The following is a 456,365-nucleotide window of genomic DNA, read 5'->3' as shown; positions in this document are numbered from 1 at the left end:
CTCAAGGTCAATATCATTCTGGTGCAGGGCGGTAAAGCTGATGTTGAGGCTTCTGTTCCCGCGCTCACCAGTGATATCTGGCAGGAAGGCGAAGGCTTTGTGCTGGTCTACGGCGGCGATGCGCAGTCAGAACCTGATACGGCACTGCTCGCCGAGCTGAAACAGCTGCGCTCTCGTCGTCCGCTCGATGGCATCCTGGCAATAGTCAACGGCGATGCGCTACCGGGGCAAAACGAGTGTGATGTGATGGCCCGCAATCGGCACAAAGCCGACAGTTTGCTCGGCTGGCAGGCACCTGTTTGGTTGTGGCTGCATCAGCCAACGCATTGGCCGCAGTATGTCGATGCTGAAAACCCGGTTGCCGCAATGTTCGGGCCGGATGCGGATGCTAACAGTGCCGCTTCGCTGTTTGATGAACTGATCCCGCGCCTGCGTAATAAAGGAACCCTGTTATCGCTGGAAAACACTCGCAATGACTGGCATCTCGATCTCGCTGAGCGCTTGCAGCACAAGCAGGGTAAAGATCTCAACAACGCCATCAGCACACTGAAAAAAAGCCCGGCAAATTATCGCCTGAGCGGTGTGGTGTTCACGCCACAGCGCGTTATGAAGGATCATCATCCGCATATTCTCAGTGCTGCCGCTCTCTGGGATATATTAGCCGAAAGCTGCGCTGCCGTGCGGCCACGCAAACTTTCCACCGACTGGATGCGCATTGCCCGCTTTGCCCTGTTTACCGTACTGGGCTTGTGGTTCGCCGGAACGCTATTGTCGCTGGCAGTGAACCGCACACAGATTTATCAGGCGCAGGAAACCGCACGCGCGTCGGCCGATACGCGAGCATCGCTAACCGATCGCTTGCAGCACCAGATGGCATTGCAGCAGGCGATTGCGCGGCTACAACATCGCCAGAAAACCGGCGCGCCGTGGTATACCCGCTTTGGTCTCAACCAGGATGCTGACACGCTGAAATCGTTGTGGCCGCTGTATGCCCACGTTAACAATGTGTTGATGCGTGATGTGGCGGCACAAACATTGAAAACGCAGCTCGACGATTTTGTCCGTCTTCCTCCTGCCAGCAGCGAACGACTCAATGGTACTCAGCACACCTACGATCTGTTGAAAGGTTATCTGATGCTGGCGCGGCCAGATAAAGCTGATGCCTACTGGCTGGCGAAAAATACCGCACAACTGTGGCCGCAGCGCGAAGGCGTGCAGAAAGCCACATGGCAGACGCTGGCACCCAAACTGCTGGGATTCTGGGCGCAGAACGTTCCGCTGCATCCTGAATGGAAAATCAAACCCGACAGTCAACTGACCAGCACCGTGCGCCAGATCCTGCTGAAGCAAATTGGTCAGCGCAATGCAGAATCCGGGCTGTATCAGGCGATGCTCAAGCGCGTATCGCGCAACTGGCCGGATTTATCGCTGGCGGACATGACCGGCGACACCGACGCCTCTACGCTGTTCTTTACCGATGAAATCGTACCGGGCATGTTTACGCGCCAGGCATGGGAAGAGCAGGTTAAGCAGGCAATTGAGGATGTGGTTAGCGCTCGTCGCGATGAAATTGACTGGGTGCTGACCGATAAAGTGCATCAGCCAGGCAGCGAAACCTCGCCGGAAGCGCTGAAAGAGCGCCTTACCGAACGTTACTTCACCGACTTCGGCAATGTCTGGCTGAACATGGTGAACAGCATTCAGTGGCAGGATGCCACTTCACTCTCCGAAGCAATTGGTCAGCTAAATCAGCTGGCAGATGTGCGTCAGTCGCCGCTGGTGGCGCTGATGAACACGCTGGCCTGGCAGGGGAAAACCGGTCAGAAGTCGGAAGCCTTGGCCGATACGCTGGTGGATTCAGCCAAACAGCTTATCAGCCGCGAGAAGAAGCCTAAACAGTTGATCTCTCAAGCGCAAGGTCCAAAAGGCCCGCTGGATGGCGTGTTCGGCCCGCTTGCCAGCCTGATGGAAGGCAAAGAAGGCACTGGCAGCAACGGCAATCTCAGCTTTCAGTCGTGGCTGGCGCGTGTGACGCAGGTTCGACTTAAGCTGCAACAGGTCACCAGCGCGCCAGATCCACAAGCGATGGCGCAGGTGCTCGCGCAAACCGTGTTTCAGGGCAAATCCATCGATCTTACCGATACGCGCGACTATGGCAGTTTAGTCGCTGCCAGTCTGGGTCAGGAGTGGAGCGGCTTTGGTCAGGCCCTGTTTGTGCAGCCGCTGGATCTGGCGTGGCGGCAGGTGCTGGCTCCGGCAGCGGGCAGTCTGAATGCGCGCTGGCAGTCGACCATTGTGCAGCAGTGGAACACCGCCTTTGCCGGACGCTATCCGTTTAAAGCCACTGGCAGCGATGCGGCGATCCCGTTGCTGGCGAACTTTGTACGTGCCGATTCCGGGCGTATCGCGACTTTCCTGAAAACCAATCTCGGCGGCATTCTGCATCAGGAAGGCAATCGCTGGGTGGTTGATCCCTCTGCCAGCCAAGGCATGCAAGTTGATCCGGCCTTTATTGCGGCGATCAATCAGCTCTCATCGATTGCCGATATTGCCTTTTCACAGGGCGATGCCGGTTTACGTTTCGAGTTAATGGCGCGGCCTTCGCAGGACGTCGCCCGCATGCAGATGACAATTGATGAGCAGAAGCTGGATTACTTCAATCAGATGGAAGGCTGGCAGAGCTTCCGCTGGCCGGGAGAAACCTACTACCCCGGCGCGAATTTAACGTGGCAGACGGTGACCAGCAGCGGCATGCAGCTGTATCAAAACAATCAGGGCAATTGGGGCTGGATCCGTTTGCTGGAGAAAGCACAGAAAACGCCGCTGGATAGCAGCCGCAGCCAGCTAACGTGGAACACGTCAGACGGCAAAGCGCTGAAGTTCATTCTGCGCAGTGAGCTGGGCGAAGGGCCGCTGGCGTTACTGAAGCTGCGGGGTTTTAGCCTGCCAGAAAATATTTTCGACGTGGACGCTAACGCCATTAATGACGCGGTAGTGCCGGACGCCGCCGCACCGCTCGATGAATAACAGTCGACATGACAGGGAAAAACAATGACACCAGAACAACGATTGCAGGCCAGCGCCGGAGCCACTTCTGCCAGCAATATCAGCGCGGGAATGGCACTGTGGCAGAACTGGTTAGCACCGCTCAGTGAAAGCAATCCAACCGGTGACGATCCGGCTTATGAAGATGATTTCCAGGCGATGCGCGACGAAATCAATAAGCTCTCCGGGATGGATGCCGATCTTTTGTGCCAGCTAGCGGAAACGCTGCTGTGCGAAAACGTCAAAGATATCCGCGTCATCACCTGGTACATCCTCGCCCGCTTAGTCAACGACGGTGAAAAAGGGCTGGCTGAAGGCTTGCTGCTGCTGTGCGCGATGGTGGAACGATTTGGCGATAAGTTGCATCCCCAGCGCGCCAACGCGCGCAAGGCAGCATTTGAATGGCTGAACAGCGAGAAGGTATTGAATGTGCTGGCGCGCTGGCCGGAAGTGGTGCCGGAAGATGCCAGCCTGATTGCCGGATCGCTGGTGAAACTGTCTGAACTGACGCAACGATTGCCGGAAAATGAGCGTCCTGTGCTGGCTGGCCTGTGCACGGCACTGCAACAGCGACTGGACGGTTCCGGCGGCAGCGTCGCAATGCTGCCGCAAAACAGCAGTAGCGTCAGTACAACTGCGCAACCATCAAGTTTGACGCTGTCAGCGGTGAAATCCGGACGCGATTTGCTGGATCAGGGCAAATTGCTTTCCGCGTGGCTCAGCGAACAACCGGCGGGCTGGCTCGCCTCGCACCGTCTGATGAAAACCCTGCGCTGGGACACCGTCGATGTCATCCCGCCAATGAATGCCAACAGCTGCACGCGTTTGCCACCGCCGAAAGCGGAATACCGTGCGCAGCTTAAACGGCTTTATCTGCAACAAAACTGGATTGAGCTGGTGGAATACGCATCACAGATGTTCTGCGAGGGCGTGAACCACTTCAGCCTCGATGTGCAGTGGTATCTGTGGCAGGGATTATCCCGTGCCGGTGCGCCGTGGGAACAGTATGCGGATTATGTGGTGTCGGATCTGGCGCTGCTGCTGGAAAGGCTCAAAGGACTGGAAACGCTGGCCTGGGATGATGGCACACCGTATGCCGACGAAGTCACGCTGAATTGGATCAATGAGAAGGTGAAGGGCAGTAACAGCGGCTTTGGAGAAGAGGCGGCTGTGATGGTTAACAGCGATGCGGATGACGTGCTGGCACTGGAAGCCGAAGCGATGGCCAAAGGTGACAGCGAAGGCCCGGAAGTCGCGCTGGCATGGCTGCAAACCCGACCAGGAACAACTTCCGCGCGCAGTCGCTGGTTGATGCGGCTGGTAATGGCGCGTATCGCCGAGCAGTTTGGCCGCAATGAAATGGCGCTGCATCTGCTGGGTGAACTCAGCGACAGCGCACCGCAAATGACGGTGATTGAGTGGGAGCCTGCGTTGATGTTTGAAGTTTATTCCCGTCGCCTGCGCTTGCTGCGCATGAAGTCATCGCGCAGCGAAACCGACAAAACGCGCCTCACGCCAGAAATGGACAAGCTGATTGCCGCGATGATTCAAATCGATCCCTCCAGAGCCTTTGTGCTTTGTAACTAATCACCGCACGTTCCCGTAGCGGCGCAATTTATTGCGTTGTGTTGGCCTTTTAAAATCAACTGAACGCGATAAATCGCGCCGCTACGATTGTGCGTGCTGCAATTCACTGCAAATGAATATGACTTTCCAGGAATCCCTACATGGATGATTTAACCCTGCGCTATTACGAAGCGGAGATGCGCTATTTGCGCGAAGCCGGCAAAGAGTTTGCCCGCGCCCATCCCGACCGCGCAGCAATGCTCAACCTCGACAAACACGGCGCGCGCGATCCTTACGTTGAACGCCTGTTTGAAGGCTTTGCGTTACTGATGGGGCGCATGCGTGAAAAGCTCGATGACGATCTGCCGGAACTGACCGAAGGCTTAGTCAGCCTGCTCTGGCCGCACTATATGCGCACCATTCCGTCGCTCTCGGTGGTGGCGTTTAATCCGCAGTGGCAAACGCTGCGCCAGGCGGAAGTTTTGCCTGCGGAATTCGCCGTGTTATCCCGACCGGTTGGGCAGCATAAAACCGCCTGTCAGTATCGCACCACGCGAGATTTGACCTTGCAGCCGCTAAACCTGGCCGATGCGCGACTGCACACCGAAACTAACGGACGCTCAACCATTCGCCTGCGTTTTGACTGCCCGGCAAAAGTCGATTGGAGCAAAGTAGGCATGGATAAAGTCTCTGTTTATCTGAATGCCGACAGCCCGGTTGCCTCGGAGCTGCATCTGGCGCTTACGCGCAAGGTGCACGCGATGTATGCCCGCCACGCGGGTACGCATACGGAGCGCAATGCGTTTGATGGCTGGTGCAAGCCGATGGGTTTCGACGATGCTGATCGTCTATGGCCGAAAGGCGAAAGTGCCTTCAGTGGTTATCAGTTGCTGCTGGAATACTTCAGCTTTCGTCAGAAGTTTATGTTCCTGGAACTGCGCGGGCTCGAAGGCATTGGTTTGGACGCCGACAGCACCTGGTTTGAAATCGACATTGTGCTGAGTGAAATCTGGTCGGCGGATTTGCCGTTCGAGACCGAGAGTTTCCAGCTGCACTGCGCGCCGGTGATTAACCTGTTCAGCCTGGAAGCCGATCCGCTGACGCTAAATCCGCTAGAAACCGAATATCTGCTGCGCCCGCTGCGTTTGCAGGATGGTCATACCGAAATTTACAGCGTGGATGATATTCACGGCGCGATGAAAAATGGCAAAAGCCAATACGTGCCGTTCACCAGTTTCCGCCATCGCGGCGGCATGATGCGCCACGATGCGCCAGAACGTTATTTCCACACGCGCGTGAAGCGCGGCGCATCCGGCATGCACGATACCTGGATTATCCTCGGCGGTCGCTCATTTGAAATCGACAAGCTGGCCGAAAAGCCTGAATCACTGTCGATTCGCATCACCGGCACCAACGGCCAACTGCCGCGCAAGGCGCTGGAAAGTACGCTGCTGGACAGGGTGGTGAAAGCGGGCAAAGTGCCGGTTTCAGTGATGAATCTGACTGCGCCAACGCTGCCACTTTATCCACCTGCGGCAGATCGCTTCCACTGGCGGGTGATGAGCCATCTCGGCTCCAACTTCCTCAGCATGATGGATAACCCGGAAGTGTTGCGCGGTACGCTGGCGCTTTACGACTGGACCGACAACGAAATGAACCGTCGTCGCCTCGAAGCGATTGTGGCGGTGAAACACATGCTGATTCGCCGCTTCGAACGCGGCTTTATGCTGCGCGGCGTGGACATCGAAATCACGCTGAATGCGGATAACTTCAGCGGCGAAGGCGATGTGAACCTGTTTGGTGAAATGCTGCACCGTTTCTTCTCGCTCTACGCGGATATCCATCTTTTCAATCAGCTGACGCTTGTGCTGCAACCAACAGGGAAACGACTGCAATGGCGAGAGAATCACAGCCAGCACATACCGGGCTGACGGCACAACTGAAAGACGACATCTGGCGGGTGAATTTCTATCGCTACTGCCAGTTGCTGGAGCAGGATAATCCCGATCTGCCGCTGCTGGGTACCACCTGCCATCCGGCCAACGATCCGGTACGTTTCCGACCGTGGCCGGGCATGGGATTCCCGGTCAGCGAGCTGCGCGCGGTTGAGTTTGATGATAATCCGGCGCTGCCGCCTTCGGTCCGAACCACCTTTCTTGGCATGTACGGCGTCGATTCGCCGCTGCCGGGATCGTACCTTGATGACATCGCGCAGCGCCGCGAAGGGCATGAATCGCTGACCGCGTTTCTCGATATCTTCAGCCACCGTATCACCACGCAGTATTACCGCATCTGGCGTAAACATGCCTATCCGGCAACGTTTGAAGCCGGTGGTGCGGATAAGACTTCGCAGTGTCTGCTGGGGCTGGTGGGGTTGGGAATTCCGGGCACTGCGCAGCATGTGGCAACGCCAGTTTCACGCTTTCTGGCGCTGCTTGGCACCATGCGCTTGCCAACACGCAATGCCGAGGGCATCCGCGCATTGGTGAATCTGCTGGCACCGGGAACGCAGGCCACCATCAGCGAACATGATCCAGTCAAAGTACAGATCGCGGAACGTAGCGGCCTGGGCCGGAACAACCGCGTTAGCCTGGCGCAGCGTGCCACGCTGGGAAAATCCGGTCAGGAGGCAAGCAGCCGCGTGCTGGTTTCCCTCGTTACGCACAGTGAGCAGGAAGCGCGCGGCTGGCTGCCCGGCGGTTATCTGCATACCGATTTGCTGGTGCTGATGCGTGTTTATCTCGGTTACCGCAGTGACGCGCGATTGCGCCTCACTATCCCGTTAACCCTTTTGCCGGAGCCACGCCTGGCGAAGTCACAACGCATCAGTCTGGGACGCACCGGCGTATTGGGGCTGAAAGAGGGCACGCTGAGCAATCAGCAACAAACGCTCACTGTCAGTCTGGGATGTTATGAAGGGTTGCAATCATCAGGCCGGGAAGCGGCCACTAGCGGACATTACCGTTTCGAATAATCTGCATACAAAGGAATTATCATGCCAGTTTTACGTGGATGGCGAGTACTACTGATCCCGGCCTTTTTCCTATTGGCTGGATGTGGCTTGACCCAAACGGTGACCGACGGTGCCGTCGATGTCACCAAGTCGATCTTCTACAAAAAAATTAAGGTGCTGCACCTCGATTTCACGCCGCGCAAAGCGTCCAACGCTGATGGTGACCAAATCCCGCTGGCGACCATGGTGCGCGTCTATCAGTTGAAAGACAGCAAGACGCTGGAAAGCGCGGACTATCCTTCGCTACTTCGCGATGGCGATAAGGTGCTGAAAGAAGATTTGCTTGAGTCCAAATCGCTGCTGGTGATGCCGCAGGGCAGCGTCAGCCTCAATATGCCGATGCATGCCGAGGCGAAATTTGTTGCGGTGGTAGCGCTGTTTAATCGTCCAGACCTCACCGATAACCGCTGGCGTTTGCTGCTGACACGCAACGATCTGGATCCGGATTATCCGCGTGTAGTCGAGTTAGGCGAAGGCACGCTGAGTCTGCTGCCTGTTAAGGAGTAAGCACATGGAAAAGTGGCTATCCCGCTTCAGCGGACAGAATCAGTATCAGCTTGATATTCACAACGCTGCTGTGCGTCCCGACGTGCTGCGCTTTCGCGGTCGCGAGGCACTGAGTGAGCCGTTCCGCTGGGATATCGAGTTCACCACCGATTCGCCGGTCAAAGACGAACTGCTGAATAAATTCGCCAGCCTGACGATGCGCAGCGGCAAGGTGGTGCACGGCGTGATCACCCGCATGGAGTGGCTGAGCCAGAGCGCTGACCAGACGCACTACCGCGTCATTCTAGAATCCCGCCTTGCGCTGATGAAGCTAACCTGCGAGAGCCGGATATTCCAGAACCTCAGCGCGCCGGAGCTGGCGGAACAGCTGCTGCGCCAGCACGGTTTTGAAGGGCCGGATTTTGATTTCCGCCTGACGCGTGAATACCCGGCGCGCGAGCTGATTACCCAGTGGCAGGAGAGCGATTTGCAGTTCCTGCAGCGTATTCTGGCGGAAGTGGGCATCTGGTTCCGCTCGGAGATGAACGCGGTAACGGAACAGGAAACGCTGATTTTTGCCGATTCGCAGCAGGGCTATCAGTTTGACGTGGCGCTGCCGTACGCCGAGCTTTCGGGCCTGCACGACGGCGCACGTGAGTCGGTGTGGGGCGTGCGCACCTGGCACAACGTGGTCACCGGCAGCGTGCGCGTGCGCGACTACAACTATCGTCAGGCGGGCGAGCCCGGCGACGCTGATGCGGCTGTCAGCAGCGGTGCCACTACCACCGGCGGGCACTATCGCTATATCGGCCCATATCTGAATGCCGGTGAAGAGGACGAAACTGAGTCCGGGCGGTTTTACGCGCGCATCGCCCACGAGCGCGAGCTGAAGCGTGCCGACTACGTGCACCTGTTCAGCAACGCCTCGCACCTGACGCCGGGCGCGGTGCTGGAGCCGCAGGGCAACGTCATCCGCGCGCTGCAAAACGGCGTGGTGATGACGCTGGTGACCTTCATCGCCGCGCGCGATTCGCGCCTGCACGTATCCGTCTGGGGCATGCCGTACAGCGAACACTTCTGCTTCCGCCCCGCTACGGTGCCGCGCCCGGAGATTGTCGGCACGCATCCGGCGCGCATTGAAAGCCGCAACGCCGATGATATCTACGCCCATCTCGACGAGCATGGCCGCTATCGGGTGAAGCTGGACGTGGACCGCCTGTTCAGCGAATCCGGCTACAGCTATCTGTGGGTGCGGCAGGCGAAACCCTACGCCGGCAGGGATCACGGCTTCCACGCGCCGCTGATTCAGGGCACCGAAGTGGGTATTGCCTTTGACGGCGGCGACCCGGACCGCCCGTACATCGCCCACGCCTTCCACGACTCTGAACATCCCGACGTAGTCAGCCGCGACAACCGCAGCCAGAACATCCTGCGCACGCCAGCCGGTAATGAACTGCGCATGGAAGACAAGCGCGGCAAAGAACATATCGCGCTCTCCACCGAATACGGCAAAACCCAGCTCAATCAGGGCCACATCACCGACAAGCAGGACAAACCGCGCGGCAGCGGCTTTGAGCTGCACACCGACGAGCACGGCGTGATACGCGTGGCGAAAGGTTTATTTATCACCGCTGACGGACAGACCAAAGGCGTGGGCGAGGTGCTGGATATGGCAACCACGCTGCGTGAAATCGACATTGCCATCAAACAAATCGAGCAGCTCAAGCTGGTGCAGGCGCAGGTGGATGCGCTGATTATCGATATCAACGTGCAGCGCGAGATGTTCAGCAAGCGCCTGCAGCCGCTGAACGAGCTGATTCAGTTCTCCGCGCCCGAAGGCGTGGCGTTCACCAGCGGCGAGCATCTGCAGATGACGGCGGCGGAGAATATCCACATTAATGCGGGCGGCGACGTCAGCGCCAGTGCGATGGGCAACGTTAACCTGATGGCCGGAGAAAAGGTCGGACTGTTTGCGCACAAAGAGAAGCTGAGCCTGATTGCGGGGCAAGGCCCGATAAAGGTCGAGGCGCAGAACGCGGCGATGAAAATCACGGCGGCGAAGAAGCTGAGCATGAGCGCGGAGCAGGACATTCTGTTCGCGGGTAAAAAACGCATCGTGCTGATTGGCGGCGGCAGTTACCTGAAGCTGGAGGCCGGGCGGATTGAGTACGGCACCGAGGCGAAGTATTTAAGGAAAATCAAACGTACGCACAAGGCCAAAGCATCATCAGCAGACATTTCAATAGAGGAATTACCACCTAAACAACCTGAGCTATCATGCGGCGATTATTCCGCTTGTTTTAAAGTTAATGATAAGGCCTGTGAAATTAATGCCATAAAGACTGCTTGGAAAATCAGTTCAAATACAGGAAGCATAACTGGAGTTACCTCTGATTCGACTACATGTTCAATCAGAACAAATAAGGAAGAAGAACTCGTCTTGGATTATCTATTTCAACTAGAGGCAGGAATACGCTAATGAATAGGGTGTTAACAACCACATCATTACAGAAAAGTGAAACGCATAAAGAAGTAGAGTTCGACTACTTTCATATTGATATGATCCCCGATGCCATGAGAAACATGGGCTGGGTCATGGCACCTAAATTGATGTGCCACTGGTTTAGCATAGATCCTGCTTTCGAATTTGATAAAAACACTAAAGATAAGATGTTGAAAGGTAATCCTATTGAATTGAATGCAAGTGAAATAAATTCCTCAATTGTAACAATGGATTGGGCGAAGAATTATTCTCAAGTAAAAGAGGGCATTAAGAAATTGAAACTTGGTTGGAACACACCTAATGGGAGGAATGTACTTAAACGTAGACTAATGGCTAAAGGTGATTTCTCTCAGGAATGCATTTTTTTAGGTATGGAGAATGATGTCAAAGAATTAGATGCCTACGCTCAAGTAAATTTTACACTAATTGGCGAAAAAACTGACACAATCAACGATTGGTTTGGGGCAATGGGTAACAGTAACCTGAAAGTGTGTGTTAAGGGAAGTTCAGGTGTATTGCATTCCAAATCAGCTTTCTTTGTTGATAAAATTGGTTTTTATTTAAAAGATACCTATGATTTTTTGGATGAGAATAAATTTGGCTACAGAATTCCAGAGTTTTTAGGTGTTTGGAGTAAAAAAGGTATACTTTCAAAAAGTGATACGCTGTTATTTATGTCATCTTACTCAGCTGGTTTAATTGGCGATCTTGTCCGTAATTTCTCAGGTTATTGCCCAGTGTTTAATCATGATTTTAGACGTTGGCAGAAAAAACATAGGACAGGCGGTGACTACATTATACTTTCAGATGTATTCTGGACTGAACCTGAAGATAAGGATAGGGTCATACTTTTATGAAAATTAGAGCTGTAGTGTCATACATTTCTTGCGTCATGGTTTTTTTATGGTGGTTGCTTCTTTCTCCAGTGTTTTTTTTTGGTGGTTTTAACCAAGTTAAGGAAGTAGTAAGTCTGGATGGTAAATTCAAAGTGGTAGCATACAATGTTATTCCATCAACGCCTATTTCAATTTATCAATCACTAATTGAAAATGATGTTTTTATTGTCATGTATGGGGTCAAAGGTGAATATCTGGGGCAGAGTTCTCCTTTTGAATTTTCTGACGTGGATGGTGTTTTAGGTGATGTCGTTTTCTTTCCTGGTGAATCTGGAAATGCCGATTTCTTTTCGATTAATGGCGTAGGTGATTATACATCTGGATACGAAATTCCCGTTGGCAATATGAGGTGGTGGAGTCGTATTTCTTCATTTTTTAGGTGATGTAATATCCATTAATTAATCGGAAGTAACTCTTTTTAAACGATTGAAATCCGATTTGTTCAAGTTGGCAGCAAAAGCAAGTTTTCTAGTGAGTTGAATTGTGTTAATAGCAAGCCAAAAATAGGTTTATTTAGTTGTGAGAAAAAGTAAAGTAAGGCTGTTAGTGATTTTTGCTTTAGTCGTTGGATTGTGTCTCGTTATATTTTTTCCATCCTCAATTTTTTATGGCAAACATAATGAGCAGTATGAAATTCATAGTGAAAACAAAAATTATAAGTTAGTTATCTACAAGTACATTCCCGTTTCTCTCCTTTCTATCTACAAGGTTTTTGATGAACTGGGGTACTTTTTTGTGGTATACGACCAGTGTGGAAGAGAAATTTATAAGCCTGCATTGAATTATGGGGTGAGTGCAAATTTGATCTATGACGAAACGGAGTTTTCAACATTAAATGGAAACGAGCTTTTCTTTCCTACTAATGAAGATATCGATTCAATAAAGTTACCATCTGTTCCTTCTACTTGTGTTTATAAATAATCTACATTATTTATAATGTAAGTAAAATATAACTTTAAAAACCATTGTGACAAAAATGAATGAATCCCAAACATCATTGTATGAAGTTCTATTAGGCAATTTCTCAGGAGAATTAGAAGCGGAGTGTCTGGCTGAAGATGATCAGGTAATCTTGTCGGTACTTGATAACATGCAGCGCATTCTTAATACCCGAGCTGGATCGTTATCACACATTCCCGATTACGGTCTGCCAGATATGTCACGTATTTTGCATGGCATGCCAGGTACCGCGCATCAGTTGCTTTATACACTCTCAGAAGTGCTGCTGAAATATGAGCCAAGATTGAAACGTATTGATGTCATTTTACTGGAGCAAAATATACCCGGTGAACTGCGATACGCGATTGATGCTGAGCTAAAAGAGATCGGATTAGTGCGCTTCGGCACCGAATTTATGCCGGAGGGACGTGTGATGATCCGTCATATGAAACAGCAGCAGTATGTAGAAGCCCGAGCTTTTGTTTGAGAAAAGCTAATGGAGTCGTAAGTGAAGAAATTACTGTTATCCGTAATGCTGGTTTTACTCAGTACCGGTGCCGTTAATGATGCCAACGCGCATCCAGGCAGAACTAATTCCGAAGGCTGTCATAACGATCGTAAAAATGGCGGCTATCACTGTCATGGCGCAAAAAGAAAATCTGCTGACTACTTCTCAAGCGAACCAGCTGCACCAGCGAGAGGCCCTGAAAAGAAATCCGTTAACAAAAAAACTCGCACACAACTCCTTGCCCTTCGATTACTACACAAAAACCTGAAAATGAAGTGCAGCAGCGCGCTGTGGATAATCCACAGGAGCGGATGCAACGTTGCGTCAACAGACAAAATATTTACGCCTACTGGGAGCCGACAACCAAACGTTGTCTTGATAGCAAAACTGGGCGCGAACTTACCATCTGAATAACTTTCTTTTTCGCCTGATTAGGGCTTTTCGGAACACAGCAATGACTTCATCTCAACCTCGCTTCGTCAAAACCGGCGGCGATCCACGCGCGTTCGCTGAATATGCCGCGCTGCGCCAGGAAATGCAGAAACTCACGCATCCGGCGCGTCCGGATGTCGATTGGCCGCACGTCTCCACGCTCTGTTTAACGCTGTTCGAAAAAAACGGTGTCGAGCTGCAAAGCGCGGTCTGGTACACGCTATCGCGCGCGAACACGGCAGGAACGGCAGGTATGACGGAAGGCCTGGCGGTGCTAGTAGCATTGATTACCCGCGATTGGCCGACGTTATGGCCGCAGCCAGCGCACGCGCGCATCGAACTGCTGGCGGGATTAAGCCGTCGGTTGCAGCAATTTCTGCGTACTCAAACGATAACCGAAGCTGACTTAACGGCGCTGAGCCAGGCGGCGCGCTTGCTCAGCGAGGTTGGCGATCATCTGCAACGTCTTGAACTGCGTCAGCTTAGTCAGATTGATCCGCTGCTGGACCGCATTCGCAGTGCGGTGGTGATGCTGGAACACTGCGATGTTTCAACATCTGATGCTGTGGCCAAGCTGCCTGAAGTCGTTCCGATTGAGAAGCCCGCGCTGGCGTTAGCAAGTGCAGAAGTCAGCGGCTGGGTGTATGTTCCGTCTCCGGATGCGCCGGCACCCGATTTGCGGCGGCTGCGGCGTCGGGCATTTATCAGTGGCGTGGGCGCGACGCTGCTGAGCGTGTCACTTATCGCCGCTATAGGCTATTTGGTTGTGCAAAAAACTGAGCAGGAATCTCCGTTACAGCAAGCATTACTGGCTTCAATATCACCACTTCCTGCGCCTCTCTCACCGGAAATGATGGCTGAACTGCAGGCGAATCCCGCCGAATGGCTAAACGAAGCGGCATGGCTGGAGCAAACGCAGCAGCAATTGAACCGGCTACAAAACTTATCGCCGGACTGGAATCTGCAGCTCGGTAATGCGCTGGTAATGCAGGCCAGCCTGGTGTGGCCTGATTCGGATGCGGTTAAAACGATGAGCGCACGCTGGAACAAGCAGCTTAACGCGGCAGCAATGCCAGCAGATAAAATGCAGGGATGGCAACAGGGCATGGAGCAGCTCAACGCGTTGTCGCAGCGCCTGAATGGACTTGACGAGAAGCGCGGCAAATATCTGACGGTGAGCGAACTGAAAACAGCGGTCTACAATATGACGCAGGCGTTCAACGGAACGGTGCCACTGGAAGAGGAACTGCGCGTGTTGCAGCAATCGGACGATGACGCTACACAGAATCAGCTATCACAAGCGGAAATGCACCTGAAGCAGCTTATCGCCAGTTACCAAACGATAGCTACATCGTCAAAAGAGCAGGACTAGCAAAATCCGCAGCCAACCGGTATTCGCAGCTATCAAACTCCGCGGGGGTTTGAATCCCCCTTGCAGAAAACAGGCAAAAAAAAGCCTGAACTTTCGTTCAGGCTCTTCTTTAGAATGTGGCGGTGAGAGGGGGATTCGAACCCCCGATACGTTGCCGTATACACACTTTCCAGGCGTGCTCCTTCAGCCACTCGGACACCTCACCACATTTTTTTGTCAACCGCGCTGGGTCAACGGGGCGCTACTATAGGGAGATCGCTGAAAAGGGTCAAGCGCTATTTTCTCCTTTTGTTCTATTCGCTTAAGCTCTGAGCGTATTGCCGTTAGCCTGCTCATCATGGCGATTCTGTCATCAAATCATTCCCTCTCTGTCACAAAAATGTCACCGCACTGTCGCAGACTTGTCCGCGGAAACATTTGGTTATATCTATGGAAAAGGATGCTTATAAATGAAACAGATACCTCTCTTTACGGTTACGCTGCTGGCTTCTCTGATCGCGACATCAGCAGTGGCAGACGATGCACACTATTCCCGCGCTGCTACCGGCGATGTCACCGAGCACGGCGGCGCGCGTCGTCTCACCGGCGACCAGACCGAAGCGCTAAGAGCGTCATTAAGTAATAGCACCGCAAAAAACGTGATTCTACTGATTGGTGACGGCATGGGAGATTCGGAAATCACCGCCGCGCGTAATCAGGCGCGGGGTGCAGGCGGTTTCTTCCCCGGTCTTGATGCGCTGCCGCTCACCGGTCAATACACGCACTATTCATTGGATAAGAAAACCCACAAGCCGAATTACGTGACGGATTCCGCCGCATCGGCCACCGCGTGGGCCACTGGCACCAAATCCTATAACGGTGCGATTGGCGTCGACGTGAACGGCAAAGATCAGGTAACGATTCTTGAGCTGGCGAAAGCCGCCGGTAAAGCCACCGGCAACGTTTCCACTGCTGAACTGCAGGATGCCACGCCAGCAGCGTTGATCGCGCACGTCACCTCGCGCAAATGCTACGGCCCGGAGAAAACCAGCGAATTGTGCCCGACTAACGCGCTGGAGCAGGGCGGTAAAGGATCGATTACCGAGCAGATGCTAAAAACCCGTGCGGACGTCACGCTGGGCGGCGGCGCGAAATCCTTCGGCGAAACCGCCAAAGCTGGCGAGTATCAGGGTAAAACCCTGCGCGAACAGGCACAGGCGCTGGGTTATCAGTGGGTTGATAATCTCGATGGCATGAACGCCATTCAGCAGGCCGACCAGAGTAAACCGGTGCTTGGCCTGTTTGCCGACGGCAATATGCCGGTGCGCTGGCAGGGACCGAAAGCCAGCTATCACGGCAACATTGATAAGCCGGTGGTGACCTGTGAAGTGAATAAAGAGCGTCCGGCTTCGGTACCGACGCTGGCGCAGATGACCAAAAAAGCCATCGATCTGCTAAGCACTAATGAGAAAGGCTTCTTCCTGCAGGTGGAAGGCGCGTCAATTGATAAGCAGGATCATGCGGCCAATCCATGCGGTCAGATTGGTGAAACCGTCGATCTGGATGAAGCGGTGCAGCAGGCGCTGGCCTTTGCGCGCGAACATGGCGACACGCTGGTGGTGGTGACCGCCGACCACGCGCACAGCAGCCAGATCGTGGAGAATGGCACCAAAGCGCCGGGTCTGACGCAAGCGGTGAATACCAAAGATGGCGCGGTGATGACCATCAGCTACGGCAATTCAGAAGAGGATTCGCAGGAGCACACTGGTACGCAGGTGCGCATTGCGGCGTACGGCCCGCATGCGGCTAACGTGGTGGGCTTGACCGATCAGACCGATCTGTTCTTTACCCTGAAGGATGCGATGGGGTTGAAGTAGCAAGGATAACGGTTGCCATTAATGAACTGCACCCCAAATGTTGGACCATAATCTAACATGGTTGGAGTGACCCCGGGACCATAGACAAATCTGCCCTATATTTTGAGCATAGGAGGAGTCTATGGGCACACCACGATTTACCCCTGAGTTTAAAGAAGAAGCTGTCCGCCAGCCGGGTGATGTAGGCTGGGGCCAGCATCTCGCGCTTCATCGACCAGGGTTTCTGAATCCCTTGTCCGGCAAAACATAACGCGCCGCGCTGGCGGGCGTTCATCTTGTCGATCAGGGCCATCAGCTGGCCACTATTGTGACGCGGCTGATATTCCGCAAACAGATCAAACTGCGCCACGCCATCGCTAAAGAAATCGCCCAGCATTACGCCGCCTTTCATATAACGCTTCCCGGGAACCCAGATACGATCTAAACAATTAAGCGTGACCTGAATAGTATCGCGACTGTCAGCGATCGGCGTAATAAGGATGATGCGACATAAGGTGTATTTTTCCGCTTAGCTTTAATTTTTACAGGAAAAATGGATTTTTTAGATGTTTTTTAATACATGATTTGCTGCATCTAAATTATCAAATGTGTTTTTGAGTAGTTGATGATACAATTTAAATTGCATCTGTGAATACTCTAATCTATGTATCTCATTGATATAAAAATATTGATCAAAGTTATGCTTGTAAAGTATAAGTCTATCTATGGCATTATCTCTTTCAGATGTTGCTAGTTGAATTAATTCAACCTTTGACAAAGGAATTTCCAAAAGTTTCTTTCCATCATATCTCCAAGGATTTTCTTCAATATCATACTTCCACATTGTCAGATAACCGGATCTTTTGTATACATCAGATATCTCTCTATCATCTTTTGGGTTGTTAATTAAATGATGAGTTACTTGTTCCAATGTCTGAATGTCTTCTTTAGTTATAGTTCTAACTTTTCTAAGTATTCCATTTATTATAGATGATTGCTTGTTGAGAGGGTTTTTACTTTGGGAAATAGCGACTTCTTCAATTGTTGCTTTCCTGATTTTAACAGATGTTTTTTGGACAAGCTTGGATTCAAGTATTTCTTGTGGGGTGCAGAAAGAAGTGTTTTCAACTAATTTAATACCAGCACTTTCATATGATTGCACGACAAGCCTTGAGCAAAACTGCCTGTTTTTTCTTTCTTTTGTAGTTGTTTTTAATTTTGAATTGATTGCATCCCTTATCGAATACTTTGTTCCTATCTTTAATCTTGCGAACATACAAGCTTTCCTAAGCTGATCAGGACTACCGGCGACTCTTAAAATAGTTACATTCTCAGGTGTGTCAAAAAGCAGTCGTTGCATATTTCCTGAATGAACTCCATTTGCATCAGAATGAATGTAAGTTCCGGAGCCAATATAAAGAATAGCATGTGAAAAGGAGCTTCCAGTCGATTTCCTCACAACTTTACTTGTTGCAGAGTTCTCTGCAGTGAGAAGAATGTCACCTTTTTCCAACTCGTTAATAGAAATTACATACATAAATTTATTCCATATTAAATTGGCGCCAAACCGAAAAGTTAAATCATTTAACAATTGGCAGGTCTGAGTAGCGCGTCGTGTAACCAGGTGATAGCATTTCTCGCTTCATTGACCAACTTTTCTGAATCCCTTGTCCGGCAAACCATACCGTACCTCGGCCTGAACGGTTAAGGTCATCGATAACTTGCATCAGCTCACGACTATTATGCCAAGGTTTATGTTCATCGAATAAATTGAGTTGCGCTACTCCCTGACTGAAAAAGTCGCTCAACATAACGCCTGCCTTCATATAACGGAAACCTTCTTTCCAGATACGATCAAGGGAATTGGTGGCTACGCGTATAATGTCACGGGTATCGTTGGAAGGAATCGCCAGACGACCACTTGCCTGTGGACTATAAAATATCTCATTATTAGCGTGTGGACTGGTTTGCATAAATACGCTTATAACACAGCAAAACTGCTTTTCAGTTCGCAGTTTTTCAGCTGCTCGTTCGGCATAAGTACAAATCGCCTGATGCATGTCTTCATATTCGGTAATGCGATGACCAAACGAACGGCTACACATAATTTGTTGTTTAGTTGGTGAGAACTCATCAAATGCAAGACAGGATTCACCGCGTAGCTCTCGGACCGTGCGTTCAAGAACAACATTAAAGTTTTTACGGATAATCCAGCTAGAACTATCAGCCAACTGCAAAGCTGTTTCAATGCCCATAGACTGCAGTTTTTTACTGATGCGGCGACCAACACCCCATACTTCTTCTACTGGCACTTTGGACATTAATTTGCGCTGACGCTGATGGTCTGATAATTCGGCAACACCACCAATCTTAGGCCAGTTTTTGGCTGCGAAATTAGCAAGTTTAGCGAGCGTCTTTGTGGGGGCTATCCCTACACCTACAGTTAAACCTGTATTTTTTAAAACCTGTTTACGTAACTGATGCCCAAATGTTGTCAGTGGTATGCAGTTGGATAGGCCTGATATGTCTATGAAAGCTTCATCGATAGAATAGACCTCTACCGCTGGAGCTATTTCTGTGAGTGTTAGCATTGCTCGGTGACTAAGATCCGCGTAGAGAGCATAATTGGAACTAAAAACCGTCACATTTTGCCGACGCAATTCCTCTTTTATTTTAAAGTAAGGTGCACCCATCTTAATTCCCAGCAATTTCGCTTCTGCTGAGCGTGAAATAATACAACCATCATTGTTGGATACCACAACAACCGGTTTTCCATAAAGGTCGGGACGGAAAACGGTCTCACAGGAAGTGTAAAAATTATTTACATCAACAAGCGCGTACATTTCTATTTGACTTCAAAGTGAATGTGACTACACCAAATATTTGCAATTCCTCTTCATCCCGAAAATTAATCGGGGAGTAGTGAATGTTATGCGGAATGAGTTGCACAAAGGGCCTGGTACGAAGTTCCTTTACGGTGAATTCGCCGGCGAAGGAAGCCACTACAATATCGCCGTGCGTGGCCGTTAGCGAGCGGTCCACCACCAGCAGATCGCCATCGCTGATGCCTGCACCAACCATCGAGTCACCACTCACTCTGACAAAGTAGGTTGCACTTGGGTGCTTCACGACCAGCTTGTTCAGGTCTAGAGTATCTTCGACATAGTCTTGAGCCGGGCTAGGAAAGCCGCATGGAACCCTCTCCAGATAAAGTGGTAGTTTCAAGGTTTCATGAATAAAAGGACGACTTATAGTTTTCATAGTTAACAACTTAATTACTGTTTTTATATACAGTAGTGATCGCGATGTAATTGATCAAGTAACTTCTCTCTACATAGCCTGAACGCATTGAACAGAGTAGAAATTTAGTTATGCAACTACAGATTGATGGTGGGAGATGTTGTTGGGGGCTTCATCTGAACATGGAATTTTGCGGGAGCAACATTGGGATGAGAGCATTTGTCCGCTGCTGAATTAAGGTACGTCTCGCTGAGGAAGTCGGTACTAAAAATAAAGGGGTTTTATTGGGTGGTTTTCAATCACCCAAGTGATAATTGTTTATTTTTAATAATTTTATAAAGCTAGACTATGCCAACAATTCGGCTTACAAAACACTTGTGCCGCTGCGCTTAAATCATCATCCCCATGATCTGCAGGGTGCTCTGCTGTGAAGCGGTGATAAACGGAATGTCTTTGATGTGCTGCATACCAAAGGCTTCGTAGAACTTACGTGCACGCACGTTATCGCCTAACACTTCCAGCCACAGGTAGCCTTCACGTTTGTCGCGCGCCTCATTGATGATGCTCTCGAACATCCAGCGACCGTAGTTTTTGCCGGTTTCTTCTGGATTGAGGTAGAGCTTGTTGAGCAACGCGCCGCTCATGCCGGAATCCGGCACTGGCGTGTTCCAGGTGACTTTGGCGAAGCCAATCGGCTTGTCGGTCTCGGCGATCAGCCAGCTCTCATTGGGCGCGGCGAGGCTGCTATTCAGCTCTGCCAGACCGTATTCCTTGTCGATAAAGGCATCCAGTTCGTCTGCGGAAACCCACATATGTTTGAAATGCGCACTGTAGGTCATGCGGCCCAGCAGGTGCAGCAGCTCTGCATCCTCTGCCGTGGCTTTGCGTATGGTGAACTCCATGCCAGATTTCCTTGCTTAATGCTTGTTATTAATCACGTCGTCGGTGCGAGCAGAGGCCACCGAAGGGCAGTTACCATAACGTGTTAGTAACAAAAACCCAAGATAACCAGAGCTGTCTGTTAACAAGGTGCCAGGCCGATGATCTATAATGAAGAGTGAGAAGCAAGCGTAAGCCCATATTCTCAGGAGGTAGAAGATGTCAGATTCGCAACCTAAAATTATCGGCGAAGCGGCCTATGCATTACTGGTGCGCCGTGAGGAAGTCAGCGTTTCCTCACTGCTGGCAGAGCTCGCGCGCATGGCGAGAAAAGAGCAAAACAGTCAACAGCAGCAGCGTATTGCCCAGGCGCAGCAATGGCTGCTCACGCACCGTCAACCGGCGGGCAGCGATAATCGCGTCCATTCAGCATTGCGCGGATTGAGTCGCCAGGAAGGCAGTGTCAGAATGCCTTCGGCCGATGCCGACGACAATTGACCATCCCAACCGGCTCACGCGTCGATGACTTTCGGCGCGGAGCGCACAGATTTGGAAATAAAAGCTTTCTAATTGTCCTAATTCACACTTCTTAGCACTTTTTGCAACAAAACCTGCCTGATATCTTGAGTAAGCTCCTTGTACAGCTTTTTGCTATCTGTACAACTTTACTTAGGTCAAATGATCTAACTTTTTCATTTATTGGGGTCAATTATGCGTCAGAACGGATACACGCCGAGTTCAGTCGAGGCCATTGCCAACTATTTCAGCAAAGCGTCGCTGCCATCGCAGCAGGAAACCTTGGGTCAGATCGTGGTTGAAATCTTACGCGAAGGCCGTAACCTCAACCGCAAATCGCTATGCACCAAGCTGCTGCGCAGACTGGAACTGGCCGCCAATGCTGAAGAAGAGCATCACTATCATCAGCTGATTGGCTTGTTATTTGAACGTGAAAGCTGAGAGCCAGTCAGACGTCAAACTTGTACAAGTATTAAAATTTTACTCTGAATACGCTCCCACACTGGTTTCGCCCCGCACCGGGGCGAAGCGGCGGTCAGAGATTCGTTATGAAAATTCGTTATGAATAGAAGTGAACACCAGAAAATAATCGATGAAATTATTGGCGAAGCGGCGCTGGCGCTGTTGCAACGTACGGGCCCGGTCAATACGCAAGCGCTGTTGAATCAGCTGATGCTGATGAAGCAGCAGAGCAATGACGAAGAGCAGCGTGCAGCGATTACTGCCGCCATCACCGATGTACGCAACAGTATTTCGGCGGGAAAAAAGCTGCGCGAAGAGCAGCCGCAAAGCGACAACGTTCTTCAGCTGTTTGGTAACAACCAACAGTCTGGTAACAATCGTAAACATTGACCGATTGGCTCGCATTTAGGCACTGTAAATTCGAGCGTAGATACAATCACGGGACTGGAATCATGTCGGAAAATCACAACCTCTACGCTGCACTGCCTGACACCGAACTGGCAGAGCATTTTCGCAATGCAGACAGTACGTTAAGAAACGAAGCTGCCGTATTGGATAGGGTTATCCGCCACGTGCTGGCCACGGAAGGGCGCGTCAGTAATAAATCGATTATTCTCTGTTTGATTATGGCGCTGGAAACCGCAGAAGGTGATGCTGAAGCTGATGTGCTGCGCAAAACACTGGAAATTGTGGTGGGTTACACGCCTGACGACGCCTGATATTCCTCTCTGTCCCCCGCGCGGGGACAATGAATTAATCCTTTCTGGCGAGAGCTAATCGGCGCTTCGCTTTGCCAATATTAATTCTGTGCAACCAGGTGCGAAACTGTTTTAACTGGACGTGTGAAGCGACATCAGTTGAAAGCGTGCAAATATACAGCTGGCTTTGGGTATGATTATTAGTGCCTGTCGCGTAAATTTCGCTTTTATTATCACGCTGTTGCAGTTCAATTCCCGTGAAGTGTAAATTCCCCCACAGCTGTAAAGTGTCCTCGAACTTTTTAAAGTCCATCATGATGCCCTTATTATTTTGACTTATTATGGAATGTTGCTGGCTCCGTGCAACATAAAGCAATTGCGCAATTAAGCCAGCATCTTTGAAAATTAAATTTAGGGATAGTCGCGCTTGGGCGTGGATTTTCGCATCCATTTGCGTTTATTACCGCTTTGCTTATCCATCGCTAATGCGCTGGCGCTGGCCGGATCAAACAGCGACAAACTTTCTATTTGATGCACCATAATCACTTTACGAAACTCCAGGGCACTTTTAGGTGCGGACGAGAAGTCAATATTGTGATTGTGGTACCACAAACTGTAATTATGCTCGATCGCCAGATTAAGCGTGCGTGAATCACGGTAGCCGCTCAGCATCGGGATCAACACAATGTTGGCGGTGTTTGGATACTCAAAGGTCGCCGCGTGAATCATGCCGATATAGATACGGCGCGATTTCAGCGTAACCCACGCCAGTTCGCCTTCTTCCATACACTGCAAAAGCAACTGTTCAATGCCATTAGAGCGGGAAAGACGTTGATACAGCTCTTTGCGTCCACCGGCGTTGAGCCGGGCGCTGACCGCCCAGTTGGAGCGATACATGCAAAACAGGATGGCAAAGGCCAGCATCAGCACCACCGGCGCCTGAATGCCTAAAAAGCTCCACGTCATAAAATCGACGTTCCAGTGCACATTCTCCGCCGAGGTCAGCGCAAACGCATTATTCACGCCCGATGCGGCCAGCAGAATCAGCCAGATAATCGCGGTGGCCAGCACGCCTTGCAGCACAAATATGCAGCCATACAGCGCAATGAGAAAATAGACATCCCAGCCAAAGGAACGCTTAATTTTTAAACGGCTCGACATGTCGCGGCTGGTATACCAATAGCCGCAAACCATCATCACCATAAATATCGCCGTGCCCATTTAAATATCCTTTAATGTGCTGACATGATGGGCAAAATCGCGCTGCACTTCAGGACTCAACGCATTAACCGAAGCGTTACCATCTTCATCAATAATAATTCTGTCGCCTTCCTCAATCGATTCCTGAATGTCCTGGCGCGTCATGACTTGCACTAATGACTCCGGGCTACCGAACAGGGAAGTTAAAAAACCAAACATCATCAAGCCATCCTTATTATTTATGCCAGCGTCAACTATGGCACATCCCTCAACAACCTAGCCGGGTAACTGAAATGAAAGGGCGTTTTCCGGATTAATCTGCCAGGTCGCCGTTTAGGGCGACCTGTGATAATTACTGATTGGTAAGCGGCGGTTTACTGCCGGGTTCCGCGCCGGTAATCGGATTGGTATCGGGCTGTGAAGCGGTGCGTGTTGCCAGCGTATCCAGATCGCTCAGCTGTTTTGACGGCAGCGTCACGCTGGCGGAGCCATCACCGCCATCCACTGCGGGCTGCGGGTCGGCGACATAGTCGAAGTTCTCATCCGAATTCCAGCTACCGCGAATATCGTCACCCTGAGACATGTTGTAGTAGGTGTGCGCATACTTCTCGATCGGCGGCAGTTTGCCCGGTGGGAAGTTGTTGTGGATGGAGTAGAGCGCTTTTTCAAACGACAGCTGATGCGCCACTTCGCGCGTCATCAGGAAGCCTAACGCATCTTTTACGCCCACGTCATCGGTGAGGTTGATCAGGCGTTCGTAGAGGATTTTGGCGCGCGCTTCGGCCGCGATGTTGGAGCGCAGATCCGCTGTCACTTCGCCAATGGTATCAATGTAAGCCGCTGTCCAGGGCACGCCCGCGGAGTTGGTTAATGCCGGGCCGCCGCCGTACAGAATCGATGTCAGATGGCTGTCATTGCCCGCGCCGGTAATGGAGCGATAGAGCGCGCCTTGCTCTTCACTGCCTTCCGCCAGTTCGCCTTTGGCGCCTTTATTCAGCATGCCAACCAGCGAACCGATAATTTCCAGATGGCTCAACTCTTCAGTCGCGATATCCATCAGCATCTCGCGACGGCCCGCATCTTCATCACTTAAGCCCTGCATAAAATAGCGCATCGCAGCGGCTAATTCGCCCTGCGGACCACCAAACTGCTCGAGTAATAAATTGGCCAGACCGGGATTGGGCGCATTAACGCGCACGGTATATTGCAACTGCTTTACATGTCGAAACATAGCTCACCTCAAAAAATAAAATAAACGGAGAAAGAGAATTAATTCTGATGTTTAAAAATAAATAACGATAAGAAATGGAGGAGGGAAGGAGTGAATTTAGCCTTGTACTCATCAACTGCATGCCGCCTCATTAATACTAAGCGGGCATCCCATTGCTGCAAGCGCACCGGGTTAAATTAATTTTATTTTAAGCCGCGAGATAAATATTATTTTAAAGGGTGAATGTTGGCATGAATTAAATAAGCGCGTCGTTCTGGTGCGCATAAATGCGCACCTACAAAACACGTCGGTCGCCATTAATGGCGACCTGGTTAACGCCTAATCAGAACAACTCACGATACAGCGTAGCGATCATCGCGACGCTGCACTCCCGCGGATTGCCCGGCGTACATACATCGGCGAAAGCTGCGGCGGCAAGCGCATCCACATCCTGCTCCTGCATGCCGATATCACGCAGTCTGAGCGGAATACCGATATCGTGGTTCAGGGTGATCACCGCATCAATCGCCAGCGCACGGGCATCGGCTAATGAACAGCTATAGGCACCTTCCATGCCCAGCGCATGGGCGATATCGCGGTACTTCTCGCCGGTATGCTCGGCATTGAACGCCATGATATGCGGCAGCAGAACCGCATTGGCGATGCCGTGCGGCGTGCCATAAAACGCGCCCAGCGGATGCGCCATACCGTGCACCAGACCCAAGCCAACATTCGAGAAGCCCATTCCGGCGATGTACTGACCGAGCGCCATATCCGCTACGCCCGCAGGCACGCCTTTAACCGAATCACGCAGCGAGCGGCCAATAATTTCAATCGCTTTGAGATGGAACATGTCGGTAAGTTCCCACGCGCCGCGCGTGATGTAGCCTTCAATGGCGTGCGTCAGCGCATCGACGCCGGTCGCCGCTTTCAGGCTGGCGGGCATGCTGGCCATCATGTCGGGATCGATAATGGCAATCGCCGGGATATCGTGCGGGTCGTAGCAGACGAACTTGCGCTTCTTCTCTTCATCGGTGATGACGTAATTGATGGTCACTTCCGCTGCGGTGCCGGAAGTGGTCGGCACCGCAATGATCGGTACGGAAGGATTGCGCGTGGCGGCGCCGCCTTCCAGCATGCGCACGTCACTGAACTCGGGATTGGCAATCATCATGCCGATGGCTTTACAGGTATCCTGCGGCGAGCCGCCGCCCACCGCGATCAGATAATCGGCACCCGAACGACGAAAAGCCTCGACGCCCGCATGCACCACCTCAACGGTAGGATTGGGGATCACCTCATCATAGATGGCGAAACTGAGGTCGTGCTGCGCCAGCAGATCGGTGATGCGGGTGGCGACAGAAAACTTGATCAAATCCTTGTCGGTCACCACCAACGCTTTGTTAAAACCGCGTTTGTGAATCTCATCGACAATAGAATTAATCGCGCCCGCACCGAAATAGGCGGTCTCATTGAGGATCATTCTGTTAATCATATTAATTACCTTCACGTAGATGCCAGATATAAGATTTTTCGATTAAATTCATCAAGATAAGAAGATTTAACCGTATCCAGATTTACGTGGTAATGACGATACAGATATTGCGTTGCCTCAATAAAATCGCGGTTTCCATTGAGTCGAATAAATGGAAGGAATCATGATCCTAAACGCATCGTCTCGGCACGCTTCGCCGTGTCGTAAACATATTGCAGCATCGGTTCCAGGTCGGTGTCGGGCCCGGAGCTGATGATCTTGGCGCGCAGCCACTCAATCTCGCTGGTGATATCCGGCGGGAAAATGGTGTTGTTCTGTGCATTACGCAGCCATTTCAGCAGGAAGTTATTCTTGCCGCGCACGCCGCCAGACTTCTTCGTTTTGGCGTTGATTTTCAGGGCGACCAGAATGCAGTAATAGAAGTGAACGCGTTGGCTGTAGCTTTGCGGGATCATCTTCGCTCACCTGCCGCGACAAGTGAAAAATGTGATGTCGATCGGTTTTCCATTATCCGGATTCCTGCCTGAATGGGTCTAACAGCCGTGATCAATGCCGATCAGGGCGCTATTTCCGCGCTGTAGCCGCACGGTAAACGCACCATATGATAATCCTCGCGGCGGATGCAAGTCGGCATAATCCGGGAATTGAGGCGAGAGAAGGGCGTCATCAACGCTAAAAAAATAAGCGAAGCGGCTGAAAAAGCGCTGAGGCAATTCTTTTGCGGCATAAGGCCTAAAACGGCCACTTATCCTATAGCCAGGCCGCGCGAATCTGGCAATATCGTGATCTGCGTCTACACTTAATTCTGACGATGTTCGCAGTCAGCCTGGCGAGTGAGTTTAAATGATGTTTGTTTGTGGAGAGTTATCTATCGAAATTCCGTGTTATCTGCAAAACCTCCTCGCACACACTTCTGCGGTAGCAACCGCCTCGATCACCCAGCCAGCCTCCGAACATCCTGTAATGACAAATTCCACAAGACAGGAGAAGAGTCGTGACCTCCGCGGTTAATCACAACAGCACCTTGCCGTCATTAAGTGGCGGACTCTACGCCTTCTTTTTTGATGTCGACGGCACGCTGGCAGCGATTCAGTCGCAGCCCGAGTCGGTCTCCATTCCCGCTCCGGTACGCCAGCTGCTGCAACACATTTCCAATCTTAGCCACGGCGCCTTAGCGCTGGTTTCCGGCCGTCCGATTGCGCAACTCGACGCCTTAGTCGCGCCACTTGAAGCTCCCGCTGCGGGCGTGCACGGTGCAGAACGCCGCGATGCGGCAGGCCGCGTGCATCGCCACAGCTTGCCGGGGGATATTGCGCAAACACTGCAAACTGAACTGCAGCAGACGCTGGATCAGTGGCCCGATACGCTATTAGAAGTGAAAGGCATGGCATTTGCGCTGCACTATCGCAATGCGCCACAGTACGAAAACGCCATTATGCAGCTGGCCGAAGACGCCGTTGCACGCTTTCCCGAGCTGGCGCTTCAGCCAGGTAAATGCGTGGTGGAACTGAAGCCGCAAGGCATCGATAAGGGCGCTGCCGTACGTGAGTTTATGCAGGAAGCACCCTTTGCCGGACGCATTCCGGTATTTGTGGGAGACGACCTGACAGATGAAAAAGGATTCCTCGTGGTAAATGCCATGCAGGGGATCTCTGTCAAAGTCGGTGAAGGGGCCAGCCATGCACGCTATCGCCTCAACAGCGTTGAGGCCGTATGGCACTGGCTTGAACAACTATTATTACAACTAGAACATGACAATGTTGGTAAGGAGTTTAGGTTATGAGTCGTTTAGTCGTCGTATCTAACCGTATCGCGATCCCCGATGGTAGCAAGGCCAGCGCAGGCGGGCTTGCTGTCGGTATTTTAGATGCACTGCGAGATACCGGTGGATTATGGTTTGGCTGGAACGGAGAGATCAGCGAATTCTCGGGTGAAGAAGAGGATGAAGAACTTACGCAGATCGAAAAAGACGGCATCACCTATGCGTCACTGCCGCTTAATCAAAACGATTATGATCAATATTATCTCCAGTTCTCCAATACCGTGATTTGGCCGGCGTTCCACTATCGCCTCGATCTGGTGCAGTATCAGCGCGAAGCCTGGGATGGCTACTGCCGCGTCAATACTTTGCTGGCGCAGCGCCTTAAACCGCTGCTGAAGCCCGACGATATTCTGTGGATCCACGATTATCATCTGTTGCCGTTTGCCGCCGAGCTGCGCAAACAGGGCATTAATAACCGCATCGGATTCTTCCTGCATATCCCGTTCCCGACGCCAGAGATCTTCAATGCTCTGCCGCCGCATCAGGAGCTGCTGGAGATGCTGTGCGACTACGATCTGCTGGGCTTCCAGACAGAATCTGACCGCGTAGCTTTCCTTGATAGCCTGAGCCAGCTGACGCAGCTGCAGAATAAAGGAGAGAAGAAGCATCGTGCCTTCGGTAACACCTTTATGACCGAGGTCTATCCGATTGGTATTGAGCCAGACACCATTAAAGAGATGGCGGAAGGACCGCTGCCACCGAAAATGGCGGCGATGAAACGCGATTTGGGCGATCTGCAGAATATCATTGCCTGTGAGCGACTGGATTACTCTAAAGGATTGCCGGAGCGTTTCCTGGCCTTCGAAGCCCTGCTGGAGAATTTCCCGCAGCACCGCGGCAAAATTCGCTACTCGCAAATTGCGCCCACCTCGCGCGGCGATGTGCAGGCTTATCAGGACATCCGTCACCAGCTGGAAACGGAAGCGGGGCGCATCAACGGTAAATACGGCACGCTGGGCTGGACGCCGCTCTATTACCTCAATCAGCACTTTGATCGTCGTCTGTTAATGAAGATCTTCCGTCTCACCAACGTCGGCTTGATTACGCCGCTGCGTGACGGCATGAATCTGGTGGCGAAAGAGTATGTAGCAGCGCAGGACCCGGATAACCCTGGCGTGTTGGTGTTGTCCCGCTTTGCTGGTGCGGCCAATGAGCTGACTTCCGCGCTGATCGTCAATCCGTACGATCGTGATGACGTGGCGGCGGCGCTCGATCGCGCGTTGACCATGCCGCGTACCGAACGTATCTCGCGTTATAACGACATGATGGCGGTGTTGCGCAAACAGGATATTTCACACTGGCGTGAAAGCTTCCTGAAAGATTTAAATACTTTGCCGGTACGCAGTGATGATCACGGTACGGTAAATAAAGTCGCTACCTTTCCGAAATTAGCGTAACGCTTAATTGCACAATACATTGCGCCGCTACGGTAAATGCTAACATTGGGTGCTTTGCTCACTTATTGCACACTTCCGTAGCGGCGCGATTTATCGCGCCTCTTTGAATTTACGCTCCGCTACACAGTGTTTTCACGCGCCACTGTAACTTCACGAAATCGATTTCATTTCTTTAAGCGCTAATGCGCTGACTCATCAGCAAAAAGCGCACGATTTGGTTAAAAAGCACACAAACGAAAGGCAAAAAGAGCTTTTTTTCCTCGCAACCCTAAAGATCTCAGGTGGTGCGCCGATAGTCATCGTGGAGCAAACCGAAAAATGCCTATTCATTCATTTCTCTAATGTAACGCCCTGTTACATCCCCTGCCGTGCGCTAAACACTCCCTACAATCCACTAACAGTTCCCTGGCGCTCTGCGCCCAGACTTCACGCTTCGCTAGCGTCTCGCTTTACGGCACATGGGCAATATTCCCTGTAAGTGATTAATTTAGAAGCGAATAGTTTCATGCTAATTTAGAGTATTATGCTGCATATAATCCTTTATATGGCGTGTTATAGCACCCTAATTGCCATAGAACAGATAACTGATCGCGTTGTAATGACAATCTTCCGCACAGCCTAAAATCCGCCTTACTTCAGCAAAATATTAAGGAAATAATCAGAAATCGCGCAAAAAATGGACAACAGAAAAGCGCTGCTGAAGGTTTAGAGAAAAAATTTGCCTTAAAAGTGTGACGTAGATCACACTTTATCTAAAATTTCGCGCCACTCACGTTGTATGTGGAAATCAGACGATATAGATTTGCCTTGTTTTCAGATTAGTCTTAAAAAACTGTAAGCAGACGTCACGGAAGATGGTTACAACTCAAGCAAAGAATGGCCTGGAGTTTTGATTACTACAGATCAGTGTCCTGACGAAAAGAGCAACAGTCAGGAGCACGTTGGCTCAAGCCTGATTATTTTTTGCCATCTTTAGATTTACCAACCAGCAGCCCGAACCATAGAACAATTTAATTCTGTGGCCGTATATGTGTCGCGTCTATCAGGATGGAAAAAATGGGTACATCAGAATTACTAAAACATATATATGACATCAATCTGTCATATTTGCTTCTTGCTCAGCGTTTAATTAACCAGGAAAAAGCTTCAGCAATGTTTCGTTTAGGCATCGATGAATCGATGGCCGATGCATTGTCGCAATTAACCTTACCTGAGATGGTAAAATTAGCGGAAACCAACCAACTGGTTTGCCAGTTCCGATTTACCGATCACAACCATATTAATCGTCTGACTCAAGAGTCACGCGTGGATGACTTGCAGCAAATCCACACCGGTATTTTATTATCCAGCCGTCTCCTGCGGAATGCGTCTAAAGATGACGTCTCTGCGAAGAAGAGGGCCGTTTAATGAGCGAAAAAAGTATTGTTCAGGAAGCGCGTGATATTCAGCTGGCAATGGAGCTGATTACATTGGGCGCACGATTGCAAATGCTGGAGAGTGAAACGCAGCTGAGCCGTGGTCGCCTGATTAAACTCTATAAAGAGTTGCGTGGTGCGCCACCACCGAAAGGCATGCTGCCATTCTCCACCGATTGGTTCATGACCTGGGAACAAAATATCCACTCTTCTATGTTCTGTAACGCCTGGCAGTTCCTGCTGAAAACCGGCTTGAACAGTGGCGTTGAAGCGGTAATTAAAGCTTATCGCTTGTATCTTGAGCAGTGTCCGCAATCGGACGAGGGCCCGCTGTTGGCGCTAACGCGTGCATGGACCCTGGTGCGATTCGTTGAAAGTGGCATGCTGGAACTGTCTGACTGTAAGTGCTGTGGTGGAAGCTTTATTAACCACGCTCACCAGCCCGTCGGCAGCTTTGTCTGCAGCCTGTGCCAGCCGCCATCACGTGCCGTAAAAAGACGTAAACTTTCTGCAGATTCTGCCGATACCTTTCCACAACTGCTGGATGAACAGGTTAAACGCGCCGTTTAAGTTTGTTCGCATCGTGGAAAACATCCAGCAGCGGTTAATACCGCTGCTTTTTTTTTGCCTGCGATAAACGAATAACACCTGCGGCTCTCTGGCTTAACTTCCATCAACACGTTACGGACGTAAGGATTTTTTGTGCTGATAATTCTGGGTTATATCGTGGTCGTCGGCTCCGTGTTGGGCGGCTACGCGATGGTCGGCGGACATTTAGGCGCACTATATCAACCGGCGGAGCTGATCATTATCGGCGGTGCCGGTATTGGTGCCTTTTTAGTCGGCAATAATGGCAAATCGATTAAGAAGACATTAAAAGCGCTGCCATTGTTAATGCGCGGCTCGAAATATAACAAAGCCGTATACATGGATTTAATGGCGCTGCTTTATCGCCTGATGGCGAAATCCCGTCAGCAGGGCATGTTGTCATTAGAACGTGACATTGAAGATCCCAGCCAGAGTGAAATTTTTGCTAACTATCCGCGTATTTTGTCCGATAAACAGTTAGTCGATTTTATTACCGATTATTTGCGTTTAATGGTCAGCGGAAATATGAACGCCTTCGAAATTGAAGCGTTGATGGATGAAGAGATTGAAACCTACGAGCACGAGTGCGAAGTACCCGCGCAAAGTATCTCGGCGGTGGGTGATGGCTTACCGGCTTTCGGCATTGTCGCGGCGGTAATGGGCGTGGTGCACGCACTGGCGTCAGCCGACCGTCCGGCGGCCGAACTGGGTGCGTTAGTGGCGCACGCGATGGTTGGTACCTTCCTCGGAATTTTGCTGGCCTATGGCTTTATCTCTCCGCTGGCGTCGGTGCTGCGTCAGAAATGTGCTGAGACCACCAAGATGATGCAGTGCGTGAAGGTGACGTTGCTCTCCAGCCTCAACGGTTACGCGCCGCAAATCGCGGTGGAATTTGGTCGTAAAACGCTTTACTCCGCAGAACGTCCGTCGTTCTCGGAGCTGGAAGAGCACGTGCGTAACGCCAAGAACCCGGCGAAACAAACTTCGGATGAGAATTCATGAAAGCAGGCAATCGCCCCATTGTGCTGGTTAAAAAGCGCAAACATAAAGGTCACCATGGGAGCCACGGTTCGTGGAAGATTGCCTATGCCGACTTTATGACGGCGATGATGGCGTTCTTTATGGTGATGTGGTTGCTCTCCATCTCCAGCCCCAAAGAGTTGGTGCAGATTGCGGAATACTTTAAAACGCCGCTGAAAGTGGCGTTGACCGGCGGTCAGCGCAGCAGCGACAGCGAAAGTCCGATCCCTGGCGGCGGCGACGATCCGACGCAGCAGAAGGGTGAAGTGAAGAAGATTGTCGATATGGATGCGCAGAAGAAGAAGCTGGAGGAGATCCGCCTGAATCGCCTGCGTGAAAAGCTCGACCAGCTGATTGAAGCCGATCCGCGGCTGAAAGCGCTGCGTCCGCACCTGATCATCAACATGGTCGAAGAGGGACTGCGCATTCAGATTATCGATAGCCAGAACCGCCCGATGTTTAAAACCGGCAGCGCGGACGTGGAGCCTTACATGCGCGACATCCTGCGCACTATCGCGCCGGTGCTGAATGATATTCCGAACAAAATCAGCCTCGCGGGTCACACCGATGATTTCCAGTATGCCAACGGCGATCGTGGCTACAGCAACTGGGAACTGTCGGCGGATCGTGCCAATGCCTCACGGCGCGAGCTGGTGATTGGTGGCCTCGACGGCGCCAAAATGCTGCGTGTGGTCGGTATGGCCGACACCATGAAGCTGAAAAACCGTGGTGCTAATGATGCAGTCAACCGCCGCATTAGCCTGCTGGTGTTGAATCACGACACCGAAGCGGCGATTGAAAAAGAGAATGCCGAGAGCGATGCCGTTCAGGTGAGCGACCCGGCGCAAATGATTCCCAACATTACCGCACCCGCTGTGCCGGCTGCGTCGACTGCCCCAACAGGTTCCACTGCAACACCGGCTGCGCCGACTGCTGCAACGGCCCCTGCGGTAGCGGCGACGCCCACGGCGAGCGCGGTGACACCAGACTAACCCTCACAGCCGAGGTGATCCCGTGAGCATGGACATCAGCGATTTTTACCAGACGTTTTTCGATGAAGCCGATGAGCTGTTAGCGGATATGGAGCAACACCTGTTGGGACTTGATCCCCAGGAGCCCGATTCCGAGCAGTTGAATGCCATCTTCCGCGCCGCCCACTCCATCAAGGGCGGAGCCGGTACGTTTGGCTTTACGGTTTTACAGGAAACCACCCACATCCTGGAAAACATTCTGGATGGTGCGCGCCGCGGCGAGATGCAGCTCAGCACCGATATCATCAATCTGTTTTTGGAAACCAAAGATATTATGCAAGAACAGCTCGATGCCTATAAAACGGCGCAGGAGCCGAATGCAGAAAGCTTTAAATACATCTGCGAAGCGCTGCGTCAGCTGGCACTGGAAGCGAAAGGCATTGCGCCTGAAGCGCCCAAAGTCGCCGAAGTGGTTGAGATCGCAGCACCAGTTGCGGCCGCAGGTCTGCGCCTGCAACTGGTTGACCTGAAAGAGAAAGAGCCGGAGCTGATGCTGGAAGAGCTCGGCAATCTCGGTACCGTCAGCAACGTGGTGAAAGGCGCTAATTCGCTGGACGTTACCATTGATGGCGTCGGCAAAGATGACATCGTCGCGGTGCTCTGTTTTGTGCTGGATGAAGCACAGATTCACTTCCCGACAGGCGCGGCGGCCGTTGCCGACGCCCCGGTTGCTGAAGTGGCTGCTGAACCGGTGCAAACCGCCACCGTCACCGATATTACGCCAGCGGTGAAGCGCGAACCTAAACGTGCCGCCGCACCGGCTAAAGGCAGCGAATCCAGCAGCATCCGTGTTGCCGTCGAGAAAGTGGACCAGCTGATTAACCTGGTTGGCGAACTGGTGATCACCCAATCGATGCTGGCACAGCGCTCCGGTGCGCTGGATCCGGTGGCGCACGGCGACCTGCTCAACAGCATGGGTCAGCTGGAGCGTAACGCCCGCGATCTGCAGGAATCGGTGATGTCGATTCGTATGATGCCGATGGAGTACGTCTTCAGCCGCTTCCCGCGTCTGGTCCGCGATTTGGCCAGCAAGCTGGGCAAAGAAGTGGAGCTGACGCTGCTCGGCAGCTCGACCGAACTGGATAAGAGCCTGATTGAACGCATCATCGATCCGTTAACGCACCTGGTGCGTAACAGCCTCGATCACGGTATCGAAACCCCGGAAAAACGTCTGTCCGCGAATAAAACCGCCGTCGGCAACCTGACGCTGTCGGCGGAACATCAGGGCGGCAACATCTGCATCGAAGTGATCGATGACGGTGCCGGTCTGAACCGCGAACGTATTCTGGCTAAAGCGCTGTCGTCAGGCCTGCCGGTCAGCGACAGCATGAGCGATGAAGAAGTCGGCATGCTGATCTTCGCGCCGGGCTTCTCCACCGCTGAGCAGGTCACCGATGTGTCGGGCCGTGGCGTGGGCATGGACGTGGTGAAACGGAATATTCAGGAGATGGGCGGTCACGTCGAAATCTCCTCGAAGCAGGGCAAGGGCACCACCATTCGCATCCTGCTGCCGCTGACGCTGGCGATCCTCGACGGCATGTCAGTACGCGTCGCTAACGAAGTGTTCATTCTGCCGCTCAACGCGGTAATGGAATCGCTGCAGCCAACCGCAGAAGAGCTGAAACCGCTGGCCGGTGGCGAGCGCGTGCTGGAAGTGCGTGGCGAATATCTGCCGCTGGTGGAACTGTGGAATGTGTTTGAGGTGCAGAATGCCAAAACCGACGCCACGCAAGGCATCGTGGTGATTCTGCAAAGCGCAGGCCGTCGCTATGCGCTGCTGGTCGATCAGCTGATTGGTCAGCATCAGGTGGTAGTGAAAAACCTTGAAAGCAACTATCGCAAAGTGCCGGGCATCTCTGCCGCCACCATTTTAGGCGATGGTAGCGTGGCGCTGATTGTGGATGTCTCAGCACTGCAATCGTTGAACCGTGAAAAGCGTGTGGCCGGTGCCGCAGCGTAATAGATAACGAAAGGGTAAAAAAATGACTGACATGGCAACCGTGACCAAAATCGCTGGCGAAACCGTGGGCCAGGAATTCTTAGTTTTCACACTGGGTGACGAAGAGTACGGCATCGACATTCTGAAAGTGCAGGAGATTCGCGGTTACGATCAGGTAACCCGCATCGCCAACACGCCGGAATTCATCAAAGGCGTCACCAACCTGCGCGGCGTGATCGTGCCGATCATCGACCTGCGCGTGAAGTTCTCGCAGCCGGATGTGGTGTACAACGAGAACACCGTGGTGATCGTGCTGAATCTTGAGCATCGCGTGGTGGGCATTGTGGTGGATGGCGTTTCTGATGTGCTGTCGCTGACGCAAGAGCAGATTCGTCCTTCACCGGAGTTCGCGGTCACCATGTCCACCGAGTACCTGACCGGTCTGGGCGCGCTGGGTGAACGTATGCTGATTCTGGTCGACATCGAAAAGCTGCTGAGCAGCGAAGAGATGGCGCTGGTGGATAACCTGCGTACTGCATAGTCCCCGCAACGGGCCGCGCTGCTGCGGCCCGTTATCATTACATACATTAATTAATTCCTTACAAATCAACAATAAATCCGCAAAAAATCGCTGTAATATCCCTCAATCTTCTCCGCCCCTGGTCGATAACCGATCGGTACGATTTTTTCCTTCATTTTCCAGGGCAAACTATGTTTACGAGAATCCGCGTTGTCACCAGCTTATTGCTGGTGTTGCTAGTGTTTGGCTTTTTACAGCTGGCATCCGGCTCACTGTTTTTTAAAGCGCTAAGCGATGACAAAAACAGTTTTAACGTTTCACAACTGGCGAGCAAAAACACCGCCGCCATCAACGACGCCTACATGAGCCTCAATCAGAGCCGTGTGGTGTTAACCCGCATTCAGCTGCGCATGGCAACCAGCAAACTGACCGGTACCGAAGCGGATATCGCCGGTTTGTACGGCGACAGCAAAGCCTTCCAGAAAGAGGCCGCCGATAACTACCAGCTGTTTAAAGCGACGCCGGACACGCCGGGACAGGATGCCGCGCTCAACAAACGTCTCGATCAAACCTATACCGCCTATGCCAGCGCGCTAGGCCAGTTGCAGGACGCGTTGGTCGCAAAAGATCTCGATCAGGCAGCCAAAGCGCCGGTTGCGCCAAGCCAAAACGCCTTCCTGAAAGAGTACCGCCAATGGCGTGCCGATCAGGATCGCCTGACTGCGGCGGGCGTCGAAGCCAACAGCTCAGCCTACGATCACATGATCTGGCTGTTAGGCGCGGTGTTGGCGATTGTGGTGGCGGTGATTGTGCTGTGCTGGTTTGGCATGCGCAAAATCCTCATCAAGCCGCTTAATGACAACATCCAGCATATTCAGCACATTGCGCAGGGCGATTTGACGCAGCGCATCGCGGTCGAAGGACGCAACGAAATGAGCCAGCTGGCGGAAAGCCTGCATGAGATGCAGCAGTCGCTGGTGCGCACGGTGAGTGATGTGCGTGACGGTTCGGATGCCATCTTTACCGGAGCGAGCGAAATCTCTGCGGGCAACAACGATCTCTCGGCACGTACCGAAGAGCAGGCGGCTTCACTGGAGCAGACCGCCGCCAGCATGGAACAGCTGACCGCCACCGTGAAGCAGAACGCCGAAAACGCGCGTCAGGCGTCGCAGCTGGCGTTGAGTGCTTCCGAAACCGCGCAGAAGGGCGGTGATGTGGTGCAAGGCGTGGTGCGCACCATGAGCGACATCGCCGGCAGTTCGAAGAAGATCGCCGACATCACCAGCGTTATCGATGGCATTGCCTTCCAGACCAATATTCTGGCGTTGAACGCGGCGGTAGAAGCGGCGCGCGCCGGTGAGCAAGGCCGTGGCTTTGCGGTGGTCGCGGGTGAAGTCCGTAATCTGGCCCAGCGCAGCGCGCAGGCGGCGAAAGAGATTAAAGGGTTGATTGAAGACTCCGTCAGCCGCGTGAACAGCGGATCTGAACTGGTGGGCACCGCCGGTGAGACCATGAGCGATATCGTTAATGCGGTAACGCGCGTCACCGACATCATGGGCGAAATTGCCTCGGCATCGGATGAGCAGAGCCGTGGTATCGATCAGGTCGGCCAGGCGGTGACGGAGATGGATCGCGTGACGCAGCAGAACGCCTCGCTGGTGGAAGAGTCTGCCGCGGCGGCGGCCTCGCTGGAAGAGCAGGCGAGTCGCCTGAGCCAGTCGGTGGCGGTGTTCCGCGTACCGCGAGCGGCACACGCGCAGCCGCAGGCCAGAAGCGGCGTGCGTCATCCGCAGATCGCACCACCCACGCTCGGCACACCGCGTAAAGCGCTGACCGCGGCAGCGGGGGACAGCAACTGGGAAACGTTTTAAGTTTCGGAGTGGTCGGTCCCTCACCCTAACCCTCTCCCACACGTGGGAGAGTGAACTGTCCGAGCCAGCATGTGGCAGCGTCTCCCTCTCCCGCCTGCGGGAGAGGGCCGGGGTGAGGGACAACCCGCACCACCCAATGCGCCTTTATCGCTCAGCCGATAAAGGCGCATTTTTTTTACTGTTAATTTCTTTAGTTATAAAACACTGCAATCATGCGTAAACGCAGAGTTTTAATTCGTAAAGTAGCTTAAGCACCCTGAAAAATTCAGATTGCCGGTCGATAACTGGGGGAGCCGAAACGCATCCCTGGAGATCCCATGTTAAAACGAATCAATGTAGTGACCAGTTTAATCGCCGTATTACTGGTGTTTGGCGCTTTACAATTACTGTCGGGTGGCCTGTTCTGGTCCGCCTTACAAAAAGATAAAGAGGCGTTTGCGGTAGCGCAGATCTCCTCCAACAACGTTGGCGCGATGTCAGACGCCTGGATTGAACTGAACCAAACCCGCACCGTGCTCAACCGCGCCATGTTGCGTATGCAGGGCACCATGGCCGCGCAGTCGAATGGCGGCCAACTGAGTGCCTTAATCGCCCAGACCGAAAAACAGCTCAACGTGGCTGCCGGCCACTATCAACGCTACTACGACTTGCCAGCCACGCCGGGCTTGCCAGACGCGCTGCGCGATAAGCTGGAAGCGAACTACGCCGCTTTCAACGATGGGTTGAAAGCGATGCTGGATCGCCTGAAAGCCAACGATCTGCAAGGCATGTTTGCGCAGAACATCGAAGCTAAACAGGTGGCGATGAAAGCCACTTACGAAGAGTGGCGGACGGAGCAAAGCACATTGGCGGCAGAAGGCGTGGCGCAGAATCAGCGCGCCTTCCACACCATGATGTGGCTGCTGGCGTCGGTGGCGCTGGTGGTGATTGCGGTGATCGTTGGCTGCTGGTTCGGCCTGCGTAGCGTGCTGATTCAGCCGCTGCATCAGCTGCTGGCGCATATTCGCCATATTGCTGCGGGCGATCTCACGCAAAATATCGTGGTGGAAGGGCGCAATGAAATGAGCCAGCTGGCGGGAAGCCTGCATGAGATGCAGCAGTCGCTGGTCAGCACCGTGGGCAATGTACGTGACGGTTCCGATGCGATTTTCACCGGCGCCAGCGAAATCGCCGCCGGGAATAACGATCTGTCGGCGCGCACTGAAGAGCAGGCCGCCTCGCTGGAGCAGACGGCGGCCAGCATGGAGCAGCTCACCGCGACGGTGAAACAGAATGCCGAGAATGCGCGTCAGGCGTCGCAGCTGGCGCTGAGCGCGTCGGATACCGCGCGCAAAGGCGGCGAGGTGGTCGATGGCGTGGTGCGTACCATGCAGGATATCGCCGGCAGCTCGAAGAAGATCGCCGACATTATTAGCGTGATCGATGGCATCGCCTTCCAGACCAATATCCTGGCGCTGAACGCGGCGGTAGAAGCAGCACGCGCCGGTGAACAGGGCCGTGGTTTTGCTGTAGTGGCTGGTGAAGTGCGCAACCTGGCGCAGCGCAGTGCGCAGGCGGCGAAAGAGATCAAAGGCTTGATCGAAGATTCGGTGAACCGCGTCAACAACGGCTCGCAGCTGGTCGGCACCGCCGGAGAAACCATGAACGATATCGTCGGCGCCGTCACGCGCGTCACCGATATTATGGGCGAAATCGCCTCGGCATCGGATGAGCAGAGCCGTGGTATCGATCAGGTGGGACAAGCGGTGACCGAGATGGACCGCGTCACCCAGCAGAACGCCTCGCTGGTGGAAGAGTCCGCCGCCGCCGCCGCATCACTGGAAGAGCAGGCGAGCCGCCTGAGCCAGTCGGTATCGGTGTTCCGCATTCCGCGCGCCGCACAGGCGCAACCGAAGGCGAGCACGGTGCGCCAGATCGCCAGCGCACCGCGTAAAGCGGCTGCCGCGCCGGTGAGTGAGGGTAACTGGGAGACGTTTTAAGTTTTGAGTCGTTTGTCCCTCACCCCGGCCCTCTCCCGTAAACGGGAGAGGGAGACGCAGCCATATGTTAGCTTGATCAATTCCCTCTCCCGCCTGCGGGAGAGGGTTAGGGTGAGGGACAGCGAGCACCCATCAACCCCCCGCTGGTCCAACCCCTGCGAACACACATAAAGATCCCCTCAGAAAAGCCGATAACAGAGGCGATCCGCCAACCAATGAGGTGTTTATGTTTAGTCGTATTCGTGTTGTATCCGGTCTGCTGTGCGTGCTGGCGCTGTTTGCCTTACTGCAGCTGTTCTCCGGTGGAGTGTTCTACTCCACGGTCAAAGCCGATAAAGAAAATTTTGCCTATAACCAGCGTCTTAGCACGCTGCAGCGGGCAATGGGCACCTCATGGGTATCGCTGGTTAAGGCGCGTAACACGCTGAACCGTGCGGGGATCCGTTACCTGCTGGACAGTCAGCAGGCTGGCTCAGGCGCAACCGTGAAAGATCTGGTGGCGCTGGCGAGTGAGGAGTTGAAGCACGCTGATGAGGGTTTTGCCGAATTTAACGCCAACCTGTCTGAAAAGGGCAAAAAGGCCGAGAACGTGCTGACGCTACAGGCCAACTACAACGCCTATCGCGGAGCATTGGGTGAGTTGATCGATTTCCTCAGTAGTGGAAATTTCAAAGGATTTGTCGATCAGCCGACGCAGGGATTCCAGGACAAGTTTGCTAAGGATTACAACGAATGGTTGAGCTACAACATTGTGCTCGCCAATCAGGGCATTGCAGCCAATGAGGCGGCGTATAACCAATCCATCATGCTGGTGGTCGGCACGCTGCTGGTGACCTTGCTGGTGATTGCGCTGGTGTGGAGCGGCATGCGTACGGTGCTGATCCGTCCGCTAAAGCACAGCATCGAGCACATTCGTCACATCGCGCGTGGCGATTTGACGCAGCAGGTAGAGATCACGGTACGCAACGAGATGGGCGAGCTGCTCACCTCGGTGCAAGAGATGCAGCAAGAGCTGGCGCGGACGGTGCGTACCGTGCGTGACGGTTCCGATGCGATCTACACCGGTGCGAGTGAAATCGCCATGGGCAACAACGATCTCTCCTCGCGTACCGAGCAGCAAGCGGCTTCGCTGGAAGAGACCGCTGCCAGCATGGAGCAGTTAACCGCCACGGTGAAGCAGAACGCCGAAAATGCCCGTCAGGCGTCACAGCTGGCGCTCACCGCCTCGGAGACCGCGCAGCAGGGCGGCAAAGTGGTGGATGGCGTGGTGACTACCATGAAAGAGATCACCGGCAGTTCGAAGAAAATCGCTGACATTATCAGCGTGATCGATGGCATTGCCTTCCAGACCAATATCCTCGCACTGAACGCTGCGGTAGAAGCGGCACGCGCCGGTGAGCAGGGACGTGGATTTGCCGTGGTAGCGGGCGAGGTGCGCAGTCTGGCACAGCGCAGCGCGCAGGCGGCGAAAGAGATTAAAGGATTGATCGAGGATTCGGTCAGCCGCGTCAACACCGGTTCCGTGCTGGTGGAGAGTGCCGGGGAAACCATGACCAACATCGTGAATGCGGTCACGCGCGTCACCGACATCATGGGCGAAATTGCCTCGGCGTCGGACGAGCAGAGCCGTGGTATCGATCAGGTCGGTCTGGCGGTGAACGAGATGGATCGCGTGACGCAGCAGAACGCCGCGCTGGTCGAAGAGTCGGCGACGGCGGCGGCCGCGCTGGAAGATCAGGCCAGCCGACTGAAACAGTCGGTTGCGGTGTTCAATATCGGTAAAGAATTTGTCGTTCAGGCCGTTAACGTATCTACAGCGGCAAAAAATTTGCGTTCCGGCACGCCAAAAGCACTGGCACCGGCAGGCGCACGTAGCACTGACGATAACTGGGAAACCTTTTAATCCTTGTGGCCGCCGCAAGGCGGCCCATGAGAATGGCGCGACTGGCAGCACAGTAGCAACCGCAGTATCACAATTTAAACAGTTTGTTGCCGGGTGACCTGAAATGAAGAAATCGACGTTATTGGATCAAAGTGAAGCGACCACGCTGCTCTCGCAAATGGTACAGCGGTTACCGCTCTCAGATACGCATTTTCGTCGCATTAGCCAGCTGATCTATCAGCGCGCGGGCATTGTGCTGGCCGATCACAAACGCGAGATGGTTTACAACCGTTTAGTGCGTCGTCTGCGCATGCTGAATATTGATGACTTTGGCCGCTATCTGGCGCTGCTGGAGCAAGACCAAAACAGTGCGGAGTGGCAGGCGTTTATCAACGCACTCACGACCAACCTGACCTCTTTCTTCCGCGAGGCGCATCACTTCCCGATCCTCGCGGATCATGCGCGTAAGCGCACGGGTAACTACAGCGTGTGGAGCACCGCCGCCTCAACCGGCGAAGAGCCGTACTCCATCGCCATGACGCTGGCGGAAACGCTGGGCACCGGCCCGGGTAAATTCCAGGTCCACGCCAGCGATATCGATACCCAGGTGCTAGAGAAAGCCGTGGCCGGCGTGTATCGCCAGGAAGAGCTACGCACGCTATCGCAGTCGCAGCTGCAGCGCTTTTTCCTGCGCGGCACCGGTCCGCATGAAGGCATGGTGCGCGTGCGTTCCGACCTCGCCAACATGGTGAACTATACGCAACTGAATTTACTGGCACACGACTGGGCGTTGCCGGGTCCGTTCGACGCAATTTTCTGTCGCAACGTGATGATCTATTTCGATAAAGAGACGCAGGAACAGATTCTGCGCCGTTTCGTGCCTCTGCTGAAACCCGGCGGTCTGCTGTTTGCCGGGCATTCAGAGAACTTTAGTCAGATCAGCAAAGAGTTCTGGCTGCGTGGACAGACAGTCTATGGACTGAGCAAGGAAAGACGATGAGCAAAATCACCGTGATGTGCGTGGATGACTCTGCGCTGATGCGACAGTTGATGACAGAAATCATCAACAGCCATCCCGATATGGAGATGGTCGCGAGTGCGCCCGATCCGCTGGTGGCGCGGGATTTAATCAAACAGTACAACCCGCAGGTATTGACGCTGGATGTGGAGATGCCGCGCATGGATGGCCTCGATTTCCTCGAGAAGCTGATGCGCCTGCGTCCGATGCCGGTGGTGATGGTCTCCTCGCTGACCGGTAAAGGTTCAGAAGTGACGCTGCGCGCGCTGGAGTTGGGTGCGGTGGATTTTGTCACCAAGCCACAGCTCGGCATCCGCGAAGGCATGCTGGCGTATAGCCAGATGATTGCTGACAAGATCCGCGCCGCCGCGCGCGCCAAGCTGCATGTGCGTGCCTCCACGCCGATGCCGGTCACGTTGAAAGCCGGCCCGTTGCTGAGCAGTGAAAAGCTGATTGCCATCGGCTCTTCCACCGGCGGCACCGAGGCGATTCGCCATGTGCTGCAGCCGCTGCCGGCGACCAGCCCGGCGCTGCTGATTACCCAGCATATGCCGCCAGGCTTTACGCGTTCCTTTGCCGAGCGTCTGAACAAGCTGTGCCAGATCACCGTGAAAGAAGCGGAAGACGGCGAGCGTATTCTGCCCGGCCACGCCTATATCGCGCCGGGCGCCATGCACATGGAGCTGGGCCGAAGCGGGGCCAACTATGTGGTGAAACTGAATGACGGTCCGCCAGTGAACCGACACAAGCCATCGGTGGATGTGTTGTTCCGTTCGGTGGCGGTGCACGCAGGACGAAATGCGGTGGGTGTGATTCTGACCGGGATGGGTAACGACGGCGCGGCCGGGATGCTGGAAATGCATCGCGCGGGCGCCTGGACCATCGCGCAGGATGAAGCCAGCTGCGTGGTATTTGGTATGCCGCGCGAAGCGATTGCGATGGGCGGCACCAGTGAAGTGGTCGATTTAGGCCACATCAGTCAGCACATGCTGGCGAAAATTAGCGCCGGACAGGCATTGCGAATTTAACGAGCCCGTCCTGCTGGACGAGACAACACGGGAGTAGATATGGCTGATAAAAATATGCGCTTTTTGGTGGTGGATGACTTCAATACGATGCGTCGTATTGTCCGTAACCTGCTGAAAGAGCTTGGATTCAATAACGTTGAAGAAGCAGAAGATGGCGTCGATGCGCTGACCAAACTGCGTGCCGGTGGCTTTGATTTCGTGGTTTCCGACTGGAACATGCCGAACATGGACGGTCTGGAGCTGCTGCAAACCATCCGTGCTGACGCCACGCTGAACAAACTGCCGGTGCTGATGGTGACCGCGGAAGCGAAGAAAGAGAATATCATCGCGGCCGCGCAGGCGGGCGCCAGCGGCTACGTGGTGAAGCCGTTCACGGCGGCCACGCTGGAAGAGAAGTTAGGCAAAATATTCGAAAAACTGGGTATGTAAGGAGATGTGATGAGCGACCTTCCGAAATCAACCGAAGAAGCCTCGGCACACGACATTATTACCCGCATCGGCTCACTGACGCGCATGTTGCGTGACAGTTTGCGTGAGCTGGGGTTAGACCAGGCAATTGCTGAAGCGGCGGAAGCGATTCCTGATGCGCGCGATCGTCTGGATTATGTTGTGCAAATGACGGCGCAAGCGGCAGAACGTGCGTTGAACTGCGTTGAAGCAGCGCAGCCACACCAGGACCAAATGGAAGCCGGCGCCAACCAGCTGAAAGGCCGTTGGGATGCGTGGTTTGAAAATCCGATTGAACTGACAGATGCGCGCGAGTTGGTTTCGGATACGCGCCAGTTCCTGACTGACGTTCCGGGACACACGTCGTATACCAATAAGCAGTTGCTCGAAATCATGATGGCGCAGGATTTCCAGGACCTGACCGGTCAGGTGATCAAGCGCATGATGGATGTGATCCAGGAGATCGAGCGTCAGCTGTTGATGGTGCTGCTGGAGAATATGCCAGAAGCCAACGCTGCGGCGCGTAAAGAGGGCAACAGCCTGCTGAACGGTCCGCAGATCCACGCCAATGCACCCGGCGTGGTGGCGAACCAGGATCAGGTTGATGACCTGCTGGATAGCTTAGGGTTTTAAACACGTTTGCCCTCACCCTAACCCTCTCCCACAGGTGGGAGAGGGAACCGTTCGGGCCTGCATATGGCAGCGTCTCCCTCGCCCGCTTGCGGGAGAGGTCCGGGGTGAGGGACAGCGCGCACCGCACCTTACACCGCGCGCTTCTGCGTCAACGCCGACTGCGCCACCAGCACCTGCACACCTAACGCCTCAAACGCCGCGACCTGCGCCGGCGAAATGCCGCTATCGGTAATCAGATAGTGAATATGGCTCCAGTCGCACGGCAGCGCGAACATCGACACCTTATCGATCTTGCTGGAATCCGCCACCACATACACGCTGTTGGCTGAATTGATCATCGCCATTTTCACCTTGATATCGGTCTCGCTGGGAAAGCTCAAACCGAGACGCGGTGAGATACAGGCCGTGGCAAGAAACAGCTTCTCCGCCAGCACGTTTTCGAAAAACGAGGCGGCTTTCTCACCCGAAGTCGAAAGCGTCGGGAACTTAAAAGTGCCGCCGGTCAGCAAAATATTGATACCCGGCTCGCCGCCCAGCTTCAGCGCGATATTCACCGCCGTGGTAATTACCGATAAACGACGGATATGGCTGATCGCCTCGGCAATGGCCGTGGTGGTGGTACCGGAATCGAAAATCACCGTGTCGCCATTTTCCACATGCTGCGCGGCAAGGCGGCCAATCGCCTGTTTTTCTTCCAGATGTGTTTGACGCTCCAGCAACATCGCGCCGGTATTCTGCTTGCCGGTCATCAGCGTGGCGCCGCCGTGATAACGCTGTACGTGCCCCTCTTGCTGCAACATGCGCAAGTCGGTGCGAATGGTGGCTTCGGTCAGGCCGAAGGTATCGGTTAGCGCTTTAACCGTGACGGTACCGTCTTCGCGGATCATCTCCAGAATCTTCTCACGGCGCTGCTGCATATCTGCCAGCTGCTCAGTTTTGCTTTTCAATCGAAATGCTCCCTCTTTCCAATCACGGTCGGGTTTCGCCAATAAGGAAACCCGAGCTGATTTTACTCTGCGATTTGGCCATTTGCGAGGTAGCTTCCAGAAACATTCATTTTCGAATGAAAATCATCATTTGCTATGCGATTGATTTCGCAGAAAGCCGTCAGCAGCTCGCTCCATGTCCTGAACGCGGCGAATTTTGCAAATTCAACAAAATCATGAAGATAATTTTTATTGCTGCAATTTGTATGAAATTTGATCTCCTCCACAAACCATTATTAATCGATAGCTTATATTTTTGTTCGAAAATGATATTTGTAAAAACGATAACCCGGCCAGCAATAACCAGCGCCGCCGTACACCATTATGGAGAGAGACGATGAGTGGGGAATATGATGTTAACCTGCGCTACGGCGTGAACATTGAGCAGGATTTAACCGGCAAAGTGGCGGTAGTCACCGGCGGGCTGGGCGGGATTGCGATGGCCAGTAACGCCATGCTGCTGGAGAAGGGCGCACGGCTGGCGCTGCTCTATCCGCCCTTCGAAAGCAACAAAGTGGCGGGCGTGCAGGATCAATTTGCTGCCGATCGCGTGCTGCTGGTGTGCTGCGACGTGACCGAACCGGCCTCGGTTGAAGCGGCATTTGATCGCGTCGAACAGCATTACGGTCAGATTGATATCCTGGTGAACTGCGCGGGCTACGTGATGTTGCAACCGGTGTTAGAAACCGATTTTGCCGAGTGGCAGAAGCAGATCGACGTCAATCTCACCGGTCCTTTCCTCTGCTCGCAGGCGGCCGGTAAACGCATGGTGCGCGCCGGTAACGGCGGCAAAATCATCAACATTGCGTCGCAGGCCGCCTCCATCGCTATCGATAACCACGTTGCTTACACCTCCGCCAAAGCCGGTCTGCTCGGCATGACCAAAGTGATGGCCAAAGAGTTCGCTCCCTATCGCATTAACGTCAATACCTTATCGCCCACCGTGGTGCTGACGCCGATGGGTGAAAAAGCCTGGCGCGGTGAGAAGGGCGAGCAAATGAAAAAGCTGATCCCGCTGGGACGCTTTGCCTATACCGACGAAATCGCCGCCGCGGTGCTGTTCTTCGCCAGCAACGGCAGCGACATGATCACCGGCGCAGATTTAATGATCGACGGTGGCTTTACCATCTGGTAAGCCGCGCCAACACCAGAACGGCTGACCCTGCGTGACCCACTATAACAATGAGAGAACCTCACCATGAAAAAACGTACCCTGCTGTTAACTGCTATTGCCAGTTGCCTGATCTCCCAAGCCAGTTTCGCTGCCGATAAAGGCACCATCATGATCCTGGTGAACTCGCTGGATAACCCGTATTACGCCTCCGAAGCCAAAGGTGCCAACCTCAAAGCGCAGGAGCTGGGCTATAAAACCAGCGTGCTGTCGCATGGCGAAGATGTGAAAAAGCAAAGTGAACTGATTGATGCCGCCATCGGCAAAAAGGTGCAGGGCATCGTGCTGGATAACGCCGACTCCACCGCCAGCGTCGCCGCGATTAAAAAAGCCAAAGATGCCGGCATTCCGGTGGTGCTGATCAACCGCGAAATCCCGGTGGATGACGTGGCGCTGGCGCAGATCACCCACAACAACTTCCAGGCCGGCTCCGACGTGGCAAACGTGTTTGTGGAGAAGATGGGGGAAAAGGGCAGCTACGCGGAACTCACCTGTAACCTTGCTGACAACAACTGCGTCACACGCTCCAAATCCTTCCATCAGGTGCTCGACCAATATCCCGATATGAAAAGCGTGGCGCGTCAGGATGCCAAAGGCACGCTGATTGACGGCAAACGCATCATGGACAGCATTCTGCAGGCGCATCCGGATGTGAAAGGCGTGATCTGCGGTAACGGCCCCGTGGCGCTGGGCGCGATTGCAGCTCTGAAAGCGGCAGGCCGTAACGACGTCATCGTGGTCGGCATTGACGGCAGCAATGATGAACGTGACGCGGTGGAAAAAGGGGATCTGAAAGCCACGGTGATGCTGCAGGCACAAGCCATCGCCGCACAGGGCGTGACCGACCTCGACAACTTTATTCAGAAAGGCACCAAGCCTGAGAAGCAGCGCGTGATGTTCCGCGGCATTCTCATTACGCCAGAAAACGCCAAAGGCGTGCAGGACTTTAACTTCAAGTCGTAATCAATGCGGTGCGCCCGTAGATCGGGCGCCCAGGAGAATGTGATGCACAGACGACTCTGGTTACTGCTTCCTGTCGTGATCCTTAGCGGTTGCCGCATTGTGTCGCAGCAGGAGCTGGCCGACCTGAAAAATCCTCCCAATCCCAAAATGGGCAATATTGCCCAAACGTGGCAACAGAAACTGGTACCGCAAGTTCAACATGATGCGAAGCCGGTGGCCGAGTTATTGAATGCGCTGAAATCCGCCAAAGATTTTGATAGCGCTTGTAAAACCTACGGCTATCGCAGTCAGGATGAGAACCCGTGCGTGTTCAGTGTCAAAGTGAGCGGTGAAATCACGGCGGTTAACACCACGTCGCGTAACGGTCGGATGACAGTGAAAGATGTGTCCGGTGACACTGTCACGGTGCAGGTTGGCCCGATTTTTCCCGGCACGGTGTTGCGCGATGCCTACAAAGGTGCCAGCTATCAGGACTTTAACGATCAGGTGCTGTTCGGCGATTACAGTCGCGCGATCAATCAGCAAGCGGCGAACATGATGAGTGCTTTCAAGCCCAAAGTGGGTGACAAGGTGCAGTTGGCTGGCGTGTTTAGCAGCTTTGATACGCCGGAGCAGGTGCCGAATGTGACACCAGCGGCGATTACACGTCAGTAAGGAGCGGATATGCAACAGCCTCAACATGACGTGATTATTGAAACCCGCAACGTGTCGCGCATCTATCCCGGCGTCACCGCGCTGGATCAGGTCAATTATCGCGTTTATCGCAACAAAGTTAACGTGCTGATTGGCGAAAACGGCGCGGGCAAATCCACCATGATGAAAATGCTGGCGGGCGTGGAGATCCCGTCATCCGGCGAGATTCTGCTGGACGGCGCAGCAGTGTCGCTGAGCTCCACGCATCAGGCGGAAAAACAGGGCATCAGCATTATTTTTCAGGAGCTGAACCTGTTTCCCAATATGAACGTGATGGACAACATCTTCATGGCCAATGAGTTTTTCCAGCGCGGCGTGATCAACGAGAAGTATCAGTATTCGCTCGCCAAAGCATTGCTGGAACGGCTGGAGCTGGATGTCGATCCCTACGCGCCGCTGGCTGAACTCGGTATCGGCCATCAGCAGCTGGTGGAGATCGCCCGCGCGCTGTCCAAGGACACGCGCGTGCTGATCATGGATGAACCGACCAGCGCGCTCAGCCAGTCAGAAGTGAAAGTGCTGTTCAACGTCATCGACCAGCTTAAACGGCGCGGCGTCACCATTATCTATATCTCACATCGGCTGGAAGAGCTGATGGAGATTGGCGATCACATCACCATCTTCCGCGACGGACGCTTCATCAGCGAACGCGAAGTCCGCGACGCCTCGATTCCGTGGATCATCGAGCAGATGGTGGGCGACAAGAAGAAACACTTCGATTATCAACCGGCGACGCAGGGTGAAACGGTACTCAGCGTCAACGGGCTGACCGCGCTGCATCAAAACGGCGGTTACAAGCTCAATGATGTCTCTTTCTCGCTGCGAAAAGGCGAAGTGATTGGCATCTACGGTTTGCTGGGCGCCGGGCGCACCGAGTTGTTCAAAGGGTTGATTGGCATGATGCACTGTCAGTCGGGCAGCGTCAGTCTGAACGGCGAAGCGCTGGAGAAGCGCAGTTTCCAGCAGCGACTGAAAAAAGGCATCGCGCTGGTGCCGGAAGATCGTCAAACCGAAGGCGTGGTACAGCTGATGTCGATCACCGCCAACATGACGCTCAGCGATCTCAGCCTGCGGGGTTTCCGCCGTTGCTGGCGCAAGCTCAATCCGCACAACGAGCAGCGCCGTGTCGATGAAATGATTGGCCATCTCGCCATCAAGGTCAGCGATCCCGAGCTGCCGATCACCTCCTTAAGCGGCGGCAATCAGCAAAAAGTGGTGCTGGGTAAAGCCCTGATGACCGGGCCGCAGGTGGTGCTGCTGGATGAGCCCACGCGCGGCATTGATGTGGGGGCAAAAACCGATGTTTATCACCTGATTGGCAACCTGGCGCAGCAGGGATTGGCGGTGATGTTCTCCTCCTCCGAACTGGATGAAGTGATGGCGCTGGCTGACCGCATTCTGGTGATGGCGGATGGCCGCATCACCGCCGATTTACCGCGCGCGGCGGCCACGCGCGAAGCCCTGATTAGCGCCTCAACGCCACATGATTGAGCCCGCTGGAGAGTAAAACGATGAATCAAAAATACCTGATCTATATGTACCTGCTTAAGGCGCGTACCTTTATTGCCTTGCTGATCGTGGTGAGTTTCTTCAGCTTTATGGTGCCTAACTTTCTCACCACCTCCAACCTGCTGATCATGACGCAGCATGTGGCGATTACCGGCTTGCTGGCGATTGGCATGACGCTGGTGATTTTGACTGGCGGCATCGATCTTTCGGTCGGGGCGGTGGCAGGCATATGCGGCATGGTGGCGGGTGCGTTGCTCACCAACGGCGTACCGCTGTGGGGCGGCAACGTACTGTTTTTCAATGTACCCGAAGTGATTCTGGTGGTGGCGCTGTTCGGCGTGGCGCTGGGATTGATTAATGGCGCGGTGGTGACGCGACTCGGCGTAGCGCCGTTTATCTGTACGCTCGGCATGATGTACGTGGCACGCGGCGCCGCGCTGCTGTTCAACGATGGCAGCACCTACGCCAACCTTGTCGGCACGCCAGCACTGGGTAATACCGGCTTCGCCTTGCTCGGTTCGGGTTCGATATTGGGCGTGTATATCCCGATATGGATGATGCTCGGCTTCCTGCTGCTGGGGTTGTATCTGACGCGTAAAACGCCGCTGGGTCGTTACATCTATGCCACCGGTGGCAACGAATCGGCGGCGCGCCTGGCGGGTGTGCCGATCATCAAGGTCAAAGTGTTTGTCTACGCCTTTTCCGGCTTGTGCGCCGCGCTGGTCGGTTTGATTGTGGCGTCGCAGCTGCAAACCGCGCACCCGATGACCGGCAACATGTTCGAGATGGACGCCATCGGTGCCACGGTGCTGGGCGGCACGGCGCTGGCGGGCGGACGCGGTCGCGTATCAGGCTCGATTATCGGTGCTTTTGTCATCGTGTTTCTCGCCGATGGCATGGTGATGATGGGCGTCAGCGATTTCTGGCAAATGGTGATTAAAGGCTTAGTGATTGTCACTGCGGTGGTGATCGACCAGTTCCAGCAAAAATTACAAAGTAAGGTGGTGCTGCTGCGCAGACATGAAAAAAAGCAGCAATCGGCCGCCCTGCCTGAAGCGACACATGGATAACAGGAGGCAATATGACACGCGATTTTAGTGGAAAGACGGTGGTGATTACCGGCGCCTGCCGCGGCATTGGCGCGGGCATTGCAGCGCGCTTTGCCCGCGACGGGGCGCGTTTGGTGATGGTGTCGAATTCGGAACGCGTTTTCAGTACCGCGCAGGCCATCGAACAGCAGTTTGGCAGTGAGGTTCTGGCGCTGCAGGTCGATGTTACCGATGAAACGGAGGTGCAGCAGCTTTATCAGCAGGCGGCTGAGCGCTTTGGCAGCATTGATGTGTCGATTCAGAATGCGGGGATGATCACCATCGATCGTTTCGATGCGATGCCCAAAAGTGACTTCGAGAAGATCCTCGCGGTGAACACCACGGGCGTGTGGCTGTGCTGCCGGGAAGCGGCGAAATATATGGTGAAGCAGGGCAGCGGCAGCCTGATCAACACCTCGTCCGGTCAGGGACGGCAGGGTTTCATTTATACGCCGCACTATGCCGCCAGCAAGATGGGCGTGATCGGTATTACCCAGAGCCTGGCGCTGGAGCTGGCGCCGTGGCATATCACAGTGAATGCTTTCTGTCCGGGCATCATTGAGAGTGAAATGTGGGACTACAATGATCGCGTGTGGGGCGAGATCCTCAGCAGCGATAAAAAGCAGTATGGCAAAGGCGAACTGATGGCCGAATGGGTGGAAAACATCCCGCTTAAACGCGCAGGGCAGCCGGAAGATGTCGCTGGCTTAGTGGCTTTCCTCGCCTCTGACGATGCGCGCTATATCACCGGGCAGACCATCAATGTGGATGGCGGTTTAATCTTTTCCTGATAGTTCGCTGTTGGGTCGCCATTGATGGCGTAATGCTAAACACTAAGCCTCATGACCGCACCTTCCGTAGCGGCGTGATTTATCGCGCAATGCATTGCGTAATGCCGATCACTAAAGCGCTGTATCAAATCTCCGCACCTTCCGTAGCGGCGCGATTTATAGCGCAATGCATTGCGCCGCTACAATGTGCGCGCTCAATGATTTGAGAGGTCATCTCTTGATGGGCAACCAGGGCACAACACATTGCGTCGCCTGCTTACCTACATTCTGATTTTTTCGTTTTCTGCCTTAATCGAAACCAGACATGTCCGGCACTTGCATCAGAATATGCTAGGGTAGACTTATGCAGTTTTGTGAGCCACCTCTAATTCTGAACCGGGTCGAACCCTATTTTTAGCTATGTTATTTACTTTGTTATCACCCAAAAGCGTGCGTTATCTCTCTGGTTTTTCACTACTTGCCGCATCCGCGCCTGCGCTGGCGTTGATCTCTGACACTAAACTTGCCGATGCGCCGTTTAGCGATCCCACACGTTTTCAGAAAATGGCCGATCAGTTGCCTGCATTGGGTTACCAGGATGAAACGGAAGCGTTCAACAAAAAACTGGCGACCATTGCCAAAAGCATTGGTGAAGCCAGCCAGAACAGTACGGACGACAATGCCCTTGGCCAGCAGGCTGGGCTGTGGGCCTTTAACCATTTCCGCGATGAAGTGGGCAATCGACTGGTTGATGAAGGCCAGTCGCTGTTGTCACCGTATGGCAATGCTCAAATCGATTTCAATGTGGATATGGAGGGCAATTTTGCCGGAAGCGGTGCTTCGCTGCTGACACCCTGGGCGGATAACTATCGCTATCTGACCTTCAGTCAGGTCGGCTTTCATCAAACTGATGATGGGCTGGTCGGCAATGCTGGCCTCGGGCAACGTTGGGTGGCAGGAAAATGGCTGCTGGGCTATAACGGTTTTGTCGATCGCATGTTCAGCAGTGGCCTACAGCGCGCTTCGCTGGGGACCGAAGCATGGGGCGATTATCTGCGCTTCTCCGCCAACTACTATACGCCGCTCTCAGGTTGGCAGGATCGCAATCCCTTCCAGCAGCAGCGCATGGCGCGCGGCTATGATTTCACCACCCAAGGCTATTTGCCGCACTATCGCCAACTCGGTGCGTCAGTAAGCTGGCAGCAATATCTGGGCGATAACGTCGATTTGTTTAGTTCCGGCAACCGCTACCATAACCCATCGGCGTTGACCTTTGGCGTCACCTACACGCCGGTGCCGCTGGTGACCTTATCCGCCAGCCATAAAACCAGCGACAGCGGTGAGAGCCAGGATCAGCTCGGCTTGCGTCTCAACTATCGCTTTGGCGTGGCGCTCAGCCAGCAGCTGAGTCCAGATAACGTAGCGGCGGCGCACTCACTGCGCGGCAGTCGCTACGATAACGTGACGCGCAGCTATACGCCGGTGCTGGAATATCGCCAGCGTAAAACGCTGTCGGTGTTTCTCGCTACGCCGCCGTGGCAGCTGAATGGCGGAGAAAGTTTGCCGCTGAAACTGCAAATCCGCAGCACCAATCCGATCGCTAAAGTGATGTGGCAGGGCGATACCCAGGCGCTGAGCCTGACGCCGGGTGCCAATCCCAACGATCCACAGGGCTGGAGTGTGATCCTGCCCGCGTGGGATAACTCGCCGGGTGCGCATAACAGCTATCGACTGTCGGTGGTGTTAGAAGACAGCAAACAGAACCGGGTCACCTCGAACGAAATCGTCCTGCAATTGCAACCGCCGTTCTCACTGGAACAGGGCGATGATGAGCGCTTTGATTTGATGGCGCCGTAATCGCCTCGCACCAATAAAAAAGGGCAGCTTTCGCTGCCCTTTGCGCATATTCAGCCGACACTAGCCGAACAGCCATGAGGGTATTGCCACTTAGAACTGGTAAATCAGACCCACAGCGGTGACATCATCAGAAGCGATGCCCAACGCATTATCATCTTTCAACAGGTTGATCTTGTATTCAGCATACACAGACATGTTTTTGTTGAAGTAGTAGGTTCCACCTACAGCGACGTATTTGGTGAGATCGACATCACCAATATTTTCAATCTCTTTGCCTTTCGATGAAACATAGCCGATTGAAGGACGCAGTCCGTTAATGAACTGATACTGCGCAACGGCTTCAAAGTTAACGGCTTTGTTAGCGAAGCCACCAGTGATTGGGGTTGCGTTGAGCGTTTCGCCGTACATGGTTGCCAGGTAAATCTGGTTAGCATCGTATTTCAGGCCCGTGGTCCAGTGCTGTGCTTTCTCGCCTTCGCCACGTAAGGCCTGGTTCTGCGTATTGGTACGATCCAGGCTCGCGTAAGCGCCAACCAGGCTCAGACCGAAATCGAAATCATAAGAAGTGGAGAGCGCGAAGCCATCACCATTCGAACGGCGTACGGCAACGTTTGCATCGTTACGATCGTTTTTACCTTCGTACTGTGCAGCAACGTTCCAGCCTTTCACCAGACCGAAGAAATCTTTGTTGCGCCAGGTCAACACGCCACCTGAGCGGCTAGACAGGAACCCATCAGAGTAACCTTGATCGCCACCAAAGAAGGGCAGCATATCGGTGTAACCCAGCACGTCATAAATCAAACCGTAGTTACGACCGTAATCGATCGAGCCGAACTGACCAAACTTCAGGCCAGCAAAGCCCAGGCGGGTTCTGTTACCGCTGTTGGCATCGCTGCCTTCAGAGTTGCTCAGGCTGTACTGGTACTGCCATTGACCGTAGCCGGTCAGTTGATCGTTGATCTTGGTTTCGCCTTTAAAACCAATACGGGTATAAGACGAGGTATCACCATTTGACCCTTCGTTATCGGAGAACAGATGCGAGACGTTAATTTTGCCGGTCAGGTCCAGCTTGTTGCCATCTTTGTTATAGATTTCGGCGGCCTGAGCCGAAGAAAGTCCCAGCAGTAAAGGCATCACTGCTGCCAGTAAGGAGCGCTTCATCATTTAATTTTTACCCTGTGATATTTTTTAATTTTGTCCCCATCTGCGGGGTGAAAAGAAAATGACACAAAAGGTTCAAGATCGACAGTGCAATATATGTAACTAAATATTTCTCGTTAACTTTTTGTGTGATTTTTAATCTTAAATTCCATTATGTGGAATTTTGTATTGGTTAAACTTATCCATAAGACAACGTGTGTAATGATGATCTTAATATTTATAACTATGATTTTATTGAATAATTTTAAATTTAAAGATGCGTAAATAAAATCAGTAGCTTGTTCGTGAAATAGCACAAGCCTATGCATTATTGTTCAATAGCAAATATCTGAACCCAACTAATCATTAGCAGAGTAATTATCGGCTTCATGCCTTTGTGTCCTTTTATTTCTGTTCTGATAATAACCCTGGTCACAAAATGTTATTTAGGTTTTCGCTTAACAATGAACTGGCGAAATAATATTCAATCCCGCGAGGCAAATGTTAAAACCTGATTAATTCCCCGGTCGCTAAATTTGCACCGCGCTATCACTTTCCTGCACCAATCAGGCACATTGCGCCCCAAAAAAGTGCGTTTATCGCATTAATTTGGCGAAATATTTCCTGCCCGATCACAAAAGCAATATTTCATTTTGCCGATGCATAAATCCGCTAAATAAATTGCTGCTATTCAGCCTGCATCAGACTGGTATTCACTTTTTATGCAATTAAAGTGAATATCAGTACATGTTAAGTTATTGATATTACGTAGTGATAAGACGATTATGCATTTTTGCGGCTGGCTGGCACGCTATCTGCAATATACAGTAGAGCTGCCACTTAACATTTTTAACAATTTCAAAACAAAAGGCTTCACCGGGTGTGGAGCAGGAGAAAGGGCTATGTCACTGCAGGTTTCACGTCAGAATTTCGATCAATGGATGATGCCAGTTTATGCACCCGCGGCTTTTGTTCCGGTCCGCGCGGAAGGTTCAACGCTGTGGGATCAGCAAGGCAAAGAGTATATCGATTTTGCCGGTGGCATTGCGGTTAACGCATTGGGACATGCGCATCCGGCGTTGCAGCAGGCGCTGATCGAACAGGCCGGCAAACTGTGGCATACCGGTAACGGCTACACCAATGAACCGATCCTGCGTCTCGCCAAGCAGTTGATTGATGCCACTTTTGCCGATCGCGTGTTCTTCTGTAACTCCGGCGCTGAAGCGAATGAAGCGGCGCTGAAACTGGCACGTAAAACCGCACACGACCGTTTCGGTGCTGAGAAAAATGGCATCGTTGCCTTTAATAATGCTTTCCACGGTCGCACGCTGTTTACCGTGACAGCGGGCGGACAACCGGCCTATTCCCGGGATTTTGCGCCGCTGCCACCGGCGGTCGAACACGCTAATTTCAACGATCTGGCCTCGGCGGCCGCGCTGATCAATGACCAAACCTGCGCGGTGATCGTCGAGCCGATTCAGGGTGAAGGCGGCGTCCTGCCAGCCGATCCCGCTTTCCTGCGCGGACTGCGTGAACTCTGCGACAAACATCATGCGCTGCTGATTTTTGATGAAGTGCAGAGCGGCGTGGGTCGTACCGGTTCGCTGTATGCCTATATGCATTACGGCGTGACCCCGGATGTATTAACCACCGCCAAAGCGCTGGGTGGCGGCTTCCCGATTGGCGCAATGCTGACGCGTGAAGATCTGGCGCAGGTGATGGGCGTGGGCACGCACGGCACCACCTACGGCGGCAACCCGCTGGCGGGCGCAGTCGCGGGCAAAGTGATGGAGCTAATTAATCAGCCGGAATTTATGGCCGGCGTGACCCAGCGTCATCAATGGTTTGTTACGGCGTTGCAGGAACTGAACAGGCGTCTGCCGGTATTTAAAGAAGTGCGTGGATTGGGGCTGCTGATTGGCGCCGTGCTGAACGACGATTTCGCCGGTAAAGCCAAACAGTTCAACCTCACGGCGGCCGAAGAGGGCGTGATGGTGCTGATAGCAGGCGCCAACGTGGTACGTTTCGCGCCAGCGCTGAACATCAGCGAGCGCGAAGTAAAAGAAGGTTTGGCGCGCTTCGAACGTGCCTGTGAACGCGTGCTCAAAGGAGCCACATCATGATGGTGATTCGCCCCGTTGAACGTGACGATCTCTCGCAGTTGTTGTCGCTGGCGGGCAAAACCGGGGGCGGCTTAACCTCGCTGCCCGCGGATAGCGAAACGCTTAAAGCCCGTATTGAGCGTTCGCTGCTCACCTGGCAAGGTGCCTTGCCGCCTGCTGAGCAAGGCTATGTGTTTGTGCTGGCCGACAGCGAGGATAATCGCGCCGTCGGCATTTGCGCCATCGAAGCGGCGGTGGGTTTGCAGGATCCCTGGTACAACTTCCGCGTTGGCACACAGGTGCACGCCTCGAAAGAGCTGAACGTTTACGCCAGTTTGCCGACGCTGTCGCTCAGCAACGATCATACCGGCAGCAGCGAACTCTGCACATTGTTCCTCGATCCCGATTACCGCGATGGAAAAAATGGCCATCTGCTGTCGAAATCGCGCTTTCTGTTTATGGCCAACTTCCGCGACCGCTTTATGCAACATGTGGTGGCGGAGATGCGTGGCGTCAGTGATGACAATGGCCACTCGCCATTCTGGGACAGCGTCGGCAGCCGCTTCTTCTCGATGGAGTTCAGCAAAGCCGACTTTCTGAGCGGCACCGGGCAAAAAGCCTTTATCGCCGAGCTGATGCCCAAACATCCGCTCTACATTCATTACCTGTCTGAAGCGGCGCAAAAAGTGATTGGCGAAGTCCATCCGAAAACCGCGCCCGCGCGTGCGGTGCTGGAGGCGGAAGGTTTCCGCTATCTCAACTATGTCGACATCTTCGATGGCGGCCCGACGCTGGAGTGCGAAATTGATCGCATTCGTGCCATTCGCAAGAGTCGCCAGTTAACTGCGGAGAGCGGTGCAGCCGATGAAAGCTGGCCGCTGTGTCTGGTGGCCAACGCGGATTATCAGCATTTCCGCGTGGCGCTGCTGCCGGTGGATATGGCATCCGGCACGGTAAAACTGACTGAAAGCCAGCGCGCGGCGCTGCATTGCAACATTGGCGATCAACTGCGTGTGGTCACGCTGTGTCGCGAGGAGAAAAAAGCATGACGCATTTTATTCAAGGTCAATGGGTGACCGGCGGCGCTGACGCCCTGAGCAAACACAATCCGGTAACCGGCGAAACGCTGTGGCAGGGCAAAGCGGCATCGGCAGCGCAAGTGGCTGCGGCCTGCGAAGCGGCGCGCGCGGCGTTCCCGCAGTGGGCGAGAAAACCGTTTGCGGAGCGTCAAGCGCTGGTGGAAGGGTTTGCCCGTTTGCTTGAAAGCCACAAAAACGCGCTGGCGGAAACCATCGCCCAGGAAACCGGCAAGCCGCGCTGGGAAACGCTGACCGAAGTGCAGGCGATGATCAACAAAATCGCCATCTCGATTAAGGCCTATCACAGCCGCACCGGCGAACAGGCCGATGGCGAGAGCTCGCTGCGCCATCGTCCGCACGGCGTGCTGGCGGTGTTTGGTCCGTATAATTTTCCTGGCCATCTGCCGAACGGCCATATTGTGCCAGCTTTGCTGGCGGGTAACTGCGTGGTGTTTAAGCCGAGCGAGCTGACGCCGTTGACGGCGGAGAAAACCGTGCAGCTGTGGCAGCAAGCCGGTTTACCCGCGGGCGTAATGGCGCTGCTGCAAGGCGGTCGTGAAACCGGCCAGGCGCTGGCCAATGCGGCACAAATTGATGGTCTGCTGTTTACCGGCAGCGCCGCCACCGGCTATCACCTGCATCGTCAGTTCGCCGGACAGCCAGAAAAAATGCTGGCGCTGGAGATGGGCGGCAACAATGCGTTGATTGTTGAAGATCCTGCGGATCTTGATGGTGCGGTACACATCGCCATTCAGTCGGCCTTTATTACCGCCGGACAGCGCTGCACCTGTGCGCGTCGTCTGCTGGTGAAGCGCGGTGCGGCGGGCGATGCCTTCCTGCAGCGTTTGGTTGAGGTCAGTGCGCGCTTGCAGCCTGGCGCGTGGAATGCCGAGCCGCAGCCGTTTATGGGCAGCGTGATTTCACCCACCGCCGCCGGACATATTTTTGCCGCCTGGCAGCAGCAGGTGGAAAAGGGCGGGAAAGTGATGCTCGGCATGCACTGGCCGGACCGCGACAGTGCCATCATCACGCCGGGCATCATTGATGTGACCGAAGTGAAAGATTTAGCGGATGAAGAAGTCTTTGGTCCGTTGCTGCAGGTGATTCGTTACGACAGCTTCGAGCAGGCGATTGCTATCGCCAATAATACCCGCTATGGCTTGTCGTGCGGTCTGATTTCGCCGCAGCGCGCGCAGTTTGATCAGCTATTGCTGGAGGCGCGCGCCGGTATCGTTAACTGGAACAAACCGCTGACCGGCGCGGCCAGCACCGCCCCCTTTGGTGGCATTGGCGCATCCGGGAATCATCGTGCCAGCGCGTGGTACGCCGCCGATTACTGTGCATGGCCAATGGCGTCGCTGGAGAGCCCAAGCCTGGCGCTGCCGGGCAGCTTAGCGCCGGGCCTCGATTTCTCCGCGCAGGGAGCGAAATAATGCAAGCATTTGAAGCGAACTTTGATGGGCTGGTCGGCCTGACACATCACTACGCGGGATTGTCGTTTGGTAACGAAGCCTCGACGCGCAATCAGCTGCAGCCCTCGAATCCGCGTCTGGCGGCGAAGCAGGGTTTGCTGAAGATGAAAGCGCTGGCGGATATGGGCTACGTGCAGGGTGTAATCCCGCCGCACGAACGTCCTAATCTGCCGCTGCTGCGCCAGCTCGGCTTTGGCGGCAGCGATGAGCAGGTGCTGGCGCAGGCGGCTAAGCACGCGCCGCAGCTGCTGTCGGCGGCCAGCTCAGCCTCAGCGATGTGGGTGGCGAATGCCGCCACGGTGTCGCCGTCGGCGGATAGCGCCGATGGTCGCGTGCATTTCACCGTCGCCAATCTGAATAACAAATTCCATCGCGCCATTGAGGCACCGGAAACTGCCGATCTGCTGCGCGCGATTTTCCGTCATCCGCAGCACTTCTGCGTGCACGATGCGCTGCCGCAGGTGGCGCAGTTCGGTGATGAGGGCGCGGCCAATCACAATCGTTTCGGCAGTGATTACGGTGATGCGGGCGTGCAGCTGTTTATTTATGGCCGTGATGGGCAACAGCAGGGCACAACGCCAGCACGTTATCCGGCGCGTCAAACGCGGGAAGCCAGCGAAGCGGTGGCACGTTTGCATCAGCTTGATGCGCAGCGCACGCTGTTTGCCCAGCAAAATCCAGCTGTGATTGATCAGGGCGTGTTCCATAACGATGTGATTGCGGTGAGCAATCAGCAGGTGCTGTTCTGCCATCAGGATGCCTTTGTGAACCAGCCGCAGTTGCTGAGTGACATCGCCGCCCGCGTTAGCGGTTTCCAGCCGATTGAAGTGCCGCGCGATAAAGTATCGGTAACCGATGCGGTCAACACCTATCTGTTTAATAGCCAGCTGTTGCAGCGCGCCGACGGCGGTATGCTGCTGGTGCTGCCAGAAGAGTCACGCCAGCATACAGGCGTGTGGCGTTATCTCACTGAGCTGGTGGAGAGCGGCGGGCCAATCCGTGAACTGAAAGTTTTCGATCTGCGTGAAAGCATGTTTAACGGTGGCGGTCCGGCCTGTTTGCGTCTGCGCGTGGTGTTAACCGAAACCGAGCGTCAGGCGCTGAATCCGGCGGTACTGATGAACGATCGCCTGTTTGCCACGCTCAACGATTGGGTGGAACGCCACTACCGCGATCGCTTAACTCAGGCCGATTTAGCCGACCCGCAACTGCTGCGTGAAGGGCGCACCGCGCTGGATGAGCTGACGAAGCTGCTAGACTTAGGCAGTGTCTACGCGTTTCAGCGTTAACGCCGGGGTGAGAGGTTCGCCCCACGTCGTTAAAAAGGAGTGAACATGCAGGATTTTTTACAGCAGACCTTGTCTGGTGAGCCGCCACAGCAAAGAGAGGGCAGCAACGATCATCTCAGTTGGCAATGGCACAACGAGGGACTGATGTCCCTCACGCCGCATACGCCCACACAGCAGGCGCTGGTGCTCTCTGCGGGCATCCACGGCAATGAAACCGCGCCGGTTGAGATTCTCAATCTGTTGCTGACGCCACTCTTAAAAGGCGAGAAGCCGCTGGCAGTGCGCTTACTGGTGATTTTGGGTAATCCCGCCGCGTTGCGCAGCGGCAAGCGCTACCAGCAACATGATATCAACCGCCTGTTTGGTGGGCGCTGGCAGCAGGTGGCCGATGTACCCGAAGCGCAGCGCGTGCTGCAGCTGGAGCAGGAGCTGGAGAGTTTCTGGCGCGCCTGTCTCGATCATGAAGTGCGCTGGCACCTCGATCTGCATACCGCGATTCGCGGCTCGTATCATGCGCGTTTTGGCGTGATGCCGCTGAATTCCAATCCGTGGCCCGAGGCGTTTATGCACTGGCTGGCCGCGGCAGAAATGGAGGCGCTGGTGTTCCATCGTTCACCGGGCGGCACCTTCACCCATTACAGCTGCGAGCACCATAATGCGGCGAGCTGCACGCTGGAGCTGGGCAAGGCTTTGCCGTTTGGTGAGAACGATTTAAGCCAGTTTGCTGGCGTACAGCGGGCGCTGGCGGCGTTGCTGTATGGCGATGCCTTGCCGGAGGTGCGTGAGCAGCCGCGCCATTATCGCGTGGCGCAACAGCTGACCCGGCACGGCGATAAGTTTGTGTTGCACATGGGGCCGGAGACGCTGAACTTTACCGCTTTCCCGCAGGGCACGCTGCTGGCGGAGGAGGGTGACCGGCGTTACTACGTGCAGCAGGCGCGCGAGTATGTGCTGTTTCCCAATCCGAATGTCGCGCCAGGATTGCGCGCGGGGCTGATGCTGGTGGAGGAGAATGAACAGACGCAGGCGCTGGCGTTGTGATTTTCCCTCACCCTAACCCTCTCCCGCAGGCGGGAGAGGGAACCGAACGAGCGAATATTTGTATTGAGTAACATGTGGCAGCGTTTCCCTCTTCCGGTGGGAGAGGGCCAGGGTGAGGGCATCAACGCGCCGACATTTCCCTTCCTGAAAACCGACAATACCGTTACACTCCTCCTTAATTCCTGCGTTTTTCCCTTGATTGTCATAAACTTTTTCAATTCCTCACGCATTTCTTCTCTTTCTCTCCATGATTGCCTGATCTCTGTCTTTTATGCTTTCAGGGCTTTACTCAGCCTCTGAGTAGTTGACGTTCAGCGTCGTATGCTTGTTTCCGAAGACGCGACACAGGCTGTCGTCATTAAACTGATAAGTAAGGACAATATTATGCGTAAATTAACTTCTGTGTTCCTGGCTACCGCAATGGCTTTTGGTGCTGCAAATATCGTCCATGCAGCGGCAGACAACCTGACTCCGCCGCCAGCAGGCAGCGAAAAACCGATGCACAAGCCGCCGATGCGCCATCACGGTATGGAGATGATGTTTAAAGGTCTGAACCTGACCGATGCGCAGAAAGCGCAGATCAAAACGATTCTGCGTGATGGACATAAAGAGATGAAACGCCCGTCGCTGGAAGAGCGTCGTGCTGACCATGCCATCATCGCTTCCGATACCTTTGACCGTGCGAAAGCCGAAGCGCAGGCTGAGAAGATGACGGCGAATGCCAAAGATCGCGCGCTGCAGATGATGGAAACTCAGAACAAGATCTACAACGTGCTGACACCAGAGCAGAAAAAACAGTACAACGCGAACTTTGAGAAGCGCTTAACTGAGAAAGGCCCGCACGATGGCAAAACGCCACCACCGCCGGCTGATGCTGAATAAGTTCTTTCGCTAACTGAATAGAGACCGCCGGGGTTGTCCATCGCATCTGATGCTTTGGGCAACCTCGGCGGTTTTGTTTTACAGCTCGATCAGCGGGAACACACCAGAAAGCAGCGGACGGCAGAGAATTTTGTAGCCGTCATGATCAAAGCCGTGCGAGGCGCGCTGCAGCTGGCGCGCTTCGGCCTCGCTGCTGACCGATCCCAGCCAGAACCAGTGATCGATCACATGGATTTGCGTAATGTTTGTCCCCGTTTCCACCATGCCAACCGGGCCTTGCCACGGCCAGCATTGAATGCGCATCTGCTCTAATGCCGCATGCAGGCGCTGCTGATGCTCAGCAACCGACTCGTTACCACAGCAGGCACCGGCGCAGCGTTTTAGTGCAGCACGAAAACAGCCGCGTCCTAGACGCAACGACTCCAGCCCCAGCAAGCCGTGGCACAAGCGCTGCTCATCGGCGATGGCTTTTAGCTTCTCCAGCGCGGCAAAGCGACTGCGAAACAGGCCATAAAGATTGGGCGAGCGGGAGAAGTCGAGATCCTTTGCATACACCACCTGCGGCGCACCGTCGCCCAGCTGCAGCGAACAGAGCTGGCGGTTCTTACGCAGGCGCTTATTAAACAGCGGCTGTTGCGTTTTGATCATCTGCGCTTCCAGCAGCTGAGCGCCGACGTCGCCAGCGGTCGGGATCCAGGTGACGCGCCGCGCCTGACGCAGCATTTTGGCTTCATCCGGCGCCCGGAAATGCGCCATCACCCGACTGCGCAGGTTGACGCTTTTGCCGATATACAGCGGCAGATTTTCGCTTTCACCGTGAAAGGTATAGACGCCCGGCTGGTTGGGTAAACCTTCCAGCCACTGACGTAGATGTTCGGGATATTGATAGATGGCTGCCGCATCGAAATCGAGGCGGTGGCTGGCTGCACGTCTGACCAAAGCACACTCCAATTACTGGTTGTCCATCCAGTGTATCAAACTGTGCTTTTTCTCGCCAGTCAGCGGCGATGAGAAAGTTTCCCGCCCGGACGGCGGGAAACGCCATGCACTTACTTCTTCCAGAAGTCGTCGAACACGGTGATCGGCGGACGACGTTTGTGCTCGGTTTTCAGATACCAGCCTTCGATGGTTTTTGCTGCGGCGGCATCGATGGTCTTGCCTTCCAGGTAGGCATCGATTTGCTGATAAGTCACGCCGAGCGCCACTTCATCCTGCAAGCCAGGACGATCATCTTCCAAATCGGCAGTAGGATGCTTGAGATAGAGGTGTTCCGGGCAGCCCAGCGTTTTCAGCAGTTGTTTGCCCTGGCCTTTATGCAGGCGGAAGATCGGGTTGATGTCGCTGCCGCCGTCACCGTACTTGGTGAAGAATCCGGTGATCGCCTCTGCCGCATGGTCAGTACCGACCACCACGCCTTTGGTCATGCCGGCGATGCTGTACTGCGCTTTCATGCGCTCACGCGCTTTTTCATTGCCGCGCACGAAATCCGATACCGTAATACCCGCATCTTTCAACGCACGTTCGCTGGCCAGGATCGCTTCTTTGATGTTCACCACCAGCGTGCGATCGGGTTGGATAAATGCCAGCGCATCCTGACAATCCTGCTCATCGGCCTGCACGCCATACGGCAAACGCACGGCAATAAAGGTGTAATCGTTATCGCCGCTCTCTTCACGCAGTTCGCGAATCGCGGTTTGCGACAAAATGCCGGTCAGTGTCGAATCCTGGCCGCCGCTGATGCCGAGTACCAGCGTTTTCAAAAAGGGATGGGCTTTCAGGTAAGACTTCAGAAAATCAACGCTGACGCGGATCTCCTGCTGCGGGTCGATAACCGGTTTTACACCAAGGGCTTCAATGATTTCCTGTTGCAGTGACATGAACCTCTCCTCAAGTCAGTAGCCTGACGGCACAATGCGAATCATCTGCTAAAGCTAACGCCTCTCCCCACAAACAACAAGCCGCATGGCTGGTTGTTCAGGTTATTTGCTGGCAAATCAGACGTTTTTTGCCTTCTGCACCAGCAGATTGAACGACACGATCGCCAGCATAAAGCAGCCAAAGATGGTGCCGGTCATGCTCGCAACCGAGGTGCCGCCCAGCCCGGTAATGGGTACGCTGATGGCACCAAAGGTGAACATGCCGACGCCAATCACCGCCGAGGCGCTGCCCGCGCGCTGGCCCTGGCTTTGCATCGCCAGCGAAGAGGCGGTGGTGGCGATCACGCCGTTACTGGCAATGGTAAAGAACAGCGCAACCAGCAGAACTGGCAGCGCTGCGTCGGTAAGTCCCGCCAGCAGCAAGCAACTCGACGCAACAAACGCCAGCGTCAGGCCACCTTTCAGTACGCGATATTCTCCCCACAGCGGACAGAGGCGCGCACTGGTTTGTGATGCAATAATCAGGCCGAAGCCGTTGGCAGCGAAGCAGAAGCTAAAGGCTTGCGGCGTCAGGCCATACAGCTGTTGCAGTACAAACGGCGAGGCGCCGATATAGGCAAACATGCCGGACATCATAAAACCTTGCGTCAGGCAGAAGCCCATAAACTGCCGATGCGTGACGACCTGGCCGAGCGCCGCCCAGGCGGAAAAGATCGAGCCCTGACTGCGGCGCGCTGGTGGTAAAGTTTCGTGCAATTTCCAGCGGGCAAGGAAGATCAGCAGGACGGCAATGCAGCCGAGCACCACGAAAATGCCGCGCCAGTTAAGCACCGTCATCAAGGCGCCGCCCAGCACCGGCGCACCAATCGGCGCTAAACCGTTGACCAGCATCAGCAGTGCAAAGAAACGCGTCAGCTCATGGCCGCTGTACATATCTCGGGCAATGGCACGCGACAGCACCGCGCCGCCGGCGCCTGCCAAACCTTCAAACAGACGCGCCACCAGCAGCGAGTGGATGTCTTTTGCCAGCGCACAGCCAATCGAGGCAATAAACAGCAGCACCAGCGATAACAGCAGCGGACGGAGGCGACCAAACTTGTCGCTCATTGGCCCAAACAGCAATTGACCCGCACCCAAACCCAGTAAGCCAGCGGTGAGGCTCAGCTGCGCCGTGGCGGTTTCGGTGTGCAGATCGCGCGCCAGCTCCGGCAGCGCCGGCAGGTAAAGGTCGATACAAAGTGGCCCGAGGGCAGCGAGCAGGCCCAGCGTGATGGCATAAACCAGCCGATGAGAAGGTGCAGGTGTCATTAATCCTCTGTCTTTATTCATTGCTATAGGTATTTTTTCGCGGGTGATTATACGAACCGTAGCGCATCAACACAGCATTTTTACCAAATCCTAACGCTTCGGAATTTAGCTAAATTTATCCCATAAAGTTGATAAATCTGGATTTATGTTCCAGGCTAATTTCACACGGACAAAAAAACGAGGAACAACAACATGAATAAAGTGATGGGATGTATCGCTGCCGCTATGACGCTGGCAGCCCTGTCTGGTTGTACGACTTATGACAAAGCCGAAAGCTACGTAACCAAGCCGGTAGTGAAGGATGTTAAGAAAGGCATGACGCGCGATCAGGTTCGCCAGATTGCCGGCCCAGCGTCTACTGAAATTACCATGGTTCACGCTCGCGGCACTTGCCAGACTTACGTAATTGGCGAGCGCGACGGCAAACCGCAGACCTACTTCGTGAGCTATAACGATACCGGTCGCGTCATGAACTACGGTTTCCAGAGCTGTAAAGACTACGATACCGATCCGCAAGCGGCTCAGTAATCGCAGCAGAATAAGAAACGGCCCGTCATTGACGGGCCGTTTTTCGTTGTGGCGCTTATAAACCGTAAGGACGCGGCACTTCGATATACTCGCCGCCGATCTCGCGCTGGTAGTAATGACCTTCCTGCACGTAATAACGCTTGCCGTTGAAATCCAGCACGCGCATACCGCCGCCCGGCGGGGCTTCAGGCGGCTGCACCACCACATAGGTGTCGCCCTGACGCTGATAGTAGTTACCGTTCAGCATGTAATAGGTCAGACCGCCCAGCAACACGGCGGTTGCCGCTTCGGGTAGGAAACGCAGCGGGCCGGGACCGCCCCAACGTGGACCTCCGCCCCAATGCGGGCCTGGGCCGGGGCCCCAACCGCCGGGATGGGCAAAACTGATGGCTGGTGTTAATAAGGTTAACGCCAGCACCGAGGCGATAACTGTTTTCATCGGTGATTCTCCTGCTGTGATTAACAGCAGAATTGGCCTTCCTGAGCGAAAACTCAAGCGAAAAGCGGCTGATTTTTCCTCTGTTTACCATGCTTAACGCTTTCCTGACGCTAGCGCCATGATTGGGTCGAATTGGGGAGGAAAGCGGGGAAGGACGTCATAAACGGCGACCTTATGGAGCATATCGCAGGCATAAAAAAACGGCAGACCTTGCGATCTGCCGTTGTTGCAACTCATCAATTTAGCGGTGTGCCAGTTCGGCGTGCTCGTCGCTCTCCAGCACTTTCTTGTCGGTCAATCCGAGCCAGCGGCTGGTGAGTGAACCGGCGGTCATTGAACCATTAACGTTGAGCGCGGTACGCCCCATATCGATCAGCGGTTCGATGGAGATCAGCAGCGCGACCAGCGTGACCGGCAGGCCCATCGCCGGCAGCACGATCAGCGCGGCGAAGGTGGCGCCGCCGCCGACGCCAGCCACACCGGCAGAACTCAGCGTCACGATACCTACCAGCGTTGCAATCCACATCGGATCAAAAGGGTTGATGCCCACGGTTGGCGCAACCATCACCGCCAGCATGGTGGGATAGAGACCGGCACAGCCGTTCTGACCGATTGTGGCACCAAATGACGCCGAGAAGCTGGCGATCGATTCTGGCACGCCCAGGCGACGCGTTTGAGTCTCCACGTTCAGTGGAATACTGGCGGCGCTGGAACGGCTGGTGAAGGCGAAGGTGATCACCGGCCATACTTTACGGAAGAAGCGCATTGGATTGATGCCGTTAACCGACAGCAGCAGCGCGTGTACGGCAAACATGATCGCCAGACCGAGATAAGAGGCCACCACAAAGCCACCCAGCTTAATGATGTCCTGCAGGTTGGAACCGGCTACTACTTTGGTCATCAGCGCCAGCACACCGTACGGCGTCAGCTTCATGATCAAACGCACCAGCTTCATGACCCATGATTGCAGGGTATCGATCGCTACCAGCACGCGCTCGCCTTTTACCTTGTCATCTTTCAGCAGTTGCAGCGCCGCCACACCGAGGAAGGCGGCGAAAATCACTACGCTGATGATCGAGGTGGGATTGGCGCCCGCCAGATCGGCAAACGGGTTTTTCGGAATGAAGGAGAGCAGCAGCTGTGGCGTGCTGAGATCAGCCACTTTGCCCACGTAGTTGCTCTGAATCGCGCTCAGACGCGCGGTTTCCTGCGCACCTTGCACCAGACCTTCAGCGCTAAGGCCAAACAGGCCGGTCACCAGCACGCCGACCAGCGCGGAGATTGCGGTGGTAAACAGCAGCACGCCAATGGTCAGCACGCTGATTTTACCCAGCGATGAGGCATTGTGCAGACGTGCGACCGCGCTCAGAATCGAGGCGAACACCAGCGGCATCACGATCATCTGCAACAATTGCACGTAGCCGTTACCGACGATATTGAACCAGCCAATCGACGCTTTCACGGTTGGGCTGTTTTCGCCATAGATGGTTTGCAGAGCCAGACCAAAGGCCACACCGAAAACCAAACCGGTCAGCACGCGTTTGGACAGGCTCCAGCTTTGGTTGCCAATCCGATTCAGCAGAATCAGTAGTGCGATAAACGCCACGATATTAATAATGAGGGGAAAATCCATGCTCAACTCCAGAGTGTGACGCGCCATCCTGGGATGGCACGAAAAACAGTAAGTCCCCGTTAGGGAATATTTGGAATGTTATCAGTTCAGCGTGGGGCGGGCTTATACCCAAAAAGAATGCTTTATAACTTTATCGCTTGATTCGACTGCTTATTGACCTTTTTGACCATTAACCAACCGACCGACGCCATTTTGTAGCGTATTGAACAGTTGCTCCGGCCAGCCGTTGGCACCAAAAGAGGGCATGCCGGGCGGGAACCACAACGCATAACCGACCAGCGCCAGGCAAAGTGCTCGCTCCAGCTGGTTACCTTTTTGACTGTTCAGGATGGGCAAACGGAAGCGCCAGCGGCAGGGCCACAGCAGCGGCACGCCGGCGGGCGTGAGCATATCGGCGACAATATGGCTGAGATAGCCGAGCGTCATGCCTTGCAGCACGTCGGCGGGAAGAAACCAGTCGGCGGGCACATTGATCTGGAATAGCCACAAACTCACCGCCACCGCCAGCAAACTGTGGGTAAAACCGCGATGACCAAAGATGCGGGCGATGGGATGCGATAGCCACTTTAAGCGCTGGCCTAACACGGATTTAGGGTGATCGATATCGGGCAGCAGGCAGGTTAACAGCGCAGCAGGCACTAAATGCCACCAGTCGGCGCTGGCCAATACTGGCGTCAGCTCCGCGCGCTTGGCAAAAATGGCGCTGGCAATGGCAAAAATGATATGGCCTTCGGCCGTCATGATGAAACCTGGCTGCATAAAACTGTCGATGCATCCAGTATAGGGATTTATCCAGTGAATGAGAATGGTGACGCTGTAACGAAGCGTTAATATTTTTCACTTTCCCGCGTCACAATGACGCGGGAAAAGAACAGGTTAGCCTAGCGCGCTAACCATCCGCCATCGACGGCCAACGTATAACCTTGCACATAGTCGGAGGCGCTGGAGGCGAGGAACACAATCGGGCCCATCATGTCGTCCGGGATGCCCCAGCGACCTGATGGAATGCGGCCTAAAATCTCCTCGTTGCGTGACTCATCGCTGCGCAGCTGCTCCGTGTTATTGGTGGCCATGTAGCCCGGCGCAATGGCGTTAACGTTGATGCCGTGCTTCGCCCATTCGTTGGCCATCAAACGGGTTAACCCCATCACTGCGCTTTTTGATGCGGTATAAGAAGGCACACGAATGCCGCCCTGGAACGACAGCATCGAGGCGATATTGATGATCTTGCCGCCATTGCCTTGCGCGATAAATTGCCGCGCAACCTGCTGTGACAGGAAGAACAGGCTTTTGCTGTTGATGTTCATCACATCATCCCAATCCTGCTCGCTAAAGTTGAGTGCATCTTCGCGACGAATGATGCCGGCGTTATTCACCAGGATATCGATGCGACCGGCAAGCGCCACCGCCTGTTCAACAATTTGCGGCACGATGGACGGCTTGGTCAGATCGGCTTGAATTGACCAAAAACGGCGGCCTAATGCCTCAACTTTGGCCTGCGTATCATCCGGTCCGGCGCGGTTAACGCCAATAATGTCACATCCCGCCTGCGCCAGACCCAGCGCCATACCTTGTCCTAAACCGGTATTGCAGCCGGTGACCAGCGCGATTTTGCCTGCAAGATTAAATGCGTTGAGTATCATGATTCGCTCCTTGTTAGCGCAGTGCGCTGATGTTGACGTGGTCCATGTCATCAAATACCTGGTTTTCGCCCACCATGCCCCAGATAAAGGTATAGCGCTGCGTTCCCACGCCCGCATGAATCGACCAGCTTGGTGAAATCACCGCTTGCTCGTTATGGACCAATAGATGACGCGTCTCCTGCGGCTGGCCCATCATGTGGAACACGGCGCTGTCGTCGGCCATATCGAAATAGAAATAGACTTCCATGCGACGTTCGTGGGTGTGACACGGCATGGTGTTCCACAAGTTGCCGTCATCAAGGCGGGTTAATCCCATGGTTAACTGGCAGGTTGGCAACACGTCGGGCACGATGAATTTGTTAATGGTGCGGCGGTTCGAGGTGGCCGCGTCGCCGAGCGTGGCTTTCACTGCCTCGTCGAGGGTGATTTTTTTGTCTGGATAATGGGTGTGTGCCGGCGCGCTGTTGTAGTAAAACTTCGCCGGGCGGCTGGCATCGCTGCTGCGGAAAATCACGTTCTGCGCGCCTTGTCCGACATACAACGCTTCCTGCTGATCAATCTCCCAGGTTTTGCCATCCACTTCAATTAGCCCCGGTCCACCGATGTTGATTACGCCGAGTTCTCGGCGTTCGAGGAAGTAACTTACGCCCAGCTGCTTACCCACTTCATGGCCGATAGTCACCGGTTTCTGCACCGGCATTACACCGCCGATAATGATGCGATCGATATGGCTGTAAGTGAGGGTGTAATTGTCGGCGTCGAAAATCTTGTCGATCAGAAACTCACGGCGTAAGCCGTCCGTGTCCAGGGTTTTGGCATGCTCGCTATGAATGCTTTGACGAATGTCCATCTCAGGCCTCTCAAGAGTCAAAGGAAGTGGTCCCGATGCGGGTCTTTGGGCATCTTAGGCAGGATGAGATGTGAATTCAATAAAAATGAAACGATGTTTTATTTATTTGCGTGCGCGATCAAGTTGCATAAAAAAGCCCGCGTTAAGCGGGCTGCGATTAACCGTGCAGATGTTCGGGTTTGAGCTGGGTTAAATCATCAAGAATCACATTGGCCAGCGCCCAACGCGCATCTTCACGATGCTCGGCCGCCGGCACCACAATTGAACGCATGCGTGCGGCTTTGGTAGCGATCATGCCGTTGAAAGAATCTTCCAGCGTGACGCAGTTAAGCGGATCGATACCCAGTTTGGCTGCGGCGTCGAGATAGACCTGCGGATGCGGCTTGCTGTACGGCAGCGCTTCCGCGGACGCCAGCACATCAAAGTATTTGCGCAGGTCAAACATCTCCAGCACTCGCTCCAGCATGTGCAGCGGCGAGGCGGAGGCGAGGCCGATTTTCAAACCTTGCTGCTGGCACAGTTGCAGCGCCTGCTCCACGCCAGGCAGCAGCGGACGCGTCTCTTCCACCAGCGCCAGCGCGCGGGCGATGATGCGTTGCGTCACTTCCTGTTGATCCGGGCCGCTCCAGGGCAGCGCTTCAAACCACATGCGCACGGTTTGATCGATGCGCAGACCCAGCGTATCGGGCAACTCGTGGCGGCGGGTGATATCCACACCAAGGCTGGCGAAAATATCCAGTTCCGCGCGATCCCACAGCGGTTCTGAGTCGATCAACAATCCATCCATATCAAAGATGGCGGCCAATACAGGACGACGATATGACATATAACTGCTCCCTTAGAAATTTGGCTTACCATAGCACGAGAGCCGGATAAAGCCGACTTGCGGCAGGCCACGCATTTTTCAGGAAAAATTGCAGTAGTGCAGGTAGACTTAGGCAAAACTATTTTTGGTTCAGGGAGACACCATGACTTACCAACAGGCTGGCCGCATCGCCATCCTTAAGCGAGTGGCTGGCTGGGTGATTTTTATACCCGCATTGTTATCCACGATGATTTCGCTGCTGGGCTTTATGTTTAAGCACAGTGAAAAGCAGCCGGGCATTGATGCCGTGATGCTCGATTTTGTGCATGTCATGGTCGACATGGTGAAGTTCAATACGCCGTTTCTTAATGTGTTTTGGCAGAACTCTCCGGTGCCGGAATTTAACGGTGGCGCGAATATCGGGTTTTGGCTGATCTACATCCTGATCTTTGTCGGCATAGCGCTGCAGGCTTCAGGTGCGCGCATGTGGCGTCAGTCGCGCCATATTAAAGAGGGAATTGAAGATCAGCTGATCATGGAACAGGCCAAAGGCAGTGAAGGGCGCACGCGAGCGCAACTGGAAGAGAAAATCCACATCCCGCGTCACACCATTTTCTTGCAGATTTTCCCGCTCTATATCCTGCCGATCATTATCGCTATCGCGGGCTACTTTGTGCTGAAACTGCTCGGCATGCTGTAATACGTCAGGCCGGTCTGGCCTGACGTTCGCCCAACACATCTTCATCTAACAACTGGCCGATGGCGAACTGCGCTTCGCCCGTCCAGTTGCCGCCGAAAACATTGGCGCGATTCAGCAGGTAATAGAGCTGATACACCGGCTGACGCTGCGAGAATCCGTCTTCCAGTGGCCAAACCGCCTGGTAGCCATCATAGATCTGGCGCGGCAAATCGGCATAGTAACTCAGCATCGCTAAATCGCATTCGCGATCACCCCAATAGCAAGCGGGATCAAACAACCACGGACCCTCTGCGCTGCCGGCGCAGTTGGCGGGCCACAAATCGCCGTGTAATAAAGAAGGTTGCGGATGGTGGTTGGCTAACGTGCGCTGCACACAATCAACAATCAGTTCGGTATCGCCATAGTGCACGCCTTTTTCCGCGGCCAGTTGCAGCTGCCAGCCTATGCGCTGCTCAGCGAAGAACACTGACCAGCGGCGTAACCAGCTATTCGGCTGAGGTGAGGTGGTGATGTTGTTGTCGAAATCGAGACCAAATTGCGGTTGCTCGCTCCATTGGTGTAGATGCGCCAACTGCTGGCCGAGCTGGAAAGCGCTCTGTGCGGTAAAGGGATGAGGCGGAATATATTCCAGCAGCAGGAAGCTGGTATCACGATCATTGCCAACGCCATACACTTTCGGGACGCGAACGGTTTGCGTGCGCGCCAGCAGGTCGAGTTGATCGGCTTCCCAACTGAACAAGGTGAGCATATCGCGGGTGTTACATTTGACGAACACATCCAACTCGCCATAGCGGATGCGCCAGGCGGGATGGACATCGCCACCGGGAAGTTCCTGACGGTCGGTGATTTCGGCATCACCGGCGTACTCGCTTAACAGACGACTAATGGCTGACCACATCGGGTAATCCTCTTTGTTCGCTGCGTGAGTTCGATTGTAACGCGCAAAACCTGAGCAAACCTGGCGTCGATGCCGTTTTTTGCACTGCGTCAGGATTGTTGTTTAAGAAACGCCTCTAACGTGATGACGGTGACCTCAGGTTTATGATCGAGCGCGATTTGGGCATATCCCGCGGCTTGCTCTGCTATTTCATGCTCCTCTAACGCGCTGACAATGCCGAAGCTATTGGTGCCCAACTCATGTGGATGACCTTCATCATCGCTTAAGGTGGTGCTGTATCCGCCATAGATCATGGCGCTGTTCACTGACTGCACGTCGCCGAGTCCACTTTCCTGATATTTCAACGTGACAATGTAACGTTTGACATCATGGTCACTCATTATTCACCTCATTGTTATCGAACAGATTTCAGCGTAGACCAGCGCGCTGTATAGAGCGAATTTTAGCCAATTCATTAGTTAAAATAGCAGGTAAAGCTTTGTCAAAAGAGTTCAGAAAAATCTTGTAGCCTTCAGGCTGCTATTTGAGTAATTGCCCCCTATAATGCGCAGCGAAAATGGGAAAAGTCCCATTAAAAGAGCGGTCCAGCGGCTTTCCTGGTTTTTTATGCGGATACATACTTTTTTACAAAACTTACGGTAAATTGCATTGATTGGCCGGAGAAACGCTTCAGACTCTTCGTTTTTTAAACTGTCGTACGGATTACTTTTAATGAAAGCCTTTAACAAGCTGTCCGCTGTTTTATTGCTCTCTACTGGAGCATTTTGTCACCAGGCCTTTGCAGATAACGCCGTTTTCACCTCCATGGATGACCCTGCAACGGCGAAAAAGCCGTTTGAAGGCAGCGCGTCAGCGGGTTACCTGGCTCAAACTGGAAACACCACCAGTTCTTCGCTGAGTGCGTCTACCAATATGACGTGGTATCAAACCAATACCGCATTGAGTCTATGGGGCAACGCCGCAAACAACTCCTCAAACGATGAGCGTTCATCTGAGACTTACAATATCGGTGGCCGTAGCCGCTATAACCTCAATAGCGCTGATTACCTGTTTGGCCAGGCAAGCTGGCTAAGCGACCGTTTCAACGGTTATGACTCACGCGATGTGCTGACCGCCGGTTACGGTCGTCAGATCCTCAGCGGCCCGGTTCACTCACTGCGTGCTGAATTCGGTCCGGGTGTGCGTTACGACGATTTCCATGATGGCGGCCATGAAACCAAAGCATTGGGTTATGGTGCAGTGAGCTATCAATGGCAGCTGACAGATACCACCAAATTTATCCAGGGTGTTTCTGTGCTGAGCAGCTTCGGTGAAGACACCACGCTGAACTCAGAAACCGCGCTGCAGGTGGCCATCAATGCCCATTTCGCGCTGAAGCTGGGCTACAACGTGACCTGGAACAATAATCCGCCAGAATCTGCGCCGGATCGTACCGATACCAAAACCACGATCCAGCTCTCATACTCAATGTAAGCGAGACGGATGTGAATCACCGCTGCCAGGCCTGTGCCTCGCAGCGGTTTTTTTTATTTCTCTTTAGCTTAGCGAATCTCTGCACGGGTTTTGATCGGCGGCGAAAGCTGCTATTATCATCGCCGCTTTACATTCCTGGCGTCATTCCGACAACGTGGGTCTGACATCACGCCGGGTTACACACTACGAAACTCATTTTTGCATGTAGGCTTTCGTGTGGCTTACCACTGCAATTAAGGATATGAAATGCCAGTAATTACTCTTCCTGATGGCAGCCAGCGCAGCTTTGACCGTCCGGTCAGCGTGATGGATATTGCGTTGGATATTGGACCGGGTTTGGCGAAAGCCTGCATCGCGGGTCGCGTGAATGGCGAATTAGTTGATGCGGTTGATCCGATCACCGAGGACGCTCAGGTCGCGATTATTACCGCTAAAGACGACGCCGGTTTAGAAATCATTCGTCACTCTTGCGCGCACCTGTTAGGGCATGCGATTAAGCAGCTGTGGCCAAACACCAAAATGGCGATCGGCCCGGTGATTGATAACGGTTTCTATTATGACGTTGACCTGGAACATACCTTAACCCAGGAAGATCTTGAGCTGCTGGAAAAGCGTATGCACCAGCTGGCTGAAACCAACTACGATGTGGTGAAGAAAAAGGTGAGCTGGCAGGAAGCACGTGACGTGTTTGCTGAGCGTGGCGAAAGCTACAAAACCACCATTCTTGACGAGAACATCAGCCACGACGATCGTCCTGGCCTGTATCAACATGAAGAATACATCGACATGTGCCGCGGTCCGCACGTGCCGAATATGCGTTTCTGCCATCACTTCAAACTGCAGAAAATCTCCGGGGCTTACTGGCGCGGCAACAGCGACAACAAAATGCTGCAGCGTATTTACGGTACGGCCTGGGCGGATAAAAAGCAGTTGGCTGCCTATCTGCAGCGTCTGGAAGAAGCGGCGAAGCGCGATCACCGTAAAATCGGTAAGCAGCTCGATCTCTACCACATGCAGGAAGAAGCACCGGGCATGGTGTTCTGGCACAATGACGGCTGGACCATCTTCCGCGAGCTGGAAGTGTTTGTGCGTACCAAGCTGAAAGAGTACGACTATCAGGAAGTGAAAGGTCCGTTCATGATGGACCGCGTGCTGTGGGAGAAAACCGGGCACTGGGAGAACTATAAAGAAGCCATGTTCACCACCTCTTCAGAGAACCGTGAATATTGCATCAAGCCGATGAACTGCCCAGGCCACGTTCAGATCTTTAATCAGGGTCTGAAATCCTACCGCGACCTGCCGCTGCGTATGGCGGAGTTTGGTAGCTGCCATCGTAACGAGCCATCAGGTGCCTTGCATGGTCTGATGCGCGTGCGCGGCTTTACCCAGGATGATGCTCACGTCTTCTGTACCGAAGATCAGGTACGTGATGAGGTGAACAGCTGTATCCGCATGGTATACGACATGTATAGCACCTTCGGTTTTGAAAAAATCGTGGTGAAGCTGTCGACCCGTCCGGAAAAACGTATCGGTACCGACGAAATGTGGGATCGTGCGGAAGTGGATTTGGCAGAAGCGCTGAAAGAGAATGATATTCCATTCGAATATCAGCCGGGAGAAGGTGCCTTCTACGGCCCTAAAATTGAGTTTACCCTGTACGATTGTCTCGACCGCGCCTGGCAGTGTGGTACCGTTCAGCTAGACTTCTCCCTGCCGAAGCGTCTGGACGCGACTTTTGTCGGCGAAAACAACGACCGCCAGACACCGGTAATGATCCATCGCGCAATTCTCGGTTCAATGGAGCGCTTTATCGGCATCCTGACCGAAGAATTCGCTGGATTCTTCCCGAGTTGGCTGGCGCCGGTGCAGGCTGTGGTGATGAATATCACCGACAGTCAGTCAGAATACGTCAGTGAATTGACGAAGAAATTGCAGAATGCTGGCATTCGTGTCAAAGCAGACTTGAGAAACGAGAAGATAGGCTTTAAAATCCGCGAGCACACATTACGTCGCGTCCCTTATATGCTGGTTTGCGGTGACAAAGAGGTGGAAGCAGGCAAAGTTGCCGTGCGCACCCGCCGTGGTAAAGACCTTGGGAGCATGGACGTAGATGTGTTTGTTGAGAAGCTGCAACAAGAGATTCGCAGCCGACATCTTCACCAATTAGAGGAAACAGGTTATTAAAGGCGGAAAACGAGTACAACCAACACGTCCGAACCGTATCAACGGCGAAATCCGTGCCACCGAAGTGCGCTTAACTGGCGTAGACGGCGAGCAACTTGGCATTGTCACCCTGCGTGAAGCCATTGAGAAAGCTGAAGAAGCCGGCGTAGATTTAGTTGAAATCAGCCCGAACGCCGAACCGCCGGTTTGCCGTATCATGGATTACGGCAAGTTCCTTTATGAAAAAAGCAAGTCTTCTAAGGAACAGAAGAAGAAGCAGAAAGTTATCCAGGTTAAGGAAATCAAATTCCGTCCTGGTACCGATGATGGCGACTATCAGGTCAAACTACGCAACCTGATTCGCTTTCTGGAAGAGGGTGATAAAGCCAAAATCACGCTGCGTTTCCGCGGTCGTGAGATGGCGCACCAGCAGATCGGTATGGAAGTGCTTAACCGCGTCCGTAAAGATCTGTGTGAAGACATGGATCTGGCGATTGTCGAATCCTTCCCTTCGAAGATCGAAGGTCGTCAGATGATCATGGTGCTCGCTCCTAAGAAGAAACAGTAGGCCTTCAAGTAATAATGCCGCGCAGCGCTTGCGTTGTGCGGATTTTTATTCGCCTGTCTGATTCATTTTATTAACAATGCGAAGTGGATATTTGTAAAAATGCCAAAGATTAAAACTGTACGTGGCGCCGCTAAGCGCTTCAAGAAGACCGCTTCTGGCGGCTTCAAGCGTAAGCACGCGAACCTGCGTCATATTCTGACTAAAAAGTCTACTAAGCGTAAACGTCACCTGCGTCCGAAAGGCATGGTGTCTAAAGGCGATCTGGGTCTGGTTATTGCCTGCCTGCCGTACGCATAAGTAAATTTTTTTTAGTTTAATTCCCCGAAAGATTTCGGGTTGCAGCAAGGCGGCAACTGAATGAATCCCTGAACTTACATCAGTAAGTGACTGGGATGAATGAAGACAGCCAACGCCGTTGCGGCACGAAAGATGAAGGGAAATCACAGAATATGATATAGGAGAGCTCACATGGCTCGCGTTAAACGTGGTGTAATTGCTCGCGCACGTCACAAGAAAATCTTAAAACAAGCTAAAGGCTACTATGGTGCACGTTCACGTGTATACCGCGTTGCCTTCCAGGCTGTTATCAAAGCTGGTCAGTATGCTTACCGTGACCGTCGTCAACGTAAGCGTCAGTTCCGTCAACTGTGGATCGCGCGTATCAACGCTGCGGCTCGTCAGAACGGTATCTCTTACAGCCGTTTCATCAATGGCCTGAAAAAAGCCTCTATTGAAATCGACCGTAAGATTCTGGCTGACATCGCTGTATTCGACAAAGTGACATTTACTGCACTTGTTGAAAAAGCAAAATCAGCTCTGGCGTAAGTCAGTTGAAAAAGGGAGCTTGCTCCCTTTTTTATTACCCGCAACTCACGCAAAAGATTGACATTTTGGCCGCTGCGCATTTCAATAGTGCGGTTTCTAAATATGACAAGGTAACGCAAGCATGAATGCTGCTATTTTCCGTTTCTTTTTTTACTTTAGCGCCTGAACATCAGGGGCTTTTGCGCATAAGAAAAGAAACGAAAAATCGCGCTGAAAGCCTCCCTCGTGGAGGCTTTTTTGTTTCTGGCGACACTTAATCGGATCATCTGATCCCAACGAGAACTGACCAGCCCGGCTGGAAGAAGAGGAAATCATGTCCCAACTCGCAGACCTGGTGGCTCGTGCCACGGCCGCCATCGACGAGGCGGCGGATATCGCTGCTCTGGACGCCGTGCGCGTCGAATTTCTGGGTAAGAAAGGGCATCTGACGCTGCAAATGACCACCCTGCGTGAACTGCCGGCAGAAGATCGCCCGGCTGCGGGTGCGGTCATCAACGAGGCCAAACAGCAAGTGCAGGACCGCCTTACCGCGCGCAAAGAGACGCTGGAGAGTGCGGAGCTGAATGCGCGTCTGGCTGCGGAAACCATCGACGTGTCGCTGCCTGGCCGCCGCGTTGAGAATGGTGGCTTGCATCCGGTGACCCGCACTATCGATCGTATCGAAACCTTCTTCGGCGAACTGGGTTTCGCGGTGGTAACAGGTCCGGAAATCGAAGACGACTACCACAATTTTGATGCGCTCAACATTCCCGGCCATCACCCGGCGCGTGCCGATCACGACACGTTCTGGTTTGATGCCACGCGTCTGCTGCGCACCCAAACTTCAGGCGTGCAGATCCGTACCATGAAAAACCAGCAGCCGCCAATCCGCATCATCGCGCCAGGCCGTGTTTATCGTAACGATTACGATCAGACGCACACGCCAATGTTCCACCAGATGGAAGGTTTGATTGTCGATAAAGACATCAGCTTTACCAACCTGAAAGGCACACTGCACGATTTCCTCAACAACTTCTTCGAAGAGAATCTGCAAATTCGCTTCCGTCCTTCTTACTTCCCGTTCACCGAACCGTCCGCAGAAGTGGACGTGATGGGTAAAAACGGCAAGTGGTTGGAAGTACTGGGTTGCGGCATGGTGCACCCGAACGTATTGCGCAATGTTGGCATCGATCCGGAAATTTATTCGGGCTTTGCGTTTGGCATGGGCATGGAGCGTCTCACCATGCTGCGCTACGGTGTGACCGATCTGCGCGCCTTCTTCGAAAATGATTTACGTTTCCTCAAACAATTTAAATAAGGGCAGGTTATCCAATGAAATTCAGTGAACTCTGGTTACGCGAATGGGTAAATCCAGCCCTGGACAGCGGTGCGCTGTCTGAGCAAATCACCATGGCCGGCCTTGAAGTGGACGGCGTGGATCCGGTTGCCGGTGCGTTCCACGGTGTCGTGGTGGGTGAAGTGGTTGAGTGCGGCCAGCATCCGAACGCCGACAAACTGCGCGTCACCAAAATCAACGTCGGTGGCGATCGCCTGTTGGATATCGTCTGCGGCGCGCCAAACTGCCGTCAGGGCCTGAAAGTGGCGGTAGCGACCGTTGGCGCTGTGCTGCCGGGCGATTTCAAAATCAAAGCGGCAAAACTGCGTGGCGAGCCGTCTGAAGGCATGCTGTGCTCCTTCTCTGAGCTGGGTATTTCCGACGATCACAACGGCATCATCGAGCTGCCAGCCGATGCGCCAATTGGCACCGATATCCGCAGTTATCTGCAGCTGGACGACAACACCATTGAAATCAGCGTCACGCCAAACCGCGCCGATTGTCTGGGCATCATCGGGATTGCGCGTGATGTAGCAGTATTGAACGGTTTGCCGCTGACGGCACCCGCAATTGAGCCGGTAAAAGCCACCATCAACGATACCTTCCCGATTCGTGTTGATGCCACCGCCGCTTGCCCGCGCTACCTTGGCCGCGTGGTGAAAGGTGTCAACGTTAAAGCCGCTACGCCATTGTGGATGCGTGAGAAGCTACGTCGTTGCGGTATTCGCTCAATCGATCCGGTGGTCGATATCACCAACTTTGTATTGCTGGAGCTTGGTCAGCCGATGCATGCCTTCGATCTCGACCGCATCGACGGCGGCATCGTGGTGCGTATGGCAGAAGAGGGCGAAGTGCTGACGCTGCTGGATGGTACCGAAGCTAAACTCAGCAGCGACACGCTGGTGATTGCCGATCACCACAAAGCGCTGGCGATGGGCGGCATCTTTGGTGGCGAGCATTCCGGTGTCAATGAAGAGACGCAAAATGTGCTGTTCGAATGCGCCTACTTTGATCCGCTGGCGATCACCGGCCGCGCTCGCCGTCAGGGCCTGCATACCGACGCGTCACATCGTTACGAGCGTGGCGTCGATCCAGCGTTGCAGCACAAAGCGATTGAACGCGCGACGCAACTGTTGCTCGACATCTGTGGCGGCGAAGCGGGCCCGGTCATTGACCAAACTGACGCGAGCGCGCTGCCGCCACGCGCCACCATCACGCTGCGCCGTGAAAAGCTCGATCGTCTGATTGGCCATGTCATTGCTGACGAACAGGTTACTGACATCCTGACGCGTTTGGGTTGCGAAGTGAAAGTGAGTGCAGGAGAGTGGCAAGCCGTTGCGCCAAGCTGGCGTTTCGATATGGCTATCGAAGAAGATCTGGTCGAAGAAGTGGCGCGCGTTTACGGCTACAACAACATCCCTGATGTGCCGGTGAAAGCCAGCCTGATCATGACGCAGCATCGTGAAGCCGACCTGTCGCTGAAGCGTGCGAAAAATCTGTTGGTAGATAAAGGTTATCAGGAAGCGATTACTTACAGCTTCGTTGATCCAAAACTGCAACAGTTGCTGCATCCGGGCGAAGAGGCGCTGATCCTGCCCAGCCCAATCTCTAGCGATATGTCTGCAATGCGCCTGTCGCTGTGGACCGGTTTGCTGGGCGCGGTGGTGTATAACCAAAACCGTCAGCAGGGCCGCGTACGCCTGTTTGAAAGCGGTTTACGCTTTGTTCCTGATACACAGGCCGATCTGGGTATCCGCCAGGATCTTATGCTGGCCGGCGTTTTAAGCGGCAATCGCTATGAAGAGCATTGGGATCTGGCGCGTCAGACGGTTGACTTCTATGATTTGAAAGGCGATTTAGAATCGCTGCTGGATTTGACCGGTAAACTTGATGAGATTTCCTTCCGTGCGGAAGCCAATCCGGCGCTGCATCCAGGACAAAGCGCCGCAATTTATTTACGCGGCGAACGAATCGGATTTATCGGGGTGGTTCATCCAGAGCTGGAACGTAAGCTGGATCTGAATGGTCGCACCTTAGTGTTTGAACTGCTTTGGAATAAGGTCGCAGACCGCGTCCTGCCTGATGCGCGCGAGATTTCTCGCTTCCCGGCAAACCGTCGTGATATCGCCGTTGTGGTGGCTGAAAATGTGCCTGCAGCAGATATCATTGCGGAGTGTAAGAAAGTTGGCGTAAATCAGGTAGTTGGCGTAAACTTGTTTGACGTGTACCGTGGTAAGGGCGTAAACGAAGGTGAAAAGAGCCTAGCGATTAGCCTGATTTTGCAGGATACCAGCCGGACACTCGAAGAAGAGGAGATTGCCGCGACCGTTGCCAAATGCGTTGCGGCATTAAAAGAGCGATTCCAGGCAACCTTGAGGGATTGAACCTATGGCGCTTACAAAAGCTGAAATGTCAGAGTACCTGTTTGAAAAACTCGGGTTGAGCAAACGCGATGCCAAAGAGTTGGTAGAACTTTTTTTTGAAGAGGTTCGCCGCGCGTTGGAAAACGGAGAACAGGTAAAACTGTCCGGATTTGGTAATTTTGATCTGCGTGACAAAAACCAGCGTCCGGGCCGTAACCCGAAGACGGGGGAAGATATTCCTATCACCGCGCGCCGAGTGGTGACATTCCGTCCGGGACAGAAGTTGAAAAGTCGCGTCGAGAACGCGACACCCAAGGATGCTGACTAATTTCAGTACGACAAAAAGGCCGCTTAGCGGCCTTTTTTTTGCCTTAAATTTGGCCGCTCTGCACGATTTATTCATGATGTAAGGATTTAGTAAGTATCCGGAAAATAGGACGAAAATCGGTCCTCACCGATAGTGACGGCGTCAACACTTTTGTTATAACAGCGCCATCACAGAGCAAAGGGTTTGAATAATGAAAAAGACAGCAATTTTATTAAGCGTCCTGTTAGGCATGCCGCTGCTGGCTAGCGCCAATGTTTCCGTCAACATCAACACCCCGGGCGTTTCGGTGCATATCGGCGATCAGGATAAACGCGGCTACTATTGGGATGGCTACGACTGGCGTGCGCCAACGTGGTGGAAACAACACCATAACCAGCGCATTGGCACCAAAGGTCCGCACGGTTACTGGAACGGTAACGGCTGGCAGGCGCAGCATCCGGGCAATGGACCGCACCGCGACGACAAACGTCAGCCACAGCGTCAGCCGCAACCGCAGCATCACGACCAGCGTGACAATCAGCAGAAGCGTGATAATCACGGTCAGCCGCTCCCTCCGCATCAGTAAGGCTTCTCCAGCGGCGCCTCCACAGCGCCGCTTTCTTTTTGCTGTAATCCCACTACAATCAAATCTCTGTTTTCTCAGCCAATCTTATCTATGACTCTGCTGGATCAGCTTGCTTCCCAGGCAAATCGCCGCAGCCAGCGCTGGCTCATCGCACTCATTGCGCTGCTATTGCTGCTCATCGGGCTTAGCCTGTGTGCCGGCGACAGCTGGATCTCTCCCACACAATGGTTTTCGGCGGAAGGCGATCTGTTCGTCTGGCAGCTGCGCATGCCGCGCACGCTGGCGGTGCTGCTGGTGGGGGCGGCACTGGCGGTGTGCGGTGTGGTGATGCAGGCGCTGTTCAACAATCCGCTGGCGGAACCCGGCTTACTTGGCGTGTCTAATGGGGCGGGGATTGGTCTGGTATTAGGCGTGATGCTCGGTAACGGTTCGCTATGGAGCTTAGCGCTGGCGGCCATGGCCGGTGCGCTGCTGATCACGCTGATGCTGCTGCACTTCGCTCACAAACAACTCTCAGTGAGCCGCTTACTGCTGACCGGCGTAGCGCTTGGCATTATCTGTAGCGCCATCATGACGTGGGCAGTGTACTTTAGCACCAGCCTCGATCTGCGTCAGCTGATGTACTGGATGATGGGCGGCTTTAGCGGCATCGACTGGCGCTATGGCTGGATGATGTTGGCGCTGCTGCCGGTAACGCTGCTGCTGATCGCCACCGCACGCACGTTGAATTTGCTGGCGCTGGGCGAAACCTCGGCACGTCAGCTCGGATTACCGCTGCTGCTGTGGCGCAACCTGCTGGTGCTGGCGATGGGCTGGCTGGTGGGCGTGAGCGTAGCGATGGCGGGTGCGATCGGTTTTATTGGTCTGGTTATCCCGCATCTATTGCGTCTCAGCGGTTTTAGCGATCATCGTTATTTGTTGCCTGCGGCGGCGTTAGCCGGTGCCGCAGTGCTGCTTGGCGCGGATATTATTGCGCGGCTGGTGTTAACCTCTGCCGAACTGCCGATTGGCGTGGTAACGGCCACGCTCGGCGCGCCGCTGTTTATCATGTTATTAGTGAAGTCTTCGCGCTAGCTTTGGCTGGCAACGTGTTATCAACAACAGGAATCGACGATGAGCATTTATCAGACAGAACTGGTTACGCTGGACGGTGAAAAAACCACGCTGGCGGCCTATGAGGGCAAGGTGCTACTGGTAGTCAATGTGGCCTCCAAATGTGGCCTGACGGCGCAGTATGAGCAGTTAGAATCGCTGCAGAAAGCCTGGCGGGATAAGCCGTTCAGCGTGCTTGGCTTCCCATGCAATCAGTTCCTCGAGCAAGAGCCGGGCAGTAACGAAGAGATCAAAACCTTTTGCAGCACCACTTACGGCGTCACTTTCCCGATGTTCGATAAAACCGATGTCAACGGCGAGCATCGTCACCCTCTCTATGCGCAGCTGACGGCGGCGCAGCCGGTGGCGCAACGCCCGGAAGGCAGCGGTTTCCTCGAGCGCATGGAGAGCAAAGGGCGCGCGCCGAAAGCGCCAGGCGATATCCTGTGGAACTTCGAAAAATTCCTTATTAATAAGCAGGGCAAAGTCATTGCGCGCTTCTCACCGGATATGACGCCAGACGATCCCATCATCCTGAAAAGTGTAGAGCAGGCGCTGGCCGAATAAATGCTATTGCAGTGTCAGGGAGTCAGCGTCACAGGGCGGCTGGCTCCCGTTGAACTGAGCGTTAACACCGGTGAGTTAGTGCATCTGGTAGGACCGAACGGCGCCGGCAAAAGTACCTTGCTCAACGCGCTGTCCGGTTTGTTGCCGAGTCAGGGCAGCATTCTGCTGGATGGCGCGCCGCTGGCTACGTTGAGTGGAGCGGCATTGGCCCCGCTGCGCGGCTGGCTGCCGCAACAGCAGATGGCGCCGGGACAAATGCCGGTGTGGCATTACTTACGCATGCATATCACCGCACAAACGGCGAAAACAGACTGCGTGTTACAAGACGTGCTCGCGCAGTTAGCGCTGCAGGACAAACTGACGCGCAGTCTTACGCAGCTTTCTGGTGGCGAATGGCAACGCGTGCGGTTGGCTGCCGTGGTGTTGCAGGTTCATCCGGCGATCACTCCACGCGGCAAACTCCTGCTACTGGATGAGCCGATGAGTGCACTCGACGTGGCGCAACAGCGTTCGGTCGATAAGCTGCTGGCTGAACTGTGTTGCAGCGGTCTGGCGATTGTTGCCAGCGGGCACGACCTCAACCACAGCCTGCGCTATGCCGATCGCGTGTGGTTAATGCATCAAGGCGCGGTTGTCCGTCAGGGCAGGGCCAGCGAGGTGCTGACCGCTGCGCATTTAACCCCGCTTTACCAAACCCCGTTTGAACAAATTGATACCGCACAAGGTCCGCTGCTGTTTATTCCCTGACAGAGGATTGCGTGCCGTGGCGCTTTGCCGCTACAGTGTCTGCCGGACAAGGGAGAAAGGGAAAGGCGGATGCGGCTGACAATTTTGATTTTGGCACTGTTGCTGGCGGGCTGTAGCCATCATGCACCTCCGCCGAATGGCCGTTTGTCTGACTCTATCACCGTGATTGCCCAACTCAACGATCAGCTGAGCCGCTGGCGGGGAACGCCGTATCGCTATGGCGGATTAAGCCGCGGTGGCGTAGATTGTTCCGGCTTCGTCTATCTCACCTTCCGCGATAAATTCGATATGCAGCTGCCACGTTCGACCATTGATCAAACCGACATTGGTACGCGCATCGACAAAGGCGATCTGCTGCCTGGCGATCTGGTGTTCTTCAAAACCGGCAGCGGAGAAAACGGTTTGCACGTCGGTATTTACGATACCGACAACACCTTTATTCACGCCTCGACCAGCCAGGGTGTGATCCGCTCGTCGCTGGATAATGTTTACTGGCGTAAAGTATTTTGGCAGGCGCGTCGCATCTAAATAGCGTTGTTATCGCTTAATAAAGACGCGAAAAAAGAAAGGGTATCTCCCCCTGAATTAAATCTGAATTCTGCCGATATTTAACTATCATTTAGAATGGCACTTTACCCGCCATCGATTTAATACTAATAATAAAGCTAAATTTATTTAATTGGTATGGACATTAACCCCGGCTTATTTGGCTTAAGTATTATTTGCGGTTTAAATCAGCGTAATAAGACCTAAAACGGCACCTCTTCAAACGTTTGGTCCTATTGCCTGGTGGTATTCGTTGATATACGATGCGCCAATTGCCATTGCTTCTGGCTTGAAAAATGAAAGTCCATTTGTCTGCCGACTATCAGTCGGAAACCTGGTTTTATCCAGTTTACTCTCTGGCGGGCCAGCTGACTGCGGTCGAGCTGGTGACGCAATTTGTCCACGACAGCGCACCTATTACGCTGCCGCAGGATTTGCTGTTGCCGCAATTGGACGATGCGCAGCAATTACGTTTGCTGCAGAGCCAGCTTTCATTGCTGGAAAAGTACCGCGACTTTTTTGAGATTAATCAAATTACCGCGTTGGTACGTATTGATGATTCTATGGCCAATACACTTTTAGCCAGCGAATTTCTGTTAAGGAAATTCCGACAAATCCCTTTTATTGTTTTAGATATCAGCGAAACGTTTCCGCAATTATCTTTGGGTAAATCCCATCCATTGCTCGCAGCATTACAAAGTGAATTTCGTTTATCGCTTTCACAATTTGGCGCAGGAAAAGCACCGGCAACCGCGGTGTACGCTAATCTGTTTAGCGTGTTAAAACTGGATAAAGCCTTTATTCACAACCTGGCCAAGCGCGCCTCGTTTACGCCTTTTATTCAGACAGTTATCAATAATTTTTCCGATTTTGCGGACCAGATCATTATTTGTGGTATTGACGATAACCACATGATGGAAAAGATGACTACGTTGAGTGGTGCGCAGCTACAGGGCAGCCTGTTCCCGGTGGTGAAAGCTGAACGACTTAACGATCTCATCTATTCCGACCTGAATTTACACACGCCTTCGCAGCAGTAACCCTTTCGCCTGTCTTCCGCGCCGCGTCGGCGTTACACTCTCTGTTATCTTATAACTCATTGCGGGTGCCTGATTTAAGCGCACCTTCCGGAGTGTCGATGCAATTTACCAATAGCTGGCAGCAAGAATTACCCGGATTCTACACCGCGCTGGACCCAACGCCATTAGCGGGTGGACGGCTGTTTTACCACAATGCCCCGCTGGCACAAGAGATGGGTTTAGACGATGCGCTGTTCGCCGGCAACGGGCATGGCGTGTGGTCAGGACGCGAACTGCTGCCCGGCATGTCGCCGCTGGCGCAGGTTTATAGCGGCCATCAGTTTGGCGTCTGGGCCGGACAGTTGGGCGATGGGCGCGGCATTCTGTTGGGTGAACAGCAGCTGGCCAACGGTCGCAAGCTCGACTGGCACTTGAAAGGGGCCGGATTAACGCCCTATTCGCGCATGGGTGACGGTCGCGCGGTGATCCGCTCCAGCGTACGCGAATTCCTCGCGTCTGAAGCGCTGCACCATCTTGGCATTCCCACCACACGCGCGCTGGCGTTAGCCATTGGCGATGAGCCGGTGCTACGCGAAACCCAGGAACGCGGTGCGATGCTGATGCGCATTGCCGACAGCCATCTGCGTTTCGGTCATTTTGAGCATTTCTATTACGGCGGTGAACAAGACAAAGTGCGCCATCTGGCGGATTACGCCATTCGCCATCACTGGCCGCAGCTCAAGGATGAAGCGGATCGTTACCTGCTGTGGTTCACCGATATCGTTAAACGCACGGCGAGCCTGATCGCCCATTGGCAGAGCGTTGGCTTTGCGCACGGCGTGATGAACACCGATAACATGTCGATTCTGGGCTTAACGCTAGATTACGGTCCTTACGGTTTCCTCGACGACTATCAGCCGGATTACATCTGCAATCACAGTGACTATCAGGGCCGCTACGCTTTCGAAAATCAGCCGATGATTGGCTTGTGGAACCTTAATCGCCTGGCGCATGCCTTGTCGGGCTTGATGACCACCGAGCAGCTTAAGCAGGCGCTGGGTCATTATGAAGGTGAGCTGATGCGCGTTTGGGGGGAGAAAATGCGTGCCAAACTCGGATTGCTGACGGCGGATGCCAATGACAACACGCTTCTGACCGGCTTGCTGTCGATGATGACGGCGGAACACAGTGATTACACGCTGACCTTCCGCATGCTGAGCGACACGCAGCAAGATGAAAGCCGTTCGCCGTTGCGTGATGAGTTTATTGATCGTGAGGCCTTTGATCGCTGGTACAGCGATTATCGCCAGCGTTTGTTGCAAGACCACGCCAGCGATGCGCAGCGTCAGGCGGTGATGAAAGCGGCTAATCCGGCGCTGGTGTTACGCAACTATCTGGCACAGCAGGTGATTGAAGAGGTCGAGAACGGCGAGACCACGGCGTTAGCGAAGCTGCATAGCGCGTTACAGCAACCGTTTAGCGATGTAGCCGTCAGCGCAGAGTTGCGCCAACGGCCACCAGAGTGGGGCAAAACGCTGGAAGTGAGCTGTTCCAGCTAGATCAACATTAAAAACGGCTGTCGACCGCGGCAGCCAGTTTTGCCAGCACCTCGGCGCTGTCTTCCCAGCCGAGGCACGGATCGGTGATTGACTGACCATAGGTCAGCGCCGCACCGCTCACCACTTTCTGATTCCCTTCCTGCAGGAAACTCTCGATCATCACGCCCGCAACCGCGCGCGATCCGGCACGGATTTGCGCCGCCACATCATCGGCAACGTCACGCTGACGACCGTGCTGCTTCAGGCAGTTGCCGTGGCTGAAGTCGATCACCAATTGCTCCGGCAGATTGAAGTCGCGCAGATTGGTCGCTGCCGCCGCCACATCTTCGGCGTGATAGTTCGGCTGTCGACCGCCGCGCAGGATCACGTGACCATGCGGATTACCGCTGGTTTGATAGATGGTCATCTGACCGTTTTTATCCGGTGACAGGAACATGTGGCTGGCACGCGCGGCGCGAATCGCATCGACCGCGATCTGCACGTTGCCGTCGGTGCCGTTTTTGAAACCGACCGGACAGGAGAGCGCTGACGCCATTTCACGATGAATCTGGCTTTCGGTGGTACGCGCGCCAATCGCGCCCCAGCTGATCAGGTCGGCAATAAACTGGCCGATCACCATATCGAGGAATTCAGTGGCGGTTGGCATGCCCAGCGCGTTGATATCCAGCAGCAGTTTGCGCGCAATGGCGATGCCGCGGTTTACATCGTAGCTGCCATCCAGATCGGGATCGGAGATCAGGCCTTTCCAGCCAATCACGGTGCGCGGTTTTTCGAAATAGGCACGCATCACGATTTCCAGACGATCTTTATGGCGCTCACGCAGCACGTTCAGACGTTCAGCATACTCAATCGCCGCTTTAGGATCGTGCAGCGAGCAAGGGCCAATAATCACCAGCAGACGCGGATCTTCACCGGTCAGAATGCGCGCGATGCGCTGGCGGGAAGCGGTGACGTTGGCGGCAATCTCTGCCGAAATAGGGTGTTCATGCGCGAGCGCAGCCGGAGTCAGCAGGCTACCGATGCGCGCGGTACGCAGTTCATCAGTCTTATTCATTGAGATTCTCAAAAATTTGTTCTTCGCAGCGGTGAAATACCGGGAAGTGATGGTGATCACAATAAACTAATAGCCTGCGAATTCAACCTGCTAAAAACAAAGGTCTTAAAACCAGACGGAAGCCAGACTTTACGATTGCAATACAGGCCAGGTATGTGGCGGGAGGTCGCCATTTATGGCGACCGGCAGAGAAACCTAATACATGCTGCGGCTCAGACCCATGATATCGAGAATTTTGGTGGCGATCTCTTCCACCGAATAGTTGGTGCTGTTGAGATAACGAATCTGGTTGGTACGGAACAGCGCTTCCACTTCGCCTACTTCGAGACGGCACTGGCGCAACGAAGCGTAGCGGGTATTTTCCGCGCGCTCCTGGCGAATCGCCGCCAGGCGTTCCGGGTCGATGGTTAAACCAAACAACTTATGCTGATGTGCACGCAGCGCCGGCGGCAGTTTCAGGTTATCCATATCATCGGCGATAAACGGATAGTTAGCGGCACGCACGCCAAACTGCATTGCCAGATACAAGCTGGTGGGCGTCTTCCCGCAGCGCGACACGCCGAGCAGAATCACCTGCGCATCTTCGAGGCCGCGCAGGGAAATGCCGTCATCATGTGCAAGGGTGTAATCGATGGCGGCAATGCGCGCGTCATATTTGCCGAGGTTGCTGGCGGTCAAACCGTGCGTGCGGTGCGCCACCGGCATTGACGCCACGCCGAGCTCGCTCTGCAACGGCGCGACCAGCGCCTGCACGATGTCCTGACAAAAGCCTTCGCTTTCGAGAATAATTTCACGGACGTCGGGTGTGACGATGGAGAAGAACACCAGCGGGCGCACGCCGCTCTGCTGGTAGAGCGCGTTGATCTGCGCTTTAACCGCCTGAGCGCGTTGCACATTCTCGACAAATGGCAGCGTCACGCTGTGTGTCATCACCGGGAACTGGGATAACACCGCATGGCCCAGCACTTCGGCGGTAATGGCGGTGCCATCAGAAATGTAGAATACGCTGCGTTCAGTGTTCATAGTGCAAATATCCTCTTGCGTAGCAATGCCCAAATTATCGATGACAATATTTCATTTTAATTAATAGTAAAATGAAATATCCATATTGTCCGCTATTGCGCTCACAAAGATGAATCAGCGAATAATCAATATTAGATGAAATGCTGTTTCGAAAAGCATTATTTTCGCGCATTTTCCTTTTCGCGCATGAAATAAAGTGTGAAGGCGTTGCGCAACAAAAATCAATCGCTAACCCTCTGAAAAGGGGAAAAATATCGCTACAGCAATCCATTAGCGTGAAATACCCTGGTTGCGCAACTCAATTAATTCTAAGTACTAATCCGATTTTGTCTTTCTTTTCCTGCTTTAACGATTCAACACTTAGTCTTTATTAATCGGTTGTGCCAGGCTGTTTTGGCGAATAGCAAAATGTTCCATGTGTATTCACATCATTTAAAAGGATAATCTCAATGTCCAATCAAGACCAACAGTCGCTAGTGCTCTGGTACAACCAGCTTGGCATGCATGATGTTGATCGGGTGGGAGGCAAAAATGCGTCCCTCGGAGAAATGATTACGAATTTGTCGTCGCTGGGTGTTTCCGTACCAAACGGTTATGCGACCACATCTTACGCGTTTAATCTGTTCCTCGATCAAAGCGGACTGAACCAGCGGATCTATGATTTGCTGGATAAAACGGATGTTGATGATGTTGCTGAGCTCGCGCAAGCGGGTAAACAGATTCGTCAATGGGTGATCGATACGCCATTCCAGCCTGAACTGGAAGCGGCAATTCGTAGCGCCTACGAACAACTCTCTGCTGACGATGCCGACGCCTCCTTTGCGGTGCGCTCGTCAGCCACCGCCGAGGATATGCCCGACGCCTCGTTTGCCGGCCAGCAGGAGACTTTCCTTAACGTGCAGGGTTATGACGCGGTCATCATCGCGGTTAAACACGTTTATGCCTCCTTATTTAACGATCGTGCCATCTCCTACCGTGTGCATCAGGGCTACGACCATCGCGGCGTGGCGCTCTCGGCCGGTATTCAGCGCATGGTGCGATCGGACCTCGCCTCGTCGGGCGTGATGTTTACCATTGATACCGAATCGGGCTTTGATCAGGTGGTGTTTATCACGTCCGCCTTTGGTTTGGGCGAAATGGTGGTGCAGGGCGCGGTGAACCCCGACGAGTTCTACGTGCACAAACCAACGCTGGCCGCCAATCGTCCGGCGATTGTGCGCCGCACCATGGGCTCAAAAAAGCTGCGCATGGTGTATGCGGATTCGCAGGAGCATGGCGAGCAGGTGCGGATTGAAGATGTCGAGCAGGAACAGCGCGATCGCTTCAGCTTAAACGATGACGAAGTGCAGGCGCTGGCGCGTCAGGCGGTGCTGATTGAGCAGCACTACAAACGCCCAATGGACATTGAATGGGCGAAAGATGGCCACACCGGCAAACTGTTCATCGTGCAGGCGCGTCCGGAAACGGTGCGCTCCAACGGTCAGGTGATGGAACGTTATACGCTGCAGGGCAAAGGCAACGTGGTGGTCGAAGGCCGCGCCATTGGTCATCGCATCGGTGCTGGTGAAGTCAAAGTCATCCACGACATCAGCGAGATGCATCGCATTGAAAAAGGCGACGTGCTGGTAACCGACATGACCGATCCCGATTGGGAACCGATCATGAAGAAAGCCTCAGCCATCGTCACCAATCGCGGCGGTCGTACTTGCCATGCAGCAATCATCGCGCGTGAGCTGGGCATTCCGGCGGTGGTGGGCTGTGGCGATGCCACCGATCACCTGAAAGATGGCCACAAAGTCACGGTTTCTTGCGCCGAAGGTGATACCGGTTATGTCTATGACGAACTGCTGGACTTCGAAGTGACCAGCTCGCAGGTCGATACCATGCCGGAACTGCCGCTGAAGATCATGATGAACATCGGTAATCCGGATCGTGCTTTCGATTTCGCCTGCTTGCCGAACGAAGGTGTTGGCCTGGCGCGTCTGGAGTTCATTATCAACCGTATGATTGGCGTGCATCCCAAAGCGTTGCTGGAGTTTGATCAGCAAACGCCGGAATTGCAGCAGCAGATTCGTCAGATGATGAAAGGCTTTGATGACCCGATTGAGTTCTACATCGGCCGTCTAACCGAAGGGATTGCGACGCTGGGTGCCGCATTTGCGCCGAAACGGGTGATTGTTCGTCTTTCCGATTTCAAAACCAACGAATACGCCAACCTGGTGGGTGGCGAGCGTTATGAGCCGGAAGAAGAGAACCCGATGCTCGGTTTCCGTGGCGCCGGTCGCTACGTTGCTGACAACTTCCGCGACTGCTTCAGGCTGGAGTGCGAAGCGGTGAAGCGCGTGCGTAACGAAATGGGGCTGACTAACGTTGAAATCATGATTCCGTTCGTGCGTACCGTCGATCAAGCCGAAGCGGTGGTCGCCGAGCTGGCGAAAAACGGTCTGAAGCGCGGCGAGAATGGCCTGAAAGTGATCATGATGTGTGAGATCCCGTCCAACGCCTTGCTGGCTGAGCAGTTCCTCGAGCACTTCGATGGCTTCTCCATCGGTTCCAACGACATGACGCAGTTGGCGCTGGGCCTCGATCGTGACTCTGGCGTGGTGTCCGCGCTGTTTGATGAACGTAATGATGCCGTGAAAGCGCTGTTATCGATGTCGATCAAAGCGGCAAAAAAACAGGGCAAATACGTCGGTATTTGTGGTCAGGGACCGTCGGATCATCAGGACTTTGCGGCATGGTTAATGGAGCAGGGCATTGATAGCCTGTCGCTTAATCCGGATACCGTGGTTGAAACCTGGTTGAGTTTGGCAGAGCTGAACGCATCCAAACATTAACCAGGCGGTAATTTGATGAATCAGATGAGAATTTGACGTGTCATTAATGTAATTATCAAGGTCAGCGCTGCTGGCCTTATTTTTTTGTCTGAAAAAAAGCCAAAAAAAAGCCCATCACAGGGGATGGGCAAAGACTACACACAGCAATTCTTCACTTTACTCAGGGGAATAAGGTTGTTTAGAAATCAGTAGCTTGATTCAAAACATAGGAAACATGTTATTGATCAGGCTCGCTGGCGTCTTTAAGAATCCTCTTATTAGTTTAAAGCTGATAACCTTTCGTGGCCTTTTTCTTCCCTGCTAAGCGGCAATTCAGCTGTAAAAATAATCATTCCGTAAGAGAATCCCGCCTAAAGCGCCTAAAACTGCGTTTTTTCTTAAAAACCGCTTATGAAAAAAAATTATTATCAGTAAGAAATGCGCGGGGGCGATGTTGGGGCATTAGGCGGGTTAAAGTAAGGCCAGTGTAAAACTGAGAGAACGTGTATCTTCGCTGAGTGGGCGTTAATGTGAATGAGGTCGCCATGAACGGCGACCCGGCGGGGAACGCTTAATGTTGTTCTTCTTCGTGTTCGGCCAACGCTTCGATGGCGGTCTGCACATCGTCATCCGGTTCGGGCGCTTCATGCATCCACACTGAAACCAGGCGATAAGAAACCGCCAGGACCACCGGACCGATAAACAGCCCAATCATACCGAAAGCAATCAATCCGCCAATAACGCCGGAAAGAATCAGGATCATCGGTAGATCGGCACCCATGCGAATCAACACCGGACGCAACACGCTGTCCAGCGTACCCACCACGCAACTCCATACCAGCAGCACCGTGCCCCACGTGGTATCGCCGCTCCAGTACAGCCAGATAATCGCTGGCACTAACACTACCAGCGGCCCGAGCTGTACCAGGCAGGTCAGAATCATCAACACGGTTAACAGCGTGGCGTAAGGAATGCCGGAAATGGCTAAACCAATGCCGCCGAGCACGCCCTGAACCAGCGCGGTGACCACCACGCCCAGCGCCACAGCGCGAATCGCCTGACCGGCCAGCAGCACTGCGGCATCGCCACGGCGTCCACTCATGCGATAGGCAAAATGACGAATGCCGTGGCCCACCTGCTCGCCGCGCCAGTAAAGCAGCACGCTGAACAACAGCATCACGATGAGGTGCATCATAAAGCGGCCGAAGTGGCCAGCCTGCGCCACAAAGAAGCCGGTGGTGCGACCAATATAGGGCTGCACCTGATTCAGCATCGCCGCGCCGCCGCCATCCACTAATTTGTGGTAGCTCGAGTAGAGTTTCCTGCCGACATAGGGAATCTGTCGCAACCAATCGAAGTCAGGCATCACCAGATGGCGCTGCGTTGCCCAGGCGATCACCGGCGCACTGTTATCAATCAGGCTGCTGACCAGCAGGGCGATAGGAATAATAAACAGCAGTAATAGCAAAATGGTCATGGCAATCACCGCCAGCGAGCGGCGTCCCCACAACATGTGCTGTAGACGAATCATCAACGGCCAGGTGGCGATCACCACCATGCTGGCCCAGGCAAAGCCAAGAATAAAGGGCTGCACCACCCACAGACTGGCGATGATCATGATTAGAATGAACATCAGTGAAAACAGCATTTGCGGTAAATCCATACCGCGTTGCAGGTCTTTCATCACAACGTTTAACCTCGATTGAATCCTTCAGAGTGGGGCTGAACAGCCCTGATTAATGATGATCTATTTCCTGAAAATTAAACAGGAAAAGCAGCGACGGCGGCGCGCTTTCCTGAAAAAACAGCAGCCAGCAGAAAAGTATGATAAAACCAAGGGCTGAAAAAAATCACGACGCAAACGTTTACAACATCTCGGTCACTCAATAATGATCCCACAGATTTCTCAGGCACCGGGCCTCGTTCAACTGGTGCTGACATTCCTGCAGTCCTTGAAAGAGCAAGGCTTTACCGGCGATACCGCTACCAGCTATGCCGATCGCCTCTCGCTTGCCACCGACAACAGTATTTATCAGCTGCTGCCTGATGCGGCGCTGTTTCCGCGCTCGACGGCGGATGTGGCGTTGATTGCGCGCCTTGCCGGTGAAACCCGTTTTACCAGCCTGGTGTTTACGCCACGCGGTGGCGGCACCGGCACCAACGGACAGTCGCTGAATCAGGGCATCGTGGTGGATATGTCGCGCTACATGAACCGCATCCTGGAAATCAACACCGAGCAAGGTTGGGTGCGGGTTGAAGCGGGCGTGGTGAAAGATCAACTCAATGCGTGGCTCAAGCCGTATGGCTTCTTCTTCTCGCCAGAGCTCTCCACCAGCAACCGCGCCACGCTCGGCGGCATGATCAACACCGATGCTTCGGGCCAGGGTTCGCTGGTGTATGGCAAAACCTCCGATCACGTTGAAGGCCTGCGCGCGGTGCTGCTGGGTGGCGACATCCTTGATACGCGCGCCATGCCGACTGAATTGGCGGAACAGCTGGCGAGCACGCCGACCGCGGAAGGGCGCATTTACCAGCAGGTGTTGAGTCGCTGCCGCGAACAGCGCGATCTGATTCTGGAGAAATTCCCCAAGCTCAATCGCTTCCTGACCGGCTACGATCTGCGTCATGTGTTCAGCGACGATTTGCAGACGTTTGATTTGACGCGTTTGCTGTGCGGCGCGGAAGGCACATTGGCCTTTATTACCGAAGCGCGCCTCGACATCACGCCCATCCCTAAAGTGCGTCGTCTGGTCAACATCAAATATGATTCGTTCGACTCGGCCCTGCGTAACGCCCCTTTAATGGTGGAAGCCAAAGCGCTTTCGGTGGAAACCGTTGACTCAAAAGTCCTGAATCTGGCGCGAGAAGATATCGTCTGGCATTCGGTAAATGAATTAATTACCGATGTGCCAGATAAACAGTTGCTGGGGCTCAACATCGTGGAGTTTGCCGGTGATGATGGCGAACTGATTGAGCAGCAGATCAGCACGCTATGTCAGCGCTTAGATGAGCTGATGCGGCAGCAGTTGGGCGGCGTGATTGGCTATCAACTGTGTGACGATTTAGGCGGCATTGAGCGCATCTATAATATGCGCAAAAAAGCGGTTGGCCTGTTGGGGAACGCCAAAGGGCGCGCCAAGCCAATTCCGTTTGTGGAAGATACCGCGGTGCCGCCAGAACAGCTAGCGGATTATATCGTCGATTTTCGCGCGCTGCTCGACAGCCACGGCCTGAGCTACGGCATGTTTGGGCACGTGGATGCTGGCGTGCTGCATGTGCGTCCGGCGCTGGATATGTGCGATCCGCAGCAGGAGTTGCTGATGAAGCAGATCTCCGATGAAGTGGTGGCGCTGACCGCGCGCTACGGCGGTTTATTGTGGGGCGAGCACGGCAAAGGTTTTCGCGCGCAGTACAGCCCGGAATTCTTTGGCGAGACGTTATTCGATGAGCTGCGCCGCATCAAAGCCGCGTTCGATCCTGACAACCGCATGAATCCCGGCAAAATCTGTACGCCGCTCGGCAGTGATGAACCGATGATGCAGGTTGATGCGGTGAAACGCGGCACCTACGATCGGCAGATTCCGGTTACGGTGCGCAACGAGTGGCGCGGTGCGATGGAGTGTAATGGCAACGGTTTGTGCTTCAACTTCGATGCACGTAGCCCAATGTGCCCGTCGATGAAAATTACCCGCAGCCGCATTCACTCGCCGAAAGGGCGCGCCACACTCACGCGTGAATGGCTGCGTTTGCTCTCCGAGCAGGGCGTGGATCCTACCCAACTTGAGCAGGCGCTCCCGAAACAGGGCGCCAGCTTGCGTACGCTGATTCAGCGCACGCGTAATACCTGGCACGCGAATCAGGGCGAATATGACTTCTCGCACGAAGTGAAAGAGGCGATGTCGGGCTGCCTGGCGTGTAAAGCCTGCTCGACGCAGTGCCCAATCAAGATCGATGTGCCGAACTTCCGTTCACGCTTCCTGCAGCTGTATCACACCCGCTATCTGCGCCCGATGAGCGATCATCTGGTGGCCACCGTGGAGAGTTACGCGCCGCTGATGGCCAAAGCGCCTAAGGTGTTCAACTTTTTCCTCAAGCAGCCGTGGATGCGCGAGCTGAGCAAAAAGCATATCGGCATGGTGGATTTGCCGCTGCTGTCATCGCCGAGCCTCAAGCAGCAGTTAGGCGGCCATCCGGCGATGAACCTGACGCTGGAGCAGTTAGAAGCGCTGGATGCGGCGCAACGCGAAAACTGCGTGCTGGTGGTACAAGATCCCTTTACCAGCTATTACGAGGCACAGCTGGTCACCGATTTCGTCAAGCTGATTGAGAAACTCGGTTATCGTCCGGTGCTGCTGCCGTTCTCACCGAATGGCAAGGCGCAGCATGTGAAAGGCTTCCTGCAGCGCTTTGCGCGCACCGCCAGCAAAACCGCTGATTTTCTCAATCGCGTGGCAAAACTGGGCATGCCGATGGTCGGTGTCGATCCGGCGACCGTGCTCTGTTACCGCGATGAGTACCATCAGGTGCTGGGCGAGCAGCGCGGCGAGTTTAACGTGCAGCTGGTGCATGAGTGGCTGCAAACCGCCTTGTCGGCACGTGCGGAGCAAACCGCCAGCGGCGAAGCCTGGTATCTGTTTGCGCACTGCACCGAAGTGACCGCGCTACCGTCCACGCCGAATCAGTGGCAGAGCATTTTTGCGCGCTTTGGTGCGAAGCTGGAAAACGTCAATGTGGGCTGCTGCGGAATGGCGGGAACCTATGGCCACGAAAGCGTAAACCTGGAGAATTCACTGGGGATTTACGAGCTGTCCTGGCATCCGCAATTGCAAAAGCTGCCGCGTCAGCGCTGTCTGGCAACCGGTTTTTCGTGTCGTAGTCAGGTAAAACGCGCAGAAGGCAATGGCATGCGTCATCCACTGCAAGCATTACTGGAAATGATGTAAACAAATTGTAGGAGACGTCACAAAGCTGGATTAGAATATCAAGCCTGCGTGGCGAACAAAATCACTCTGCAGGCGGGTGGCTTGATCCCACTCGCCGCTGAGCGCCAGTTGATGACACAAGCGTGTTAATGACAGGCGCGCCAGTTGATAGGCCTGAATCCGGAACAAACGGTCACGATCGGCATTGCCCATCTCCTGCACTAAGCGGTGATGGAGCTTGCCCATGGCATGCAGAAAGCTGTGATCGTCGCCGTTGATTTCGCAGATTTCTGCCATATCAAGACAGGTGTCGTTAAAGCGACGCAGTTGGTCGAGCGTGCAATCAGTGCGGTTGAGCTTTGCCTGAGCCATGTAGAAGTCAACGGTGATATCACGCACCGAAAACTTATATTCGTCGATTTTATGTTGTAACCAGGCTGAGACGGTAAGCGTCATATCGCCACCTTTTTAGGTTAATGATAATCATTATCATATTAAACCGCGTCAGGAATGCAATTCCCGCTGTGAAATTTTATTGATTTCCTCTGCCTGTTACTAAAATCGGTAATAACAATTTCTTTACATAGTGGAAAGGCGTAACCTATCAATCAGGATGGAAACGTAAAATTGATTTTGGAAATTTTACGACAATTTAACGGGTTACGTTGGTCAGGCGCGCACGGGAATGCTGCCGTCAATCTGCTTTGAAGCGACTATGCTTAATAAAGCAGCAGTAAAAAACAGCACGAGATGATTATCCCTGCAAAACAAGAGGTTGAAGTGATATCTGATATCACTACCATAGGGGGATAGCCTGAAAAGGCCCAGACATACGAGGTAGCACAATGTCATTAGTAAATGCCGACTCTTTTTCACCCGAAGATTTCGTCTGGAAAGGGCTCACGCTGACCGAATCGGCAGCGAAACAGATTCTTAACCTGGTAGAACAAGACCCTGAAGTCAAGGGCTTGAAACTGGGTGTGAAAACGTCCGGCTGTGCCGGTTTTGGGTACGTTATGGACTTGGTGAAAGATCCTGCCGATGACGACCTACAGTTTGAGCAATTCGGCGCAAAACTGTTTGTGCCACTTCAGGCGATGCCGTTTGTTGACGGTACCGAACTGGATTATGTCCGCGAAGGTCTTAACCAGATTTTTAAATTCAACAACCCTAAAGCTCAACACGCCTGCGGGTGCGGTGAAAGCTTTGGCGTCGAGTAAGTGAAATATGTCACGACACAGCGAAGCATCTGACGATGTACAAATGTGGGAAGGTAAGCTCAACTATAAAGAGGGCTTCTTTACCCAGTTACAAACTGAAGAATTTGCCCACGGCATCAATGAAGATGTGGTGCGCGCCATTTCGGCTAAACGTAACGAACCTGAATGGATGCTTGAATTCCGTCTCAAGGCGTTCCGCGCCTGGGAGCAAATGGAAGAGCCGCACTGGCTGAAAGCGCACTACGAGAAACTGGATTATCAGGATTACAGCTACTATTCCGCGCCGTCCTGCGGCAACTGCGATGACAGCTGTGCTTCTGAACCCGGTGCCACGCAAACCTCCGGCAGCGTCGCGTCCAGCGACTACCTGACGAAGGAAGTGGAAGACGCGTTCAACCAGTTAGGCGTTCCGGTGCGTGAAGGTCGTGAAGTGGCGGTGGATGCGATTTTCGACTCCGTCTCCGTTTCAACCACCTATCGCGGCAAGCTGGCGGAGCAGGGCATCATCTTCTGCTCGTTCGGCGAAGCGATTCACGATCACCCTGAGCTAGTGCAGAAGTATCTCGGCACCGTCGTGCCGCCAAACGATAACTTCTTCGCTGCGCTGAACTCCGCTGTGGCCTCTGACGGTACCTTCGTTTATATCCCGAAAGGCGTACGTTGCCCGATGGAGCTGTCGACCTATTTCCGCATCAACGCGGCAAAAACCGGTCAGTTCGAGCGCACCATTTTGATCGCCGATGAAGACAGCTACGTCAGCTACATCGAAGGTTGCTCTGCGCCTGTGCGTGACACCTATCAGCTGCACGCCGCAGTGGTAGAAGTGATCATCCATAAAAACGCTGAAGTGAAATACTCCACCGTACAGAACTGGTTCCCAGGCGGCGAAGGCGAGGGCGGTATCCTCAACTTCGTGACCAAACGTGCTCTGTGCGAAGGCGATCACAGCAAGATGTCCTGGACACAGTCTGAGACCGGTTCGGCGATCACCTGGAAATATCCAAGCTGCATTCTGCGCGGTGATTACTCGATCGGTGAGTTCTACTCGGTCGCACTGACCGCAGGCCGCCAGCAGGCGGATACCGGTACCAAGATGATTCACATTGGTAAAAACACCAAGTCGACCATCATCTCCAAAGGTATCTCTGCCGGTAAGAGTCAGAACACCTATCGTGGCCTGGTGAAAATTATGCCAACCGCGACCAACGCGCGTAACTTCACCCAGTGTGACTCGATGCTGATTGGTGCCGAGTGCGGTGCGCACACCTTCCCGTATGTGGAAACGCGCAACAACACCGCCCATCTGGAGCACGAAGCCACCACCTCGCGCATCGGTGAAGATCAGATGTTCTACTGCCTGCAGCGTGGCATCAGCGAAGAAGATGCGATCTCAATGATCGTCAACGGCTTCTGCAAAGACGTTTTCTCCGAGCTGCCACTGGAATTCGCCGTGGAAGCGCAAAAATTGTTAGCTATCAGCCTTGAGCACAGTGTGGGCTGATGCCCGTTGCCGGAAGCAATGTGAAGGAAAGAGTATGTTAAGCATTAAAGATTTGCAGGTTAGCGTTGAAGACAAAGAGATTTTGCGCGGTCTGAACCTCGAAGTGAAACCGGGCGAAGTCCACGCCATTATGGGACCGAACGGTTCAGGTAAAAGTACCCTGTCTGCAACGCTGGCTGGCCGTGAAGATTACGAAGTCACTGGCGGTTCTGTCACCTTCAAGGGCAAAGACCTGCTGGAACTTGAGCCAGAAGAGCGTGCCGGTGAAGGCATCTTCATGGCGTTCCAGTATCCGGTAGAAATTCCGGGCGTCAGCAACCAGTTTTTCCTGCAGACCTCGGTCAACGCGGTACGTAAATACCGTGAGCAGGAGCCGCTGGACCGTTTCGACTTCCAGGATTTCATCGAAGATAAAATCCAGCTGCTGAAGATGCCAGAAGATTTGCTGACCCGTTCAGTGAACGTGGGCTTCTCTGGTGGTGAGAAGAAGCGCAACGACATCCTGCAGATGGCGGCACTGGAACCTGAGCTGTGCATCCTTGATGAAACCGACTCCGGTCTGGATATCGATGCGCTGAAAATCGTGGCAGAAGGCGTAAACAGCCTGCGCGACGGTAAGCGTTCATTCATCATCGTGACGCACTACCAGCGTATTCTGGATTACATCAAGCCGGACCACGTACATGTGCTGTATCAGGGCAAGATCGTTAAATCTGGCGACTTCTCGCTGGTGAAACAGTTGGAGGAGCAAGGCTATGGCTGGCTTACCGACCAAGAGTGATAACGCCCTGCAGCAGTGGCATCATCTGTTTGAATCGCGCGGTGACGAACGTTCTTTGCAGGCGCAGCAGCACTGGCAGCAACTGATGCGTGTCGGCCTGCCGACGCGTAAGCATGAAAACTGGAAATACACGCCGCTTGATGGCCTGTTGGCGCAGCAGTTTGTGCTGCCGCAGCCGCAGGAAGTGAGCGCGGAACAAGTTGAAGCGCTGGCGCTGCCGGTTGATGCGGTGCGTTTGGTGTTTGTTGACGGTCGTTTTCAGGCTGAATTGAGCAGCCGTGATACCGGCCTGTTTGAAATTCAGCATGCGCAGGCTTCTGAGCGTCGTCCGCTGCCGGCACCGATTCAGCCAGAAGTGTTCCTGCATCTTACTGAAAGTCTGGCAGAAGAAGCCACGACAATTCGTCTGGCGCGTGGCAAATCAGCGGCTAAACCGCTTTATCTGTTGCACATCACCAGCGGTCAGGACGCGGGCACCAACACCGTGCACCATCGCCACCATCTGCAGCTGGAAGCCAGCGCAGAAGCGGAAGTGATTGAGCACTATGTCACGCTGAATGACGTGGCGCACTTTACCGGCGCGCGTTTCACTTTCGACGTGGCCGACAATGCCAAACTGCAGCACATCAAACTGTCATTTGAGAGCGAGAAGGCTTACCACTTCGCGCACAATGATGTGGTGATGGGCCGCGATGCGAATGTGGCCACTACCAGCTTCCTGCTGGGTGCGGGCCTATCGCGTCATAACACCAGCGCGCAGCTTAATGGCGAAAATACCAATCTGGCGATCAACAGCTTGTCGTTGCCGGTGAACCAGGAAGTGTGCGATACCCGCAGCTATCTGGAACACAACAAAGGCTACTGCACCAGCCGTCAGATGCATAAAATCATCGCGCGCGATAAAGGTCGTGCGGTGTTCAACGGCATGATCAAAGTGGCGCAGCACGCGCTGAAAACCGATGGACAGATGACTAACAACAACCTGTTGCTGGGCCGTCTGGCTGAAGTGGACACCAAGCCGCAGCTGGAAATCTATGCGGATGACGTGAAGTGCAGCCACGGTGCGACCATTGGTCGTATTGATGAAGAGCAGATGTTCTACCTGCGCTCGCGCGGCATCGATGAGACTGCCGCACAGCGTATGATCATCCATGCCTTTGCCGCTGAACTCACCGAAACGCTGGAGAATCCGGTATTGCGTCAGGTGGTGCTGCAGCGCATTGCCGCGCGTATCCCGGGAGTTGAGTCATGAGTTTCGATCTCGAACGCATCAGAGCGGAATTTCCGATTCTGAAACGTGAGGTCAACGGACATCCGCTGGCCTACCTTGATAGCGCGGCCAGCGCACAGCGCCCGCTCGCGGTCATCAATGCGGAAAGTTATTTCTACCAGCACGGCTATGCGGCCGTGCACCGTGGTATCCATTCGTTGAGCGCGCAGGCGACCACCGACATGGAGAACGTACGTCATCAGGCCGCGCGTTTTCTTAACGCCGCTTCGCCAGAAGAGATTATTTTCGTCAAAGGCACCACGGAAGCCATCAATCTGGTGGCGAACAGTTGGGGCGGCAGTCAGTTGCAGCCGGGCGACAACATCATCGTCACCGAGATGGAGCATCACGCTAACATCGTGCCGTGGCAGATGGTGGCGCAGCGCACTGGCGCAGAAATTCGCGTTTTGCCGCTGAATGCGCAGGGCGAGCTGGCGCTGGAACAGCTGAGCGGTTTGATTGATAGCCGCACCCGTTTGCTGGCAGTCACCCACGTTTCTAACGTGCTCGGAACCGTCAATCCCGTAAAAGCTATCGTGGCTCAAGCGAAAGCCGCTGGTGTGATTACGTTGGTGGATGGCGCGCAGGCGGTGATGCATCACAAGGTGGATGTGCAGGATATCGACTGCGACTTCTACGCTTTCTCCGGCCATAAGATTTATGGTCCGACCGGCATTGGTGTGCTGTATGCGCGTAAAGCGTTGCAGGAGATCATGCCACCCTGGGAAGGCGGCGGTTCGATGATTTCGGAGGTTGTGCTGCCAACCGGCACCACCTTTAACAATACGCCATGGCGTTTCGAAGCGGGCACGCCGAATACCGGCGGCATCATTGGTTTGGGTGCGGCGTTAACGTGGATCAGCGAACTGGGCCTGGACGTGATTCATCAGCGCGAATCGATGCTGATGCGTTATGCGCTGGATAAACTGGCTTCGGTGCCGGATCTGGTGATTTACGGTCCGGAAAGTCGCAGCGGCGTGGTGGCCTTTAACCTCGGCAACCATCACGCCTTTGATGTCGGCAGTTTCCTTGATCAATACGGTATTGCGATCCGCACCGGCCATCACTGTGCGATGCCGCTGATGCGTCATTATGCGGTGCCGGCCATGTGTCGTGCCTCCTTCGCGCTGTACAACACCGAAGAAGAAGCCGATCGTCTGGCCGCAGGTTTGACCCGTATTCATCGTCTGCTGGGCGGTTGAGCAGACTTCAGGAGTGATTCATGGCGAATTTGCCAGATAAAGAGAGACTGGTTCGTAACTTCAATCGTTGCGCAAACTGGGAAGAGAAGTACCTCTACATCATTGAACTCGGTGGGAAATTACCAGAATCCTCCGAAAGCTTACAGCAGCCGGAACACGTGATTTCAGGTTGTCAGAGCCAGGTGTGGATACGCATGACCCCGCAGGCCGATGGCACCATCGCCCTCGAAGGCGACAGCGATGCCGCCATCGTTAAAGGGTTGATTGCAGTGGTATTTAGTCTGTATCAAGGGCTTAAGGCGTCAGAGATTCTCGATCTCGATGTGCGCCACTGGTTCGGCGAATTGGCGCTGACCTCACATCTCACTCCCTCGCGTTCGCAGGGGCTGGAAGCGATGATTCGCGCGATCCGGCATAACGCTCAGACCCTCAGCTAAGTTACACTCTCCAGACCCCGGCTTGACCGGGGTCTGTTCTATCCGACAAAGAGAAAATTGCATGAAACCAGCCTTACGTTTAGCCGGTGCATTGCTGTTGTCCTGTTGCGGACTCTCTGCACCTGCATTTGCTACGGAATATCCCCTACCAGCCGATAATAGCCGTTTGATTGGCGAAAACACCCTGACCACCGTGCCGGATGACAAGCGGCCGCTGGAGAGCATTGCCGCACGTTATAAGATAGGCATGCTCGGCATGCTTGAAGCTAATCCAGGCGTTGATCCCTGGCTCCCCAAGGCTGGCACACAATTAACCGTGCCACTGCAGATGCTGCTACCCGATGCACCACGGGAAGGTATCGTGATTAACCTCGCGGAACTGCGACTTTACTATTATCCGAAAGGTGAAGATCGTGTGGTCGTCTATCCGATCGGGATCGGTCAGTTAGGCGCTATGACGCCAACCATGGTCACCAGCATCAGCCAGAAAATCCCGAATCCTACCTGGACGCCAACCACCAATATCCGCAAGCGCTACGCCAAAGAGGGCATTACTTTGCCGGGCGTGGTGCCAGCCGGGCCTGATAACCCAATGGGGCTGTTTGCGATGCGTCTGGCGCGTGGGACCGGTCAGTATTTGATTCACGGCACCAATGCTGACTTTGGTATTGGCATGCGCGTAAGTTCCGGCTGCATTCGCTTGCGACCGGATGATATTGAAGCGCTGTTCAATAGCGTGCCGAAAGGGACGCGGGTGCAGGTGATCAATCAGCCCATCAAATATGCGATTGAGCCCGACGGTAAGCGCTACGTTGAAGTGCATCAGCCGTTATCACGTAATGATAAGGACGATCCGCAAACCATGCCGATTGCGCAGTCAGCGCAGCTGAAAGCCTTCTCGAAGAGCGAGAAGAGTGATACGGCGTTGATCAAGGAAGCGATAGCCCGACGTTCCGGAATGCCGGTATTAGTGAGCAGCGGTGAGCCGGTTACAGATGAAAGCGCAGTACCAACGGAGCAGCGTGGTGAAGCTGTAGCGCAGCCCTGAATTCGGACCAGAGAATCGCAGAATCAGGACAAAAAAAATGGTGCCACATGGGCACCATTTTTCAAACCAGAACTCTTACTTACGGTAAGAGTGAGCCTGGTTGTCCAGACGCTGGTTAGCACGAGCTGCGTCATCTTTAGCAGCCTGAACGTCAGAACGGATTGCGTTCACGTCGTTGCTCAGCTGATCAACTTTAGCGTTCAGAGTCTGAACGTCTGAAGACAGTTGGTCGATTTTAGCGTTGCTTGAGCAACCAGCCAGCATAGTTGAAGCCAGGATTACAGCGCCCAGTACCAGTTTAGTGCGATTCATTCTTTATACCCTCTAGATTGAGTTAATCTCCATGTAGCGTTACAAGTATTACACAAAGCTTTTTGAGTTGAGAATAAATTTTTGATGAGAACATGCTTAAATTTGATCGTTCGCTCAAAGAAACAGCATTTAACAGAAGATGATGAAAATAATTAGCTAAAACAGAGAGATTTAATCGGACTAACCTTAATCATACGAGATTTTGAATAGTTAATTTCGATTGGAAATTTCTGGCTTTTGTATTACCTCTGCAATAAAAAAAGCGCCTTTAAAAGGCGCTTTTAAATAAAAATTCAGTTGCTAATCAGATTACATGTACAGACGCGGTGTTTGTCGTTCCGCTTGGTACTAATGCACCTGAAACCATTACCACCACATCGCCTTTCTGCGCATATCCGCTTTCCAGCGCCATTTCCTTACCAATGCGGTAGAAATCATCAGTTGAGGCAATTTCTCTCACCAGATGAGTTTCGATACCTTTGCTCAGAATCAGCTGACGAGCGGTGGTTTCGTTGGTGGTGAGCGCCAGAATGGTGGCATCCGGGAAATACTTACGGATAGCTTTAGCAGATTTACCACCTTCGGTGGCTACAACAATCAGTGGTGCTTCCAGCTTCTCTGCAGTCTCAACGGCACCGCGGCATACCGCTTCGGTGATGCGCAGCTTGCGTGAATCCTGCAGCGAGTCAATGCGGGATTTCATCACGCGATCGGTACGCTCACAGATGGTCGCCATGATGGTGACCGACTCCAGTGGATAACGACCTTTAGCACTCTCACCAGACAGCATGACCGCATCGGTACCATCGAGGATGGCGTTCGCCACGTCGCCGGCTTCCGCGCGGGTAGGGCGTGGGTTCTTGATCATGGAATCCAGCATCTGCGTCGCGGTGATAACCACTTTGCGTGCTTTATTACATTTCTTAATCATCATCTTCTGCGCGAAGATTACTTCCTCAACCGGGATCTCAACGCCGAGGTCGCCACGAGCAACCATGATGCCGTCTGAGGCTTCGAGGATCTCATCGAAGTTGTTCAGGCCTTCCTGGTTCTCGATTTTTGAGATGATCTGAATATGCTCGCCGCCATGCGCTTTCAGGTGCTCACGGATTTCCAGCACGTCAGAACGCTTACGAATAAACGAAGCGGCGACGAAATCAACGTTCTGCTCGCAACCAAAGATCAGGTCGCGCTTATCTTTTTCCGCCAGTGCAGGCAGCTGAATGGAGACACCTGGCAGGTTAACGCCCTTGTTCTCACCCAGATCGCCATTGTTCAGGACATTACAGATTACTGAATTCTCAGTCACTTCTGTGACCTGCATACCGATCAAACCATCGTCGACCAGAACGGTGTTACCAATTTTCAAGTCTTCAGTGAAGCCGGCGTAGGTCACGGCAACACGTTCGCTGTTACCAATGACTGACTGATCGGTGGTGAAGGTGAAGGTCTGGCCGGCTTTCAACGACACATCGTTGCCGCCTTCCAGTTTCATGGTACGAATTTCCGGACCTTTGGTGTCCAGCAGAATAGCGGCCTGACGACCGGTTTTTTCCATAACGGCACGCATGTTGGTGATGCGTTGGCCATGTTCAGCGTAATCCCCGTGCGAGAAGTTAAGGCGCATCACGTTCATGCCCGCTTCCAGCAGTTGGGTCAGCATTTCTTCGGATTCGGTTTTTGGACCGATAGTACAAACGATTTTGGTCTTTTTCATGTCAGGTTTTCTATAAGTTGTGATGGATGATAAAGGTCGGGATTCGATGCGCACGGCACCGAAGTGAGAATATTTATGGTGTTGGATCGGATTTCACAGAAATAAGAATAGGAGACGAAAGCAAAGCGTGCAGAGAAGTTATGCAGTACGCGAGGGAACTGAGTGATCAGTGTTGCGCAAATCATTGGAGTTGTTTGCATAGGCACGTTAGCGCTGAAACCTTTCAGGTGGAACAACGCGGCATAGTATAGTCGCTAAGTATGCGAAAACCAATATAAAAGCGGCGCGATATAGACGATGCAGATCAAGAAAAAGGTGTTGCGCAAGGAGATAAAACCAGAGTGGTGCGCTCTAATGGACTCGAACCATCGACCCCCACCATGTCAAGGTGGTGCTCTAACCAACTGAGCTAAGAGCGCATTCAGGAAATTCACAAATTGGTGCGTCCGAGTGGACTCGAACCACCGACCCCCACCATGTCAAGGTGGTGCTCTAACCAACTGAGCTACGGACGCACTTGGTGCGCTCTAATGGACTCGAACCATCGACCCCCACCATGTCAAGGTGGTGCTCTAACCAACTGAGCTAAGAGCGCAACACACTGTCAGGGCGACAGCGGGGACGAATATTAACGGCAGGCCGTGATGCTGGCAAGGGGAAAAAGTGTTTTTCCCCTACGACTGACCAGCAACTGTGCTATGCGTCGTTTTTTTCGCCGTTACCAGCCACTTAGCGCGCGGCGCGCGCCAGGATGACCTGCGCAGGCAGGCGCTGCAAACGACGGATGCGCCAAATCATCATCACTGCTGCGGAGGTCAGGCCGATAATAAAGCCACACCAGAAGCCGGCGGGACCCAACTTCGGCAATACCCAATCCGTCATCGCCAGTACATAACCCACCGGCAAACCCAGCACCCAGTAGGCGATAAAGGTGATGAAGAAGATCGAGCGCGTGTCTTTATAACCGCGCAAGATACCGCTGCCAATCACCTGAATTGAATCTGAGAACTGATAAATCGCCGCCAGCAACATCAGCTGTGCCGCAAGGGTAATGACTTCTGGATTTGCCGTGTACAGGCCGGCGATATCGTGACGGAAAATCACGGTAAACAGTGCGGTGATGGCCGCCATGCTGATGCCGACGCCTTGCCCGGTCCACGCAGCAACGCGCGCCTGTTCGGCCGAACCTTGTCCCAGCCGATAGCCAACGCGAATGGTAGTGGCGACGCCGAGCGACAGCGGCAACACGAACATCAGCGAACTGAAGTTGAGTGCAATCTGGTGTCCGGCCACTTTCACGATACCGAGCGGTGACACCAACAGCGCTACCACGGCAAACAGCGTCACCTCAAAGAACAGCGCCAATGCCACCGGCAAACCCAGCGTGAACAGGCGTGACAAAATCGCACGTGACGGTGCAGACCAGCGCGTTTTCATACGGATGTCGCGCATGCTTGCCATGCGTTTCACCCAGAAGCGCATCACCAGGAACATCACCCAATAGACCGATGCCGTCGCCACGCCGCAGCCGACGCCGCCTAAGGCCGGCATACCAAAATGGCCGTAAATGAACACATAGTTGAGCGGAATATTCACCATCAGGCCGAGGAAGCCGAGCAGCATCGCCGGTTTGGTTTTCGACAAACCTTCGCATTGGTTGCGCATCACCTGGAACAGCAGGTAACCCGGTGCGCCCCACAGCAACGCATGCAAGTATCCTTCAGCTTTGGCGGCCAATTCAGGATCGATATCATGCATGGTGTTAATCAGATAACCAGCGTTCCACAGCACCACCATAATCAGGAGTGCAACACCGATTGCCATCCAGTATCCCTGGCGCACTTGTTCCGCGATACGTTCGCGTCGTCCTGAACCGTTGAGTTGCGCAACGGTAGGCGTCAAAGCCAGTAGAAGACCATGACCAAACAGAATGGCGGGAAGCCAGATAGAGGTGCCGACAGCGACGGCGGCCATATCCGTGGCGCTTACCGCACCGGCCATAACAGTATCTACAAATCCCATCGCAGTCTGGGCCACCTGAGCAAGGATGACCGGGATCGCGAGGGCCAGCAATTGACGCGCTTCGGTAAAATACTTCTGCACGTTACACCTGCTTAATTAATGAAGAGAGCGGGGCGAAATCCCCAAAGAATGCGCGCACAGTGTAGCGGCAGCGCTGGCTTCCGCCAAACGTTGATCGCATTTTGTTTAGCAATTTGTGTAAAGTTTGAACTCCGCCAAATTAAGCTGCCGCCGACAAGCTGTGATAAACTGACGCAAACTTTGCAGAGGCTAAGATTATGTTTACTGGAATTGTGCAAGGCACGGCAGAAATTGTCGGCATTGAAGAGAAAGATCTGTTTCGTACCCATATTGTGCGCTTACCGGATGAGCTGTTACCGGGACTGGCGCTGGGCGCATCGGTAGCCCACAACGGCTGCTGCCTGACTGTGACTGAGATTAATGGCGATCGGGTTAGCTTCGATCTGATTAAAGAAACATTGCGCATTACCAACCTGGGTGAATTACAGGTCGGGGATGTAGTGAATATTGAGCGTGCAGCGAAGTTCAGTGATGAAATTGGCGGCCATTTAATGTCTGGCCATATTATGACCACGGCGGAAATTTGCAAAATCATCCAGTCAGAAAACAACCGCGAAATCTGGTTTAAATTACAGGACGCCACGCAGATCAAATATATTCTGCATAAAGGTTTTGTGGGTATCGACGGAATTAGTTTGACCGTTGGCGACGTTACCAAAAGCAAGTTCTGTGTGCATCTGATTCCGGAAACCCTCGAGCGCACCACGTTAGGCGCGAAGAAGTTTGGTCAGAAGGTCAATATTGAGATTGACCCTCATACGCAGGCCATTGTGGAAACCGTTGAACGCGTATTAGCGCAGCGTGAAGCCGCTGCACTGGCGCAGATTGCCAGCGCAGAATAATGGCGCTAAAAAAGGCGCCCTGCGGCGCCTTGATTTATTTCTGCAAGCTCATTAACGCGCTACGCGTAATCCGCCATCCTTGCCACGACTGAATACTACCTGCCACAGCTGAATATCACGGGCACGAAACGCACCGGCGCAGGCGTTGAGATAATAGTCGAACATCCGTTTAAAACGTTCGCCATATTTCTCAGCCAGCTGCGGCCACGCCGCCTGAAAACGTTCATACCATGCCATTAACGTCGTATCGTAATCTGCGCCAAAGTTATGCCAATCTTCCATGACGAAATGTGGCTCACTGGCATCAGCGATTTGACGGACCGACGGCAGACAACCGTTCGGGAAGATATATTTATCAATCCACGGATCGACATTCATATCCGTTGTGAGGGCACCAATGGTGTGCAGTAAAAATATGCCGTCTGGTTTGAGATTGCGGTCAGCAACATCAAAATAAGTGGCATAGTTTTTCGGCCCGACATGTTCAAACATTCCGACAGAAACAATGCGATCATATTGATTATTCAGGTCGCGATAGTCCTGCAGTAAAATAGTGACATCCAGTCCTTCACAGCGTTGTTGTGCCAGTTTTTGTTGCTCTGCAGAAATAGTGACGCCATGCACCGTGACGCCATAATGGCGTGCGGCATATTCCGCCAGTCCGCCCCAGCCACAACCGATATCCAACAGCGTCATGCCCGGTTCAAGTTGTAACTTGCGGCAAATCATATCCAGTTTGGCCTGCTGCGCGTTTTCCAACGTATCAGCATCTTTCCAGTAGCCGCAGGAATATTGCATATAGGGGTCAAGCATCAGTGAGAATAGATCATTACCCAGGTCGTAATGCTCTTTACCCACAATCCAGGCGCGTTTTTTCGATTGCAAATTAGTAAGACGCGCGGCGGCGATGCGCAACGTATCTTTAAAATGTCGCGGTAATTGTTTATCCAGATGGTGTTTTAAAACGCGATGGAAGAACATATCAAGCTGTTCGCACTCCCACCAACCATCCATGTAACTTTCACCTAATCCGAGCGATCCTTCCTCGAGCACGCGTTTAAAAAAATCTGGATGCTTTACCTGAATATCCCAGGGACGAGTGCCATTAACTGCAATATCAGCACGCTCTAGCAGTTCATTGACGATCCGAAACCAGTGGTTTTCTTCAAGGCTCACTTCTTCTATAACAGATGAACTCATAGCTTCTCCATCACCTTCCGATCTGAACCTGAGAAAAAGAATAGCCAATTTCCCAAGACCTGTGAGAGAACTCACGGAAAATCCGTGCGCCAGAAATCCGACGTTTTACAGAGGCATGAATTTGAATAGAAAAGTTGGACGCCGCACTGGAGTATCGTGCAGACGCCATCCCGCGACAGAGTCGCTAAAGGTATTACATTTATATTATTGATTTAATACAGAATTACTGACCCACTGAGTATATGCTCACGTGGGTCAATATTCAACGGGTTATCGTTAGTTTGCTAACGAAAAGCGTTGGCTTAGAGATTATCTTCGCAGGGACGGGAAGTGTGGGCAATATCACTTTGTGCGTTTGCCGATCGCTGGCAGACAAAGCCCACCCACGCCAGTACCACGGTGGCCACCATCACTAATGTGGTGTTGAACAGCGCCTGCTCAAGGCCGGCGGAGACCAGCAGGCTGGCGACAAAGCACAATCCTAGCTGGAATAAATTCTGTAATCCTGCCGCTTTACCGGTGGCGTGCGGGAAGGGCGCTAATGCGCTGGCCACCACAATCGGATAGATCGCGCCATTGGCCAGCGCCATGCCGCAGAAGGGCATCAGCAGCACAAACAGCGGCGCTGAAGGCATCAGGGCGATGACAAACAGACTTAGGATGCTCAGACTGTACAGCACCAGCAACCACGGCAGCAGTTGCGCGCCCTGATAACGATTTAACAGCGTGCGGCAGCCAAAGCCGCCAATCAGAAACGCAATGGTCTGCGGAATATAGCTCAGGCCAATATCGCCCGGCGTCAGGCCAGCTGCGGCGAGAATGAAAGGTGAGCCCGTCAGCCACGCGAAAAAGCTCGCCGAACATGCCGAATAGATTAAGACGTTACCGCTGTAGACGCGGGTACCCAGCAAAGTCAACCAGCCGGGTTGTTTACCTGAGGTGACTTTCTCGCGCTTAGTTGAGGTTAACTGCATCGTACCGATCAGCAACACCACGGCAACCAGCGTCAGCGTGATAAAGATGCTGCGCCAGTGGAAGTGGCCGATCAACCAGGCGCCGAGCAGCGGTGCCAGCGCCGGAGACAGCGCAACCAGCGGCATAATCGTTGCAAACACTTTATTGGCTTTCGCTTTTGGATAGTGATCCACCACCAGCGCCTGCCAGCTTACGGCAGCCGCACACACGCCAATCGCCTGCATAAAACGCAGCGCCAGCATCAGGCGGACATCGGTCACCCACAGCATTCCCAGACAACCGAGGGCGAAGATGGCCAGGCCCGCCAGCAAAATCGGCTTACGTCCATAACGATCTGATAGCGGTCCCCAAAATACCTGGGCACAGGCAAAACCGCCGAGAAACAGACTCAGGCTGGCGCTGATGGTGCCGGGTGCGCTAGCAAAATCACGCTGCATATCGCCAAAGGCGGGTAAATACATATCCGTGGCAAGAAAGCCGAGCATGCTGAGCACGGCGAGATAAGGCATAAATGCTTTAGACGACAACATGTTGATTCTCTTTTGGGCAGGGTAAACGCCGGGGAGTGTAAAAGGATGCAGCGCGCTTTGTGAAACGCTAATATTTGCATGGTGCTGTTAAAATTTTTGAAGGCAAAATTATGTGGTCAGAATATGCGCTTGAAGTGGTGGATGCAGTAGCGCGCACCGGCAGTTTTAGCGCGGCAGCGCAGGAGCTGCATCGCGTGCCCTCTGCCGTCAGTTACACTGTGCGCCAGCTGGAAAACTGGCTGGCGGTGCCGCTGTTTGAGCGCCAGCATCGGGAAGTGGTGATGACAGCGGCGGGCGAGCATTTTGTGCGGGAAGGCCGTTCTGTTATCAAAAAAATGCTGGCAACTCGCCGACAGTGTCAGCAACTGGCAAATGGCTGGCGCGGCGAGTTGAGCATCGCGGTTGACTGCATAGTAAAACCGCAGCGTACGCGACAGTTAGTGAAAGACTTCTACCGCCATTTTCCCGACATGGAGCTGATTATCAGCTACGAAGTGTTCAACGGCGTGTGGGATGCGTTGGCTGATGGTCGGGTGGATGTGGCGATTGGCGCAACTCAGGCCATCCCGGTGGGCGGACGTTTTGCCTTTCAGGATATGGGCGCGCTGAACTGGCGTTGTGTGGTGAGTCCCGATCATCCGCTGGTTAACAGCAAGGAGCTGGATGATGAAACCTTGCGGGCGTGGCCATCGCTGGTGCTGGAAGATACCTCGCGTGCGTTGCCGCGCCGTATGACATGGACGCTGGATAATCAGCGGCGGTTGGTGGTGCCAGAGTGGGAAACCGGGATGGATTGTTTGCTGGCAGGATTGTGCGTCGGCATGGTGCCTGGCCATTTGGCGCGTCCACTGCTGGACAGCCAAAAACTGGTCGAGCTGGCGCTACCGCAGGCGTTTCCGGACAGTCCGTGCTGCGTTAGCTGGTCAGAACAGCGCGCGTCACCGGCGCTGGCGTGGTTACTGGCTTATCTCGGGGATGCGGAAACGCTGAACCACGAATGGCTCAGCGAAGTGTCGGCTTAGCGGCGGTAGTCGCGGAACGGACCGTACGCCACCGAACGGCGTTCAATCAGCGTTGGCTGGACTTCGATAGTTTGCGGATCTTCGCGCTTGCTGGTGATGCGATCCAGCAGCATTTCCAGCGCTTTTTCACCCAGTTCAGCTTTTGGCTGGTGCACGGTGGTGAGCGCTGGTGTGAAATAGCGCGCGTTGCGCACGTTATCGTAGCCAATCACCGAGATATCCTGCGGTACGCGCAAACCCATCTCATCAGCAGCGCAAATCGCGCCCATCGCCATGATATCGCCACCGCAGAACACCGCGGTTGGACGCTGTTTCTGATTTAAGATCTGTTGCATCGCCTGATAGCCCGATTCAGGCTCAAAGTCGCCCTGAACCACCCACTCCGGACGCACTGTAATGCCCGCTTCGTTCATTGCCTGCAGGAAGCCAGCATGACGTCCACCGCCGGTGTTGCGCTCCATTTGGCCAGGAATGGCACCGATATCGCGATGGCCACGTTCAATCAGATAACGCCCGGCGAGATAGCCACCCTGAAATGCATTGTCCTGCACGGTATCGGTGAAATCACCGCGTGACGCGCCCCAATCCATTACCACCATGGGGATATTGCGGTTCTCTTCCAGCATCTGCAACAAATCGTCTGGATATTCCGAACACATCACCAGCAGACCATCGACGCGCTTTTGCGCCATCATCGACAGATAAGCGCGCTGCTTTTGTAGATCGTTGTGTGCATTGCCGAGAATCAGCGTATAGCCGCGTTCGAAGCAGCGGTTCTCCACCGCTTCGATAATTTCAGCGAAGTAGGGCGCTTCGCTGGAGGTCGCCAGCAGACCCAAGGTTTTGGTGTGATTGACTTTAAGACTACGCGCCACGGCACTTGGCGAGTAATGTAATTCTTTGATCGCTTCCCATACGGCGTTACGCGTCTCTTCCGCAACGAAACGCGTCTTGTTGATGACATGCGAAACCGTGGTGGTTGAGACACCCGCGCGTTTTGCGACATCTTTAATTGTTGCCATGAAAATGGTGCTCCTGGGCTTATCGCAACTTACTGATAAGTATATTGTTAAACGTTTGCGTCTGCTAATGCTTTTACAGCCCAAAAAAGCGGGCAAAACGGTATGTTCTAGCAGGCGAAATCACTTCATCACGCTGTAAATACAGCCTGCGCAAAATCTGTTGCGCAACGAAAGGCGGCGATTCTAGCAAGCTGGCGCGGATAACACGAGATTTTTGCCTATTGCTATGCGAAAATCGTCTTAACCCTAATAATTGTGTGACTAAGGAGTTGTGATGAATACCGACCTGAAGCTGGCGCTAATGACCACTGTTGGCGCACTGTTGATGATTATCGCCTTCAGCTTTACCGCGATCATGCATTAACAAAAAAGCCGGAGCTGAGAACAGCATCCGGCTTTTTTATGTCTGTTGCGCAACAACTAGCGAATGGTTTTTGGCGTCATCATACGACGCGCGCCCACATAGTGTTTCTGCCAGTAATCCTCACCCAATGCGCTAATCTGAATATCTTTGCCGGTACGCGGCGACTGAATGAATTTGCCATTGCCAAGATAAACGCCCACATGGTCGGCGGTACCGCGATTGTTGATGCGGAAGAACACCAGATCGCCTTTCTCCAGCATTTCACGCTTAATCGGTGCCGCATCACGCAGGTGATACATCTCATTGGCGGTGCGTGGCAGTTTGAATTTCACCAGATCTTTATAGGCATACCACACCAGGCCGCTGCAGTCGAAACCGGTGTGTGGCGAAGCGCCGCCCCATTGATAAGGTTTGCCGAGTTGACCCATTAATTTGGTCATCGCCGTTTCACGCGCTTTTTGATAACGCTGTCGGTGCGCTTTACTCATTTTGATGCCGGTCAGCGCTAACGCTTCATCATCGACGGCGATCTCGGGCGTTTTCTTCGCTAAACGTTGATGACCGTATTTCTTAGCAGAGAGTTTCAGTGGGGATTTTTTGCTGGTGGTTTTGTGCAGCGCGATGTCTGTTTTGCTCTGTTTTTTGAGTTTGAATTTTTGAACAGCGGTCAGACGCGATTTTTTGGTGGTGGTGGTTTTTACCGGACGTCGTTTGCGGCGCTCGTCTTCACGTGCGCTCTTTTTCTCTGCTTTAAGCGAACTGGCGTTAACGGGCGCATGCGGAGATGCAGCGGCCACATTAAAGAACAGTTGGGCAAAAGCCAGTATGAAAAGCGTAATTATTAGACGCATAATCCGGTTACAGGTTAAGCAGGCTGAATCAAAGCAGACTGCGGAAAAGTGAGAGAAATCTGATCAAGTGACCAGCGCCGAGGCAATTCTAATCCACTTTTTTTGCAAAAGGTAAGGCCTTTTTCCATTAATATGTTACCAGATTGATTCTGTAGCAAAAATGAGCGATTTCAGCTGGTTAACACAGCGAAACTATTGCTAATTATTAATTTATTAATGCCAATTAATGATATGAAAATGTTATTTGTCATGCGTTAACTTAACAAACATGGCGATTAGCCAGTGCAAAGGCAAAATCCCGTTTTCAGTCCGGGAGCGAAATCGCTACAATAAACAAACACGAAGTAGAAGATTAAGGAAGGCAATAATGAGTACTGTTGAAAAAATTCAGCGTCAGATCGCAGAAAACCCGATTCTGCTGTACATGAAAGGTTCGCCAAAGCTGCCAAGCTGTGGTTTTTCGGCGCAAGCCGTGCAGGCGCTTTCTGCGTGTGGCGAGCGTTTCGCTTACGTGGACATTCTGCAGAACCCGGACATTCGCGCTGAAATGCCAAAATACGCTAACTGGCCAACCTTCCCGCAGCTGTGGGTCGATGGTGAACTGGTCGGCGGCTGCGACATCATCGTTGAGATGTTCCAGCGCGGTGAACTTCAGCCACTGCTGAAAGAGACCGCTGAGAAGTATAAAGAAGCGGAATAATGCAGAAGGCCGACAAATGTCGGCCTTTTCTTTGGTTACCCGGCAGACGCCTCATCCGCCTCATCTGCGGATTCTTCACTGAAAGCCAGCGGCCAGCCGCCCAGGCGTTTCCAGCGGTTCACCAACTCACAGAACAGCGTCGCGGTTTGCTCGGTGTCATACAGTGCCGAATGCGCTTGCGTGCTATCAAACTCCATTCCCGCCGCTTTACAGGCTTTTGCCAACACGGTTTGCCCCAGCACTAAACCGCTCAGTGCCGCGGTATCAAAAGTGGCAAACGGGTGAAACGGATTGCGCTTCAGGCTGGCGCGCTCGGCGGCCGCCATCACGAAGTTGAGATCGAAGGTGGCGTTATGCGCCACGATAATGGCGCGATTGCAGCCGCTGTCTTTGGTGCCTTTGCGCACCATTTTAAAAATCGCGTGCAGGGCTTCATATTCGCTTACCGCACCGCGCAGCGGATTGGTGGGATCGATGCCGGTAAACGCCAGCGCCGCGGGATTCAGAATGGCGCCTTCAAACGGTTCCACATGGAAGTGCAGCGTTTCATCGCGGTGCAACCAGCCGTCTTCATCCATTTTCAGCGTGGTGGCTGCAATTTCCAGCAGTGCATCGGTTTGTGCATTGAAACCCGCGGTTTCAACGTCGATCACAACAGGATAAAAACCGCGGAAGCGTTGGTGGAGAGCGTTTAAAGCGTTCGATTCAGACATCAGGATCTCATGGCAATAAATAGGGCAGCGCGCATTATGGCAAAAATCGCAGGAGGGTGCAGCAGGAGAGGGAAGTCAGCCTGCAAATAGCAGGCTGACGAGCAACCTTAGTTGCCTAAGCCGTGACCGGCATGTTTGTTTTCAATCAGCTCGATTTTGTAGCCGTCTGGATCTTCAACAAACGCAATAATAGTCGAACCGCCTTTTACCGGGCCCGCTTCACGCGTTACGTTGCCGCCCGCGCTGCGAATGCGTTCGCAGGTGTCAGCCACATTGTCCACGCCCAGCGCGATATGGCCGTAAGCGTTGCCGAGATCGTATTTATCCACGCCCCAGTTGTAAGTCAGCTCAATCACCGCGCCCTCGCTCTCTTCGGTGTAGCCAACGAATGCCAGGGTGTACTTATACTCGGTGTTTTCGCTTTGACGCAGTACGCGCATGCCGAGCACGCGGGTGTAGAAATCGATTGAACGTTGTAAATCGCCAACGCGTAACATGGTGTGAAGTAAACGCATAACATCCTCTTTTTTTAAAACGTCATCAGTGCATGACAAGCAACTTAGTATACACACTGATGAAATAACGCTGCCGCCTATCCGCCGCGGCAGCCATTTTCTTACAGGGTTGGATAATCGGTATAACCTTCCGCGCCGCCACCGTAAAAACTCTCAGGACGCTGCGGATTGAGTGGCGCATCCTGCTGCAGACGGGCAACCAGATCCGGGTTGGCGATAAAGTCGCGACCAAAGGCCACGGCGTCAATCAGGCCACGCGCAATCAGATCGTCGGCTTTCTCAACGGTGTAAGCACCGGCACCGATGATCACGCCTGGGAACAGGGCACGCACTTTTTCACGGAATGCATCGCTGTAAGGCTGTCCGCCCGCCCAGTCTGGCTCAGAAAGGTGCAGATAGGCGATGCCGCGTTTGCCCAGCTCGGCGATATACCACAGCGCCGCTTTTTCTTCTTCCGGGCCATTGTCCAGATTCTGGAAAGCACCGATTGGTGAAACGCGGATACCAATACGATCGGCAGACCAATTGGCAATCGTCGCATCCACCACTTCCAGCGCGAAACGGCCACGCTTTTCAATCGAACCGCCGTACTCATCGGTACGCTGGTTTGAACCTGGTGCGAGGAACTGGTGCATCAGATAGCCGTGCGCGGAGTGCAGCTCCAGCAGGTCGAAATCGGCTTCGCGCGCATTAGCAGCGGCCTGACCAAAATCTTGTACGATTTGCTGAATTTCAGCCACTGACAACTCGCGTGGCACGGAGGTGTCTTCACGATAAACAGAACCATCCGCGGCGCGCAGGGACGTGCGCGTACCTGCCGCTAGTGGGGATGGGGCGACCGGCGCTTTGCCTTCGGGCTGCACGCTGTGATGAGAAATGCGGCCGGTGTGCCACAGTTGTACAGCGCTGTGACCGTTGGCGGCATGAATGCCCTCGTTAATCATTTTCCACGCGGCAATTTGCTGCTGTGTGTGCAGACCTGGCGCACCGGCATAGCCTTTCGCCTGGAAAGAGATCTGGGTGGCTTCGGTGATGATCAAACCGGCACTGGCGCGCTGTTGATAATATTCTGCCATCAGCGGCGTAGGGATATCGCCCGGCTCAATGCTGCGCAGACGCGTCAACGGGGCCATGAAAATGCGGTTCGGTACGGTAATCGCGCCCACTTTAAGTGGGGAGAACAGCTGCTTACTCGCCATATTGATTGCTCCAGGAAGACCGGTCGTCTAGTAAATGGGGTTTTAAAATCAGTGACTTATCAGCCACTGTTCGATGGTGTCGAGTGCCAGGCTAATCGGGCCCGGCTCTCGGGAAATCTTGCTCTGCAAACTGGCTCCGAGCCACAGCAAGTAGCAGCGCTGCGCCAGCTGCTGCGGCGTTTGCCCAAACGGCAGCGGCTGCTCAGCCGCCACCTCAGTCAAACAGCGCGTGTAGGCAGCGATAATGGCGTTGGCACCCTGTTGCAGTGCATCGCGCATCGGCTCAGAGAGATCGCACACTTCGGCTGACAATTTTACGCCAAGACAGCCAACAATATGACCTTGCTCGATAAACAGCCGTTCGCCATAGCGGAAATGCGCTAACAACCGCTCGGTCGGCGTTAAATCGGGCAGACTCAACTGCTGATCAATCTGCTGCTGGAAATGGCTGAAGTAGCGCTCAATCAGCGCCACGCCAAAGGCCTCTTTCGAACCGAAATAGTGGTAGAACGAGCCTTTCGTGACTTCCGCCAGCGCCAGCATCTCGATCAAACCCATGCCGGTAAAGCCGCGCTGTAAACAAACCTGCTCGCCAATAGCGAGCAGGTGTTCACGGGTATCGTTGCGTTGCAGAGTCTTATTCATGGGGGGCAGGTTATTAGACCAGTCAGTCTAACGCAACCCTCAGGCGGCAGTTTGGCACGATCTGATCATGTCTAGCTGCGGCTGATACTGCTGCGTCTGGATATTGAACATGCCTAAAACCGTATGGAAAAGATTATCTTGCGAAACCTTGGCGTCAGCCGCTTGCTGGCGTAAACAGGTATCATTGATGTGGTACGCCGCCGCGTATCCCGGTGACATCCACATCAGCAGAGGAATGTGTGTTTGCTGCGCAGGCGCAAACAGGTAAGGCGCGCCGTGCAGATACATCCCGCGCTCGCCAAGCGATTCGCCGTGATCGGAGAGATAAACCAGCGCCACATTGAAGCGATCGCTTAGGCCTTTAAGCTTATCGATGGTGCGGCTCAGCATGTCGTCGCTATACAGCAGCGAGTTATCGTAAGTATTCACCAGCGCCTGATGATCGCAATCCTGAATCTGCTTGCTGTCGCAGGTGGGCGTGAAACGGCGGAACTCAGCCGGATAACGCTGATAATAGGCTGGGCCGTGGCTGCCCATCTGATGCAGCACGATAATGCCGTCGTTGTGCAGGCTGGCAACATAGTTATCAAGACGATGCAGCAACACCTCATCCTGGCAAAAACCATCGTGACAATATTGCGGCAGTTTCCACTGCGTCATATCGGTGTGCGGCACGCGGTCACAGGCGCCTTTACAGCCACCATCATTTTCGCGCCACAGTACGCTTACGCCCGCATGGGCGAGGATGTCGAGTACGCCTTCCTGGTGGTGCGCCAGATTGGCGTCGTAATGCACGCGAGGCATATTCGAGAACATACAGGGCACCGAAATGGCGGTTTCTGTGCCACAGGAACTGGCGTTGGGATAGTAAATTACCTGCTGTTTTTTCAATTCTGGATTGGTCTCTCGCGCGTAACCACCCAACGAAAAGTTCTCGGCGCGCGCCGTTTCACCCACTATTAACACCACCAGCGTTTTTTTAGTCGCTGTGGAGATTAACGGACCTTTATGAGCATCTTCACCGATTTTCACCAGCGCCTGGCTACCTTGCAGATAGCGTTGATCGACATAGTGGCCGGTGCCGCTGACGATATTGGCCGGGGTAATCATCTTGATCAGATTTTTATTATTGCGGATTAGCGAGGCGTAATCTTTGTAAAACAGCGCCGCCATCAGCAGTATCACCAATATTGCGCCCAGTGCGCCCGTCAGGCGTTGCAGCAGATTCCACCACCAGCGCGGTCCACGACGAATACGCACGCCGCAAATCAGCGCCACCGGCACCATCCCCATCAATAACATCCAGAGTAGATAGCGGCTGCTGAACAACGCTGAGGCTTCCTGCGGGTCAGATTCAAAGACGTTTTGCATCATATTGGTGTCGATCACCGTGCCAAAACTGTGCATGAAGTAATTGGCGGCGGCGCTGACGAACACCAGCACAATCAGCAACGGCTTGCGCAGATAAGGCCATGCAGCAAGTGAGAAAATAAAATAGAAAGCCGAGGCCAGTACCAGCGGAATACTGGCGGCGAACAGATAATCGTGGGGATGATCGTAAGGAATCATTTCCCAGGCACGCAGCAAGAACAGGGCATTCAAAACTAATGCGAAGAACAGCGCTGCGATAAGGTTAAATCCGCTGGTGCCGCACTGCAGGGTGGTCGGGAATCTCATGAAAACTCAACGGTAAGAAGTCGTGTGACAATCGTATGAAGACAAGCTGAGGAAAACCTTAACCAACAGTAAACATAAACCATCCAAATCCGATAAATGCTGGCTATTTGGTAAACAGGCGTAACCAGACAGCGTAATGGCTTGATTATGCACAATGGGCGTCTACGCTTTGCACAATGTCATTAAGCTGTTATCAATATGATATGAGATGTTAATTGCGGAGTGGATGTGGCCGAGCAACTTGAGTTCTTCCCCGTTCCCAGCCCGTGTCGTGGGATTTGCCAGAGTGACGCGCGTGGCTATTGTCGTGGCTGTTTACGCAGCCGGGAAGAGCGCTTTAACTGGATGAAATTCAGCGATGCGCAAAAGCGCGATGTGCTGCGCTTGTGCCGGCAACGCTTTTTGCGCCTGCAGCGGCAGCAAAAAGTGGATGAAGATCATGATCCACAACAACCGGAACTGTTTTAAGAAAACGATGATTTGCCTTTCCGTTATACTCCCGCTTTCGTCATCTGGAACCGTGTTTAGGGAGTTTAACCATGTTACAAGCGCAGGCTATTGCACCGCAGGGACCCTCATTTTCACCGCTGATCGCCGGTTACTGGCGTTTAATGGAGTGGGGCATGACGCCGCAGCAAGTGGTGCAGTTTATTGAGCACCATTTAGCGCTGGGCATCACCACCGTCGATCACGCCGACATCTACGGCGATTACCAATGTGAAGCCGCCTTTGGTGCCGCGCTGCGCCTCGCGCCAGGGTTACGAGAGAAGCTGCAAATCGTCACCAAATGCGGCATTGCGACGCGCGCAAAGCCTGAACACCGCATTGGACACTACATCACCGAAGCCAGCCACATTCTGCACAGCGCCGAAAATTCGCTGCGCCATTTCCATACCGATTACCTCGATTTGCTGTTGATTCATCGCCCGGATCCGTTGATGGACGCGGATGAGATTGCCGAAGCCTTTATGGCGCTGCATCAGAGCGGCAAAGTACGCCATTTTGGCGTCTCCAACTTCACCGCCTCGCAGTTCACGCTGCTGCAATCGCGTTTGCCGTTCAGTCTGGTCACCAATCAACTGGAGATCTCTCCGCTGGAGCAAACGTCGCTGCTGGATGGCTCACTCGATCAGTGCCAGCAAAATCGCATTCGCCCAATGGCGTGGTCGTGCCTCGGCGGCGGTCGCCTGTTTAACGATCCGCACTATCAGCCGCTACGCGATGAGCTGGAGCAGGTGAAGCAGGAGATCGGCGCCAGCAATATCGAGCAGGTGGTGTATGCATGGGTGATGAAACTGCCAAGCCGTCCGCTGCCGATTATTGGATCAGGTAAAATCGAACGTGTAAAAGAGGCGGTTGGCGCGTGCCAATTGACGCTGGATCGCCAGCAATGGTTCCGCATCCGTAAAGCCGCCATCGGCTACGATGTGCCCTAAAGCGTAAAGCTGCGTCAAATTACGGCAGCCTGGATGAAAGCAGTCCAGGCTTAGAGGGAATCTAACCGTAAGGAGACGTTATGAAGAAAACCCTCATTGTTATGCTGGCTCTGGCCTGCGCCGCGGGTGCGCAGGCGGCGTCAGAAGAAGTCACGCTGCATGAAACCACGGCGCAAGGCATCGGGGCAGCGATTGGCACCGTCACGCTTAGCGAAACGCCATACGGTGTGCAATTTACCCCAGCGTTAAGCGGCCTGAAACCCGGCATTCATGGTTTCCACGTTCATGCTAAAGGCAGCTGTGAACCGGGCGAATCGGACGGTAAAACGGTGGCGGCCGGTGCGGCGGGCGGACATCTCGATCCGCGAAAATCCGGCAAGCATCTTGGTCCGTATGCCGATGGTCACCTTGGCGACTTACCCGCGCTGTTTGTCACAGATGATGGCAAGGCGACGTACCCGGTCGTTGCGCCACGCATCAAATCCCTGAGTGAAATCAAAGGTAAAGCCTTGATGGTGCATGTGGGCGGCGATAATCATGCCGACCATCCGCAACCGCTTGGCGGCGGCGGGGCGCGTTTTGCCTGCGGCGTAATTTAATGCTTTGGGCGGCAGCAGCTTGTCGCCCCCCTTTCCTCACGCTGAAAAAAGTTGACCCATTTTCTTGCTACTCTCCGCGGTTTTTCCATCCTATGATATTGATTCAGGAATAAAACCTTCAGGGGCAGGAATGAAAGCGCGTGGGATGATGTTGTTATGTTTATTGCTGGTGGGATGCGATCAACCCAACGACACACAGCTGCGTTTAGATGCCAGTCGACAACTGCAACGCACCATTGATACCAATCCGCTGCGCGTCGGCTGTGAGAAGATTGCGCGTGGCCGTGAATGGCTGACTCAGCACACCCTTCATCGGCTCGAAGCCAATGGCTGCGAAAATGTTTTGCGCAGCGCCACCGAAACCAACTTCACCCACAGCGAAACTTATCGTCATGCGATGACAGTGGTGTGCGGCGGTATTCAGGGCAAAAGTTTCACCGGCACCACTTTGTATCGCCGCTTTATCTACTCTTCAGAAGAGAAGGCGCTGGTAATTGAACCGATGTCCGATCAGGATAAAACCCGCTTTGAAGGACAGAAATCGCTGCAGCAGTTGCAGGATGATTTTAATCGTCAGACCACGCAATATTGTCAGTAATCAATCCGGTACCGCCTGCGCTAACTGGGCCAGTGAGCAGCGCAGGCGCCACAAAATGCCCGCCAGCGTATTGGCTTCGCTCTCCTGTTGCTGCAGTTGCTCAATCAGGGTTTCCAGCTCATCCAGCGTGGCCTGCAGCGCGGTGTGATGTACGCCGCGCAGACTTATAATTCGTTGCAGATCCTGCAGGCTGCTATCACGCATTTGCCTGAGCGTAGCCGACGTCGGCTGCCATTCGCGCAGCTGCCAGACAATGTGGGAACAGTTCAGTAACACCACGCCCCAGCGCAGCAGCCAGACGCGCGCTTGCTCGTCACGACTGTTACTGAGCTGGCTAATATGATGATAAATCTGTGATTCGAAGTGGCTTTCGCTCAGGCGCGGATGGCGGCGAAGCTGATCGAGAAACGCATGGCGCAGGGCACGAATATGCCGACGACTGCGACGCGCATCGGAACTGGGACGCAGCACCTGAAACGCCAGCCACGCCAGCATTACGCCGCACACCTTGGCGATATTGTCATTGAGGAAGCTTTGATAATCCCAGTCCGGCGGATTGGTGACGGCGATAAAGGATCCCATAAAAACAATGAATTGCCCCCACATCCCGGCGCGTTTCTTCTGCTGCAGTTTGAACAACTGCAAGGTGAGCAGCAGCGGGAATAGCACCAGTAAAAACTGCCACAGCGCGCTGATTTGCACCATCAAACCGAACTGCAGCACAAAGCTAAACAGCGACAGCCACAGCAAGGTTTTCAGCAACAGCGAGACGCTGCCACTGGGCGAGGGCGCGGAGGAGTAAAGCACGCAGGCGATGGCGGTAAGCGTCAGGGCGGCGGCACCGGAATCCCATTGCGTGGTGATCCAAAAGGCGCAGCCCAGCATGATGACGCTGAAGGTGCGCAGCGCGCTCCAGCCGGCTTCAGCACTGTCGCTTTCGCGCGCCAGCGAGGGCGTATACGGCGGCTGAAAACGGGTATCGGCATCGGCGCTTTCAATCAGGCGAATCCAGCGATTCACATTGAGATACACCCAGCAGAAATAACGCAGTCGCTGGACGAAGGCGCGTTGACGGTAATCACCGGTTGCTGATGGCGTGATGCCACGCAGAATCAGCGCCAAACGGTATTTGTCGCACTGCGGCTGCGCCAGGTCCTGCAACAGTTTGGCCATGGCGTCGTAAAGTTCGGGTGGCGCATCGGGCCAGTTCAGCAACATGCGGCGCAGGCTGGAGAGTACGCTGGTGAGACGCAGCTGCTGGTGCAGCACATAGTTCAGCACGTTGTTCTGGCGGCGGAAGCGATAGTGGCTCCAGAACGCCTGAATGCGCAGCAGGTTCATGGTGAGAATCTGGCTAATGACATTCTCATGGGCGGTGCGCACGTTATCAGTGCTGCTTTGCTGCAGTAATAACACCGCATGATCCAGCAAACGCGCGTGCATCTTACGCAGTGAACTCATCAGCGCGTTGCCATCTGAAGTGCTGGGCAGAATCATCATCATCAATCCGGCACACAGGATGCCGGAGATCACTTCGCACACGCGCGCCTGGGCGATATCCCACAGCTGAGTGACATCGGTGATGTTGACGCTGCTAAAGGCGATGATGGCGGCGGTATAACCCGCCAGCGAAAACGCGTAGGCCACGTTATTTTGGTAGTGATTGGCGATCCAGGTACAGAACGCCAGCCACCCGGCCATGAAAAAGGCAAACAGCCAGGGTTCGTTCAGCGTGTGTCCGGCGATCAGCAGCGCGGCGCTGGCACCGAGCAAACTGCCAACGATGCGCCCCAGACTTTTACTGATGGCGCCGCCGACGGTGGGAAAACTCACCACCGCCGCCGAGGTCATGGCCCAGTAAGGTTGATCGAGTTGCAGCGCATAGGCGATGGTCAAGGCGAGACACATCGCGATGCCATTACGCAGCGCGTAGCGCCACTCGCCCCCACTTGCTTTTATCCACGGCAGATTTTGCCACGCCAGCCACTGAAAATTCATCACAACCTCAGTGGGCGATGGAGATGGTGCAGGTGGTGCCTGCCACCAGCGGCACGCCTTCCGGCAACGCGTCTAAGCGAATACGCACCGGCACGCGCTGCGCCAGGCGCACCCACGGCACGTTTGGCTTGATATCCGGCACCAGCCCGCCATCGCTGGCGACGCTTTGGTCATAAATGGCGCGTCCGATACTCTCCACCGTGCCCTGCAAATGCGCGCCGTTGCTGTACAACACAATTTGCGCGGCAGCGCCGGGCTGAATATGGCGCAGCTTGGTCTCTTCGAAATAGCCCATCACGTAATAAGAGTGGCTGTCGACCAGCGCAAACAGCGGCGTACCGGCGCTGGCGTAGTTGCCGGTGCGCAGCGTCAGGTTGCTGATCCAGCCATCGGTGGGCGCGGTAATGGTGGTTTGATCAAGATTCCAGCGTGCCTGATCGAGGCTAGCCTGCGCCGCTTTTGCCGTCGCTGCGGCAGCATTGGCGGTTAAGCGGGCGGCATCCATATCTTCCGCTGAAATGACGTTGCGCGGCAGGCTGGCGCGGCGATTGGCTTCATGCTGCGCTTTGGCCAGATCGGCCTGCGCTTTAGCCAGTTGGGCTTCGGCGTTGGCCTGTGCAATTTGCAACGGCACCGGATCGAGCTTCAGCAGCACGTCGCCTTTATGCACAAACTGATTGTCGCGCACTTCCAGAGCGATGATGCGACCGGACACTTCCGGCGTGATATCCACCAGCTCGGCGCGCACTTTGCCGTCACGCGTCCATGGCGATTGCATGTAGTAATTCCACATCCACCATCCGGCAAGCAGGGCCAGCGCAAAAATCACCAGGGTTGAAAAATACTTAAAAGGGTTGAATTTCATAGTGATTTATCCGAGGCTCAGTAACCACAATGCGCCAGCGACGCACAGTACAAACAGGGAAAGGTCCATCAAGGTGGGATGCCAGACATCGCCGGAGTAGATCCAGCCGCGTATCAGCGGGTGAATCAACAACCAGAAAAAGAAACCGAGTAACACCGCTTTAAACAGCGGCGGGAAAAACAGCGACGCACCGAACACCAGGTCGGTAAGCGGGGCGCTGGGGGAAAAGGCGGTTAGGGACACGTGTCATCATCCTTTTTGACCGGGAATCATCTAAATAGCGAGTAGACGGCAAGCGTATATGCAGGCCTGGTATTTGTAATTTGCCAGGTAAACTCGCAGAATAGTGTAAAATCTGGCTTAATAGCTAGCAAGCTAATTATAAGGAGATGCAATGGATACGCCCTTGGGAACCGATCTGTCTCGTCTGGTGCGCATTTGGCGCGCGTTAATCGATCAGCGTTTAAAACCGCTTGAGTTGACACAAACACACTGGGTGACGCTACACAATATTCATCAACTCCCGCCAGAGCAGTCTCAAATTCAGCTGGCCAAAGCGATCGGCATTGAGCAGCCTTCACTGGTGCGCACGCTGGATCAGCTGGAAGAGAAAGGATTGATCACCCGCGCGACCTGCGCCAACGATCGTCGCGCCAAGCGCATCAAGTTGACCAAGCAGGCTGAGCCGATTATCGAGCAGGTTGAGAATGTGATTGATGCCACGCGCGATGACATCCTTTCCGGCATCAGCCTGGAGGAGATCAATCAGATGGTGACGCTGATTGCGCGGCTGGAAAAAAACATTCTTGAGTTTCATAACCGCGAGAAATAAAAAAACCGACGCCAGGCGTCGGTTTTTTTTATCTGTCCGCTTAACGTGGCGAAACGGTAACCTGGCTGCCGTTTGACGCCATCACGACGCGCTGGCCAACCGAGTAACGGGTGGCAGCTTGCTTCTGCACCACCATGATGGTGTTGCCATCATCCTTGCGGATTTCCAGCTCGACACCGTCAGATTTATTGACCGCACCCTGAACGCCCTGACCGGCTACGCCACCGAGTACCGCACCGCCAGCGGTTGCCAGACTGCGACCGCTGCCGCCGCCAATGGTGTTACCGAGGAAACCGCCCAGTACTGCACCACCAATTGCGCCAATCACGTTGTTTTCATCGCCGCCCTGGATTTTCACCGGACGAACAGAAACCAGCGTGCCATAGGAAACACTTTGTACTTGTTTAGCTTCGCTGGCGCTGTAAACGTCACCGGAAAGGGTGCTGTCGTTGGCACAACCTGCCAGAGTTAAGCCGGTCAACGCCACGGCTACAAAACGCTTAATCATCAGAACGCTCCTTAATGCAAAAAAACGCCATGTTTCTCATCCTGTACTGCACAGAGTATAAGACAGAAAACTGGCAAATGACGCTAAGTCCGTATAAAACGCGGCTGGGGCGAAGCATAGACCATCGTCCCTCAACAAAAATTCAATTACCCAACGAAAATATTTCTGAGCTGGAATGCACTGTGCAGTGACGCTGAAAAGCGGAATTTTATCATAGAATTAGACCCGGTAATTTGCCAGGCTTAAGCCAGACGATGTTAAGGGAGTGAACCGCTATGAAATCAGGACGCTATATTGGCGTGATGTCCGGCACCAGCCTTGATGGCGTGGACGTGGTACTGGCGGCCATTGATGGTCAAATGGTGGCGCAGCAGGCCAGCTATTGTCATCCCATCCCGCAGGAATTGCGCCAGCAGGTGCTGGCCATTTGTCAGGGGCAAACCTTGACGCTGTCGCAGCTCGGGCAGTTGGATACGCGGCTGGGCAAGCTGTTCGCCGAGGCGGTTTTAACCTTGATGCACCAGCAGTCGCTGGAGGCCAGCGACATTATGGCGATTGGCTGCCACGGACAAACGGTGTGGCATGAGCCGCAAAGTGATGCGCCGAATACACTGCAAATTGGCGATAACAACCAGATCGCGGCGGCAACCGGCGTCACGGTGATTGGGGATTTTCGTCGCCGCGACATGGCGCTCGGCGGGCAGGGCGCGCCGCTGGTGCCGGCTTTCCATCAGGCGTTATTGATGGACAGCGCTGAGCGCCGCATAGTGCTGAACATCGGCGGCATCGCTAATCTGTCACTGCTGATCCCCGGCCAGCCGGTACGCGGTTTTGATACCGGGCCGGGCAATATGCTGATCGATGCGTGGATTTGGCGCAACAAAGGTTTGCCGTACGACAAAGATGCCGCCTGGGCGCGCAGCGGACAGGTGGTTCCAGCGCTGCTGGAGTTGATGCTCAGCGATCCGTGGTTTGCACTGCCGCCGCCAAAAAGCACCGGGCGCGAATATTTCAATCTCAGCTGGATCGAGCAGCAGCTGCAGCGTTTCCCGGCGCTGGCACCACAGGATGTACAGGCCACGCTGACCGAGCTGACGGCGTTAACCATTGCGCAGCAGGTGCAGCTCAACGACGGTTGCGATCGTCTGTTGGTCTGCGGTGGTGGCAGCCGAAATCCACTGCTGATGGCGCGGCTGGCCACGCATCTGTCGGGAACGGAAGTCGGTACCACCGACGAAGCGGGCATCAGCGGTGATGATATGGAAGCGCTGGCCTTTGCGTGGCTGGCGTTTCGCACATTAAATGGGTTACCGGGCAACCTGCCGGCGGTAACGGGCGCGCGGGACATGAGCGTATTGGGCGCAATTTACCCCGCCAATCCCCGACTTGGTCGTTAAGAGGTAAAAATGAAAAACATAATGATGATACTGAGCAGCGTGGCGCTATTAAGTGGCTGCGGCATGATGCATAAGCAGGAAGAGGCACCGCAACAGCTGCGCTATCAATGCGGGACTTTGCCGCTGACGGTCACTCAGGATAACGCGAAGCAGCAGGTGAGCTTTATTCTGGATGGTAAGCCCCTGACGCTGGCACAAACGGTGTCGGCCTCTGGCGCGCGCTACAGCGACGGCACTTACGTCTTCTGGTCAAAAGGTAATGGCGCTTTTGTTGAACGTAATAACAAAATCGTGATTAATGATTGTGAATTGCAGAACGCGGATACCTCCGTTCAGTAAACGTGAGAAAGAGAAACAGCATGAGCGACAGTGACAGCTTGCAACATATTGCCCATCTGCGTCGTGAATACACCCGCGGCGGGCTGCGACGTAAAGATCTGCCCGATAACCCTTTGGCGCTGTTTGAGCAGTGGCTGCAGCAGGCCTGCACCGCGCAGTTGCCGGATCCGACGGCAATGACGGTCGCCACCGTTGACAGCAGCGGCCAACCTTATCAGCGCATTGTGCTGCTGAAGCATTACGATGAGCAAGGCATGGTGTTCTATACCAATCTCGGCAGCCGCAAGGCGCTGCAGCTGGCAGAGAATCCGCGTATTTCGCTGCACTTTCCATGGCACTTCCTTGAGCGTCAGGTGATGGTGCTGGGCGAAGTGGAAAAACTGTCGCCGCTGGAGGTACTGAAGTACTTCAGCAGCCGCCCGCGTGATAGCCAGATTGGCGCATGGGTGTCGAAGCAATCAAGCCGCATCTCGGCGCGCGGCGTGCTGGAAGGCAAGTTCCTCGAACTCAAACAGAAATTCCAGCAGGGCGACGTGCCGCTGCCGAGTTTCTGGGGCGGCTACCGTGTCAGATTCCACACCGTGGAGTTCTGGCAGGGCGGCGAACATCGTCTGCACGATCGCTTCCTCTACCAGCGTAATGACAATGGCTGGTCGATTGACCGTTTAGCCCCGTAAAACTGCGTTTTATCCCCTTTCAACGCTGGCGCAGTTGGCGTCAGCGCTTTATGCTATAGCCCTCTTTTTTTTCGTCTCCGCACGTCAGCGGAAAGCTGTGTACCAGCCTAGGTGCAGTCTGATCAATTTGGAGTCAGTGATGACCAGCAGTAACCTGATACAACAATTGCAAGAAAGGGGCTTAGTCGCCCAGGTAACGGATGAAGAAGCGTTAGCAGAGCGACTGGCGCAAGGGCCAATTGCACTCTATTGCGGCTTCGATCCTACCGCTGATAGCTTGCATTTGGGCCATCTGGTGCCGCTGCTCTGCCTGAAACGTTTTCAGGATGCCGGACACAAGCCGGTCGCGCTGGTGGGTGGTGCCACCGGTCTGATTGGCGATCCCAGCTTTAAAGCAGCAGAACGTAAACTTAACACCGCTGAAACCGTTGGCGAGTGGGTGGATAAGATCCGCAACCAGGTCGCGCCTTTCCTCAGCTTCGATTGCGGCGACAACAGCGCGATTGCCGCGAACAACTACGACTGGTTTGGCGGCATGAACGTGCTGACCTTCCTGCGCGACATCGGTAAGCACTTCTCAGTGAATCAGATGATCAACCGCGAAGCGGTGAAACAGCGTCTGAACCGCGAAGATCAGGGCATCTCTTACACTGAGTTCTCCTACAACCTGCTGCAGGGTTATGACTTTGCGGAGCTGAACAAGCGTCACGATGTGGTGTTACAGATTGGCGGTTCCGATCAGTGGGGCAACATCACCTCCGGTATCGATCTGACGCGTCGTCTGCATCAGCAGCAGGCGTGGGGCTTGACCGTACCGCTGATCACCAAGTCTGACGGCACCAAGTTCGGTAAAACCGAAGGTGGCGCAGTGTGGCTGGATGCGAAGAAAACCAGTCCATACAAGTTCTACCAGTTTTGGATCAACACTGCGGATGCCGACGTATATCGCTTCCTGAAGTTCTTCACCTTCATGAGCATTGAAGAGATCAATGCGCTGGAAGAAGAAGACAAAAACAGCGGCACAGCGCCACGCGCGCAATACGTGCTGGCTGAGCAGGTGACGCGTCTGGTGCACGGCGAAAGCGGCTTAACTGCGGCAAAACGCATCACCGAGAGCCTGTTCTCCGGCAGCCTGAGCGCGATGACCGAAGCGGACTTCGAGCAGCTGGCGCAGGACGGCATGCCAACCATCACGCTGACGGCAGAAGACGATTTGCAGCAGGCGCTGGTGGCGGCTGAGCTGGTGCCATCACGCGGCCAGGCGCGCACCATGATCGGTTCTAACGCGGTATCGCTGAATGGCGAAAAACAGTCAGATGCGGAGTACCGTTTCAGCGACAGCGATAAACTGTTTGGACGTTTCACGTTGTTGCGTCGCGGTAAAAAACATTACTGCCTGATTAACTGGCAGTAAGCGTTCAGGGCCGGCTTCCGGCCCTTTTTTATGGCAAGACAGCAGTACAGGGCAAAATGAAAAATATTCTCGCAATTCAATCTCACGTTGTTTACGGACACGCCGGTAACAGCGCTGCCGAATTCCCGATGCGCCGCATGGGCGCAAACGTTTGGCCGCTGAATACCGTGCAATTTTCTAATCACACCCAATATGGACACTGGACCGGCACCGTAATGCCCGCCACGCATTTGACCGACATCGTTAAAGGCATTGCGGCAGTTGACCGCCTGAAAACCTGTGATGCGGTGCTGAGCGGCTATTTGGGATCGGCGGAGCAGGGCGAACAGATTCTGGAGATCGTGCGTCTGGTGAAAGAAGCCAATCCGCATGCGTGGTTCTTCTGCGATCCGGTGATGGGCCATCCGGAGAAAGGCTGCATCGTGGCGCCGGGCGTGGCGGAGTTTCACTGTAAAATGGCGTTGCCCGCCAGTGACATCATCGCCCCGAACCTGCTGGAGCTGGAGATGCTCAGCGGCCATGAAGTGGCCAACGTCGAGCAAGCGGTGGTTGCGGCACGAGAACTGATTAGCAAAGGCCCGAAAGTGGTGCTGGTGAAACATCTGGCGCGTGCCGGACGTCGTAGCGATCGTTTTGAGATGCTGCTGGTGACCGCCGATGAGTGCTGGCACATTAGCCGTCCGCTGGTGGACTTTGGCGTGCGTCAGCCGGTTGGCGTGGGCGATCTCACCAGCGGTCTGCTGCTGGTCGATCTGCTGCACGGCAAGTCGCTGCAGGATGCGCTCGAGCACATCACCGCGGCGGTTTATGAAGTGATGCTGAAAACCCACGAAATGGGCGAGTACGAATTGCAGTTGGTGGCCGCGCAGGATGCGATTGCCAAGCCCACACAGCATTTCGCCGCTGAAAAGCTGTAAATTCCCCGTGAGGTGCGCAGTCCTGCGCACCTGCCATTCAGCTCACCATGAATGACGATCCAACGATCTGGGGCGTACGCACTGATAGCGACCCGACGAAGAATAGCGCCGGATCAAACCAAACCTTCCGCCTTCAATGCCGCTTGCACCGCTGGGCGCTCTGCAACCCGATTAAACCAGGCTTCCAGCGCATCCAGCCCCGCTAAATCCAGCTTGATGGCTTTAGCCCAGCGCGTCACCACGAACAGATACACATCGGCAACGGTAAAGCGTAATCCCAGCAGCCACTGTTTATCCTGCAACACCTCATTCACCTGCTGATACTTTTTCTCCAGCTGCGCACGAGCAATGGTTTTGTACTCTTCCGGCGTATCCGGACGGAACAGCGGGCTAAAACTTTTGTGCAGTTCGCTGCTGACAAAACTCAACCACTCCAGCGTGTGATAGCGCGTCAGGCTGCCGGTCGGTGCCAGCAGATGGCGATCCGGCTTGAGATCCGCCAGATATTGCACAATCGCCACGCCTTCGGTCAGGATGCTGCCATCGTCAAACTGCAGCGCCGGCACTTGTCCTTTCGGGTTAATCTGCCAGTAATCTTCTCCCTGCTCGGTCACTTTCTTCTGCAGGTCCACGTTCACCTGGGTGAAGTCGAGCCCGCATTCCAGCGCGACAATATGCGGTGATAGCGAACAGGCACCGGGCTTACAATAGAGTTTCATCATGGCTTCTCCTTGAATGTTGTGGTGATCAAAGCAGCATAAGTCTGCCAGGGATATTTACCCGTGACTGCGATCAGGAATTGCGGTCACCGTTCAGGTTTATTCAGCAAAGCATGGCAGTAACGGCAGCTTTTCGAGCGCAAAATCCCAAAATTGCCGCACTTTAGGCGTCATATTCTTCACACGCTGGGTCACTAACTGCACCGGAAGCGGCGCGGGTTCCCATTCTGGCAGCAAGCGCAGCAGTTTCCCGCTGTGGATATCGTCGAGAACCTGATACGACAGCAGCCGTCCGATGCCGTGTGCGCTGCGCAGCGCTTCCAGCTGGCTCTCCACGTCATTCACCCGCAGACGCGGCGTGATGCGCACGCGCAGGTCGTGAGCGAAGCGCCACTCGCGCGTATGGCGCAGGCTCGTCACTAACGCATGTTGAGTCAGTTCAGTGGGATGAACAGGCGTGCCAGCCTGTTGCAGATAGTCGGGGCTGGCAACCAGCGTTGAACGCACAGTGCCAACCTGACGCGCCACCATCGAAGAGTCCTGCAGTGCACCAATGCGCAGCGCGATATCGAGGCCGTTCTCGATCAGGTCCTGATAGCTGTCGCTGAGCACCACTTCAATCTGCATCTCCGCATGCTGTTGCAGGAAGGCATTCACCAGGGGCATGACGTGGCGACGACCAAACTGCACCGGCGCGGTTACACGCAGCAAGCCATGCAGGCCGCTGTGGTGAGCGCTGTCGATGGCGCGCTGATAATCGCTCAGCACGCGCTGTGCCTGCTCAAACAGCTGCCAGCCAGCTTCGGTGGGTGCCAGCTGGCGCGTGGTGCGTTCAATCAAAGTGGTGGCGAGGCGGGCTTCAAGGGTGTTGAGGGTGCGCGTGATCACCGGTGGCGATCGCTGTAACAAACGTGCGGCGCCAGCCAAACTGCCTTGCTGGATAACCGCGACAAACACCTCAAGCTCATCAAACCTGTCCATGCTTATTCCACTCAGATTAACAGTGAGCCGACATCATGAAGTTAAGCGAGCAAAAAGCGAAGTGTGGGTAGCAGAAATCGTTAAAGGAAATGTGAATGGCGGAGAAATAGTGGGTAGAAAAAAGCCGGGACATGCCCGGCTTTCTGCTTACTGATTGGCGCTGGCGCGTTTCAGTTCAGTTTGACTATCATCCTGCGTCATGCGGTTCAGCAGTGGCGCGGTGATTAACATCAGCAGGGCGATCACGCCGGTGGCGATACCAATCTGCTGGAACACATGGCTGTAGACCGCCAGTGACGTGTGTGGATCGGTCACATCATTCGGCACCGCCATCAGGTTCGCGACTTTACCGGCAATCATTGCCGCACCCGCGGTGGTCAGGAACCACGAACCCATGATGAAGCCCATTAAACGTTGTGGTACCAGCTGTGCCACCATTGCCAGGCCCAGACCGGAAATCATCAGCTCACCGATGCTCTGCAGCGCATAGCTAAGGATCAGCCAGTTCACTGAGACGATACCGGCTTCGTTGGCAAATTTGGCACCAAACGGCAGCACCAGGAAGGCCGCTGAACACAGCACCATACCGAAGGCGAATTTGTGTGGCATCGGCATTTTATCGCCAAGCTTGTTGTACACCGCGGCCAGAATCGGGCTTGCCAGCATAATCCAGAACGGGTTCAGCGCCTGGAACTGCTCCGGCTCAAAGGTGATGCCGAGAATCGCGTGCTCAACGTTGCGGATAGCGAAGAAGTTGAGTGAGGTCGGCATCTGCATGTAGAGCACGAAGAACACAATCGCTTCAACCATCAGCAGGAAGGCCACGATCATCTTACGACGTGCTGCCCCCTTCAGCGCGAAGGCTTCTTTGGCGAAGATCACCACGATACCTGCGGCGATGACGCCCAGCGTCATACGTGCGATGCTCTGGTGATGCAGCAGCCAGGCCGCCAGCGCAATCAGTGCTACCACGCCAATCAGCGTCATCAGCAGTTTACCCATCTGCAGCGGGGCAAAATCCGGCTTGGATCCGTAGTTTTTCACTACACGCTGGAAGAACAGGAAGTTCAGCAGCGTGATCACCAGACCGACAACCGACAGCGAGAACGCGGCGCCCCAGCCATATTTCGCGGCCAGCCACGGCGTCAGCATCATCGAGAACAGCGAACCGATGTTGATCGACATGTAGAACATAGTGAAGGCACCGTCGAGGCGCGCGTCATCTTTCTCGTAGCAGGTCGACAGCAGGGAAGACGGGTTAGCTTTAAACAAACCGCTACCTACCGCGATAGTCGCCATGCCGATATACACCATTGAGGTGTCATGGCCGGAGAAGGCAATCAGCGCATAACCCAGCGCCAGCACCATTACGCCGAGCACGATGACGCGTTTGGTACCCAGCACTTTATCGCCGAGCCAGCCGCCGATGGCGACTAAACCATACACCAGCGCGCTAAACGAGGTGAACAGCGTAATGGAGTCCGCTTCGGACATGCCCAGCTGTTTAACCAGGTAAACCGCCATGATGGCTTGCAGGCCGTAGTAACCAAAACGTTCCCACAGTTCGATGGAGAAGATCAGATAAAACGCTTTCGGTTGCTTAAAAGCGTTGAGGCTTGGCGCCCCGTCAGTGTGTTTGTTTGCAGTTGACACGTATACCTCAGTTTTAACATAGCCTGTTTTGCGACAGGAATTAAGTCTGCGTCGGGCTGGGTAATCCCGCGCAACATTGTTATTAGAAAGGAAAAACGGCGACTAATTTGGCTGAATCAGTCCAACAGGGCAAGCATTTTCTGCACGCTGAAATACTTGCAATAGGTAGGGTTAATGCCGTTATACAAAGTTGTAAATCAGTGTTAAATCTCGCTTGATGGCATTATATCAGGATAAACAGGTGAAATGCAGATCGTGAAGATCATTTTCCTGATATAAACTGCTCAGAGCGGATTTATCAGAACATAACGCTAAAGACCATAATTTATACAGAGATTATTATTGCCGTTGTGCACAATATAAGCACAACAGCTTGATTGGTGAGCGTAATAAGCAGTCAAAAGATTCCAGAACGCTAATTAGTTGATCCTGCGCACAAAACCACGAATTAATTATCAGGGTAAAAGAAGAAAACGTTTGCGTAGCTGATATCTGGCGAAGATTAGCGCGGTCTGACACCTTATTTGGCAGATAAACAGGCGTCCATAAGCACAATGCGTGGAAACGAAAGCCGCATAAATCGACGTTTAAAGGCGTTTAGACAGCGGGTTAACTTTGCTGTAACCTCCTTTTTTCCCTGAAAGGACGTAGTCATGATGAAGTCGATTCGTGTCGCCCTGATTGGCGATTACCGTGCTAATGCCGTTGCGCATCAGGCCATTCCTCCCGCTGTACAACTCGCTGCAAAAACCCTTTCACTCAACGTCAGCGCCGACTGGATCGCCACGCCGGAACTCAATCAGCACAACCTCAATGATTACCAGGCGATTTGGCTGGTTCCGGGCAGTCCTTATCTCAATGATGCGGGCGTGTTTGCCACCCTTCGCTGGGCGCGGGAAAGCGGTAAGCCATTTTTGGGCTCGTGCGGCGGATTTCAGTACGCCATCGTTGAGTACGCGCGCAATGTGCTGGGCTGGGAAGATGCGGCGCATGCGGAAACCGATCCCAGCGGTCGCTGGGTGATTGCGCCACTGGCCTGTTCGCTGGTGGAACAGCGTGGCAGCGTGACCTTCCAGCCGGGTTCACGTATTGCTCGGGCTTACGGTGCGTTACAGAGCGATGAGGGTTATCACTGCAACTTTGGCGTCAACGCCGAGTTCAGCGCAGCGCTGGCGACGCAGAATCTGCAGATCACGTCGTGGGATATGGAAGGCGACGTGCGCGGCATTGAATTGACCGATCACCCGTTCTTTGTCGCCACCTTGTTCCAGTCCGAGCGGGCAGCGTTACAAAACCGGCTGTCGCCGCTGGTGGTCGCCTGGTTGCAGGCCGCCGCAGGTTAAATACGCAGCTTGTCTATGGCGTAATGCGTGTCAGTTAAGCCAGCAGCGAGTGCGCTGGCCGGGGCCCGCTATGAAGCTTTAGTGCGCACAGTTGAAAAGGGCACATTTGCCGTGACGCAGCAGATGTGTCAGAGCCCGCGATTCAGAGTTCGGTTTTAGCGTCGAATTCACACAGATCTTCGATCAGACAGGATCCGCAACGCGGTTTGCGCGCCACGCAGGTATAGCGACCGTGCAGAATCAGCCAGTGATGGCAATCGACTTTAAACGCCGCCGGCACCACTTTCAGCAGCTTATCTTCCACTTCTTCCACATTCTTGCCCGGCGCAAAGCGGGTGCGATTGCTGACGCGGAAAATATGGGTGTCAACGGCGATGGTCGGCCAGCCGAAAGCAGTATTCAGTACCACATTGGCGGTTTTACGCCCGACGCCCGGCAGCGCTTCCAGCGCCGCACGATCTTCCGGCACTTCGCCATCATGCTGTTCCAGCAGAATGCGGCAGGTCTTGATTACGTTCTCCGCCTTGCTGTTAAACAGGCCGATGGTTTTGATGTACTCCTTCACGCCATCCACGCCCAGCGCCAGCATCGTTGCCGGGGTATTCGCCACCGGATAGAGCTTCGCGGTAGCTTTGTTGACGCTGACGTCGGTGGCTTGCGCGGAGAGTAACACCGCAATCAACAACTCAAACGGCGTGCTGAAGTTCAGTTCTGTGGTCGGATGCGGATTCTCATCACGCAGGCGCGTCAGGATCTGCGCGCGTTTCTCTTTATTCACACCGCTTTCCCGGTTGCGCCTTGCGGCTCCGCTTCAGGCGCTGCTGCACGGGTGGCCGCACGCTGTTTCATCTTCTGATCGATCAGGTATTTTGCCGCCAGCAGCATGCCAAGGCCGATAAAGGCGCCCGGTGGCAGCATCGCCAGCAGCATCGGGGAATCAAAGTGCACCACTTCAATACGCAGCGCTTTGGCCCACGGCCCCAGCAGCTGATCCGCGCCGTTGAACAGCGTGCCGCTGCCAATCAGTTCACGAATCGATCCCAGTGTTACCATCGCGCAGGTTGCGCCCATGCCGATGGCAAAACCGTCCAGCGCGGAGAGCGGAATGCTGCTTTTTGAGGCGACCGCTTCGGCGCGACCGACGACAATGCAGTTGGTGACGATCAGCGGGATAAAGATGCCGAGCGACTGATACAAGCCGTACGCATAGGCGTTGATCAGCATCTGCACGCAGCTCACCACTGAAGCGATGATCATCACGTAAATCGGAATTCGGATTTCGGCCGGCACCCAACGACGCGAGGCGGAAATTGCGCTGTTGGTGATGGTCAGCACCAGCGTGGTCGCCAGGCCTAAACCGAGGGCGTTGGTCGCGGTTGAGGTCACCGCCAGCAGCGGACAGAGACCGAGCAGCTGCACCAGCGCGGAGTTATTTTTCCACAGGCCGCCGACCAGTAAATTCTTGGCTTCACTCATTTGCATCTCCACATTCAGGCAGCGAAGCAAGCTTCGCTGGCAGTGTTTCAATCAGCAGCGCGGTGCGCTTGGTGGCGTTGACCACCGCGCGTGGCGTAATGGTTGCGCCGGTAAATTGGTCGAATTCACCGCCGTCTTTTTTCACCGCAAAATTTTTGTCATCCGCGCCGTGGATCACTTTGCCATTGAAGCTGTTAATCCAGTCTGAAATACGCAGTTCGATTTTATCGCCGAGGCCCGGCGTTTCATGGTGCTCAACCACGCGCACGCCCAGCACTTTGCCGTGGAAATCGGCGCCGACCAACATCTGAATCGCCCCAGAATAGCCGTCTGGCGCGGTGGTCTCAAGCGCGGCGGCCACCGGCTGATCGCCTTTACGCGCTAAATAGAGATGGTGCGGGCGATCATTGCCCAACGCCAGCGCATCGGTCACCAGATAACACTCTTGCTGGATGTGATTGTCATACAGATCGTTCGGCACCACCTGATCTAACAGGTTTTTCTGTTGCAGCGCGGTCTGATGCTCCACCGTCGGCTTGGTGACATAGTTAACCACCGCCGTCACGCCGGTGGTGATCACCGCAAAGGCCGCCAGCGTCACCGCATTTTTACGAATAGCTTCGATCATCTTCAATCCTTGCGATGGCCGTAAACGCGCGGCTGAGTGTAGTAATCAATCAGCGGCACACAAATATTGGCCAGCAATACCGCGAAGGCGACGCCGTCCGGATAGCCACCAAAGCTGCGAATCAGCCACACCAGCAAACCAATCAGCGCGCCATAAACCAGGCGGCCGCGATTGGTGGTGGAGGCGGTCACCGGGTCGGTAGCAATAAAGAACGCGCCGAGCATGGTGGCACCGGAGAACAGGTGAATCAGCGGTGAGTTAAGCGACTCCGGCGAGAACACCCAGCCCAGCGTGGCGCAGAACGCCAGCGAGACGAGGAAACTGACCGGAATGTGCCAGCGGATAGCATTCTTTGCCAGCAGCAGCGCGCCGCCCAGCAGATAACCGAGGTTAACCCACTGCCAGCCAACACCGGCTAACACGCCGCTGTAGATCGGCTCCGCCAGCAGCTGTTCAGCGTTGTGCCCAGCACGCAGGCCGGTTTTAAAGGTATCGAGCGGTGTCGCCTGGCTGACGCCATCAACGCCGAGCTGCAGCTGCTGCATGGTTTCACCGGCCAGCGTGTGGTGGGTGAAGATCATACTGAGCGAATCCAGCAGGCCGGGTTTGATCGCCTGCAGGCTATCGGGCGGCAGCCAGCTGGTCATCTGCACCGGGAAGGAGATCAGCAGCACTACGTAACCGACCATTGCCGGGTTAAACGGGTTTTGCCCCAAACCGCCATACAGCTGTTTGGCGATGACGATGGCGAAAATGGTACCTAACACCACCAACCACCACGGCGCGAGCGGCGGCAGGCTGATGCCCAGCAGCAACGCGGTGAGCAGGGCAGAGTTATCGGATAAAGTCGGCACCACCGGCGTTTTACGCAGGCGCAGAATCGCCCCCTCGGTGGCCCACGCGGTGGCGGTGGCCAGCAAAACCTGAATTAAGAAACCGACGCCAAAGAAATACCATTGTGCGGCCATGCCCGGCAGCGCGGCAAACACCACCAGCAGCATGATATTGCCGGTGCTGCGGCGGTTGTGGGTATAGGGAGAACTTGCAATACGAAAAGCCATTTAATCCTCAGTCGTCGAAGGCTGCTGCTGCGCTTTACGCGCTTTGGCACGGGCGACCGCAGCGGCAATCGCCGCTTTGCGTGGGTCGGCGGAGTCAGGAGAGGCAGCAGCCTCCACTTCAGGAGATGTGGCTTCAGCCTGCTGCGCGGCAGCGGCGGCGGCTTTCTTCGCTTTGGCGCGCGCAATCGCCGCTTCAACGGCGGCCTTGCGCGGGTCAACTTCAGCAGCAGGTGCATCAGCTGACGGCTCGGCGGGTGCCGGTGCAGCGGGTTGTGCGGAAGCGGCGGCTTTTTTGGCTTTGGCGCGCGCAATCGCCGCTTCAACGGCGGCCTTGCGCGGATCGACTTCAGCAGCAGGCGCGACGGCTGGCGGCTCAGCGGGTGCGGGTTCTGCCGCAGCGGCAGCTTTTTTCGCCTTCGCACGCGCAATCGCGGCTTCCACCGCCGCTTTACGCGGATCGACTTCTGCCGCAGGCGCATCAGCTGGCGGCTCGGCAAGCGCGACGTCAGCCGCCGGTGCGCCCGCTTTCTTCGCTTTCGCACGGGCAATTGCGGCTTCCACCGCCGCTTTACGCGGATCGCCGGACTGACGACTCAGCGCCTGCGTTTCAGCTTGCTTCTCGGCCTGCTGCGCTAAGGCTTGTGCATGACGCGCTTCGCGTTCCGCAGCATCCTGCTCCGGCGTTTTTTCCTGACGCGCTTTCACGCGTGCCACGGCGGCGTCGAGTTCACCCTGATCGCTACGCGCCACGCGCTGTTTAGCCTGTTCATGACGCGCTTCACGCGCCTGTTTTTCGCGTTCGAGACGTGCCAGACGCGCTTCAAAACGCGCTTTCGCTTCGGCGGTACGTTTCGCTTCAAGATCGATGGCGCGCAGTTCGGCTTTTTCCTGGCGGTAATATTGCACCAGCGGAATGTTACTCGGGCAGACGTAAGCGCAGGCGCCGCACTCAATGCAGTCATCAATATTGTGCGCGCGTGCTTTTTCGTGATCGCCGCCCTGGCTGTACCAGAACAGCTGCTGCGGCAGCAGTTTCGCTGGGCAGGCATCCGCGCAGGCGCTGCAGCGGATACAGGATTGCTCTTGCTGATCGTTGCCCATTTCGCTGGCCGACGGCGCCAGAATACAGTTGGAGATTTTCACCAGCGGCACGTTCAGCGACGGCAGGGTAAAGCCCATTAGCGGACCGCCCATGATCACCATCTGGCGCGATCCCGGCGTAAAACCGGCATGCTGCAGCAGGTGGCTGATCGGCGTACCGAGCCGTCCCCAGACGTTGCGCGGGCGCGCCAGCGCTGCGCCGGTCAGCGTCACCACGCGTTCGGTGATCGGTTCGCCGTCTACGATGGCGCGTTTTACCGCCCACGCGGTGCCGACGTTTTGCATCAGCACACCGATATCGGTGGAACGTCCGCCGTGTGGCACTTCGAGGCCGGTGAGAATCTGCGTCAGCTGTTTCGCGCCGCCAGACGGATACTTGGTCGGAATCACGCGAATCTGCAATTCACGATCGCCGCCTAATGCCTGTTTCAGCGCGGCAATGGCTTCCGGTTTGTTATCTTCTATGCCGATCAGCACGCGTTCCGCCTGCAACACCCACGCCAGAATGCGGCAGCCTTCCAGCACTTCGGCGGCACAATCCTGCATTAAACGGTCATCGGCAGTGATGTACGGCTCGCACTCGGCGGCGTTGATGATCAGGGTTTTCACGCCGCGCAGGCCGCCGCGCAGTTTGGTGGCGGTCGGGAAGCCCGCGCCGCCTAATCCAGCGATGCCCGCATTGTGAATGCGTTTTACCGCTTCTTCACGCGACAGGGCGCGGTAATCGGGCTGCGGATCGAGCGTGGTCCAGCGATCTTCGCCGTCGGCACGCAGGAAAATGCACAGCTCGGAGAGGCCAGAAGGGTGCGCCGTCATGTGTGGCGCAATCTCTTCGATGGTGCCGGACGTTGGCGCGTGCACCGGCAGCATGCGTCCGCCGCCAAAGGTCAGCGGCTGGCCGCGCAGCACTTTGTCGCCGGGCGCCACGCAAATCTCGCCTTCATGGCCGATATGCTGTTTTAACGGAATGATAAAGCGCTCAGGCAGGGGTAACTGGCTCAGCGGCGTACCGTTGGACTGTGTTTTCATCTCAGGCGGATGAATGCCGCCCTGAAAATCCCACAACTTCTCTTTGCGGAACAGGTTTAACAAATTAAGCATGGGTTTCTACCGGGATCACCCGTACAGGAATGGTGTCGAGATTCCACTTCCAGTTGGTCGTGGTGGTGGCAACCGGGCGCATCTCAATGCAGTCGGTCGGGCAAGGCGCAACGCAGAGATCGCAGCCGGTGCAGACATCGCTCAGCACGGTGTGCATGGCGCGCGTGGCACCCACGATGGCGTCCACCGGGCAAGCCTGAATACATTTGGTGCAGCCGATGCAATTCTCTTCATCGATCCAGGCCACAGTACGTATCGGCTCCAGCACGTCTGCGCCGCCGTCGAGCGGTTGCGGTTCAACGTTGAGCAGCGCAGCCAGCTTGAGCATGGTCTGCTCGCCGCCAGGCGCGCACTTATTGATCGCTTCACCGTTGTTACCCACCGCATCGGCATACGGGCGGCAGCCGGGATAGCCGCACTGACCACACTGGCTCTGCGGCAAAATCTCATCGATCTGCTCAACAATCGGATCTTCTTCCACCTCGAAGCGACGTGAGGCGTAACCCAGCAGGGCACCAAACACCAGGCCCAATGCAGCCAGCGCGATAATCGCAATCCAAATCGCGGTCATCAGAATTTCACCAGCCCGGTAAAGCCCATGAAGGCCAGCGCCATCAGACCAGCGGTGATCAGCGCAATCGAGTTACCTTTAAACGGCGCGGGAACATTCGCCAGTACCAGACGCTCGCGCATGCCGGCGAACAGCACCATCACCAGCGAGAAGCCGAGTGACGCACTGAAGCCATACAGCGCCGCCTGCAAGAAGGTGTGATTGAGGTTAACGCTCAATAATGGCACGCCCAGCACCGCACAGTTGGTGGTGATCAGCGGCAGGAAGATACCCAGCAGGCGATAGAGCGACGGACTGGTTTTACGCACCACCATTTCGGTGAACTGCACTACAACAGCAATCACCAGGATATAGGCGAGGGTGCGCAGATAGACCAGATCAAGCGGCACCAGAATCAGGTGATTCACCAGCCAGGCGCAGATCGCCGCCAGCGTAATCACGAAAGTGGTGGCAAGTCCCATGCCAATGGCCGTTTCCAGTTTTTTTGACACGCCCATAAATGGGCAAAGGCCGAGGAATTTGACCAACACAAAGTTGTTCACCAGCACTGTGCCAACAAAGAGAAGTAAGTAATCGGTCATTTTTTAACCTGGGAAGCCGAAAGGCGTCTATTATCCGGAATTGAGAGGTGCATCTCAACCTTCAACGGGTTTGTGTGAGCATTGAGAGCACTCAGAATTAAATTGCTGACGAAACTCACGTCATTATGGCTGGATAAACGTCTGTTTTACGCGCTGAGAGCGTTTGAAATAGGGCACAAACACCGCAGCCGCCAGCAGCGACAGCAGTAAAGTCTGAATCGCTTTGCCATCGGCCACCGGCGTGAAGGCAAAGGTTTTTAACGCCAGCAAGATGGTCATCAGCAGCCACAGAATGTAATGGCGCGGTAAGCGACGCGAACGTTTACAGAAAATCCAGCACACCCAAATGCTATACGCCCATACCACCGCAGCAGTCAGCAGCGAGATCGACCATTGCGTCAGCAAAGTGCCGCCGTGTGAGAACAGCGTCGTGCGTAATTCGGGTTTAAACAGCGGACTCAGATACATCGCCACCACCAGCGCACTGGTCAGCATGGTCATGATCAGCCACGCCAGCGGCAGCAGTAGCCAGCCAGCAATACGTGGCGGGTTCACCAGTTGGGTCATCGACAAGATCCTGTTTGCAGAGAAGAGGGCGATGCAGAGCGTATCATGTCCAAACGGGGCACGCCCGACCTGGACAACGCAAGAGCGCAGATAGAGAGGGGATAAATCAATTAGATCACGTAACGCCAGACGGTTTTCGGCACGCGGCCCATATCGAACAGACGTCCGCCAGAGACCAGTTCAGCACGTCGATGGTCGGCGGCACGATACATATTGATGATCTCTTTATCATCAGTCAGCGAATAATTCAGATGGTCGTAGAGTTTTTCCAGACTATCGAGATTATTCACTTTGCGGAATTTCAGCAGGTAATCTAATGCAGTCATGATTGCCATTTAAATATAAAGTACTTGGAAGTGCCCAAGTATAGGGAGCACGCGGCGAGAGTCCATACGCGACTCATAAAAAAATACAAAATTCAGACAACATGCGCTAATTCGCTCATGAAACGACACTTTTTTGCCTTTTACGCGTTTTAAACGCGCATATAAAGTACGATTTAAGGCAAATTCAGGCCGGTATTTAGCGGGCTTGTGAGAAAATCTCACGCTATTAACGCATTATTGGAAAGCCGTTATTTCTCCGTCTCTATAATAGGTATTTGCGATCGTGCTGCGAATGAATCCGCTGTTTATTCCGCTCTGGTCAGCAAATTTATGCACACGCCGTGAAACCGGCACTCACATTCTGTGCGAGCAGTCACAAAACCAATAATTGATTGTCGCTGCAGACCATAACCATTCTTTACGCGCCCGCTGTAATCGTTTCCAGAAGTGAGAAGCATAACCGATTCTGTTTATTACATTTATTTAACGCCCTCCGCAATAATTAGCAGGCATTTTGTCCATAATGCCACGATCTATAAAGCATTGCCTGTTCACGTAACTCCTTTAATTCACTCTGATTTGTGAAGTATGTCGCGCTTGTTTACGCGCTTTTCAGCCAGGCTTAATTCGCGTTTTGTACCCCTACAACACACTCCCTTCAGAGGAATGAAATTATGTGGAAACGTTTACTCTTGACCGCCATGGTGAGCTCGGCACTGAGTACGTCGGTGTTGGCTGCTGATATGACGGTGGGCTTCTCACAGGTTGGGTCGGAATCTGGCTGGCGTTCAGCAGAAACCAATGTGGCAAAAAGTGAAGCGCAAAAGCGCGGTATCACGCTGAAAATCGCCGATGGCCAGCAGAAACAAGAGAACCAAATCAAAGCGGTGCGCTCGTTCATCGCGCAGGGCGTTGATGCCATCTTCATTGCGCCGGTGGTGCAAACGGGATGGGAACCGGTGCTGGAAGAAGCCAAAGACGCCAAAATCCCGGTGTTCTTACTCGATCGCGCCATCGTGGTGAAAGACAAATCGCTGTACATGGCGGTGGTCACTGCGGACAACGTGCTGGAAGGCAAGTTGATTGGCGACTGGCTGGTGAAAACGGTCGCGGACAAAAAATGTAACGTCGTCGAGCTGCAAGGCACCGTCGGCGCCAGCGTGGCGATTGACCGTAAGAAAGGCTTCGCCGAAGCCATCGCCGGCCACGACAATATCAAAGTGATTCGCTCGCAGTCCGGTGACTTTACCCGCAGTAAAGGTAAAGAGGTGATGGAGAGCTTTATCAAGGCGGAAAACAACGGCAAGAACATCTGCATGGTTTACGCGCATAACGATGATATGGCGATCGGTGCGATTCAGGCGATTAAAGAAGCTGGCCTCAAGCCAGGCAAAGATATCCTGACCGGTTCGATTGATGGCGTGCCCGATATCTATAAAGCGATGCTGGCCGGTGAAGCCAATGCCAACGTGGATCTGACGCCTAATATGGCCGGTCCGGCATTCGACGCGCTGGAGAAATTCAAGAAAGACGGCACGATGCCGCCGAAAATCATCAAAACAGAATCGAAACTGTATCTGCCGGACTCCGCACAGGCGCAGCTCGATACCAAAAAAGGCATGGGTTACTGATCCCCGCAACCGCCCTTCGGGGCGGTTTATGATGACGTAAGGCGAGGGAGAACCTGATGAGCACCTCCGATGAAACCGCACTGCTGACCATCAGCGGCGTCAGCAAAGGCTTTCCCGGCGTGAAGGCGCTGGATAATGTCTCGTTCAGCATCCGCAAGGGCGAGATCATGGCGTTGCTGGGCGAAAACGGCGCGGGCAAATCCACGCTGATTAAAGTCCTGACCGGCGTGTATACCCGCGATGCCGGCACGGTAACCCTGAACGGCAAGGCGATTACGCCGCACAACACCGCTGATGCACAGGAGATGGGCATTGGCACGGTTTATCAGGAAGTGAATCTGCTGCCGAATATGTCGGTGGCGGATAATTTGTACATTGGTCGCGAGCCGCGTCGCTTCGGCATGATTGATCGCAAGCGCATGGTGCGCGACGCCGATGCGCTGATGCGCAACTACGGCTTTGTACTCGACGTAACGCGTCCGCTGGGGCATTACTCGGTGGCGATGCAGCAGATCATTGCGATTTGCCGCGCGGTCGATCTCTCCGCGCAGGTGCTGATCCTTGATGAACCGACCGCCAGCCTCGATGCCAATGAAGTCGAAATGCTGTTTACCCTGATGGCGCAGCTAAAAGCCAAAGGGATGAGCCTGATTTTTGTTACCCATTTTCTCGACCAGGTTTACCGCATTACCGATCGCATCACCGTGCTGCGTAACGGCCAGTTTATTGCCACGCGCGATACCGCCACGCTGCCGCAGATTGATCTGATCAAGCTGATGCTGGGACGCGAGCTGCTGGAAACCGCTTTGCAGCGTCAGGGCAGCACGCTGCGCAGCAATCAGCCGGTGGTGTCGTTTGAAAATTACGGCAAGAAGGGCACCATTGAACCGTTCAACCTGCAGGTACGTCCGGGTGAAGTGGTGGGACTGGCCGGACTGCTCGGTTCAGGCCGTACCGAAACCGCCGAAGTGCTGTTTGGCATTCGCCGGGCCGATCGCGGCACCGCGACCATCAAGGGCAAAGTGCAGAACATCCGCACGCCCGCCAAGGCTTCGCGCCTCGGTATGGGTTTCTGTCCGGAAGATCGTAAAACCGACGGCATCATTGGTGGCGCGTCGGTGCGCGAAAATATCATTCTGGCGCTGCAGGCGCAGCGCGGCTGGCTGCGACCGATCAAGCGTCGTGAGCAGCAGGAGATCGCCGAGCGCTTTATCAAGAGTCTCGGCATTCGCACGCCGCATGCCGAACAGCCGGTTGAGCTGTTGTCCGGCGGCAATCAGCAGAAGGTGCTGCTGTCGCGCTGGCTGGTGACCAAACCGCAATTTCTGATCCTCGACGAGCCAACGCGCGGCATCGATGTCGGTGCGCACGCCGAAATCATTCGCTTAATTGAAACCCTGTGCGCCGACGGATTGGCGCTACTGGTTATCTCCTCTGAACTCGAAGAACTGGTGGGCTATGCCGATCGCGTGTTGATCATGCGCGATTTGAAGCAGGTGGCCGAAATCCCGCTGGAGCAGCTGTCGGTGGCCGCGATCGTCAACGCCATCGCCGATGGAGGAGCACAACATGCTTGAATCCCCTATGACACATGACAAACCCGAACGGCGTAAGCCGAAGCTGCCGCCTGGCATGCCGCAGATTGTGGCGCTGATTCTGGTGCTGCTGGTGGATAGCCTGGTGGCGAATAACTTTTTTGCCATTCACATTCAGGATGGCCGTTTGTTCGGCAGCCCGATTGATATCCTCAATCGCGCCGCGCCGGTGGCGCTGCTGGCGATTGGCATGACGCTGGTGATTGCCACCGGCGGCATCGATCTGTCGGTGGGCGCGGTAATGGCGATTGCCGGGGCAACGGCGGCGACCTTGACGGTGGCGGGGCACAGTTTACCGTTCATCATTCTGGCGACGCTCGGTACCGGCCTGGCCTGCGGTTTATGGAATGGCATTTTGGTGGCGCTACTAAAAATTCAGCCGTTTGTCGCCACTTTGATTTTGATGGTGGCGGGACGCGGCGTGGCGCAGCTGATTACACAGGGCCAAATCGTTACCTTCAACAGCGATAGCCTGGCGTGGTTTGGTAGCGGTTCGCTGTGGCTGCTGCCGGTGCCGGTATGGATTACGCTGCTGGTGGCGCTCGTGGTGTGGCTGCTGACGCGCAAAACCGCGCTCGGACTGTTTATCGAAGCGGTCGGTATTAACCTGCGTGCGGCGCGCAATGCCGGTGTGAATGGCTGGCTGGTGGTGATGTCGACCTATGTGATTAGCGGCATGTGCGCGGCGGTGGCGGGCATGATCGTCGCTGCGGATATTCGCGGTGCCGATGCTAATAATGCCGGTTTGTGGCTGGAGCTGGATGCCATTCTGGCGGTGGTGATTGGCGGTGCTTCGCTGATGGGCGGGCGCTTCAATCTGGTGCTCTCACTGATTGGCGCGTTGATTATTCAGTCGATGAATACCGGTATTTTGCTGTCCGGCTTCCAGCCTGAACTCAATCAGGTGGTGAAAGCGGTGGTGGTGATGTGCGTATTGCTGCTGCAGTCGCCACGCTTTATTGCCATGTTGAAACGGAGACGCCCGAAATGATGAAACGTCATCTGCCCTTGATGATCACGCTGCTGGTGTTTGTGGCGGGTTATCTGTTTTGCCTGAGCCAATTTCCCGGCTTCGCTTCAACGCGCGTGATCTGCAATATCCTCACCGATAACGCTTTCCTCGGCATTATCGCCGTGGGGATGACGTTCGTGATTTTGTCCGGCGGGATTGATCTGTCGGTGGGCGCGGTGATTGCCTTTAGCGGCGTGTTCCTGGCACGGGTGATTGGTGATTATCATCTCGATCCGCTTCTGGCGTTTGCGCTGGTGCTGGCGATGGGCGCGCTGTTTGGCGCGATGATGGGCTGGCTAATCGATGCGCTGAAAATCCCGGCGTTTATCATTACGCTGGCGGGGATGTTTTTCCTGCGCGGCTGCAGCTATCTGGTGTCGGAGAATTCGATTCCTATCGATCATCCGCTCTATACCACGCTGTCGAGTCTGGCGTGGAAGATCCCTGGCGGCGGACGCCTGAGTTTGCTGGCGCTGATTATGCTGGTGGTGGTACTCGGCGGGATTATTCTGGCGCACCGTACGCGCTTTGGTAATCAGGTGTATGCGATTGGCGGTAGCCTGACTTCGGCGCAGTTGATGGGCGTGTCTACGCGCGCGACCACCATCAGGATTTATATGTTGTCGACCACGCTGGCGACATTAGCGGGCATTGTGTTCTCCATTTATACCTCGGCAGGCTATGCGCTAGCGGGATTGGGTGTGGAACTGGACGCGATTGCCTCGGTGGTGATTGGCGGCACCTTGTTGTCTGGCGGCGTGGGCACGGTTTTGGGCACGCTGTTCGGCGTGTTGATTCAGGGATTGATTCAGACCTGGATTAACTTCGACGGCACCTTGAGTTCATGGTGGACCAAGATCGCCATCGGCATTCTGCTGTTTGCGTTTATCGCGCTGCAACGCCTGCTCACCGTGATGTGGGATCGCCAGCAGAACGCACCTGTTAAGCGTTTGACCTCTTAACTTCTTCACCCGCCTTTCCCTCACCCCAACCCTCTCCCGCGTGTACAGTCCGGGGACATGGTGAACACTTGTTCGGGGACATGGTAGACACTTACAACTAAGGCATAAGAACCCGTTTATGGAGTCGCTTATGTCCTGGGATGCGAGAGATACCATGTCATTACGTAAAGAGTTTGTTCTGTTCGCCTCGCAAGACGGGGCGAACATCCGCGCACTCTGCCGTCACTACGGCATTTCTTCCGCCACTGCCTACAAGTGGCTTCGCCGCTGGGCTGAAGAGGGAGAATCCGGTCTTGAGGACCGCCCCTGCATACCCCATCACTCTCCCAACCGCTCGTCTGACGACATCACTGACCTGCTTCGTATGGCGCATGAACTTCATCAGCACTGGGGCGCGCGCAAGATAAAGCGCTGGCTCGAAGACCGCGGACACCGCATGCCCGCCTTCAGCACCGTCCACAGCCTGATGGCCCGCCACGACCTGCTGCCGGGCTCAGCTCCGGGTGTCCCGGCCACGGGCCGGTTTGAACATGCGGCCCCGAACCAGCTCTGGCAGATGGATTTCAAGGGGCATTTTCCCTTTGGCGGCGGCCGCTGCCACCCGCTTACCCTCCTTGACGATCACTCCCGCTTCTCGCTTTGCCTCGTACACTGCGCTGATGAGCGGCGTGAGACGGTGCAGAAGCAGCTGGTCAGAGTCTTTGAACGTTACGGCCTGCCGGACCGGATGACGATGGATAACGGTTCACCGTGGGGCGACACTACCGGGACCTGGACGGCCGTCGAGCTGTGGCTTATGCGACAGGGTATCCGGGTGGGGCACTCCCGGCCTTATCATCCGCAGACGCAGGGCAAGCTGGAGCGCTTTCACCGCAGCCTGAAGGCTGAAGTGCTGCAGGGGAAGTGGTTCGCGGACGACGGTGAGCTGCAGCGCGCCTTCGATCACTGGCGGACGGTTTATAACCTTGAACGCCCGCATGAGGCGCTGGATATGGCGGTGCCGGCGTCGCGCTATCAGCCATCGGCTCGGCAGTACAGCGCCAGCGTAACGTCAGCGGAATACGACGAGGGCGTGATGGTCAGGAAGGTAGATATCAGTGGGAAGCTGACTATAAAAGGCCTGAGTCTGAAGGCAGGCAAGGCGTTCAGGGGAGAGCACGTTGGCCTGAAGGAGATGCAGGAAGACGGGTGCTACGAGGTATGGTGGTACAGCACAAAAGTGGGGGTGATCGACCTGAAGAAAAAGTCGATCACCATGGGTAAAGGATGTTAAAAAGTGTTCACCATGTCCCCGAACACCTGTCTACCATGTCCCCGGACTGTACACCCGCGCGCGGGAGAGGGAGCCGCCGGTGCAGCGATAAGCAGCACTCTTTCCTGAAGCAAAAGCAGACGTTGAGTTCGGAGTGACAGCGTTTATAAAAAGGCTCCTTCTCCCGCGCGCGGGAGAAGGAGCCGCCGGTGCAGCGATAAGCAGCACTCTTACCTGAAAGCAAAAGCAGGCGTTGAGTTCGGAGTGACAGCGTTTATAAAACGGTTCCTTCTCCCGCTTGCGGGAGAAGGTTAGGATGAGGGGAATATCGCAGAGGACGAAATCAACGTGCCAGGCGGTAATACGCCTCATTCCAGCGCAGCGCATCTTTAAATGCCGGTAAGCGCGTCTCCTCATCAATCACCAGCACTTCAATGCCATTCAGCTCGCCGTACAGATACATATCATCCAGATCCAGCGCCTGGCTGAACACCGTGTGGTGCGCGCCGCCGGCCAGAATCCAGGCTTCTGATGCGGTGGCCAGCGACGGCTGGGCACGCCACAGCGCACGGGCCACCGGCAATTTTGGCAGCGGTTTGGGCTGTTCGATCGCATCCACCACATTCACCAGCAAACGGAAACGATCGCCCAGATCGATGACGCTGGCATTCACCGCGCGTCCGGCCGGCGTGGAGAAGATCATGCGCGCCGGATCGGCTTTGTCGCCAATGCCGAGGAACTGCACATCAATCAGCGGCTTCTCCTCTTTGGCGATGGACGGGCACACTTCCAGCATGTGCGAGCCCAGCACCAAATCATTGCCCGGTGAGAAGTGATAGGTGTAATCCTCCATAAAGGAAGTACCGCCCGCGCGTGTGCCTGCCTGGATCTTGAGAATGTGCAGCAGCGCGGCGGTTTTCCAGTCGCCTTCACCGGCAAATCCATAGCCCTGGCCCATCAAGCGCTGCACCGCTAAACCGGGCAGTTGCGTCATGCCGTGCAAAGTCTGGAAGTTGGTGGTAAAGGCTTTGCAGCCCTCGGCTTCGAGGAAACGTTTCAGACCCAGCTCAATGCGTGCCGCATCCAGTACGTTTTGACGTTTATCGCCGTTAACGGCGGCGGCTTCGGTGAAGCGATATCGGCTTTCGTATTCATCGATTAGCGCGTTGACGTCGCCATCGCTGACGCTATTCACCACCTCGACCAAATCGCCCACGCCCCAGCCATTCACGGAGTAACCAAACTGAATCTGCGCCGCGACTTTATCACCTTCAGTCACCGCCACTTCGCGCATGTTGTCGCCGAAGCGCGCCACTTTCAGCTGCTGGCTGGCCTGTTTTGCCAGCGCGGCATTGATCCAGCGTCCGATGCGCTGCTGGCTGGCTTTATCCTGCCAGTGACCGGTCACCACGCTGTGTTGCAAACCCATGCGCGCGCCGATAAAGCCGAACTCGCGGCCGCCGTGCGCGGTCTGGTTAAGGTTCATAAAGTCCATATCCATGCTGTCCCACGGAATCTCCGCGTTGAACTGAGTATGGAATTGCAGCAGCGGCTTATTCAGGAGGCTCAGGCCACCAATCCACATCTTGGCCGGCGAGAAGGTGTGCAGCCAGGTAATGATGCCGACACACTGATTATCGTGGTTAGCGTCGCGGCACAATGCCAGCGCTTCGTCTGGTGATTTCACCAGCGGCTTCAGCACCAGCGACACCGGCAGCGTGCCGGCCTGATTCAATCCGTCCATCACCTGGCGAGCGTGCTGTTCTACCTGACGCAAGGTTTCCGCGCCGTAAAGGTGCTGCGTACCAATAACAAACCACACCTGTTGTGCGTTGTGCTGTTCCATTAAATCTCTCCTTTACTGAGCGGATGCGGTGCGCGCGGCGTACTGCGGTTCAGCGGCCTGGCACCAGTTTTGATAACGTTGATAAAGTTGCTGATAAACCACCACGCGCTCGGCGTTGGGTTGCAGCGTCACATCAATCGGACTGGCCATCACCCGCTGGGCGGCAGGCACATTGGCATAGACGCCCGCGGCCACGGCGGCAAAAATGGCCGCGCCGAGCGCACAGCATTCGTCAGAGGCGACGATATCCAGCGGACGGTTCATGACGTCGCAGCACGCCTGCATGATGGCGGGGGATTTACGGGCGATGCCGCCGAGCGTCAGGATGCTCTGCACCGGAATCTGCTGCTGTTCGAAACACTCCATGATGGCGCGTGCGCCAAACGCGGTGGCGGCGATCAAGCCACCAAACAGCGCGGGCGCATCGGTGCCGAGATTGAGATCGGTGATCACACCTTTTAAGCGCTGATTGGCGTCTGGCGTGCGGCGGCCGTTGAACCAGTCGAGCACCACCGGCAGATGATCGAGTTGCGGATTGGCCGCCCAGGCTTCGGTGAGGTTGCGGATCAGATCTTTTTGCAGCGCGGCTAACTGCGGTTGCAGCTCCGGATGGTGCTGCGCCGCCTGCTGCAGTGGCCAGCCGAGCAGGCGGCTGAACCAGGCATAAATATCGCCAAACGCTGACTGACCGGCTTCGCAGCCAATCGCGCCCGGCACCACGCTGCCATCCACCTGGCCGCAGATGCCTTTGATGGCGCGGTCGCCAACGGTGTCGCTGTCGGCAATCAGAATGTCGCAGGTTGAGGTGCCAATCACTTTCACCAGCGTATAAGGCTGCGCACCGGCACCAACCGCGCCCATGTGGCAGTCAAACGCGCCGCCCGAAAGAATCACCTGTTGCGATAAGCCGAGGCGCTGCGCCCATTCGCTGCTGAGCGTGCCCACCGGCACATCGGCGGTCCAGGTGTCTGCGAACAAGGGGGAATCGAGCTGCTCGACCAGCAGAGGATCGAGCGCGCGGAAGAAGTCAGCCGGCGGCAAGCCTTGCCACTCCGGATGCCACAGTGATTTGTGCCCGGCGGCACAGCGTCCACGACGCAGTTGCGCGGGTGCGGTTGTGCCGCTGAGGAGCGCGGGCACCCAATCGCACAGTTCCACCCAAGACACTGCCGCTTCACGTACCGCAGCATCGGCGCGTGACACGTGCAGTATCTTGGCCCAGAACCACTCCGACGAATAGACGCCGCCAATATAGCGGGTGTAATCGTTGAAACGACCGCTACGACACAGCTGATTGATCTCTTCGGCTTCTTCAATCGCAGTGTGATCTTTCCACAGCACGAACATCGCATTGGGATTGGTGGCGAATTCCGGGCGCAGCGCCAGCACGTTGCCATCACGATCGATGGGCGCAGGCGTCGAACCTGTGGAATCCACGCCAATCCCCACTACGGCGGCGCGCTGTTCAGGCGTTAAGGCGTTAACCACGGTGACAATCGCCTGTTCTAACGCATCAATATAGTCCTGCGGATGGTGACGAAAGCGGTTGGCGTGCGCATCGCAAAATTCGCCGTTGGCCCAGCGTGCATAATTGACCACCGCTTTTTCCAGCTCTTTACCACTATGACAGTCCACGGCCAGCGCACGCACCGAGTCACTGCCAAAATCCAGCCCAATTGTTATGGCGCCAGCACCCATTGGGATTCTCCTGTGTGAGTTATCTGGCTCTATCCTGGAATGGGGCGGCAGAAGCGGTTAGTCATCAGTCGCTGAGAATATGCACTTTTCTGCCATCGGCGGGGATGTGTGATCCACTGCAAAAGTTAACGACCGGTTAAATTTGCTGAATATATGGAGGATTTTGTCATCGTTTTGGGATGTGATACCGCTCTACATTTTTCCCGTCCATTCCCGCTACAACTAGCCCAGCGTTTGCGCAGCCTTTGTACAACCTTTGCGCTAACGCGCTGATTTTTAGCTGTACCCCACAGAATGATTTGATTGGTAGCGTTTACACCGATTGGTTAATAACAGCCTAAAACAACATTATGCCGGAGAGCATCATGCATAAATTCACTAAAACGCTGGCGGCGCTAGGTCTCGCTGCGGTTATGTCACAATCCGCTATCGCCGAGACCATGAAACTCGGTTTCCTCGTTAAACAACCGGAGGAACCCTGGTTCCAGACCGAATGGAAATTCGCGGATAAAGCCGGCAAGGATCTCGGCTTTGAAGTGATCAAAATTGCCGTGCCCGACGGTGAGAAAACCCTCAACGCCATCGACAGCCTGGCCGCCAGCGGCGCGAAAGGCTTCGTCATCTGTACGCCAGATCCGAAACTCGGCTCCGCGATTGTCGCCAAAGCGCGCGGTTACGGTCTGAAAGTGATTGCCGTCGATGACCAGTTCGTGACCGCCAAAGGCAAGCCAATGGATACCGTGCCATTGGTGATGATGGCGGCGACCAAAATCGGCGAGCGTCAGGGGCAGGAACTGTATAAAGAGATGCAGAAACGCGGTTGGGATGTGAAAGAGACCGGCGTGATGGCCATCACCGCGAACGAACTCGACACCGCACGCCGTCGCACCAGCGGTTCGATGGACGCGCTGAAAGCTGCCGGTTTCCCGGAGAAGCAGATCTATCAGGTGCCAACCAAATCCAATGATATCCCAGGCGCCTTTGACGCCGGTAACTCGCTGCTGGTGCAGCATCCGGAAGTGAAACACTGGCTGATTCTCGGCATGAACGATAACACCGTGCTGGGCGGCGTTCGCGCCACCGAAGGCCAGGGCTTTAAAGCGCCCGATGTGATCGGTATCGGCATTAACGGTGTTGATGCGGTGAGTGAGCTGTCGAAAGGTTCCGCCACCGGCTTCTACGGTTCGCTGCTGCCAAGCCCGGACGTGCACGGTTATAAGAGCAGCGAGATGCTCTACAACTGGGTGACCAAAGATCAGGAGCCGCCGAAGTTCACCGAGGTCACCGATGTGGTGCTGATTACCCGCGATAACTTCAAAGCCGAGCTGGATAAGAAAGGGCTGAAGTAATCACGTTGTTCGTTGTTTGAGCAGCACCATCTAAATGTTTAGCCAAAATGATTCGTGCTGTAACAAGACGGCAAGTGCACTTATCCCTGGGAGCTTACTTTTGTAAGTGACCGGGGTAAGTTCACGCAGCCAACGCAGTTACAGTGCGAAGCATGAAGGCTTAGAGGAGTCACCATGAACACTGATCAAGCCTTTCTGTCGTTTCATGGCATCAGCAAAACCTTTCCCGGCGTGAAAGCGCTGCAGGACATCTCATTCAGCTGCCGTGCCGGCGAAGTGCACGCGCTGATGGGGGAGAACGGTGCCGGTAAATCGACGCTGTTGAAGATCCTCAGCGGTAGCTACCAGCCCAGCGGCGGCGAGATCCGCATTAAAGGCCAGCCGAAGAGTTTCAACACCACCGTGGATGCGCTGGATGCCGGCGTGGCGATCATTTACCAGGAACTGCATCTGGTGCCGGAAATGAGCGTGGCGGAAAATATCTATCTCGGCCAGCTGCCGCACAAGCGCGGTCTGGTGAATCGCAAACTGCTGCGCTATGAAGCCGGTTTGCAGCTGCAAAATCTTGGCATGCATATCGATCCGGACATGCCGCTGAAATATCTGTCGCTCGGCCAATGGCAGATGGTGGAGATCGCCAAAGCGCTGGCGCGTAACGCACGCATCATCGCTTTTGACGAACCGACCAGCTCGCTGTCGGCGCGCGAAATTGATCACTTGTTCCGCGTCATCCGTCAGCTACGCGAGCAGGGCCGCACCGTGTTGTACGTGTCGCATCGCATGGAGGAGATTTTTGCCCTGAGCGATGCCATCACCGTGTTTAAAGATGGCCGCTACGTGCGCACCTTCACCGACATGAAAAACACCCATCACGATGATTTGGTGCAGGCGATGGTGGGGCGCAATCTGGGGGATATTTATGGTTACGCGCCGCGTGAGCTGGGCCCGGTGCGTCTGCAGCTGGACGCGGTGGAGGCAAAGGGCGTGCGCACGCCGATTTCGTTGACGGTGCGTGCCGGTGAAATCGTTGGCCTGTTTGGTTTAGTGGGCGCGGGACGCAGTGAACTGATGAAAGGGCTGTTCGGTGCCACTAAATTGCGCGGCGGCAGCGTGACGCTGGATGGCAAAAAGCTCAACATTCGCCAGCCGATCGACGCCATCCGCGCCGGCATCATGCTGTGCCCGGAAGATCGCAAATCTGAAGGCATCATTCCGGTGCATTCGGTGCGCGATAACATCAACATCAGCGCGCGTCGCCACAATCTCACCGCTGGTTGCCTGATCAAACCGAGCTGGGAAGCGAAAAACGCCGATATCCACATTCGTTCACTCAACATTAAAACGCCAGGCCCGCAGCAGCTGATCATGAATCTTTCCGGAGGCAACCAGCAGAAGGCGATTCTGGGCCGCTGGCTGTCGGAAGAGATGAACGTGATCCTGCTCGATGAGCCGACGCGCGGCATTGACGTCGGTGCCAAACACGAAATCTACAACCTGATTTATCAACTGGCGAAAAAGGGGATTGCGGTGCTGTTTGCCTCCAGCGATCTGCCGGAAGTGATGGGATTAGCCGACCGCATTCTGGTGATGCGTGAAGGTTCCATTGCCGGTGAACTGTCCCACGATACGGCCACAGAGCAGCTGACGCTGAGCCTGGCGATGCCGAAAACCACTCAAGCGGCCGCCGTGGCCTGATGTAAAGGAGAGCAATAATGGCTTCATCTACCACTTCCAACACGCCACCGGTGCAGCGCAACGGGCTACAACTGGGGCGGATTTGGGACAACTTCGGCATGCTGGTGGTGTTTGCACTGCTGTTTATCGTTTGTGCCATTTTCGTGCCGAACTTTGGTTCTATCATCAACATGAAAGGGCTCGGGCTGGCGATGTCGATGTCCGGCATGGTGGCGTGCGGCATGCTGTTCTGCCTGGCTTCCGGCGACTTTGACCTGTCTGTGGCGTCGGTGATTGCCTGCGCCGGTGTGGTCACCGCGGTGGTGATCAACATGACCGAAAGCCTGTGGATTGGCGTGGCAGCCGGATTGCTGCTCGGCATGGCCACCGGTTTTATCAACGGCTTCGTCATTGCGCGGCTGAAAATCAACGCCCTGATCACTACGCTGGCCACCATGCAGATTGTGCGCGGCCTGGCTTACATCTTCTCCGACGGCAAAGCGGTGGGGATTGAAGACGAGCGCTTCTTTACCCTCGGCTACGCCAACTGGCTCGGCGTGCCGGCACCGATTTGGCTCACCATCGCTACCATGGTGCTGTTCGGTTTCCTGCTAAACAAAACCACCTTTGGTCGCAACACGCTGGCGATTGGCGGCAATGAAGAAGCAGCGCGTCTGGCCGGCGTGCCGGTGGTACGCACGCGCATCATTATCTTCATTCTGTCCGGTTTAGTGTCGGCGGCGGCGGGCATCATTCTGGCGTCGCGCATGACCAGCGGCCAGCCCATGACCTCGCTCGGATACGAGCTGATTGTGATTTCAGCTTGCGTGCTGGGCGGCGTCTCGCTGAAAGGCGGCATCGGCAAAATTTCATACGTAGTGGCGGGCGTGCTAATTCTGGGCACGGTTGAGAATGCGATGAATTTATTGAATATCTCGCCATTCTCACAGTATGTAGTGCGCGGTTTGATACTGTTAGCGGCGGTGATTTTTGACCGCTACAAACAGAAAAGTAAAGCCGCCTGATAACCCAGGCTGAGCGTGCCGGAAAGTGGGCACGCTTAGCGCCGCGAAACGGAAAAGTGAGGGCATTATGTACCATCGCGAACCCCCAAGTGAGCAGCAGAATCCCTTATTGCCGGGCTATGCGTTCAATGCCTGGCTGGTGGCAGGCTTAACGCCGATTAATGCCAATGACGCACTCGATTTCTTTATCGATCGTCCGCACGGCATGAAAGGCTACATCCTTAATCTGACCATTAAAGGCCAGGGGCGCGTGTTTGATGGCGAATCTGCCTTCGACTGCGAGCCGGGCGATCTGCTGCTGTTTCAACCGAAAACCCCGCACTATTACGGCCGCGCGCCAGACAGCCCGTGCTGGTTCCATCGCTGGGTCTATTTCCGCCCGCGCGCTTACTGGACCGATTGGTTGCAGTGGCAGGATGAGAGCCAGGGCGTGGGGCGCTTGCATTTGTCAGAAGCGCAGCGTGCCGAGTTTGATCGCCTGTTCGCCAGCATCGAGCAAACCCACAACTCCGGTCGTCGCTTCGCCGAAGAGCTGGCGATGAATCTGCTGGAGCGCTTGCTGCTGCGCGCGGTGGAAGAGGATCCGCGTAGCCATCAACAGATCCGCGATCCGCGCGTGATTGAAGCTTGCCAGTACGTCACCAATCATCTGGCGGGTGAAGTGAAGATTGAAGAAGTGGCGCGCCATGTTTGCCTGTCGCCGTCACGGCTGGCGCATCTGTTCCGCGAGCAAATGGGCATTAATCTGCTGCGCTGGCGCGAAGATCAGCGGGTGATCCGCGCCAAACTGCTGCTGCAAACCACTCAGGAACCGATCGCTTCCGTCGGGCGTGAAGTGGGCTACGATGACCAACTTTACTTCTCGCGCGTATTCCGCAAACGCGTTGGCGTCAGCCCCAGCGACTTCCGCCGCCGCAGCCAGGATGCGCAGGATGCGTTGGTGGCGCACGAGAGCTGGCAATCCGCACGGAGTGCTATTTCCTGAGTTTTCAGGTGATTCCGCCTTGTTCTTATAGATTGATTCGTCTTAAATCAGTCTGATAACGAACAAGAGGAATGAGAATGAGCGATAAATTACGTGTCGGCCTAATCGGCTACGGTTTTGCCAGCAAAACCTTTCATGCACCCTTGATCGCCGGTACGCCGGATGTTGAGCTGGCGGCGATCTCAAGCAGCGATGCCAGCAAAGTGCATGCTGACTGGCCGTCAGTGCAGGTGGTTTCCGATCCACAAGCGCTGCTGGACGACCCGACACTGCAACTGATTGTTATTCCGACCCCGAATGACACCCACTTCCCATTAGCCAAAGCGGCACTCAACGCCGGTAAACACGTGGTGGTCGATAAGCCGTTTACCGTGACGTTGTCACAAGCACGTGAGCTGGATGCGCTGGCCAAAGCCAAAGGTCTGCTGCTGTCGGTGTTCCATAACCGCCGTTGGGACAGCGATTTCCTGACGCTGAAATCCCTGCTGAACGACGGTACGCTTGGCGAAGTGCGTTACTTCGAATCCCACTTTGACCGTTTCCGTCCGGAAGTGCGTCAGCGCTGGCGTGAAATGAAAGGCGCGGGCAGCGGCATTTGGTTCGATCTCGGACCGCACGTGCTGGATCAGGCTTTGCAGCTGTTTGGCACGCCGGTCGCGATCAATGTCGATATGGCAGAGCTGCGTCCGGGCGCGCAAACTACCGATTACTTCCATGCGGTGTTGACCTATCCTACGCGTCGCGTGGTGCTGCATGCCAGCATGCTGGTGGCGGCGGAATCCGCGCGCTTTGTGGTGCACGGTACGCGCGGCAGCTACGTGAAATACGGGCTGGATCCGCAGGAAGATCGTCTGAAAGCGGGTGAACGTCCGCCGCAGGAAGATTGGGGCTACGACATGCGCAACGGCACGCTGACGCTGGCGGAAGGCGATGTGATGGTGGAGAAAGAGCTGTTGACCTTGCCAGGTAACTATCCGGCGTACTACGCAGGTATCCGTGATGCGATTGCGGGCACAGGTGCGAATCCGGTGCAGGCAGAAGAGGCGATTCAGGTGATGGAGTTGATCGAGCTGGGCTTGCAGTCCGCCGAGAAGCGTCAGACCCTATCGTTGCGTTAATTCTGTTAAAAGATCGCCAGGAATGGCGACCCTACGATCTAAGGTGCGCGTTATGCGCACCTTTTTTTATCCCGCTACGCGCGCGCGCAGCGCGGCTTTCTCTGCATCACTCAGGAACGCGATGGTTACACCATTATCCTGTGCCTGACGCATCTCTTCTGCCGTCAATCCCGCTTGCGGTGCCGCCACTTCATACTCATGGGCCAGCTCAACGCCCTGAACCGCCGGGTCGTCGGTGTTAATGGTGGCGAGAATGCCGTGCTGCAGGAAGGTTTTCAGCGGATGGCTGCTCAGCGACGAAACGGTGCTGGTCTGAATATTCGAAGTGAGGCATGACTCAATCCCAATGCGCTGCTCAGCAAGGAAATCCATCAATGCACGGTCTTCAATCGCCTTCACGCCGTGACCAATACGCTCCGCGCCCAGCTCGCGAATCGCTTGCCAGATGCTTTCCGGGCCTGCGGCTTCACCGGCGTGAACGGTAATGCGGAAACCGGCGTCACGCGCACGATTAAAGTGGCTTAGGAATTCACTGCCTGGGAAGCCGAGTTCGTCACCGGCCAAATCGACGGCGGTGATGCCCTCGCGATGTGCCAGCAAAGCTTCCAGCTCACGCAGGCAAGCTTCTTCACCAAAGGTGCGGCTCATAATGCCGGTCAGGCGTACATCAACGCCGTATTGCTGAATGCCGGCGCGCACACCATCAATCACCGCCTCAACCACGCCGGCAATCGGCAGTTGATGCGTCATCGCCATGTAGCCCGGTGAGAAGCGCAGTTCCGCATAGTGAATGCCAGCGCGCGCCGCATCTTCGACGTTTTCCAGCGCGATACGACGACAGGCATCAAGATCGCCCAGCACTTTCACGCCCCAGTCGAGTTTCTGCAGGAAACTCACCAGATCCGGTTCATTAGCCGTGACCTGCACATGCGGACGCAATGCATCAAGCGTTTCAGCGGGCAGCGCAAGATTATGCTGACGACCTAAGTCGAGAATGGTTTGTGCGCGGATATTGCCATCAAGGTGGCGGTGAATGTCGGTAAGGGGGAGTTTTGGATCAATCATGGCGCACTCGCTTAAGTTTCATAAAGTGCAGAGGATTATAAAAACATCTTGCGCAACAGCGCCAGCGATTTGCGCAAACAGCAAAACGGATGCTGAATTAATCAGCATCCATGGCATTTTAGAACGATTTTAGCCCGGCAATCAGGCGATCCAGCCCATCATCCAGTTTGCTGCGCGGGCAACCGGCGTTGAGACGCAGATAACCGCGACTCGCCGCGCCGTAGGTCGAACCCGGCATGATCGCCACTTTGTGTTGATGAATCAGACGCTGTTGCAGCGCCTGTTCGTCAATGCCAAGCGGATTGAGATCGATCCACGCCAGGTAAGTCGCGGCGGGCGGTTGCCAGTTAAGCTGCGGAAACGCCGTGTTCAGGCGCTGCGCGATGTGCTGCATGTTGCCACGCAAATGGGCGCGCAGCGCATCCAGCCACGGCGCGCCCGCGCGATAAGCGGCGATGGTAGCGGCAAGCGCCATTACCGCTGGCGAGGATAAGCCATCCTGCTGCTTCAGCGCATGGAACCACGCCTGACGATCGCGCTCATCAGGGATGATGCCCCACGCGCCGGTCAGCGCCGGAATGTTGAAGCTCTTGGAGGCCGAGGTGAATAGCGCCCAGGCGGACTGCGCTACCTGGCTCCAGGGCGTATGCTGCGCATCACTCAGCACCATGTCCATATGAATTTCATCGCTAATCACCTTAACGCCATGCTTTTCGCACAGCGCCGCCATCTGGCGCAGCTCATCTTCGCGCCACACTTTGCCGCTAGGATTGTGCGGACTGCACAGCAGCATCACTTTACAGCACGGACGCGCCAGCAAACTTTCCAGCTGCGTCATGTCACACAGCCATTCGTTAGCGTGGCGCTGCAGCGGCAGCTCCAGCACGCGACGCTGATTGCCATTGATGGTGTTATAAAACGCATCGTAAGCGGGGGTGTGAATCAGCACTTCATCATCCGGCTGCGTCCAGTGGCGCAACAGCTGTGCCACCATATAAATCACCGACGGGCCATAAACCAGCGATTCTGCCGCCACTTCGGTAGCGAAACGGCTGCGCATCCAATGTTGAATGGCAGAGAGAAAATCATCACGCTGCCAGCGGCTGTAGCCAAACACACCGTGTGCGAGGCGCTGTTGCAGCGCCTCGAGGATGCATGGCGCGGTGGCGAAATCCATATCGGAGATAGTGAAGGGCAGCAAGTCCGCCACGCCGAAACGATCGGCCACGAAATCCCACTGCGTACACCAGCTACCGCGGCGATCCACCACCTGATTGAAAGCGAAATCCTGCATCATTACACCGTCGCGCTCATCAAATGTGCCATCTCATCTTTGACCGACTGCACCTGCGGGCCCATCACCACTTGCAGATTGGTCGCATTAACATGCACCACGCCAATCGCACCGTTGGCTTTCAGTGTTGCATCATCCACCTTGCTCATATCGACCACGGTAATGCGCAGACGCGTCAGGCAGTTATCCAGTGAGGCGATGTTTTCCACGCCGCCCAGCGCCGACAGAATCGCTGGCGTGTTAAAGCCGGATTTACCCACAGCCGCGCGATTAACCTGCTGCGCCACGCTGTTGGTTTCCACTTCGCGGCCTGGCGTTTTGATGTTGAAGTGACTGATAGCAAAGCGGAAGATAGCGTAATAACCCACGAACCACACCGCAGCAATCACCGGCACCCAATACCATTTGGTGGAGAGGCCGTGCAGCACGCCGAAGACGAAGAAGTCGATCACGTTGCCGTCGGTATTACCGATAGTCACGCCCAGCATCGCCATTGCGGTGAAGCCCAAGCCGGTCAACAGCGCGTGGATCAAATACAGCACCGGCGCGACGAACAGGAACAGGAACTCCAGCGGTTCAGTGGTACCGCCCACCACGCAAGCCACCACGCCGGAAATCAGCAGACCTTTAATTTTATGACGGTTTTCCGGACGGGCGCAGTGATACATCGCCAAGGCCGCACCCGGCAACCCCCCGAGGAAGGCTGGCATTTTACCCTGCGACAGGAAGCGCGTGGCGCTCTCGGCGAAGCCGTGGGTATCCGCACAGGCCAATTGCGCCTGGAAGATAGTTAACGCACCGCTAACACTTTTACCGCACACATCCATGGTGCCGCCCGCATCGGTAAAGCGGATGATTGCCACCAGAATGTGCTGCAAGCCAAAAGGTAAAAGCAGACGTTCGCCAGTACCGAAGATCATCGGACCAAATTCACCGGCGCTGTTAATCACCCAGCCGAGGCCGGTAATCGCGCGTGCAAAGAATGGCCAAATCAGCGGAACCACCAGGCCCAGCACGCCCATCGCCATCGCCGTAACGATCGGCACAAAACGCGTCCCACCGAAAAACGCCAGCGCATCTGGCAGGCGAATGTTGTGGAAGCGCTCATGTAACCAGAACACCACGATACCGACGATCACCGCGCCGAGAATACCGGTGTCGATGGACTGAATGCCGAGGATGTTTTGTACGTTATTGGCTTTCAGCACCGCCGCATCGGTGGTTGGCAGAATGCCGTTGATGTTGAGCCAGAAGTTGATACTCAGGTTCAGTACCGCGTAGCCAACAAAACCGGCAAAGGCGGCGACGCCTTTATTCTCGCGCGCCATACCGAGCGGAATGGCAATGGCAAACATCACCGGCAGATAGCTAAAGGCAAAAGAGCCGATCTTCGCCAGCCAGATAAACAGGTATTGCAGGAAAGGCTGATCGAGAAGAGGAATTAGCGTCAGGACGTCATGACTGCTGAGGGAACTGCCAATTCCTAACAGAATGCCGCAGAACGAGAGCAGGGCGACGGGCAACATAAAGGTTTTACCCAGACTTTGGAAAAACTCCCAAAGTGACATTTTGGGGCGGCTGGCGGACATAGATTCTCCTGGCAATAAAAGTAAAAGGCTTCAATGTGGTCAAGGATGATAAAACGTTTTACCACTTATTTTTGTGGCTATAATCACAAAGAGTGACTAATTGCAGGCTTTATTTTTGGTGCAATCAGTGTAACGTTTTATCTCTTTGAATTTGGACGTCGGTAACGGAACACTATGTCCCAGCAGAAAACCACTATTCATGATGTGGCGTTGGTCGCCGGGGTGTCGGTCTCTACCGTGTCGTTGGTGCTCTCCGGCAAAGGGCGCATCTCGCCCGCTACGGCCACACGCGTCAATCAGGCGATTGAGCAGCTTGGCTACGTGCGTAATCGCTCAGCCTCAATTTTGCGCGGCGGCGAAAGCGGCGTAATCGGCCTGATCGTGCGCGATCTCAGCCAGCCCTTTTATGCCGCGATGACGGCCGGACTCAGTGAAGTGCTGGAGCAGCAGGGCAAAGTGCTGGTGCTGACACAAAGCGGTCAGCACGGACAACACCTTAAACGCTGTTTTGACACGCTGGTGGCGCAGGGCGCGGAAGGCATTGTGCTCGGCGGCGCGGCGGCGCAAGCAGAAACGCTGGTGCCGCAGGCGCAGGAGCAAAACATCGCGTTGGTTTGCGCTTCGCGCGCCAGCAGCCTCGACAATGTCGACTCACTGCGGCCCGATAACAGCCAGGCGGCGCGCATGGCAACGGAGTATCTGATTCGACAGGGACATCAGCGCATCGCCTGGATGGGCGGTTTGGGATCGTCACTGACGCGCGCCGAGCGGATTGGCGGCTATTGCGCCACCTTGCTGCAATACGGCTTATCGTTCCGGTCCGACTGGATTATCGAGTGCGACGATCGCCAGCAAAGCGTGTCAGCGTTAACGCTGCAGTTGTTGCGTCAACATCCCGGCATCACCGCGATTCTGGCGCATAACGGCAGCACCGCTCTCGGCTGCTATTTTGGCGCGTTACGCTGTGGGCGAACCTTTGGTGAAGGCGCGGTGGATAGCTACTACACGCAGCAGCTGGCGCTGGTGGGCTTTAATGACGATCCGCAGCGGGAGTTGCACGATCCCACCATGACCTTTGTCAGTAGTGAAGCGCGTGATGTGGGGAGAAGGGCGGCGGAGCGGATGTTGCAGCGGCTGGCGCAGCCGGAAGCGGAAATTCAAAGCTTGATTGTGCCACCGCAGCTGATGCGCGGCGAAGTGTAAGGGCGGCCAGTTGGCCGCCCCATGAATTACTCTGGCATACCTTCGCTGGTTGGTGCGCCCAGCATATAGCGTGACAGAAACTGCTCCAGCGTCATCTTGTCGCCATTCATGGTGACCTGGCCGTTACCGTATTGCAGGCTGGTGACGATGTTGTCATCCTGCTGCTGGGTCAGGCGGAACATCTGGCCCATTGCCGCTAAACCTTTCACCTGCTGATCCGCCAGTTTCTGCGCATCGTCGCCCTGATAACCTTCCGCTAAACCGACATGACGCATGGTTTCGGTCGCCATTGGCATATTGATCGCCAGCTTGCCGTCGAGGGTTTTCAGTACGCGATCCACTGCAGCGCCCAAATTCTGCGCCTCGCCGCTCACTGTGGCCGGATCGTTAAAGCCCACGTTCAGGTTAAAGGTGCTTTCACCTTTATCATTTTTCCAGCTCAGCGGCGCGATGCTCAGCGTTGGCGAGCCTTTCAACAGCGTTGGCAGGTTATTACGCAGAATGGTTTGCACGCTGGCCTGATAGCGAATCGGATCTTCCGCTACGCCCGGCTGGTTCAGCAGATCCTGCATCTGCGCGTTGTAAGTATCGGAGAAGGCTTTCACCGCCTGCGCATCAAACTGCGCAAACTTCATCGCCAGCTTAGCTTCACCAAACGGCTGCTTCTGTAGGGTAATCTTGTCAACATCGACATCCAGCTGGCCGCCAATCTTGCCTTCTTTATTGTCAAAGGACGAGGTGGTTTTCAGCTTCTCCAGCGACAAACCTTCCTGACCGTTGATGCTGGCATCCAGTTTATCCAGAGAGATCGACTGATCGCCGACGCGCACGCCTTCCGGGCTGAGGTGAGTATCGCCGCTCAGCTTCAGGCCATTCAGCGTAAACAGCACCGGCAGCTCAACCTGATTTTTGCTGGTGACCGCGATGCTGGAGAAGTCGCCGTCGAGGCTGACTTTGTCACCTTTGCTGTCGGCGCTGATGTTCAGCGTGCCGCCATTGGTGGCCAGACGATCGCCGGTCTGCGGATTGTTGTAATCCACCGCCAGCAGGTTGAGATCGGTATTGGTCGCACCGCTGTAGCCGACGCGGGTATCGGCGTTGACCAGCGATTTGCCGTTGGTCAGTTCAAACAGTTTCTTCACCGCATCGGTGTTTTCCAGTTCGGTATGCACAGACGCCATACTTGGGATCAGGCTGCCGCGCTTCAACTGGGCGAACGGGAAAGGACCGTGATCGATCGTCTCGTTCAGCACGATACTTTGACCAGGCTTCAACAGCGGATTGTCATTGGTTTGCGAGCTGGCCTGTACCACCAATTTGGTTTTGCTGCTGAACACGCCGCGCTGATAATCCTGATAGCTCAGCGTCAAACGGCTGTTCGGCGCGTAAGCATTCAGCTGCGCATTGGCGTTCTGCAACATCTCATCCATATGGCTTTCCAGTTGTTTACCGGTAAACCATGCAGCACCAGTCCAAATCACGCCGAGCGCCACAATCACACCTACGGCAACCTGGGTCTTTTTCATCGCTGTGTCGTCCTTATCCTTGCGTCCGCACGCCGCTGGTCGGTGCGCGACGGGTGAAGAAAAACGCCCGCAGGCGTTTTAAATTAATAGTTTAAAAGAATAGCAGTTAATGCTGGCAGCGTCAGCCGGATCTCAGTTGAGCGTATTAAATACGCGCGCCAGACGTCCGGTGCCTGCCGCGTTGACCGGCGACTCATTGGCGGCGACAAAGCAGGATTCACCCGGCTTCAGCACCAGCTGTTGCCCGGACTTCTCAATTATCGCCTGACCTTCAATGCAGAACAGCAGGGCCGCGCTGTTTTGTGCCAGCGCTTGCGGCGCAGTGGAAAGCCCATGAATGGCAAAGGCAAAGTCCTCTACCGGAATCGGGAAGTTCAGGGTTTCGCCGTCGCGCTGCGGCTGCGTCAGCAGCGTCGCGGCCGGTTTTGCCTGGAACTTCAGGTTAGCCAGCAGTTCCGGGATATCGATGAACTTCGGCGTCAGACCGGCGCGCAGCACGTTATCGGAGTTCGCCATCACTTCCAGCGCCACGCCTTTCAGATAGGCGTGCGGCGTTTCGGCAAACAGGAACATCGCTTCACCCGGCTGCAGAGTGATGACATTGAGCAGCAGCGGCGAAAACAGACCGCTGTCATCCGGATAATCGATGGCGATAGATTTGATCGTCTGCCAGGCTTCGCCTTCACGTGCGTTGAGCGCCGATTTCAGTACGCCGATGGCGCGCGATTTGGCCTCGTCTTGCAGCGAAAGCAGCGTAGCGAACAGTTTGGCCAGATTGGCTTCGTTAGCGTTTTCGAGGAAGTGGGCGATTTGCGGATGCGCACCGGCCACCGGTTCGAGCAGCGAGACAATCTCATGCAGCTCACGGAAACCGTTCATCGCCTGGAACGGCGTCAGCGCATACACCAGCTCGGGCTTGTGATTGGCATCTTTATAGTTACGTTCGGCAGCGCTGAGTGGAATGCCCGCGGCATTTTCACGCGCAAAACCCTGTTCGGCAGCGGCTTTGCTGGGATGCACCTGAATCGACAACGGCTGATCGGCGCACAGCACTTTAAACAGGAACGGCAGCTCGCCGAAACGTTCAGCCACCGCTTTACCGAGCGTGGCGACTTTGTCGGCGTCAATCACCTCACGCAGCGAACGCGCTTCGCCGTTGACCTCAACGGTAGAAGGGCTTTTCGGGTGCGCGCCCATCCACAGTTCCGCCATCGGCAAGCCTTGTGGATTTTCGATGCCGTAGAGTTCGGTCAGCGCAGTTTTGCTGCCCCAGGCGTAATTTTGCAGCGAATTGTTCAATTTTTGCATCGTTTACCCTTAATAACCGTAAGTAAATAGGCTTATTAAAGCAGAAAGTGCCATAGAAAATACACGAACAAGTGCAATAAAGGCGATAGGCTCGCATAATGTTAAATTCTTGTATGTGACAATCTTGCTCGCTCAACGGCGTCGCGGGAAGGCGTTTAGAGCGGAAACCTCAAAATCTGAGCTAAGGAGACGTAGTCATGGCAGCCAATCGCATTGAAAAAGACTCAATGGGACCGATCGAAGTACCGGCAGATAAGTTGTGGGGCGCACAAACCCAGCGTTCGCTGGAACATTTCAAAATCTCAACCGAGAAAATGCCGGTGGCATTGGTGCATGCGCTGGCGCTGACCAAGCGCGCGGCGGCGCAGGTGAACCAGGATCTCGGCTTGCTTCCGGCCGATCGTGCCCAGGCGATTCTCAAAGCCGCCGACGAAGTGCTGGCCGATAAGCACAGCGAGGAGTTCCCGCTGGCGATCTGGCAGACCGGCTCCGGCACCCAGACCAACATGAACATGAATGAAGTGCTGGCTAACCGCGCCAGTGAAATTCTTGGCGGCGAGCGTGGCATGTCGCGTCTGGTGCACCCGAATGACGACGTGAATAAAAGCCAAAGCTCCAACGATGTGTTCCCCACCGCCATGCACGTGGCCGCGGTCATCGCCGTGCGGGAGCAGCTGATTCCGCAGATTCACGTGTTGAAAAAGACGCTAAGTGAAAAATCCGACGCCTTCAAAGATATCGTCAAGATTGGTCGTACCCACTTGCAGGATGCGACACCGCTGACGCTCGGTCAGGAGATCTCCGGCTGGGTGGCGATGCTAGAGCACAATCTCAAACACATCGAGAACAGTATTCCGCACGTCGCGGAGCTGGCGCTGGGCGGCACCGCGGTCGGGACCGGCCTCAATACCCATCCGGAATACGCGGTTCGCGTGGCAAAAGCGCTGGCCGATTTGACCAAACAGCCGTTTGTCACCGCGCCGAACAAGTTCGAAGCGCTGGCGACCTGCGATGCGCTGGTCCACGCGCATGGTGCGCTGAAAGGCCTGGCGGCTTCGCTGATGAAAATTGCCAACGACGTGCGCTGGCTGGCGTCTGGCCCGCGTTGCGGCATTGGCGAACTGGCGATCCCGGAAAATGAGCCGGGCAGCTCGATCATGCCAGGCAAAGTGAACCCCACGCAGTGCGAAGCGCTGACCATGCTGTGTTGTCAGGTGATGGGCAACGACGTGGCGGTGAACATTGGCGGCGCGTCCGGCAACTTTGAGCTCAACGTATTCCGTCCGATGGTGATCCACAACTTCCTGCAATCGGTGCGTCTGCTGGCCGACGGCATGGACAGCTTCAATCACCACTGCGCGATCGGCATTGAACCGGTACGCGAGCGCATCGATCAGCTGCTGAACGAATCGCTGATGCTGGTGACCGCGCTGAATACCCATATCGGCTACGACAAAGCGGCGGAAATCGCCAAGAAAGCCCATAAAGAAGGCCTGACGCTGAAAGGCTCGGCGCTGAAGCTGGGCTATCTGACCGAAGAGCAGTTCGATGAGTGGGTGCGTCCGGAGGAGATGGTGGGCAGCATGAAGCAGTAAACCGCTATTAAAAGTTGGCAGACGTAGCACCCTCGTAGCGGCGCAATTGATTGCGCGATAAATCGCGCCGCTACGGATTGTGCGGTGATTTATAGCTGCCCGCTATACAACACCGGACCGGTTGGCTGCCCGGTTGGCGAGCCGCCGCGCGGTTCAAGGCTGATGGCAATGATGCCTGAGCGGGAAATCGTGCTATTCAACGCCACATCCGTTGCCTTCTGGTTATCCAACAAACCCAATGAAATCGGCGCTTTGCCTGGCGGAATCAGCCACAGCTGCAAACTGTTGTTATCGGCGATGGTCACAGGATGTAACGGCGTCAGGCTCAGCTGTGCCAGTTTGCTGTCCGCGCTGACCACCCATTGCTGTTGATGCTGGGCGTCGTTCAGTACCGTCAACGGCGTCAACGTCGGCTGCTGCAGGAACAGTGAGGCGAGCAGGGCGAACGCCGCGACACTGGCAGCCGCCAGCCAGCCCGCATAATGGCGTTTGGGTTGAATGACGCGTTGCTCGGGCAAACTCAATGTAATCTTCTTCCACACCTTTTCCGGTGGCGTGACGGGTGCAAGCTGATTATCCAGGCCCGCCAGCAGGGCTTGCCAGCGCGCAACGTTGGCCGCAAGGGCAGGCTCGTTACGCAACCTGCGTGCAAAGCGCAAACGCGCCAGCCCGCTTAAGGTGCCCAGCGCATACTCAGCTGATAAGGCCTCATCGCGTTGTAATTTATCGTTCATAGGCCCACACACTCCCGCAGATGCTCCAGCGCGCGGCGAATCCAGCTTTTTACCGAGCCAACCGGCTGTTGCAGCCAGGCGGCAATATCACTGTGGGACATCCCCTGATAATAGGCGAGCGTGATGCTTTGCTGCTGTTCGCTGCTTAGATGACCAATGCAGTGTCGCAGACGATCGGCTTGTGCCGCATCGTGCCAGTTATTCTGTTCGTCTTCGCTACTGATTTGTAGCAGGTCGCTAAACTCTTCTGCTTCCAGCGTCAGGCGCGCTTGTCCGCTGCGTAACCCGTCAATGCAACGATTGCGCACAATGTGCGTCATCCACGTCATCGGCGCGCTCAGGGCGGCATCGTACGAGGCGGCGCGGTTCCAGATGGTGAGGTAGCAATCGTGCAGCACCTCTTCCGCCCATCCTTGCTGACGCAGCATGCGCAGGGCAAGGGCGAAAAGATGCGGCGAAGTGAGTCGATACAGTTGCTCAAACGCGCGGCGATCGCCTTTCGCGATCGCCGGCAATAAGTTATCTAACGGTTCTGCAAGCCTATTATCCATCATCTTCCCGGTTGGCTAAAATGCCCAATCCGAGTATAGGAAATTACTTAGGCATCAAGACGGTATCGATCACATCAATCACACCATTTTTCTGATTGACGTCATAGGTGCTGATATTGGCCACGTTGCCCTGACCATCTTTCAGCTGGATGTTGTGCGGGCCGTTGCTCATGATCCACAGCGGCTGGCCGTTGACGGTTTTCAGCTCGGCATGTCCGCCACCTTGCTTGATTTTCTTCTCCAGCGCTTTCATGTCGTATTTACCGGCCACCACATGGTAAGTGAGGATGCTGGTCAGCGTGGCTTTATTTTCGGGTTTCACCAGATTATCCACGGTGCCCGCCGGCAGTTTGGCGAAGGCGGCATTGGTCGGTGCAAACACCGTGAACGGACCTTTGCCTTCGAGGGTTTCCACCAGACCTGCGGCTTTCACTGCCGCCACCAGCGTGGTGTGATCTTTGGAGTTCAGCGCATTTTCGACGATGTTTTTTTGTGGATACATCGCTGCGCCGCCAACCATCACCGAGTCATTATTCATGGCGGCGAATGCGCCTGCGGTGAACAGTAAAGTGCCGGATACGACTGCAATGCTCATTAGCTTTTTCATCATAAATCCTCGTAGTAGGGAGCGAAGAAGTTGCTCACACCTTGATATACGAGGGCAGCAAGCGAATTGGATGCAGCGATTTAAAAATAAATTTTACCCCAGCCGATCGCTCCACAAATGCAGGCGCGGAATGATCAGATGCAGCGGCTCGGCCAGCGGTTTGTGGCGCCAGGCAACGTTATCGGCATCGTAGTTCAGCAGCTCTCCGAGAATCGGCACCTGCGTGCGATCGCGGCACAGCACCAGCAGCGGAGAAGGGCAGGCAAGCTGCACCTGTTTCTTCTCGCTGGCGCGCCACACGCGGGCAATCGGCTGCACCTTAACCGGACGCTTGATTTTCAGCTTCGCACCGGCTGGCAACGCAAGGATCGCTTCCAGCTCTTGCTGTACTTTCTCCGCCCACTGTTCACGCGTCCACGGAGCCTGCGCGCGATTGGCTTTGAGGCTGCGCTCCAGCTGTTCCACCACCGCATCACGCGTGACGTTTTTGATGATGTTTTTATTCGCCCAGCCAAAGCGCAAACTGTCCGGCGCGTTGAGCAGCGTTACGCTGCGGTAGGCGTTAAGCGTAATTAACCCACGCAGATGCTGGTGGACGAACTCAAAGCGCGCCTCGCTCGGCAAGCCCGATTCCACGGTAATCAGCTGTTCCAGCCGCTGCTTCAGCGTATTAATCTCGGCAACCTGCTGCGTAATCTGCGCATGCACATCGCCATCGGCTTCAATGCAAATCGCGCCCGGCAAGCGCACGGCGGCTTTGGTGCTGAGCTTTTCCGATTGATGCTGCATAAACAGGCGGCAGTAATGCGTCAGCGCCATGTCGCGTGCCGTTTTGCCAAGATGCTGCGTCACCGCGATGCGTTCAATTTCATCATGTTCGCGGCCTTTCTCGATTTCCGGCAGGCTAAACACGCGCGCAATCAACAGCGGTTGCTGCTCAATGTGTTGACGTAACGCGCCCAAACCCGCTTCCAGCGCGTTAACGCAGTCGTGCAGATCGGCAACCAAATCATAACGAGCCATAAAACGCCTCCATAGTTACAACATACTTTTCAGTGTACTGACTTGGGTGCCGGTCTGCCAGCGTAGCGCAAGGATTTTGTTGAGCAGGGAAGCGTGGGATTTTTCAAGTTGGATGAACGTGTTATAACAATGCTTTGCCTGCTAACGGATAAAAGTTGTGAAGCCTCAGCCAAAGCCACCTGCCGCCGCCATTGTTACGCTTGGCGTAGTACAAATCCTGTCGTGGGGCGGATCCTTCTATTTAATGGCGGTGATGGCCAATCCGATCGTGGCGGAAACCGGCTGGTCGCAACAATGGGTGTATGGCGCGCTATCGCTCGGCATGCTGATTTCCGGTTTGCTGGCGCCGCTGAGTGGGCGACTGATTTCCCGCTCCTATGGCCGCGCATTGCTGGCGGCGAGCGGGGCGGTGATGGCGATCGGTCTGGTGATCATGGGCTTGAGCCACAATCTGCCGCTGTTTCTGTTTGCCTGGCTGATTATTGGCGTGGGTATGGCGATGGGCCTGTATGATGCGCTGTTTGCCACGCTCGGCACGCTCTATGGCGGCCAGGCGCGGGGCGCGATTACCGGCATCACGCTGATATCCGGTTTCTGTACCACCATCGTTTGGCCGGGCACCGCGCTGCTGATTCACTGGCTGGATTGGCGCGGCGCCTGTTTTGCCATCGCCGGATTGTTATGTGTTTCCGTGTTGCCCGCCTATCTTTACGCGCTTCCCGCGCCAGAAGCGAAAATCGCCGCCGCTAAGGCAAAACCCACCGCGCAGGGCGACGAACTGGCACCCACGCTGTTTTGGCTGCTGTGCAGCATTTTCACGCTCGCATCGGTGATCATGACGGCGATTTCGGTGCAGCTGATCACCTTGCTGCAAGCCAGCGGCCACACGCTGGCGTCGGCGCTGGCCATCAGCGCGATTCTCGGTCCATGTCAGGTGGGATCGCGCATCGTGGATATGGCCTTTAAGCGCGGCCACCCGATCTGGACCACCTTTTTCTCGGTGGGATTGGTGGCGCTCGGCTTGCTGCTGCTGGCGTGTTACCCGCAGTTTGCGGTGCTCAGCATGGTGCTGTACGGTGCCGGAAATGGTTTGCGTGCCATTGTGCGGGGAACTTTACCGCTGGTGATGGTCAAATCTGAGGCCTACGCGATTGTGGTGGGGCGCATGGCGCGTCCCGCCTTAATCGGTCAGGCATTGACGCCGCTGGTTGGCGGCTATGTATTTCAGCACCTCGGTGCCAGCGCCACGCTGTGGTTGTTATGCGTTCTGGCGTTGATTAACGTGCTGTTGGTAGCGCTGTTGCAGCAGAAATTGCCGCAGGCTAGCCCACAGTCGGAAAGGGGAGCGATAAACTAAGCAGCCTGTGCGCTTCTGTCCGATTAAATGGGGAATACGTGCCTGGATCACGGACGTTGACTTCTAAAAAGCAACAGTGTTTGTTATATTTATTGCTCATTGATTACTCACTGTCGCGGCATAAAAACAACAAGATAACCGCAACTCAGGATATTGAAATGCTTGATTACCGCTTCCCGACAGCTTTGCAGATGGTTTTGAGCGTAGCGATGGCGGAGCAACTGGGCAAACGCTCGACCAGTGCCATATTGGCGTATGGTCTTGAAGCGAACCCCAGTTTCATTCGGAAACTTATGGTTCCGCTCACGCGTGACGGCATCATCGTCTCAACGCTTGGCCGCACCGGTTCCATTCATCTGGGTCGCCCGGCCGCCGAAATCACACTGCGCGACATTTATACTTCTGTGATTGAAGATAAAAAACTCTGGGCGTCACGTCCGGACGTGGCACCGCGTTGTCTGGTCAGTGCCAACCTGTGTTGGTATTTCAAATCGATTGCTGAAGAGGCTGAAGAAGCGTCGCTGAAAGTGCTGGAAACCCGCACCGTAGCGGACGCGCTGGCCGAACTGAAGCATAACGACACCAGCAACTGCGAAGAGTTGCCCGATCTCGAACTCGCCGACCTGTGTAAAAAAGGCCGCTAAAACCACTCTCATCCGTAAGGGCGTCATTCATGACGCCCTTTTTTATTGCCTCAATCTGCACGCAAAAAAATCCGGGCACTTGGCCCGGATTGTTCATTTCACCTAAAACCCTTACACCGTTTGCACTTCAGCCTGTGGTTGCTTGCGCGTCACCAGCTTACGCAGCGTCACATAGAACACCGGCGTCAGGAACAGCCCAAACAGCGTCACGCCCAACATGCCGGAGAACACGGTAATCCCGGTTACGCCGCGCACTTCTGCGCCTGCACCTTCACCAAGAATCAGCGGAATAGTACCGGCGATAAAGGCAATCGAGGTCATAACGATCGGACGCAGACGCAGACGACAGGCTTCCAGCGCTGCATCGACAATGCTTTTGCCTTGCATCTCCAGCTCGCGCGCAAACTCGACGATAAGAATCGCGTTCTTACACGCCAGCCCCATCAGCACCACCAGCCCAACCTGCACAAACACGTTGTTATCGCCACCGGTCAGCCACACGCCGACCAGCGCCGAGAGCATGGTTACCGGCACAATCAGGATCACCGCTAGCGGCAGCGTCCAGCTTTCATACAGCGCCGCCAGCACCAGGAATGCGAGTAAAACCGCGACCGGGAAGACGATCAGCGCGGTATTGCCCTGCGTTGATTGCTGATAGCTCAGGTCGGTCCATTCAATGTTCATGCCGTTCGGCAGCACCTGCGTCGACATCTCCTCCAGCTTCTGCATCGCCTGCGCCGAAGAGAGCACGCGCGGATCGGCATCACCAATCAGGTCCGCCGCCGGATAGCCGTTATAGCGAATCACCGGATCCGGGCCGTATGTAGTGGTGATATTCACCATGCTGCCAATCGGCACCATTTCGCCGCGATCGTTGCGGGTACGCAGGTTACCGATATCCTGCACGCTATCGCGGAAATCGCCATCCGCCTGCGCCATCACGCGCCAGGTGCGACCAAACTTATTGAAATCGTTGACGTACGACGATCCGAGATAGGTTTGCAGCGTGCTGAACAGTTCGGTCAGCGACACGCCTTGCGCTTTGGCTTTATCCCGATCCACCTGCACATCCAGCTGCGGCACGTTAGCCTGGTAGGATGAAATCGGGAACATCATGCCCGGCGTCTGCAACACCGCACCGGTCATGGTGTTGATGGCGGTTTGCAGCGCACCGTAACCGAGCCCCGCGCGATCCTGCACATACAGCGAATAACCCGACCCTTGTCCCAGACCTAAAATCGGCGGTGGCATAATCGAGAAGCCAAAACCTTGCTGGATTTTCGAGATCTTAGCGTTGATCTCAGCATTAATTTCCGCAGCGGTGCGCGTACGTTCACTGAACGGCTTCAAACCAAAGAACACCGTGCCGGTATTCGGCGTGTTGGTGAACTGCAACGCGTTCAAACCGGGGAAGGCGACCGAATAAGCCACGCCTTCGGTGTTCATGCCGATTTCGCTCATCTTGCGAATCACTTCATCGGTACGCGCCAGCGACGAACCTTCCGGCATCTTCACGCCGCCAATCAGGTAGAGCTTGTCCTGCGTCGGAATAAAGCCGCCCGGCACGGTATGGAACATAAAGCCCGCACCGGCCAGCAGCAGCACGTAGACGCCGAACACCGCGCCACGACGACGCAAGGTTTTACCCACCAGCGATTCATAGCCATCCGAACTGCGCTGGAAGAAGCGGTTGAACGGACGGAACAGCCAGCCGAGCAGGCGATCGATAATGCGCGTCGGCATATCCTTTGCGGCATCATGTGGCTTCAGCAGCAGCGCCGCCAGCGCCGGTGACAGTGTCAGCGAGTTGATGGCGGAGATCACCGTTGAAATGGCAATCGTCACCGCAAACTGCTTATAGAATTGACCGGTCACGCCGGACAGGAACGCCATCGGCACGAACACCGCACACAGCACCAGCGCGATGGCGATAATCGGCCCGGACACTTCCCGCATCGCCTGATGCGCAGCCGCCGTCGGCGACAAGCCTTGCTCGATATTACGTTCGACGTTTTCCACCACGACAATGGCGTCATCCACCACGATACCGATTGCCAACACCAGCCCAAACAAACTTAAGGTATTGAGCGAGAAGCCGAGCAGATAAAGGATGCTGAAGGTACCGACCACCGAAACCGGCACCGCCAGCAGCGGGATAATCGAGGCGCGCCAGGTTTGCAGGAACAGAATCACCACCAGCACCACCAGCACAATCGCTTCGAACAGCGTTTGCACCACGGCACGGATCGAGTCACGCACGAACACCGTTGGGTCGTACGGCGCGGCCCACTGCACATCGTCCGGAAAACGGGTGGCCAGTTCGGCCATTTTGTCGCGCACCGCATTTGACAGATCGATGGCGTTGGCGCCCGGTGCCTGAAAGATACCGATGCCGACCGCATCTTTGTTGTTCAGCTGTGAACGCAGCGCGTAGCTGCCAGAACCCATCTCGATGCGCGCCACGTCACGCAGGCGCACCAGCGTGCCGTCATCAGCGGTTTTCAGGATGATATTGCCGAACTGCTCTTCGCTCTCAAGACGACCCTGGGTGTTGATCGATAGCAGAAAATCGCTCTGTTTCTTCAGCGGCTCCGCGCCAAGCTGGCCGGCAGACACCTGCACGTTCTGCTCCTGCATCGCGCTGACCACATCGGAGGCGGTCAAGCCACGTGCCGCCACCTTATTGGGATCGAGCCAGACGCGCATCGCGTATTCACCGGCGCCGAAGATCTGAATCTGACCGACGCCTGGCAGGCGCGCCAGTTCATCCTTCACCTTCAGGGTGGCGTAGTTACGCAGATAGAGGGAATCGTACTTGCCGTGCGGCGAGAACATGTGCACCACCAGCGTCAGCGTCGGCGACATCTTCTGTGTGGTGAGGCCGAGTTGGCGCACCTCTTCCGGCAGACGCGCTTCAGCCTGCGCCACGCGGTTCTGCACCTGAACCTGCGCCTGATCCGGATCGGTGCCCGGACGGAAGGTCACGGTGGTGACCAGCACGCCATCGGAACCCGCCACGGATTTCATGTACATCATGTTTTCTACCCCGTTGATGGCTTCTTCCAGCGGCGTCGCCACAGAATCTGCAATCACTTTGGGGTTGGCACCGGGATATTCCGCGCGCACCTGCACGCTCGGCGGCACCACGTTGGGATATTCACTGATCGGCAGCAGCGGAATGGCGATCAGTCCGGTGGTAAAGATCAAAATCGACAGCACCGCGGCGAAAATCGGTCGGTCGATAAAAAAGCGGGAGAAATCCATAAAAGGCAGTCTCGAAGGTTATTGAGCGGAGCGCATCGCCACCGGTTGGGCGTTCACCGGCATGCCAGGCATAAAGACTTTCTGCAAGCCGTTAACGATCACCTTGTCGCCGGGCTTCAGGCCTTGCTGCACAATACGCAGACCATCGGCTAACTCGCCGGCCTGAATATCGCGGCGCTGGGCTTTACCTTGCGCATCGACCACGTAAACGTACTTACGATCCTGATCGGTGAGCACGGCTTTATCATCAATCAACAGGGCGGTGAAGTCGGCGCGGCCCGGCAAGCGCACGCGCGCAAACAGGCCCGGTGTGAACTGACGCTGCTGATTATCCAGCGAGGCGCGCATGCGGATGGTGCCGGTGCTGGCGGTCAGCTGGTTATCGAGGAAATCCACGGTGCCGCGATGCGGAAAACCCTCTTCGCCGGTCAGCGCTACTTCTACCGGCAGCGACCCGCGATTTTCGCCTTTACGCGCCATCGCCTGATAATGCAGATAGGTGGCTTCATCGACGTCGAAGTAGACGTACATACGATCCTGCGATACCAACGTGGTCAGCACGCTGGCGCTGTCACCGGCGGTCACTAAGTTGCCGGTGGTGATCATCGCACGGCTGGCGCGACCTTCAATCGGCGCGGTAACGCGGGTGAAATCAAGATTCAGCTGCGCCATATCCACCGCCGCCTGTGCTGACAGCACGCTGGCCTGCGCCTGATTAGCCGCCGAGCGACGCTGTTCCCACTCTTCGCGTGACACGACATTGGTGCCGATCAGTTTATCGGTACGCGCCGATTCACTGCGGGCCAGCGTAGCCTGGCTGCGCGCGTTGGCGAGTTCGGCCTGCGCCTGCTCGAGCGTGGCGCGGTAGGTGCGATCGTCAATGGTGAACAGCACCTGACCTTTTTTCACCTCATCGCCTTCGCGATAATTAACCTGATCGATATAGCCCGAAACGCGCGGACGCAGCTGCACGCTCTGCACCGCTTCGAAACGGCCATTGAAGCTATCCCATTGGCTGACTTTCTGCTCTACCACCTGCGCGACACTTACTTCGGGCGGTGGCGGCGGGGCGTTTTGCGCCACACCGCGATCGCAACCGGCCAGCAGGCTTCCCAGCAACATCACTCCTGACAGGCTTACCGCCCATTGAACCCTGTACGTTTGCAGATGCATTGTTGTTATTCCGCTTTGGTGAAAATGAAAGGAGACGTACGAAAATTCTGCAACTTTTATGATTGCATTAAAACGCCACGAGTGTAGGCTTGCTCAAACTGCATCTGCAAGAATATCTGATACACTTTATGTGCGGTTTTGATCATTACGTTGCAGAAGGATCAAAGCCCCTACGCGCAGTGCGGCATTTAATGCAATAATAAAACTTGCATTAACTGGCATAGTCGTTCAACCTTAAAGTGTAATTGCAACTGATACTGATACTGTTCGCAACGGCGACCGGAGAAAACGAGATGATGACCACCGCATTTATTCACGATTTGATCGACTGGATTGACAACAATATTGAAACGCGTCTGGATCTGGATACCGTAGCGGGGCGCGCCGGTTATTCGAAATGGCACCTGCAGCGTATGTTCAAAGAGCACACGGGTTTGCCTCTGGGCGAATACATCCGTGAGAAGAAGCTGAAGAAGTCAGCGGATCGCTTGACCACCAGCAATGAACCGATTCTTAACGTAGCGATTTCACTCGGTTTCGACTCGCAGCAGTCGTTTAACCGCAGCTTTAAACGCCAGTATGGCGTAGCGCCGGGGGCATGGCGTCGTCACGCCGCGCCATCCGCCAGCGCGATGCAGTAAACCCCGCCAGGGCCAGCTCTGCTGGCCCGCGTTTTTCCCTGCCCTAAATCTGTTATTATCGTCGTCCTGTTTTTCAGGATGCCACCATGTCAAAAAAACTCTGGATTGCCTTAATTCTGATCCTGGCCGCGTTGTGGCTCGGGCTAAAACCGCGTTTGTCCGATAAATGGGCCACCAGCCACCCCGATATTTCGCAGCTCACCGATGCCAACACCGTGGCGCGTTGGCTGCAGCAGCATCACACATTACCCGATCTCTATCTCACCAAAAATGAAGCGCGTCGTCAGGGCTGGAATCCCAGCAAGGGCAACTTGTGTGAAGTGTTGCCGGGCCGCGCGATTGGTGGCGATCGCTTTAGCAACCGCGAAAGAAGGCTGCCGATGCAGGCGGGCAGGCAATGGTATGAAGCTGACGTGAATTACGATTGCGGTCACCGCGACGCCGATCGTCTGCTTTACTCAAATGATGGGCTGATTTTCCTCACCACCGATCACTATCGCAGCTTCAAACAGGTGCCTTAACCATGTTGACGCTCCATTTTGACTTTGAAAACTTATCGGATCGTCAGGCGTTTTACCGCGCGCTGATGCAGCAGAGTGCCTGCCCAGTGGATTTCGGTAACAATCTTGATGCGCTATGGGATTGGCTGACCGGCGGCATGGCGCTGCCGGCCACCTTCTATTTAGCGCATGCCGATGACGCCAGCGTGAGTGCAGAATTCGCGCCGGTGCTGGCGTTACTGGAAGAGGCGCACCAGCAGTTAGAAGGCGAGCTGCGCCTGGTGCGTGGAGAATAAATTACGCGTGCAGCGGTAACAGCAAAATCGCCAGCATCTGGCGGGCATTAGCGGGCAAATCACCACCGCCGGTGTAGCCGTTGTTCTCAACGATCACCGAATTCAACCCCACCAGCCAGTCATAGATGTAGTAAGCGGTATGATTGGCGGGCGCGGCAGACAAGCGCGTCAAACGCTGTCCCGGCGAGAAGCTGACGCTCGGTGCAGGCGGACGGGCGAAAATGGTCTGACCGCGATTGACGCGACTTTCAGGGCGCTCGCTCTCCGGACGCTGTAAAAAGCCCAGCCACGCCACAAAATCCCCCAGCACCGTCATGGCGCGTGAAACCTGACGATCGGTACGCGCTTCATGGGCGCTGGCCTGCGCATCCGGCTCGTTAAGCGCGCTCTGCAGTTTGCTCAGCACCTTGAGACGGAAGCTAGCGGTTATTAACTCTTCCACCAGCATCTCCAGCGTCGGCTTATCGACGTTGAGCAGCGCCAGCAGGCTGCGGCTCTCCGGCAACTGACGCAAGTGCTCCAGCCACAGCGCAAACACCTGCTGCGGGAACTGCTGATCGCGCTGACCGCCCGAACTGCGCGGCTCAGCGGCAGCGACCGGCTCATCTTTAAACAGATCGAACTCGAAGCCGATGCCGAAATAGCTCTGCTCAGCGGCCGCCGTTTTGGCGCTGTGTTGAATGTGATGGCTGCTGCTCTGGCTCAGCCACAGCTGACGCACCGCTTCACGCGACGGCTGCAAACGCTCCAATAGTTCGCCGTGCAAACCGGTGCGATGTTGCAAGCATTTCAGCAGCGTATCGGAAATCGCCTGCTTGCGAGCTGCCTGTTCTGGCGTGGCGCTGGATTCGGTCCACGGCTGCAAACGTTCCACCAGCTTGTGCTGTAGCGCGCTGAGCTGCAACGCTAAACGCTCACGGCGCGCTTCCGGCTGCATCTCATCCTGCAACCAGCTGCCCATGCGATCGACGCCCGCGCGATCCAGCGCCAGCATCGACCCCCAACTCTGTCCCGGCTGACCAATCTGGCGTTGCACCGCTTCATCAACGTTAATCTGCTGCTGCTGATAGCGCGCATCATGTGGCGTGATCGCCCAAATCAGACGCGGCTTCTCACCGCTGGCGGCGATGGTTTGATGTATGTGCCACTCGCGCAGCGCGCTGGCGGCGACATCGGTGTCGTGACGCTGGCTGGCAGCGGTACAGATCAGCATCAGATCAATGCCCTGACGCGCGGCGTACAGGCCCGGCAGCAGTGCGCGTTTCTGTTCCAGCAGCGTGGCGCGCAGCGGATCGCGTTTGCGCAGCTGGGCCAGTTCATCCTGTTGCGCGCGATCGGCTGGCGTGCCCGGTGCAGGTAGCTCCAGCATATCTGCATCATCGTACAGCGCCTGACGCGGCGTGGAGCTGAGCGGCAAGGTGATCTCCATCGTCAGCAGCGACAGCAATCCCAGCGGTACATGCTGCGCTTTCCCCACGCGATTGGCGACGATCGGACACACTTCGATCATCTCCTGCCAGTCGGCATCATTGCCAATCAGTTTTTCTGCTGGCAGCGCGGCATCATCCACCAGCATGCTGAGCGGCGCTAACACGCGCGGCGCATGGCGCAGCTGGTGGCGCAAATGCATCAGGCTGCGCAGGCTTTCGTTTAGTGCGTTTTGTCCCGGCCACAGCAGGGCAAACAGCTGCACACGGTCGTCCACGTTGAGCCACGGCGCCAGCGCTACCGCCTGCGGCCAGAAGTGACGATCGAGAATCTCGGCATGACGATGGTGACGACGGCTCCACGCCCATAGCGTGATCAGCGCATCGCTGTCGAGGCCAGGCTGCGCTTCATCCTGACGGTGGCGCTGCAAACGCTGCAATGCGGCATCGATCTGCGCCGTGTCCGGCTGAAGCTCGGTGTTGGCACAGGCCAGCATTAAACGAATCAGTTCCACTTCGCTCAGCAGCGTCATCTCCAGCGGCCAGGCGTTGGATTGCGTTTCACGCTGGTGGCTGAAGCGGGTGGCGATGGCGAAATCGAGATTGCCGGGATTGATGTTCTGAAAATAATTCAGGGTTTTATCGCCAAGACGCGCGATCAACTGGCCCTGGGCATCACCGACCATCTCACTCAGCAGCCAGGCTTTGCCCGCCTGCGACTGGCCAAACAGCGCCAGCGTCACCGGACGCGCCAGCTGGCGCGCCAATGCATGGCTCTCCACGCGCGCACGGCGCAGCTGCAGCGTCAGCGTTTCAGCTTCCATCGCCAGACGCGGCGCGTGCGCCTGATGGGTTTCCACCCAGTTCAGCGCGCCATCCAGCGTTTCCTGCATCAGGCTAAGACGTTTCGCGGGCGTAACCGGCGAGGCTTTTTTGGCAGTTCTCATCGTTTGCAGACGCTCCCGCTGTCGATCCAATATTGCGCATTCGCGTTGCCGGTGGCAGAAAGCGTGTTCAGTTTCAGACTCAGCTGCTCCAGCGGCACGCGCGTGCCGTCATCCATGCGTGCATCGCTTAACACTAAGCGTTCAGGGCCGAGATTATCCGGCCCGGGCTGCACCGCCAGCTTAATGCGCAGTACGCTTTCGCCGGCAACCTGACGCGCCAGCGCCGGGTCAACAATGCTCAGGCTATACAGCGGCGAGGCCGGCCAGCGATCGTTCTCCAGCTGGCGGAAGCCGAGGCAGACGTTGCCGCGAATGCGGAAGCTGCTTTTGCGATCCAGCGCGAAACTGTTGCTGTCGAGATCGATCTCGCTGTAACACAGATTATCGTCGCTGAGCGCCGAGGTCTCATCCAGCACGCCAAGATAGCGAATGGTGGAGTAAGGTTCGAAATCACCGGCGCGGAACCAGAAGCTGCTGAGGCGCAGATCGAGCGCCAGCAGGCACAGCATCGCGCCGACTGCGGCGGTGGATTTCGGGTTATCAATACGGCCTTGCTTGTTGAACGGATACCAGTCGCTGGTGTGATAGCCTTCCAGCGACAAAATACGGCTGCCCGGCAGCGGTTGCAGATGGCGCACCAGCGCCTGAATGCCAGGAAAGCGTGACGGACGACCGGTGAGCAGCAGCACATCGCACTGATACAGCGACACCACTTCACACATCGCGCGCAGCGCCGGAATGATCGCCATACGGTGTTGCAGGAACTCGCCGTGCAACTGCGCCATGCTGACCACCAGCGGCACTTCGAGCAGATCGAATCGGCTGTCGCCGCCGAGCGTGCGCTGAATTTCGCCATTCACAAACGCCAGCACGCTGCTGGCCGGTTTTTGCGGCACCAGCTCGCCGAACAGCGCGTTGATTTCACTGTGGCTGTCGAGCGGATCCCAATTTTCATACTGCTCCAGCACCGCCTGCGCCAGCGGAATAAACAGCTGTAGCGTCACTTGCTGACGCAGCGTGGCTTGTCCGTCCATACGGCTGTCGTGACCAAATAGCTTGTTCATCAACGGTTCGGCCAGCTGCAAACCGGCTTTCTGCAAGCTCTGTTGTAACGCTGGCAGAATCCACAGCTGAATCACGTCCAGCAGAATATCGTCACCGGCGACTTTGAAGCCTTCGCGGAACAGCAAGCGCGGGGTGATTTTGACGTTGTTGCCCTGGCCGTCATCAAGACGATATTGGGTAATGGCTAAATCGGTGGTGCCGCCGCCGATATCAATCGAGGCGATGCGCAGGCTTTTACCCGGCAGCTCGTCAACTTCACGCGGACGATCCGGGCGCGCCATGCTGCTGAAGAAATCTTCTGCGCGGCCGGCAAAGTTGACCTGGGTTTCGTTGAATAGCCACACCATTTGACCACAGGTGGCTTCGTCCCACTCCATCTGCACATCCGGTACCGGACGCAGGCTGTTTGCCTGGCTGGCGGCGGTAAATTCCTCTTCGGCCGGATGCCAGCCCTCGGCTTTCCATACCAGCGCGATGGCTTCCTGCATGCGGCGACGGAAAATCTCACGCTCCGGCTTCGGCATCGCTGACGGTAGCGTCAGGATCACATGACGCAGCTGGCGCGGCGCCTGGCTTTGCGGCATGCGCTGGCGCTGCGCCACGCTGTTCATCTGCATCATCGCCTGCGCCAGCAGTTCGCACAGCATAAAGGTCATCAGCGAACTGCGGCTGTAGCTGGCGGAGAACACCGGCAGACGGTCGTCTTCCGCCAGTGCGTGCAGCGGCTGGCCTTCGTCGTTAATCAGTAAGGTGAACGGCAGCGCGGTGGCTTGCGGCTCATCGCTGCTGCCGTTGGCGTTGAAGCGCCAGCCTGGCTGATAGCGCGCTTCATCCCACAAATAGCGGCGCGGACTGGACAAACCGGTGCTGCCTTCGGTGCCGGCACGCAGCAACGCCAGACGGCTGGCTTCCCGGCCTACGCGCGTCAGCGACGGCCACATAAAAGCGTTTTCCCGGCCGCTCTCCAGCGAGAAGTTGGCCTTGCCGAAACGGGTTTCAGCAAACTCCAGACGGCTGTCGAACAGCTCGTTGTAAACCTGATGCGGCTCGGAGAGATCGCGCAACTGCAGCTCGTAGGTTTGACGCAGGCCGCTGCTCTCTTCGGCGTGATCTTCCACCAGAATGCCGCAGGTATGCGAGTTGCCGACGTCGAGAATGATATCGACGTTGACCGCCGGGGTTTGCAGCGAGGTTGCCTGAATGTAGATTTCCGCCAGATCGAGCTGCTCGCCCAGCAGTTCCAGCAGGTTGAGATAGTGCGCCTGATATTCGAATTCACGCAGCGCCTGGTTCAGCTCCTGCTCACGGCGTGATTCCAGCGCATGCACCTGCTGACTAAAGGTTTCACGCAGCCAGCCATCAACCCATGTATGGTCGAGGAATTCACCCAGCTCGTAGTTGTGCCAGGCGAGGGCGAAACTGACGCCGTTCTGCGCATCGGCTTTGCTTAAACCGTGCTGCTCGCCGCCATCCTGCTCAGACACAATGCGCGTATCAAAGGCGAGGGTGATGCGATGGGTGTTGCCTGCCGCGTCGGGTTGCGCCAGCGGCGCCAGATGCAGACGTGCCCAGTTGTCCGGGCCGCCGATAAAACGACGTCCGCTGGTGCAGCGCAGCACCGGCAGCGGCAGCCATTGATGAGCCAGCAGCTTCAGAGAGTCGGCTAGCGCGATGTCCGTTTCCGGACGCACCACTTCCGCCGCGCCGCCATCTTCCGGATAGAGCAGGAACTTGCCGCTGTTGCCGTCGACGTTGAGACGCAGCAGCGGGCCGTTGGCGGTTTGCCGCACGAACTGACGACGTGCCTGCAACGCAGGTAAACGCAAACCGAAATCAAGAAACTGCACACCGCTATCTTCAATCAGCGTGATTTTCTGTTTGTCATCGATGAGGGGAGCCAACATGTTTACTTACTCTCACGCTTAATCGTCAACGGGAAGACCTGATCTGCGCCGTATTGCGCAGTACAGCTGGCGATGCCATCACCGGCTTTACACACTAGTTCCGGCATGCGGTAACGCGATTTATCGCTGCAGGTCGCAGTATAGCGGCTGCGCACTTCCATGCTGCCGGCGCTGGTCATCGCGGCGGTGACATCGGCTTTACAGCGGATGTTGTCGCCCTGGGTAATGGTGGCGGTGCCTTTGCCGTTGCGGATTTGATAGCGCAGGCTTGGCGGTTTGCCGGTCGGCAGATTGGTTTGACGCAACGTGACGCGCCAGGTGCCGTTAATAAATTTCACCGATCCAACGCGCGCATCTTCGGTGGTCATCACCAAATCATCGGCTTTGGCCGGTTCGGTGTGTTCAGCCACCACCTCAGGCGGCGCGACAGGTGTGGCAACCGGCGCGGCGGCAACGACGGTGGCGGCGGTTTGTGGCAGCGTGGTGGCGAGTTTTTCCGCTTTAACCATCACGGCAGGCGGCTTACTCACCGGCACCGGCACATCCGCAACGCTAATCGCAGCCGGTTGCGGCGCGCTGTGCAGCCAGTAGGCGACGCCCGCAGCCACCAGCGCCGCAACCGGCAACAGCAGCATCAGCGGACGCACGGCAAAGGCGCGACGTGGCGGCGCGACAGGTTCGGGTAGCGGTTCAGGCGCGGCCTCAGCAATGACTTCAACCGCCGGTTCTTCGGCTTCAGGTTCCGGCTCAATCACCGGTTGAGCAGCAGCAGGCGGCACCTCGATCAGCGGCGCAATTACCGGCGCAACCACCAGCGGAGCAGGTGCTGGCGGTTCTGGCAGCAGCGGCGGCAGCGCATCTTCCAGCGAATCGCGCAGGCAGGCCAGCGCGTCATCACGCGAACGCGCCTGCGGATCAACAAAGCCCCAGAAGGTGATCACCGGTTTGCCATCCACCAGATAAACGTACTGCTGATCCGGGAACTGCAACGTTTTGCTCAGCAACGCACCAAACAAGCGCATCGCCGGATTCTCCGCATCGCGTGCACGCAGGCTCAGCGCCTGCAGATCCTGCTGGTTTAGCGTCAGCCGTTCCAGCGCCTGACGGCGCTCGTGATCGCTGGCACCCAGCCAGGATTTTACTTTGCCAGTAAATGGGGCGTACCAATCGAGGCGGTCACCGCGCTCGTTGACCTGCGGGATCGCGAGGCAATTGGCCAGCGTGGTTTGGCGGCGCAGGCGCAGGGTTTCACGGATTTGCAGCGCGGACGTCCAGACCGGCTGGCCGTTTTCACCCAGTGCCAGTACCGTGTCCAGATTGCCGCTGCGCAGAAAAGTTTTTGCCACTCGTTGGGCCCTTATCGGTGGTTGTCTGAGGCAGAACAGTGTGTGTTTTTGGCGATGATAGTGATCTTAAGCCAAATGCAGCGAAATCAAACGGCTGATAAAGGGGGAAAAACAGGGCGTTTTTCCCGCGTGCGGAGAAGATTGCTGAAATTTTAAGCGCGGCTGCGCGGGGAAAGGATCACATAGGTCAGCATGCCGCCGAGCAAACCCCAAAAGGCGGAGCCGATGCCGAGCAGCGAAACACCGCTGGCGGTGATCAGAAACGCCACGATGGCGCTGTCGCGCTGATCCGGTTCGGCTAAGGCGCGCTGCAAACTGCCGGACAGCGTAGCCAGCAGCGCGAGGCCCGCCAGCGTGGCAATTAACACCGGCGGCAAGGCGCTCAGCATGATGGCGATCAATCCGCCGGTAAATCCGGTCAGTAGATAGAACACGCCCGCCAATGCCGATGCCATCCAGCGGCGCGCCGGATTCGGATCGACATCGTCGCCCATACAGATAGCAGCGGTAATCGCAGCGATACACACCGAAAACCCGCCAAATGGCGACAGCACTAAAGCGATAAAGCCGGTCCAGCCGGTGAGCGCAGATACCGGCGGCTGATAGCCGTGCGCCTGCAAGGTGGCGATGCCGGGCGCATTTTGCGACGCCATGGTGACGAGAAAATAGGGCAAACCCACGCCAATCAGCGCCGCCAGAGTAAACTGCGGCATGATGAATTCCGGCCGACTGATCGCCAGCGCATGCGGCGGAAAGTGGATCGATTGCTGGCCGAGCGCCACCAGCACGCCCGCGATCAACGCCAGAATGATGGCGTAGCGCGGCAGCCAGCGGCGGCTCAACAACCACACCAGACACATGCTGCCGCACAGCGCGAAATTGCTCTGCAAACCGCTAAAGGTGCCGATGCCAAATTTCAGCAGAATCCCGGCCAACATCGCGGCCGCCAGCGACTGCGGAATGTGATTCATCAGGCGGGCGAACAGGCCGGTAACGCCGCATAACACAATTAACAGGTTGGTGGCGACAAACACGCCCACCACTTCATTCAGCGTCAAACCCTGCACGCTGGTGGCGAGCAGCGCCGCGCCAGGCGTCGACCAGGCTGCGAGGATCGGCATGCGTGTCCATAGCGATAAGCCGAGCGAGGCCAACCCCATACCTACGCCGAGCATCGACAGCCAGCCGCCAATCTGCGCCGGCGAAGCGCCCGCCGCCTGCGCCGCCTGGAAGATCAGCGCTGCCGTGCTGCTGTAGCCCACCAGCACGGCGATAAAACCCGAAATCAGCATCGGGAAAGAGAAGGCACTGCGTGTGGTGGCGGTGGTCATCAGGTCACATCCGATTGTGCGTTATAACGCACATTGTGGCATGGAGCGTTATAGCGCACAAGTGCTACACTGCGCGCGAGCTTTTCGGGAGAACACATGGAAAATTTGCATCAACATTTGAGTCTGGCGCTGAAACAGTTGCGTCAGGCCAACGGCTGGAGCCTGACGCTGGCAGCGGATCGCACCGGCGTGAGCAAAGCGATGCTCGGCCAAATCGAGCGCGGTGAATCGAGCCCCACGGTGGCGACGCTGTGGAAAATTGCCACTGGCTTTAACGTGCCGTTTTCCTTCTTTGTGCAGGGCAGCGATCAACCGCCGGGCAGCGTGGCGACCTTCAGCCAGCCCAACGCGCAGATGCAGGTCAAGTCGCTGCTGCCGTACGATGCCAGACTGCATTTTGATCTGCTGGAAGTGACACTGGCGGGTGGCGCGCAGAGTGATTCATCAGCGCATGAAAGCGGGGTGATTGAGCAGGTTGTGGTGCTGGAAGGCGAATTGTTGCTGGGCGTGGAAGGCACATGGCGCCGCTTGCTTTCGGGCCAGGCCAGCCAGTTCGCCGCCGATACGCCGCACAGCTACCGCAATCCCCTCAGCACGCCGCTGCGTTTCCACAGTTTGATTCATTATCTGCAGCGCGCCTAGGATCGCCATGCATGGCGACCACCTAACAATCTGGCACAATTACAAATTGATACGAAGGTAAACTACCCAGTTTGCCTTCGTATTTATATACTCGCGGCTCATCAGTAAGGAGAAGGTGCCATGAGCGACCTCAACAGCGCGGCGGCGTTACTGCGCAGCATCAATGGCAAACTGGCGCGTCGCCTGCGTGAATCGGCGCCGCCGGGCGATCTCACCTGGCCGCAGGTGTCGGTACTTGGCTATCTGGTGCGCGATGGCGCGATGACGGTAACAGAATTGGCTACGCTGGAAGGGGTGCGCACGCAGTCGATGGGCGCCACCGTGGCGAGCCTGCAGACGCTGGGTATGGTGCAGGGTGCAGCCGATCCGCTGGATGGCCGCAAAACCCGCTATCAACCCACCGATGCCTGCCTGAAACTGATTGCTGCCAACCGCGCACAACGCGATGACTGGCTGCTCAACAGCATCGCAACGCAACTGAACCCGCAGGAACAGCACACGCTGCTGGCCGCGCTTCCCTTACTGCAACGACTTGCCGACCAATAATCCTGAGAGGACTCAACATGGCTTTAACTACCCTTGACGACAACATCGCGCTGATTGTGATTGACCTGCAAAACGGTATTGTTGCGCTGCCGGTCGCACCGTTAGAGGCGCATGAAGTGATTGAGCGCTCAGCGCGTCTGGCCGATGCATTCCGTGGGCAAAAGCGCCCGGTGGTGCTGGTCAACGTTGCGGGCGGCGCGCCTGGCCGTAATGAGCAGCCGAAACACGCTGGCGATTTGCCCGCCGATTGGGCGACGTTAGTGCCGGACCTGGCGCAGCAGCGCGGCGACATCATCGTTACCAAAAAAACCTGGGGCGCTTTCCATAATACGGATCTGCACGAGCAGCTGCAGCAGCGCGGCATCACACAAGTGGTGATTTGCGGCATCGCCACCAGCATCGGTGTGGAATCCACGGCGCGTCAGGCGTATGAACTGGGTTACAACGTCACGTTGGCAACCGACGCCATGACCTGCCTGAATGCCGAAACGCATAAAAACAGCGTCGAGCGTATCTTCCCGCGCCTGGGCGAAACCGGCACAACCGATGATGTGCTGGCGTTGTTGAAGTAAGGATCATCGTAGGGTGCGCATTCATGCGCACCTGGCTTTCAGGTCGCCATGAATGGCGAGCCTACAGTTCCTGCCACGGATTCAGCAACATCACGCCAGTGGTATCAAAATCCCGTACGTTACGCGTGACCAGAATCAGCTCGTGATGAATCGCTGTCGCCGCGATCAGCGCATCGGTATGTGGGCGTTCATCAGGAATATGCAGCTGAGCGCAAAGGCGGGCCACGCTGCTATCAATAGAGAGTGTACGCCAGGCAAATTCTGTCAGAACCTGCTCTTGATACCAGCGCTGTAAATGATGGGCTTGCTGAGGGTCTTTACGGGCGAACTTAAGGATACCTTTTTCAATTTCCATCAGCGTCAATGCTGAAATAAACATCTCTTCAGCATCAATGCTTTTAGCCCAGGCAATCACCTGAGGATTGGCTTTAGGCGTCCCTGCCTTACGTAATTCTGAAATAACATTGGTATCCAGCAAATAGCGCATTAGAACTCCACATCCCTGTTGATTATGGTCGCACGTTCTGGCTCAAAATCGATATCTACGCCGTCCGGCATGGCGAGTGAATCTACGATGCTTCGGTTTGAACCCGTGAGTTTTTTATACGCTTCAAATGTCAGTAAAACATGTGCAGGATTGCCACGGTCAGTAATATAAACCGGGCCTTCCTCGGCGGCTTTTTTGGCCCGGGATACCTCCTGATTAAAAGCTCGACTGCTGATTCTCGTCACTGTCATCACGACCTCCATGATATGTAGAGATGTTGCTACATAACTATAAAGTAAGATGCAGTGCTGGACAATATTCAACCAATAAAAAAGCCCCGCAAGCGGCTTGCAGGGCTTTGATATCATCTATCCAACGCGTTTATTTACTGAAACTCATAACTCACCGTCAGGCCCACGCTGTAATTGCGGCCCGGCGCCGGTTCGTAATAGCGACCGTTGCTTTCATTCACGATCACCGAACCGATGTAGTTGCGATCAAACAGGTTATCGACGCGACCAAACAGATCCAACGTCCAGTTCTGCACCAGCCATTTATAACCGCTGTTCACGCCGACCACGGTATAAGACGGCGCTTTCACGTCATTCTCATCATCCGCCGCGATATCGCTCAGGTAGCGCATATCGGTTCCGGCATACCAGCCTTGGTCGGGCGCGTAAGCCAGTCCGGCGTAAGCCATGTTACGCGCAATGCCGGGAATGCGGTTGCCGTCGCAGCTTTCGGTGCCGCAGGCGTTAGAGCGGTAGCGGGCATCCAGCAAGGTCCATGCGGCTTTGAAGCGCCAGCTCTCGCCGAATTGCTGGTCGAGGCCCAGCTCCAATCCACGACGGCGGGTTTCACCGGCGTTTTTGTAGCTGGTGCGGCCTTCAAAGCTGCTGTCAGAAACGATCTCGTTTTTGGTGTCAGTCTGGAAAATCGCCGCAGTTAACAGGCCGTTGCCGATGCGTTTTTTACTGCCCAGTTCAACCGTTTCGCTGGTGGCAGGTTGCAGGTTGAGATTCAGCCCGGCCTGATCGGCGGCGCGATAGGACAACTCATTCAGCGTCGGCGTTTCGAAGCCGCGACCAGCAGAAACGTAGGCGTTCCAGCTGTTATCAATGGCGTAATTCAGCGCAGCGGCAGGCAACCAGCGGTGATAGCGACGATTGCCGCTGTCATCGGGATCGCTGTCGGTGACGTAATAGTCGTTAGAGTCGAAATTCACCGTACTGAAACGCACGCCGGCATCCAGCGACAGTTTATCGGTCAGCTGCCACGCGGTTTGCAGATAGGGATCGAGGTTCCACATCAGATTGCGTTCATTACGACGCATCTCGCCCTGTACGCCCAACTCGTCGCCGTTAAAGTTTTGATAACCTTTACGCTTCTCAGTCATGGTTTCATAGTCGAGCCCGGCGGTGAAGGTTACCGGAATGGTGAACAGCGCGTCGCGGTGCGTCCAGCGGGTGTCAATGCCCTGATAATGACGCGACAAAGCGATCACGCCGCCGGGATAACCTGCGCGCAGCTGGGTGGCTTTAGGAATGGATTGATACTGCGTGGTTTCACGTTCACCCGCATACATCATCACGCTCAGGTCATCGTTCTCACTCATCTGGCGCTGATAGTGCAGGCCTGCTTGGGTCTGATCGACGGTTTTACGCGCGTCGTACAAGCTCACGTTGCTGGCGACCTGGCGTGGATTATTTTTCCACTGCTCAGCGGTCAAACCGCCCGGGTCCTGCGCTTCAACGTGCACGCTGTTGAACAACAGCGTCAGGGTGCTGACATCATCGATGCGCACGCCGAGTTTGGCGTTGCCGAGGTTTTTCTGCGCCGAGCTGTGAGCGCGGAAGCCGTGCGTGGTAAAACGCGAGGCGGAAACCGTGTAGTTGACGTCGCCGGCTTGCGTACCGTCGCCGGTTGCGCCGCTGGCTTTAACGCTGTTGCGCCAGCTGCCGTAACTGCCGTACCAGCTGCTGGCTTCCAGCGTGGTGGGTTGCTGTCCGGTTTCGGTTTCAACGTTAATCACGCCGCCCGACGAGTTGCCGTACAGCGCCGAGAAGGGGCCGCGCAGCACGTCGATGTGATCGATGGAGCCGATATCGATGTTGGAAGTTTGTCCCTGGCCATCGGGCATGGTGGCGGGGATCCCGTCGACGTACATACGAATGCCGCGCAGGCCAAAGGTGGAACGCGAACCAAAACCGCGCACCGAAATCTGCAGGTCCTGGGCATAATTTTGACGGTTTTGAATTTGCAAACCGGGCACGCTGCTGAGGTTTTCTGACAAATTGACGCGCGGTGCCGCGTGGCGCATATCGTCGCCGGACACCACACTAACTGCCGCTGGCGTATCCAGTTCAGACAGTCCGGATGCGGACGGCGCCGCGCTCACCACCATGGTGTTGCTGGCCGCGTTTGCCGCCAGCGCCGAGACCGGTAACATCGCAGGCAGCATCATCAGCGAAGCCTGTCGCAGTAAAGCTATTTTCATTATGAAAGACCGTAAAAAGGGCGTGGAATGTACCGAATGGAACATTAATGGCGCGTATGTTAATCGTTTTATCATTTGTTTGAAAAGCGTAAATAGTATGACGGATTATTCATCATTGCGGCGTTGAAAATGTTTTTTCATCGCATCTCTGGCCTGGCTGCGACAGGGAAATTCTGTCAGTCTGGCGGTTTTGTCTTAAGGCACAAAAGAGAGGGAATGATGAGTCAACAACCTGTGGTCGCGGTACTGGGATTGGGCGCGATGGGGCATGCGTTTGCCGCTAACCTGTTGAAAAAAGGCTTCACGGTGCGCGGCTGGAACCGCACGCGTGCCAAAGGCGAAGATCTGCTGGATGCAGGCATCACGCTGGCCGACAGCGCTGCACAAGCGGTGAGTGGCGCGGATGTGGTGATCGCCATGCTGGCCGACGGCGATACCACGCGTCAGGCGCTGAACGACGCCAGCTCCGCGCTCAAGCAGGGCGCGACAATTTGCCAGATGGGCACCATCGGCGTGGCCGCCACCGATCAACTGATCGCGGAATTCAAAAGCACGCGTCCGGACGTGGTGTTTATCGATGCACCGGTTTCCGGCACTAAAGCGCCAGCAGAGAATGCGCAAATCCTGGTGATGGCCAGCGGCGATCAGAGCAACGCGCAGGCCGCCGAGCAGGTGTTCGCCGCGATCGGTAAAGGCACGCAGTGGCTGGGCGAGGCGGGCGCCAGTTCGCGCATGAAGCTGGTGGTGAATAGCTGGCTGATTGGTCTGATGCAGAGCCTGGCGGAAAGTACGCGTCTGGCGGAAGAGTTTGGTTTCAGCACCGACGATCTGTGGAAAGTGCTGGATGGCGGTCCGCTGGCGGCACCGTACGCCAAAATGAAACTTGGCATGATTGCCAGCGGCGATTTCACGCCGCAGATGCATCTGGTGTGGGCGCTGAAAGACGCCAAACTGGCGCTGGATGCGGCGGGCGATAGCAAACTGCCGGCGCTGGAAAACATCGTCGATGTCTGGCAGCAAGCGGTAGATGCCGGTTACGGCGAGCAGGATCTGGCGGCGGTTTATCAATATCTGAAACGCTAACATGAGTGCGCGGCTCAACTTCGACTTCGCCTATCGTCCGCTGGTGCCCTATGCGCACGATTATGCGCATGGCGACGCGGAGCCGTGGCATCACCACGCTTGCGCCCAGCTGATCCACACGCTGAGCGGCGTGGTGAAAGTGGAAACGCAGCACGGCAGCTGGATTGTGCCGCCGAGTCGCGGCGTCTGGCTGCCGGCGGGAACGCGTCACGCGCTGCACATTGTTGGCGCGGTGGCCGCGCGCACGCTATTTGTGGATCCGCTGGCGCGCGCCGATCTGCCCGCCAGTTGTCAGGTGGTGCAGATTTCGCCGCTGCTGCGCGAGTTGATTGTCAGCGCGCTGGCGCTGCCGGAGCAGTACGTTTCCGGCAGCCGCGCCGAGCGGATTTACGAGCTGATCCTCGATGAGATCCGCGTGATGGATGTGCTGCCGTTTGGTCTGCCGCTGCCGGAAAGCGAGCGGCTGCTGAGTTTGTGCCAGCAGATCCAGCAAGCGCCCGGGGAAAACTGGACGCTGGCCCGCGCGGCTACGCAACTGTGCGTGGCCGAACGCACGCTGGCGCGCCATTTTAGTCGCGAAACCGGGTTACAATTCAGCGACTGGGTGCGCCGCGCGCGACTGAGCGTGGCGTTGACCCGCCTAGCGCAGGGCGATAGCGTGCTGACGGTGGCGCTCGATCTCGGTTATGACAGCCCGAGCGCCTTCAGCGCGATGTTTCGCCGCGTGCTCGGCGTCACGCCAGCGAACTACTTTCCTGCGGCAGAAAAGCGTGCGCTGCGTTGAGCAGCGCCTGCAGTGAAGCGCGCGCCACATCATTATCAATGCCTACGCCCCACGCGCGTTCACCGCGTGCATTAATGCAGCTGATGTAGGTCACCGAACGACTGTCGCTGCGTTTGCCCAGCGTGTGTTCGTGATAATCCTCAATGGTGATGATTACGTCATAGCGCTGACGCAGCGCGGCAACGGCGGCTGAGAGCAAGCCGTTGCCTTTACCTTCCAGCATCAACCGCTTCGCGCCCTGTTGCAGCCGCGCCTTGAGGCGCGTTTCGCCTTTATCGTCGCTGTGACTTTCCGCTTCCAGCAAACAACGCACGGGCTGCGTTAAGCCGTAATGCTGACAAAACAACTGCCACAGCGCGTGATGGGTCATCTCCTGACCGTGCTGGTCGGTTTGCTGTTGCACCAGACGGCTGAAATCCTGCTGCAAGCCGCGCGGCAGTTGCAGACCGTGATTCTGCTCCAGCAGCCAGGCGGCGCCGCCTTTACCCGATTGACTATTGACGCGGATCACCGCTTCGTAGCTGCAGCCGATATCCAGCGGATCGAGCGGCAGATACGGCATCTGCCAGATTGCTTCTTCACGCTCAGCACGGGCGGCAAAGCCTTTACGAATCGCATCCTGATGCGAACCGGAGAAGGCGGTAAACACCAGTTCACCGGCATACGGATGACGCGGATGCACTGGCAGCTGGTTGCAGCGCGTCACCACTTCCAGCACCTGCTGGATATCGCTGAAATCGAGCTGCGGCGCGATGCCCTGAGTGTAGAGATTGAGCGCCAGCGTAACGATATCGACGTTGCCGGTGCGCTCGCCGTTGCCAAACAAACAGCCTTCCACGCGATCGGCACCCGCCAGCAGCGCCAGCTCGGCGCAGGCGATGCCGGTACCGCGATCGTTATGCGGATGCACGCTGATCGCGACCTGCGATCGCTGGCTGAAGTGGCGACAGAAAACCTCAATCTGATCGGCATAGACGTTCGGCGTGTTCACTTCGACGGTCGCGGGCAGGTTGATGATCATTGGACGCGCCGGGCCCGGTTGCCAAATCGCCGCCACCGCTTCGCAAATCTCCAGCGCAAACTCCGGTTCGGTAAAGCAGAAGGTTTCTGGCGAATACTCGAAGGTCCACGCGGTATCCTTTTGCGCTTCGCAACGGGCACGAATTTGCCGCGCACCGGCGCAGGCCAGTTCGATAATCTCGGCTTTGCTCTGGCGGAACACGCGCTCGCGGAACAGCGGCGCGGTGGCGTTGTAGAGATGAATAATGGCGTTCGGCGCGCCACGCAGCGCGTCGAAAGTGCGATCAATCAGATCGCTGCGCGCCTGGGTCAACACCTGAATCGCCACATCGTCTGGAATGTGCTTCTGCTCAATCAGCAAACGGACAAAATCAAAATCGGTCTGCGATGCCGCCGGAAAGGCCACCTCAATCTCCTTAAAGCCACAGCGCAGCAGCAGTTGCCAGAACTCCAGCTTGCGCGCGCTGTCCATTGGTGTCGCCAGCGCCTGATTGCCGTCGCGTAAGTCGGTAGAGAGCCAGCGCGGTGCCTGCGTCAGCTGGCGCGAGGGCCACTGACGATCGGGTAAGTCGATAACCGGAAACGGGCGGTATTTTGTAGCGGGTTGCGTGAGCATAACGATCTCCTTGTAATGTGGCGTTCAGTCTCGCCTGGCATCGCGCGGCGCGGCTCGCGCATTGCTGACAACCACTCGCGCAAAAGTGACAACCGGGTTCAGACTCTTACGCGCACACTCTGTAGCGGCGCGATTAATCGCGCATTTTTCTTGCGACACCGCGCTCCTCACGACATTGCGCAATAAATTGCGCCGCTACGATAATTGCGGTGATTGCATGCACAGTCTTTATGCGCCACGCGGCATATCTCATGCGAAATCGGCATCGGTCATTTGGCGCGCGCGGGTTAGGCTGGGGTTTTGCGCGATGGGATAAAACACAATGAAAAGAGCAGCTTTGGCACTATTAATCGTGACAGCCAGCGGCGCGGCGGCGGCAGAAACCGTGACGCTGCGCATTGCCGATCAAAAGGGAAATATGCACGCCGAAATGGAAGCGGCGCAGCAGTTGAACAACCTCAATTATAAAATCGAATGGGCCGAGTTCCCGGCGGCGGCACCGCTGGCGGAAGCGCTGAATGCCGGTGCGGTGGATGCCGGTATTATCGGCGATGCGCCGCTGCTGTTCTCACTGGCGGCCGGTTCGCAGGTGAAAGCGGTGGCGGTGAGCAAATCGGTACCCGAAGGATTGGCGGTGCTGGTCAGCCCGGATTCACCCATCAAAACCGTTGCGGAGCTAAAGGGTAAAAACATCGCCACCGGACGCGGATCGATTGGTCACTATGAGGCGCTCAAAGCGCTGGAGCAGGCGGGCGTCAGCGATAAAGAAGTCAACTGGCGCTTCTTAACGCCGGCGGATGCGCGCATCGCGCTGGCAAACGGTTCGGTGGATGCCTGGTCAACGTGGGATCCTTATACCGCGCTGGCGGAAGTGACCCACACCGGACGCGTGCTGGTGAACGGCGTCGGCCTGTCCAGCGGCAACAGCTTCCTCGCGGCCACCGACGCCGCGCTAAACGATGAAGCCAAACGCGCGGCGCTGCAGGATTACGTCAATCGCTTAGCCGCCGCCGATCGCTGGGCCAACAGCCATGTCGATGAGTACTCGACCACGCTGGCAAAAATCATCGGTTTCCCGAAAGAGGCGGCGGCGAAATCCTTCTCACGTCGCAAATCGCACTGGCAAAGCATTGATGATGCCACCATCGGCCAGCAGCAGGAGACCGCCGATTTCTACCAGAAATACGGGTTGATCCAGCAGCCTCTTGATGTGAAACCGACTTTTTATCACGGCTTAAAGGTTGCGCAGAACTAACCCTTTGTGCGCCCGCATTTGGCGAAACAGCAGCGCGCGCGTAGCATGGCGCCATGTTGTTTCGTCAAAGAACCCCTCATGTTGCTAAAAACCTTCGACGGTCATAACGACCTGCTTCTCAATCTGTGGCTGCATCATCGCGATGATCCGGCGCAGGCCTTTTTTCACGGCATCGAAAAGGGCCACCTCGATTTTCCGCGCATGCAGCAGGGCGGTTTTGCCGGTGGGCTGTTCGCGATGTTTGTGCCGCCAGCGCGCTATGTCAAAGAGGTCGCGCCGCAGCGAGCGGAGGAAAATCTCGAACCGCTGGCGATTCTCTGGCAGCAACTCGACATCCTGAAAACGCTTGCGGCGCAATCTGATGGGCGGGCGCGGTTATGCCTTAACACCGCTGATATTGCCGCCTGTCGCGCGGACGGCGTGCTGGCGCTGGTGGCGCATATTGAGGGCGCAGACGGGTTTGATGGCGAGGGTGAAGCGCTTGATGCGTTTTACCAGGCGGGCGTGCGCAGCATCGGGCCGTTCTGGAATCTGCCCAATCGCTTTGGCGCAGGCGTCAGCGGATCATTCCCCAACTCACCGGACAGCGGGCCGGGTTTGACCGAACAAGGTGAGCAGCTGATCGCCGCTGCCAATCGGCATCGCATGCTGATCGATATGTCGCATATGAACGAGAAAGCCTTCTGGGACACCGCGCGCCTGTCAACCGCGCCGCTGGTGGCGACGCATTCCAATGCGCACGCGCTTTGCGCGCAGCCGCGCAACCTGACCGACGATCAGCTGCGCGCCATTCGCGACAGCGGCGGCGTGGTGGGCGTGAATTTTGGCAACGCTTTTCTGCGCAGCGACGGAAAACGCGATAGCGACACCGCATTGATCGAAATTGTTAAACATGTTGAGCACCTGATCGCGATAATGGGCCGCGATCATGTGGCGCTGGGCTCCGATTTTGATGGCATCAGCGTGCCTGAGGCGCTGAAAGATGTGAGCGGATTACCGCATCTTTATGCGTTGTTGCGTTCGTTCGACTACGATCAAACAGCACTTGAGCAGCTTGCATGGGGCAACTGGCAGCGCGTGTTGCAACAAATTTGGCAGGATTAGCACCATTCCCTTACCGAATCAGGGTTGATCTGCTCGCTACATTGGCGCAACATCTGCGCGCGTACGGATTGCGATGTGATCTAAGTCACAGCCGCAATCCTCTTCAGCAGAGATCTCTCTGCGTTTTTGTTTTATGAGGAAGACCATTATGTGGAAAAAACCTGCGTTTATTGACCTGCGTCTGGGCCTGGAAGTGACTCTGTACATCTCCAACCGCTAAGACTTCTGCCCGCCGTTCGTGCGGGCATTTTGTTTTCTCTCTTTGGTCAACGTTCATGTTTATTAAAGTCCTCGGTTCAGCGGCGGGCGGCGGCTTCCCGCAGTGGAACTGTAACTGCGCCAATTGCAGCGGCCTGCGTAACGGCAGCATTCAGGCGCAGGCGCGCACCCAATCTTCAATCATTGTCAGCGACAACGGTGAAGATTGGGTGCTGTGCAACGCCTCGCCGGACATCAGCCAGCAAATTGCCCACACGCCAGAACTGATCAAAAAGGGTGTGCTGCGCGGCACGGCGATTGGCAGCATCATTCTCACCGACAGCCAAATCGATCACACCACTGGCTTGCTGAGCCTGCGCGAAGGCTGTCCGCATCAGGTGTGGTGCACGCCGGAAGTGCATGGCGATCTCACCAGCGGTTTCCCAATTTTCACCATGTTGCAGCACTGGAATGGCGGCTTGCAGCATCATGCGTTAACGCCGCTGGAGCCGTTCCGCGTCGATGTCTGCCACAGTTTGCAGTTCACCGCGATTCCGATTCTCAGCAACGCGCCGCCGTATTCGCCGTATCGCGATCGCCCGCTGCCGGGCCACAACGTGGCGCTGTTCATTGAAAACACCGCCAACGGCCAAACGCTGCTCTACGCGCCGGGACTCGGCGAGCCGGATGCGGTGATCATGCCGTGGCTGCAAAAAGCCGATTGCCTGTTGATTGATGGCACGGTGTGGCAGGACGACGAGCTGCTTGCCACCGGCGTTGGCAAAAATACCGGCAAAGCGATGGGCCACTTAGCGTTGGCCGAAGAACAAGGTTTAATGGCGTTGCTGGCTGCGCTGCCGGCCAAACGCAAGATTTTGATTCACATTAACAACACCAATCCGATCCTTAATGAGCAATCGCCGCAGCGCGCCTATTTGACGCAGCAGGGCATTGAAGTGAGTTGGGATGGCATGGCGATTCATCTGCAGGAGTTTGCATCGTGATCATCACCGAAGCATTATCGCCCGCCGCGTTTGAGCAGGCGCTGCGCGACAAAGGCGCGTTCTATCACATTCATCACCCTTATCACATTGCCATGCACAATGGCGAGGCGACGCGCGAGCAGATTCAGGGCTGGGTGGCGAACCGCTTCTATTATCAGACCAACATTCCGCTGAAAGATGCGGCGATCATGGCGAATTGCCCGGATGCGGCGACGCGGCGTAAATGGGTACAGCGCATCCTCGATCACGACGGCAGCAACGGTCACGAGGGCGGGATTGAAGCCTGGCTGCAGTTGGGTGAGGCGGTGGGGCTGGAACGTGACGTGTTGCTGTCAGAGAAGCTGGTGCTGCCGGGCGTGCGTTTTGCGGTGGACGCCTACGTGAACTTCGCGCGCCGTGCTAACTGGCAGGAAGCGGCCTGTAGCTCGCTCACCGAGCTGTTTGCGCCGCAGATTCATCAGTCGCGTCTCGACAGCTGGCCGCAGCACTATCCGTGGATCAAAGAGGAAGGCTATTTCTACTTCCGCAGCCGTTTGAGCCAGGCGAACCGCGATGTGGAGCATGGGCTGGCGCTGGCGCTTGAGGTGTTTACCCGCGCCGAACAGCAGAACCGCATGCTGGAGATCCTGCAGTTTAAACTCGATATTCTCTGGACCATGCTCGATGCCATGACCATGGCGTATGCGCTGCAACGTCCGCCTTATCATACGGTCACCGATCAGGTGTCCTGGCACAGCACAAGACTGGTATAACAACATGAAAGATAATGTGATTCCGGCTTTCCGTCGCGGCTACCGTATGCAGTGGGAAGCGGCGCAGGATAGCCATGTGGTGCTCTATCCGGAAGGCATGGCCAAACTGAACGAGACCGCCGTGGCGATCCTCGAACTGGTGGATGGCAAACAGGATGTGGCGGCGATCGTTGCCACGCTGGATGCGCGTTTCCCGGACGCGGGCGGCGTCGGCGACGACGTCAAAGAGTTCCTGCAATCCGCCATCGAACAAAAATGGATACAGTGTCGTGAACCCGAGTAAAAGCGTGACGCCACCGCTGTGGCTGCTGGCAGAACTGACCTATCGCTGCCCGCTGCAGTGTCCGTATTGCTCCAATCCGCTGGATTTTTCCCAGCAGGAGAAAGAGCTGACCACCGAACAGTGGATTGAGGTGTTTCGTCAGGCGCGCGCCATGGGCAGCGTGCAGCTCGGTTTTTCCGGCGGCGAACCGCTAACCCGTAAAGACCTGCCGGAGCTGATTCGCGCCGCGCGCGATCTCGGTTTCTACACCAACCTGATCACCTCCGGCATCGGCCTGACGGCGAAAAAACTCGATGCCTTTGCCGACGCCGGACTCGATCATATCCAGATCAGCTTCCAGGCCAGCGATGAAACGCTAAACGCGGCGCTGGCCGGGTCAAAAAAGGCCTTCCAGCAGAAGCTGGAGATGGCGAAAGCGGTGAAAGCGCACGGCTATCCGATGGTGCTGAATTTCGTGCTGCATCGCCACAATATCGACCAGATCGACAAAATCATCGATCTCTGTATCGAACTGGAAGCCGACGATGTCGAGCTGGCGACTTGCCAATTCTATGGCTGGGCGCAGCTCAATCGTGAAGGATTGCTGCCGACGCGCGAGCAAATCGCCAACGCCGAAGCGGTGGTGGCCGATTATCGTCAGCGCATGGGCGCCAGCGGCAATCTCACCAATCTGCTGTTCGTGACGCCGGATTACTACGAAGAGCGGCCGAAACCCTGCATGGGCGGATGGGGATCGATCTTCCTCAGCGTCACGCCTGACGGCACCGCGTTGCCGTGCCACAGCGCGCGTCAGCTGCCGGTTGAGTTCCCGTCGGTGCTGGAGCGCACGCTGGACGATATCTGGTACAACTCGTTTGGTTTTAACCGCTATCGCGGCTTTGACTGGATGCCGGAACCCTGTCGCTCCTGCGATGAAAAAGAGAAAGACTTTGGCGGCTGTCGCTGTCAGGCCTTTATGCTGACCGGCGATGCCGATAACACCGATCCGGTGTGCAGCAAATCGCCGCATCACGGCAAGATCCTCGAAGCACGACGTGAAGCCAACTGCAGCGACATCAAAATCCAGCAGCTGCAGTTCCGCAATCGCAGCAACTCCGAACTGATCTTTAAGCAGCGCGTTACCTGATGCACGCGCGCCAGCTCACGCTCACCAACGGCCTGCGCTGCCATCTTTATCATCAGCCCGACGCGCATGAGGCGGCGGCGCTGATGCGCGTGCAGGCCGGCAGTCTGGATGAAGCGGATCGCTGGCCGGGTTTGGCACATCTGCTGGAACATCTGCTGTTTTGCGGCAGCGAAGCTTTTCACGGCGACGATCGCCTGATGCCGTGGCTGCAGCAGCAGGGCGGCCAGGTGAACGCCACCACGCAGTTAAGCCGCAGCGCCTATTTCTTTCAGCTCCCAGCCGCAGCGTTGTCAGCGGGCGTGCAGCGGCTGTGCGATATGTTGGCGTCACCGTTGCTGACGGCGCAGGCCATTCAGCAGGAAGCGGCGGTGATTGAGGCTGAGTATCAACTGCTGCAAAACCATGCCGACACGCTGAGTGAAGCTGCCGTGCTGGATAAGTTGCCGGGACGTTTCCAGCGCTTCCGCGTCGGCAGTAGGCAGGCTTTTGGTGACAACGTCACGGTGTTACAATCCGCACTACGCGATTTTCATCGCCGTTTCTATCGCGCTGAAAATATGGAACTTTGGCTACAAGGGCCGCAATCGCTTGATGAACTAACACAGCTAGCGATGCGCTATGGTGACAGTTTGCTGGCGGGCGGAGAACGCGCTGTGGCTGTTAAACCTGCGCTGCTGCCCGGGGATCGTTTACTGCAATTAGGCGGTGAAGAAAATTTCTGGCTGACGATGTTGGTGGCGGGCGATGAGCATACTGTGTGTGACAATGTCACATTATTAAAGGCATTCTGGCAGGACGAAGCGCCCGGCAGCTTGCTGGCGCAGTTGCGCGCTGAGGCGTTATGCGAAACCTTTGACGCGCATTGGTTATGGCAAGATGAGCAACAAGCGTTACTGGCGCTGCGCTTTAGCGCCAGGCGCATTTCCCCGGCGCAGGCGCAACAGATTGAGCAACGCGTTTGGCAGCATCTGGCTGCGTTAGCTGAATGTACGGCGCTTCAGCTGCGGCACTACGCACAGCTCGCGCAGCAGGATTTCGCGACCTTGTCGCCGCTGGAACAGTTGCGCGGCCGGGCGTTGGGCTTCGCGCCGGGTTGCGCGCTGCCAGACAACTTTACGGATTTTGCCGCAGCGTTGCCAGATTGTCCGCGCACGCGTCTGCTCACGCAGCAACAGATTGACGGCGCACCGCATCACACGCAGGGCTTCACCTTGCAGCTGGCCGAGTGGCTGCCGCCGTCGTTGGCTGCGACCAAACCCGCAGCGTTTCACTTCTATCCTGCTTCAGCCGCTGTTCCGCTCCCTCGTCTCCCACCCGTGGCGCAGCCGTTGCCGCTGATTGCACCGTTAAAACAGGTTGAAACGCTGCTGCTGCGTCCAGCGTTTTATCAGACCTTGAGTGAGGAAGACGCGCAGTCGCGGCAGCGCCAGTTACGCCCGTTGCTGGCGGAATTGCGCCACGCGGGTGGCAACGGCAGCTGGCAACAGACGCATGCCAGCTGGCAGCTACTGCTCAATTTGCCTGCATCCGCCGATCGCGCGTTGTTTAGCGTGCATCAGGCAATACAGGCGCTGAACACGCCGGTGCTGGCGCAACCCGCAGCGAATACCCCTTCGATTGTGATTCGTCAATTGCTCGCCGCGTTGCCCACTCGCTTGATCAAGCCATTACCCGCGCCACAATGGCTGGCGGCATGGTGCGGCATCAATACCGCATTAAGCCAGCGCGTGGCGCATCTGCTCAGCGATTTTACGCCGGATCTGGCGCGCGACACGCCGCCGGTACGACTGCAACACGGCATCGTGCCCATCGCCTGCGACGGGCGCGATCAGGCGCTGCTGCTGTTTATGCCGTTACCGCAGGCCGACGATGCCAGCCTGGCCGCTTTACGCGTGCTGGCGCTGATGCTGGAAACGCGCTTTTTCCAGCGGTTGCGCGTGGATCAGCAAATTGGCTATGTGGTGTCGGCGCGCTATCAGCGGGTGGCGGATGTGGATGGCTTGATGCTGGCGCTGCAATCACCGGATATCTCCTGGCGCGCGCTGTTGGGTCATTGCAAACGCTTTATGCGTGAGATGGTAGCCGAGATCGCGGCAATCTCGCCGCAAAAGCTGGTGGCATGGCAGGCAAGCTTAATGACGCAATGCGCAAGCAAAGATAATGGCGAGGCCGCACTCGAAACCCTGCGCCAGCAGCACGGCCTGGCCACTCTCAATCGCGCGGCTATTCAGGCACTGACACTGCAGCAGCTCGAGCAACTGCATCAGCGTCTGCTGCGCGAACGGCATCGCTGGTTGATTTTGGTCAATCAAAGCTGAAAGGCGATGGTTTTGCCGTTGGGCAGTGTCACGTCGATACGCAGTTCGCCACCCAATGCCGCGACGTAACGCTTCAATGTGGACAGGCGCGGATCGTTGCCTGGATTTTCCATCTTTGCCAGCGTGGGCTGCGAGACGCCGATAGTGCGTGCCAGTTCGGTTTGCGAGAGGTTGAGCTCTTCGCGTAACTGGCTTAAAGCAATCTCCTGGCGCAATATTTCGACTTTCTTAGCGATGCGCTGCTGGCTTTCAGGTGATTGTTTTTGCATTAATTCTTTTAGAGTAGCCATCTTATCCCTCCATCCGCGCCAAATGCTTGCAGTATTCCACTTCAGCGAGGCGAATCATTGTTCGGTAAAATTGTTTTTGGTTAAAACCGGTCTTATTTCCAGCGCATAACACGATAGCGCGTCGCACCGGATCAAAAGCGAAAAAGGCTCTGATGGGCTTACCGGCGTGCTGAACGCGCAGCTCTTTCAGATTAGGGAATTCGCCACCCTTTAATGTATCGACATAGGGGCGGCCAAGTTGTGGTCCCATCTCTCCTAAAATCGTCATCGCCGCTAACACGTCTTCACGTAGTGCTTCACTTTGCGCCACAAACCACTGATCAAAAACATCCGTTGTTAATATTTCCCACATAATGCCATCCCATAGCTTATTTGCTATGGGATAAGTTATAGCTTTTGGGCTATGAAATCAATCCGGACATTGATTGTGTGAAGTCAAATTCGCTCACAAATACGATTTCAACCGAAGCGTACGCGAATTAATTCGCCATAAATCTCGTAGGACCGCCATTTAGGGCGACCTGGTTGCCGCTGCTACATCTCCCGCCAAAACTTCTTCTTACTGGTTTTACCAATCCCTGGATTACAGCTGTTGGTGGGATCAAGCTGTTTCCAATGCGCGACATGCTCACACGACGCCTGATAAAGGTGCCCGACATTGTGCTCGGCGGGATATTTCGCGCCGCGCTGTTCCAGATACCGTTTCACCTCTTCCTTAAACACTTTCGCGTCGTAGCCGGGTTTCAGCACGTAATCCTGATGATTGACGAAGCAGAAGAAGTGCCCGCAGCACGAATCAACCTGCACCTGCGCCGCCAGATGATCCGGCAGCGTCAAACGCCATGCATCGTCATTACGGCGCAGCGCCACATCGAAGGCTACCAGCCGCTCGTTGGGGTTATAGCCCAGCGCGTCGCAGTAGGAAATGGTGCAGCCGCCCACGCCGAAACGCACCAAAAACGCATCCGCCGCTTCACGCGTATTGCAGCGGAAAAAGCCGCCTTGCTGCTCAGCAAAGAATTGCTGCAGTAAACTCTGCAACTCGGCGGTTTGCGGCGACTCTACTTTGATCATCAGATGATGTTGATACTCGCTGCGGTAATCCATGATGCGCGGCGCGATAAAGCTCGGCGTCAATTGGTTAAAGAATTGCAGCACCCGATCAACAAAATTGCGCGGCAGGAATTTAAGATGGCTGACGCGCACATCCCATTTGGCTTTATTGGCCATCATCTGCGGAATGGCCTGCGGGCCCAGTTTGCGAATCGCCAGATACATATGCTTGGCGTAGCGCACGGTTAAATCGAAGGCATTGCGATGGATATATTCCGCCTGCAGCGGCAGTTCGCTCATTTCGGTTAGCAGGAAACGGCGCAGCGCCACCAGCACGTTCTCATCGTTAGTGCCGATGTAGAAGGTGTCGCTGCCGGCGCTGGCTTCGAAGGTGGGCAAGCGTACAGCGAACACCACCACTTTACCGGCGCTGCCCGAGCTGTCGTGCAGGTAGCGCAGATCGCCATTGAAGCGTGCTGGGGAATCCGCGGTCACATCTCGTAAGCGGTCGGCGTAGTCATCGGCCCAGATTTTACCCTGCCAGTCGGCTTGCTCGCCGGTTTGATACTGCTGCTGCGTGAGATTTGCCAGCATCACTTCTGGCGTGTCGCCCAACTCGATGCCGAGGTGATTAACCATCTCTAAGCGACCATCCTCATGAATACGGGCGAACAAGGATTTTTCGGTAAACGCGGGGCCGCGCCGAATCAGCGAGCCACCGGAATTATTACAGATCCCGCCGACCACCGACGCGCCGATGCAGGATGATCCAATCACCGAGTGCGGCTCTCGACCGAGCGGCTGTAAGGTGTGTTCCAGTTCAGTCAAGGTGGTGCCGGGGAAGGCGATCACCTGGCGCGCCTGATCGATTACCTGCACGCCTTTGAGCTGGCGGGTGCTGATGATCACGATATCGCGGTCGTAATCATTGCCGTCGGGCGTTGAGCCGCCGGTGACGCCGGTATTTGACGCCTGCATCAACACAATCACATCGTGCGCCACGCACACCTGCAGTGTTTGCCACAGCTGCAACAAGGTTTGCGGTAACGCCACCGCCAGCGCGTCACCGCGCCCGACGCGGAACCCCTTTATGTACCAGGCTTTATCATCCGCATGGGTTAATAACTGTTTGTCACCTACCACCGCGGCCAACTTCCGCAACATATCCTTCTGCATGCTCATTTTCTCTTCTTTATTCTTTATCTGCCACGGTATTGGACAAGCGCAGCTGCACTGAGTCAATCATTCACTGGCCCTGACGCGTAAATAACGCACGGAATCATTATCCCTTTTTACTTTACGGAATAACCGGCAGGAACCGATAAAAATGCGCGGGAAATCACAAAATAGATCGAAATAAAAATCGCGAAGAGGGCGTTTATTTGGCCTGCTGATTTTACTACGCAAAATAAATATAACCTTATGATTTTACTTGTCATTGTGGATTTAATCTTAAAATTGACATGTGACATATATCACAAAAGTAAGCCTTCATTAGTCGCTGTCAATGATTGCTCTCGGTGAATTGATGGCAAAAGTGTGACATTCGTTGCAAATAACAATGCGGTTAATCGGAAGAATGAATTCCAGACGCACAGCATAAAGGATGATGACAATGAGAATTGGCATGGTGATCAGCGGTGGCGATGTCACCGGGATTAATAACTTTGTGTATCAAATATCGCGCTTAACACAAGCGGAAATGGTGTTATTTAATGGTGGTATTCCAGGTTTGCTGGAAAACAATCACCAGGAAATATCCCAACGTGATTTAGTGGATTACGCCATCGCCGCTATTCCGGTGATGCAATCGGGACGAACCAGCAAGAAATTAATTCGCCCGGAATATGAGATGATCGCCAAACACCTTAAATCACTGCGCATCGATGTATTAATTATGGCGGGCGGAGATGGCTCATTACAATTCCTGCATACGCTGAGCGAATTTGGTGTCAACTGTTTTGGCGTCGGCATGACCATCGATAACGATGTCTTTGGCAGTGATTACAGTATCGGTTTCTCCACCGCCTGTGAGCAGGTATTAAAAGAGGTGGCGAAGTTACGTAATACCGGCCGCGCCTTAACCGGTCGTGTATTTATGGTGGAGCTGCTGGGCGGTTATTGCGGTGAATTAACCTTGCAGTCAGCGATCAAATCCAATGCCGATTTCGCGCTGATCCCGGAATGCCAGATTGCACCGCAGGAGCTGGCGGAGCGCATCACGCAGCGGCTGGCGGCGCAGAACAGCGTAATAATTTTGTGCTCAGAAGGCTATACCCGTGAATATTCACCGGGCTTTCAGGGTGCTATCGATACCTTAATTAAACAAATTGAACCGTTAATTGGTGTGCGTATCCGTAAAACGATTATCGGTTATGGCCTGCGTAATGGCGATCCTACCTGTGAAGAGATTTATCAGGGCACCATTATGGCCAGTGAAGTCGCGCGTTGTATTCAGTCGGGAATGCGCAATAAAGCGGTGATTATTAATGGCAGTAATCGACCGATTCCGATTGATTTAATAAGCATGAAAAAACGCCTGGTCGATACGGAAGGGCATCATTATAAACTCGCTAAACAACTGCAAATTCTGTGAGGAAATAGCCATGCTGAAAATATTATGTGTCTGTGGATGTGGTTTGGGTTCAAGCTTTGCGATTGAAATGAGCGCCAAGTCAGTATTAAAGAAACTCGAAATTGATGCTGATATTGATCACACCACCATTTCTGAAGCCAACGCCTTTAAATCCGACATGATTTTAACTCAGAAAGCCTTTGCTGATGTGTTAAATGCCGATGCCAGCCCGGAACAGATCAAGCGGGTGATTATTCTCAATAAGCTGACCGACAAAGCAGAAATTGAAGAGAAAATCGTGGCGTTTATGAAAGAACGTAACTTAAAGGTTGCTAATCATGAATAGTGTCATCGACTTCCTGGTAAAAGACTTATTGGGGCAGGCATCGATACTGATCGCCTTTATTGCCCTGATTGGTCTGCTACTGCAAAAAAAATCGGCGGGCAAGGTGGTGGAAGGCACCTTTAAAACCCTGCTCGGTTTCTTAATTATGATGGCCGGTATCAACATTATTGTCGGTACGCTGACCTTCCTGAACACCATTTTCACCCACGGCTTTGGCATGCAGGGTTATATCACCGACGTTGCCGCCATTGCCGGGTTAGCAAACCGCGAGCTGGGTTCAGAAGTGGCGCTGACGCTGTTGGTGATCTTTATCGTCAACATCATCATTGCGCGTCTGACACCGTTCAAATACATCTTCCTTACCGGACAGGCGCTGCTGTGGATGGCGACCATCGGTGCGGTGATTGGCTATAAAGCGGGGCTGACAGGTTTACCTCTGATCCTTACCGGCGGCATTTTTGGCGGCATTATGGCGGTGGTGATGCCTGCACTGGCCCAACCGGTGGTGCGCCGCATCACCGATTCTGACGACGTGGCGCTCGGGCACTTCTGCACCATTGGCTATCTGCTGACGGCGGCGGTGGCAAAGGTGGTGGGCAAAGGGTCGCGCTCCACCGAAGATCTTAAACTGCCCGATAACTTTAAATTCCTGCAGGACACCTATCTGTCGATGGCGGTGGTGATGGTGCCGATGTACCTGATCCCTGCGGTCGCCGCCGGTCCGGAATTTATCGGCCAGTACAGCAACGGCATGAACTACCTGATGTACGCGTTTATGCAGTCGATTCAGTTCGTGTGCGGTGTGTTCGTGCTGTATAGCGGCGTGCGTCTGTTGCTGAACGAACTGGTGCCGGCTTTCCGTGGTATCGCCATGCGTCTGGTGCCGGATGCAAAACCGGCGCTCGACTGCCCGGTGATGTTCCCGTACGCCCCGAACGCGGTGATCGTCGGCTTCCTCGCCACCACGCTGGGTTCGGTGGTTGGCATGCTGGTGTTCCCGATGTTTGGTCTGGCGATGATTCTGCCAGGATTGCTGACTAACTTCTTTGCCGGTGGCACCGCAGGCGTGTTCGGTAATGCGCTCGGTGGGCGTCGCGGCGCAATGATCGGCGGTTTCGTGCACGGTCTGTTCATTACCTTCCTGCCGGCGATTCTGGTGCCGATGCTGGAAAGCTACGGTTTTACCGGCGTCACCTTCAGTGATTCGGATGTCATCAGTACCGGCCTGGTGCTCGGCCATGCATTCCAGAATAACTGGCTGTTCGTCGCGCTGTTTATCGCCTTTATTACTCTCATCGCCTGGTTTGTTAACGGAAAATCCACCAAGTCTAAATCCCATGAGGAAAAGCTCCATGAAACTTTATAACTTTACCGATCTATTACAGGTGGCTAAAGAACGTGAATTTAAAGCGCTCGGTTCCTTTAATTTGCACTGCCTGGAAATGTTGCCCGCCTTTTTTAAAGCAGCGGAGAAAACCAATAGCCCATTAATGATTCAGATCTCAACCGGAACCGCCAAATATCTCGGACATAAATTATTGGTAGATGCGATTCGCTCATTGTCGGAAAGCCGTAACGTGCCGACCTGTTTGCACCTCGATCACTGTTCGGATTTAGACGCAATCCAAACCGCGCTGGATGCGGGCTTCAGTTCAATTATGTATGACGGTTCACATTTACCGATTGAAGAGAACATCGCCAATACGCGCCGTGTTATTGATATGGCGCGCCCGCTGGCGGTTTCGGTTGAGGCGGAATTGGGCGCGATTGGCGGTTCGGAAGATGGCAAAGAGGTGGAAATGAACGATGCGGCGTTTACCACCGTCGATGAAGCCAAACGCTTTGTCGATGAAACCGGCGTCGATATGCTGGCGATCTCCATCGGCACGGTGCACGGCTTGTACACCGGTAAAGCCCATATTCAGCATCAGCGCCTGGCGGAAATTACCGATGCCACTAAAACGCCGCTGGTGCTGCACGGTGGTACCGGCGTCAGCGATGAAGATATGCGTCTTGCGGTGCGCAGCGGGATTGAGAAAGTCAACGTTGGCACCGAGATGAATGTGCAGTGGGTTGCGAACTGCAAGCAGACGTTTGAAAAGGGCAAGGTCAACGACAGCGTGCGTAATTTCCTTGTTCCGGCCAACGATGCCGTGACCAATGTGCTGGTAGAAAAGATTCAACTGTTCCGCTAATTCCGACTTACTCATGACGTAATAACCTGAGGTGCCCGGCGCCATTCGGGGCAGGAGATGCTATGTTTGGATTCTTGAAAAAGGGCTCTGATAATAAGAGCCAGGATTCACAGGAAATAGATCTTCAGGCTGAAACCATCAGCGGGAAAATAAGCGAACTGGAAAAACAGTTGGCCAATAATCCGCAGGCGACAGACACGCAAAAACAATTAATGCTGGAATATAATCGTGCATTAAATATCTTTGCCAAAAGTCGACACTATCGTCAGGAAATTGATCCGTTGTTTGTCAAAATTGATGAACTGCGTAACACCATTCGCAAATCGTTTTAAGGAGGCAGTATGAGTATTAAACAGCTGCTGCAGGAGGCAAGTGCGATTCAGGTGGGGATCAGCGCCAGGGATTGGCGCGAGGTGATCGCGCTGGCGGCGCTGCCGCTGGTGAACGGCGGTTACATCAAAGCCAGCTACCCGGAAGCGGTGATCGCTAACACGCTGGAGCATGGCGCCTATTACGTGTTTGAGGAGGGCATTGCCATTCCCCATGCGCGGCCAGAGACCGGCGTGCTGAAAGATTGTTTCAGCATGATTGTGCTGGATGAGCCGATCTCATTCGACGGCAGCGACAAAGCCGACATCGTGATTATGTTCGGTGCGCGTGACAGCAACGCCCACATTGAAGAGGGCATCCGCGCGATTGTTACGCTGCTGGAGGATGAAGAGACGCTGGTGCGCTTGCGCAACGCCAGCAGTGCGGCGGAGGTGATAGAAATCCTATGACAACCGACACTGAAGAGAAGATGGTGGTGCTGGTGAACGGCATTCCGGCTTCCGGCAAAAGCACTCTGACGCGCGCGCTGGCCGAGCAGTTCGGTTTTCCGGTGCTGACGCTGGATAGCCTGAAAGAGCCGTTTATGGCCAGCTTTGCGCCGGTGGATCGCTTGCGCAATCGCCAGTTAGGTTGTGCGGCGTATCAGGCAATCTGGCAAGTGGTGGCGCAAGCGCCGACGCGCTGTATCTATGTCATCGATGCCTGGTTTGGCTTCCAGCCGAAAGAGGTGCTGCAGCAGGGATTGCAGCAGGCGGGCGTGACGCGAGTGCTGGAGCTGTGGCTGGCGATCACGCCGGATGAGGCGGTGGCGCGTTATCAGGCACGTTTAACCGATCGCATGCCGGGACATCCGGGCGCAGAGTATCTGCCTGAACTGCGCAAGTTAGCGGAAACCGCCCAGCCAATGGCGCTGGGTCCGGTGTTGCAGCTCAACGCGCGCAACCCGGATCAGGCGGCAGCCTGCGCCTGGTTGCAGCGTCAATTGCGGCTGCCGATCAGCGCTCAACCGGCTTTATCGGCATCGGGCTGAAAATGTCGGCAGCAGGCTGAATGCACATCAGCCCTGCGGCCGACAACGCCATCGCATGATTCGTCAAGGCATCTTCTCCTGTCTGAACCAGGCTTTTGTGATAACGATCGCACAGGAGAATGCCATGAACATCGATTTACACGGAAAAACAGCCTTAGTCACCGCATCAACCGGCGGCATCGGTTTTGCCATTGCACAAGGTCTGGCCGCCTGCGGGGCGGAAGTGGTGCTGAACGGGCGCAGTGAAGCCTCAGTGAGTCGTGCACGGGAGAAGCTTAACGGCGTAGTGGCGGGGGCCAAAATTCACACCTTTATCGCCGATCTCGGCAGTGCGCAGGGCGTTAAGCAACTGCTCAACGGCTTGCCGCCGATCGATATTCTGGTGAATAACGCCGGGATTTACGGTCCGCAGGATTTCTATCAGGTGGATGACGAAACCTGGGATGCCTACTGGCAAACTAACGTGATGTCCGGCGTGCGTCTGTCGCGGGCCTTATTACCGGAGTTGGTGAAGCGTGGTTGGGGCCGCGTGGTGTTTATCTCCTCTGAATCAGCCTTGAACATTCCCGCCGATATGCTGCATTACGGCGTGAGCAAAACGGCGCAGCTTTCGCTGGCGCGCGGTCTGGCGAAAGTGGTGGCGGGCAGCGGCGTGACGGTGAACAGCGTGTTGCCGGGCCCAACGCTCTCTGATGGCTTTGCTGCGATGATGGAAGATGAGGTGAAGCGTACCGGTAAGCCGCTGGAAGAACTGGCGAAAGAGTTTGTGATGGCGCAGCGGCCAAGTTCGGTGATCCAGCGCGCCGCCACGGTGGAAGAGGTGGCGAATATGGTGGTGTATGTTTGCTCGAAACAGGCGTCGGCGACGTCCGGTGCCGCGCTGCGCGTCGATGGTGGCGTGGTGGATGATATTGTTTAACGCCGTGTAACGATAAAATTTGATGGCCGCAATCATCGTAGCGGCGCCATTTATTGCGTCGTGTTTAGGTGGGTAATATGCCTTCGTTGAGATGCGCGATAAATCGCGCTGCTACGATGCTGGATCTGGATTGAGCACCACAAAGACAAAAGTTTACACAGCAAAGCTTGGTGTTTCTGCTGCAGATGCTTAAAATGCCCGCACTTTTCTCTGAGGCTGCGGCATGACGATATCGCTATCACGCGCAAAATGGATTCTGGCACTGGTTTGTCTGGTGCTGGCGTTTTGTCTCGTCCAGCGCAGCTTCAATTTGCCTTCCGCACCTTTAGCGCAGGTCAGCGCGTCCGCGCACACCAACAGCAGTGATGATGCCAGCGGCAGCGAAAAACCCTGTGCGCTGAGCGCCAAATCGCTGAGTGCCGCCGCGCCAATCCTTGATACCGCATTGCCTTTCCTGCTGTTGCTGCTGGCACTGATCGCCACCTTCACACAAACCACCACTTGCGTCGGCTATCGCCGCGCACCGCTGTTTCCGCCTCTGCGACGGCGGCATCTGACCTTTTGCGTCTTCCGGGAATAACACCTGCGCGTTACATCGCGTAAACCCTGTTATTCACTGGAGAATTCACATGACTGTATTGATCAGGAGCCTGCTGCTCCTGCTGGCGAGCTGCGCGATCACTGCGCAGGCGGCAGACACCGGCTGGCTGCGCAATGCGCAAAACAGCCACGCCGAAGTGCGCTTGCGCAGCGCCAGCCACAACGATAATCAGCAACTGCTGCTGGATATTCGCCTGCAACCCGGCTGGAAAACCTACTGGCGCACGCCTGGCGAAGGCGGCGTTGCGCCGGAAATCCGCTGGCAAACCCCGGCGGTCAAGGCGCAATGGTTCTGGCCCGCGCCCGAGCGTTTTGACGTCAGCGGCTTGACCACGCAAGGCTATAAAGGCGATATCACGCTGCCGATCGCGCTGGCGAAACTGTCGAGCCAGCAACTTGTGGGAACGCTGACGCTCTCAACCTGTAGCGATGTTTGCATCCTCACCGACTTCCCGTTCAGCCTCGATCTGACCCAGCCCGCAGACGCCGATTTTGCCCGCGATTTCGCCGAGGCGATGGGGCGCATCCCGGCGGCTAGCGGCTTAACCGATCAACTCGACGCCAGCTTTGTAAATGGCGAATTGCAGATCCGCGCACAGCGTCAGGGCGGCTGGCAACAACCTGAACTGTTCTTCGATTATCCGCCGGGCAGCATGCTGGCGGCACCGACGATCCGTGTGAATGGCGACACGCTCAGCGCGCGCGTAGCGGTCACCGATGAATGGGGCGAAGCGGCACCGGATCTGCGCGGCAAAACGCTGTCGCTGGTGGTTGCGGATGCTGGCATTGCGCAGCAAAGCGCGATAAATATCGGCGCGGAAACGCTGGTGTCCGGCGATGCGGCGCAAACCTTATGGTCGGTGTTGCTGCTGGCGCTGCTCGGCGGCTTGATCCTCAACCTGATGCCGTGTGTGTTGCCGGTGCTGGCGATCAAGCTCAGCAGCCTGGTGCAACAGCAAGGGCAAACGCAGCGTCAGACGCGCCAGCAGTTTCTCGCCTCCAGCGCTGGAATCATTTTCTCCTTCCTGCTATTGGCGCTGCTGATGACGGGACTGCGACTCAGCGGTCAGGCGCTGGGCTGGGGCATTCAGTTCCAGAGCAGCGGCTTCCTGCTGGTGATGGTGCTGGTGATGTTCCTGTTTAGCGCCAGCCTGTTTGATCTGCTGCATTTCCGCTTGCCGTCGGGTTTGAATACCAAACTGGCGACGCAGGGCGGCGACGGCTTGCTCGGCCACTTCGGCCAGGGCGCGTTTGCCACCTTGCTGGCCACGCCGTGCAGCGCGCCGTTTCTCGGTACGGCGGTGGCTTATGCGCTGACGGCACCGCTGCCGCAGCTGTGGCTGCTGTTTGTCGCGCTCGGCGTCGGCATGAGTTTGCCGTGGCTGCTGGTGGCGGCGTTACCGTGCATGGCGCGCTGCCTGCCGCGTCCGGGGCGCTGGATGCTGCATCTGCGCAGCGTGCTCGGCCTGTTGATGCTGCTCGCCACCTTCTGGCTGGTGACGTTGCTGGTGCCGCATTGGGGCAGCACCTTCGCGCTGGTGCTGGCGGGCGTGTTACTCGTGGTGTTGTGTGGCTGGCTGGTGAAACGTCGCGCGCTGCAGCAGGCGGGCGTGGTGTTTATCACCCTGACGCTGGCCGGAGCGCTGTTCCTGATGACGCGTATCTCGCCGGAAGAGGAGACGCTACACTGGCAGCCGTTGACTGAAGCGGCGATCCATCAGGCACTCGAGCAGGATAAACGGGTGTTTGTCGATGTCACCGCCGACTGGTGCATCACCTGTAAAGTGAATAAATCCCGTGTGTTAAATCAGCCCGATGTGCGTGCTGCGCTCAAAGCCGATGACGTGGTGCTGCTGCGCGGCGACTGGACGCAGCCCGATCCCGCCATCGGTGAATTCCTGCGCCGCCGCGACCGCGTGGCGATCCCTTTCAACCAAATTTATGGCCCGGCACTGCCGCAAGGCCAGATTTTGTCACCGCTGCTGAGTCGTGAAGCGGTGATCTCTACTCTCTCTGAGGCGAAAAAATAATGAATAAATCCCTGTTACTGCCACTGATGTTCCTTGCCATGCCTGCGCTGGCGGCCGCGCCTTTTACGCCTGAGCAGGAGGCGCGCATCAAAGAACTGATCCGTGAGACCCTGGTGCAGAATCCGTCGATTCTGGCGGAAGCCGCTGATGCCTTTGATAAAGAAGCAGCGCAACAGCAGCAAAATGTGGTGGCGCAGATGGTGAAGAAAAACCACGACGCGCTGTTCAACGACACCGGTTCACCGCGCATTGGCGCTGAAAAACCGGCGCTGACGCTGGTCTATTTCACCGATTACAACTGCGTGTTCTGCAAGAAGTTTGAAGCCGATATCGAAAAACTGATTAAGGCTTATCCGCAGGTAGCGGTGGTGATCAAACCGCTGCCGTACCGTGCTGAAACCTCTCTCACCTCGGCGCGTCTGGCGCTCACCGTGTGGGAGCAGCAGCCGAAAAACTTCCTGAAGCTGCATGAGCGTTTGATGGCGAAAAAGGGCAATCACGATACCGCCAGCATCGACGCGGCGCTGGAGAAGACCGGCATCAAGCTGAAAGAGCCAAGCAAAGTGAGCCTCGATACCATCAACAGCAACCTGACGCTGGCGCAGCAGCTCGGCGTTCAGGGCACGCCAGCCACGCTGGTGGGCGACCAGATGATCAGCGGCGCGGTGCCATATGAGCAGCTGGAAGCGGCAGTGAAAGGCGCGCTGCAGGCGAAGCAATGAGTCGATTAAAGCGCTGGCTGCGTGAGGCACTGCTGCTGGTGCTGATTGTCGCGGCTGCGCTGTGGGGCATGGATTGGCTGCGGGCACCGCAGCTGCCTGCCGACCTGGCGCAACAACCGCTGACCTCGCTGCAAGGTGAGGTGAATCTGGCGGAACTCAGTCAGGAACGGCCACTGCTGGTGTACGTCTGGGCAACCTGGTGTGGGGTGTGCAAACTCACCACGCCAACCGTAGCGGCGATGAGTCAGGAAGGTGACAAGGTGGTGAGCGTGGCGATGCGTTCCGGCAGTGACGCGCGCGTGGCAACCTGGCTGGAGAAGAAAGGGCTGCAAGGCGTGGCGATCAATGATGAGAGCGGGGCGATCGGCCAGCGCTGGGATATCAACGCCACGCCGACCTTTATCGTGCTGCATCAGGGCAAAGTCATCAGCACCAGCAGCGGCTGGACCAGCGGTTGGGGGCTAAAGCTGCGGCTCTGGTGGGCTTCCCGCTAATCGTTCTGGCGGTACGTTACGGTGCCGCCAGAAAATCCTTGCGTTGTGGCGTAAAAGTATCCAATAGTACGCCCGCTTCCAGACACACGCAGCCGTGCACCATGTTCGGCGCTTTATACAGCGTATCGCCAGCGCCGACTTCTTTCGTCACGCCATCAATGGTGAATGCGAAACGTCCAGACAGCACATAGGTGAGCTGCTCATGCGGATGGTGATGCAGCGGACCGACGGCATCCTGCTCAAAGGTGACTTCCACCGCCATCATGGTGCCGCCGTGCGCCAGTATTCGGCGCGTCACACCGTTGCCTAAATCGTCCAGTTGGGTCGCGCTTTTATAGATAAACATGGTTTCTCCTTGCAGGTTGCATCGTGAATGTGTGACTTAACTCACAGTCAAAAAGGGAATTAAAGGCTGCATTTTAGCGTTCTTTGATTAAAATGAAACGGTGTTTCAATTTAATCTGAGGATGGATCATGAAAATCGCTTTGATGATGGAAAACAGCCAGGCTGCGAAGAACGCAACGGTGTTGAAAGAGCTTCAGTCTGTGGCGCAACCGCTCGGGCATCAGGTGTTTAACGTCGGTATGAGCGACGAACAGGATCACCATCTTACCTATATTCACCTCGGCATCATGGCCAACGTACTGCTTAACAGCAAAGCGGTGGACTTCGTGGTAGCCGGTTGCGGTACCGGCCAGGGCGCGCTGATGTCGCTCAACCTGCATCCCGGCGTGGTGTGTGGCTACTGCATCGATCCGGCGGATGCCTACCTGTTTGCGCAAATCAACAACGGGAATGCGCTGTCGCTGCCGTTCGCCAAAGGCTTCGGCTGGGGTGCGGAACTGAACCTGCGCTTTATCTTCGAAAAGGCCTTCACCGGTGAAAAAGGGCACGGCTATCCGCCAGAGCGCAAAGAGCCGCAGGTGCGCAATGCAGGCATTCTGAACGAAGTGAAAGCGGCGCTGCTGAAAGAGAATTACCTCGATTCACTGCGTGCTATCGATTCTGAGCTGGTTAAGACCGCAGTGAGCGGCCCGCGCCTGCAACATTGCCTGTTTGAGCATGGGCAGAATCAGGAGATCGTGCGCTTTGTCCGTGAACTGACGCAGTAATCAATATCGGTTTGAGCGAAGCCAGGGAAACCTGGCTTTGTTGTTTATGTCCTTCGTCATTTGCACTCCGGCATCAAAATGTCGGAGGAAATGTCGGAAAAAATGTCGGAGAAAACGCTAAGAGTTAGGCAGCTTCAGAGTCAGTGAAGCACTCGATTTTGTTATCCCTTCGATTCAACAGTCACGCGTATTTATCCTACTGGACCAACCGTTGCAGACGTCTCAATTGTTCATTCAAGTCACCACAGACGACGTAATGCATGTCAGTTAAGCCAGTGACGAGTACGCAGGCCGGCGCGTGTTGTTGAAAAGGGCACCTTTGCCAGAGGCGCTGGCGCGTCTGCTGAGGCAAAAGGGTTATTCGCAGCGCTGAGGCTTTTACGTTGGGCCAGGAGCCTCGCGCATGGATGCGTGAGGCAGTTCGGGGCCGGCTAGGACGGCCGATCCGCGAACGGTCCGTCGGCACAACGTGGAAGCCGAAGGCACCGCGCTAGCGGCGCGAGGACGGCCCGTGACGCAGCAGATGTGTCAGAGCCCGCTACCTATTCAAAGCAAAATGTCCTTATCAGTAAGGATTACGCCATCAATGGCGACCCTACGCCAAAACCCCGTTATCCTGCCGACTCGCATCCACCAGCATCTGCGTATACGCCACCTGCGCGCGGTTGTGCACCAGCGCATCGACATCCAGCGTCTCCAGCACTTTGCCGTGTTGCATCACCGCCACGCGATGGCACAGATGCGCCACCACGCCGAGATCGTGTGTCACCATCAAATAGGTCAGCTTCTCCTGCTGCTGCAAATCGCTGAGTAGATTGAGGATCTCCGCTTGCACCGAGACATCCAGCGCCGAGGTCGGTTCATCCAGCAGCAGCACGCGCGGTTCGAGGATCAGCGCGCGGGCGATGGCTACACGCTGGCGCTGACCACCGGACAGCTGATGCGGATAGCGGGTTTGCCACGCACGATTGAGTCCAACCTTCTCCAGCATGGCGATGACGCGCTGCTGGCGCTGGCCGATGCCGTGAATCTGCAGCGGCTCTTCAAGAATATCGCCGATGGTGTGGCGCGGATGCAGCGAACCGTACGGATCCTGAAACACCATCTGCACGCTGCGGCAGCGCTCGCGCGCGATACGATGCTCCAGCGGCACGCCATCAATCGCCAGCTCACCGTGCCAATGGGTGAACAGCCCGGCGAGGCACTTCAGCACCGTGGTTTTGCCCGATCCGGATTCGCCAACCAGGCCAAAAATTTCACCCTGGCGAATCGACAAATTGACGTCGAACAGCACCTGATTACGCCGTTCCTCCTCACCAAAACTGAGGTTGAGATTACTTACGCGGATCATCTCGTTCATCATTGCTCCTTAGGGTTGCAGCCAGCTGGCCTGACGTTGCAGCACCGGCAGACGGGCGCGACGCTGGTCCATATCCGGCAGCGCGGCAAGTAAGCCTTGCGTATAGGGATGCGGCGCCTGATCGAGCTGGCTGGCAGCCAGCGATTCCACCACGCGCCCGGCATACATCACCAGCACGCGATCACAGAAACGCCGCACCAGATTGATGTCGTGACTGATAAAAATCAGCCCCAGACCGCGCTGTTTCACCAAATCATCCAGCAGCGCCAGCACCTGCAAACGCACCGAAACGTCCAGCGCCGAAGTGGGTTCGTCGGCAATCAGCAACTCGGGATCGGTAATCAGCATCATGGCGATCATCACGCGCTGGCCCTGACCGCCGGAAATTTCGTGCGGATAACATTGATAGATGCGGCCCGGATCGCGCACCTGCACTACTTCGAGCATCTCCATTGCCCGCTGCCGCGCAACCTCGCGCTGGCCGGGATGATGACTGCGCCAGGCTTCAGCAATCTGCTCACCCACGCGCACCACTGGATTCAGCGAGTATTTCGGATCCTGCATAATCATGGAGATGCGCTTGCCGCGAATGGCGCGCATCTGCGCCGGCGTGGCACGCAGCAGGTCCACGTCATCAAACTGCATGCGCTGTGCCGTGACCTGCGCGCTGCGTGGATGCAGCTGTAACAGCGCGCGGCCAACGGTGGATTTGCCGGAACCGGATTCGCCAACAATCGCCAGTTTCTCCTTGCCCAACTGGAAGGAGATGCCGCGCACGGCGGGCGTCACCAGGCGGCCATTGACGAAATTGACCTGTAAATCCTGCACGTCGAGCAACGGTGCAGCGCTATTCGCTACGGGGATCGAGGATGTCACGTAAGCCATCTCCTAAGAAGTTGAACGCTAAGCTGTTGATCAGAATCGCCAGACCTGGCACCGTCACCACCCACCAACACTCCAGCATATATGTGCGGCCGCTGGCGATCATCGCGCCCCATTCCGGATCCGGCGGCTGCGCGCCCAAACCGAGGAAGCCGAGTCCGGCAGCGGTGAGAATGATGCCCGCCATATTCATGGTGATACGGATGATTACCGACGGCAGGCACAGCGGCACAATGTGTTTCCACAAAATGCGCAGTGAAGAGGCGCCCTGTAAGCGCACCGCCGAGACAAAATCGGCCTGACGCAGCGACAGCGCTTCGGCGCGCGCCAGTCGGGCAATCGGCGGCCAGGCGGTGAGGGTAATGGCGATCACCACATGTTCCAGCCCCGGACCGAGCGCGGCGACAAACGCCAGCGCCAGCACCAGGCTAGGAAAGGAGATAAAGATGTCGGTGACGCGCATCAACACGCTATCGACTTTACCGCCGAAGTAACCGGCGGTGACGCCGAGCAGCAAGCCCAGCGGGCCAACGGTGATCGACACCAGCAGCACGATATACAGCGTGATGCGCGCGCCCCACACCAGACGGCTGAAGATGTCGCGGCCAAACTCATCGGTGCCAAACCAGTGCTGCGCGTTGGGCGGCGTCAGCGCATTGTTGAGGTCCTGAATCAGCGGATGGTAGGGCGCGATCCACGGTGCGAACAGTGCCACCACCAGCAGCAGCAAAATGAGGCCGCCGCCAATCGCGGTTAGCGGGTTGCGCGCCATTTGCCAGAGAAAATGGCCGATGCGCGCGCCGGTGCGGCGACAGCGCGCCAGCCGTTCGCGCGTCTGGCTGGCTAACGGCGTATCGAGAGAAATCGTCATACTTTGGTCCTCGGATCGAACACCTGATAGAGCAGGTCAGAGAGAAGATTGAGCAGCACGAAAATCAGGCCGACCACCAGCACGCAGCCCATCACCGCATTCATATCGCCGAGCATCAAACTGCCGGTGAGATAGGACCCAAAACCGGGCCATGAGAACACGGTTTCAATCAGCACCGCGCCTTCCAGCAGCGAGCCGTACGCCAGCGCCACCACCGTGAGCAGCTGCACCAGAATATTGCGGAACGCGTGCTGCCAAATCACCTGCCATTCGCTGAGTCCTTTCACCCGCGCCGTCAAAATGAACTCCTGCGACAGTTGCGCCAGCATAAAGCTGCGCGTCATGCGGCTGATGTAAGCCAGCGAGTGAAAACCGAGCAGGGACGCAGGCAGAATCAGATGATTGAGCGCATTGCTAAACACCGTGAAGTCGCCCACCAGCAAGGCATCGATCAGCAGAAAACCGGTGCGACGCGGCACAATGCCATCGAGACTGAAATCAACACGGCCCGCGCCGCCGACCCAGCCGAGATGGGCATAAAACAGCAGCAGACCCACCATGCCCACCCAGAAGATCGGCGTGGAGTAACCCGCCAGGCTGATGATGCGCACCAGATAGTCAATCACGCTGTTGCGGCGTGCGGCGGCCCACACGCCCAGCGGGACGCCGAGGCCGGTACCAATCACAATCGCCAGCGTCGCCAGTTCCACCGTGGCCGGGAAGACGCGCAGGATATCGTTGATCACCGGCTGCCCGGTCAGTAGCGCCAGCCCAAGGTTGCCGTGCAGCAGGCCTTGCAGATAGATACCAAACTGCACCCACAGCGGTTTATCGAAGCCGAGTTGGTGATAAACCTGCTGATAGGTGTTGTGATCGGCATCCGGCCCGACAATCGCTAGCACCGGATCGAGCGGCATCACACGACCAATAAAGAAGGTCAGCAACAGCAGGCCAAAAAGCGTGATCGCCACCTGAACGGTGCGGCTACGCAGGCGCCGCCAGTGGCTTTTTATCAGCTTCATTGCGCACCTCCCGCCAGGCTGTCTGGCGTTTTCCATACGTCACGCAGGAAAGTGGTGGCCGATGGATGCGGCATGTAATCCTGCACCCGATTGTTCACCACCACCGAATCGGTCATTTGCGAGATCGGCATTAGCGCCGGAATCAGCTGGTCGTAGCGCTGCTGGATAGCGAAGTAATCCTGCTGCTGCTGTTTTACATCGCGCTCCAGCAGCGCTTTATCGATCATGCTGTTCAGCTGCGCGTCATAAAAACCGGTGCGCCAGCCCTGAAAATTGGTGAGGCGCGCGCTGTCGGCGTTGTTGGGGTTGTACACCAGCGCGCGCAGGCTGGAGTGCGGATGCGGCTCCACGCCGCTGCCGCCGCGCCCGACCAGCAGATTGAACTGGCGATCGCGCATCGCACCGTAGATCTGGTTACCGGTGCCGGTGATGATTTTGGCGCGAATGCCGCCCTGCATCAGCGTGGACTGAATCGCGATGGCGACATTGAGGAACGGCTGATCGGCCAGCACGCGCAGCGTGGTATCAAACCCGTTGGGATAACCGGCGGCGGCCAGCAAGGCTTTGGCGCGCGGCACATCCAGCTTGTAGCCAGGATCGGGCAGCGTTGCCGGCATGCCGGCTTGAATTGGCCGCTGATGCAGCGTGCCGTAACCGGCCATCAGCGTTTTGTTAATCCCCTGATAATCCACCAGATAACGCAGCGCTTCGCGTACCTGCGGATGGGCGAAGTGATCGTCCTTCATGCTCATCGCCAGGTAATAAATCGTGCCTTTTTGTACCGCGTCGATGGTGAGATCGGGATCGTGGCGCAGCGCTTTTACATCGGGGATCGCCATGTTGCTGGCAACATCGAGATCGCCTTTCTCCATCATCAGACGCAAGGTTTGCGACTCCTGCAGATGACGGAACACCACACGCGTCAGCTTCGGCGCACCGCGCCAGTAGTGGGCATCGCGGCTGATGCGCAGCACATCTTTGGCCTGCCACACATCCAGGCGGAACGGTCCGGAACCCGCTTCGTGGGTGGTGAGCCAGCGATTGCCCCAGTCGTTATTCACCGCCTGCGCCTGCACGGTTTTGCTGTCGAGTACCACCATGCTGCCGAGCGCCGCCAGCGAATAGAGCACCAGCTTGGGATCGTTAGGCTTGGGCAGGCGAATCACTAACGTGTGCGCATCCGGCGCGCTGATCATCTGATCCACGTTCTCTTTGCTGAAACCGTAAGATTTCCATACCGAGGCCTGTGCCAGATTCAGGTGCAGCACGCGACGCATCGACCAGATTACATCGGCGCTGCTCAACGGATTGCCGGAATGGAAGGTGACATTGTCACGCAGATGAAAGGTGAGTTGACGATTGTCGGGGCTGATCTCCCAGCGCTCCGCCAGCGCCGGGCGCACGTTGGTGAGCTGTTGCGGATCTAACTCGACTAAACCGTCATAGAGATTGACGACAATGCCGACCACTTCGTTGCCGGTCATGGCGGCGGGATCGAGCGTGAGCAGGTTATTCATGTTCATGCCCACAATCAGCTGGTCGTCTGGCGTGGCCGCCAGCAACGATGGGCTACAGGTGAGCAGCAGCAGCGCGGCGCACCACGCTCTGCAGGGGTTCATCAGGTTCATAAGCAAAGTCCAGCAGGTCAGAGGTTTATCGTTTTTATGCCGTACTGCTTGTGTTGGGCGCTTACCAGCGATTTAGCGTGTGTGTCTCAATCCACGCGAAATTGATGTCCTCCCCAAGTCCGGGACGCGTTGGCAGATGGACAAAACCCTCTGCGTCCATGGGATCGACCAGCGCGTTGAGATAGGCCGGCGGCTGTTCGTAATCGAGGAACGGATGCAGCAGACCGCGTTCGTACCAGCGGCAGTTGCGGATAGCGCCGACCACCGCGATGCTGGCGGCACCGTTACCGTGTACTTCGCAATCCATACCAAAGGCTTCGGCCAGGCTGGCGACCTTCATGGTGGCGGAGATGCCGCCGACGCCGTTAGCGCCAGCGCGTAGAATGTCGCAGGCACCAGCGCGCACCCAATCGGCGCGGCTGTGGTGTTTGCCGCCGAGACTTTCCGGGCCGAGCACGTCAATGCTGAGGTTTTCCGCCAGCCACGCGTATGACGCCATGCTTTCCTCTTCCATCGGCTCTTCGAACCAGGCGAAATTGAGTTTTTCCAGCGCTTTGCCGATGGTGAGCGCCTCGCTGCGGCTGTACCAGTGATAGCCGTCGAGCATCAGGGCGATGTCCGGGCCGACCGCCTCGCGCACCGCGGCGCAGGCTTTGATGTCCATTTGGGTGCTGGGCGCGAACGAAACCGGCGGCATCCAGGTGTGCAGTTTGATGGCCTGATAACCGCGCGCGACCAGTTTTTCGGCAAACTGCGCGTATTCATCGGGCGTGGATAAACCGCCTTCCAGCTCATCGCCGCACATGGTGCTGCCGTAAGCGGGAATTTTCTCGCGATAACCGCCAAGCAGTTTGTGGACCGGTTGTTTGAGCTTGCGACCAATCAAATCCCACAGCGCCTGTTCCACCGCCGATAACGCACGTTCGGTGAGCTGATGGGCGCTACCGCGCTGCCAGTGCACCAGATCCTGCCACAGACGCTCGCGATCAAAGGCATTTTGCCCAATCAGCACTTTGCGGAAGAAGGCGTTCACCACATGCGGCCGAATCACTTCGGCGGGGGCAAACGCGTAGCCGCAATCGCCATCTTCGCTGGCGATCGTTAGCAGCGCCATTTGGGCATCGGTCTCTGCGCCGGGATGCGAATGTCCGGCGCTGTCAGAGACGCGTCGCGTGGGGTAGCTAAACAGGGTGACATCAATGGCACTGATCTTCACGGTAACTCCTCCTTCAACTCAGTGGCTTGCCCAAATCAGGCATTAACATAAAAAATAAAACATCGTTTCATTTTGTAATTTAGCGTTCACATTTTGTTTACGCATTAGCCAAAGCGCGGGATAGCGCGGCGATTAATTGGGCATTTGCCCGGTAAGCTGTGAGGTTTTTCACGAATGAAGGGCATTTTGTGAGCGATTGCACAGTGGGAAAAAGCGCGGGGAATGTAAAAAAATGTGTATCCAGGGCTTTTCATTTCCTGTCTGCCAGGTAATAGTGACGCCGCGAAATTTAAATAATAATCATTATCATTCTAGGTGTATTAAATGAAATCATGGCTGATAGCACTGGGATTACTGGCGGTGACGGGTCACGTTGCGGCGAAAACCATTACCGATGTGGCTGGACGACAGGTCGAGGTCAAGGAGGAGTCTAAACGCATCATTCTCGGCGAAGGGCGTCAGATGTATTTGCTGGCGGCGTTTGACACCGCTGCGCCGTTCCAGCGCGTGGTGGGCTGGCGTGACGATTTCCATAAAGCCGACTACGACGGCTATATGGCGTATGAAAAGAAATATCCGCAGATCAAAAAGCTGCCGACCTTTGGTGGCGCGAAAGATGGCACCTTTAACGTCGAACAGGCGCTGACGCTGAAGCCCGATTTGGTGCTGATGAACCTCGAATCCAAAGCCGCGACCGACGAAGGCAAGCTGATCGAGAAGTTACAAGCGGTGGGCGTGCCGGTGGTGTTTATCGACTTCCGCGAGAAGCCGATGGAGCATGCTGAGCAAAGCATCCGCATCATGGGCGAGTTGGTGAACAATCCGCAGCGCGCCGAAGAGATTGTGGCGTTCCGCCGTGCGCAAATCGAAAAGGTGACCGATCGCCTGAAAAACTTTAACGGCACGCGCCCGAAAGTGATGATTGATCGTGCTGGCGGCTACAGCGACGAGTGCTGCATGTCGTTTGGTAACGAGAACTTTGGTCAGATGGTAGAACTGGCGGGCGGCAGCAACATCGCCAAAGGGTTGATTCCAGGCACGTTCGGCACACTCAATCCCGAGCAGATCATCGCCAGCCGTCCCGATGTGGTGGTGGTGACAGGCGCGAACTGGAAAAACTACAACACCGTGGGTAAATGGGTTGGCGTGGGACCTGGCGCGGATGTGAAAGAAGCGACGGCGCGTTTACGCCTGCTAATGATGCGTGATGCCTTCAAAACACTGCCGGTGGCGCACAACGGTAACGCGCATGCCATCTGGCATCAGTTCTACGACAGCCCGTATCAGTTTGTCGCGATTCAGGCGCTGGCGGAGTGGCTACATCCTGAACTGTTTGCCGATCTCGATCCGGACGCCACGTTCCGTGAGTTCCACGAAAAGTTTCTGCCTTTGCCGTATCAACCGGGTTATTGGGTAAGCCTGCCGGCAGATAAGTCTTAAGTTAGAGTGTGTTAGATAAGTGTTAAACGTTACTGTTTATCTTTACTAATATTTCACAGGTGGCTGCACGTTGTTTTATAAAAGCGAAACGCGTGCACCATCTGACAATAATACGGTAAGGGAGAGAGTAATGTTTCATACCTCAGGAAGATCGGTGTTCGGTGTGACGTTGTATACGCTGCTGGAACCGTTGCCGCTGGGCTTTTTTGTCGCCGCCTGGTTTTTCGATATCCTCTATTTGCAAACCTTCGTCATCATGTGGACCAAATCCGCCAGTTGGCTGATCGCTATCGGTCTGGTGCTGGCCATCCTGCCACGTTTAATCAGTTTGGTTTATTTATTCCGCGGCGCGCGGCCGAACGAGAAAACCCATTTCTGGCTGTCGCTGCTGGCGATCGTGCTGGCGGTGGTGAATGCCTTTATTCACAGTCGCGATGCTTACGCGGTGGTGCCACTGGGCATCACGCTGTCGACGCTGGTGGTGGCGCTGCTGCTGATCGCTAACGTGCAGCTGGTGTTGCGCGAACGTCGCACGCAAGGAGGTCGCGTATGAAACACTTACTCAGTGCGGTAGCCATCGCGATGCTGCTCAGCGCCTGTGACGACGGGGCGCTGATCGATCCTCAAAAGCAAATCGGTGCGAATCCTGAACTGCCGCAGGCGCAGAACTTCTTTATGCCGCCGATGCAGGTGCCGGAAGGCACGCCGTGGAAAGCAGGTGAAATGCCGAAAGTGGCGGATGGGTTAAAGATCGAAAAGATCGCCGACAATCTGCAGCATCCGCGTCAGGTGCTGGTGCTGCCGAACAATGATGTGCTGGTGGCGGAATCCAATGGCACACCGAAACCGACCACCGCACCGAAGCAGCTGATTATGGGCATTGTGCAGAAAGCGTCTGGCAAGGGCGGCGAGGGCGGTAATCGCATTACCTTGCTGCGTAATGTTAACGGCAAATGGGAGCAACATCGCTTTATCGACAACCTGACGGCGCCGTTTGGTATGCAGCTGGTGGGCAACACGCTGTATGTGGCGAACGCCGATAGCCTGGTGAAATTCCCGTATGAAACCGGGCAAACCGAGATCCGCACCCCGCCGGTGGAAGTGACCGAGCTGCCGGGCGGGCCGATTAATCATCACTGGACCAAATCGCTGCTCGCCAGCCCCGACGGCAGCAAGCTGTACGTTGGCGTAGGTTCGAACAGTAACGTGACGGAAAACGGCATTGGCGAGGAGTATCGCCGTGCGGCGGTGCTGGAAGTGGATGCGGCCAGCGGTGCCAGCCGGATTTATGCCAGCGGCCTGCGCAATCCCACCGGATTGCAGTGGGAGCCGCAGAGCGGCAAGCTGTGGGCGATTGTGAATGAACGCGACGAGATCGGTTCTGATTTAGTGCCGGATTACATGACGTCGGTGCAGGACAAAGGCTTTTACGGCTGGCCGTACAGCTATTATGGCCAGCACGTAGATGAGCGCGCGCAGCCGCAGAGGCCGGATCTGGTAGAGAAGGCGATTAAACCGGATTACGCCCTGAGTTCGCACGTCGCACCGCTCGGTCTGTTGTTCTACGGCGCGGATAATATGCCGCAGTATCGCGGCGGGGCGTTTATCAGCGAACACGGCAGCTGGAACCGCACGCCGCTCAACGGCTATCAGGTGGTGTGGGTGAAATTCGAGAATGGGAAACCGGTGGGACAACCACAGCCGGTGGTGACTGGTTTCCTCACCGACGATCAGAAGCAGGTGCGCGGCTTGCCGGTTGGTTTAGCCACCGATCGGCAGGGCGGCGTATTAATTGCCGATGATGCGGGAAATACCATTTGGCGTATCAGTTCCGCCAGATAATTAATCGCAGGTAATAAAAAAGGATTTGGCATTAAGCCAAATCCTTTTTTTTATGTTCGCTAAACGGCTGGTAACCGCGCCGCGAACGGGGTGCTCAGCACTCCTCACAACAGCGATAATAAAATGTGCGGCGAGATATTTCAAGTTTTGCCATAATACTGTATGGTTATACAGGTGTTGAGTGACGAGCTAAGCCTCATTGTTTTTCTGATGACTCCAGGGGCGCGGATAGTTAAATCCCGGCAGGTTTCAGGTGGTGCTGGCCTGTGGCTTTTACAATGAGAGCCGCTCAGCACTCCTCACAATTGTGCTTAGGCGGTCGGCGGGTGGAGTCAAAGCCCCGACAGCTGAAAGGCGCGCTCCTCTCAGAGGAGAAGGAAAGTGATGGAACTTGTTCGATTGCTGCTGGACATCGTCCGCATCATTCTTCAAATCATCGTTGCCCTATTGCAACTGACCGGTCAGGCACACTGACTGGAACTTGAGACAAGGCGGAGCTCACCCCTCCGCCTTTTTTCGCGTGGATCAAAATCCGCTGCGCTAAAAACGCGACTATCCTCATCTCATTCTGTAATGCGAGGAAGTGCATCATGGCAATCACGTTCGGGCCGATTACCGCGCCGATGACGTTCAGCGACGTTGAACCGGTTTTTCTCACCGATGATACGCTTGTGCAGCGCAAGAACGCGCTGCTGGCGGGCATGCAGCGCGAGGGTTTTGACTGGCTGGTGATCTATGCCGACAAGGAACACGGCGGCAATTTCGAATATCTGAGCGGATTTATCCCGCGTTTCGAAGAGGGATTGCTGCTGCTGAATCACTCCGGAGCTTGCACGCTGGTGCTGGGCAACGAAAACCTGAAAATGGCGCGCTTTTCACGCACAGCGGCCGCGCTGCTGCACACGCCGTACTTCTCGCTTCCCAATCAGCCCATGGACAATGAAGTGCCGCTGGAAAGCCTCTTCAAAGATGCTGGCTTAGCGAACGGCCATAAAGTCGGGCTGGTGGGCTGGAAGATGTTTACGCCCGCCGCCGGCAATGGGCGTGCGATGTTTGATCTGCCGTACTTTATTGTCGATGCCATTCAGCGCACGCTAAACGATGACGCCATGTTAGAAAATGCCATCCACTTGTTTATTGGCGATAATGGCGCGCGCACCACCTGCAATGCCAATGAAATCGCCCATTACGAATATGGCGCAAACCTCGCGTCAAAGTGCATGCTGGACGCGCTGAATGCCATCGAGGTGGGCGTGCGTGAAACAGAATTGGGCGCGTTACTGCACGCCGAAGGGCAATGCAACACGGTGGTGACTATCGCCGCCACCGGCAACCGTTTCGACAAAGCGAACCTCTATCCCACCGACAAAAAAGTGCAGCGCGGCGATCCGCTCTCGCTAACCACCGCCTTCAAAGGCGGACTCTCCAGCCGCAGCGGCTTCGTCATTGCCGATCAAAGCGAGCTGCCGCCAGGCCAGCAAGATTATTTGGAGCGCATCGCCAAACCTTATTTCTCAGCCGTGGTGGCCTGGCTGGAAAACATTCGCTGCGGCATGAGCGGTGGTGCGCTGTACCAGCTTATCGAGCAGGTTTTGCCGAAAGCCCGTTTTGGCTGGCATCTTAATCCGGGACATCTGGTGGCGGACGAAGAGTGGATGTCGTCGCCGGTTTATCATCAGTCCACCGAATTGCTCAAGAGCGGCATGATGCTGCAAATTGACATCATCCCGTCAGTGCCGGGCTACAGCGGTGCCAGCGCCGAAGAGTGCGTGGTGCTGGCCGATGCGGCGCTGCAAAGCGACATCCGTACTGATTATCCGGCGCTGTGGCAGCGCATCGAAACCCGCCGCCGTTATCTGCGGGAAACCATCGGCATTCAGCTCAGCGATGAAATTTTGCCGCTGTCGAATAGCGTGGCGTATCTAAGGCCGTTCTTTTTGGCAAAGGATCAGGCGTTAAGCGTGGTGAGTTGATGTCGTGAGGTCGCCCTGAATGGCGTAATGCCGCTCAGTCAAGCGCCGTACCGAATCAGCGCACCTTCCGTAGCGGCGCGATTTAGCACGCAATGAATTGCGCCGCTTCAATGTGTGCTCTCGGTAATTAGCCTTACAAGGTAAGTCGTTAACGCACATTAGTTTGGCGGATTATGGGTGGCGTACAGCGGCCATGACTCAAACAGATAACCATCGAAATCGATATCATCAACGTCTGAGAACTCCAGCAGCCGTTGTTTCACGTTTTCCAGATGTTGCCACATCGCCAGCTTGGCGGCGCGCGCGTCTTTTTTGATCAGCGTCGCGAGGATTTTTTTGTGATCGTCGAGCCACTGTTTGCGGTAATCGTTGTTGACCAGATGGCGATGCAGTTGGCTCCACATCACGTTATCTTCGCGCCACTGCCAGGATTGCTTAAACAGCTCAACCAGCATGCTGTTATGGGTGGCTTCGGCAATCGCCAGATGGAAATTGCGATCGCCGTTTTCACTTTGGTTGACCGCACCCGACGCCAGCTCTTTCTCTTCCAGCTCCAGCGCCTGGCGCATCTTCATGATGTCTTCACGCGTCGCCTGCAGCGCGGCGAACTCGGCAATATTGCTCTCCAGCAGCTGACGCGCCTGCAACATCTCGAACGGTCCGGCATCGTTGCTGGCTTTGTGTAGCGAAACAGGTTGCTGCGGCGAATCGTGAATCACATAGATGCCCGCACCACGCCGCACCTCAATTAATCCTTCCAGCTCCAGCATAATCAGCGCTTCACGCACCAGCGTACGCGTCACATTCAATAGCGCGGCGAGTTCGCGCTCCGGCGGCAGCCGTTCGCCCACCGCATACTGCTTCTGCGTGATCATCTGGCGGAGCATTTCCCCGACTTCCTGATAAGGGCGCTGTGCTGAAGTTTGAGTTTTCATCGTGCTCTTTTCTGTGTGTTAAAGGATTCACAATCTCTGATACAGCCTCACTCAGAGACGCGCACTATAGCATAGCGAATAAGAATCGGCCTGGTCACGGCGTGCAGTGACCAGGCCACCATCACTGGGCTTTCAGCGCGAAATAGCGTTCGGCATTGTTAAAGCAGATGTCGCGCAGCATGTTGCCGAGCCTCGGCTCATCGTGCGGCACAATGCCGTCTTTTACCCACTGCGCCAGCAGATTGCACAGAATACGGCGGAAGTATTCGTGGCGCGTGTAGGAGAGGAAGCTGCGTGAATCGGTCAGCATACCGACAAACTGGCTGAGCAAGCCGATTTGCGACAGTTGCTCCAGTTGACGCAGCATGCCGTCGCGCTGATCGTTGAACCACCAGCCAGAACCGAACTGCACCTTGCCGGCAACGCCCGCGCCCTGGAAGTTGCCCGCCATAGTAGCCAGCACTTCGTTATCGCGCGGATTGAGGCAATAGAGAATGGTTTTCGGCAGCTGATCGTTGAGGTCCATCGCATCCAGCAGGCGCGCCAGCGGCCAGGCAATATTGTTATCGCCAATCGAATCAAACCCGCTGTCTGGCCCGAGCTGGCGGAACATGCGCGTGCTGTTGTTACGGATCGCGCCGATGTGCAGCTGCATTACCCAGCCGCGTCGCGCATATTCGCTGCCAAGCCACACCAACACTGCGCTGCTGAACTGGGCGATTTCCAATTCATCCAGCGCATCGCCACGGCGACGTTTCGCCAAAATCGTATCGAGCACGCGGTCGTCCGGCACCGGCGCAAAGCGCAGGGTTTCAATACCGTGGTCTGAGGCGCGACAACCGTGGGCGGAGAAGTGGTCAAGGCGTCGTAACAGCGCGCGGCGTAGCGCCTCGAAGCTGTCGATGGCGACATCGGCGGCGGCTTCCAGACGAGCAAGATAGTCGACAAAACCCTCCAGCTCGATTTTGAAGACCTTGTCCGGACGCCAGCTCGGCGCAACGTCAATATCAAAGCTGCGGTCATCGGCGATTTGACGGTGATAGTGCAGTGAATCAACCGGATCGTCGGTGGTGCCGACCATGCGCACCTTCATCTGGTGCATGATGCCGCGCGCGGAAAATTCCGGCGTCGCCAGCTGTTCCGCGCAGCGCTGCCAGATCGCAGGCGCGGTGTCCGGGCCAAACAGCGTATCGGTTATGCCAAACGGGCGCCGCAGTTCAAGGTGCGTCCAGTGATAGAGCGGGTTACCGAGGGTTTTTGGCACCGTTTGCGCCCAGGCGAGATACTTGTCGTAGTCGCTGGTGTTCTTGCCGGTAATCAACGACTCATCGACGCCCGCGGCGCGCAGTGCGCGCCATTTGTAGTGATCGCCTTCCAGCCAGATTTGGCCGAGGTTGGCGAAGCGACGATCTTCAGCAATCTCCTGCGGATTGAGGTGACAGTGATAATCGTAGATTGGCATATCCGCAGCGAAGTCGTGGTACAAGCGCCGCGCGATATCGCTCTGCAGCAGAAAATCTTCATCCATAAAGCGCATTATTGGGCTTCCTGAGCAAAATAGGCGCGGTGGATCGCCAGTTCGACGCCGCGAATTTCCGCCAATCCTTTGAGGCGACCGATCGCCGAGTAGCCGGGATTGGTTTTCTTCTTCAGGTCATCCAGCATCTGGTGGCCGTGGTCGGGACGCATTGGAATCAAATCTTCCTCCCCCGCGGCTTTACGGCGCTGTTCCTCTTCGGCAATTGCCTTGATCACCGCAAACATATCGACATCGCCACCCAAATGCGCGGCTTCGTGGAAGCTGTTGGGGTTCTCTTCCCGTTTGGTAGAGCGCAGATGCGCGAAGTAGATGCGTGGGCCGAAGCGCTTAACCATGCCGGCTAAATCATTCTCTGCCAGCACGCCGTACGAGCCGGTACACATAGTGAAACCGTTGGCTGGGCTGCTGACGGTATCGATCATCCATTGCAGATCGTCAGCGTTGGAAACGATGCGCGGTAAGCCGAGAATCGGGCGCGGCGGATCGTCCGGATGCACCGCCATGCGCACGCCCACTTCTTCAGCAACCGCGACAATGGCGCGCAGGAAGGTGGCAAAATTCTCGCGCAGTTCAGCCTTACCGATGCCCTCATAACGCGCCAGCTGGGCGCGGAATTGATCCAGCGTGTAACCTTCCTCCGCGCCTGGCAAACCGGCGATGATGTTACGCATCAGGCGGTTACGGTGCTCTTCACTCATCGTTGCAAAGCGTTCAGCGGCCTGGGCGATCTCTTGCGCGCTGTAATCCTGCTCTGCGCCTGGACGCTGCAGAATGTGCAGTTCAAACACCGCGAACTCAATCTGATCAAAGCGCAGGGCTTTTGCGCCATCCGGCAGCAGATATTCGAGATCGGTGCGCGTCCAGTCGAGGATCGGCATGAAGTTGTAGCACACGGTTTTGATGCCGCACTGCGCCAGGTTGCGCAGCGACTGCTGATAGTTGCTAATCCAGTGCTGACAGCGGCCGCTGCCGGTTTTGATCTCTTCATGAATCGGCACGCTCTCCACCACCGACCACACCAAACCGGCGGCTTCCACCAGCGCCTTGCGCTGCATGATTTCGTCGACTGACCACACTTCGCCGTTAGGTATGTGATGCAGTGCGGTGACGATGCCGGTTGCGCCCGCCTGGCGTGCATCGGCCAGAGAGACAGGATCGTTGGGGCCATACCAGCGCCAGGTCTGCTTCATGTTGTTACCTCACTCACGATTGGTTGACCAATATTCTTTATTAGCGCGTTACATCAAACAATAAACACGCGATTCCGGGTTAAAACTCTGCTCTTTACGGGGTTAAGTCAACCTGGTGAGTGATTTTGGTTAACCAGATCACATTTGCGACATCAATTTGGCGACCACTTTTCGCAACTGTGGTTCACTCCTGGCGGATGGTTAGAAATGACTCACTAAGGGAGAACCCGATGAACCGCAGTTTAAATCCAGGGATAACCGCCGCAGGCACCAAACGCACCTTGCGCAATCTGCGCTGGTGGGTGCTGGTGCTGTTCTTAGCCGGCGTGACGGTCAATTACATCACCCGTAACTCATTGGGCTTGCTGGCCCCGGAGCTTAAAACCAGCCTCAACATCACCACCGAACAATATTCCTGGATCGTCGGCGCATTTCAGCTGGCGTACACTTTCTTTCAGCCGATTTGCGGCTGGCTAATCGACGTTATTGGCCTGAAAGTCGGTTTCCTGGTCTGCGCCACCATTTGGGCGGTCGCCTGTTTGTTCCACGCTGGCGCGGCCAGTTGGGTGCATCTGGCCATCCTGCGTTTTGTCATGGGCGGCGCAGAAGCGGCGGCGACGCCGGCTAACGCCAAAGTGATCGGCGAATGGTTCCCGAAAAAAGAGCGTCCTATCGCCGCCGGTTGGGCGGGCGTGGGCTTTTCGCTCGGCGCGATGCTGGCACCACCGATTATCTACTTTGCGCACGCTTCCTTTGGCTGGCAGGGCGCGTTCCTGTTCACCGGCTGTCTGGCGCTGGGTTGGGTGGTGCTGTGGTGGCTGTTCTATCGCGATCCGGAGCAGCACCCGAATTTGCAGGCCTCGGAACTGGAATTTATTCGTCAGGACAACGAACCGTCAGCGGTGAAACTACCGTTCTTTACCGCGCTGAAAACCGTGTCGAAAAACAAACGTTTTTACGGCATCGCCATTCCCGCTTTTATGGCTGAACCCGCCTGGGGCGTGCTGAGCTTCTGGGTGCCGCTCTATCTGGCGAAAGAGCTGGGCATGGATCTGAAGCAGATTGCTATGTTCGCTTGGCTGCCGTTCCTCGCCGCCGATTTAGGCAGCGCGGCCAGCGGCTATCTGACGCGGCTCTACACCAAAATCTTTGGTTTTACCCAGGTTAACTCCGTGGTGGCGAGTTCGGTGACCGGCGCTTTCCTGATGCTGTCGCTGGCGCTGGTGGCGGTCACTAAAGATCCTTACGTAGCCATTGCGCTGATCTCGATTGGTGGTTTCGGCCATCAGATCATCTCCTGCATGCTGAGCGCGCTGGTGGTGGAGAAGTTTGATAAAGGCCAGATGGCCACCGTCAACGGCATGCGCGGCTCGTTCGCGTGGATCTCCAGCTTCCTGTTCTCACTGCTGATCGGCGTTACCGCCGACACCATTGGCTTTAATCCGCTGTTTGTCGCCATGGGCTTCTTCGACCTGATTGGCGCTGTATTCCTGATTGCTTTTATTGCTGAACGTCGCGCCCAGCGCGCATGAAAAAGTAGGTAACGATGAAAACGTTAAAAAATTGGTCATTAGCCGGTTCCGATGCGCACCACGTGGCGTTAACCGTCGACGGCAAACACACGCTGTGTCTGTATGTGCTGGAAACGGGCATGTTCCGCGTGGCGATTAAACGTCAGGGCGCGTATAGCCTTGATCGCACCTGGAGCATCGCGCCAGAAAGTGATGTGCCGTGGGAAGGGCGTCAGCGCGACAGCCTGGCCGGATTCACCTTGCCGTCGTTCACGCTGGAAGAAGAGGGCGACACGCTGGTGGTGGCCACCGATAAACTGCGGGTAATCGTCCATCAACCGCTGGCGCTGGAGTGGCAATATTGCGACAGCCACGGCGCATAGCAGCTGCTGACCTGCGACCGTCCAACCAGCGCTTATCAAATTAACGCGCACGGCGATGGCGTGGCGCACTATCAGTGCCGCATGAACGACGATCGCTATTATGGCCTGGGTGAGAAAAGCGGCGATTTGCAGCGTAACGGCCAGCGTTATGAGATGCGTAACCTTGATGCGATGGGCTACAACGCGGCCTCCACCGATCCGCTGTACAAGCATGTGCCGTTTACCATCACCCGTCGCACCGACGTTAGCTTTGGTCTCTATTACGATAACCTCAGCAGCAGCTGGTTTGACCTGGGTAATGAACTCGATAACTATCACAAACCGTATCGCCGCTGGCAGGCCGAAAGCGGTGATATCGACTATTACCTGTTTGTTGGTGACAAGGTGCTGGATGTCACCAAAGCCTTTGTGCGTCTCACCGGTAAAACGCTGTTCGGCCCAAAATGGAGCCTCGGCTACAGCGGTTCAACCATGCATTACACCGATGCGCCAGATGCACAAAATCAGCTGATGAACTTCATCCGCCTGTGCGAAGAACACGATATTCCGTGCGATTCATTCCAGCTTTCATCGGGCTACACCTCAATTAACAACAAGCGCTACGTGTTCAACTGGAACTACGACAAAGTGCCGCAGCCGGAAGTGATGAGCCAGGCATTTCACGACGCGGGCTTGCGCCTCGCCGCTAATATCAAACCGTGCCTGTTGCAGGATCATCCGCGTTATAACGAAGTGGCGGAACAAGGGCTGTTTATCCGCGACTCGGAAGAGGATGCGCCTGAGCGTTCGGTGTTCTGGGATGACGAAGGTTCACATCTCGATTTCACCCATCCGCAAGCCGTCGCCTGGTGGCAGGAAAACGTCACCAAACAGCTGCTGGAAAAGGGCATCGATTCCACCTGGAATGACAACAACGAATATGAAGTGTGGGATGGCGAAGCGCGCTGCCACGGTTTCGGTACGCCAATTGCCATCAAACACATTCGCCCGGTGATGCCGCTGCTGATGATGCGCGCCTCAATGGAAGCGCAGCAGCGTTTCGCGCCGGAAAAACGCCCGTTCCTGATTTCCCGTTCAGGCTGCGCCGGGATGCAGCGTTATGTGCAAACCTGGAGCGGCGATAACCGCACCAACTGGACCACGCTGCGTTACAACATCCGCATGGGATTGGGCATGAGCCTGTCCGGTTTGTATAACGTGGGACATGATGTCGGTGGCTTCTCCGGCGATAAGCCAGATGCAGAACTGTTTGTGCGCTGGGTACAAAACGGCGTGATGCATCCGCGTTTCACCATTCACTCGTGGAATGACGATCACACCGTCAATGAACCCTGGATGTATCCGGCGGCTACGCCTGCGATCCGCGCCGCGATTGAACTGCGTTATCGACTGCTGCCTTATCTCTATACGCTGCTGTGGCAGGCGCATGCTGACGATGAACCGATGCTGCGTCCGACTTTCCTCGATCATGAACAGGATGTGCAGACGTTCGCCGAGTGCGATGAGTTTATGCTGGGCCGCGATCTGCTGGTGGCCAGCGTGGTCGAACCCGGTCAGCGCGAGCGTCGCCTGTGGCTGCCCGATAACCAAACCGGCTGGTATGACTTTGCTACCCAGCAATGGTTCAGCGGCGGCCAATGGATCACGCTGGCGGCTCCGCTGGAAACCCAGCCGATGCTGGTACGCGCCGGAGCGGCCTTACCGCTCAGCGAGCGCCTGCGTCATGTTGATGCACAAGCTGACGATCGGCGCACCTTGCAGCTGTTCCCGCTTAAAGGCAAAGGTGTCAGCCACGGTGTGCTGTTTGAGGATGATGGCGAAAGCTGGGGTTATCAGCAGGGCAACGCGCTGTGGCTGAACTGGGAAATGCGCAGCGATGCTGAGGCGATTCACCTTAACTTCCAGCGTAAAGGCAGCTTCCAGCCAGCCTGGCAGAGGTTAAAAGTGATGCTGCCGCTGGGTGAACAGCGTCAGTTATTTATTGATGGCGTGGCGGTCGATAACGCGCAGGCAGAAGCGGTGTTAGCGGATATTGCTGCGGAGTAATCGGTCGCCCTGAATGGCGGCACTACATCGATGTTGTATTCGTAGGGTGCGCATTCATGCGCACCTGGAATAAAGCAGAGAGATCAGTCGATTAACCCTTTCGCCCGCGCCAACAGAAACGCGGTAACCGTTGTCGCGTCGCTGATCTTTCCTGCCAGAATCAGTTCAAGAAACGCATCGATTTTAATTTTCTTCGCGGTTAATCCCACCTCTTCCGCATCCAGATTTTGCCCCTGATTCGCCATTCACATTTTCTGAATTAACGTGCCATCGCCTGTTTTAGGGCGTTTAGAAAAACCGTGACGCGCGTTGGCAGATGCCGTGCGGTGGGAAACAGCGCCCAGACGCCGAGCAGCTGCGGTTGGGCATCTCGCAAGGTAATCTCAGTCAGTTCACCTGCCGCCAACTCTTGCTGCACATCCCACGCAGAGAGCTGGGCGATGCCGCTGCCCGCTACGCATAAGGTACGCACGCCTTCCACATTGCTGCCGCTAAAACGGCCCTCAACGCTGACACTGGAAATATGGTCGTCGACTATAAAACTCCATTGCGGCACGCCGGATAAGCGCAGGCAGTTATGCTGATGCAAATCGGCCAGCAGTTTTGGCGTGCCGAAGCGCGCCAGATAGTCTGGAGAAGCACAGAGCACGCGCGGATTATCCGCCAGCCGCTGCGCGACTAAGCGCGAATCCCGCAGCGGGGCGATGCGAATGGCGACATCGTAGCCCAGCCCAACAATATCGGTGACGTTATCGCTGAGCTGGAAATCGATCTTCAGTTCGGGATTCTCCGCCATCAGCGCGGGCAGCAATGGAATAATGGTGCGGCGGCCAAAACCAGAAGGTGCGGTGATGCGCAGCTGGCCGGTGGCGCCCTGTTTATTCGGCGAGAACAGATTGCGCGCGCTCTGTTCGGTTTCCATCAGGGTTTTGGCGTAGGGCAGAAACTCTTCACCTTCATCTGTTAACGCAATGGCGCGGGTGGTGCGATGCAGCAGGCGCACGCCGAGATCTTCTTCCAGCGAGGCGAGTCGGCGTGAGACCGTCATCGGCGTGGTGTTCAGTCGACGCGCAGCCTGCGTCAGGCTGCGCGTCTGGGTGACCATCAGGAACACCTCAACATCTTTTGAGTTCATTGTAACGATTTCCGTTATACAGACGTATCATCATCGGCCATTTTTGTCCCTGTGGCGACCGAATATACTGCGCTCTGTAGATAATCCGCATCCAGAGAGCAATATGAGTGATAAACATCTTTTTCAGAGCGGCACACTGAATCGGCTGGCGCTGAAGAATCGCATTATGGTGGCGCCCATGACGCGCATCTCCGCCAGCGTTGACGGCATACCAGGCGAACGTATGCAGCACTACTATCAGCGCTTCGTGCGCGGCGGCTTTAGCTCCATCATCACCGAAGGCATCTATATCGATGAAGCCTGGTCGCAAACCTATGCGTTTCAGGCGGGGCTGATTAACGCTAAACAGAGCGCCGGCTGGCACGCGATCACCGATCGGGTGCATCAGCATGGCGGCAAAATCATTGCGCAGTTGATGCATGCCGGGGCGATATCGCAGGGCAATATCTATCGACCGGACACGCTCGCGCCCTCAGCGGTGCAGCCGCGCGGGGAACAACTCGGTTTCTATCACGGTCATGGCGCCTATCCGCTGCCACGCGAAATGAATGAAGAGCAGATCCAGCAGGTGATCGACAGCTTTACGCACACTGCGGCGCGGGCAGTCGGCGAAGCGGGTTTTGATGGCATCGAAATTCATGGCGCTAACGGCTATCTGCTTGACCAGTTCTTTACCGATTACACCAATCAGCGCAGCGATCGCTGGGGCGGCGATATCGTGGCACGTTTGTCTCTGACGCTGGCGGTGATCGCCGCGGTGCGCCAGCGCGTAGGCAAGGATGTTACGCTGGGAATTCGCCTCTCACAGGGCAAAGTGAATGATTTTCATCACAAATGGCGGGAAGGCGAAGCGGGCGCGCGCCTGGTATTCGCCGCGATTGCTGAGGCCGGCGTGGATTATCTGCATCTGACTGAATATGACGCGCTGCAACCGGCGTTTGCCGATTCGCCGCTGTCACTGGTGCAAATTGCGCGTCAGGCGGCACCGAAATTGCCGATTATCGCCAATGGCGCGTTAAGTGATGCCAGCACGGCGGCGCAGGCGCTGGAGCAGGGCGCGGATTATGTGTCGATAGGCAAAAGCGCGCTGGCGAATCCCGACTGGCCGATGCGTATTCGTGATGGCGTGGCACTGCGCGAATTTGATAAAAATCTGCTGGCGCCATCGGCGGATGTGAAAAACTGCGAGTTGGTTTAACGCTGAAAGGGCGCTGATGGGTAAATGGGTCGCCATGAATGGCGACCACACGATTATTGCGCAAAAGCCCACGTCAGTTTGCCCTTGTCGGAGACCAGCTTCTCCAGCTTCTTCTCATTCACTTTCTTGCGTGCGCCTAACCGATCCGCCGTCAGCGGGCCGCTATCGCTGTGCGCAATCACCGTGTCTTTCGGCACGCTGGTCATCTTCTCAGCGATGGTTTCCAGCGCTTTGGCGTAACCGTTGCGGTTATTGAGGTCAAAGTTCTTCAGCGGCAGCTGCGTTTCCAGCCATTTGCCCCAGTAGAACTCGAGGAACGGCGGCGGATTCTGCTCCTTCTCAAAGCCAATATCGCGCACGAAATAGACCAGCGAGCGATATTCATCATTCTGCATATGCTGGCGGCCCAACTCTTTCGGCAGCGCGTCCGGTTTAATTTTGCCAGCTGGCGTATCCAGCCACACCAGATGTGCCGTTTCCATTTTTTGCCAGAAGGCGGACATGGTTTTCAGGCTGCGGAAGTCATCGGTGATGCGCACCTGCACCGGCGTGTTAAGACCGGCGATATCGGCGAAATTGCTGAAAGTATGATGACCATCGGTGAGGTACAGCACGTTATCCGGCGCAATCACCGCCGTTTTCATCGGGCCCGGTTCGCTGCCGACCGGTGCTTTACAGCTGAAGCTGCTGGGCTGCGAGAGACGTGATTTACTGTCAAATTTATCAACGCCTTTCTGCCCCATGCTTTCGCAATAATCATCGAACAGCTTTTTCGGTTCGGCTTCATAACGATGCTGCTTGTAATCCAGCTGACGATAGCCAATCGCGGCCTGCGTTGGATGGAGTTGCGCTAACTGCACTTGCACAATATCACCGGCTTTGATGTCGGCGGGCAGAGCGGCGGATGCCTGTCCGGCTGACCATAACAGCGCCAGTATTGACCACGGTGTTCTCATTCCTTTTCCTCGAATCGCCTGAAACAGATACGCACAATAGCATTAGTGTCATTTTGCCGCTGTAGTGTTGTCGCTCGCGGTTGCCCAGTCGCAACCGGTCATCCAGACATCTGACCACACGGAGCTTTGATTATGGCACTTGCTGCTGTGCAACCGACAAAACTGCAACACACCGTTATCGATCCCAGCGTGCGCATGCGCGAAACCCAGATTGGCGCGCAATGTGAAGTGCTGGCCGAAACCTATATCGAATACAGCGAACTGGGCGACTTCTCCTATATGGGAGAGCATTGCTGCGTCGCCGATGCGCAAATCGGACGCTTTACCGCCATTGCCAATCATGTACGGATTGGCGCACCCAATCATCCAATGGATCGCGCCTCGCAGCACCGTTTCACCTACTGTCCGGAATACTACGATGCGCAGGCGGAGCGCGATAATGGCTTCTTTGCCGAGCGTCGCGCCGATCGCGTGATTATTGGCAATGATGTGTGGATTGGGCATGGCGTGATCGTACTGCCGGGCGTGGCGGTGGGTGACGGCGCGGTGCTGGCGGCCGGTGCGGTGGTGACGAAAGATGTGCCGCCATACACCATTGTCGGTGGCGTGCCAGCCAAAGTGATCCGTGCACGTTTCGCGGCGGATATTGCCGCGCAGCTGCAGGCGATTGCCTGGTGGAACTGGCCGCTGGAGAAGCTGATGGCGAATCTGGCCGATTTCCAATCCTCCGATCTCCGCGCATTTTGCCAGCGGCACGGCAGCTAACCGCGCTGCAAGCGCCATTTGTCGTCGCAGCGAATCTCAAGTAAACTCAAAATACCCTGTTTTTGAGATTGCTTGAGATGAAGCTGCGCCGCCCACCCGCTCAACTTATTGATTCGCTGAGTATCAGTGAGATTAATTCGCTCCTCGCCAGTCATGCCGAGTGGGATGAGCGCTATCTGCATTTCGATGAGTTATATCGTCGTGTCAGTGATAGTCAGACGCGTGAGAAAGTGTGGAGCGCACTGAAATTCAAGCGCCGCAGCAGCGCGCAGCACTTTGTGATCGCCGATCAAACCGTGACCTGTAATCTTACGGCCAAAATCACGGCGGCGATGTCGATGGTTGATCGTATGACCTTTGCACGCAACGGCGAACCAACGGATGAGGACGCGGCTTCTTACCTGATGTCACAGCTGATCATGGAAGAGGCGATTTCATCCAGCCAGCTGGAAGGCGCGGCGACCACCTCGCGCGTGGCGATGGAGTTGCTGGCGGTGGGGCGTGCGCCGCGCAACGAAGATGAAAGCATGATCATGGGCAACTGGCGCTTGATGCAGCACATTGCCACGCTGGGTGACGCGCCGCTGACGCGCGCCGATATTCTGGAAATTCATCACATCGCCTGCGCCGGCATTAATGATGACAAATATCGGCCCGGCGCCGTGCGCGACAATAACGATGTGTTTGTTGCCGGGCGCGACGGCGAAATCATTCATCAGCCGCAGGATTATCAGCGGCTCAATAGCCTGCTGGACGCGTTATGCGCCGAAGTTGCCTGGCTGGAGCAGCAGGGCACGCATCCTTTGCTGGTGGCCTGCGTGATGCACTTTGCCATCGGCTACATTCATCCCTTCAATGATGGCAACGGGCGCACCGCGCGCGGCCTGTTCTACCATCATCTGATTCGTCACGGTTACAGCGCGTTCCGCTACATCTCAATCAGCAAGCTGTTGAAAGCCGCGGCGGTAAAGTACGGCATTTCCTATCTTTACAGCGAAACTGATGAGATGGACCTGACCTATTTCGTGCAGTTTCAGTGCGAAGTGGTGATGCGCGCGGTGACTGCCTTCACCGAGCAAATCGCCACGCTGCACAAAGAGCGGGAGCGTTTAGTGACGTGGGTGGAAGAGCATATGACCTTAGCCAAAGGTGAGCTGGATATCATGGCCATCGCGCTGAATGCGCCGGGTTCGTTACTCAGCTCTGCCGGGATTAAATCGCGGCTCGGCATCGCGGATAACACCGCGCGTGCGCGCCTGAAAAACCTCACCGAACAGGGATTGTTGCGTCCACTAAAGGAGGGGAAAGGAACGGTGTATCAGGCGCCTGTTTCACTGCGCAAGCTGCAGGAGTGGCTGAAAAAGCGCGAAGGGTAACAGCGTTATCGCAAGCAATCTCAAAATACCCTGTTTTTGCGATTACTTGCGATGTGGATTAGATCGGCGGATGCATTACCATCGCCGATAGCACCGCTTCCTGCGGCAACCCGACATGCAGCAAAATCTGCTGGCGATAATGATCGTCGGCGTCGCGCGCATCGTCGCTGAGTAACACGCCCACTTCATTGACGTTCTTGCCAGCCACCTGCACCTTGTCACGCGCGGCACTGCGCATCCATTCGTACTCGATATCAATGTGGCCGGTATCAATGCAGCGAATGCCATGCTGGCTGAGATCGTAAGCCAGCACCGTGGCGGTGGGGCCGAGCGACATTAGCACCATATCGTAATCGCGTGCGTGCGCCAGCACCGAGCTGTAGAGATCGTTGTAAACCGAGAAGGCGTTGCGATTGAGCGTGGTGATGCGTTTAATCTCCCGCGCGTCATCAAGCAGATCGTTACCGATGCCGAGACGCGTGCCGCTGCCTTCCACAATTAATATCTTTTTATCGCTGAACAGCTGCTTGAACTTATTAAACACGCGAACCGCCTGCTGCTTGTCCTTATAATCGTGATAGGGACGCGTAACGGAGGTGTTGCCGTAGCGGTAATCTTTCTTTAATAAGGTTTCATAATGGCGAAAATAAAATGCTTTATGAAAAAACCAGAATAGGGCCGAACCAAAACGCATATTCGCGGTGCCGCGAAAGGCATCGGGCATACACAATAAACACGGATTCTTCGGCTGACTTCCGCGCCGTAATATCTCTTTAAGGCGAATAGAGAGTCGTTCATCAAAAGATTGAAAACCGATATTCTTGAACAAGGTCATTTCCAGTTCGCCGTCGCCATAGCGGCTTACGGAGAGCTTGTGGTTGCTGAGCAGCAAGTCAATGGTCTGTTCAGGCGACATCACCTGATATTGCCGGGCTCGCGCATTGGCAACCGGAAACTTAAAAGCAGCGTGTGTGAGTTTAAAAGGAAAACGTAATTTACGATAAAAGAAATCTGCGCTGATCATCATAACCTTCTTTTTATTAGCGGCCTTGCCGCAGAGCAGTTACGTGATTTATATCACGCTTAATCCGGGATAACAGGCTGAGGAAACTCTCAAAAAGTCATTGCGGCGCAATGGCTAATCAATTTAAAAAAGATTAAATGAAGAGGGAATAAATAAAACTGTAATAAAACCGCACTTATTCGCGCTGCTATGATAATTGTTGCCAGGAATAATCGCAGCAGCGCATTAATGATTAATTAAGTTATTTCAATTGATGACGAACGGTTAAAGCGATTTTCCGGCTTTACTAAGCCTAAACGATCGCGCAGCGTACCCGGTTGATAGTCGCTGCGGAAGACGCCCGCAGCCTGCAGGCGCGGGACAACCTGTTCGAGGAAGCGATCTTCGTTCTCGTCAATGTAGGTGGGCAGAATGACAAAACCGTCGCAGGCCTGATGCTGATACCAGTCAATCATCTGCTGCGCAATGCTATCCGCTGTGCCGGTCGGTGCCGGGAACGACAAGCTCTCGGCGTAGCGTTTCGCCATCTCGCCCAGCGTCAGGTTCTGCTCAATGGCGCTGGCGATCACATATTGAAAACGGCCTTTGCTGCCGGTGATCTTTTCACGCAGGTCAGGCACCGGCCCGTCAATGGGGTACTGCGAAAGATCGATATTCATGCTGGCCGAAACAAAGCTGAGGCCCGATTCCACGGTAATCAATGATTTCAGGTACGTCGCACGCTCCTCGGCATCGCGCTGCGTATTGCCGACAATCGGCACCATGCCGGGCAGAATGCGCAGTTGATCGGGCTGACGCTGATACTGCAGCGCACGCTGTTTCAGGGTTTGATAAAACTGCTGCGCGCGTTCCCGATTGGGTTGCACCACAAACAGCACTTCCGCCTGTTGCGCGGCCAGATCGATAAAGGCTTCCGATACGCCAGCCTGGATCACCACCGGATGACCTTGCGGCGGACGCGGCAGATTAAGCGGTCCCTGCACGTTGAAAGATTCACCCTGATGATCAAGCCTATGGAAGCGTGCCGGGTCGGCAAAGTGCGCCTGCGCTTTATCCAGAATCAGCGCGTCCTCTTCAAAGCTGTCCCACAGCGCTTTCATGACATCAATAAATTCGGCCGCGCGGCGATAGCGAGCTTCATGGCTGAAGTGCTCGCTGCGACCAAAGTTGCGCGCTTCGGCGTGGCTCAGCGAGGTAACCACGTTCCACGCTGCGCGCCCGCCGCTAATATGGTCGATGTTTGCCAGCTGACGCGCGGTGGTGTAAGGCACCGAATAGGATGAGGAAACCGTGCCGCCGAGGCCGATGTGGTCAGTCACCGCCGCCAGCGCGGCTAATAATGTTAAGGGTTCAGACCAGCCAACCTGACGATGCTGCACGGTGTGCGCCAGATGCCCGCCGTAAACATCATCAATCGCCAGCTTGTCCGCGACAAAAATCATGTCCAGCTTCGCGTCTTCGGCGCGCTGGGCGATTTTGCGGTACAGCGGCCAGTTACTGCCGCCGGTCGCAGCTGAATCGGGATGGCGCCAGCCGCCCTGATGAATGCCGGAGTCGAGGTAGAGCGCCAGATTCATCATGGTTTGGCGGCTCCGTTGGCGTTAAAGAAGGAGGCATCCACCAGTTTGTCAGCTTTTAAGCCGGGTTTGATCAGGCCGCCGCGGGTGAAGGTATCAATCGCCAGCTGCTGGCGTTTCTCTACCAACGCGTAATCTTCTACCGGCGCGTTGTTTTCACGCTGCACTTTACTCAGCGCCACCACATCTGGCAGACGCAGCAGTTTGGCGATCTCGCTGGCGTAGGCTTGTGGATGCGCCACGCCCCACGCACGTGCGCGAATCAGGCGCTCGCGGAAGTCCGTGAGCTGCTCACGCTTGCTGGCGATGGCGCTATCGGTCGCCACCAGATAGTTTGAAACCGGCGAATTTTTGCCGTCGATGGCGATGCGATCGCCGGACTGCGCCACGGCAAAGGACACATAAGGTTCCCAGGTTGCCACCGCATCCACCGCGCCATTATCCAGCGCCAGCGTCGCTTCCGACGGCGTGGTGAAGACAAAATTGACGCTGTCGTCGGGCAAACCCGCTTCGTGCAGCGCATTCAGCACCATGTTTTGCCCGGCCGATCCTTTTACCGTCGCCACTTTCTTGCCTTTTAGGTCGGCGATGCTGTGCAGGGCGCTGTCCTTTTTCACCAGGATGGCATTGCCGAGATATTGCGATGCCTGAATGGCGCGGATCTGCGCGCCTGCGGCCACGGCAAACGACAGAGGACCATCGCCGACTAAGCCGGCATCCAGATGCTGGGAGTTGAGCGACTCCAGCAGCGGCGCAGCGTTGGGGAACTCATACCATTTGATTTCATACGGCACATTGTTGAGCTCGCCAGCGGCGGACATCACCGCGCGAGCATTGCCTTTTTGATCGCCGACGATCAGTGGGTCAGTTGCAGCGTGAGAAGTCACCGCGAGGAGCAACAATGAGCTGGCTAATAAAGTGATTTTCATAACGTTTCCCGGGTAAAAAGAAAACAGCGTAAGTTTTCTACTACAGCGGGCGTAGTAACAAATCCGCGCAAGGTTATGTCTCAGGCGCAAATGCCCCCAAATCGCGCATCCTCGCCATTTTTAGTTATCAAAAAATGCGAATTTTCCTCACTAATGATTAATTCTCTCAACGAAAATGAAACGTGATTTCAGTCACAGATTGAACGAGGCGGTAGCTGGCAGCCATTAGCCAAACTACATTCATTAGCGGAGCTAACGACACACCTCGCAACGGGTTTTTACTAAACGGTAACGTACGTTAAAATTCTGTTGATTTTATGTGGGGTTATTTTTGAGGTTTTTCGATGAAAATGGTTGAGGGATTAGCATGGTTAACAAATTAACCAGTATTGTGCTCGCGATTCTGGCGATTGCCTTGCTGTACATGGGCGGCAAGCTGTTAATGCTGGGCGGCAGCGCCTTCTATGCGCTGATGGCGGTGGGATTACTCATCACCGCAATATTACTGTTCCGCAACCAGCGCAGCGCGCTGGCGCTGTATGCGGTGCTGATGTGGATTACGCTCGCCTGGATTATCTGGGAAGTGGGCTTTGATAAATGGCAGTGGATCCCACGCGGTGACCTGTTCGGCGTGATCGGCCTGTGGCTGGCGATGCCGTGGGTGGTGAAACCGCTGTATCGCGGCGAACGCCGTTTCCACGGCTTCCTCGGCGGCACTGTGATTATCATGATCGTGGTGGTGATTGGTCTGTGCTTCTACGATCCGGTTCCGCAGCAAGGCACCATCAGCAATGCCCGCGAGCAGAACAGCGAGCAGGGCGCCGCTAACGACTGGACCGCGTACGGTGGTTCGTCTGACGGCCTGCGTTTCTCGGCGCTGAATCAGATCAGCAAAGACAACGTCAAAAACCTCGAAGTTGCATGGACCTATCACACCGGTGATTTGCGCCAGGATGCGGATGCCACCGAATACACCTTCGAAGCTACGCCGCTGAAAGCCAACGGTATGCTGTATTTCTGTACGCCGCATAACGAAGTGCATGCGCTTGATCCGGAAACCGGCGCGGTGAAGTGGAAATTTACGCCAAATAAAGACCGCTCTTACCTGCAGCAGCATCAGACCTGTCGCGGCGTAAGCTACTACGAAGAAACCCCGGTTGCCGCACAGGATAGCGCCGCAAATCCGGCCATCTGCCGTAAGCGTATCTTTAACGCCACCACCGATGCGCAGCTGATTGCGCTGGATGCCGATACCGGTAAACCGTGCGCTGATTTCGGTCAGAACGGTGTGGTTGATCTGCATGCCAACATGGGTGAAGTACGTCCACATGCGCTGATGCAAACCGCAGCACCACTGGTGGCGGGCAAGCTGGTGATCGTTGGCGGTTCCGTGATGGATAACGGCTTCAACAGCGGCAACCCGTCAGGCGTGATCCGTGCCTATGACGTGCAAAGCGGTCGTCTGGTATGGAACTTTGATCCGGCTAACCCGGAAAACACCGCGCCAATTGCTGCCGGTCAAAACTACCCGCAGGACACGCCAGTGGCGTGGGGCACGCTGAGTGCTGACCTGAAAAACGGCATAGTCTATGTGCCGTTTGGTAACGCTTCACCGGATGAAGTGGGCATTGAACGCGATCCGAACAGCAACACCGAGAAGTTCCGTGATGCGCTGGTGGCGCTGGATTTGCAAACCGGTGCGTTCAAATGGCGCTATCAGAGCTCCAACCACGACCTGTGGGACCGCGATAATCCATCACAGCCTTCGCTGGTGGACATCGATTATCAAGGCCAGAAGCAGCCTGTGGTGATCCTGCCGACCAAAACCGGCAACCTGTTTGTGCTGAACCGTCTTACCGGCCAGCCGGTGTATCCGGTGAACCAGGTGAAGGTTTCTACTGAAGGTGGCGTAGCGGGTGAGAAATTTGCGTCGACTCAGCCGGTTTCCAGCCTGAACTTCATCCCGCAGCCGTTAACCGAGAAGTCAATGTGGGGCATTACGCCGTTTGACCAGATGTCATGCCGCATGGATTTCCGTAGCCTGCGCTATGATGGCAATCCGTGGACGCCCGCAACGGAAGGCGGTTCACTGATCTTCCCTGGCAACATTGGTGTGTTCAACTGGGGTTCTGTTGCTGTCGATCCGCAGCGTCAAATGCTGATTGCCGCGCCAGTGCGTCTGGCCTACAAATACAACCTGATCAAACGCACCGAGCAGACCGCCACCGAGCGCCTGTTCACCAAAGATGGCACGCCATACTGGAACGAAAACTTCCACGGTGACTACGCGATCCATATCCAGCAGATGGCGTCAGGCCTCGGCATTCCCTGTGTTGCGCCGCCTTGGGGCCGCATGGTGGGCGTGGATCTGAAGACCGGTAAAACCGAATGGCTGCGCCGCGTGGGCGTGACCAAAAACCTGAAGACCAGCTTCCTGCCTGGCCGCTTCCCCATCGGCTTCCCGATGGGCATGGTGGCGCACGGTGGTCCATTGCTGACCGCAGGGGATTTGGTGTTCCACGGTGCAACTGCGGATAACTTCTTCCGCGCCTACGACAGCACCACCGGCGAACTGCTGTGGCAGACCGAGCTGAGTGCCGGTGCGCAAGCCACGCCGTCTACCTTTATGGGTAAAGACGGTAAGCAGTACGTGGTGATTGCCGCAGGCGGTCACGGTTCGCTTGGCACCCAGGCGGGTGACAGCGTTGTGGCATTCCGTTTGAAGTAATTGCAGTGAAATAGAATAAGGCGCCCGCTGTGGCGCCTTTTTTTGTTTTTGTCAGGTTATATTGAGCATCCCTAAGAGACGCCACTAATCAGGAATTCTATGACTATCGCCTGCCTGCATACCGCTGCCAGTAATATCGCTATTTTCGATGATGCCGCGCACTCATTGGGCATGAGCAACGGCGCACTGAGTCATATCGTGATGCCGCATTTGCTGGCGGAAGCGGAGCTGACCGGTGGCATGACCGCTTCGCAGCAGCAAAAGCTGGAACAGCTGTTACGCAGCCTGACGCCGTGGTTCGACGCGATTCTGATTACCTGCTCGACGCTGGGTCCGGTTGCCGATGGTTTTTGTGTTGAAGGGCATGATTGTCCGGTGTATCGCACCGATCGCATGCTGGCCGATGAGGTGCACCGTTTGCCGGGAAAATCTCTGGTGCTGTGTGCGGCGGAATCCACGCTGGCGGCGACGCGAGCGCTGTTTTGCCCAGCGACGCTGCCGGTTGAACAGCATCCTGTTGTGCAGCTGATTCCTGGCGCATGGGCGGCGTTTAAAGCGGGTCATCAGGATGCGTATCTGCAGATGATTGCGCAAGCGGTGGCAGACGGGAAGCAGCAGGGCGCAGATCATGTGGCGCTGGCCCAGGTTTCCATGGCGGCGGCGTCCAGCCTGTGTAGCGCCGATAGTCAGCCGTTAACCAGCCCACAGCTGGCGTTAAAGGTGGTACGTGATTTTTCGTAGGGTGCGCATGCAAAACCGCGCATCAGGTTAACGTTTACCTCCGTGTAAATAATAATCATTTGCATTAACGGGTATAACTCATTATCGTTAGCAACACTTTGTAACCTATCGCGATTTAACCCCTAAAAATCCTCAATCAAAGGGGACGCTATTCTACTGTCGCTTTTCAGGAGCGCTCTTTTCATTTTCCTGACATACGCCCACATCAGCGATTTGGTAGAATCAAGATTGAGAATGAACGTTCACTACAGGATTATTCATGAAGAATTTTCAGCGCACGGCCATCGCCGGGCTGGTGTTATTGCTCGCCGCCTGTGACCAAAATAGCGCCCCGCCAGCGGGCGACATGACCACCGAAGTTGGCGTGAAAACGCTGCAAACCGAGTCGGTGACGCTCGATAGTCAACTCACCGGACGCGTGGTGGGCAGCATGGTGTCGGAAGTGCGTCCGCAGGTGGACGGTATCATCCAGAAGCGCCTGTTTACCGAAGGCGACGAAGTCAAAGCCGGTCAGGTGCTGTATCAAATCGATGCAGCCAGCTATCAGGCCAGCTACGATCAGGCCGTTGCGCAGTTGAAAAATGCGCAGGCGTTAGTGAAAAGCAGCCAGTTAAAATCCGCGCGCTATAGCGCGCTGGTGAAAGAGAACGGCGTATCGCGTCAGGATGCCGACGATGCGCTGGCAACCTATCAACAGAACGTGGCGTCGGTTGATCAATATCGTGCCGCCGTCGAAAGCGCCCGCATCAACCTCAACTACACGCAAATCAAAGCACCGATTTCTGGCCGCATCGGCATCTCGTCAGTGACGCCGGGCGCGCTGGTGACCTCGGCGCAAACCACGGCGCTGGCGACCATTCGCGCGCTCGATCCGATCTATGTCGATCTCACGCAATCCAGCGTGCAACTGCTGAAACTGAAGCGTCAGCAGGCTTCCCTCCAGCAGAGCAGCGATGTGGTGCCAGTAACGGTAAAACTGGAAGACGGCAGCAATTACGATCATCCCGGCAAGCTGGAACTGACTGAAGTGGCGGTTGATGAAGCCACCGGAACCGTTACGCTGCGCGCCATTTTCCCTAATCCGCAGCATGAATTGTTGCCGGGCATGTATGTGCGCGCCAGCGTCACTAACGGCGTTAAAAAGGATGCGATTCTGGCCCCGCAGCAGGGCATCACGCGTGATGCTAAGGGCAACGCCACGGCGCTGGTGGTGGATAACGAGAACAAAGTGCAAAGCCGGGAAGTGGTGACCGATCGGGTTATCGGCAACACCTGGCTGGTGACCAGCGGTTTAAACAGCGGCGACAAGCTGATTGTCGAAGGCACCGCCAAAGTGCAGGCCGGGATGACGGTGAAAGCTGTTGAAGTGACGCCGAACAGCGCCCGCAGCGGAGGCCAGTAATTATGTTGGCTCAGTTCTTTATTCGTCGGCCGGTATTCGCCTGGGTGATCGCCATCTGCATCATGATGTTTGGTGTGCTCAGCATTAAAAGCCTGCCGATTGCGCAATATCCCGACGTCGCACCGCCGCAGATCAGTATTCAGGCCACTTACACCGGCGCGTCGGCGGAAACGCTGGAAAGCAGCGTCACGCAGGTGATCGAGCAGCAGCTCACCGGCCTCGACGGCTTGCTCTATTTCGATTCCACCAGCACCGCCTCAACCGGCCAGGTAAAAATCAGCGTCACTTTCCAGCAGGGCACCGATCCGGATATTGCGCAGGTGCAGGTGCAGAACAAAGTGCAGCAGGCCGAAAGCCGCTTGCCGACGTCCGTTACCACGCAAGGCGTGACGGTGGAGAAGGCGCAAAGCGACTTCCTGCTGATTCTGGCGCTGTACGATAAAACCAACCAAAGCACCTCGGCCGATGTGGCGGACTACATGGTCAGCAACATGGAAGATACACTGGCGCGCGTGCCGGGCGTCGGTAGCGTGCAGGTGTTTGGTGCCGAATACGCCATGCGCATCTGGCTCGATCCCGCCAAACTCGCCTCCTTTTCGCTGATGCCGTCCGATGTGACCAGCGCGCTGGAGAGCCAGAATACCCAGGTTTCCTCCGGTCAGCTGGGCGCGCAACCGGCCAGCAAAGAGCAGCAGCTGGTGGCGACCGTGCGTTCGCGTTCACGTCTGCAAACGCCGGAACAGTTCCGCAATATCGTGCTGAAAAGCCAAAGCGACGGATCGGTGGTGCATCTGAGTGATGTGGCACGCGTGGAAATGGGTGATGAGGATTACAGCGCCAACGTGCTGGCGAACGGTCATCCGGCTTCAGGGATCGCGGTGCAGCTGGCGTCCGGCGCCAATGCGCTGTCAACCGCCGAACAGGTGAAAGCCACCATCGACGAGTTCCGCAGCAGCATGCCGCCGGGCTATGAAGTGGCGTATCCGCTCGACAGTACCGACTTTGTGAAAATCTCGATTGAAGAGGTGGTGAAAACCCTGATCGAGGCGGTGATTCTGGTGGTGATCGTGATGTTCGTGTTTCTGCAGAACATCCGCACCACGCTGATTCCGGCGATTGCCGTGCCGGTGGTGCTGCTGGGAACCTTTGGCGTGCTGTCACTGTTCGGGTACTCGATCAACACCTTAACTATGTTCGGCATGGTGCTCGCCATCGGGCTATTAGTGGATGACGCGATCGTGGTGGTGGAGAACGTCGAGCGTGTGATGCGCGAAGAGGGCTTGCCGCCGCGTCAGGCCACTGAAAAATCGATGAAGGAGATCACCGGCGCGCTGATTGGTATCGCGCTGGTGCTGTCGGCGGTGTTTCTGCCGATGACCTTCTTTAGCGGCTCAACCGGTGTTATCTATCGTCAGTTCTCCATCACCATTGTGTCATCGATGGTGCTGTCGGTGATTGTGGCGTTAACGTTGACGCCGGCGTTGTGCGCCACGCTGCTCAAACCGCACAACGAAGAAGGCGGTCAAAAGGGCTTTTTCGGCTGGTTTAATCGCAGCTACGAGCGCGTGCAGACGCGTTATCACAACGGCGTGGGTCATGTGCTGCACAGTTCGGTGCGCTATCTGCTGCTCTACGCGGTGCTGCTGATCGGTTGCGCGGTGCTGTATATGCGTTTGCCGACCGGCTTCCTGCCGACTGAGGATCAGGGCTATATCATGGTGCAATACCAGCTGGCACCGGGCGCGACGGAAAACCGCACCAGCGCGGTTCGTCGTCAGGTGCAGGAATACTTCGCCACCAAAGAAAAAGACAACGTCAACGTCAGCATGCTGGTGAATGGCTTCAGTTTTGCCGGCAGCGGCCAGAACGCCGGGATTGGCTTTATCTCGCTGAAGAACTGGAGCGAGCGTAAAGGTGCTGAAAACAGTGCCGATGCCATTGCCGCGCGTGCCATGGCCAATCTTGCCAGCATTCGTGATGCGCAGATCTTCGTGCTGTCACCGCCGTCAGTGTCCGGTTTGGGGCAGTCAGACGGATTCACCTTTGAGCTGCAGGCGCGTGGTGCCACCGGGCGCGATCAGCTACTGCAGATGCGCAATCAGCTGATTGCTGAAGCCAATCAGGATCCGCTACTCAGCGCGGTGCGTGCTAACACCTTGCCGGATTTGCCGCAGCTGCAAGTCAATATCGACGATGAAAAAGCGCAGTCGCTGGGTCTCACCATCAGCGACATCAACGACACGCTCAGTGCGGCGATTGGCGGCAGCTACATCAACGACTTCACCGATCGTGGCCGCGTGAAGAAGGTTTACATGCAGGGCGATCAGCAGTTCCGCAGCAAGCCGGAAGATATCGATCGCTGGTACGTGCGCGGCAGCGATAGCAACAGCAATACCACCATGGTGCCGTTTGCGTCGTTTGCCTCCTCAGAGTGGGCGTACGGCCCGGATGTGCTGTCTCGTTATAACGGCCTCGCGTCCTACGAAATCGAAGGTTCGGCGGCGGCCGGCAAGAGTTCCGGGGATGCGATCAGCGCGATGGAAAAACTGGCGGCGAAGTTGCCGGCGGGCACCACCTTTGCGTGGAGCGGCTTGTCCTATCAGGAAAAACTCTCCGGCAACCAGGCGATGTCGCTGTATGGCATCTCGCTGATTGTGGTGTTTCTGTGCCTGGCGGCGTTGTATGAAAGCTGGTCGGTGCCGTTCTCGGTGATGATGGTGGTGCCGCTGGGGGTGATCGGCTCGCTGCTGGCGATCAGCCTGCGCGGGCTGGAAAACGACGTCTACTTCCAGGTGGCGCTGTTAACCATCATTGGCTTGTCAGCGAAGAACGCGATTCTGATCGTTGAGTTCGCCGAAGACAATTACCGTAAAGGGGAAAGCCTGGTGAAGGCGGCGACGCACGCGGCATCGATGCGCCTGCGGCCCATCATTATGACTTCGCTGGCATTTACCGCTGGCGTATTGCCACTGGCGATTTCCACCGGCGCGGGCGCCAACAGCCGTATTGCGATTGGTACCGGTATTATTGGCGGCACGCTGACCGCTACCTTGCTGGCGATCTTCTTTGTACCGCTGTTCTTTGTTCTGGTGCGTCGCGTGTTCCCGGCGATACCGCATGACGATAATCATGCATCTGTGCCCAAGGCGGGGGAATAACATGTCGGCAAAACTCTTAATGGTATTGGTTCCCGCGCTGCTGTCGGGTTGTGTGTCGCTCGATCCGCACTATGAGCGCCCGCAAGGCGCGGTCAGCAGCCAGATGCCGAGCGGTGAAGCCTATCGTTCATTGCAAGGCACACCAGCCAGCAACTACCGCGACCTAAGCTGGCAGGATTATGTGCTCGACGCCCAACTGCGCCAGGTGGTGGCGATGGCGCTGGATAGCAGCCGCGACTTGCGTGAAGCGGTGGCCAGCGTTAAATCCGCGCATGCGCAATACGGTGAAGAGCGCGCCAATCTGTTCCCGGCTATTAGCGCCGGCGTGAGCGGCACGCGTTCGCGCGCGTTAACCGGCGAAGGCAATCAAACCGCCATCAGCAACAGCTATTCGGCAGAAGGCAGCGTCAGTTCGTTTGAACTCGATCTGTTTGGCAAAAACCAGAGCCTGACGCGCGAGCAGTATGAAACCTATCTCGGCACGCTGCAGGGCGCACGCAGCACGCGCCTGACGGTGTTGTACAACACCGTGGATTACTGGCTGCAGCTCGCCGCCGACCGCAGCAATCTGGCGATTGCTAAAGAGACCGCCGAGAGCGCGCGACAATCGTGGCAGGTGACGCGCAAGCAGATGGAAAATGGTATCGCCTCAATGGTGGATGTCTCTTCTGCGGAAACCACCTATCAATCCGCACAGGCCGATGTCGCCAGCTATAGCACGCTGGTGGCGCAGGATAAAAACGCGCTGGATTTGGTGGTAGGCCGCAGCGTGCCGGATAACCTGCTGCCTGACAGCATTGAATCGATAGGTAACGCACTGCGCGAGGTGCCTGCGGGCGTCTCATCAGATGCGTTGCTGAATCGTCCTGATGTGTTGCAAGCCGAGCATAATCTCAAGTCTGCCAACGCCAGTATCGGCGCGGCGCGTGCCAACTTCTTCCCGAGCATTACGCTGACGGGCAGCGGCGGCGTCGGCAGTAGCGATCTGTCGACGCTGTTTAAAAACGGGGCGGGCATTTGGTCGTTTGCGCCGAGCATTTCGCTGCCGATTTTTCAGGGCGGCTACAACGTCTCTTACCTGAAATACACCAAAGCACAGAAAGAGTATTACGTAGCGGCGTATGAGAAAGCGGTGCAAACCGCCTTCCAGGAAGTGGCGGATGCGCTGGCGCGTCGTGGCACCATCAACGATCAGCTCAGCAGTCAGCAGCGTAATGTAGCGGCATCGCAAACCTATTATCATCTGGCGGATCTGCGCTACCGCAACGGCGTTGATAGCTACCTCAATGCGTTAACCGCGCAGCGCACGCTGTACAGTGCCCGAACCAATCTGGTGAGTACGCAGCAAGCCTATTACCTGAATTTGATCACCTTCTATAAAGTGATGGGTGGCGGCACGGCGTTGAAAGAATCTGAAATAATGAGCACGCAATAATTGTACTTTTCGTAGCGGCGCGATTTATCGCGCAACAAATTGCGTCGCTACATGGCCTGCGTGCGGGGAAGCAAGAATTGGAAACATTGTCTGGGTTTCTCACCGGAAACGCATCACGTATGATGACGGGAATAAACGCTAAATTCTTTTTCGGAGCCAATGTGAGTCACTCTGAACATGACGATTTTCTCTTACAGCGTCAGCAGCAGGTGATTTCTGCGGCGAAAGTCTGTTTTAGTCGCTCCGGATTTCATGGCGCCAGCATGGCGGACATTAGCCGCGAATCTGCGTTAGGGGCAGGGCAAATATATCGATACTTTAGCAGTAAAGAGCTTATTGTAACGGAAACAATAAAAAGCATCGCGCAGAACTGGCGCCTGTTTTTAATACAACACTTGCCCGCACAACAATCGACTCAGGATATTATCAACGCTGATTCGCCATTCTGGCAGCATTGGCCGAGTCAGGACCGGAAATTATTACTGGAAATGTATTCTGAGGCGTCGCGTAATGAATCGGTGCGTACCATTCTGGCCCAGCAGGAGCAATTATTACTTGCTGAGTTAGCGGCTATTTTTCGCGCGCAACAACCTGATATCGATCCAACACAGCGCGCCAATCGCATTCAATTTTTATTGCTGCTGGTCGATGGCGTCGCCTGTCGCGCCTTCGGCGATAGCGACCTGAACCAACGTGAAATGCAGCGGGTGAACGGCGTTCTCAGCCAGCATCTGTTCGGCTGAATTTACATCGCACCGTGCGGATAGACATCATTCACCACCGCATTGAAAAACGGCATAAAGCCCGGCGCCATATCGCACTGCTTCATGCAGCGGCGAATAATAATGCCGTCAATAATCAGCGACATCACATATAAGCGGGTGTGAATGGCATTGGCATCCTGCTCGGGGTGCAGCGCCTGCTCCTGAGCAATAAAATTATTTTTAAGCTCATGCCAGGCATCGAGCATAATTTGTTGGATGCGATTATTACGCGTGGCTTCAGATGACACTTCCATCAGCAGAATAATACTGTTTTCCACTGCCGCCGGCACAATATCTTCCGCTTCGTGATAATGTCCTTTCATATGCGCGATACGTTCAAAGTCGGCATTGAGTAGCGTGATCATCCGCTGCACTACATTGGTGACTAATGCCTCAATGATCGCCTCTTTGTTTTTATAGTATTTATAAATTAAACCAATGCTGACGTCGGCCTGGCTGGCAATATTCTGAATCGATGTCTGGTGAAAGCCTTTCAGCCGCATGCATTGCTCGGCGGCGGCCAGGATCTGTTCGCTTCGGTTCATGATTATTACACTCACAGAATAAAGCGGCTATTTTACGCAATTAAAACTGTACTGGCGATGAATAAAAACATTAACCCAACCTTATTATTTCGGCGCTTTATCATTGTTCAGTTTTTTTGATTTAAGCGAGCAGTTTTGCCTGCTGTTCATGATTTTTCAGACCTCTATGATGGTGGACAGAAAAAATCATCAAGGAATAACATCATGAACATCCTGCGCGCCCAACGCGATCAGCTGTTTGAATATGGTCCTTTTACCATTCGCCGTCAGCGTCCCGGTGAAGCGTTTGGACCGCTGGCGATTGTCGACCAAATGACGCTGCAACTGGATGCCACTATCCCGCTGCATTCTCATCAGGATAGCGAGATTTTCAGCTACGTTTGGCGCGGTTCGCTGCTGCACAGCACCGATCAGGGTGAAACGCACTCCCTTAACGCCAAACGCGCGCTGCTGCTGAGTGCCGGTAGCGGCATGCGCTTTGCCGAGTCTGCGCCTTTTATCGAAACCGAGATGTTGCAGGCCACCATTAATCCAGCGCAAACCGGCGGTGAGCCGCAGGTCAATACCTTTACCCGTGCGGACGGTGCGGCAGTGAACGCATGGACGTTACTGGCAGGGCCGCACGGCAGCGAGGCGCCGCTGGCGCTGAATCAGGCGGTGTACATTTATGACCTGAAACTGGAGCGCGGCAAACAGGTGGATGTGCCACAGCGTGAAGGTTTTTCAAGCTGGATTACCGTGCTGGACGGCATTGTGCGTATGGAGAATGAACGGTTGCACAAAGGCGATTCCGTGAGCGATAACAAGGCTTTGCCAGCGTTGATGGGCGAGCGGGATGCAACGCTGATTGCGTTTCTGGTGCAGAAAAGCCTGTAGAGCCGGCATTCATGGGCACCTAACCCTTCCTCCTTATAACATCGTGTTATCATCTGCGGATAAAACACCGGAGGAGGGTAATCCAATGAAAAAGAAAGAGTTCGTTACCCAGGATTTGCTGAGCAAGATCTATCAGGAAGATACCTCCGCGCCACGCAAATTACCGCCTGAACGCCAGCTGGCCGAAGAATATGGCGTATCGCGTTTCACTATCCGCCAGGCGCTGGAGAAACTGGTGAGTATCGGCGCGGTACGTATCGTGCAGGGATCAGGTATCTGGATTAATGAAACGGTACGTAATAACCCGCTGGTTTATAATTCGATCACCGAAAAGCGCTTTGATCAGATGCATTACCGCTCACTTAGCCTGCGTAAAAGACGCCCCGATAGTGATGAGCAACAGATATTCGCCATTAACGACAACGCCTTTATCTGGGAGTTTTCCCGCCTGCGCTATGTCGATAATGTGGCAGTACAAATTGAAATATCGCGTATGCCCGCAACCTTATTTACCGATCTCAACGGTGAGATTATTGAGCGCTCGATACAGCAATATGTGTTGTCCAAAGGCTACCAAATCTCACATTTACTCACCAGCTATCGTGCGATTAGCGTTAACCGCGAACAGGCGACGCTACTGGGTTGTAAAAAAGGCAGTCCGGCGATGCACATTATTAATCGTGGTATTTTGCAGGGCGGGCAGGTGTATGAAATCAGCGACATCGTAGATATTAATTACACCTGCACCTATCTGATTCCGCATAACCCGGATAATCTGCGTTTCCGCCAGCAACAGCGTTAACTTATGGCGTGTGCATGGTGCCGTCTGGCAGGCGACTCTGTGTCCATTCATGTGGACGATAAACTACCGGATATTTTTCCGCTAACGCCTGATCAAAGCCGACGCCAATACCTGATGCTTGCGGCGGATAGAGATAGCCATTTTTAATTTCCGGCGCGCCAGGGAAAATGGCATCCGTCAGCGTTGAGCGTGGAATAAATTCCTGAATCGCAGCATTGTGCAGGTGAATATTCAGATGTGTATTAACCGCCACGCCAATTGGCGTCATATCGCCCGGTCCGTGCCATGCCAGTCGCACACCGAATGCCTGACACAGTGCCGCCAGTTTCAATGCCGGCGTAATACCACCAATCTGCGAGACGTGACAACGAATAAAGTCGATGCGACGATTGACAATTAACTCGTGCCATTCTGCGGGATTATTAAATAATTCGCCTAACGCTAACGGCACCGCGCTTTGCTGACGCAACTGCGCTAGCCAGCCAGTTTGCGCGGGTGGGAGCACATCCTCAAGGAAGTAGGGCATATATGGCTCAAGCTGTTTTACCAGCTGAATGGCCTGCTGCGGGAATAAGCGCTCATGCACGTCATGCAATATTTCAAAACAGTGACCGTATTTCTCCCGCAACGCGCGGAACATCTCGACCGTATTCGTCATGTACTCTTGCTGCGAGTAATAAGCGCCGGAGGTGCTATTTTCCGGTGCGTGGAGTTCTTTCGGCGTTCCGCCGTAAAAGCCCAGCTGACAGCGGATATGGCGATAGCCTTTCTCTAAGGCGTTATCAACGGAGGTATAAAGTTCCTCCAGCGTTTCACCGCTGGCATGGGTGTAAGCTGCAATCGCATCGCGCGCTTTGCCGCCCCACAGCTGATATAAAGGCATATCGGCTAACTGCGATTTAATATCCCACAGCGCCATATCCACGCCCGAAATGGCATTGTTGGTCACCGGCCCGTTACGCCAATAGGCATTAACGTTCATCATCTGCCACAGGTCTTCAATATTGTTGGCATCGCGTCCAACTAATAGCGGCACTAGATACTCATCCACCATGGTTTTTACCGCCAAAGGACGCTGTTGAAAGGTGGCGCAGCCGTGACCGATAATCCCTTTATTGGTGGTGACGCGTACGGTAATAAGGTTATGGCGATCGGGGCGGGTAATAAAACACTCAATACTTTCAATAAGGGTTGGGGTCACGTGAAATACTCCTGTGGCGTAGTGACTGCGCTCAATTTCAAGGCCTGTAGACAAGCTATTTTGGCGTATCATTACCGGGTTTTTATTGAGACGCAAACCCTTTTTCAGCCAATAAATATTGGTCAGTAAAAAAGAGTATTTATCGCGATAAAAACAGACCAATTTGCTATTTTAAAACTTAATAGCCCTGTTGCAGCGGGTTTTGTGATAGCAGTCATGATTTATTGGTTTGTTTTGTCGAGCGTTATTTATTACCATCCAGTGCAGATTTCATCAGGCTGTTTTTCTTCCCTCAGGAGCACGTATGGGAACGCAGGAAGTAATAAAAAACATAATCCACTTAGTGGGTGGGAAGAATAATATCAATAAAGTCTGGCATTGCATGACGCGTCTGCGCTTTGACCTTATTGATGACAATAAAGTTAACCAGAGCGAAATTAAAACCTTGCCCGGCGTATTGGGCGCGCAAATGCAGAGTGAACAATTCCAGATTATTATCGGGCCCAAGGTCAATAGCTGGTATGAGCAAATCGTTCCGGTATTAAATAACGACGGCGTTCAGCCCGCGCAAAACGAGAAAGCGCGCAAAAGCCTGGTATCGCTGTTTATGGATACCGTTTCGGGCGTATTTGGCCCGATTGTTCCCGCCATTGCTGGTGCCGGGATGATCAAAGGTTTACTGGCCGGATTAGTGGCATTACAGCTGGTTTCGGCCAAAAGCGATACGGTAATGGTGATTGATTTAATTGCCAGCGGCGTGTTCTATTTCCTGCCGTTCTTTTTAGCGGTCTCTGCCGCCAAAATCTTTAAAACCAACGAGTATTTAGCCGCAGCCGTGGCGGCGTGTTTAATGTATCCCTCTTTAATTGATGCGGCAAAATCGCTGGCGGCGCATCAGGAGGGCGCAGTAAGCGCATTTTGGCTGATGGGCGTGCTGCCGGTTTCGGTATTTAATTATGCTTCCAGCGTTATCCCGGTCATCTTCTCTATTCTGGCTCTCAGCTATATCCATCGCTGGGTGGATCGTATTATGCCGGAAGTATTGAAAACCGTATTTACCCCAACCTTAACGCTGTTCCTGGCGGCATTAACCGCGCTGGTGGTAATTGGCCCGATGGGTATTTGGCTTGGCAAAGGTTTGGCGCTGTTTATTGAAGGCTTATTCAGTATCTCAGCGAGCTTTGCTGGCTTAATTGTCGGTGCCATTCGCCCCGTTGCGGTGCTAACCGGCATGCATCACGCGATGACACCGATTGCGTTACAGAATTTCAGCGATCGCGGTTATGACATGTTGATGCCGATGATGTTTATGGCAAATATGTCGATTGCCGGAGCCACATTTGCTATCTGGAAATTGACTAAAAATCGTCAGGACAAAGTGGTCACACTTTCAGCCGCCATTTCAGCATTATTAGGCATTACAGAACCGGCGTTGTTTGGCGTGCTAACGCGCTACAAAAAAGCCTTTATTGCGGCAACGGTTTCCAGCGCGCTGGCTTCGGCCTTTATCGGTTTCTTCGGCGTGCGTTTATACGGCTATATTCTTTCCAGTATATTCAGTTTGCCGGCCTATATTGGCCCGTACTTTATCTGGGCCATTTCCGGCGTCGCCATTGCGCTTATTATGTCGTTTAGTCTGACATTGATGTTGGTAGGCAAAGAACCGGATTTAATCGCACAGCCCGAGAATAAGTAATGTTTGGTCGCCATTCATGGCGACCAATTTACGCTTACCTCACACTGGCCACCAGCCAGCTTTCCAGCTCGCTCAGCTCATTCATCTGCTGAGGATATTCTGCTTTCAACTGCGCTAATTGCGCCAATAGGGTTTCAGGTCGATACACCGCGCCCTGCAGACGCAACGCCAGCGTTTCTAATGGCGAAGGGTTCAGGCTGTCGGTGAAAATCTGGCAGCGAGAAATCACGCCGCGTTCGACATCAAAGTGGATCTCAACGCCGCCCCAAACAAAACGCTCATTCAGTAGATGCGAGAAATCCGGTGCGTTACCAAAATTCCATTCCCAACTGCTTAGTCGCGCAAACTGCTCTTCAAAACCGGGCAAATCAGGCAGTGTGGCGGGGGAGATATGCTCCGGCTCGCACTCTTCCTGATAGTAATCGTAATAGGCGGCAATCACCTCACGGCAGATCGCCTCAAAGCTAATGCCCGGCACCAAATCGGCAATGTTGGCCACGCGCGATCGCACCGAGGTAATGCCTTTCGCCTGTAACTTTTTAATGTCTGGATTGAGGTAATCGGCGAGACGCGACAGATCGGCATTCATCAAAAAGGTGCCGTGATGAAAACCGCGATCCGGCGTTTCACGGTAAGCAGATCCGGAAATCTTGCGCACTTCGCCATCCACATTCACCACGATATCGTTGCGACCGGAGGCTGTTGCCGGAATGCCGAGCTGTTCCAGCGCGCGCAGGATAATCGCCGTGGAGACTGACTTATCGTATTCCGGTTTACCGGCCATAAAGGTGAAGCAGCAGTTGCCCAAATCGTGAAACACCGCGCCGCCGCCGCTGCTGCGTCGTGCCAGCTTGATGCCGTCTTCTGCCATGCGTCGCGTGTTGCACTCTTTCCACGGATTCTGGGCGCGACTAATAACCACGGTGATACAAAACATTTCAAACATGATAATGAAAATCATTACCATGTTTGATTCTCATAGCTTTTGTGAGAAAGGCATAGTTAGGTAAATACCATTTACCCCATATCAGTACTCGCATAGTAAATACCCATATAGGAAATATGCCAGGGATATTCACTATGGAGTATATTCTACTCGAATTGCTGATCCGTAACGGCGATATTGAAACACAAGTTCTGTGCTTGTACCGCTCATATCTTGACTGGTTTTAATTAAGAAGCGAATTCTCCATTAAATAATAAATAGAGTAAAGAGACAATCATATGTTCACAATAGTCTTAATCTCATCACTAATACCAATAACGTTAAAAGTAGTCAGTACTGTCATTCTTCACTACTGGCACTAACACACACAAAAGTAACTGAAATATTTATTGCGAGTTTTTGGAACAAAAAAATATTTTGCGGTATAATATATGTATCAAGCCCGTCACCGGCTCAGCGTGACAAATATATAACCTCCAAGAAAATCACTCCATTTCATATGGGGTATTTTTTCGTTTGGAAAAAATACGGAAATGTATATCTAATGAAGAACAAACAAATCAATGTGCGACTAACTGAGGATCAGATAGATATCCTTCAACGTCTCATACAAAATGGTACTTCACTTCATTCGTCAGTCTCTATAAAACTAATTATTAGATCAGAACTTGCGTTTTGTCGCACTGAAGTTCTCCAAAGAACGCGGGTTCATTTCTCGCTTTGCTCAATTAGAAACAGTACTAAGGGGAGTTATTGACTGATTCATAGTACTTTAGCCTGCTGTCTTTTGGAGTAACTACGCGGCTTCGCCTCGTCGTGTTCGTGTTGAACTCACAGAAACATTACTGACAAAAATAATGGGTAAGTATCCATGAGTTGACGCACGGCATCGTTTAAGCCGCCCTGCCAAGATGGGAGCATTTGAGTGAAAAATAAACAATCACTTACTGCAACAATAGACAATCAATCAGATTAGTCGCAAATCTTTAATCCCATTTATAAATATGGAGATCCTATGAAGTTGAAAATACTGAACGTGAAAGACAAAGGCAATCCTGCTTTGGAACGGGTTCGCCTTGTAGCGACTGAAGATGATGTAGACCTAAGAGATTTTATAATCATGGATAACACCTTTGATTTAGATGATCGCAAGTCAAACAAATATCGTCACTGCTATGACTTTGAACCGCATAAAATAAAATTAAAGAGGAAGGACCGTGTTGTTCTTCATACATGTTCAGGAAAAAATAAAACGATTTCTAATAAAAATGATGAAGATATTTCGGTTTATCACATCTACTGGGGATTAGGTCACTCTGTATGGAACAAAGAAGGAGATACAGCACATCTAATCGAAGTATGGGAGCGTTCAATTAAAAATGTGTAGTTGTAATGGCTGCATTTTTGCAGCCATTCTGATCCTACCCACGTAATGTAGACATAGCCCTCAGCGATTTTCTGGTTTCAAATAGTTCCTAGCTGAGACCACCACAGGCACTGTGACGACGCCCATGTTTATGTGGGAGTAACATAATGTGCCCGGTAAGGGCACTCTTTTTATTGTTCTTTTTTCACAGTTATATTATCCAAAACTATGCATATATCATCTGGATTAAGATCTCTTTTTCTTGGCAATGAATGGTTTGATAACATATCATAAATTCGATATATGATTTCAAAAACAGGGTAAAGCAAGCCCAAAGAATAAATTACAATTTGAATTTGAATCAAATCATAAGGTGTATCAAAATTGAGAAGCTCTAGATTAAGATTAGCAAAGATGAGAAAAGAGGCTATGACTAACACACCCCATACAATAAAAACTCTGTTCATCAGCGATAGCATTATTTTATGAATTGAATATCGAATGTAGGGTTTTTTTATTCGATGGAAGTGAATCTTGTGTAAGTTTCCAGTTATATATTTTTCAAGAACAGCGATACTTAACTCCCAGTTTTCTTGCCAGAACTTACTGCTTTGGAGCATAAGACGCCAAGAACCACTGAACATCAATCCAAGAAGCGATGTGGTAAGCAGAAAGATTGAATATACGCTTCTACTAAAATCAGTAGCTTCTTTAGAAAAGAAAGAGATAAAACAGAATCCAAATCCTGTAATCAATACTGGCATAAAACCCCATAAAAAAGTTGTTCGTTGCCAATAAAGGCTGATTTCAAACTTTCTAATGTCATGAGCACTATCATAAGCAGCTTTAATTTTCTTCAAGTCTTCATCATCTATATACAAATTCCCGGACGCATCCTTGTTCTTATCAAGTAGCATTTCAAAATAATCAACATTCTCAGTGACTCTTAATCTAGTTGTGGATTGTCTTCTCATATTTTTACCTTAATGGAATTATCATTTCGAGAAATAATGGAATTTATAGATAGGTCGTTCTTTTACCGTTTCCCACCGAAATATAATGGTATGTGCTTGGAATGATGGAAAAATAATTGAAAGCACTCATCAAATTTGTTGAATAATTCGTAATTCATATCGCATAATTTGTATATCTTCGACTTAACATTACTAGCTTTTAGATGGTTGTCTTCTTCCATGAACTTATCGTAAATTCTAATGAGACTATAAATGCTACTATAATTTGATTGTAGCTTGCTTGTTGATTTATTTAAATTTTTATACTTATCATAAGCATTATCTTCCAACGCCCATCCCATTTTATGAAGTGCGACAAAGTCACCTTCGATTTTGCTTTTTTGTTCACTTATTTGGTGAATAATATCGTCAAATCTTCTGAATTTTTGCATGAATTCATATAAGTAGGGGGCTACATCCTCATTTTCATCAGCGAGATCTTTTAACATCACGAAATTATTAATTTCATTATAAGGTGCTTCAATGATTTTTCTATATTGATAAAGATCTCTTGAAATAATTTGTGTTGCTTGTGTCAAAGCACTTTCATCTAACTTTTGATTGAGCCAATTCGGAGCTGCCTTATATGCTTTATATGCCACTATTAACGTTAGAAATGTGCTTAGACTGCTAATCCAATCGGATACAGTACCAATGGCATCTTTTGAATAGGCACCAACTAATAGCCACCAAAAGAATAGAACAATTAGTACTGCTATAGCTACCTTAACAAAGATGTCATAAACCTTGCCAAACATGGTCAAATCCCTTAACCCAAAGCATGATTAATACCATAAACTTCAGAGGATTAACACTGTGAAAATTGACAAATTCATGATAGGCCGCTTCGGTCTAACCAATACTGACGGAGTGCTCAAATACTTCATCGATGGCGAAGAAGTATCATATGCTGAACTTGAACATGGTTCACCAGAGAAGATTACTTTGGAAGTACTTAAAGAGAAGTACGATCACGAAAGTCGTGATAATGGATTGAAATGGGAATAACTTAGTTGAGGTTTTTTGGGGATATGAGTATTCTATATTGACCACTTTTAGAAGGAAATCCGTATGGATGGATTCATCAATAAAATACCATTCCTCACAGTCTTAACATTTTTATCTTACATAACATACTTTTCATATAAGGCGGGAGAGTCATATTTTTACGGATATCCAATATCATTAATTCAAGTTGATTTTAGTACTTTAATTTTTACTCTTATGAGAGTATCGATTTTCCTGTTGTTTTTCGTCGGTATTATGTGGTTTTTTATAGCATCAAAAAGTACTTTTTGGGATTCTTTAGTTTTTTCAACGTTTAGCTATGTTTTTGTGCAAGTGATGGACTATTTTGCAAGGGGAGAGTTTAACGTTAAATCCATGATTGTTTCTTTGTCACTTTTTGTTGTGGTATTTGCATTGTGTCATTTCAACAAAACGTTACTAAATAAAGAAATAGCCACAAGTCAGAAGAAAGGTGCGGCTATAGGTTCTATTTTAGGGTTGATGGCAATATCCTTCTTTACGGGTAATTATTTTGGTCCGCTTATGAGTGTCATGGAAGATAATGAGGGTAATATCATTGTTTCAGAATTTAAGGACGGTTTTCTAACGCTGAGATGTCATAATAATCTCTCAAAGAGTTTTACAGTAATGGACATCAAAGATAAGAAGCTAAAAAATATTAGTCAAGATTATCTGGTTAGACGTTTTATGGCTGGAGAATGCAACCCAATTATGAAATATGATTAGTTATGCTAAAATTGATTTTCTCGCCATGAACCGTAACTATTCGGTTGTTCTGCACTCCGGGGTTCATGGCGAGTCCTCTAAAGCTTAACTGCATCCCCGATACACTTCACCGAAGCCCAGCAGTTATTAGTCCAGTCAGTATCAGAATTCTTCTGACAGATGTTATTAACAACTGCGTCAGCACCAATCATCGTTGCCTTTATTTTGATACCCTCTAGGGCTTCATCCCGGCTTACATCCTGACGCTGATTAGCATTACGATTACAGCTTAAGCCCGTAACCGTTTGAAGTACTCTAGCTTGCGGGTAGGGGTTATCTGCATGTACTTGTATGCTTGCGGCTTTTGCTCGTTGTGCAGAGGAAAGATCATCAATTCTTGGGTTAGACATACAGGCAGTAAGTACCAGTAAAGGTTTTAGCACACTCATTTTTTTTCATTTTTAGTACCAGTGTAACCAGAGGTATTAAAAATCTAGTTTGATTCCTTCAGAACGGCAACTCACCTTGCCTATCCATATCGACAAAATCCAAGTCACCACCATGTGCTTTTAACATCATCTCGTGATGCGTAAACCAACTACCTACATCAAAAATTGATACTGGTTCATCCAGTACAAACCAATAGGCAGTTTGTGTAACCCTCCCAAACCAGAACATCCGTTGACCATCAACGGGTTTTGTCTCCACTAGCAGTACTTCGCCTGGCTCAATATACGGTAAATAAGCCTCAGTTTCATGAAGTACCGTTATTCGTTCATTAGTCCAAAAGTACTGAACACCTGAAGTTTGTGCAGGATTAAACGTGTTCTTGTTACCCATGCCTTAGTCCTCGCATTCTATATATGCTGTAATTATATACAGTGCATTTGATGGTTAACAAGGCTAAGGCAAAAAAACAAATAAAAATAATTATTTTCAATTATTTAAGTTGATTGTTGAGTGCTATGTGTACTTCCATTGATTTTGAAATTGATCAATTATCGATAATCTATTCAAATCGGACATCAAAAAATGGAAGCGTTTTGTACGGTGCTACACACAGAAGACGGGAAGATTTGCGGCCTACAACTGGAAGGGAAGATAGAGAGTACTAATCAGATCATCACTCTATCGCATTTCATTAAGGGCAAAGCGGCATACATCGAACAGCACGATCTCTTACTGGTACTGCCTATAGGGTTTAAAATCGCTTCAGTACTTAGCTTCGAGACAAACCTGAGTAAGTTACTCGATTCATATCCGTTCATACGTCTGATGATCAACGAGGATTTCCCAAACCTTATAGATGGTCGTGAGAACCGGCTTCTTGATGAACTAGGCCTAAGTTAAAACTTATGGCTGGGCAATCTTGGTAGTGGGGCAAAAACTAACTTAGTTGCAGTGATGGAAGGGTGTTTTGACGGCTTGATATTGGATATCGCTTTTACTGCTGGGAACAAGGGTAAAGCAGTTTTACAGGCAGTACTTAACGAAATGAATAAATACACAAACAACCTGATCGTGCCTGGTATCAATTCTGGCAGGTACAGACCTCTACGCCTGTCGCACGTAGAGCAATTAATGTAGGAATTATAATAATGAAAAAACTAATCATAGCAGCAATCATTGCTTTAACCACGGCATGTACCCCGCATCACTCGCGGATGGACAAAGCCTATGTTGGCTATGTTGATAACCAAGCTGTAGTGCTCTTTGATGCTGGTACACGTAATGGCACCAAGTATTACAGACCGCAGTTCCAACCTGATTGCCATTACAACAAGGTATACTTTGATGAACAGTCGAGTACTGGCTGTGTAATCAATGAGGCTCGTATAGCCGATATACACCCTTACAGTGAGCATGTAGAGCGTGAACCACAACGTGTCAGTACTCAGACCAATCATGAGTTCTTGGAAGGGGTGAATAGTAGTAATCATGTGTTTAAAGAGGGATGACATTCTCTCATTATTTTAGGGGAATGTAATTATTGCATTTCTATTTTTTGCACTCTCCATAATGGAGCTTTGTTTTTAAGATGTTGGTTGAAAGAGCCTTGTTCATAGACCTCATCATCATTAATCTTCTTAAGACGATTTAGTGGGATGAAAGTAAGTTGATCATTACCATGGTTGTATTTGAATTTTATGTTGCATACGGGGAATTCACGCCATCCAATAGTGGCGTTAAGAGTACAGGTGATGACTCCACTTGCATTAATCTTTCCATAAATTATGAAGTCTCTTTCAATGTCTGCAATCTGAAGCGAGCCACAAATCTTATCAAATCCAGGATAATCATGTATTTTTAAGTACAAGTAAGGTTCGATTGGCATACCTATCACACCTTCATTCCCCCACTCATTTTGTAGTAGAGATCTTTTGAGTGTCTCGACTTTCTGAATGTTATTAGTCTTACGTAATGAAAGAATAGGTATGAGTGAAATTAGCATTGCTATTACCGCTACTATCAGGCTCGCTTGCTCAATAGACATGTTTTTAATCCTTTCAACGTTGCCTTGTTCCTATTATACAATTGTGGGTGAGAGCGAGCAATAGATACTAAATATTGCAGGTTCTCCGACGTTAGGCAAAGATCGGGAGTTTTCGCATCGTGTATGCGTCTAGATTTTTGAGTAAATTTTATGATCCCGCACCGCAGTAGATTATTGCTACACCCAATTTATTCTTCTGGCACTCACAAGTTTCATTTTTTCCACACAGGCAGAGTTTCAGCACATGATGTTCAGCGTACTTATATCCTTTAATGAATTCTTTGATTGAGTCTAAGTCGTTTTCAGTACAGCTACGATGAAAGCCGATGCACCATGATGACCTCTTAGGGTGACTGGCTATTTTTCTTGTGTTACGAAGTTTAGATACGTCTCTGCTTAGGCCCCTTTTTAATGCCGCAGTGCTTCTAGTACATTTTATTTCCAGAAATACAAATCTTTTTTCATCTGACAGTTTATAAACTACGTCAATGAAGAATCTTGAATCTTGTTCTAATGGCGAATCTGTATAGGCTGGAAGCTCACGCTCTACATTAACTTCAAATGTTCTTTGAAGGAAAAATGCGAATTCTATTTGAAACCATTTTTCCCAATCATCCCTTTTATAGCGAAAAAGGAAGAAAAGTTTCTCTTTGATATCAACCTGATTTAGAAATTCAAAGGCCATTAACTTGATATCTTCAAAGTCTTCAGAAATTGTATTCATTGGATCACCTCAAATAAATAATATATCGGCATTCTATTAAATAACTTTAGGGTGATAATGAATATTTCAATTAGAACACTAGCAAAACAATACGGATATAATGAATCCACCATACGACAATCATGGGTGGCACAACGAGGCCTCAATATGTCATGGCATGAAGAGCTGATCCGTGCATGGGTGGTGCAGGAAGTACTACAACCATTGAGAGAAACAGACTTACGCGAACAAATGGATCGCGAGAAGTTACGCAAGTTACAGGCAGAAGCAACCCAAGCAGAACTGGAACTAGCCAAGCAGCTAGAACAGGTAGTGGATGTTACTTATCTAGAATTTTCTCTATCAGAGTACTTCAGCCAGCTAAAGAACTACCTTCGTACAATCCCCCAAAAACATTACCTCGTGCTGTTTGAATCAGAGGATGCACTACAACTTAAAAAAAAACTAGCAGGCTTCATTGATGAAGTACTGAATGAAATTGGCTCTCAGGAATACGAGATGCCAGAGGAAGAAAATGAACAAGGACAAGTTAACGAAGATACTGAACAGGACAGTTCAGAAGATCCGACCACCTAAAAAGCTTAAACCTTCGGATTGGTGTGAACAGAACCTAACATTCCCAGATGGCCCGATGGGTGGACAACGGCTTACATTATTTAAATTTCAAAAAGAACCACTGAACATTTTAACTGATCACAAAATAGTCAATGTGGTCATGCAGTCAAGTGCTCAACTTCTCAAGACGACAGTAATGCTTAATGCCGCAATGTACTTTATGGCTAATGATAATTCCAATATGGCATTTGCATCCAGTACTGGAAAAGAAGTAAAGCTAATGAAGACGGGGAAGTTTGATAATGTGATTTCCCGTTCGGATATTCTCTCCGAAATAGTTACTGACAAGAACAATAAGAACTTTGCGAACAACGCAGACCAGACGCAAATGATTGATGGATCATTCCTGTACTGGCTGAACTTAAACGCCGCAAGTACCTTACGCGGGAAGACCATCAAGAGGCTATTCCTCGATGAAGTATCAAACGTAGAAGCAGATGGTGAAGAGGGCAACCCCTTGAGACTTGCAGAACAACGTGCAAGTACTTTCACTGATGGTCTTGTCATGGTGGCAAGTACCCCAAAGCTTAAAGATGACTTGATCTGCAATGAGTACTTACTCAGTGACCAACGCCGCTAATTTGTACCATGCCCACATTGTGACCATGAACATACGCTTGAATGGGAAAACGTGCGGTTCAAATGGCGTCAGATTAATGGCAGTCGTCGTGTAAAGCCAGATGAAGATACAGCAACCTTACATTGTCCAAAATGCGATGGTGAAATCAGTGAAGCACAACGAATACGCATGGTTAAACAGGGAAGGTGGATTGCAACTAATACTGATGTAAAAGACATTGCCGGATTCCAGATCTCTAGGCTCTATTCCCCGATTACAACAATCCGAAAGTTAGTAGCAGAGTTTGCACAGGCACACTTTGAGTTTGATCTTATGAGTTTTTACAACAATGCCCTTGGACTACACTGGAACGATGAAATGAACTCTGATATCGACTTGGTAGTACTTGAGAACCTACGAGATAGTACTTTCGACATAAAGAACATACCCGATAAAGTACTTGCCGTGACACATGGCATTGACCAACAGTTAGACCGTCTTGAAGTAACAACAATCGGTTCTTCTGAGAAGAAGGTATACGTACTGGATCACCGTAGTTTCTATGCACCCGATTGTACGAAGCCGGGAGCAAAAGCCTACACAGAACTTGATCAATTCATCAATGCACCATTACGTACTGTCTCAGGCCGTCCGGTTAAAGTACTTGGTTCATTCATCGACAGTAGTAACGGCAATGCCACAGCTACTATTTATCGCTATGCATCAACCCGCAGGAACGTTCTAGCCATAAAGGGTAGTTCTTCAGCAAGTGGTGACTTGTTCAAAGCAAGCCGTGTTGGTGGTCATGACTTGCTAATGCTCAATGTTAATGAAGGAAAGAACACGATAAGACGCCTACTCATAAGACCAAGGTTTCGGCATTCTGCCAGAGAAACAGCACGCGCTGCGTTGTCGGCATCTGGCGGAAAATACACTCTTCTACTGCGAGGTTGAACCAGGGATCGTGTGAGTCAGAAATGAGTAATCGTAGGGTGGACATGATTTTTTCGGTTCCGTGAGAAAGGGCAAACCGGGACAGAGTACGCTGAAGCGGATCGAAAGGTAAGAAACAGCAGCGCATTCCATTTCAATAATAAAATGAATTAATCTCTAGACGACTGGTCTATTAGCTGTTACTTTGAATTCAAGCGCTAGACGACTGGTCTAGTTTAGAAGTTTAAACCCAGCAAGCAGGAGATGGATGATGAAGATTCTTATGGTTCTAACCTCACACGACCAATTGGGTAACACCGGCCGCAAAACCGGTTTCTGGCTGGAAGAGCTGGCCGCGCCTTACTACGCCTTCAAAGATGCTGGCGCAGAAATCACGCTGGCGTCACCGAAAGGCGGCAATCCGCCGTTAGATCCTAAAAGCAATGAACCCGATTTCCAGACGGAGCAAACGCATCGCTTTGAAGCTGACGCAGCAGCAACCGCGCAACTTGCCGCCACCGTGCGTCTGGACAGCGTATCGCCAGCCGATTTCGACGCGGTGTTTTACCCAGGCGGTCACGGTCCGCTCTGGGATCTAGCAGAAGATCAGCACTCAATCGCGCTGATCGAAGGCTTCCTGGCCGCCAACAAGCACGTTGCACTGGTGTGTCATGCGCCAGGCGTGCTGCGCCACGTCAAAACCCCGCAAGGAAAACCGCTGGTAGCAGGCCGTAAAGTCACCGGCTTTACCAACAGTGAAGAGGAAGCGGTTGGTCTGACTCAGGTGGTGCCTTTCCTGGTGGAAGACGAACTGATTGCGAAGGGCGGTCTGTATTCGAAAGGCGCGGACTGGAGTTCCTATGTCGTCAGCGATGGTTTGCTGATTACCGGACAAAACCCAACGTCTTCAGCAGAGACGGCGCAACAGTTGATCAAGCAACTGGCGCAATAAACGCATCGGGAGGCGAACCGCTGTCCGCCTCTCTTATCGCAGCAGTAAACGCATGTTTAGCGCCTAGACGACTGGTCTAGTATTTGGTAATCTACCGCTATGACGACTACATCCCAATTGCATAGCAATGAAATCCGCGATCACATCCTTGCCACTGGCCAACGCATTATGGCCGGCAAGGGTTTTTCGGCTGTCGGATTAAATGAAATCCTCACCGATGCCGGTGTGCCCAAAGGCTCGTTCTATCACTACTTCAGCTCGAAAGAGGCTTTTGGGGTGGATATGCTGGCGCGCTATTTCGATGATTATCTGGCTGAGCTAGACGCGACATTGAGCCAGCCGGGCTTGACGATGGCGCAGCGGCTGATGAATTACTGGCAGTTGTGGCGTGAATCGCAATCGTTCTCTGATTGTCAGGGCAAGTGTCTGGCGGTGAAGCTAGGCGCGGAAGTTGCCGATCTCTCGGATAGCATGCGCGGCACGCTACAGACCGGCACGGCCGGCATTATCGCGCGACTGGCGGATGCGTTAGAAGCGGGTATTGAGGAAGGTTCGCTGTCTATCGATGACAAACCGAGCCGCGTGGCGGAAAGCCTGTATCAGCTGTGGGTGGGCGCCAGCGTGATGGTGAAAATCGTGCGCAATACCGGCCCATTTGATTCCGCCATGAGCATGACGCAAAAAATCATTCGTATCACCGATGAGTAAAAAGGGCGACTCAACAGAGCCGCCCTTTATCTTCTCGGGTCGCTATTTAGCGACCTCAAATCACAAAACCGATTTCGCCGTGTTAACCACGTTCTCAACGGTAAAACCAAACTCTTTGAACAGCTGATCCGCAGGCGCTGACTCACCGAAGGTGGTCATGCCGACGATCGCGCCGTTCAGGCCGGTGTATTTGAACCAGTAATCCGCGATACCCGCTTCAATCGCCACGCGTGCGGCAACCGCTTTTGGCAGCACGGATTCACGGTACGCCGCGTCCTGCTTGTCGAAGGCGTCGGTGGATGGCATAGACACCACGCGCACCTTGCGGCCTTCCGCCGTCAGCTGATCAAACGCCGCCACCGCCAGTTCCACTTCTGAACCGGTGGCGATCAGGATCAGCTCCGGCGTACCTTCGCTGTCCTTCAGCACGTAACCGCCGCGCGCCACGTTAGCCAGCTGCTCAGCGCTACGATCCTGCTGCGCCAGGTTCTGACGCGAGAAGATCAGCGCCGACGGGCCGTCCACGCGTTCAATCGCGTACTTCCACGCCACCGCTGACTCAACCTGGTCGCACGGGCGCCACAGGCTCATGTTTGGCGTCACGCGCAGGCTGGCCATCTGCTCAACCGGCTGGTGCGTCGGGCCATCTTCGCCCAGACCAATCGAGTCGTGGGTGTAAACCATGATCTGACGGATTTTCATCAGCGCGGCCATGCGTGCGGCGTTACGCGCGTACTCGACGAACATCAGGAAGGTGGCGGTGTACGGCAGGAAGCCGCCGTGCAGCGCGATACCGTTGGCGATGGCGGTCATACCGAACTCGCGCACGCCGTAATGGATGTAGTTGCCCGCCGCGTCTTCGTTGATTGGCTTAGAACCAGACCACATAGTCAGGTTGCTTGGCGCGAGGTCAGCGGAGCCGCCCAGATATTCCGGCAGGATTTTACCGAAGGCTTCGATGGCGTTCTGCGAAGCTTTACGGCTGGCAATTTTCGCCGGATTGGCCTGCAGCTGCTCAATGAACTTCTGCGACTCGCTGGCCCAGTTCGCCGGCAGCTCATTGTTGACGCGGCGCTTAAACTCGGCAGCCAGCTCCGGATGCGCGGCGGCGTAGGCGGCAAACTTCTGGTCCCACGCGGACTCTTTCGCCTGGCCGGCTTCTTTGGCGTCCCACTGTGCGTAGATGTCTGAAGGGATTTCAAACGGACCGTGGTTCCAGCCGAGCTGCTTGCGGGTCAGCGCGATTTCATCGGCACCCAGCGGCGCGCCGTGCGAGTCGTGCGTGCCGGCTTTGTTCGGCGAACCGAAGCCAATCACGGTTTTGCACATCAGCAGCGAAGGCTTGTCGGAAACCGCTTTGGCTTCTTCCACCGCTTTTTTAATCGCGTCCGCATCGTGACCGTCCACGCCGCGCACCACGTGCCAGCCGTACGCTTCAAAGCGTTTAGCGGTGTCGTCGGTGAACCAGCCGTCAACGTGACCGTCGATGGAGATGCCGTTGTCGTCATAGAAGGCAACCAGTTTGCCCAGCTTCAGGGTGCCGGCGATGGAGCAGACTTCGTGTGAGATGCCTTCCATCATGCAGCCGTCGCCCATAAACACGTAGGTGTTATGGTCTACGATGTCATGACCCGGACGGTTGAACTGCGCCGCCAGCGTGCGCTCGGCAATGGCAAAACCGACTGCGTTAGCGATGCCCTGACCCAGCGGGCCGGTGGTGGTTTCAACGCCCGGCGTGTAGCCGTATTCCGGGTGGCCCGGCGTTTTGGAGTGCAGCTGACGGAAATTTTTTAATTCGCTGAGCGGCAAATCGTAACCGCTAAGATGCAACAGGCTGTAAATCAGCATTGAGCCGTGACCGTTCGATAAAACGAAGCGGTCGCGATTAGCCCAGTGAGGATTGCGTGGATTATGCTGCAAAAAGTCGAGCCACAACACTTCAGCGATATCCGCCATGCCCAGCGGGGCACCCGGATGTCCCGAATTGGCTTGTTGTACGCCATCCATACTTAAAGCGCGGATGGCGTTGGCTCTTTCCCGGCGTGTAGACATAAGGTTCTCCAGAGGTGCGACGTCGGCGCTTATTTAGCGTGGGAAACTTGTTCGTAGTAACCGATCTTGTCAACTTTGGCGGTTGAGCCGCCACCTTCAAACTCCGATGCCAGCCAGGCATTAACGATGTTCTTCGCCAGCTCAGGTCCGATGACGCGCGCGCCCATGGTCATGATCTGCGCGTTATTGCTCTTGCGAGCACGTTCGGCGGAGAAGGTGTCGTGACACTGCGCCGCGCGCACGCCTTCAACCTTGTTGGCGACAATCGCCACACCGATGCCGGTGCCGCACAGCAGAATGCCGCGCTCAAATTCGTTCTTCTGGATGGCGGTGGCGAGCGCAAATGCCACATCCGGGTACATCGGACGGTCGTTTTGCGCGTCATTGGTGTAATCCGTCACCACATACTCTTTCTCTTCCAGCAGCTTTTTAATCACATTTTTCAATTCGATAGCCGCATCATCGGCGCCAATTGCGATAGTTTTCATCGTCGTTCTCCAGCAGGGTGTGCAATGACGCCTGCACGTTTGTTCAGCAGGCGAGAAGATGTTCATGGTTAGCCTGCCACAAATTCAATCATATGTTCAATGGTTGTTCATATGAATTGCCGTCAGCATCGCGCCTGAATACCTCAGCGAACCCTTTGAAACCGCCTGTGCGGCGGCGAATGGGCGTAGTAATCCGATAAATTGACCAAAATCAAATCTCATGAGGCTGCTCACACTTTCGCGTGTTGCAGTTGAGAGATGCACAATTATCCGTGTAGTGTTCATATGTTCGCATGACTATACCAATGTACAAGAAGACCCATCGAGGACTCGAACATGTGTCATTTACACCGTACCTCTCAGTACTCCTGCAGCCAGCGCCTCTTTGACGTTTGGTCAACACCACATAAAGAAATGATCACTCACGCACGTCGTGGAGGTGCGTTATGAACCAACCAACAATGACGGCGGTGGAACAATCCACCATCAGAAAAATCTCCTGGCGCTTAGTGCCGTTCGTGGCGCTGATGTTCTTTATCAACTTCCTCGATCGCACCGCGATTTCGTTTGCCGGCCCCAACGGCATGACGCAAGACCTCGGCCTCACCGCGCTGCAGTTTGGCCTGGCGTCGGGCATCTTCTTTATTGGCTACATCCTGCTGGAAGTGCCAAGCAACCTGGCGCTGCATAAGTTCGGCGCGCGTCGCTGGCTGGCGCGCATCATGATCAGCTGGGGCATTGTCTCGCTGCTGTTTACCTGGGTGAGCAGTGTGGAAGGCTTGTATACGCTGCGTCTGCTGCTGGGTATCGCCGAAGCCGGCTTCTTCCCAGGCGCGATTCTCTATCTCAGCATGTGGGTGCCGGGACGTCATCGCAGCAAAATCCTGTCGCTGTTCTATCTTGCCCAACCGCTGACGGTGGTGTTCGGTGCGCCATTAGCCGCATCCCTGATTCAGCAGCACGGCCTGTTTGGCATGGAAGGCTGGCGCGTGATGTTTATGGGCGTGTCGATTCCCGCGATTCTGATTGGTATCGCCGCGCTGTTCTGGTTGGTGGATTCGCCGCGTCAGGCCAAATGGCTGACCGCCGAAGAGAAAACCTGGCTGACCACCGAACTGGAAGCCGAGCATCAGCAGAAGCAGGGCCATCAAAAACACAGCCTGCGCTCGGTGATGGGTAACGGCCGCGTGTGGATGCTGTGCCTGATTTACTTCGGCTTTATTTATGGCCTGTATGCGCTGGCGTTCTTCCTGCCAACCATCATCGCTGGCTTCCAGCAGCAGTTCGGTACCACTTTTAACGTGATGCAGAAAGGGCTGATTACCGGCGTGCCGTACCTGATTGCAGCGGTGGTGATGTTCTTCTGGTCAAAAGATGCCACGCGTCGCGGCTGCAAAACCTGGCATATCGCCATTCCAGCGCTGGCAGGTGGCATCAGCGTGCCGCTGGCGCTGTATATGGATTCGCCGTTCACCACCATTATGGTGATTGCGATTACCGCCAGCTCAATCTTCGCCGCACTGCCGAACTTCTGGACCTTACCAACGCAGTTCCTGACCGGCGCGTCTGCCGCCGCAGCCATTGCTTTGATCAATACCTTAGGAAACGTAGCGGGCTTCTCCGCGGGCTACATCACCGGCGCGCTGCATGACGCCACCAACAGCTACGCCTTGCCGATGTTTGTGGTGGGTGGATTCATGCTGCTGTCAGCGTTCCTCATGCTGTTACTTAATCGCCGTCGCTCGCCGTCTCAGCCGACCTCTTTAGCTCAGGAGCATTAATATGACGTACCTGTTTAACCAACCTTCAGCCTTTGCCGCTGAGCTTATCGAAGGCTTTGTTGCCGCCAACGCCGATAAAGTCCGTCAGGTCGCCGGAGGCGTGGTGCGCAGCACCCGCAGCCAGCCGAATACGGTGGCGGTGATTGTGGGCGGCGGTTCCGGTCACTATCCGGCGTTCGCCGGGTTGGTTGGACAAGGTCTGGCACACGGCGCGGCGATGGGTAACTTATTCGCTTCGCCGTCGGCGCAGCAGATCTACAACGTGGCGCGTGCGGCCCATAACGGTGCTGGCGTGTTGCTGATGTTCGGTAACTACGCCGGTGATGTGCTGCACTTCGGCCAGGCGTGTGAGCGTCTGCGGGCGGAAGGCATCGCCTGTGAAGTGCTGGCGGTGACGGACGATATCTCCAGCGCGGGTAAAGATGAGCTGGAGAAGCGTCGCGGTGTGGCTGGCGATCTCTGTGTGTTCAAAGCCGCCTGCGCCGCGGCTGAAGCGGGTCACGATTTATCACAGGTTCTGCAGCTGGCCCAGCACGCCAATCAACGCACGCGTACCTTTGGCGTGGCGTTTTCCGGTTGCAGCCTGCCGGGTGCCTCGCATCCATTGTTCGAAGTGGAAAAAGGGCGCATGGCGCTGGGACTTGGCATTCACGGCGAGCCGGGGATTAAAGAGACCGACATGCCGAGCGCGGATGAGCTGGCCGAGATCTTCGTGGAGCGCTTGCTTAATGAACTGCCAGCCGATATTCAGCAGGCTGAAGGTCAGCGCGTGGCGGTGATCCTCAACGGTTTGGGCTCGGTGAAATATGAAGAGCTGTTTGTCGTCTATCGTCGCGTCGCGCAACTGCTGGAGGCCGCCAAACTGCAGGTGGTAGAGCCGGACGTCGGTGAGTTTGTCACCAGCTTCAATATGGCCGGCGCGTCACTGACGCTGATGTGGCTGGACGATCAGCTGGAAACCTTGTGGCGCGCGCCGACCAATACGCCAGCGTACCGCAAAGGCAGCGTATTGGTGGCCGAACCGCTGAGCGCCGCTGAGCGGGTTGAAAGCACGGAAGAAGCCTTGCCAGCAGCCACCGCGGAATCGCAAGAGAGCGCGAAGCGCGTGCTGCAGCTGCTCGAATCCGTGGCGGAAATGTTACAGCGTAACGCTGAGCGTCTTGGCGACATTGATGCGGTAGCCGGTGACGGCGATCACGGTATCGGCATGGAGCGCGGCGTGCTGGGCGCGGTTGAGAAAGCACGTGAAGTCGCCGCGCGTGGTGCCGGTGCGGGCAGCTTGCTGTGCCGCGCGGCGGATGCCTGGGCGGATAAAGCGGGTGGCACGTCCGGCGCGTTGTGGGGCGTGGCGCTCACTGCATTGGGTACCGCGCTTGGCGATCGTCAGACACCAGATGCACAGCGTGTGGCCACCGGCGTACGTGAAGCAAAAGAAGGCATTATGCACTTTGGTAAAGCGCGCGTTGGCGATAAAACCATGGTGGATGTGCTGGTGCCGTTCAGCGACAGCCTGAATGAGGCGGTTGCCGCCGGTGCGTCGTTAACGGACGCCTGGCTGAAGGCGGCGCAGGTGGCTGATAAAGCTGCGCAGGACACCGCGCAGCTGGTGCCAAAAATGGGGCGTGCGCGTCCGCTGGCAGAAAAAAGCGTAGGCACGCCGGATGCCGGAGCCATTTCGCTGGCATTGATCGTCAATACCGTCGGCGATCTGCTAAAAGAACACAGTGCCTCTGAACAAGGAGCTTGAAGCATGTCTCAGCCAAAAATCTGGCTCGGCGTCAGTTTAAAAATGTATTTCGGCTATCAGCAAACCTTGCAATGGTGTCGTGATGTAGCGGCATTAGCCGACCATGCTGCGGTGAAAAACGGCGACGTGGGCTTGTTTGTGTTACCGGCTTATCCGGCGATTCCGGCGGTTGCAGCCATCTTCGCTGACACGCCGGTGCGCTTCGGCGCTCAGGATGTTTGCCAGGCTGAGAACGGAGCCTGGACCGGCGAAGTCAGCGCCAGTATGTTGCAGGAGTTAGGCTGCTCGCTGGCCGAAATTGGTCACGCCGAGCGCCGTCGTCATTTCCACGAAGACAAAGTGCAAATTGCCGCCAAAGTGGCGATGTCGCTGCGTCACGGCATCACGCCGGTGCTGTGCATCGGTGAAGAAGTGCAGGCAGAACCGCAGCAGGCAATCGCGCTGTGTCAGCAGCAGCTGGCCGAAGCGCTGGCCGAGTCGGCGCAGCAGGGCTTAAAGGGCGAAGTGTTCTTTGCCTATGAACCGCAGTGGGCAATTGGTGCGCCGCAACCGGCACCGGACAGCTACATCCGCGCCGTGTGCGCCGGATTGCAGCAGCTCGCCACGCCGCCCGGCATCACCCTGAAAATCATTTACGGCGGCAGTGCCGGTCCGGGGCTGATTCAGCGCCTTGGCGCGGACGTAAATGGCCTGTTTCTGGGTCGCTTTGCCCACGATCCCAAAGCGTTGGCACAAATTATTGATGAAGCCAGTGAGCTGGCTCAGGAGCGCCGTTAATGAGCCGTATCGGACTCAGTACCTACGCCTTTTTCTGGCGCATGTCGTCGAAAGTCCCTCATCCGCTGACGCTGGAGCAGATGCTGCAACAGACCGCCGAACTGGATGTGTCGGTGTTTCAAATCTGCGATTACCCGGCGATTGAAAGCTGGACTGACGCACAGCTGCTGACGCTGCGTCAGCAGGCTGATGCGCTCGGCATCACGCTGGAACTCGGCACGCGCGGCCTCGGCACTGCGCATCTGCGTCGTTATCTGCACATGGCGGAAATCCTTGATGCGCGCGTCATTCGTTCGATGTTCTACACCGCCGATCACCGTCCCACGCTCGACGAAGCCGCCGAGCTGATTGGCGCGGTGTTGCCGGATTTTGCCCGCCAGCAGGTGCGTCTCTGTCTGGAGACATACGAGCAGGTGAACAGCGGCGCGATGATGTCAGTGATCAACAAGTTCCTGTCGCCGTGGCTCGGCGTGTGTCTCGACCCCGCCAACTGTGTCGCCGGACTCGAACTGCCAGAGCAGGTGATTGCCAACACCGCCGCGCGCGTCGGCAATCTGCATATCAAAGACTTTGCCTTCACGCGCCGTGATGGCTGGGTCGGCTTTACCTTTGCTGGCTGCCCGATGGGCGAAGGCTTGCTGGATTACGACCGGATGATCGCCAGCGTGCGCCCGGCGGATAAAGGCATTAACCAAATCGTCGAACATTGGTTGCCGTGGCAAGACGATGCCGCTGTAACCTGCGAGCGAGAAGCCGAATGGACTCGCCGCACCGTTGAATTCTTACGTAGTAAACAAGATCAGGAGTAACAACATGAGCGTGCAACTGAAAACCATCACCGTGATTGGCGCGGGCGGCAAAATGGGTATGCGTATTTCTGCCAACTTCCAGAAAAGCGATTACCAGGTGTTTTACTGTGAGAACTCACCCAAGGCGCAAGAGCAGGTGAGCGCGCAGGGGCGCGAACTCTCTGATGCGGCCTCCGTGGTGCCATTGAGCGACGTGGTGATTCTGGCGGTGCCGGATATCGTGCTGGGCAAAGTGTCTGAAGGCGTGGTGCCACAGATGAAACCGGGCGCGATTCTGCTGACGCTGGATCCGGCGGCGGCCTACGCCAATCTGATCGCCCATCGTGATGGCATTGAATACGCGGTGGCGCATCCTTGCCATCCGTCGGTATTCCTTGAGCGTTACACCAAAGAAGAACATGCCGATGCCTTCGGCGGTATCGCGGCGATTCAGCACGTGGCGGCTTCCTATGAAACCGGTTCTGATGAGCAGAAAGCCGAGCTGAGCAAGGTGATCAGCGTGATGTACGGCCCGGTGGAGCAGGTGCATTGGGTCACCGTGACGCAGCTGGCGTATCTGGAACCGACGCTGGTGGAAACCGTAGCCTGCATGGTGGGTGCGTTTATGAAAGAGGCGCTGGATGAAACCGTGAAGCACAGCGGCGTGCCGGAAGAAGCGGCTAAAGCGATGTTGTACGGCCATATTCAGATCGCGCTCGCCGTGGCGTTCCGCGCGACCAACCCGTTCTCGGATGCCTGCATGATCGCCATGGAGTACGGTCGTGAGAAGATTGTGAAACCTGACTGGAAACAGATCTTCGATCAGAAAGAGCTGGATATCGTGATTGCCCGTATGCTGAAAATCGACGCCATCAAGCGCTAAGCGTGATGCTCGATCGACTCGCGGCGCTGTGGTCTGGCGAAGCGAGTCGTATCAATGATATAACTCCCTGCCAACGTCAGATCTCGCCCCATTTTGTAGGGTCGCCATTCATGGTGACCTGGTGCGCATCAATGCGCACCCTACATGGCGCGGTCTTTACATCTTCAAATAACACCCAAAAGACAGGTTACGGATGGAAAAAAACACGCTCTCTCAGGACTCCGAGCTGCTGACGGAAATAGCGGTCGCCTATTATCAGGACGAAATCACCCAGGAGGAGATTGCGCGTAAGTTTGGTATTTCCCGCATTAAAGTCGGCCGACTGCTCAAACGCGCGCGCGAAGAGGGCATCGTCGAAATCAACGTGCGTTACCATCCCGTCTTCAGTACCCGCCTCGAACAACAGCTGCAAAATCGCTTCCCACAGCTGCAACGTGCGCTGATAGCGCTCGATCAGCCCGATCAGGAAGAGCAGCGACGTCAGGTCGCTGCCCTGGTGTCGTCACATTTAGCGCAGTCGCTGAAAGACGACGCCATTGTCGCCGTTGGGCAAGGGCGCAACGTGGCCGCTGTCGCCGATTATCCCGGCCAGGTGCCGACGCGTAATTGTCTGTTTATCAGCGGCATTGGCGGCACGCATCGTCCCGGTGATGCCATCAACGCTGACCATATCAGCCGTCGTCTGGCGAAGAAGTTCGGCGGCATCAGCGAAACATTGTACGCGCCCGCCTATGTTGAGAACCGCGCGTTGCGCGATGCGTTTATGCAAAATGGCACCATCAAAGAGACGCTGGACCGCGCGCGTAAAGCCGATGTGGCGCTGGTGGGCATCGGCGACATGAATGAAAACAGCTATATGGTGAAACTCGGCTGGTTCACGCCGCACGAAATCATCGACGCCAGCGTTAATCAGGGCGTGACCGGCGATGTCGCCGGCTATGACTTCTTTAATTCGCAGGGCCAGCACGTGGATACTGTGATGAACGATCGCGTGATTGGGCTGAGCATTGATGAATTACGCAAGATTCCCTGCGTGATCGCCATTGCTGCGGAAAATACCAAAGCGATGGCGATCCTCGGCGCACTGCGCACTGGCGCGATCGATATTATCGCCACCACCGCGCAGAACATCCGCACCATTTTGAGTTTGTCGCAGGAGAAGGTGTAGTTAAACGGCCAACCTTTTGTAGGGTCGCCATTTATGGTGACCGAAAGACGCTTAACTAACGAGCATTCCGCGAAAAAGTTTACCGTTTTACGATTCAACGGCAATCATCGCCGTAAATACGGAATATTTTAAACTCAATGAATACCCTTATTCCGCAACGCGCAGTGCCATAACCGAACGGTCTTGTTCGTGCTATGTTCAGGATATATCCTGTATTTTTCCTTGTTGAGAATCCCTGCCTGATGACTAACGCGCGCTTGCTCTCGGTTGAAAATCTCTCGCTGCACACTCACGATCAGCGCTTGCTGGTGGATAACATCTCTTTTCATCTCGATCGCAAGGAAATCCTGGCGTTAGTTGGCGAATCGGGATCTGGCAAAACCTTGACCTCGCTGGCGCTGATGAGTTTGTTGCCGGCGGGCGTGCAGCAGAGTGGCGGCCGCGTGGTGTTCAATGGCGAGCCGCTGGATGCGCGCACAACCCAGCAATTGCGTGGTTGCCGCATCGCCACGGTGTTTCAGGAGCCGATGACCAGCATGAATCCCACGCTGCGTATTGGTGAACAGATTGCCGAAGTGCTGGTGCGGCATCGTCAGTTTGGCTGGAAACAGGCGCAGCAGGAAGCGATAGCGCTGCTGGATCGCGTCGGCATCGTCAATCCAGCGCAGCGCGCGCGGCAGTATATTCATCAGCTGTCGGGTGGCATGCGGCAACGGGTGATGATCGCCAGCGCCATCAGCGGTCAGCCGGAGTTATTGATTGCCGACGAGCCGACCACCGCGCTGGACGTGACCATTCAGGCGCAGATTCTGGCACTGTTGCAGGAACTGCAGCAGGAGATGGGCATGGGGATCTTGTTGATCACCCACGATCTCTCGGTGGTAGCGCGCTACGCCGACCGCGTCTGCGTGATGCAGCAAGGGCAGCTGGTTGAGCAGGGCGCGGTGCTGAGTACGCTCGGCGCGCCAACGCATCCTTACACGCGCAAATTGATTACTGCTTCGGCAACGCAAATCCCCGAGGCGATTGCGCCGGTTGCACAGCCGCCGCTGCTGGTGCTGCGCGACATCAGTAAAAGCTATCCGCTGCCGCGCCGCATGCCGCTGTGGCCGGCCAAATGGCAAACCGTGTTGCATGCGGCGAATCTGTCGATTGCGCAGGGCGAAATTGTCGGACTGATTGGCGAATCCGGCTCCGGTAAAACCACATTGGGCAGTGCGGCGATTGGCCTGATTACGGCGGATGGCGGCGAAGTGCATTTTCAGGGGCAGCATTTGCAAGGACGTCAGCTGCATAGCTTACGTCGCCACACGCAGATTATTTTCCAGGATCCTTATGCCAGCCTGAATCCGAAAATCCCGGTTGGTGAGCAGATCGCCGAACCGCTGCGCGTCTGGCAACTGCGCAAAGGCGCGGCGGTGGATGCGCGAGTCAAAGAGCTGCTGGCGTTGGTGGGATTGAAAGCCGAACATGCCACCCGTCTGCCGGGCGCGTTCTCGGGCGGCCAGCGTCAGCGTATTGCCATTGCGCGCGCGCTGGCGATGGAGCCGAAGCTGCTGGTGGCGGATGAAGCGGTAGCGGCGCTGGATTTATCGGTGCGCGGGCAGATTCTGGCGCTGTTTAATACGCTGCGCCACAAGCTGGGATTATCGGTGCTGTTTATCAGCCACGATCTCGGCGCGGTGCGTCAGTTGTGCGATCGCGTGGTGGTGATGTATCACGGCAGGATTGTGGAATCGGGCGCGACCGCCAGCGTGATTAACCATCCACAGGACAATTACACCCGCCAACTGCTCGCCGCTGCGCCGGACGTGCAGCAGGCGCTGGCGCTGCGATCAGCTGCCGTGTAACAGCGGCAGTTCGTGATGTTCAGCCCATTCGTGCCAGGAACCGACATACACCGAAACATGGGGATAGCCCGCCAGTTTTAACGCCGCCAACACCGTGGCGGCGCGGGCACCACGATGGCAATAAACCTGCAACTTCGCGTTTTTACTCAGTCCTGCCGCCTCGGCGCGTGCGGCAATCTGCGGCGCTGATAAGAAATGGCCGTTGGCGATGACATCTTCCCAGAACAGTAGCTGAGAATGTGGAATCCGTCCCGCGCGCTGACAGCAGGCATGCGCAAAGCTGCCGTCAAACTCGCTGGGGCGACGGGCATCCACGTTGATCACCGCCACGCCATCCGCTGCTAGTACCTGTTCACGGCTGCACACCAGCTCGCGATTCCACGCGGGTGCGTTGGCTGCCGGTGGATGCGCCACGGTGCGGCTTAATCCCAATCCCGGCGCGAGTTCATAGCCTGCCGCAATCCACGCATCCACGCCGCCATCCAGAATCAGCGCATCATCACGCTTGAGCAGCCAGGCGAACCAGGCGCCGCGCGGTGAACGCATGCCAACCTGCTGTTCGAAAAACACCGGCGTGGCGTTGGGATACGCGGTAAACATCGGCTGCAGCGCGGTGGCGGCTTCGGCTGCCATCACCGCTAAACCTGTCTCGCTACAATCCTCAATAAAATAGTCGTAGACGTTACAGTGCTGCGCGCCAGGCAAGGTGGCGCGTTGCCAGTCGGCAAATTCGCGGACATCGATCAGCAGAAACGCTTCGCCGCGCGCCTGGCGCTGATGCAGTGAAAGCACATCAATGATCATGCAGAACTCCTGAAAACAGCGACTGCAACGAACCGAGCTCGTCATGCTCGGCGGCCTGAAGCACGCGGGCGGCGAGGGCGATATCAAACACATTGAGGCCAAACGAGGAGAAATAGACGCTGTTATCGGGCTGTGGACGCCAGTGATCCAGCAGCAGCGCGGCGAGATCGGCCGCCACATCCTGCTCAGCAAACTCCCCGGCGCGGAACATCTGGAACAGGCTTTTGGCGCTGCGCTGGGCAAAATCGCCCCACGCATCCACCACCACCTTGCTGCTGGCTTTGATGGCGGCAAAACTCACTTCGTGATAACCGACCTGCACAATGATCCTACCGGGACGTACCGCTGCGGCGTCGACAATCGGCTGGTCGGCGCTGGTACAGGTCAGCACGGCGTCATAAGGCTGCGCCAGAGCGAGCGGCAGATCGGTTTCGATCTGCACTTCGCGCAACGCACTGAGTTTAAAAGGGGAGCGATTCCACACGCCAATCTGTTCCAGCTGCGGAAACAACTGCTGCAGCATGCGCAGATGCGCCTGAGCATGCAAACCGGCGCCGAGCAGCAGCACGCGTTTTACCGGACGCGGTGCGGCCAGCTGTAACGCCAGTGCGCTCACCGCCGCGGTGCGCGCCGCGGTGAGTGCGCCGCTGGCCAGCAAGCCGCGCGGAATGCCGCTCTGCGCATCGTTAATCAGGGTCAAGGCTAGGGCGGCGGGCAACGCATCCGGTCGCTGTGGACGATGTGCCGTCCACTTCACGCCTGCGGCATTGTAGCTGCCGCCGACGCGCGCCGGTAAGGCATAAGCTTTACCGAGCGGCGTACCGAGATCGATGTGATTTTCGGCGGGCATCTGCGCCTCGCCGAGACGCATCAGCTGAATCACCGCTTTGACGTCTTCCAGCGCCAAAGCGACATCCCCGCCGCCTAATTGCGCGACGGTGGCTTCATCCAGTACACGCAATAAGGCTTCCATTACGCCTCCAGCAGGCGATCGGCGAAGGGATAAAGCGCCGGAGAACCGCCACAATGCACGAAGGTGACGCGCGATCCCTGCGGAATGCGCCCCTGTTCGACCAGCGAGAACAGGCCGTGCATCGCTTTACCGGTGTAAACCGGATCCAGCAGCACGCCTTCCAGTTGGGCGAGTTGATAGATGGCAGCGATGCCGCCGTCCGATGGTACGCCGTACGCCTGACCGACATAACCATCCTCAATCCAGATATCCTCCGGTTGCCACTGCTGCGGCCATTGCAGCAGATCGGCACAATCCTGCGCCATGCCGGCAATGCGTGGCTGGAACCAGTCGGCTTTGGCGCTGACGCTCACGCCAATCACCCGGGTATTGGGCCAATAGCGACGCGTACCCACATGCAATCCCGCCAGTGTGCCGCCGGAACCGGTGGGCGCGACGATGAAATCGGGTGCGGGCGTCTGGCTGGGTGCCAGCTGCGCCGCTATCTCTTCCACTGCGCGTACATAACCCAATGCGCCGAGTGGCGTTGCGCCACCCAGCGGAATAATCATGGGGGTTTCACCTTGCGCGAGAGCCGCATCAGCGTGCGCCTGCATCGCACCTTCAATCTGGCTGAAATAGCCGTCGGGATCGAGGAACTGCACCTCGGCCCCGAACAGCTTATCCAGCAGCAGATTCCCCTGCCAGCTTGCGGGCGGATTGCCCCGCAGCACCAGCACCGGACGCATACCAAACTTGCGTGCGGCGGCAGCCACCATGCGGGCGTGGTTCGACTGATGCCCGCCGGTGGTGATCACCACATTCACGCCTGTTTTGCAGGCCTCCGCCATCAGATACTCCAGCTTGCGGACTTTGTTGCCGCCGCCGCCGAAGCCACTGTAGTCATCACGTTTGATCGTCAGCGTAATCCCAAGTGCCTCACTGAGCCGCGGCAGCGGCTCGTGAGGAGTGGGGAAGAAGCCGAGCGGAACGCGTTCAAACTCTTCTACTGATTTCATTATTTACTACCTTTATTTTTGTGTACTGCGGTGTTTCCCTGGTGTGGCGCGACCCGGCCAATGGCCGAATCATTGAATGCGTTGAGCCACAGGCTCATGGATTGCTGGAAGCGTTCGAGTCCCGCCAGCGTGACAAACTCATTAACGGCATGCGCGTTGCCGCCGTGGCCTAATCCGCCAATCAGAAAAGCGGGCGCGACGGCCGCGAAAGCGTAGGCGGGCGCACAGCCCGGCGCCCACGGCCAGATTTGCGGTGCCGCGCCCAGCGTTTGATAGCTGGCGATTAGGGCATCGACGCCGCTGGCGCTGCGACTAAAGCGCACGCCGGGATAGCGATCAAACAGGTGCAGCTCGCTGCCGGCTAAATCGGCTTGTGCCAGCCGCTGCTGCACGTCGGCAATCATCGCGTCCTGATCGAAACCCGGCGGGATGCGAAACGCCAGTTCCGCGCTGGCACGGAACGGGATGACGCCGCGTCCGCCCGGCGGATCGCTGTGCAATTCCGCCAGCGTTAAAACCGCGCTGCCGAGCAGCGTTTGCAGGCAGCTCAGCGTGTCGCCTGCGATCATCAGGCGCTGACTGCGACGGAACTGCAGTTCGTCATCGATGCTGAATTCAGCGGCTAAGGTCGCCAATAACTGATTCGCCTCATCGTCCGTGGCGTGACACGCTAATACGCCGCTGTGTTCAGCTGGCGCGATGGCATCTAATGCCTGCACTAAGCGCCACGCCGGATTGGCGATCCAACCGGCATTGCTGGCATGAATCGCGGAAGACGGTCCGCCCCATGCGCCGCCGGTGACGCTGAGGCGTCCGCTGGCCAATCCGGTAAAGCCGAGATAGACGCGCGGTGCGCCGCCACCGTATTCACACAGTGACGGAAACAGCACCGCTTCAGCGGGAGCAATCGGGCAAGGCTGTTGCGCCAGATAACGCCGCAGCGCGCCGCTGCCCACTTCCTCTTCGCCTTCAAGCAGGATTTCGATATTAAAATCGAGCTGATGGCTCTGCTGCAGTTCACGTAGCAGAATAAGCAGGGCGGCGACCGGGCCTTTATTGTTCTCTGCACCGCGTCCGACAAATACCGCGCCGAGATCGTCCCAGTGACACACGCCACCGACAAACGGCGGCACATCCCAGCCAGCATCATCCGCAGGCATTACGTCATACATGTTGTACAGCACCACGGTTTTGCTGCTGCCGTTATCGATGCGGACATGGACCAGCGGTGGGACATCATCGGTTTGAGACGCCACCGGATAGACGATCGCGGCATTCAGCTGCGTTACCATCCACTGTTCCAGCCAGGCGGCCAACCCGCACTGCGAGGATAACTGACCGGCCACGCTTGGCCAGCGCGTCAGTTCACTCAGCAGTTCAAGCGTGGCGTCAAGGCGACTCATAAACGAATCCTCGGGTTCAGCACCAGATAGAGCAGGTCGATCAGCAAATTGATCGCCACGAACACCACGGCAGCGAGTAACACAATCGCCTGCACCAGCGGGAAATCGCGGTTTTGAATCGCCTGAATCGCCAGACGACCAATGCCCGGCCAGGCAAAAATAATCTCAGTCACCAGTGCGCCGCCGAGCAGCGAGGCGAAATACATGCCCTGTACGGTGATCACCGGAATCAGTGCGTTACGCAAACCGTGGCGTACCACGATGCGCCAGGCGCTGAGCCCTTTGGCGCGCGCGGTGCGGATATAATCCTGTTGCAGCACATCCAGCAGGCTGGCGCGCGTCAGGCGGGCCACGGCGCTCATGTAAAACGCACCCAGACTGAGCGCCGGCATCACCAGCGCGGCGAAAGTGCCGTAACCGCTGGAGGGCAGCCACTGTAACTTCAGGCTAAATAGCAGAATCAGCAGCAGCCCGAGCCAGAACACCGGAATCGCTTGGCCGGAGAAGGCCAGCAGGCGGCATAACAAATCCCACAGGCTGTGCGGCCGCAGGGCGCTGATAATGCCGAGCAGCAGACCGAGCAGTGAACTCCATGCCAGCGCACTCACCGCCAGCAGCGCCGTCGCCGGCAGACGTTCGGCAATCAACGCCAATACCGGCTGGCTGTAGCGCAGTGATTCACCAAAATCCCCGTGCAGCACGACGCCAAGATAGTGGCTGTATTGCCACAGCAGCGGACGATCAAAGCCCATACTATGACGAAAAGTATCGATCTCCTGTTGGCTGGAGCCGGGCGGCATCATCAGCGCCGCCGGATCGCCCGTCATGTGCAGGCTAAAGAAAATCAGCAGCGACACGCCAAGCAACACTAAAACCGATTGGCCAAGGCGATTGAGCAGAATGTTCAGCATCTTAATCCAGCCTTGTGTGCGTGCGACGCAGCAGCGCATCGCCGAGCAGGTTGCAGCCAATCACCAGCGCTGCAATCACCAAACCGGGATAGAGCACCAGCCATTGCGACAGCAGCATGTAAGAGCGACCTTCGCCAATCAGATTGCCCAGCGTTGGCGTGGGTGGCTGAATGCCCATACCGAGAAAACCCACTGAGGCTTCGAGCACGATCAGGCGTGGGATATCCAGCGTTAGCAACACCACCAGCGGCGTCAACAGATTGGGCAGGATATGCCGTAGCAGTATGCGCAGCGGCGAAAAGCCCATGGCGCGCACCGCCTGAATATATTCCAATTCCCGAATCTCTAAGGTTTTGGCGCGCGCCACGCGGGCATAAATCGCCCAGCTGGTGCAGCCCATAATCACAATGATGTTGGTCAGTGATGCGCCCATCAGCGCAATCACTAGCAGAATCAACAGAATAAACGGCACCGCCAGCTGGATGTCGATCAGTCGCATGATCAGCGCATCAACCCAACCGCCGGCGTAACCGGCGATCATACCTAGCGCGACGCCAATCACCGCGCCAATCGCCGCCGCGACCAACACCACCAGCAGCGACAAGCGCGTGCCGGAGAGAATGCGCGCCAGCAGATCGCGGCCCAGTTGATCGGTGCCGAGCCAATGCGTGGCTTGCGCACCGGGTGAACCCGGCGGCAGGAACATCTCATTGAGATTGTTACTTAAGGCATCGGGCAACGGCAGCCACGGAGAGAGCAGCGCCGCGGCAATCACCACGATCAGCAAAAGGCTGCCGATTACCGCATCGCCGTAAATCAGGCGGCGTGGACGGCGCTGCAGCACGGTGCCCGGTGAAATCATTTCAGCCTCAGATCAAACAGCGGGATGCGGGCATCGACGCGGCCTTTGAAGTTGAGCGACGTGCTGTGCGCATACAAGGTATCTTCACGGTACAGCGGCAGCAGCGGCTGTTGTTCCGCGACGCGTTGCTGAATCTGCTCTAGCACTTTTTTGCGCGCAACGGGATCGACAATCTGGCGGCTTTGATCGAGCAGCTTATCCAGCTCTGCATCATGCACGGTGGAATAGGGCTCGCCGCTGCGCAGGATGGGGAACAGCGCGGCATCGGCATCCAGCGTCTGCGTGGATCCCCACGCCAGCATATACATCGGAGCCTGTTTCTGAGACGCGACCTGCTGGGTGTAAACCGACCATTCCGGCACTTCCAGCTCGGCTTTCACGCCAATGGCGGCTAAATCCTGCACGATGGCTTGGGCCACATCGGCGCTGGCAATATAGCGGCGCGGCGCCTGGAAGCGCAGAGTAAAGCCGTTTGCGTAACCGGCTGCAGCCAGCAGCGATTTGGCTTTCGCCACATCCTGCGCGGTGGCCGGAACCGCCAGATAACCAAAGTCATTAGCACCGGCCATGGTGCCGGTTGGCGTACCGAAACCGTGCAGCAACTGTTGGGTATAAGCCTGACGGTTTAACGCCAACGAAAGCGCCTGACGGACGCGCACATCACTCAGCGGTTTCTCATCATCTTTAAGACCGAGGTAAATCGTCAGTCCGCCGCCTTTCACCTGTTCCAGTTCGACGTTGGGGCGATTTTTCAGTGCGGGCACTAAATCAGCAGGCACGCTTTCAATCAGCTGCACTTCGCCGGTCAGCAGCGCGGTGAGGCGTGCGGTGGCTTCGGGAATCGGACGCCAGGTAACGCGATCAATCGCCGGTTTGCCGCGCCAGTACGTTTCATTGGCGACCATCACCACTTTTTCATCCGGAATAAAGCTATCCAGCTTGTAAGCGCCGCTGCCCACCGGTTTGCGTGCGAACTCGCTGGCGCCAACTTTCTTCACGTAGGCTGGCGGCACAATGTAAGCCGGGTAGCGGCTCATGCGCGTGGGCAGCAGAGGATCCGGTCCGTTGGTGTGGATCTGCACCTGATAGTCGTTGATCACGTCCACCGATTTGATGGTGCGGATGTAGGAAATCGTCGGTGCGTGATTGGCGGGGTCTAAAATACGATCGATGGAGAACTTCACCGCTTCGGCGTTCACCGGCTCGCCATCGGTAAATTTCACGCCCTGGCGCAGGGTAAATTGCCAGGTGGTGTCGTTAATCGCTTTCCACTCAGTGGCTAAGCCCGGCTGTAATGACATGTCATCGGCGCGGCGCACTAAGGTATCGAAGAGGTTGTCGACTAAGGTGGCAGATTCTTTGAGAAAGCCGGGATCCATCGCCGTGGCAGACGTGGGTTGGCCAATGGTCAGTTCCGCTGCCTGTACGGCTGGCATCAGAGCAAATAGCAACGCGGTGGTGGCAAACTTCACTGCAGGTAATCTCATAACGTTTCCCAAAATTGCCAACGGCAAGGTAGTGAAAAGAGTGGATACTGCCAGAATCAAGACTGTGCTTATTTGTAATACATGATATATCCTATAATCTGGCAAGTTGGCAATAAAACATTAAAAATAACTTACCATTTGCGAAATTCAGTAGAAGGCCCTCAACGTATGATCGAAATGGATAAAGCGCAGCGCATGAGTTTGACCGCGCAGGTGGAATCGTCACTGCGCAGCGCGCTGATTGTTGGCAAGTTAAAACCCGGCGCACGGCTGGTGACGCGCGATTTGGCGACTCAATTGGGTACCAGCATCACGCCGGTGCGTGAAGCCTTGTTGCGACTGGTTTCTGCCGGAGCATTAGACGCCACGCCAGCTGCGGCGTTTCTGGTTCCGGAAATGACGCGCCAGCGCTTTGATGAGATTACGCTGATTCGTAAGCAGCTTGAAGGTTTAGCGGTGAGGGCGGCGACGCCATTTTTGGGAAAAAAACAGATTTCTGAGCTGAAAAAACTCTGCGCGCGCTTTATGCAAGCCAAACAAAGCGGTGATGCCGAGGCGGCGTTAGAAGCCAATCGCGCGTTCCGTTTTACGCTCTATGGCTATGCGCAAATGCCAACGCTGGAGGCGCTGATCGAACAGCTTTGGGTGCAGATCGGTCCGTGCTTTAACTATCTCTATCCGCAGCCGGCCGAGGTGGTGAATGGGCATCATAACTATGATCACCTGCTGGAAGCGTTACAGGCCGGCGATGCGGTCACCAGTGAAAAGATATTGATGAAAGCGATTGATGATGGGGCTGCGATTTTGCATCAGCACTATTTCAATCAGTAAAAAGCAAAAGAGCGCGTGAACCTTGCCGCTACTAAGCGTGCAATTATTTGTAGCGGCGTAATGCATTGCGCATCTGATTAACCGCGCGGTCACCGCAATGACATAAAACCTTCATTTCCTTCCGCTAGCTTACCGCCATTCTGATTTCTGGATTGCGGATGCATGAGCCACCTTTCGCTTCACCACATCACTAAAGCCTGGGGCGAGAAAATCGCCCTGGACGACATCAGCTTCGACGCGGCAGAAGGCGCGTTTGTCGCGCTGCTCGGTCCGTCGGGCTGCGGTAAATCGACGCTGCTGCGTACCATCGCCGGGCTGGAAACAGCCGATCGCGGGGCGATCCACTTTAATCATGTCGATATCACCCATCTGCCGCCGTCGCAGCGCAAGCTATCGATGGTGTTTCAATCTTACGCGCTGTTTCCCCACCTCAACGTGCGCGAAAACCTGCTGTTTGGTTTGAAAGCGCGCGGCGAGGAGAAACAGTCGTTTGCTGCACGCCTGGATAATGTCAGCAAGCTAATGGAGCTGGATAAGCTGCTGGATCGTTTTCCATCGCAGCTCTCCGGCGGACAACAGCAGCGCGTGGCGCTGGGCCGTGCGGTGATCGCCAATAACACGCTGTGTTTAATGGATGAGCCGCTGTCGAACCTCGACGCCAGGCTGCGGCAAAGCATGCGCCGTGAAATCCGCGCGCTGCAGAAAAAACTCGGTTTGACCATGCTGTACGTCACGCACGATCAGACTGAAGCGATGAGCATGGCCGACAGCATTATCCTGCTCAACGATGGCCACATTGAACAGCACGGCACGCCAGACGATCTCTACAACAATCCCGCCAGCGTGTTTGCCGCACAGTTCATTGGCGCACCGCCGATGAACATCCTGCCGCTGCAGCGCAATGGCGCGCATCACTGTCTGCTGCATCTCACCGCGCCGGTAGTGGAATACCGCGACGCGCCGCTGAGCCTTGGATTGCGTGCCGAAGATATCCAGCCGATCGCTGCAGAACAGGCGGCGCTGACCGCGCGGGTGATCAGTTCTGAATATATGGGCGCTGATACCTTGCTGGTGTGCCTGCTTGCTGGCATCAGCGAACCGCTGACCATTAAAGTGCCGGGCATGCAGCGCTTCACCGATGGCAGTGAAGTGGGATTGCAGTGGTCCGCCGCGCGGCAATATCTGTTTCATCGCGAGAGCGGTAAGCGCTGCGTGCCAGCCGAACAACAGATGTTTGCTTCACAGAAAAAATACGCCGTTTAACCGTTGTCATTTGCTCAAGGGAAAATCATGTCTGCGATTCGTTATTCACGTCTTTCTGCATTAGTCCTCGCCGTCACCACCTCAGCTTTTGCGGCTGAACCGGTCAAGCTGCAAATGTATTACCCGATCGCGGTGGGCGGCAAAGTGAGCCACACCGTGGATTCGCTGGTGGCGGATTTCCAGAAAGTGCATCCGGACGTGAGCATTCAGCCGGTGTATACCGGTGACTACGCCACCACCGTGACCAAAGCGTTGACCGCCTTTCGTGGTGGCAACGCGCCGCAGCTGGCGGTGATCGGTGATATCGAAGCGTATTCACTGATTGATGCCGGTGCGATTGTGGCGGCCAGCGATTTAGCGCAGGGTGAGGAAGGCAAAAAATGGATCGACGGTTTCTATCCGGCGTTTCTGCGTCATATTGACGGCAAAGTGTGGGGCGTACCGTTCCAGCGTTCAACTGTGGTGATGTACTGGAACAAACAGGCGTTCGAGAAAGCCGGTTTAAACGCCGATACGCCACCGGCCAACTGGCAGCAGGTGGTCGAATTCAGTAAGAAACTCACGATCAAAGATGCTAACGGCGTCAGCCAATGGGGCATCGAGATTCCGTCCACGCCAAACGGCTACTGGAACTTCCAGGGCTTGTCCGCCACCAACGGCGGTCGTCTGGATAACGGCAAAGGCACCGCGGTGCACTTCAATACGCCGGGCAACGTGGAAACGCTGCAGTGGCTGACCGATCTCGGCCAGAAAGAGGAGGTGTCGCCGAAGGGTGCCATTGCGTGGGGCACCACGCCGCAGGACTTCATTAGCGGCAAAACGGCCATGATGGTGACCACCACCGGCAACCTGACCAACGTGCGTGATAATGCGAAATTCCCGTTCGGTGTGGCGATGCTGCCGGAGAAAACCCAGCGCGGCAGCCCAACCGGCGGCGGTAACCTGTATGTCTTCAAAAATGCCTCGCCAGAACAGCAGAAAGCGGCGATGGAGTTTATCCGTTGGGTAACCTCACCCGAGCAGGCGGCGCGCTGGAGTATCGCCACCGGTTATGTAGCGACCTCTCCGGCGGCATGGGATACCACGGTGATGAAGGATTACGTTAAAGAGGTTCCTCAGGCATTGGTGGCGCGTGAACAGCTGAAGTATGCGCAGCCAGAACTCTCGACTTACAACAGCGTGCAGATTCAGGATGCGCTCAATCACGCGGTAGAAGCGGCGGTGACGCAGGCGAAAACGCCAGCCGAAGCGCTGGAAGGCGCGCAGAAGCAAGCCGATCGTCTGCTGAAGTCTTATCAATAATGACGAGCACGATGCTCACCGTTGCGCCGGTTCGGCGGCCCCGGTTATGGTCGATGCAGCTGTATGGCTACCTGCTGATTTTACCGGCACTGAGTTTTTTACTGCTGTTTACGCACTATCCGGCGGTTGCGACCGTATGGGAAAGCCTGTTCAGCGCAGCACGTAACGGTCGTCCAGCCCATTTTGTTGGGCTGGATAACTATCTTGCGCTGCTGGATGACGACATCTTCATTCAGTCGCTGTGGAATAACCTGCTGTATGCGTTGATCACCATTCCGCTGGCGGTCATGCTGGCGCTGCTGATGGCGCTGGCGGTCAATAGTCATATGCGTGCCAATGCGTTGGTGCGCACCGCGTTCTTTATTCCTTCGCTGCTGCCGATGATCGCCATCGCCAATCTGTGGCTGTTCTTCTACACGCCGCAGCTGGGTTTGCTGAATAAGCTGCTGGCGCTGTTTTCGCTGCCAGCGATGAACTGGCTCGGCGAACCGGGTAGCGCCTTGTACTGTTTGATGGCGGTATCGGTATGGCGCGAAGCGGGCTTCTTTATGATCTTTTATCTCGCCGCTTTGCAGCAGATCGATCCGCGCCTGAGCGAAGCCGCGCAGATAGAAGGGGCGTCACGCCGCTATTTCTTCCGCCGCGTGCAGTGGCCGCTGCTGATGCCCACCACGCTGTTTGTGCTGATCAATGCCTCGATGAATGCCTTTCGCATCGTCGATCAGGTGATCGCGATGACCAACGGCGGGCCGAATAACAGCAGTAGCCTGCTGCTGTTCTACATCTATCGCACCGCCTTCAGCTTCTGGGATATGCCCGCCGCAGCGGCAATGACGGTGGTACTGCTGGTGATCCTCGCCGCGATTGCACTGCTTAAATTCAACCTGCTGGACAAGCGAGCCCATTACCAATGAAGCCAACAATCACGTTTGGTCGCCTGTGTCTGAATATGGGCATTGGGCTTGCCGCGTTGCTGTGGTTTTTACCGATTCTGGTGGCGATCTGGGTGGCGATTCATCCGGCATCCGATCAGGCGAGCTTTTCGCTTTTTTCGCCGCTGACCTTACAGAACTTCGTTAATGCCTGGCACGCCGCGCCCTTTGGTCGCTACTTCCTCAATACCAGCTTGCTGGTGCTGATGATTGTGGTGGTGCAGCTGATTCTGGCGACCATGGCCGCTTACGCGTTAGTGCGCTTCCGCCTGAAATTTTCCGGCGCGATCTTCGCGCTGATCCTGCTGCAGCTGATGATCAGCCCCGACGTGCTGATTCTGAATAACTACAAAACCATCGGCGCGCTGGGTTTCCGCGATACGCTGACCGGCATCGCGCTGCCGTATTTCTCCTCGGCCTTCGCCATCTTTCTGCTACGCCAGACCTTTAAAAGTATTCCGCTGGTATTGGAAGAGGCGGCGATTGTGGAAGGTGCCAGCCGCTTTTACATTCTGCGCAAGATTTACATCCCGCTGGCGAAGCCGATCTATGTGGCGTTTGCGCTGGTGTCGATCAGTTTCCACTGGAATGATTTCCTCTGGCCGCTGGTGATCACCGATTCGGTCAACGTGCGGCCGCTCACCGTGGGCCTGCAACTGTTCTCGGCGCCGGAGCAGGGCGTGCAATGGGCGTTGATTGGCGCTGCTACGTTAATGACGACGTTGCCGCTGTTAGTGCTGTTCCTGATCTTCCAGCGTCAGTTTATTCAATCGTTTATGCGTGCTGGTATTCGCTAAGGAGTGCTTTTCGTGTCTTATCCGCATCCGCTGACTGAACTGCAGCATGAACTGCTGGGCGATGTCGCCGAGCTCTATGCCTTGCCCGATGTACGTTCCGCGCCGCTGAGCAGCACGCTGCGTTTTGGTTTGATTGCCGATCCGCAATATGCCGACATCGACGCCGATATGGCGAAAAATCTCTACTATCGTCACGCGCTGCATAAGCTGCCGCAGGCGATTGCGGTGTTGAATCAGCAGCCGCTGGATTTTGTCGTTACGCTGGGGGATTTAGTCGATCGCGACTGGAACAGCTACGCGGCGATATTGCCGATTTACGATCGCCTCGAACATCCACATGCGGTGGTGCTGGGTAATCACGATGCGCAGACCATCGCGCAGCATCTCAACGAAGCCGCTGCGCTACCCAAAAGCTATTACGCCTTTGGGCTGCAGGGCTGGCGTTTTATTGTTTATGACGGCAACGACATCAGCCTCTATTGCAACACGCAGAACGGTGACGATCGCAAGCAGGCGGAGGCAATGCTGGTGGACCTGACCGCGCGCCAGCAGCCGCAGGCGAAACCCTGGAACGGTGCGGTAGGAACTCAGCAACTGGCGTGGATTGAGCAGCAGTTGCAGCAAGCCCAGCAGCAAGGGGAGAAAGTGGTGGTGTTTGGGCATTATCCGCTGGCGCCGCATAACAGCCACAACTTACTCAACGGCAGCGTGCTAGCAGAGCTGCTTTCTAGTTACAACATACTATGCTGTTTCTCAGGACACGATCATCGCGGCGGCTTTGCGCGCATCGGTCAAACAGGCTTCTATACGCTCAAAGGGATGCTGGATGGGGCAGAAGAGGTGCCGTATGCGGTGGTTGAAATTGAGGGCGATGAAGTCATCGTGAAAGAATACGGTGTAGCGTCGCCATTTATGGCGACCACTCATGATGATGCCGGCATCTGCCCGCGCTGACGAAGAGTCGCAATCTCTTCGGCGCGTTGCAGCAACTGCTGCAAATCATCCTCATCGATATCCAGCACTTCACCGCTTTCCAGCGCCTGATGCAGGTCTTCACGCGTAATCGCTACGTCGATCACTACAGGCGACGCTTTGGTTTCCGTTGCCGCCAGCGGATGCGGGTAACGGCGCCCAGCGAGATTGTTAAACAGCAACGCCAGCAGCGCGAGGCAAACCGAGTTCAACAGCACCGGCGTCAGAATAAAGTGGTAACCCAGTTGCTGGACGCCGTTACCGCCCAAAATTGCGGTCAGCGCCACCGCGCCGCTCGGTGGATGCAAACAGCGCAGTTGAAACATCAACGCAATCGTCACACAGGCCGCAATACCACACGCCAGCGCGGGATGGGGAACCCACAGCGCGGTGGTGACGCCAACAACGCCCGCCACCAGATTGCCGCCGACAATTGACCACGGCTGCGCCAGCGGGCTGTTCGGCAGACCAAACAGCAATACCGCTGAAGCGCCCATCGGCGCGACAAACCACAGATTCACTTCACCGAGCAGCCAGTGGCTGGTCAGGCTGGTCATCATTAAACCCAATCCCGCGCCAATGCTGGCGATGACCATCTGCTTTCTGCCTCCCGGTAACGGATGAGGCCAAAGGCGGGCCAGAAAGGTGCGCACGGAGGTTATCCACGTCACCGATGGCTGATTTGTCATTACGGAATCACTCTGTCATAAGAAAAAACGATGGGTGCGAATTGTCGCTGATCGATCCGCTGACAACAACCACATTGTTAGTGTGCTGTTATATCGTGGTAAGAGAAATGCTGATGATTGTCGCGAGGCTTAACCAACGCCTAAGGTTGCTGTATAGTCCGTTTTTTTCGGAGGAACCATGCTGCCTAACTCATCCACACGCCTGAACAAATACATCAGCGAGAGCGGAATCTGCTCACGCCGCGATGCCGATCGTTACATCGAGCAAGGCAACGTGTTCATTAACGGTAAACGCGCTGCCGTCGGTGCGCAGGTGTTTGCAGGGGATGAAGTCAAAGTGAACGGGCAGCTGATTGAGCCGCGTGACGAAGAAGACTTAGTGCTGATTGCGCTGAACAAACCGGTTGGCATCATCACCACCATGGAAGAGGGTGAGCGTGACAACATTGGTGATTTCGTTAATCACAGCAAGCGCGTGTTCCCGATTGGTCGCCTGGATAAAGATTCGCAGGGACTGATTTTCCTCACCAACCACGGCGATCTGGTGAATAAAATCCTGCGTGCCGGTAATAACCACGAAAAGGAGTATGTGGTCACCGTTGATAAACCGATCACCGATGAATTTATTGCCGGAATGGGCGCGGGCGTACCGATGCTCGGCACCGTCACCAAAAAGTGCAAAGTTAAAAAAGAGTCGACCTTTGTCTTCCGCATCATTCTGGTTCAGGGGCTGAATCGTCAGATTCGTCGAATGACCAAGCACTTCGGCTTTGAAGTGACCAAGCTTGAACGTACGCGCATCATGAACGTCAGCCTGAAAGGCATTCCGCTCGGTGAGTGGCGCGATTTGACCGATGACGAGCTGATCGATCTGTTCAAACTGATTGAAGACTCATCATCCGAAGGTCAAAAAACGCAGAAGACGCAGGCGAAAAAGAAACCCGCCAGCGCGGCGAAAAAGCCCGCGACGGTTGGCGCTAAACCGGGTGAGAAAGCGGGGGCAAAACCGGCTAATCGCCAGCGTTTCGCCCAGCCAGGTCGTAAGAAGAAAGGGCGTTAATTTTCTTTCCCCGCGCACAGCGCGCGGGGAAAAGCCGTCACTTGTCGTTGCCAAACCCTTGCTTCTTCAGCGCGTCCAGCACGTGCGGGAAGTAAATCTTGTGATAATAACCGCTAACGCTTTCACTCCAGCTCTCGCCATCCTCACGTCCGGTATTTTTCCAGTGCTGCACCATCTCCTGATTGTAGGCAGCGATGTGTTGCTCCAGTCCATCACGTTGATAGCGCTCTTCATGACGGAAGGTAGCCAGCGGCAGACGCGGCTTCTGATGCGCAGGCTGATCGACATGGCCAATCACCACGCCCGCCACCGGGAAAGTATATTCCGGCAAATCCAGTAAGCGGATTAACGCCTGCGCATCGCGACGAATACCGCCAATCGGCACAATGCCCAAACCTTCAGCACGCGCTGCCGCCATGATAGAACCCAACGCAATACCCACATCGGTTGAGCCCGACACAATGCTTTCGATGCTCTGCTGCGCGATCTGCTCGCGGTCGATAGCGTTCATCGCCAGACGCGATTTATGCATATCCAGCACCAGGGTAATAAACACCGGGGCTTTGGCAATCCACGGCTGACCGCCAGCAATCTGGGAGATTTGTGCGCGTCTTTCAGCATCGCGCGTCACCACCAAAGAGACCTGCTGCGAGTTCACCGAGGTTGGCGCGCGATAGGCGGCCGAAATGATGCGATCCAGCACCGCATCCGCAACGGGAAGGTCGGTAAAACTGCGATCGCTTTTATGACTGGTGAAAATATCGATTAATGAACTCATGGATCCTCCTGATTGGGAGGCGAGAGCGTAGCAGAAGAGAGAGTGATGTGACTTAACCGTTGTTGCCGTGGCTAACTACTTCTTTTGAATAAGCAAAGTGCGGAATGGGATAAGCGATGAGACCGGTGCATAAAGCACCGGCTAAGCGACTCTGGCTTCAGCGACAGCCGGATGAACGCTGCGATCGGGTCCGCTCAGCATCACCGGTTTACCGGAACGTAATCCGCGCTGGAACTGAGTCATGCGTTCATGGCTGATCCCGGCACCGCACCACAGCAGGTGATGATCGTGGCGGCTTTCTGAACTGTACAGCATCGGTTGTGAGGTTTGATCTACCTCGACGCAAAATCCTTGTCCGGTAAGGCGAATGGCTTCCAGCCACACTTCCGTTTCATCGCCGGTGCTGACCACTTCCAGTAACAGTGGCATCTGCTGCTGACGGGCTGAAGCGCGTTTTACACAGTCGCTGTGATGAACGATCGCTTCATGAAAGCGCGTTAACCTGCGTGATGCCCCGCGACGCGTATCATCACGCAGCCAGCGGTTGAGCGGTTTCATCAGCACATTGACGAAATCGTCGCTGCTGTAATCGCCCGCCAGATTGCGCACAGTACGCGCCAGTTCTCGATCAGAGCCTAACTCCAGCTGCCGTAACAGATCGCCGCGGCGTGCCACCCAACCAGACGAAGAGTAATCGAGCCCGCAGTGACGGCCTTGATAGATTTGCCACAGCGTGGCACCACCCGAGGTCAATGCCATCATGGCGAGCACTTCATCAACCTGATGTCGGCTCCAGTCCTTATTGACGTGATTTTCAGAAATTAATCCACCGCGCAACCAGCGACGTAAATTGGCGCGGTTGGCACCGGTAATGGCGCAAACGGTTTCAGTTGAATAAAAGTTCATTACGAGCCCTCAGATAGAGGGTGAATGGCCGTGGGTGCTAATCCAGGATGAGTGACCATCCTGAACCTTATCTGTATGGATTACCAGTATCTTTACGTAACTGTGCATAAAAAACCGACAAAGCGCAGCGGGAAAAAACGCACCGAACTAGTGCGTATTGGCTATTACCAATCGCCAGCTAGCCTAAGGAGAAAATAGCATTATGGATAAAAAATGGCTGTGATAATTTTTATTTCACACGCCAGATAACAGGCGTCACACAACATTATTTTATTGTTTCCAGGGATATTAAGAATGAAAAAGCACCGCCTGGCAGGTCTGTTATTGGCTTCTCTATCACTATTATCAGGAATGGCGCACGCCGAGGATCAACCGATTCCGTCGCTGGCGGGTAAACGCATTGGCATTACCGTCGCGGGTACCGATCACTACTGGGATTTGAAAGCTTATCAGGGACAAATCGATGAGGTGAAGCGCCTTGGCGGAACGCCGATTGCGCTGGATGGCGGGCGTAAAGAGTCGCAGCAAATTGCGCAGATTCAGACGCTTATTGCGCAAAAACCGGATGCCATTATTGAAACCCTCGGCACAGCGTCGGTGCTGGAACCCTGGCTGAAAAAAATACGCGAAGCGGGCATTCCTTTATTTACCGTTGATACCGCCAGCCCATCCAGTATTAACGTCACCACATCGGATAATTTTTATATTGGCGAACAGTTAGCATTAAAACTGGTAAACGACCTGCGCGGCGAAGGCAATATTTTGGTATTTAACGGTTTCTATGGCGTGCCGGTAGTCGCAATGCGCTACGACCAGTTAAAAGCCGTGCTGAAGTGGTATCCGAAAATTAAAATTATCCAACCTGAATTGCGCGATGTCATCCCGAATACCGTGCAGGATGCGTATGCGCAAATCAGTCAATTACTGAATAAATATCCGAAAGGTTCGGTGCAGGCGATTTGGGCGGCGTGGGATGTGCCGCAAATCGGCGCCACGCAGGCGGTAGACGCTGCCGGACGCAACGAAATCAAAACGTACGCGGTGGATGGCAGCCCGGATGTGGTGTCGCTGGTTAAAGATCCCTAATCCAGCGCGGCAGCGGTGGTGGCGCAGCAGCCGTATGTGATTGGCCAAACGGCGGTGCAGAACGTGGCGAAATACCTCGCTGGCGATCGTTCGTTGCCGCCCGCAACCTATGTGCCGTCGATTCTGGTGACTAAAGAGAACGCTGCCGAAGCGCAGAAAACCCTGGGTCAAACGGATGGTAAATAACGCGCCGCTGTTGCAACTGCACGCCATCAGCAAAGCTTTTGATGGCGTGCCTGCGCTGCAATCGGTGTCGCTCAGCGTGCATGCCGGTGAAGTACACGGCTTGATTGGCCATAACGGTGCGGGTAAATCGACGCTGATCAAAGTGTTAGGCGGCATTCACGCCGCCGATCGCGGCAGCATCGAGCTGGATGGCCAGCCGCTTACGCTCGCTACGCCCGCGCAGGCGCAACGCCAGGGCATCGCCATCGTGCATCAGGAGCGATTGTTGCCCGACTCGCTGACGGTGGCGGAAGCGCTGTGGCTTGGCAACGAACCGCGCTTAGCCGGTACGCCGTTTATCCTGCGACGTCGTATGCGCCAGCAGGCAGAGCAGCAGCTGCAGCAGCACTTTGGTTTGCAACTCGATCCTGATGCGTTGATCGCCACGCTGAGCGTGGCGGAGCAGCAACTGGTGCAAATCTGTCGCGTGCTGCAAAACGCGCCGCGCGTGGTGGTGCTGGATGAACCGACCGCCGCGCTGGCGCGCCATGAAGTGCATGCGCTGTTCCGGGTAATTGAACGCATGCGCCAGCAGGGCATCGCGCTGCTTTATGTTTCGCACTATCTCGATGAAATTCAGGAGCTGTGCCAACGCGTCACGGTGCTACGTGACGGCAAAGACGTGGCGCAGTTCAACGCAGATCAACTATCACCGGCGGCACTGATCGCGGCGATGGTAGGCGACGCGCGTCATGAACTGGCACCGCGTCAGTCGCGCCGCGCCGGTGCGCAAGTGCTGCAGGTTACTGCGCTCAGCGCGCCCGGCAGTTTTCACAGTGTGTCGTTCACCGGCCGACAAGGTGAAATCATCGGCATCACCGGTTTGTTAGGTTCCGGCGGTAAAGCGCTGATTCGCGCGCTGTTCGGGCTAGAAAACGGCGTCAGCGGCAAGGTTACGCTGGGCGAAGTGAGCGGCGTGCCGGCTTCTCCACATGCCGCAGTGAAGCGCGGTATCGCCTTTGTACCGGAGGATCGCCGCGCCAACGGCGTCGCGTTAGATTTGTCATTGCGTGACAATGTCACCTTAACCACGGTGCAGCGCTTGCTGCGCTGGGGCGGCGTTTCGCGTCAGGCGGAGAGCGAACTGGTGGCGAAGAACATTCAGCAACTGGATATCCGCACGCCGGGGCAGCTGGCGGCGCTGCGTCAGCTTTCGGGCGGCAACCAACAGAAAGCGGTGCTGGCCAAATGGTTAAACACCGGTGCGCGTCTGTATTTGCTGGATGAGCCCACGGTGGGCGTTGATATTGCGGCTAAGGCGGCGATTTATCACACATTGCAGCAGTTGGCTGATGACGGCGCCCTGATTCTGGTGTTCTCCACCGATTTACTCGAACTGCAAACGCTGGCCGATCGCATTATGGTGCTGGCGCGCGGCGAACATGTCGCCACGCTGGAGGCACAGCACACCAGCCATCAGGAAATTCTCTCCTGGGCTTCGGGCACCGGCGCGTTAACGGAGCGTGCTTCATGAGTGATATTACCCAATCTGCACCGGTTTCAGCGCCACGCAGCGTGCGCGGTCAGCAGTGGCTGCAACACGTTTCGCTGCTGATTATTTTGCTGGTTTTAGCCGTATTTGCCTGGCTGTCGCCGATTTTCCTTACGGTGATGAACCTCGGCAACGTGCTGCAACAAACCGCAGTGGTTGGCACGCTGGCGCTGGGCTTAACGCTGGTTTTAAGCGGCGGCGGCTTGCAGGGTATTACCGGCGGCATTGATCTGTCGATTGCCGCCAACCTTGGCCTAAGTGCGGCGGTGTTTGCCAGCCAGCTCAACGCCGGTCAGCCCATCGCGATTGCCTTGCTGCTGACGCTGTTAACCGGTGCGGCTGTGGGTTTGTTTAACGCGCTGGCGATTGTCTGGCTGGGGATTTTGCCGCTGCTGGCAACGCTCACCAGCATGAATATCGCTATCGGCCTGGAAATGGTGCTGACCAGCAACGCCTCGGTGTCAGCCAGCAGCGATCTGCAAAATCTGTTGTTAAGCAACGGTCCGCTAGCGGTGTCGTGGCTGGGCTGGTCGTTTCTGCTGCTGGCGTTTGGCGTGATAGCCTTGAGCCGCCTGACGTCCTTTGGCCTGCGCTTGCAGGCGGTGGGCAGCCATCCGCAGGCGGCGAATGCGGCGGGCATCGGCGTTAAACGCTATCAGGGTTTGAGCTACGTGTTGTGTGGCGTCAGCGCGGCTATCGCGGCAATTGCGTCGGTGTCGCTACTAAGCGGCAGTTCGCCTGGCGCCAACGACAATCTGTTGATGGTGATCGCGGCGGCGCTATTGGGCGTGGTGTTTTCCCGTCGGCTGGTGCCGACACTTGGCGGCGCACTGATTAGCGCGCTATTTCTCAGCCTGATTGCCAACGGCTTTCAGCTGATCAATGTCTCAAGTTACTGGATAAACGGCGTCGAAGGCGTGTTGATCCTGTTAGTGGTTGCGTTAACCGCGCTGTTACGTCGTCGCCAGTCAAGGAGAACGCAAGGTGTCTGATTCTTTGTTATCACCTGTCGCGCCACGCCCGCGCCAGACCGGCTGGCTGCGCGCCATCATCGTGCTGACCTTTGTAGCGCTGCTCGTGTTCTTTATTTTCGCGGCGCCGGCTTTTGCCACTGTCTCCAATATTCGCAGTGTGTTGCTCAATAACGTCGCGCCGCTGGCGATCGTCGCCCTGGCGATGACGTTGGTGACACGCATTGGCGCGATTGATCTCTCGGTGGGCACGGCGATCGATATTGCCTGTCTGGTTTTGGTGACACTGGTGCTGCATCAGGTCAGTTTGCCAGTGGCGCTGTTCGCGGCATTAATTGCCGCGCTGCTGGTTGGCGTGTTTAACGCCTTTTTGGTGACACAGTTGGGCGTGGAGCCGTTTCTCGCCACGCTTGGCACGCTGTTTATCGGACAAAGCGTGCAGCAGCTGTCGTCAAATGGCGGACAACCGGTTTATCTGCTGAGCCAGAAACTGCCCGATGGATTTTCGGCGATAGGTCACGGCGCGCTGCTCGGCATTCCGCTGCCGTTGTGGCTATTGTTGCTGGTAGCGCTGGCGCTCTATCAGTTGCTGCATCGCAGCGCCACCGGCCGTTCATTGCGGGTAATGGGCGAGCAGTACAGCGTTGCGCAGCATTCGGGCGTGCCAGTGAAACGACTCACTGCGCTGGCGTTTATTCTCGCAGCGTTGATTGCCGGTATCGTCGGTTTGATTCTGGCGGCAAACGTCAAAGCCTGGGTGCCGCTGTCGGGCAATGCCTATCTGCTGAATGCGATTGGTGCCAGTTTTATTGGCGCCACCTTCGCGCCATCACGTCGGCCCAATGTGTTAGGCACGCTGCTTGGCGTGGTGCTGCTGAGCTTTATCGCCAACGGCTTGCTGCTGGTCGGCTGGAATTTTTACTGGCAACAGGTCGCCACCGGCGGATTAATTTTCATTGTGCTGGCCGTCGGGGCTCTGCGCGCGCGTCATCACAGCTGAGAGAGGTCAAAGATGAGCCGGGCACCGTTTTTACTGTTTGGTTTTATGATGAATGTGCCGGGCCACATCTCCGCAGGATTGTGGCGGCATCCGCAGGATCAGGCTCATCGCTATACCGAATTGCGTTACTGGACCGATATTGCCCAACAGCTGGATCGCGCCGGGTTTGATGCGCTGTTCATCGCCGATGCGCTGGGTCAGTTGGACGTGTGGCAAAACAAGCCGGACGCGGCGTTGCGTCTGGCGACACAAATGCCGGTTAACGATCCACTATTGCTGGTTTCTGCAATGGCAGCGGTGACGCAACATCTGGGCTTTGGCATCACCGTTTCTACCACCTACGAACAGCCGTATCTGCTTGCGCGCAAATTCACCACGCTTGATCACCTGAGCAACGGGCGCATCGCCTGGAATGTGGTGACGTCAATGCTGGATTCAGCGGCACGTAATCTGGGGCTGACGCAGCAAATTCCGCACGATGAACGCTACGATCGCGCGCAGGAGTTTCTCGATATCACCGGCAAGCTGTGGGAAGGATCGTGGGAAGAGGACGCGGTGCGGCGCGATAAGCAATACAGCGTGTATAGCGATCCGGCCAAAGTGCATGCTATCAAGCATGCCGGGCGCTGGTATCAGGTACCGGATGCGCACCTAAGCGAGCCCAGTCTGCAGCGCACGCCGGTGCTGTTTCAGGCGGGAACCTCCAGTCGCGGGGCGCAATTCGCTGCACGCAACGCGGAAGTGATATTTCTCGGCGGCGTTACGCCGCAGGCCATTGCTGCGGATATCCAACGCATCCGCCAGTTAGCCGCAGCAGAAGGGCGCCATGCGGCTTCGCTGCGTTTCGTCACGGCTATCACGGTGATCACCGCAGAGAGTGATGAAGCCGCGCAGGCTAAATATCGCGATTATCAGCAGTACATCAGCGAAGAGGCCGCGCTGGCGCTGTTCTCTGCGTGGACCGGTATCGACTGGTCACAGGAGGATTTGGATACGCCGCTAGCGTTTCGTGAAACCGATGCCTGTCGCTCAGCCTTAGCCAGCCTGACGCGCATTGACGATCAAAAACGCTGGACGCTGCGTGATGCGGCGCGCTACATCGGCATTGGCGGATTGCATCCGCTGCTGATCGGCGGTCCGGAGAGTATCGCCGATCAGCTGGAACAGTTTGCCGCGGAGTCGGGTGTTGATGGCTTCAATCTGGCGTGGGCGATTAGTCCCGGCAGCTTTGAGGATTTTATCCAGCATGTGATGCCGGTGCTGCGTAGCCGAGGGCTTATCCGTGAAACGCCCGCGCAAGCCGTGACGTTGCGCGAACGGTTGTTTGGTCAGCCGCGACTCACGGCTGACCATCCAGCGGCACGTTTTCGCCACCGTTAATTCCATGCATGGCGCGGCGGCGGGGTGCCATTGAGGTAATAATTGCCGACGTGGTAATACTTCCAGCGCACCGGATCGTGCAAGGTGTGGGTGCGCGCATTGCGCCAGTGGCGATCGAGGTTGAACTCCTGCAGCGTTGAGCGTGTACCCGCCAGTTCGAACAGCTTGTTACCTGCCAGAATAGCGATTTCGGTAGTTAACACTTTGGCTTCAGCGGTAGCGACCGTTGCCGCAGCCACCGTGCTTTCATCGGGTTGCCGCAGCGCCAGATCAATCGCTTCGCCAGCGCGCCACAGTAAGGCTTCAGCGGCGTGCAGGCGAATTTTCAAATCCCCGACTGCCGCCAGCGTAAAGTGATCATCGGATGCGCGCTCCTGACCGCTATCAATCCACGGACGTGACCGCTCGCGCACAAAATGCAGCGTGTCTTCAACAGTGCCGCGAGCAATGCCCACATCCACCGCCGCCTGAATAATCTGCGAAATCGGACCGGCGGCAGTCGGGCGCTCAAACGCCTGATAAGCCGGGATCACGCGGGATAGCGGGGCGCGCACGTTCTCCAGCAGCACGGTGCCCGATGCCGTGGTGCGCTGACCAAAGCTCGACCAATTGTTAATGATGGTCACGCCCGGCGTGTTGCGATCCAGCACAATCAGATGCGCGCGATCCTGATCGTCGAGCGCCACTGCGTGAATTCGATGCGCCAGCAGTGCGCCGGTGGCGTAGAATTTCTCGCCGTTGATCACCACGTCATCACCTTCACGCTGAAAACGCGTCTGGAAATCGGCGACGGTGCGCGAATTCTTCTCGGAGAAAGCGTTGCCCCAGCGCAAGCCAGCCAGCACTTCGCCCAGTAGTTCTTGTTTCTGCGCCTCGCTGCCATCCGCCACCAGATGCGCCACGCCGGCTAAATGGTTCTGCGGTAGCTGACCGAGCGCGGAATCTGCCGCCGAAATGATGGCGATGACTTTCGCCACCGTCACCCAGGATACGCCCGCGCCGCCATAGATTTTAGGGATCGCCATCGCCCACAAGCCACTTTGTGAGAACGCATCCAATTCGTTGAGCGGCAAGATGCCTTCGCGGTCGCGCAGTGCGGCGTCACGCGCAAACTCGGTGGCCAGACGTTGAGCAATCTCAATGGCTTCGGCATCATCACGAATGATATGCGCCGGTTCAGCAGGTAAGGGAACGGGTGCTTCAGGCTGTTGGGAATTGACCTTCAGGATGTGGGTTTGGCTGAGCGACATGAGAACTCCCGATAATGACGATGTAGGGAAAATATCTTCTCATGCGCTCAGCGCGCGCCATATCTCAATTGCGGCTATGCAAAGTGAAAAATAGCGTTAACACAACGGTTTACTGCGCGACTTTCACCACGGTTTTACCGAAGTTTTTGCCTTTCAGCATATCGAAAAACGCCTGCGGGGCATTTTCCAGCCCGTCGATCATGTGCTCGCGGTAGTGGATTTTTTGCTGCTCCACCAGCGGCGTCATCGCTTTGAGGAATTCAGGATAACGATCGCCGTAATCCTGGAAGATGATAAAGCCCTGCATGCGAATACGACGTTTAAGAATGCCGCCCATGATTTGCGGGGTGCGATCCGGGCCCGGCGGTAATTCGCGGCTGCTGTAACCAGAAACCAGGCCACACACCGGCACGCGCGCCGCGGTGTTCAGCAACGGAAATACGGCATCAAACACTTTGCCGCCAACGTTTTCGAAGTAGATATCAATGCCGTCCGGGCAGGCAGCCGCCAGCTGTTCCGCAAAGTCGTCACGATGGTGATCGATACAGGCGGAGAAACCGAGCTTCTCAATCGCATAGCGACACTTCTCTTCGCCCCCCGCAACGCCGACGACATGGCAGCCTTTGAGTTTGCCAAGCTGACCCACCGTTGCACCGACCGGGCCGGTAGCCGCCGCGACCACCAGGGTTTCACCCTGTTTTGGCTGGCCGATATCCATCAAGCCCATATAGGCCGTAAAGCCCGGCATACCGAGAATGCCCAGCGCCCAGGAAGGATGGGGCAGATCGCCCAATTTCGCCACGCCGTTTCCGTCCGAAACCGCATAGCTTTGCCAGCCGCTTTGCGCGAGGAGCACATCGCCTTGCTGGAAATCCGCGTGTTTAGATTCCACCACTTCGCTCACCGTGCCGCCAACCATCGGTTGGTCGAGTTCAGCAGGTGCAGCATAAGATTTGCTGTCATCCATGCGCCCGCGCATATAGGGGTCGAGCGACAAATAGAGCGTGCGCAGCAGGATTTGGCCGTCCTTCACGTCAGGAATGGGCTGCTCCACCAGGCGGAAATTCTCTTTTACCGGTTCGCCATGCGGGCGTGAAGCTAATAGCCAAGCTTGATTACGTTGATTAGATTGCGACATTTTTACCTCTATTAGCGTTTCCACGTGAGGCAAGTGTAGACGAGGAAAAGGCATTAAGGCCGCCTGTGCAGAACTTAAGTGTTGCTATATGATAACATTTTGGTAAAAATATAGACATTGTTATCATATACCAACAATAGAGGTTTTATGTTGCCTGGTTTGCAAGCAATAGGCGCTAAATGTCAGGAAAGGCGCAAGGCTAACCGTTGGACTCAAGCCGACGCTGCGACGCGTGCAGGCATTCATCGCACGGTTATTTCACAGATTGAAAATGGCCATTACGCGGGATCGTTGAAAGCATTTACTCTTTATTTGACGTCACTGGGATTGAAACTTTCAGCCATTGATTTCTCATTTCCACAGCTAGAAGACCTGGACACTTTATTTGATGAGGGTTGACCTCATCCTTGCATGAATTTTCAATATGTAACTTTTGAAGTTACTTGCTTTATCGGGAGGATTTGTCCTTCAGGTAAATTAATTATCTACATTATCTTAGTTTTCATAGCTGTAACTACCCGAATGTCTTCAAACAACAACTTCTGAGAAAGCACTTTATGGAACCTGGGCCATTTGTGTACCAGGTCACCATAAATGGTGACCCTACGGGATTTATAGCGATGGTGAGTCAAATTAATGCATTGATGCAGCAGCGCGGGTGTTGAGGCGACATCCTAAACCGCTGAACGAATGAGGGATTCCAGGGCGAGCCGCATGGATGCGGCGAGAGGCGGCGCTGAGCAGGAGCGAATCGGCGCCGGTCCGTCAGGAATCGTGAATGAGTGAAGGTACCGCGCAGCGGCGGATTGGGCTGGCGCAAGGCCCGGGAGTGCAGAGGGCGCGGCCAGGCGCCCTTTGCTCGGTCGCCGCACGGCAAAACTGAAACAATCTGAGCCTATGGCGAACGAAAGTCGCTCAGTTTAATGTGAGGTATGCTCAGGCACGGGGCCCGTAGTGAGCCAGCGCACAAACCAAGCGTAAACTTTTCGACGCGAATTAATATAACACCATGAATTTTAACAATCATAGGGCATTTGCCTAAGCGGTCTCGGGCAATGCCACATACACCTGGCCACACTCTGCTGCGTATACCTATAGCGATGCTTTTCTCCCTACAGGTGACGCATGACACAACAACAATACGTATTATCGCCCGATCATGACGCGCATATCGCCTCGGCTATCGGCAAGTTCTTCCGCCGCATCATTCCGATGCTGGCGCTAATGTTAATTGTGAACCAAATTGACCGGGCAAACATCGGCTTCGTAAAAGCCGAACTGCAAACGGATGCGGGCATTAGTGCGGCCGCCTTCGGCTTAGGCGCGGGGCTGTTCTTTATCGGCTATGCGCTGTTTGAAGTGCCGAGCAACATGATGCTGAAGAAACTCGGCGCACGCGTGTGGCTGACGCGCATCATGATTACGTGGGGCATGATGGTGGTGCTTACCGGTTTTGTGAGTACGCCGCTGCATTTCTATCTGCTGCGTTTCCTGCTCGGCGTGGCGGAAGCCGGCTTCTTCCCTGGCGTGCTGTTCTATTTTCGTCAATGGGTGCCGAATGCGTGGCGAGGGCGAGCTACCGCGATGGTGTTGAGCGCCACCGCCAGCGCTTTTCTGTTCTCCGGTCCGCTCACCGGTGCCATTCTGATGATGCATGATGTTGGCGGCATCGCGGGCTGGAAATGGGTGATGTTTATGGAAGGCGGCGGATCAATGGTGATCGGCTTGCTGGCCGCCTTTGTGCTGGTATCCAAACCGCAAGGCGCGAAATGGTTGAGCGATGCCGAGAAACAGGCGCTGGCGCAGCAGCTAGCGCTGGAAGATGATGCGCGCGAAGAGCACGCGGTGAAACACGGCCGCTGGGGCTTGATCAGCGATCGCAGCCTTTTGTCTTACTGCCTGATCTTCTTCACCATGACCATGACCGGCTACACGTTAGTGTTCTGGCTGCCGCAAATCATTCAGCGTATTCAGGGCTTCAACAGCTTTGAAACCGGATTGCTGACCGCCGTGCCGTGGCTGTTTGCTATCGTCGCGCTGTTTCTGCTCGGCAAAGCCACCGACCGCTATCGCGATAAACTGGATAAAGGGCTCGGCATCGCCATGCTGATCGCCGCATGCGGCACCTTTATGGCCACGCTGGGAACGCCGTGGTTTGGCTTTGTGGCGATGATTGTGGCCTGCATCGGCTCCAAAGTGAGCGCGGCGTTCTTCTGGCCGATGCCGCAAAGTGAATTACCCGCCTCGATTGCCGCGCCCGGCATTGCGCTAATCAACTCGATTGGCAATCTCGGCGGCTTCTTTGCGCCCACGGTATTCGGCTACCTCGAAATGCACACCGGCAGCACCACCGGCGGACTTTACGCGCTAACCAGCGTGTCCGTGGTTACCGGACTCTATTTGCTGCTGCGTCGCAAACCTGTACCACCCGCTTTCGGTCACACGGAGAGAAACCATGTCAGACAGTCCAGTCATTAAATCGATGCGCATCGTGCCGGTTGCCGGTTACGACAGCATGTTATTGAACATTGGCGGCGCCCATAACTGCTACTTCACGCGCATCATCGTGATACTGACCGATTCCGCCGGACATACCGGCGTAGGCGAAACGCCGTGTCATGCATCCACCTTGCAGTTGCTGGAACAGTTTCGCCCGCTGATAGAAGGCAGTTCGCTGCTGCGTCTCAACGCGACGCTGAGCCAGTTGTTCAGCAGCGAGGCACGTCAGCAACAAACCTCACACACCAACGACATTCATATCCCGCAGATGAATCCGGAGAAGTTTTATAACGCCGCCGCCGCCATAGAAGCGGCGCTGCTGGATCTGCAGGGCAAGCTGTTTAACCTGCCGGTAGCGGACCTGCTCGCCAGCGGTAAACAGCGCGATCGCATTCCGGTGCTGGGCTATTTGTTCTACATCGCCGATCGCAAGCGCACCAATATGCACTATCGATCAGGGGAGCATGAGCAAGAAGGCTGGTTCCGTCTGCGTCATGAAGCGGCGATGGACAGCGATGCCGTGGTGCGACTGGCCGAAGCGGCAGTTGAGCAATACGGCTTCCGCGACTTCAAGCTCAAAGGCGGCGTGCAGGCAGGTGAAGTGGAAGTGGCAACGGTGGAAGCGCTGCTGGCGCGCTTCCCTGAAGCACGCGTCACCGTCGATCCTAACGCCAGCTGGTCGCTGGAGGAGGCGATTCGCTTTGGCAAGCAGCTGGCGGGGAAGGTGCCGTATCTGGAAGATCCTTGTGGCGCTGAACAAGGCTATTCCGGTCGGGAAACGCTGGCCGAGTTTCGCCGCGCCACCGGCGTGCCGGTCGCGACTAATATGATCGCCAACGACTGGCGCCAGCTGCATCATGCGCTGCAACTGAATGCCATTGATATTCCGCTCGCCGATCCGCACTTCTGGACGATGCGTAACGCCAACGTGGTGGCGCAGCTGTGCAACGAATGGGGGCTGACAACCGGCTGCCACTCCAATAACCATTTTGATATTTCGCTGGCGATGGTGGCGCACCTGGGTGCCGCCGCGCCTGGCGATCGTCAAACCGCCTTTGATACGCACTGGATTTGGCAGGATGGTCAGCAGCTTACGCGTCAACCGCCGCAAATCCGCGATGGCTATCTGGAGTTACCGCCGGGGCCGGGATTGGGCATCGAGCTGGATATGGATCGCATCGAACAGGCGCATGCGCTATATAACGCGCTGCCGGATAAAAATCGCAACGATGCACTGGGGATGCAGTTTTTGATCGATAACTGGCGTTATGACGCCAAACGTCCGTCATTGGTACGCTAAGGAAGCAGCATGAAGAACCTATTACGCGCGGCGACGCTTTTAGCATCGTTGGCCGCCAGCGCGCCGTTGCTGGCGCAGACTTTTGTCTACGTTTCAGAAGCCGATGATGGCACCATCGCGCGCTACGCGCTGAATGAGCAAACCGGTGCATTGCAACTATTAGGACGCACTCAGGTCGGCGGCAAAGTGATGCCGATGGCGTTGAGCGCCGATCATAAACATCTGTACGCCGCGATTCGCAGTAAACCGCTGCAACTGGTGAGCTGGAACATCGACAGCAAAACGGGCGATCTCAGCCCGTTGAATAGCGTATCCGCTGCGGCCAGTTATCCCTACATCAGCACGGATCCGCAGGGTCGTTTTCTGCTGGGCGCTTCCTATGATGGCGATGTGGTGCACGTTTATCGACTCAATAGCGACGGCAAGCTGATTGCGCCGCCGGTCGGGAGTTACAAAACCGGACATGCCGCGCACTCGGTGATTGTTGATGCGAGCGGCGAGCAGGCTTATGTCGGCAATCTCGGCACCGATCGCGTGCTGCAATTGAAACTGAGCGCCGAGGGAGAGCTTTCGGGGTTAGGCAACGGCTATGTTAAAACGGCGACAGAAAACGGACCGCGCCATTCGGTGTTGTCGCCGGATAATCGCTATCTCTACAACATCGGCGAGATGGGCGGCATCATTACGCAGTTTCGTCGTGAAGCCAGCGGTGAGCTGGTGAAAGTGGCGGAGACGCCAAATGCGGTAGCGGAAAAATATCAGCTGCAACACGGCAAAGAGCGACCGCCGGGCTACAGCGACACCACGCCGCGCATCTGGGCGGCCGATATTCGTCTGACGCCGGATGGCCGTTTTCTCTATGTCAGCGAGCGGACCAGCAGCACCATCAGCGGATACCGGATTAACAAAGCAGACGGCAAACTGACGCTGATTGATAGCTGGCAAGTTGAGAAACAGCCGCGCGGCATCGCGATCACCGCTGACGGACGTTGGTTGATTGCCAGCGGCGAAAAGAGTGCGGTGACCGGCAGCTATGCCATTGATCAAGAAAGCGGGGCGCTAAAGCGCGTTGGCGAAGCACCGGCCGGCGGTGACGCCAATTGGGTGACGGTGGTGAGTTACAAATAATCCCTAAGGATTGCCATTAATGGCGACCAGGTGCGCCTTACAGTTGCTTATATTTCTCGTTAGTTAAAGTGTAGCGGTGGGCTGGCTGAATGATAATGCGCTCAAAGTTGCAAGCACTTGTGAGCGCGATTCATTAATATGACATGCGTGACAATGTCACTGATTGGGGTAAACAGAGTGCGACAAGGTCCCTTGACGATCAACCTTTTTTGCGGCTAACCACAATAGTGCGGTGACAATCCAGCCAATGATCCACGACACATCATTACCGGCAAAAATCCAGGTTAACGAACCGTGATGCAGTGGATTATCAATGAACGGCAACTGCACCAGTACGCCGCAGAAGTAGACAATTATGCCCGCCCAGTTCCAGCGACCGTAACGTCCGTTGGGCTGGGAGAGCGCCGGCACATCTACTTTACCTTTGGTGATCAGGTAGAAATCGGTCAAGCTGATTGCGCTCCACGGCACAAAAAAGGCCAGTAAAAACAGCAGGAAATGAGTGAAGGATTTCAGGAAAGCGGGTTCGCTAATCAGCGCAATCACACAAGAAATCGTCACCATCAACACCACAAACAGAATGCGGCCGCCACGACTTAATGCGGTTTTCTGACGGAAGCCAGAAACGATGGTGGTGAGTGACATAAAGCTGCCGTAAGCATTCAGCGTGGTGAAAGTGATTTTGCCGAAGCAGATCGCAAAATAGATCACCATCGCCATCGTAGCGCTGCTGCCTAAACTGACAATATAGCCAACCTCGTTGCCAGAGAAAGCCTTACCGGCAATCGCCGCGACAATTACACCCAACGTCATTGAAGCCTGCGTTCCTAAAACCGTGCCGAAGAAAACGCAGCTGAAAAGTTTTTTGGCTGAGACGTTAGCCGGTAAATAGCGCGAATAGTCAGAAACATACGGGCAAAATGCAATCTGCCATGACGACGACAACGAAACCGCAAGCAGGAAGTTAGCGACCGTGAAATGCTGGTTCTGCCACACCGCGGACAGATCATGGGTTGAGAGCAGCGTGATAAACAGGTAAACAAAGGCAAGCACGCCAATCACGCTGGCTACTTTACCGAGCTTGTGAATCACGCGATATCCCAGCACCGCGATGACGACGATAATCGCACTGAACAGGATCATGCCTGACGCATTGCTGGTATTAATCAGTTTGGCGAGCGCCTGTCCGGCCAACACCGTGCCGCTGGCAGAGAATCCGACATACATGATGCACACCAACACCAACGGAATCACCGCACCATATACGCCAAACTGCATGCGGCTGGTGATCATTTGCGGCAATCCGAGACGCGGTCCCTGAATGGCATGCAGTGACATGATCGCCGCGCCCACAACTTGCCCAACCAGCAAGCCGATGATCGACCACACCACATCGCCGCCCAACACCACGGCCAGCGCGCCGGTTACGATGGCGGTGATCTGCAAATTGCCACCAAACCACAAGGTGAATTGGCTGAAAGGATGTCCGTGGCGTTCGCTCGGAGGAATGTAATCAATGGATCGCGTTTCTGACAGGCGCTTTTTCTCTGCGCCGGCGTAATCTGCTGCAGGTGATTCGGCTGACATAGTTTCCTCGCTGAAGCGGCTAAAGGTGGGAAATTATTGTTAGTGTGATGTGGCTTCTCTTGGTGGTACATGTATATACATGTAGCGATATTGTCATGCAGCATGGAAACTTACAATACGATCGGTCATTGGAAAATGTGATGACACGGGCAAGGTTGGGAAGTTATGAAAGTGACAGAGCGGAGGATAAATGGGAGAACTTATATGATGTCGCTACGTGAATTCTGCAAAAAGAGCAGGGTGGAAGTTGCCGAGAATTCACGTAGCGCTGCCGGTTTTGTCGCCTGAAATTACTTATCTTTGCCCATGGTCCAGGGATTTGGCGCGGAATCATCTGCCTTATCCGCAGCAAAATCATCCAGTGAATCCAGATACAGTGCTTCAACCTCAGCGCGTGCCCAAGGTGTGCGGCGTAAAAACTTCAGGCTCGATTTAACGCTCGGATCGCTTTTAAAGCAGTTGATATTGATGAGCTTACCCAGTTCGGCCCAGCCATAATGGGCGACCAGCGCATTAATTTGCATCTCAAGCGTGACGCCGTGCAAGGGATCTTTGGAGCGATGATCGTTCATAGGAAATCCTTAAAATGTTGACGGCAAAGGTTACAAGAAAGCCACGCAAGCGGCAATGGTGCGATCTTCATTGCCGGTAAATGCTGTACACTTGTTGCCAGAAAATCACTATTGGACGGTACGCTATGAACGACAAGAAAATGATTTCCATCGATCAATTCAATCTCAGTGAACGCGTTGCAGTAGAAGAAGCGTTTAAGGGATTGATGGAGAAGTATCGCCAGCGCACTGGCAAAGAGCCGGATGCAAAGAAAGAGAAAGAGTTCACGGCGGAAGCCCGGCAGCAGATTATGACGACGAAACTGGCCAAAGAGAAAGCGCTGGCTGAAAAGGCAAAGAAAACGCCAACGCGCAGGAAGAAACCTGAATCGTTGAAAGAGAGTGAAGTCAGTGATTTCAACTGGAAGGCGTCGGTGATTAAAGGGCGCAGATAACGGCAACGTGCGTTCAACAGTCCGTCGCCGGGATAATCGCGGGTTACGGATTGTTGGTGACGGAGGTGAAAGAAGGCAGATGATGAGCGGATGATGGTTGAAGTGCGCAATGAGATACTTCATTTAACATAATATACATTATGCGCCCTTTGGTTGTAGCGGCTAAATTCGGATATCCGCCTTGGACTATATTCATCAACGTCATCATTACGGAGAAAATTCATGAGCCATTTCACCTGCGGATGCCTTTGCGGAAACGTTCGATTCGAAGCAACCTCAGGACGTTTTGAAAACTAAATAAAAGAGGAACCAATCAGTGGTTCCTCTCGAATCATCAATACGTTTACGGACGTGCCGCCGTGCCATCTGGCAGACGCGCGTTAGTCCAGTCTGGAATACCGCCCGATACCGGATATTTCGCCGCCTCTTTCAGATCGATATCCACGCCCAACCCCGGACGATCGCTGAGGTAGGCATAACCGCGATCAATCTCCGGACAGCCTGGGAACACTTCCTGCAGCGCCTCATTCACCGGCGTGTACTCCTGAATGCCAAGATTGGTGATGCTCAAATCAATATGCAGGTTTGCCGCCACACCAATCGGTGAGATATCGCCCGGACCATGCCACGCGGTGCGCACGCCAAACAGTTCCGCAAAAGTTGCCAGCTTCTTCGCCGGTGTAATGCCGCCAATGGTACTGACATGGCAGCGAATATAATCGATCAGCTGGTTTTGAATTAATGGCTTCCACTCGTTGATTTGCGTAAACAGCTCGCCCATGGCAATTGGCGTGCTGCTTTGGCTACGTAATTTACTCAGCCAGTCGATATTTTCTGGCGCAACCGGATCCTCGAGGAAAAATAGCTGATACGGTTCGAGTGATTTCGCCAACTGAATCGAAGCGATTGGCGTGATGCGCTCGTGCACATCGTGAATAAACTCAACGCCAAAACCGAGCTTGTTGCGCAGATGATCAAACAGGCGCGGTACGGCGCGCGCATAAGCATCCGGATCGAAATAGATGCCGTGAGTAGGATTACGCGGTGACACCTTCGGCTGGATATTGCGCGCCTTGGCCAGCTTGCCGGCGATCAAACGCAAATCATCGGTACCCGCGCCGCCATACATGCCCATCTGACAGCGCACATATTGATAGCCCTCCTCCATGCGCGCGCGGATGTTGTCTTCAACTTCTATCTCATCGGCACCGTCGCAGTGGCGATAAAGCGGCACGCCATCACGACATTTGCCGCCAAGCAGTTCATACACCGGCAGGTCGGCAACTTTACCCTTCAGGTCCCACAGCGCCATATCCACACCGGAGAGCGCATTATTCATCACCGGACCGTTACGCCAGTAACCGCTGACCGCCGCCGATTGCCAGATGTCTTCGATACGCGCCGGGTCTTTGCCGATCAAAAACGGCTTCATGTAGTTTTCAATCGCGGCGGCGACCGCGTAGATACGCTGAGTAAAGGTGGCGCAGCCCAAACCGTATAAACCGGGTTCGCTGGTTTCGATTTTTACCACCACCAAATCGATGCCGCCTGGCGCGGTAAGGATGGTTTTTACATCGGTAATTTTCAGGTTACTCATCATGATCCTCACAGTATCTGGATAACATGCTGTATGATGTCCTACATGTTATGTGTATTAAAAAGCCCTGTGCAGGGCTTTTGGTTATTCAGTTATGGCGTACATCCTCGATGGCGTGCACGTTATGTGTCATCGCGCTATTAAGCGTCTCGGCTGCCAGCGAGGCATCGCGGTTTTTCAACGCCATAAAGACTTTAATGTGGGCTTCAACGCTTTCCAGCGTAATGCCCAATACGCGGTTCAACTCTTCGAGGTAATGCACATAAATCCCCTTGAGGGATTCCATGACGTGGATGAACACTTTGTTGTGTGAAGCTTTCACAATCGCCAGATGAAAATCGTAGTCCGCCAGCGAGTACTTCTTGTAGTCATCTTTACTCACCAGCATGCGATTTAAGGCGCTTTCCAGCACTTTGACATCCTCATCAGTGGCGTTCTGCACTGCCAGCTCCATACATTTGAACTCGACGGTCTGACGGAAAACCCGCATATCATCAAACTCTTCCTGCGAAAGGTGCAGAATGGGCTGGTTATCGCTGAACGATCCGTAGCGCGCCACTTCGCGGGTAACATAGGTACCCTTCCCTTGATGCGTCACCACCACGCCAAGGTCTCGCAGCTTCTGCACGGCACTCCGCACGCTGACGCGGCTCACCTGAAAGGTTGCGGTCAATTCCGCTTCTGACGGCAACTTACAGCCCGGCTCCCACAGACCATCCTGAATGTTCTGCTTCATCTGCTCGTAGATGACATCAACCACATTATGTTTTTGGATACTTTCCAGCGCCACGGCTTTACTCACTTGTCCTACATGTCTACCGCTTTTTAACGCGTCACTGCTTGCAACACAAGCAGCAATTTTTCGCGCAGCAAAAGCGATACTGCAAAACCCCGAAATTTAACTATTACTTTCATTAGGTTAATCTTCAAAAGTAGATAATTACCTTCTGACGATGACATTAAAAAATTGTGAGATATCTTACAAATCTCTCGCCTGCCAATTGCTGCCTTTCTGCGCATAACGTAAAAGTAACTCATCCAACTTGTTAGTCATGTTACATGAAGGACGTTTTGTTATGCAGACCTTATTTAACCTCTCCGGGAAAACCGCCCTGATTACCGGCTCAACGCGCGGTTTGGGATTTGCTTATGCACAAGGCCTGGCGCAAGCCGGCGCAAAAGTGCTGCTGAATGGCACGCGTCAGGAGCACATGGATAAGGCGCTGGAGCAATTACAGCAACAAGGATTTGATGCCCGAGGCTTTCTGTTCAATGTGGCAGATGAAGCCGCGATTGAAGCGGTATTCCAGCAGCTTGATGAAGAGAACATTCACGTCGACATCGTGATCAACAACGCAGGCATTCAGTTCCGCAAACCGATGCTGGAACTGGCATTGAGCGACTGGCAGCGGGTGCTGGATATCAATCTCACCAGCGCGTTCCTCGTCTCACGTGCTGCAGCCAAACGCATGGTGGAACGCCAGCGCGGTGGGAAAATTATCAATATCGGATCGCTGACCAGCGAAGCCGCGCGCCCTACCGTCGCGCCCTACACTGCGGCAAAAGGCGGCATCAAGCTGTTAACCAAATCGATGGCGGCTGAATGGGCGCCGTTCAATATCCAGACCAACGGCATTGGGCCGGGCTATATCCTCACCGATATGAACGAAGCGCTGGTCGAAAACGAAGAGTTCAATAAATGGGTCTGCAGCAGTAATCCTTCTGGTCGCTGGGGAAAACCCGAAGAACTGGTTGGTACCGCCATCTATCTGGCGTCCTCTGCTTCCGATTACGTCAATGGACAGATGATTTACGTGGATGGCGGCTGGCTCGCCACCTTATAACGGGCTGATTTAAACGACCTAAGCTGGGCACCAAGACTCAGCTGTATCCTACTCAAGCGACCTGAGGTCATAGCATGAACCAGAATATTGCAGGGATTTTACCGGCTAGTCGGTGGGGAAAACTCATCCCGATTGCCTTTATTACCTATAGCCTCGCCTACCTCGATCGTGCCAACTACGGTTTTGGTGCCGCCGCAGGTCTGGCTGAAGATCTCAATATCACGCCCGCCATTTCGGCATTACTCGGCGCACTGTTTTTCCTCGGTTATTTCTGTTTTCAGGTGCCGGGCGGCATTTACGCGGAAAAGCACTCGGCGAAGAAGCTGATTTTCTGGAGCCTGATCCTGTGGGGCGCATTGGCCACCGCCACCGGCATGGTGCACAGCGTGGCGCTGCTGGCGGTGATCCGCTTCCTGCTCGGCGTCGCAGAAAGTGTGGTGATGCCGGCGATGCTGATCTTCCTCAGCCACTGGTTCACGCGCGCGGAGCGTTCCAAAGCCAACACCTTTCTGTTCCTCGGCAATCCGATTACCGTGTTGTGGATGTCGATTCTCTCCGGCTATCTGGTGAACGCCTTTGGCTGGCGCGGCATGTTCATTATTGAAGGCGTGCCTGCCATCTTATGGGCGTTCATCTGGTGGAAAATTTATGCCGACCGACCGCGTGATGCCAAATGGCTGAGCGAGGCCGAAAAGCGCGCGGTGGAAAACGCGCTGGCGGCAGAGCAGCAGTCGATCAAACCGGTTAAGAATTACCGTGAAGCTTTCCGCTCGCCTAAAGTGCTGGCGCTGGCGTTTATCCACTTCTTCTGGAATATCGGCATGTACGGTTTCATCATGTGGCTGCCTTCCATGCTGAAGAGCGCGTCCGGCATGGGCATCGTCGCGACCGGCTGGCTCTCAGCCGCGCCCTATCTGCTCGCCGTGCCGCTGATGCTGACCGCATCCTGGTTCTCCGATAAATACCAGCAGCGTAAAAACATCGTGCTGCTTTTCCTTGGGCTGGGCGCGGTGTGCTTCATTGCTTCCTTTACGCTCGGTGCGACGCACTTCTGGCTCTCATGGGTGCTGCTGGTGATCGCGGGCGGTGCGATGTACACGCCGTACGGACCCTTCTTCGCTGCGATCCCTGAGATGCTGCCACGCAACGTTGTGGCGGGCGCGATGTCCTTCGTGGTCTGCTTCGGTGCGTTGGGATCTTTCGTCGGCGCGTGGATTGTGGGCTATCTCAATGGCCTGACCGGCAGCCCAGCGGCCTCTTATGTATTTATGGGCGGATCGCTGGTTGTGGCGGTATTACTCACCACGCTGACCACCTTTAGTAGCCTGAGCACGCCAACGGCACAAACCCGCTCTGCACACTCATAGAGAATGAAGTCATGACCATGAAACCCACGCGCACGCGTTTAAGCGTTTTATTCATGCTGTTTATTGTCACCGCTATCAACTATATGGATCGCGCTAACCTGGCGGTAGCCGGTTCTCATATTCAGGGCGAGTTTTTCTTATCCGCCACGCAGTTAGGTTTACTGTTTTCGATGTTTACCTGGTTTTATGCTCTGAGCCAGATTCCGGTCGGCTATCTGCTTGACCGTATTGGTTCGCGCTGGCTGTACGGCAGCGCGATTGTGTTGTGGAGCCTGTTTACCCTGCTAATGGGATTGGCGTCGCATCACTTTTTCACCACCGCCACCGCGTCATTTATGATGCTGTTGGTGTGCCGCGCGCTAATTGGCGTAGCAGAAGCGCCCTCTTTTCCCTCCAACACCAAAATCATCGCCACCTGGTTTCCCGACCATGAACGTGCGCGTGCAACGGCAACCTATTCCAGCGCGCAATACATTGGTCTGGCGCTGCTGACGCCGGTGCTGTCGTTTATCGTCTCTCAATGGGGTTGGGAGATGTCATTTTATCTCTCTGGCCTGGTGGGCATTGTGTTCGGCATTTACTGGCTGATTGTCTATCGCGACCCGCAGCACAGCAGCAAAGTGAATGATGCGGAACTCGATATCATCCGCAAAGGCGGCGGCCACAGTTCAGTGAATCAGCAAACCGGAAACGGCAAGGTTAACTGGCAGTCGGTAAAATACATTCTGCGCCAGCGCACCACCTGGGGTTTGTTTATCGCGCAGTTCGCGGCCTCATCGACGCTCTACTTTTTCCTGACCTGGTTTATTGTCTATCTGGAAAAAGGGCTGCATCTGTCGATCGATAAAGCGGGGATTGGCGCAATGTTCCCTTATCTGATGGCGATGGCTGGCGTGCTGTGCGGCGGAACGCTGAGTGATTTCCTGCTCAAGCGTGGCCGCAGCCGCACCTTTGCACGCAAGCTGCCGGTAATGCTGGGGATGTTGCTCACCTGTTCGATTGCGCTAGTGAATTTCTTCCAGGACAGCCCGGTAATTGCCATCGCTATTCTCTCTATCGCCTTCTTCGCCAACGCCTTCTCTAATCTCGGCTGGGTGGTGTGCAGCGATGTGATTCCGCGCCACTTAATCGGCACCATCGGCGGCTTTCTGAATATTTTTGGCAATCTCTCCGGCATTGTCAGTCCGATCATCATCGGCGTTATTTTGCAGCGCACCCACAACTTCCAATACGCGATGTGGTACATCGCTGCCGTCGCACTGATGGGCTTTTTGGCCTACCTGCTGCTGGTTGGCAAAATTGAAGTGATGACGCCGCCCGGCGAACAACCGGCTGAAAATAAGAAGAAATTTGAAACCCCTTCAAACGCATAGAGAGAAGCATAATGCAGCAGAAAACAGTGAACGCGGTGATCGTCAATGCCGCACATGATGTGCGCTGTGAGTCGCGGGAAATTGAGTGGAACGCGCAGCAAGTGTTAGTCAAAGTTGAACGTGGCGGGATTTGTGGCTCGGATATTCACTATTTCCAGCATGGCCGCGCGGGCATGTCAGTACTGAAAGCGCCGATGATTTTAGGCCATGAATTTGTTGGCATCATCGAGCAAGTGCCAGAAAACAGCGACCTGAAGGTTGGCCAGCGCGTGGCGATAAACCCTTCCCAACCGTGCCAGCTGTGCGCGCTGTGTCAGGAAGGAAAACAGAATCTTTGTCGCTCAATGCGCTTTATGGGCAGCGCGCAGTTTTTCCCGCATGTTAACGGCGGATTTGCCCAATATGTGGCGGTTAATCCCGTGCAGTGCGTACCGTACAGCGATGGCGCGGATGCCAAAGTGATGGCCTTTGCCGAACCGCTGGCGGTGTGTATTCATGCGGTACGCCAGGCTGGCGATCTGACCGGCAAGCGCGTGCTGGTCACCGGCGCCGGACCGATCGGTTGTCTGGTCATCGCGGCGGCACTGGCTTCGGGTGCCACCGAAGTGGTGGCTACCGACATCAGCGAACGTTGTCGTCAGTTGGCGATCAATATGGGTGCCAGCGCGGCGCTGGATCCGCGTGACGAACAGCAAATTGAGCGCTGGACAGAAAATGGCGGCAGTTTTGATGTCTGTTTTGAAGCTTCCGGCGCAGGCGCGGCGGTGGCTTCGCTGGTCGCCTTTACCCGTCCGGGCGGCATTATCGTGCAGCTTGGCATGGGCGCGGCAGAGGTAAACTATCCCATCGGGCCGTTGCTGGTCAAAGAGATACAGCTACGCGGATCTTTCCGCTTCACCAGCGAATTCACTACTGCAGTACGCTGGCTTGAGCAAGGCAAAATCAATCCGCTGCCGCTGCTTTCAGCCGAAATGCCCATGCAGGATGCTGCACTCGCGCTGGAGCTGGCGGCGGATAAAGAGCGAGCGGCTAAAGTCCAGCTGGTTTTCTGAAGGACAACCGGAGAGAAAGCCTCTCCGGTTATTTCCTGAAACGGACTAAATCCTTCAGGGTGGCGTGCTCGAATTCGGGTAATGCAGCAAAAATGCCATCACCTTGCATGTCATAAATTTGCTGAAAATAAAATTTTGCGCCATCAACTGCGCCCAGAGCATAGAGCGCACGCGCAAGCGTCATTCGGGAAAGTATTTGGTTTTGTTGCGCTTCCCAATCGAGGGCTTCTTTCGCCGCTTCAATTGCTTCTTGATAGCGCTGACACTGGATTAATATTGCGCCATAGCCGCTCATAATCCAGAAATAGATATCGTCATCTCGCAGATGCGCTTTGGCTAATTCAGCAGCTGCACCCCATGAACAGGCTGCAGCCTGATGCTCACCCAGCGAACCAAGTGAAATACCTCGATTCGCTAAATCGAAGGCTTTCTCATGCCAGTTTTTACGGTGGAACTCCATGTCATCACCTCTTTTTGCGGTAGGAACAGTATTGATATCCTATGCAGCATAAATGAGAGTGAAATAAAGTTCATAGTTACGCGAGAATATTGCCTTACCTGCTAACTTCGTGCCCGATTAAACCACCGATCGTCGCGCCACCCAATGTACCGAAGGTGCTACCACCGGTAAGTACCGCACCGCCTACCGCACCAACACCAGCACCAATCGCGGTATTTCTGCCACGATGCGACATGCCACACGCGGTAACAGAAAACATGACCAGTACGACAATAGCAATATTACAGCTGCGTTTTAAAAGCATACAAAGCCTCACTGCCATGAATAGATGGCATGCAAAAGTGTTTATTTGATTGTTGTTAAAATACCCAATCTGTTGTGACTGGCACTGCTCGTCGGCGTGAATTTAAGGTGTTTTATGATGAGACGGAAGGTAAAAATTCTTATTTGCGGCTGGCACTAGCGAGGCGGCGAAAAAGTCGCCGCCTTGCACACACTCCATCATTTCAGGAAGCCGCCCGCTTTACCCGTGCCACCGTTCTCACCATCGCCAATGTGGCAACAATCAGCAGTATGCCGCCGACCATCGACATGGCTTTAAAACCTAGATGTTTAAACATCATCAGGCCGACAATCCCGCCGATCAGGAAGGAAAATATCGTGGTCAGATGCGTCAACAGCTGACGTTTCTGGCCTGAGAACTGTTTTGACGGATCGCGGCGGAACAGCGCGGTTAATACCGATGCCAGCGAAATTCCGGCATCGGTTAACGTGCCGGTAATATGGGTGGAGCGCACGCGGCCATTGGATAACTGCGTAGAGGTTGAATTATGCACGCCCATCAGGAAGCCCAGAATGACAATAACTTCCCGGTTGTTGGCCGACGAATAAAAGAACATTTCAAACAGCGATAACGCTATTAAGGCCAGCCCTTCAACCCACAATATTTGGCAGAATATAATGCGATTGCCATTGGCTAATCCGCTGATCACCACTATTCTCGCCGTGACCGCACCACAAACAAAGGCAAACAGGATGGTGGCCAAAAAGGTGATATCACGGAAATTAACGTTCGATACTTCACTGGATAATTGAGAGGTATTACCTGACATATGCGAGGGGAAAAAGCCAAACGCCCCCAAGGCGATTGCATTGAGCACACCGGCGGCCGTGGCGAGCCACATTGCCAGATTCCTGTCCTCATCATGCGTTCGTGTGCGTTTAAGTTTAATCAGCATCAGATACCTCATTATTCTGAACCAGGGCCGAATAATAACCATAGAGCACTACGCAGCGTACATAACCAGGAAATCCCCGAATAAGACGCTGAGCAGATTAAAGAAAGTAAAAAAAATCAACGAGGCGGGATATATTTAAATTAATGTAAAGATTGGCACGTCATATAAAGGTCGCCATTTACGATGCCCGCCTTTTCAGGAATTAACCGAATGATTTATTTTCATCGGGGCGACCACCACATTCACGCCTAAATCCTGCATACGCCGCAAAATAGGCACTGGCGTGCCCTGATTAACAATTACCACATCGAATTCACTCAGATGCGCAAAACGGTGCAGCGCCCGGCGTTCAAACTTGGTGTTATCCATCATCAGAATGCGCTTCTGCGCGGCATCAAACATCGCGCGTTTGGTCTCCACCGTTTCTGCGGATTGGTGGAACACTGCATCATCGATAATCGCTGACATACTGACGAAAAACACGTCGGCGCGCAGGCTGGCAATTTCATCCCGCGTCATGCGGCCCATAAAAGCATTGCACCAGTGATAGAACTGTCCGCCGAGGCCCATCAAAGTGATATCGCGGCCATTGCGCAGCTCGTTCATGAGGGTCAGGGAGTTGGTGATCACCGTCAGCGGCGCGCGCGCCGAGAGCAGCCGCGCCATCTGCTGCACGGTGGTGGAATCATCGAGGAAAATCGCCTGTCCCGGTTCGAGGTAGGTCGCGGCGACATCGGCAATCGCCTGTTTCTCTTCCAGCTGACGCGTGGCGCGATAGATATCGCTGGATTCAACCAGACTAGTTGGCGTCGCGGACACCACGCCGCGTGATTTATGCAGCAGGCCGCGCTCAACCATTTCGTCGATATCACGATGGGCGGTCATCAAACTAATGCCGAAGCGATCGGTGATGTCTTCGATGCGAATCGCCCCTTCTGCCATCACCGCTTCGGCGATTAACTGGCGACGGGCCAGTTGACGCGCCTGGCGGCTATCGCTGGGTAAGGTTTCGGCCATAAATACGCCAAGTGAAGAGTCCTGCGGGTTATGCGCCATATTTCATCCGGGAAAGTGAAGCGAGAAGCGTTTTCGGCACTCATTACAGCGTTTAATACGGATTTTGGCAAATTGCGACTAACGTTACACTGCGTGATAAATCGCGCCGCTACGAATACGTGCGTTTCAAAGGTGGTTGTTATAAAAAACGCACATAGCGTAGTGGCGCAATTTATTGCGCAACTTTTACTGCTTCAGAACAAACGGTGAAGCAAAGTTACCGGCGTTCTCTTTAGTGATCAGGATGCAGTCAAACAGCTGCTTCTCGGAGGCCGCACCGGTCTTACCGGTTTTCAGGAAGCTATCCGCCTGCTCTACCGCTTTCTGCGCGAACTGCGCCACCGGCTGCATTACGGTGTAGGCCAGCGTACCGGCTTTCACAGCGTCAACCGCATCCGGTGAACCGTCAAAACCGCCGACTTTAATCTGATTCAGCTTGCCAGCTTCTTTCAACGCAGCGATCGCGCCCAGCGCCATTTCGTCGTTGCCGCTGATCACGCCTTTAATGTTGGGATTGGCTTGCAGCAGTGACTGCATTTTGTTAAAGCCTTGTGTGCGATCCCAGTTAGCCACTTCCTGACCGACTTTCTTCAGCGTGGGATATTGCGACAGCACCGTATCAAAACCGTTGGCGCGGGTAGCGGCGTTATTATCTGACGGCGGGCCGACCAGCTCGACATAGTTCGCACTATCGCCCACCTGCTTCACCCACTCCATTGCGCCAACCGCCGCGCCCTGCGCGTTGTTAGAAACCAACTGCGCTTTGGCGAGCCCGCTCTGGTTCAGTTCGGCATTGATGATAAATACCGGAATATTGGCGGCGATGGCCTTTTTCACCGAGCCGACCGAACCATCGGCGTTCGCCGGATCGAGAATAATCGCCTTCGATTTATTGGTGATCGCCGTATCAATCAGCTGACTTTCGGTATTGGTATCGCCTTTGTGCGCACTGACTTTGGCGCTGTAGCCCAGCTTTTCCGCCGCTTTCTGCGCTACCTGGCCTTCCGTTAGCCAGTAAGGGTTGGAAGGATCGTTAACGATGATGGTCATTAACCCGTTATCTGCCCAGGTGGGTGCAGCAAAAGTGGTGATAGCCATAGCCGCAGCCGCGATGAAGAGACGTTTAGTGAACATAGTTGGTGCTCCGTTATTATTTGGGGTACAGGTTTTACGGATATCCGCGCGCTGCTGAAACAGCGCGCGTGAGTTAGCGAGCGCGTCGTCCGTATTGCAAGGTGTTGAGCAATACCGCCAGCACGATCACGGCACCAGTGAACACCGTCTGCCAGTAAGCAGAGACGCCGATAATCACCAGGCCATCAGAGAGAAAACCAATCACGAACGCGCCAAGCAGCGTGCCGCGCACGTTGCCGCGTCCACCGGTCAGGGCCGCACCACCAATCACCACTGCCGCAATCGCAGTCAGTTCATAAGTGGTACCAGCAGTTGGGCCGGCCGAGGTGAGCTGTGAGGAGAGCACCAGCCCGGCGAGTGCCGCGCAGACGCCAGACAACACATAGACGCTGATTTTGATGCGCTTCACCGGCACACCCGACAGATCGGCCGCACGTTCGTTACCACCCGACGCGTACAGCCAGCGACCAAACGCTGAGCGGCTAAGCAGGAAACCACACGCCAGCGCCACCACGCCCAGCACCAGCACGCCAACCGGGATATTGAAGAGGCGATTAAAACCGAGCCAGTCGAAACCGGTATTCCCCAGCGCTTCGCTGCCGGAGAGTTTGTTGTAGGTCAGACCATTAGTGATCAGCAGCGCAATGCCGCGCGCCACATACATGGTGCCGAGCGTGGCGACGAAGGCCGGAACGCGGAACCAGGCGATCAGCACGCCGTTGACTAATCCCACCAGCGCGCCCACCGCCAGCGTCAAAATCGCCACCGCCCACACCGGCAGATAGAGCACCACGCCGAGCGCTTCGAGGTTGATGCCCTGCATCATAAATCCGGCCATCACTCCAGCGAGACCGAGCGTGGAGCCCACCGATAAATCAATGCCACCGTTGAGGATCACCAGCAGCATGCCGATCGCCGGCAAACCGAAGATCGCCACGTGCGACGCCATGGTGAGAAAGTTAGCGCCGGTAAAGTAGTTGGGCGACAACATGGAGAAGGTAGCGATAATCACCAGCAGCGCGATAAACGCGCGCCCTTCCAGCAGCAGACGCGCCACATTCAGCTGCTTGTCGCTTTTTTTCTTGTTGACCACCGGCGGCGTGTCCAGCGTTTGGGTTCTGTCAGTCATACCTTTTGCTCCACTTTTCATGTCATGCCACCAGAGACTCGCCTGAAGCGGCCATAATGCGTTCTTTACTGACGCTTGCGTCGAAGATGGCGGAGATGCGCCCTTTGCTCATCACCACAATGCGATGGGCAATACTCAGGCATTCGCCCACTTCCGAGGTGGTATACACCACCGCCAGCCCCTTTTTGGCATTCTCCGCCAGCAGGCGAAACACTTCCGCTTTGGCGCCGATGTCGATGCCGCGGCTCGGCTCATCCAGCAGTATCACTTTGGGACGGGTGGCGAGCATTTTGCCGATCACCACTTTTTGTTGATTGCCGCCGGAGAGCGATCCAATCGCCGCATCGCCACCAGCGGTTTTCACCGTCACGTTACGAATGCTGTCGTTGACCAGCTGTTTTTCCCGGCTTCTGGAGAGCACCAGTCCGCGTACAAAGTCGCCGATGCTGGCGAGCGACAGGTTTTCTCCCACCGACATGGTTTGTACCAGGCCATCGCGCTGCCGATCTTCCGGCACCAGCGCCAGCCCAATTTGAATGCGTTGTGAGATGGTTAGCGCGGAGATATCGGTGTCCTGCAATAGAATGTGACCGCTGCTTTGCTGCAGACGTCCGGCGATGCACTCCAGCAGCTCGGTGCGCCCCGCGCCCATCAGCCCGTAAATGCAGACAATCTCCCCGGCTTGCACCGCCAGCGATAAGTTGTCCACCAGCCGAATGCCGGTTTTACTTTTCAGCGTCAGATCTTTCACCGTTAGCGCCGGCAGCCCGAAGTCGTAGCCCTGCGGCGGCGATCCCAGATCAAAGTGATCGCCCACCATGTTGCGCACGATCCATTCGAGATCGATCTCATCGCGTTTGGCATAGGCGGTCATCACGCCATCGCGCAGCACCACCGCCCGATCGGTAATCTCCAGTGCCTCTTCCAGATGATGCGAGATATAGACAATCGCCACGCCCTGGCTGGTTAAATCACGGATGACCTGAAACAGCACCGCCACTTCCGCCGCGCTCAGTGCCGAGGTCGGTTCATCCATGATCAGAATCTGCGAATTCACCGACAGCGCGCGGGCAATCTCCACAATCTGCTGCTGTCCCAGACGCAGGTTTTCCACCGGCGTCAGCGGATCGATCTCCTCCTCCAGCGCCGCCATCAGGTGCGCTGTTACGCGCGCCTCTTCGGCATAATCGACGCCGCCCGGCTTCATGATTTCGCGGCCCATAAAGATGTTGTCGCGCACGTTCATATTCGGCGCGAGATTCAGCTCCTGATGGATAATCGAGATGCCACAGTCCCGCGCTTCGGTGGCGGATCGAAAGGTCTTCTCCTCGCCGTGTAACAAGATTTCCCCGGTTGTTGGCGTAATCACACCAGACAAAATTTTCATCAGCGTCGATTTACCCGCGCCGTTTTCACCAAACAGCGTGGTCACTTCGCCACGACGAATTTCGAAATTGACGCCCTTCAGCGCGTGCGTGGAGCCGTACACTTTGCTGACGTTGCGCGCTTGCAGGATCACTTCGCCTTTCAGCAAGGCGGGATTGAGATTGAACGGTTTCATTTCACCTCCATGCTGACCGGCGTCACCATCCAGTTTTTCGCGTTGAGTAAGCGGAACACGCCAATCACCTGCACGGTTTTGCCCGGCAACGCATCACGATCCAGCTTGTCGAGCACTGCGCTTTTCATCGCACGATTGATGGCGGAACCGGCATTTTGATATTCGATTTGGTTCGTGAAATCACCGAACTGGATCTTGCCGTTAGCGTCACGCAGATCGGTGCCGGTAATCGCCGGACCGGTTTGCAACCGCACCTGCATATCACCTGCTAATCCATCGATTTTCAGCGGGAAGATGCCCATCTGCCCGGCTTGCACCACACCGGAGAACTTGACGGCAAAGACCGGCAGCGGTGCGCCAACGCCATATTTCTGCACCGCTTCCTGCTGATTAGTTTGCAGCGCATCGGCTAACGTTTTGGCGTCTACTGCGCGTGATGCCACATCCTGCTGGATGGTCGGGAAGGTTTTCTGGCCGTAACTGTCGGGGGAGAAGCCTTGCTCCTGCGCATCTTCGGCGGAGCCAATTTTTACCACCTTGGTGTCGAGCGCCATCGCCGCGATCAGCGCAATCACCATCACGCCGAGGGTGGCGTAGCACCGCACGCGCTTGCGGGAAATTTGCTGGGCCTGAATTGAGACATCGGACATAACGTGACCTCTCACTGACATCAGCTGCGATAATCGCGCCGATAATGTTATAAATGTGATAACTTGTGTGATGAGAATTGTGCTGATGTGACTAAATTGTCAACAGGTGACGCGCAAATTTTTCTGGAGAGCGATCTGGATCGCTTAATTGATGTCGGCCCCATCACAAAGCGCAATAAACCCCGCTCTATCAGCCTGTTCGCCGTGTTATCTCATTTCAATCTGTAAGGTTTTGACGCCTGATTCGTGATCACAATCGCTATTTCAAGTGAAATTTATTGGTTTTATCGAAAAATAATACAGTTGATATGTTATCTCAGTGAGAAGTGGTGTAAGACATTATTTAGCAAATTCATCACAGCCCGTTAACACCTTTCGGTTTTGGCGGCGATGAATTTAACTCTTCTTCTTTCGGAGGTGTATGTGGACAGTGGCGATATCATTCTGGGTCTGGATTCCGGCACCTCGGTGGTTAAAGCGGTGGCGTTTGATCTGGAAGGCACGCAACTGGCATGCGCATCGGTGCGTAACCGTTATTACCGCAGCGAAGGCGGCGCGGCGCAGCAGTCAATGAGCCAAACCTGGCAGGATGCAGTCACGGCGATACGCAAACTGGGCGAGCGTGTCGACAACCTGGCCGCGCGGGTGGTTGCCGTGGCCGTCACCGCGCAAGGCGACGGCAGCTGGCTGGTGGGTGCCAACAATCAGCCGGTCGGCGATGCCTGGATCTGGCTGGATGCGCGCGCGGCACCAACGGTTGAAAAACTCAATCAGCACCCGTTAGCCGCCGCGCGCTTTCGCGCTACCGGCACCGGACTCAACACCTGTCAGCAGGGATCGCAGCTGGCGCACATGGATCACTTCTATCCCGAGCTGTTAGCTAACAGCGAAGTGGCGCTGCACTGCAAAGATTGGCTCTACCTCAATCTCACCGGCATCCGCGCCACCGACCCCTCTGAGGCCAGCTTTACCTTTGGCAACTTCCGCCACCAGCGCTATGACGATCAGGTGATTGCCGCGCTAGGCCTGGAACAGCATCGTCATCTGCTGCCGGAGATCATTGAAGGCACAGAAACCACGCATCCGTTAACCGCGGAAGCCGCGCAGGCCACCGGTTTACGGGCTGGCACGCCAATCTGCCTCGGCTATGTCGATATGGCGATGACCGCGCTTGGCGCTGGCGTGCACACCGGCGAAGCCAATACCGCCTGCTCGATTGTTGGCTCGACCGGCGTGCATCTGCGCAGCGTCGCCATTGATGAGGTGTGGCTGAATCCGGCACAAACCGGCTACGTGATCCCACTGCCGTGGCCGGGTTATGTCACGCAGGTGCAAACCAATATGGCATCAACGCTCAATCTTGACTGGCTACTGAATCTCGCCAGCGATCTGCTTAACAGTTTTGGCTGTGAAATCGATCATGCCCGTTTGGTGGGCCATATCGATCGCTGGCTCAACGCGGCGAAGCCCGGCAGCCTGCTCTATCACCCGTATATCTCGATTGCCGGTGAGCGCGGACCGTTTGTTAATGCCGAGGCGCGCGCCAGCTTTACCGGCCTGAGTTACACCCACAATTTTGGCGATCTGGTGCGGGCGGTCATCGAAGGCATCGGCTTTGCGGCGCGCGATTGCTATCAGGCGATGGGCAGTTTGCCGGGAGAAATCCGTTTAACCGGCGGCGCGGTGCGTTCGCAGCCGTTACGCCAGATTTTATCTGCCTGCATTGGTGCGCCGGTGCGCATCAGCCAGCGCGACGAAGCCGGAGCGGCCGGTGCCGCGATGATGGCGGCGGTGGCGATTGGCGCGTATCCGTCGATGGAGAGCTGCGTCAAAACCTGGGTGATGCCGCTGCTGGATGCGCCCGAAGCGCCCGCGAGCGAACTGATGCAGCGCTATAACCAGCTGTTCCCCACCTATCAGCAGCTGCGTAACGATCTTCCTGCCGCCTGGCACGCGCTAAAACAGTTTTAAGGAGTAAATCATGAGTGAACACATGCTGGATCTGTTTGTGATTGGCGGCGGTATCAACGGTGCCGGTATCGCGCGTGACGCTGCCGGTCGCGGATTGTCGGTGATGATGTGCGAGAAAGATGACCTCGCGCAGGGCACGTCATCGCGCTCCGGCAAGCTGGTGCACGGCGGGCTGCGTTATCTGGAGTATTACGAGTTTCGACTGGTGCGTGAGGCGCTGATCGAGCGCGAAGTGCTGCTCAACGCCGCACCACATATCATCTGGCCGATGCGGTTTGTCTTGCCGCACAGCCCAACCGATCGCCCGGCGTGGCTGGTGCGCCTTGGCCTGTTTTTATATGACCACCTTGGCGGCCGTCAGAAACTGCCGGGCACGCGTTCGCTGGATTTACGCCGCGATCCCGAAGGTGCGCCGCTGCTGGACTGTTACAGTAAAGGATTCGAGTACTCTGATTGCTGGGTGGATGATGCGCGGCTGGTGACGCTGAATGCGCTGGATGCCGCCGAGCGCGGCGCCACCATTCTGCCGCGTACCCGCTGCGTAGCGGCGACACGTCATAACGGCAAGTGGGAAATCACCCTGCAGGATGCCAGCGGTACCTCACGCACCGTGTTTGCCAAAGTGCTGGTTAACGCCGCCGGACCGTGGGTGCTGGATATCGTCAATCAGGTCACGCACACCACAAGCAGTCGCAACGTGCGACTGGTCAAAGGCTCGCATATCATCGTGCCGAAATTCTGGGAAGGTCAGCAGGCGTATCTGGTGCAGAACACCGACAAGCGGGTGATCTTTATTAATCCGTATGAAGGCGATAAAGCGCTGATCGGCACCACCGATATTCCGTGGCAAGGCAAAGCGGAAGCGGTTACCGCCGACGACAGCGAGCAGCAATATCTGATCGAAGTGGTGAATCGCTACTTCAAGGTGAAACTGCGCGCCAGTGATGTGATCACGCGCTTCTCCGGCGTGCGTCCGCTGTTTGATGACGGCAAAGGCAATCCATCGGCGGTGACGCGTGATTACGTGTTTGATCTCGACGATCAACAAAACGCCCCGCTGCTGCATGTGTTTGGCGGCAAGATCACCACCTTCCGCAAGCTGGCTGAACACGCGATACAGAAACTGGCACCGTTCTTCCCCAACATGGGCGCGGACTGGACGCGGGGCGCCACCTTACCGGGCGGCGATATGCCACACGCCGATTTCGACAGTTTCTTAGAGCAGGTCAAAGCGCGCTGGCCGTGGCTACCGCAGGCGCTGCGTAAACACTATGCGCGGCTGTATGGCACGCGTATCGATAAGCTGATCGGTCATGCCAATGCGCTGGGCGATCTTGGCCGCCATTTTGGTGGGCAGCTGTACGAAGCCGAGGTGCGTTATTTGGTGGTAAACGAGTGGGCGCAGCAGGCCGAGGATGTGTTGTGGCGCCGCACCAAGCATAAGTTGCACCTCGATGACGCGCAGCAACAGGCTTTCACCCAGTGGTTCAACGCCACCTTTGCTGCTCCCGCGCCGCTGCGTGCGCATGCCGGATAAGAGGTGAATCATGCCGTTAACGCTGTCACTGAATACTAATCCGTTGGTGAACCGCTTTGCCGACCCGCAGGATTTGATTACCACCGTGGCGCAGCAGATCCGCATCCGTGATGTGCAGCTCACCCATGAATTTATCAATCCCGGCTGGCCTGCTGCGACCCTCACGCGCATGACGCGCAAGATGCAGCAGGCGCTGCGCGCCACCGGCGTGCGCGTGACCTCCGGCATGACCGGCCCCTATGGTCGCCTCAACCATTTTGGTCATCCTGATGTCGAAGTGCGCCGCTATTATGTTGACTGGTTTAAAACCTTCGCTGATATCACCGCCGAGCTGGGCGGTGACGCGGTGGGTTCGCAGTTCGCCATCTTTACCCAGCAGGATTTCAACGATGTTGCGCGCCGCGACGCACTGATCGACATCGCCATTGATTGCTGGGCCGATGTTGCCGAACACGCCAAAGCCGCCGGATTGAAATACCTGTTTTGGGAACCCATGAGCGTGGGCCGCGAGTTTGGCGAAACCATTCCGGCCTGTCTGGCGCTACAGCAGCGTTTGAGTGCTGCCTCAATGGCGCTGCCGATGTGGATGATGGCGGATATCGATCACGGAGATGTCACTTCCGCCGATCCGCGCGATTACGATCCTTATGCGTGGGCCGAAGCGGTGCCGCGCTACTCGCCGATTATCCATATTAAACAGAGCATGCTGGATAAAGGCGGACACAGACCTTTTACATTGCAGTACAATGCCGGCGGCCGCATTCAGCCGCAGCCGCTGCTGGACGCGCTGGCGCGCGGCGGTGCGCAGGATAATGAGATCTGCCTTGAGCTGAGTTTTAAAGAGCGCGAGCCAACCGATAGCAACGTGGTGGCGGAGATCGCCGAAAGCGTCGCCTTTTGGGCCGGGCATATTGATACCGGCGTGCAGGATCTGCATTTGGCGGAGTGAGGTGCGCGGTTTCCCCCTCACCCTAACCCTCTCCCGCAAGCGGGCGAGGGAACTGTCCGCGCACGCTGCTCGAACGGCCCCTTCTCCCACTTGTGGGAGAAGGTTGGGATGAGGGCTTAAGCGCACCATATAAACCAAAGGACAACCCATGAAACCGGCACCAACCTCGACTGAACGCGACGAATCTCTGGCGCTACGCGCCGCCTGGCTGCACTACGTCGGCGGTTTAACGCAGGCGGAAGTGGCGAAACGACTCGGGCTGCCGTCGGTGAAAACGCACCGCATGATTGCGCGCATGGTGGCGGAAGGCGCGGTGAAGGTGTCGATTGATGGTGATATCGTCGCCTGCGTCGCACTAGAAGATCGGCTGCGCGCGAAATTCGCGCTTAACTTCTGTCATGTCGCCCCCGATCTTGGCGAAGAAGGCTTGCCGGTGCGCGCGCTGGGTATGGCGGGCGCGGATTACCTGCGTAACCTGCTCACCGCGTCGCCTTCTACCACCTTAGGTCTGGGGCATGGCCGCACCCTTTCCGCCGCCATCCATCAATTGCCACGTATTGATGCGCCGCATATGCGCTTTGTCTCGCTGCTCGGCTGTTTAACTCGCAACTACGCGCTCAATCCTCACGACGTTATGCACCGCATCGCCGAGAAAACCGGTGCGCAGGCCTACATGATGCCCGTGCCTTTCTTTGCCAATACCCAGGAAGATCGCCAAGTGTTACTGGCGCAGCGCGGCGTGAGCGAGGTGTTTGCCATGGCGGCGCAGAGTGAAGTCAAACTGGTGGGAATTGGCACCGTGGAACCCGCCGCTCAGCTGGTTGAAGCCGGCATGATTGATGAAGCGGAGATCAACGATATCTCCTCATCCGGCGCGGTCGGCGAGCTGCTGGGCCACTTCTTCGATGCCAACGGACAGATGATTCACACCAACTTAACGGCCCGCACGTTGTCAGTGGATCTCGATCTCTCGCATCGCGCAGAGATTGTCGCCCTGGCGGGCGGCGCCAGTAAAGTCGCCGCGATTCGCGCAGTGCTGGCCAGCGGTCTGGTGACCGGTTTGATCACGGATGAGGTCACCGCGCAGGCATTGGTGGGCTGAATTGCAATGATGAAATGTTCACTGTGTAGTACCAATAAGCGTAATTGGTACTACACAGTGAACATCTCTGACATGATGCGCCGTTGAAAAAATCCTTCACATCAGGCTAAGATGTTCCATATATAGTACAAATTACGTTTATTGGTACCCTGTATGGAACAAGTCATGGCTTCTATCACTTCACCCACCTCACGCTATGCTCAGGAAGCGATTGCCCTATTAGCTTCCTTGATTCGTGCTGAACGTATCGAGAAGCAAATTCCAGTATCTGAGTTAGCAGAAAGAGCCGGTATTTCGCGTGGGACTTTACATCGCATTGAGCAAGGCGACGTGAAATGTCAGATTGGCAGTTATTTCGAGATTGCGGCCATATTGGGCATTCCCCTGTTTGATGCAGAGGTGAGTTTGCCATCATTGGTCAGTCATCGAAATCGTGTTGAAGAAAAGCTCAAGCTGTTACCCAAACACACCAGTAAAAAAAAGAGTAGCAGGAAGGTGAAGGATGACTTCTGAAGCGCGTTTTAGAGACGCTTACGTATGGATATGGCTGCCTGGTGAAACATCACCAGTGGTGGCGGGCAGGCTTGAGGCTGAAGGCGATACGCTGCTTTTCAACTATGGTCGTAGTTATCTGCAGCGCGAAAACCGCATTCCGCTCAATCCCAATGAACTTCCTCTGCGGACTGGCGTTATTCCGCCGCTGAATGGGTTAAACATTGCGGGATGTATCCGTGACAGCGCACCTGATGCCTGGGGACGCCGGGTCATTATCAACCGTCGTATGGGACGGAAAGGCGCCAACGTCGATACCGGAATACTCGATGAGCTGACGTATCTCATTGAGTCCGGTTCAGATCGCATTGGTGCCCTGGATTTCCAGCACTCGGCGACGGAATACATTCCGCGCTCAACTGCAAATGTCACCCTTCCTGAATTACTGGAGTCGGCTGATCGGGTTGAAAAAGGCGTGCCGCTAACACCCGAACTGGATCAGGCGCTTTTTCATGGGACGTCGATCGGCGGCGCGCGGCCAAAAGCGCTGATCGAGGCCGAGGGAAAAAAATACATCGCGAAATTTTCTGCCAGTGCGGATATCTGGAACGTGGTAAAAGGCGAATTCCTGGCGATGCGGTTGGCGCAGTTGGCAGGATTGCATGTCGCTCCGGTGAAGCTAGTCAAAGCCGCCGGACGCGATGTGATCATGATTGAGCGCTTTGATCGTGAACATAAAGCCGATGGATGGACGCGAAAAGTGATGCTTTCGGCGCTGACCCTATTTGAACTCGACGATATGCTGGCGCGCTATGCCAGCTACGAAACACTCGCTGAAATTATTCGTCAACGTTTTGCCGCGCCCAAAGAGACTTTGCTGGAGCTGTATAAACGGCTTTGCTTCAATATTCTCAGCGGCAATACCGATGACCATGCCCGCAATCATGCCGCCTTTTGGGATGGTAAAAGCTTCAGTCTCACGCCTGCTTATGATATTTGCCCGCAAGGTCGTGCTGGCAATGAAGCCTCGCAGGCGATGCTGATTAGTGGCAACAATAATCTGAGTCGTATGAGCAGCTGCCTGGATGCCGCTCATCACTTTGCTTTGAGTCGCGCTGACGCGCATGCGCATTTCGTGCTGATAAAAACGTCGATTGAAACCTATTGGCATCATGTTTGTGATGAAGCCGATTTGAGCCAGGTGGATCGGGAAAGCTTGTGGCACAGGCAGTTCATCAATCCTTTTTCACTTGAATAGCTGATTGCGTGAGCTAGACCAAACTCACTTCCACGCCCTTCTCACGCAGCGCTTTTTGATAGCTCGCCTCCAGTTCGGCATCGGTGATCAGTTGTTTAAACGGCTGAAGCGGTGCCAGCGCAAACGGATGAATCTGGCCAAACTTTGAGGAATCCGTCAGCGCGATGGTGTGTGTAGGTTTTTCCATGATGGCGTTGACCACGTCACAGCGCAGCATATCGCGACCGGTAAAGCCGGTGATCGCATCCCAGCCATCAATGCCGATAAACGCCTTATGGAAATTGAGGTGCTGAATACACAGACGCGTTAGCGGCCCCACCACCGATTCACTGCTTTTCTGGAACAGGCCGCCAAGGATGATCACATCGCCGCCCTTTTCGCGCAGCAATCCGGCGATGTAATGGCTCACGGTAATGATGGTGATATCGTTGCGTTCACTCAGTTCACGCGCCAGCAAGGCGTTAGTACTGCCGCCTTCGATAAACACCGTTTCACCGCTGTTCACCAGCGACGCCGCGTACTCGGCCAGATGCTTTTTCACCGCGAAGCGAGTTTGCATACGCGCGCCAACATCATCACTTTCTGGCGCCACGGCGGAACCGTGCACGCGGCGCAGAAAGCCGCCTTTCTCCAGAAGATTGAGATCCTGACGCACCGTCACTTCTGAGACGCCGGTGGTGTGCGCCAGCTCATTTACGCTGACGCTGCCGCGCTCGCTGACCAATTGGATAATCTGCTGATGACGTGCGTTCATAACACCCGCTGCTGTGAAATTTTTGGCAAGCTTACCAGAAATTTAGCCCAATCCCAGACTGCGGCGACCATTGGCATTCAGCGCGTCGAGGGTGAAGCGATCGCGCCACTGCGTTTCATAATCCTCCTGCGGGAAATCGCCAGGCGACGCACCGCTGGCCAGCGCCTGCGCCACTTTTGTCGCGTATGCGGCATTTTTCTCACACAGCGGTGCGGCGGGAATGTACATCACATTGCCCCAGCCTTGCTGATCCTCTACCGGCGCGACCGAGTGGATCACATCACAATGCCACCAAACCGAATCGCCCGCCTGCAGCGCGGGAATCGAACACAAGCCCTCAATCAGTTCCGGATGCCACTGCGCTGAAACCGGCAGCACCTTGCCCGGCGCAACGCCGCAAAGCTCATCTTCCGGTACATCTTTCAACAACGGACGCAGCAACAAATAGGCCATCGCTTCCGGCACCGGCACCACATGCAGCAAGCCCTGACCAATCTGCATATCCGACAGCGCGGTCCAGCCCTGGAAGGTACGGAATACCGAGCACTTGGTGGTAGTCCCCGATTGATACTCATTCACTTCAGTGCGATACGCCGCATCCCAGGGATCGTATTGATCAAACTGATTGGTGAAAATTTTGCTGAACACCTGCTGATATGCTGGAAGTAACCAACGCTCCAATGCGCCTGAATCGGTGTGCGCGCCAAGACCTTTGGAGGTGGTGCCCGGCAAGCGGCGACGAATACGATCGGGATAAATGATGCTGACGTCAGGATCAAACCAGCGCGAGCCGCGCGACTCAAACGTCCACAAGCGATTGAGGAAGGATTGCGTCTGGGCCATGGCCTCGCTTTGACGCGCTGACATCTGCGCATCGCTCCAGTAAATCGGATAGATTTCCGGACGTGACGCATCAAGATTGCCGAAGAAGTTATCGCCCGGCCCTTGGTAGACGTTGTCGAAATCATTGTCATCGAGGTATTTGAGCATCGATTCATCCCAGGCCAGCGCCTGTTCGCGCGGGAAAGTCTGCTTCACCACTACACAACCGCGTCGACGAATATGATCCTTCACCTCATCGGTGATACGTCCTGCCGCAATATCCTGCTGACTCACCTGCGGCCACGCGCTGCCGTTTTGCGCCTCATCCGCGCGAGCGGCGGCAATTTCGCTGACGATTTTGCTTCTGACTTGTTCAAACAGACCTTCGACATCGCCGATCTGCTCTCTTAACACCCTTTTCATCAGGCGAACGTTATTTTTGAAATCATCAGGTTGTTGCAATGAAGTGAAAGTATGATTCATGACATGCTCCGATTCGTTAACTTGTTTATTTCATTCGAAACCAAAATAAGCTTCATTCATAACAAACGCGCAGCAATAAACAATCATGCAACCGCCGAATCCGGAGGTTGATCACATTAAGATCGAAGAATGGGTTTCAGGTGAAAGTGGCGGCGCGTTTTACGCCACCATTTAAAAATCAGGATTGTGAGGTTTTCGGCAGCGCTTGCAGAATGGCATCCACGCACTGCTGCGCCGAGAGCAACGCGCTATCTAGCTGCAGATGATCGCGCTCCCAGGCTTGATATTCGCGCTGTTCAACTGCCTGCCAATCCGGCAGCTTCAAACCATTAATATCGGAAGCGCGATTTTCGACGCGAAAGCGATGTTTGTTACGATCGGAACAGATTACCTCGACTTCCAGCAGCGGCGCACCGCTCAACAAGGCGATATCGCGATAAGCGTTGCGGATCAGCTGCAGGTCGTTAACCGAGTCGGTAATAACGGTGGAACCGAGTAGCAAATTGTCGCGCGCCAATCCGTAGATGACAAAATACCCTTCCGGCCCGATCGCTTTCTCGCTCTCTTCACCCGATCGCAACGCCTGTTCGATAGTATCGACGCGTAAATACACCGCGCCGATCTGCTGCGCTAATAAGCGCGCAATGGTGCTTTTGCCGGTGCCGGGTAATCCGCTAAACGTGATGAGCATCGATCATCTCCTTGAAATGAAATAAATATGAGTGAAGTTAACTTCACTCAATTCAAGTTGCCAGCCCTTAATCTCTTCTTTCCCGCTTCTCCTTCTGAAAGCGAGTAATGCCATCGCTTAACAGATTTGTCAGTTTCTCAGAGACGAGTTAAGTGACCGACCTCTCAACTCTCAATCCTTCCATTAACAATTCGTTCACCTTTCGTCCTTCAGCGCGGCTCCAGCGACTACGATCTCATCCTGGCGTACTGGAAATGGAGCATCTCATGGATAACATTAAAACCCGCGAACAACGCCTGAGCGCCCTGCGCCTGCGTTCATCGACACCGGTGTTGATTGTCGGCGGCGGCATCAACGGCATCAGCACTTTTCGTGAGCTGGCGCTGCAGGGCATTCCGGCGATTCTGGTGGAAAAAGGCGACTGGTGCCAGGCCGCCAGCGGTGCGCTGTCGCGCATGATTCATGGCGGTTTGCGGTATCTGGAAACCGGTGAATTTACGCTGGTCAAAGAGTCGGTCACCGAGCGCGATCGCCTGCTGAAAAATGCCTCGCACTATGTTTTCCCCCTACGCACCACGGTGCCGATCGATAATCTCGCTGGCGGCTTAGTGAATGCTACCCGCCGTTTTCTGCGCCTGAGCGATAGACCGACGCGGCGCGGGGCGTTGCTGATCAAAACCGGGCTTAGCCTGTATGACATTTACACCCGCCAATATGGATCGATGCCGAAGCATCAGGTGCGCAATGAAGCCGCCACGCGTGACCGCTGGCCGGGATTCGCGCCCTGGGTGAAATACAGCGCCAGCTATTACGATGCCTGGATCAGCGCGCCGGAACGGCTGGGATTTGAGCTGATTGATGATGCCGAAAAAGCCTGTCCAGAGGCGCTGGCGCTCAATTATCTGCAGCTGATCAGCGCCGAAGGAGAAACGGTTATTTTGCAGGATGCGTTAAGCGGCGAGCGATTTAGCCTGCAACCGCATGTGCTGGTGAATGCCGGTGGTGCCTGGATCGACCAGCTTAACCAACGCATCACCTCCAACCGCGATCTGCCAAAGCTGATTGGCGGCACCAAAGGTTCGCATCTGATCCTCGACCATCCCGAATTGCTGCAGATGCTGGATGGCGAAATGGTCTATTTCGAAAACCAGGAAGGCCGCGTCTGCATCATGTTTCCGTGGTTTGGCAAGGTGCTGGTGGGTTCCACCGATATCCGCGTGGACGATCCCGATGCAGTGGTGTGCGAAGAGGAGGAAAAGAGTTATATCCTGGAGTCACTGCGCTTCGTCTTCCCGCATATCGAGGTGGCGGATTCCGCCATCGTTTACACCTTCTGCGGCGTACGTCCGCTGCCCGCCAGCGAGGCCAAACTCAACGGCCAAATCTCGCGTAATCACTCGTTAGTGGTGTTGCCGGCTGACGCCAATCGCGCCTGGAGCACGCTCTGTTTAGTCGGCGGCAAATGGACCACTTTTCGCCAGTTTGGTGAAGAGGCGGCGGATCGCGTGCTGCGGCTGCTCGGCGAAAAACGGCAGGTCTCCAGCGGTGATGTGCCGATTGGCGGCGGACGTGATTTCCCCAAACCTTCAGGACAAACCGCGTGGCTGGCGCAACTGGCGCAGCGTTATGCCGTGCCGCTGCCGCGCGTAATGCAACTCGCCAAACGTTACGGCAGCCGCGCCCTGCCGCTGCTGGCGCTGATCCAGCAGCACGGCGAGCAAATGTTGCAGCATCACGCCGCCTACAGCGATGTCGAATTACGGTATCTGATTGAGCACGAGCAGGTTTGTCAGCTGGAGGATTTGCTGGTGCGCCGCACCTCGCTGGCGATTTGCGGTGAACTCACCGCGCCGCTGGTGCAGGAGATCGCGCAGATCATGGCCGCAACGCTCGGCTGGAGCGACAGCGAACGCGCGCAGCAGCTGCAGCGCGGCTGCGCCAATCTGGCACGGTTGCACGGGCTTACCGGCCTTTACCCCACGGTTTTTCAGGAGGAAACACGACATGTTAGTAACCAATAAAGTGCGCATGCAGCGTCTGTTTCAGCACGGTAAATGCCTGGATGTCGCCATTGATCACGGTATCGCCAACGAGCCCGATTTTCTCATCGGTCTGGAGAATATTGAGGGCGTGATGGATAACCTGATCGCCGCGCAGCCGGATGCGATTCAGGTCAACTACGGTCAGGCCGATCTGCTGCAGCGTGTGGCGGGACGCAAACCGGCGCTGGTGATGCGCACCGATGTGGGCAATGCCTACAACGCGGCGCGTCACCGGGAAATGTGGGCGGTGCTGCACAATCCGGATGAACCGATTCTTGCCGCGTTGCAGATGGACGCCGCCGCAGTGGTGGTGAACCTCTATCTGATCCCGGATGAACCGGGCATTTTCCGCATGTGCGTCGAAAATATTGGCCGCCTGCGTCAGGCCTGCGATCGCTACGCCATGCCGCTAATGATTGAGCCGCTGGTGATGGCCCCCGCCGGACAAGGCGCGGCCTACGGCTCACTCGGCGATGTCGAGAAAATTGTGCCGCTGGTGCGGCTGGCGCGTGAGTTAGGTGCCGATATCATCAAAGCCGATCCCACTGAGAACGTGGAAGATTTTCATCGCGTGGTGGAAGCGGCGCGCTGTCCCACGCTGGTGCGCGGCGGCGGCAAAGGTGAACTGGCTGGCGTGCTGACGAAAAGTGCTGCGCTGATGGCGCAAGGTGCCAGCGGTATGGTGTATGGCCGCAATGTTTATCAACACGATAATCCGTCACGCGTGGTGAAAGCGCTGATGGCGATTATTCATCAGGGCGTCAGCGGCGCGGACGCCCTGGAAATCTATCAGCAGGGTTGAGCCTTACCTGCACCGGCGCTTAAGCGGTGCGCCGTCTTCGCCAGTTGCACGGAGTCGGATATGAAGATAGTCGGTATTGATGCCGGAAACACCATGATCAAAGCGGTGCTGTTTGATCTCAGCGGTCGCGTATTGTCGGTGGCCGAGTGCGCGGGAGAAACCCATCGTCCGCAGGAAGGCTACGCCGAACGGCCGGTAGCGGATATCTGGCATGGCGTCAGCGATGCGGTGAGCCGTTGTCTGCAGCAGGCGGAGACGCCAGCCAGCGATGTGATTGCGGTTGGCGCGGCCGGTCACGGCAACGGTTTGTACGCGTTGGATAAGCATCAGCAGCCGCTGTTTGGTATTCAATCTATCGATCATCGAGCTTGTGACACGGTGCACGCGCTGGAAATGAGCGGCGCGGATAAGCGCATCTATCAGATTTCGCTGCAAAAACCCTGGCCTGCGGCAACGCCGGTATTGATCAGCTGGATTAAGCAACATCAACCCGAGCGCTGGGCGCAAATCGGACATTTATTGCTGGCGAAAGACGTTATCGCCCATTTTCTCAGCGGTGCGATTAGCGCTGATTTTTCAGATGCCGCCGGTGCCGGCTTAATTGATTATCGTGCGCGCAGCTACAGCCGTGAATTGATGGCGCTGTACGACATCGAAGACGCGCTCGCCCTGCTGCCCGCACTGCGTGAATCCTGCGAGGTGGTTGGCCATGTCACAGAACGTGCATCCCAACTCACCGGATTACCGGCGGGCATTCCGGTGGTGGCGGGCATATTTGATGTGGTGGCCAGCGCCGTGGGTTCTGGCGTGGTGAACAGCGGTGAAGCCTCGATTGTCGCCGGTACGTGGAGCATCAATCAGGTGGTGGTAGATAAACCCGATTATCTGCGCCCGGTATTTATGAACTCCATTATAGAGTTCGACCGTTATATGGCGATTGAGGCCAGCGCCACCTCGGCGGCGAATCTCGACTGGTTCCTGCGCGAATTCGACGATGGTCGCGGCGGTCAGGGCGCCGCGCGCAGCAGCGATAGCGTGGCGCACGTGCAACCCAATGCCCAGCTACCGCTCTATCATCCTTATCTTTATTCCGGACGCAAATCGGAACCGGCCAAGGCCGGGTTTTATGGCTTAGGCGGCTGGCATACGCGCGCCGATATGCTGTTTTCGCTGTTTGAAGGCGTGACCTTTGCCCATCGGGCGCATATTGATCGCTTGCGTGCGGCAGGCATCCCTTTTACGCAGGCCATTTTGTCGGGCGGCGCGGCGCGCAGTTGCATCTGGCCGCAGATGTTTGCTGACGTGTTAGGCATACCGATTCGCGTGGCGGAGTGCAAAGAGACCGGCGCGCTGGGCGCCGCCTTGTGTGCCGGTGTGGGCGTCGGCGCGTGGCGCAATCTTGCCGAGGCCGCGCAGCAGGCGGTGCAGATCAATCCCGGCAAATTGTTGCCGCGACCAGAGCGCGTTGCGTTTCACGACGTACGTTATCGGGTGTTTAAAAAGCTGGAGCTGGCGATGCGCGAGATGTGGCAGCAAGCCAGTTGATTATTGTTTATTAACAATGCATTAGTTTTAAGATCGTATAAAAAATGACAACCCCTGCGCAGTGATGTACACTTGAGCTACCAAAATGTTCAAATGAACATTGTTCAGGAGGTTGTTATGACAACTGCATCCCCATTCAATCACGGCAATGCCGCACGCGTCTTCGATCCCACGCTGATCCAGCACGCTCAGCAATCGTTTATGGATCAAATGGGCTTACCGCGTAATCCGCTGAAAGCGCACCAGTTGATCACCGAAGGTCTGGATGTCGGCATCGTTGAACGCGCGGCCACGGTGCTGAAAGCAACGCCACTGGATGTGGCCCAGATGGTCTCTATCGATCGCAATACCTATCGCCGCCGCGAGAAAGCCGGATCGCAACTCTCGGTGGAGCAAGGTGCGCGCGTGTATCAGGTGTTCGAAATTCTGGATGCCGTTTTGCAATTATTTTCCGGTGACGTTGACGCTGCCATGCGCTGGATGTATCAACCTGCGTTTGCACTGGATGATGCATTGCCGATGGAAATGCTGAGCACGCCTGCGGGTTGTGATGCGGTGTTAACGCTGATTGGTCGCCTGGAACACGGAGTAATTGTGTAATGACGCAACGGAAGGAACCGGATGCTCCCTATCGGCTGTTTTATCGACTCGTGAAAGAAGAGTACGCCAGCGAGGCATTTAGCGGCGCTGGCGCTGAAAAATGGGGCGGACGCTGGAATCCGCCCGGCATTAAGACGGTGTATCTCAGCAGTTCAAAGGCGCTCGCCACGCTGGAACTGGTGGTGCATGCCGGTAAAGCGATGCTGGAGAAAAGTCGCTTTGTGATTTTTACTCTGCCGATTCCTGAGAGCGAAATCATGGTGCTGGACAGCAGTAAACTGCCCGACGATTGGCAAAAGTATCAGCAGCAGGAAGAAACACAGGCGATTGGCGCCGCATTCCTCGATGTGCAAGGCGGCTTTCCTTTGCTGTTAACGGTGCCCAGCATTTTGACCGGCGAAGACAACGCCATTCTCAATCCCGACCACCCCGCCGCTGCGGCCCTATTTGCACAAGCTACTTCAGCGCCCTTCGCGCTTGATCGCCGGATTAAAGCGTGACGAGGGTATTGCTTCAGTGCGAGTTGTTGAAAAGGACACATTTGCTAAAGGCGCTGGCGCGTCTGCTGCGGCAAAAGGGCTATCCACAGCGCTGAGGATTTTACGTTGGGCCAGGAGCCTCACGCATGGATGCGTGAGGCAGTTCGGGGCCGGCCAGGACGGCCGATCCCCGAACGGTCCGTTGGCACAACGTAGAAGCCGAAGGCACCGCGCTAGCGGCGCGAGGACGGCCCGTGACGCAGCAGATGTGTCTGCGCCCGCACCGAATTTAAAGCAAAATATCAACGCGCCGGTTTCGCTAAAGCATACGCCGCCGTTAAATCCACACGTTGCCAGAATGACTGATCTGCATCATTGCCAGACAGCGGATAGCCGTTTGGCAGCGCGCTTTTCACCATCAGGCTACGAATCTGCGCATCAGACAGCTGCGGCAACGCGGTTTTTAGCAGGATCTCCGCGCCCTGCGGGACTTTGACAGGCGCGTTCTGCACATTGGCTCTCGGCAGGTTGTAACTCATGGTGAAACGATAGAACTGCTTCATCGCCGGTGAGCGATACGGATCGTCATTGCCATTGCTGCGCGCACACTCTGCCAGCGACGTGCCACACTCTTTTTCCAGCGCGGCACGCAACTGATTACGCGCTTCCCTAAACAGTGCCTGATAGCGCGCATCGTTGAGATAATTCGCCACGTTGCGCTGCGCTACCATGCGCGAACCCATCACATCCAGCGGGTAATGCACGCCCAACACTAAACGCGAATAACCGTAGCGTGCGCCGCGCGTCATCAATGCTTCAAAACGTTCCGGCACCATTTCGGCCAGCAACAAAGCATCGGTATAACCGGTGTTGGTGTGACCACTCGGGAAAGAGCCGCCGTCGGCGGTGTAACGCACGTTATCCTTCACCACTACATCGTCCGGCACCAGATGGATGCTGTTGCCTTCACGCAGGAACGGCCGCGGATAGTTAAAGTGCTTTTTCGCCGCGCTGGTGCTGACTTCACTGGCTTTAATCAGCGCGGCGGCCTTACCGATCTCACCTTTGTCGTAAGCGGCGAGGAAGGCTTTGCCAAGGCGCGGACCAAGCGCATCGGAGAGGAAATAGAGATAGCTGATGGCTTCTGCATCGGCCAGAGCCTGATGACGCACATTTTGCGTGGCGTTCAGGTTGATGTGGGTGACGGTGGCTTGGCTGGCATCAAGTACGCTGGCGGGCAACGTGCTAAAGCCCGAAAGCAGCGCAATTCCGGCCTGCTGGTTCTCTTTCATTTTGAAATCGTAGCCGCTGTTTTTCAGCCACTGCGTGTCAGCTTGTTTCGCGGTCTGTTTGGCTTTATCCAGTTGCTCGCGCGTCAACGTGCTGGTATCACCTTGCAGCGCCTGACGTTCAGCCTGCAGCGATTGCTGTTCGAGATCGCTATAAGCGGAGGTGGAGCCGGTAGAGGTTAAGCCTGCCAATGCGGCCGCATCGGGCAGTGAGACCGCATGTGCCTGCTGTGCCAGCAGAATAACCGATGCAATCAGTGTGAAGCGGGTTTTCATTATTTTCCCCTGTTTTCAGAATATTACCTTGCCGGGGAAACACGCTAGCACTCGGTTATGACAGATTTATTTCACTTAACGACACTGACTGGCACAGTTTTGTACGCAAATTTGTGCCAGCGAGCCGCAGCCGCCGTTATTGTCATTTTTACACTGTGATTGCTGCACATAGCAGTTTTGCTGACAGGCTGAAACATCGCACTTCGCCGCAATCGGCGTCAGCTGCACCACCGGTGCTTTTCGCTCCGGCTGCCATTGCGGTTGTGCCAGCACGCTGGCGCTGAACAGCAAGGTAAAAGCCATTATCCATTTCATGATTGAGTCCTCGCAGAACGGGTGTAATGAGTATGGCTGCTGCGGAGCCAATTACCATGCTGAAACAATCGATTCACTCTTTCACAGAAGTTGCTCTGCTGCAGTGCATGGGCGTGCGCCACTGTAGTGCAGAGTGGCAAGATCAGATGCTGCTTCGTTAATTTAAAATCAATGAGTTAGCCTTCATTTGGCCAATCTTCCAACCTGGTACAAAAGTTGCAGTCTTTAATGCATAGCAAAGGAGACGGATATGAAAGCGATTGTGATTGGCGCGGGCATTGGCGGTATGAGTGCTGCGATTGCGCTGGAGAAAGCGGGTTTTGACACCGCGGTGTTTGAAGCAGTGAAAGAGATGAAGCCGGTGGGTGCGGCGATCTCTATCTGGCCCAACGGCGTGAAATGTCTCAACGCGTTGGGCATGAAAGAGCCGCTGCGCGCACTGGGCGGCAACATGACGTTTATGGCCTACAACGATGCGCACAGCGGCAGCACGCTCACCCGCTTCAGCATGAAACCGCTGGTGCAGCAGGTGGGGGAATATCCCTATCCGGTGGCGCGCGCCGAATTGCAGGCGATGCTGATCGATACCTACGGACGTTCGCGCATTAGCTTTGGTAAACGCGTCACGCAGGTTGAGCAAACCGAGCATGGCGTCACCGCCTGGTTTGATGACGGTAGCCAGGCCGAAGGTGATTTTCTGATTGCCGCCGATGGTACGCACTCGGTGATCCGCCACTATGTGCTGGGTGAAAGCGTGGAACGTCGTTACGCCGGTTACGTCAACTGGAACGGCCTGGTGACAATTGATGAAGCGATTGCGCCCGCCGATCAATGGACCACTTTTGTCGGCGAAGGCAAACGCGTGTCGCTGATGCCGGTCAGCGATAACCGCTTCTACTTCTTCTTTGATGTTCCGCTGCCAAAAGGCTTGCCGGAAGATCGCGCAACGTTGAAAAACGATCTCAAAGGCTACTTCAGCGGCTGGGCCGAACCGGTGCAGCGTCTGATTGAACGCCTCAATCCGGAAACCACCAACCGCGTGGAAATCCACGACATCGAACCGTTTAGCCGTTTTGTTAAAGGTCGCGTGGCGTTGCTGGGCGATGCCGCACACAGCACCACGCCGGATATCGGGCAAGGCGGTTGTGCGGCGATGGAAGATGCGGTGGTGCTGGCGCAGACGCTGGCGTCACACTCTTTAGGGATTGAGGATGCGTTGTTACGTTATGAAGCCCGTCGTGTGGATCGCACCAAAGATTTGGTGTTGAAAGCCCGTAAGCGCTGCGATGTGACCCACGCTAAAGACGCGGAAGTGACGGCGGCGTGGTATGCAGATTTGAAAAACGAAACCGGCGAGCGCGTGCTGGCCGGCATGTGCGATACCATTGAAGGCGGTCCGCTGGGTTGAACCAGGTCGCCATCAATGGCGGTTCTACGACTCTAATCCACGATTTTTTAGCATAGGGCCGATCTCCGGCTCTTTGCCGCGCCACGCCAGCCACAGATGCTGCAAATCGGTGCTGTTACCGCGTGACAGAATATGTTCGCGGAACTGCTGACCGTTTTCGCGTGTTAATCCACCGCGTTCGACAAAGGCTTGATAGCCATCATCGGCGAGCATCTGCGTCCAGATATAGGCGTAATAACCGGCTGCATAGCCGCCGCCCCAGATATGGCGGAAATAGCTGGAGCGATAGCGAGGCGGAACCGTCGCCAGCGCAATGTTTTCGGCGGCCAGCGCCTGCAGCTCGAAGTGGCTGACGTCCTGCGGATTGTCGTGCGTGGTCAGTGAATGCCACTGCAGATCCAGCAGCGCGGCGGCCAGCAGTTCGGTCATGTCGTAACCTTTGTTGAACTTCGCGGCGCGCACCATCTTGTCACGCAGCTCAGCCGGCATCGCCTCGCCGGTTTTGTAGTGGCGCGCATAGTTGGCAAACACCGCTTCGTTGCTGGCCCAATGTTCATTAATCTGCGACGGGAACTCGACAAAGTCGCGCGGCGTGGCGGTACCCGACAAGCTCGGATAGCGTTGCGTGGCGAACAAACCGTGCAGCGCATGACCAAACTCGTGGAACAGCGTGATCACTTCATCCCAGCTCAGCAGCGCCGGCTGGCCTGCCTGCGGCTTGGTGTAGTTGCACACGTTGTAGATCACCGGTTTGGTGCCGAGCAGCGTGGTTTGGTCGACGAAATTACTCATCCACGCGCCGCCGCTTTTGTTATCACGCTTAAAGAAATCGGTGTAGAACAGCGCCAGCGGCGTGTCGTCGGCATCGAAAATCTCGTAAACGTTAACGTCCGGATGATAAACCGGCAGATCGTGGCGCTGGCTAAAGCGAATGCCAAAAAGCTGGCTGGCCGACCAGAACACACCTTTTTCCAGCACGTTATTCAGCTCAAAGTACGGGCGGATTTGGCTCTCATCCAGCGCGTATTGGGCTTTACGCACCTGCTCGGCATAAAAACTCCAGTCCCAGGCGCGCAGCGGAAAACTGTGATGCGCGGCTTCAATGGCCTGCTGAATGTCGGCGGCTTCGCGTTCCGCGCGGGCCCGCGCGGCAGGGACAATATTGCGCATAAAGGCAAAAGCCGCCTCCGGCGTTTTCGCCATCTGATCCTGCATGCTCCATTCGGCATAGGTTTTGAAACCGAGCAAACTCGCCTGCTGCGCGCGCAGTTGTGCCATGCGTAGCACGATGTCGCGCGTGTCATTATCATCGCCCTGCTCGCTGCGTGTTAGCGCCTGCTGGAACAGCGCTTCACGCGTGGCGCGCACTTCCAGCGCCTGCAGCGCCGGTTGCTGCGTGGTGTTTTGCAGCGCAATCAGCCATTCGCCGTGCAAGCCGCGTGCTTCGGCCGCCGCTTTGGCATGCGCCAGCTCTTCTTCACTTAATCCGGCCAGCGCCGCAACATTGCTCACCACGTAAGCACCGGCTTTGGTGGCCGCCAGCAACTTATTGCCGAAGCGGGTGCTGAGGCTCGCCAGCTCCTGATTGCAGGCGCGCAGCTGGGTTTTATCCGCTTCGTTCAGGCTGGCACCGGCCAGCTGAAAATGCTGCCAGGTGACTTCCGCCAGCCGCATCGCTTCGGCATCCGGGCACTGCGAGCCGCGATGCTGGTAAACGGTATCGAGGCGAGCAAACAGCTGGCTGTTCAGGTAGATTTCGTCATTGAGCGCGGTGAGTTGCGGGGTAATCAGTTCATCGATTTCCTGCAGCCGATCGCTGGTGTTGGCGGAAGTCATGGCACCAAACACCAGATTCACGCGCTTCAGCAACTGGCCGCTACGCTCCAGCGCCTCAAAGGTGTTGGCAAAGGTTGGCGCGTCAGGATTGCTGGCGATCGCCGCCACTTCGCGCCGTTTCTCTTCAATCCCCGCTTCCAGCGCCGGCAGAAAATCCTCTTCCTCAATCTGGTCAAATGGCGGGGTTTGATACGGCAAGGTGCTGGCGGTGAAAAACGGATTGGTTCGTGAATTCATTATCGCTCCTGATAATCAGCAACGCCGCACGGTGGCGGCGGGATGGTTCTATCCTGGCAGTTTCCTCGTCACTCAACAACTTATCGCCTGCTGTTGATAAACGCTGATGATTTCTCCCGCCACCGCGACGGCAATTTCCGCCGGTAACTTGCCCTTCACATCCGCCAAACCAATCGGGCAGCGCAAACGTGCGAGGGAATCTGCCGCAATGCCTTTGCCCTCTAAGCGATAGCGAAAGCGCTGGGCTTTAGTGGCAGATCCAATCACACCGGCATAGCGAAAATCGCCGCGCCGCAAGATCGCTTCGCTGAGCGCCAGATCGAGTGGATGATCGTGCGTCATCACCACAAAATAGCTGTCGGGCGCGGCTTCCCGCACGCAGTCAATCGGATCCTCAACCTGACGCACCGTCACGCCGGGCGGCACGGCGCGAAACTGCGCGGCGCGGCTATCAACCCACGTGATGCGGCACGGCAAAGTGGCAAGCAGATTTACCAGCGCCTGGCCAACGTGACCTGCACCGTACACCTGGATTTCCGGCTGCTGCTGCATCAGCGGTTCAAACAGCAAAGTGGCGTGACCACCGCAGCATTGGCCGAGACGCGCAGCCAGCGCAAACTCTTCACTGCGCGGCTGGGTGCAGCGCTGCTGCAGCATCTCTCGCGCCTGCGCAATGCATTGATATTCGAGATGGCCGCCGCCAATGGTGAGAAAAGTGTCAGTGGCGCTGACCACCATTTTGCTACCGCGATCGCGCGGCACGGAGCCCCGCTCGCTGAGCACGGTAATCAGTACACAGCTTTCGCGTTTTTCCCGCAGGCTGTGCAATACGCCGATCCAGTCATGATAAATCATGTTCCGCTCCTGATAAGCGCTGAATCCCCCAGAATACCCGCTCCGGCGTGGCGGGCGCGTCCAGCTGCGGATGGCGACGATAGTTATCAACGCTGGCAACCGCATCCTGCAATGCGCACCACACGGCGATGCCCAGCATGAACGGCGGTTCGCCGACGGCTTTGGAGTGAAACACCGTGTCCTGCGGGTTTTTGCGGTTCTCTACCAGCGTGACGCGCAAATCACTGGGCACATCGCTGATCGCCGGGATTTTGTAGCTGGCCGGGCCATCGGTGAGCAATTTGCCCTTGTCGTTCCACACCAGTTCTTCGCAGGTGAGCCAGCCCATGCCCTGCACAAAACCGCCCTCAACCTGGCCGATATCAATCGCCGGATTCAGCGACGCGCCCACATCATGCAAAATGTCGGCGCGCAGCAAGCGGTATTCGCCGGTCAGCGTATCCACCAGCACTTCGCAGCAGGCCGCGCCGTAGGAGAAGTAATAGAACGGTTTGCCGCGTCCGGCGGCGCGATCGTAATGGATGCCCGGCACTTTGTAGAAACCGGTGGCAGAAAGCGGCACCTGATTAAGCCACGCTTGCTGTGCAACCTGGGCGAAGGTGAAGTGTTTCTCGCCGACGCGCACGATACCGTTGCTGAAATGCACCGCGTCTGCCGCGCATTGATGTTGCTGACACAGCATCTCGGTCATGCGATCGCGCAGGATTTGCGCCGCATTTTGCGCCGCTTTGCCGTTGAGATCGGCCCCGCTGGACGCTGCGGTTGGCGAGGTGTTGGGCACTTTGCCGGTATCGGTGGCGGTCACCTGAATCTGGCTGATATCAATTTGCAGCACTTCCGCCACAATCTGCGCCACTTTGGTGTTTAAGCCCTGGCCCATTTCGGTGCCGCCGTGATTGAGCTGCACCGTGCCATCGGTGTAAATCAAAATCAGCGCGCCGGCCTGATTGAGGAAGCTGGAGGTAAAAGAGATGCCGAATTTCACCGGCGTCAGCGCCAGTCCGCGTTTCATAAAACGGTTGCTGGCGTTAAATGCGCTGATGTCACGACGCCGCGCGGCGTATTCGCTGCTGGTTTCCAATTGCTCCGTCATCTCATCCAGCAGATTGTCTTCCACCTGCTGGTGGTAATGGGTGATGTTGCGATCGGTTTTGCCGTAATAATTACGTTTGCGTAGTTCGAGCGGATCTATTCCCACTTCGCGCGCGACGTGATCCATGATCTGCTCAATCGCTACCATGCCTTGCGGCCCGCCAAAGCCACGGTACGCGGTGTTCGAGGCGGTATGTGTGCGGCAGCGATAGCCGGTAATCAGTGCATCGCCGAGGTAATACGCGTTATCGGCGTGGAACATCGCACGATCGACAATCGATCCGCTGAGATCGAGTGAATAACCGCAGTTGCCGGCCAGATCGATCTTCACGCCGCAGAAGCGACCATTGTCATCGACGCCGACATCGTAGCGGACAAAAAACGGATGGCGTTTGCCGGTGATCTGCATATCGTCGCGGCGCGCCAGACGCATTTTTACCGGTTTGCGCAGCTGACGCGCGGCGATGGCACACAAACACGCCACGCCCGCCGCCTGCGTCTCTTTGCCGCCAAAGCCACCGCCCATGCGCCGCATATCAATGGTGACTTTGTTCATGGTGATGCCCATCACTTCCGCCACCAGTTTCTGCACTTCGGTGGGGTTTTGCGTCGAGGAGAACACCTGCAAGCTGTCATCTTCGCCGGGGATTACCAGCGCCGTCTGGGTTTCCAGATAGAAATGTTCCTGACCGCCGATGTGAAATTCGCCCTGAATACGGCGTGACGCCCGCGCCAGCGCAGCGTCAGCATCACCGCGTTGGTGAATGTGCGGCTGCTGCACAAAGAAACGCTGTTCCAACGCTTCACGCACGTCGAGGACGGCCGGTAGCGCTTCGTACTCAACAATCGCCGCTGCGGCGCCGGCACGCGCCGCTTCCGGTGAATCAGCGGCGACGGCAATGACGATTTGACCGAAATATTCGATTGTGTCCTGCGCCAGCAGCGGATCGCCCGGTTCGAGCGGACCGACATCGTTGAGGCCCGGCACATCGCGCCATGTCAGCACGCTGACCACGCCCGGCACCGCGTAACATGGCTGCACATCCAGTTTGGTGATGCGCGCATGCGCATGCTCGCTCAGACGCGGACAGAGATGCAGCAATCCCGGCAGATCCGGCTTGTCGTCGATATACAGCGCTTCACCGGAGACATGCTTGTCGGCACTTTCATGTTTATTGCTGCGCCCGACGCCCGTTTGCATGTCGGTGGCAAACTGGGTTTTCAGCAGCGTTTCGTTCAGTTCCGGACGGTTATGAGACATAGCGCGATACCTCAGTAATGGTCAGCTCGCCAGACGCTTGTGCGTAGTAGCGGCGCAACAGATTGCGCGCCGCCTGCAGGCGATAATCGGCGCTGGCGCGGAAGTCGCTTAGTGGCTGGAAATCCACACTTAGCGCGGCGCAGGCTTTTTCGATGGCGCTGAGATGCAGCGGCTGGCCCAGCAGTTGTGCTTCAGCCGCCAGCGCGCGTTTCGGCGTGGCGGCCATACCACCAAAGGCGAGCCGCGCTTCCACAATTACCCCTTCCGCGATGTGCAGATTGATAGCGGCGAAAACTGCGGAAATATCATCATCCAGCCGTTTAGCCACTTTCCACGCCGCAAAGTTGGGTGACACCGTCACTTTAGCGATGGTGATGCTGCGAATGAATTCACCCGGCAGCAAGACCGTTTGGCGATAGGCGGTAAAGAATTGATCGAGCGGGACTTCTCGCTGCTTGTCGCCCAGTTGCAAAACCAGATGCGCATTTAAAGCCAGCAGCATCGGCGCGCAATCACCAATCGGCGATGCGTTACCAATGTTGCCGCCGAGCGTGCCCTGATTACGAATTTGCAATGAGGCAAAACGCTCCAGCATGCTGCTAAACGCTGGAATGTGCTGTGCTAAAAACTGATAGCAATGCTGCAATGAGGCGGCAGCACCGAGATATAGATGCGTTTCATCTTCGTGGCAGACCTTCAACTCATCGACCTGCTCCAGCGCGATCAGCAGCGGCAAGCGCTGATATTGCTGAGTGATTTGCAGCGTCAGATCGGTACCGCCAGCCACCAGACGGGCTTCAGGATATTGCTGATAGAGCTCGGCGAGTTGCGCTACTGTTTTTGGCAGATAGCAGCGGCTGCCCGCGGCTTCGATGATCTGTACTTCATCGTTGCTGAGCGCCTGTAAACGCTGTACTAGCGCGGGTGCATTGGCGCTGAAGGCATCTGCATCAGGTTGTTCACACGCCTGCTGCGCCGCATCCATGATCGGACGATAGCCGGTGCAACGACATAAATTACCCGCCAGCGCCTGTTCTGCCTGATGTCGATCCCAGCCAGCGCTGTTTTTCTGCAGAGTAAACAGCGACATCACAAAACCCGGCGTGCAGTAGCCGCATTGCGAGCCGTGGCAATCCACCATCGCTTGCTGCACGCTGTGCAGTTCGCGGCCCTGCTTGAGATCTTCCACGGTAATCAATTGCTTGCCTTGCAGGCTGCTGACCAGCGTCAAACAGCTGTTCACCGCCTGATACTGCATCTGCCCATCGACGACTTTACCGAGCGTGACGGTGCAGGCACCGCAATCGCCAGACGCGCAGCCCTCTTTGGTACCGCGACGCTGCTGCTGGCCGCGCAGGTAGTTAAGCACGGTGAGATTGGGATCAAGCTCGCATTCGGTGATTAAACGATCGTTGAGTAAGAACTGGATCATGCGATTTGCTCCTCACTTTCGCGCTGCCAAACCGGTTTGCCGCTCACCCAGGTTTGCGCGATGTTGCGGTCGTCGCCAAGCGTCATCATCACAAACAGCCGCTCCCAGATGTCTTTGCTGTTGGCATCACGCAGCTTCTGCAGCGGCGACACCGCCGCATCGAGTACCACGAAATCGGCCTCTTTGCCGGGGTTAAAATTGCCGATAACGTCATCCAGATCGAGCGCGTGCGCGCCGCCTAAGGTGGCGTGATAAAACGCTTCGCAGGCGCTGAGTTTGTATTGCTGTAGCTGGCCGACTTTGTAGGCTTCGCCCAGCGTTTGCAGCAGATTAAAGGTGGTGCCTGCGCCGACGTCAGTACCAATGCCCATGCGTACGCCCTGCTGCCAGCAGCGTTTGATGTTGAATAATCCGCTGCCGAGGAACAGGTTTGAGGTCGGGCAGAAGGCAATTGATGAATCGGTGTCATGCAGGCATTGCCACTCTTGATCTTCCAGATGCAGGCAGTGCGCGAACACGCTGCGTTTGCCGGTAAGTTGGTGATGATGATAAACATCGAGATAGCCTGCGCGCTCCGGGAATAGCGCTTTTACCCAGGCGATCTCCTGCGGATTTTCACTTAGGTGCGTGTGCATCCAGACATCAGGAAACTCCTCGCGCAGCTGGCGCACTTTATCCAGCAATTCCGGCGACGAGGTCGGAGCAAAGCGCGGCGTGAGCGCATAGCTCAGGCGACCGCGCTGATGCCAGCGCTCAATCAGTTCACGCGTGTGCTGATAACTCTCTTCCGGCGTTTCGGTCAGGTATTCCGGCGCGTTGCGATCCATCATCACTTTGCCCGCGATCAGCCGCATATCCAGCTGCCGCGCGGCGCTGAACAGCGAGTCGACCGACTGCTTATGCACGGTGCCGAATACCAACGCGGTGGTGGTGCCGTTCGACAGCAGCTGATGCAGGAAGAACGCCGACATTTTTGCCGCGTGATCGGGACAGTGATATTGGCTCTCCACCGGGAAGGTATATTGGTTGAGCCACTCCAGCAGCTGTTCGCCAAAGGCGCCGATCATTTCGGTTTGCGGATAATGAATATGGGTATCGATAAAGCCGGGCACGATCAGTTTACCGCGCAGATCGATGACGCGAGTGGGATCAACGCGCCCTTCCGCGATTTGCCAGCTTTCCAGGCTGACCACTTTGCCGTCACGCAGCGTTAATAAGCCATCTTCGAGATAGCGCGCATTGGCAGCGATGTCGTCCGGCTGCGCGGCCAGAGCGGTGAAATCAAAGAAGCTGGCGCGCAGCAGCGTTTCGGGTGCGTAAGGCATAATGGTTCCTTGGTGCTTTTTTATGAGTGCAGGTGATTGCCTTAAAGATAGTTTGCAAAGCGCATGCCAATGCAAAGAACAAAAAATACTGTTAACTTTCAATATAATAGGTTGTTTTTATGCGTTTTTGTGTCAAGCTTGACGAGCAAACGTATGCGCAACCGGTTGCTCACTATCGCAAACGGTTGCGATTTAACATTGCAGCGAGTTTTACTGCGTATGGCGTAATTATCGCCTGTTGAGATGCGTCTTTGTGGTGCGCTTATGCACTCCTAATGTGCAGGAAAAATCCTGCAACACGCTGCTTTTGGTTTTCATGAGCATGGGTTCAAGGTTAATGCTAAGGTGTGGCTGATAACCTGAAATCGTTTAAGGAACAGTGAGATGATTATTTTTGTTACTGGCGCAACTGCTGGTTTTGGTCAAAGTATCACCCGCCGCTTCATTGCTACAGGTCACAAAGTGATCGCCAGCGGACGTCGCGCTGAGCGTTTAAAAGAGCTGAAAGATGAGCTGGGCGACAATCTGTATACCGTTCAGCTGGACGTGCGTAATCGCGCCGCCATCGATGAAGCGATCGCCTCCCTGCCCGCTGAATGGCGCAATATTGATGTGCTGGTTAACAATGCTGGCCTGGCGTTGGGTGTGGAACCGGCGCACAAAGCCAATATCGAAGACTGGGAAAATATGATCGACACCAACAATAAAGGTTTGGTGTACATGACGCGTGCGGTGCTGCCTGCAATGGTTGAGCGCAATGTTGGTCATATCGTGAATATCGGTTCGATTGCCGGTAGCTGGCCTTATTTGGGTGGCAACGTGTATGGCGCAACCAAAGCGTTCGTGCGCCAGTTCAGCCTGAATCTGCGTACCGACCTGCACGGCACCGCGCTGCGCGTGACCGATATCGAGCCAGGTTTGGTGGGCGGAACCGAGTTCTCAAACGTGCGCTTTAAGGGCGATGACGATAAAGCGGGCCAGGTTTATGAAGGCACCACCGCGCTGACGGCGGAAGATGTCACCGAAGCGGTGTATTGGGTGACGACGCTGCCGAAGCACGTCAACATCAATACGCTGGAGATTATGCCGGTGACGCAAACCACCGCGGGACTGAAGGTGCATAAAGGTTAATCGCGGTTACACGCTGTTTGATCGAAATATCCGGGGCGACCATCCTGTGAGGCGCTCCGGCGGCTTTTGCCGCGACGACCTCATCGGGATGTCTCCCCTGATATCACACGCCGGTGTGGCCGATGATTACGCGCGGCCCCAACCGGTCACGATAATCAACATGCCGCTCAAGGCAACCAGCGCGCCGACCCAATCCCACGTACTCAGTTTTACACCATCCACCACGCGCAGCCAGATTAGCGCCGTCAGCACATATACGCCGCCATAGGCCGCATAAACGCGCCCGCTCGCGGCGGGATGCAACGTCAACAACCAGACAAACAGCGCCAGACTTGCCGCGGCCGGCACCAGCAGCCACGCCGTCATGCCCTTCTTCAACCACAGCCACGGCAGGAAACAGCCAACAATTTCCGCTATCGCAGTGATAAAAAACAGCAAGGCGGTTTTGACCAGCATAGAAAATCTCTCGCTAAGCTAAACAAAGCGCTCACCGCTGGTGAGCAAAGAAGCAGCGATGATATACTAGCGCCCATGGTTGTTACAGCCGCGATCCCGGCTGTGCTGGTGTTAACTGAAGGAAATGACGATGAAAAAACTGTTTTCCGCCCTGCTGGCTACCGTAGTGACGTCGAGCCTTTTAATGGCTGCGCCCATCGCTGCGGCCAAAACCGATCGCCTGATTATTGAAGATGGCAGCAGCGCCTCCAGTAATGAAGCCGCGCGCCAGAGCAAAGAGCAGTGGAACGATACCAAAAACCTGCGTAATAAGGTCAATACGCGCGTTGAGAAAGAGTTTGATAAAGCGGACAAAGCCTTTGATACCCGCGACTCCTGCGAAAAGAGCTACAACGTTAACGCCTATTGGGAACCGAATACGCTGCGCTGCCTCGACCGCCGCACCGGACGTCCAATTGCACCTTAATCGTTTATCACTGCTATAGTTTTGACAGGATTTCTGACCAAAGGAGTGAATGATGAAAAAACGTAATGCAGTTCTGCTGATGGCGATGTTGTCGCTGCCGCTATTGGCGCAAGCTTCTTGTGAAAGCGTCAAAGCGGACATCAGCAAAAAAATCATTAACAACGGCGTCGCCGAATCGGATTTCACGCTGGATATCGTGGCCAATGATCAAGCCGATCAGGTCGGCGGCCAGGTTGTGGGTCATTGTGAGAACGACACACAGAAAATCGTCTACAAGAAAAATGGCCGTGATGGTGACAGCACCGTGCCAGACAGCGCGGGCAGCTCTCAGGACACGCCAGCGCAGTAAACTTTCGGGCGGCTCTCTGGCCGCCCTGCTTTTACTCCACTTCCGGCCTTTGCCGCGGCATTATCCACGCCACCCACAACGTTAGCAGCGCAATCAGCAACGACACGACAAACACCCAATGTAAAGAACTGGCGATTTGTCCGGTCCAGTCATGCAATGTCGCCTCCGACAGCGTCTGACGGCTTTCAGGCGACATGATTTTCTGCATCGGATCGTCAGCCTGCGGCAGACGCAGCGACAAGTTAAGGTTCAGCACCGCGCCCAATAACGCGGTACCAATCGCCGACCCGATCATGCGGCTGAACATGATTGAGGCGGTGCAAATGCCGCGAATATCGTAATGCGCATGGTTCTGTACCGATACCAGAAACGTGGTGCTGGTCATGCCCATGCCGGTGCCAATCACAAAGGCGGTGAATCCGGCCTGCACAATTGAGCTGTCGCTGCGCAATAGCAGCAGCAACGCGCTGCCCGTAATCAGCAGCAGCGCGCCCAACTGCGCGGTGAAGCGATAGGAGGTGATAAGCATCAACCTACCGCTCAACGTACTGGCCAGCGGCCAGCCAATCGACATCATCGCCAGTGCGCTGCCGGCCTGCAGCGGCGTGCCGCCGGTGATGCCCTGAATCCAGGTTGGCAGAAAGGCGCTGATGCCCATCATACTGGCACCGATAATCAGGTTGCCGATGTTGCCAGCGACGATAAGCCGGCTGCGCCAGATTTCCAGCGGGAACAGCGGCGCATCAGCACGCTGTTCATGCTGTTTTAAACGCCAGGCAGCAATGACCGCCAGCAGCAGGAACGGCACCAGCCAGAAGCCGAGCACTTCTGCCTGCAGCAGCGCGACCAGCAACGCCGTTACGCAGATCATCAGCCAGCAGCTGCCGGTGAGATTGAGCGTGGTGGCCTGTTTTTGTTCGCGCGATGGAAGAAAACGCGCCAGCAGCAGCATGGCGATGGCGCCAATCGGCACGTTGACCCAGAAAATCACCGACCAGCTAAAGTGCTGCACCAGCCACGCGCCGCTCAGCGGACCAATGATTGCCGCCACGCCCCAGACGCTGGAGAGCCAGCCCTGTACGTTGGCGCGTTCGCGCGGCGAATAGACGTCCGCCACAATGGTGGACGTTAGCGGCATAATCGCGCCGGCACCTAACCCCTGAAAAGCGCGAAACAGGATCAGCCACGCCATGCTGTGGGCAAATCCGCACAGAATCGATCCCAGTAAAAAGAGCGAAACACCGATAAACAACAGCCGTTTGCGGCCCCACATATCTGCCAGTCGGCCATATAGCGGCACGCTGACGGCTTGCGTCAGTAGATAGATGGAAAATACCCAGCCAAACTGCGAAAAGCCGCCAAGATCGGCAATAATGGTCGGCATGGCGGTGGCCACGATGGTGACTTCAATCGCCGCCATAAACATAGCGAGCATGCAGCCGATAAGAATCCAGTGGCGATGTTCCGTGTTCAATTCTGCAGTTTCAGTCATACGTCTCCTTAATTTCTAACAAGGCTAGCTCAAAATTCGCCAGACCAGTTTCCTCTGCGTGCGACCTATCTGTGACGACGTCACTTATTTCGATGAAAATTTTTTATTGTCGGATGATGCCTTATTCCACGCGGGTTAGATGGCGTTTTTTATTATTTCTATCTGTCTGATTTTGCCGCAAAAACTAGCGCTTATCGACAAGCATTGCTATAGGTCTAAGCGGTGCTTTCCAGATATTCACTGAAAAAGCATCTGATAACAGTCATTTTAACTGCAATTTAACGGGTTGAAGGATTTTCGTATGTGTGCGTTTTAACACTGCGCCGCCACCCTGGGAATGACATTACCTATCGAACGATTTCTTGAATCAGGGAGACACTGGCTATGCAAAATGCATCGCTCGCCCGCCGCGCTGGGCTGGCTCTGCTCGCGATTGTTGCGGTGCTTGCCCTGCTGGTTTGGGGGCTGGGGCTGAATACGCTGCGCGACCGGCGGGAAGATTTGGTTTATCTCGGGCAGCAGCATCTGTTTTTAGTGTTTTGGTCAATGTTCTTTGCGCTGCTGGTAGGCATTCCCAGCGGCATCCTGCTGAGTCGTCCTTTCGCCCGTCGCTGGGCAGAATACGTGATGCAAATTTTCAACGTGGGTAACACGCTGCCACCGCTGGCGGTATTGGCGCTCGCGATGGTGATTGTCGGTATCGGCGATCGTCCCGCGCTGATTGCCCTGTTCCTCGCCTCGCTGCTGCCGATTGTGCGTAATACTTTTGCCGGTTTAAGCGCGGTACCGCCGTCGCTGATTGAAGCCGCCAACGGTATAGGTATGACGAAGTTTCAGCGTTTGCGTCAGGTGGAAATTCCCAATGCGCTGCCGGTGATTCTGGCAGGCGTGCGCATCGCCACGGCGATTAACGTCGGTACCGCGCCATTGGCGTTCCTGATCGGTGCCAGCAGTTTTGGTGAGCTGATTTTCCCCGGCATCTACCTCAACGACTTCCCTACGCTGATCCTCGGCGCTGTGGCCACCGCACTGGTTGCGCTGGTGCTCGACATGCTGCTCGCGGCATTGGGACGTTATCTCAGCCCGCACTCTGCGGCTTAACACAAGGAGCTTTGTGATGGCCACTGCCAACAAACTGGCGCGCTGGGTTAAACGTACTGCGCTGGCACTCACCGCGACGCTGGCAATCAGCCAAAGCGCCGCGGCTGCAACACCGATTACCATGGCAACTAAGAGCTTTACGGAGCAGCACATCCTCTCCGCGATGACGGTGATCTGGTTGCAGAAGAAAGGTTTTCAGGTGATCCCCAAGACCAATATCGCCACCACTATTGGTCGTAACGCAATGATCAATAAACAGATTGATATGACATGGGAATACACCGGTACTTCGCTAATCATCTTTAACCACATCAATAAGCCGATGTCGACCGAAGACGCGTATAAAACGGTAAAACAGCTGGATGCGAAATTGGGCCTGGTGTGGCTCAATCCTGCACCGATGAACAATACCTATGCGTTTGCCATGCAACGCGATCGCGCGGAAAAAGAAGGTATCAACACCATGTCGCAACTGGTGGCGAAGCTGGAAGAGGTACGCAAGAACGATCCGGATCATAACTGGAAACTGGGTTTGGACCTGGAATTCTCAGGCCGCTCCGATGGTCTTAAGCCATTGCAGAAAGCCTACAACATGCCGCTCGAGCGTCCGCAGATTCGCCAGATGGATCCCGGCTTGGTTTACAACGCGATTCGCGATGGCTTTGTTGATGCCGGTTTGATCTATACCACCGATGGCCGCGTGAAAGGGTTTGAACTCAAAGTGTTAGAGGATGATAAGCACTTCTTCCCAAGTTACAACGTCACGCCTGTCGTGCGTCAGGATGTGCTGGAGAGCCATCCAGGCCTGGATACGGCGCTCAATCAGCTTTCCGCGTTGATTAATGACGAAGCGATCACCGAGATGAATAAGCGTGTCGATATTGATCATCAGTCGCCGCAACAGGTGGCGCGTGATTTCCTTCAATCCAAGAACATGCTGTAAGGAGGCGCTGTGGATACCTTGCATTACATCATGAATAACTGGCACACCTTGATGACGCTCACCTGGCAACACACGTGGCTGGTGCTGGTTGCGGTCGGTTTCGCCATTATCGTTGGCGTACCGCTGGGCATTTTGATTGTGCGCTTTAAGTGGCTGGCCACGCCGGTGCTCGGCATCGCCACCATTGTGTTAACCATTCCCACCATCGCGTTGTTTGGTTTGATGATTCCATTGTTTTCTATGATCGGTCAGGGCATTGGCGCCCTTCCCGCTATCACCGCCGTGTTCCTCTACTCGCTGCTGCCGATTGTGCGTAACACCCACACCGCGCTGGAGAATTTGTCTCCCGGACTGCGTGAAGCCGGTCGCGGGATTGGCATGACCTTCTGGCAGCGTCTGCGCTGGGTCGAGATTCCGATGGCGCTACCGGTGATTTTTGGCGGTATTCGTACAGCGGTGGTGATGAACGTCGGCGTGATGGCGATTGCCGCCGTAATTGGTGCAGGTGGTTTGGGCCTGCAACTGCTCGACGGGATCAGCGGCAGCGATGTGCGCATGCTGATTGCCGGTGCCTTGATGATTTGTTTGCTCGCGATTGTGCTTGATTGGCTGCTGCACCGTTTGCAGTCGGCGCTGACTCCTAAGGGGATTCGATAATGATAAAACTGGAAAACCTGACGAAAACCTTTACGCAAAAGAACGGCACATCACTCAATGCCGTGGACAACGTCAGCCTTGAAGTGCCTGCCGGGGAAATGTGCGTGCTGCTCGGCCCATCGGGTTGTGGCAAAACCACCACCCTGAAGATGATTAACCGTTTGATTCCCTCCTCAAGCGGCAGGATTTTGATCAATGGTGAAGACACCAGCGGACAAGATACCGTCACCCTGCGCCGCAATATTGGCTATGTCATCCAGCAGATTGGTCTGTTCCCGAATATGACCATCGAGGAAAACATTACCGTGGTGCCGCGCATGTTGGGTTGGGATAAGAAGCGCTGCCGTGAACGCGCCACGGAATTGATGAGCATGGTGGCGCTCGACCCGACCAAGTTCCTGCATCGCTATCCGCGCGAAATGTCCGGCGGTCAACAGCAGCGTATTGGCGTGATTCGCGCGCTGGCTGCGGATCCACCGGTATTGCTGATGGATGAACCTTTCGGTGCGGTCGACCCAATCAACCGTGAAGTGATTCAGAACGAATTCCTTGAGATGCAGCGCCAGTTAAAGAAGACCGTGATGCTGGTTAGCCATGATATTGATGAAGCGCTGAAGCTCGGCGACCGCATTGCGGTGTTTGGTCAGGGGAAAATTGTGCAGTGCGCCAGCCCGGATGAGCTGTTAGCCAAACCGGCGAACGACTTTGTTGGCTCCTTTGTCGGTCAGGACCGTACGCTGAAACGTTTGTTGCTGGTGCAGGCCGGCGATGTCACCGATCAGCAGCCCACCATCACCGTGCAGCGTAATACGCCACTGCAGGAGGCCTTCGCCACCATGGACGATAACGATATGCGTTCGGTGACGGTAGTTGATGAAGATGGCAAGCCACTGGGATTTGTGAAGCGGCGTGAAGCGCGCGGCGCCACTGGCCGCTGCGAAGAGATGCTGCATACCTTTAAAGTGACCGGCAAAGCGGAAGAAAACCTACGCGTGGTGCTGTCGAAGCTGTATGAGCACAACACGGTGTGGATGCCGATCGTTGATGAGGAAGGTCGTTATAGCGGCGAGATATCGCAGGATTACATTGCCGATTATCTCAGTTCTGGACGTACGCGCCGTCGGTTGAATCCATAAACCGCACAATGCTTGAAACGCAGGAAGAGGCGGCAGAGGAGTAAAGTGTCCCGCGCCATGGATGGCGCGGGCCAAGCCCCAGGGATGGTTTATGGCGTCTTTACGATCTGCCGCCTCTTCTTGCGTATGCACCCTGCACGTTAGTGCGACTCCTCAGCCGTTTTTGCCGCCACTGCTTCGCTGCGCTCTGAAGGCAGCACGACATTCAAAATAATCGCCAGCATCCCGCCGGTAGTCACTGCGTGACCAAACAGGTTGCTAATTAGCGTCGGGAACTGTTTCAGCACCTCAGGCACCGCTTCGACACCCAAACCGATACCAAACGACACGGCAACAATCAGCATCTCGCGGCGGCCAAGTGGCGTTTGCGTCATCACGCGGATGCCGGCCGCCACCACGCTACCAAACATCACGATGGTCGCGCCGCCCAGCACCGGCGGTGGAATCTGCTGCAGCATGTAGCCAATCGCCGGGAACATACCGAGCAGCACCAGCATTACGCCGATCACCATGCCAACATAACGGCTGGCAACGCCGGTCATTTGGATGACGCCATTATTTTGCGCAAAAGTGGTGTTGGGAAAGGCAGAGAACACGGCGGCGAGCAAGCAGCTGATGCCATCGGCGAAAATACCGCCCTGCATGCGGCGCTCAAACGCTTCGCCTTCAATCGGCTGCTGCGACAACATGCAGTTCGCCGTGAGGTCGCCCACCGCTTCAATCACGGCTATCACCGATACCAGCGCGATGGGAATAAAGATGGTCCAGTCAAAGGCAAAACCAAAACGGAACAGCGCCGGCATTACCAGCCACGGCGTATCACCCATTGGCTTAAGGGTGAGATGGCCGGTTAACGCTGCGGCGATACAGCCCGCAGCAATGCCGGCCACCACCGCAACCAGCCGCGTCCAGCGATTTTGCGAACGGTTAAGTACGATAATCACCAGCAGCGTCAAGGCACCGAGCGCCAGATTGCCGGGCGCGCCAAAATCGTTGGCGTTATGGCCGCCAGCCCAATCGGTGATGCTGACTTTAATCAGGCTGATACCAATTAAGGTAATAACGGTGCCGGTAACCACCGGCGTCAACACTTTGCGTAATGGCGCGATGCAGCGGCTGATCAACATCGGAATCATCGCCGCCACCAGGTTGCAACCAAAGATCATCGCCATGATCTCTTCTGGCGATCCGCCGCGCGCTTTGACCATCAATCCGCCCGACAGAATCACCCCGAGAAAGGCAAAGCTGGTGCCCTGCAGGCAGATCATGCCTGCGCCAATGCCCATAAAGCGGCGCGCCTGCAGGAAAGTACCGAGACCGGAAACGAGCAGTGACATACTGATCAGATAAGGGATCCATGCCTGTAATCCCAACACGGAACCAATAATCAGCGGCGGCGTAATGATGCCCACTACGCTGGCCAGCACATGTTGCAGTGCGGCACAAAATGCAGGCAATGGACCGATGCGGTCATTCAGCCCATACAACAAACCTTTCTCATCTGATTGCGACATACAGGTGCTCCGGCAAGATATTCATCAGAGCTGCTGATGCATGAATCACGCCAGAACAAGGGGTTTATTAAAAATTGGAAGTAAGATATTGAATATTTTGGCAATTAATTCAGTAAAGAGGAGGGCTGAATCTGAAATCTTAGATTCAGCCATTGATCATTTGCGGCCTTTTGTTTCATCAGGCCGCAGGCTTTGCACTGTTGTCGTGCGTAATATTGTCATCGAGCAGTGAGATATCCAGATAACCACTCAGCTCCCGCTGTTCTGCGCGCGGCAGATAAGGCAACTCGCCTAATAAAGGTGCACCTAACTTGTTGCTCAAAACATCAATAATTTCAGCGTAATGCGCCAGACCGGGATTAATACGGTTGGCTACCCAACCCACGAGTCGCAATCCATCCTGCGCAATCGCCTCGGCGGTCAGTAAAGCGTGGCTGATGCAACCTTCTTTAATGCCGACTACCATCACTACGGGTAAATGTTCCTGCCGCACCCAGTGGGACAAAGGCTGTAAGTCGTTCATTAAACTGCGCCAGCCGCCGGTGCCTTCTACCACCACGCGCGCGGCGCGCTGCTGCAAATCGTTTAGACTGCGGCTGAGCAACGGATAATCTATACGCTGCGACGCGCTGGTGCTGATTTCATCCTCTTGTAAGGCGATAGGATTGACGGCGGAATAATCGAGAGCGAGACCTGAAGCCTGCTGTAATAACAGGGCATCTTTATTACGTAAGCCTTCAGATGTGAGTTGCGCGCTTTTGGCGACAGGTTTGAAGCCTGCGGCGCACAGATTCGCCTTGGCAAAGCACTGTAATAACGCGCGTGATACCACGGTTTTACCCACCGCGGTGTCGGTACCGGTGACAAAAAGCGTTTTCACCATTCTCCTCCTTCATTAAAGCGATGTGTAACGTGCGAAGGAGGCAGTTTAAGGAAATGTTTTCACGGGCAGATTGCGTTAGGACAAACTTAAGGTGTGCTGTAATTATCCCTGCAACAGTTTTATCAATAAATGGCCGCTATAGAGCGCGTCTTTAATCAGTGCGGCGCCGCCAAAGGTGCCGGGATCGCTGAAAGCCGTTGGTGTGAGCTGGATTTCACTGCTATATGCGGGCAACGCCTGTTGTCGAATGGTACTGCTCACCGCAGGGAACAGCACATCGGCGGCCTGATTCAGCGGCGAACCGATAAGGATTTGTTGAGGATTAAAGATGTTTACCATCATCGCCAGCATGCGGCCAATATGGTGTCCGACGCCCGCAATTACATCACGCGCCAGGCGATCGCCCTGCTGCGCGGCTGCGCATAAGCTCTCAATCGTCAACGGCGTCTGATGCAATACACTGTCCGGCTGCGACGGCAAACGCTGGGTGGTGAGAGTAAGCAAGCTTCCGATGCTGGCGACGGTTTCCAGACAGCCGTTATTGCCGCAATAACACTGCTGGCCGTAAGGATCGATTTGCGTATGACCAATTTCCACCAGCGTACGACCATTTTTGTGCAGCAATTGTCCGCCGCTGATCACGCCCGCGCCGACGGTTTCATCAATCACAATCTGAATCACATGTTGCGCGCCACTAGATGCGCCAAACAGCGCTTCGGCTAACGTCCAGGCGGAAATATCATGCTGCACGAACACCGGCAAACCGGTGCGCTGCGCCAGCGTTTCTCCCAGCGGCATATCCTGCACGTCATAACCCGGCATGCGATGGACCACGCCAGAAGCGGCGTTGATCAATCCCGGCAAAGTAATGGCGATGGCGGTCAAACGCTCCAGCTTGCTTTGGTGGCGAATAAAGAAGTCATTCACTGTCTCGTGCAAGGTTTGCAGCAGTGGTTTGTCGGCGCTGGCGTACAGCGGCAGGCGATCTTCCTGCAGCGCGCGGCTGCTGAGATCGCGCAGCGTCAGCGTAATAAATCCGGGCTGAATGCGCACGGCGAGATAGTGCCAGGCGAGCGTATCGAGGATCAAACCAATCGCGGGACGACCGCGACTGCCCGGCTCCTGAAATTCAGTTTCCTGAACCAGATGGGCATCGAGCATTTCACGCACGATTTTGGTAATGCTGGCGGGTGCTAACTGGGCACGTTTAGAAAGCTCAATACGCGAAATCGGGCCGTAAAGGTCAATCAGTCGGTAAACCACACCTGCGTTGGTCTGTTTTATCTGATCAATATGACCAGGTTGACTGTACAGATTCACGCCCAGCTCCCATTATTTTCGCGCTTCTAAATAAACAGCAGCTATGGTGATGCAGATTGACCAGCAGCGTCAAATATTTGATTAGAAATGTGATTTATCGCACATAAAGTTTGGGCCCTCATTCAACTGCGGACTCAATTCTCTGCATTTTGCAGCATCAGCGACATCATATTGGTCATTTGCGCCGTAGGTTCTCGCGTCGCTGACCAGACCAGCCAAACTTCAGAAATCGCGTCGCTCTCCTGCAACGGGATCCACACCACATCAGCCAGACGTGCACGGCTGAATGACGCCGGCAGAATCGACACGCCGAGTCCGGTCGCCACCAGACCAAGGATGGTCATCGCCTCGCCCACTTCCTGCGTAATAAAAGGTTTGATTTGATAGCGATGCAGCAGCGCCAGGATTTCACCGTACAACGCAGTGCCGCCTTGCGGATCGAAAAATACAAACGGCTCGTTGGCTAATGCCTGAATGGAAATCGACTCTGCATCGGCCAGCGGATGCGCCCAATGCACTACCGCGCATAGCGGCTCACGCAGTAACACGCGGTGCTGCAGATCGCTGGGCAGCGGCGTATTGCGCATCACACCAAGATCGAGTCGAGCATCATGAAGTGGCGCAAGCTGCTGCCGCGTGTTGTTCTCCTGCATCTGAATGTGTACTTCTGGCCAACGCTGGCGGAATTGGTACAGCGCGTCAGAAACCAGACCGGTAAACGGCGCTGAGGAGGTAAAGCCGATGCGCAACTCGCCCTCCTGCCCGCTATGCACGCGTGCGGCGCGGCGGGCGGCCTGTTCGACCTGTAACAAAATGGCACGCGCATCCTGCAAAAACAGCGCGCCGGCGGGCGTGATCTGTACGCTGCGATTGGTGCGGGTAAACAGCTGCGCGCCAATTTCCTGCTCCAGCTGCTGAATCTGCTGGCTTAGCGGCGGTTGCGAAATATTCAGGCGCTGCGCGGCGCGGCCAAAATGCAACTCCTCCGCGACGGCAATGAAATAGCGTAAATGACGCAACTCAACATTCATATTTTAAACGTCTCATTTGAGATTATTAATATATTGTACAACCTATTCGCCCTTTCCTACAGTAACGCCATGATTGTTCAAACGAGGATGTTCCGTGAGTCGCTCTTCTCAGGCGGTGATACTCGATGAAGACGAGTTGTCCGTAAAGCCTGCTCCAGCTGCAACCCCTTCAGAATGGATTGAACGCGGATCGCCGCAGTTTATGCGCGTTACGCTGGCGCTGTTCTCTGCCGGTCTTGCCACTTTCGCCCTGCTGTATTGCGTGCAGCCCATTTTGCCGGTGTTATCGCAACAGTTTGGTGTTTCTCCAGCGCAAAGCAGTATTTCTCTCTCGCTATCGACCGGCTTAATGGCATTGGGATTGCTGTTTACCGGGCCGCTGTCGGATGCGATTGGGCGTAAATCGGTGATGGTTACCGCGCTGTTGCTCGCCGCTATCTGTACCTTGATTTCCGCCACCATGAGCAGCTGGCAGGGGATTTTGCTGATGCGCGCGCTGATTGGCTTATCGCTGAGCGGGGTAGCGGCGGTTGGCATGACCTATCTGAGTGAAGAGATTCATCCACGCGTTATCGCCTTTTCCATGGGGCTGTACATCAGTGGTAACTCAATTGGCGGTATGAGCGGACGTCTGTTGACGGGCGTATTGACCGATTTCTTCTCGTGGCGCGTTGCGGTGGGCGTGATTGGCTGTTTCGCGTTGGCGGGCGCGCTGATGTTTTGGAAAATCCTGCCTGCGTCGCGTCATTTCCGTCCAGCTTCGCTGCGTCCGCGTAGTTTGCTGATCAACTTCCGTTTGCACTGGCGCGATAAAGGATTACCGCTGCTGTTCGCTGAGGGCTTCCTGCTGATGGGCGCGTTCGTCACGCTGTTCAACTACATCGGCTATCGCCTGCTGAGTGCGCCCTGGTCGCTGAGCCAGGCGGTGGTGGGATTGCTGTCGGTGGTCTATCTGACCGGCTCCTGGAGTTCACCGAAAGCCGGCGCGGTGACCAGCCGCTTTGGACGCGGTCCGGTGATGATTGGCGCAACTGCGATTATGCTGACGGGATTGCTGCTGACGGCGTTTAACTCACTGTGGCTGATTTTACCCGGCATGATGTTGTTCACCGCCGGATTCTTTGCGGCGCACTCTGTTGCCAGCGGCTGGATTGGCCCGCGTGCGCGTCGGGCTAAAGGCCAGGCATCGTCACTCTATCTGTTTAGCTATTACGTTGGATCCAGCGTGGCGGGTACATTGGGCGGCGTGTTCTGGCACAGCTATGGCTGGATGGGCGTTACGGCATTCATTAGCTTGCTATTATTAATGGCTTTGCTGGTCGGCTGGCGATTGCAGTGCCGGAAACTGTAATACCTTTCATCTGTTAAACGGGGCTAATGCGCCCCGTTCTCTCATCAAGTCCACGCCATCCGGTGATCTCACAGTCCCAGATAAAACAAAACGGCCATTCGTCGCTATAATTCATTCCATTCCAACAATAGTTAGACTTTTATTATTTCACAGCAATGAGGACGATAGATGGGACTCTATTATTACGTCGATAAGCATGCCGGCTATAACGACAACCATGTAGTACACGCAACGGGATGCCCGTACCTACCCGCCGATGAGGCACGCCGTTTCCTTGGGACTTTCTACACGCCAAATGCCGCCATTCAGCAAGCGCGTAAATTTTATGCCAGCGCGCTGGGCTGCGAGCATTGCTGTCCGGTGGGGTTAAAAAAAAACATGACGACTCAGAATAGTGTGGCACTAAAACATATGGTGCGACTCTGATAATCATGATGTGAGAGTGGTCAGCAGACCTAACTCTTTTGTTAAGCAGCACTGCGGCGTTTCATAATAATTATAAATTTAAGTGTAATAATAACTGGACCTTAAGGCGCTCAAGGTGGCGTCAGGTCCAGTTGCCTCTTTCTCCCCCGTTGTTAATCTTGCTCACTCTCGTATTGATGACAGAAAGCGTAAAAACCTCAGGCTATTAATTACGCCACTCTTGATAAAAAATATTCAGTAATAAAAGCCCGACAAACGGTTTCCCTCCGCTCATTAATGCTCCACAATAGCGGAAATTTGTGACTCCGGTCACTTTCTGGGGTGCTTTTTGCCCTTTCATTTGCCGTCTGACTGATTTGAACTCCATGCAATCTACTACTGTTTCCCGTAAAACGGCCTGGCTACGCGTTGTACTGCTGGCTATTGCTGCTTTTGTCTTTAACACCACAGAATTCGTGCCTGTCGGTCTGCTGTCGGATATCGCCGCCAGCTATGACATGAAGACTGCCGATGTTGGCATTATGCTGACCATCTACGCGTGGGTTGTCGCGCTATTGTCACTGCCGTTGATGCTGTTAACGCGCAATATTGAGCGTCGCCTGCTGTTGGCGGTGTTGTTCATCGTGTTTGTAGCCAGCCATGTGCTCTCGTCTTTGGCATGGGATTTCACCTCACTGGTTATCTCGCGCATCGGTATTGCCTTAGCGCACGCCGTGTTCTGGTCAATTACCGCTTCGCTGGCCATTCGCGTGGCGCCTGCAGGCAAGAAAACTCAGGCGTTGAGTATGCTGGCAACCGGTACCGCGCTGGCGATGGTGCTGGGCGTGCCGATTGGGCGTATCGTCGGTCAATATCTTGGCTGGCGCACTACTTTTGGCATGATCGGCTTGTCTGCTTTGGTATTGCTGATTTTGCTGATGCGCATACTGCCGCGTCTGCCGAGCGAGCACACGGGTTCACTGAGCAGCGTTCCGATGCTATTCCGCCGTCCGGCGCTGGTGGCAATGTACGTTCTGGTTACCGTGGTGGTGACGGCGCATTACACCGCTTACAGCTACATCGAACCGTTTATGCAGGTGGTGGCTAATGCCGATGATAATTTCACCACGCTGCTGTTACTGCTGTTTGGATCAGCGGGCATTCTCGGCAGCGTGCTGTTTAGTACGCTGGGCAATAGATTCCCTTCTGCGATGCTGATCGCCGCGATTGCGATGATCACGCTAAGCATGGGCTTGCTGGTGTTTGCTGCTGTACGTCCCGCTGCAATCACCGTGCTGTGCATCGTTTGGGGCATGGCAATGATGATGATTGGTCTGGCGATGCAGGTGCGCGTTTTGGCGCTGGCACCGGATGCCACCGACGTCGCGATGTCGCTGTTCTCGGGTATCTACAACATCGGTATCGGCGCGGGTGCGCTACTGGGTAATCAGGTCAGTTTGCATATGCAAATGTCTGATGTCGGTAACGTCGGCGGCATTATTGGCCTTGCCGCACTGTTCTGGTGTATCGCTATCTTCCGCCGCTATCCTCAGCTGCGTTCAAACGGATAAGAAAAAAGGCTTCAGAAGGTTATCTTCTGAAGCCTTTTATTCACTTCCTGCGGAATGCTTAATTGCCCTCCGCTCAATTCTCTTAGTTATAAATTACTGCTGTGCCATTTAGCTTGTTGTTGCCAGAGGTCGAAGTGATGCGGAATGACTTTGCTCCGGCAGCACTGGCCTTTTCCGCTAGCTGATTCTCCAGCGATGTCAGGTTGGTGCTACCTGATGCGCTAACCACACCAATTTGTTGTTGATTCAGCGGCGCTTCGTTTACTAAGTCTGCAGCCATACTACCAAACGCGATTGAAGACAATGCTACAGCGGCCAAAGTCAGTTTGATGCTTTTCATAATTTTGCTCTCTTAAACAGGTGAATTGGGGTCGGTCGCGATTAAGTTAACAACCGTTAATTAAATGCTACTGCCGAATGGGTCCGCGCGTCAATCATTTTATTAACGGTCATTATTTTAATCGGAAGTGGCGTGATTATGGGCTTCCCAGCCCTTTTTGACTTATCCATTTGGGTGCTTTCGCCAGCCAAAAGCACAAACGGGCAAAGACGAATAGACTCATTCCGGGCTGCGCTTGCATATTTATTTAATGATCGGTAATTTAATGGGGTGTTTTTACGCTTTGAGGTGCCCAATGACAGAAGTTATCGATGTGGTGAACAGGAAAACGCGCGGCCGTCCGAAAGTGTTTGATCGCAACGATGCCCTGGACAAGGCATTGATGTTGTTCTGGGCGCATGGCTATGAAGGCACTTCGTTGTCCGATTTGGTTAACGCTACCGGCGCTAAGGCCCCAACCCTTTATGCTGAGTTTGAAAATAAAGAAGGGTTATTCCGTGCGGCGATGCAGCGATACACTGAAACGTTCAGCGCGCAACGCAACGCCGTGCTAAATGATGATGCTTTAGACGTGAAAACGGCCATTGAAGCCTATTTTCGCGCAACCGCCGCATGCTTCACCGAATGTGATAAGCCTGCTGGCTGTTTCTTCATTTGTACCTCGAGCGCGCTCTCTTCCGGCTCAGAAGAAGTGGCGCAAATGCTGGCTCAGCAGCATCACGCGCAGGAATCAGCATTAAAAGCATTTCTTGATACCCGGCAGCAGCGCGGCGAGTTACCGCAATCTGCCAATAGTGCAACGTTAGCCCGCTACCTGGCGTGTTTACTGCAGGGCATGTCGGTGCGTGCGCGTGAAGGCGCTAATCGTGAGGACCTTGACCAGATCGTGGATACGCAGATGGCAATCTGGCCCGCTCTGGCGGGATATTGTGAATTGAGCACCAAATAAAATTCAGGCCGACTTCCGTGTCGGCCTAAAATTATTGCCTCCGTACGAATACTTAGGCGAGTGCTCGTTAAGGCAGGAAAAACATCGGTTTCAACGCTGCACTCACCGGACTGTTATCCGGATTCGATGGCATTAAATCCTTCATCGATGCCCACCAGCGCTGACACACTTCCGTTTTTGCCACTGCTTCCCAGCGCGCTTCAGACTCAATTTCCACGCTGGCAAACAGTAGATTGCGTTCAACATCCAGCCAGATAGCGTAATTGTGCGCGCCATGCGCTTTTAGCGTCTCAGCCAGCTCCGGCCAAATTGGCGTATGACGGCGCAGATACTCATCGTGGCAGTGTGCATGCACCTGCATCACAAAGGCTTTACGCAACATCGCTGCGCTCCGCCTGCAGCGCGGCTTGCCACGGTTTAACGTTGAAGCGTTCACCCAGCGCGATCAGCTGCTCAGTAGTGATGCTTTGACGAATGCCGCCCATTGACAGCGCTTTTACCACCACTTCGGAGGATTTCTCCGCCGTATCGATCAGGCCGAAAGTCTCGTCAAGGTTTGGACCCGCGCCAAAGATGCCATGGAACGGCCACATCACAATGCTGTGATTTGCCATTGCGTCTGCCGTTGCCTGACCAATTCCATCGGTGCCGGGCACCATCCACGGCAGAATACCTACGCCATCCGGGAACACCACCAGACATTCGGTGCTACCTTCCCATAACAGGCGTGTGAAGCGTGCCGAATCCAGATCGACCACATAGCTCAGCGCCATAAAGTTGGTGGCGTGGCAATGCATGATGACGCGATCAATGCCGTTTGAGACCTGCTTGCGCACGCTGTGCGACTGGAAGTGAGTTGCCAACTCTGATGTTGGCAGGCCGCCGTTACTCAAACCCCAATGGATTTTGTATGACAAGCCTTTGTCATCCACCTGAAGCAGCGCCAGACAGTCGGCCGGGTCGAGCTGAACGTTACGGAAAAACTTACCCGACCCGGTGACCAGGAACCAATCATTGGCCAGTGCTGGAGCAGGTTTGGTTAGCTCAATACAGCGCGGCTCGGCATAGAAATCACCGGCGAAATCTTTAACTTCTTCCGGCAGTAAACGTAAGCTGACGTTGCCGCCATTACGCTCATCCCAGCCCTTCAACCACATGTCGCTGGTCGCTTTAACCATTCCCTGAACAAAAGCGGAAGAGAGAATATTTTGCATGGTGTGTCCCTTAACGTTGACGCAGTGTTTGTTGTTCATAATGACGGACTTCGCTCAGCCAGCTGGCATCAGCAGGGACATCGTGGCGCAGACACCAGGCTTCCCACACCGCTTGCCACGGCAACGATTTTTGTTCTTCCAGCATCGCCAGGCGGCCGGTGTAATCCCCTTCGCTCTCTAGCTTGCGTAACTGGTCGGTAGGTTCCAGCAGAGCACGCAGCAGCGCTTTTTTGGCATTGCGTGTCCCAATTACCCACGCCGCGATGCGGTTGATCGACGCATCGAAGAAGTCGAGACCGATGTGCACCTTGTCGAACAATTTGTGGCGCGCGATCTCGGTAGCGATGGCTTGGGTTTCATCGTCGAGAATCACCACGTGATCGCTGTCCCAGCGCACCGGACGGCTTACGTGCAGCAGCAGGCGCGGCACATAGAGCATGGCCGTGGAAATTTTGTCGGAAATCACTTCGGTTGGATGGAAGTGGCCGGCGTCCAGAGTCAGCGCGGTCTGGCGGCTGCTGGCATAACCCAGGCAGAATTCATTGGAACCCACGGTGTAGCTCTCTGCGCCGATGCCAAACAGTTTGCTCTCTACCGCATCAATGTGGTGCGCAGGATTGAGTTTTTCACTGATCACTTCATCAAGCGCACTCGCCAGGCGTTGACGCGGTCCTAAACGATCGACGGTGAGATCTTTCATTCCGTCCGGCACCCAGATATTCATAACGGATGCGGTACCCAGTTGCTCACCAAAGTGTGCAGAGATACGACGGCTGGCCTTGCAGTGATCGATCCAGAACTGACGAATCCCTTTGTCGGCGTGTGACAACGTAAAACCATCGGCGCTCAGCGGATGGGAGAAACAGCTTGGATTAAAATCGAGGCCCAGCTTGTGCGTTTTGGCCCATTCCACCCAGTTGCTGAAGTGTTTCGGTTCAATCGCATCACGATCAACCGGCTTATCGCTCTCCAGATAAATCGCATGCAGGTTGAGGCGTTTAGCACCCGGAATGAGTGACATCGCTTTTTCAACATCAGAGCGCAGCTCATCAGCATTACGTGCACGTCCCGGATAGTTGCCGGTAGCCTGAATACCGCCGGTCAGTTCACCGTTCGGATTTTCGAAGCCGCGCACGTCATCACCTTGCCAGCAGTGCATCGAGACCGGAATGCCATCCAGCTGCGCCATTACCTGTTCCACATCCACACCGATGGCGGCGTAACGTTGTTTGGCCAGTTCGAAGGCCTGTTCAATCAGCTTAGTCATATGCAAGTTCCTTAGCAGGTTGGCTGAGCGCGGCAAAGCGTGCCTGATGGGCAGCGAAGGCGCTGTTGTTCAACGGTTCAAATTTTTCTAATGGGAAGTTTTGGCTAATGCAGCGGCGTAAATCGCTGACGTCACGCAGTTCGCCCAAAGCAATGAGCTGGCAGCCGACGTTGCCGAGCGTCGAGGCTTCAATCGGCCCCGCCAATACCGGCAGCTGACAGGCATCGGCACACAATTGATTTAACAGCGGGTTCTGACTGCCGCCGCCCACCACATGCAGTTGACGCAGCGGTGCCGCGCGCAGTGTGGCGAGTTCGCCAATCACCTGACGATAGAGCAAGGCCAGACTGTCAAAGATGGTGCGAGCCAGCGCAGCCGGCGTCTGCGGTACGGGCATGTTCTGTTCGGCGCAGGCGTTTTGAATCTCCTGAACCATGCTGTCTGGATTGATAAAACGGCTGTGATTGGGGTTAACTAGCGCACGACAGGCGGGCTCTTTTGCGGCTTCTTTGATCAGCGAACAGAGATCGGTAATTTGCAGCTCAGTGCAGACACGTTGCAGCAGCCACAAACCCATAATGTTTTTCAGAACGCGGTAGCCTTCTGCTCCACCTTCATTGGTTACGTTGGCATTGAGCGCCGCCGTGCTGACACAAGGCTGCAAGCTCTCAATCCCCATCAGTGACCAGGTTCCCGAGCTGAGATAAGCGGCATCATCCTGCATTAACGGGGTGGCCAAAACCGCGCTCGCCGTATCGTGAGTCGCAACCGCGATCACCGGAATGTGGTTGCCGCTGGCGCTGGTCCAGTTACCGACAGTGTTACCTGGCGATGTGGGTTTGCCGAACCACTTAGCCGGCACGCCAGCCCACGCAAGCAAATCGCTGTCCCATTCGCCGCTGTGAATATTGAGCAGTTGTGTGGTGGTGGCGTTGGTGTATTCCCAGTTCATCTGGCCGGTAAGGCGATAGTGCAGATAGTCAGGAATCATCAGCGCATACTGCACTTTTTCCTGCCAATCTGGCTGCTGCTGATGCAGTGCGTGCAGTTGATAAAGGGTGTTGAACGGCAAGAATTGAATGCCGGTGCGCTGATAGATTGCACCTTTGCCGAGATCGTTAATGGCCTGAGCCATGTGCCCTTCTGTGCGCTTATCGCGATAACTTACCGCCTCGCCGACGCGTTCACCGTTGGCATCCAGCAACACCAAATCAACGCCCCAGGTATCGATGCCAATGCTGTCCGGCACAATGCCTTCATCATCAAGCTGGGCCAGCCCTAAACGAATCTCTTGCTCCAGTCGATCCAAATCCCAACAATCATAATCTGCACGGCGCACACGCTGATTGGTGAAGCGACGCACTTCGCGCAGGCTGATCTGCTGATTCGCTGAACTCCATTGTGCGAGCATCACGCGCCCGCTGGATGCGCCTAAATCAATGGCAACAATGTTACGCATACTCATGGCGTGTTCTTCCTGTAATGAGATGACTACAGATTAGAAATCTCCGCTTTTTGCCACCTTCCCCTTACTGCCAGTGCGTAATAGTCACTGGCAGGCTGACAAAGAAGTTCGTGAGAAAGCTCACAGAACCACACAAGTGGCGAGATGTGAGCCTTGCCGCATTTCTGTCAATCGCCGGTGAGATCTTGAAAAATTAGCCATTTTCCTGCGTCACTAAGATGAAAATTCAAGGTAAGGTGCGGGGCGCCTGCGTAGACTCGGCAACGGTTGAGTTAATTAAGAGGCGAATCATGACCGTTCTACATAGCGCAGATTTCTTCCCTGAAGGGAATTACGCCATCGCCATCGAGCCGCGTGTGCCGCAGCAGGCATTTCCGGAGCACCATCATGATTTCCATGAAATCGTGTTGGTGGAACAAGGTTCTGGCATTCATGTGTTTAACGGTCAGCCACAAGCTTTATCCGCAGGATGCGTGTGCTTTGTGCGCGATCACGATCGTCATCTTTATGAGCAAACGGAAAATTTGTGTCTGACCAACGTGCTGTATCGCAGTCCGGCGTCATTTCGTTTTCTCTCGGGTTTGCAGGCGCTCCTGCCGCGCGAAGAAGAGGATCACTACGCGTCGCACTGGCGCATTAATCACAAGGTGATGGCGCAGGCGCTGCAAATCGTTACGCAGATGAAGCAGCAAGATGTGTGGTCGCTGGAACGTCACGCACGTCAGGAGCAACTTTTTCTGCAACTGCTGGTGTTGTTGCGCGAAGCGGCTCACAACGATCAATCACAGGATCAGGAAGCACGCTTACATCGGTTGCTCGACTGGCTCAATGAGCACTACAGTGAAGAGATTGTGTGGGATGCATTAGCCGATCGTTTTTCATTGTCGCTGCGCACTCTGCACCGCCAGATGAAGCAGCAAACCGGTAATACACCGCAGCGTTACCTTAATCGGCTTCGCCTGTTACAGGCGCGGCATTTACTGCGTCATAGCGATATGCGCATTACAGACATCGCCTACCAGTGTGGATTTGGTGACAGCAATCACTTCTCCACGCTGTTCCGGCGGGAATTTGGCTGTGCGCCCAGAGCGGAGCGCCAGCAGATGCTATAACTGGAGCGTTTCCTCATGTCGCTGATCTTAACGCGCGAAGACTATTTTCCAGCCACCAATCTGCCGATTGCGGTGGCCGAGCGCATGCCGCAGCCCTCCTTTCCTCCGCACCGTCATGAATTCAGTGAAATCGTTATCGTCTGGCGCGGTAACGGCCTGCATGTGTTGAATGATCGTCCATGGTTGGTAACCTGCGGCGACGTTTTTTACATTCACGATAACGACTGCCACAGCTATGACAGCGTCAACGATCTGGCGCTGGATAACATTCTTTACTGCCGCGATCGCTTTCGTCTTGGCCTTGACTGGAGCCAGTTGTTGCCGCCGCCAGAAGAAGATTCGCCGGGCTGCTGGCGTTTGACCACCCGCGGGATGGCGTTAGCGCGCGGTGTGATTAGCCAGCTGGAACGCGAAAGCCGCAAAAGTGATTCGCTATCGATTCAACTCTCTGAGGCGCTGTTTTTGCAATTAGCATTGATTCTGCGCCGTCACGGTTATGCTGCCGATCGGCCCTGGGCATTACCTGAGGGTGAGCAACTGGATCTGCTGATGTCGGCATTGCAAGGTGCCATCAGCCGTCCATTCGATTTGGCAGTGTTCTGCCAGCAGAATCAGTTGAGCGAGCGTGCGTTGAAGCAACTGTTTCGCCAGCAAACCGGTATGACCGTGGGACACTATCTGCGGCAACTACAGCTGTGTCAGGCGAAATATCTGCTGCGGACGCAGGATTGCTTAATCAGTGAAGTGGCCGCGCGTTGCGGCTTCGATGACAGTAACTACTTTTCGGTGGTGTTTACGCGGGAAACCGGTTTAACGCCGAGCGCGTGGCGGCAGCGTTTCCTGCCGCAGCGTGAATTCTCAGCAGAGAAAGTGAAGGCCTGACGTGCCGTAGCGGCGTCAGGCTTTACATTAGGCTGCCATGCCTAATCCAACAATGTTGGCAGCAATGATAATCACCACACAACCCAGTGACAGAACGCGAACCGGACGTTGCCCCGCCGATTTCCACTCTTTTAGTACCAGACCAACCAATCCACCGCACAGCACGTAGAGGCTCATATGCAGCATCCAGCTGATGAAGTCATACTGTGCTGGGATTTTGGCGTGTCCCCAGGCGTAGAAGAAGAACTGCAGATACCACATGGTGCCGCCCAGCACAGCAAACGCAATATTGGCCAGCAGCATTGGTTTGGCGACGGAGAAATCACGGCGTACAGAAATATCGGTTTTTACCGCCAGACGGATGAAGCAGTAAGCCAGATTGATTAACGCACCACCGCCCATGATCACCACATAGCTTGGCAACGCGACATAGAGTGGATTGATGCCCAGATTGGCTGCGGCTTCATGCATCGGCTTAGCGGCATCCATCGCAAACGACATGCCGGCCGAAAAGATGCCGCACATTACGGCCAGAATCAGCCCTTTTTTCAGGTTGAACTCTTCGGCATTGATGCCCAGCGCCCGCTCTTTTAACAGACCGGCACGCGATACAATCCCCACGCCGATCAGCGCAACTAACACGCCGAGCAGTGTCATACGTCCGCCTGGTGAGCTGAATAGCTCGACAAAGCGGCCCTGCAGCAGCGGCGTCATCAAGGTTCCCACCACTAACGTGATACCGATGGCAATACCAATGCCCATCGACATCCCGAGGTAGCGCATGGTCAAACCATAGTTGATGTTACCGATGCCCCACATGGCACCAAACAGAAATACCGGCATCAGTTGAGAGAAACTAAAGCTGCCGTAATACGCCCAGAAGTTCGGCAGTAATACCGCACTGACTGCCCAGGGAAGAATCAGCCACGACATAACGCCGCCTACTGACCACATCGTTTCCCAGGACCACTTTTTCACCTGCTTAAATGGAGCATAAAAACAGGCGGCACTGGCGGCACCCACCAGATGCCAGAAAATACCTGCAATGATGGCACTGTTCATTGTTATTCCTTCGTAAGGTTGAGGCCAACAGGAAACCGGCGGTTTCCCGATTACCGGCAGTCTACGGTGGGCAGCTTTTCGTCAGCCTTTGGATGGCTGCCGGAAAGCGGAGGTTGCTGGCAAAATTCGGTGGGTCGTCAACATAAGGATCACAAAATCGCATTCGCAGGCAGGTCACGGGGTGATTTTTATAAGTGGCTTATTCTTCAACATATTTTTCTATTATGCTGTGCCGATCAGCACAGTTTTTGATTCACTGCCACTGCAACAGTTAACATGGCAGTCACACAAAGCCGCGTACCAGGCTTTCCCCGCAGGCGTTTAATCCGTATAACGTTGGGAAAATCATCAGGACGAAGGATTGAGATGAATACCAAAAGATTGCGGCTGTTGCTGTCACAATCGGTGAGCCGCGTGATGCTGGATGACATCCGGGCCATCGTGCCGGCGCAGGCGCTGAACGTCTTTATTAATGGATTAGATGAAGCACATTACGCCACGCTGGATTGCGTGCAGAGCGAGGAGAATTGCGCCCTGCTGGCTTCGGTGATTGTGGTGTGGCGACAGCTGGGTCACGTTCATGCGATTCATTATCAGAAAGGTGAGCATCTGCGTCAGGTCGACGACGCCACGCAATTCCAGCTGTTCAGTATGATGAAAACCCATCGCGCGATCGTGCAGATCGCTTAACTCTCGGGATGACTATGAAAATCGGACTGCTTTTCCCTATTGCCATCATCATTGCTGGCGTCAGTTTTTTGGCGTGGTTTATTGTCAGCGGCGCGGCGATGCCAGGTTCCTGACATTTTTTAACATACCTTAAATCACTACTAAGCCGCTGAAAGCGCGGCATTTCGCCAGGAATGCTGCGTCTGTCGTGTTGTTCTTCCCTTCTTTGCCATCCCTCAAGTCGCATTGGCAATAGCAAAAAGGTGCTACACCCTGATCTGTTTCACTCTGCAATTCACAAATCTTTAACGAAACCGATCGCGGAGAACCTGCACATGACAACACACCATCAACATTATATTAATGGCGCGTTTGTTGCCGATCAGAACGATAAGTGGATAGAAGTGATTAACCCAGCAACTGAGGCATTACTTTCGCGCGTGCCGGAAGGCAGTAAACACGACGCCGCGCAGGCCATCGACGCTGCTGAAGTGGCGCAGCCGGATTGGGAAGCGCTCCCCGCCGTTGAACGCGGCAACTGGCTGCGCAAAATTGCCGCTGCTATTCGTCAGCGTGAACCAGAACTGACCGCCACTATCGTCGCCGAAGGCGGAAAAACCCAGGGTCTGGCGCAAACTGAAGTACTGTTTACAGCTGATTATCTTGAGTACATGGCCGAATGGGCACGCCGTTATGATGGCGAGATCGTTAATAGCGATCGTCCCAACGAAAACATCTTTGTGTTCAGGAAAGCGATTGGCGTCACCACCGGCATTCTGCCGTGGAACTTCCCCTTCTTCCTGATTGCACGTAAAGCCGCGCCCGCGCTGGTAACCGGCAATACCATTGTTATCAAGCCAAGTGAGCTGACGCCTAACAATGCGGCGATTTTTGCGCACATCATCCATGAAATTGGTCTGCCAAAAGGCGTGATCAACTTTGTTTACGGCTATGGGCCGGAGATTGGTCAGGAGCTGGCAGGCAACCCGAAAGTCGGCCTGGTCAGTCTGACCGGCAGCGTCAACGCCGGTATCGCCACCATGGAAGCTGCAGCGAAAAACGTCACCAAAGTCTCGCTTGAACTGGGCGGAAAAGCACCAGCCATCGTCATGGATGATGCCGATCTCGATCTGGCGGTTAAAGCGATTGTTAGCTCTCGCGTGATCAACACCGGACAGGTATGTAACTGTGCTGAACGCGTTTACGTGCAGGAAGGCATCTACGATCGCTTTATCAGTGCGCTGACTGCCGCCATGCAGCAGGTGAAATTGGGTAATCCGGCCGAGCAAAACGATATCGATATGGGGCCGCTAATCACTGCGGCCGCGCTGGAACGCGTTGAGCAGAAAGTGGCGAACGCGGTCGCGGATGGCGGCAAAGTAGTGCTGGGCGGGAAGCGTGCAGGCAGCAAAGGCTTCTATTTTGAGCCAACCATTATCACGGGCGTGCGTCAGGATATGGAGATCATGCAGCAAGAGATTTTTGGTCCGGTGCTGCCAGTAATGACCTTTAAAACCCTTGATGAAGCCATAGCGCTGGCGAATGACTGTGAATATGGTCTGACCTCATCGATTTACACTCAGAACCTCAACACCGCGATGGTTGCCCTGCGTAAGTTGAAGTTTGGTGAAACCTATATCAACCGCGAGAACTTCGAAGCGATGCAAGGTTTCCATGCGGGCTGGCGTAAATCGGGCATTGGCGGCGCTGATGGCCGTCACGGTTTGGAAGAGTTCTTACAGACGCACGTGGCATATTTGCAGTTCTCGTAGGATCGCCATTCATGGCGTAATGCTTGTCAATTAAGCCAACGACGAGGGCGCAGGCCGGTGGCACTTTTGGTCCGGCGGTCCTCGCGCCGCTAGCGCGGTACCTTCACTTCGCTCGTCTGCCTGACGGACCGGTGGAGACGGGACGTCCTTGTCCCGGCTCCACCTTTCGCCCGCTTCCTGCGGGCTCTCCTGGCTTCCTCGCTTCGTTCAGCGCTGCGGATTGCCTGCCCAAAAGTGCCCCCGGCCTGCTTTAAAGCTTCAGTGCGTGTTTCTGAAAAGGGCACATTTGCCAGAGGCTCTGGCGCGTCTGCTGCGGCAAAAGGGCTATCCGCAGCGCTGAGGCTTTTACGTTGGGCCAGGAGCCTCACGCATGGATGCGTGAGGCAGTTCGGGGCGGCCAGGACGGCCGATCCGCGAACGGTCCGTTGGCACGACGTGGAAGCCGAAGGCACCGCGTTAGCGGCGCGAGGACGGCCCATGACGCAGCAGATGTGTCAGAGCCCGCACCAGATTTAAAGCAAAATGGTTTCTTAACTGACAAGTATGACGCCATTCATGCCGACCAGGTGCGCATCCTTGGGCACCTGAAACCTTTATGAAACCCGCTTCTGGCTGCGCAGCAGCGCCAGGCCGCTTAACACCGACATCGCCATCAAATAATAACCGGGCGCCAGACTGGTGCCGGTCGCGCTAATCAGCAGTGTACAAATCAGCGGTGCAAAGCCACCAAATACGGTAACCGCCACGTTATAGCTTATCGCCATGCCGCTGGCGCGCGTACCAATCGGGAACAGATCCGCCATCACCGATGGTACCGTTGAGAAGTAGATCGACTTCAGCAGCGCCATCCAGCACACCAGCAAAATCAACGTAGTTGGCGTGGTGTGATCAACCACCAGCTTAAACGCCGGATAGATGGTGACGATCAGCAGAATCAGCGATCCCCACATTAGCGGCACGCGGCCCACACGCTCGGCCCATAACCCCATAATTGGCGTGACCACCGTCAGAATCACACCTGCCAACAATGTGGCGGTAAACGCCACGCTGCCCGACAGATGCAGATTTTTGGTGGCGTAAGTCGGCACATAGTTCAGCATATAGTTCACCGCAGTCGAGATCACCATCAGGCCGATCGCCAACAGCATCAACTCCTTCTGGCGACCAAACAGGCTTTTAAGCGGCGCGGCTTCCGGTTTGTGCTCAGCAAAGCTTGCCGGTTCATGTACGTGACGTCGGATATAGATCCCCAGCGGGCCAATCAGCAGGCCGAAGGCGAAAGGAATACGCCATCCCCAATCCTGAATCTGGCTTTCGCTGAGAATCTGCGTCAGCCCTAGGCCAAACGCCGACGCCATCAACGTACTGGCGCCCTGCGTGGCGAACTGCCAGCTGGCGATAAAGGCTTTGCGCTCTGGGAAATGCTCAACCAGGAACGCCGTCGAGCTGCCAAATTCGCCTCCGGCAGAGAAACCCTGCACCAGACGCGCCAGCAAAATCAGCAGCGGTGCCATCAGGCCAATGCTGCTGTAGCTCGGCATAAAGGTAATGACCGCGCCGCCGAGCATCATCAGGTTGATCGATAACAACAGCGCTTTTTTCCGACCATGACGATCGGCATAGTTGCCCAGCACAATCGCGCCCAGCGGACGAATCAGGAATGACACACCAAAACTGCCAAAGGTCAGCAACATCGAGACCGACGGATCGCTGGTAGGAAAGAAGGCATGCGCAATGTAGCTGGCAAAAAAGCCGTACACGGCGATATCAAACCACTCCAGCGCGTTGCCGATACAGGTAGCGAACAGCGTTTTGTGCAGATTGGGCTTCGCCGCGCTCAATGGCATCGCCGTATTCAATGTACTCATTGGCCACCTCCAACGTGCGCACGATGCTGCGCCACCAGTTCCGTTCCCTGCTCGCCGAGATCCCACAGCAGGCGCGTCATAATCTGCAAACCTTCGCGGGCTATTGATTTCAACATATGCTCGTTGACACCATGCTGGCCGCAGGCCGGATACGAGTGCGGCACCCACAAGGTTGGCAAACCGAGAATGTCAGAGAACACTTCATTGGGCAGCGAGCCGCCAAGATTAGGCAGCAGCGCCGGTTTCTTGCCGCTGGTTTCCGCCATGCTGGTCAGCACCCAATTGACCAGCGGATCGGTGGGATCAAGGCGTGTCGCGGGCGATCCGCGCATAAACTCCACGTCCACATAGTCAAAACCGTGCTGATGCAGATGTGCGCGCACATGCTGGGCGAGATTTTCCCAGTCGGTACCCACCACAAAACGCAGCTGACAAACGGCGGTGGCACAGCCTGGAATAGCATTCATCGGACGCGCCGGATTGCCGGTGAGAAACGACAATACTTCCAGCGTGTTCCAGCCATACAGGCGTTCGGTTGGCGTCAGTCCCGGCTCGCCCCAGTTCATGTCGATATCGGGATCGCCTGGCATGCCGCCCACCTCGATATCGCCGAGAATATCGCGCACCTGCGGCGTCAAAGAGTTGGGTTTCAGCGTTTCAACCTGCAACACGCCCTGCGCGTTGACCAGCGAGGCGATAGCGTTGGCTAGCTGCGTCCCCGGATTGCTCAACAAGCCGCCCCAGTTGCCGGAGTGATAAGCGTTGTCACGCGCGTTAACTGTCAAACGGAAATTAACCGCGCCGCGTGAGCCCAGGAACAGCGTCGGACGAACCGCGTTGAGGCGCGGACCGTCTGAGGCAATAAAAAGATCGGCTTGCAGCAGTTCGCCATGTTGCTGGCACAACTGTGCCAGCCCTGGCGAGCTGATCTCTTCGCCCATCTCGAACAGCATTTTGCAGTTGAAGCCCAGGCTGCCGCCGCGCAACGCAAACACCTGCTCCAGCGCCGCCAGATTGACGCAATGCTGGCCTTTGTTATCGGCGCTGCCGCGCGCATACCAGCGATCGCCCTCTTCAACCATCTGCCACGGCGATAAGCCATCGCGCCAGTTTTCATCATCACCAAACACCACATCGCCGTGACCATAGCTGAGCAAGGTTGGCAGCTTGGGATCTTCAATGCGTACCGCCACGAGGAACGGTCGATTAGCGGCTTCCGGGTTGTCGATGAAATGCAACGTGAAGCCCAATGCGATCAGCTGCGGGCCGATCTCATCCTGCAAATAGCGCTGTAATTCGCTGTCACGATCGTCGCGCTGGCTTTCGGTACGTTGCGCCACGCGACGTGCCAAAATTCGTTGAAACTCCCCGCTGTCAAAATAAGCGGTGGCCTGTTGAACCGCCTGATGTGCTGTCATGTTTGCCCTGTCTTTTATTGTTTTCTCGTTAACGCATCTTTGCGGAAACACTGCTTTGCCACAATTATCAATTTATCGAGTAAGATTTGCTTTTGAAGCAAAGCCAGGCTGCCCGATTTCGAGGCATGCACCACCATGAGGCATCCGCATGTTAAGCAGTGAAATCCGCTATTTTCTCGCCGTCGCCAATACCGGCTCGCTCAGCGCCGCCAGCGAACAGCTGTTTGTGGCGGTCTCGGCGATCAGTCGGCAAATTCAGCGGCTGGAGAATCAGGTTGGCGTGCCGCTGTTTGCGCGTCACGCGCGCGGCATGGTGTTGAACGAGGCGGGCGAAATCTTCGCACATCATGTACGTAAGAACCTGCTGGATATGGAGTATGCGCTGGCGGAGATTAAGGGACTGAAAGCGGTGCGCCGTACGCTGATCCGCGTGGCCTGCACCGATGGGCTGGCGTTTACCCTGCTGCCACGCATGATCGCGGATTTCCGCACTGACAATCCGGGCGTGCTGTTCGATGTGAAAGTCGCCAGCACGCAAGGCGTGGCGGAGGCACTGCGCAACGGCGAGTGTGATGTGGCGCTGCAGTTTAGTCTCCACGCTGAGCGCGGTGTGGAAGTGATGGGTTCGTGGCCGGCACCGGTGTTAATCGTTATGCATCAAACGCATCCGCTGGCGACCGCGCCGCAGGTCACGCTCGCCGATCTCAGTCACTATCCGCTGGCCTTGCCGCAGCAAAACACCACCGTGCGGCAACTGTTTGAGCTCGCCAGCCATATGAATGGCAGCCTGGTTGAGCCGGTGATGACCTGCGATACCTTTTCGATGTTGTTTCAATTTCTGCTGCGCACGCCGCAGGCGGTGACAATTTGCAGCGCCTTTACCGTGCTGCAGGAAGCGGAAACGCACGGTTTGATTTTGCGCTCGGTAGGCATCGATCAGCTGAGCCAGCGCACCTTGCAGCTGCAGACGCAATCAGGGCGGCCTCGCAGTGCCGCCCTGAATGTGTTTCTCGCCTTTATGCTGCAACAGCTGGATGCGTTAGAGGAACCGCTGCGCCAGCGCTGGAAGCCGTGACTCAGTTCTTGATATCCACCGGGTAGAAGATGTGTTTACCGAACGGATCGACCTGATAACCAGTCACCGATTTGCGCACCGGCTCGAAGATGGTTGAGTGAGCAATCATCACCGCTGGCATTTGATCATGCATAATCTGCTGCGCTTGCTGATACAGCGCCACGCGTTTGTCGTGATTTTGCTCGGCGCGCGCTTCGGTAATGATCTTCTCAAACGGCTGATAACACCATTTCGACGAGTTGGAGCCGCCATTTGCCGAGGTGCAGCTGTAAAGCGGACCGAAGAAGTTATCCGGATCGCCGGTCGCCGTGGTCCAGCCCATCAGCGCCGCCTGATGCTCACCGCCTTTCACGCGCTTGAGGTATTCACCCCACTCATAACTGACGATATTGGCTTTGATACCCACTTTGGCCCAGTCCGCCTGAATCATCTCCGCCATTCGTCGCGCATTCGGGTTATACGGTCGCTGTACCGGCATCGCCCACAGGGCGATTTCGGTGCCTGGCTTAATCCCCGCCTCCTGCAGCAGCGCTTTGGCTTTCTGCGGATCGTAGTCGTAATCCTTCAGATCTTTATCCGCACTCCACACGTCCGGCGGCAGGATGTTTTTCGCTACCGTGCCAGTACCTTTGAAGATGGCATCAATGATCGCCTGCTTATTGATCGCCATCGCCAGCGCCTGACGGACCTTGACGTTATCCAGCGGTGCTTTGGTGGTGTTGAACGACAGGAAACCGGTATTCAGGCCCGATTTCTGTTCCAGCGTTAAATCGGGATTGGTGCGCATCTTCTCCAGATCGGCCGGATTGGGGAACGGCATAATCTGGCATTCGTTTTTCTCCAGCTTGGCATAACGCACCGAGGCGTCCGGCGTGATCGAGAAGACAATACGATCCAGTTTCGCCTTGCCCTGCCAGTATTCCGGGAAGGCCTTATAGAGAATGCGCGAATCTTTTTGATACTGCACCAGCTCAAAAGGCCCGGTGCCAATCGGCTCCATATCGACCTTCTCCGGCGTGCCGGCTTTCAACATCTGGTCGGCGTATTCAGCCGAATGGATCGAGGCAAAATACCAGGCTAAGTCGGCGAGGAATGGCGCTTCAGCGTGAGCTAAGGTAATGCGCACGGTATTGTCATCGACCTTCTCAATGCTGGTGATCAGCTTCGCCAGCTCGAGGCTTTCGAAGTTGGCATAGTTACCGCCGGAGACATTGTGGTAGGGGTTTTTGGCATCCATCTGGCGCATAAACGAGAAGATTACGTCGTCGGCGTTAAAATCGCGCGACGGCTTAAACAGCTTGTTGCTCTGGAATTTCACCCCTTTGCGCAGATGGAAGGTGTAGACCTTACCATCCGGGCTGATATCCCAGCTCTCGGCGAGGCTCGGCACCAGTTCGGTGGTGCCGGGCGTGAAATCCACAAGGCGGTTGAAAATCGGTACCGCGCTGGCATCGACGCTGGTTCCCGACGTGTACAATTGCGGGTTAAAGTTCTCTGGCGATCCTTCTGAACAGTACACCAGCGTTTTTGCCGAAACCCCGCCCGCGACCGCCAAGCCGATTGCAGTGAGAGTGAGATTTTCCATCATTTTTTTCATCATGATCCTCGCTTTTTATTGACTTCCATGAGTCTGCTTCGTTATGTAATGTTCATCTGATTAATAAATAACATGATTTAACCAGCACGCGTACTACAGACGCCGCAATGCTAATAAGGAATTGTGATGACAGACCAACTTGCCAGCCAATTGACCCAGCGTTTCTACCGTTATCTGGCGGTTTCCAGCCAGAGCGATGCCAAATCAACCACGCTGCCGAGTACGCCGTCCCAACATGCGATGGCGGAGTTACTGGCAAAGGAGCTGGGCGAATTGGGTTTACAGGATATCGTGATTGACCAGCACGCCACGGTCACTGCGGTGAAACCCGGCAATCGCCCTGATGCGCCGCGTATCGGTTTTATCACCCATATTGATACCGTGGATGTTGGCCTGTCGCCGGATATCCACCCGCAAACCCTCAGGTTTACCGGGGAAGATCTGTGCCTTAACAGCACGCAGGACATCTGGCTGCGCGTGGCGGAACATCCGGAGATCAAACCTTATCTCGGGCAGGAGATTATCTTCAGCGACGGCACCAGCGTGCTGGGCGCCGATAACAAAGCAGCGGTGACGGTGGTGATGACGTTGCTGGAGAACCTGCGCGGCGATCACGGTGATATCGTGGTGGCGTTTGTGCCCGATGAAGAGATTGGCCTGCGTGGCGCAAAAGCGCTGGATCTGGAGCAGCGCTTTAACGTCGATTTCGCCTGGACTATCGACTGCTGCGAGCTGGGTGAAGTGGTGTATGAAAACTTCAATGCCGCCGCCGCTGAGCTGGTGTTTACCGGCGTGCCGGCGCATCCGATGTCGGGCAAAGGCGTATTGGTCAATCCGCTGCTGATGGCGCATGACTTCATCTCCCGCTTCGATCGCTTAAAAACCCCCGAACATACCGAAGGCCGCGAAGGTTATATCTGGTTCAACGATATGAATGCCAACGCCAGCCGCGCGGTGTTGAAAGCCTCGATTCGTGATTTCGATTTGCAGGGTTTTGATGCGAAGAAACAGCAACTGGTGGAAGTGGCCGATGAAATCGCCGCGCGTTATCCCACCGGCCATGTAGCGCTGACGATTAACGATATTTACAGCAATATCAGTAATGCAATTGGTGAAGATCGTCGTGCGATTGACCTGATTTTTGCCGCGTTAGAGCAAGTGGGCGTGGAACCCAAGGTGATCCCGATGCGCGGCGGCACCGACGGTGCAGCGCTGTCAGCGAAAGGGCTGCTGACGCCGAACTTCTTCACCGGCGCGCACAATTTCCATTCGCGCTTTGAGTTTTTGCCGGTTCCCTCGTTTGTGAAGTCGTATCAGGTGGCCGAAGCGTTGTGTTATTTAGCCGCGAAATAAAAAAAGGTCGCCCTTCATGGCGACCTCTTTTTGGTTATTTGCTCGCTGAAACATCAATCCCAGGGAAGAATTTCGCCGCCAGCTTGGTGACGGTGCCATCGGCTTGCACCTTGGCGATTGCCGCATCCAGCTCTTGTTTCAGTTTGTCATCGCCTTTACGCAGACCAAAACCGATACCGGTGCCGAGAATGGTGTCATCTTCTACCGGCTTGCCGGCAAAGGCGAAACCTTTACCCTGCGGCTTTTCGAGGAAGCCCGATTGACCGGCAGCTGACATCACCAGCGTGCCGTCAAGACGACCGGCAACCATGTCGTTGTAAACCTGGTTCTGATCCTGATAAGAGGTCACTGTAACGCCTTGCGCTTCCCAGTGCTTCTTGGCATAGGTTTCCTGGATCGAACCCTGTAGCACCCCGATGTTCTTCCCTTTCAGTGATTCGGCGGTTGGCAGCAGCTTCTCGCCCTCTTTCACGATTAACATGGTCGGAATGCGGTAGATCGGCTTAGTGAAGTCGATGCTTTTCGCCCGCGCTTCGGTGATGTTCATTGCGGAGTTAATGGCATCAAATTTTTTCGCCTGCAGCGCCGGAATCAACGCATCAAAGCTGCTTTCCACCCACTTACAGTCGAAGTTACCTACCTGACAAATCGCTTTACCCAGTTCGATATCGAAACCTTCCAGTTCGCCCTGCGCGTTGCGGCTCTCAAAGGGCGGATACTGCGATTCCAGACCATAGCGTAAGGTTTCCTGCGCCAGCGCGTGCGCCGAAGTCAGCATGCCCAAAGCGACAAACAGTGCGTTCAATTTTTTCATTATATTTACCCCTAAGTTACCCTTTGACCTGGCAGAGCGCTTCTGCACCGGCCTGAAGTGTTGCGTCGTCTTTTGCGAATGACAGGCGAATTAATTTATTGTCAGTGCCGTCCATATAAAACGCCGACAACGGAATGGTGGCCACACCGTGATCGACGATGAGACGTTTTACCATTTCGCTATCACTTTCGTCACTGAAATGTCCGTAGCTGGCTAACATAAAGAACGAACCGGCGCTCGGCAGCAGTTTAAACGGCGAATCCTGCATCAAGGTCAGCAGGCGATCGCGCTTCTCCTGATAGAACGGCGACAGCTGCAGGTAGTTCTTCGGATTTTGCAGATAGTGAGCAAAACCGACCTGCATCGGCGTATCGGCGGCATACATCATGAACTGATGGACTTTGACGATCTCTTCCATCAGCGCTGCCGGTGCCAGCGCATAACCCACGCGCCAGCCGGTGACATGGAAGGTTTTACCGAAGGAGGAAACCACCACGCTGCGCTGCGCCAGTTCCGGATGCGTTGCCATACCGCAGTGCGTACGGCCATCAAACAGGATGTGTTCATAGACTTCGTCAGACAGCACCACAATATCGGTGTTGCGCGTCAACGCGGCTAACTGATCCAGATCCGCAGCTGACAGCACCTGCGCGCTGGGGTTGTGCGGCGTATTGATGATGATCATGCGGGTGCGCGGCGTAATGGTGGCGCGCAGTTCGTCCCAATTGATGGCGAAATCCGGCACCTGCAACTTCAGGCCAATTGGCGTAGCGCCCTGCAGACGGACCACCGGCGCGTAGCTGTCAAACGCCGGCTCGAAGAAGATCACTTCATCGCCTGCGTGGACCAGCGCGGAAATCGCCATGTAAATGCCCTGGCTGGCGCTGCCGGTGATCAGCACTTCGCTGCCGGCATCATAGTGCTGGCCATACAGCGTGTGAACTTTCTCCGCCAGCGCTTCATGCAGCGACGGCAGGCCGGTCATTGAAGCGTATTGGTTATGACCGTCACGCATCGCCTGGCTGACCAGCTCAACCAGCTGTGGATCACACGGGAAGTTGGGTGCGCCTTGCGACAGGTTAATGGCTTTATGCTGCGCCGACAGCTGGCCAATGACGCTAAAAATCGTCGTGCCGACATCGGGCTGTTTGGAAGAGATGTTAACACTGCTGTTCAAGGTCATCGGTGCCTCGTAAGGTTGCATAACCACGTATCGAAAGTAGATTTCTATTCAACGGTGTGCGGCTTGAGTCGACAAGCGAATTGTTGTCATAATAGCCATGATTAAAAATCATAGCTTGAGGTTATTATGTCCCGCTCTGCTCTGCCGCTCAATGCCATCCACGCGTTTCTGGTCACCGCGCGCCATCTCAATTTGACGCGTGCCGCCAGCGAGCTGTGCATCACCCAAGGCGCGGTGAGCCGTAAAATCGCCACGCTGGAGAGTTGGCTGGGCTTCGCGCTGTTTACCCGCCACGCACGTGGTCTGCATCTCACCGAACAAGGTGCCGCGCTGCTGCCGGAATTGCAGCAAGGTTTCGCCATGCTGGTGAATGCCACAGAAAAAGCCAGCCGCAGCAATGCCTCGATTCGCCTGAAAGCGCCTACCTGCGCCATGCGCTGGCTGGTGCCGCGTCTGGTGGCATTGGAACAGCAGCGGCCAGATATTCACGTAGCGTTGACCACCACACTCGATCATGGCTCGCAGCTCGATAATTTTGACGCGGCGATTGTGTTTGGCCCGTCGCCAGCCGGTTCGATTTGCCTGTTTGAGGAGCGTTTAACGCCGGTGATGGCCAGCAGCGTCACGCCGCCCACGCAGATTGGCGAACTGGCGAAGTTTACTTTTCTGCATCCCACGCCGGATTCACGCGACTGGCAGCTTTGGCTGGCCGGGCTGGATGCCGCGTTGCCAATGACGCGCAATCAGCATTTCGCCACCATGGATCTCGCGATCAGCGCTGCGATTCAGGGATTTGGCGTCACGGTGGCGGATGTCACCTTGGTGCAGAACGATGTGGTGAATGGGCGACTGATTGCGCCGTTTGCCACCAGTGTGGCGACCGGCGTAAGCTACAGCCTGTTACAGCGGGCGGAAAAAGATGCGCCACCGTTCCTGCCGGAACTGGTGGCGTGGTTATCTGAGGTTTAGAACGAGACCCATTCGTCAGAGGCTGATTTCGGCTGTGCGAGGCCTGCGCCGGTCAACACCGGCCGACGCAGCGCGGTTGGCGATACCACGGCCTTATTTACCGGCGCGCTGTCCGATAGACGGAATTTCGCCACCGAGGCCTGCAGCTCCTGCGTCTGGCGCTCCAGCGCGCTGGCAGCGGCAGAAACTTCCTCAACCAGCGAGGCGTTCTGCTGAGTGACGCTGTCCATCTCGGTGACGGCGGTACCGACCTGCGAAATCCCTTTGCTCTGCTCTTCTGACGCCGCAGCGATGTGCTTCATGATTTCATTTACATCCTGCACCGACTTAAGAATGTCGTGCATGGTGCTGCCCGCGCTGCTCACCAGCGCCGACCCTTTTTCCACGCGCTGCACGGAATCTTCGATCAATGTGGCGATCTCTTTCGCCGCACCGGCGCTGCGCTGTGCCAGATTGCGCACTTCACTGGCCACCACGGCAAAACCGCGGCCCTGTTCACCGGCGCGTGCGGCTTCTACCGCGGCGTTTAGCGCCAGGATGTTGGTCTGGAAAGCGATACTGTTAATCACGCTCGTGATCTCAGCGATCTTCTTCGAGCTGCCTGAGATGCCTTGCATGGTGGTAACCACTTCGCCTACCAACCGTCCGCCCTGCTGCGCGGTACCGGTAGCGGTTTCGGCCAGCGAACTGGCCTGTCGCGCGTTGTCGGCGTTGAACTTCACGGTAGCGGTTAACTGCTCCATGCTGGCCGCGGTTTGCTCCAGCGCGGCCGCCTGCTCTTCGGTGCGCGATGAGAGATCGTTGTTGCCAGAGGAGATCTCCGCTGCGCCGCGATAGATGTTTTCAGTGCCGCTGCGAATCGCGCTTACCGCTTCGCGCAGGCTGTCCTGCATGGCACGCAGCAGCGGCACCAGTTTGCCGACGCAGTTACGGCCAAAATCTTCCACCGGCTGGCTGAGGTCGCCCTGCGCAATAATCGTGAAATGGTTACGGATACGCTCCAGTGGTTTCACCAGCATCGCCACCAGATAGCGATCGGTAAACAGCAAGATAAACAAGCCAATCACCACCGCCACCAGAATAATGACTTTAGTGATGCTGGTGAGCTTATCGACGGTGACGCGCGTCTCATCCAGTTTGCTGCCTGCGGCTTTATTGAAAGCTTCCGCGCTGGCACCAAACGCACGACTAAGCGGCGGCGTGACGTTATTGGCTTGCGCACGATAGGCTTCAAGCGTGCCCTGCTGCGCCAGCGATACCTGCGGTGCGATGCCTTCATCGAGCAGTTTTTGCCAGTTGGCGATGACGCTATTGGCGGTCTCCGCATCCATCGGACCTGGCGCCATGGTTTTAAACTGCGCCAGCAGCGTTTTCATATTGTCGAGCGCTTGTTGCACCGGGGTAAAAGCATCAGCACCGACTGCGCTGCCTGAGGCGCGGCCTTCCATCACGCGAGACAGACGCGTAACGACACGAAAATATTGATCATTTCCTTTGCTTAAAATCGTCATTTGATTGACCAGTTGGCGGTCAATCTCGTTGCCCTCGCCGAGGGCGTTCAGTGAGTGGACGCTAAACAGCCCAACGGCACACCACAGCAGGCAAAACAGCCCAAGAATGGTGAGCAATACGGCGCGGATGGTGAAATTTTTTAAGATACCCATACATAATCCCTTGGTGTGAAACGCGAAGGAGGCCCGATAAAATCGGGCATATTGCGTTTATCGGCATCGGATCGGGAAAATGTAACGGTTTTGTAAGCTAATTAATTGCTTACTGACGCGGGTGAGAAATATGCGCTTTTAAGATTTATCAGCAAGATAGGCGAAAATTTGCCTTATAAATTGATTTGCCAGATTACACCATTAGCACGCTCATTAAAGCTTAACGTGGCTGCGCATCATCAAACGGAACAAACGCAGCCGTCCACGCATAAAGCGCGCCTTCACCACCGCCTGGGCTTTGCCCTGTTCGCCCAGCGCCAGCGTCAGATCGTCGCCCGGTCGCCAGGCTGGCCAATCTACTTCACCCGCTAAGTGCGAGCTAAACTCGCTGGCTTCACGCGCGAAGGTGACCCAATAAGCGCTGACTGTGGAGGCGAACGCTTTATCCTGCTCGCTGTAGCTGCGTTCCGCTGGCGGCACTAGCGTATCCAGCGTGTTAAAGACATAGGGAATTTCGTTGCCGTGCCAGGTGCCGTGCGGGTAGAGATCGCGCGCGTTTTCGGAGACGTAATCGAACCAGTAACGCCATGCGGGCAGGCCGATATTGTGCTGCGCCTGAGCGATGATTAACGGTAACACCGTGAACGCCATATCGCGCGCCACCGCACGTCCCAGCAGCGCATCATCATGAATGTCGTACAGCCACTTCATCAAGCGATAACTGATGCGGTTTTTGCTGCGCATCTGTCGCAATACTGCCGTGGCATCCACGCCAAAATAGTCCAGTACGCTGGCTTCATCGCTGTTGCTGCCGATCATTAACGGAATGCGATGCTGCTTGCCGGAGATAAACGTGGTTAACATCGGTTTCGGCAGTACCGCATCGCCGCTGATGGGCACCGGGCCGAGCGCCAGCGGGCGTTCTAACGGCCAGAATTGTTCGGCCGGTAGCTCGCGCAGCTGCTCGGCGCTGGCATCTTCGGGTAACGCAAAATGCGCCGCGACCTGTAAACCGATCTGTTGTGCCTGCTTTTGCGGGATGTCGGGCAGGCTGTAGGCGCTTTGTACGATGCCTTTGTGAAACAGCGCTTCGGAGAGCGGCGAGCAGCACAGCGATAACACACTACGCGCACCGGAGGATTCACCAAACAGCGTCACGTTATGGCGATCGCCGCCAAAGGCAGGAATGTTGCGCTGAATCCACTGCAAAGCAGCAATTTGATCGAGTAAGGCAAAGTTGTTGATTACGCGCCCGTCGGGGTATTGCGCATCCAGCGCCGGATGAGAGAAAAAACCGAAGTGACCGAGTCGGTAGTTAAGCGTCACCACCACCACACCTTGCGCCGCCAGCGCTTTACCGCGATAAGGATCAAGATTACCGGCGCCGATGGAAAATCCCCCGCCATGCAACCAGACCATTACCGGCAACGGCCGCGAAGGCTCAACATCCGGCGTCCAGATATTCAGGTAGAGACAATCCTCACTAAAGCGACCGGGATCGCCACCGCCGGCGGCCACGCAATAGTCACGATTTTGCCAACTTGCTGCGCCCCATTCGGTCGCATCACGCACCTCTTGCCACGGCTGGACCGGCTGCGGCGGTCGCCAGCGTAAAGCGCCAGTAGGTGCAGCTGCGTACGGTATTCCTTTAAAGACAAAAAGATCTTCGTCCATCAGGCCTCTGAGTTCCCCTTCTGCGGTCATGATCCTCAGACGTCGTTCATTTTTCATCTCGGGTTCCCTGATAATGCATCGTTCCATTATTTGCAGGCCTTGGACGAATGTCCATGTTCTGAAAGCATTTGCAGATTAAGCCGAAACGCGGCGCGATTCTTTGAACAACTCCATCAAATATTTTGGCTAACCCCATCGAGGCCATTTGTTTTAAGGTTGCAAGTTAACCTGGCGCGACGGAGAAACACCATGTTTGGTGGCATTAATCAAATGTTCAACCGGATGTGCGATCACCCGGACCTTGGCAAACTGCTTTTGCGCCTGACGTTTGGCGGATTGCTGCTGTTTCATGGGGCGTTCAAAGTGGTGCATGGCGTGGGTTGGATTGCGCACATGCTCGCCGTCAAAGGAATGCCAGGTTTCATCGCTTACGGTGCTTACATCGGGGAAATAGCGGCACCTGTAATGGTGATCATCGGATTTTTGACGCGCCCTGCGGCGTTCATTATTGCGGTGAACATGATTGTTGCGACACTGCTGGTAAAAATGGGCGCTGTCTGGCATCGCACCGACGTTGGTGCGTGGGCGCTGGAGACAGAAGCGCTTTACCTGCTGGGTGCGCTCGCCATTATGTTTTTGGGTGCCGGGAAGTACACGCTGGTGCGTGACGCGCGCTTGCAATAACCACAAGAAAAGCAGCCGGTCTGCTGAATTTCAGACCGGCTGTAACATTTCTCCTCAGGCTACGCCACAGCGTTCCAGACTGCGCTGCTGCATCTGCTGGTACAACGCCATTTCATCCTGCACCGCGCAACCTAACGCGCTTTCAAAATCCGCTCGGCTGGCATTCCCCGCGCTGCGTGCTTGCGCCACGTCCCCCAGATTCGACTGGAAAATCCCCGCGGCACTGACCGGCAGGAAATCCTCGTAAACGATCGGTTCGGCACTCAAACGCTCTTCAGCCAGCAACTGCGTCACGCTTTCGCCCGCGCGTGGCGGCAGATGCTCGCCTTTTTCGGTCAGGCGATAGCGGAACCACGCCAGCTGCTGCTCGCGCAAAGACTCTTCGTCGTCGGGGAAATCACCAAACACTTCACTTAGATGTTGCTGGTGATGCTGGTTATCGCTGCCGGTACCGGCTTCGGCCAGCAGACGATCGTAAAGTTCGCGTCCTTTCGGGGTGAGCGCCGCGCCGCGCTGTTCAATCTCACCAAAGCGCGCGGTGTGCGTGCCCGGCGTGCCATCGTTAAAGTGCACCGCTTCTTCCAGCGCTTTGAAGCTGGTCTGGCGCAGCAGAATCGGTACTTTACGCTGCGGCGGGCCTTCAATCAGTGTTTTGGGATCGATGCCGCGCGAAGGCATCAGCGCTTGCACCCGATCAATATCCAGCGTGCGCGGCGTCAAATGGTTGATGTGGCAACCACGGAAACACACCACATCGGCAATCAGACGATGCTGCTGGCTCAGTGCGCGATAAGTGGCGCTGTCTACGGTGGTATGCGCATGCCAGCGGAAGGTTTCCAGCGCTTCCTGCACGAAAGTGGCGGCATCCGCGGCGTTCAAACCGCCCTGCTGCTGATGCTTAGCGATCAACGCGCGGCAACCTGGCGTAAAGATATCGCGCGCGGCGAGAATTGCAGCGGCCTTCTCGCGCAGCGCCGCATCATCAATCAGTTCCAGACGCAGCAACGAAGTGAAAACGCGGAATGGATTATGGCGCAACGCGCGATCGCTGACCGGACGAAACGCCGTGGAGTACACCGGCACACCGGCTTGCGACAGGTCGTAATACCCCACCGCTTCCATGCCCATAACGGCGAACATCTGGCGCAACGTGCTGAGTTCATCAGCCTTTCCGACGCGAATCGCACCGTGACGCTCGACGCTCAGGCGACTCAGTTCATCGGCGGCCGACAAGCGGTTTTTTAACTCGGGATTGGCTTCCAGCGTACGTTCATTAACAGCGGTGACCAACTGCGTCAGCGTGCCGTATTGCGGCACTTCCTGCTGATACAGGGTCGACATTGCCTGCGAGAACAGCGTGCGGATGGCATCGCTGCTGAGAAAGTTTGGCATCATCATCACCTTGGGCTAACGGGTTGTTGCTACTGTAGATCAACCCTTTAGCGGCGGGTAACAATTTCGTGGAACTGTGATCGCCTTGTCACTCGGTGAGGTTTGACTGGTCACCAAAGCGACATTTCAGCACCAGCATGATGGTGGTTAACACGGCAGGAATCGCCAGCAGCAGGAAGATCTGACTGAACGTCCAGCCAAGCGTTAATAACTCGGCACCGACAAAGGCGCTAATGATGGCGCCGATGCGACCAATGCCGTGCATCCAGCTGGAGCCGGTGGCACGCGCATGAGTTGGGTAATAACTGGCGGAGAGCGCATTCATGCCGGTATTGGCGCCGTTAAAACAGAAGCCGCTGCAGAAAGCGATGGCGCTCATTAAGCCGACCTGCGCGGGTGAAAAACCCAGTGCCACAATGGCAATGCCACCGCAGAAATAGATCACCGCCAGCGCCAGGTTGGCGTTGATGCGGTCCATCAACCAACCCGCAAACAGCGAGCCAAGGGTTCCGCCGGCCTGATACATCGCCGTAACAATCGCCGCTTCCGTCACCGACATGCCGAGCGTGCTGATCAATGAAGGCATCCAGCTGCCAATCAGGTAAACGAGGAACAGCCCCATAAAGTAGCCGCCCCACAACATCAAACTGCCGAACAGATAGCGGCGCGACACCACGGTCGCCACCGAACCTTTTCGCGCGGTGGGCAGCTCAGTGCTTTGATAATGGCTATCCGGCTGCACGCTGCCGGGCAGCATACGTTCGAGGATGGCGTGAATACGTGCGGCAGGCGCGCGACGGCTAATCAGAAAACGTACCGATTCCGGTAAGCCGCGCACTAAAAAAGGCAGCACCAGCAGCGGCAGCACGCCGCCCATCAGCATAACGGAGTGCCAGTCATAGCGCGGCAGCAGCCACGAAGCGGCAAAGCCTCCCGTCGCGGCACCAAAGGTAAAGCCACAGAACACCACGGTAATAATAAATGAGCGGCGACGTTCGGGCGCGTATTCGGCCACCAGCGTGCCCACGTTGGGCATCGCGGCCCCAAGCCCTAAGCCGGTGAGAAAGCGGAACAGCATCATCTGTTCGATGTTCTGCGCCATCGCCGTGGCCAGCGTCCACAGACCGAAAAACAGCACGCTGATGAGGATCATCACGCGGCGACCATAGCGATCGGCCAGCGGTCCAGCGACCATCGCCCCCAATGCCAGACCAATCAGCGCCGCGCTGATCACCATACCGAGTTGATGATTCGTGACGCCCCAACTGGCTTTCAGCGTGGGCGCAATAAAGCCCATCAGCGCAATGTCCATGCCGTCCAGCGCCACTACCACGAAGCACAGCGCGATTAAGCGCTTCTGCCAGCTGCTAAGCGCACTCTTATTGATAAGCTGGCGAACGTCTACTGCTTCAACGCTGGTCACGTAACGACTCCTGCACTTTTAACCGTTTAGGGCATCAGTTTTAGTAAAAAAAACGGCGCTTATCATAGCTCATCGTTAACAATAACAGGCACTCTTTTTGGATGTAATTGAGAATTATTCAACTTTTCACGCTGTATGTTATTGATTTTATAGCGCGCGAATATGCTGCAAAAAGTGTCTTTTTCAACTTTATTCATAAATACATCAGGTTAGCGGCGAAGCTTGCATAGCGGTGTTTTTGTTAATATAAATTTGCAGGCAAGTTAACATAATTAACGTTTCCTCATTGCTGCTCTTCGGCATAACTCATTATGTTGGGCGTATGGACAAAAATATCCTTTTCAATCAGCGCATTCGCTTGCGTCATTTACATACCTTTGTGGCGGTGGCGCAGCAAGGCACGCTCGGTCGTGCCGCTGAAACGCTCAATCTGAGCCAGCCCGCTTTATCGAAAACACTGAATGAGCTGGAAGAGTTGGCAGGTGCGCGACTGTTTGAGCGCGGACGACTCGGCGCGCAGCTCACCACGCTGGGCGAACAGTTTCTGGTTCATGCGGTGAAAGTGCTGGATGCGCTTAATCATGCTGGTCAGAGCTTCAACGCGCCGCAGCCGGGCCGACCGGTGGTGATTCGACTCGGCGCGCTGACGACTGCGGCGATGGGCATGCTGCCGCAAATTCTCGATCGCTTCCATGAACAGCAACCTAACACCACGGTGCAGGTTGCGACATTGCATAACAACGTGTTGTTGGCCGGTTTACGTGCCGGTGAGTTTGATGTCGGGATTGGTCGTATGGCGGACAGCGATATGATGGCCGGACTCACTTATGAATTGCTGTTTCTGGAATCACTTAAACTGGTGGTGCGCCCCGATCATCCGCTATTAAGCGAGAATGTTATGCTGTCGCGCGCGATGCAGTGGCCAGTAGTGATTTCGCCGGAAGGCACCGCACCGCGCCGTATCGCGCAGCATATGCTGAATGAGCAAGGTTGTACCTTGCCAGCAAACTGCGTCGAAACCTCATCGACATCGCTGGCGCGACAGCTGGCATTGCGTTACGACTATGTGTGGTTTGTGCCTTCTGGCGCCATCAAAGAAGATTTAAATCACGATGCGTTGTGCGCGCTACCGATTGCCTCGCCAGGGCCAGGCGAACCGGTGGGCATAATTACGCGCAGCGGCAGTCCATTAAGCCTGAGCGCCGAAGTGTTGATGGCGACCATCCGCAAATTCCACAGCTAGCGACTGTGTTTTGCATGACGCTCACGGTTCTCAAGGCGCGCCTGTTCGGTTTTTCGTAAACCGACATAGAGCGCGCCCGCCCCACCATCTTTCGGCTGCGCCGTACAAAAGGTCTGCACTTCTGCAAACTCCGGCAACCATCGCGCCACATAGCTGCGCACGATATTGGCGTGCGACTCATCGTCACGCCCTTTGCCATGAATAATCAATAGATTGCGCAACCCATGTTTATTGGCCTGCTGCATAAAGCTGAACAGCGCCTGACGACAGGTTTCCACCGGCTGACGCAACAGATTAAGGCTGGCTTGAGGCGGATATTTGCCCAGTCGCAGCTTATCCAGCACGCCTTGCTGTACGCCTTCAACTTTAAATTCCAGCGGTGTGGTCAGCGGAACGATGTCGAGATAGCCACGCGTGAGGAAATTTTCCTGCTCGTCACTTTCCTGCGGCGCACGCGGCGCTTTAGGCGAAGGTGCGCGTAGCCATTGGGTATTAGCGCAATTTTTTAATGGTGTCACATCACCCATGGCATCACGGAAAAGGTCTTCATCATCAAGATTCATGGTGTTTCCTCTCGCCTGGTGTTTGCCTGCGCGTCCAATTCGACGCTAAAGCAAAAGAGTAGCAAAGGATTATGGGCAAAACATCTGTCACTTTTTGCGCTGTATTAAGCGCGCTATAGCTGTAAACCTGGCAACAAAACGTTCCAGATCAATAAATGCGCTTCAGTCAGACCAGCGCAAACCGCGTAATACCTGACATTTGTGGGGTTTTAAGGACATTTACTGCTCGGATGAGTTCCCTTCGCTTAGAAAAATGTTAAAATTGACCGCAGTCAATAATCATCGAGCGTAACTATATGATCCAGGAAAAACGCAGCATTCGACGTATTCAGTCTGGCGGTTGTGCCATCCATTGTCAGGATTGCAGTATCAGCCAATTGTGTATTCCCTTCACGCTGAACGAGCACGAACTGGATCAGCTGGATAACATCATTGAGCGCAAAAAGCCGATTCAGAAAGGCCAGACGCTGTTCAAAGCCGGTGATGAACTGAAATCTCTCTACGCTATCCGCTCCGGCACTATCAAAAGCTACACCATCACTGAACAAGGCGACGAGCAAATTACTGGCTTCCATCTGGCAGGCGATTTGGTGGGTTTTGACGCCATTGTTGGTGCCAAACATCCAAGCTTTGCGCAGGCGCTGGAAACCGCGATGGTGTGCGAAATCCCGTTTGAAACGCTTGACGACCTCTCCGGTAAAATGCCGGCGCTGCGTCAGCAAATGATGCGTTTGATGAGCGGTGAAATCAAAGGCGATCAGGATATGATTCTGCTGCTGTCGAAGAAAAATGCCGAAGAGCGTTTGGCGGCATTTGTCTGGAATCTGTCGCGTCGTTTCGGTCAGCGCGGCTTCTCACAGCGTGAATTCCGTTTGACCATGACGCGTGGCGACATTGGTAACTATCTGGGACTAACCGTAGAAACCATCAGCCGTCTGCTGGGTCGCTTCCAGAAAAGTGGCATGCTGGCCGTAAAAGGCAAATATATCACCATTGAGAACCACGCTCAGCTGGCAGAATTAGCTGGCCAGACCGAACAAGCCGCGTGATTCTGTGCCGGGTTAATAAAAGTTATTTTATTGATCCGGCAACAACTTTTCCGCTTCTGCCCTGTCCAAACTTAGGCTATCTTTAACCCAACTTGCTTTGGTTTTAGGAGATCGGCTTATGTCCCGGTACCAAAATATTCTGGTGGCTATTGATGCCCAGCAGGACGATCAGCCCGCGCTGCGTCGTGCGGTTTATCTCAATCAACGTATTGGCGGAAAAATCAAAGCTTTCCTGCCTATTTACGACTTCTCATATGAAATGACCACGCTGCTGTCGCCCGACGAGCGCTCCAATATGCGCAAAGGGGTGATCAGCCAACGTACCGAATGGATTCGCCAACAGGCCCAGGCATATATTGAGGCTGGCGTTGAAATTGAAATCAAAGTGGTTTGGCATAACCGTCCCTATGAAGCCATCATCCAGGAAATTCTGGCACATCAGCATGATTTAGTGTTGAAAATGGCGCACCAGCACGATCGCCTCGAAGCGGTAATATTTACGCCGACGGATTGGCATCTGCTGCGTAAATGTCCATGTCCGGTGTGGATGGTGAAAGATCAGGCGTGGCCTGAAGGCGGCAAAGCGGTGGTAGCGGTCAACTTAGCCAGCGAAGAGCCGCATCATGATGAGCTGAATCAGAAGCTGATTCGTGAAACCACGCTGCTTGCCGAAATGGTGAATCACACCGAAGTGCATTTGGTTGGCGCTTACCCCATCACCCCGATCAATATTGCTATCGAACTGCCCGACTTTGATCCCAGCGTTTACAACGACGCGATTCGCGGCCAGCATTTAGTGGCGATGAAAGCGCTGCGTCAAAAATTCTCCATCAGTGAAGAGTTCACCCACGTGGCGAAAGGTTTGCCCGAGGAAGTGATTCCGGATATTGCCTCGCATCTGGACGCCGGCATTGTGGTGCTCGGCACCATTGGCCGTACCGGTTTGTCAGCTGCGTTCCTGGGTAACACTGCGGAACAGGTGATTGATCATCTGCGTTGTGATTTGCTGGCGATCAAGCCAGACGATTTCAAATCGCCGATTGATCACGATGACGAAGAAGATGAAGACGATTGATTAAAAAAGGGCGGCTCGCCATGGCCGCTCTACTTATTTCTACTCAGGGCGGTGAATCACATCACCGCCCTGCTTTTTTACAGCGCGCGCAGAATGCCTTCCACGCTCGCTTTTGCATCGCCAAACAGCATCTGCGTATTGTCTTTAAAGAACAGCGGATTCTGGACACCCGCATATCCGGTGCTCATAGAGCGTTTAAATACAATCACGTTCTGCGCTTTCCACACTTCCAGCACCGGCATGCCAGCGATTGGACTGCGCGGATCTTCCAGTGCGGCTGGGTTAACGGTGTCATTCGCGCCAATCACCAAAACGGTATCGGTATCGCTGAAGTCATCGTTAATCTCGTCCATTTCCAGCACCACATCGTAAGGCACTTTCGCTTCCGCCAGCAGTACGTTCATGTGACCCGGCAAACGACCGGCAACCGGATGAATACCAAAGCGAACTTTGATACCGCGCGCGCGCAGCTTTTCGGTAATCTCCGCAACCGGATACTGCGCCTGCGCCACCGCCATGCCATAACCCGGCGTTATCACCACAGAAGAAGAGGCTTTCAGCATTTCTGCCGTCTCTTCCGCCGTAATTTCACGGTGCTCGCCCACTTCATCGCTTTCGCCGCCCACGCTTACATCGGTACCAAAACCACCGGCAATCACGCTAATAAAGGAGCGGTTCATCGCTTTACACATGATGTAAGAGAGGATGGCACCGGAAGAACCGACCAGCGCACCGGTAACGATCAGCAAATCATTGCTCAGCATGAAGCCTGCCGCCGCCGCCGCCCAACCGGAGTAAGAGTTCAGCATTGAGACCACAACCGGCATATCCGCGCCACCAATTGACGCCACCAGATGCCAGCCAAACACCAGCGCAATGACGGTCATCAGCAGCAGCGCAAACACCTGCGCACCGGTGCTATCAGTTTGTACGAACCACAGCATCAGCAGGAAGGAAACCACCAACGCCGCGAGGTTCATTTTATGACGATGTGGCAGCATCAGCGCTGATGAGGAGATCTTGCCGCGCAGTTTGCCAAACGCCACCAGTGAACCGGTAAAGGTCACCGCACCGATGAAAATGCCGAGGAACACTTCGGTCAGATGGATATTTTCCATCACCGGCGCGAGGCCTGGCGCGTGATCGATATAGCTGTTGAAGCCCACCAACACCGCCGCCAAACCCACGAAGCTGTGCAGAATGGCAACCAGTTCCGGCATTTCGGTCATTTCGACTTTTTTCGCCAGACGCAAACCAATCGCACCGCCGATCACCATCGCCAGCAGAATCCAGGCAACGTTCCCGGTGTTCGGGCCAAATATGGTGGCGAGCAGCGCAATCGCCATGCCGCTCATACCAAAAATATTACCCTGCTTTGAGGTCTCGTGTTTCGAGAGACCGGCAAGGCTGCAAATAAACAGAATCGCGGCAACAATATATGCTGCAGTAACTAATCCGCCAGACATGTTGCTACCCCTTAATTCTTACGAAACATTTTCAGCATGCGCTGGGTGACGGTGAAACCACCGAAGATATTGATGCTGGCGATCAGTACGGCGATAAACGACAGAATCGTGACCCAACCGCCGTGGCCCATCTGCAGCACCGCACCCACCACAATTATGCCGGAAATGGCGTTGGTGACGGCCATCAAAGGCGTGTGTAATGCGTGACTCACGTTCCACACCACGTAATAGCCGACCACGCAAGAGAGCGCGAACACGGTGAAGTGTGACAGGAAGTCCGGCGGCGCGACGTTGGCCAGGCAGGCAAACAGCACCACCGCCAGCGCCAGCAGCAGATACTTGCGCCATGGTGAAACCGGTTTGGCTTCGGCCTTCGGCAGCGGCTGTGCGGCGGGTTGCGCTTTCGGCGCGGCGGAAACCTGAATCGGCGGCGCTGGCCATGTCACTTCGCCATCACGAATCACCGTCACACCGCGCACCACCACGTCGTCGAAATCCACGGTAATTTCGCCGTTTTTCTCTTTGCACAGTAGTTTCAGCAGGTTGACAAGGTTGGTACCGTAAAGCTGTGAGGATTGCGTTGGCAGGCGACTTGGCAAATCGGTATAACCGATAATCTTCACGCCGTTAGGGGTTAAGGTCACCTGATCGGCCACCGTCAATTCGCAGTTACCGCCGGTTTGCGCAGCCAGATCGACGATTACGCTGCCTGGTTTCATGCTGGCAACCATCTTGGCAGTAATCAGCTTCGGGGCCGGACGGCCAGGAATCAACGCGGTGGTGACGATAATGTCCACTTCTTTCGCCTGCGCGGCAAACAGCTCCATCTCTGCCTTAATAAAGGCTTCAGACATCACTTTGGCATAACCATCGCCGCTGCCTGCTTCCTCTTCAAAGTCCAGCTCAAGGAACTCGGCGCCCATACTCTGCACCTGCTCTTTCACTTCCGGACGCGTATCGAAAGCACGCACGATGGCGCCTAAACTGCCTGCCGCGCCGATGGCCGCTAATCCCGCGACGCCCGCACCGATCACCATTACTTTGGCTGGCGGCACTTTACCGGCAGCGGTGATTTGACCGGTGAAGAAGCGGCCGAATTCATGAGCGGCTTCAACGATGGCGCGATAACCCGCGATGTTCGCCATTGAGCTCAACGCATCCAGCGCCTGCGCACGAGAAATACGCGGCACCGAATCCATCGCCATCACGGTGACGTTGCGTGCTGCCAGCTTTTCTAACAGCGCGGGATTCTGCGCAGGCCAGATAAAGCTCACCAGCGTGCTACCGGCGCGCGTCAGTTCAATCTCCTGATCGTCCGGCGCATTCACTTTCAAAACGATGTCCGATTGCCACACATCGTGAGTGTTAGTAATGGTGGCGCCGACGGCGATAAAGCTTTCATCATCAAAGCTGGCGCGAAGTCCTGCGCTCTGTTCAACGGTGACGCTAAATCCCAGCTTGATCAGTTGCTCAACGGTCTTTGGCGTGGCGGCCACGCGCGACTCGTTGGCTAACCGTTCTTTGGGTATCCCAATTAACATACTGTTTCCTTTCAACAATTAAAGGATGAGGTTCTGTAAGTGGCAAAAAGCTCAAAAGCCGAAACAGTGTTTCAGCTTCTTATGAGCAAAATGCGCAATGTAACAAAGTCTTTATAACCTACTGAAAATATGAAGAGTGATCCACAGCGATAACGCCCACTTATGACATTCACACAAATATTCAGACACAAAGATTGAATGCCATGTTTTGCCACTGCATTTGGTGTTTATTAAAAAATATTCTGCTGCGCAAAATCGTGTCATGTCGAATTAAGTGTTTTTAAAAACCTTTAATTAACAATGCGTTAACTGTTATGGCACTAAGTGTTACCAGAATAAGTGGTTATCTGTGCAAAAAAGAGCCGTAACAGAAGTCAATTACAGGTCGATGAATAAAACGGCAGAGATTGTCAATGTTATGCGCTTAAATTGGCTGAGACAGGCCGATTATTACATGCAATAATCAACGGCTAATCTGTTATACATCAAGAGTCCAGCACGTTTTCGTACTCATTTTGCGTAAGGCGAAGGATCATTTTTATGAAGCTGAAGAACACCATTCTGGCGTCAACCTTGTTATCACTGCTGGCAGCGAATGCGTTTGCTGCTAAAGAGTTAACGCCAGAGCAAGCGGCCGCGTTGAAACCATTCGAACGTATTAATATCAGCGGCCGTTTCAATGCGATTGGCGATGCAACTGATGCCATCTCCAAACAAGCCGATGCCAAAGGCGCTGACTCTTTCTATGTTCAGGGTATTAATGATAGCAACGGCAACGGCGGTAACTGGCGCGTAACGGCTGATTTGTATAAAGCTAACGCACCGAAAGCGGATGACTCCACTAAATATCGCACCTTCTTAGGCGTGAAAGAGCTGCCGAAAGCAGAAGCCTATCGCCTTGAGCCGTATGACACCGTATCGGTAAATGGCTTCTTCTCCAGCCAGCCAGATGTTAATGAAGCGATTGCCAAGGCAGCCAAAAATAAAGGTGCGGCATCGTTCTTTATCGTGCGTCAGGTTGATGCTAACAACGGCGGCAACCAGTACGTGACCGCGTATGTTTACAAGGCTGATGCGCCAGAACGTAAAGTACAGAACACCTCTGATTCAATCCCAGCAGATTCTGAAGCCGGTAAAGCAGCATTGGCCGCAGGTGGCACCGCCGCCACTAAAGTGGCCATTCCTGGCGTGGCCTCTTCGGATACCCCAAGCCGCAACGTTGGTCGTTTCTTCGAAACGCAAAGCTCAACCGGCCAACGTTACACGGTGAAAACTGCCGATGGCCGTAGCGTGCAGGAAGTGAATGCGATTACTGCTGCGCAGATGCAGCCGTTTGACACCATCACCTTCTCCGATCACTTTGGTACCCCAACCGAAATCTCGGAAGCGGTTGGCAAACGCGCAGTGGAAAAAGGCGCTAAGTACTACCACATCACGCGTCAATGGCAGAACCAGAGCGGCGGCAACCTGACCGTCACCGCCGATCTGTTCAAGTAATAGCGATTAAGGGCGGCGTCCGTCGCCCTTTTCAAAATCTCCTTGATACTAACTGCATAATCTGTGCGCAGATTTGCATAGTCTTGCATTGCCTTCCCCGTTTGCACTCCGTAAAATCTGCCGCCTGTTTTTAGGGGATTCCGTTTCAAAGTTGGCTCATTGCCACGCGACACTCCAGCGGAATCGTCACCACTCAGCATACTCTGCTGTTTAGGATGGGCGTTTTGGATAAAAAATTAGGTCTTAGTGCGCTCACCGCGTTGGTACTCAGCTCTATGCTGGGCGCTGGCGTGTTCAGCCTGCCGCAAAATATGGCAGCGGTTGCCGGCCCGGCGGCGCTGCTGATCGGCTGGCTCATCACCGGCGTTGGCATCATCTTCCTGTCGCTCGCCATGCTGTTGCTGACGCGGCTGAAGCCGGAGTTGGATGGCGGCATCTTTACCTATGCGCGCGCCGGATTTGGCGAGCTGATGGGCTTCTGCTCGGCGTGGGGATATTGGCTGTGTGCGGTCATTGCCAACGTCTCTTATCTGGTGATTGTCTTCTCGGCGCTGAGTTTCTTTACCGACACGCCGGATCACGTGGTGTTTGGTGATGGCAATACATGGCAGGCGATGCTCGGCGCGTCGGTGCTGCTGTGGCTGGTGCATTGTCTGGTGCTGCGCGGCGTGCAAACTGCGGCCAGTATTAATGTGCTGGCGACCCTGGGAAAGCTGGTGCCGCTGTTGCTGTTTGTGGTGCTGGCGCTGCTGGCATTCAACTACGATCGCTTCCGCTTTGATTTCAGCGGCGTGGAACTCGGTCAGCCGCTGTGGCAGCAGGTGAAGCAAACCATGCTGATCACCTTGTGGGTATTTATTGGTGTGGAAGGCGCGGTGGTGGTTTCTGCGCGTGCGCGTAATAAACAGGATGTCGGACGCGCCACGCTGATGGCGGTGCTGGCCGCGCTGCTGGTCTACTTGCTGGTTACGCTGCTGTCGTTAGGCGTGATTCCGCGTGCCGAGCTGGCGCAGATGCGCAACCCTTCTATGGCGGGTTTGATGAAGCATTTGCTCGGTCATTGGGGCGATGCGGTGATTGCGGTCGGATTGATTATTTCGGTGTGCGGCGCTTATCTGAGCTGGACGATTATGGCCGCTGAAGTGCCGTTCCTCGCCGCACAACAAGGTGCCTTCCCGCGCAGCATCGCGCGTCAGAACCGCCACAACTCCCCTTCGGCGTCGTTATGGCTGACCAACGGCAGCGTACAGGTTTGCCTGATTTTGATCGCCTTAACCGGTGCGGATTACAACACGCTGCTGACCATCGCTTCAGAAATGATTTTGGTGCCCTATCTGCTGGTGGGTCTGTATCTGATTAAGGTGGTGCGCGGGCAGAACAAACCCTGGGCGATGTTTACCGGCGTCGGTGCCAGCGCGTATGGCGTTTGGCTGCTGTATGCGTCGGGTCCTTTGCATCTGCTGCTCTCTGTTGTGCTCTATGCGCCTGGATTGCTGCTGTTCCTGTTTGCACGACGCGGCGGCCGTGGCGACAAGGTGTTGTCACAGCTGGAGCGCATCGCGATTGTGTTGTTGATTGCGGCGTCACTGCCCGCGTTGTGGCAGCTAACGAATTAGTGCGGCTGGACGGGAATGGAAACGCACAGCAGGTCATCCTGCTGTGTCAGATTGAGCGGCTTACGGTATTCCTGATGAATAGCGTCAAGCTGCTCGGTTGACAGCGGATACGGCAGCTGAATATCAAAGCGGCTGATGTGTTGTTGTTCGGCCAGGGTGATCAAACGCGCGATATTAATCTCGTCGCTCACCTGTGTTGAAATGATTTGTAATGCTAATTCTTTCAGATGATCGTCGCTGGCCTGAAGGTTGTGCGCCGATTTACGCGTCACCATGCCAAAAATAGGCATCACGCCATAAATGGCATCAACAAAACTCCAGCGTTTTTTGCAGGAAGCGGAGAGAAAATCACTGTAATTGAAGCAGATGCGATCACTGTATCCGGCTGAAGCCAGCTCTTTATCAGACACTCTCGCACTCCTCCTGTTTTTCGTTACGGTTCCGAACCTTGCGCGACAACGCGCCGCTAATGATGGCACATTTCACGGTATACATACCAGTCACGCAGGGATATTTCGTGCGATAGCGTAGAGCTCAGGACCAGGAAAAGCTATGCTGCTGAGATTCTCATCCGTCACAGTGAATTATGAACAAAATCGTCTATGTGGAAGATGAGCCAGAAGTAGGCGAACTGATCGCCGCTTATCTTGGCCGCCACGATATTGAAGTTATTGTTGAAACGCGCGGTGACCGCGCCGAAGCCACCATCGCCCTGCACGATCCCGATTTAGTGATGCTGGATATCATGTTACCCGGCAAAGATGGCATGACACTGTGCCGCGATCTACGTGCCAGCTGGCAAGGTCCGATTGTGCTGCTCACCTCGCTCGATAGCGACATGAACCACATTCTGTCGCTGGAGATGGGCGCTAACGATTACATCCTCAAAACCACGCCGCCGGCGGTGTTGCTGGCGCGCCTGCGTTTGCATCTGCGTCAGGCGCATGCCGGTCAGCCGGAAGTGACGCCCGCCCTACAAAGCTCACAACGCGTGCTGCGTTTTGGTTCCCTGACCATCGACTCGCTCAATCGCCAGGTGACGCTGTTTGAGGAGAATATTGTGCTATCCACCGCCGATTTCGATCTGCTGTGGGAACTGGCGAATCACGCCGGACAGATCCTCAATCGCGATGCGCTGCTGAAAACCCTGCGCGGCGTGACCTACGATGGCATGGATCGCAGCATCGACGTGGCAATTTCTCGCTTACGCAAAAAACTCTACGACAGCGCCACCGAGCCATTCCGCATCAAAACCATCCGTAACAAAGGCTATCTGTTCGCGCCGCAGGCCTGGGATACCCGTTCCGCATGAGAAAGCTCTTTATTCAGTTCTATTTGCTGCTGTTCGTCTGTTTTCTGGTGATGACGCTGCTGGTTGGGCTGGTATACAAATTCACCGCCGAACGCGCCGGACGCCAGTCGATGAACGACTTGATGGCCAGCTCGCTTTTTTTGATGCGCAGCGAACTGCGCGAGATCCCACCGCGCGACTGGAGCAAAACCATTCGCAGCCTCGATCTTGACCTGTCGTTTGATCTGAATATCGAGCCGATGAGCAAATATCAGCTGGGTGATGCAGACATGAAGCGCCTGCGCGCCGGGGAAATCGTGGCGATTGACGATCAGTACACCTTCTTACAGCATATTCCGCGCAGCCACTACGTGCTTTCCGTTGGCCCGATTCCGTATCTTTTCTATCTGCATCAGATGCGCATCCTGGATATCGCGCTGCTGGCATTTATCGGGATGTCGCTGGCGCTGCCGGTGTTTATCTGGCTGCGTCCGCACTGGCAAGAGATGCAGCGGCTAGAGAAAGCCGCGCAGCGTTTTGGCCGTGGCGAACTCGACGTGCGCACCCATTTTGAAAGCACCTCCAGCCTGCACAGTCTTGGCGTAGCGTTTAATCAGATGGCGGAGAACATCAACACGCTGGTTGCCAGCAAGAAACAGCTGATTGACGGCATCGCGCACGAGTTGCGTACGCCGCTGGTGCGACTGCGCTACCGGCTGGAGATGAGCGATAACCTCACCGCCACGGAATCCGCCGCGCTGAACCGCGATGTGGGCCAGCTGGAGAGTTTGATTGAGGAGTTGCTGACGTATGCGCGCCTCGATCGTCCGCGCGTTGATCTTCATCTGCAATCCTTCGATCTTGCGCAATGGCTACGTGTACATATTGAAGACGTGCAAACCATGAATCCGCAGACGCAGATTGCGCTGGATATCCCGCAGCTGGAGAACGTCGGCAGCGCTGATACGCGCCTGATGGAGCGTGTGCTGGATAATCTGGTGAATAACGCCCTGCGTTATGCGCAACAGCGCCTGCGCGTCAGCTTATGGTTTGATGGCGCGCTGGGCTGTTTGCAGGTGGAAGACGACGGTCCGGGCATTCCGCAGGAAGAGCGCGCCCGTGTGTTCGAACCTTTTGTACGCCTCGATCCAAGCCGCGATCGCGCCACCGGCGGTTGTGGTTTGGGTCTGGCGATCGTGCACTCCATTGCGCTGGCCATGCAGGGAAATGTCTCGATTGAGAGCAGCCCGCTTGGCGGCGCCAGCGTTCGCTTTTGCTGGCCGGTTGATCTACCCTTGCGGGACATTGCGCCACGCTTACCGTCATAAGGAGCTTTTTACGTGACTTCTGCTTATCAAGAACTTAGCCGCACTTTTCAGCGTCTCTCCCGCTTTGGCCATTTAGGCGCCATTGCCGGTGTCGATATGCAAACCACTATGCCGCCGGGCGGCAGCCAGGCGCGCGGTGAAGCGATGGCCGAACTGAGCGTGTTCATGCACGAAGTGCTGACCGATAAACGCCTCGGCGGGCTGTTTGATGCCGCGCAGCAGGAATCATTGAATGATGTCGAGCAGGTTAACCTGAGCGAGATGCAGCACGCCTGGCAGCAAGCGACGCTGCTGCCCGCCTCACTGGTTGAAGCCAAGTCGCTGGCCGGTTCGCGCTGTGAACACGCCTGGCGTCAGCAGCGTCCGGCGAACGACTGGCAAGGTTTCTCCGCCAATCTGAAAGAAGTGGTCAAGCTGAGTCGTCAAGAGGCGCAGCTGCGTGCCGATGCACTCGGCGTATCGCGCTACGACGCGCTGCTGGATGTGTTTGAGCCTGGCATGACCAGCGCGCAGCTGGATCAAACCTTTGGCGATCTGAAAAGCTGGTTGCCCGACCTGCTACAAAGAGCAGTGGCGAAGCAGCAGCAAACCCCGATCGCGCAGCCGGTGGGTCCGTTCGCTATCGAATCGCAGAAACAGCTCGGCCTGAGTGTGATGAAAACGCTGGGCTTCGATTTCAATCACGGCCGTTTAGATGTGAGTGCGCACCCGTTCTGTGGCGGCGTGCCGGAAGATGTGCGCATTACCACGCGTTACAACGAGAACGACTTCCTCAGCGCCATGATGGGCGTGATCCATGAAACCGGCCATGCGCGTTACGAGCAGAATTTGCCAAAACAGTGGCGCGGTCAGCCGGTGGCGCAGGCGCGTTCTACCGCAATTCATGAGTCGCAAAGCCTGTTTATGGAGATGCAGCTGGGGCGCAGTAAAGCCTTCCTGCAGCATGTTCATCCGCAGGTGGTGGCGCTAATGGGCGATCAGCCTGCGCTGGAGTTAAACAACTTTATTCGTCAGGCGCAGCGCGTCAAGCCGGGCTTTATTCGCGTCGATGCTGATGAGCTGAGTTATCCGGCGCACGTGATTTTACGTTACGAGATCGAGCGCGCGCTGATTGAGGGCGAGATTGAGGTTGATGATATCCCGGCGCTGTGGGACGAGAAGATGCAGCAATCGTTGGGCATTGATACGCGTGGCAATTATCGCGATGGTTGCATGCAGGATATTCACTGGACCGACGGTGCGTTCGGCTATTTCCCAACCTACACCTTGGGTGCGATGTATGCAGCCCAGCTGTTCCAGGCGGTGAAGCGTGCCATTCCGCAGGTTGAAACGCTGATCCAGCAAGGTGAGTTGCAGCCAGTGTTTGACTGGTTACAGCAGAACATCTGGCAGCACGGCAGCCGTTTCCCAACGCAGCAGCTGCTGATCAATGCCACCGGCGAAGCGCTGAATCCACACTATTTCCGTCAGCACCTTGAACAACGTTATCTCTCTGAGTAAACTGCGCGGCGGCCGATGCGGCCGCCCTTTTCACTTCCTTTACGCCGCTTTGTACAATCCGTTACACGCCGATACCAATGCCTCACGGAAAGCCTGAATTGTTTTTCATATAGTGTTTTCACCGGCCCCGCAGTGGGCTACACATGAAAAAATAGTTCGAGGATTTTGCAATGAAAAAATTATTTGCACTGGTGATCGCCGCTGCTATGGGTATGTCTTCTGTTGCTTTCGCTGCTGAGACCACAGCTGCTCCAGCAACGCCAGCAACCACTGCAGCGCCAGCGAAACACAAAGCAGTACACCATAAGAAACCTGCTGCTCAGAAAGCGCAGGCTGCTAAGAAGCACAAAAAAGTAGAGAAGAAAGCGCCAGCTGCACAGAAAGCTCAGGCCGCTAAAAAGCATCATAAAAAAGCAACCAAGCCAGCTGCACAGAAAGCCCAGGCTGCTAAAAAGCACCACAAAGCAACCAAGCCAGCTGCACAGAAAGCCCAGGCTGCTAAAAAGCACCACAAAGCAACCAAGCCAGCTGCACAGAAAGCTCAGGCTGCTAAAAAGCACCACAAAGTAACTAAGCCAGCTGCGCAGAAAGCTCAGGCTGCTAAAAAGCACCACAAAGTGAAAAAAGCAGCTAAATAAGATCGCCTTTAGCGCCAACACCGTATTGATGATTGAAAACACCCGGTTATGCCGGGTGTTTATTTACTGGAGTAGCGAAAAATGGTGCGTCGCTATCGCTTCGAAATTATTCTGATTGTGATGATCCTCTGTGGCATAGTTGCAGCCAGCTTTTTTATCTAGTCGTTGTAGCGTGCTGATTACTCCAATATTTCTCCCTTTTTCACCGCTCACCGACTATAGTTATCGCTCAAGCGTGATGACAACAACTTCTACTTATTCTCGCCATTGAGAGAACTATGCGCCTGGCTATCCTGTTACTCGTTGGTCTTTTCAGTTTTACCCACACAGCACATGCCGATGATGAAGATGGGCCAAGCCCGGAAGACATCAAAACGTTGTTCTTTGGCAAAGATCATCGCCAGGCGATTAGCGACGTGAGCGCCGCGCCCTGGGATGCCATCGGTCAGTTAGAGACCGAAAGCGGTAACCTCTGCACTGCCACCTTGATTTCTGCCCATCTGGCGTTGACCGCCGGACACTGTTTATTGGCTCCGCCCGGCAAGTTTGATAAGCCGGTGGCGCTGCGTTTTATGGCCAGCGCGAAAGGTTGGCGCTACGAGATTCATGATATTGATGCGCGCGTTGAACCCTCTTTAGCGCGCCGGTTGCAGGCAGACGGCGAAGGCTGGATCGTGCCGCCGGGAGCCGCACCCTACGATTATGGACTGGTTATTTTGCATAATCCGCCCTCCGGTATTGTGCCGATTCCATTGTTTGAGGGTTCGCGTGGCGATTTAACCGCCGCGTTGAAAACCACGCAACGTAAAGTGACGCAAGCCGGATATCCGGCCGATCACCTGGATACGCTCTATTCGCACAGCGATTGTTTAGTGACCGGTTGGGCGCAGCGTGCAGTGTTGTCGCATCAGTGCGATACCTTGCCGGGCGACAGCGGTTCGCCGCTGCTGTTGAAGAACGGTGATGAGTGGCAGTTGATTGCGGTACAGAGTTCAGCACCCGCGCCGGCCGATCGTTACCGTGCCGATAACCGCGCGATTGCGGTGCCGTCCTTTAAAGATAAGTTGGAAGAGTTAGCTCAGTAATTCGGCGCTCTCAGGCAAAAAGGCGGGGCCGCTGCGTAACGTCGTCGTGGACCCATCCCTGGGGCCTCTGCCGCCGCATCAATGCGGCGGAAGCTTTACTCCGCGGCCCCGCCTTTCCGCCTTCTTCGATATTTGTGCGATGTTAAGTTCCTTAGCGGCGCGATTTATCGCGCCATCTAACAATTAACTCAACTGCTCCATCGCCTGCAGAATACGCTTATCCGAAATTGGATAAGGCGTGCCCAGCTGCTGGGCGAAATAGCTAATTCGCAGCTCTTCCAGCATCCAGCGAATCGCCTGCACGTCGGCATCATCCTGACGCTGGGGCGGCAATTTATTCCGCCACGTCTGCCAGGCTTGCTCCACCGCCTGCACTTTCAGCATACGCGCACGATCGCTGTGAGGATCGACCGGCAGCTTCTCAAGACGACGCTCAATACCTTGCAGATAGCGCAGCGTATCACCAAGACGCGACCAGCCATTGCCGGTGACGAAACCGCGATACACCAGGCCATTCATTTGCGCTTTGATATCGCCTAACGCCAGCGCCAGCGACATATCCACGCGTCCTTTAAGGAACTTGTTGATATTGAACACGCAGGTCAGGATCTGTTCGACCTGTTTGGCGATGGTGACCACGGTTTCATTCAAATCAGCACGCACTTTGTCGCGCAGCTGTTCGAAGTTTTCCTGTTGCCACGCCGGGCCGCCCGCCTCCGCCATCAGCTTATCCACGCCGCAGGCGATACAGTCATCGATCAGTTCCAGCACTTTGCCGTAGGGATTGAAGTACAAACCGAGTTTGGCTTTGTTCGGTAGCTTCTCGTGCAGATACTTGGTTGGCGACGGAATGTTGAGCAGCAGCAGGCGACGCTGACCGCGCCACATCATTTTCTGCTGTTCCACTTCGCTATCGAACAGGCGAATCGCCACGCTGTCCTTTTCATCCACCAGCGCCGGCCAGGCTTTGACCTGATAGCTGCCGCGCTTCTGCTCGTAGCTTTGCGGCAAATCGCCAAAGCTCCAGATGTGCAAACCGCTCTGTTCCAGGCCATCATCCGCCACTTTCGACAGCGTTTCCTGCACTTTGCCTTTCAGCAGCAGCCGCAGCTGATGCAGATTTTTGCCTTCCTGCAGCTTACGGTTGTGTTCGTCAACTACACGGAAGGTCATTTTCAGGTGATCGGGCACCTGATCCCACTGCCAGGCTTCCCGGTCAATGGTGACGCCGGTCATGCGGCGGAATTCGCGTTCCAGCGCATCCAGCAACGGCAGTTCCATCGCCGTAACGCGACCGAGAAACGCTTCGGCGTAGTTGGGCGCGGGTACCAGATTACGGCGCACCGGCTTGGGCAGCGATTTGATCAGCGCGATAACCAATTCGCGGCGCACGCCCGGAATTTGCCACTCAAAACCGGTCTCTTCAATTTGGTTCAGCAGCGGCAGCGGAATGTGCACCGTCACGCCATCGGCATCCGCGCCCGGTTCAAACTGATAGCTCAGTTTGAGTTTCAGGTTGCCTTGATGCCAGAAATTGGGGTAATCGAGCTGGCTGACTTTGTCCGCGCCGTCTTTGATCAGCATTTGCTTATCAAAGCTCAGCAGATCCGGATTCTCTTTGCTGGCCTGCTTCCACCAGCTATCGAAATGGCGTGCAGACACCACGTCGCTGCCGATGCGGCGATCGTAGAAAGCAAACAGCGTTTCATCATCGACCAGAATGTCGCGACGACGCGATTTGTGCTCCAGATCTTCAATTTCGTTGCGCAGTTTCAGGTTGTTGCGGAAGAACGCGTGACGCGTCTGCCAATCGCCCTCCACCAGCGCATGACGGATAAACAGCTCGCGGCTCAGTTGCGGATCGATGCGGCTGTAATTAACCTTACGCGCCTGCACAATTGCCAGGCCGTAAAGCGTCACTTTTTCCGTCGCCATCACCGCGCCCTGTGCTTTTTCCCAGTGCGGTTCGCTGTAACTGCGTTTAATCAGATGCTGCGCCAGCGGCTCGATCCATTCCGGATCGATACGTGCGGCAACGCGGCCCCATAAACGGCTGGTTTCCACCAGTTCCGCCACCATGGTCCACTTCGGCGGCTTCTTAAACAGCCCGGAACCGGGGAAGATGGCGAAGCGCGCGTTGCGAGCGCCGGTAAACTCCTGCTTGTCGTTATCTTTCTGACCAATATGCGACAGCAAACCGGTAAGCAAAGCGCAGTGCACTTCACGATACGGCGCAGGTTCGCTGTTGACCGGCATCCCCTGTTCCCGCACCACCTGACGCAGTTGCGTGTAGATATCCTGCCATTCACGCACGCGCAGATAGTTAAGGAACTCGGTTTTACACAAGCGGCGGAAGTGATTGCTGGAGAGCGCTTTTTGCTGCTCCTGCAGGTAATTCCACAGATTGACGAAGGCGAGGAAATCAGACTCTTTATCCTCAAAACGACGATGCTTTTCGTCAGATGCCTGCTTTTTATCCGAAGGACGCTCGCGCGGGTCCTGAATCGATAGCGCCGCGGTGATGATCATCGCTTCGCGTACGCAGCCAAATTTTTGCGCTTCCAGCACCATGCGCGCCATACGCGGATCGACGGGCAACTGCGCGAGCTGGCGGCCCGAAGGCGTCAGCTTGTAGGTTTCGTCTTCACTCAGCGTGATTGCACCCAGCTCTTCAAGCAGGCGCACGCCATCCTGAATATTGCGCTTGTCCGGTGCTTCGACAAATGGGAAGGCAGCAATATCGCCCAGTCCCAGCGCGGTCATCTGCAGAATCACCGAGGCGAGGTTAGTACGCAGAATTTCAGGATCGGTAAATTCCGGGCGGCTGAGGAAATCATCCTCGGAATAGAGGCGAATACAGATACCTTCCGAAACGCGGCCGCAGCGACCTTTTCGCTGATTAGCGGAAGCCTGCGAAATCGGCTCAATCGGCAAGCGCTGCACTTTAGTGCGGAAACTGTAGCGGCTGATACGTGCGGTGCCAGGATCGATAACATATTTGATGCCAGGCACGGTCAGCGAGGTTTCCGCCACGTTGGTCGCCAGCACGATGCGGCGTCCACTGTGCGACTGGAACACGCGGTTTTGCTCGGCGTTCGACAGGCGCGCATACAGCGGCAGAATCTCGGTGTGCGCAATATCGCGCTTCATCAGCGCATCGGCAGTATCGCGGATTTCGCGCTCGCCGCTCATAAAGATAAGGATATCGCCGCGGCTCTCTTGTCCCAGCTCATCGACCGCATCAAAAATCGCCTGCAGCTGATCGCGATCGGTGTCGTCAGCCTCTTCCACCATTGGGCGATAACGTACTTCGACCGGATACGTCCGGCCGGACACTTCAATCACCGGCGCATTGTGGAAATGGCGTGAGAAGCGCTGCGGATCGATGGTCGCTGACGTGATAATGACTTTTAAGTCGGGACGACGCGGCAACAGTTCGCGCAGATAGCCGAGCAGGAAATCGATGTTCAGACTGCGTTCGTGTGCTTCATCGATAATGATGGTGTCGTACTGCAGCAACAGGCGATCCTGCTGGATTTCCGCCAGCAGGATACCGTCGGTCATCAGCTTAACCTGGGTGGTTTCGCTCACCTGATCGTTAAAGCGCACCTTGTAACCGATGGTGCCGCCGAGCGAGGTTTCCAGCTCATCGGCAATGCGGTTGGCCACGGTGCGCGCCGCCAGACGACGCGGCTGAGTGTGACCAATCAGCCCTTTAACCCCGCGCCCCAGCGCCAGGCAGATTTTCGGCAGCTGCGTGGTTTTACCCGATCCGGTTTCACCCGCGACGATTACTACCTGATGCTGACTGATCGCATCAGCAATGTCCTGCTGCTTCTGACTTACCGGCAGGTTGTCAGGGAAAGTGATGCGCGGTGTCGCCGCCGTGCGCTGCGCCAGGCGTTGCTCCGCCGCGACAAATTCCGGCTCCAGTTCAGCCACAATGCCCTGCCGCGCCGCAGGATTTTTCACCTTTGCAGCGCCCAGCAGTCGACGTCGCAGACGTTGACTGTCGCGCAGCGTCAGATTATCGAGCCGCGGCCAGAGGGAGGCTAAAGGTGAAGAGTCGGATGATGACATAGCGATGCGTTACCTGTTGTTGCAGCGGGCAGATGATTTCCCGGCGGATTCAAGCAATTAATGGTCGGCATCATAGCACAATTTGGAACACCTGCCTGAACGGGACGTGCGAGGTTATTCAATTATTTCGAACATTGATCTCGAAATATTGCGCTTTTACCCCGCGGGCTAACTCCGTACAGTGTAAAGCATTGAGCGGTAAGCCAACCGCGTAACGCACAGGAAAATACCATGAGCAAAGTTTTAGTTCTGAAATCAAGCATCCTCGCTGGTTACTCTCAGTCAAATCAACTGGCTGACTTCTACGCTGACGAAGCACGCGCTAAAGGTGACTCGGTTACCGTACGTGATTTAGCCGCGCAGCCGATTCCGGTGCTGGATGGTGAGCTGGTTGGCGCGCTGCGCCCATCCGATGCCCCACTGTCACCACGTCAGCAGGAAGCGCTTTCTCTCTCCGATGAGCTGATTGCTGAACTGCAAGCCCATGACACCGTGGTTATTGCCGCACCCATGTACAACTTCAACATTCCAACTCAGTTGAAAAATTACTTCGATCTGATTGCCCGCGCTGGCGTGACCTTCCGTTACACCGAAGCAGGTCCGGAAGGTCTGGTGACCGGCAAACGTGCGGTGATCCTCTCCAGCCGTGGCGGCATCCATAAAGATACGGCCAGCGATCTGCTGACCCCATACGTGAAGCTGTTCCTCGGCTTCATCGGTATCACTAACGTGGAGTTCGTGTTCGCGGAAGGCATCGCTTATGGTCCAGAAGTGGCGACCAAAGCGGCTAACGATGCAAAAGACGCCATCAAACAAATTGTTGCTGCGTAATCATTTTTTTCGCATGATCAATGCCCGTCAGGCTTAACTGGCGGGCATTTTTTTGCTGTTATTTTTCAGCACAGCGAAAGGAGATGAAGTGACACAACACAATCAATATGGTCAGCCTATCGGTTTTGCGCTACCCGACTGGCAACCCGCAATCTTCCCGCCCGCTGCTATTCTCACTGGCCGCTTTTGCCATCTCACACCGCTTCAACTCAATCACGCGCCTGCCCTGCTTGCCGCCTTTTTGCTTGCACCCGACGATCGCGACTGGACCTGGCTTGGCGCATCGCAGCCGCAATCGTTAGTCGAGATGAACGATTGGATTGCTAACAAAATAGGTGACCGTGGATTGGTCAGTTATGCGGTGATCGATCAGGCTAATCAGCAAGCGGTTGGCGCGGTCTGTTTCGCCAATATCGACGTGCAGAACGGCGCGATTGAGATTGGCCATGTGACCTGGTCGCCGCTGATGCAGCGCAACGTATTGGGCAGTGAAGCGTTATATCTGCTGTTGCAGCAGGCCTTCGCGCTCGGTTATCGCCGCGTGGCTTGGCGTTGTGATTCCCTAAATCTGGCGTCCCGACGCGCAGCTGAACGTATCGGCTTTACCTTTGAAGGTCGTTTTCGTCAGGCCATGACGCGCAAACAGCGCAATCGCGATACCGATTGGTTATCGATCATTGATGGTGAATGGCCGCCGATTCAGCAGGCTTTAAGCCAATGGCTGGCGGTGGAGAATATGGATCAGCACGGACGCGAAAGGCAAAAGCTGCGCTGCTTTTTCTCCGCAGATTGACGTTGGCTATACTGACTCGCTGTTATCCACGCAATTGAAGAGGTACTCATGTCCAAGGTATTTATCATTGGCGGCGCAGGCAACATAGGCCGTCGTCTGGCATCACTGCTGGCCGCAAACGGGCACGTTGCGCGCCCGCTGTTTCGCAAAGCGGAACAGGAGCAGCCTTTGCGTGAACGGGGTGCGGAGCCGGTTAACGGCGACTTAACCGCGCTGGACGCCACATCCCTCGCCGCTTTGATGACGGGCAGCGATGTGGTGGTCTTTACCGCCGGTGCCGGTGGCAAAGGCGGTGAAGAGATGACGAACGCCATTGATGGCAAAGGATTAACTACCGCGGTTGCTGCCGCGCAGCAGGCCGGCATCTCACGCTTTCTGCTGGTGTCGGCTTTCCCTGAAGCCGGCAGAAACAAAAGCCTCTCCGCCAGCTTCGAAAATTACATGCGCGTGAAGAAAGCAGCAGATGTCGAGCTGGCGCAAAGCGATCTGGATTGGGTGATTTTACGCCCCGGCACGCTAACGGATGAGCAAGGCCAAGGCCGGGTGCGTGCTGGTTTGGCCATCCCGTATGGCGATATTCCTCGCGATGACGTGGCGGCGACGCTGGCTGAAATCATCGATCAACCGGCGGTCAGCCGGGTGATCATTGAATTAACCGGCGGTGAAGTGCCGGTACATGAAGCGGTTAAGCAACTGGCAACACGCTAGCGTCTTCAACCATCTGCTTCATCCAGCGAACGCAGATGGTCTTTTTTGTTTAGCGTCATCAGCGCCGGAATACTGATTGCAGCCGTGACCATAATGTACCAGGCGGGGATATCCAGATTCCCCGTTTGCTTAATCAGGGAGGTAATAATCAGTCCGGCACACCCCGAGAAAACCGCGTTAGAGAGTGAATAGGCCAGCCCCAGCCCGGTATAGCGGACGCGCGTGGGGAACATTTCAGCTAACATTGCCGGGCCCGGTCCTGCCAGCAATCCCACAATTCCACCCGCCACAAACACCACCAGCGCCTTGATCAACAGCGTTGAGGAATCGGCCTGCAACACTTTCAATAACGGTAATGCCAGCACCAGCAACAAACATGCCGCGATAACCATCACGCTGCGGCGTCCGATTTTATCGCTAAGTATGCCCGCTGGAATGATGGTGGCGGCAAAGCCAAGATTGGAGATCACCGCAATCAATAGCGCCTGGTTAAAGCCGGTGTGCAGCGAAGATTGCAGATAGGTTGGCATGATCACCAGATAGGTATAGCCCGCCGCTGACCACACCATCACGCGGCTGATTGCCAGCAAGATAATCCTGAGCGTCGCGCCAAAACTGGCGCTGACCGCCATTGGCTGATGCGCTTTTTGCGTTTGCTGCTGACGCACGAAGCTGGGCGTTTCTTCCATGCTGTAGCGCAGCCACAGCGCCACCATCCCCATCGGCAAGGCGAGGAAGAAGGGAATGCGCCAGCCCCAACTGTGCATCTGATCCACACTCAACACCGCCGACAGCAACGCGACAATGCCAGCGCCCGCCAGCAGGCCCAACGCCACGGTGAATGATTGCCAGGCACCGTAACGCCCTCGCTGCCCTTTGGGGGCAAACTCTGTCATCAGTGACACCGCACCGCCGTATTCCCCCCCGGCAAACAAGCCCTGCAGAATACGCAGCCCGGTAATGATCAGCGGCGCCGCCACGCCAATGCTGGCATAGGTGGGAATAATGCCGATCGCGGTCGTTACCAGCGTCATCATGATCAAGACAAAAATCAGCGTCGGCTTGCGCCCAATACGATCGCCCATGCGGCCAAAAAATATTGCGCCCAACGGACGGAAGAAAAAGGCGATGGCGAAGGAAGCATAGGTCAGAATAATGCCGGTCAGCTCGGCTTCGCCTTGCAGGCGAAAGAAGTTCTGCGCGATCACCGTCGCGAGAAAGCCATAAACCGCAAACTCGTACCATTCAATGAAATTACCCACTGAACCGGCGATTAAGGCGCGCTTCTGTGCATCCGTTGTCGTTTGAGGCATTGGCATTTTAAGCTCCCAAAAAGATTATCTGCTGATCAACCTTACTTACGCAGCCACTGCCCATTGATGCCGCGCACATACTCGCCGCTACCTGCGCGGTTCACCAGCTTTTCGCCGGCGATGCGCGCCACTTCGCTGGCGGTCAGGTTATTTTGCTGCGCCACGCGCTGATATTGCTGCAGGCGGCCATCGTTGATGCGCTTGACCAGCGCCAGCGTTTCTTCGTCCTGCTGACGCGCCGCCACATAGCCGCTGAGCGTTTCGCCCACGCGCCCCTGTTGACGCGCCTCATCCAGCGTGAGCGCCCAGGCAGACGGCATCAGCAGCAGCGCCGCAAGCAGCGCGATCCCCTTGCGTTTCATCATGCTTCTCCTCAAAACAGTCCGCTCTGATTCTTCAGCAGCGCTTCCACATCTTTATCCACCTTGATGTGAATCTCATGCTCAATTTTGACGTTCATATTGATGGTGATGGGCTCTTTCGGCGCCGCAACTTCAATGCGCGGCACGCAGCCAATCAGCGGCAGCCAGGCTGCCAGCACCAGTAATGCCCTGAGGCTCATGGTTGGGGATCCTTCTTCGAGGGTAAGGTGGCATTTTGCTCCACCCAGGATTGCAAATTATCGCCAAAGCGCAGGCTGCGCCACAGCTGGAACAAATTTTCCTGATGCCGGTAGTTTAGATTAACGGTCTGTCGGCGGTTACTGAACTGGCTGACGCCTTTCACTTCCGATTGCATGATCAGATTGCCGAAGTTATCCAGATCGATAGTGGCCCATGAACGCGAGATTTCCATGTAGCGCAGCCAATCCAGCGCCGCTCCGGCCGCAAAGTTATTGCTGACAATCGCGTCCGCCATATCTTTATCCAGCCGGAAGGTGAGCGGACCGCTGTTGGCGATCCAGCCCTTTTCAACCAGCCATTGCGGATTATTCACCCACAGCGGCAATTCGCCATTGACCTTGCCAGACATGGCAAACTGCTTGGGTTTGATCGCGCTGACCAGCTTGCTGAGATTGATCTCCTTCAGCGAGACGCGCGCCGCTTGATGCTGTGGCATGCGCAGTTCGGGCATGCTGACGTGTCCGCCTAACAGATCCAGATTGACGTTGCTGAGCGTTAACGGCTGGCGCTCCTGCCATGGATAGTGACCTTGCAAATCGGCGGTGATGTTTTGCAGCGAGAACTGATTTTTTACTTCGGCGATACGCAGTGAAACCGGGCCGCGCCGTCCAAGCTGCCATTGATGATCCTTCAGCCGGAACGGCAGCGAGAAATCGATGCCGTTGATTTCACTGTCCGGCATCCACAGGCTGCCGTTTTTCACCGTCCAGTGACCGCCCGCTTCAAAGCCCTGCTCGCTAGCCGCCGAGAATGCCACCTGCGCGCGCAGTTCACCCGATTGGATACGCATTTTTAAATCGCTGCTGAGCAGCGGCTGGAACACCGTCAAAGATTGCGCCGGCCACCAGGCTTCGCCGCGCAGACGTTCGCCGTCCCAGCGGCCATGCACGCGTACCGGGCCAATATCCTCCGCCGTCAGCTGACCGCGCCAGATAAACTGGCTGGGATCGCTGCCTTTGGCTTCAAAATTAAGTTCTGATGGCGGCAGCCAGCCGCCGTAGCTGAACTGGGTTTGACCGGATTTTAGTGTGAAGCCACCGTTAAACGCCGGATGCGCAGGATCGCGTTGCCAGCGCACCGGCGCATTGAGCGTCAGGCGCGGTTTAGCCACTTGCACCATGCCGTACGCCAGCTTATCGAAACCGGTATTCAGCGTGTCGAGGCTGATCAAGGTGTCCTGCCAGCTGCCGGTGCCCTTCACGTCCCATTTGGCGGTGAGCGGCTCGATCAGGCCGTCCCCCCAATAACGCCAGTTCCACACGCCGCTGTCGGGCCAGAAATCGCTGGCGCGGCCATCGAGATGCAACCTGAAGCGACCAAAGCTGGGATCGTGTGCCTTAAGTATCGCCTGCAGGCGACCATTAATTCCGCTCGACGCCACCGTCACGCCCGCCAGCGGCCAGCGCGCTTCATCCACTTCCAGCGTTGAGAGCAAGCGACCGCGCAAACGCAGCAGCGCGCCTTGTTTCAGGGTCAATTGCGGATCGGTCAGCACGCCGTGCAGTAAGCCCGGCATGCTGCCAAACAGCTGCAGATCGGCGAATTTGCTCTCGCCGGTCAACTGGAACGGCAAGGCGCTATCGACCATGCTCAGTTTGCCAGGGCCAACGCTTAATACCAGATTGCCTTTACCGCCGCGCCCTTGCGTCAGCAAATTAAATCGCCCGCTGACCAGCGTGTTTTCCAGTCCTTGCTGCCAGTTTTCCAGCGTTACTGCCACGCCACCCGATAGCGGCTGATCGGCCTGCGGCCAGCGCCATTGACCTTGCGTAATACGAATCTGCCGCTCATCGACCTGCCACGGCATCTGCAGCAGCGGCTGATCGTCATCCTGCTGCTTCACCGTCAAGGTGCCTTGCTGTTGCCGCCAGTTAAGCGTCAGCGCCAGCGGCTGCGGCCACTGCACAATATTGAGATCAGCGCTGAGTTCGCCCGCCACCGGCAAACCATCGGCAAAGGTTGGCAAGGTGACATCGCCATGCAGGTTGAGCGGTTTGGGCAGTAAAGGATGACTGAGCTGCAGCTGGGCAATCTGCAGCAGCTGGCCTTGCAACCGCGCATCCACACTCAGGTTGTCGCCCTGATAATGCAGCCGCTGCACATCGTTATTTAAGGTGAGATCGAAACGGCCGGCATATTGTTGCCACGGCAGAATGGTGATTTTTTGCAGGTGGACATCGGCGCCAGGCAACATCTTCTGCCAGTCGGCCAGGCTGCGCGGCGCACCGCTGGCTTCGCTGTGCGGCAGCGATTGCAGGCAGTCGCTGTTGAGTTGGACTTCTCCCGCGCTAAGTTGCCAGCGCTTTTGCTGCCAGCCGAGCGCCGCATCACTGACGTTTGCCAGTACACAATCGCCCGCCAGATAGCGCACCGCCGGGAAATGCAGCGCGCCTTGCTGCCAGCGCGGCGTGCCGTTGAGTTCCACTCGGGTGTTTTCAGGCAGCCAGATACCGGCCAGACGCGGCAACCATTGCGTGAGCGTCAGCAGCAATCCCAATAGCAGCAATATTAGCGCCAGCAGCGCAGCAAGTGTTCGGCGAAGGCCACGCGTCATGGCAGTTAACGTTCCTGTTCTTTACACAATCCTGACGAGGAGCCAAATGATGGCATGTTACGTCCGGCAAATGAAGGTGTTAGCGACATAGTCTGGCTGAAGCACAGCAAAATGACGCGGAAAACGTTATCCTGTTGTGATACCGACGTTGCATTTTTCAGGAGCGAAACAATGAAAGTTGCGGTTTACAGCACCAAGCATTACGACCAAAAATACCTTGAACACGTCAACGACAGCTACGGATTTGAGCTGCATTTTTTTGACTTTCTGCTGACACCGGCGACGGCAAAGAACGCCGCGGGCTGTGATGCGGTGTGTATTTTCGTCAACGATGACGCCAGCAAAGCGGTGCTGGAAGAGTTGGCGGCGCTGGGCGTGAAGCACGTTGCGCTGCGCTGTGCCGGTTTCAATAACGTCGATCTGGCGGCGGCGAAAGCGCTCGGCTTAAACGTGGTGCGCGTCCCGGCATATTCGCCAGAAGCGGTAGCGGAACATGCGGTTGGCCTGATGATGACGCTGAATCGTCGCATTCACCGCGCCTATCAACGCACGCGCGACGCTAACTTCTCGCTGGATGGCTTAACCGGCTTCAACATGCATAACAAAACCGCGGGCGTGGTCGGAACCGGCAAGATTGGTATCGCGGCGATGCGTATCCTCAAGGGATTTGGCATGCGCCTGTTAGCGTTCGATCCCTATCCAAGCCAGGCGGCGCTGGAGCTGGGCGCGGAATATGTCGATCTCAAAACGCTGTTCGCCGAAGCCGATGTGATTACGCTGCACTGTCCGCTCACGCCGGAAAACCACCATCTGCTTAACGCGCAGGCGTTCAGCCAAATGAAAGATGGCGTGATGATCATCAACACCAGCCGTGGCGGTTTGATTGATTCACAAGCGGCAATTGATGCGCTTAAACAGCAGAAGATTGGTTCGCTGGGGATGGATGTGTATGAAAACGAGCGCGATCTGTTCTTTGAAGACAAATCGAATGACGTGATTCAGGATGATGTGTTCCGTCGTCTGTCGGCCTGTCACAACGTGCTGTTCACCGGCCATCAGGCTTTCCTGACCGCCGAAGCCTTGACGGCTATTTCAGAAACCACGCTCAGCAACTTACAACAGCTGGAACGCGGCGAAATCAGCCCGAATCAGGTCACCACCTAACCCTTCTGCGCCTGCCTTAGCGGGCGCAGCTTCCACCCATTAGCGCCTGTTCGTCACAGCGACGACCATTCGCCAACTGGCACATACCGATGCGTGAACCGTCTAACTGACGCGAAAACGCCAGCGATCCCCCGGCATTACTGCAATTCACTTCAGCCATTGATGACATCACAACGCGCGGTTGTACGTGGGCGGCAGTAGCTTGTTGCGGCGGTTCGTTGTCACTGTTGCTGCTGCAGGCAGAAAGTAACAAGGTAGCGCCAGCCAGCAGGAAGAGAGCGGCTTTCATCGATGGGGCTCCGGGGATTGAGCGAAAAAGTCGCACCAGCATATGTCAGGTGCGCTGAGGGATCGATAGGCGACACAGCTTTTTACAAAATTTAATTTCATTGTTTGCAAGCAGAATTATCCTGTTTGAGATGTTTCCGCCCTTTTCACCCGGCGGATGATTTGTTTATCAATAACTAAGGAGAGAACGATGTTGACGGATATGCTTATCCGCATCGCGCTGGCTGGAATTCTCGGCGGACTGATTGGGCTAGAGCGGCAGCTGCGCGCCAAAGAGGCCGGTTTGCGCACCCATATCCTGGTCGGTATCGGTAGCGCGATGTTTATGCTGGTATCGAAATATGGCTTTGCCGATATGTTAGTCAGCGACCATGTAGCGCTCGATCCCAGCCGTATTGCGGCGCAGGTGGTGAGCGGCATGGGCTTCCTTGGCGCCGGTACCATCATTATTCAGAAGCAAGTGGTGAAAGGTCTTACTACCGCCGCCGGTTTATGGGTGACGGCGGCGATTGGTCTGGTGATCGGTAGCGGCATGTATGAAATCGGTATCTACGGCACCGTGCTGGCGCTGGTGGTGCTGGAGACGTTCCGTCGCATCAGTCACTTGCTGATTGGCCGTCACCATACGCTGCTGGTGCACCTCAAACCCAAAAGCGTGCCGCTGGTGCTGCTGGTGCTGCAACGCGAAAATGTGCGTTACGGTCACATCGCCGTAGTGAACCGTGATGAAGAGGTTGGTCTGTGCGAACTGAGCGTTGAGGTGACGTTGTCACGACGTACACCAATGCATAATATCTATGACAAAGTGATGGAAATCAAAGGCGTTCAATCGCTGGAGATGATGTAAAAATCATCAATATTAGATTGCGGTGCGCTGCCATCTCGCCAGCACACAGATGAAAAAGTCGCGTCTTGGCCCTTTGCTAAACTGAACTGATAACCCCCGTAAAGTTTGCGGGTTTCTCAGCGTAGCAAAGGACGATTTATGATTACCGTCGACGGTAACGGTGCAGTGGCTTCAGTCGCCTTCCGCACCAGCGAAGTGATTGCCATTTATCCCATCACGCCCAGCTCAACCATGGCCGAGCTGGCGGATAGCTGGTCCGGCGAAGGCCGCCGTAATATCTGGGGCGATGTGCCGCGCGTGGTCGAGATGCAATCTGAAGGCGGCGCGATTGCCACGGTGCACGGCGCGCTGCAAACTGGCGCACTCTCAACCACCTTTACCTCTTCGCAGGGATTGCTGTTGATGATCCCGACGCTCTACAAACTGGCGGGCCAGCTGACGCCGTTTGTGCTGCACGTCGCGGCGCGGACCGTGGCGACGCACGCGCTGTCGATATTTGGCGATCACTCCGATGTCATGGCAGTACGACAAACCGGCTGCGCGCAGCTCTGCGCCTCCAGCGTGCAGGAAGCGCAGGATTTTGCCCTGATTGCACAAATCGCCTCACTGAATAGCCGCATCCCGTTTATCCACTTCTTCGATGGCTTCCGTACCTCGCACGAGATCAACAAGATTGTGCCGATCAGCGATGAAACCTTGCAGGCGCTGATGCCCGCCGAGGCAATCAACGCCCATCGCGCCCGTGCATTGACGCCGGATCGTCCAACGATTCGCGGCACATCCGCCAATCCTGATACCTATTTCCAGTCACGCGAAGCCACCAATCGCTGGTACGACGATTGCACCCAGCACGTTGAGGCTGCAATGACCGCGTTTGGCGAAAATACCGGCCGTCATTATCAGCCGTTTGAGTTTTACGGCCACCCGCAGGCCGAGCGCGTAATGGTGATGATGGGCTCCGGCTGCGGCACGGCGGAAGAGGCGATTGATGAGATGCTGCGGCGCGGCGAGAAAGTCGGGCTGTTGAAAGTGCGCCTCTATCGCCCGTTTTCGGCGGCGCATTTGCTGCAAAAGATCCCCGCTTCCGCCCAGCGGATTGCGGTGCTCGATCGCACCAAAGAGCCCGGCGCGCTCGGCGAACCGCTATTCCTGGATGTGATGACCGCGCTGGCTGAAGCTTACAGCCGTGGCGAGCGGGCGTCGCTGCCGAAGGTGATCGGCGGTCGCTATGGTTTGTCATCGAAAGAGTTCGCACCCGATGCGGTGCTGGCAGTGTTTCGTGCCTTGCTGCGCGAAACACCGCCAGCGCGTTTTACCGTCGGCATTTACGACGACGTCACCCATCTTTCGCTGCCGCTGGAAGCCAACATCGTGCCGAATCGCGCACGGCTTGAAGCGCTGTTTTATGGTTTGGGCAGCGACGGCAGCGTCAGCGCCAGTAAAAACAACCTGAAGATAATCGGTAACGCCACACCGTGGCAGGTGCAGGGCTATTTCGTCTACGACTCGAAGAAAGCCGGCGGCCTGACGGTTTCCCATCTGCGCGTCAGTGAATATCCGATTCAATCCGCCTATTTGATTCAGCAAGCCGACTTCATTGGCTGCCATCAGCTGCAGTTTATCGATAAGTATTCGATGCTCGATCAGCTTAAGCCGGGTGGGATTTTTCTGCTCAATACGCCCTACAGCGCTGAGGAGGTGTGGCCGCACCTGCCGCAGGAAGTGCAGAGCCAGCTCAACGATAAACAGGCGCGATTTTATGTGATCAACGCTGTGCGTATCGCGCGCGAATGCCAGTTGGGCGCACGCATCAACACCGTGATGCAGATGGCTTTTTTCCAGCTGACCCAGATTTTGCCAGGCGATAGCGCATTAACTGAACTGCAAAACGCCATTGCGCGCAGCTACAGCAGCAAAGGCGAAGAGCTGGTGCAGCGCAACTGGCAAGCGCTAGCGATGGCACAACAAGCGCTGCAGACGGTGCCGCTGCAACCGGTAGACGATCGCAGTCCGCATCGCCCGCCGGTGGTAGCCGATAGCGCACCCGATTTCGTCAAAACCGTCACTGCGGCGATGCTGGCCGGCCTTGGCGATAAACTGCCGGTTTCGGCGCTGCCGCCTGATGGAACCTGGCCAGTTGGCACCACGCAATGGGAAAAGCGCAATATCGCCGAAGCCGTGCCGATCTGGCAGCCCGATCTCTGTACGCAGTGCAACCATTGCGTCGCCGCCTGTCCGCACTCGGCCATTCGCGCCAAAGTGGTTGATCCTGCAGCGCTGGAAGATGCGCCAGCTTCGCTCGCTTCACTGGAGGTGAAATCGCGCGATATGCGCGGACAGAAATACGTGCTGCAGGTGGCGCCGGAAGATTGCACCGGCTGCAATCTGTGTGTGGAAGTGTGCCCGGCCAGCGATCGCCAGCATCCAGAAATCAAAGCCATCAACATGAAATCACGCCTGGAGCATGTTGAGACGGAAAAGGTCAATTATGATGCCTTCCTCGCGCTGCCGGAAATCACCGCCGAGCAGCTGGAACGTATTGATATCCGCACATCTCAGCTGATCACGCCGCTGTTTGAATATTCTGGTGCCTGTTCGGGCTGCGGGGAAACGCCCTATATCAAACTGCTGACGCAGCTGTATGGCGATCGCCTGCTGATTGCCAATGCCACCGGCTGCTCCTCCATTTATGGCGGTAATCTGCCTTCCACGCCTTACACCACCAATGCTGAAGGTCGCGGTCCGGCGTGGGCGAATTCGCTATTTGAAGATAATGCCGAATTTGGTTTGGGCTTCCGCTTGAGCGTCGACCAGCATAAACAGCGCGCGCTCAGACTACTTGATCAATGCGCTGCGCAGCTACCGGCGGCATTGGTTGACGCATTAAAAGGTGACGGCGTCACCATTGCGCAACGACGCGAGCAGATTACGCAGCTGCGCGCCCTGCTCGCGGCTTCACCGCAGCCAGAAGCCAAAGCGTTAAACGAAGCAGCGGATGCGCTGGTGGCGAAATCAGTCTGGCTAATTGGTGGCGATGGTTGGGCGTACGACATTGGCTACGGCGGCCTCGATCACGTGATGAGCCTGAGCGAAAACGTCAACGTGCTGGTGTTGGATACACAGTGTTACTCCAATACCGGCGGCCAGGCATCAAAAGCGACGCCGCTCGGCGCAGTGACCAAGTTTGGCGAACAGGGGAAACGCAAGGCGCGTAAGGATCTCGGCATGTCGACGCTTCTGTATGGGCATGTGTATGTGGCGCAGATTTCGCTGGGCGCCCAGCTCAATCAAACCGTGAAAGCGATTCAGGAAGCGGAAGCCTGGCCGGGACCCTCGCTGATCATCGCTTACAGCCCGTGTGAAGAGCATGGCTACGATCTGGCTTATAGCCACGAACAGATGCGCCTGCTGACCACCAGCGGTTTCTGGCCGCTTTATCGTTTTGATCCTCGACGCGCCGAGCAAGGTAAAGCCGCGCTGGCGCTGGATTCGCGTCCGCCGACCTCGGAACTCGAACAGGCATTGATGAACGAGCAGCGTTTCCGCCAGTTGCAAACTCAGCGGCCAGATGAAGCGTCGCAGCTGTGGCGTGATGCAACGGAAGCCGCCAGTCAGCGTTATCAGCGGCTGGCCGAGTTAGCCGGGAAAACCGAGAAAAGCGAGTAGATGAAAAAGCCCGGCGCGATGGCCGGGCGTTGCTTTGCTGGGTTAATGTTAATGGATTAACAAGGCTTGAGCTGAACGATGGCCATCTCTACCGCCCGATTCGGTGAGCCGGTGAGTTCACGATAGCGCAACTGTAGATTGCGCAACTCGCTAGCTAACACCTCTTTTTCGGTTGCTGCGCCACGCTGTGCCAGCTCCAGATAACATTGCCCCACCAGCCGACACGCCTCTTCAAAAACCATATCGTACGTTTGCATTTGCCGCTCCTCACCTAAAGAAAGTAAAAAAAGCACTTCGGCCATCCTGTCAGGCCCAGATGAGGTAAATATTTGCCCAGATCAATAAATAGCCAGATTGTTCTGACAAAGTGTGCGCCTTTGTCTCAAGCGCATTGAGTTATCATCAGAAAAGAGATCACTTCAGGCTAGCATTCGCGCCCGCAATCCGTACCATACGCAGTCATGTTTACAGGGTTTATTGCCGTTGAAGATTGCTTCAGCCACTAACGGCCCTCGCCTTCACTCTCAAGCGTGAAAATAATGTCAGAAAATCAAGAAGTAACAAAAAAAGAGCAGTACAACCTCAACAAACTGCAGAAGCGTTTGCGTCGCAACGTTGGCGAAGCCATTGCTGACTTCAACATGATTGAAGAAGGCGATCGCATCATGGTTTGTCTGTCTGGTGGTAAAGACAGCTACACCATGCTGGAGATCCTGCGTAATTTGCAGCAGAGCGCGCCGGTGAATTTCTCGCTGGTGGCGGTGAATCTCGACCAGAAACAGCCCGGTTTCCCGGAGCATATTCTGCCCGCCTATCTGGAACAACAGGGCGTTGAGTATCACATCGTTAACGAAGACACTTATTCCATCGTTAAAGATAAGATTCCTGAAGGCAAAACTACCTGCTCGCTCTGTTCGCGTCTGCGCCGCGGGATTCTGTATCGCACCGCCACCGAGTTGGGTTGTAGCAAAATCGCCTTAGGTCATCATCGCGACGATATTCTGCAGACTATGTTCCTCAACATGTTCTACGGCGGCAAGATGAAAGGCATGCCACCAAAACTGATGAGCGATGATGGTAAACATATTGTGATTCGTCCACTGGCATACTGCCGCGAGAAAGACATCATTCGTTTTGCGGAAGCGCGCCAGTTCCCGATCATTCCGTGCAATCTGTGCGGTTCGCAACCGAATCTGCAACGTCAGGTGGTTGCCGACATGCTGCGTGACTGGGATAAACGTTATCCGGGCCGTATCGAAACCATGTTTACCGCGATGCAGAATGTGGTGCCATCACATATGGCCGACATTAATCTGTTCGATTTCAAGGGCATCAAACACGGTGATGCAGTGGTAGATGGCGGTGATTTAGCGTTTGATCGCGAAAGCTTGCCGGTGCAGCCTGCGGGTTGGCAGCCAGAAGAGGATGATGCGCCGAATCTCAGCGTACGTCTTGATGTGCTGGAAATTAAGTAATAGGTTTTGCTGCAAAAAAGGCGCGTCGCTTCGGCTACGCGCCTTTTTTATTAACGGTGCGGCGGTGGATCCTGAATCGGTGGGAATTCGGGATCGTGTGGTGGCTGTGCGGGTGGTATCGGCTGCGGTTGTGGAATCGGTTCGGGAATCGGTGGTGGATCGGTAGGAATCGGTTCGCTGGCAATGATCTCTTGCATGCCCTTCTCCTTGTCGCTGAATGTCCTTTAAGCATAGGAAAGGTTGGCCGAGCAAGCCAGGCGGACAAAAAAAAGCCGGCGGATAAGCCGGCGTCGTACGAATCAAATGTGCTATGCAGTAATTCAAAAAAGGAAGTAAGACAATATGGAGCGCAACGCCCATCGCTTGACGTTGCATTCACCTGCGGGAAAGAGTTTGCCCCGATTGCGCTGGCGGGATATTGATATCGATCAGGTTTAATCCGCTTTTCTGCCTTACAACCATTTCCGCCGTTTCAGCCATATTGCCACGCCGCCAACCATTACCAATAGCAGCACGCAGAACGCGGTAAAGCCCAGCGCCCAATTGCCGCCCGGAATACCGCCGAGGTTGACGCCGAATAAGCCGGTAAGGAACGTGGCCGGTAAAAAAATCATCGCCATCAACGACATGGTATAAGTGCGGCGGTTCATCGATTCCGCAAGTATTGACGCCACTTCATCCGCCAGAATCGAAGTACGCGCCACGCCCGCATTAAGATCGTCCAATCCGCGACCTAAGCGATCGGCAACTTCTTGCATACGGCGACGATCGTCGTCGTTCATCCACGCCATCTTCTCGATAGCCAGCCGCGCATACACATCGCGCTGTGGTGCCATATAACGACGCATCACAATCAGCTGCTTACGCAGCAGCGCCAAATCGCCGCGCGCTGGTACTTCCTGATTCATCAGCGCATCTTCCAGCTCGATAATTTTATCGTGCATCTCTTCGATAAATTCGCTGGCGTGATCGGTTAACGCATCGCACACATCCACCAGCCAGCTGCCGCCGTCAACCGGACCGTTACCTTGTTGTAGATCGGTCAGCACGGCATCAATGGCGTACACTTTGCGACGGCGCGTCGAGACAATCAGCTTGTCGTTGATAAATACGCGCATCGCCACCAGCTGATCGGGACGTGAATCGGCGTTATGGTTCACGCTGCGCAGCACAATCATGAAGCCGTCACCGAGCCGCGTCACGCGCGGACGCATGCTGTCACCCGCCAGCGCATCACGCACCGAATCGGGGATCAGCGGCGTGTTTTGCAGCCATTCCGCACTTTGCCGTTGGGTGTAATTGAGGTGCAACCAGCAGGGACGTTCGCAGTTGATGACGTCTTTATCTTCGATGGGGATCATGCCGCCTGCGCCATCCAACTGACAGGACACAATGGCATCGGATACTTGTAACGCTTTTCCTTCAATGACGTTCACGAACTCGCCTCACTATCAAAATCAATACGATACAGTCTAGCGTGGCGCAGACCAGTTGCAATCATCAGGCTGTGAGCAAAGATGACAGGCGGTGACAATCACCGCCTGCGGATGTGCGGGATTAATGCTTCTCAATCCACAGCTCGCGGCTGTACGCCACGTCTTCAGGATTGGTGATCGGATAACCTTTCACCCACGGCTTGATTAAGCGGCCGTTGGTATATTGGTAGATCGGCGCGATCGGCGCCTGATCGGCGATGATCTGTTCGGCTTTGTTGTAATCGGTGTTACGCGCCGCCACGCTGGTTTCTGTGCTGGCTTTGGTGATCACCGCATCGTAATCGGCACTGCGGAAGCGCGCGATATTGCCGGTGTGGATCGAGGTCAGCAGACTGAGGAAGGTTGAAGGCTCATTATAATCGCCGATCCATGACGCGCGGATCACATCGAAATTGCCGCTGTTACGGCTGTCGATATAGGTTTTCCACTCCTGATTTTGCAAGGTGACATCCACGCCAAGATTCTTCTTCCACATTGAAGCCACCGCGATAGCAATTTTCTGATGGCTTTCCGAGGTGTTGTAGAGCAGCGTCAAATGCAGCGGTTTGCCCGGTCCATAACCTGCCGCTGTCAGCAATGCTTTGGCCTGCGCGTTCAGCTCCTGCTGGCTATGTTGCTGCAGATAGCTCTTCATCGGGGTGAAACCGGCGGTAACGTCCGGCGTGAAGTGCCAGGCCGGTTTCTCGCCGGTGCCCAATACTTTCTCCGCAATGATGCGACGATCGATACTCCACGACAGCGCCTTGCGCACGCGTACATCAGCGGTTGGCCCTTTCTCGGTATTGAACGCGTAGTAATAGGTGCCAAGCTGATCCGGCGTATACACCTGACCAGGCAACTCTTTTTTCAGCAGCGCGTACATGTTTTTTGGGAAGGATTCGGTGATATCGATATCGTTGGCACGATAGCGTTTGGTAGCACTGGACTCTTCATTAATCGGAATAAACGTGACTTTCGTCAGCACCGATTTTTTGTCATCCCAATAGTTAGCGTTGCGCACCAATACAATTTTTTCGTTCACCACGCGATCCTGCAGCTTATAAGCGCCATTGCCCACCAGCTTGCCCGGTGACGTCCAGCTATCGCCCTCTTTTTCAATTACTTGCTTCGATACCGGATACATCGCGGCGTTGGCGACCATGCTCGGGAACCACGGCACAGGACGTGACAATGTCACCTTAAGGTGGGTCGCATCGGTTGCCGTCACGCCCAGCTTATCGGCGCTCATCTGTCCTCTGGTGATTGCTTCGGCGTTTTCAATGCCGCTTAAGGCGGCGAACCAGGCAAACGGCGAACTGTTCTTCGGCTCAACTAAACGTTGCCAGCTATAGACAAAATCCTGCGCGGTAACCGGCTCACCATTTGACCAGCGCGCATCTTTGCGCAGGGTAAACATCCAGGTTTTGTTGTCGTTGCTGCTCCAGCTTAGCGCCACGCCCGGCACGATTTTTCCGTGGGCGTCCTGATTGGTCAGCCCTTCAAACAGATCGCGCATCACCTGAATTTCTGGCAAGCCAACCGCCTTCATCGGATCGAGTGAAGCGGGTTCATCTTTAATATGGCGAACAATTTCCTGGGTGCTGGCCAGCTGTGCGCCCGACGGCACGTTGGCGGCGAATGCGGGTGAGACTGCACTGGCTACAATTAAGGCAGTCAGCGTTTTGCGGAACGTTAGTTTCATCACCACTCCTTTACGCGAAAAAAATGGCGACCGCGAAGAGATTGTGTCGCCAGCAACTTTTGGCACTTTATCGCAAATTGCTGATTGATATATAGCTATTTCCCCGCAGGCTATTTACCGTTATGTTGAGGCTGGATTCCCGGTCACATTTTTACCTTGAGCGCCAGAAGGCTTTTGGCGGTGTTGGAAGCATTTCATAGAGGAACGTCATGTCGTCATACCATCCACGTCCGCTGCGCGGCAAGCTGGACGCTGTCTGGCAACAATACGGGCAATCGGTGCTGGGTGCACCGCTGCTGTGGTTTCCGGCACCCGCCGCCGATGCCGAAAGCGGGCTGATTATAGCTGGCACGCACGGCGACGAGAATGCCGCGATTGCCACCTTATCGGGCGCGATGCGCACCTTGCCGGAGGCGCTGCGGCGTCATCACGTTGTTCTGGCGGTCAATCCTGATGGTTGTCAGTTAGGGCTGCGCGCCAACGCCAACGGCGTCGATCTTAACCGTAATTTCCCCGCCGCTAACTGGCAGCATGGCGACACGGTGTATCGCTGGAACAGCGAAGCGGATGAGCGTGATGTGGTGCTTTCAACCGGATCTGCGCCCTCTTCCGAACCAGAAACCCGCGCGCTGTGCCAGCTGATTCATCAGATCAAACCGCGTTGGGTGGTTTCGTGGCATGAACCGCTGGCCTGCATTGACGATCCGCACCACAGCGATTTAGCGCAGTGGCTGGCGCAGCAGACCGCGCTGCCGGTGGTGAGCAGCGTGGGTTATGCTACGCCGGGTTCGTTTGGCAGCTGGTGCGACGATCTCGGCCTGTTATGCATTACCGCCGAGATGCCGCCGATTTCGGTGGACGAAGCCACCGAAGTCTATCTGGAAGCGATGATCAATCTGCTGCGCTGGCAGCCAGCGGCTTGAGTACGCCGTGAGAGAAATGCAGCGACGGTTCAACATCGGCCGCAAGCCAGGTTGGACCGTCGAGATCCGCGAAGGTCGCGCGCGCCGTAAGCGGTAATGCCGCACGAATCGCCCGCGACGTGCAGAGCATGCAACCGAGCATAATCGCGAATCCCTGTTGCTGCGCCGCCTCTGCGAGCGCCAGCGCTTCCGTTAATCCACCGGTTTTATCCAGCTTGATATTCACCATCTCATAGCGTCCTTTCAGCTGCGGCAGGCTTTCACGCGTGTGGCAGCTTTCATCGGCGCAGATCGGCAGCGGATGGATAAAGTTGCCCAGCGCGCTGTCTTCTGCGGCCGGCAGCGGCTGTTCCAGCATCGCGACATTGAGGTCGGCCAGCAGCTGACAGCGTGCCGCCAAGCCTTCGGCATGCCAGGATTCGTTGGCATCGACAATCAAAGTCGCGTCCGGTACCGCGCTGCGTATCGCCACCAAACGTTCGCTGATCAGGTGATCATCCATTTTAATCTTCAATAAACGCGCGCCATGTTGCCACAGCGCCTGCGCGCTGCTGGCCATCGCATCTGGCGTATCGATGCTGATGGTATGTGCGGTGACAATCTCGTCAGCCAGTTGCACCGCGCACAATTGCACCAGACTTTCGCCTTGCTGCTGTCGTGCCAGATCCCACAGTGCGCAGTCAATCGCGTTGCGTGCCGCGCCTGCCGGTAACGCCTGTTGCAGCGCTTCTCGCGTCATGCCGCTTTGCAACGCGCTTAGCTGCGAGGCGATCTGCTTGAGCACCGACTCCTCACTTTCACCGTAGCGCGCGTAAGGCGTCGCTTCGCCAACACCTTTAACGCCATCCTGCTCGATTTCCACTACCACAACATGCGCCTCGGTGCGGCTGCCGCGCGAAATAACAAACGGCGAATGTAACGGCCAGGCTTCCGGATAACTCTTCACTGTTCTCATTATTTCTCCTTAAATCCGTCGCTTAAATGCGAGCCGGCTCGATTATCGCCAGGAAATGCGCTCGTAAACCCTTAAAAATTATGTCATAAACAAGCGCTATACCTGTTCTGACGTTCCAAAAGTCAGATATTTCATCGTTAAAAAAGGAAATCGCATGTCTCAGACTGTTCACTTTCAGGGCAATCCGGTGCCGGTTGCAGGCCAGTTCCCACAAGTTGGCGAGCAAGCTAAACCTTTCAACCTGGTCGCAAAAGATCTTACTGACGTATCCCTGTCTAATTATGCAGGCAAACGCAAAGTTCTGAACATTTTCCCAAGCATTGATACTGGCGTGTGTGCGGCATCGGTGCGTAAGTTTAACGAGCGTTCAGGTGAAGCGAACAACACGGTTGTGCTGTGCATCTCCTCCGACCTGCCTTTCGCTCAGTCACGCTTCTGTGGCGCAGAGAACGTCAGCAACGTGATCACGCTCTCTTCCCTGCGCGGCGCTGAGTTCAAAGAAAACTATGGCGTGGCGATTGCTGATGGCCCGCTGAAAGGCCTGACCGCACGTGCGGTGGTGGTGCTGGATGAAAACGATAAAGTGATTTACAGCGAGCTGGTGAATGAAATCACCGAAGAGCCAAACTATGATGCCGCGCTGGCTGCGCTGAAGTAATTCTCTCGCCTGCCAGGCGAAACAGAAAGCACCGAATGATTAACGCGTCGGTGCTTTTTTTTATGCTCGCCTTCAGGATGGCTCTATTTTCAACCTGTTGATTTATCGCGATACGTAGCACTTCTTCCCGTCCTGTTGCATTTTTACTGTGATTCTTGTTACCCGTATCACATTAATTAAAAAACATAAAACCCGTAACAAATCCCGCAATTGTTCCCATCAGCATCGCTACCTATAACTAACCGTCAATTGCACTTAAGCGATTCAAAGACAGGCGGGAATCTTTATGCAAGCAAGCTTATCCATTAAAGAAAAGTTTAGTTACGGCCTCGGTGATATGGCCAGCCATATCGCCATCGATAATGTCATTATTTTTCTCACCTTTTACTACACCGATGTGGTGGGTTTGCCCGCGATCTTTGTCGGCACGCTGTTTTTACTGGCGCGCGTCGCCGATGCGGTGATCGACCCGGCGATGGGGATGGTGGCTGACCGAACCCGTTCACGCTGGGGCAAATTCCGTCCCTGGCTATTGATGCTCGCGTTACCGTTCGGCGTCAGCTGTATGTTGATTTATGCGGTGCCGGAAAGCCTGTCGCTGACTGGCAAGATGATTTACGCCGCCGTGACCTACAGCCTGATGATGCTGATGTACACCGCCATCAATATTCCTTACTGCTCGATGGGGGCGATTATCACCGCCGATGATAATCAGCGCATCTCCCTGCAATCATGGCGCTTCTTCCTCGCCACGCTGGGCGGCGCGATGTCCACTTTCCTGATGATCCCGCTCGCCACCTGGCTGGGCGGCGGTAACAAACTGGACGGTTACTTCGCAGCAATGTCAATAATGGCGACGCTGGCAACCCTGCTGTTTTTTATCTGTTTTCTCAATACACGCGAACGCATCAATGCTCCCGCTAACCACGGCAACTTTCTTGCCGATCTGCGCGATTTGCTGCGTAACGATCAGTGGCGCGTGGTCGCGTTGCTGGTGTTCTGCAATATCTCATTCGGCGTGGTGCGGCTCGGCGCGATGATGTACTACGTCACCTATTTTCTGGGTGATGCCAGCCTCTTCATGTGGCTGCTGGCCGCGCATATTGTCGGCAAAAGCGTCGGTAGCGTGCTGGCGAAACTGCTGACGCGCCGCCTGAACAAAATCACCGCCTTTACGCTCAGCGCCATTACTGCTGGCGTGCTAAGCATCAGCATCGTGTTCCTGCCCGGCTCGCTGGCGCTGTTGGTTGGCATGACATTCATCGTCTCCAGCTTCTATCAGGTCACCACCACATTGATGTGGGTGATGATGGCCGATGTGGTGGATTACGGTGAATATCGTCAGGGAAAACGCCTGGATGGCACCGTCTTCTCGACTCTGCTCGCCGTACTGAAAATGGGCATGGCCATTAGCGGCGCGATTGTAGGCTGGACGCTTGGCCTGAGCGGTTACGTCGCTCAGGCACCGCATCAGCAACCCGCCGCCATGATGGCCATCGTGGCGCTGTTTTCGCTGGTTCCCGGCCTGCTGTCGCTGTTAAGCGCGCTGGCGATGCGCGGCTACAAACTTAACGATGCCACCATGCGCACCATCAATCAGCACAAAGTGTCAACCCAACCGGCTGCCACTGCTTCCCCCCTTTTACAACCACAGGAGTTGTCATGAGTGAATTACGCGCCGAATCCCAGCGTATTATCTGGACATTTGACCGTCAGACGCTGGTTATCGAACCCTGGGGCGCGCATAGCCTGCGAGTACGAGCCACCTGTCAGCCCGAACTGATCGACCATGACTGGGCGTTGTTATCGCCTGCGGCTTGCGAGGTGGAGATCCAGCGCGAGCATGAATCTCTCAGCTTGCGTAACGGCAATATCACCGCCACGCTGAATATTCGCGGCCAGCTGGCTTTCTATAATCAGCACGGTGAATTGCTGCTCGAGGAGTTCTGGCGTCAGCGCAGCACCGTGGGCATCGGTGCCAGCGAAAAGAGCCAGGACAAATACATCAGCGCCCTGAAGCTGGATGCGCGCGCCTTTCGACCGATTCCGGGAGGGAAATATCAGCTGAGCGTGCGCTTTGAAGCGCGTGCCGAAGAGAAAATCTATGGCATGGGCCAGTATCAGCAGGATTGTCTCGATCTGAAAGGCTGCACGCTTGAGCTGGCACAGCGCAATTCGCAGGCCAGCGTGCCGTTTATGGTATCCAATCTGGGCTACGGCTTGCTGTGGCATAACCCGGCCATCGGCGAGGTGACCTTTGGTAAAAACGGCACGCGCTGGCAAGCCGAAGTAACCGATCAGATGGATTACTGGATCACCGCAGGCGACACACCCGCTGAGATCGTGCGTCAGTATGGCCGCGCCACTGGCACAGCACCGATGATGCCCAGCTTCGCGACCGGTTTCTGGCAATGCAAACTGCGCTATCGCACTCAGCAGGAAGTGCTGGAGGTCGCGCGCGAATATCGCCGCCTGCAGCTACCGCTCTCGGTGATCGTCATCGACTTTTTCCACTGGCCAAATCAGGGAACCTGGTGTTTCGATGCGCGCGACTGGCCGGATCCGCGTGCCATGGTGCAGGAGCTGAAAGAGATGGGCATCGAAACCATGGTGTCGGTGTGGCCCACGGTGGATAGCCGCAGTGATAACTATCGTCTGATGAAATCCAAAGGCTTGCTGGTTAACAGCGAGCGCGGCGTATCGGTGAACCTTGATTTTATGGGCAACACCACCTTTTTTGACGCCACGCATCCCGCCGCTCGCGAGTTCGTCTGGCAGGAAGTTAAGCGCAACTATTATGACCACGGCATCCGCACTTTTTGGCTCGACGAAGCAGAGCCAGAATACCGCGCCTACGATTTTGATAATTACCGCTATCATCTCGGCCCGGTACAGGAAGTGGGCAATATCTATCCGCAGCTGTTTGCCCGCGGATTTTATGAAGGTCTGCAACAACAGGGCGAGAGCGAGGTCGTCAATCTGGTGCGCTGCGCCTGGGCGGGCAGCCAGCGTTACGGCGTGCTTGCCTGGTCGGGCGACGTTCACTCCTCGTTCCATGCCTTACGTAATCAGTTTACTGCCGGGCTGAATATGGCGATGGCAGGTATTCCATGGTGGACCACCGACATCGGCGGTTTTCAGGGCGGGAATATTCATGATCCGGCGTTTCATGAACTGTTGATCCGTTGGTTCCAATGGGCGGTATTCTGTCCGGTGATGCGTTTGCATGGTTACCGCGAGCCACAAATTGCACCTGAAGAAGCCTGGCGCGATGGTATTGCGCAGTGTAACAGCGGCTCACCCAATGAGGTATGGAGTTACGGTGAGGAGAATTACGCGCTGATGAAAAGCTGCCTGCTGCAACGTGAGCAGATTCGCCCCTATATTGATGGCCTGATGCGCGAAGCGCATGAGCTCGGTGATCCGGTGATGCGCCCGCTGTTCTATCACTACCCGCAGCAGACAGAGAGCTGGCAAGTGGAAGATCAGTATCTGCTGGGCCGCGACCTCTTGGTCGCGCCAGTACTGCACGCTGGGCAGCGTGAACGTGAAGTGTGGTTACCTGCTGGCGAGCAATGGATTACCCGCAATGGTGAGTGCTATCAAGGCGGCCAACGCATCAGCGTCGCCGCGCCACTGAGGGAAATTCCAGTGTTTACGAGAGCAGGAAGTCAGGTAGACATCCGCGTGCCAGAGTAGATGCACATTTACGATAGGTCGCCATGAATGGCGTAATGCTTGTCAGTTAAGCCCACGATGAATCTTCAGTGCGTGCTGCTGAAAAGGGCTCATTTGCCAGAGGCGCTGGCGCGTCTGCTGCGGCAAAAGGGCCATTCGCAGCGCTGAGGCTTTTATGTTGGGCCAGGAGCCTCGCGCATGGATGCGCGAGGCAGTTCGGGGCCGGCCAGGACGGCCGATCCGCGAACGGTCCGTTGGCACACCGTAGAAGCCGAAGGCACCGCGCTAGCGGCGCGAGGACGGCCCGTGACGCAGCAGATGTGTCAAAGCCCGCACCGAATTTAAAGCAAAATGCTTTCTTAACTGACAGGCTACGCCATAAATGGCGACCGCAGGCAGAACAGCGTTGCGGGATGCACGCGCTCTATTACTCGCTCTCGTTGCGCTTCTGCCCTAACCCATATTCACGCAGCTTATTGGCAATCGCGGTATGCGACACGCCGAGGCGTTTCGCCAGTTTGCGCGTGCTGGGATAAGAGAGATAGAGACGCGTCAGCACCGAACGTTCGAAACGGCTGGTGATATCGTCCAGCGAACCTTCCATCGCCTCTTCGCCCAATGACACATCCAGCGCCTGCTCTGGCAACACAATATCTTGTGGTCCCAGCTCGTAACCTTCCAGCTGCGTCAGCGCGCGGTACAGCGCATTCTTTAACTGGCGTACGTTACCGGGCCAGTTATAACGCGTCAGGAATGGCGTTAGCTGCGATGAGAGGCGCGGACGCGGCAAGCCTTGTTCATCGGCGAAACGCGCGACAAACATTTCGGTGAGCGGCAGAATATCCAGTGGACGTTCGCGCAGCGGCGGCAGATTGAGCGTCAGCACATTCAAGCGATAAAACAGATCTTCGCGGAACTCACCACGCTGCACCAGCTCAATCAAATTCTTCTGCGTGGCGCAAATCACGCGCACATCAACGTGCACTTCATGCTCTTCGCCCACGCGGCGGAACGTGCCGTCGTTGAGGAAACGCAATAGTTTGGTCTGCATGCGTGGCGACATTTCGCCAATCTCATCCAGCAATACCGAGCCGCCGTTAGCCTGCTCGAAGAAGCCTTTCTTGCCTTCCAGCGCATTGGGATATGCACCGGCAGCGTGACCAAATAGCTCGCTCTCCGCCACATCATCCGGCAATGAGGCGCAGTTCAGCGCCAGGAACGGTTTTTTGCCACGCGCGCTACGCAAATGACAGGCGCGTGCCAGCATATCTTTGCCGGTGCCGGTATCACCGACGATCAACAGCGGCGCATCGTGCATCGCCAGTTTGCGCGCCTGATCAATCACCTGACGCATTTTTGGCGTAACCGCCACGATATGATCGAACTCCGATTCATCGGTAACGGTAAGATTCTGCAACTGTCGGCCCATACGCGCCGTCGATTTCAGGGTGATCATCGCGCCGACCGGCAGGTCGCTCTGGCCCTCTTCTTCTGCCAGATAAATTGGTCGCGCTTCCATCAGGAAATCGCGTCCCTGAATCACCACATGCTGCGCCTGTGCGTCAACGCGATCATTCTCCAGCCAGCGCTGGAAATTGAAGCCGGTGATGAGGGTGCCAACGTTTTGATTGCGCAGCTTCTGTTCATCAAGGGTGAACAGATTCTGTGCTGCCGGATTGGCCAGCTCGACTTTGCATTTCAGATCGATGGATAACACCGGTTCTGGCATCGCCACCAGCAGCGCGCTCAATGCGCGATGCTCGCGTTCAGAGGGCATAAACGAAACGGTACGCACATCTGTCACGCCGGGTGTACGGCGGATTTCCGCCATCAGATTACTGAAAGGTTCAAACTCCAGTGCGGTAAAATTGAGGTAAATGCGACCGAGTGGCGCAATTTCGATGCCGCGCAGGTCGATATTGCGGGCAACCAGCAGGTCGAGCAACTCGCGCGCCAGACCGATTCGGTCCTGGCAGAAAACTTCCAAACGCATTGCGATGAGCCTTAGTCAGGTTTTGATTTTAGTGATAATACGCTAACTTGCAGCGCCTCAGAAGAGGCCTGTCAGGAAAAGTTGACAGCCAGAGGCAGGTGATAAAGGGAAGTGTAACGGAGCGACCAACAAAAATCCCGCCGAATATGAGTGGTAACACAGATAATTTTACCTTTCACGCCAGTTGCAGCGTGAAAGGTACGCAAGTGCTGATTATTTAGCAGCCTGCCCTGCTTTATCCCCACTTTTTACCAGGGATTCTTTCAGCTGACCGATTAACTCGCGACGGAAATCGCCCAGACGCGGCTTATCATCTTCCAGCCACGGTAACGGGCGACACAGCTCCATCGCTTTAATGCCGAGACGTGCTGTGAGCAAACCGGCACCAATCCCTTGCGCAGCGCGGGTTGACAGGCGTGCGGCAAGATCCTGTGACATCCAATCCATCCCGACTTCACGCACCAGTTCGGAAGCCCCGGCAAACGCCATATTGAGCAGCACTAAGCGGAACAGGCGGATGCGGCTAAAGTAGCCCAGCTCAATGCCATAGATCGCCGCGATGCGATTGACCAGCCGCAGATTGCGCCAGGCGATAAACGCCATGTCGACCAAAGCCAGCGGGCTGACGGCGATCATTAACGTCGATTCGGCGGCGTGACGGCTTATTTCCCGGCGCGCCTGACGATCCAGCACTGGCTGCACCAGTTGGGCATATAAGGTGACGATTTCACGATCGTTGTGGGTTTCATGCAGCGCCGCATGCCAGCGCTGCAGTGCAGGATGCGCCTGATCAAGCTGCGCCTGTTGCGCCAGCTTTTCACAGAACGCACGGCCTTTGCCGACGCCGTGACTGTGCAGCAATTCGCGGCCAATATCGCGCTCTTCGGCCCGCTGACGCAGACGATATAAACGCCGCCATTCGCCAATCAGCGCACCCGCCCCCGCGGCGACAATCAATGTGCCCGCCACGCCGGTGCCGAGGGTAAACCAGTCGCGCACCAGCCACGCATCGTGCAGCGTTTGCGCGCCCTGCGCCACCACGCTGACGCCGAAAATAGCGAGGCCAACGCCCACCATTTTACGCCACAGGCTGCGCTTCGGCCGCAGCGCGGCTTCCACCACTTTTTCGCCTTCGCCCTCTTCCAACGGCTCGGCTTCCGCCGTGGCGAGAAAGGCTTTCTCGCTGTCCGCGCTAAAGGTTTGTGCGGCGCGCAGCGGTTTTTCCGCTTCCACCGTCAGCGGACGGGCAAAATCAATGCGTCCTTTCAAAGGTGTTTCGTCGCTCATCGCAATTTATCTCCCAGTAAAAATTCCAGCGCGGCATCCATGCGAATGTGCGGCAGCGGGCGATCGACATCCAGCTGCTGCGGCCGGAACTGTTCAAACTGAAATCCCTGCTGCTGCCAGAAATTGTGGCCAGGCAAGCGCGGCGGCACTTCGCCAGGATAGAACGTCAGCGCTTCATTATCGGCAAGACGATGACCGCGTAACGCCGGTAATTTCTCGCCACGATGATCAACCAGCCCACTTTCTGTGGCCTGCACCGAGGCTAAACCGAGGCAATCCATATTAATGCCTTCGAACGCCGCATTCTGCCACGCGTCCTGCACCAGTTGCTGCAGCAGCGACACCATATTGGCGTGCTGATCCGAAGTCACATGATCGGCTTTGGTGGCGGCAAAAAGCAGCTTATCGATTACCGGAGAGAAAAGACGGCGGAACAGCGTGCGCTGACCGTAATGAAAGCTCTGCATCAGTTGCGTTAAGGCGAGGCGCATATCGTTAAACGCTTGCGGCCCGCTGTTAAGCGGTTGCAGACAATCGACCAGCACGATTTGGCGATCGAAGCGCAGGAAATGATTTTTATAGAATCCTTTCACCACGTGCTGGCAGTAATAGTTGAAACGCTGCTGCAGCATGGCGAAGTTGCTGCCTGCTGGCGCTTGCGCCAGCTTGCTAACCTGCATCTCGTCGACCTGCGGCCACGGGAAGAACTGCAGCGCGGGCGCGCCGGCCATATCGCCCGGCAATACAAAGCGGCCCGGCTGGATAAAGTGCAAACCTTCGCTTTTGCATTGGTGCAGATAGTCGGTCCAGGCAGCGGCAATCGCTGCCAGACGATTTTCATCGGCGGGCGCAGAAGGATCGAGATCGGCGCACAAGCTGCGCCATTGTGCTGACCAGCCCGCGCGATCGCCCTGCAGCAAGCCCACCATCTGGCGTGACCAGCTGAGATAATCCTGCGCCAGCATCGGCAGATCCAGCAGCCATTCGCCGGGGTAATCGACAATTTCAAGGTAGAGCGTGGCGGTATCTTTGAAATGGCGCAGCAGCGATTCATCCGGACGATAGCGCAGCGCCAGACGCATTTCGCTCACACCACGCGTCGGCGTCGGCCACATCGGCGGCGTGCCGTACAGTTGCGCCAGACCTTCGTCGTAGGTGAAACGCGGCGTGCCGAGTTCACGCTGCGGCACGCGCTTGACGCCCAGCAGGCGATCTTCGCGCACCACGGAAAACAGCGGCAAACGTGCGCCGCTGTGGACATTGAGAAGCTGGTTAACCAGCGAAGTGATAAACGCGGTTTTACCGCTACGGCTTAAACCGGTTACAGCCAGGCGCAGATGGCGGTCAACACCGCGGTTCATCAACGCCACAAATTCATTTTGCAGTCTTTTCATCGTTCTCCCTGATGAATCGTGCCGATAAGCGTTTAAACGCTTTGCTCAGCAACGGTTCCAGGGCGGCCGCCAGCAACAGGCGCAGCGGACGGCGCGCCACCGATTTCACCGCCCAGCCAGCGATACCGCCGGGCCCGTAAGTTACTGCACTAATGATGATAAATTTCCCCGCCGACATCAACGCAGGTGTCGCGCGACGGCGCAGAGCAGTAAAACGTTGAGTTTGCATAGAGCCTCTTATCACAATAGAAGAAGTGGGCCCGAAAGCCCGGGAATTTAGATCTGGCGAAAGCGGCTGCGCACGCTAAACGTCTCTGAAGTGACGTAGCGTTCAACTTCACGCACCTTTCGCTCATCGCTTTGCAGCGTTGTTTCCAGCTCGTCGAGCAGTTCACGTGCGCTGGGTGCCCGTTCAGATGTCGCATCAACGGGTTTCTCGTCCAGCACAAAGCCCAAAATAAAATAGGGGACGATGGTGAACATAAACAGCCCAAGGAACAGCGACAGCACCACAATCACACGCAGCAAGCGCACCGGAATGTCGAGGTATTCGGCGATACCCGCGCAGACGCCGCGTACTTTGCCCTGCTGCGGAATGCGCCACAGTTTACGGCCATTCATCATGGTTGCCTCCAGTTTGGATGTTCGGCATCCAAAATGGCTTCCAGTGCTTCAACACGCTCACGCATGCGGCGCGCATCCTGGGTAATTTGTTGCAAACGCTGCAGGTCACTCGACGATAGATCGGCGCCGCCGTTGCGTTTGTTGCTGTAATGCAGCCATAACCAAATTGGTGCGACAAACAGCACGAAAATCGTTAAAGGTATGGCTAAAAAAAGTGCGCTCATTGACTCTCCTTAATCACTAACACCATTTTTAACTCGGGCCCGCAATCAGGCCCGTGGCGATCACTCAGGGCGGTTCATTTTAGCTTTCAACGCGGCCAGCTGCTGGCTGATTTCATCATCGGCTTTCAGCTCGGCGAACTCCTGATCCAGACCTTTTGGTTTACCAAAACGCTGGCTTTCTGCTTCTGCTTCCATGTGATCGATGCGACGTTCAAAGGATTCGAAACGTGCCATCGCATCATCAATCTTGCCGCTGTCGAGCTGACGACGCACATCACGTGATGACGATGCTGCCTGATGGCGCAGCGTTAACGCCTGCTGACGCGCACGGGTTTCAGTGAGTTTTTTCTCCAGCTCACCGATCTCGCCTTTCATGCGGTCCAGCGTCTCTTCAACCTGGGTCGATTCCTGCTGCAGCGCAGCAATCAAATCGGTCAGCTTTTGCTTCTCAATTAAAGCAGCACGCGCCAGATCTTCTTTACCTTTATTAATCGCCAGCTCCGCTTTTTCCTGCCATTCGGCCTGCTGAATTTCAGCCTGCTCGCTGCGGCGCAGCAGCTGTTTCTTTTCGGCCAGCGCACGGGCTGAGGTTGAACGGACTTCTACCAGCGTATCTTCCATTTCCTGAATCATCAGGCGTACCAGTTTCTGCGGATCTTCGGCGCGCTCCAGCAGAGAGTTGATGTTAGCGTTCACGATGTCGGCGAAACGAGAAAAAATACCCATAATGATGTTCCTCAAATTTTGTGTGTAGGTGCGCGAGGCGCCCTTCACTAATACAATTCGCGTGCCAACTTTTAATTTATTGATTTTACACGATTTGTTTATTTTACATCCGCCTGGACATCGCTTAAGGTAGTGAAATTGATTAATCAGTGGCGAATTTCAT

The 456,365-nt window shown here is 55.1% G+C and carries 418 protein-coding genes, 4 tRNA genes, 1 other RNA gene, 6 pseudogenes and 1 other annotated feature (1 of these 430 only partly in view); of the genes and pseudogenes, 239 read left to right on the top strand and 190 right to left on the bottom strand.

Annotation, left to right across the window (positions count from 1 at the left end; all coding sequences use genetic code 11):
- The 13 genes and pseudogenes from K5Y33_RS07330 to K5Y33_RS07275 form a co-directional block, all read left to right on the top strand.
- A protein-coding gene (locus tag K5Y33_RS07330) for an ImcF-related family protein (protein WP_222233592.1) crosses the window boundary here: on the top strand, positions 1 to 3,027 show its 3' portion. Its footprint begins 378 nt before the window's first position; the window shows 3,027 of its 3,405 coding nt (coding positions 379–3,405); its start codon lies off the left edge, out of view; its stop codon occupies positions 3,025 to 3,027.
- A 24-nt stretch (positions 3,028 to 3,051) separates the two neighbouring features.
- Positions 3,052 to 4,632, top strand: a complete 1,581-nt coding sequence (gene tssA / locus K5Y33_RS07325; RefSeq protein ID WP_210081896.1) for a type VI secretion system protein TssA — start codon at positions 3,052 to 3,054, stop codon at positions 4,630 to 4,632.
- A gap of 140 nt (positions 4,633 to 4,772) precedes the next feature.
- The gene (tssF, locus tag K5Y33_RS07320; protein ID WP_222233591.1) at positions 4,773 to 6,542 is read left to right on the top strand and encodes a type VI secretion system baseplate subunit TssF; all 1,770 of its coding nucleotides are present in this window, start codon (positions 4,773 to 4,775) and stop codon (positions 6,540 to 6,542) included.
- On the top strand, positions 6,506 to 7,585 hold the full coding sequence (gene tssG, locus K5Y33_RS07315; protein WP_222233590.1) for a type VI secretion system baseplate subunit TssG: 1,080 nt from the start codon (positions 6,506 to 6,508) through the stop codon (positions 7,583 to 7,585). The genes tssF and tssG overlap by 37 nt, the downstream gene beginning before the upstream one ends.
- A gap of 21 nt (positions 7,586 to 7,606) precedes the next feature.
- Complete coding sequence (gene tssJ, locus K5Y33_RS07310) at positions 7,607 to 8,131, top strand: type VI secretion system lipoprotein TssJ (RefSeq protein WP_222233589.1); 525 nt, start codon at positions 7,607 to 7,609, stop codon at positions 8,129 to 8,131.
- 4 nt (positions 8,132 to 8,135) lie between these two features.
- Complete coding sequence (locus tag K5Y33_RS07305; RefSeq protein WP_222233588.1) at positions 8,136 to 10,589, top strand: type VI secretion system Vgr family protein; 2,454 nt, start codon at positions 8,136 to 8,138, stop codon at positions 10,587 to 10,589.
- Positions 10,589 to 11,470, top strand: coding sequence for a DUF6402 family protein (locus tag K5Y33_RS07300; protein WP_222233587.1), 882 nt, complete (start codon positions 10,589 to 10,591; stop codon positions 11,468 to 11,470). Before K5Y33_RS07305 ends, K5Y33_RS07300 begins: the two co-directional genes overlap by 1 nt.
- Entirely contained in the window at positions 11,467 to 11,892 is a 426-nt protein-coding gene (locus K5Y33_RS07295; RefSeq protein WP_222233586.1) for a DUF6201 family protein, read from the top strand. The genes K5Y33_RS07300 and K5Y33_RS07295 overlap by 4 nt, the downstream gene beginning before the upstream one ends.
- 136 nt (positions 11,893 to 12,028) lie before the next feature.
- Positions 12,029 to 12,430, top strand: coding sequence for a hypothetical protein (locus K5Y33_RS07290; RefSeq protein WP_222233585.1), 402 nt, complete (start codon positions 12,029 to 12,031; stop codon positions 12,428 to 12,430).
- A gap of 55 nt (positions 12,431 to 12,485) precedes the next feature.
- On the top strand, positions 12,486 to 12,935 hold the full coding sequence (gene tssE, locus K5Y33_RS07285; protein WP_222233584.1) for a type VI secretion system baseplate subunit TssE: 450 nt from the start codon (positions 12,486 to 12,488) through the stop codon (positions 12,933 to 12,935).
- A 45-nt stretch (positions 12,936 to 12,980) separates the two neighbouring features.
- Positions 12,981 to 13,082, top strand: a pseudogene (locus tag K5Y33_RS23785) (YHYH domain-containing protein); the annotation flags it as partial.
- Between the two features lie 185 nt (positions 13,083 to 13,267).
- The gene (locus K5Y33_RS23780; protein ID WP_370634109.1) at positions 13,268 to 13,366 is read left to right on the top strand and encodes a DUF1283 domain-containing protein; all 99 of its coding nucleotides are present in this window, start codon (positions 13,268 to 13,270) and stop codon (positions 13,364 to 13,366) included.
- Positions 13,367 to 13,410: 44 nt separating this feature from the next.
- Positions 13,411 to 14,760, top strand: a complete 1,350-nt coding sequence (locus K5Y33_RS07275; RefSeq protein WP_222233582.1) for a VasL domain-containing protein — start codon at positions 13,411 to 13,413, stop codon at positions 14,758 to 14,760.
- Positions 14,761 to 14,877: 117 nt separating this feature from the next.
- On the opposite strand, the gene K5Y33_RS07270 is transcribed toward K5Y33_RS07275, so the two are convergent.
- A tRNA-Ser gene (locus K5Y33_RS07270) sits at positions 14,878 to 14,965 on the bottom strand.
- Between the two features lie 244 nt (positions 14,966 to 15,209).
- On the opposite strand from K5Y33_RS07270, the gene phoA reads away from it, so the two are divergent.
- A complete protein-coding gene (phoA, locus tag K5Y33_RS07265; protein WP_110866367.1) occupies positions 15,210 to 16,616 on the top strand; it encodes an alkaline phosphatase in 1,407 nt (468 codons plus the stop codon).
- A gap of 163 nt (positions 16,617 to 16,779) precedes the next feature.
- Here the strand turns inward: phoA and K5Y33_RS07260 are convergent.
- The 5 genes and pseudogenes from K5Y33_RS07260 to K5Y33_RS07240 form a co-directional block, all read right to left on the bottom strand.
- A pseudogene (locus K5Y33_RS07260) lies at positions 16,780 to 17,094 on the bottom strand (DUF4113 domain-containing protein); the annotation flags it as partial.
- Positions 17,095 to 17,157: 63 nt separating this feature from the next.
- On the bottom strand, positions 17,158 to 18,132 hold the full coding sequence (locus K5Y33_RS07255; protein WP_222233580.1) for a YiiX/YebB-like N1pC/P60 family cysteine hydrolase: 975 nt from the start codon (positions 18,130 to 18,132) through the stop codon (positions 17,158 to 17,160).
- Positions 18,133 to 18,175: 43 nt separating this feature from the next.
- Positions 18,176 to 19,438 (bottom strand): translesion error-prone DNA polymerase V subunit UmuC, encoded by a 1,263-nt coding sequence (gene umuC / locus K5Y33_RS07250; protein WP_222233579.1) that lies wholly within the window; start codon positions 19,436 to 19,438, stop codon positions 18,176 to 18,178.
- On the bottom strand, positions 19,422 to 19,856 hold the full coding sequence (gene umuD, locus K5Y33_RS07245; protein WP_192233594.1) for a translesion error-prone DNA polymerase V autoproteolytic subunit: 435 nt from the start codon (positions 19,854 to 19,856) through the stop codon (positions 19,422 to 19,424). The genes umuC and umuD overlap by 17 nt, the downstream gene beginning before the upstream one ends.
- 368 nt (positions 19,857 to 20,224) lie before the next feature.
- Positions 20,225 to 20,737 (bottom strand): GNAT family N-acetyltransferase, encoded by a 513-nt coding sequence (locus K5Y33_RS07240; protein WP_101760746.1) that lies wholly within the window; start codon positions 20,735 to 20,737, stop codon positions 20,225 to 20,227.
- A gap of 196 nt (positions 20,738 to 20,933) precedes the next feature.
- Between K5Y33_RS07240 and K5Y33_RS07235 the strand changes: the two genes are divergently transcribed.
- The 4 genes from K5Y33_RS07235 to K5Y33_RS07220 all read left to right on the top strand — a co-directional run bounded on the left by K5Y33_RS07235 (position 20,934) and on the right by K5Y33_RS07220 (position 22,411).
- Complete coding sequence (locus K5Y33_RS07235; RefSeq protein ID WP_101760745.1) at positions 20,934 to 21,212, top strand: hypothetical protein; 279 nt, start codon at positions 20,934 to 20,936, stop codon at positions 21,210 to 21,212.
- A gap of 213 nt (positions 21,213 to 21,425) precedes the next feature.
- Positions 21,426 to 21,671: a regulatory protein YcgZ gene (ycgZ, locus tag K5Y33_RS07230; protein WP_007891089.1), complete on the top strand. Its 246-nt coding sequence runs from the start codon at positions 21,426 to 21,428 to the stop codon at positions 21,669 to 21,671.
- A 120-nt stretch (positions 21,672 to 21,791) separates the two neighbouring features.
- Positions 21,792 to 22,082: a hypothetical protein gene (locus K5Y33_RS07225; RefSeq protein ID WP_101760744.1), complete on the top strand. Its 291-nt coding sequence runs from the start codon at positions 21,792 to 21,794 to the stop codon at positions 22,080 to 22,082.
- Positions 22,083 to 22,144: 62 nt separating this feature from the next.
- The gene (locus K5Y33_RS07220) at positions 22,145 to 22,411 is read left to right on the top strand and encodes a biofilm development regulator YmgB/AriR family protein (RefSeq protein ID WP_101760743.1); all 267 of its coding nucleotides are present in this window, start codon (positions 22,145 to 22,147) and stop codon (positions 22,409 to 22,411) included.
- Between the two features lie 34 nt (positions 22,412 to 22,445).
- On the opposite strand, the gene K5Y33_RS07215 is transcribed toward K5Y33_RS07220, so the two are convergent.
- The 6 genes from K5Y33_RS07215 to K5Y33_RS07190 form a co-directional block, all read right to left on the bottom strand.
- Complete coding sequence (locus K5Y33_RS07215; RefSeq protein WP_255610240.1) at positions 22,446 to 22,841, bottom strand: hypothetical protein; 396 nt, start codon at positions 22,839 to 22,841, stop codon at positions 22,446 to 22,448.
- Positions 22,802 to 23,611 (bottom strand): hypothetical protein, encoded by an 810-nt coding sequence (locus K5Y33_RS07210; protein WP_137385642.1) that lies wholly within the window; start codon positions 23,609 to 23,611, stop codon positions 22,802 to 22,804. Before K5Y33_RS07210 ends, K5Y33_RS07215 begins: the two co-directional genes overlap by 40 nt.
- Positions 23,612 to 23,809, bottom strand: a complete 198-nt coding sequence (locus K5Y33_RS07205) for a hypothetical protein (protein WP_101761030.1) — start codon at positions 23,807 to 23,809, stop codon at positions 23,612 to 23,614.
- Between the two features lie 133 nt (positions 23,810 to 23,942).
- Entirely contained in the window at positions 23,943 to 24,821 is an 879-nt protein-coding gene (locus K5Y33_RS07200; RefSeq protein ID WP_222233578.1) for a manganese catalase family protein, read from the bottom strand.
- Between the two features lie 322 nt (positions 24,822 to 25,143).
- Complete coding sequence (gene fucO / locus K5Y33_RS07195) at positions 25,144 to 26,295, bottom strand: lactaldehyde reductase (RefSeq protein ID WP_192233595.1); 1,152 nt, start codon at positions 26,293 to 26,295, stop codon at positions 25,144 to 25,146.
- 161 nt (positions 26,296 to 26,456) lie between these two features.
- Entirely contained in the window at positions 26,457 to 26,750 is a 294-nt protein-coding gene (locus tag K5Y33_RS07190; protein WP_218168224.1) for a hypothetical protein, read from the bottom strand.
- Positions 26,751 to 27,289: 539 nt separating this feature from the next.
- Here K5Y33_RS07190 and otsB point away from each other — a divergent pair.
- The 15 genes from otsB (at position 27,290) to cheZ (ending at position 44,885) form a co-directional block, all read left to right on the top strand.
- On the top strand, positions 27,290 to 28,078 hold the full coding sequence (otsB, locus tag K5Y33_RS07185) for a trehalose-phosphatase (RefSeq protein ID WP_101760738.1): 789 nt from the start codon (positions 27,290 to 27,292) through the stop codon (positions 28,076 to 28,078).
- A complete protein-coding gene (gene otsA, locus K5Y33_RS07180) occupies positions 28,075 to 29,514 on the top strand; it encodes an alpha,alpha-trehalose-phosphate synthase (protein WP_101760737.1) in 1,440 nt (479 codons plus the stop codon). Before otsB ends, otsA begins: the two co-directional genes overlap by 4 nt.
- 1,056 nt (positions 29,515 to 30,570) lie before the next feature.
- The gene (gene flhD, locus K5Y33_RS07175) at positions 30,571 to 30,921 is read left to right on the top strand and encodes a flagellar transcriptional regulator FlhD (RefSeq protein ID WP_008102850.1); all 351 of its coding nucleotides are present in this window, start codon (positions 30,571 to 30,573) and stop codon (positions 30,919 to 30,921) included.
- Positions 30,921 to 31,499, top strand: coding sequence for a flagellar transcriptional regulator FlhC (gene flhC, locus K5Y33_RS07170; protein WP_222233577.1), 579 nt, complete (start codon positions 30,921 to 30,923; stop codon positions 31,497 to 31,499). Before flhD ends, flhC begins: the two co-directional genes overlap by 1 nt.
- A gap of 132 nt (positions 31,500 to 31,631) precedes the next feature.
- Positions 31,632 to 32,519: a flagellar motor stator protein MotA gene (gene motA, locus K5Y33_RS07165; protein ID WP_007891047.1), complete on the top strand. Its 888-nt coding sequence runs from the start codon at positions 31,632 to 31,634 to the stop codon at positions 32,517 to 32,519.
- Positions 32,516 to 33,529: a flagellar motor protein MotB gene (gene motB / locus K5Y33_RS07160; RefSeq protein WP_222233576.1), complete on the top strand. Its 1,014-nt coding sequence runs from the start codon at positions 32,516 to 32,518 to the stop codon at positions 33,527 to 33,529. Before motA ends, motB begins: the two co-directional genes overlap by 4 nt.
- 28 nt (positions 33,530 to 33,557) lie before the next feature.
- On the top strand, positions 33,558 to 35,528 hold the full coding sequence (cheA, locus tag K5Y33_RS07155) for a chemotaxis protein CheA (RefSeq protein WP_222233864.1): 1,971 nt from the start codon (positions 33,558 to 33,560) through the stop codon (positions 35,526 to 35,528).
- 22 nt (positions 35,529 to 35,550) lie between these two features.
- On the top strand, positions 35,551 to 36,048 hold the full coding sequence (gene cheW, locus K5Y33_RS07150; protein WP_008102858.1) for a chemotaxis protein CheW: 498 nt from the start codon (positions 35,551 to 35,553) through the stop codon (positions 36,046 to 36,048).
- A gap of 170 nt (positions 36,049 to 36,218) precedes the next feature.
- Positions 36,219 to 37,898 (top strand): methyl-accepting chemotaxis protein, encoded by a 1,680-nt coding sequence (locus K5Y33_RS07145; protein ID WP_222233575.1) that lies wholly within the window; start codon positions 36,219 to 36,221, stop codon positions 37,896 to 37,898.
- Between the two features lie 317 nt (positions 37,899 to 38,215).
- Positions 38,216 to 39,877 carry a methyl-accepting chemotaxis protein gene (locus K5Y33_RS07140; protein ID WP_192233601.1) on the top strand — a complete coding sequence of 554 codons (1,662 nt, stop codon included), beginning with the start codon at positions 38,216 to 38,218 and terminating at the stop codon, positions 39,875 to 39,877.
- 226 nt (positions 39,878 to 40,103) lie between these two features.
- Entirely contained in the window at positions 40,104 to 41,780 is a 1,677-nt protein-coding gene (locus tag K5Y33_RS07135; RefSeq protein ID WP_222233574.1) for a methyl-accepting chemotaxis protein, read from the top strand.
- A gap of 103 nt (positions 41,781 to 41,883) precedes the next feature.
- The gene (gene cheR, locus K5Y33_RS07130; protein ID WP_101764604.1) at positions 41,884 to 42,759 is read left to right on the top strand and encodes a protein-glutamate O-methyltransferase CheR; all 876 of its coding nucleotides are present in this window, start codon (positions 41,884 to 41,886) and stop codon (positions 42,757 to 42,759) included.
- Positions 42,756 to 43,805: a chemotaxis response regulator protein-glutamate methylesterase gene (locus K5Y33_RS07125; protein ID WP_008102868.1), complete on the top strand. Its 1,050-nt coding sequence runs from the start codon at positions 42,756 to 42,758 to the stop codon at positions 43,803 to 43,805. Before cheR ends, K5Y33_RS07125 begins: the two co-directional genes overlap by 4 nt.
- A 39-nt stretch (positions 43,806 to 43,844) precedes the next feature.
- A complete protein-coding gene (cheY, locus tag K5Y33_RS07120; protein WP_008102871.1) occupies positions 43,845 to 44,234 on the top strand; it encodes a chemotaxis response regulator CheY in 390 nt (129 codons plus the stop codon).
- 9 nt (positions 44,235 to 44,243) lie between these two features.
- On the top strand, positions 44,244 to 44,885 hold the full coding sequence (gene cheZ / locus K5Y33_RS07115) for a protein phosphatase CheZ (RefSeq protein WP_101764603.1): 642 nt from the start codon (positions 44,244 to 44,246) through the stop codon (positions 44,883 to 44,885).
- Positions 44,886 to 45,013: 128 nt separating this feature from the next.
- On the opposite strand, the gene K5Y33_RS07110 is transcribed toward cheZ, so the two are convergent.
- Positions 45,014 to 45,832 carry a DeoR/GlpR family DNA-binding transcription regulator gene (locus tag K5Y33_RS07110; protein WP_110865995.1) on the bottom strand — a complete coding sequence of 273 codons (819 nt, stop codon included), beginning with the start codon at positions 45,830 to 45,832 and terminating at the stop codon, positions 45,014 to 45,016.
- A gap of 376 nt (positions 45,833 to 46,208) precedes the next feature.
- Between K5Y33_RS07110 and K5Y33_RS07105 the strand changes: the two genes are divergently transcribed.
- The 7 genes from K5Y33_RS07105 (at position 46,209) to K5Y33_RS07075 (ending at position 53,922) form a co-directional block, all read left to right on the top strand.
- The gene (locus tag K5Y33_RS07105; protein WP_222233573.1) at positions 46,209 to 47,006 is read left to right on the top strand and encodes a GolD/DthD family dehydrogenase; all 798 of its coding nucleotides are present in this window, start codon (positions 46,209 to 46,211) and stop codon (positions 47,004 to 47,006) included.
- 63 nt (positions 47,007 to 47,069) lie between these two features.
- Complete coding sequence (locus K5Y33_RS07100) at positions 47,070 to 48,005, top strand: D-ribose ABC transporter substrate-binding protein (protein WP_222233572.1); 936 nt, start codon at positions 47,070 to 47,072, stop codon at positions 48,003 to 48,005.
- A gap of 42 nt (positions 48,006 to 48,047) precedes the next feature.
- Complete coding sequence (locus K5Y33_RS07095) at positions 48,048 to 48,659, top strand: DUF2291 family protein (RefSeq protein WP_222233571.1); 612 nt, start codon at positions 48,048 to 48,050, stop codon at positions 48,657 to 48,659.
- A gap of 9 nt (positions 48,660 to 48,668) precedes the next feature.
- Positions 48,669 to 50,189 (top strand): sugar ABC transporter ATP-binding protein, encoded by a 1,521-nt coding sequence (locus K5Y33_RS07090; protein WP_101764598.1) that lies wholly within the window; start codon positions 48,669 to 48,671, stop codon positions 50,187 to 50,189.
- A gap of 20 nt (positions 50,190 to 50,209) precedes the next feature.
- Positions 50,210 to 51,277, top strand: coding sequence for an ABC transporter permease (locus K5Y33_RS07085; RefSeq protein WP_101764597.1), 1,068 nt, complete (start codon positions 50,210 to 50,212; stop codon positions 51,275 to 51,277).
- A gap of 11 nt (positions 51,278 to 51,288) precedes the next feature.
- Positions 51,289 to 52,086, top strand: coding sequence for a glucose 1-dehydrogenase (locus K5Y33_RS07080; protein ID WP_222233570.1), 798 nt, complete (start codon positions 51,289 to 51,291; stop codon positions 52,084 to 52,086).
- A 399-nt stretch (positions 52,087 to 52,485) separates the two neighbouring features.
- The gene (locus tag K5Y33_RS07075) at positions 52,486 to 53,922 is read left to right on the top strand and encodes a YchO/YchP family invasin (protein ID WP_222233569.1); all 1,437 of its coding nucleotides are present in this window, start codon (positions 52,486 to 52,488) and stop codon (positions 53,920 to 53,922) included.
- A 90-nt stretch (positions 53,923 to 54,012) separates the two neighbouring features.
- Here the strand turns inward: K5Y33_RS07075 and K5Y33_RS07070 are convergent, their stop codons facing one another.
- Positions 54,013 to 55,086: a porin gene (locus K5Y33_RS07070; RefSeq protein ID WP_110866000.1), complete on the bottom strand. Its 1,074-nt coding sequence runs from the start codon at positions 55,084 to 55,086 to the stop codon at positions 54,013 to 54,015.
- Positions 55,087 to 55,964: 878 nt separating this feature from the next.
- On the opposite strand from K5Y33_RS07070, the gene K5Y33_RS07065 reads away from it, so the two are divergent.
- The 6 genes from K5Y33_RS07065 (at position 55,965) to spy (ending at position 62,927) form a co-directional block, all read left to right on the top strand.
- Positions 55,965 to 57,185 carry an aspartate aminotransferase family protein gene (locus K5Y33_RS07065; RefSeq protein WP_222233568.1) on the top strand — a complete coding sequence of 407 codons (1,221 nt, stop codon included), beginning with the start codon at positions 55,965 to 55,967 and terminating at the stop codon, positions 57,183 to 57,185.
- Complete coding sequence (astA, locus tag K5Y33_RS07060) at positions 57,182 to 58,213, top strand: arginine N-succinyltransferase (protein ID WP_222233567.1); 1,032 nt, start codon at positions 57,182 to 57,184, stop codon at positions 58,211 to 58,213. Before K5Y33_RS07065 ends, astA begins: the two co-directional genes overlap by 4 nt.
- A complete protein-coding gene (astD, locus tag K5Y33_RS07055; protein WP_222233566.1) occupies positions 58,210 to 59,676 on the top strand; it encodes a succinylglutamate-semialdehyde dehydrogenase in 1,467 nt (488 codons plus the stop codon). Before astA ends, astD begins: the two co-directional genes overlap by 4 nt.
- A complete protein-coding gene (gene astB, locus K5Y33_RS07050) occupies positions 59,676 to 61,004 on the top strand; it encodes an N-succinylarginine dihydrolase (protein ID WP_222233565.1) in 1,329 nt (442 codons plus the stop codon). The genes astD and astB overlap by 1 nt, the downstream gene beginning before the upstream one ends.
- Positions 61,005 to 61,049: 45 nt before the next feature.
- Positions 61,050 to 62,045 (top strand): succinylglutamate desuccinylase, encoded by a 996-nt coding sequence (gene astE, locus K5Y33_RS07045; protein ID WP_222233564.1) that lies wholly within the window; start codon positions 61,050 to 61,052, stop codon positions 62,043 to 62,045.
- Positions 62,046 to 62,429: 384 nt separating this feature from the next.
- Positions 62,430 to 62,927 carry an ATP-independent periplasmic protein-refolding chaperone Spy gene (gene spy / locus K5Y33_RS07040; protein WP_137385657.1) on the top strand — a complete coding sequence of 166 codons (498 nt, stop codon included), beginning with the start codon at positions 62,430 to 62,432 and terminating at the stop codon, positions 62,925 to 62,927.
- A gap of 78 nt (positions 62,928 to 63,005) precedes the next feature.
- Here spy and cho read toward each other — a convergent pair whose 3' ends face one another.
- From cho to K5Y33_RS07025, 3 genes are all read right to left on the bottom strand, one after another.
- Positions 63,006 to 63,866 carry an excinuclease Cho gene (gene cho, locus K5Y33_RS07035; protein ID WP_222233563.1) on the bottom strand — a complete coding sequence of 287 codons (861 nt, stop codon included), beginning with the start codon at positions 63,864 to 63,866 and terminating at the stop codon, positions 63,006 to 63,008.
- 110 nt (positions 63,867 to 63,976) lie between these two features.
- Positions 63,977 to 64,804 (bottom strand): ammonia-dependent NAD(+) synthetase, encoded by an 828-nt coding sequence (nadE, locus tag K5Y33_RS07030; protein ID WP_101764585.1) that lies wholly within the window; start codon positions 64,802 to 64,804, stop codon positions 63,977 to 63,979.
- A gap of 117 nt (positions 64,805 to 64,921) precedes the next feature.
- Positions 64,922 to 66,112: a multidrug effflux MFS transporter gene (locus tag K5Y33_RS07025; RefSeq protein ID WP_222233562.1), complete on the bottom strand. Its 1,191-nt coding sequence runs from the start codon at positions 66,110 to 66,112 to the stop codon at positions 64,922 to 64,924.
- Positions 66,113 to 66,304: 192 nt separating this feature from the next.
- Between K5Y33_RS07025 and osmE the strand changes: the two genes are divergently transcribed.
- Positions 66,305 to 66,640, top strand: a complete 336-nt coding sequence (gene osmE / locus K5Y33_RS07020; protein ID WP_007892614.1) for an osmotically-inducible lipoprotein OsmE — start codon at positions 66,305 to 66,307, stop codon at positions 66,638 to 66,640.
- A 55-nt stretch (positions 66,641 to 66,695) separates the two neighbouring features.
- Here the strand turns inward: osmE and K5Y33_RS07015 are convergent, their stop codons facing one another.
- The 6 genes from K5Y33_RS07015 to hxpB form a co-directional block, all read right to left on the bottom strand.
- Positions 66,696 to 67,079 carry a DUF6515 family protein gene (locus tag K5Y33_RS07015; protein WP_101764583.1) on the bottom strand — a complete coding sequence of 128 codons (384 nt, stop codon included), beginning with the start codon at positions 67,077 to 67,079 and terminating at the stop codon, positions 66,696 to 66,698.
- Between the two features lie 241 nt (positions 67,080 to 67,320).
- The gene (locus K5Y33_RS07010) at positions 67,321 to 68,712 is read right to left on the bottom strand and encodes an L-cystine transporter (protein WP_008102914.1); all 1,392 of its coding nucleotides are present in this window, start codon (positions 68,710 to 68,712) and stop codon (positions 67,321 to 67,323) included.
- Positions 68,713 to 68,862: 150 nt separating this feature from the next.
- Positions 68,863 to 69,453: a metal-dependent hydrolase gene (locus K5Y33_RS07005; RefSeq protein WP_222233561.1), complete on the bottom strand. Its 591-nt coding sequence runs from the start codon at positions 69,451 to 69,453 to the stop codon at positions 68,863 to 68,865.
- A gap of 140 nt (positions 69,454 to 69,593) precedes the next feature.
- Positions 69,594 to 70,355: a 2-dehydro-3-deoxy-D-gluconate 5-dehydrogenase KduD gene (gene kduD / locus K5Y33_RS07000; protein ID WP_101764582.1), complete on the bottom strand. Its 762-nt coding sequence runs from the start codon at positions 70,353 to 70,355 to the stop codon at positions 69,594 to 69,596.
- 13 nt (positions 70,356 to 70,368) lie between these two features.
- Positions 70,369 to 71,205, bottom strand: a complete 837-nt coding sequence (gene kduI, locus K5Y33_RS06995; RefSeq protein WP_192233629.1) for a 5-dehydro-4-deoxy-D-glucuronate isomerase — start codon at positions 71,203 to 71,205, stop codon at positions 70,369 to 70,371.
- Positions 71,206 to 71,362: 157 nt separating this feature from the next.
- Complete coding sequence (gene hxpB / locus K5Y33_RS06990) at positions 71,363 to 72,031, bottom strand: hexitol phosphatase HxpB (protein WP_101764580.1); 669 nt, start codon at positions 72,029 to 72,031, stop codon at positions 71,363 to 71,365.
- 142 nt (positions 72,032 to 72,173) lie between these two features.
- Here hxpB and K5Y33_RS06985 point away from each other — a divergent pair, with 142 nt between their 5' ends.
- Positions 72,174 to 72,710, top strand: coding sequence for a YniB family protein (locus K5Y33_RS06985; protein WP_101764579.1), 537 nt, complete (start codon positions 72,174 to 72,176; stop codon positions 72,708 to 72,710).
- 4 nt (positions 72,711 to 72,714) lie between these two features.
- On the opposite strand, the gene K5Y33_RS06980 is transcribed toward K5Y33_RS06985, so the two are convergent.
- The gene (locus K5Y33_RS06980; RefSeq protein WP_110866013.1) at positions 72,715 to 73,608 is read right to left on the bottom strand and encodes a fructosamine kinase family protein; all 894 of its coding nucleotides are present in this window, start codon (positions 73,606 to 73,608) and stop codon (positions 72,715 to 72,717) included.
- An 89-nt stretch (positions 73,609 to 73,697) separates the two neighbouring features.
- Positions 73,698 to 73,988, bottom strand: a complete 291-nt coding sequence (gene ghoS, locus K5Y33_RS06975) for a type V toxin-antitoxin system endoribonuclease antitoxin GhoS (protein ID WP_222233560.1) — start codon at positions 73,986 to 73,988, stop codon at positions 73,698 to 73,700.
- 331 nt (positions 73,989 to 74,319) lie between these two features.
- Here ghoS and K5Y33_RS06970 point away from each other — a divergent pair, with 331 nt between their 5' ends.
- From K5Y33_RS06970 to K5Y33_RS06895, 16 genes are all read left to right on the top strand, one after another.
- Entirely contained in the window at positions 74,320 to 75,081 is a 762-nt protein-coding gene (locus K5Y33_RS06970; RefSeq protein WP_210081592.1) for a YdiY family protein, read from the top strand.
- A 246-nt stretch (positions 75,082 to 75,327) separates the two neighbouring features.
- Positions 75,328 to 77,265, top strand: a complete 1,938-nt coding sequence (gene thrS / locus K5Y33_RS06965; protein WP_101764575.1) for a threonine--tRNA ligase — start codon at positions 75,328 to 75,330, stop codon at positions 77,263 to 77,265.
- Positions 77,261 to 77,812, top strand: a complete 552-nt coding sequence (infC, locus tag K5Y33_RS06960) for a translation initiation factor IF-3 (protein ID WP_036621995.1) — start codon at positions 77,261 to 77,263, stop codon at positions 77,810 to 77,812. Before thrS ends, infC begins: the two co-directional genes overlap by 5 nt.
- A gap of 99 nt (positions 77,813 to 77,911) precedes the next feature.
- Positions 77,912 to 78,109 carry a 50S ribosomal protein L35 gene (gene rpmI, locus K5Y33_RS06955; protein ID WP_004157374.1) on the top strand — a complete coding sequence of 66 codons (198 nt, stop codon included), beginning with the start codon at positions 77,912 to 77,914 and terminating at the stop codon, positions 78,107 to 78,109.
- A gap of 171 nt (positions 78,110 to 78,280) precedes the next feature.
- Positions 78,281 to 78,637: a 50S ribosomal protein L20 gene (rplT, locus tag K5Y33_RS06950; RefSeq protein ID WP_007892678.1), complete on the top strand. Its 357-nt coding sequence runs from the start codon at positions 78,281 to 78,283 to the stop codon at positions 78,635 to 78,637.
- Positions 78,638 to 78,753: 116 nt separating this feature from the next.
- Positions 78,754 to 78,879: a sequence feature (Phe leader region), on the top strand.
- Complete coding sequence (gene pheM, locus K5Y33_RS06945) at positions 78,759 to 78,803, top strand: pheST operon leader peptide PheM (RefSeq protein ID WP_106120997.1); 45 nt, start codon at positions 78,759 to 78,761, stop codon at positions 78,801 to 78,803. (Overlaps the previous feature by 45 nt.)
- 71 nt (positions 78,880 to 78,950) lie before the next feature.
- Positions 78,951 to 79,934, top strand: a complete 984-nt coding sequence (gene pheS, locus K5Y33_RS06940) for a phenylalanine--tRNA ligase subunit alpha (RefSeq protein WP_222233559.1) — start codon at positions 78,951 to 78,953, stop codon at positions 79,932 to 79,934.
- Between the two features lie 14 nt (positions 79,935 to 79,948).
- Positions 79,949 to 82,336: a phenylalanine--tRNA ligase subunit beta gene (gene pheT / locus K5Y33_RS06935; protein WP_222233558.1), complete on the top strand. Its 2,388-nt coding sequence runs from the start codon at positions 79,949 to 79,951 to the stop codon at positions 82,334 to 82,336.
- A gap of 4 nt (positions 82,337 to 82,340) precedes the next feature.
- Positions 82,341 to 82,643 (top strand): integration host factor subunit alpha, encoded by a 303-nt coding sequence (ihfA, locus tag K5Y33_RS06930; RefSeq protein ID WP_007892687.1) that lies wholly within the window; start codon positions 82,341 to 82,343, stop codon positions 82,641 to 82,643.
- A 190-nt stretch (positions 82,644 to 82,833) separates the two neighbouring features.
- The gene (locus tag K5Y33_RS06925; protein WP_192413523.1) at positions 82,834 to 83,208 is read left to right on the top strand and encodes a DUF2502 domain-containing protein; all 375 of its coding nucleotides are present in this window, start codon (positions 82,834 to 82,836) and stop codon (positions 83,206 to 83,208) included.
- A gap of 90 nt (positions 83,209 to 83,298) precedes the next feature.
- Complete coding sequence (gene btuC / locus K5Y33_RS06920) at positions 83,299 to 84,282, top strand: vitamin B12 ABC transporter permease BtuC (protein ID WP_101764571.1); 984 nt, start codon at positions 83,299 to 83,301, stop codon at positions 84,280 to 84,282.
- Positions 84,283 to 84,321: 39 nt separating this feature from the next.
- Complete coding sequence (locus tag K5Y33_RS06915; RefSeq protein ID WP_222233557.1) at positions 84,322 to 84,867, top strand: glutathione peroxidase; 546 nt, start codon at positions 84,322 to 84,324, stop codon at positions 84,865 to 84,867.
- The gene (gene btuD / locus K5Y33_RS06910) at positions 84,868 to 85,614 is read left to right on the top strand and encodes a vitamin B12 ABC transporter ATP-binding protein BtuD (RefSeq protein ID WP_222233556.1); all 747 of its coding nucleotides are present in this window, start codon (positions 84,868 to 84,870) and stop codon (positions 85,612 to 85,614) included.
- A 69-nt stretch (positions 85,615 to 85,683) separates the two neighbouring features.
- On the top strand, positions 85,684 to 86,142 hold the full coding sequence (locus K5Y33_RS06905) for an NlpC/P60 family protein (protein WP_101764568.1): 459 nt from the start codon (positions 85,684 to 85,686) through the stop codon (positions 86,140 to 86,142).
- Between the two features lie 314 nt (positions 86,143 to 86,456).
- Positions 86,457 to 87,200: an EAL domain-containing protein gene (locus K5Y33_RS06900; RefSeq protein WP_222233555.1), complete on the top strand. Its 744-nt coding sequence runs from the start codon at positions 86,457 to 86,459 to the stop codon at positions 87,198 to 87,200.
- Between the two features lie 98 nt (positions 87,201 to 87,298).
- Positions 87,299 to 88,738, top strand: coding sequence for a YdiU family protein (locus K5Y33_RS06895; RefSeq protein ID WP_222233554.1), 1,440 nt, complete (start codon positions 87,299 to 87,301; stop codon positions 88,736 to 88,738).
- Positions 88,739 to 88,745: 7 nt separating this feature from the next.
- On the opposite strand, the gene K5Y33_RS06890 is transcribed toward K5Y33_RS06895, so the two are convergent.
- Positions 88,746 to 89,792: a 3-deoxy-7-phosphoheptulonate synthase gene (locus K5Y33_RS06890; RefSeq protein ID WP_222233553.1), complete on the bottom strand. Its 1,047-nt coding sequence runs from the start codon at positions 89,790 to 89,792 to the stop codon at positions 88,746 to 88,748.
- 195 nt (positions 89,793 to 89,987) lie between these two features.
- Complete coding sequence (locus K5Y33_RS06885; RefSeq protein ID WP_101764564.1) at positions 89,988 to 90,815, bottom strand: pyruvate, water dikinase regulatory protein; 828 nt, start codon at positions 90,813 to 90,815, stop codon at positions 89,988 to 89,990.
- 449 nt (positions 90,816 to 91,264) lie between these two features.
- On the opposite strand from K5Y33_RS06885, the gene ppsA reads away from it, so the two are divergent.
- Positions 91,265 to 93,652 (top strand): phosphoenolpyruvate synthase, encoded by a 2,388-nt coding sequence (gene ppsA / locus K5Y33_RS06880; RefSeq protein WP_222233552.1) that lies wholly within the window; start codon positions 91,265 to 91,267, stop codon positions 93,650 to 93,652.
- A 99-nt stretch (positions 93,653 to 93,751) separates the two neighbouring features.
- On the opposite strand, the gene rprA is transcribed toward ppsA, so the two are convergent.
- An RNA gene (rprA, locus tag K5Y33_RS06875) (antisense sRNA RprA) lies at positions 93,752 to 93,859 on the bottom strand.
- Positions 93,860 to 94,202: 343 nt separating this feature from the next.
- Entirely contained in the window at positions 94,203 to 95,315 is a 1,113-nt protein-coding gene (ydiK, locus tag K5Y33_RS06870) for an AI-2E family transporter YdiK (RefSeq protein ID WP_222233551.1), read from the bottom strand.
- Between the two features lie 205 nt (positions 95,316 to 95,520).
- Here ydiK and K5Y33_RS06865 point away from each other — a divergent pair, with 205 nt between their 5' ends.
- Complete coding sequence (locus K5Y33_RS06865; protein WP_222233550.1) at positions 95,521 to 98,574, top strand: FAD-binding and (Fe-S)-binding domain-containing protein; 3,054 nt, start codon at positions 95,521 to 95,523, stop codon at positions 98,572 to 98,574.
- 30 nt (positions 98,575 to 98,604) lie between these two features.
- On the opposite strand, the gene K5Y33_RS06860 is transcribed toward K5Y33_RS06865, so the two are convergent.
- Positions 98,605 to 99,009, bottom strand: coding sequence for a hypothetical protein (locus K5Y33_RS06860; protein ID WP_222233549.1), 405 nt, complete (start codon positions 99,007 to 99,009; stop codon positions 98,605 to 98,607).
- 389 nt (positions 99,010 to 99,398) lie between these two features.
- Between K5Y33_RS06860 and sufA the strand changes: the two genes are divergently transcribed.
- The 7 genes from sufA (at position 99,399) to K5Y33_RS06825 (ending at position 106,012) form a co-directional block, all read left to right on the top strand.
- A complete protein-coding gene (gene sufA, locus K5Y33_RS06855; RefSeq protein WP_222233548.1) occupies positions 99,399 to 99,773 on the top strand; it encodes a Fe-S cluster assembly scaffold SufA in 375 nt (124 codons plus the stop codon).
- A 7-nt stretch (positions 99,774 to 99,780) separates the two neighbouring features.
- Complete coding sequence (gene sufB, locus K5Y33_RS06850; RefSeq protein WP_101764559.1) at positions 99,781 to 101,274, top strand: Fe-S cluster assembly protein SufB; 1,494 nt, start codon at positions 99,781 to 99,783, stop codon at positions 101,272 to 101,274.
- 34 nt (positions 101,275 to 101,308) lie between these two features.
- Positions 101,309 to 102,055: a Fe-S cluster assembly ATPase SufC gene (gene sufC / locus K5Y33_RS06845; protein WP_008102973.1), complete on the top strand. Its 747-nt coding sequence runs from the start codon at positions 101,309 to 101,311 to the stop codon at positions 102,053 to 102,055.
- Positions 102,030 to 103,307 carry a Fe-S cluster assembly protein SufD gene (sufD, locus tag K5Y33_RS06840; protein WP_222233547.1) on the top strand — a complete coding sequence of 426 codons (1,278 nt, stop codon included), beginning with the start codon at positions 102,030 to 102,032 and terminating at the stop codon, positions 103,305 to 103,307. The genes sufC and sufD overlap by 26 nt, the downstream gene beginning before the upstream one ends.
- Positions 103,304 to 104,527: a cysteine desulfurase SufS gene (sufS, locus tag K5Y33_RS06835; protein WP_222233546.1), complete on the top strand. Its 1,224-nt coding sequence runs from the start codon at positions 103,304 to 103,306 to the stop codon at positions 104,525 to 104,527. The genes sufD and sufS overlap by 4 nt, the downstream gene beginning before the upstream one ends.
- Positions 104,528 to 104,547: 20 nt before the next feature.
- Positions 104,548 to 104,964 (top strand): cysteine desulfuration protein SufE, encoded by a 417-nt coding sequence (gene sufE / locus K5Y33_RS06830; RefSeq protein WP_101764556.1) that lies wholly within the window; start codon positions 104,548 to 104,550, stop codon positions 104,962 to 104,964.
- A 61-nt stretch (positions 104,965 to 105,025) separates the two neighbouring features.
- A complete protein-coding gene (locus K5Y33_RS06825) occupies positions 105,026 to 106,012 on the top strand; it encodes a L,D-transpeptidase family protein (RefSeq protein WP_137385673.1) in 987 nt (328 codons plus the stop codon).
- 75 nt (positions 106,013 to 106,087) lie between these two features.
- Here the strand turns inward: K5Y33_RS06825 and K5Y33_RS06820 are convergent, their stop codons facing one another.
- The 6 genes from K5Y33_RS06820 to K5Y33_RS06795 all read right to left on the bottom strand — a co-directional run bounded on the left by K5Y33_RS06820 (position 106,088) and on the right by K5Y33_RS06795 (position 110,144).
- On the bottom strand, positions 106,088 to 106,324 hold the full coding sequence (locus K5Y33_RS06820) for a major outer membrane lipoprotein (protein ID WP_007892735.1): 237 nt from the start codon (positions 106,322 to 106,324) through the stop codon (positions 106,088 to 106,090).
- A 304-nt stretch (positions 106,325 to 106,628) separates the two neighbouring features.
- Positions 106,629 to 108,041, bottom strand: coding sequence for a pyruvate kinase PykF (gene pykF, locus K5Y33_RS06815; RefSeq protein ID WP_110866028.1), 1,413 nt, complete (start codon positions 108,039 to 108,041; stop codon positions 106,629 to 106,631).
- 342 nt (positions 108,042 to 108,383) lie between these two features.
- Positions 108,384 to 108,460: transfer RNA gene (locus K5Y33_RS06810), tRNA-Val, on the bottom strand.
- A gap of 19 nt (positions 108,461 to 108,479) precedes the next feature.
- Positions 108,480 to 108,556, bottom strand: a tRNA-Val gene (locus K5Y33_RS06805).
- A 3-nt stretch (positions 108,557 to 108,559) separates the two neighbouring features.
- Positions 108,560 to 108,636: transfer RNA gene (locus K5Y33_RS06800), tRNA-Val, on the bottom strand.
- 134 nt (positions 108,637 to 108,770) lie between these two features.
- Positions 108,771 to 110,144 carry an MATE family efflux transporter gene (locus K5Y33_RS06795; protein WP_222233545.1) on the bottom strand — a complete coding sequence of 458 codons (1,374 nt, stop codon included), beginning with the start codon at positions 110,142 to 110,144 and terminating at the stop codon, positions 108,771 to 108,773.
- Between the two features lie 197 nt (positions 110,145 to 110,341).
- On the opposite strand from K5Y33_RS06795, the gene K5Y33_RS06790 reads away from it, so the two are divergent.
- Entirely contained in the window at positions 110,342 to 110,986 is a 645-nt protein-coding gene (locus K5Y33_RS06790; protein ID WP_110866030.1) for a riboflavin synthase subunit alpha, read from the top strand.
- A gap of 51 nt (positions 110,987 to 111,037) precedes the next feature.
- Here the strand turns inward: K5Y33_RS06790 and cfa are convergent, their stop codons facing one another.
- Positions 111,038 to 112,186 carry a cyclopropane fatty acyl phospholipid synthase gene (gene cfa, locus K5Y33_RS06785; RefSeq protein ID WP_110866031.1) on the bottom strand — a complete coding sequence of 383 codons (1,149 nt, stop codon included), beginning with the start codon at positions 112,184 to 112,186 and terminating at the stop codon, positions 111,038 to 111,040.
- A 302-nt stretch (positions 112,187 to 112,488) separates the two neighbouring features.
- The gene (gene punC / locus K5Y33_RS06780; protein ID WP_222233544.1) at positions 112,489 to 113,691 is read right to left on the bottom strand and encodes a purine nucleoside transporter PunC; all 1,203 of its coding nucleotides are present in this window, start codon (positions 113,689 to 113,691) and stop codon (positions 112,489 to 112,491) included.
- Between the two features lie 110 nt (positions 113,692 to 113,801).
- Here punC and punR point away from each other — a divergent pair, with 110 nt between their 5' ends.
- Entirely contained in the window at positions 113,802 to 114,713 is a 912-nt protein-coding gene (gene punR, locus K5Y33_RS06775) for a DNA-binding transcriptional activator PunR (RefSeq protein ID WP_137385679.1), read from the top strand.
- Here the strand turns inward: punR and purR are convergent.
- Positions 114,710 to 115,735 (bottom strand): HTH-type transcriptional repressor PurR, encoded by a 1,026-nt coding sequence (gene purR, locus K5Y33_RS06770; RefSeq protein ID WP_008110309.1) that lies wholly within the window; start codon positions 115,733 to 115,735, stop codon positions 114,710 to 114,712. The genes punR and purR overlap by 4 nt on opposite strands.
- 274 nt (positions 115,736 to 116,009) lie before the next feature.
- Here purR and K5Y33_RS06765 point away from each other — a divergent pair, with 274 nt between their 5' ends.
- Positions 116,010 to 116,099 carry a YnhF family membrane protein gene (locus K5Y33_RS06765; protein WP_007892756.1) on the top strand — a complete coding sequence of 30 codons (90 nt, stop codon included), beginning with the start codon at positions 116,010 to 116,012 and terminating at the stop codon, positions 116,097 to 116,099.
- Positions 116,100 to 116,155: 56 nt separating this feature from the next.
- Here K5Y33_RS06765 and K5Y33_RS06760 read toward each other — a convergent pair whose 3' ends face one another.
- On the bottom strand, positions 116,156 to 116,950 hold the full coding sequence (locus K5Y33_RS06760) for a C40 family peptidase (protein WP_222233543.1): 795 nt from the start codon (positions 116,948 to 116,950) through the stop codon (positions 116,156 to 116,158).
- 364 nt (positions 116,951 to 117,314) lie between these two features.
- On the opposite strand from K5Y33_RS06760, the gene K5Y33_RS06755 reads away from it, so the two are divergent.
- Positions 117,315 to 117,650, top strand: a complete 336-nt coding sequence (locus K5Y33_RS06755; protein ID WP_175501675.1) for a Grx4 family monothiol glutaredoxin — start codon at positions 117,315 to 117,317, stop codon at positions 117,648 to 117,650.
- Between the two features lie 35 nt (positions 117,651 to 117,685).
- On the opposite strand, the gene rnt is transcribed toward K5Y33_RS06755, so the two are convergent.
- The 5 genes from rnt to eptA all read right to left on the bottom strand — a co-directional run bounded on the left by rnt (position 117,686) and on the right by eptA (position 122,399).
- On the bottom strand, positions 117,686 to 118,363 hold the full coding sequence (rnt, locus tag K5Y33_RS06750; RefSeq protein WP_222233542.1) for a ribonuclease T: 678 nt from the start codon (positions 118,361 to 118,363) through the stop codon (positions 117,686 to 117,688).
- Positions 118,364 to 118,470: 107 nt separating this feature from the next.
- On the bottom strand, positions 118,471 to 118,878 hold the full coding sequence (gene gloA / locus K5Y33_RS06745) for a lactoylglutathione lyase (protein ID WP_007892766.1): 408 nt from the start codon (positions 118,876 to 118,878) through the stop codon (positions 118,471 to 118,473).
- Positions 118,879 to 118,979: 101 nt separating this feature from the next.
- On the bottom strand, positions 118,980 to 120,077 hold the full coding sequence (locus tag K5Y33_RS06740) for an alkene reductase (protein WP_222233541.1): 1,098 nt from the start codon (positions 120,075 to 120,077) through the stop codon (positions 118,980 to 118,982).
- Between the two features lie 48 nt (positions 120,078 to 120,125).
- Complete coding sequence (locus K5Y33_RS06735; RefSeq protein ID WP_101764545.1) at positions 120,126 to 120,722, bottom strand: TetR/AcrR family transcriptional regulator; 597 nt, start codon at positions 120,720 to 120,722, stop codon at positions 120,126 to 120,128.
- Between the two features lie 39 nt (positions 120,723 to 120,761).
- Complete coding sequence (eptA, locus tag K5Y33_RS06730) at positions 120,762 to 122,399, bottom strand: phosphoethanolamine transferase EptA (RefSeq protein ID WP_222233540.1); 1,638 nt, start codon at positions 122,397 to 122,399, stop codon at positions 120,762 to 120,764.
- Between the two features lie 228 nt (positions 122,400 to 122,627).
- Here eptA and K5Y33_RS06725 point away from each other — a divergent pair, with 228 nt between their 5' ends.
- The 4 genes from K5Y33_RS06725 to K5Y33_RS06710 all read left to right on the top strand — a co-directional run bounded on the left by K5Y33_RS06725 (position 122,628) and on the right by K5Y33_RS06710 (position 125,032).
- Positions 122,628 to 122,867: a DUF1289 domain-containing protein gene (locus tag K5Y33_RS06725; RefSeq protein WP_008110296.1), complete on the top strand. Its 240-nt coding sequence runs from the start codon at positions 122,628 to 122,630 to the stop codon at positions 122,865 to 122,867.
- Positions 122,868 to 122,938: 71 nt separating this feature from the next.
- Positions 122,939 to 123,835, top strand: a complete 897-nt coding sequence (locus tag K5Y33_RS06720) for an aldo/keto reductase family oxidoreductase (protein WP_222233539.1) — start codon at positions 122,939 to 122,941, stop codon at positions 123,833 to 123,835.
- Positions 123,836 to 123,915: 80 nt separating this feature from the next.
- The gene (gene sodC / locus K5Y33_RS06715; RefSeq protein WP_222233538.1) at positions 123,916 to 124,434 is read left to right on the top strand and encodes a superoxide dismutase family protein; all 519 of its coding nucleotides are present in this window, start codon (positions 123,916 to 123,918) and stop codon (positions 124,432 to 124,434) included.
- Between the two features lie 130 nt (positions 124,435 to 124,564).
- Complete coding sequence (locus tag K5Y33_RS06710) at positions 124,565 to 125,032, top strand: hypothetical protein (protein ID WP_101764541.1); 468 nt, start codon at positions 124,565 to 124,567, stop codon at positions 125,030 to 125,032.
- Here the strand turns inward: K5Y33_RS06710 and K5Y33_RS06705 are convergent, their stop codons facing one another.
- Genes K5Y33_RS06705 through K5Y33_RS06695 form a run of 3 tightly spaced genes read right to left on the bottom strand, consistent with a single transcriptional unit; the run spans position 125,033 to position 128,138 of the window.
- Positions 125,033 to 127,030, bottom strand: coding sequence for an FUSC family protein (locus tag K5Y33_RS06705; RefSeq protein ID WP_222233537.1), 1,998 nt, complete (start codon positions 127,028 to 127,030; stop codon positions 125,033 to 125,035).
- 7 nt (positions 127,031 to 127,037) lie between these two features.
- Positions 127,038 to 127,895: an HlyD family secretion protein gene (locus K5Y33_RS06700; RefSeq protein WP_222233536.1), complete on the bottom strand. Its 858-nt coding sequence runs from the start codon at positions 127,893 to 127,895 to the stop codon at positions 127,038 to 127,040.
- A 6-nt stretch (positions 127,896 to 127,901) separates the two neighbouring features.
- Positions 127,902 to 128,138 carry a DUF1656 domain-containing protein gene (locus tag K5Y33_RS06695; protein ID WP_008110284.1) on the bottom strand — a complete coding sequence of 79 codons (237 nt, stop codon included), beginning with the start codon at positions 128,136 to 128,138 and terminating at the stop codon, positions 127,902 to 127,904.
- A gap of 151 nt (positions 128,139 to 128,289) precedes the next feature.
- On the opposite strand from K5Y33_RS06695, the gene slyA reads away from it, so the two are divergent.
- Entirely contained in the window at positions 128,290 to 128,727 is a 438-nt protein-coding gene (gene slyA / locus K5Y33_RS06690; RefSeq protein WP_007892783.1) for a transcriptional regulator SlyA, read from the top strand.
- Positions 128,728 to 128,767: 40 nt separating this feature from the next.
- Here slyA and slyB read toward each other — a convergent pair whose 3' ends face one another.
- Positions 128,768 to 129,235 (bottom strand): outer membrane lipoprotein SlyB, encoded by a 468-nt coding sequence (slyB, locus tag K5Y33_RS06685; protein WP_008110282.1) that lies wholly within the window; start codon positions 129,233 to 129,235, stop codon positions 128,768 to 128,770.
- A gap of 275 nt (positions 129,236 to 129,510) precedes the next feature.
- Between slyB and anmK the strand changes: the two genes are divergently transcribed.
- From anmK to pdxY, 5 genes are all read left to right on the top strand, one after another.
- On the top strand, positions 129,511 to 130,632 hold the full coding sequence (gene anmK / locus K5Y33_RS06680) for an anhydro-N-acetylmuramic acid kinase (RefSeq protein ID WP_222233535.1): 1,122 nt from the start codon (positions 129,511 to 129,513) through the stop codon (positions 130,630 to 130,632).
- 9 nt (positions 130,633 to 130,641) lie between these two features.
- Positions 130,642 to 130,971 carry an MliC family protein gene (locus K5Y33_RS06675; RefSeq protein WP_110866045.1) on the top strand — a complete coding sequence of 110 codons (330 nt, stop codon included), beginning with the start codon at positions 130,642 to 130,644 and terminating at the stop codon, positions 130,969 to 130,971.
- Between the two features lie 20 nt (positions 130,972 to 130,991).
- Positions 130,992 to 131,648, top strand: coding sequence for a pyridoxamine 5'-phosphate oxidase (pdxH, locus tag K5Y33_RS06670; RefSeq protein ID WP_101764536.1), 657 nt, complete (start codon positions 130,992 to 130,994; stop codon positions 131,646 to 131,648).
- 139 nt (positions 131,649 to 131,787) lie between these two features.
- Positions 131,788 to 133,062 carry a tyrosine--tRNA ligase gene (gene tyrS, locus K5Y33_RS06665; RefSeq protein ID WP_008110275.1) on the top strand — a complete coding sequence of 425 codons (1,275 nt, stop codon included), beginning with the start codon at positions 131,788 to 131,790 and terminating at the stop codon, positions 133,060 to 133,062.
- Between the two features lie 56 nt (positions 133,063 to 133,118).
- Positions 133,119 to 133,979, top strand: a complete 861-nt coding sequence (pdxY, locus tag K5Y33_RS06660; RefSeq protein WP_101764534.1) for a pyridoxal kinase PdxY — start codon at positions 133,119 to 133,121, stop codon at positions 133,977 to 133,979.
- A gap of 113 nt (positions 133,980 to 134,092) precedes the next feature.
- Here the strand turns inward: pdxY and gstA are convergent, their stop codons facing one another.
- From gstA to dtpA, 3 genes are all read right to left on the bottom strand, one after another.
- On the bottom strand, positions 134,093 to 134,698 hold the full coding sequence (gstA, locus tag K5Y33_RS06655) for a glutathione transferase GstA (protein ID WP_222233863.1): 606 nt from the start codon (positions 134,696 to 134,698) through the stop codon (positions 134,093 to 134,095).
- Positions 134,699 to 134,797: 99 nt separating this feature from the next.
- On the bottom strand, positions 134,798 to 135,679 hold the full coding sequence (locus K5Y33_RS06650; RefSeq protein WP_222233534.1) for a LysR family transcriptional regulator: 882 nt from the start codon (positions 135,677 to 135,679) through the stop codon (positions 134,798 to 134,800).
- Positions 135,680 to 135,826: 147 nt separating this feature from the next.
- Positions 135,827 to 137,332 carry a dipeptide/tripeptide permease DtpA gene (gene dtpA / locus K5Y33_RS06645; protein ID WP_101764531.1) on the bottom strand — a complete coding sequence of 502 codons (1,506 nt, stop codon included), beginning with the start codon at positions 137,330 to 137,332 and terminating at the stop codon, positions 135,827 to 135,829.
- 653 nt (positions 137,333 to 137,985) lie between these two features.
- On the opposite strand from dtpA, the gene K5Y33_RS06640 reads away from it, so the two are divergent.
- Complete coding sequence (locus K5Y33_RS06640; protein ID WP_222233533.1) at positions 137,986 to 138,675, top strand: CTP synthase; 690 nt, start codon at positions 137,986 to 137,988, stop codon at positions 138,673 to 138,675.
- 142 nt (positions 138,676 to 138,817) lie between these two features.
- Here the strand turns inward: K5Y33_RS06640 and nth are convergent, their stop codons facing one another.
- The 9 genes from nth to ydgT form a co-directional block, all read right to left on the bottom strand.
- Positions 138,818 to 139,453: an endonuclease III gene (nth, locus tag K5Y33_RS06635; protein ID WP_222233532.1), complete on the bottom strand. Its 636-nt coding sequence runs from the start codon at positions 139,451 to 139,453 to the stop codon at positions 138,818 to 138,820.
- Entirely contained in the window at positions 139,450 to 140,151 is a 702-nt protein-coding gene (locus tag K5Y33_RS06630) for an electron transport complex subunit E (RefSeq protein WP_008110261.1), read from the bottom strand. Before K5Y33_RS06630 ends, nth begins: the two co-directional genes overlap by 4 nt.
- A complete protein-coding gene (gene rsxG / locus K5Y33_RS06625; protein ID WP_222233531.1) occupies positions 140,144 to 140,779 on the bottom strand; it encodes an electron transport complex subunit RsxG in 636 nt (211 codons plus the stop codon). The genes K5Y33_RS06630 and rsxG overlap by 8 nt, the downstream gene beginning before the upstream one ends.
- A gap of 2 nt (positions 140,780 to 140,781) precedes the next feature.
- Complete coding sequence (rsxD, locus tag K5Y33_RS06620; protein ID WP_222233530.1) at positions 140,782 to 141,840, bottom strand: electron transport complex subunit RsxD; 1,059 nt, start codon at positions 141,838 to 141,840, stop codon at positions 140,782 to 140,784.
- Positions 141,841 to 144,042, bottom strand: a complete 2,202-nt coding sequence (gene rsxC, locus K5Y33_RS06615; RefSeq protein ID WP_222233529.1) for an electron transport complex subunit RsxC — start codon at positions 144,040 to 144,042, stop codon at positions 141,841 to 141,843. It abuts the gene before it with no gap.
- The gene (gene rsxB, locus K5Y33_RS06610) at positions 144,035 to 144,613 is read right to left on the bottom strand and encodes an electron transport complex subunit RsxB (RefSeq protein ID WP_222233528.1); all 579 of its coding nucleotides are present in this window, start codon (positions 144,611 to 144,613) and stop codon (positions 144,035 to 144,037) included. Before rsxB ends, rsxC begins: the two co-directional genes overlap by 8 nt.
- Positions 144,613 to 145,194 (bottom strand): electron transport complex subunit RsxA, encoded by a 582-nt coding sequence (gene rsxA / locus K5Y33_RS06605; protein WP_101764524.1) that lies wholly within the window; start codon positions 145,192 to 145,194, stop codon positions 144,613 to 144,615. Before rsxA ends, rsxB begins: the two co-directional genes overlap by 1 nt.
- Positions 145,195 to 145,317: 123 nt before the next feature.
- Entirely contained in the window at positions 145,318 to 145,761 is a 444-nt protein-coding gene (locus K5Y33_RS06600) for a DUF2569 domain-containing protein (RefSeq protein WP_101764523.1), read from the bottom strand.
- Positions 145,762 to 145,871: 110 nt separating this feature from the next.
- On the bottom strand, positions 145,872 to 146,087 hold the full coding sequence (ydgT, locus tag K5Y33_RS06595) for a transcription modulator YdgT (RefSeq protein ID WP_167391211.1): 216 nt from the start codon (positions 146,085 to 146,087) through the stop codon (positions 145,872 to 145,874).
- A 674-nt stretch (positions 146,088 to 146,761) separates the two neighbouring features.
- On the opposite strand from ydgT, the gene ytfQ reads away from it, so the two are divergent.
- The 5 genes from ytfQ to K5Y33_RS06570 all read left to right on the top strand — a co-directional run bounded on the left by ytfQ (position 146,762) and on the right by K5Y33_RS06570 (position 152,560).
- Positions 146,762 to 147,718, top strand: coding sequence for a galactofuranose ABC transporter, galactofuranose-binding protein YtfQ (gene ytfQ / locus K5Y33_RS06590; RefSeq protein WP_222233527.1), 957 nt, complete (start codon positions 146,762 to 146,764; stop codon positions 147,716 to 147,718).
- Between the two features lie 56 nt (positions 147,719 to 147,774).
- Positions 147,775 to 149,295: a sugar ABC transporter ATP-binding protein gene (locus K5Y33_RS06585; protein ID WP_222233526.1), complete on the top strand. Its 1,521-nt coding sequence runs from the start codon at positions 147,775 to 147,777 to the stop codon at positions 149,293 to 149,295.
- On the top strand, positions 149,288 to 150,304 hold the full coding sequence (gene ytfT / locus K5Y33_RS06580; protein ID WP_101764519.1) for a galactofuranose ABC transporter, ATP-binding protein YtfT: 1,017 nt from the start codon (positions 149,288 to 149,290) through the stop codon (positions 150,302 to 150,304). Before K5Y33_RS06585 ends, ytfT begins: the two co-directional genes overlap by 8 nt.
- A complete protein-coding gene (gene yjfF, locus K5Y33_RS06575) occupies positions 150,301 to 151,287 on the top strand; it encodes a galactofuranose ABC transporter, permease protein YjfF (RefSeq protein ID WP_101764518.1) in 987 nt (328 codons plus the stop codon). The genes ytfT and yjfF overlap by 4 nt, the downstream gene beginning before the upstream one ends.
- Before the next feature lie 118 nt (positions 151,288 to 151,405).
- A complete protein-coding gene (locus K5Y33_RS06570; protein WP_222233525.1) occupies positions 151,406 to 152,560 on the top strand; it encodes an IS481 family transposase in 1,155 nt (384 codons plus the stop codon).
- 322 nt (positions 152,561 to 152,882) lie between these two features.
- On the opposite strand, the gene araA is transcribed toward K5Y33_RS06570, so the two are convergent.
- Positions 152,883 to 154,385, bottom strand: a complete 1,503-nt coding sequence (gene araA, locus K5Y33_RS06565; protein ID WP_222233524.1) for an L-arabinose isomerase — start codon at positions 154,383 to 154,385, stop codon at positions 152,883 to 152,885.
- Between the two features lie 12 nt (positions 154,386 to 154,397).
- Complete coding sequence (locus tag K5Y33_RS06560; RefSeq protein ID WP_222233523.1) at positions 154,398 to 156,083, bottom strand: ribulokinase; 1,686 nt, start codon at positions 156,081 to 156,083, stop codon at positions 154,398 to 154,400.
- Between the two features lie 365 nt (positions 156,084 to 156,448).
- On the opposite strand from K5Y33_RS06560, the gene K5Y33_RS06555 reads away from it, so the two are divergent.
- From K5Y33_RS06555 to K5Y33_RS06535, 5 genes are all read left to right on the top strand, one after another.
- Entirely contained in the window at positions 156,449 to 157,432 is a 984-nt protein-coding gene (locus K5Y33_RS06555; protein ID WP_101764515.1) for an arabinose ABC transporter substrate-binding protein, read from the top strand.
- Between the two features lie 174 nt (positions 157,433 to 157,606).
- Positions 157,607 to 159,127, top strand: coding sequence for an L-arabinose ABC transporter ATP-binding protein AraG (gene araG / locus K5Y33_RS06550; protein ID WP_222233522.1), 1,521 nt, complete (start codon positions 157,607 to 157,609; stop codon positions 159,125 to 159,127).
- 17 nt (positions 159,128 to 159,144) lie between these two features.
- Positions 159,145 to 160,131, top strand: a complete 987-nt coding sequence (araH, locus tag K5Y33_RS06545; RefSeq protein ID WP_008110235.1) for an L-arabinose ABC transporter permease AraH — start codon at positions 159,145 to 159,147, stop codon at positions 160,129 to 160,131.
- Positions 160,132 to 160,198: 67 nt separating this feature from the next.
- Positions 160,199 to 161,116, top strand: a complete 918-nt coding sequence (gene araC, locus K5Y33_RS06540) for an arabinose operon transcriptional regulator AraC (protein ID WP_101764513.1) — start codon at positions 160,199 to 160,201, stop codon at positions 161,114 to 161,116.
- 77 nt (positions 161,117 to 161,193) lie between these two features.
- Positions 161,194 to 162,234, top strand: a complete 1,041-nt coding sequence (locus K5Y33_RS06535; RefSeq protein WP_061720150.1) for an oxidoreductase — start codon at positions 161,194 to 161,196, stop codon at positions 162,232 to 162,234.
- A 66-nt stretch (positions 162,235 to 162,300) separates the two neighbouring features.
- Here K5Y33_RS06535 and add read toward each other — a convergent pair whose 3' ends face one another.
- From add to malX, 3 genes are all read right to left on the bottom strand, one after another.
- The gene (gene add, locus K5Y33_RS06530; RefSeq protein ID WP_101764511.1) at positions 162,301 to 163,299 is read right to left on the bottom strand and encodes an adenosine deaminase; all 999 of its coding nucleotides are present in this window, start codon (positions 163,297 to 163,299) and stop codon (positions 162,301 to 162,303) included.
- A 118-nt stretch (positions 163,300 to 163,417) separates the two neighbouring features.
- Positions 163,418 to 164,596 carry a MalY/PatB family protein gene (locus tag K5Y33_RS06525; protein ID WP_222233521.1) on the bottom strand — a complete coding sequence of 393 codons (1,179 nt, stop codon included), beginning with the start codon at positions 164,594 to 164,596 and terminating at the stop codon, positions 163,418 to 163,420.
- Positions 164,596 to 166,182: a maltose/glucose-specific PTS transporter subunit IIBC gene (malX, locus tag K5Y33_RS06520; RefSeq protein ID WP_222233520.1), complete on the bottom strand. Its 1,587-nt coding sequence runs from the start codon at positions 166,180 to 166,182 to the stop codon at positions 164,596 to 164,598. The genes K5Y33_RS06525 and malX overlap by 1 nt, the downstream gene beginning before the upstream one ends.
- Before the next feature lie 174 nt (positions 166,183 to 166,356).
- On the opposite strand from malX, the gene malI reads away from it, so the two are divergent.
- On the top strand, positions 166,357 to 167,385 hold the full coding sequence (malI, locus tag K5Y33_RS06515; protein WP_101764508.1) for a Mal regulon transcriptional regulator MalI: 1,029 nt from the start codon (positions 166,357 to 166,359) through the stop codon (positions 167,383 to 167,385).
- Between the two features lie 26 nt (positions 167,386 to 167,411).
- Here malI and K5Y33_RS06510 read toward each other — a convergent pair whose 3' ends face one another.
- Together K5Y33_RS06510 and manA are read right to left on the bottom strand one after the other, a co-directional pair.
- Entirely contained in the window at positions 167,412 to 168,911 is a 1,500-nt protein-coding gene (locus tag K5Y33_RS06510; protein ID WP_222233519.1) for a YdgA family protein, read from the bottom strand.
- 132 nt (positions 168,912 to 169,043) lie between these two features.
- Positions 169,044 to 170,219, bottom strand: coding sequence for a mannose-6-phosphate isomerase (gene manA / locus K5Y33_RS06505; RefSeq protein WP_222233518.1), 1,176 nt, complete (start codon positions 170,217 to 170,219; stop codon positions 169,044 to 169,046).
- 197 nt (positions 170,220 to 170,416) lie between these two features.
- Here manA and fumC point away from each other — a divergent pair, with 197 nt between their 5' ends.
- Positions 170,417 to 171,814 carry a class II fumarate hydratase gene (gene fumC / locus K5Y33_RS06500; RefSeq protein WP_101764505.1) on the top strand — a complete coding sequence of 466 codons (1,398 nt, stop codon included), beginning with the start codon at positions 170,417 to 170,419 and terminating at the stop codon, positions 171,812 to 171,814.
- 89 nt (positions 171,815 to 171,903) lie between these two features.
- Here fumC and K5Y33_RS06495 read toward each other — a convergent pair whose 3' ends face one another.
- The 4 genes from K5Y33_RS06495 to tus all read right to left on the bottom strand — a co-directional run bounded on the left by K5Y33_RS06495 (position 171,904) and on the right by tus (position 174,729).
- The gene (locus tag K5Y33_RS06495; protein ID WP_101764504.1) at positions 171,904 to 172,548 is read right to left on the bottom strand and encodes an anti-sigma factor domain-containing protein; all 645 of its coding nucleotides are present in this window, start codon (positions 172,546 to 172,548) and stop codon (positions 171,904 to 171,906) included.
- Positions 172,545 to 173,099, bottom strand: coding sequence for a sigma-70 family RNA polymerase sigma factor (locus tag K5Y33_RS06490; RefSeq protein ID WP_222233517.1), 555 nt, complete (start codon positions 173,097 to 173,099; stop codon positions 172,545 to 172,547). Before K5Y33_RS06490 ends, K5Y33_RS06495 begins: the two co-directional genes overlap by 4 nt.
- Positions 173,100 to 173,142: 43 nt before the next feature.
- Positions 173,143 to 173,706 (bottom strand): fasciclin domain-containing protein, encoded by a 564-nt coding sequence (locus K5Y33_RS06485; RefSeq protein WP_222233516.1) that lies wholly within the window; start codon positions 173,704 to 173,706, stop codon positions 173,143 to 173,145.
- Positions 173,707 to 173,799: 93 nt separating this feature from the next.
- The gene (tus, locus tag K5Y33_RS06480) at positions 173,800 to 174,729 is read right to left on the bottom strand and encodes a DNA replication terminus site-binding protein (protein ID WP_222233515.1); all 930 of its coding nucleotides are present in this window, start codon (positions 174,727 to 174,729) and stop codon (positions 173,800 to 173,802) included.
- A 157-nt stretch (positions 174,730 to 174,886) separates the two neighbouring features.
- Here tus and K5Y33_RS06475 point away from each other — a divergent pair, with 157 nt between their 5' ends.
- Positions 174,887 to 176,086 (top strand): MFS transporter, encoded by a 1,200-nt coding sequence (locus K5Y33_RS06475; RefSeq protein WP_370634096.1) that lies wholly within the window; start codon positions 174,887 to 174,889, stop codon positions 176,084 to 176,086.
- 158 nt (positions 176,087 to 176,244) lie between these two features.
- Positions 176,245 to 176,730, top strand: a complete 486-nt coding sequence (locus K5Y33_RS06470; RefSeq protein ID WP_008110154.1) for an Rrf2 family transcriptional regulator — start codon at positions 176,245 to 176,247, stop codon at positions 176,728 to 176,730.
- A 111-nt stretch (positions 176,731 to 176,841) separates the two neighbouring features.
- On the opposite strand, the gene oqxB is transcribed toward K5Y33_RS06470, so the two are convergent.
- Together oqxB and K5Y33_RS06460 are read right to left on the bottom strand one after the other, a co-directional pair.
- Positions 176,842 to 179,994, bottom strand: a complete 3,153-nt coding sequence (gene oqxB / locus K5Y33_RS06465) for a multidrug efflux RND transporter permease subunit OqxB (protein ID WP_110866070.1) — start codon at positions 179,992 to 179,994, stop codon at positions 176,842 to 176,844.
- 18 nt (positions 179,995 to 180,012) lie between these two features.
- Positions 180,013 to 181,167 (bottom strand): efflux RND transporter periplasmic adaptor subunit, encoded by a 1,155-nt coding sequence (locus K5Y33_RS06460; protein ID WP_101764498.1) that lies wholly within the window; start codon positions 181,165 to 181,167, stop codon positions 180,013 to 180,015.
- A 293-nt stretch (positions 181,168 to 181,460) separates the two neighbouring features.
- Here K5Y33_RS06460 and K5Y33_RS06455 point away from each other — a divergent pair, with 293 nt between their 5' ends.
- From K5Y33_RS06455 to K5Y33_RS06445, 3 genes are all read left to right on the top strand, one after another.
- Positions 181,461 to 181,808 carry a helix-turn-helix domain-containing protein gene (locus K5Y33_RS06455; RefSeq protein WP_008110158.1) on the top strand — a complete coding sequence of 116 codons (348 nt, stop codon included), beginning with the start codon at positions 181,461 to 181,463 and terminating at the stop codon, positions 181,806 to 181,808.
- Positions 181,809 to 181,894: 86 nt separating this feature from the next.
- A complete protein-coding gene (locus K5Y33_RS06450; protein WP_137385713.1) occupies positions 181,895 to 182,329 on the top strand; it encodes a ribonuclease domain-containing protein in 435 nt (144 codons plus the stop codon).
- Between the two features lie 2 nt (positions 182,330 to 182,331).
- Positions 182,332 to 182,604: a barstar family protein gene (locus K5Y33_RS06445; RefSeq protein WP_222233514.1), complete on the top strand. Its 273-nt coding sequence runs from the start codon at positions 182,332 to 182,334 to the stop codon at positions 182,602 to 182,604.
- 1 nt (position 182,605) lies between these two features.
- On the opposite strand, the gene K5Y33_RS06440 is transcribed toward K5Y33_RS06445, so the two are convergent.
- The 4 genes from K5Y33_RS06440 to K5Y33_RS06425 form a co-directional block, all read right to left on the bottom strand.
- Entirely contained in the window at positions 182,606 to 184,978 is a 2,373-nt protein-coding gene (locus tag K5Y33_RS06440; protein ID WP_222233513.1) for a virulence factor SrfC family protein, read from the bottom strand.
- Complete coding sequence (locus K5Y33_RS06435) at positions 184,975 to 187,947, bottom strand: virulence factor SrfB (RefSeq protein WP_222233512.1); 2,973 nt, start codon at positions 187,945 to 187,947, stop codon at positions 184,975 to 184,977. The genes K5Y33_RS06440 and K5Y33_RS06435 overlap by 4 nt, the downstream gene beginning before the upstream one ends.
- A gap of 2 nt (positions 187,948 to 187,949) precedes the next feature.
- On the bottom strand, positions 187,950 to 189,293 hold the full coding sequence (locus K5Y33_RS06430) for an SrfA family protein (RefSeq protein ID WP_222233511.1): 1,344 nt from the start codon (positions 189,291 to 189,293) through the stop codon (positions 187,950 to 187,952).
- Between the two features lie 152 nt (positions 189,294 to 189,445).
- On the bottom strand, positions 189,446 to 190,624 hold the full coding sequence (locus K5Y33_RS06425) for a benzoate/H(+) symporter BenE family transporter (RefSeq protein WP_217546752.1): 1,179 nt from the start codon (positions 190,622 to 190,624) through the stop codon (positions 189,446 to 189,448).
- Positions 190,625 to 190,720: 96 nt separating this feature from the next.
- Here K5Y33_RS06425 and K5Y33_RS06420 point away from each other — a divergent pair, with 96 nt between their 5' ends.
- From K5Y33_RS06420 to K5Y33_RS06410, 3 genes are all read left to right on the top strand, one after another.
- Entirely contained in the window at positions 190,721 to 191,266 is a 546-nt protein-coding gene (locus K5Y33_RS06420) for a helix-turn-helix domain-containing protein (protein ID WP_110866077.1), read from the top strand.
- A 120-nt stretch (positions 191,267 to 191,386) separates the two neighbouring features.
- Positions 191,387 to 191,812: a MarR family winged helix-turn-helix transcriptional regulator gene (locus tag K5Y33_RS06415; RefSeq protein ID WP_192411906.1), complete on the top strand. Its 426-nt coding sequence runs from the start codon at positions 191,387 to 191,389 to the stop codon at positions 191,810 to 191,812.
- Positions 191,813 to 191,829: 17 nt separating this feature from the next.
- Positions 191,830 to 192,384: an isochorismatase family protein gene (locus K5Y33_RS06410; protein ID WP_222233510.1), complete on the top strand. Its 555-nt coding sequence runs from the start codon at positions 191,830 to 191,832 to the stop codon at positions 192,382 to 192,384.
- 61 nt (positions 192,385 to 192,445) lie between these two features.
- Here K5Y33_RS06410 and K5Y33_RS06405 read toward each other — a convergent pair whose 3' ends face one another.
- From K5Y33_RS06405 to pqqU, 3 genes are all read right to left on the bottom strand, one after another.
- The gene (locus K5Y33_RS06405; RefSeq protein ID WP_192233729.1) at positions 192,446 to 192,871 is read right to left on the bottom strand and encodes a type II toxin-antitoxin system VapC family toxin; all 426 of its coding nucleotides are present in this window, start codon (positions 192,869 to 192,871) and stop codon (positions 192,446 to 192,448) included.
- Positions 192,871 to 193,122, bottom strand: a complete 252-nt coding sequence (locus tag K5Y33_RS06400) for a type II toxin-antitoxin system prevent-host-death family antitoxin (RefSeq protein ID WP_101764487.1) — start codon at positions 193,120 to 193,122, stop codon at positions 192,871 to 192,873. The genes K5Y33_RS06405 and K5Y33_RS06400 overlap by 1 nt, the downstream gene beginning before the upstream one ends.
- Before the next feature lie 134 nt (positions 193,123 to 193,256).
- On the bottom strand, positions 193,257 to 195,368 hold the full coding sequence (pqqU, locus tag K5Y33_RS06395) for a TonB-dependent receptor PqqU (protein ID WP_222233509.1): 2,112 nt from the start codon (positions 195,366 to 195,368) through the stop codon (positions 193,257 to 193,259).
- 129 nt (positions 195,369 to 195,497) lie between these two features.
- Between pqqU and K5Y33_RS06390 the strand changes: the two genes are divergently transcribed.
- Positions 195,498 to 196,451 (top strand): NAD(P)-dependent oxidoreductase, encoded by a 954-nt coding sequence (locus K5Y33_RS06390; RefSeq protein WP_192411902.1) that lies wholly within the window; start codon positions 195,498 to 195,500, stop codon positions 196,449 to 196,451.
- A 1-nt stretch (position 196,452) separates the two neighbouring features.
- The gene (locus K5Y33_RS06385; protein WP_222233508.1) at positions 196,453 to 197,235 is read left to right on the top strand and encodes a helix-turn-helix transcriptional regulator; all 783 of its coding nucleotides are present in this window, start codon (positions 196,453 to 196,455) and stop codon (positions 197,233 to 197,235) included.
- Here the strand turns inward: K5Y33_RS06385 and leuA are convergent.
- Positions 197,186 to 198,871, bottom strand: coding sequence for a 2-isopropylmalate synthase (leuA, locus tag K5Y33_RS06380; RefSeq protein WP_222233507.1), 1,686 nt, complete (start codon positions 198,869 to 198,871; stop codon positions 197,186 to 197,188). The genes K5Y33_RS06385 and leuA overlap by 50 nt on opposite strands.
- A gap of 322 nt (positions 198,872 to 199,193) precedes the next feature.
- Here leuA and K5Y33_RS06375 point away from each other — a divergent pair, with 322 nt between their 5' ends.
- The 8 genes from K5Y33_RS06375 to pqqF all read left to right on the top strand — a co-directional run bounded on the left by K5Y33_RS06375 (position 199,194) and on the right by pqqF (position 206,911).
- On the top strand, positions 199,194 to 200,126 hold the full coding sequence (locus K5Y33_RS06375) for an ABC transporter substrate-binding protein (RefSeq protein ID WP_222233506.1): 933 nt from the start codon (positions 199,194 to 199,196) through the stop codon (positions 200,124 to 200,126).
- Positions 200,127 to 200,204: 78 nt separating this feature from the next.
- On the top strand, positions 200,205 to 201,230 hold the full coding sequence (locus K5Y33_RS06370) for a dipeptidase (RefSeq protein WP_222233505.1): 1,026 nt from the start codon (positions 200,205 to 200,207) through the stop codon (positions 201,228 to 201,230).
- A gap of 148 nt (positions 201,231 to 201,378) precedes the next feature.
- On the top strand, positions 201,379 to 201,450 hold the full coding sequence (gene pqqA / locus K5Y33_RS06365; protein ID WP_002905689.1) for a pyrroloquinoline quinone precursor peptide PqqA: 72 nt from the start codon (positions 201,379 to 201,381) through the stop codon (positions 201,448 to 201,450).
- A 55-nt stretch (positions 201,451 to 201,505) separates the two neighbouring features.
- Positions 201,506 to 202,432, top strand: a complete 927-nt coding sequence (gene pqqB, locus K5Y33_RS06360; protein ID WP_061720123.1) for a pyrroloquinoline quinone biosynthesis protein PqqB — start codon at positions 201,506 to 201,508, stop codon at positions 202,430 to 202,432.
- Positions 202,429 to 203,184, top strand: coding sequence for a pyrroloquinoline-quinone synthase PqqC (gene pqqC / locus K5Y33_RS06355; RefSeq protein ID WP_101764483.1), 756 nt, complete (start codon positions 202,429 to 202,431; stop codon positions 203,182 to 203,184). The genes pqqB and pqqC overlap by 4 nt, the downstream gene beginning before the upstream one ends.
- Positions 203,185 to 203,188: 4 nt before the next feature.
- Positions 203,189 to 203,467, top strand: a complete 279-nt coding sequence (gene pqqD, locus K5Y33_RS06350) for a pyrroloquinoline quinone biosynthesis peptide chaperone PqqD (RefSeq protein WP_061720121.1) — start codon at positions 203,189 to 203,191, stop codon at positions 203,465 to 203,467.
- Positions 203,454 to 204,593: a pyrroloquinoline quinone biosynthesis protein PqqE gene (gene pqqE / locus K5Y33_RS06345; RefSeq protein ID WP_222210473.1), complete on the top strand. Its 1,140-nt coding sequence runs from the start codon at positions 203,454 to 203,456 to the stop codon at positions 204,591 to 204,593. Before pqqD ends, pqqE begins: the two co-directional genes overlap by 14 nt.
- Positions 204,593 to 206,911 (top strand): pyrroloquinoline quinone biosynthesis protein PqqF, encoded by a 2,319-nt coding sequence (pqqF, locus tag K5Y33_RS06340; RefSeq protein ID WP_222233504.1) that lies wholly within the window; start codon positions 204,593 to 204,595, stop codon positions 206,909 to 206,911. The genes pqqE and pqqF overlap by 1 nt, the downstream gene beginning before the upstream one ends.
- Here pqqF and K5Y33_RS06335 read toward each other — a convergent pair.
- The 3 genes from K5Y33_RS06335 to dld all read right to left on the bottom strand — a co-directional run bounded on the left by K5Y33_RS06335 (position 206,902) and on the right by dld (position 209,436).
- The gene (locus K5Y33_RS06335) at positions 206,902 to 207,201 is read right to left on the bottom strand and encodes a helix-turn-helix domain-containing protein (protein WP_222210471.1); all 300 of its coding nucleotides are present in this window, start codon (positions 207,199 to 207,201) and stop codon (positions 206,902 to 206,904) included. The two genes, pqqF and K5Y33_RS06335, sit on opposite strands and share 10 nt — an antisense overlap.
- Before the next feature lies 1 nt (position 207,202).
- Positions 207,203 to 207,553 (bottom strand): type II toxin-antitoxin system RelE/ParE family toxin, encoded by a 351-nt coding sequence (locus K5Y33_RS06330; RefSeq protein WP_222233503.1) that lies wholly within the window; start codon positions 207,551 to 207,553, stop codon positions 207,203 to 207,205.
- A gap of 182 nt (positions 207,554 to 207,735) precedes the next feature.
- The gene (dld, locus tag K5Y33_RS06325) at positions 207,736 to 209,436 is read right to left on the bottom strand and encodes a D-lactate dehydrogenase (protein ID WP_222233502.1); all 1,701 of its coding nucleotides are present in this window, start codon (positions 209,434 to 209,436) and stop codon (positions 207,736 to 207,738) included.
- A 433-nt stretch (positions 209,437 to 209,869) separates the two neighbouring features.
- On the opposite strand from dld, the gene K5Y33_RS06320 reads away from it, so the two are divergent.
- The 12 genes from K5Y33_RS06320 (at position 209,870) to K5Y33_RS06265 (ending at position 219,495) form a co-directional block, all read left to right on the top strand.
- Positions 209,870 to 210,850, top strand: coding sequence for a 6-phosphofructokinase (locus tag K5Y33_RS06320; RefSeq protein WP_222233501.1), 981 nt, complete (start codon positions 209,870 to 209,872; stop codon positions 210,848 to 210,850).
- A gap of 10 nt (positions 210,851 to 210,860) precedes the next feature.
- Positions 210,861 to 211,175 carry a PTS sugar transporter subunit IIB gene (locus tag K5Y33_RS06315; protein ID WP_008110086.1) on the top strand — a complete coding sequence of 105 codons (315 nt, stop codon included), beginning with the start codon at positions 210,861 to 210,863 and terminating at the stop codon, positions 211,173 to 211,175.
- Positions 211,168 to 212,541, top strand: a complete 1,374-nt coding sequence (locus tag K5Y33_RS06310) for a PTS sugar transporter subunit IIC (RefSeq protein WP_008110085.1) — start codon at positions 211,168 to 211,170, stop codon at positions 212,539 to 212,541. The genes K5Y33_RS06315 and K5Y33_RS06310 overlap by 8 nt, the downstream gene beginning before the upstream one ends.
- Entirely contained in the window at positions 212,528 to 213,370 is an 843-nt protein-coding gene (locus K5Y33_RS06305) for a class II fructose-bisphosphate aldolase (protein ID WP_101764478.1), read from the top strand. The genes K5Y33_RS06310 and K5Y33_RS06305 overlap by 14 nt, the downstream gene beginning before the upstream one ends.
- Positions 213,371 to 213,432: 62 nt before the next feature.
- Positions 213,433 to 213,702 carry a hypothetical protein gene (locus tag K5Y33_RS06300; protein ID WP_222210468.1) on the top strand — a complete coding sequence of 90 codons (270 nt, stop codon included), beginning with the start codon at positions 213,433 to 213,435 and terminating at the stop codon, positions 213,700 to 213,702.
- 9 nt (positions 213,703 to 213,711) lie between these two features.
- The gene (locus tag K5Y33_RS06295) at positions 213,712 to 214,149 is read left to right on the top strand and encodes a PTS sugar transporter subunit IIA (RefSeq protein WP_091003163.1); all 438 of its coding nucleotides are present in this window, start codon (positions 213,712 to 213,714) and stop codon (positions 214,147 to 214,149) included.
- A complete protein-coding gene (locus K5Y33_RS06290; RefSeq protein WP_061720113.1) occupies positions 214,146 to 214,730 on the top strand; it encodes an AAA family ATPase in 585 nt (194 codons plus the stop codon). Before K5Y33_RS06295 ends, K5Y33_RS06290 begins: the two co-directional genes overlap by 4 nt.
- Positions 214,731 to 214,854: 124 nt before the next feature.
- Complete coding sequence (locus K5Y33_RS06285) at positions 214,855 to 215,649, top strand: SDR family NAD(P)-dependent oxidoreductase (RefSeq protein WP_222233500.1); 795 nt, start codon at positions 214,855 to 214,857, stop codon at positions 215,647 to 215,649.
- Between the two features lie 223 nt (positions 215,650 to 215,872).
- Positions 215,873 to 216,229 (top strand): hypothetical protein, encoded by a 357-nt coding sequence (locus K5Y33_RS06280; RefSeq protein ID WP_101764474.1) that lies wholly within the window; start codon positions 215,873 to 215,875, stop codon positions 216,227 to 216,229.
- A gap of 49 nt (positions 216,230 to 216,278) precedes the next feature.
- Positions 216,279 to 218,279 carry a protein-disulfide reductase DsbD gene (locus K5Y33_RS06275; protein WP_222233499.1) on the top strand — a complete coding sequence of 667 codons (2,001 nt, stop codon included), beginning with the start codon at positions 216,279 to 216,281 and terminating at the stop codon, positions 218,277 to 218,279.
- Positions 218,279 to 219,001: a DsbA family protein gene (locus K5Y33_RS06270; RefSeq protein ID WP_222233498.1), complete on the top strand. Its 723-nt coding sequence runs from the start codon at positions 218,279 to 218,281 to the stop codon at positions 218,999 to 219,001. The genes K5Y33_RS06275 and K5Y33_RS06270 overlap by 1 nt, the downstream gene beginning before the upstream one ends.
- A complete protein-coding gene (locus K5Y33_RS06265; RefSeq protein WP_222233497.1) occupies positions 218,998 to 219,495 on the top strand; it encodes a protein disulfide oxidoreductase in 498 nt (165 codons plus the stop codon). Before K5Y33_RS06270 ends, K5Y33_RS06265 begins: the two co-directional genes overlap by 4 nt.
- Positions 219,496 to 219,511: 16 nt before the next feature.
- On the opposite strand, the gene K5Y33_RS06260 is transcribed toward K5Y33_RS06265, so the two are convergent.
- Entirely contained in the window at positions 219,512 to 219,841 is a 330-nt protein-coding gene (locus K5Y33_RS06260; protein ID WP_222233496.1) for a cupin domain-containing protein, read from the bottom strand.
- Between the two features lie 128 nt (positions 219,842 to 219,969).
- Here K5Y33_RS06260 and K5Y33_RS06255 point away from each other — a divergent pair, with 128 nt between their 5' ends.
- Positions 219,970 to 220,608 (top strand): RpiB/LacA/LacB family sugar-phosphate isomerase, encoded by a 639-nt coding sequence (locus K5Y33_RS06255; RefSeq protein WP_176972279.1) that lies wholly within the window; start codon positions 219,970 to 219,972, stop codon positions 220,606 to 220,608.
- A gap of 595 nt (positions 220,609 to 221,203) precedes the next feature.
- Here the strand turns inward: K5Y33_RS06255 and K5Y33_RS06250 are convergent.
- The 6 genes from K5Y33_RS06250 to K5Y33_RS06225 form a co-directional block, all read right to left on the bottom strand.
- Complete coding sequence (locus tag K5Y33_RS06250) at positions 221,204 to 221,959, bottom strand: ABC transporter ATP-binding protein (RefSeq protein WP_036650049.1); 756 nt, start codon at positions 221,957 to 221,959, stop codon at positions 221,204 to 221,206.
- Between the two features lie 18 nt (positions 221,960 to 221,977).
- Positions 221,978 to 222,844 (bottom strand): ABC transporter ATP-binding protein, encoded by an 867-nt coding sequence (locus K5Y33_RS06245; RefSeq protein ID WP_222233495.1) that lies wholly within the window; start codon positions 222,842 to 222,844, stop codon positions 221,978 to 221,980.
- Positions 222,816 to 223,721: an ABC transporter permease gene (locus tag K5Y33_RS06240; protein ID WP_222233494.1), complete on the bottom strand. Its 906-nt coding sequence runs from the start codon at positions 223,719 to 223,721 to the stop codon at positions 222,816 to 222,818. The genes K5Y33_RS06245 and K5Y33_RS06240 overlap by 29 nt, the downstream gene beginning before the upstream one ends.
- Complete coding sequence (locus K5Y33_RS06235) at positions 223,718 to 224,743, bottom strand: ABC transporter permease (protein WP_222233493.1); 1,026 nt, start codon at positions 224,741 to 224,743, stop codon at positions 223,718 to 223,720. The genes K5Y33_RS06240 and K5Y33_RS06235 overlap by 4 nt, the downstream gene beginning before the upstream one ends.
- Positions 224,740 to 226,371, bottom strand: coding sequence for an ABC transporter substrate-binding protein (locus tag K5Y33_RS06230; RefSeq protein WP_222233492.1), 1,632 nt, complete (start codon positions 226,369 to 226,371; stop codon positions 224,740 to 224,742). Before K5Y33_RS06230 ends, K5Y33_RS06235 begins: the two co-directional genes overlap by 4 nt.
- 61 nt (positions 226,372 to 226,432) lie before the next feature.
- Positions 226,433 to 227,587 (bottom strand): mandelate racemase family protein, encoded by a 1,155-nt coding sequence (locus K5Y33_RS06225; RefSeq protein WP_137385741.1) that lies wholly within the window; start codon positions 227,585 to 227,587, stop codon positions 226,433 to 226,435.
- 324 nt (positions 227,588 to 227,911) lie between these two features.
- Here K5Y33_RS06225 and K5Y33_RS06220 point away from each other — a divergent pair, with 324 nt between their 5' ends.
- The 4 genes from K5Y33_RS06220 (at position 227,912) to K5Y33_RS06205 (ending at position 232,842) form a co-directional block, all read left to right on the top strand.
- The gene (locus K5Y33_RS06220) at positions 227,912 to 229,027 is read left to right on the top strand and encodes an ABC transporter substrate-binding protein (protein ID WP_222233491.1); all 1,116 of its coding nucleotides are present in this window, start codon (positions 227,912 to 227,914) and stop codon (positions 229,025 to 229,027) included.
- A gap of 130 nt (positions 229,028 to 229,157) precedes the next feature.
- Positions 229,158 to 229,580 carry a DUF2231 domain-containing protein gene (locus tag K5Y33_RS06215; RefSeq protein WP_222233490.1) on the top strand — a complete coding sequence of 141 codons (423 nt, stop codon included), beginning with the start codon at positions 229,158 to 229,160 and terminating at the stop codon, positions 229,578 to 229,580.
- Positions 229,577 to 230,869, top strand: coding sequence for a sorbosone dehydrogenase family protein (locus K5Y33_RS06210; RefSeq protein ID WP_101764461.1), 1,293 nt, complete (start codon positions 229,577 to 229,579; stop codon positions 230,867 to 230,869). Before K5Y33_RS06215 ends, K5Y33_RS06210 begins: the two co-directional genes overlap by 4 nt.
- Positions 230,870 to 231,459: 590 nt before the next feature.
- A complete protein-coding gene (locus K5Y33_RS06205; protein ID WP_222233489.1) occupies positions 231,460 to 232,842 on the top strand; it encodes a Xaa-Pro peptidase family protein in 1,383 nt (460 codons plus the stop codon).
- A 158-nt stretch (positions 232,843 to 233,000) separates the two neighbouring features.
- Here K5Y33_RS06205 and uxuR read toward each other — a convergent pair whose 3' ends face one another.
- The 3 genes from uxuR to uxuA form a co-directional block, all read right to left on the bottom strand.
- A complete protein-coding gene (gene uxuR / locus K5Y33_RS06200) occupies positions 233,001 to 233,777 on the bottom strand; it encodes a Uxu operon transcriptional regulator (RefSeq protein ID WP_137385745.1) in 777 nt (258 codons plus the stop codon).
- Between the two features lie 121 nt (positions 233,778 to 233,898).
- Positions 233,899 to 235,317, bottom strand: a complete 1,419-nt coding sequence (gene uxaC, locus K5Y33_RS06195) for a glucuronate isomerase (RefSeq protein ID WP_222233861.1) — start codon at positions 235,315 to 235,317, stop codon at positions 233,899 to 233,901.
- On the bottom strand, positions 235,314 to 236,507 hold the full coding sequence (gene uxuA, locus K5Y33_RS06190; protein ID WP_222233488.1) for a mannonate dehydratase: 1,194 nt from the start codon (positions 236,505 to 236,507) through the stop codon (positions 235,314 to 235,316). The genes uxaC and uxuA overlap by 4 nt, the downstream gene beginning before the upstream one ends.
- Positions 236,508 to 236,737: 230 nt before the next feature.
- On the opposite strand from uxuA, the gene K5Y33_RS06185 reads away from it, so the two are divergent.
- Together K5Y33_RS06185 and K5Y33_RS06180 are read left to right on the top strand one after the other, a co-directional pair.
- Positions 236,738 to 238,039, top strand: coding sequence for an MFS transporter (locus K5Y33_RS06185; RefSeq protein WP_222233487.1), 1,302 nt, complete (start codon positions 236,738 to 236,740; stop codon positions 238,037 to 238,039).
- 14 nt (positions 238,040 to 238,053) lie between these two features.
- Positions 238,054 to 240,447, top strand: a pseudogene (locus tag K5Y33_RS06180) (TIM-barrel domain-containing protein).
- Between the two features lie 83 nt (positions 240,448 to 240,530).
- Here K5Y33_RS06180 and K5Y33_RS06175 read toward each other — a convergent pair.
- Positions 240,531 to 240,692 (bottom strand): hypothetical protein, encoded by a 162-nt coding sequence (locus tag K5Y33_RS06175; protein ID WP_225608150.1) that lies wholly within the window; start codon positions 240,690 to 240,692, stop codon positions 240,531 to 240,533.
- Positions 240,693 to 240,706: 14 nt separating this feature from the next.
- Complete coding sequence (locus K5Y33_RS06170) at positions 240,707 to 241,582, bottom strand: LysR family transcriptional regulator (protein ID WP_222233486.1); 876 nt, start codon at positions 241,580 to 241,582, stop codon at positions 240,707 to 240,709.
- 103 nt (positions 241,583 to 241,685) lie between these two features.
- Between K5Y33_RS06170 and K5Y33_RS06165 the strand changes: the two genes are divergently transcribed.
- Positions 241,686 to 242,780: a tRNA-dihydrouridine synthase gene (locus K5Y33_RS06165; protein ID WP_222233485.1), complete on the top strand. Its 1,095-nt coding sequence runs from the start codon at positions 241,686 to 241,688 to the stop codon at positions 242,778 to 242,780.
- 53 nt (positions 242,781 to 242,833) lie between these two features.
- Here K5Y33_RS06165 and K5Y33_RS06160 read toward each other — a convergent pair whose 3' ends face one another.
- Positions 242,834 to 243,736: a ParB/Srx family N-terminal domain-containing protein gene (locus K5Y33_RS06160; RefSeq protein ID WP_222233484.1), complete on the bottom strand. Its 903-nt coding sequence runs from the start codon at positions 243,734 to 243,736 to the stop codon at positions 242,834 to 242,836.
- Positions 243,737 to 243,868: 132 nt separating this feature from the next.
- On the opposite strand from K5Y33_RS06160, the gene K5Y33_RS06155 reads away from it, so the two are divergent.
- Both K5Y33_RS06155 and K5Y33_RS06150 read left to right on the top strand, forming a co-directional pair.
- Complete coding sequence (locus tag K5Y33_RS06155; RefSeq protein ID WP_222233483.1) at positions 243,869 to 244,501, top strand: DapH/DapD/GlmU-related protein; 633 nt, start codon at positions 243,869 to 243,871, stop codon at positions 244,499 to 244,501.
- A gap of 77 nt (positions 244,502 to 244,578) precedes the next feature.
- Positions 244,579 to 245,877 (top strand): Fic family protein, encoded by a 1,299-nt coding sequence (locus K5Y33_RS06150; RefSeq protein WP_222233482.1) that lies wholly within the window; start codon positions 244,579 to 244,581, stop codon positions 245,875 to 245,877.
- A gap of 58 nt (positions 245,878 to 245,935) precedes the next feature.
- On the opposite strand, the gene K5Y33_RS06145 is transcribed toward K5Y33_RS06150, so the two are convergent.
- The 3 genes from K5Y33_RS06145 to K5Y33_RS06135 form a co-directional block, all read right to left on the bottom strand.
- The gene (locus K5Y33_RS06145; protein ID WP_222233860.1) at positions 245,936 to 246,901 is read right to left on the bottom strand and encodes a GT-D fold domain-containing glycosyltransferase; all 966 of its coding nucleotides are present in this window, start codon (positions 246,899 to 246,901) and stop codon (positions 245,936 to 245,938) included.
- 236 nt (positions 246,902 to 247,137) lie between these two features.
- Positions 247,138 to 248,481 (bottom strand): NtaA/DmoA family FMN-dependent monooxygenase, encoded by a 1,344-nt coding sequence (locus K5Y33_RS06140; protein WP_222233481.1) that lies wholly within the window; start codon positions 248,479 to 248,481, stop codon positions 247,138 to 247,140.
- Positions 248,478 to 249,407: an aliphatic sulfonate ABC transporter substrate-binding protein gene (locus tag K5Y33_RS06135; protein WP_222233480.1), complete on the bottom strand. Its 930-nt coding sequence runs from the start codon at positions 249,405 to 249,407 to the stop codon at positions 248,478 to 248,480. Before K5Y33_RS06135 ends, K5Y33_RS06140 begins: the two co-directional genes overlap by 4 nt.
- Before the next feature lie 367 nt (positions 249,408 to 249,774).
- Here K5Y33_RS06135 and K5Y33_RS06130 point away from each other — a divergent pair, with 367 nt between their 5' ends.
- The 6 genes from K5Y33_RS06130 to K5Y33_RS06105 all read left to right on the top strand — a co-directional run bounded on the left by K5Y33_RS06130 (position 249,775) and on the right by K5Y33_RS06105 (position 259,614).
- The gene (locus tag K5Y33_RS06130) at positions 249,775 to 252,135 is read left to right on the top strand and encodes a membrane-bound PQQ-dependent dehydrogenase, glucose/quinate/shikimate family (RefSeq protein WP_222233479.1); all 2,361 of its coding nucleotides are present in this window, start codon (positions 249,775 to 249,777) and stop codon (positions 252,133 to 252,135) included.
- A 99-nt stretch (positions 252,136 to 252,234) separates the two neighbouring features.
- Positions 252,235 to 252,876 (top strand): glutamate racemase, encoded by a 642-nt coding sequence (locus K5Y33_RS06125; protein ID WP_222233478.1) that lies wholly within the window; start codon positions 252,235 to 252,237, stop codon positions 252,874 to 252,876.
- Between the two features lie 259 nt (positions 252,877 to 253,135).
- Complete coding sequence (locus K5Y33_RS06120) at positions 253,136 to 254,278, top strand: efflux RND transporter periplasmic adaptor subunit (protein WP_137385759.1); 1,143 nt, start codon at positions 253,136 to 253,138, stop codon at positions 254,276 to 254,278.
- Positions 254,279 to 254,280: 2 nt separating this feature from the next.
- A complete protein-coding gene (locus K5Y33_RS06115) occupies positions 254,281 to 257,436 on the top strand; it encodes an efflux RND transporter permease subunit (protein WP_222233477.1) in 3,156 nt (1,051 codons plus the stop codon).
- 1 nt (position 257,437) lies between these two features.
- Positions 257,438 to 258,871, top strand: a complete 1,434-nt coding sequence (locus tag K5Y33_RS06110) for an efflux transporter outer membrane subunit (protein WP_222233476.1) — start codon at positions 257,438 to 257,440, stop codon at positions 258,869 to 258,871.
- Between the two features lie 119 nt (positions 258,872 to 258,990).
- A complete protein-coding gene (locus tag K5Y33_RS06105) occupies positions 258,991 to 259,614 on the top strand; it encodes a TetR/AcrR family transcriptional regulator (RefSeq protein WP_255610238.1) in 624 nt (207 codons plus the stop codon).
- Positions 259,615 to 259,616: 2 nt separating this feature from the next.
- Here K5Y33_RS06105 and K5Y33_RS06100 read toward each other — a convergent pair whose 3' ends face one another.
- Positions 259,617 to 260,180: a TetR/AcrR family transcriptional regulator gene (locus tag K5Y33_RS06100; RefSeq protein WP_222233475.1), complete on the bottom strand. Its 564-nt coding sequence runs from the start codon at positions 260,178 to 260,180 to the stop codon at positions 259,617 to 259,619.
- Positions 260,181 to 260,384: 204 nt separating this feature from the next.
- Here K5Y33_RS06100 and K5Y33_RS06095 point away from each other — a divergent pair, with 204 nt between their 5' ends.
- Together K5Y33_RS06095 and K5Y33_RS06090 are read left to right on the top strand one after the other, a co-directional pair.
- Positions 260,385 to 261,056 carry a pirin family protein gene (locus tag K5Y33_RS06095; RefSeq protein WP_222233474.1) on the top strand — a complete coding sequence of 224 codons (672 nt, stop codon included), beginning with the start codon at positions 260,385 to 260,387 and terminating at the stop codon, positions 261,054 to 261,056.
- Positions 261,057 to 261,141: 85 nt separating this feature from the next.
- A complete protein-coding gene (locus tag K5Y33_RS06090; RefSeq protein WP_101764439.1) occupies positions 261,142 to 261,858 on the top strand; it encodes a GntR family transcriptional regulator in 717 nt (238 codons plus the stop codon).
- 1 nt (position 261,859) lies between these two features.
- On the opposite strand, the gene K5Y33_RS06085 is transcribed toward K5Y33_RS06090, so the two are convergent.
- Complete coding sequence (locus tag K5Y33_RS06085; protein WP_222210444.1) at positions 261,860 to 263,059, bottom strand: enolase C-terminal domain-like protein; 1,200 nt, start codon at positions 263,057 to 263,059, stop codon at positions 261,860 to 261,862.
- A 304-nt stretch (positions 263,060 to 263,363) separates the two neighbouring features.
- On the opposite strand from K5Y33_RS06085, the gene K5Y33_RS06080 reads away from it, so the two are divergent.
- Positions 263,364 to 264,755 (top strand): PTS transporter subunit EIIC, encoded by a 1,392-nt coding sequence (locus K5Y33_RS06080; RefSeq protein WP_222233473.1) that lies wholly within the window; start codon positions 263,364 to 263,366, stop codon positions 264,753 to 264,755.
- 34 nt (positions 264,756 to 264,789) lie between these two features.
- On the opposite strand, the pseudogene K5Y33_RS06075 reads toward K5Y33_RS06080, so the two are convergent.
- Positions 264,790 to 265,680 (bottom strand): annotated as a pseudogene (locus tag K5Y33_RS06075) (lipoate--protein ligase); the annotation flags it as partial.
- Positions 265,681 to 266,716: 1,036 nt separating this feature from the next.
- Between K5Y33_RS06075 and K5Y33_RS06070 the strand changes: the two are divergent.
- Positions 266,717 to 267,088, top strand: a complete 372-nt coding sequence (locus tag K5Y33_RS06070) for a hypothetical protein (protein ID WP_222233472.1) — start codon at positions 266,717 to 266,719, stop codon at positions 267,086 to 267,088.
- A 170-nt stretch (positions 267,089 to 267,258) separates the two neighbouring features.
- Here K5Y33_RS06070 and K5Y33_RS06065 read toward each other — a convergent pair whose 3' ends face one another.
- Together K5Y33_RS06065 and K5Y33_RS06060 are read right to left on the bottom strand one after the other, a co-directional pair.
- Positions 267,259 to 268,041, bottom strand: coding sequence for a hypothetical protein (locus tag K5Y33_RS06065; protein WP_222233471.1), 783 nt, complete (start codon positions 268,039 to 268,041; stop codon positions 267,259 to 267,261).
- A 62-nt stretch (positions 268,042 to 268,103) separates the two neighbouring features.
- Positions 268,104 to 268,838 carry a hypothetical protein gene (locus K5Y33_RS06060; protein WP_222233470.1) on the bottom strand — a complete coding sequence of 245 codons (735 nt, stop codon included), beginning with the start codon at positions 268,836 to 268,838 and terminating at the stop codon, positions 268,104 to 268,106.
- 58 nt (positions 268,839 to 268,896) lie between these two features.
- Here K5Y33_RS06060 and K5Y33_RS06055 point away from each other — a divergent pair, with 58 nt between their 5' ends.
- The gene (locus tag K5Y33_RS06055; protein ID WP_222233469.1) at positions 268,897 to 269,088 is read left to right on the top strand and encodes a hypothetical protein; all 192 of its coding nucleotides are present in this window, start codon (positions 268,897 to 268,899) and stop codon (positions 269,086 to 269,088) included.
- A 63-nt stretch (positions 269,089 to 269,151) separates the two neighbouring features.
- Positions 269,152 to 269,835, top strand: coding sequence for a hypothetical protein (locus K5Y33_RS06050; protein ID WP_222233468.1), 684 nt, complete (start codon positions 269,152 to 269,154; stop codon positions 269,833 to 269,835).
- Positions 269,836 to 269,912: 77 nt separating this feature from the next.
- Here K5Y33_RS06050 and K5Y33_RS06045 read toward each other — a convergent pair whose 3' ends face one another.
- On the bottom strand, positions 269,913 to 270,263 hold the full coding sequence (locus K5Y33_RS06045; RefSeq protein WP_222233467.1) for a hypothetical protein: 351 nt from the start codon (positions 270,261 to 270,263) through the stop codon (positions 269,913 to 269,915).
- A 58-nt stretch (positions 270,264 to 270,321) separates the two neighbouring features.
- Positions 270,322 to 270,654, bottom strand: coding sequence for a hypothetical protein (locus K5Y33_RS06040; RefSeq protein ID WP_222233466.1), 333 nt, complete (start codon positions 270,652 to 270,654; stop codon positions 270,322 to 270,324).
- Between the two features lie 758 nt (positions 270,655 to 271,412).
- Between K5Y33_RS06040 and K5Y33_RS06035 the strand changes: the two genes are divergently transcribed.
- Positions 271,413 to 271,772, top strand: a complete 360-nt coding sequence (locus tag K5Y33_RS06035) for a hypothetical protein (protein WP_222233465.1) — start codon at positions 271,413 to 271,415, stop codon at positions 271,770 to 271,772.
- 29 nt (positions 271,773 to 271,801) lie between these two features.
- Here the strand turns inward: K5Y33_RS06035 and K5Y33_RS06030 are convergent, their stop codons facing one another.
- Together K5Y33_RS06030 and K5Y33_RS06025 are read right to left on the bottom strand one after the other, a co-directional pair.
- Positions 271,802 to 272,308, bottom strand: coding sequence for a hypothetical protein (locus tag K5Y33_RS06030; RefSeq protein ID WP_222233464.1), 507 nt, complete (start codon positions 272,306 to 272,308; stop codon positions 271,802 to 271,804).
- Positions 272,309 to 272,456: 148 nt separating this feature from the next.
- Positions 272,457 to 273,032: a hypothetical protein gene (locus tag K5Y33_RS06025; RefSeq protein ID WP_222233463.1), complete on the bottom strand. Its 576-nt coding sequence runs from the start codon at positions 273,030 to 273,032 to the stop codon at positions 272,457 to 272,459.
- Between the two features lie 57 nt (positions 273,033 to 273,089).
- Between K5Y33_RS06025 and K5Y33_RS06020 the strand changes: the two genes are divergently transcribed.
- Together K5Y33_RS06020 and K5Y33_RS23645 are read left to right on the top strand one after the other, a co-directional pair.
- Positions 273,090 to 273,608, top strand: coding sequence for a terminase small subunit (locus K5Y33_RS06020; protein WP_222233462.1), 519 nt, complete (start codon positions 273,090 to 273,092; stop codon positions 273,606 to 273,608).
- Positions 273,505 to 275,052 (top strand): annotated as a pseudogene (locus K5Y33_RS23645) (terminase gpA endonuclease subunit); the annotation flags it as partial. The gene K5Y33_RS06020 and the pseudogene K5Y33_RS23645, both read left to right, overlap by 104 nt.
- Positions 275,053 to 275,068: 16 nt before the next feature.
- Here K5Y33_RS23645 and lplA read toward each other — a convergent pair.
- Positions 275,069 to 275,206: pseudogene (gene lplA, locus K5Y33_RS06010) on the bottom strand (lipoate--protein ligase LplA); the annotation flags it as partial.
- A 204-nt stretch (positions 275,207 to 275,410) separates the two neighbouring features.
- Here lplA and K5Y33_RS06005 point away from each other — a divergent pair.
- Both K5Y33_RS06005 and K5Y33_RS06000 read left to right on the top strand, forming a co-directional pair.
- Positions 275,411 to 276,091 (top strand): type 1 glutamine amidotransferase domain-containing protein, encoded by a 681-nt coding sequence (locus K5Y33_RS06005; protein WP_222233858.1) that lies wholly within the window; start codon positions 275,411 to 275,413, stop codon positions 276,089 to 276,091.
- Positions 276,092 to 276,190: 99 nt separating this feature from the next.
- Positions 276,191 to 276,799 carry a TetR/AcrR family transcriptional regulator gene (locus K5Y33_RS06000; protein WP_222233460.1) on the top strand — a complete coding sequence of 203 codons (609 nt, stop codon included), beginning with the start codon at positions 276,191 to 276,193 and terminating at the stop codon, positions 276,797 to 276,799.
- A 60-nt stretch (positions 276,800 to 276,859) separates the two neighbouring features.
- Here the strand turns inward: K5Y33_RS06000 and tkt are convergent, their stop codons facing one another.
- Both tkt and K5Y33_RS05990 read right to left on the bottom strand, forming a co-directional pair.
- Entirely contained in the window at positions 276,860 to 278,851 is a 1,992-nt protein-coding gene (tkt, locus tag K5Y33_RS05995; RefSeq protein WP_222233459.1) for a transketolase, read from the bottom strand.
- Positions 278,852 to 278,880: 29 nt separating this feature from the next.
- A complete protein-coding gene (locus tag K5Y33_RS05990; RefSeq protein WP_101764432.1) occupies positions 278,881 to 279,339 on the bottom strand; it encodes an RpiB/LacA/LacB family sugar-phosphate isomerase in 459 nt (152 codons plus the stop codon).
- Positions 279,340 to 279,785: 446 nt separating this feature from the next.
- Here K5Y33_RS05990 and K5Y33_RS05985 point away from each other — a divergent pair, with 446 nt between their 5' ends.
- The 7 genes from K5Y33_RS05985 (at position 279,786) to K5Y33_RS05955 (ending at position 288,333) form a co-directional block, all read left to right on the top strand.
- Positions 279,786 to 281,120 carry an MFS transporter gene (locus tag K5Y33_RS05985; RefSeq protein WP_222233458.1) on the top strand — a complete coding sequence of 445 codons (1,335 nt, stop codon included), beginning with the start codon at positions 279,786 to 279,788 and terminating at the stop codon, positions 281,118 to 281,120.
- Position 281,121: 1 nt separating this feature from the next.
- Entirely contained in the window at positions 281,122 to 282,867 is a 1,746-nt protein-coding gene (locus K5Y33_RS05980) for a dihydroxyacetone kinase family protein (protein WP_222233457.1), read from the top strand.
- 3 nt (positions 282,868 to 282,870) lie between these two features.
- Entirely contained in the window at positions 282,871 to 283,644 is a 774-nt protein-coding gene (locus K5Y33_RS05975; protein WP_101764429.1) for a triose-phosphate isomerase family protein, read from the top strand.
- Complete coding sequence (locus tag K5Y33_RS05970) at positions 283,644 to 284,453, top strand: sugar phosphate isomerase/epimerase (protein ID WP_101764428.1); 810 nt, start codon at positions 283,644 to 283,646, stop codon at positions 284,451 to 284,453. The genes K5Y33_RS05975 and K5Y33_RS05970 overlap by 1 nt, the downstream gene beginning before the upstream one ends.
- A 4-nt stretch (positions 284,454 to 284,457) precedes the next feature.
- Positions 284,458 to 285,315, top strand: a complete 858-nt coding sequence (locus tag K5Y33_RS05965) for a phosphogluconate dehydrogenase C-terminal domain-containing protein (RefSeq protein ID WP_101764427.1) — start codon at positions 284,458 to 284,460, stop codon at positions 285,313 to 285,315.
- 193 nt (positions 285,316 to 285,508) lie between these two features.
- The gene (locus tag K5Y33_RS05960; protein WP_008104043.1) at positions 285,509 to 286,483 is read left to right on the top strand and encodes a sugar-binding transcriptional regulator; all 975 of its coding nucleotides are present in this window, start codon (positions 285,509 to 285,511) and stop codon (positions 286,481 to 286,483) included.
- 242 nt (positions 286,484 to 286,725) lie between these two features.
- Positions 286,726 to 288,333 carry an ABC transporter ATP-binding protein gene (locus K5Y33_RS05955; protein WP_222233456.1) on the top strand — a complete coding sequence of 536 codons (1,608 nt, stop codon included), beginning with the start codon at positions 286,726 to 286,728 and terminating at the stop codon, positions 288,331 to 288,333.
- Here K5Y33_RS05955 and K5Y33_RS05950 read toward each other — a convergent pair.
- Genes K5Y33_RS05950 through K5Y33_RS05920 form a run of 7 tightly spaced genes read right to left on the bottom strand, consistent with a single transcriptional unit; the run spans position 288,319 to position 295,771 of the window.
- A complete protein-coding gene (locus tag K5Y33_RS05950) occupies positions 288,319 to 289,137 on the bottom strand; it encodes a sulfurtransferase (protein WP_222233455.1) in 819 nt (272 codons plus the stop codon). The two genes, K5Y33_RS05955 and K5Y33_RS05950, sit on opposite strands and share 15 nt — an antisense overlap.
- Positions 289,127 to 290,110 (bottom strand): ornithine cyclodeaminase, encoded by a 984-nt coding sequence (locus K5Y33_RS05945; protein ID WP_192411854.1) that lies wholly within the window; start codon positions 290,108 to 290,110, stop codon positions 289,127 to 289,129. The genes K5Y33_RS05950 and K5Y33_RS05945 overlap by 11 nt, the downstream gene beginning before the upstream one ends.
- The gene (locus K5Y33_RS05940) at positions 290,110 to 291,108 is read right to left on the bottom strand and encodes a 1-aminocyclopropane-1-carboxylate deaminase/D-cysteine desulfhydrase (RefSeq protein ID WP_101764422.1); all 999 of its coding nucleotides are present in this window, start codon (positions 291,106 to 291,108) and stop codon (positions 290,110 to 290,112) included. Before K5Y33_RS05940 ends, K5Y33_RS05945 begins: the two co-directional genes overlap by 1 nt.
- Positions 291,108 to 292,511: a M20 family metallopeptidase gene (locus K5Y33_RS05935; protein WP_222233454.1), complete on the bottom strand. Its 1,404-nt coding sequence runs from the start codon at positions 292,509 to 292,511 to the stop codon at positions 291,108 to 291,110. The genes K5Y33_RS05940 and K5Y33_RS05935 overlap by 1 nt, the downstream gene beginning before the upstream one ends.
- Positions 292,508 to 293,422 (bottom strand): ABC transporter permease, encoded by a 915-nt coding sequence (locus K5Y33_RS05930; RefSeq protein WP_222233453.1) that lies wholly within the window; start codon positions 293,420 to 293,422, stop codon positions 292,508 to 292,510. The genes K5Y33_RS05935 and K5Y33_RS05930 overlap by 4 nt, the downstream gene beginning before the upstream one ends.
- A gap of 1 nt (position 293,423) precedes the next feature.
- On the bottom strand, positions 293,424 to 294,284 hold the full coding sequence (locus K5Y33_RS05925; RefSeq protein ID WP_101764420.1) for an ABC transporter permease: 861 nt from the start codon (positions 294,282 to 294,284) through the stop codon (positions 293,424 to 293,426).
- Complete coding sequence (locus K5Y33_RS05920) at positions 294,281 to 295,771, bottom strand: ABC transporter substrate-binding protein (RefSeq protein ID WP_110866135.1); 1,491 nt, start codon at positions 295,769 to 295,771, stop codon at positions 294,281 to 294,283. Before K5Y33_RS05920 ends, K5Y33_RS05925 begins: the two co-directional genes overlap by 4 nt.
- Before the next feature lie 168 nt (positions 295,772 to 295,939).
- On the opposite strand from K5Y33_RS05920, the gene K5Y33_RS05915 reads away from it, so the two are divergent.
- From K5Y33_RS05915 to K5Y33_RS05890, 6 genes are all read left to right on the top strand, one after another.
- Positions 295,940 to 296,602: a GntR family transcriptional regulator gene (locus K5Y33_RS05915; RefSeq protein WP_222233452.1), complete on the top strand. Its 663-nt coding sequence runs from the start codon at positions 295,940 to 295,942 to the stop codon at positions 296,600 to 296,602.
- Positions 296,603 to 296,764: 162 nt separating this feature from the next.
- Positions 296,765 to 297,865: an ABC transporter ATP-binding protein gene (locus K5Y33_RS05910; RefSeq protein WP_222233451.1), complete on the top strand. Its 1,101-nt coding sequence runs from the start codon at positions 296,765 to 296,767 to the stop codon at positions 297,863 to 297,865.
- Between the two features lie 27 nt (positions 297,866 to 297,892).
- On the top strand, positions 297,893 to 299,167 hold the full coding sequence (locus tag K5Y33_RS05905; protein WP_222233450.1) for an ABC transporter substrate-binding protein: 1,275 nt from the start codon (positions 297,893 to 297,895) through the stop codon (positions 299,165 to 299,167).
- Positions 299,167 to 300,081 carry a carbohydrate ABC transporter permease gene (locus tag K5Y33_RS05900; protein WP_222233449.1) on the top strand — a complete coding sequence of 305 codons (915 nt, stop codon included), beginning with the start codon at positions 299,167 to 299,169 and terminating at the stop codon, positions 300,079 to 300,081. The genes K5Y33_RS05905 and K5Y33_RS05900 overlap by 1 nt, the downstream gene beginning before the upstream one ends.
- On the top strand, positions 300,078 to 300,896 hold the full coding sequence (locus tag K5Y33_RS05895) for a carbohydrate ABC transporter permease (RefSeq protein ID WP_110866140.1): 819 nt from the start codon (positions 300,078 to 300,080) through the stop codon (positions 300,894 to 300,896). Before K5Y33_RS05900 ends, K5Y33_RS05895 begins: the two co-directional genes overlap by 4 nt.
- Before the next feature lie 12 nt (positions 300,897 to 300,908).
- On the top strand, positions 300,909 to 301,850 hold the full coding sequence (locus K5Y33_RS05890; protein WP_222233448.1) for a metallophosphoesterase: 942 nt from the start codon (positions 300,909 to 300,911) through the stop codon (positions 301,848 to 301,850).
- Here K5Y33_RS05890 and K5Y33_RS05885 read toward each other — a convergent pair.
- Positions 301,820 to 302,557: an HPP family protein gene (locus tag K5Y33_RS05885; protein ID WP_222233447.1), complete on the bottom strand. Its 738-nt coding sequence runs from the start codon at positions 302,555 to 302,557 to the stop codon at positions 301,820 to 301,822. The genes K5Y33_RS05890 and K5Y33_RS05885 overlap by 31 nt on opposite strands.
- A 178-nt stretch (positions 302,558 to 302,735) precedes the next feature.
- Between K5Y33_RS05885 and rluF the strand changes: the two genes are divergently transcribed.
- Positions 302,736 to 303,617 carry a 23S rRNA pseudouridine(2604) synthase RluF gene (rluF, locus tag K5Y33_RS05880; RefSeq protein WP_222233446.1) on the top strand — a complete coding sequence of 294 codons (882 nt, stop codon included), beginning with the start codon at positions 302,736 to 302,738 and terminating at the stop codon, positions 303,615 to 303,617.
- 37 nt (positions 303,618 to 303,654) lie between these two features.
- Here rluF and K5Y33_RS05875 read toward each other — a convergent pair whose 3' ends face one another.
- Positions 303,655 to 304,395, bottom strand: a complete 741-nt coding sequence (locus tag K5Y33_RS05875; protein WP_101764410.1) for a nitroreductase family protein — start codon at positions 304,393 to 304,395, stop codon at positions 303,655 to 303,657.
- A gap of 141 nt (positions 304,396 to 304,536) precedes the next feature.
- Positions 304,537 to 305,301 (bottom strand): hypothetical protein, encoded by a 765-nt coding sequence (locus tag K5Y33_RS05870; protein WP_110866144.1) that lies wholly within the window; start codon positions 305,299 to 305,301, stop codon positions 304,537 to 304,539.
- Positions 305,302 to 305,595: 294 nt separating this feature from the next.
- Between K5Y33_RS05870 and K5Y33_RS05865 the strand changes: the two genes are divergently transcribed.
- Genes K5Y33_RS05865 through K5Y33_RS05845 form a run of 6 tightly spaced genes read left to right on the top strand, consistent with a single transcriptional unit; the run spans position 305,596 to position 311,455 of the window.
- Positions 305,596 to 306,387 carry a sugar ABC transporter substrate-binding protein gene (locus tag K5Y33_RS05865; RefSeq protein ID WP_255610237.1) on the top strand — a complete coding sequence of 264 codons (792 nt, stop codon included), beginning with the start codon at positions 305,596 to 305,598 and terminating at the stop codon, positions 306,385 to 306,387.
- 18 nt (positions 306,388 to 306,405) lie between these two features.
- Positions 306,406 to 306,573 carry a hypothetical protein gene (locus K5Y33_RS23640; RefSeq protein ID WP_255610236.1) on the top strand — a complete coding sequence of 56 codons (168 nt, stop codon included), beginning with the start codon at positions 306,406 to 306,408 and terminating at the stop codon, positions 306,571 to 306,573.
- Entirely contained in the window at positions 306,563 to 308,086 is a 1,524-nt protein-coding gene (locus K5Y33_RS05860; protein WP_222233445.1) for a sugar ABC transporter ATP-binding protein, read from the top strand. The genes K5Y33_RS23640 and K5Y33_RS05860 overlap by 11 nt, the downstream gene beginning before the upstream one ends.
- On the top strand, positions 308,083 to 309,096 hold the full coding sequence (locus K5Y33_RS05855) for an ABC transporter permease (protein ID WP_222233444.1): 1,014 nt from the start codon (positions 308,083 to 308,085) through the stop codon (positions 309,094 to 309,096). The genes K5Y33_RS05860 and K5Y33_RS05855 overlap by 4 nt, the downstream gene beginning before the upstream one ends.
- Positions 309,089 to 310,075 (top strand): ABC transporter permease, encoded by a 987-nt coding sequence (locus K5Y33_RS05850; protein WP_222233443.1) that lies wholly within the window; start codon positions 309,089 to 309,091, stop codon positions 310,073 to 310,075. Before K5Y33_RS05855 ends, K5Y33_RS05850 begins: the two co-directional genes overlap by 8 nt.
- Positions 310,076 to 310,087: 12 nt before the next feature.
- Entirely contained in the window at positions 310,088 to 311,455 is a 1,368-nt protein-coding gene (locus K5Y33_RS05845; RefSeq protein WP_222233442.1) for an LLM class flavin-dependent oxidoreductase, read from the top strand.
- Here the strand turns inward: K5Y33_RS05845 and K5Y33_RS05840 are convergent.
- Together K5Y33_RS05840 and K5Y33_RS05835 are read right to left on the bottom strand one after the other, a co-directional pair.
- On the bottom strand, positions 311,452 to 312,705 hold the full coding sequence (locus K5Y33_RS05840) for an SfnB family sulfur acquisition oxidoreductase (RefSeq protein ID WP_222233441.1): 1,254 nt from the start codon (positions 312,703 to 312,705) through the stop codon (positions 311,452 to 311,454). The two genes, K5Y33_RS05845 and K5Y33_RS05840, sit on opposite strands and share 4 nt — an antisense overlap.
- Positions 312,706 to 312,814: 109 nt before the next feature.
- Positions 312,815 to 313,843, bottom strand: coding sequence for an NADP-dependent oxidoreductase (locus tag K5Y33_RS05835; protein WP_222233440.1), 1,029 nt, complete (start codon positions 313,841 to 313,843; stop codon positions 312,815 to 312,817).
- Positions 313,844 to 313,990: 147 nt separating this feature from the next.
- Here K5Y33_RS05835 and K5Y33_RS05830 point away from each other — a divergent pair, with 147 nt between their 5' ends.
- The 4 genes from K5Y33_RS05830 to K5Y33_RS05815 all read left to right on the top strand — a co-directional run bounded on the left by K5Y33_RS05830 (position 313,991) and on the right by K5Y33_RS05815 (position 318,770).
- A complete protein-coding gene (locus tag K5Y33_RS05830) occupies positions 313,991 to 314,242 on the top strand; it encodes a helix-turn-helix domain-containing protein (RefSeq protein ID WP_101764402.1) in 252 nt (83 codons plus the stop codon).
- Positions 314,243 to 314,968: 726 nt separating this feature from the next.
- Positions 314,969 to 316,321 (top strand): MFS transporter, encoded by a 1,353-nt coding sequence (locus tag K5Y33_RS05825; protein WP_222233439.1) that lies wholly within the window; start codon positions 314,969 to 314,971, stop codon positions 316,319 to 316,321.
- On the top strand, positions 316,299 to 317,642 hold the full coding sequence (locus K5Y33_RS05820; RefSeq protein ID WP_222233438.1) for an enolase C-terminal domain-like protein: 1,344 nt from the start codon (positions 316,299 to 316,301) through the stop codon (positions 317,640 to 317,642). The genes K5Y33_RS05825 and K5Y33_RS05820 overlap by 23 nt, the downstream gene beginning before the upstream one ends.
- Positions 317,643 to 317,651: 9 nt before the next feature.
- Positions 317,652 to 318,770 carry a beta-propeller fold lactonase family protein gene (locus tag K5Y33_RS05815; protein WP_192233847.1) on the top strand — a complete coding sequence of 373 codons (1,119 nt, stop codon included), beginning with the start codon at positions 317,652 to 317,654 and terminating at the stop codon, positions 318,768 to 318,770.
- Between the two features lie 156 nt (positions 318,771 to 318,926).
- Here K5Y33_RS05815 and K5Y33_RS05810 read toward each other — a convergent pair whose 3' ends face one another.
- Both K5Y33_RS05810 and K5Y33_RS05805 read right to left on the bottom strand, forming a co-directional pair.
- Positions 318,927 to 320,357, bottom strand: a complete 1,431-nt coding sequence (locus K5Y33_RS05810; protein ID WP_222233437.1) for a cytosine permease — start codon at positions 320,355 to 320,357, stop codon at positions 318,927 to 318,929.
- Positions 320,358 to 320,647: 290 nt separating this feature from the next.
- Complete coding sequence (locus tag K5Y33_RS05805; protein ID WP_137385789.1) at positions 320,648 to 320,929, bottom strand: VF530 family DNA-binding protein; 282 nt, start codon at positions 320,927 to 320,929, stop codon at positions 320,648 to 320,650.
- A 125-nt stretch (positions 320,930 to 321,054) separates the two neighbouring features.
- On the opposite strand from K5Y33_RS05805, the gene K5Y33_RS05800 reads away from it, so the two are divergent.
- A complete protein-coding gene (locus K5Y33_RS05800) occupies positions 321,055 to 321,363 on the top strand; it encodes a hypothetical protein (RefSeq protein ID WP_110866151.1) in 309 nt (102 codons plus the stop codon).
- A 343-nt stretch (positions 321,364 to 321,706) separates the two neighbouring features.
- Here the strand turns inward: K5Y33_RS05800 and K5Y33_RS05795 are convergent, their stop codons facing one another.
- Together K5Y33_RS05795 and K5Y33_RS05790 are read right to left on the bottom strand one after the other, a co-directional pair.
- Positions 321,707 to 322,960, bottom strand: coding sequence for an enolase C-terminal domain-like protein (locus K5Y33_RS05795; protein WP_008104104.1), 1,254 nt, complete (start codon positions 322,958 to 322,960; stop codon positions 321,707 to 321,709).
- A gap of 88 nt (positions 322,961 to 323,048) precedes the next feature.
- On the bottom strand, positions 323,049 to 323,750 hold the full coding sequence (locus tag K5Y33_RS05790) for a FadR/GntR family transcriptional regulator (protein ID WP_110866446.1): 702 nt from the start codon (positions 323,748 to 323,750) through the stop codon (positions 323,049 to 323,051).
- Between the two features lie 286 nt (positions 323,751 to 324,036).
- On the opposite strand from K5Y33_RS05790, the gene K5Y33_RS05785 reads away from it, so the two are divergent.
- The 4 genes from K5Y33_RS05785 to idnD all read left to right on the top strand — a co-directional run bounded on the left by K5Y33_RS05785 (position 324,037) and on the right by idnD (position 328,596).
- Positions 324,037 to 324,804, top strand: a complete 768-nt coding sequence (locus tag K5Y33_RS05785) for an SDR family oxidoreductase (RefSeq protein ID WP_222233436.1) — start codon at positions 324,037 to 324,039, stop codon at positions 324,802 to 324,804.
- A 74-nt stretch (positions 324,805 to 324,878) separates the two neighbouring features.
- Positions 324,879 to 326,171 (top strand): MFS transporter, encoded by a 1,293-nt coding sequence (locus K5Y33_RS05780; protein WP_222233435.1) that lies wholly within the window; start codon positions 324,879 to 324,881, stop codon positions 326,169 to 326,171.
- A 17-nt stretch (positions 326,172 to 326,188) separates the two neighbouring features.
- Positions 326,189 to 327,544, top strand: coding sequence for an MFS transporter (locus tag K5Y33_RS05775; RefSeq protein ID WP_222233857.1), 1,356 nt, complete (start codon positions 326,189 to 326,191; stop codon positions 327,542 to 327,544).
- A gap of 11 nt (positions 327,545 to 327,555) precedes the next feature.
- Positions 327,556 to 328,596 (top strand): L-idonate 5-dehydrogenase, encoded by a 1,041-nt coding sequence (gene idnD, locus K5Y33_RS05770; protein WP_255610235.1) that lies wholly within the window; start codon positions 327,556 to 327,558, stop codon positions 328,594 to 328,596.
- Between the two features lie 28 nt (positions 328,597 to 328,624).
- Here the strand turns inward: idnD and K5Y33_RS05765 are convergent, their stop codons facing one another.
- From K5Y33_RS05765 to K5Y33_RS05730, 8 genes are all read right to left on the bottom strand, one after another.
- The gene (locus tag K5Y33_RS05765) at positions 328,625 to 329,056 is read right to left on the bottom strand and encodes a hypothetical protein (RefSeq protein WP_110866155.1); all 432 of its coding nucleotides are present in this window, start codon (positions 329,054 to 329,056) and stop codon (positions 328,625 to 328,627) included.
- A 94-nt stretch (positions 329,057 to 329,150) separates the two neighbouring features.
- Complete coding sequence (locus K5Y33_RS05760) at positions 329,151 to 329,360, bottom strand: osmotically-inducible lipoprotein OsmB (protein WP_222233434.1); 210 nt, start codon at positions 329,358 to 329,360, stop codon at positions 329,151 to 329,153.
- A 202-nt stretch (positions 329,361 to 329,562) separates the two neighbouring features.
- Positions 329,563 to 330,294 carry a YoaK family protein gene (locus tag K5Y33_RS05755; protein ID WP_222233433.1) on the bottom strand — a complete coding sequence of 244 codons (732 nt, stop codon included), beginning with the start codon at positions 330,292 to 330,294 and terminating at the stop codon, positions 329,563 to 329,565.
- Positions 330,295 to 330,489: 195 nt separating this feature from the next.
- The gene (locus tag K5Y33_RS05750) at positions 330,490 to 331,350 is read right to left on the bottom strand and encodes a DeoR/GlpR family DNA-binding transcription regulator (protein ID WP_101764389.1); all 861 of its coding nucleotides are present in this window, start codon (positions 331,348 to 331,350) and stop codon (positions 330,490 to 330,492) included.
- A 186-nt stretch (positions 331,351 to 331,536) separates the two neighbouring features.
- Positions 331,537 to 332,484 (bottom strand): D-ribose ABC transporter substrate-binding protein, encoded by a 948-nt coding sequence (locus K5Y33_RS05745; RefSeq protein ID WP_101764388.1) that lies wholly within the window; start codon positions 332,482 to 332,484, stop codon positions 331,537 to 331,539.
- A 73-nt stretch (positions 332,485 to 332,557) separates the two neighbouring features.
- The gene (locus K5Y33_RS05740; RefSeq protein ID WP_222233432.1) at positions 332,558 to 333,613 is read right to left on the bottom strand and encodes an ABC transporter permease; all 1,056 of its coding nucleotides are present in this window, start codon (positions 333,611 to 333,613) and stop codon (positions 332,558 to 332,560) included.
- Between the two features lie 22 nt (positions 333,614 to 333,635).
- Positions 333,636 to 335,174, bottom strand: a complete 1,539-nt coding sequence (locus K5Y33_RS05735; RefSeq protein WP_217546622.1) for a sugar ABC transporter ATP-binding protein — start codon at positions 335,172 to 335,174, stop codon at positions 333,636 to 333,638.
- Positions 335,171 to 335,824 carry a DUF2291 domain-containing protein gene (locus tag K5Y33_RS05730; protein ID WP_222233431.1) on the bottom strand — a complete coding sequence of 218 codons (654 nt, stop codon included), beginning with the start codon at positions 335,822 to 335,824 and terminating at the stop codon, positions 335,171 to 335,173. The genes K5Y33_RS05735 and K5Y33_RS05730 overlap by 4 nt, the downstream gene beginning before the upstream one ends.
- A gap of 423 nt (positions 335,825 to 336,247) precedes the next feature.
- Here K5Y33_RS05730 and K5Y33_RS05725 point away from each other — a divergent pair, with 423 nt between their 5' ends.
- From K5Y33_RS05725 to K5Y33_RS05700, 6 genes are all read left to right on the top strand, one after another.
- Positions 336,248 to 337,795, top strand: coding sequence for an FGGY-family carbohydrate kinase (locus K5Y33_RS05725; RefSeq protein ID WP_222233430.1), 1,548 nt, complete (start codon positions 336,248 to 336,250; stop codon positions 337,793 to 337,795).
- A gap of 10 nt (positions 337,796 to 337,805) precedes the next feature.
- Positions 337,806 to 339,332 (top strand): glycerol-3-phosphate dehydrogenase, encoded by a 1,527-nt coding sequence (locus tag K5Y33_RS05720; RefSeq protein WP_222233429.1) that lies wholly within the window; start codon positions 337,806 to 337,808, stop codon positions 339,330 to 339,332.
- A 10-nt stretch (positions 339,333 to 339,342) separates the two neighbouring features.
- Entirely contained in the window at positions 339,343 to 340,281 is a 939-nt protein-coding gene (locus tag K5Y33_RS05715) for a sugar phosphate isomerase/epimerase (protein WP_222233428.1), read from the top strand.
- Positions 340,282 to 340,429: 148 nt separating this feature from the next.
- Complete coding sequence (locus K5Y33_RS05710) at positions 340,430 to 341,383, top strand: sugar-binding transcriptional regulator (RefSeq protein ID WP_222233427.1); 954 nt, start codon at positions 340,430 to 340,432, stop codon at positions 341,381 to 341,383.
- 165 nt (positions 341,384 to 341,548) lie between these two features.
- Positions 341,549 to 341,896 carry a helix-turn-helix domain-containing protein gene (locus K5Y33_RS05705; RefSeq protein ID WP_110866164.1) on the top strand — a complete coding sequence of 116 codons (348 nt, stop codon included), beginning with the start codon at positions 341,549 to 341,551 and terminating at the stop codon, positions 341,894 to 341,896.
- Complete coding sequence (locus tag K5Y33_RS05700) at positions 341,886 to 343,133, top strand: type II toxin-antitoxin system HipA family toxin (RefSeq protein ID WP_222233426.1); 1,248 nt, start codon at positions 341,886 to 341,888, stop codon at positions 343,131 to 343,133. Before K5Y33_RS05705 ends, K5Y33_RS05700 begins: the two co-directional genes overlap by 11 nt.
- A 13-nt stretch (positions 343,134 to 343,146) precedes the next feature.
- On the opposite strand, the gene K5Y33_RS05695 is transcribed toward K5Y33_RS05700, so the two are convergent.
- From K5Y33_RS05695 to K5Y33_RS05685, 3 genes are all read right to left on the bottom strand, one after another.
- Complete coding sequence (locus tag K5Y33_RS05695; protein ID WP_222233425.1) at positions 343,147 to 343,887, bottom strand: DNA-binding transcriptional regulator YciT; 741 nt, start codon at positions 343,885 to 343,887, stop codon at positions 343,147 to 343,149.
- A 42-nt stretch (positions 343,888 to 343,929) separates the two neighbouring features.
- Positions 343,930 to 345,192: a DUF1479 domain-containing protein gene (locus tag K5Y33_RS05690; RefSeq protein ID WP_222233424.1), complete on the bottom strand. Its 1,263-nt coding sequence runs from the start codon at positions 345,190 to 345,192 to the stop codon at positions 343,930 to 343,932.
- Between the two features lie 178 nt (positions 345,193 to 345,370).
- Positions 345,371 to 345,883: an AAA family ATPase gene (locus tag K5Y33_RS05685; protein ID WP_222233423.1), complete on the bottom strand. Its 513-nt coding sequence runs from the start codon at positions 345,881 to 345,883 to the stop codon at positions 345,371 to 345,373.
- A 266-nt stretch (positions 345,884 to 346,149) separates the two neighbouring features.
- Here K5Y33_RS05685 and K5Y33_RS05680 point away from each other — a divergent pair, with 266 nt between their 5' ends.
- From K5Y33_RS05680 to K5Y33_RS05660, 5 genes are all read left to right on the top strand, one after another.
- Positions 346,150 to 347,904 carry a glycerol-3-phosphate dehydrogenase/oxidase gene (locus K5Y33_RS05680; RefSeq protein ID WP_222233422.1) on the top strand — a complete coding sequence of 585 codons (1,755 nt, stop codon included), beginning with the start codon at positions 346,150 to 346,152 and terminating at the stop codon, positions 347,902 to 347,904.
- Positions 347,888 to 348,727, top strand: a complete 840-nt coding sequence (locus K5Y33_RS05675) for a class I fructose-bisphosphate aldolase (RefSeq protein ID WP_210080679.1) — start codon at positions 347,888 to 347,890, stop codon at positions 348,725 to 348,727. The genes K5Y33_RS05680 and K5Y33_RS05675 overlap by 17 nt, the downstream gene beginning before the upstream one ends.
- 60 nt (positions 348,728 to 348,787) lie before the next feature.
- Entirely contained in the window at positions 348,788 to 350,272 is a 1,485-nt protein-coding gene (locus K5Y33_RS05670) for an FGGY-family carbohydrate kinase (protein ID WP_222233421.1), read from the top strand.
- A gap of 117 nt (positions 350,273 to 350,389) precedes the next feature.
- Entirely contained in the window at positions 350,390 to 350,872 is a 483-nt protein-coding gene (locus K5Y33_RS05665; protein WP_192233888.1) for an antitoxin Xre/MbcA/ParS toxin-binding domain-containing protein, read from the top strand.
- Complete coding sequence (locus K5Y33_RS05660; RefSeq protein ID WP_222233420.1) at positions 350,872 to 351,372, top strand: RES family NAD+ phosphorylase; 501 nt, start codon at positions 350,872 to 350,874, stop codon at positions 351,370 to 351,372. The genes K5Y33_RS05665 and K5Y33_RS05660 overlap by 1 nt, the downstream gene beginning before the upstream one ends.
- A 281-nt stretch (positions 351,373 to 351,653) precedes the next feature.
- On the opposite strand, the gene K5Y33_RS05655 is transcribed toward K5Y33_RS05660, so the two are convergent.
- Together K5Y33_RS05655 and K5Y33_RS05650 are read right to left on the bottom strand one after the other, a co-directional pair.
- On the bottom strand, positions 351,654 to 352,916 hold the full coding sequence (locus tag K5Y33_RS05655) for a phosphatase PAP2 family protein (RefSeq protein WP_222233419.1): 1,263 nt from the start codon (positions 352,914 to 352,916) through the stop codon (positions 351,654 to 351,656).
- 75 nt (positions 352,917 to 352,991) lie between these two features.
- Positions 352,992 to 353,231 carry a hypothetical protein gene (locus tag K5Y33_RS05650; RefSeq protein WP_101764365.1) on the bottom strand — a complete coding sequence of 80 codons (240 nt, stop codon included), beginning with the start codon at positions 353,229 to 353,231 and terminating at the stop codon, positions 352,992 to 352,994.
- Between the two features lie 250 nt (positions 353,232 to 353,481).
- Here K5Y33_RS05650 and hpxO point away from each other — a divergent pair, with 250 nt between their 5' ends.
- On the top strand, positions 353,482 to 354,639 hold the full coding sequence (gene hpxO / locus K5Y33_RS05645) for an FAD-dependent urate hydroxylase HpxO (RefSeq protein WP_222233418.1): 1,158 nt from the start codon (positions 353,482 to 353,484) through the stop codon (positions 354,637 to 354,639).
- Positions 354,640 to 354,663: 24 nt separating this feature from the next.
- On the opposite strand, the gene dcp is transcribed toward hpxO, so the two are convergent.
- The 5 genes from dcp to guaD all read right to left on the bottom strand — a co-directional run bounded on the left by dcp (position 354,664) and on the right by guaD (position 362,677).
- Positions 354,664 to 356,712 (bottom strand): peptidyl-dipeptidase Dcp, encoded by a 2,049-nt coding sequence (dcp, locus tag K5Y33_RS05640; protein ID WP_222233417.1) that lies wholly within the window; start codon positions 356,710 to 356,712, stop codon positions 354,664 to 354,666.
- A 72-nt stretch (positions 356,713 to 356,784) separates the two neighbouring features.
- Positions 356,785 to 357,567: a xanthine dehydrogenase accessory protein XdhC gene (xdhC, locus tag K5Y33_RS05635; RefSeq protein ID WP_222233416.1), complete on the bottom strand. Its 783-nt coding sequence runs from the start codon at positions 357,565 to 357,567 to the stop codon at positions 356,785 to 356,787.
- Entirely contained in the window at positions 357,554 to 359,920 is a 2,367-nt protein-coding gene (xdhB, locus tag K5Y33_RS05630) for a xanthine dehydrogenase molybdopterin binding subunit (protein ID WP_222233415.1), read from the bottom strand. The genes xdhC and xdhB overlap by 14 nt, the downstream gene beginning before the upstream one ends.
- Positions 359,910 to 361,352, bottom strand: coding sequence for a xanthine dehydrogenase small subunit (gene xdhA, locus K5Y33_RS05625; protein WP_222233414.1), 1,443 nt, complete (start codon positions 361,350 to 361,352; stop codon positions 359,910 to 359,912). Before xdhA ends, xdhB begins: the two co-directional genes overlap by 11 nt.
- Positions 361,349 to 362,677, bottom strand: a complete 1,329-nt coding sequence (gene guaD / locus K5Y33_RS05620) for a guanine deaminase (RefSeq protein WP_222233413.1) — start codon at positions 362,675 to 362,677, stop codon at positions 361,349 to 361,351. Before guaD ends, xdhA begins: the two co-directional genes overlap by 4 nt.
- Positions 362,678 to 363,061: 384 nt before the next feature.
- Here guaD and ydfG point away from each other — a divergent pair, with 384 nt between their 5' ends.
- The gene (ydfG, locus tag K5Y33_RS05615) at positions 363,062 to 363,808 is read left to right on the top strand and encodes a bifunctional NADP-dependent 3-hydroxy acid dehydrogenase/3-hydroxypropionate dehydrogenase YdfG (RefSeq protein ID WP_101764358.1); all 747 of its coding nucleotides are present in this window, start codon (positions 363,062 to 363,064) and stop codon (positions 363,806 to 363,808) included.
- Between the two features lie 126 nt (positions 363,809 to 363,934).
- Here the strand turns inward: ydfG and K5Y33_RS05610 are convergent, their stop codons facing one another.
- Positions 363,935 to 364,264, bottom strand: coding sequence for a YnfA family protein (locus K5Y33_RS05610; RefSeq protein WP_192233901.1), 330 nt, complete (start codon positions 364,262 to 364,264; stop codon positions 363,935 to 363,937).
- 130 nt (positions 364,265 to 364,394) lie between these two features.
- Here K5Y33_RS05610 and K5Y33_RS05605 point away from each other — a divergent pair, with 130 nt between their 5' ends.
- Together K5Y33_RS05605 and K5Y33_RS05600 are read left to right on the top strand one after the other, a co-directional pair.
- Positions 364,395 to 364,730, top strand: a complete 336-nt coding sequence (locus tag K5Y33_RS05605; RefSeq protein WP_101764357.1) for a DUF1283 family protein — start codon at positions 364,395 to 364,397, stop codon at positions 364,728 to 364,730.
- 52 nt (positions 364,731 to 364,782) lie between these two features.
- Positions 364,783 to 365,079, top strand: coding sequence for a DUF1161 domain-containing protein (locus K5Y33_RS05600; protein ID WP_222233855.1), 297 nt, complete (start codon positions 364,783 to 364,785; stop codon positions 365,077 to 365,079).
- A 31-nt stretch (positions 365,080 to 365,110) separates the two neighbouring features.
- Here the strand turns inward: K5Y33_RS05600 and K5Y33_RS05595 are convergent, their stop codons facing one another.
- On the bottom strand, positions 365,111 to 366,571 hold the full coding sequence (locus K5Y33_RS05595; RefSeq protein WP_222233412.1) for an MDR family MFS transporter: 1,461 nt from the start codon (positions 366,569 to 366,571) through the stop codon (positions 365,111 to 365,113).
- A 384-nt stretch (positions 366,572 to 366,955) separates the two neighbouring features.
- On the opposite strand from K5Y33_RS05595, the gene K5Y33_RS05590 reads away from it, so the two are divergent.
- The 4 genes from K5Y33_RS05590 to osmV are packed head-to-tail and all read left to right on the top strand — an operon-like array spanning position 366,956 to position 370,408.
- Positions 366,956 to 367,672, top strand: coding sequence for an ABC transporter permease (locus K5Y33_RS05590; RefSeq protein ID WP_222182139.1), 717 nt, complete (start codon positions 366,956 to 366,958; stop codon positions 367,670 to 367,672).
- A 16-nt stretch (positions 367,673 to 367,688) separates the two neighbouring features.
- Entirely contained in the window at positions 367,689 to 368,615 is a 927-nt protein-coding gene (locus K5Y33_RS05585) for a glycine betaine ABC transporter substrate-binding protein (protein ID WP_222233411.1), read from the top strand.
- A 9-nt stretch (positions 368,616 to 368,624) separates the two neighbouring features.
- Positions 368,625 to 369,272 (top strand): osmoprotectant ABC transporter permease OsmW, encoded by a 648-nt coding sequence (osmW, locus tag K5Y33_RS05580; protein WP_064738719.1) that lies wholly within the window; start codon positions 368,625 to 368,627, stop codon positions 369,270 to 369,272.
- Positions 369,272 to 370,408, top strand: a complete 1,137-nt coding sequence (gene osmV, locus K5Y33_RS05575) for an osmoprotectant ABC transporter ATP-binding protein OsmV (RefSeq protein ID WP_101764353.1) — start codon at positions 369,272 to 369,274, stop codon at positions 370,406 to 370,408. Before osmW ends, osmV begins: the two co-directional genes overlap by 1 nt.
- 140 nt (positions 370,409 to 370,548) lie before the next feature.
- Here the strand turns inward: osmV and K5Y33_RS05570 are convergent, their stop codons facing one another.
- From K5Y33_RS05570 to K5Y33_RS05555, 4 genes are all read right to left on the bottom strand, one after another.
- Positions 370,549 to 371,922 carry a nucleobase:cation symporter-2 family protein gene (locus K5Y33_RS05570; RefSeq protein ID WP_222233410.1) on the bottom strand — a complete coding sequence of 458 codons (1,374 nt, stop codon included), beginning with the start codon at positions 371,920 to 371,922 and terminating at the stop codon, positions 370,549 to 370,551.
- A gap of 178 nt (positions 371,923 to 372,100) precedes the next feature.
- Positions 372,101 to 372,805 carry a dethiobiotin synthase gene (gene bioD / locus K5Y33_RS05565; protein WP_222233409.1) on the bottom strand — a complete coding sequence of 235 codons (705 nt, stop codon included), beginning with the start codon at positions 372,803 to 372,805 and terminating at the stop codon, positions 372,101 to 372,103.
- 102 nt (positions 372,806 to 372,907) lie between these two features.
- Positions 372,908 to 374,125: an ROK family protein gene (locus K5Y33_RS05560; RefSeq protein WP_222233408.1), complete on the bottom strand. Its 1,218-nt coding sequence runs from the start codon at positions 374,123 to 374,125 to the stop codon at positions 372,908 to 372,910.
- Positions 374,126 to 374,259: 134 nt separating this feature from the next.
- The gene (locus K5Y33_RS05555) at positions 374,260 to 375,156 is read right to left on the bottom strand and encodes a LysR family transcriptional regulator (protein WP_222233407.1); all 897 of its coding nucleotides are present in this window, start codon (positions 375,154 to 375,156) and stop codon (positions 374,260 to 374,262) included.
- A 94-nt stretch (positions 375,157 to 375,250) separates the two neighbouring features.
- Here K5Y33_RS05555 and K5Y33_RS05550 point away from each other — a divergent pair, with 94 nt between their 5' ends.
- The 3 genes from K5Y33_RS05550 (at position 375,251) to K5Y33_RS05540 (ending at position 378,483) form a co-directional block, all read left to right on the top strand.
- Positions 375,251 to 376,507 carry an MFS transporter gene (locus tag K5Y33_RS05550; protein ID WP_222233406.1) on the top strand — a complete coding sequence of 419 codons (1,257 nt, stop codon included), beginning with the start codon at positions 375,251 to 375,253 and terminating at the stop codon, positions 376,505 to 376,507.
- A 168-nt stretch (positions 376,508 to 376,675) separates the two neighbouring features.
- Positions 376,676 to 376,933, top strand: a complete 258-nt coding sequence (locus tag K5Y33_RS05545; protein ID WP_101764347.1) for a hypothetical protein — start codon at positions 376,676 to 376,678, stop codon at positions 376,931 to 376,933.
- 365 nt (positions 376,934 to 377,298) lie between these two features.
- Entirely contained in the window at positions 377,299 to 378,483 is a 1,185-nt protein-coding gene (locus tag K5Y33_RS05540; protein ID WP_101764346.1) for a sugar transporter, read from the top strand.
- An 82-nt stretch (positions 378,484 to 378,565) separates the two neighbouring features.
- Here K5Y33_RS05540 and K5Y33_RS05535 read toward each other — a convergent pair whose 3' ends face one another.
- Positions 378,566 to 378,823, bottom strand: coding sequence for a YdgH/BhsA/McbA-like domain containing protein (locus K5Y33_RS05535; RefSeq protein ID WP_101764345.1), 258 nt, complete (start codon positions 378,821 to 378,823; stop codon positions 378,566 to 378,568).
- Between the two features lie 295 nt (positions 378,824 to 379,118).
- Between K5Y33_RS05535 and K5Y33_RS05530 the strand changes: the two genes are divergently transcribed.
- On the top strand, positions 379,119 to 379,772 hold the full coding sequence (locus K5Y33_RS05530; RefSeq protein ID WP_222233405.1) for a TetR/AcrR family transcriptional regulator: 654 nt from the start codon (positions 379,119 to 379,121) through the stop codon (positions 379,770 to 379,772).
- 67 nt (positions 379,773 to 379,839) lie between these two features.
- Here K5Y33_RS05530 and rhaM read toward each other — a convergent pair whose 3' ends face one another.
- From rhaM to rhaB, 4 genes are read right to left on the bottom strand one after another with little or no spacing between them, the layout of a single operon-like run.
- Complete coding sequence (gene rhaM, locus K5Y33_RS05525) at positions 379,840 to 380,154, bottom strand: L-rhamnose mutarotase (protein WP_222233404.1); 315 nt, start codon at positions 380,152 to 380,154, stop codon at positions 379,840 to 379,842.
- Positions 380,144 to 380,986: a rhamnulose-1-phosphate aldolase gene (rhaD, locus tag K5Y33_RS05520; protein WP_222233403.1), complete on the bottom strand. Its 843-nt coding sequence runs from the start codon at positions 380,984 to 380,986 to the stop codon at positions 380,144 to 380,146. Before rhaD ends, rhaM begins: the two co-directional genes overlap by 11 nt.
- A gap of 10 nt (positions 380,987 to 380,996) precedes the next feature.
- Entirely contained in the window at positions 380,997 to 382,253 is a 1,257-nt protein-coding gene (locus K5Y33_RS05515) for an L-rhamnose isomerase (RefSeq protein WP_176970493.1), read from the bottom strand.
- Positions 382,246 to 383,718 (bottom strand): rhamnulokinase, encoded by a 1,473-nt coding sequence (gene rhaB / locus K5Y33_RS05510; RefSeq protein ID WP_222233402.1) that lies wholly within the window; start codon positions 383,716 to 383,718, stop codon positions 382,246 to 382,248. The genes K5Y33_RS05515 and rhaB overlap by 8 nt, the downstream gene beginning before the upstream one ends.
- A 290-nt stretch (positions 383,719 to 384,008) precedes the next feature.
- Between rhaB and rhaS the strand changes: the two genes are divergently transcribed.
- Positions 384,009 to 384,830 (top strand): HTH-type transcriptional activator RhaS, encoded by an 822-nt coding sequence (gene rhaS, locus K5Y33_RS05505; RefSeq protein WP_137385832.1) that lies wholly within the window; start codon positions 384,009 to 384,011, stop codon positions 384,828 to 384,830.
- Between the two features lie 15 nt (positions 384,831 to 384,845).
- Positions 384,846 to 385,712: an HTH-type transcriptional activator RhaR gene (gene rhaR / locus K5Y33_RS05500; protein WP_222233401.1), complete on the top strand. Its 867-nt coding sequence runs from the start codon at positions 384,846 to 384,848 to the stop codon at positions 385,710 to 385,712.
- 27 nt (positions 385,713 to 385,739) lie between these two features.
- Here the strand turns inward: rhaR and rhaT are convergent, their stop codons facing one another.
- Complete coding sequence (gene rhaT, locus K5Y33_RS05495; RefSeq protein WP_101764338.1) at positions 385,740 to 386,774, bottom strand: L-rhamnose/proton symporter RhaT; 1,035 nt, start codon at positions 386,772 to 386,774, stop codon at positions 385,740 to 385,742.
- Positions 386,775 to 387,140: 366 nt separating this feature from the next.
- Between rhaT and K5Y33_RS05490 the strand changes: the two genes are divergently transcribed.
- The 3 genes from K5Y33_RS05490 to aldA all read left to right on the top strand — a co-directional run bounded on the left by K5Y33_RS05490 (position 387,141) and on the right by aldA (position 389,215).
- Positions 387,141 to 387,464, top strand: a complete 324-nt coding sequence (locus K5Y33_RS05490; RefSeq protein WP_101764337.1) for a hypothetical protein — start codon at positions 387,141 to 387,143, stop codon at positions 387,462 to 387,464.
- Between the two features lie 14 nt (positions 387,465 to 387,478).
- Entirely contained in the window at positions 387,479 to 387,577 is a 99-nt protein-coding gene (locus tag K5Y33_RS05485; protein WP_137385834.1) for a YoaK family small membrane protein, read from the top strand.
- 201 nt (positions 387,578 to 387,778) lie between these two features.
- Positions 387,779 to 389,215: an aldehyde dehydrogenase gene (aldA, locus tag K5Y33_RS05480; protein WP_222233400.1), complete on the top strand. Its 1,437-nt coding sequence runs from the start codon at positions 387,779 to 387,781 to the stop codon at positions 389,213 to 389,215.
- A gap of 593 nt (positions 389,216 to 389,808) precedes the next feature.
- Here the strand turns inward: aldA and K5Y33_RS05475 are convergent.
- A complete protein-coding gene (locus K5Y33_RS05475; RefSeq protein WP_061718833.1) occupies positions 389,809 to 391,083 on the bottom strand; it encodes an MFS transporter in 1,275 nt (424 codons plus the stop codon).
- The gene (locus K5Y33_RS05470; protein ID WP_222233399.1) at positions 391,080 to 392,501 is read right to left on the bottom strand and encodes a M20 family metallopeptidase; all 1,422 of its coding nucleotides are present in this window, start codon (positions 392,499 to 392,501) and stop codon (positions 391,080 to 391,082) included. The genes K5Y33_RS05475 and K5Y33_RS05470 overlap by 4 nt, the downstream gene beginning before the upstream one ends.
- A gap of 148 nt (positions 392,502 to 392,649) precedes the next feature.
- On the opposite strand from K5Y33_RS05470, the gene K5Y33_RS05465 reads away from it, so the two are divergent.
- Entirely contained in the window at positions 392,650 to 393,576 is a 927-nt protein-coding gene (locus K5Y33_RS05465; RefSeq protein ID WP_222233398.1) for a LysR family transcriptional regulator, read from the top strand.
- A 1-nt stretch (position 393,577) separates the two neighbouring features.
- Here the strand turns inward: K5Y33_RS05465 and K5Y33_RS05460 are convergent, their stop codons facing one another.
- Complete coding sequence (locus K5Y33_RS05460) at positions 393,578 to 395,173, bottom strand: ABC transporter substrate-binding protein (protein WP_222233854.1); 1,596 nt, start codon at positions 395,171 to 395,173, stop codon at positions 393,578 to 393,580.
- A gap of 126 nt (positions 395,174 to 395,299) precedes the next feature.
- Here K5Y33_RS05460 and pepT point away from each other — a divergent pair, with 126 nt between their 5' ends.
- Positions 395,300 to 396,526 (top strand): peptidase T, encoded by a 1,227-nt coding sequence (gene pepT / locus K5Y33_RS05455; protein WP_101764331.1) that lies wholly within the window; start codon positions 395,300 to 395,302, stop codon positions 396,524 to 396,526.
- A 34-nt stretch (positions 396,527 to 396,560) separates the two neighbouring features.
- Here the strand turns inward: pepT and K5Y33_RS05450 are convergent, their stop codons facing one another.
- Both K5Y33_RS05450 and K5Y33_RS05445 read right to left on the bottom strand, forming a co-directional pair.
- Complete coding sequence (locus tag K5Y33_RS05450) at positions 396,561 to 397,340, bottom strand: transporter substrate-binding domain-containing protein (RefSeq protein WP_101764330.1); 780 nt, start codon at positions 397,338 to 397,340, stop codon at positions 396,561 to 396,563.
- 16 nt (positions 397,341 to 397,356) lie between these two features.
- Positions 397,357 to 398,523, bottom strand: a complete 1,167-nt coding sequence (locus K5Y33_RS05445; RefSeq protein WP_222233397.1) for a methionine aminotransferase — start codon at positions 398,521 to 398,523, stop codon at positions 397,357 to 397,359.
- A gap of 126 nt (positions 398,524 to 398,649) precedes the next feature.
- Here K5Y33_RS05445 and K5Y33_RS05440 point away from each other — a divergent pair, with 126 nt between their 5' ends.
- Positions 398,650 to 399,492 carry a LysR substrate-binding domain-containing protein gene (locus K5Y33_RS05440; RefSeq protein WP_222233396.1) on the top strand — a complete coding sequence of 281 codons (843 nt, stop codon included), beginning with the start codon at positions 398,650 to 398,652 and terminating at the stop codon, positions 399,490 to 399,492.
- On the opposite strand, the gene K5Y33_RS05435 is transcribed toward K5Y33_RS05440, so the two are convergent.
- Positions 399,489 to 401,156 carry a methyl-accepting chemotaxis protein gene (locus K5Y33_RS05435; RefSeq protein ID WP_222182175.1) on the bottom strand — a complete coding sequence of 556 codons (1,668 nt, stop codon included), beginning with the start codon at positions 401,154 to 401,156 and terminating at the stop codon, positions 399,489 to 399,491. The two genes, K5Y33_RS05440 and K5Y33_RS05435, sit on opposite strands and share 4 nt — an antisense overlap.
- Before the next feature lie 213 nt (positions 401,157 to 401,369).
- Entirely contained in the window at positions 401,370 to 402,887 is a 1,518-nt protein-coding gene (locus tag K5Y33_RS05430; protein WP_222233395.1) for a carboxylesterase/lipase family protein, read from the bottom strand.
- A 192-nt stretch (positions 402,888 to 403,079) separates the two neighbouring features.
- On the opposite strand from K5Y33_RS05430, the gene K5Y33_RS05425 reads away from it, so the two are divergent.
- Positions 403,080 to 403,514 carry a DoxX family protein gene (locus K5Y33_RS05425; RefSeq protein WP_101764325.1) on the top strand — a complete coding sequence of 145 codons (435 nt, stop codon included), beginning with the start codon at positions 403,080 to 403,082 and terminating at the stop codon, positions 403,512 to 403,514.
- A gap of 54 nt (positions 403,515 to 403,568) precedes the next feature.
- Here K5Y33_RS05425 and K5Y33_RS05420 read toward each other — a convergent pair whose 3' ends face one another.
- Together K5Y33_RS05420 and K5Y33_RS05415 are read right to left on the bottom strand one after the other, a co-directional pair.
- The gene (locus K5Y33_RS05420; protein WP_222233394.1) at positions 403,569 to 404,906 is read right to left on the bottom strand and encodes a VOC family protein; all 1,338 of its coding nucleotides are present in this window, start codon (positions 404,904 to 404,906) and stop codon (positions 403,569 to 403,571) included.
- Between the two features lie 88 nt (positions 404,907 to 404,994).
- On the bottom strand, positions 404,995 to 406,329 hold the full coding sequence (locus K5Y33_RS05415; RefSeq protein ID WP_101764324.1) for an aromatic acid/H+ symport family MFS transporter: 1,335 nt from the start codon (positions 406,327 to 406,329) through the stop codon (positions 404,995 to 404,997).
- A 322-nt stretch (positions 406,330 to 406,651) separates the two neighbouring features.
- Here K5Y33_RS05415 and K5Y33_RS05410 point away from each other — a divergent pair, with 322 nt between their 5' ends.
- Positions 406,652 to 407,572: a LysR substrate-binding domain-containing protein gene (locus K5Y33_RS05410; RefSeq protein ID WP_101764323.1), complete on the top strand. Its 921-nt coding sequence runs from the start codon at positions 406,652 to 406,654 to the stop codon at positions 407,570 to 407,572.
- Here the strand turns inward: K5Y33_RS05410 and smrA are convergent.
- Positions 407,569 to 408,135 carry a DNA endonuclease SmrA gene (gene smrA / locus K5Y33_RS05405; RefSeq protein ID WP_110866213.1) on the bottom strand — a complete coding sequence of 189 codons (567 nt, stop codon included), beginning with the start codon at positions 408,133 to 408,135 and terminating at the stop codon, positions 407,569 to 407,571. The genes K5Y33_RS05410 and smrA overlap by 4 nt on opposite strands.
- Before the next feature lie 296 nt (positions 408,136 to 408,431).
- Between smrA and K5Y33_RS05400 the strand changes: the two genes are divergently transcribed.
- On the top strand, positions 408,432 to 409,184 hold the full coding sequence (locus K5Y33_RS05400; protein WP_222233393.1) for an FNR family transcription factor: 753 nt from the start codon (positions 408,432 to 408,434) through the stop codon (positions 409,182 to 409,184).
- Between the two features lie 118 nt (positions 409,185 to 409,302).
- Positions 409,303 to 410,259 (top strand): universal stress protein UspE, encoded by a 957-nt coding sequence (gene uspE / locus K5Y33_RS05395; RefSeq protein ID WP_101764321.1) that lies wholly within the window; start codon positions 409,303 to 409,305, stop codon positions 410,257 to 410,259.
- A 77-nt stretch (positions 410,260 to 410,336) separates the two neighbouring features.
- Here uspE and pntB read toward each other — a convergent pair whose 3' ends face one another.
- Positions 410,337 to 411,725 (bottom strand): Re/Si-specific NAD(P)(+) transhydrogenase subunit beta, encoded by a 1,389-nt coding sequence (gene pntB, locus K5Y33_RS05390; RefSeq protein ID WP_101764320.1) that lies wholly within the window; start codon positions 411,723 to 411,725, stop codon positions 410,337 to 410,339.
- Positions 411,726 to 411,736: 11 nt separating this feature from the next.
- Positions 411,737 to 413,266 (bottom strand): Re/Si-specific NAD(P)(+) transhydrogenase subunit alpha, encoded by a 1,530-nt coding sequence (pntA, locus tag K5Y33_RS05385; protein ID WP_222233392.1) that lies wholly within the window; start codon positions 413,264 to 413,266, stop codon positions 411,737 to 411,739.
- Between the two features lie 540 nt (positions 413,267 to 413,806).
- On the opposite strand from pntA, the gene ydgH reads away from it, so the two are divergent.
- Both ydgH and K5Y33_RS05375 read left to right on the top strand, forming a co-directional pair.
- Positions 413,807 to 414,763: a DUF1471 family protein YdgH gene (gene ydgH, locus K5Y33_RS05380; RefSeq protein ID WP_217546543.1), complete on the top strand. Its 957-nt coding sequence runs from the start codon at positions 413,807 to 413,809 to the stop codon at positions 414,761 to 414,763.
- A gap of 224 nt (positions 414,764 to 414,987) precedes the next feature.
- Positions 414,988 to 416,379 carry an amino acid permease gene (locus K5Y33_RS05375; RefSeq protein ID WP_222233391.1) on the top strand — a complete coding sequence of 464 codons (1,392 nt, stop codon included), beginning with the start codon at positions 414,988 to 414,990 and terminating at the stop codon, positions 416,377 to 416,379.
- Here K5Y33_RS05375 and K5Y33_RS05370 read toward each other — a convergent pair.
- Positions 416,376 to 416,789: a hypothetical protein gene (locus tag K5Y33_RS05370; protein ID WP_222233390.1), complete on the bottom strand. Its 414-nt coding sequence runs from the start codon at positions 416,787 to 416,789 to the stop codon at positions 416,376 to 416,378. The genes K5Y33_RS05375 and K5Y33_RS05370 overlap by 4 nt on opposite strands.
- A gap of 176 nt (positions 416,790 to 416,965) precedes the next feature.
- Here K5Y33_RS05370 and rstA point away from each other — a divergent pair, with 176 nt between their 5' ends.
- The 5 genes from rstA (at position 416,966) to K5Y33_RS05345 (ending at position 422,221) form a co-directional block, all read left to right on the top strand.
- Entirely contained in the window at positions 416,966 to 417,691 is a 726-nt protein-coding gene (rstA, locus tag K5Y33_RS05365) for a two-component system response regulator RstA (protein WP_101764317.1), read from the top strand.
- On the top strand, positions 417,688 to 418,998 hold the full coding sequence (gene rstB, locus K5Y33_RS05360; protein WP_137385849.1) for a two-component system sensor histidine kinase RstB: 1,311 nt from the start codon (positions 417,688 to 417,690) through the stop codon (positions 418,996 to 418,998). The genes rstA and rstB overlap by 4 nt, the downstream gene beginning before the upstream one ends.
- A 12-nt stretch (positions 418,999 to 419,010) precedes the next feature.
- Positions 419,011 to 420,498 carry a carboxypeptidase M32 gene (locus K5Y33_RS05355; RefSeq protein WP_222233389.1) on the top strand — a complete coding sequence of 496 codons (1,488 nt, stop codon included), beginning with the start codon at positions 419,011 to 419,013 and terminating at the stop codon, positions 420,496 to 420,498.
- 170 nt (positions 420,499 to 420,668) lie between these two features.
- A complete protein-coding gene (gene asr, locus K5Y33_RS05350) occupies positions 420,669 to 421,136 on the top strand; it encodes an acid resistance repetitive basic protein Asr (RefSeq protein WP_222233388.1) in 468 nt (155 codons plus the stop codon).
- Positions 421,137 to 421,414: 278 nt separating this feature from the next.
- Entirely contained in the window at positions 421,415 to 422,221 is an 807-nt protein-coding gene (locus K5Y33_RS05345) for a serine protease (RefSeq protein WP_137385851.1), read from the top strand.
- 183 nt (positions 422,222 to 422,404) lie between these two features.
- On the opposite strand, the gene hrpA is transcribed toward K5Y33_RS05345, so the two are convergent.
- Positions 422,405 to 426,301 carry an ATP-dependent RNA helicase HrpA gene (gene hrpA / locus K5Y33_RS05340; protein WP_222233387.1) on the bottom strand — a complete coding sequence of 1,299 codons (3,897 nt, stop codon included), beginning with the start codon at positions 426,299 to 426,301 and terminating at the stop codon, positions 422,405 to 422,407.
- A 231-nt stretch (positions 426,302 to 426,532) separates the two neighbouring features.
- On the opposite strand from hrpA, the gene K5Y33_RS05335 reads away from it, so the two are divergent.
- The 3 genes from K5Y33_RS05335 (at position 426,533) to K5Y33_RS05325 (ending at position 428,633) form a co-directional block, all read left to right on the top strand.
- Entirely contained in the window at positions 426,533 to 427,132 is a 600-nt protein-coding gene (locus K5Y33_RS05335) for an FMN-dependent NADH-azoreductase (protein ID WP_137385853.1), read from the top strand.
- A gap of 88 nt (positions 427,133 to 427,220) precedes the next feature.
- Complete coding sequence (locus K5Y33_RS05330) at positions 427,221 to 427,925, top strand: GNAT family N-acetyltransferase (RefSeq protein ID WP_222233386.1); 705 nt, start codon at positions 427,221 to 427,223, stop codon at positions 427,923 to 427,925.
- Positions 427,926 to 427,973: 48 nt separating this feature from the next.
- Positions 427,974 to 428,633 carry an NAD(P)H-binding protein gene (locus tag K5Y33_RS05325; protein ID WP_222233385.1) on the top strand — a complete coding sequence of 220 codons (660 nt, stop codon included), beginning with the start codon at positions 427,974 to 427,976 and terminating at the stop codon, positions 428,631 to 428,633.
- 5 nt (positions 428,634 to 428,638) lie between these two features.
- On the opposite strand, the gene K5Y33_RS05320 is transcribed toward K5Y33_RS05325, so the two are convergent.
- The 4 genes from K5Y33_RS05320 to K5Y33_RS05305 are packed head-to-tail and all read right to left on the bottom strand — an operon-like array spanning position 428,639 to position 433,123.
- Positions 428,639 to 429,952, bottom strand: coding sequence for an MFS transporter (locus K5Y33_RS05320; protein ID WP_222233384.1), 1,314 nt, complete (start codon positions 429,950 to 429,952; stop codon positions 428,639 to 428,641).
- A 35-nt stretch (positions 429,953 to 429,987) separates the two neighbouring features.
- Positions 429,988 to 430,308, bottom strand: coding sequence for a YdbL family protein (locus K5Y33_RS05315; RefSeq protein WP_101764307.1), 321 nt, complete (start codon positions 430,306 to 430,308; stop codon positions 429,988 to 429,990).
- Positions 430,309 to 430,319: 11 nt separating this feature from the next.
- Positions 430,320 to 430,508 (bottom strand): YnbE family lipoprotein, encoded by a 189-nt coding sequence (locus K5Y33_RS05310; protein WP_008106429.1) that lies wholly within the window; start codon positions 430,506 to 430,508, stop codon positions 430,320 to 430,322.
- On the bottom strand, positions 430,505 to 433,123 hold the full coding sequence (locus K5Y33_RS05305; RefSeq protein WP_222233383.1) for a YdbH family protein: 2,619 nt from the start codon (positions 433,121 to 433,123) through the stop codon (positions 430,505 to 430,507). The genes K5Y33_RS05310 and K5Y33_RS05305 overlap by 4 nt, the downstream gene beginning before the upstream one ends.
- A gap of 171 nt (positions 433,124 to 433,294) precedes the next feature.
- On the opposite strand from K5Y33_RS05305, the gene K5Y33_RS05300 reads away from it, so the two are divergent.
- On the top strand, positions 433,295 to 434,287 hold the full coding sequence (locus K5Y33_RS05300) for a 2-hydroxyacid dehydrogenase (protein WP_222233382.1): 993 nt from the start codon (positions 433,295 to 433,297) through the stop codon (positions 434,285 to 434,287).
- Positions 434,288 to 434,303: 16 nt separating this feature from the next.
- On the opposite strand, the gene K5Y33_RS05295 is transcribed toward K5Y33_RS05300, so the two are convergent.
- Entirely contained in the window at positions 434,304 to 434,576 is a 273-nt protein-coding gene (locus K5Y33_RS05295; protein ID WP_061718809.1) for a DUF333 domain-containing protein, read from the bottom strand.
- Positions 434,577 to 434,765: 189 nt separating this feature from the next.
- Here K5Y33_RS05295 and K5Y33_RS05290 point away from each other — a divergent pair, with 189 nt between their 5' ends.
- Both K5Y33_RS05290 and nifJ read left to right on the top strand, forming a co-directional pair.
- A complete protein-coding gene (locus K5Y33_RS05290; protein WP_222233381.1) occupies positions 434,766 to 435,422 on the top strand; it encodes an MgtC/SapB family protein in 657 nt (218 codons plus the stop codon).
- A 138-nt stretch (positions 435,423 to 435,560) separates the two neighbouring features.
- Positions 435,561 to 439,088 carry a pyruvate:ferredoxin (flavodoxin) oxidoreductase gene (nifJ, locus tag K5Y33_RS05285; protein WP_222233380.1) on the top strand — a complete coding sequence of 1,176 codons (3,528 nt, stop codon included), beginning with the start codon at positions 435,561 to 435,563 and terminating at the stop codon, positions 439,086 to 439,088.
- 56 nt (positions 439,089 to 439,144) lie between these two features.
- Here nifJ and K5Y33_RS05280 read toward each other — a convergent pair whose 3' ends face one another.
- Positions 439,145 to 439,345: a DUF2767 family protein gene (locus K5Y33_RS05280; protein WP_008106442.1), complete on the bottom strand. Its 201-nt coding sequence runs from the start codon at positions 439,343 to 439,345 to the stop codon at positions 439,145 to 439,147.
- A gap of 282 nt (positions 439,346 to 439,627) precedes the next feature.
- Between K5Y33_RS05280 and ttcA the strand changes: the two genes are divergently transcribed.
- Entirely contained in the window at positions 439,628 to 440,563 is a 936-nt protein-coding gene (ttcA, locus tag K5Y33_RS05275; protein WP_101764303.1) for a tRNA 2-thiocytidine(32) synthetase TtcA, read from the top strand.
- A gap of 50 nt (positions 440,564 to 440,613) precedes the next feature.
- On the opposite strand, the gene K5Y33_RS05270 is transcribed toward ttcA, so the two are convergent.
- The 3 genes from K5Y33_RS05270 to K5Y33_RS05260 all read right to left on the bottom strand — a co-directional run bounded on the left by K5Y33_RS05270 (position 440,614) and on the right by K5Y33_RS05260 (position 443,740).
- On the bottom strand, positions 440,614 to 440,760 hold the full coding sequence (locus K5Y33_RS05270; RefSeq protein WP_167391210.1) for a hypothetical protein: 147 nt from the start codon (positions 440,758 to 440,760) through the stop codon (positions 440,614 to 440,616).
- Between the two features lie 255 nt (positions 440,761 to 441,015).
- Entirely contained in the window at positions 441,016 to 441,999 is a 984-nt protein-coding gene (gene zntB, locus K5Y33_RS05265; protein WP_137385861.1) for a zinc transporter ZntB, read from the bottom strand.
- A gap of 121 nt (positions 442,000 to 442,120) precedes the next feature.
- A complete protein-coding gene (locus tag K5Y33_RS05260; RefSeq protein WP_222233379.1) occupies positions 442,121 to 443,740 on the bottom strand; it encodes an ABC transporter substrate-binding protein in 1,620 nt (539 codons plus the stop codon).
- A 209-nt stretch (positions 443,741 to 443,949) separates the two neighbouring features.
- Between K5Y33_RS05260 and mpaA the strand changes: the two genes are divergently transcribed.
- Positions 443,950 to 444,663, top strand: a complete 714-nt coding sequence (mpaA, locus tag K5Y33_RS05255) for a murein tripeptide amidase MpaA (protein ID WP_222233378.1) — start codon at positions 443,950 to 443,952, stop codon at positions 444,661 to 444,663.
- Here mpaA and ycjG read toward each other — a convergent pair.
- Positions 444,632 to 445,618, bottom strand: coding sequence for an L-Ala-D/L-Glu epimerase (gene ycjG, locus K5Y33_RS05250; RefSeq protein WP_192233972.1), 987 nt, complete (start codon positions 445,616 to 445,618; stop codon positions 444,632 to 444,634). The two genes, mpaA and ycjG, sit on opposite strands and share 32 nt — an antisense overlap.
- 154 nt (positions 445,619 to 445,772) lie before the next feature.
- Between ycjG and tpx the strand changes: the two genes are divergently transcribed.
- From tpx to K5Y33_RS05235, 3 genes are all read left to right on the top strand, one after another.
- The gene (tpx, locus tag K5Y33_RS05245; protein WP_222233377.1) at positions 445,773 to 446,276 is read left to right on the top strand and encodes a thiol peroxidase; all 504 of its coding nucleotides are present in this window, start codon (positions 445,773 to 445,775) and stop codon (positions 446,274 to 446,276) included.
- 286 nt (positions 446,277 to 446,562) lie between these two features.
- On the top strand, positions 446,563 to 447,942 hold the full coding sequence (locus tag K5Y33_RS05240; protein ID WP_222233376.1) for a glycoside-pentoside-hexuronide (GPH):cation symporter: 1,380 nt from the start codon (positions 446,563 to 446,565) through the stop codon (positions 447,940 to 447,942).
- The gene (locus K5Y33_RS05235; RefSeq protein ID WP_222233375.1) at positions 447,939 to 449,975 is read left to right on the top strand and encodes a glycoside hydrolase family 31 protein; all 2,037 of its coding nucleotides are present in this window, start codon (positions 447,939 to 447,941) and stop codon (positions 449,973 to 449,975) included. Before K5Y33_RS05240 ends, K5Y33_RS05235 begins: the two co-directional genes overlap by 4 nt.
- A 406-nt stretch (positions 449,976 to 450,381) precedes the next feature.
- Here K5Y33_RS05235 and tyrR read toward each other — a convergent pair whose 3' ends face one another.
- The 7 genes from tyrR to pspA all read right to left on the bottom strand — a co-directional run bounded on the left by tyrR (position 450,382) and on the right by pspA (position 456,202).
- Positions 450,382 to 451,947 carry a transcriptional regulator TyrR gene (tyrR, locus tag K5Y33_RS05230; RefSeq protein ID WP_101764295.1) on the bottom strand — a complete coding sequence of 522 codons (1,566 nt, stop codon included), beginning with the start codon at positions 451,945 to 451,947 and terminating at the stop codon, positions 450,382 to 450,384.
- Positions 451,948 to 452,160: 213 nt separating this feature from the next.
- Positions 452,161 to 453,234, bottom strand: a complete 1,074-nt coding sequence (locus K5Y33_RS05225) for a YcjF family protein (RefSeq protein WP_110866230.1) — start codon at positions 453,232 to 453,234, stop codon at positions 452,161 to 452,163.
- The gene (locus K5Y33_RS05220) at positions 453,231 to 454,628 is read right to left on the bottom strand and encodes a YcjX family protein (RefSeq protein ID WP_222233374.1); all 1,398 of its coding nucleotides are present in this window, start codon (positions 454,626 to 454,628) and stop codon (positions 453,231 to 453,233) included. Before K5Y33_RS05220 ends, K5Y33_RS05225 begins: the two co-directional genes overlap by 4 nt.
- Positions 454,609 to 454,857: a phage shock protein PspD gene (gene pspD, locus K5Y33_RS05215; RefSeq protein WP_007888070.1), complete on the bottom strand. Its 249-nt coding sequence runs from the start codon at positions 454,855 to 454,857 to the stop codon at positions 454,609 to 454,611. Before pspD ends, K5Y33_RS05220 begins: the two co-directional genes overlap by 20 nt.
- Positions 454,858 to 454,904: 47 nt before the next feature.
- Positions 454,905 to 455,252, bottom strand: coding sequence for an envelope stress response membrane protein PspC (pspC, locus tag K5Y33_RS05210; RefSeq protein WP_222233373.1), 348 nt, complete (start codon positions 455,250 to 455,252; stop codon positions 454,905 to 454,907).
- Positions 455,249 to 455,476, bottom strand: coding sequence for an envelope stress response membrane protein PspB (gene pspB, locus K5Y33_RS05205; RefSeq protein ID WP_007888081.1), 228 nt, complete (start codon positions 455,474 to 455,476; stop codon positions 455,249 to 455,251). The genes pspC and pspB overlap by 4 nt, the downstream gene beginning before the upstream one ends.
- A 60-nt stretch (positions 455,477 to 455,536) precedes the next feature.
- Complete coding sequence (gene pspA, locus K5Y33_RS05200; protein ID WP_008106471.1) at positions 455,537 to 456,202, bottom strand: phage shock protein PspA; 666 nt, start codon at positions 456,200 to 456,202, stop codon at positions 455,537 to 455,539.
- Positions 456,203 to 456,365: the final 163 nt, after the last annotated feature.

It is taken from the genome of Pantoea sp. DY-17, assembly GCF_019795975.1.
Classification (GTDB): domain Bacteria; phylum Pseudomonadota; class Gammaproteobacteria; order Enterobacterales; family Enterobacteriaceae; genus Pantoea; species Pantoea leporis.
The sequence above is the reverse complement of the archived record's forward strand: the minus strand, read 5'-3'. Positions and strand labels throughout refer to the sequence as shown.

What these genes read in the sequence shown, in the direction of transcription:
- gloA (WP_007892766.1), bottom strand. Translation starts at nt 118,878, where the DNA reads ATGCGTTTACTTCACACCATGTTACGCGTTGGCGATTTACAACGTTCA.
- K5Y33_RS06600 (WP_101764523.1), bottom strand. Translation starts at nt 145,761, where the DNA reads ATGACCCAACTGGTGAACCCGCCACGTATTGCTGGCTGGCTACTGCTG.
- btuC (WP_101764571.1), top strand. Translation starts at nt 83,299, where the DNA reads ATGACTCTGCTGGATCAGCTTGCTTCCCAGGCAAATCGCCGCAGCCAG.
- K5Y33_RS05840 (WP_222233441.1), bottom strand. Translation starts at nt 312,705, where the DNA reads ATGTCGCTCAGCCAAACCCACATCCTGAAGGTCAATTCCCAACAGCCT.
- araA (WP_222233524.1), bottom strand. Translation starts at nt 154,385, where the DNA reads ATGGAACAGCACAACGCACAACAGGTGTGGTTTGTTATTGGTACGCAG.
- K5Y33_RS06140 (WP_222233481.1), bottom strand. Translation starts at nt 248,481, where the DNA reads ATGATGAATCTGGCGCTCTACCTCGACTCCGGCATTCATCAGGGCGGC.
- K5Y33_RS06150 (WP_222233482.1), top strand. Translation starts at nt 244,579, where the DNA reads ATGAAGCTGCGCCGCCCACCCGCTCAACTTATTGATTCGCTGAGTATC.
- K5Y33_RS05875 (WP_101764410.1), bottom strand. Translation starts at nt 304,395, where the DNA reads ATGAGTTCATTAATCGATATTTTCACCAGTCATAAAAGCGATCGCAGT.
- malI (WP_101764508.1), top strand. Translation starts at nt 166,357, where the DNA reads ATGTCCCAGCAGAAAACCACTATTCATGATGTGGCGTTGGTCGCCGGG.
- K5Y33_RS05260 (WP_222233379.1), bottom strand. Translation starts at nt 443,740, where the DNA reads ATGAAACTAACGTTCCGCAAAACGCTGACTGCCTTAATTGTAGCCAGT.
- ydgT (WP_167391211.1), bottom strand. Translation starts at nt 146,087, where the DNA reads ATGACTGCATTAGATTACCTGCTGAAATTCCGCAAAGTGAATAATCTC.
- K5Y33_RS05830 (WP_101764402.1), top strand. Translation starts at nt 313,991, where the DNA reads ATGTTGCCTGGTTTGCAAGCAATAGGCGCTAAATGTCAGGAAAGGCGC.
- K5Y33_RS06865 (WP_222233550.1), top strand. Translation starts at nt 95,521, where the DNA reads ATGATCCCACAGATTTCTCAGGCACCGGGCCTCGTTCAACTGGTGCTG.
- cheZ (WP_101764603.1), top strand. Translation starts at nt 44,244, where the DNA reads ATGAGCGACCTTCCGAAATCAACCGAAGAAGCCTCGGCACACGACATT.
- rhaR (WP_222233401.1), top strand. Translation starts at nt 384,846, where the DNA reads ATGTCGCTGATCTTAACGCGCGAAGACTATTTTCCAGCCACCAATCTG.
- K5Y33_RS07255 (WP_222233580.1), bottom strand. Translation starts at nt 18,132, where the DNA reads ATGTATGTAATTTCTATTAACGAGTTGGAAAAAGGTGACATTCTTCTC.
- purR (WP_008110309.1), bottom strand. Translation starts at nt 115,735, where the DNA reads ATGGCAACAATTAAAGATGTCGCAAAACGCGCGGGTGTCTCAACCACC.
- K5Y33_RS05945 (WP_192411854.1), bottom strand. Translation starts at nt 290,110, where the DNA reads ATGGAAGCCTTATTGCGTGTACTGGATGAAGCCACCGTCGCGCAATTA.
- K5Y33_RS05760 (WP_222233434.1), bottom strand. Translation starts at nt 329,360, where the DNA reads ATGCTTTTAAAACGCAGCTGTAATATTGCTATTGTCGTACTGGTCATG.
- K5Y33_RS06135 (WP_222233480.1), bottom strand. Translation starts at nt 249,407, where the DNA reads ATGAAAATCACTTTATTAGCCAGCTCATTGTTGCTCCTCGCGGTGACT.
- K5Y33_RS06790 (WP_110866030.1), top strand. Translation starts at nt 110,342, where the DNA reads ATGTTTACTGGAATTGTGCAAGGCACGGCAGAAATTGTCGGCATTGAA.
- K5Y33_RS05460 (WP_222233854.1), bottom strand. Translation starts at nt 395,173, where the DNA reads ATGAAAAAAATGATGGAAAATCTCACTCTCACTGCAATCGGCTTGGCG.
- K5Y33_RS05835 (WP_222233440.1), bottom strand. Translation starts at nt 313,843, where the DNA reads ATGTCGCAATCTAATCAACGTAATCAAGCTTGGCTATTAGCTTCACGC.
- add (WP_101764511.1), bottom strand. Translation starts at nt 163,299, where the DNA reads ATGATTGATCCAAAACTCCCCCTTACCGACATTCACCGCCACCTTGAT.
- rsxG (WP_222233531.1), bottom strand. Translation starts at nt 140,779, where the DNA reads ATGATCGAAGCTATTCGTAAAAATGCGGTGACGCTGGCGGCCTTTGCG.
- K5Y33_RS06240 (WP_222233494.1), bottom strand. Translation starts at nt 223,721, where the DNA reads ATGACGATTTCTCTCGATACGCCGTTAGCCAGCCAGACGCGCGAACGG.
- K5Y33_RS06210 (WP_101764461.1), top strand. Translation starts at nt 229,577, where the DNA reads ATGAAACACTTACTCAGTGCGGTAGCCATCGCGATGCTGCTCAGCGCC.
- K5Y33_RS06445 (WP_222233514.1), top strand. Translation starts at nt 182,332, where the DNA reads ATGTTGACGCTCCATTTTGACTTTGAAAACTTATCGGATCGTCAGGCG.
- K5Y33_RS05290 (WP_222233381.1), top strand. Translation starts at nt 434,766, where the DNA reads ATGTTGACGGATATGCTTATCCGCATCGCGCTGGCTGGAATTCTCGGC.
- K5Y33_RS06980 (WP_110866013.1), bottom strand. Translation starts at nt 73,608, where the DNA reads ATGTGGTCAGCCATTAGTCGTCTGTTAAGCGAGTACGCCGGTGATGCC.
- rpmI (WP_004157374.1), top strand. Translation starts at nt 77,912, where the DNA reads ATGCCAAAGATTAAAACTGTACGTGGCGCCGCTAAGCGCTTCAAGAAG.
- K5Y33_RS06320 (WP_222233501.1), top strand. Translation starts at nt 209,870, where the DNA reads ATGAGAATTGGCATGGTGATCAGCGGTGGCGATGTCACCGGGATTAAT.
- nifJ (WP_222233380.1), top strand. Translation starts at nt 435,561, where the DNA reads ATGATTACCGTCGACGGTAACGGTGCAGTGGCTTCAGTCGCCTTCCGC.
- K5Y33_RS05705 (WP_110866164.1), top strand. Translation starts at nt 341,549, where the DNA reads ATGGCTTCTATCACTTCACCCACCTCACGCTATGCTCAGGAAGCGATT.
- K5Y33_RS05225 (WP_110866230.1), bottom strand. Translation starts at nt 453,234, where the DNA reads ATGAGCGACGAAACACCTTTGAAAGGACGCATTGATTTTGCCCGTCCG.
- pheS (WP_222233559.1), top strand. Translation starts at nt 78,951, where the DNA reads ATGTCCCAACTCGCAGACCTGGTGGCTCGTGCCACGGCCGCCATCGAC.
- bioD (WP_222233409.1), bottom strand. Translation starts at nt 372,805, where the DNA reads ATGGTGAAAACGCTTTTTGTCACCGGTACCGACACCGCGGTGGGTAAA.
- K5Y33_RS06905 (WP_101764568.1), top strand. Translation starts at nt 85,684, where the DNA reads ATGCGGCTGACAATTTTGATTTTGGCACTGTTGCTGGCGGGCTGTAGC.
- rhaM (WP_222233404.1), bottom strand. Translation starts at nt 380,154, where the DNA reads ATGTTGCGTAAAGCCTTTGTGATGCAGGTGCATGCACACTGCCACGAT.
- tyrS (WP_008110275.1), top strand. Translation starts at nt 131,788, where the DNA reads ATGACCAGCAGTAACCTGATACAACAATTGCAAGAAAGGGGCTTAGTC.
- oqxB (WP_110866070.1), bottom strand. Translation starts at nt 179,994, where the DNA reads ATGGATTTCTCCCGCTTTTTTATCGACCGACCGATTTTCGCCGCGGTG.
- K5Y33_RS05700 (WP_222233426.1), top strand. Translation starts at nt 341,886, where the DNA reads ATGACTTCTGAAGCGCGTTTTAGAGACGCTTACGTATGGATATGGCTG.
- K5Y33_RS06080 (WP_222233473.1), top strand. Translation starts at nt 263,364, where the DNA reads ATGGGAACGCAGGAAGTAATAAAAAACATAATCCACTTAGTGGGTGGG.
- flhC (WP_222233577.1), top strand. Translation starts at nt 30,921, where the DNA reads ATGAGCGAAAAAAGTATTGTTCAGGAAGCGCGTGATATTCAGCTGGCA.
- K5Y33_RS06330 (WP_222233503.1), bottom strand. Translation starts at nt 207,553, where the DNA reads ATGTGGGAAATATTAACAACGGATGTTTTTGATCAGTGGTTTGTGGCG.
- K5Y33_RS05610 (WP_192233901.1), bottom strand. Translation starts at nt 364,264, where the DNA reads ATGCTGGTCAAAACCGCCTTGCTGTTTTTTATCACTGCGATAGCGGAA.
- K5Y33_RS06510 (WP_222233519.1), bottom strand. Translation starts at nt 168,911, where the DNA reads ATGAAAAAGACCCAGGTTGCCGTAGGTGTGATTGTGGCGCTCGGCGTG.
- K5Y33_RS05715 (WP_222233428.1), top strand. Translation starts at nt 339,343, where the DNA reads ATGCCGTTAACGCTGTCACTGAATACTAATCCGTTGGTGAACCGCTTT.
- tssA (WP_210081896.1), top strand. Translation starts at nt 3,052, where the DNA reads ATGACACCAGAACAACGATTGCAGGCCAGCGCCGGAGCCACTTCTGCC.
- K5Y33_RS07010 (WP_008102914.1), bottom strand. Translation starts at nt 68,712, where the DNA reads ATGGATTTTCCCCTCATTATTAATATCGTGGCGTTTATCGCACTACTG.
- araG (WP_222233522.1), top strand. Translation starts at nt 157,607, where the DNA reads ATGAACACTGATCAAGCCTTTCTGTCGTTTCATGGCATCAGCAAAACC.
- K5Y33_RS06450 (WP_137385713.1), top strand. Translation starts at nt 181,895, where the DNA reads ATGTCAAAAAAACTCTGGATTGCCTTAATTCTGATCCTGGCCGCGTTG.
- K5Y33_RS05910 (WP_222233451.1), top strand. Translation starts at nt 296,765, where the DNA reads ATGAGCCACCTTTCGCTTCACCACATCACTAAAGCCTGGGGCGAGAAA.
- K5Y33_RS06265 (WP_222233497.1), top strand. Translation starts at nt 218,998, where the DNA reads ATGAGTCGATTAAAGCGCTGGCTGCGTGAGGCACTGCTGCTGGTGCTG.
- K5Y33_RS06115 (WP_222233477.1), top strand. Translation starts at nt 254,281, where the DNA reads ATGTTGGCTCAGTTCTTTATTCGTCGGCCGGTATTCGCCTGGGTGATC.
- gstA (WP_222233863.1), bottom strand. Translation starts at nt 134,698, where the DNA reads ATGAAACTCTATTGTAAGCCCGGTGCCTGTTCGCTATCACCGCATATT.
- K5Y33_RS05935 (WP_222233454.1), bottom strand. Translation starts at nt 292,511, where the DNA reads ATGAGTCGCCTTGACGCCACGCTTGAACTGCTGAGTGAACTGACGCGC.
- umuD (WP_192233594.1), bottom strand. Translation starts at nt 19,856, where the DNA reads ATGAAAACTATAAGTCGTCCTTTTATTCATGAAACCTTGAAACTACCA.
- K5Y33_RS06125 (WP_222233478.1), top strand. Translation starts at nt 252,235, where the DNA reads ATGACTATCGCCTGCCTGCATACCGCTGCCAGTAATATCGCTATTTTC.
- K5Y33_RS06020 (WP_222233462.1), top strand. Translation starts at nt 273,090, where the DNA reads ATGAATATTTCAATTAGAACACTAGCAAAACAATACGGATATAATGAA.
- K5Y33_RS05795 (WP_008104104.1), bottom strand. Translation starts at nt 322,960, where the DNA reads ATGAGTAACCTGAAAATTACCGATGTAAAAACCATCCTTACCGCGCCA.
- K5Y33_RS05660 (WP_222233420.1), top strand. Translation starts at nt 350,872, where the DNA reads ATGACGCAACGGAAGGAACCGGATGCTCCCTATCGGCTGTTTTATCGA.
- K5Y33_RS05755 (WP_222233433.1), bottom strand. Translation starts at nt 330,294, where the DNA reads ATGCTGATTAAACTTAAACGCACACGAACGCATGATGAGGACAGGAAT.
- pspC (WP_222233373.1), bottom strand. Translation starts at nt 455,252, where the DNA reads ATGATGAATGGCCGTAAACTGTGGCGCATTCCGCAGCAGGGCAAAGTA.
- K5Y33_RS06410 (WP_222233510.1), top strand. Translation starts at nt 191,830, where the DNA reads ATGGCTTTAACTACCCTTGACGACAACATCGCGCTGATTGTGATTGAC.
- K5Y33_RS05720 (WP_222233429.1), top strand. Translation starts at nt 337,806, where the DNA reads ATGAGTGAACACATGCTGGATCTGTTTGTGATTGGCGGCGGTATCAAC.
- K5Y33_RS06415 (WP_192411906.1), top strand. Translation starts at nt 191,387, where the DNA reads ATGAGCGACCTCAACAGCGCGGCGGCGTTACTGCGCAGCATCAATGGC.
- K5Y33_RS06215 (WP_222233490.1), top strand. Translation starts at nt 229,158, where the DNA reads ATGTTTCATACCTCAGGAAGATCGGTGTTCGGTGTGACGTTGTATACG.
- K5Y33_RS05805 (WP_137385789.1), bottom strand. Translation starts at nt 320,929, where the DNA reads ATGAACGATCATCGCTCCAAAGATCCCTTGCACGGCGTCACGCTTGAG.
- astB (WP_222233565.1), top strand. Translation starts at nt 59,676, where the DNA reads ATGCAAGCATTTGAAGCGAACTTTGATGGGCTGGTCGGCCTGACACAT.
- manA (WP_222233518.1), bottom strand. Translation starts at nt 170,219, where the DNA reads ATGCAAAAATTGAACAATTCGCTGCAAAATTACGCCTGGGGCAGCAAA.
- sodC (WP_222233538.1), top strand. Translation starts at nt 123,916, where the DNA reads ATGAAGAAAACCCTCATTGTTATGCTGGCTCTGGCCTGCGCCGCGGGT.
- astA (WP_222233567.1), top strand. Translation starts at nt 57,182, where the DNA reads ATGATGGTGATTCGCCCCGTTGAACGTGACGATCTCTCGCAGTTGTTG.
- K5Y33_RS05735 (WP_217546622.1), bottom strand. Translation starts at nt 335,174, where the DNA reads ATGAAACCGTTCAATCTCAATCCCGCCTTGCTGAAAGGCGAAGTGATC.
- K5Y33_RS05590 (WP_222182139.1), top strand. Translation starts at nt 366,956, where the DNA reads ATGCAAAATGCATCGCTCGCCCGCCGCGCTGGGCTGGCTCTGCTCGCG.
- K5Y33_RS06260 (WP_222233496.1), bottom strand. Translation starts at nt 219,841, where the DNA reads ATGTTTATCTATAAAAGCGCGACCCAACTGGACGATTTAGGCAACGGT.
- ycgZ (WP_007891089.1), top strand. Translation starts at nt 21,426, where the DNA reads ATGCGTCAGAACGGATACACGCCGAGTTCAGTCGAGGCCATTGCCAAC.
- K5Y33_RS05530 (WP_222233405.1), top strand. Translation starts at nt 379,119, where the DNA reads ATGACAGAAGTTATCGATGTGGTGAACAGGAAAACGCGCGGCCGTCCG.
- sufS (WP_222233546.1), top strand. Translation starts at nt 103,304, where the DNA reads ATGAGTTTCGATCTCGAACGCATCAGAGCGGAATTTCCGATTCTGAAA.
- K5Y33_RS06185 (WP_222233487.1), top strand. Translation starts at nt 236,738, where the DNA reads ATGAACCGCAGTTTAAATCCAGGGATAACCGCCGCAGGCACCAAACGC.
- pykF (WP_110866028.1), bottom strand. Translation starts at nt 108,041, where the DNA reads ATGAAAAAGACCAAAATCGTTTGTACTATCGGTCCAAAAACCGAATCC.
- ihfA (WP_007892687.1), top strand. Translation starts at nt 82,341, where the DNA reads ATGGCGCTTACAAAAGCTGAAATGTCAGAGTACCTGTTTGAAAAACTC.
- K5Y33_RS06025 (WP_222233463.1), bottom strand. Translation starts at nt 273,032, where the DNA reads ATGAATACAATTTCTGAAGACTTTGAAGATATCAAGTTAATGGCCTTT.
- K5Y33_RS07100 (WP_222233572.1), top strand. Translation starts at nt 47,070, where the DNA reads ATGAAAAAACGTACCCTGCTGTTAACTGCTATTGCCAGTTGCCTGATC.
- spy (WP_137385657.1), top strand. Translation starts at nt 62,430, where the DNA reads ATGCGTAAATTAACTTCTGTGTTCCTGGCTACCGCAATGGCTTTTGGT.
- K5Y33_RS05320 (WP_222233384.1), bottom strand. Translation starts at nt 429,952, where the DNA reads ATGCCAATGCCTCAAACGACAACGGATGCACAGAAGCGCGCCTTAATC.
- K5Y33_RS05410 (WP_101764323.1), top strand. Translation starts at nt 406,652, where the DNA reads ATGGACAAAAATATCCTTTTCAATCAGCGCATTCGCTTGCGTCATTTA.
- K5Y33_RS05885 (WP_222233447.1), bottom strand. Translation starts at nt 302,557, where the DNA reads ATGACAAATCAGCCATCGGTGACGTGGATAACCTCCGTGCGCACCTTT.
- K5Y33_RS07135 (WP_222233574.1), top strand. Translation starts at nt 40,104, where the DNA reads ATGTTTAGTCGTATTCGTGTTGTATCCGGTCTGCTGTGCGTGCTGGCG.
- K5Y33_RS05695 (WP_222233425.1), bottom strand. Translation starts at nt 343,887, where the DNA reads ATGAACGCACGTCATCAGCAGATTATCCAATTGGTCAGCGAGCGCGGC.
- K5Y33_RS06230 (WP_222233492.1), bottom strand. Translation starts at nt 226,371, where the DNA reads ATGAACCTGATGAACCCCTGCAGAGCGTGGTGCGCCGCGCTGCTGCTG.
- K5Y33_RS05980 (WP_222233457.1), top strand. Translation starts at nt 281,122, where the DNA reads ATGACGTACCTGTTTAACCAACCTTCAGCCTTTGCCGCTGAGCTTATC.
- dld (WP_222233502.1), bottom strand. Translation starts at nt 209,436, where the DNA reads ATGAGCATGCAGAAGGATATGTTGCGGAAGTTGGCCGCGGTGGTAGGT.
- btuD (WP_222233556.1), top strand. Translation starts at nt 84,868, where the DNA reads ATGCTATTGCAGTGTCAGGGAGTCAGCGTCACAGGGCGGCTGGCTCCC.
- K5Y33_RS06915 (WP_222233557.1), top strand. Translation starts at nt 84,322, where the DNA reads ATGAGCATTTATCAGACAGAACTGGTTACGCTGGACGGTGAAAAAACC.
- araH (WP_008110235.1), top strand. Translation starts at nt 159,145, where the DNA reads ATGGCTTCATCTACCACTTCCAACACGCCACCGGTGCAGCGCAACGGG.
- K5Y33_RS06570 (WP_222233525.1), top strand. Translation starts at nt 151,406, where the DNA reads ATGGAGTCGCTTATGTCCTGGGATGCGAGAGATACCATGTCATTACGT.
- leuA (WP_222233507.1), bottom strand. Translation starts at nt 198,871, where the DNA reads ATGCTCACGCAACCCGCTACAAAATACCGCCCGTTTCCGGTTATCGAC.
- punR (WP_137385679.1), top strand. Translation starts at nt 113,802, where the DNA reads ATGTGGTCAGAATATGCGCTTGAAGTGGTGGATGCAGTAGCGCGCACC.
- K5Y33_RS05305 (WP_222233383.1), bottom strand. Translation starts at nt 433,123, where the DNA reads ATGACGCGTGGCCTTCGCCGAACACTTGCTGCGCTGCTGGCGCTAATA.
- K5Y33_RS06000 (WP_222233460.1), top strand. Translation starts at nt 276,191, where the DNA reads ATGACGACTACATCCCAATTGCATAGCAATGAAATCCGCGATCACATC.
- K5Y33_RS05785 (WP_222233436.1), top strand. Translation starts at nt 324,037, where the DNA reads ATGCAGACCTTATTTAACCTCTCCGGGAAAACCGCCCTGATTACCGGC.
- K5Y33_RS05335 (WP_137385853.1), top strand. Translation starts at nt 426,533, where the DNA reads ATGAGCAAAGTTTTAGTTCTGAAATCAAGCATCCTCGCTGGTTACTCT.
- ydgH (WP_217546543.1), top strand. Translation starts at nt 413,807, where the DNA reads ATGAAGCTGAAGAACACCATTCTGGCGTCAACCTTGTTATCACTGCTG.
- K5Y33_RS06105 (WP_255610238.1), top strand. Translation starts at nt 258,991, where the DNA reads ATGATGACGGGAATAAACGCTAAATTCTTTTTCGGAGCCAATGTGAGT.
- K5Y33_RS06405 (WP_192233729.1), bottom strand. Translation starts at nt 192,871, where the DNA reads ATGCGCTATTTGCTGGATACCAATGTTATTTCAGAATTACGTAAGGCA.
- K5Y33_RS06305 (WP_101764478.1), top strand. Translation starts at nt 212,528, where the DNA reads ATGAAACTTTATAACTTTACCGATCTATTACAGGTGGCTAAAGAACGT.
- K5Y33_RS05895 (WP_110866140.1), top strand. Translation starts at nt 300,078, where the DNA reads ATGAAGCCAACAATCACGTTTGGTCGCCTGTGTCTGAATATGGGCATT.
- K5Y33_RS07075 (WP_222233569.1), top strand. Translation starts at nt 52,486, where the DNA reads ATGTTATTTACTTTGTTATCACCCAAAAGCGTGCGTTATCTCTCTGGT.
- K5Y33_RS05475 (WP_061718833.1), bottom strand. Translation starts at nt 391,083, where the DNA reads ATGAGTACATTGAATACGGCGATGCCATTGAGCGCGGCGAAGCCCAAT.
- K5Y33_RS06860 (WP_222233549.1), bottom strand. Translation starts at nt 99,009, where the DNA reads ATGACGCTTACCGTCTCAGCCTGGTTACAACATAAAATCGACGAATAT.
- K5Y33_RS05915 (WP_222233452.1), top strand. Translation starts at nt 295,940, where the DNA reads ATGATCGAAATGGATAAAGCGCAGCGCATGAGTTTGACCGCGCAGGTG.
- K5Y33_RS05955 (WP_222233456.1), top strand. Translation starts at nt 286,726, where the DNA reads ATGACTAACGCGCGCTTGCTCTCGGTTGAAAATCTCTCGCTGCACACT.
- K5Y33_RS06130 (WP_222233479.1), top strand. Translation starts at nt 249,775, where the DNA reads ATGGTTAACAAATTAACCAGTATTGTGCTCGCGATTCTGGCGATTGCC.
- K5Y33_RS05820 (WP_222233438.1), top strand. Translation starts at nt 316,299, where the DNA reads ATGTCAGACAGTCCAGTCATTAAATCGATGCGCATCGTGCCGGTTGCC.
- K5Y33_RS05940 (WP_101764422.1), bottom strand. Translation starts at nt 291,108, where the DNA reads ATGAAATCAGTAGAAGAGTTTGAACGCGTTCCGCTCGGCTTCTTCCCC.
- K5Y33_RS06315 (WP_008110086.1), top strand. Translation starts at nt 210,861, where the DNA reads ATGCTGAAAATATTATGTGTCTGTGGATGTGGTTTGGGTTCAAGCTTT.
- K5Y33_RS06555 (WP_101764515.1), top strand. Translation starts at nt 156,449, where the DNA reads ATGCATAAATTCACTAAAACGCTGGCGGCGCTAGGTCTCGCTGCGGTT.
- rluF (WP_222233446.1), top strand. Translation starts at nt 302,736, where the DNA reads ATGCTGCCTAACTCATCCACACGCCTGAACAAATACATCAGCGAGAGC.
- mpaA (WP_222233378.1), top strand. Translation starts at nt 443,950, where the DNA reads ATGTCGTCATACCATCCACGTCCGCTGCGCGGCAAGCTGGACGCTGTC.
- K5Y33_RS05950 (WP_222233455.1), bottom strand. Translation starts at nt 289,137, where the DNA reads ATGATCATTGATGTGCTTTCACTGCATCAGCGCCAGGCGCGCGGCGAA.
- uspE (WP_101764321.1), top strand. Translation starts at nt 409,303, where the DNA reads ATGTCCCGGTACCAAAATATTCTGGTGGCTATTGATGCCCAGCAGGAC.
- K5Y33_RS07090 (WP_101764598.1), top strand. Translation starts at nt 48,669, where the DNA reads ATGCAACAGCCTCAACATGACGTGATTATTGAAACCCGCAACGTGTCG.
- K5Y33_RS06300 (WP_222210468.1), top strand. Translation starts at nt 213,433, where the DNA reads ATGTTTGGATTCTTGAAAAAGGGCTCTGATAATAAGAGCCAGGATTCA.
- slyA (WP_007892783.1), top strand. Translation starts at nt 128,290, where the DNA reads ATGGATACGCCCTTGGGAACCGATCTGTCTCGTCTGGTGCGCATTTGG.
- K5Y33_RS05605 (WP_101764357.1), top strand. Translation starts at nt 364,395, where the DNA reads ATGAAAAAACTGTTTTCCGCCCTGCTGGCTACCGTAGTGACGTCGAGC.
- idnD (WP_255610235.1), top strand. Translation starts at nt 327,556, where the DNA reads ATGCAGCAGAAAACAGTGAACGCGGTGATCGTCAATGCCGCACATGAT.
- astE (WP_222233564.1), top strand. Translation starts at nt 61,050, where the DNA reads ATGCAGGATTTTTTACAGCAGACCTTGTCTGGTGAGCCGCCACAGCAA.
- hrpA (WP_222233387.1), bottom strand. Translation starts at nt 426,301, where the DNA reads ATGTCATCATCCGACTCTTCACCTTTAGCCTCCCTCTGGCCGCGGCTC.
- rnt (WP_222233542.1), bottom strand. Translation starts at nt 118,363, where the DNA reads ATGTCTGAATCGAACGCTTTAAACGCTCTCCACCAACGCTTCCGCGGT.
- K5Y33_RS06095 (WP_222233474.1), top strand. Translation starts at nt 260,385, where the DNA reads ATGAACATCCTGCGCGCCCAACGCGATCAGCTGTTTGAATATGGTCCT.
- tus (WP_222233515.1), bottom strand. Translation starts at nt 174,729, where the DNA reads ATGGCTCGTTATGATTTGGTTGCCGATCTGCACGACTGCGTTAACGCG.
- K5Y33_RS05800 (WP_110866151.1), top strand. Translation starts at nt 321,055, where the DNA reads ATGAACGACAAGAAAATGATTTCCATCGATCAATTCAATCTCAGTGAA.
- eptA (WP_222233540.1), bottom strand. Translation starts at nt 122,399, where the DNA reads ATGAGATTCCCGACCACCCTGCAGTGCGGCACCAGCGGATTTAACCTT.
- cheA (WP_222233864.1), top strand. Translation starts at nt 33,558, where the DNA reads ATGGACATCAGCGATTTTTACCAGACGTTTTTCGATGAAGCCGATGAG.
- K5Y33_RS06295 (WP_091003163.1), top strand. Translation starts at nt 213,712, where the DNA reads ATGAGTATTAAACAGCTGCTGCAGGAGGCAAGTGCGATTCAGGTGGGG.
- K5Y33_RS06390 (WP_192411902.1), top strand. Translation starts at nt 195,498, where the DNA reads ATGTTTTTTCATCGCATCTCTGGCCTGGCTGCGACAGGGAAATTCTGT.
- K5Y33_RS05965 (WP_101764427.1), top strand. Translation starts at nt 284,458, where the DNA reads ATGAGCGTGCAACTGAAAACCATCACCGTGATTGGCGCGGGCGGCAAA.
- thrS (WP_101764575.1), top strand. Translation starts at nt 75,328, where the DNA reads ATGCCAGTAATTACTCTTCCTGATGGCAGCCAGCGCAGCTTTGACCGT.
- K5Y33_RS06885 (WP_101764564.1), bottom strand. Translation starts at nt 90,815, where the DNA reads ATGAACACTGAACGCAGCGTATTCTACATTTCTGATGGCACCGCCATT.
- nadE (WP_101764585.1), bottom strand. Translation starts at nt 64,804, where the DNA reads ATGTCACTGCAACAGGAAATCATTGAAGCCCTTGGTGTAAAACCGGTT.
- K5Y33_RS06040 (WP_222233466.1), bottom strand. Translation starts at nt 270,654, where the DNA reads ATGGGTAACAAGAACACGTTTAATCCTGCACAAACTTCAGGTGTTCAG.
- K5Y33_RS05960 (WP_008104043.1), top strand. Translation starts at nt 285,509, where the DNA reads ATGGAAAAAAACACGCTCTCTCAGGACTCCGAGCTGCTGACGGAAATA.
- K5Y33_RS06070 (WP_222233472.1), top strand. Translation starts at nt 266,717, where the DNA reads ATGAAGTTGAAAATACTGAACGTGAAAGACAAAGGCAATCCTGCTTTG.
- K5Y33_RS06640 (WP_222233533.1), top strand. Translation starts at nt 137,986, where the DNA reads ATGATGAAGTCGATTCGTGTCGCCCTGATTGGCGATTACCGTGCTAAT.
- K5Y33_RS05485 (WP_137385834.1), top strand. Translation starts at nt 387,479, where the DNA reads ATGAAAATCGGACTGCTTTTCCCTATTGCCATCATCATTGCTGGCGTC.
- yjfF (WP_101764518.1), top strand. Translation starts at nt 150,301, where the DNA reads ATGATGAAACGTCATCTGCCCTTGATGATCACGCTGCTGGTGTTTGTG.
- K5Y33_RS05670 (WP_222233421.1), top strand. Translation starts at nt 348,788, where the DNA reads ATGAAGATAGTCGGTATTGATGCCGGAAACACCATGATCAAAGCGGTG.
- K5Y33_RS05740 (WP_222233432.1), bottom strand. Translation starts at nt 333,613, where the DNA reads ATGACTGACAGAACCCAAACGCTGGACACGCCGCCGGTGGTCAACAAG.
- K5Y33_RS06275 (WP_222233499.1), top strand. Translation starts at nt 216,279, where the DNA reads ATGACTGTATTGATCAGGAGCCTGCTGCTCCTGCTGGCGAGCTGCGCG.
- hxpB (WP_101764580.1), bottom strand. Translation starts at nt 72,031, where the DNA reads ATGTCATATCGTCGTCCTGTATTGGCCGCCATCTTTGATATGGATGGA.
- K5Y33_RS05860 (WP_222233445.1), top strand. Translation starts at nt 306,563, where the DNA reads ATGGTAAATAACGCGCCGCTGTTGCAACTGCACGCCATCAGCAAAGCT.
- K5Y33_RS05430 (WP_222233395.1), bottom strand. Translation starts at nt 402,887, where the DNA reads ATGAAAAATGAACGACGTCTGAGGATCATGACCGCAGAAGGGGAACTC.
- K5Y33_RS07085 (WP_101764597.1), top strand. Translation starts at nt 50,210, where the DNA reads ATGAATCAAAAATACCTGATCTATATGTACCTGCTTAAGGCGCGTACC.
- rstB (WP_137385849.1), top strand. Translation starts at nt 417,688, where the DNA reads ATGAGAAAGCTCTTTATTCAGTTCTATTTGCTGCTGTTCGTCTGTTTT.
- astD (WP_222233566.1), top strand. Translation starts at nt 58,210, where the DNA reads ATGACGCATTTTATTCAAGGTCAATGGGTGACCGGCGGCGCTGACGCC.
- K5Y33_RS07205 (WP_101761030.1), bottom strand. Translation starts at nt 23,809, where the DNA reads ATGTTTGGTTTTTTAACTTCCCTGTTCGGTAGCCCGGAGTCATTAGTG.
- K5Y33_RS06925 (WP_192413523.1), top strand. Translation starts at nt 82,834, where the DNA reads ATGAAAAAGACAGCAATTTTATTAAGCGTCCTGTTAGGCATGCCGCTG.
- K5Y33_RS05435 (WP_222182175.1), bottom strand. Translation starts at nt 401,156, where the DNA reads ATGGGTATCTTAAAAAATTTCACCATCCGCGCCGTATTGCTCACCATT.
- dcp (WP_222233417.1), bottom strand. Translation starts at nt 356,712, where the DNA reads ATGAATTCACGAACCAATCCGTTTTTCACCGCCAGCACCTTGCCGTAT.
- sufC (WP_008102973.1), top strand. Translation starts at nt 101,309, where the DNA reads ATGTTAAGCATTAAAGATTTGCAGGTTAGCGTTGAAGACAAAGAGATT.
- K5Y33_RS05555 (WP_222233407.1), bottom strand. Translation starts at nt 375,156, where the DNA reads ATGAATGTTGAGTTGCGTCATTTACGCTATTTCATTGCCGTCGCGGAG.
- K5Y33_RS06310 (WP_008110085.1), top strand. Translation starts at nt 211,168, where the DNA reads ATGAATAGTGTCATCGACTTCCTGGTAAAAGACTTATTGGGGCAGGCA.
- K5Y33_RS06170 (WP_222233486.1), bottom strand. Translation starts at nt 241,582, where the DNA reads ATGAACTCAAAAGATGTTGAGGTGTTCCTGATGGTCACCCAGACGCGC.
- K5Y33_RS07105 (WP_222233573.1), top strand. Translation starts at nt 46,209, where the DNA reads ATGAGTGGGGAATATGATGTTAACCTGCGCTACGGCGTGAACATTGAG.
- K5Y33_RS07300 (WP_222233587.1), top strand. Translation starts at nt 10,589, where the DNA reads ATGAATAGGGTGTTAACAACCACATCATTACAGAAAAGTGAAACGCAT.
- K5Y33_RS07145 (WP_222233575.1), top strand. Translation starts at nt 36,219, where the DNA reads ATGTTTACGAGAATCCGCGTTGTCACCAGCTTATTGCTGGTGTTGCTA.
- K5Y33_RS05540 (WP_101764346.1), top strand. Translation starts at nt 377,299, where the DNA reads ATGCAATCTACTACTGTTTCCCGTAAAACGGCCTGGCTACGCGTTGTA.
- xdhB (WP_222233415.1), bottom strand. Translation starts at nt 359,920, where the DNA reads ATGTCTCATAACCGTCCGGAACTGAACGAAACGCTGCTGAAAACCCAG.
- pdxH (WP_101764536.1), top strand. Translation starts at nt 130,992, where the DNA reads ATGAGCGACAGTGACAGCTTGCAACATATTGCCCATCTGCGTCGTGAA.
- K5Y33_RS05595 (WP_222233412.1), bottom strand. Translation starts at nt 366,571, where the DNA reads ATGACTGAAACTGCAGAATTGAACACGGAACATCGCCACTGGATTCTT.
- K5Y33_RS06060 (WP_222233470.1), bottom strand. Translation starts at nt 268,838, where the DNA reads ATGTTTGGCAAGGTTTATGACATCTTTGTTAAGGTAGCTATAGCAGTA.
- K5Y33_RS05280 (WP_008106442.1), bottom strand. Translation starts at nt 439,345, where the DNA reads ATGCAAACGTACGATATGGTTTTTGAAGAGGCGTGTCGGCTGGTGGGG.
- K5Y33_RS07220 (WP_101760743.1), top strand. Translation starts at nt 22,145, where the DNA reads ATGTCGGAAAATCACAACCTCTACGCTGCACTGCCTGACACCGAACTG.
- K5Y33_RS06290 (WP_061720113.1), top strand. Translation starts at nt 214,146, where the DNA reads ATGACAACCGACACTGAAGAGAAGATGGTGGTGCTGGTGAACGGCATT.
- kduI (WP_192233629.1), bottom strand. Translation starts at nt 71,205, where the DNA reads ATGGACATTCGTCAAAGCATTCATAGCGAGCATGCCAAAACCCTGGAC.
- K5Y33_RS05585 (WP_222233411.1), top strand. Translation starts at nt 367,689, where the DNA reads ATGGCCACTGCCAACAAACTGGCGCGCTGGGTTAAACGTACTGCGCTG.
- K5Y33_RS05440 (WP_222233396.1), top strand. Translation starts at nt 398,650, where the DNA reads ATGTCCCGCTCTGCTCTGCCGCTCAATGCCATCCACGCGTTTCTGGTC.
- K5Y33_RS23780 (WP_370634109.1), top strand. Translation starts at nt 13,268, where the DNA reads ATGCAACGTTGCGTCAACAGACAAAATATTTACGCCTACTGGGAGCCG.
- K5Y33_RS05450 (WP_101764330.1), bottom strand. Translation starts at nt 397,340, where the DNA reads ATGAAAAAATTGAACGCACTGTTTGTCGCTTTGGGCATGCTGACTTCG.
- K5Y33_RS05865 (WP_255610237.1), top strand. Translation starts at nt 305,596, where the DNA reads ATGAAAAAGCACCGCCTGGCAGGTCTGTTATTGGCTTCTCTATCACTA.
- K5Y33_RS05985 (WP_222233458.1), top strand. Translation starts at nt 279,786, where the DNA reads ATGAACCAACCAACAATGACGGCGGTGGAACAATCCACCATCAGAAAA.
- K5Y33_RS06285 (WP_222233500.1), top strand. Translation starts at nt 214,855, where the DNA reads ATGAACATCGATTTACACGGAAAAACAGCCTTAGTCACCGCATCAACC.
- K5Y33_RS05270 (WP_167391210.1), bottom strand. Translation starts at nt 440,760, where the DNA reads ATGCAAGAGATCATTGCCAGCGAACCGATTCCTACCGATCCACCACCG.
- tssF (WP_222233591.1), top strand. Translation starts at nt 4,773, where the DNA reads ATGGATGATTTAACCCTGCGCTATTACGAAGCGGAGATGCGCTATTTG.
- K5Y33_RS06710 (WP_101764541.1), top strand. Translation starts at nt 124,565, where the DNA reads ATGAAAGCGCGTGGGATGATGTTGTTATGTTTATTGCTGGTGGGATGC.
- K5Y33_RS06535 (WP_061720150.1), top strand. Translation starts at nt 161,194, where the DNA reads ATGAGCGATAAATTACGTGTCGGCCTAATCGGCTACGGTTTTGCCAGC.
- ytfQ (WP_222233527.1), top strand. Translation starts at nt 146,762, where the DNA reads ATGTGGAAACGTTTACTCTTGACCGCCATGGTGAGCTCGGCACTGAGT.
- K5Y33_RS07240 (WP_101760746.1), bottom strand. Translation starts at nt 20,737, where the DNA reads ATGGAGTTCACCATACGCAAAGCCACGGCAGAGGATGCAGAGCTGCTG.
- K5Y33_RS07200 (WP_222233578.1), bottom strand. Translation starts at nt 24,821, where the DNA reads ATGTTTCGACATGTAAAGCAGTTGCAATATACCGTGCGCGTTAATGCG.
- K5Y33_RS06585 (WP_222233526.1), top strand. Translation starts at nt 147,775, where the DNA reads ATGAGCACCTCCGATGAAACCGCACTGCTGACCATCAGCGGCGTCAGC.
- pqqD (WP_061720121.1), top strand. Translation starts at nt 203,189, where the DNA reads ATGAAAGATAATGTGATTCCGGCTTTCCGTCGCGGCTACCGTATGCAG.
- K5Y33_RS05425 (WP_101764325.1), top strand. Translation starts at nt 403,080, where the DNA reads ATGTTTGGTGGCATTAATCAAATGTTCAACCGGATGTGCGATCACCCG.
- K5Y33_RS06700 (WP_222233536.1), bottom strand. Translation starts at nt 127,895, where the DNA reads ATGAAATTCAACCCTTTTAAGTATTTTTCAACCCTGGTGATTTTTGCG.
- K5Y33_RS05970 (WP_101764428.1), top strand. Translation starts at nt 283,644, where the DNA reads ATGAGCCGTATCGGACTCAGTACCTACGCCTTTTTCTGGCGCATGTCG.
- rsxA (WP_101764524.1), bottom strand. Translation starts at nt 145,194, where the DNA reads ATGACCGATTACTTACTTCTCTTTGTTGGCACAGTGCTGGTGAACAAC.
- K5Y33_RS06175 (WP_225608150.1), bottom strand. Translation starts at nt 240,692, where the DNA reads ATGGCGAATCAGGGGCAAAATCTGGATGCGGAAGAGGTGGGATTAACC.
- K5Y33_RS07295 (WP_222233586.1), top strand. Translation starts at nt 11,467, where the DNA reads ATGAAAATTAGAGCTGTAGTGTCATACATTTCTTGCGTCATGGTTTTT.
- tssG (WP_222233590.1), top strand. Translation starts at nt 6,506, where the DNA reads ATGGCGAGAGAATCACAGCCAGCACATACCGGGCTGACGGCACAACTG.
- K5Y33_RS05490 (WP_101764337.1), top strand. Translation starts at nt 387,141, where the DNA reads ATGAATACCAAAAGATTGCGGCTGTTGCTGTCACAATCGGTGAGCCGC.
- tkt (WP_222233459.1), bottom strand. Translation starts at nt 278,851, where the DNA reads ATGTCTACACGCCGGGAAAGAGCCAACGCCATCCGCGCTTTAAGTATG.
- K5Y33_RS05855 (WP_222233444.1), top strand. Translation starts at nt 308,083, where the DNA reads ATGAGTGATATTACCCAATCTGCACCGGTTTCAGCGCCACGCAGCGTG.
- K5Y33_RS05325 (WP_222233385.1), top strand. Translation starts at nt 427,974, where the DNA reads ATGTCCAAGGTATTTATCATTGGCGGCGCAGGCAACATAGGCCGTCGT.
- cfa (WP_110866031.1), bottom strand. Translation starts at nt 112,186, where the DNA reads ATGAGTTCATCTGTTATAGAAGAAGTGAGCCTTGAAGAAAACCACTGG.
- K5Y33_RS06440 (WP_222233513.1), bottom strand. Translation starts at nt 184,978, where the DNA reads ATGAGAACTGCCAAAAAAGCCTCGCCGGTTACGCCCGCGAAACGTCTT.
- K5Y33_RS06090 (WP_101764439.1), top strand. Translation starts at nt 261,142, where the DNA reads ATGAAAAAGAAAGAGTTCGTTACCCAGGATTTGCTGAGCAAGATCTAT.
- K5Y33_RS06435 (WP_222233512.1), bottom strand. Translation starts at nt 187,947, where the DNA reads ATGTTGGCTCCCCTCATCGATGACAAACAGAAAATCACGCTGATTGAA.
- guaD (WP_222233413.1), bottom strand. Translation starts at nt 362,677, where the DNA reads ATGCCTTACGCACCCGAAACGCTGCTGCGCGCCAGCTTCTTTGATTTC.
- K5Y33_RS05315 (WP_101764307.1), bottom strand. Translation starts at nt 430,308, where the DNA reads ATGAAACGCAAGGGGATCGCGCTGCTTGCGGCGCTGCTGCTGATGCCG.
- K5Y33_RS06650 (WP_222233534.1), bottom strand. Translation starts at nt 135,679, where the DNA reads ATGGACAGGTTTGATGAGCTTGAGGTGTTTGTCGCGGTTATCCAGCAA.
- K5Y33_RS06270 (WP_222233498.1), top strand. Translation starts at nt 218,279, where the DNA reads ATGAATAAATCCCTGTTACTGCCACTGATGTTCCTTGCCATGCCTGCG.
- K5Y33_RS07070 (WP_110866000.1), bottom strand. Translation starts at nt 55,086, where the DNA reads ATGATGAAGCGCTCCTTACTGGCAGCAGTGATGCCTTTACTGCTGGGA.
- K5Y33_RS05420 (WP_222233394.1), bottom strand. Translation starts at nt 404,906, where the DNA reads ATGCCAAACTTTCTCAGCAGCGATGCCATCCGCACGCTGTTCTCGCAG.
- K5Y33_RS06165 (WP_222233485.1), top strand. Translation starts at nt 241,686, where the DNA reads ATGAGTGATAAACATCTTTTTCAGAGCGGCACACTGAATCGGCTGGCG.
- rhaD (WP_222233403.1), bottom strand. Translation starts at nt 380,986, where the DNA reads ATGCAAAATATTCTCTCTTCCGCTTTTGTTCAGGGAATGGTTAAAGCG.
- K5Y33_RS05345 (WP_137385851.1), top strand. Translation starts at nt 421,415, where the DNA reads ATGCGCCTGGCTATCCTGTTACTCGTTGGTCTTTTCAGTTTTACCCAC.
- K5Y33_RS06005 (WP_222233858.1), top strand. Translation starts at nt 275,411, where the DNA reads ATGAAGATTCTTATGGTTCTAACCTCACACGACCAATTGGGTAACACC.
- K5Y33_RS06045 (WP_222233467.1), bottom strand. Translation starts at nt 270,263, where the DNA reads ATGAGTGTGCTAAAACCTTTACTGGTACTTACTGCCTGTATGTCTAAC.
- K5Y33_RS05470 (WP_222233399.1), bottom strand. Translation starts at nt 392,501, where the DNA reads ATGACAGCACATCAGGCGGTTCAACAGGCCACCGCTTATTTTGACAGC.
- K5Y33_RS05445 (WP_222233397.1), bottom strand. Translation starts at nt 398,523, where the DNA reads ATGACCTTGAACAGCAGTGTTAACATCTCTTCCAAACAGCCCGATGTC.
- ytfT (WP_101764519.1), top strand. Translation starts at nt 149,288, where the DNA reads ATGCTTGAATCCCCTATGACACATGACAAACCCGAACGGCGTAAGCCG.
- K5Y33_RS05775 (WP_222233857.1), top strand. Translation starts at nt 326,189, where the DNA reads ATGAAACCCACGCGCACGCGTTTAAGCGTTTTATTCATGCTGTTTATT.
- ydfG (WP_101764358.1), top strand. Translation starts at nt 363,062, where the DNA reads ATGATTATTTTTGTTACTGGCGCAACTGCTGGTTTTGGTCAAAGTATC.
- K5Y33_RS06740 (WP_222233541.1), bottom strand. Translation starts at nt 120,077, where the DNA reads ATGGCGAGTAAGCAGCTGTTCTCCCCACTTAAAGTGGGCGCGATTACC.
- uxuR (WP_137385745.1), bottom strand. Translation starts at nt 233,777, where the DNA reads ATGAAAACTCAAACTTCAGCACAGCGCCCTTATCAGGAAGTCGGGGAA.
- ghoS (WP_222233560.1), bottom strand. Translation starts at nt 73,988, where the DNA reads ATGAGTGACCATGATGTCAAACGTTACATTGTCACGTTGAAATATCAG.
- K5Y33_RS07235 (WP_101760745.1), top strand. Translation starts at nt 20,934, where the DNA reads ATGTCAGATTCGCAACCTAAAATTATCGGCGAAGCGGCCTATGCATTA.
- K5Y33_RS05310 (WP_008106429.1), bottom strand. Translation starts at nt 430,508, where the DNA reads ATGAGCCTCAGGGCATTACTGGTGCTGGCAGCCTGGCTGCCGCTGATT.
- K5Y33_RS05900 (WP_222233449.1), top strand. Translation starts at nt 299,167, where the DNA reads ATGACGAGCACGATGCTCACCGTTGCGCCGGTTCGGCGGCCCCGGTTA.
- ycjG (WP_192233972.1), bottom strand. Translation starts at nt 445,618, where the DNA reads ATGAGAACAGTGAAGAGTTATCCGGAAGCCTGGCCGTTACATTCGCCG.
- pdxY (WP_101764534.1), top strand. Translation starts at nt 133,119, where the DNA reads ATGAAAAATATTCTCGCAATTCAATCTCACGTTGTTTACGGACACGCC.
- uxuA (WP_222233488.1), bottom strand. Translation starts at nt 236,507, where the DNA reads ATGAAGCAGACCTGGCGCTGGTATGGCCCCAACGATCCTGTCTCTCTG.
- K5Y33_RS05710 (WP_222233427.1), top strand. Translation starts at nt 340,430, where the DNA reads ATGAAACCGGCACCAACCTCGACTGAACGCGACGAATCTCTGGCGCTA.
- ttcA (WP_101764303.1), top strand. Translation starts at nt 439,628, where the DNA reads ATGTCAGAAAATCAAGAAGTAACAAAAAAAGAGCAGTACAACCTCAAC.
- sufE (WP_101764556.1), top strand. Translation starts at nt 104,548, where the DNA reads ATGGCGAATTTGCCAGATAAAGAGAGACTGGTTCGTAACTTCAATCGT.
- K5Y33_RS05905 (WP_222233450.1), top strand. Translation starts at nt 297,893, where the DNA reads ATGTCTGCGATTCGTTATTCACGTCTTTCTGCATTAGTCCTCGCCGTC.
- K5Y33_RS05570 (WP_222233410.1), bottom strand. Translation starts at nt 371,922, where the DNA reads ATGTCGCAATCAGATGAGAAAGGTTTGTTGTATGGGCTGAATGACCGC.
- K5Y33_RS06890 (WP_222233553.1), bottom strand. Translation starts at nt 89,792, where the DNA reads ATGAATAAGACTGATGAACTGCGTACCGCGCGCATCGGTAGCCTGCTG.
- phoA (WP_110866367.1), top strand. Translation starts at nt 15,210, where the DNA reads ATGAAACAGATACCTCTCTTTACGGTTACGCTGCTGGCTTCTCTGATC.
- K5Y33_RS07275 (WP_222233582.1), top strand. Translation starts at nt 13,411, where the DNA reads ATGACTTCATCTCAACCTCGCTTCGTCAAAACCGGCGGCGATCCACGC.
- K5Y33_RS06765 (WP_007892756.1), top strand. Translation starts at nt 116,010, where the DNA reads ATGAATACCGACCTGAAGCTGGCGCTAATGACCACTGTTGGCGCACTG.
- K5Y33_RS06720 (WP_222233539.1), top strand. Translation starts at nt 122,939, where the DNA reads ATGTTACAAGCGCAGGCTATTGCACCGCAGGGACCCTCATTTTCACCG.
- K5Y33_RS06735 (WP_101764545.1), bottom strand. Translation starts at nt 120,722, where the DNA reads ATGAATAAGACTCTGCAACGCAACGATACCCGTGAACACCTGCTCGCT.
- hpxO (WP_222233418.1), top strand. Translation starts at nt 353,482, where the DNA reads ATGAAAGCGATTGTGATTGGCGCGGGCATTGGCGGTATGAGTGCTGCG.
- osmE (WP_007892614.1), top strand. Translation starts at nt 66,305, where the DNA reads ATGAATAAAGTGATGGGATGTATCGCTGCCGCTATGACGCTGGCAGCC.
- tssJ (WP_222233589.1), top strand. Translation starts at nt 7,607, where the DNA reads ATGCCAGTTTTACGTGGATGGCGAGTACTACTGATCCCGGCCTTTTTC.
- aldA (WP_222233400.1), top strand. Translation starts at nt 387,779, where the DNA reads ATGACAACACACCATCAACATTATATTAATGGCGCGTTTGTTGCCGAT.
- pspB (WP_007888081.1), bottom strand. Translation starts at nt 455,476, where the DNA reads ATGAGCGCACTTTTTTTAGCCATACCTTTAACGATTTTCGTGCTGTTT.
- K5Y33_RS06280 (WP_101764474.1), top strand. Translation starts at nt 215,873, where the DNA reads ATGACGATATCGCTATCACGCGCAAAATGGATTCTGGCACTGGTTTGT.
- K5Y33_RS05925 (WP_101764420.1), bottom strand. Translation starts at nt 294,284, where the DNA reads ATGATTTCACCGGGCACCGTGCTGCAGCGCCGTCCACGCCGCCTGATT.
- K5Y33_RS05870 (WP_110866144.1), bottom strand. Translation starts at nt 305,301, where the DNA reads ATGAACTTTTATTCAACTGAAACCGTTTGCGCCATTACCGGTGCCAAC.
- K5Y33_RS05650 (WP_101764365.1), bottom strand. Translation starts at nt 353,231, where the DNA reads ATGAAATGGATAATGGCTTTTACCTTGCTGTTCAGCGCCAGCGTGCTG.
- K5Y33_RS07065 (WP_222233568.1), top strand. Translation starts at nt 55,965, where the DNA reads ATGTCACTGCAGGTTTCACGTCAGAATTTCGATCAATGGATGATGCCA.
- K5Y33_RS06255 (WP_176972279.1), top strand. Translation starts at nt 219,970, where the DNA reads ATGAAAATCGCTTTGATGATGGAAAACAGCCAGGCTGCGAAGAACGCA.
- K5Y33_RS05235 (WP_222233375.1), top strand. Translation starts at nt 447,939, where the DNA reads ATGAGTGAATTACGCGCCGAATCCCAGCGTATTATCTGGACATTTGAC.
- pqqF (WP_222233504.1), top strand. Translation starts at nt 204,593, where the DNA reads ATGCACGCGCGCCAGCTCACGCTCACCAACGGCCTGCGCTGCCATCTT.
- xdhA (WP_222233414.1), bottom strand. Translation starts at nt 361,352, where the DNA reads ATGATCCAGTTCTTACTCAACGATCGTTTAATCACCGAATGCGAGCTT.
- fucO (WP_192233595.1), bottom strand. Translation starts at nt 26,295, where the DNA reads ATGATTAACAGAATGATCCTCAATGAGACCGCCTATTTCGGTGCGGGC.
- K5Y33_RS06335 (WP_222210471.1), bottom strand. Translation starts at nt 207,201, where the DNA reads ATGGCTACTCTAAAAGAATTAATGCAAAAACAATCACCTGAAAGCCAG.
- K5Y33_RS07190 (WP_218168224.1), bottom strand. Translation starts at nt 26,750, where the DNA reads ATGATCCCGCAAAGCTACAGCCAACGCGTTCACTTCTATTACTGCATT.
- xdhC (WP_222233416.1), bottom strand. Translation starts at nt 357,567, where the DNA reads ATGATTTATCATGACTGGATCGGCGTATTGCACAGCCTGCGGGAAAAA.
- K5Y33_RS06235 (WP_222233493.1), bottom strand. Translation starts at nt 224,743, where the DNA reads ATGAAGCTGATAAAAAGCCACTGGCGGCGCCTGCGTAGCCGCACCGTT.
- K5Y33_RS06155 (WP_222233483.1), top strand. Translation starts at nt 243,869, where the DNA reads ATGGCACTTGCTGCTGTGCAACCGACAAAACTGCAACACACCGTTATC.
- K5Y33_RS06145 (WP_222233860.1), bottom strand. Translation starts at nt 246,901, where the DNA reads ATGATCAGCGCAGATTTCTTTTATCGTAAATTACGTTTTCCTTTTAAA.
- K5Y33_RS05780 (WP_222233435.1), top strand. Translation starts at nt 324,879, where the DNA reads ATGAACCAGAATATTGCAGGGATTTTACCGGCTAGTCGGTGGGGAAAA.
- K5Y33_RS06250 (WP_036650049.1), bottom strand. Translation starts at nt 221,959, where the DNA reads ATGATCCGCGTAAGTAATCTCAACCTCAGTTTTGGTGAGGAGGAACGG.
- ydiK (WP_222233551.1), bottom strand. Translation starts at nt 95,315, where the DNA reads ATGAAAGACCTGCAACGCGGTATGGATTTACCGCAAATGCTGTTTTCA.
- K5Y33_RS06050 (WP_222233468.1), top strand. Translation starts at nt 269,152, where the DNA reads ATGGATGGATTCATCAATAAAATACCATTCCTCACAGTCTTAACATTT.
- K5Y33_RS06470 (WP_008110154.1), top strand. Translation starts at nt 176,245, where the DNA reads ATGCTTGATTACCGCTTCCCGACAGCTTTGCAGATGGTTTTGAGCGTA.
- motB (WP_222233576.1), top strand. Translation starts at nt 32,516, where the DNA reads ATGAAAGCAGGCAATCGCCCCATTGTGCTGGTTAAAAAGCGCAAACAT.
- K5Y33_RS06400 (WP_101764487.1), bottom strand. Translation starts at nt 193,122, where the DNA reads ATGACAGTGACGAGAATCAGCAGTCGAGCTTTTAATCAGGAGGTATCC.
- pntA (WP_222233392.1), bottom strand. Translation starts at nt 413,266, where the DNA reads ATGTTAATTGGGATACCCAAAGAACGGTTAGCCAACGAGTCGCGCGTG.
- K5Y33_RS06630 (WP_008110261.1), bottom strand. Translation starts at nt 140,151, where the DNA reads ATGAGTGAAGCCAAGAATTTACTGGTCGGCGGCCTGTGGAAAAATAAC.
- K5Y33_RS06490 (WP_222233517.1), bottom strand. Translation starts at nt 173,099, where the DNA reads ATGGATAATAGGCTTGCAGAACCGTTAGATAACTTATTGCCGGCGATC.
- K5Y33_RS06370 (WP_222233505.1), top strand. Translation starts at nt 200,205, where the DNA reads ATGTTGCTAAAAACCTTCGACGGTCATAACGACCTGCTTCTCAATCTG.
- K5Y33_RS05685 (WP_222233423.1), bottom strand. Translation starts at nt 345,883, where the DNA reads ATGCTCATCACGTTTAGCGGATTACCCGGCACCGGCAAAAGCACCATT.
- K5Y33_RS06035 (WP_222233465.1), top strand. Translation starts at nt 271,413, where the DNA reads ATGAAAAAACTAATCATAGCAGCAATCATTGCTTTAACCACGGCATGT.
- pspD (WP_007888070.1), bottom strand. Translation starts at nt 454,857, where the DNA reads ATGCAAACTCAACGTTTTACTGCTCTGCGCCGTCGCGCGACACCTGCG.
- K5Y33_RS07095 (WP_222233571.1), top strand. Translation starts at nt 48,048, where the DNA reads ATGCACAGACGACTCTGGTTACTGCTTCCTGTCGTGATCCTTAGCGGT.
- K5Y33_RS07005 (WP_222233561.1), bottom strand. Translation starts at nt 69,453, where the DNA reads ATGACGGCCGAAGGCCATATCATTTTTGCCATTGCCAGCGCCATTTTT.
- K5Y33_RS06385 (WP_222233508.1), top strand. Translation starts at nt 196,453, where the DNA reads ATGAGTGCGCGGCTCAACTTCGACTTCGCCTATCGTCCGCTGGTGCCC.
- rsxD (WP_222233530.1), bottom strand. Translation starts at nt 141,840, where the DNA reads ATGGCTTTTCGTATTGCAAGTTCTCCCTATACCCACAACCGCCGCAGC.
- K5Y33_RS06220 (WP_222233491.1), top strand. Translation starts at nt 227,912, where the DNA reads ATGAAATCATGGCTGATAGCACTGGGATTACTGGCGGTGACGGGTCAC.
- K5Y33_RS05300 (WP_222233382.1), top strand. Translation starts at nt 433,295, where the DNA reads ATGAAAGTTGCGGTTTACAGCACCAAGCATTACGACCAAAAATACCTT.
- K5Y33_RS06375 (WP_222233506.1), top strand. Translation starts at nt 199,194, where the DNA reads ATGAAAAGAGCAGCTTTGGCACTATTAATCGTGACAGCCAGCGGCGCG.
- pheT (WP_222233558.1), top strand. Translation starts at nt 79,949, where the DNA reads ATGAAATTCAGTGAACTCTGGTTACGCGAATGGGTAAATCCAGCCCTG.
- sufA (WP_222233548.1), top strand. Translation starts at nt 99,399, where the DNA reads ATGTCATTAGTAAATGCCGACTCTTTTTCACCCGAAGATTTCGTCTGG.
- sufB (WP_101764559.1), top strand. Translation starts at nt 99,781, where the DNA reads ATGTCACGACACAGCGAAGCATCTGACGATGTACAAATGTGGGAAGGT.
- K5Y33_RS05765 (WP_110866155.1), bottom strand. Translation starts at nt 329,056, where the DNA reads ATGGAGTTCCACCGTAAAAACTGGCATGAGAAAGCCTTCGATTTAGCG.
- rhaB (WP_222233402.1), bottom strand. Translation starts at nt 383,718, where the DNA reads ATGAGTATGCGTAACATTGTTGCCATTGATTTAGGCGCATCCAGCGGG.
- rsxC (WP_222233529.1), bottom strand. Translation starts at nt 144,042, where the DNA reads ATGCTTAATTTGTTAAACCTGTTCCGCAAAGAGAAGTTGTGGGATTTT.
- K5Y33_RS05515 (WP_176970493.1), bottom strand. Translation starts at nt 382,253, where the DNA reads ATGACTAAGCTGATTGAACAGGCCTTCGAACTGGCCAAACAACGTTAC.
- K5Y33_RS06485 (WP_222233516.1), bottom strand. Translation starts at nt 173,706, where the DNA reads ATGAAAAAGCTAATGAGCATTGCAGTCGTATCCGGCACTTTACTGTTC.
- K5Y33_RS05825 (WP_222233439.1), top strand. Translation starts at nt 314,969, where the DNA reads ATGACACAACAACAATACGTATTATCGCCCGATCATGACGCGCATATC.
- K5Y33_RS05920 (WP_110866135.1), bottom strand. Translation starts at nt 295,771, where the DNA reads ATGAGATTACCTGCAGTGAAGTTTGCCACCACCGCGTTGCTATTTGCT.
- K5Y33_RS06120 (WP_137385759.1), top strand. Translation starts at nt 253,136, where the DNA reads ATGAAGAATTTTCAGCGCACGGCCATCGCCGGGCTGGTGTTATTGCTC.
- K5Y33_RS06420 (WP_110866077.1), top strand. Translation starts at nt 190,721, where the DNA reads ATGGAAAATTTGCATCAACATTTGAGTCTGGCGCTGAAACAGTTGCGT.
- K5Y33_RS06455 (WP_008110158.1), top strand. Translation starts at nt 181,461, where the DNA reads ATGATGACCACCGCATTTATTCACGATTTGATCGACTGGATTGACAAC.
- malX (WP_222233520.1), bottom strand. Translation starts at nt 166,182, where the DNA reads ATGTCCGCCAGCCGCCCCAAAATGTCACTTTGGGAGTTTTTCCAAAGT.
- K5Y33_RS06985 (WP_101764579.1), top strand. Translation starts at nt 72,174, where the DNA reads ATGACTTACCAACAGGCTGGCCGCATCGCCATCCTTAAGCGAGTGGCT.
- cheW (WP_008102858.1), top strand. Translation starts at nt 35,551, where the DNA reads ATGACTGACATGGCAACCGTGACCAAAATCGCTGGCGAAACCGTGGGC.
- K5Y33_RS05680 (WP_222233422.1), top strand. Translation starts at nt 346,150, where the DNA reads ATGGATAACATTAAAACCCGCGAACAACGCCTGAGCGCCCTGCGCCTG.
- K5Y33_RS06760 (WP_222233543.1), bottom strand. Translation starts at nt 116,950, where the DNA reads ATGCGTCTAATAATTACGCTTTTCATACTGGCTTTTGCCCAACTGTTC.
- K5Y33_RS06460 (WP_101764498.1), bottom strand. Translation starts at nt 181,167, where the DNA reads ATGCATCTGCAAACGTACAGGGTTCAATGGGCGGTAAGCCTGTCAGGA.
- K5Y33_RS05295 (WP_061718809.1), bottom strand. Translation starts at nt 434,576, where the DNA reads ATGAAAGCCGCTCTCTTCCTGCTGGCTGGCGCTACCTTGTTACTTTCT.
- K5Y33_RS05975 (WP_101764429.1), top strand. Translation starts at nt 282,871, where the DNA reads ATGTCTCAGCCAAAAATCTGGCTCGGCGTCAGTTTAAAAATGTATTTC.
- K5Y33_RS05400 (WP_222233393.1), top strand. Translation starts at nt 408,432, where the DNA reads ATGATCCAGGAAAAACGCAGCATTCGACGTATTCAGTCTGGCGGTTGT.
- K5Y33_RS06970 (WP_210081592.1), top strand. Translation starts at nt 74,320, where the DNA reads ATGAAAGCCTTTAACAAGCTGTCCGCTGTTTTATTGCTCTCTACTGGA.
- punC (WP_222233544.1), bottom strand. Translation starts at nt 113,691, where the DNA reads ATGTTGTCGTCTAAAGCATTTATGCCTTATCTCGCCGTGCTCAGCATG.
- K5Y33_RS07125 (WP_008102868.1), top strand. Translation starts at nt 42,756, where the DNA reads ATGAGCAAAATCACCGTGATGTGCGTGGATGACTCTGCGCTGATGCGA.
- cheR (WP_101764604.1), top strand. Translation starts at nt 41,884, where the DNA reads ATGAAGAAATCGACGTTATTGGATCAAAGTGAAGCGACCACGCTGCTC.
- K5Y33_RS06160 (WP_222233484.1), bottom strand. Translation starts at nt 243,736, where the DNA reads ATGAGAACACCGTGGTCAATACTGGCGCTGTTATGGTCAGCCGGACAG.
- slyB (WP_008110282.1), bottom strand. Translation starts at nt 129,235, where the DNA reads ATGATTAAGCGTTTTGTAGCCGTGGCGTTGACCGGCTTAACTCTGGCA.
- rhaS (WP_137385832.1), top strand. Translation starts at nt 384,009, where the DNA reads ATGACCGTTCTACATAGCGCAGATTTCTTCCCTGAAGGGAATTACGCC.
- pqqU (WP_222233509.1), bottom strand. Translation starts at nt 195,368, where the DNA reads ATGAAAATAGCTTTACTGCGACAGGCTTCGCTGATGATGCTGCCTGCG.
- rplT (WP_007892678.1), top strand. Translation starts at nt 78,281, where the DNA reads ATGGCTCGCGTTAAACGTGGTGTAATTGCTCGCGCACGTCACAAGAAA.
- K5Y33_RS06820 (WP_007892735.1), bottom strand. Translation starts at nt 106,324, where the DNA reads ATGAATCGCACTAAACTGGTACTGGGCGCTGTAATCCTGGCTTCAACT.
- K5Y33_RS06525 (WP_222233521.1), bottom strand. Translation starts at nt 164,596, where the DNA reads ATGATGCAGGATTTCGCTTTCAATCAGGTGGTGGATCGCCGCGGTAGC.
- pspA (WP_008106471.1), bottom strand. Translation starts at nt 456,202, where the DNA reads ATGGGTATTTTTTCTCGTTTCGCCGACATCGTGAACGCTAACATCAAC.
- ppsA (WP_222233552.1), top strand. Translation starts at nt 91,265, where the DNA reads ATGTCCAATCAAGACCAACAGTCGCTAGTGCTCTGGTACAACCAGCTT.
- K5Y33_RS05220 (WP_222233374.1), bottom strand. Translation starts at nt 454,628, where the DNA reads ATGAAAAGACTGCAAAATGAATTTGTGGCGTTGATGAACCGCGGTGTT.
- K5Y33_RS07140 (WP_192233601.1), top strand. Translation starts at nt 38,216, where the DNA reads ATGTTAAAACGAATCAATGTAGTGACCAGTTTAATCGCCGTATTACTG.
- K5Y33_RS07080 (WP_222233570.1), top strand. Translation starts at nt 51,289, where the DNA reads ATGACACGCGATTTTAGTGGAAAGACGGTGGTGATTACCGGCGCCTGC.
- K5Y33_RS07015 (WP_101764583.1), bottom strand. Translation starts at nt 67,079, where the DNA reads ATGAAAACAGTTATCGCCTCGGTGCTGGCGTTAACCTTATTAACACCA.
- K5Y33_RS05600 (WP_222233855.1), top strand. Translation starts at nt 364,783, where the DNA reads ATGAAAAAACGTAATGCAGTTCTGCTGATGGCGATGTTGTCGCTGCCG.
- fumC (WP_101764505.1), top strand. Translation starts at nt 170,417, where the DNA reads ATGGCAGCCAATCGCATTGAAAAAGACTCAATGGGACCGATCGAAGTA.
- K5Y33_RS05750 (WP_101764389.1), bottom strand. Translation starts at nt 331,350, where the DNA reads ATGGCGCATAACCCGCAGGACTCTTCACTTGGCGTATTTATGGCCGAA.
- K5Y33_RS05990 (WP_101764432.1), bottom strand. Translation starts at nt 279,339, where the DNA reads ATGAAAACTATCGCAATTGGCGCCGATGATGCGGCTATCGAATTGAAA.
- K5Y33_RS05665 (WP_192233888.1), top strand. Translation starts at nt 350,390, where the DNA reads ATGACAACTGCATCCCCATTCAATCACGGCAATGCCGCACGCGTCTTC.
- K5Y33_RS05815 (WP_192233847.1), top strand. Translation starts at nt 317,652, where the DNA reads ATGAAGAACCTATTACGCGCGGCGACGCTTTTAGCATCGTTGGCCGCC.
- K5Y33_RS07025 (WP_222233562.1), bottom strand. Translation starts at nt 66,112, where the DNA reads ATGACACCTGCACCTTCTCATCGGCTGGTTTATGCCATCACGCTGGGC.
- rsxB (WP_222233528.1), bottom strand. Translation starts at nt 144,613, where the DNA reads ATGACCGCGATTTGGATTGCGATTATCGCGCTGGCTGCATTGGGCCTG.
- rstA (WP_101764317.1), top strand. Translation starts at nt 416,966, where the DNA reads ATGAACAAAATCGTCTATGTGGAAGATGAGCCAGAAGTAGGCGAACTG.
- kduD (WP_101764582.1), bottom strand. Translation starts at nt 70,355, where the DNA reads ATGATACTCAACGCATTTAATCTTGCAGGCAAAATCGCGCTGGTCACC.
- K5Y33_RS07305 (WP_222233588.1), top strand. Translation starts at nt 8,136, where the DNA reads ATGGAAAAGTGGCTATCCCGCTTCAGCGGACAGAATCAGTATCAGCTT.
- K5Y33_RS05465 (WP_222233398.1), top strand. Translation starts at nt 392,650, where the DNA reads ATGTTAAGCAGTGAAATCCGCTATTTTCTCGCCGTCGCCAATACCGGC.
- K5Y33_RS05535 (WP_101764345.1), bottom strand. Translation starts at nt 378,823, where the DNA reads ATGAAAAGCATCAAACTGACTTTGGCCGCTGTAGCATTGTCTTCAATC.
- tpx (WP_222233377.1), top strand. Translation starts at nt 445,773, where the DNA reads ATGTCTCAGACTGTTCACTTTCAGGGCAATCCGGTGCCGGTTGCAGGC.
- anmK (WP_222233535.1), top strand. Translation starts at nt 129,511, where the DNA reads ATGAAATCAGGACGCTATATTGGCGTGATGTCCGGCACCAGCCTTGAT.
- K5Y33_RS06495 (WP_101764504.1), bottom strand. Translation starts at nt 172,548, where the DNA reads ATGAACGATAAATTACAACGCGATGAGGCCTTATCAGCTGAGTATGCG.
- asr (WP_222233388.1), top strand. Translation starts at nt 420,669, where the DNA reads ATGAAAAAATTATTTGCACTGGTGATCGCCGCTGCTATGGGTATGTCT.
- K5Y33_RS05845 (WP_222233442.1), top strand. Translation starts at nt 310,088, where the DNA reads ATGAGCCGGGCACCGTTTTTACTGTTTGGTTTTATGATGAATGTGCCG.
- umuC (WP_222233579.1), bottom strand. Translation starts at nt 19,438, where the DNA reads ATGTACGCGCTTGTTGATGTAAATAATTTTTACACTTCCTGTGAGACC.
- K5Y33_RS06705 (WP_222233537.1), bottom strand. Translation starts at nt 127,030, where the DNA reads ATGAATTTTCAGTGGCTGGCGTGGCAAAATCTGCCGTGGATAAAAGCA.
- K5Y33_RS07210 (WP_137385642.1), bottom strand. Translation starts at nt 23,611, where the DNA reads ATGGGCACGGCGATATTTATGGTGATGATGGTTTGCGGCTATTGGTAT.
- K5Y33_RS05730 (WP_222233431.1), bottom strand. Translation starts at nt 335,824, where the DNA reads ATGTCCGATGTCTCAATTCAGGCCCAGCAAATTTCCCGCAAGCGCGTG.
- K5Y33_RS06675 (WP_110866045.1), top strand. Translation starts at nt 130,642, where the DNA reads ATGAAAAACATAATGATGATACTGAGCAGCGTGGCGCTATTAAGTGGC.
- K5Y33_RS05655 (WP_222233419.1), bottom strand. Translation starts at nt 352,916, where the DNA reads ATGAAAACCCGCTTCACACTGATTGCATCGGTTATTCTGCTGGCACAG.
- rhaT (WP_101764338.1), bottom strand. Translation starts at nt 386,774, where the DNA reads ATGAACAGTGCCATCATTGCAGGTATTTTCTGGCATCTGGTGGGTGCC.
- pepT (WP_101764331.1), top strand. Translation starts at nt 395,300, where the DNA reads ATGACAGACCAACTTGCCAGCCAATTGACCCAGCGTTTCTACCGTTAT.
- K5Y33_RS05545 (WP_101764347.1), top strand. Translation starts at nt 376,676, where the DNA reads ATGGGACTCTATTATTACGTCGATAAGCATGCCGGCTATAACGACAAC.
- osmV (WP_101764353.1), top strand. Translation starts at nt 369,272, where the DNA reads ATGATAAAACTGGAAAACCTGACGAAAACCTTTACGCAAAAGAACGGC.
- K5Y33_RS06560 (WP_222233523.1), bottom strand. Translation starts at nt 156,083, where the DNA reads ATGGGTGCTGGCGCCATAACAATTGGGCTGGATTTTGGCAGTGACTCG.
- smrA (WP_110866213.1), bottom strand. Translation starts at nt 408,135, where the DNA reads ATGAATCTTGATGATGAAGACCTTTTCCGTGATGCCATGGGTGATGTG.
- K5Y33_RS05240 (WP_222233376.1), top strand. Translation starts at nt 446,563, where the DNA reads ATGCAAGCAAGCTTATCCATTAAAGAAAAGTTTAGTTACGGCCTCGGT.
- K5Y33_RS06825 (WP_137385673.1), top strand. Translation starts at nt 105,026, where the DNA reads ATGAAACCAGCCTTACGTTTAGCCGGTGCATTGCTGTTGTCCTGTTGC.
- sufD (WP_222233547.1), top strand. Translation starts at nt 102,030, where the DNA reads ATGGCTGGCTTACCGACCAAGAGTGATAACGCCCTGCAGCAGTGGCAT.
- K5Y33_RS06425 (WP_217546752.1), bottom strand. Translation starts at nt 190,624, where the DNA reads ATGACCACCGCCACCACACGCAGTGCCTTCTCTTTCCCGATGCTGATT.
- K5Y33_RS06900 (WP_222233555.1), top strand. Translation starts at nt 86,457, where the DNA reads ATGAAAGTCCATTTGTCTGCCGACTATCAGTCGGAAACCTGGTTTTAT.
- K5Y33_RS06895 (WP_222233554.1), top strand. Translation starts at nt 87,299, where the DNA reads ATGCAATTTACCAATAGCTGGCAGCAAGAATTACCCGGATTCTACACC.
- araC (WP_101764513.1), top strand. Translation starts at nt 160,199, where the DNA reads ATGTACCATCGCGAACCCCCAAGTGAGCAGCAGAATCCCTTATTGCCG.
- K5Y33_RS07225 (WP_101760744.1), top strand. Translation starts at nt 21,792, where the DNA reads ATGAATAGAAGTGAACACCAGAAAATAATCGATGAAATTATTGGCGAA.
- flhD (WP_008102850.1), top strand. Translation starts at nt 30,571, where the DNA reads ATGGGTACATCAGAATTACTAAAACATATATATGACATCAATCTGTCA.
- K5Y33_RS05690 (WP_222233424.1), bottom strand. Translation starts at nt 345,192, where the DNA reads ATGAATCATACTTTCACTTCATTGCAACAACCTGATGATTTCAAAAAT.
- K5Y33_RS06205 (WP_222233489.1), top strand. Translation starts at nt 231,460, where the DNA reads ATGGCAATCACGTTCGGGCCGATTACCGCGCCGATGACGTTCAGCGAC.
- K5Y33_RS06030 (WP_222233464.1), bottom strand. Translation starts at nt 272,308, where the DNA reads ATGTCTATTGAGCAAGCGAGCCTGATAGTAGCGGTAATAGCAATGCTA.
- K5Y33_RS05930 (WP_222233453.1), bottom strand. Translation starts at nt 293,422, where the DNA reads ATGCTGAACATTCTGCTCAATCGCCTTGGCCAATCGGTTTTAGTGTTG.
- tssE (WP_222233584.1), top strand. Translation starts at nt 12,486, where the DNA reads ATGAATGAATCCCAAACATCATTGTATGAAGTTCTATTAGGCAATTTC.
- K5Y33_RS06065 (WP_222233471.1), bottom strand. Translation starts at nt 268,041, where the DNA reads ATGAGAAGACAATCCACAACTAGATTAAGAGTCACTGAGAATGTTGAT.
- K5Y33_RS05675 (WP_210080679.1), top strand. Translation starts at nt 347,888, where the DNA reads ATGTTAGTAACCAATAAAGTGCGCATGCAGCGTCTGTTTCAGCACGGT.
- K5Y33_RS06100 (WP_222233475.1), bottom strand. Translation starts at nt 260,180, where the DNA reads ATGAACCGAAGCGAACAGATCCTGGCCGCCGCCGAGCAATGCATGCGG.
- otsA (WP_101760737.1), top strand. Translation starts at nt 28,075, where the DNA reads ATGAGTCGTTTAGTCGTCGTATCTAACCGTATCGCGATCCCCGATGGT.
- cheY (WP_008102871.1), top strand. Translation starts at nt 43,845, where the DNA reads ATGGCTGATAAAAATATGCGCTTTTTGGTGGTGGATGACTTCAATACG.
- pntB (WP_101764320.1), bottom strand. Translation starts at nt 411,725, where the DNA reads ATGTCTGGCGGATTAGTTACTGCAGCATATATTGTTGCCGCGATTCTG.
- K5Y33_RS05810 (WP_222233437.1), bottom strand. Translation starts at nt 320,357, where the DNA reads ATGTCAGCCGAATCACCTGCAGCAGATTACGCCGGCGCAGAGAAAAAG.
- K5Y33_RS07215 (WP_255610240.1), bottom strand. Translation starts at nt 22,841, where the DNA reads ATGGATGCGAAAATCCACGCCCAAGCGCGACTATCCCTAAATTTAATT.
- pqqB (WP_061720123.1), top strand. Translation starts at nt 201,506, where the DNA reads ATGTTTATTAAAGTCCTCGGTTCAGCGGCGGGCGGCGGCTTCCCGCAG.
- K5Y33_RS06110 (WP_222233476.1), top strand. Translation starts at nt 257,438, where the DNA reads ATGTCGGCAAAACTCTTAATGGTATTGGTTCCCGCGCTGCTGTCGGGT.
- tyrR (WP_101764295.1), bottom strand. Translation starts at nt 451,947, where the DNA reads ATGCGTTTGGAAGTTTTCTGCCAGGACCGAATCGGTCTGGCGCGCGAG.
- K5Y33_RS05745 (WP_101764388.1), bottom strand. Translation starts at nt 332,484, where the DNA reads ATGTTCACTAAACGTCTCTTCATCGCGGCTGCGGCTATGGCTATCACC.